The sequence below is a fragment of the Curtobacterium sp. Arg-1 genome (genome assembly GCF_025643395.1).
Taxonomy (GTDB): Bacteria; Actinomycetota; Actinomycetes; order Actinomycetales; family Microbacteriaceae; genus Curtobacterium; species Curtobacterium poinsettiae.
The window spans coordinates 169,883-622,934 of record NZ_CP095731.1; the positions used below are offsets into that span (position 1 = coordinate 169,883).

The 453,052-nt window shown below is 70.4% G+C and carries 441 protein-coding genes, 2 tRNA genes and 5 pseudogenes (1 of these 448 only partly in view); 258 read left to right on the forward strand and 190 right to left on the reverse strand.

The genetic code is table 11. The features are described 5' to 3' along the window. Positions 1-362 carry the 3' portion of an SseB family protein gene (locus MXD64_RS00835; RefSeq protein WP_263136952.1) on the forward strand. The gene continues 22 nt to the left of window position 1, outside the view, so only the last 362 of its 384 coding nucleotides appear in the window; the start codon falls outside the window, past its left edge; its stop codon occupies positions 360-362. A gap of 4 nt (positions 363-366) precedes the next feature. Here the strand turns inward: MXD64_RS00835 and radA are convergent, their stop codons facing one another. Together radA and MXD64_RS00845 are read right to left on the reverse strand one after the other, a co-directional pair. After that, positions 367-1,728, reverse strand: a complete 1,362-nt coding sequence (gene radA / locus MXD64_RS00840; protein WP_017887660.1) for a DNA repair protein RadA — start codon at positions 1,726-1,728, stop codon at positions 367-369. Positions 1,729-1,738: 10 nt separating this feature from the next. Continuing rightward, complete coding sequence (locus MXD64_RS00845) at positions 1,739-2,746, reverse strand: SGNH/GDSL hydrolase family protein (RefSeq protein WP_263136953.1); 1,008 nt, start codon at positions 2,744-2,746, stop codon at positions 1,739-1,741. 143 nt (positions 2,747-2,889) lie between these two features. On the opposite strand from MXD64_RS00845, the gene MXD64_RS00850 reads away from it, so the two are divergent. Continuing rightward, a tRNA-Ser gene (locus MXD64_RS00850) sits at positions 2,890-2,979 on the forward strand. 215 nt (positions 2,980-3,194) lie between these two features. On the opposite strand, the gene MXD64_RS00855 is transcribed toward MXD64_RS00850, so the two are convergent. Both MXD64_RS00855 and MXD64_RS00860 read right to left on the reverse strand, forming a co-directional pair. Continuing rightward, a complete protein-coding gene (locus MXD64_RS00855) occupies positions 3,195-4,136 on the reverse strand; it encodes a hypothetical protein (RefSeq protein WP_263136954.1) in 942 nt (313 codons plus the stop codon). Between the two features lie 200 nt (positions 4,137-4,336). Then, positions 4,337-4,609: a helix-turn-helix domain-containing protein gene (locus MXD64_RS00860; RefSeq protein WP_263136955.1), complete on the reverse strand. Its 273-nt coding sequence runs from the start codon at positions 4,607-4,609 to the stop codon at positions 4,337-4,339. A 459-nt stretch (positions 4,610-5,068) separates the two neighbouring features. Between MXD64_RS00860 and MXD64_RS00865 the strand changes: the two genes are divergently transcribed. After that, positions 5,069-5,677 (forward strand): hypothetical protein, encoded by a 609-nt coding sequence (locus MXD64_RS00865; protein WP_263136956.1) that lies wholly within the window; start codon positions 5,069-5,071, stop codon positions 5,675-5,677. Here MXD64_RS00865 and MXD64_RS17805 read toward each other — a convergent pair whose 3' ends face one another. Further along, positions 5,678-5,974: a helix-turn-helix domain-containing protein gene (locus tag MXD64_RS17805; RefSeq protein ID WP_411512248.1), complete on the reverse strand. Its 297-nt coding sequence runs from the start codon at positions 5,972-5,974 to the stop codon at positions 5,678-5,680. A gap of 76 nt (positions 5,975-6,050) precedes the next feature. Here MXD64_RS17805 and MXD64_RS00870 point away from each other — a divergent pair, with 76 nt between their 5' ends. Then, on the forward strand, positions 6,051-6,455 hold the full coding sequence (locus tag MXD64_RS00870) for a hypothetical protein (RefSeq protein ID WP_263136957.1): 405 nt from the start codon (positions 6,051-6,053) through the stop codon (positions 6,453-6,455). Here MXD64_RS00870 and MXD64_RS00875 read toward each other — a convergent pair. Continuing rightward, the gene (locus MXD64_RS00875; protein ID WP_263136958.1) at positions 6,428-7,078 is read right to left on the reverse strand and encodes a hypothetical protein; all 651 of its coding nucleotides are present in this window, start codon (positions 7,076-7,078) and stop codon (positions 6,428-6,430) included. The genes MXD64_RS00870 and MXD64_RS00875 overlap by 28 nt on opposite strands. Before the next feature lie 633 nt (positions 7,079-7,711). Here MXD64_RS00875 and MXD64_RS00880 point away from each other — a divergent pair. Further along, positions 7,712-9,265, forward strand: coding sequence for a hypothetical protein (locus MXD64_RS00880; protein ID WP_263136959.1), 1,554 nt, complete (start codon positions 7,712-7,714; stop codon positions 9,263-9,265). 5 nt (positions 9,266-9,270) lie between these two features. Then, positions 9,271-9,660 carry an ASCH domain-containing protein gene (locus tag MXD64_RS00885; protein ID WP_263136960.1) on the forward strand — a complete coding sequence of 130 codons (390 nt, stop codon included), beginning with the start codon at positions 9,271-9,273 and terminating at the stop codon, positions 9,658-9,660. Between the two features lie 268 nt (positions 9,661-9,928). On the opposite strand, the gene MXD64_RS00890 is transcribed toward MXD64_RS00885, so the two are convergent. Continuing rightward, the gene (locus tag MXD64_RS00890) at positions 9,929-10,732 is read right to left on the reverse strand and encodes a PIN domain-containing protein (protein WP_263136961.1); all 804 of its coding nucleotides are present in this window, start codon (positions 10,730-10,732) and stop codon (positions 9,929-9,931) included. Positions 10,733-11,389: 657 nt separating this feature from the next. Here MXD64_RS00890 and MXD64_RS00895 point away from each other — a divergent pair. Then, positions 11,390-12,277 carry a hypothetical protein gene (locus tag MXD64_RS00895; protein ID WP_263136962.1) on the forward strand — a complete coding sequence of 296 codons (888 nt, stop codon included), beginning with the start codon at positions 11,390-11,392 and terminating at the stop codon, positions 12,275-12,277. Between the two features lie 16 nt (positions 12,278-12,293). Here MXD64_RS00895 and MXD64_RS00900 read toward each other — a convergent pair whose 3' ends face one another. Further along, entirely contained in the window at positions 12,294-13,388 is a 1,095-nt protein-coding gene (locus MXD64_RS00900; protein ID WP_263136963.1) for a UvrD-helicase domain-containing protein, read from the reverse strand. Continuing rightward, the gene (locus MXD64_RS00905) at positions 13,378-14,991 is read right to left on the reverse strand and encodes an ATP-dependent nuclease (protein WP_263136964.1); all 1,614 of its coding nucleotides are present in this window, start codon (positions 14,989-14,991) and stop codon (positions 13,378-13,380) included. Before MXD64_RS00905 ends, MXD64_RS00900 begins: the two co-directional genes overlap by 11 nt. A 261-nt stretch (positions 14,992-15,252) precedes the next feature. On the opposite strand from MXD64_RS00905, the pseudogene MXD64_RS00910 reads away from it, so the two are divergent. Next, positions 15,253-15,449, forward strand: a pseudogene (locus MXD64_RS00910) (IS30 family transposase); the annotation flags it as partial. Positions 15,450-15,892: 443 nt separating this feature from the next. Next, positions 15,893-16,522, forward strand: a complete 630-nt coding sequence (locus MXD64_RS00915; protein ID WP_263136965.1) for a hypothetical protein — start codon at positions 15,893-15,895, stop codon at positions 16,520-16,522. Positions 16,523-17,047: 525 nt separating this feature from the next. Here the strand turns inward: MXD64_RS00915 and MXD64_RS00920 are convergent. From MXD64_RS00920 to MXD64_RS00950, 7 genes are all read right to left on the reverse strand, one after another. Beyond that, positions 17,048-17,776: a hypothetical protein gene (locus tag MXD64_RS00920; protein WP_263136966.1), complete on the reverse strand. Its 729-nt coding sequence runs from the start codon at positions 17,774-17,776 to the stop codon at positions 17,048-17,050. A gap of 307 nt (positions 17,777-18,083) precedes the next feature. Then, a complete protein-coding gene (locus MXD64_RS00925; RefSeq protein ID WP_263136967.1) occupies positions 18,084-18,329 on the reverse strand; it encodes a hypothetical protein in 246 nt (81 codons plus the stop codon). Further along, complete coding sequence (locus MXD64_RS00930) at positions 18,326-19,177, reverse strand: antitoxin VbhA family protein (protein ID WP_263136968.1); 852 nt, start codon at positions 19,175-19,177, stop codon at positions 18,326-18,328. Before MXD64_RS00930 ends, MXD64_RS00925 begins: the two co-directional genes overlap by 4 nt. A gap of 52 nt (positions 19,178-19,229) precedes the next feature. Then, on the reverse strand, positions 19,230-19,508 hold the full coding sequence (locus MXD64_RS00935; RefSeq protein WP_263136969.1) for a hypothetical protein: 279 nt from the start codon (positions 19,506-19,508) through the stop codon (positions 19,230-19,232). Further along, positions 19,508-20,524, reverse strand: coding sequence for a hypothetical protein (locus MXD64_RS00940; protein ID WP_263136970.1), 1,017 nt, complete (start codon positions 20,522-20,524; stop codon positions 19,508-19,510). The genes MXD64_RS00935 and MXD64_RS00940 overlap by 1 nt, the downstream gene beginning before the upstream one ends. Before the next feature lie 10 nt (positions 20,525-20,534). Then, positions 20,535-21,176 (reverse strand): hypothetical protein, encoded by a 642-nt coding sequence (locus MXD64_RS00945; RefSeq protein WP_263136971.1) that lies wholly within the window; start codon positions 21,174-21,176, stop codon positions 20,535-20,537. A 491-nt stretch (positions 21,177-21,667) separates the two neighbouring features. After that, positions 21,668-22,492: a restriction endonuclease gene (locus MXD64_RS00950; protein ID WP_263136972.1), complete on the reverse strand. Its 825-nt coding sequence runs from the start codon at positions 22,490-22,492 to the stop codon at positions 21,668-21,670. Positions 22,493-23,509: 1,017 nt separating this feature from the next. On the opposite strand from MXD64_RS00950, the gene MXD64_RS00955 reads away from it, so the two are divergent. After that, complete coding sequence (locus MXD64_RS00955; RefSeq protein WP_156155258.1) at positions 23,510-24,223, forward strand: hypothetical protein; 714 nt, start codon at positions 23,510-23,512, stop codon at positions 24,221-24,223. A gap of 370 nt (positions 24,224-24,593) precedes the next feature. On the opposite strand, the gene MXD64_RS00960 is transcribed toward MXD64_RS00955, so the two are convergent. After that, complete coding sequence (locus tag MXD64_RS00960) at positions 24,594-24,779, reverse strand: hypothetical protein (RefSeq protein ID WP_262160745.1); 186 nt, start codon at positions 24,777-24,779, stop codon at positions 24,594-24,596. A gap of 407 nt (positions 24,780-25,186) precedes the next feature. Between MXD64_RS00960 and MXD64_RS00965 the strand changes: the two genes are divergently transcribed. The 7 genes from MXD64_RS00965 (at position 25,187) to MXD64_RS00995 (ending at position 34,776) form a co-directional block, all read left to right on the forward strand. Continuing rightward, positions 25,187-26,467 carry a SidA/IucD/PvdA family monooxygenase gene (locus MXD64_RS00965; protein ID WP_042536945.1) on the forward strand — a complete coding sequence of 427 codons (1,281 nt, stop codon included), beginning with the start codon at positions 25,187-25,189 and terminating at the stop codon, positions 26,465-26,467. Between the two features lies 1 nt (position 26,468). Then, complete coding sequence (locus MXD64_RS00970) at positions 26,469-27,971, forward strand: aminoglycoside phosphotransferase family protein (RefSeq protein WP_263136975.1); 1,503 nt, start codon at positions 26,469-26,471, stop codon at positions 27,969-27,971. Further along, positions 27,964-29,241 (forward strand): ATP-grasp domain-containing protein, encoded by a 1,278-nt coding sequence (locus MXD64_RS00975; RefSeq protein WP_042536949.1) that lies wholly within the window; start codon positions 27,964-27,966, stop codon positions 29,239-29,241. The genes MXD64_RS00970 and MXD64_RS00975 overlap by 8 nt, the downstream gene beginning before the upstream one ends. Beyond that, positions 29,238-29,759 (forward strand): peroxiredoxin, encoded by a 522-nt coding sequence (locus MXD64_RS00980; protein WP_262160743.1) that lies wholly within the window; start codon positions 29,238-29,240, stop codon positions 29,757-29,759. The genes MXD64_RS00975 and MXD64_RS00980 overlap by 4 nt, the downstream gene beginning before the upstream one ends. After that, positions 29,756-30,904: an ATP-grasp domain-containing protein gene (locus tag MXD64_RS00985; protein WP_262160741.1), complete on the forward strand. Its 1,149-nt coding sequence runs from the start codon at positions 29,756-29,758 to the stop codon at positions 30,902-30,904. Before MXD64_RS00980 ends, MXD64_RS00985 begins: the two co-directional genes overlap by 4 nt. Next, on the forward strand, positions 30,904-32,169 hold the full coding sequence (locus MXD64_RS00990; protein WP_262118257.1) for an MFS transporter: 1,266 nt from the start codon (positions 30,904-30,906) through the stop codon (positions 32,167-32,169). Before MXD64_RS00985 ends, MXD64_RS00990 begins: the two co-directional genes overlap by 1 nt. A gap of 909 nt (positions 32,170-33,078) precedes the next feature. Further along, a complete protein-coding gene (locus MXD64_RS00995; protein WP_263136977.1) occupies positions 33,079-34,776 on the forward strand; it encodes an acid phosphatase in 1,698 nt (565 codons plus the stop codon). Positions 34,777-34,828: 52 nt separating this feature from the next. Here MXD64_RS00995 and MXD64_RS01000 read toward each other — a convergent pair whose 3' ends face one another. Further along, positions 34,829-35,326, reverse strand: coding sequence for a MarR family winged helix-turn-helix transcriptional regulator (locus tag MXD64_RS01000; protein WP_263136978.1), 498 nt, complete (start codon positions 35,324-35,326; stop codon positions 34,829-34,831). Positions 35,327-35,424: 98 nt separating this feature from the next. Here MXD64_RS01000 and MXD64_RS01005 point away from each other — a divergent pair, with 98 nt between their 5' ends. After that, positions 35,425-36,384, forward strand: coding sequence for an EamA family transporter (locus MXD64_RS01005; RefSeq protein WP_263136979.1), 960 nt, complete (start codon positions 35,425-35,427; stop codon positions 36,382-36,384). On the opposite strand, the gene MXD64_RS01010 is transcribed toward MXD64_RS01005, so the two are convergent. Continuing rightward, positions 36,366-37,265, reverse strand: a complete 900-nt coding sequence (locus MXD64_RS01010) for an NAD-dependent epimerase/dehydratase family protein (RefSeq protein WP_140449142.1) — start codon at positions 37,263-37,265, stop codon at positions 36,366-36,368. The two genes, MXD64_RS01005 and MXD64_RS01010, sit on opposite strands and share 19 nt — an antisense overlap. Before the next feature lie 3 nt (positions 37,266-37,268). Here MXD64_RS01010 and MXD64_RS01015 point away from each other — a divergent pair, with 3 nt between their 5' ends. Next, positions 37,269-37,916 (forward strand): ScbR family autoregulator-binding transcription factor, encoded by a 648-nt coding sequence (locus MXD64_RS01015; RefSeq protein ID WP_042536957.1) that lies wholly within the window; start codon positions 37,269-37,271, stop codon positions 37,914-37,916. Here the strand turns inward: MXD64_RS01015 and MXD64_RS01020 are convergent. The 3 genes from MXD64_RS01020 to MXD64_RS01030 form a co-directional block, all read right to left on the reverse strand. Beyond that, complete coding sequence (locus MXD64_RS01020; protein ID WP_263136983.1) at positions 37,903-38,748, reverse strand: ScbA/BarX family gamma-butyrolactone biosynthesis protein; 846 nt, start codon at positions 38,746-38,748, stop codon at positions 37,903-37,905. The two genes, MXD64_RS01015 and MXD64_RS01020, sit on opposite strands and share 14 nt — an antisense overlap. A gap of 170 nt (positions 38,749-38,918) precedes the next feature. Next, a complete protein-coding gene (locus MXD64_RS01025) occupies positions 38,919-40,100 on the reverse strand; it encodes an MFS transporter (protein WP_056071581.1) in 1,182 nt (393 codons plus the stop codon). Between the two features lie 268 nt (positions 40,101-40,368). Continuing rightward, positions 40,369-41,013, reverse strand: coding sequence for a hypothetical protein (locus MXD64_RS01030; protein WP_140449144.1), 645 nt, complete (start codon positions 41,011-41,013; stop codon positions 40,369-40,371). Here MXD64_RS01030 and MXD64_RS01035 point away from each other — a divergent pair. Both MXD64_RS01035 and MXD64_RS01040 read left to right on the forward strand, forming a co-directional pair. Continuing rightward, positions 40,987-44,079, forward strand: a complete 3,093-nt coding sequence (locus tag MXD64_RS01035) for an ACP S-malonyltransferase (protein ID WP_140449145.1) — start codon at positions 40,987-40,989, stop codon at positions 44,077-44,079. The genes MXD64_RS01030 and MXD64_RS01035 overlap by 27 nt on opposite strands. Then, complete coding sequence (locus MXD64_RS01040; protein ID WP_042536961.1) at positions 44,076-45,548, forward strand: hypothetical protein; 1,473 nt, start codon at positions 44,076-44,078, stop codon at positions 45,546-45,548. The genes MXD64_RS01035 and MXD64_RS01040 overlap by 4 nt, the downstream gene beginning before the upstream one ends. Positions 45,549-45,603: 55 nt before the next feature. On the opposite strand, the gene MXD64_RS01045 is transcribed toward MXD64_RS01040, so the two are convergent. The 13 genes from MXD64_RS01045 to msrA all read right to left on the reverse strand — a co-directional run bounded on the left by MXD64_RS01045 (position 45,604) and on the right by msrA (position 59,350). Next, positions 45,604-45,873, reverse strand: a complete 270-nt coding sequence (locus tag MXD64_RS01045) for a hypothetical protein (protein WP_263136986.1) — start codon at positions 45,871-45,873, stop codon at positions 45,604-45,606. Positions 45,874-45,906: 33 nt separating this feature from the next. Further along, a complete protein-coding gene (locus tag MXD64_RS01050) occupies positions 45,907-46,248 on the reverse strand; it encodes a hypothetical protein (protein WP_071249821.1) in 342 nt (113 codons plus the stop codon). A 49-nt stretch (positions 46,249-46,297) separates the two neighbouring features. Then, complete coding sequence (locus tag MXD64_RS01055) at positions 46,298-46,828, reverse strand: DUF6611 family protein (RefSeq protein ID WP_071249819.1); 531 nt, start codon at positions 46,826-46,828, stop codon at positions 46,298-46,300. Next, positions 46,825-47,406 (reverse strand): hypothetical protein, encoded by a 582-nt coding sequence (locus MXD64_RS01060; protein WP_156463869.1) that lies wholly within the window; start codon positions 47,404-47,406, stop codon positions 46,825-46,827. Before MXD64_RS01060 ends, MXD64_RS01055 begins: the two co-directional genes overlap by 4 nt. 85 nt (positions 47,407-47,491) lie before the next feature. Next, positions 47,492-48,085: a biotin transporter BioY gene (locus MXD64_RS01065; protein WP_017887631.1), complete on the reverse strand. Its 594-nt coding sequence runs from the start codon at positions 48,083-48,085 to the stop codon at positions 47,492-47,494. A gap of 43 nt (positions 48,086-48,128) precedes the next feature. Further along, positions 48,129-48,821, reverse strand: a complete 693-nt coding sequence (locus MXD64_RS01070; protein ID WP_214518873.1) for a TetR/AcrR family transcriptional regulator — start codon at positions 48,819-48,821, stop codon at positions 48,129-48,131. Positions 48,822-48,847: 26 nt separating this feature from the next. After that, entirely contained in the window at positions 48,848-50,548 is a 1,701-nt protein-coding gene (atzF, locus tag MXD64_RS01075) for an allophanate hydrolase (RefSeq protein ID WP_214518874.1), read from the reverse strand. After that, positions 50,545-54,264: an urea carboxylase gene (uca, locus tag MXD64_RS01080; protein WP_411512249.1), complete on the reverse strand. Its 3,720-nt coding sequence runs from the start codon at positions 54,262-54,264 to the stop codon at positions 50,545-50,547. Before uca ends, atzF begins: the two co-directional genes overlap by 4 nt. Then, entirely contained in the window at positions 54,261-54,971 is a 711-nt protein-coding gene (locus MXD64_RS01085; protein WP_042536965.1) for an urea amidolyase associated protein UAAP2, read from the reverse strand. Before MXD64_RS01085 ends, uca begins: the two co-directional genes overlap by 4 nt. Next, positions 54,971-55,810 carry an urea amidolyase associated protein UAAP1 gene (locus tag MXD64_RS01090; RefSeq protein WP_042536968.1) on the reverse strand — a complete coding sequence of 280 codons (840 nt, stop codon included), beginning with the start codon at positions 55,808-55,810 and terminating at the stop codon, positions 54,971-54,973. The genes MXD64_RS01085 and MXD64_RS01090 overlap by 1 nt, the downstream gene beginning before the upstream one ends. A gap of 15 nt (positions 55,811-55,825) precedes the next feature. Then, positions 55,826-57,469: an APC family permease gene (locus tag MXD64_RS01095; RefSeq protein WP_042536969.1), complete on the reverse strand. Its 1,644-nt coding sequence runs from the start codon at positions 57,467-57,469 to the stop codon at positions 55,826-55,828. 161 nt (positions 57,470-57,630) lie between these two features. Continuing rightward, positions 57,631-58,539: a polyphosphate kinase 2 gene (gene ppk2 / locus MXD64_RS01100; RefSeq protein ID WP_017887624.1), complete on the reverse strand. Its 909-nt coding sequence runs from the start codon at positions 58,537-58,539 to the stop codon at positions 57,631-57,633. A gap of 289 nt (positions 58,540-58,828) precedes the next feature. After that, positions 58,829-59,350, reverse strand: a complete 522-nt coding sequence (gene msrA, locus MXD64_RS01105; RefSeq protein WP_263136988.1) for a peptide-methionine (S)-S-oxide reductase MsrA — start codon at positions 59,348-59,350, stop codon at positions 58,829-58,831. 181 nt (positions 59,351-59,531) lie between these two features. Here msrA and MXD64_RS01110 point away from each other — a divergent pair, with 181 nt between their 5' ends. The 3 genes from MXD64_RS01110 (at position 59,532) to MXD64_RS01120 (ending at position 60,539) form a co-directional block, all read left to right on the forward strand. Further along, positions 59,532-59,909: a hypothetical protein gene (locus tag MXD64_RS01110; RefSeq protein WP_263136989.1), complete on the forward strand. Its 378-nt coding sequence runs from the start codon at positions 59,532-59,534 to the stop codon at positions 59,907-59,909. A gap of 170 nt (positions 59,910-60,079) precedes the next feature. Beyond that, a complete protein-coding gene (locus MXD64_RS01115) occupies positions 60,080-60,226 on the forward strand; it encodes a hypothetical protein (RefSeq protein ID WP_263136991.1) in 147 nt (48 codons plus the stop codon). A 109-nt stretch (positions 60,227-60,335) separates the two neighbouring features. Beyond that, entirely contained in the window at positions 60,336-60,539 is a 204-nt protein-coding gene (locus tag MXD64_RS01120) for a hypothetical protein (RefSeq protein WP_140449152.1), read from the forward strand. A 181-nt stretch (positions 60,540-60,720) separates the two neighbouring features. Here the strand turns inward: MXD64_RS01120 and MXD64_RS01125 are convergent, their stop codons facing one another. The 5 genes from MXD64_RS01125 to MXD64_RS01145 all read right to left on the reverse strand — a co-directional run bounded on the left by MXD64_RS01125 (position 60,721) and on the right by MXD64_RS01145 (position 63,961). Continuing rightward, positions 60,721-61,017, reverse strand: a complete 297-nt coding sequence (locus MXD64_RS01125) for a histone-like nucleoid-structuring protein Lsr2 (protein ID WP_017887621.1) — start codon at positions 61,015-61,017, stop codon at positions 60,721-60,723. A 57-nt stretch (positions 61,018-61,074) separates the two neighbouring features. Next, on the reverse strand, positions 61,075-61,488 hold the full coding sequence (locus tag MXD64_RS01130) for a sensor histidine kinase (protein ID WP_263136993.1): 414 nt from the start codon (positions 61,486-61,488) through the stop codon (positions 61,075-61,077). Further along, a complete protein-coding gene (locus MXD64_RS01135; protein WP_263136994.1) occupies positions 61,373-62,578 on the reverse strand; it encodes a histidine kinase dimerization/phospho-acceptor domain-containing protein in 1,206 nt (401 codons plus the stop codon). The genes MXD64_RS01130 and MXD64_RS01135 overlap by 116 nt, the downstream gene beginning before the upstream one ends. 120 nt (positions 62,579-62,698) lie before the next feature. Continuing rightward, positions 62,699-63,244, reverse strand: coding sequence for a hypothetical protein (locus tag MXD64_RS01140; protein WP_155896970.1), 546 nt, complete (start codon positions 63,242-63,244; stop codon positions 62,699-62,701). 372 nt (positions 63,245-63,616) lie between these two features. After that, entirely contained in the window at positions 63,617-63,961 is a 345-nt protein-coding gene (locus MXD64_RS01145) for a histone-like nucleoid-structuring protein Lsr2 (protein WP_017887618.1), read from the reverse strand. Positions 63,962-64,069: 108 nt separating this feature from the next. Between MXD64_RS01145 and MXD64_RS01150 the strand changes: the two genes are divergently transcribed. Further along, a complete protein-coding gene (locus MXD64_RS01150) occupies positions 64,070-65,101 on the forward strand; it encodes a PDDEXK nuclease domain-containing protein (protein WP_263136996.1) in 1,032 nt (343 codons plus the stop codon). Positions 65,102-65,246: 145 nt separating this feature from the next. Here the strand turns inward: MXD64_RS01150 and MXD64_RS01155 are convergent, their stop codons facing one another. The 7 genes from MXD64_RS01155 to MXD64_RS01185 all read right to left on the reverse strand — a co-directional run bounded on the left by MXD64_RS01155 (position 65,247) and on the right by MXD64_RS01185 (position 70,610). Further along, positions 65,247-65,771 (reverse strand): AAA family ATPase, encoded by a 525-nt coding sequence (locus MXD64_RS01155; protein WP_042540950.1) that lies wholly within the window; start codon positions 65,769-65,771, stop codon positions 65,247-65,249. A 95-nt stretch (positions 65,772-65,866) separates the two neighbouring features. Beyond that, on the reverse strand, positions 65,867-66,727 hold the full coding sequence (locus MXD64_RS01160) for an alpha/beta hydrolase (protein WP_263136997.1): 861 nt from the start codon (positions 66,725-66,727) through the stop codon (positions 65,867-65,869). A gap of 43 nt (positions 66,728-66,770) precedes the next feature. Further along, positions 66,771-67,487, reverse strand: coding sequence for an alpha/beta fold hydrolase (locus tag MXD64_RS01165; protein ID WP_263136998.1), 717 nt, complete (start codon positions 67,485-67,487; stop codon positions 66,771-66,773). 55 nt (positions 67,488-67,542) lie between these two features. Then, positions 67,543-68,328 (reverse strand): class I SAM-dependent methyltransferase, encoded by a 786-nt coding sequence (locus MXD64_RS01170; RefSeq protein WP_082047013.1) that lies wholly within the window; start codon positions 68,326-68,328, stop codon positions 67,543-67,545. Between the two features lie 43 nt (positions 68,329-68,371). After that, a complete protein-coding gene (locus MXD64_RS01175; RefSeq protein ID WP_052481940.1) occupies positions 68,372-68,887 on the reverse strand; it encodes a GNAT family N-acetyltransferase in 516 nt (171 codons plus the stop codon). An 804-nt stretch (positions 68,888-69,691) separates the two neighbouring features. Beyond that, entirely contained in the window at positions 69,692-70,081 is a 390-nt protein-coding gene (locus MXD64_RS01180) for a hypothetical protein (protein WP_042540954.1), read from the reverse strand. Between the two features lie 76 nt (positions 70,082-70,157). Further along, positions 70,158-70,610 carry an NUDIX domain-containing protein gene (locus MXD64_RS01185; RefSeq protein ID WP_042540956.1) on the reverse strand — a complete coding sequence of 151 codons (453 nt, stop codon included), beginning with the start codon at positions 70,608-70,610 and terminating at the stop codon, positions 70,158-70,160. A gap of 119 nt (positions 70,611-70,729) precedes the next feature. On the opposite strand from MXD64_RS01185, the gene MXD64_RS01190 reads away from it, so the two are divergent. Together MXD64_RS01190 and MXD64_RS01195 are read left to right on the forward strand one after the other, a co-directional pair. Continuing rightward, positions 70,730-71,173 (forward strand): hypothetical protein, encoded by a 444-nt coding sequence (locus MXD64_RS01190; RefSeq protein WP_156155399.1) that lies wholly within the window; start codon positions 70,730-70,732, stop codon positions 71,171-71,173. Then, positions 71,170-71,472 (forward strand): transcriptional regulator, encoded by a 303-nt coding sequence (locus MXD64_RS01195; protein WP_042540960.1) that lies wholly within the window; start codon positions 71,170-71,172, stop codon positions 71,470-71,472. Before MXD64_RS01190 ends, MXD64_RS01195 begins: the two co-directional genes overlap by 4 nt. 51 nt (positions 71,473-71,523) lie before the next feature. Here MXD64_RS01195 and MXD64_RS01200 read toward each other — a convergent pair whose 3' ends face one another. Both MXD64_RS01200 and MXD64_RS01205 read right to left on the reverse strand, forming a co-directional pair. Then, positions 71,524-71,946 (reverse strand): hypothetical protein, encoded by a 423-nt coding sequence (locus tag MXD64_RS01200; RefSeq protein ID WP_140448621.1) that lies wholly within the window; start codon positions 71,944-71,946, stop codon positions 71,524-71,526. A gap of 646 nt (positions 71,947-72,592) precedes the next feature. Then, entirely contained in the window at positions 72,593-73,534 is a 942-nt protein-coding gene (locus tag MXD64_RS01205) for a helix-turn-helix transcriptional regulator (RefSeq protein WP_197068683.1), read from the reverse strand. Between the two features lie 18 nt (positions 73,535-73,552). Here MXD64_RS01205 and MXD64_RS01210 point away from each other — a divergent pair, with 18 nt between their 5' ends. The 3 genes from MXD64_RS01210 (at position 73,553) to MXD64_RS01220 (ending at position 75,037) form a co-directional block, all read left to right on the forward strand. Beyond that, positions 73,553-73,876 carry a putative quinol monooxygenase gene (locus MXD64_RS01210; RefSeq protein ID WP_042540964.1) on the forward strand — a complete coding sequence of 108 codons (324 nt, stop codon included), beginning with the start codon at positions 73,553-73,555 and terminating at the stop codon, positions 73,874-73,876. Between the two features lie 12 nt (positions 73,877-73,888). Beyond that, positions 73,889-74,581 carry an SDR family NAD(P)-dependent oxidoreductase gene (locus tag MXD64_RS01215; RefSeq protein ID WP_042540966.1) on the forward strand — a complete coding sequence of 231 codons (693 nt, stop codon included), beginning with the start codon at positions 73,889-73,891 and terminating at the stop codon, positions 74,579-74,581. 129 nt (positions 74,582-74,710) lie between these two features. Beyond that, a complete protein-coding gene (locus MXD64_RS01220) occupies positions 74,711-75,037 on the forward strand; it encodes a putative quinol monooxygenase (RefSeq protein WP_052481941.1) in 327 nt (108 codons plus the stop codon). Between the two features lie 868 nt (positions 75,038-75,905). On the opposite strand, the gene MXD64_RS01225 is transcribed toward MXD64_RS01220, so the two are convergent. Further along, a complete protein-coding gene (locus MXD64_RS01225; RefSeq protein WP_156155400.1) occupies positions 75,906-76,628 on the reverse strand; it encodes a hypothetical protein in 723 nt (240 codons plus the stop codon). A gap of 240 nt (positions 76,629-76,868) precedes the next feature. Beyond that, positions 76,869-77,960, reverse strand: a complete 1,092-nt coding sequence (locus MXD64_RS01230; RefSeq protein WP_042540972.1) for a hypothetical protein — start codon at positions 77,958-77,960, stop codon at positions 76,869-76,871. Positions 77,961-78,203: 243 nt separating this feature from the next. Between MXD64_RS01230 and MXD64_RS01235 the strand changes: the two genes are divergently transcribed. Then, the gene (locus MXD64_RS01235) at positions 78,204-78,347 is read left to right on the forward strand and encodes a hypothetical protein (protein ID WP_156155401.1); all 144 of its coding nucleotides are present in this window, start codon (positions 78,204-78,206) and stop codon (positions 78,345-78,347) included. 82 nt (positions 78,348-78,429) lie between these two features. On the opposite strand, the pseudogene MXD64_RS01240 reads toward MXD64_RS01235, so the two are convergent. The 3 genes and pseudogenes from MXD64_RS01240 to MXD64_RS01250 form a co-directional block, all read right to left on the reverse strand. After that, a pseudogene (locus tag MXD64_RS01240) lies at positions 78,430-79,251 on the reverse strand (aldo/keto reductase). Positions 79,252-79,286: 35 nt separating this feature from the next. Next, a complete protein-coding gene (locus tag MXD64_RS01245; RefSeq protein ID WP_056073315.1) occupies positions 79,287-79,685 on the reverse strand; it encodes a hypothetical protein in 399 nt (132 codons plus the stop codon). A gap of 3 nt (positions 79,686-79,688) precedes the next feature. Then, on the reverse strand, positions 79,689-80,207 hold the full coding sequence (locus tag MXD64_RS01250; RefSeq protein WP_194589834.1) for a hypothetical protein: 519 nt from the start codon (positions 80,205-80,207) through the stop codon (positions 79,689-79,691). Positions 80,208-80,346: 139 nt separating this feature from the next. On the opposite strand from MXD64_RS01250, the gene MXD64_RS01255 reads away from it, so the two are divergent. Continuing rightward, the gene (locus tag MXD64_RS01255) at positions 80,347-80,613 is read left to right on the forward strand and encodes an OBAP family protein (RefSeq protein ID WP_263137003.1); all 267 of its coding nucleotides are present in this window, start codon (positions 80,347-80,349) and stop codon (positions 80,611-80,613) included. A 123-nt stretch (positions 80,614-80,736) separates the two neighbouring features. On the opposite strand, the gene MXD64_RS01260 is transcribed toward MXD64_RS01255, so the two are convergent. Then, positions 80,737-81,198, reverse strand: coding sequence for a DUF4383 domain-containing protein (locus MXD64_RS01260; RefSeq protein ID WP_017887611.1), 462 nt, complete (start codon positions 81,196-81,198; stop codon positions 80,737-80,739). 232 nt (positions 81,199-81,430) lie between these two features. Between MXD64_RS01260 and MXD64_RS01265 the strand changes: the two genes are divergently transcribed. Together MXD64_RS01265 and MXD64_RS01270 are read left to right on the forward strand one after the other, a co-directional pair. Beyond that, the gene (locus tag MXD64_RS01265) at positions 81,431-82,045 is read left to right on the forward strand and encodes a GNAT family N-acetyltransferase (protein WP_017887610.1); all 615 of its coding nucleotides are present in this window, start codon (positions 81,431-81,433) and stop codon (positions 82,043-82,045) included. Between the two features lie 85 nt (positions 82,046-82,130). Continuing rightward, complete coding sequence (locus tag MXD64_RS01270) at positions 82,131-82,487, forward strand: VOC family protein (RefSeq protein ID WP_263137004.1); 357 nt, start codon at positions 82,131-82,133, stop codon at positions 82,485-82,487. 85 nt (positions 82,488-82,572) lie between these two features. Here MXD64_RS01270 and MXD64_RS01275 read toward each other — a convergent pair whose 3' ends face one another. Then, the gene (locus tag MXD64_RS01275; RefSeq protein ID WP_017887608.1) at positions 82,573-83,595 is read right to left on the reverse strand and encodes a LacI family DNA-binding transcriptional regulator; all 1,023 of its coding nucleotides are present in this window, start codon (positions 83,593-83,595) and stop codon (positions 82,573-82,575) included. A gap of 213 nt (positions 83,596-83,808) precedes the next feature. On the opposite strand from MXD64_RS01275, the gene MXD64_RS01280 reads away from it, so the two are divergent. The 4 genes from MXD64_RS01280 to MXD64_RS01295 all read left to right on the forward strand — a co-directional run bounded on the left by MXD64_RS01280 (position 83,809) and on the right by MXD64_RS01295 (position 89,102). Continuing rightward, positions 83,809-85,842 carry a beta-galactosidase gene (locus tag MXD64_RS01280; protein ID WP_263137005.1) on the forward strand — a complete coding sequence of 678 codons (2,034 nt, stop codon included), beginning with the start codon at positions 83,809-83,811 and terminating at the stop codon, positions 85,840-85,842. Beyond that, entirely contained in the window at positions 85,839-86,753 is a 915-nt protein-coding gene (locus MXD64_RS01285) for a carbohydrate ABC transporter permease (protein WP_017887606.1), read from the forward strand. Before MXD64_RS01280 ends, MXD64_RS01285 begins: the two co-directional genes overlap by 4 nt. After that, positions 86,750-87,700: a carbohydrate ABC transporter permease gene (locus MXD64_RS01290; protein ID WP_235517738.1), complete on the forward strand. Its 951-nt coding sequence runs from the start codon at positions 86,750-86,752 to the stop codon at positions 87,698-87,700. The genes MXD64_RS01285 and MXD64_RS01290 overlap by 4 nt, the downstream gene beginning before the upstream one ends. 64 nt (positions 87,701-87,764) lie before the next feature. Further along, positions 87,765-89,102 carry an ABC transporter substrate-binding protein gene (locus MXD64_RS01295; RefSeq protein WP_017887604.1) on the forward strand — a complete coding sequence of 446 codons (1,338 nt, stop codon included), beginning with the start codon at positions 87,765-87,767 and terminating at the stop codon, positions 89,100-89,102. 151 nt (positions 89,103-89,253) lie between these two features. Here MXD64_RS01295 and MXD64_RS01300 read toward each other — a convergent pair whose 3' ends face one another. Genes MXD64_RS01300 through aztB form a run of 4 tightly spaced genes read right to left on the reverse strand, consistent with a single transcriptional unit; the run spans position 89,254 to position 93,450 of the window. Next, a complete protein-coding gene (locus tag MXD64_RS01300) occupies positions 89,254-90,432 on the reverse strand; it encodes a hypothetical protein (protein ID WP_263137007.1) in 1,179 nt (392 codons plus the stop codon). A 26-nt stretch (positions 90,433-90,458) separates the two neighbouring features. Next, the gene (locus MXD64_RS01305; protein WP_262161670.1) at positions 90,459-91,361 is read right to left on the reverse strand and encodes a metal ABC transporter substrate-binding protein; all 903 of its coding nucleotides are present in this window, start codon (positions 91,359-91,361) and stop codon (positions 90,459-90,461) included. After that, positions 91,358-92,560 (reverse strand): ABC transporter, encoded by a 1,203-nt coding sequence (locus MXD64_RS01310; RefSeq protein WP_263137009.1) that lies wholly within the window; start codon positions 92,558-92,560, stop codon positions 91,358-91,360. Before MXD64_RS01310 ends, MXD64_RS01305 begins: the two co-directional genes overlap by 4 nt. After that, a complete protein-coding gene (gene aztB / locus MXD64_RS01315; protein ID WP_056073299.1) occupies positions 92,557-93,450 on the reverse strand; it encodes a zinc ABC transporter permease AztB in 894 nt (297 codons plus the stop codon). Before aztB ends, MXD64_RS01310 begins: the two co-directional genes overlap by 4 nt. Positions 93,451-93,500: 50 nt before the next feature. On the opposite strand from aztB, the gene aztA reads away from it, so the two are divergent. Together aztA and MXD64_RS01325 are read left to right on the forward strand one after the other, a co-directional pair. Further along, positions 93,501-94,145, forward strand: coding sequence for a zinc ABC transporter ATP-binding protein AztA (gene aztA, locus MXD64_RS01320; RefSeq protein ID WP_263137010.1), 645 nt, complete (start codon positions 93,501-93,503; stop codon positions 94,143-94,145). Positions 94,146-94,349: 204 nt separating this feature from the next. After that, the gene (locus MXD64_RS01325) at positions 94,350-95,531 is read left to right on the forward strand and encodes a Fic family protein (protein WP_263137012.1); all 1,182 of its coding nucleotides are present in this window, start codon (positions 94,350-94,352) and stop codon (positions 95,529-95,531) included. 108 nt (positions 95,532-95,639) lie between these two features. Here the strand turns inward: MXD64_RS01325 and MXD64_RS01330 are convergent, their stop codons facing one another. The 3 genes from MXD64_RS01330 to MXD64_RS01340 are packed head-to-tail and all read right to left on the reverse strand — an operon-like array spanning position 95,640 to position 99,116. Next, positions 95,640-96,377 carry a copper homeostasis protein CutC gene (locus MXD64_RS01330; protein ID WP_263137013.1) on the reverse strand — a complete coding sequence of 246 codons (738 nt, stop codon included), beginning with the start codon at positions 96,375-96,377 and terminating at the stop codon, positions 95,640-95,642. Further along, positions 96,374-97,939, reverse strand: a complete 1,566-nt coding sequence (locus MXD64_RS01335) for a M81 family metallopeptidase (protein ID WP_263137015.1) — start codon at positions 97,937-97,939, stop codon at positions 96,374-96,376. Before MXD64_RS01335 ends, MXD64_RS01330 begins: the two co-directional genes overlap by 4 nt. Next, the gene (locus MXD64_RS01340) at positions 97,932-99,116 is read right to left on the reverse strand and encodes an ROK family protein (protein ID WP_017887594.1); all 1,185 of its coding nucleotides are present in this window, start codon (positions 99,114-99,116) and stop codon (positions 97,932-97,934) included. Before MXD64_RS01340 ends, MXD64_RS01335 begins: the two co-directional genes overlap by 8 nt. Positions 99,117-99,364: 248 nt before the next feature. On the opposite strand from MXD64_RS01340, the gene MXD64_RS01345 reads away from it, so the two are divergent. The 5 genes from MXD64_RS01345 (at position 99,365) to MXD64_RS01365 (ending at position 105,766) form a co-directional block, all read left to right on the forward strand. After that, on the forward strand, positions 99,365-101,158 hold the full coding sequence (locus MXD64_RS01345) for a peptide ABC transporter substrate-binding protein (RefSeq protein WP_042540988.1): 1,794 nt from the start codon (positions 99,365-99,367) through the stop codon (positions 101,156-101,158). A gap of 96 nt (positions 101,159-101,254) precedes the next feature. Further along, positions 101,255-102,214: an ABC transporter permease gene (locus MXD64_RS01350; RefSeq protein ID WP_017887592.1), complete on the forward strand. Its 960-nt coding sequence runs from the start codon at positions 101,255-101,257 to the stop codon at positions 102,212-102,214. Further along, positions 102,211-103,104: an ABC transporter permease gene (locus MXD64_RS01355; protein WP_017887591.1), complete on the forward strand. Its 894-nt coding sequence runs from the start codon at positions 102,211-102,213 to the stop codon at positions 103,102-103,104. Before MXD64_RS01350 ends, MXD64_RS01355 begins: the two co-directional genes overlap by 4 nt. Continuing rightward, entirely contained in the window at positions 103,104-104,846 is a 1,743-nt protein-coding gene (locus tag MXD64_RS01360; RefSeq protein ID WP_017887590.1) for a dipeptide ABC transporter ATP-binding protein, read from the forward strand. The genes MXD64_RS01355 and MXD64_RS01360 overlap by 1 nt, the downstream gene beginning before the upstream one ends. Further along, entirely contained in the window at positions 104,843-105,766 is a 924-nt protein-coding gene (locus tag MXD64_RS01365; protein ID WP_017887589.1) for an ROK family protein, read from the forward strand. Before MXD64_RS01360 ends, MXD64_RS01365 begins: the two co-directional genes overlap by 4 nt. A gap of 15 nt (positions 105,767-105,781) precedes the next feature. Here MXD64_RS01365 and MXD64_RS01370 read toward each other — a convergent pair whose 3' ends face one another. Then, positions 105,782-106,498 (reverse strand): hypothetical protein, encoded by a 717-nt coding sequence (locus tag MXD64_RS01370; protein WP_263137018.1) that lies wholly within the window; start codon positions 106,496-106,498, stop codon positions 105,782-105,784. Positions 106,499-106,620: 122 nt separating this feature from the next. Between MXD64_RS01370 and MXD64_RS01375 the strand changes: the two genes are divergently transcribed. The 5 genes from MXD64_RS01375 to MXD64_RS01395 all read left to right on the forward strand — a co-directional run bounded on the left by MXD64_RS01375 (position 106,621) and on the right by MXD64_RS01395 (position 115,389). After that, complete coding sequence (locus MXD64_RS01375) at positions 106,621-107,916, forward strand: HupE/UreJ family protein (protein ID WP_263137020.1); 1,296 nt, start codon at positions 106,621-106,623, stop codon at positions 107,914-107,916. A gap of 138 nt (positions 107,917-108,054) precedes the next feature. Further along, complete coding sequence (locus MXD64_RS01380; protein WP_263137021.1) at positions 108,055-110,190, forward strand: Ig-like domain repeat protein; 2,136 nt, start codon at positions 108,055-108,057, stop codon at positions 110,188-110,190. Between the two features lie 341 nt (positions 110,191-110,531). After that, entirely contained in the window at positions 110,532-111,779 is a 1,248-nt protein-coding gene (locus tag MXD64_RS01385) for an ice-binding family protein (protein WP_056073284.1), read from the forward strand. A 302-nt stretch (positions 111,780-112,081) separates the two neighbouring features. Then, on the forward strand, positions 112,082-114,883 hold the full coding sequence (locus MXD64_RS01390) for a hypothetical protein (RefSeq protein WP_263137023.1): 2,802 nt from the start codon (positions 112,082-112,084) through the stop codon (positions 114,881-114,883). Positions 114,884-114,885: 2 nt separating this feature from the next. Next, the gene (locus MXD64_RS01395) at positions 114,886-115,389 is read left to right on the forward strand and encodes a GNAT family N-acetyltransferase (protein WP_259494999.1); all 504 of its coding nucleotides are present in this window, start codon (positions 114,886-114,888) and stop codon (positions 115,387-115,389) included. Positions 115,390-115,402: 13 nt separating this feature from the next. On the opposite strand, the gene MXD64_RS01400 is transcribed toward MXD64_RS01395, so the two are convergent. Further along, complete coding sequence (locus MXD64_RS01400; RefSeq protein WP_262118283.1) at positions 115,403-116,140, reverse strand: GAF and ANTAR domain-containing protein; 738 nt, start codon at positions 116,138-116,140, stop codon at positions 115,403-115,405. A gap of 166 nt (positions 116,141-116,306) precedes the next feature. On the opposite strand from MXD64_RS01400, the gene MXD64_RS01405 reads away from it, so the two are divergent. The 3 genes from MXD64_RS01405 (at position 116,307) to MXD64_RS01415 (ending at position 118,771) form a co-directional block, all read left to right on the forward strand. Further along, on the forward strand, positions 116,307-117,458 hold the full coding sequence (locus tag MXD64_RS01405) for a fatty acid desaturase family protein (protein ID WP_262118284.1): 1,152 nt from the start codon (positions 116,307-116,309) through the stop codon (positions 117,456-117,458). Between the two features lie 82 nt (positions 117,459-117,540). Beyond that, on the forward strand, positions 117,541-117,717 hold the full coding sequence (locus MXD64_RS01410) for a hypothetical protein (protein WP_017887580.1): 177 nt from the start codon (positions 117,541-117,543) through the stop codon (positions 117,715-117,717). 49 nt (positions 117,718-117,766) lie between these two features. Then, positions 117,767-118,771, forward strand: coding sequence for a diacylglycerol/lipid kinase family protein (locus MXD64_RS01415; RefSeq protein ID WP_056073268.1), 1,005 nt, complete (start codon positions 117,767-117,769; stop codon positions 118,769-118,771). On the opposite strand, the gene MXD64_RS01420 is transcribed toward MXD64_RS01415, so the two are convergent. Next, a complete protein-coding gene (locus tag MXD64_RS01420) occupies positions 118,768-119,481 on the reverse strand; it encodes a GAF and ANTAR domain-containing protein (RefSeq protein ID WP_056073265.1) in 714 nt (237 codons plus the stop codon). The genes MXD64_RS01415 and MXD64_RS01420 overlap by 4 nt on opposite strands. Before the next feature lie 199 nt (positions 119,482-119,680). Here MXD64_RS01420 and MXD64_RS01425 point away from each other — a divergent pair, with 199 nt between their 5' ends. From MXD64_RS01425 to MXD64_RS01445, 5 genes are all read left to right on the forward strand, one after another. Beyond that, on the forward strand, positions 119,681-120,412 hold the full coding sequence (locus MXD64_RS01425) for a S1 family peptidase (protein ID WP_017887577.1): 732 nt from the start codon (positions 119,681-119,683) through the stop codon (positions 120,410-120,412). Positions 120,413-120,555: 143 nt separating this feature from the next. Continuing rightward, positions 120,556-121,443 (forward strand): SDR family oxidoreductase, encoded by an 888-nt coding sequence (locus tag MXD64_RS01430; protein ID WP_017887576.1) that lies wholly within the window; start codon positions 120,556-120,558, stop codon positions 121,441-121,443. Between the two features lie 33 nt (positions 121,444-121,476). Then, positions 121,477-121,776: a Dabb family protein gene (locus MXD64_RS01435; RefSeq protein WP_081612308.1), complete on the forward strand. Its 300-nt coding sequence runs from the start codon at positions 121,477-121,479 to the stop codon at positions 121,774-121,776. A 224-nt stretch (positions 121,777-122,000) separates the two neighbouring features. After that, positions 122,001-122,675 carry a hypothetical protein gene (locus MXD64_RS01440; protein ID WP_071251748.1) on the forward strand — a complete coding sequence of 225 codons (675 nt, stop codon included), beginning with the start codon at positions 122,001-122,003 and terminating at the stop codon, positions 122,673-122,675. 43 nt (positions 122,676-122,718) lie between these two features. Then, positions 122,719-123,138: a RidA family protein gene (locus tag MXD64_RS01445; RefSeq protein ID WP_071251749.1), complete on the forward strand. Its 420-nt coding sequence runs from the start codon at positions 122,719-122,721 to the stop codon at positions 123,136-123,138. A gap of 77 nt (positions 123,139-123,215) precedes the next feature. On the opposite strand, the gene MXD64_RS01450 is transcribed toward MXD64_RS01445, so the two are convergent. From MXD64_RS01450 to MXD64_RS01465, 4 genes are all read right to left on the reverse strand, one after another. Next, entirely contained in the window at positions 123,216-123,647 is a 432-nt protein-coding gene (locus MXD64_RS01450; protein ID WP_240048690.1) for a hypothetical protein, read from the reverse strand. A gap of 149 nt (positions 123,648-123,796) precedes the next feature. Further along, the gene (locus tag MXD64_RS01455) at positions 123,797-124,594 is read right to left on the reverse strand and encodes an L-threonylcarbamoyladenylate synthase (RefSeq protein WP_017887570.1); all 798 of its coding nucleotides are present in this window, start codon (positions 124,592-124,594) and stop codon (positions 123,797-123,799) included. Positions 124,595-124,783: 189 nt separating this feature from the next. Next, positions 124,784-126,271: a putative Ig domain-containing protein gene (locus tag MXD64_RS01460; protein WP_042541237.1), complete on the reverse strand. Its 1,488-nt coding sequence runs from the start codon at positions 126,269-126,271 to the stop codon at positions 124,784-124,786. Between the two features lie 312 nt (positions 126,272-126,583). Continuing rightward, positions 126,584-127,498 carry a helix-turn-helix transcriptional regulator gene (locus tag MXD64_RS01465; protein WP_259495014.1) on the reverse strand — a complete coding sequence of 305 codons (915 nt, stop codon included), beginning with the start codon at positions 127,496-127,498 and terminating at the stop codon, positions 126,584-126,586. Positions 127,499-127,599: 101 nt separating this feature from the next. Here MXD64_RS01465 and MXD64_RS01470 point away from each other — a divergent pair, with 101 nt between their 5' ends. After that, entirely contained in the window at positions 127,600-128,283 is a 684-nt protein-coding gene (locus tag MXD64_RS01470; protein WP_263137028.1) for an SDR family NAD(P)-dependent oxidoreductase, read from the forward strand. A gap of 66 nt (positions 128,284-128,349) precedes the next feature. Here the strand turns inward: MXD64_RS01470 and poxB are convergent, their stop codons facing one another. Continuing rightward, positions 128,350-130,074, reverse strand: coding sequence for a ubiquinone-dependent pyruvate dehydrogenase (gene poxB, locus MXD64_RS01475; protein ID WP_263137029.1), 1,725 nt, complete (start codon positions 130,072-130,074; stop codon positions 128,350-128,352). 98 nt (positions 130,075-130,172) lie between these two features. Between poxB and MXD64_RS01480 the strand changes: the two genes are divergently transcribed. Then, positions 130,173-130,880, forward strand: a complete 708-nt coding sequence (locus MXD64_RS01480; protein WP_263137030.1) for a phosphatase PAP2 family protein — start codon at positions 130,173-130,175, stop codon at positions 130,878-130,880. Between the two features lie 12 nt (positions 130,881-130,892). Here the strand turns inward: MXD64_RS01480 and MXD64_RS01485 are convergent, their stop codons facing one another. After that, complete coding sequence (locus MXD64_RS01485) at positions 130,893-132,137, reverse strand: multidrug effflux MFS transporter (RefSeq protein WP_042539876.1); 1,245 nt, start codon at positions 132,135-132,137, stop codon at positions 130,893-130,895. Between the two features lie 46 nt (positions 132,138-132,183). Between MXD64_RS01485 and MXD64_RS01490 the strand changes: the two genes are divergently transcribed. After that, positions 132,184-132,624 carry a MarR family winged helix-turn-helix transcriptional regulator gene (locus MXD64_RS01490; protein WP_250895631.1) on the forward strand — a complete coding sequence of 147 codons (441 nt, stop codon included), beginning with the start codon at positions 132,184-132,186 and terminating at the stop codon, positions 132,622-132,624. Here the strand turns inward: MXD64_RS01490 and soxR are convergent. The 3 genes from soxR to MXD64_RS01505 form a co-directional block, all read right to left on the reverse strand. Continuing rightward, positions 132,621-133,130, reverse strand: coding sequence for a redox-sensitive transcriptional activator SoxR (gene soxR / locus MXD64_RS01495; protein ID WP_071251755.1), 510 nt, complete (start codon positions 133,128-133,130; stop codon positions 132,621-132,623). The genes MXD64_RS01490 and soxR overlap by 4 nt on opposite strands. Before the next feature lie 79 nt (positions 133,131-133,209). Further along, positions 133,210-134,262, reverse strand: a complete 1,053-nt coding sequence (locus MXD64_RS01500) for a YdcF family protein (protein WP_071251756.1) — start codon at positions 134,260-134,262, stop codon at positions 133,210-133,212. Beyond that, on the reverse strand, positions 134,259-134,714 hold the full coding sequence (locus tag MXD64_RS01505) for an iron chaperone (RefSeq protein WP_175470765.1): 456 nt from the start codon (positions 134,712-134,714) through the stop codon (positions 134,259-134,261). The genes MXD64_RS01500 and MXD64_RS01505 overlap by 4 nt, the downstream gene beginning before the upstream one ends. A 91-nt stretch (positions 134,715-134,805) precedes the next feature. Between MXD64_RS01505 and mgrA the strand changes: the two genes are divergently transcribed. After that, a complete protein-coding gene (gene mgrA, locus MXD64_RS01510; protein WP_017887559.1) occupies positions 134,806-135,849 on the forward strand; it encodes an L-glyceraldehyde 3-phosphate reductase in 1,044 nt (347 codons plus the stop codon). A gap of 587 nt (positions 135,850-136,436) precedes the next feature. Beyond that, positions 136,437-137,690, forward strand: coding sequence for an MFS transporter (locus MXD64_RS01515; RefSeq protein ID WP_263137032.1), 1,254 nt, complete (start codon positions 136,437-136,439; stop codon positions 137,688-137,690). Between the two features lie 77 nt (positions 137,691-137,767). Here the strand turns inward: MXD64_RS01515 and mnhG are convergent, their stop codons facing one another. The 7 genes from mnhG to MXD64_RS01550 all read right to left on the reverse strand — a co-directional run bounded on the left by mnhG (position 137,768) and on the right by MXD64_RS01550 (position 144,895). Then, entirely contained in the window at positions 137,768-138,115 is a 348-nt protein-coding gene (gene mnhG / locus MXD64_RS01520) for a monovalent cation/H(+) antiporter subunit G (protein WP_042539882.1), read from the reverse strand. A 5-nt stretch (positions 138,116-138,120) separates the two neighbouring features. After that, positions 138,121-138,459: a hypothetical protein gene (locus MXD64_RS01525; RefSeq protein ID WP_056073236.1), complete on the reverse strand. Its 339-nt coding sequence runs from the start codon at positions 138,457-138,459 to the stop codon at positions 138,121-138,123. Further along, a complete protein-coding gene (locus tag MXD64_RS01530; protein WP_017887555.1) occupies positions 138,456-139,037 on the reverse strand; it encodes a Na+/H+ antiporter subunit E in 582 nt (193 codons plus the stop codon). Before MXD64_RS01530 ends, MXD64_RS01525 begins: the two co-directional genes overlap by 4 nt. Next, positions 139,034-140,725, reverse strand: coding sequence for a Na+/H+ antiporter subunit D (locus MXD64_RS01535; RefSeq protein ID WP_017887554.1), 1,692 nt, complete (start codon positions 140,723-140,725; stop codon positions 139,034-139,036). Before MXD64_RS01535 ends, MXD64_RS01530 begins: the two co-directional genes overlap by 4 nt. Further along, entirely contained in the window at positions 140,722-141,132 is a 411-nt protein-coding gene (locus tag MXD64_RS01540; RefSeq protein WP_017887553.1) for a Na(+)/H(+) antiporter subunit C, read from the reverse strand. Before MXD64_RS01540 ends, MXD64_RS01535 begins: the two co-directional genes overlap by 4 nt. Further along, complete coding sequence (locus MXD64_RS01545; RefSeq protein WP_263137034.1) at positions 141,129-144,041, reverse strand: Na+/H+ antiporter subunit A; 2,913 nt, start codon at positions 144,039-144,041, stop codon at positions 141,129-141,131. Before MXD64_RS01545 ends, MXD64_RS01540 begins: the two co-directional genes overlap by 4 nt. A gap of 101 nt (positions 144,042-144,142) precedes the next feature. After that, on the reverse strand, positions 144,143-144,895 hold the full coding sequence (locus MXD64_RS01550; protein ID WP_071251760.1) for an SDR family NAD(P)-dependent oxidoreductase: 753 nt from the start codon (positions 144,893-144,895) through the stop codon (positions 144,143-144,145). 45 nt (positions 144,896-144,940) lie between these two features. Between MXD64_RS01550 and MXD64_RS01555 the strand changes: the two genes are divergently transcribed. The 6 genes from MXD64_RS01555 to MXD64_RS01580 all read left to right on the forward strand — a co-directional run bounded on the left by MXD64_RS01555 (position 144,941) and on the right by MXD64_RS01580 (position 150,081). Beyond that, positions 144,941-145,663, forward strand: coding sequence for an SDR family oxidoreductase (locus MXD64_RS01555; protein ID WP_056073227.1), 723 nt, complete (start codon positions 144,941-144,943; stop codon positions 145,661-145,663). Next, complete coding sequence (locus tag MXD64_RS01560) at positions 145,660-146,319, forward strand: FadR/GntR family transcriptional regulator (RefSeq protein WP_263137036.1); 660 nt, start codon at positions 145,660-145,662, stop codon at positions 146,317-146,319. The genes MXD64_RS01555 and MXD64_RS01560 overlap by 4 nt, the downstream gene beginning before the upstream one ends. Positions 146,320-146,387: 68 nt before the next feature. Then, positions 146,388-147,008 (forward strand): DedA family protein, encoded by a 621-nt coding sequence (locus tag MXD64_RS01565; RefSeq protein ID WP_042539863.1) that lies wholly within the window; start codon positions 146,388-146,390, stop codon positions 147,006-147,008. 10 nt (positions 147,009-147,018) lie between these two features. Beyond that, complete coding sequence (locus tag MXD64_RS01570; RefSeq protein WP_263137039.1) at positions 147,019-147,915, forward strand: SMP-30/gluconolactonase/LRE family protein; 897 nt, start codon at positions 147,019-147,021, stop codon at positions 147,913-147,915. Positions 147,916-147,922: 7 nt separating this feature from the next. Then, entirely contained in the window at positions 147,923-149,074 is a 1,152-nt protein-coding gene (gene rlmC / locus MXD64_RS01575; RefSeq protein ID WP_017887546.1) for a 23S rRNA (uracil(747)-C(5))-methyltransferase RlmC, read from the forward strand. Positions 149,075-149,376: 302 nt separating this feature from the next. Next, positions 149,377-150,081 (forward strand): LysM peptidoglycan-binding domain-containing protein, encoded by a 705-nt coding sequence (locus tag MXD64_RS01580; RefSeq protein ID WP_017887545.1) that lies wholly within the window; start codon positions 149,377-149,379, stop codon positions 150,079-150,081. 73 nt (positions 150,082-150,154) lie between these two features. Here MXD64_RS01580 and MXD64_RS01585 read toward each other — a convergent pair whose 3' ends face one another. Both MXD64_RS01585 and MXD64_RS01590 read right to left on the reverse strand, forming a co-directional pair. Further along, entirely contained in the window at positions 150,155-151,198 is a 1,044-nt protein-coding gene (locus tag MXD64_RS01585) for an LCP family protein (RefSeq protein ID WP_262160691.1), read from the reverse strand. A gap of 80 nt (positions 151,199-151,278) precedes the next feature. Then, a complete protein-coding gene (locus tag MXD64_RS01590) occupies positions 151,279-151,686 on the reverse strand; it encodes a MarR family winged helix-turn-helix transcriptional regulator (protein ID WP_017887543.1) in 408 nt (135 codons plus the stop codon). A 76-nt stretch (positions 151,687-151,762) separates the two neighbouring features. On the opposite strand from MXD64_RS01590, the gene MXD64_RS01595 reads away from it, so the two are divergent. The 4 genes from MXD64_RS01595 (at position 151,763) to MXD64_RS01610 (ending at position 157,003) form a co-directional block, all read left to right on the forward strand. After that, on the forward strand, positions 151,763-153,877 hold the full coding sequence (locus MXD64_RS01595; RefSeq protein ID WP_263137043.1) for an MMPL family transporter: 2,115 nt from the start codon (positions 151,763-151,765) through the stop codon (positions 153,875-153,877). A gap of 12 nt (positions 153,878-153,889) precedes the next feature. Beyond that, the gene (locus MXD64_RS01600; RefSeq protein ID WP_017887541.1) at positions 153,890-154,540 is read left to right on the forward strand and encodes a GntR family transcriptional regulator; all 651 of its coding nucleotides are present in this window, start codon (positions 153,890-153,892) and stop codon (positions 154,538-154,540) included. Positions 154,541-154,685: 145 nt separating this feature from the next. Next, complete coding sequence (locus MXD64_RS01605; RefSeq protein WP_263137045.1) at positions 154,686-156,182, forward strand: LCP family protein; 1,497 nt, start codon at positions 154,686-154,688, stop codon at positions 156,180-156,182. Positions 156,183-156,220: 38 nt separating this feature from the next. After that, positions 156,221-157,003 carry an endonuclease/exonuclease/phosphatase family protein gene (locus tag MXD64_RS01610; RefSeq protein WP_263137047.1) on the forward strand — a complete coding sequence of 261 codons (783 nt, stop codon included), beginning with the start codon at positions 156,221-156,223 and terminating at the stop codon, positions 157,001-157,003. Positions 157,004-157,033: 30 nt separating this feature from the next. Here the strand turns inward: MXD64_RS01610 and MXD64_RS01615 are convergent, their stop codons facing one another. Then, the gene (locus MXD64_RS01615; RefSeq protein WP_071251763.1) at positions 157,034-157,783 is read right to left on the reverse strand and encodes a hypothetical protein; all 750 of its coding nucleotides are present in this window, start codon (positions 157,781-157,783) and stop codon (positions 157,034-157,036) included. Positions 157,784-157,981: 198 nt separating this feature from the next. Here MXD64_RS01615 and MXD64_RS01620 point away from each other — a divergent pair, with 198 nt between their 5' ends. Next, positions 157,982-158,908 (forward strand): SDR family oxidoreductase, encoded by a 927-nt coding sequence (locus tag MXD64_RS01620; protein ID WP_042540542.1) that lies wholly within the window; start codon positions 157,982-157,984, stop codon positions 158,906-158,908. A 97-nt stretch (positions 158,909-159,005) separates the two neighbouring features. Here MXD64_RS01620 and MXD64_RS01625 read toward each other — a convergent pair whose 3' ends face one another. Next, positions 159,006-159,323, reverse strand: a complete 318-nt coding sequence (locus tag MXD64_RS01625) for a hypothetical protein (RefSeq protein WP_017887536.1) — start codon at positions 159,321-159,323, stop codon at positions 159,006-159,008. A gap of 85 nt (positions 159,324-159,408) precedes the next feature. Here MXD64_RS01625 and MXD64_RS01630 point away from each other — a divergent pair, with 85 nt between their 5' ends. Next, positions 159,409-159,627: a hypothetical protein gene (locus MXD64_RS01630; RefSeq protein WP_263137050.1), complete on the forward strand. Its 219-nt coding sequence runs from the start codon at positions 159,409-159,411 to the stop codon at positions 159,625-159,627. Positions 159,628-159,718: 91 nt separating this feature from the next. Further along, positions 159,719-159,913, forward strand: a complete 195-nt coding sequence (locus tag MXD64_RS01635) for a DUF2795 domain-containing protein (protein ID WP_027467172.1) — start codon at positions 159,719-159,721, stop codon at positions 159,911-159,913. A gap of 118 nt (positions 159,914-160,031) precedes the next feature. Here the strand turns inward: MXD64_RS01635 and MXD64_RS01640 are convergent, their stop codons facing one another. The 3 genes from MXD64_RS01640 to MXD64_RS01650 form a co-directional block, all read right to left on the reverse strand. Next, on the reverse strand, positions 160,032-161,558 hold the full coding sequence (locus MXD64_RS01640; protein ID WP_017887533.1) for a threonine/serine ThrE exporter family protein: 1,527 nt from the start codon (positions 161,556-161,558) through the stop codon (positions 160,032-160,034). A 58-nt stretch (positions 161,559-161,616) separates the two neighbouring features. Then, positions 161,617-161,871, reverse strand: coding sequence for a hypothetical protein (locus MXD64_RS01645; RefSeq protein ID WP_042540548.1), 255 nt, complete (start codon positions 161,869-161,871; stop codon positions 161,617-161,619). Positions 161,872-161,967: 96 nt separating this feature from the next. After that, a complete protein-coding gene (locus tag MXD64_RS01650) occupies positions 161,968-162,408 on the reverse strand; it encodes an OsmC family peroxiredoxin (protein ID WP_042541027.1) in 441 nt (146 codons plus the stop codon). Between the two features lie 123 nt (positions 162,409-162,531). On the opposite strand from MXD64_RS01650, the gene MXD64_RS01655 reads away from it, so the two are divergent. Both MXD64_RS01655 and MXD64_RS01660 read left to right on the forward strand, forming a co-directional pair. After that, on the forward strand, positions 162,532-163,146 hold the full coding sequence (locus tag MXD64_RS01655; RefSeq protein WP_263137053.1) for a DUF805 domain-containing protein: 615 nt from the start codon (positions 162,532-162,534) through the stop codon (positions 163,144-163,146). Between the two features lie 22 nt (positions 163,147-163,168). Continuing rightward, positions 163,169-164,212, forward strand: a complete 1,044-nt coding sequence (locus MXD64_RS01660; RefSeq protein WP_263137054.1) for an NAD(P)-dependent alcohol dehydrogenase — start codon at positions 163,169-163,171, stop codon at positions 164,210-164,212. A 111-nt stretch (positions 164,213-164,323) separates the two neighbouring features. Here the strand turns inward: MXD64_RS01660 and MXD64_RS01665 are convergent, their stop codons facing one another. Further along, positions 164,324-166,198: a gamma-glutamyltransferase family protein gene (locus MXD64_RS01665; RefSeq protein ID WP_411512250.1), complete on the reverse strand. Its 1,875-nt coding sequence runs from the start codon at positions 166,196-166,198 to the stop codon at positions 164,324-164,326. A 158-nt stretch (positions 166,199-166,356) separates the two neighbouring features. Between MXD64_RS01665 and MXD64_RS17740 the strand changes: the two genes are divergently transcribed. The 11 genes from MXD64_RS17740 (at position 166,357) to MXD64_RS01720 (ending at position 175,078) form a co-directional block, all read left to right on the forward strand. Beyond that, positions 166,357-167,553: a peptidoglycan DD-metalloendopeptidase family protein gene (locus MXD64_RS17740; RefSeq protein ID WP_017887527.1), complete on the forward strand. Its 1,197-nt coding sequence runs from the start codon at positions 166,357-166,359 to the stop codon at positions 167,551-167,553. Between the two features lie 217 nt (positions 167,554-167,770). Further along, positions 167,771-168,007 (forward strand): hypothetical protein, encoded by a 237-nt coding sequence (locus MXD64_RS01675; RefSeq protein WP_205123993.1) that lies wholly within the window; start codon positions 167,771-167,773, stop codon positions 168,005-168,007. A 42-nt stretch (positions 168,008-168,049) separates the two neighbouring features. Next, positions 168,050-169,147, forward strand: a complete 1,098-nt coding sequence (locus MXD64_RS01680) for a type I restriction endonuclease (protein WP_140449194.1) — start codon at positions 168,050-168,052, stop codon at positions 169,145-169,147. Positions 169,148-169,269: 122 nt separating this feature from the next. Beyond that, the gene (locus MXD64_RS01685) at positions 169,270-170,073 is read left to right on the forward strand and encodes a sulfite exporter TauE/SafE family protein (protein WP_259495054.1); all 804 of its coding nucleotides are present in this window, start codon (positions 169,270-169,272) and stop codon (positions 170,071-170,073) included. After that, positions 170,070-170,705 (forward strand): DNA alkylation repair protein, encoded by a 636-nt coding sequence (locus MXD64_RS01690; RefSeq protein ID WP_263137055.1) that lies wholly within the window; start codon positions 170,070-170,072, stop codon positions 170,703-170,705. The genes MXD64_RS01685 and MXD64_RS01690 overlap by 4 nt, the downstream gene beginning before the upstream one ends. 154 nt (positions 170,706-170,859) lie before the next feature. Beyond that, positions 170,860-172,053: a zinc-dependent alcohol dehydrogenase gene (locus MXD64_RS01695; RefSeq protein WP_017887523.1), complete on the forward strand. Its 1,194-nt coding sequence runs from the start codon at positions 170,860-170,862 to the stop codon at positions 172,051-172,053. Further along, positions 172,053-173,117 carry an NAD-dependent epimerase/dehydratase family protein gene (locus tag MXD64_RS01700; protein WP_017887522.1) on the forward strand — a complete coding sequence of 355 codons (1,065 nt, stop codon included), beginning with the start codon at positions 172,053-172,055 and terminating at the stop codon, positions 173,115-173,117. Before MXD64_RS01695 ends, MXD64_RS01700 begins: the two co-directional genes overlap by 1 nt. A 220-nt stretch (positions 173,118-173,337) precedes the next feature. Beyond that, positions 173,338-173,694 carry an SHOCT domain-containing protein gene (locus MXD64_RS01705; protein ID WP_263137056.1) on the forward strand — a complete coding sequence of 119 codons (357 nt, stop codon included), beginning with the start codon at positions 173,338-173,340 and terminating at the stop codon, positions 173,692-173,694. Then, on the forward strand, positions 173,691-173,945 hold the full coding sequence (locus MXD64_RS01710) for a hypothetical protein (protein WP_263137057.1): 255 nt from the start codon (positions 173,691-173,693) through the stop codon (positions 173,943-173,945). Before MXD64_RS01705 ends, MXD64_RS01710 begins: the two co-directional genes overlap by 4 nt. A gap of 9 nt (positions 173,946-173,954) precedes the next feature. Then, positions 173,955-174,365: a DUF6314 family protein gene (locus tag MXD64_RS01715; protein ID WP_263137058.1), complete on the forward strand. Its 411-nt coding sequence runs from the start codon at positions 173,955-173,957 to the stop codon at positions 174,363-174,365. 47 nt (positions 174,366-174,412) lie between these two features. Further along, entirely contained in the window at positions 174,413-175,078 is a 666-nt protein-coding gene (locus MXD64_RS01720; RefSeq protein WP_017887518.1) for a pentapeptide repeat-containing protein, read from the forward strand. Between the two features lie 60 nt (positions 175,079-175,138). Here the strand turns inward: MXD64_RS01720 and MXD64_RS01725 are convergent, their stop codons facing one another. After that, positions 175,139-176,134 (reverse strand): NAD(P)/FAD-dependent oxidoreductase, encoded by a 996-nt coding sequence (locus tag MXD64_RS01725; protein WP_263137059.1) that lies wholly within the window; start codon positions 176,132-176,134, stop codon positions 175,139-175,141. Positions 176,135-176,192: 58 nt separating this feature from the next. Between MXD64_RS01725 and MXD64_RS01730 the strand changes: the two genes are divergently transcribed. Next, positions 176,193-176,810 carry a helix-turn-helix domain-containing protein gene (locus MXD64_RS01730; RefSeq protein ID WP_214519624.1) on the forward strand — a complete coding sequence of 206 codons (618 nt, stop codon included), beginning with the start codon at positions 176,193-176,195 and terminating at the stop codon, positions 176,808-176,810. A 9-nt stretch (positions 176,811-176,819) separates the two neighbouring features. Here MXD64_RS01730 and MXD64_RS01735 read toward each other — a convergent pair whose 3' ends face one another. Continuing rightward, positions 176,820-177,458 (reverse strand): hypothetical protein, encoded by a 639-nt coding sequence (locus MXD64_RS01735; protein WP_214519625.1) that lies wholly within the window; start codon positions 177,456-177,458, stop codon positions 176,820-176,822. 111 nt (positions 177,459-177,569) lie between these two features. Beyond that, on the reverse strand, positions 177,570-178,325 hold the full coding sequence (locus tag MXD64_RS01740) for a glycosyltransferase (RefSeq protein ID WP_259495069.1): 756 nt from the start codon (positions 178,323-178,325) through the stop codon (positions 177,570-177,572). Between the two features lie 93 nt (positions 178,326-178,418). Between MXD64_RS01740 and MXD64_RS01745 the strand changes: the two genes are divergently transcribed. The 6 genes from MXD64_RS01745 (at position 178,419) to MXD64_RS01770 (ending at position 183,228) form a co-directional block, all read left to right on the forward strand. Then, positions 178,419-178,844 (forward strand): MarR family winged helix-turn-helix transcriptional regulator, encoded by a 426-nt coding sequence (locus tag MXD64_RS01745; RefSeq protein ID WP_259495071.1) that lies wholly within the window; start codon positions 178,419-178,421, stop codon positions 178,842-178,844. 58 nt (positions 178,845-178,902) lie between these two features. After that, positions 178,903-179,544 carry an MBL fold metallo-hydrolase gene (locus MXD64_RS01750; RefSeq protein WP_259495073.1) on the forward strand — a complete coding sequence of 214 codons (642 nt, stop codon included), beginning with the start codon at positions 178,903-178,905 and terminating at the stop codon, positions 179,542-179,544. Between the two features lie 54 nt (positions 179,545-179,598). Further along, positions 179,599-180,288, forward strand: a complete 690-nt coding sequence (locus MXD64_RS01755; RefSeq protein WP_042538317.1) for an HAD family hydrolase — start codon at positions 179,599-179,601, stop codon at positions 180,286-180,288. 91 nt (positions 180,289-180,379) lie between these two features. Further along, positions 180,380-180,862, forward strand: coding sequence for a GNAT family N-acetyltransferase (locus tag MXD64_RS01760; RefSeq protein WP_231564055.1), 483 nt, complete (start codon positions 180,380-180,382; stop codon positions 180,860-180,862). A 51-nt stretch (positions 180,863-180,913) separates the two neighbouring features. Next, positions 180,914-181,534 (forward strand): TetR/AcrR family transcriptional regulator, encoded by a 621-nt coding sequence (locus MXD64_RS01765; protein ID WP_017887509.1) that lies wholly within the window; start codon positions 180,914-180,916, stop codon positions 181,532-181,534. After that, positions 181,531-183,228: an MDR family MFS transporter gene (locus MXD64_RS01770; RefSeq protein WP_263137060.1), complete on the forward strand. Its 1,698-nt coding sequence runs from the start codon at positions 181,531-181,533 to the stop codon at positions 183,226-183,228. The genes MXD64_RS01765 and MXD64_RS01770 overlap by 4 nt, the downstream gene beginning before the upstream one ends. Positions 183,229-183,448: 220 nt before the next feature. Here the strand turns inward: MXD64_RS01770 and MXD64_RS01775 are convergent, their stop codons facing one another. Next, positions 183,449-184,447, reverse strand: coding sequence for a LacI family DNA-binding transcriptional regulator (locus MXD64_RS01775; protein WP_040419828.1), 999 nt, complete (start codon positions 184,445-184,447; stop codon positions 183,449-183,451). A gap of 162 nt (positions 184,448-184,609) precedes the next feature. On the opposite strand from MXD64_RS01775, the gene uriH reads away from it, so the two are divergent. From uriH to MXD64_RS01795, 4 genes are read left to right on the forward strand one after another with little or no spacing between them, the layout of a single operon-like run. Continuing rightward, entirely contained in the window at positions 184,610-185,641 is a 1,032-nt protein-coding gene (gene uriH / locus MXD64_RS01780) for a uridine-preferring nucleoside hydrolase UriH (protein ID WP_263137061.1), read from the forward strand. Between the two features lie 5 nt (positions 185,642-185,646). Continuing rightward, entirely contained in the window at positions 185,647-187,077 is a 1,431-nt protein-coding gene (gene uriT, locus MXD64_RS01785) for a uridine transporter UriT (protein WP_017887505.1), read from the forward strand. After that, on the forward strand, positions 187,074-187,934 hold the full coding sequence (locus MXD64_RS01790; RefSeq protein WP_263137062.1) for a ribokinase: 861 nt from the start codon (positions 187,074-187,076) through the stop codon (positions 187,932-187,934). Before uriT ends, MXD64_RS01790 begins: the two co-directional genes overlap by 4 nt. Before the next feature lie 51 nt (positions 187,935-187,985). Next, positions 187,986-188,927 carry a Ppx/GppA phosphatase family protein gene (locus MXD64_RS01795; protein WP_056073155.1) on the forward strand — a complete coding sequence of 314 codons (942 nt, stop codon included), beginning with the start codon at positions 187,986-187,988 and terminating at the stop codon, positions 188,925-188,927. A 12-nt stretch (positions 188,928-188,939) separates the two neighbouring features. On the opposite strand, the gene MXD64_RS01800 is transcribed toward MXD64_RS01795, so the two are convergent. Then, entirely contained in the window at positions 188,940-189,584 is a 645-nt protein-coding gene (locus tag MXD64_RS01800) for an antibiotic biosynthesis monooxygenase (RefSeq protein WP_071251780.1), read from the reverse strand. A 142-nt stretch (positions 189,585-189,726) separates the two neighbouring features. On the opposite strand from MXD64_RS01800, the gene MXD64_RS01805 reads away from it, so the two are divergent. Continuing rightward, entirely contained in the window at positions 189,727-190,539 is an 813-nt protein-coding gene (locus MXD64_RS01805; protein ID WP_214533067.1) for a cupin domain-containing protein, read from the forward strand. A gap of 4 nt (positions 190,540-190,543) precedes the next feature. Here MXD64_RS01805 and ku read toward each other — a convergent pair whose 3' ends face one another. Continuing rightward, the gene (gene ku, locus MXD64_RS01810) at positions 190,544-191,569 is read right to left on the reverse strand and encodes a non-homologous end joining protein Ku (protein WP_263137063.1); all 1,026 of its coding nucleotides are present in this window, start codon (positions 191,567-191,569) and stop codon (positions 190,544-190,546) included. A gap of 135 nt (positions 191,570-191,704) precedes the next feature. Here ku and MXD64_RS01815 point away from each other — a divergent pair, with 135 nt between their 5' ends. The 3 genes from MXD64_RS01815 to MXD64_RS01825 all read left to right on the forward strand — a co-directional run bounded on the left by MXD64_RS01815 (position 191,705) and on the right by MXD64_RS01825 (position 195,416). Next, the gene (locus MXD64_RS01815; RefSeq protein ID WP_017887499.1) at positions 191,705-192,595 is read left to right on the forward strand and encodes an SDR family oxidoreductase; all 891 of its coding nucleotides are present in this window, start codon (positions 191,705-191,707) and stop codon (positions 192,593-192,595) included. Continuing rightward, positions 192,592-195,102: an ATP-dependent DNA ligase gene (locus tag MXD64_RS01820; RefSeq protein WP_259551541.1), complete on the forward strand. Its 2,511-nt coding sequence runs from the start codon at positions 192,592-192,594 to the stop codon at positions 195,100-195,102. The genes MXD64_RS01815 and MXD64_RS01820 overlap by 4 nt, the downstream gene beginning before the upstream one ends. Positions 195,103-195,260: 158 nt before the next feature. Then, a complete protein-coding gene (locus tag MXD64_RS01825; protein ID WP_017887497.1) occupies positions 195,261-195,416 on the forward strand; it encodes a hypothetical protein in 156 nt (51 codons plus the stop codon). Positions 195,417-195,737: 321 nt separating this feature from the next. Here the strand turns inward: MXD64_RS01825 and MXD64_RS01830 are convergent, their stop codons facing one another. From MXD64_RS01830 to MXD64_RS01855, 6 genes are all read right to left on the reverse strand, one after another. Next, positions 195,738-195,914 (reverse strand): hypothetical protein, encoded by a 177-nt coding sequence (locus MXD64_RS01830; protein ID WP_017887496.1) that lies wholly within the window; start codon positions 195,912-195,914, stop codon positions 195,738-195,740. Positions 195,915-195,924: 10 nt separating this feature from the next. Further along, entirely contained in the window at positions 195,925-196,899 is a 975-nt protein-coding gene (locus MXD64_RS01835) for a sugar phosphate isomerase/epimerase family protein (protein WP_017887495.1), read from the reverse strand. Between the two features lie 153 nt (positions 196,900-197,052). Continuing rightward, complete coding sequence (locus MXD64_RS01840; RefSeq protein ID WP_017887494.1) at positions 197,053-197,736, reverse strand: fumarylacetoacetate hydrolase family protein; 684 nt, start codon at positions 197,734-197,736, stop codon at positions 197,053-197,055. A gap of 33 nt (positions 197,737-197,769) precedes the next feature. Further along, complete coding sequence (locus tag MXD64_RS01845) at positions 197,770-197,985, reverse strand: hypothetical protein (protein WP_017887493.1); 216 nt, start codon at positions 197,983-197,985, stop codon at positions 197,770-197,772. Beyond that, positions 197,966-198,295 carry a hypothetical protein gene (locus tag MXD64_RS01850; protein ID WP_017887492.1) on the reverse strand — a complete coding sequence of 110 codons (330 nt, stop codon included), beginning with the start codon at positions 198,293-198,295 and terminating at the stop codon, positions 197,966-197,968. The genes MXD64_RS01845 and MXD64_RS01850 overlap by 20 nt, the downstream gene beginning before the upstream one ends. Positions 198,296-198,388: 93 nt before the next feature. Further along, positions 198,389-200,845, reverse strand: a complete 2,457-nt coding sequence (locus MXD64_RS01855) for a phosphoketolase family protein (RefSeq protein ID WP_259551543.1) — start codon at positions 200,843-200,845, stop codon at positions 198,389-198,391. Positions 200,846-201,039: 194 nt separating this feature from the next. On the opposite strand from MXD64_RS01855, the gene MXD64_RS01860 reads away from it, so the two are divergent. After that, positions 201,040-201,720, forward strand: coding sequence for a hypothetical protein (locus MXD64_RS01860; protein ID WP_042537774.1), 681 nt, complete (start codon positions 201,040-201,042; stop codon positions 201,718-201,720). 230 nt (positions 201,721-201,950) lie between these two features. On the opposite strand, the gene MXD64_RS01865 is transcribed toward MXD64_RS01860, so the two are convergent. Continuing rightward, the gene (locus MXD64_RS01865) at positions 201,951-202,553 is read right to left on the reverse strand and encodes a J-domain-containing protein (protein WP_017886505.1); all 603 of its coding nucleotides are present in this window, start codon (positions 202,551-202,553) and stop codon (positions 201,951-201,953) included. A 46-nt stretch (positions 202,554-202,599) separates the two neighbouring features. After that, positions 202,600-204,420 carry a glycoside hydrolase family 15 protein gene (locus MXD64_RS01870; protein WP_042538339.1) on the reverse strand — a complete coding sequence of 607 codons (1,821 nt, stop codon included), beginning with the start codon at positions 204,418-204,420 and terminating at the stop codon, positions 202,600-202,602. Positions 204,421-204,891: 471 nt separating this feature from the next. Here MXD64_RS01870 and MXD64_RS01875 point away from each other — a divergent pair, with 471 nt between their 5' ends. The 4 genes from MXD64_RS01875 to MXD64_RS01890 all read left to right on the forward strand — a co-directional run bounded on the left by MXD64_RS01875 (position 204,892) and on the right by MXD64_RS01890 (position 209,088). After that, positions 204,892-206,058 (forward strand): RtcB family protein, encoded by a 1,167-nt coding sequence (locus MXD64_RS01875; RefSeq protein ID WP_042538341.1) that lies wholly within the window; start codon positions 204,892-204,894, stop codon positions 206,056-206,058. Positions 206,059-206,185: 127 nt separating this feature from the next. Beyond that, the gene (locus MXD64_RS01880; RefSeq protein WP_259551546.1) at positions 206,186-207,019 is read left to right on the forward strand and encodes a DUF1206 domain-containing protein; all 834 of its coding nucleotides are present in this window, start codon (positions 206,186-206,188) and stop codon (positions 207,017-207,019) included. 52 nt (positions 207,020-207,071) lie between these two features. Next, complete coding sequence (locus MXD64_RS01885) at positions 207,072-207,947, forward strand: SMP-30/gluconolactonase/LRE family protein (RefSeq protein WP_263137064.1); 876 nt, start codon at positions 207,072-207,074, stop codon at positions 207,945-207,947. 70 nt (positions 207,948-208,017) lie between these two features. Continuing rightward, entirely contained in the window at positions 208,018-209,088 is a 1,071-nt protein-coding gene (locus tag MXD64_RS01890; RefSeq protein WP_071251475.1) for an alpha/beta fold hydrolase, read from the forward strand. A 138-nt stretch (positions 209,089-209,226) separates the two neighbouring features. Here MXD64_RS01890 and MXD64_RS01895 read toward each other — a convergent pair whose 3' ends face one another. The 5 genes from MXD64_RS01895 to MXD64_RS01915 form a co-directional block, all read right to left on the reverse strand. Next, entirely contained in the window at positions 209,227-210,420 is a 1,194-nt protein-coding gene (locus MXD64_RS01895; protein WP_214533059.1) for an NAD(P)/FAD-dependent oxidoreductase, read from the reverse strand. A gap of 31 nt (positions 210,421-210,451) precedes the next feature. After that, positions 210,452-211,252: an SDR family NAD(P)-dependent oxidoreductase gene (locus tag MXD64_RS01900; RefSeq protein WP_263137065.1), complete on the reverse strand. Its 801-nt coding sequence runs from the start codon at positions 211,250-211,252 to the stop codon at positions 210,452-210,454. An 8-nt stretch (positions 211,253-211,260) separates the two neighbouring features. Beyond that, entirely contained in the window at positions 211,261-211,767 is a 507-nt protein-coding gene (locus MXD64_RS01905) for a Dps family protein (RefSeq protein WP_017886495.1), read from the reverse strand. A gap of 122 nt (positions 211,768-211,889) precedes the next feature. After that, positions 211,890-212,402: a MarR family winged helix-turn-helix transcriptional regulator gene (locus MXD64_RS01910; RefSeq protein WP_017886494.1), complete on the reverse strand. Its 513-nt coding sequence runs from the start codon at positions 212,400-212,402 to the stop codon at positions 211,890-211,892. Between the two features lie 174 nt (positions 212,403-212,576). After that, a complete protein-coding gene (locus MXD64_RS01915) occupies positions 212,577-213,143 on the reverse strand; it encodes an NADPH-dependent FMN reductase (protein ID WP_017886493.1) in 567 nt (188 codons plus the stop codon). Between the two features lie 106 nt (positions 213,144-213,249). Between MXD64_RS01915 and MXD64_RS01920 the strand changes: the two genes are divergently transcribed. The 6 genes from MXD64_RS01920 to MXD64_RS01945 all read left to right on the forward strand — a co-directional run bounded on the left by MXD64_RS01920 (position 213,250) and on the right by MXD64_RS01945 (position 219,528). Further along, positions 213,250-214,896, forward strand: a complete 1,647-nt coding sequence (locus MXD64_RS01920; protein ID WP_071251476.1) for a glycoside hydrolase family 13 protein — start codon at positions 213,250-213,252, stop codon at positions 214,894-214,896. 109 nt (positions 214,897-215,005) lie between these two features. Next, on the forward strand, positions 215,006-217,021 hold the full coding sequence (locus MXD64_RS01925) for a lectin-like domain-containing protein (RefSeq protein ID WP_139179715.1): 2,016 nt from the start codon (positions 215,006-215,008) through the stop codon (positions 217,019-217,021). Positions 217,022-217,166: 145 nt separating this feature from the next. Then, complete coding sequence (locus MXD64_RS01930; RefSeq protein ID WP_017886490.1) at positions 217,167-217,826, forward strand: DUF308 domain-containing protein; 660 nt, start codon at positions 217,167-217,169, stop codon at positions 217,824-217,826. Continuing rightward, the gene (locus MXD64_RS01935; RefSeq protein ID WP_017886489.1) at positions 217,823-218,086 is read left to right on the forward strand and encodes a hypothetical protein; all 264 of its coding nucleotides are present in this window, start codon (positions 217,823-217,825) and stop codon (positions 218,084-218,086) included. Before MXD64_RS01930 ends, MXD64_RS01935 begins: the two co-directional genes overlap by 4 nt. A gap of 136 nt (positions 218,087-218,222) precedes the next feature. Then, positions 218,223-218,762 carry an RNA polymerase sigma factor gene (locus tag MXD64_RS01940; RefSeq protein ID WP_017886488.1) on the forward strand — a complete coding sequence of 180 codons (540 nt, stop codon included), beginning with the start codon at positions 218,223-218,225 and terminating at the stop codon, positions 218,760-218,762. Next, on the forward strand, positions 218,752-219,528 hold the full coding sequence (locus MXD64_RS01945; protein ID WP_262118319.1) for a hypothetical protein: 777 nt from the start codon (positions 218,752-218,754) through the stop codon (positions 219,526-219,528). Before MXD64_RS01940 ends, MXD64_RS01945 begins: the two co-directional genes overlap by 11 nt. Positions 219,529-219,661: 133 nt before the next feature. On the opposite strand, the gene MXD64_RS01950 is transcribed toward MXD64_RS01945, so the two are convergent. Beyond that, complete coding sequence (locus MXD64_RS01950; RefSeq protein WP_161598078.1) at positions 219,662-220,573, reverse strand: LysR family transcriptional regulator; 912 nt, start codon at positions 220,571-220,573, stop codon at positions 219,662-219,664. Between the two features lie 48 nt (positions 220,574-220,621). Between MXD64_RS01950 and MXD64_RS01955 the strand changes: the two genes are divergently transcribed. Beyond that, complete coding sequence (locus MXD64_RS01955) at positions 220,622-221,911, forward strand: MFS transporter (protein ID WP_259575594.1); 1,290 nt, start codon at positions 220,622-220,624, stop codon at positions 221,909-221,911. 99 nt (positions 221,912-222,010) lie between these two features. Further along, on the forward strand, positions 222,011-222,616 hold the full coding sequence (locus MXD64_RS01960; protein WP_140448232.1) for a hypothetical protein: 606 nt from the start codon (positions 222,011-222,013) through the stop codon (positions 222,614-222,616). 104 nt (positions 222,617-222,720) lie between these two features. On the opposite strand, the gene MXD64_RS01965 is transcribed toward MXD64_RS01960, so the two are convergent. Next, positions 222,721-223,635 (reverse strand): cation diffusion facilitator family transporter, encoded by a 915-nt coding sequence (locus MXD64_RS01965; protein ID WP_017886484.1) that lies wholly within the window; start codon positions 223,633-223,635, stop codon positions 222,721-222,723. 211 nt (positions 223,636-223,846) lie between these two features. Here MXD64_RS01965 and MXD64_RS17810 point away from each other — a divergent pair, with 211 nt between their 5' ends. Together MXD64_RS17810 and MXD64_RS01975 are read left to right on the forward strand one after the other, a co-directional pair. After that, positions 223,847-223,978, forward strand: coding sequence for a hypothetical protein (locus MXD64_RS17810; protein ID WP_374101215.1), 132 nt, complete (start codon positions 223,847-223,849; stop codon positions 223,976-223,978). Position 223,979: 1 nt separating this feature from the next. Beyond that, a complete protein-coding gene (locus tag MXD64_RS01975; RefSeq protein WP_263137067.1) occupies positions 223,980-224,957 on the forward strand; it encodes an epimerase in 978 nt (325 codons plus the stop codon). On the opposite strand, the gene MXD64_RS01980 is transcribed toward MXD64_RS01975, so the two are convergent. After that, complete coding sequence (locus tag MXD64_RS01980) at positions 224,926-225,918, reverse strand: EamA family transporter (protein ID WP_214585107.1); 993 nt, start codon at positions 225,916-225,918, stop codon at positions 224,926-224,928. The genes MXD64_RS01975 and MXD64_RS01980 overlap by 32 nt on opposite strands. 72 nt (positions 225,919-225,990) lie before the next feature. Between MXD64_RS01980 and MXD64_RS01985 the strand changes: the two genes are divergently transcribed. Continuing rightward, entirely contained in the window at positions 225,991-226,905 is a 915-nt protein-coding gene (locus MXD64_RS01985; RefSeq protein ID WP_140448236.1) for a LysR family transcriptional regulator, read from the forward strand. 98 nt (positions 226,906-227,003) lie between these two features. Here MXD64_RS01985 and MXD64_RS01990 read toward each other — a convergent pair whose 3' ends face one another. The 5 genes from MXD64_RS01990 to MXD64_RS02010 all read right to left on the reverse strand — a co-directional run bounded on the left by MXD64_RS01990 (position 227,004) and on the right by MXD64_RS02010 (position 231,486). Further along, on the reverse strand, positions 227,004-227,810 hold the full coding sequence (locus MXD64_RS01990; protein WP_263137068.1) for a L,D-transpeptidase family protein: 807 nt from the start codon (positions 227,808-227,810) through the stop codon (positions 227,004-227,006). A gap of 2 nt (positions 227,811-227,812) precedes the next feature. After that, positions 227,813-229,030: a hypothetical protein gene (locus tag MXD64_RS01995; protein ID WP_017886478.1), complete on the reverse strand. Its 1,218-nt coding sequence runs from the start codon at positions 229,028-229,030 to the stop codon at positions 227,813-227,815. Between the two features lie 115 nt (positions 229,031-229,145). Further along, positions 229,146-230,531 carry an adenylosuccinate lyase gene (gene purB, locus MXD64_RS02000; RefSeq protein ID WP_262118322.1) on the reverse strand — a complete coding sequence of 462 codons (1,386 nt, stop codon included), beginning with the start codon at positions 230,529-230,531 and terminating at the stop codon, positions 229,146-229,148. Next, positions 230,528-231,040 carry a low molecular weight protein-tyrosine-phosphatase gene (locus MXD64_RS02005; protein WP_017886476.1) on the reverse strand — a complete coding sequence of 171 codons (513 nt, stop codon included), beginning with the start codon at positions 231,038-231,040 and terminating at the stop codon, positions 230,528-230,530. Before MXD64_RS02005 ends, purB begins: the two co-directional genes overlap by 4 nt. Positions 231,041-231,087: 47 nt before the next feature. Further along, positions 231,088-231,486 (reverse strand): phage holin family protein, encoded by a 399-nt coding sequence (locus tag MXD64_RS02010; RefSeq protein ID WP_017886475.1) that lies wholly within the window; start codon positions 231,484-231,486, stop codon positions 231,088-231,090. Between the two features lie 50 nt (positions 231,487-231,536). Here MXD64_RS02010 and MXD64_RS02015 point away from each other — a divergent pair, with 50 nt between their 5' ends. The 5 genes from MXD64_RS02015 to MXD64_RS02035 all read left to right on the forward strand — a co-directional run bounded on the left by MXD64_RS02015 (position 231,537) and on the right by MXD64_RS02035 (position 237,249). Next, positions 231,537-232,616 carry a histidinol-phosphate transaminase gene (locus MXD64_RS02015; protein ID WP_214519169.1) on the forward strand — a complete coding sequence of 360 codons (1,080 nt, stop codon included), beginning with the start codon at positions 231,537-231,539 and terminating at the stop codon, positions 232,614-232,616. 23 nt (positions 232,617-232,639) lie between these two features. Beyond that, the gene (locus MXD64_RS02020; protein WP_259551563.1) at positions 232,640-233,776 is read left to right on the forward strand and encodes a thiamine pyrophosphate-dependent dehydrogenase E1 component subunit alpha; all 1,137 of its coding nucleotides are present in this window, start codon (positions 232,640-232,642) and stop codon (positions 233,774-233,776) included. Positions 233,777-233,862: 86 nt separating this feature from the next. After that, positions 233,863-234,822 (forward strand): alpha-ketoacid dehydrogenase subunit beta, encoded by a 960-nt coding sequence (locus MXD64_RS02025; protein WP_031259385.1) that lies wholly within the window; start codon positions 233,863-233,865, stop codon positions 234,820-234,822. 57 nt (positions 234,823-234,879) lie between these two features. Beyond that, complete coding sequence (locus tag MXD64_RS02030) at positions 234,880-236,508, forward strand: dihydrolipoamide acetyltransferase family protein (RefSeq protein WP_263137069.1); 1,629 nt, start codon at positions 234,880-234,882, stop codon at positions 236,506-236,508. Between the two features lie 159 nt (positions 236,509-236,667). Beyond that, on the forward strand, positions 236,668-237,249 hold the full coding sequence (locus tag MXD64_RS02035; protein WP_056069697.1) for a GNAT family N-acetyltransferase: 582 nt from the start codon (positions 236,668-236,670) through the stop codon (positions 237,247-237,249). Positions 237,250-237,253: 4 nt separating this feature from the next. Here the strand turns inward: MXD64_RS02035 and MXD64_RS02040 are convergent, their stop codons facing one another. From MXD64_RS02040 to MXD64_RS02050, 3 genes are all read right to left on the reverse strand, one after another. Next, entirely contained in the window at positions 237,254-237,892 is a 639-nt protein-coding gene (locus tag MXD64_RS02040) for an ABC transporter ATP-binding protein (RefSeq protein WP_017886469.1), read from the reverse strand. Further along, on the reverse strand, positions 237,889-239,916 hold the full coding sequence (locus MXD64_RS02045; RefSeq protein ID WP_056069694.1) for a hypothetical protein: 2,028 nt from the start codon (positions 239,914-239,916) through the stop codon (positions 237,889-237,891). Before MXD64_RS02045 ends, MXD64_RS02040 begins: the two co-directional genes overlap by 4 nt. Before the next feature lie 63 nt (positions 239,917-239,979). Beyond that, entirely contained in the window at positions 239,980-240,372 is a 393-nt protein-coding gene (locus MXD64_RS02050; protein ID WP_161598079.1) for a lactococcin 972 family bacteriocin, read from the reverse strand. Positions 240,373-240,578: 206 nt separating this feature from the next. Between MXD64_RS02050 and MXD64_RS02055 the strand changes: the two genes are divergently transcribed. After that, complete coding sequence (locus MXD64_RS02055; protein WP_017886466.1) at positions 240,579-241,313, forward strand: GntR family transcriptional regulator; 735 nt, start codon at positions 240,579-240,581, stop codon at positions 241,311-241,313. Positions 241,314-241,389: 76 nt separating this feature from the next. Here the strand turns inward: MXD64_RS02055 and MXD64_RS02060 are convergent, their stop codons facing one another. Together MXD64_RS02060 and MXD64_RS02065 are read right to left on the reverse strand one after the other, a co-directional pair. Beyond that, a complete protein-coding gene (locus MXD64_RS02060) occupies positions 241,390-241,842 on the reverse strand; it encodes a PTS sugar transporter subunit IIA (RefSeq protein WP_017886465.1) in 453 nt (150 codons plus the stop codon). Further along, positions 241,839-242,075 carry a PTS transporter subunit EIIB gene (locus MXD64_RS02065; RefSeq protein ID WP_017886464.1) on the reverse strand — a complete coding sequence of 79 codons (237 nt, stop codon included), beginning with the start codon at positions 242,073-242,075 and terminating at the stop codon, positions 241,839-241,841. Before MXD64_RS02065 ends, MXD64_RS02060 begins: the two co-directional genes overlap by 4 nt. Before the next feature lie 178 nt (positions 242,076-242,253). Between MXD64_RS02065 and MXD64_RS02070 the strand changes: the two genes are divergently transcribed. The 12 genes from MXD64_RS02070 (at position 242,254) to MXD64_RS02125 (ending at position 252,724) form a co-directional block, all read left to right on the forward strand. Next, positions 242,254-243,522, forward strand: a complete 1,269-nt coding sequence (locus MXD64_RS02070) for a PTS transporter subunit EIIC (protein WP_017886463.1) — start codon at positions 242,254-242,256, stop codon at positions 243,520-243,522. A 128-nt stretch (positions 243,523-243,650) separates the two neighbouring features. Then, positions 243,651-244,565 (forward strand): metal ABC transporter solute-binding protein, Zn/Mn family, encoded by a 915-nt coding sequence (locus MXD64_RS02075; RefSeq protein WP_017886462.1) that lies wholly within the window; start codon positions 243,651-243,653, stop codon positions 244,563-244,565. A gap of 47 nt (positions 244,566-244,612) precedes the next feature. Beyond that, positions 244,613-245,458, forward strand: a complete 846-nt coding sequence (locus MXD64_RS02080) for a metal ABC transporter ATP-binding protein (RefSeq protein ID WP_042538396.1) — start codon at positions 244,613-244,615, stop codon at positions 245,456-245,458. Further along, positions 245,458-246,396, forward strand: coding sequence for a metal ABC transporter permease (locus MXD64_RS02085; protein WP_017886460.1), 939 nt, complete (start codon positions 245,458-245,460; stop codon positions 246,394-246,396). The genes MXD64_RS02080 and MXD64_RS02085 overlap by 1 nt, the downstream gene beginning before the upstream one ends. Further along, on the forward strand, positions 246,393-246,818 hold the full coding sequence (locus tag MXD64_RS02090) for a Fur family transcriptional regulator (RefSeq protein WP_017886459.1): 426 nt from the start codon (positions 246,393-246,395) through the stop codon (positions 246,816-246,818). Before MXD64_RS02085 ends, MXD64_RS02090 begins: the two co-directional genes overlap by 4 nt. Positions 246,819-246,828: 10 nt before the next feature. Beyond that, positions 246,829-247,524 (forward strand): alpha/beta fold hydrolase, encoded by a 696-nt coding sequence (locus MXD64_RS02095; protein ID WP_042538370.1) that lies wholly within the window; start codon positions 246,829-246,831, stop codon positions 247,522-247,524. A gap of 363 nt (positions 247,525-247,887) precedes the next feature. Continuing rightward, positions 247,888-248,124, forward strand: a complete 237-nt coding sequence (rpmB, locus tag MXD64_RS02100; protein ID WP_027464952.1) for a 50S ribosomal protein L28 — start codon at positions 247,888-247,890, stop codon at positions 248,122-248,124. After that, positions 248,124-248,294: a 50S ribosomal protein L33 gene (gene rpmG, locus MXD64_RS02105; protein WP_017886456.1), complete on the forward strand. Its 171-nt coding sequence runs from the start codon at positions 248,124-248,126 to the stop codon at positions 248,292-248,294. The genes rpmB and rpmG overlap by 1 nt, the downstream gene beginning before the upstream one ends. 2 nt (positions 248,295-248,296) lie before the next feature. Then, positions 248,297-248,602, forward strand: a complete 306-nt coding sequence (gene rpsN / locus MXD64_RS02110; protein WP_017886455.1) for a 30S ribosomal protein S14 — start codon at positions 248,297-248,299, stop codon at positions 248,600-248,602. A gap of 290 nt (positions 248,603-248,892) precedes the next feature. Beyond that, positions 248,893-249,180 (forward strand): HU family DNA-binding protein, encoded by a 288-nt coding sequence (locus MXD64_RS02115; RefSeq protein WP_017886454.1) that lies wholly within the window; start codon positions 248,893-248,895, stop codon positions 249,178-249,180. 143 nt (positions 249,181-249,323) lie between these two features. Then, the gene (locus MXD64_RS02120; RefSeq protein ID WP_071251481.1) at positions 249,324-251,405 is read left to right on the forward strand and encodes a cytochrome c oxidase assembly protein; all 2,082 of its coding nucleotides are present in this window, start codon (positions 249,324-249,326) and stop codon (positions 251,403-251,405) included. Then, positions 251,402-252,724: an ATP-dependent DNA helicase gene (locus tag MXD64_RS02125; RefSeq protein ID WP_071251482.1), complete on the forward strand. Its 1,323-nt coding sequence runs from the start codon at positions 251,402-251,404 to the stop codon at positions 252,722-252,724. The genes MXD64_RS02120 and MXD64_RS02125 overlap by 4 nt, the downstream gene beginning before the upstream one ends. 311 nt (positions 252,725-253,035) lie before the next feature. Here the strand turns inward: MXD64_RS02125 and MXD64_RS02130 are convergent, their stop codons facing one another. Further along, the gene (locus tag MXD64_RS02130) at positions 253,036-253,482 is read right to left on the reverse strand and encodes a DUF4383 domain-containing protein (protein WP_159557184.1); all 447 of its coding nucleotides are present in this window, start codon (positions 253,480-253,482) and stop codon (positions 253,036-253,038) included. 340 nt (positions 253,483-253,822) lie between these two features. Here MXD64_RS02130 and MXD64_RS02135 point away from each other — a divergent pair, with 340 nt between their 5' ends. Both MXD64_RS02135 and MXD64_RS02140 read left to right on the forward strand, forming a co-directional pair. Beyond that, positions 253,823-254,623 (forward strand): phosphatase PAP2 family protein, encoded by an 801-nt coding sequence (locus MXD64_RS02135; RefSeq protein WP_263137070.1) that lies wholly within the window; start codon positions 253,823-253,825, stop codon positions 254,621-254,623. Between the two features lie 141 nt (positions 254,624-254,764). After that, the gene (locus MXD64_RS02140; protein ID WP_140448243.1) at positions 254,765-255,904 is read left to right on the forward strand and encodes a CE1758 family FMN-dependent luciferase-like monooxygenase; all 1,140 of its coding nucleotides are present in this window, start codon (positions 254,765-254,767) and stop codon (positions 255,902-255,904) included. Positions 255,905-256,057: 153 nt separating this feature from the next. On the opposite strand, the gene MXD64_RS02145 is transcribed toward MXD64_RS02140, so the two are convergent. Both MXD64_RS02145 and MXD64_RS02150 read right to left on the reverse strand, forming a co-directional pair. After that, entirely contained in the window at positions 256,058-256,429 is a 372-nt protein-coding gene (locus MXD64_RS02145; RefSeq protein ID WP_071251485.1) for a DMT family transporter, read from the reverse strand. A gap of 1 nt (position 256,430) precedes the next feature. Then, entirely contained in the window at positions 256,431-256,745 is a 315-nt protein-coding gene (locus MXD64_RS02150; protein ID WP_017886447.1) for a DMT family transporter, read from the reverse strand. Between the two features lie 108 nt (positions 256,746-256,853). Between MXD64_RS02150 and MXD64_RS02155 the strand changes: the two genes are divergently transcribed. From MXD64_RS02155 to MXD64_RS02170, 4 genes are all read left to right on the forward strand, one after another. After that, positions 256,854-257,432 (forward strand): TetR/AcrR family transcriptional regulator, encoded by a 579-nt coding sequence (locus tag MXD64_RS02155; RefSeq protein ID WP_031259380.1) that lies wholly within the window; start codon positions 256,854-256,856, stop codon positions 257,430-257,432. Positions 257,433-257,611: 179 nt separating this feature from the next. Beyond that, positions 257,612-258,625: a permease gene (locus MXD64_RS02160; protein WP_017886445.1), complete on the forward strand. Its 1,014-nt coding sequence runs from the start codon at positions 257,612-257,614 to the stop codon at positions 258,623-258,625. Further along, a complete protein-coding gene (locus tag MXD64_RS02165; protein WP_263137071.1) occupies positions 258,612-259,457 on the forward strand; it encodes a TIGR03943 family putative permease subunit in 846 nt (281 codons plus the stop codon). The genes MXD64_RS02160 and MXD64_RS02165 overlap by 14 nt, the downstream gene beginning before the upstream one ends. Continuing rightward, positions 259,447-260,874: a hypothetical protein gene (locus tag MXD64_RS02170; protein WP_263137072.1), complete on the forward strand. Its 1,428-nt coding sequence runs from the start codon at positions 259,447-259,449 to the stop codon at positions 260,872-260,874. The genes MXD64_RS02165 and MXD64_RS02170 overlap by 11 nt, the downstream gene beginning before the upstream one ends. Positions 260,875-260,946: 72 nt before the next feature. Here MXD64_RS02170 and MXD64_RS02175 read toward each other — a convergent pair whose 3' ends face one another. From MXD64_RS02175 to MXD64_RS02210, 8 genes are all read right to left on the reverse strand, one after another. Continuing rightward, positions 260,947-261,993 (reverse strand): NAD(P)-dependent alcohol dehydrogenase, encoded by a 1,047-nt coding sequence (locus MXD64_RS02175; protein ID WP_017886442.1) that lies wholly within the window; start codon positions 261,991-261,993, stop codon positions 260,947-260,949. Positions 261,994-262,176: 183 nt separating this feature from the next. Then, positions 262,177-263,274: a glycerate kinase gene (locus tag MXD64_RS02180; RefSeq protein WP_263137073.1), complete on the reverse strand. Its 1,098-nt coding sequence runs from the start codon at positions 263,272-263,274 to the stop codon at positions 262,177-262,179. Positions 263,275-263,491: 217 nt separating this feature from the next. Beyond that, a complete protein-coding gene (locus MXD64_RS02185) occupies positions 263,492-264,613 on the reverse strand; it encodes an FAD-dependent oxidoreductase (RefSeq protein ID WP_263137074.1) in 1,122 nt (373 codons plus the stop codon). 46 nt (positions 264,614-264,659) lie between these two features. After that, positions 264,660-265,649, reverse strand: a complete 990-nt coding sequence (locus MXD64_RS02190) for an ornithine cyclodeaminase family protein (RefSeq protein ID WP_194590404.1) — start codon at positions 265,647-265,649, stop codon at positions 264,660-264,662. After that, entirely contained in the window at positions 265,646-266,548 is a 903-nt protein-coding gene (locus MXD64_RS02195) for an ABC transporter substrate-binding protein (RefSeq protein ID WP_140448249.1), read from the reverse strand. Before MXD64_RS02195 ends, MXD64_RS02190 begins: the two co-directional genes overlap by 4 nt. A gap of 79 nt (positions 266,549-266,627) precedes the next feature. Further along, the gene (locus MXD64_RS02200; RefSeq protein WP_228499459.1) at positions 266,628-268,073 is read right to left on the reverse strand and encodes an MFS transporter; all 1,446 of its coding nucleotides are present in this window, start codon (positions 268,071-268,073) and stop codon (positions 266,628-266,630) included. Between the two features lie 179 nt (positions 268,074-268,252). Beyond that, positions 268,253-268,867 (reverse strand): GntR family transcriptional regulator, encoded by a 615-nt coding sequence (locus MXD64_RS02205; protein ID WP_052481746.1) that lies wholly within the window; start codon positions 268,865-268,867, stop codon positions 268,253-268,255. Positions 268,868-268,881: 14 nt separating this feature from the next. Beyond that, positions 268,882-268,955: transfer RNA gene (locus MXD64_RS02210), tRNA-Gly, on the reverse strand. A gap of 195 nt (positions 268,956-269,150) precedes the next feature. Between MXD64_RS02210 and MXD64_RS02215 the strand changes: the two genes are divergently transcribed. After that, entirely contained in the window at positions 269,151-270,254 is a 1,104-nt protein-coding gene (locus tag MXD64_RS02215; RefSeq protein ID WP_017886435.1) for a DUF6177 family protein, read from the forward strand. Next, entirely contained in the window at positions 270,244-270,591 is a 348-nt protein-coding gene (locus MXD64_RS02220; RefSeq protein ID WP_042538673.1) for a hypothetical protein, read from the forward strand. The genes MXD64_RS02215 and MXD64_RS02220 overlap by 11 nt, the downstream gene beginning before the upstream one ends. Positions 270,592-270,627: 36 nt before the next feature. On the opposite strand, the gene MXD64_RS02225 is transcribed toward MXD64_RS02220, so the two are convergent. Both MXD64_RS02225 and MXD64_RS02230 read right to left on the reverse strand, forming a co-directional pair. Continuing rightward, the gene (locus MXD64_RS02225) at positions 270,628-272,673 is read right to left on the reverse strand and encodes a cytochrome c oxidase assembly protein (RefSeq protein ID WP_056069656.1); all 2,046 of its coding nucleotides are present in this window, start codon (positions 272,671-272,673) and stop codon (positions 270,628-270,630) included. Positions 272,674-272,725: 52 nt separating this feature from the next. Then, on the reverse strand, positions 272,726-273,817 hold the full coding sequence (locus MXD64_RS02230) for a GNAT family N-acetyltransferase (RefSeq protein WP_263137075.1): 1,092 nt from the start codon (positions 273,815-273,817) through the stop codon (positions 272,726-272,728). Between the two features lie 83 nt (positions 273,818-273,900). Here MXD64_RS02230 and dcd point away from each other — a divergent pair, with 83 nt between their 5' ends. From dcd to MXD64_RS02245, 3 genes are all read left to right on the forward strand, one after another. Further along, positions 273,901-274,488 carry a dCTP deaminase gene (gene dcd, locus MXD64_RS02235; protein WP_056069652.1) on the forward strand — a complete coding sequence of 196 codons (588 nt, stop codon included), beginning with the start codon at positions 273,901-273,903 and terminating at the stop codon, positions 274,486-274,488. An 83-nt stretch (positions 274,489-274,571) separates the two neighbouring features. After that, the gene (locus MXD64_RS02240; protein WP_263137076.1) at positions 274,572-275,087 is read left to right on the forward strand and encodes a helix-turn-helix domain-containing protein; all 516 of its coding nucleotides are present in this window, start codon (positions 274,572-274,574) and stop codon (positions 275,085-275,087) included. Next, a complete protein-coding gene (locus MXD64_RS02245; protein ID WP_159557198.1) occupies positions 275,084-275,431 on the forward strand; it encodes a HepT-like ribonuclease domain-containing protein in 348 nt (115 codons plus the stop codon). Before MXD64_RS02240 ends, MXD64_RS02245 begins: the two co-directional genes overlap by 4 nt. A 245-nt stretch (positions 275,432-275,676) precedes the next feature. Here MXD64_RS02245 and MXD64_RS02250 read toward each other — a convergent pair whose 3' ends face one another. From MXD64_RS02250 to MXD64_RS02270, 5 genes are all read right to left on the reverse strand, one after another. After that, positions 275,677-276,780, reverse strand: coding sequence for a substrate-binding domain-containing protein (locus tag MXD64_RS02250; RefSeq protein ID WP_017886428.1), 1,104 nt, complete (start codon positions 276,778-276,780; stop codon positions 275,677-275,679). Positions 276,781-276,841: 61 nt separating this feature from the next. Beyond that, on the reverse strand, positions 276,842-278,134 hold the full coding sequence (mmsB, locus tag MXD64_RS02255; RefSeq protein WP_017886427.1) for a multiple monosaccharide ABC transporter permease: 1,293 nt from the start codon (positions 278,132-278,134) through the stop codon (positions 276,842-276,844). Continuing rightward, positions 278,131-279,654 carry a multiple monosaccharide ABC transporter ATP-binding protein gene (gene mmsA, locus MXD64_RS02260; RefSeq protein WP_042538695.1) on the reverse strand — a complete coding sequence of 508 codons (1,524 nt, stop codon included), beginning with the start codon at positions 279,652-279,654 and terminating at the stop codon, positions 278,131-278,133. The genes mmsB and mmsA overlap by 4 nt, the downstream gene beginning before the upstream one ends. Positions 279,655-280,203: 549 nt before the next feature. Then, positions 280,204-281,223 (reverse strand): LacI family DNA-binding transcriptional regulator, encoded by a 1,020-nt coding sequence (locus MXD64_RS02265; protein WP_017886425.1) that lies wholly within the window; start codon positions 281,221-281,223, stop codon positions 280,204-280,206. A 116-nt stretch (positions 281,224-281,339) separates the two neighbouring features. Further along, positions 281,340-282,389: a magnesium and cobalt transport protein CorA gene (locus tag MXD64_RS02270; RefSeq protein ID WP_056069638.1), complete on the reverse strand. Its 1,050-nt coding sequence runs from the start codon at positions 282,387-282,389 to the stop codon at positions 281,340-281,342. 329 nt (positions 282,390-282,718) lie between these two features. Here MXD64_RS02270 and MXD64_RS02275 point away from each other — a divergent pair, with 329 nt between their 5' ends. Continuing rightward, positions 282,719-283,582 (forward strand): hypothetical protein, encoded by an 864-nt coding sequence (locus MXD64_RS02275; protein ID WP_263137077.1) that lies wholly within the window; start codon positions 282,719-282,721, stop codon positions 283,580-283,582. Positions 283,583-283,738: 156 nt separating this feature from the next. Here the strand turns inward: MXD64_RS02275 and idi are convergent, their stop codons facing one another. Next, the gene (gene idi, locus MXD64_RS02280) at positions 283,739-284,281 is read right to left on the reverse strand and encodes an isopentenyl-diphosphate Delta-isomerase (protein WP_056069633.1); all 543 of its coding nucleotides are present in this window, start codon (positions 284,279-284,281) and stop codon (positions 283,739-283,741) included. Positions 284,282-284,302: 21 nt separating this feature from the next. Between idi and MXD64_RS02285 the strand changes: the two genes are divergently transcribed. The 7 genes from MXD64_RS02285 to MXD64_RS02315 all read left to right on the forward strand — a co-directional run bounded on the left by MXD64_RS02285 (position 284,303) and on the right by MXD64_RS02315 (position 290,721). Then, entirely contained in the window at positions 284,303-285,361 is a 1,059-nt protein-coding gene (locus MXD64_RS02285) for a polyprenyl synthetase family protein (protein ID WP_259495171.1), read from the forward strand. Next, complete coding sequence (locus MXD64_RS02290; protein ID WP_017886420.1) at positions 285,358-286,296, forward strand: phytoene/squalene synthase family protein; 939 nt, start codon at positions 285,358-285,360, stop codon at positions 286,294-286,296. The genes MXD64_RS02285 and MXD64_RS02290 overlap by 4 nt, the downstream gene beginning before the upstream one ends. After that, positions 286,293-287,933 carry a phytoene desaturase family protein gene (gene crtI, locus MXD64_RS02295; RefSeq protein WP_082509494.1) on the forward strand — a complete coding sequence of 547 codons (1,641 nt, stop codon included), beginning with the start codon at positions 286,293-286,295 and terminating at the stop codon, positions 287,931-287,933. The genes MXD64_RS02290 and crtI overlap by 4 nt, the downstream gene beginning before the upstream one ends. Next, on the forward strand, positions 287,933-288,265 hold the full coding sequence (locus MXD64_RS02300) for a lycopene cyclase domain-containing protein (RefSeq protein ID WP_017886418.1): 333 nt from the start codon (positions 287,933-287,935) through the stop codon (positions 288,263-288,265). Before crtI ends, MXD64_RS02300 begins: the two co-directional genes overlap by 1 nt. Next, on the forward strand, positions 288,262-288,681 hold the full coding sequence (locus MXD64_RS02305) for a lycopene cyclase domain-containing protein (RefSeq protein ID WP_262160603.1): 420 nt from the start codon (positions 288,262-288,264) through the stop codon (positions 288,679-288,681). Before MXD64_RS02300 ends, MXD64_RS02305 begins: the two co-directional genes overlap by 4 nt. Continuing rightward, positions 288,678-289,604: a prenyltransferase gene (locus MXD64_RS02310; RefSeq protein ID WP_017886416.1), complete on the forward strand. Its 927-nt coding sequence runs from the start codon at positions 288,678-288,680 to the stop codon at positions 289,602-289,604. The genes MXD64_RS02305 and MXD64_RS02310 overlap by 4 nt, the downstream gene beginning before the upstream one ends. 73 nt (positions 289,605-289,677) lie before the next feature. Continuing rightward, entirely contained in the window at positions 289,678-290,721 is a 1,044-nt protein-coding gene (locus tag MXD64_RS02315) for a Gfo/Idh/MocA family protein (protein ID WP_263137078.1), read from the forward strand. A 166-nt stretch (positions 290,722-290,887) separates the two neighbouring features. Here MXD64_RS02315 and MXD64_RS02320 read toward each other — a convergent pair whose 3' ends face one another. Then, positions 290,888-291,628: an MBL fold metallo-hydrolase gene (locus MXD64_RS02320; RefSeq protein WP_042538661.1), complete on the reverse strand. Its 741-nt coding sequence runs from the start codon at positions 291,626-291,628 to the stop codon at positions 290,888-290,890. A gap of 63 nt (positions 291,629-291,691) precedes the next feature. On the opposite strand from MXD64_RS02320, the gene MXD64_RS02325 reads away from it, so the two are divergent. The 4 genes from MXD64_RS02325 (at position 291,692) to MXD64_RS02340 (ending at position 294,502) form a co-directional block, all read left to right on the forward strand. Further along, positions 291,692-292,207 carry a hypothetical protein gene (locus tag MXD64_RS02325; protein WP_071250620.1) on the forward strand — a complete coding sequence of 172 codons (516 nt, stop codon included), beginning with the start codon at positions 291,692-291,694 and terminating at the stop codon, positions 292,205-292,207. 4 nt (positions 292,208-292,211) lie between these two features. Beyond that, on the forward strand, positions 292,212-293,243 hold the full coding sequence (locus MXD64_RS02330) for a YihY/virulence factor BrkB family protein (protein ID WP_071250618.1): 1,032 nt from the start codon (positions 292,212-292,214) through the stop codon (positions 293,241-293,243). Positions 293,244-293,304: 61 nt separating this feature from the next. Continuing rightward, entirely contained in the window at positions 293,305-293,796 is a 492-nt protein-coding gene (locus MXD64_RS02335) for a DedA family protein (RefSeq protein ID WP_017886411.1), read from the forward strand. Positions 293,797-293,806: 10 nt separating this feature from the next. Next, positions 293,807-294,502 (forward strand): SDR family oxidoreductase, encoded by a 696-nt coding sequence (locus tag MXD64_RS02340; protein ID WP_042538655.1) that lies wholly within the window; start codon positions 293,807-293,809, stop codon positions 294,500-294,502. A gap of 36 nt (positions 294,503-294,538) precedes the next feature. Here the strand turns inward: MXD64_RS02340 and MXD64_RS02345 are convergent, their stop codons facing one another. Then, positions 294,539-296,170 (reverse strand): ABC-F family ATP-binding cassette domain-containing protein, encoded by a 1,632-nt coding sequence (locus tag MXD64_RS02345; protein ID WP_263137079.1) that lies wholly within the window; start codon positions 296,168-296,170, stop codon positions 294,539-294,541. Between the two features lie 274 nt (positions 296,171-296,444). Between MXD64_RS02345 and MXD64_RS02350 the strand changes: the two genes are divergently transcribed. Beyond that, complete coding sequence (locus MXD64_RS02350) at positions 296,445-296,870, forward strand: DUF3151 domain-containing protein (protein WP_017886408.1); 426 nt, start codon at positions 296,445-296,447, stop codon at positions 296,868-296,870. 94 nt (positions 296,871-296,964) lie between these two features. On the opposite strand, the gene MXD64_RS02355 is transcribed toward MXD64_RS02350, so the two are convergent. The 4 genes and pseudogenes from MXD64_RS02355 to MXD64_RS02370 form a co-directional block, all read right to left on the reverse strand. Then, positions 296,965-300,000 (reverse strand): glycoside hydrolase family 2 TIM barrel-domain containing protein, encoded by a 3,036-nt coding sequence (locus tag MXD64_RS02355; RefSeq protein ID WP_263137080.1) that lies wholly within the window; start codon positions 299,998-300,000, stop codon positions 296,965-296,967. Then, on the reverse strand, positions 299,997-300,965 hold the full coding sequence (locus MXD64_RS02360; RefSeq protein ID WP_262118339.1) for a carbohydrate ABC transporter permease: 969 nt from the start codon (positions 300,963-300,965) through the stop codon (positions 299,997-299,999). The genes MXD64_RS02355 and MXD64_RS02360 overlap by 4 nt, the downstream gene beginning before the upstream one ends. A gap of 161 nt (positions 300,966-301,126) precedes the next feature. Beyond that, a pseudogene (locus MXD64_RS02365) lies at positions 301,127-302,077 on the reverse strand (carbohydrate ABC transporter permease); the annotation flags it as partial. Continuing rightward, positions 302,074-303,433: pseudogene (locus MXD64_RS02370) on the reverse strand (extracellular solute-binding protein). The pseudogenes MXD64_RS02365 and MXD64_RS02370, both read right to left, overlap by 4 nt. Before the next feature lie 208 nt (positions 303,434-303,641). On the opposite strand from MXD64_RS02370, the gene MXD64_RS02375 reads away from it, so the two are divergent. From MXD64_RS02375 to MXD64_RS02385, 3 genes are all read left to right on the forward strand, one after another. Next, on the forward strand, positions 303,642-303,983 hold the full coding sequence (locus MXD64_RS02375; RefSeq protein WP_017886403.1) for a hypothetical protein: 342 nt from the start codon (positions 303,642-303,644) through the stop codon (positions 303,981-303,983). Next, a complete protein-coding gene (locus tag MXD64_RS02380; protein WP_194590392.1) occupies positions 303,964-305,130 on the forward strand; it encodes a baeRF2 domain-containing protein in 1,167 nt (388 codons plus the stop codon). Before MXD64_RS02375 ends, MXD64_RS02380 begins: the two co-directional genes overlap by 20 nt. 111 nt (positions 305,131-305,241) lie before the next feature. Continuing rightward, on the forward strand, positions 305,242-306,084 hold the full coding sequence (locus MXD64_RS02385; RefSeq protein ID WP_111022711.1) for a formate/nitrite transporter family protein: 843 nt from the start codon (positions 305,242-305,244) through the stop codon (positions 306,082-306,084). 57 nt (positions 306,085-306,141) lie between these two features. On the opposite strand, the gene MXD64_RS02390 is transcribed toward MXD64_RS02385, so the two are convergent. After that, the gene (locus MXD64_RS02390; RefSeq protein WP_017886400.1) at positions 306,142-307,350 is read right to left on the reverse strand and encodes an MFS transporter; all 1,209 of its coding nucleotides are present in this window, start codon (positions 307,348-307,350) and stop codon (positions 306,142-306,144) included. Between the two features lie 95 nt (positions 307,351-307,445). Here MXD64_RS02390 and MXD64_RS02395 point away from each other — a divergent pair, with 95 nt between their 5' ends. Then, entirely contained in the window at positions 307,446-308,147 is a 702-nt protein-coding gene (locus MXD64_RS02395; protein ID WP_235045662.1) for a GntR family transcriptional regulator, read from the forward strand. Between the two features lie 66 nt (positions 308,148-308,213). Here MXD64_RS02395 and MXD64_RS02400 read toward each other — a convergent pair whose 3' ends face one another. After that, positions 308,214-308,363 carry a hypothetical protein gene (locus MXD64_RS02400; protein ID WP_017886398.1) on the reverse strand — a complete coding sequence of 50 codons (150 nt, stop codon included), beginning with the start codon at positions 308,361-308,363 and terminating at the stop codon, positions 308,214-308,216. 182 nt (positions 308,364-308,545) lie between these two features. On the opposite strand from MXD64_RS02400, the gene MXD64_RS02405 reads away from it, so the two are divergent. From MXD64_RS02405 to MXD64_RS02435, 7 genes are all read left to right on the forward strand, one after another. Continuing rightward, entirely contained in the window at positions 308,546-309,691 is a 1,146-nt protein-coding gene (locus MXD64_RS02405) for a LacI family DNA-binding transcriptional regulator (protein ID WP_017886397.1), read from the forward strand. 206 nt (positions 309,692-309,897) lie between these two features. Beyond that, entirely contained in the window at positions 309,898-311,673 is a 1,776-nt protein-coding gene (locus tag MXD64_RS02410) for an ABC transporter substrate-binding protein (protein ID WP_263137081.1), read from the forward strand. Further along, the gene (locus MXD64_RS02415) at positions 311,670-312,650 is read left to right on the forward strand and encodes an ABC transporter permease (protein WP_017886395.1); all 981 of its coding nucleotides are present in this window, start codon (positions 311,670-311,672) and stop codon (positions 312,648-312,650) included. Before MXD64_RS02410 ends, MXD64_RS02415 begins: the two co-directional genes overlap by 4 nt. After that, a complete protein-coding gene (locus MXD64_RS02420) occupies positions 312,647-313,594 on the forward strand; it encodes an ABC transporter permease (protein WP_042538639.1) in 948 nt (315 codons plus the stop codon). The genes MXD64_RS02415 and MXD64_RS02420 overlap by 4 nt, the downstream gene beginning before the upstream one ends. Continuing rightward, the gene (locus MXD64_RS02425; protein ID WP_263137082.1) at positions 313,591-315,396 is read left to right on the forward strand and encodes an ABC transporter ATP-binding protein; all 1,806 of its coding nucleotides are present in this window, start codon (positions 313,591-313,593) and stop codon (positions 315,394-315,396) included. The genes MXD64_RS02420 and MXD64_RS02425 overlap by 4 nt, the downstream gene beginning before the upstream one ends. Next, a complete protein-coding gene (locus MXD64_RS02430; RefSeq protein ID WP_214585083.1) occupies positions 315,393-316,265 on the forward strand; it encodes an alpha/beta fold hydrolase in 873 nt (290 codons plus the stop codon). The genes MXD64_RS02425 and MXD64_RS02430 overlap by 4 nt, the downstream gene beginning before the upstream one ends. 24 nt (positions 316,266-316,289) lie before the next feature. After that, positions 316,290-317,486, forward strand: coding sequence for a glycoside hydrolase family 1 protein (locus tag MXD64_RS02435; protein ID WP_411512262.1), 1,197 nt, complete (start codon positions 316,290-316,292; stop codon positions 317,484-317,486). A 106-nt stretch (positions 317,487-317,592) separates the two neighbouring features. Here the strand turns inward: MXD64_RS02435 and MXD64_RS02440 are convergent, their stop codons facing one another. After that, entirely contained in the window at positions 317,593-318,780 is a 1,188-nt protein-coding gene (locus MXD64_RS02440; RefSeq protein WP_194590389.1) for an ankyrin repeat domain-containing protein, read from the reverse strand. Between the two features lie 9 nt (positions 318,781-318,789). Beyond that, positions 318,790-319,857 (reverse strand): acyltransferase family protein, encoded by a 1,068-nt coding sequence (locus MXD64_RS02445; RefSeq protein ID WP_259575625.1) that lies wholly within the window; start codon positions 319,855-319,857, stop codon positions 318,790-318,792. Between the two features lie 154 nt (positions 319,858-320,011). On the opposite strand from MXD64_RS02445, the gene MXD64_RS02450 reads away from it, so the two are divergent. Further along, positions 320,012-321,664, forward strand: coding sequence for a GH39 family glycosyl hydrolase (locus MXD64_RS02450; protein ID WP_263137083.1), 1,653 nt, complete (start codon positions 320,012-320,014; stop codon positions 321,662-321,664). Between the two features lie 48 nt (positions 321,665-321,712). Here the strand turns inward: MXD64_RS02450 and MXD64_RS02455 are convergent, their stop codons facing one another. Genes MXD64_RS02455 through MXD64_RS02465 form a run of 3 tightly spaced genes read right to left on the reverse strand, consistent with a single transcriptional unit; the run spans position 321,713 to position 325,112 of the window. After that, complete coding sequence (locus tag MXD64_RS02455; RefSeq protein ID WP_263137084.1) at positions 321,713-322,630, reverse strand: glycosyltransferase family 2 protein; 918 nt, start codon at positions 322,628-322,630, stop codon at positions 321,713-321,715. Next, on the reverse strand, positions 322,627-323,703 hold the full coding sequence (locus MXD64_RS02460; protein ID WP_263137085.1) for a polysaccharide pyruvyl transferase family protein: 1,077 nt from the start codon (positions 323,701-323,703) through the stop codon (positions 322,627-322,629). The genes MXD64_RS02455 and MXD64_RS02460 overlap by 4 nt, the downstream gene beginning before the upstream one ends. Beyond that, the gene (locus tag MXD64_RS02465) at positions 323,703-325,112 is read right to left on the reverse strand and encodes a polysaccharide biosynthesis tyrosine autokinase (RefSeq protein ID WP_214562262.1); all 1,410 of its coding nucleotides are present in this window, start codon (positions 325,110-325,112) and stop codon (positions 323,703-323,705) included. The genes MXD64_RS02460 and MXD64_RS02465 overlap by 1 nt, the downstream gene beginning before the upstream one ends. 83 nt (positions 325,113-325,195) lie before the next feature. Between MXD64_RS02465 and MXD64_RS02470 the strand changes: the two genes are divergently transcribed. The 3 genes from MXD64_RS02470 to MXD64_RS02480 are packed head-to-tail and all read left to right on the forward strand — an operon-like array spanning position 325,196 to position 328,225. Continuing rightward, positions 325,196-326,533, forward strand: coding sequence for a hypothetical protein (locus MXD64_RS02470; RefSeq protein ID WP_263137086.1), 1,338 nt, complete (start codon positions 325,196-325,198; stop codon positions 326,531-326,533). Then, complete coding sequence (locus MXD64_RS02475; protein ID WP_263137087.1) at positions 326,530-327,123, forward strand: arsenate reductase/protein-tyrosine-phosphatase family protein; 594 nt, start codon at positions 326,530-326,532, stop codon at positions 327,121-327,123. Before MXD64_RS02470 ends, MXD64_RS02475 begins: the two co-directional genes overlap by 4 nt. Next, a complete protein-coding gene (locus MXD64_RS02480; RefSeq protein WP_071250628.1) occupies positions 327,101-328,225 on the forward strand; it encodes a glycosyltransferase in 1,125 nt (374 codons plus the stop codon). The genes MXD64_RS02475 and MXD64_RS02480 overlap by 23 nt, the downstream gene beginning before the upstream one ends. A gap of 82 nt (positions 328,226-328,307) precedes the next feature. Here MXD64_RS02480 and MXD64_RS02485 read toward each other — a convergent pair whose 3' ends face one another. Further along, positions 328,308-329,453, reverse strand: coding sequence for a glycosyltransferase (locus MXD64_RS02485; RefSeq protein ID WP_263137088.1), 1,146 nt, complete (start codon positions 329,451-329,453; stop codon positions 328,308-328,310). A 97-nt stretch (positions 329,454-329,550) separates the two neighbouring features. Between MXD64_RS02485 and MXD64_RS02490 the strand changes: the two genes are divergently transcribed. Next, entirely contained in the window at positions 329,551-330,012 is a 462-nt protein-coding gene (locus MXD64_RS02490) for a DUF3060 domain-containing protein (protein WP_214519725.1), read from the forward strand. Between the two features lie 151 nt (positions 330,013-330,163). Here MXD64_RS02490 and MXD64_RS02495 read toward each other — a convergent pair whose 3' ends face one another. After that, positions 330,164-333,226, reverse strand: coding sequence for an Ig-like domain-containing protein (locus tag MXD64_RS02495; RefSeq protein WP_263137089.1), 3,063 nt, complete (start codon positions 333,224-333,226; stop codon positions 330,164-330,166). 208 nt (positions 333,227-333,434) lie between these two features. On the opposite strand from MXD64_RS02495, the gene MXD64_RS02500 reads away from it, so the two are divergent. The 5 genes from MXD64_RS02500 to MXD64_RS02520 all read left to right on the forward strand — a co-directional run bounded on the left by MXD64_RS02500 (position 333,435) and on the right by MXD64_RS02520 (position 338,151). Then, positions 333,435-333,770: a hypothetical protein gene (locus tag MXD64_RS02500; protein WP_156155329.1), complete on the forward strand. Its 336-nt coding sequence runs from the start codon at positions 333,435-333,437 to the stop codon at positions 333,768-333,770. A 270-nt stretch (positions 333,771-334,040) separates the two neighbouring features. Beyond that, complete coding sequence (gene dnaK / locus MXD64_RS02505) at positions 334,041-335,906, forward strand: molecular chaperone DnaK (RefSeq protein WP_017886379.1); 1,866 nt, start codon at positions 334,041-334,043, stop codon at positions 335,904-335,906. Between the two features lie 2 nt (positions 335,907-335,908). After that, the gene (locus MXD64_RS02510; protein ID WP_082046895.1) at positions 335,909-336,568 is read left to right on the forward strand and encodes a nucleotide exchange factor GrpE; all 660 of its coding nucleotides are present in this window, start codon (positions 335,909-335,911) and stop codon (positions 336,566-336,568) included. A gap of 41 nt (positions 336,569-336,609) precedes the next feature. Beyond that, entirely contained in the window at positions 336,610-337,614 is a 1,005-nt protein-coding gene (locus tag MXD64_RS02515; protein ID WP_017886377.1) for a DnaJ C-terminal domain-containing protein, read from the forward strand. A 126-nt stretch (positions 337,615-337,740) separates the two neighbouring features. Beyond that, the gene (locus tag MXD64_RS02520; protein WP_027464889.1) at positions 337,741-338,151 is read left to right on the forward strand and encodes a heat shock protein transcriptional repressor HspR; all 411 of its coding nucleotides are present in this window, start codon (positions 337,741-337,743) and stop codon (positions 338,149-338,151) included. A gap of 70 nt (positions 338,152-338,221) precedes the next feature. Here MXD64_RS02520 and MXD64_RS02525 read toward each other — a convergent pair whose 3' ends face one another. Further along, positions 338,222-340,279 (reverse strand): Ig-like domain-containing protein, encoded by a 2,058-nt coding sequence (locus MXD64_RS02525; RefSeq protein WP_263137090.1) that lies wholly within the window; start codon positions 340,277-340,279, stop codon positions 338,222-338,224. Positions 340,280-340,401: 122 nt separating this feature from the next. On the opposite strand from MXD64_RS02525, the gene MXD64_RS02530 reads away from it, so the two are divergent. Then, entirely contained in the window at positions 340,402-341,547 is a 1,146-nt protein-coding gene (locus MXD64_RS02530) for a class I SAM-dependent methyltransferase (RefSeq protein WP_263137091.1), read from the forward strand. 72 nt (positions 341,548-341,619) lie between these two features. On the opposite strand, the gene MXD64_RS02535 is transcribed toward MXD64_RS02530, so the two are convergent. Together MXD64_RS02535 and MXD64_RS02540 are read right to left on the reverse strand one after the other, a co-directional pair. After that, on the reverse strand, positions 341,620-342,450 hold the full coding sequence (locus MXD64_RS02535; RefSeq protein ID WP_017886373.1) for an aldo/keto reductase: 831 nt from the start codon (positions 342,448-342,450) through the stop codon (positions 341,620-341,622). Between the two features lie 101 nt (positions 342,451-342,551). Next, a complete protein-coding gene (locus MXD64_RS02540) occupies positions 342,552-342,971 on the reverse strand; it encodes a hypothetical protein (protein WP_042538705.1) in 420 nt (139 codons plus the stop codon). Positions 342,972-343,208: 237 nt separating this feature from the next. Between MXD64_RS02540 and MXD64_RS02545 the strand changes: the two genes are divergently transcribed. The 17 genes and pseudogenes from MXD64_RS02545 to MXD64_RS02625 all read left to right on the forward strand — a co-directional run bounded on the left by MXD64_RS02545 (position 343,209) and on the right by MXD64_RS02625 (position 363,252). After that, entirely contained in the window at positions 343,209-345,917 is a 2,709-nt protein-coding gene (locus MXD64_RS02545) for a glycoside hydrolase family 2 protein (RefSeq protein WP_263137092.1), read from the forward strand. Between the two features lie 426 nt (positions 345,918-346,343). Continuing rightward, a pseudogene (locus MXD64_RS02550) lies at positions 346,344-346,817 on the forward strand (nucleoside-diphosphate sugar epimerase/dehydratase); the annotation flags it as partial. Between the two features lie 110 nt (positions 346,818-346,927). Next, a complete protein-coding gene (locus MXD64_RS02555) occupies positions 346,928-347,584 on the forward strand; it encodes a sugar transferase (protein ID WP_263137093.1) in 657 nt (218 codons plus the stop codon). Between the two features lie 151 nt (positions 347,585-347,735). After that, on the forward strand, positions 347,736-348,020 hold the full coding sequence (tatA, locus tag MXD64_RS02560) for a twin-arginine translocase TatA/TatE family subunit (RefSeq protein ID WP_031259354.1): 285 nt from the start codon (positions 347,736-347,738) through the stop codon (positions 348,018-348,020). 104 nt (positions 348,021-348,124) lie between these two features. Next, complete coding sequence (locus MXD64_RS02565; RefSeq protein ID WP_071250555.1) at positions 348,125-349,531, forward strand: MFS transporter; 1,407 nt, start codon at positions 348,125-348,127, stop codon at positions 349,529-349,531. Between the two features lie 53 nt (positions 349,532-349,584). Further along, the gene (locus tag MXD64_RS02570; protein ID WP_082046896.1) at positions 349,585-351,753 is read left to right on the forward strand and encodes an ATP-dependent Clp protease ATP-binding subunit; all 2,169 of its coding nucleotides are present in this window, start codon (positions 349,585-349,587) and stop codon (positions 351,751-351,753) included. A gap of 76 nt (positions 351,754-351,829) precedes the next feature. Then, positions 351,830-352,384 (forward strand): DUF2231 domain-containing protein, encoded by a 555-nt coding sequence (locus MXD64_RS02575; RefSeq protein WP_017886366.1) that lies wholly within the window; start codon positions 351,830-351,832, stop codon positions 352,382-352,384. Between the two features lie 45 nt (positions 352,385-352,429). Next, complete coding sequence (locus tag MXD64_RS02580; RefSeq protein WP_263137094.1) at positions 352,430-353,083, forward strand: response regulator transcription factor; 654 nt, start codon at positions 352,430-352,432, stop codon at positions 353,081-353,083. Beyond that, on the forward strand, positions 353,080-354,300 hold the full coding sequence (locus MXD64_RS02585) for a sensor histidine kinase (protein ID WP_042538711.1): 1,221 nt from the start codon (positions 353,080-353,082) through the stop codon (positions 354,298-354,300). The genes MXD64_RS02580 and MXD64_RS02585 overlap by 4 nt, the downstream gene beginning before the upstream one ends. After that, entirely contained in the window at positions 354,297-354,815 is a 519-nt protein-coding gene (locus MXD64_RS02590) for a hypothetical protein (protein ID WP_263137095.1), read from the forward strand. Before MXD64_RS02585 ends, MXD64_RS02590 begins: the two co-directional genes overlap by 4 nt. Next, complete coding sequence (locus tag MXD64_RS02595) at positions 354,812-355,966, forward strand: peptidoglycan-binding protein (RefSeq protein WP_263137096.1); 1,155 nt, start codon at positions 354,812-354,814, stop codon at positions 355,964-355,966. The genes MXD64_RS02590 and MXD64_RS02595 overlap by 4 nt, the downstream gene beginning before the upstream one ends. Beyond that, a complete protein-coding gene (locus tag MXD64_RS02600; RefSeq protein ID WP_250895254.1) occupies positions 355,963-356,724 on the forward strand; it encodes an ABC transporter ATP-binding protein in 762 nt (253 codons plus the stop codon). The genes MXD64_RS02595 and MXD64_RS02600 overlap by 4 nt, the downstream gene beginning before the upstream one ends. Further along, complete coding sequence (locus tag MXD64_RS02605; protein ID WP_262118359.1) at positions 356,721-357,908, forward strand: ABC transporter permease; 1,188 nt, start codon at positions 356,721-356,723, stop codon at positions 357,906-357,908. Before MXD64_RS02600 ends, MXD64_RS02605 begins: the two co-directional genes overlap by 4 nt. Positions 357,909-358,105: 197 nt before the next feature. Then, complete coding sequence (locus MXD64_RS02610; RefSeq protein WP_056069518.1) at positions 358,106-358,894, forward strand: DeoR/GlpR family DNA-binding transcription regulator; 789 nt, start codon at positions 358,106-358,108, stop codon at positions 358,892-358,894. Beyond that, a complete protein-coding gene (locus MXD64_RS02615; RefSeq protein ID WP_042538717.1) occupies positions 358,891-359,886 on the forward strand; it encodes a 1-phosphofructokinase family hexose kinase in 996 nt (331 codons plus the stop codon). The genes MXD64_RS02610 and MXD64_RS02615 overlap by 4 nt, the downstream gene beginning before the upstream one ends. 73 nt (positions 359,887-359,959) lie before the next feature. Beyond that, a complete protein-coding gene (locus MXD64_RS02620) occupies positions 359,960-362,068 on the forward strand; it encodes a PTS fructose transporter subunit IIABC (RefSeq protein WP_263137097.1) in 2,109 nt (702 codons plus the stop codon). 410 nt (positions 362,069-362,478) lie between these two features. Beyond that, complete coding sequence (locus MXD64_RS02625; RefSeq protein ID WP_228499450.1) at positions 362,479-363,252, forward strand: DedA family protein; 774 nt, start codon at positions 362,479-362,481, stop codon at positions 363,250-363,252. A gap of 3 nt (positions 363,253-363,255) precedes the next feature. Here MXD64_RS02625 and MXD64_RS02630 read toward each other — a convergent pair whose 3' ends face one another. Further along, entirely contained in the window at positions 363,256-363,459 is a 204-nt protein-coding gene (locus MXD64_RS02630) for a DUF2945 domain-containing protein (RefSeq protein WP_017886355.1), read from the reverse strand. 210 nt (positions 363,460-363,669) lie between these two features. Between MXD64_RS02630 and MXD64_RS02635 the strand changes: the two genes are divergently transcribed. Continuing rightward, positions 363,670-364,722, forward strand: a complete 1,053-nt coding sequence (locus MXD64_RS02635) for a serine/threonine-protein kinase (protein WP_051067362.1) — start codon at positions 363,670-363,672, stop codon at positions 364,720-364,722. Positions 364,723-364,798: 76 nt separating this feature from the next. Then, entirely contained in the window at positions 364,799-365,419 is a 621-nt protein-coding gene (locus tag MXD64_RS02640; protein WP_017886354.1) for a phosphoribosylanthranilate isomerase, read from the forward strand. Positions 365,420-365,614: 195 nt separating this feature from the next. On the opposite strand, the gene MXD64_RS02645 is transcribed toward MXD64_RS02640, so the two are convergent. From MXD64_RS02645 to MXD64_RS02655, 3 genes are all read right to left on the reverse strand, one after another. Further along, on the reverse strand, positions 365,615-366,373 hold the full coding sequence (locus MXD64_RS02645) for an HAD-IIB family hydrolase (protein WP_017886353.1): 759 nt from the start codon (positions 366,371-366,373) through the stop codon (positions 365,615-365,617). An 82-nt stretch (positions 366,374-366,455) separates the two neighbouring features. After that, complete coding sequence (locus tag MXD64_RS02650) at positions 366,456-366,890, reverse strand: acyl-CoA thioesterase (RefSeq protein WP_017886352.1); 435 nt, start codon at positions 366,888-366,890, stop codon at positions 366,456-366,458. 85 nt (positions 366,891-366,975) lie between these two features. Beyond that, complete coding sequence (locus MXD64_RS02655; RefSeq protein ID WP_263137098.1) at positions 366,976-367,572, reverse strand: nitroreductase family protein; 597 nt, start codon at positions 367,570-367,572, stop codon at positions 366,976-366,978. 84 nt (positions 367,573-367,656) lie between these two features. On the opposite strand from MXD64_RS02655, the gene MXD64_RS02660 reads away from it, so the two are divergent. Together MXD64_RS02660 and MXD64_RS02665 are read left to right on the forward strand one after the other, a co-directional pair. After that, positions 367,657-368,580: an AEC family transporter gene (locus tag MXD64_RS02660; protein ID WP_017886350.1), complete on the forward strand. Its 924-nt coding sequence runs from the start codon at positions 367,657-367,659 to the stop codon at positions 368,578-368,580. Positions 368,581-368,987: 407 nt separating this feature from the next. Then, positions 368,988-369,395: an aldehyde dehydrogenase gene (locus MXD64_RS02665; RefSeq protein ID WP_071250534.1), complete on the forward strand. Its 408-nt coding sequence runs from the start codon at positions 368,988-368,990 to the stop codon at positions 369,393-369,395. Between the two features lie 15 nt (positions 369,396-369,410). Here the strand turns inward: MXD64_RS02665 and MXD64_RS02670 are convergent, their stop codons facing one another. Together MXD64_RS02670 and MXD64_RS02675 are read right to left on the reverse strand one after the other, a co-directional pair. After that, positions 369,411-369,659 (reverse strand): hypothetical protein, encoded by a 249-nt coding sequence (locus MXD64_RS02670; protein ID WP_056069500.1) that lies wholly within the window; start codon positions 369,657-369,659, stop codon positions 369,411-369,413. 128 nt (positions 369,660-369,787) lie between these two features. After that, complete coding sequence (locus MXD64_RS02675) at positions 369,788-370,624, reverse strand: exodeoxyribonuclease III (protein WP_017886347.1); 837 nt, start codon at positions 370,622-370,624, stop codon at positions 369,788-369,790. Between the two features lie 115 nt (positions 370,625-370,739). Between MXD64_RS02675 and MXD64_RS02680 the strand changes: the two genes are divergently transcribed. From MXD64_RS02680 to MXD64_RS02705, 6 genes are read left to right on the forward strand one after another with little or no spacing between them, the layout of a single operon-like run. Further along, positions 370,740-371,234 carry an Asp23/Gls24 family envelope stress response protein gene (locus MXD64_RS02680; protein ID WP_159557234.1) on the forward strand — a complete coding sequence of 165 codons (495 nt, stop codon included), beginning with the start codon at positions 370,740-370,742 and terminating at the stop codon, positions 371,232-371,234. Continuing rightward, entirely contained in the window at positions 371,231-371,422 is a 192-nt protein-coding gene (locus tag MXD64_RS02685) for a DUF2273 domain-containing protein (RefSeq protein WP_017886345.1), read from the forward strand. The genes MXD64_RS02680 and MXD64_RS02685 overlap by 4 nt, the downstream gene beginning before the upstream one ends. After that, entirely contained in the window at positions 371,419-371,832 is a 414-nt protein-coding gene (locus MXD64_RS02690; RefSeq protein ID WP_159557232.1) for a hypothetical protein, read from the forward strand. Before MXD64_RS02685 ends, MXD64_RS02690 begins: the two co-directional genes overlap by 4 nt. Continuing rightward, on the forward strand, positions 371,829-372,443 hold the full coding sequence (locus MXD64_RS02695; RefSeq protein WP_071250528.1) for a hypothetical protein: 615 nt from the start codon (positions 371,829-371,831) through the stop codon (positions 372,441-372,443). The genes MXD64_RS02690 and MXD64_RS02695 overlap by 4 nt, the downstream gene beginning before the upstream one ends. Beyond that, positions 372,440-373,042 carry a hypothetical protein gene (locus tag MXD64_RS02700; protein ID WP_071250526.1) on the forward strand — a complete coding sequence of 201 codons (603 nt, stop codon included), beginning with the start codon at positions 372,440-372,442 and terminating at the stop codon, positions 373,040-373,042. The genes MXD64_RS02695 and MXD64_RS02700 overlap by 4 nt, the downstream gene beginning before the upstream one ends. 8 nt (positions 373,043-373,050) lie before the next feature. Beyond that, entirely contained in the window at positions 373,051-373,845 is a 795-nt protein-coding gene (locus tag MXD64_RS02705) for an aminoglycoside 3'-phosphotransferase (protein ID WP_263137099.1), read from the forward strand. Positions 373,846-373,865: 20 nt separating this feature from the next. On the opposite strand, the gene MXD64_RS02710 is transcribed toward MXD64_RS02705, so the two are convergent. After that, positions 373,866-375,218: a M23 family metallopeptidase gene (locus MXD64_RS02710; protein WP_263137100.1), complete on the reverse strand. Its 1,353-nt coding sequence runs from the start codon at positions 375,216-375,218 to the stop codon at positions 373,866-373,868. 74 nt (positions 375,219-375,292) lie between these two features. After that, positions 375,293-376,960 carry a hypothetical protein gene (locus tag MXD64_RS02715; protein WP_262160564.1) on the reverse strand — a complete coding sequence of 556 codons (1,668 nt, stop codon included), beginning with the start codon at positions 376,958-376,960 and terminating at the stop codon, positions 375,293-375,295. A 96-nt stretch (positions 376,961-377,056) separates the two neighbouring features. Between MXD64_RS02715 and pyrE the strand changes: the two genes are divergently transcribed. Continuing rightward, a complete protein-coding gene (gene pyrE, locus MXD64_RS02720) occupies positions 377,057-377,608 on the forward strand; it encodes an orotate phosphoribosyltransferase (protein WP_017886338.1) in 552 nt (183 codons plus the stop codon). Further along, a complete protein-coding gene (locus tag MXD64_RS02725; RefSeq protein WP_263137101.1) occupies positions 377,605-379,890 on the forward strand; it encodes a septum formation family protein in 2,286 nt (761 codons plus the stop codon). The genes pyrE and MXD64_RS02725 overlap by 4 nt, the downstream gene beginning before the upstream one ends. Before the next feature lie 168 nt (positions 379,891-380,058). On the opposite strand, the gene MXD64_RS02730 is transcribed toward MXD64_RS02725, so the two are convergent. Further along, the gene (locus tag MXD64_RS02730) at positions 380,059-381,012 is read right to left on the reverse strand and encodes an aldo/keto reductase (protein ID WP_263137102.1); all 954 of its coding nucleotides are present in this window, start codon (positions 381,010-381,012) and stop codon (positions 380,059-380,061) included. A gap of 108 nt (positions 381,013-381,120) precedes the next feature. On the opposite strand from MXD64_RS02730, the gene MXD64_RS02735 reads away from it, so the two are divergent. Further along, complete coding sequence (locus MXD64_RS02735) at positions 381,121-381,765, forward strand: HEAT repeat domain-containing protein (protein ID WP_259551691.1); 645 nt, start codon at positions 381,121-381,123, stop codon at positions 381,763-381,765. A 370-nt stretch (positions 381,766-382,135) separates the two neighbouring features. On the opposite strand, the gene MXD64_RS02740 is transcribed toward MXD64_RS02735, so the two are convergent. After that, positions 382,136-382,825 carry a metal-dependent transcriptional regulator gene (locus MXD64_RS02740; protein ID WP_017886335.1) on the reverse strand — a complete coding sequence of 230 codons (690 nt, stop codon included), beginning with the start codon at positions 382,823-382,825 and terminating at the stop codon, positions 382,136-382,138. Between the two features lie 37 nt (positions 382,826-382,862). Between MXD64_RS02740 and MXD64_RS02745 the strand changes: the two genes are divergently transcribed. Continuing rightward, positions 382,863-383,753 (forward strand): CPBP family intramembrane glutamic endopeptidase, encoded by an 891-nt coding sequence (locus MXD64_RS02745; RefSeq protein ID WP_071250520.1) that lies wholly within the window; start codon positions 382,863-382,865, stop codon positions 383,751-383,753. A 155-nt stretch (positions 383,754-383,908) separates the two neighbouring features. On the opposite strand, the gene MXD64_RS02750 is transcribed toward MXD64_RS02745, so the two are convergent. The 3 genes from MXD64_RS02750 to MXD64_RS02760 form a co-directional block, all read right to left on the reverse strand. After that, positions 383,909-385,870 (reverse strand): phospholipase C, encoded by a 1,962-nt coding sequence (locus MXD64_RS02750; protein WP_081612207.1) that lies wholly within the window; start codon positions 385,868-385,870, stop codon positions 383,909-383,911. A 138-nt stretch (positions 385,871-386,008) separates the two neighbouring features. Further along, positions 386,009-387,445: an iron uptake transporter deferrochelatase/peroxidase subunit gene (efeB, locus tag MXD64_RS02755; protein WP_263137103.1), complete on the reverse strand. Its 1,437-nt coding sequence runs from the start codon at positions 387,443-387,445 to the stop codon at positions 386,009-386,011. After that, a complete protein-coding gene (locus MXD64_RS02760; RefSeq protein WP_263137104.1) occupies positions 387,442-388,635 on the reverse strand; it encodes an EfeM/EfeO family lipoprotein in 1,194 nt (397 codons plus the stop codon). The genes efeB and MXD64_RS02760 overlap by 4 nt, the downstream gene beginning before the upstream one ends. A gap of 551 nt (positions 388,636-389,186) precedes the next feature. Between MXD64_RS02760 and MXD64_RS02765 the strand changes: the two genes are divergently transcribed. Further along, the gene (locus MXD64_RS02765) at positions 389,187-389,603 is read left to right on the forward strand and encodes a hypothetical protein (protein ID WP_042539144.1); all 417 of its coding nucleotides are present in this window, start codon (positions 389,187-389,189) and stop codon (positions 389,601-389,603) included. Positions 389,604-389,652: 49 nt separating this feature from the next. Here MXD64_RS02765 and MXD64_RS02770 read toward each other — a convergent pair whose 3' ends face one another. Then, complete coding sequence (locus tag MXD64_RS02770; RefSeq protein WP_017886329.1) at positions 389,653-390,450, reverse strand: HAD-IIA family hydrolase; 798 nt, start codon at positions 390,448-390,450, stop codon at positions 389,653-389,655. A gap of 188 nt (positions 390,451-390,638) precedes the next feature. Between MXD64_RS02770 and MXD64_RS02775 the strand changes: the two genes are divergently transcribed. Then, positions 390,639-391,328 (forward strand): TetR/AcrR family transcriptional regulator C-terminal domain-containing protein, encoded by a 690-nt coding sequence (locus tag MXD64_RS02775; protein ID WP_262160555.1) that lies wholly within the window; start codon positions 390,639-390,641, stop codon positions 391,326-391,328. 42 nt (positions 391,329-391,370) lie between these two features. Next, entirely contained in the window at positions 391,371-392,018 is a 648-nt protein-coding gene (locus MXD64_RS02780) for a TrmH family RNA methyltransferase (protein ID WP_017886327.1), read from the forward strand. Positions 392,019-392,120: 102 nt separating this feature from the next. On the opposite strand, the gene MXD64_RS02785 is transcribed toward MXD64_RS02780, so the two are convergent. Beyond that, positions 392,121-393,110 carry a LacI family DNA-binding transcriptional regulator gene (locus MXD64_RS02785; protein WP_263137105.1) on the reverse strand — a complete coding sequence of 330 codons (990 nt, stop codon included), beginning with the start codon at positions 393,108-393,110 and terminating at the stop codon, positions 392,121-392,123. A gap of 186 nt (positions 393,111-393,296) precedes the next feature. On the opposite strand from MXD64_RS02785, the gene MXD64_RS02790 reads away from it, so the two are divergent. Next, positions 393,297-394,268 (forward strand): endonuclease domain-containing protein, encoded by a 972-nt coding sequence (locus MXD64_RS02790; protein ID WP_263137106.1) that lies wholly within the window; start codon positions 393,297-393,299, stop codon positions 394,266-394,268. Between the two features lie 77 nt (positions 394,269-394,345). On the opposite strand, the gene MXD64_RS02795 is transcribed toward MXD64_RS02790, so the two are convergent. From MXD64_RS02795 to MXD64_RS02805, 3 genes are read right to left on the reverse strand one after another with little or no spacing between them, the layout of a single operon-like run. Continuing rightward, on the reverse strand, positions 394,346-396,427 hold the full coding sequence (locus MXD64_RS02795) for a YhgE/Pip domain-containing protein (protein WP_071250514.1): 2,082 nt from the start codon (positions 396,425-396,427) through the stop codon (positions 394,346-394,348). After that, positions 396,424-397,194, reverse strand: a complete 771-nt coding sequence (locus MXD64_RS02800; protein ID WP_263137107.1) for a hypothetical protein — start codon at positions 397,192-397,194, stop codon at positions 396,424-396,426. Before MXD64_RS02800 ends, MXD64_RS02795 begins: the two co-directional genes overlap by 4 nt. Beyond that, positions 397,191-397,847: a TetR/AcrR family transcriptional regulator gene (locus tag MXD64_RS02805; RefSeq protein ID WP_056069449.1), complete on the reverse strand. Its 657-nt coding sequence runs from the start codon at positions 397,845-397,847 to the stop codon at positions 397,191-397,193. The genes MXD64_RS02800 and MXD64_RS02805 overlap by 4 nt, the downstream gene beginning before the upstream one ends. 160 nt (positions 397,848-398,007) lie before the next feature. On the opposite strand from MXD64_RS02805, the gene MXD64_RS02810 reads away from it, so the two are divergent. From MXD64_RS02810 to MXD64_RS02855, 10 genes are all read left to right on the forward strand, one after another. Then, the gene (locus tag MXD64_RS02810; RefSeq protein ID WP_263137108.1) at positions 398,008-401,655 is read left to right on the forward strand and encodes a S8 family peptidase; all 3,648 of its coding nucleotides are present in this window, start codon (positions 398,008-398,010) and stop codon (positions 401,653-401,655) included. 153 nt (positions 401,656-401,808) lie between these two features. Next, a complete protein-coding gene (locus MXD64_RS02815; RefSeq protein ID WP_159557278.1) occupies positions 401,809-401,973 on the forward strand; it encodes a hypothetical protein in 165 nt (54 codons plus the stop codon). A gap of 230 nt (positions 401,974-402,203) precedes the next feature. Next, a complete protein-coding gene (locus MXD64_RS02820; RefSeq protein WP_263137109.1) occupies positions 402,204-403,538 on the forward strand; it encodes an adenylosuccinate synthase in 1,335 nt (444 codons plus the stop codon). 2 nt (positions 403,539-403,540) lie between these two features. Continuing rightward, on the forward strand, positions 403,541-404,098 hold the full coding sequence (locus MXD64_RS02825) for an arsenate reductase/protein-tyrosine-phosphatase family protein (protein WP_031259331.1): 558 nt from the start codon (positions 403,541-403,543) through the stop codon (positions 404,096-404,098). Positions 404,099-404,256: 158 nt separating this feature from the next. Continuing rightward, complete coding sequence (locus MXD64_RS02830; RefSeq protein ID WP_017886317.1) at positions 404,257-406,059, forward strand: S53 family peptidase; 1,803 nt, start codon at positions 404,257-404,259, stop codon at positions 406,057-406,059. Then, positions 406,056-408,725 carry a hypothetical protein gene (locus MXD64_RS02835; RefSeq protein WP_263137110.1) on the forward strand — a complete coding sequence of 890 codons (2,670 nt, stop codon included), beginning with the start codon at positions 406,056-406,058 and terminating at the stop codon, positions 408,723-408,725. The genes MXD64_RS02830 and MXD64_RS02835 overlap by 4 nt, the downstream gene beginning before the upstream one ends. A gap of 109 nt (positions 408,726-408,834) precedes the next feature. Then, positions 408,835-409,326 carry an SRPBCC family protein gene (locus tag MXD64_RS02840; protein ID WP_017886316.1) on the forward strand — a complete coding sequence of 164 codons (492 nt, stop codon included), beginning with the start codon at positions 408,835-408,837 and terminating at the stop codon, positions 409,324-409,326. 316 nt (positions 409,327-409,642) lie between these two features. Beyond that, positions 409,643-410,617, forward strand: coding sequence for a CPBP family intramembrane glutamic endopeptidase (locus MXD64_RS02845; RefSeq protein ID WP_263137111.1), 975 nt, complete (start codon positions 409,643-409,645; stop codon positions 410,615-410,617). Continuing rightward, the gene (locus tag MXD64_RS02850) at positions 410,604-412,025 is read left to right on the forward strand and encodes a sensor histidine kinase (RefSeq protein ID WP_263137112.1); all 1,422 of its coding nucleotides are present in this window, start codon (positions 410,604-410,606) and stop codon (positions 412,023-412,025) included. Before MXD64_RS02845 ends, MXD64_RS02850 begins: the two co-directional genes overlap by 14 nt. Further along, positions 412,022-412,693 (forward strand): response regulator, encoded by a 672-nt coding sequence (locus MXD64_RS02855; protein WP_042539128.1) that lies wholly within the window; start codon positions 412,022-412,024, stop codon positions 412,691-412,693. Before MXD64_RS02850 ends, MXD64_RS02855 begins: the two co-directional genes overlap by 4 nt. A 47-nt stretch (positions 412,694-412,740) precedes the next feature. Here the strand turns inward: MXD64_RS02855 and MXD64_RS02860 are convergent, their stop codons facing one another. Next, the gene (locus MXD64_RS02860) at positions 412,741-413,271 is read right to left on the reverse strand and encodes a hypothetical protein (protein WP_042539126.1); all 531 of its coding nucleotides are present in this window, start codon (positions 413,269-413,271) and stop codon (positions 412,741-412,743) included. A gap of 117 nt (positions 413,272-413,388) precedes the next feature. Here MXD64_RS02860 and MXD64_RS02865 point away from each other — a divergent pair, with 117 nt between their 5' ends. Then, positions 413,389-413,934, forward strand: coding sequence for a hypothetical protein (locus MXD64_RS02865; protein ID WP_156155335.1), 546 nt, complete (start codon positions 413,389-413,391; stop codon positions 413,932-413,934). A gap of 166 nt (positions 413,935-414,100) precedes the next feature. Here MXD64_RS02865 and MXD64_RS02870 read toward each other — a convergent pair whose 3' ends face one another. Together MXD64_RS02870 and MXD64_RS02875 are read right to left on the reverse strand one after the other, a co-directional pair. Continuing rightward, positions 414,101-415,384, reverse strand: coding sequence for a PP2C family protein-serine/threonine phosphatase (locus tag MXD64_RS02870; RefSeq protein WP_017886309.1), 1,284 nt, complete (start codon positions 415,382-415,384; stop codon positions 414,101-414,103). 74 nt (positions 415,385-415,458) lie between these two features. Further along, a complete protein-coding gene (locus MXD64_RS02875; protein ID WP_263137113.1) occupies positions 415,459-416,181 on the reverse strand; it encodes a CPBP family intramembrane glutamic endopeptidase in 723 nt (240 codons plus the stop codon). A 152-nt stretch (positions 416,182-416,333) separates the two neighbouring features. Between MXD64_RS02875 and MXD64_RS02880 the strand changes: the two genes are divergently transcribed. From MXD64_RS02880 to MXD64_RS02965, 18 genes are all read left to right on the forward strand, one after another. Beyond that, positions 416,334-417,785, forward strand: coding sequence for a polysaccharide biosynthesis tyrosine autokinase (locus MXD64_RS02880; RefSeq protein WP_056069424.1), 1,452 nt, complete (start codon positions 416,334-416,336; stop codon positions 417,783-417,785). Between the two features lie 15 nt (positions 417,786-417,800). Further along, positions 417,801-418,748: a hypothetical protein gene (locus tag MXD64_RS02885; RefSeq protein WP_017886306.1), complete on the forward strand. Its 948-nt coding sequence runs from the start codon at positions 417,801-417,803 to the stop codon at positions 418,746-418,748. A 13-nt stretch (positions 418,749-418,761) separates the two neighbouring features. Continuing rightward, positions 418,762-420,228 (forward strand): sugar transferase, encoded by a 1,467-nt coding sequence (locus MXD64_RS02890; RefSeq protein ID WP_231564076.1) that lies wholly within the window; start codon positions 418,762-418,764, stop codon positions 420,226-420,228. Then, positions 420,229-421,035, forward strand: a complete 807-nt coding sequence (locus tag MXD64_RS02895) for a WecB/TagA/CpsF family glycosyltransferase (RefSeq protein ID WP_017886304.1) — start codon at positions 420,229-420,231, stop codon at positions 421,033-421,035. Beyond that, positions 421,028-422,122 (forward strand): glycosyltransferase family 4 protein, encoded by a 1,095-nt coding sequence (locus tag MXD64_RS02900; RefSeq protein WP_017886303.1) that lies wholly within the window; start codon positions 421,028-421,030, stop codon positions 422,120-422,122. The genes MXD64_RS02895 and MXD64_RS02900 overlap by 8 nt, the downstream gene beginning before the upstream one ends. Positions 422,123-422,192: 70 nt before the next feature. Then, complete coding sequence (locus MXD64_RS02905; protein WP_263137114.1) at positions 422,193-423,227, forward strand: glycosyltransferase family 4 protein; 1,035 nt, start codon at positions 422,193-422,195, stop codon at positions 423,225-423,227. Continuing rightward, entirely contained in the window at positions 423,220-423,585 is a 366-nt protein-coding gene (locus MXD64_RS02910) for a glycosyltransferase family 2 protein (RefSeq protein ID WP_263137115.1), read from the forward strand. The genes MXD64_RS02905 and MXD64_RS02910 overlap by 8 nt, the downstream gene beginning before the upstream one ends. A 496-nt stretch (positions 423,586-424,081) precedes the next feature. Next, the gene (locus MXD64_RS02915; protein WP_042539119.1) at positions 424,082-425,383 is read left to right on the forward strand and encodes a hypothetical protein; all 1,302 of its coding nucleotides are present in this window, start codon (positions 424,082-424,084) and stop codon (positions 425,381-425,383) included. Beyond that, positions 425,380-426,459 (forward strand): glycosyltransferase, encoded by a 1,080-nt coding sequence (locus tag MXD64_RS02920; protein WP_017886299.1) that lies wholly within the window; start codon positions 425,380-425,382, stop codon positions 426,457-426,459. The genes MXD64_RS02915 and MXD64_RS02920 overlap by 4 nt, the downstream gene beginning before the upstream one ends. Further along, a complete protein-coding gene (locus MXD64_RS17745) occupies positions 426,456-427,025 on the forward strand; it encodes an acyltransferase (RefSeq protein WP_269429903.1) in 570 nt (189 codons plus the stop codon). The genes MXD64_RS02920 and MXD64_RS17745 overlap by 4 nt, the downstream gene beginning before the upstream one ends. Then, positions 427,018-428,106, forward strand: a complete 1,089-nt coding sequence (locus MXD64_RS02930) for a hypothetical protein (protein WP_152427178.1) — start codon at positions 427,018-427,020, stop codon at positions 428,104-428,106. The genes MXD64_RS17745 and MXD64_RS02930 overlap by 8 nt, the downstream gene beginning before the upstream one ends. Positions 428,107-428,249: 143 nt before the next feature. Then, a complete protein-coding gene (locus MXD64_RS02935) occupies positions 428,250-429,077 on the forward strand; it encodes a hypothetical protein (RefSeq protein ID WP_017886296.1) in 828 nt (275 codons plus the stop codon). Between the two features lie 20 nt (positions 429,078-429,097). Beyond that, complete coding sequence (locus tag MXD64_RS02940) at positions 429,098-430,525, forward strand: oligosaccharide flippase family protein (protein WP_017886295.1); 1,428 nt, start codon at positions 429,098-429,100, stop codon at positions 430,523-430,525. A 124-nt stretch (positions 430,526-430,649) separates the two neighbouring features. Beyond that, entirely contained in the window at positions 430,650-431,555 is a 906-nt protein-coding gene (locus MXD64_RS02945) for a beta-1,6-N-acetylglucosaminyltransferase (RefSeq protein ID WP_017886294.1), read from the forward strand. Between the two features lie 40 nt (positions 431,556-431,595). Then, positions 431,596-432,624, forward strand: coding sequence for a GDP-mannose 4,6-dehydratase (gene gmd, locus MXD64_RS02950; RefSeq protein WP_017886293.1), 1,029 nt, complete (start codon positions 431,596-431,598; stop codon positions 432,622-432,624). After that, entirely contained in the window at positions 432,624-433,595 is a 972-nt protein-coding gene (locus MXD64_RS02955) for a GDP-L-fucose synthase family protein (RefSeq protein WP_017886292.1), read from the forward strand. The genes gmd and MXD64_RS02955 overlap by 1 nt, the downstream gene beginning before the upstream one ends. 35 nt (positions 433,596-433,630) lie before the next feature. Then, a complete protein-coding gene (locus MXD64_RS02960; protein WP_017886291.1) occupies positions 433,631-435,451 on the forward strand; it encodes a DUF4012 domain-containing protein in 1,821 nt (606 codons plus the stop codon). 379 nt (positions 435,452-435,830) lie between these two features. Next, entirely contained in the window at positions 435,831-436,394 is a 564-nt protein-coding gene (locus MXD64_RS02965) for a hypothetical protein (RefSeq protein ID WP_017886290.1), read from the forward strand. Positions 436,395-436,463: 69 nt separating this feature from the next. On the opposite strand, the gene MXD64_RS02970 is transcribed toward MXD64_RS02965, so the two are convergent. Next, positions 436,464-436,928, reverse strand: coding sequence for a VanZ family protein (locus MXD64_RS02970; RefSeq protein WP_017886289.1), 465 nt, complete (start codon positions 436,926-436,928; stop codon positions 436,464-436,466). 259 nt (positions 436,929-437,187) lie between these two features. Here MXD64_RS02970 and MXD64_RS02975 point away from each other — a divergent pair, with 259 nt between their 5' ends. After that, positions 437,188-437,517 carry a hypothetical protein gene (locus tag MXD64_RS02975; protein WP_214532712.1) on the forward strand — a complete coding sequence of 110 codons (330 nt, stop codon included), beginning with the start codon at positions 437,188-437,190 and terminating at the stop codon, positions 437,515-437,517. A gap of 100 nt (positions 437,518-437,617) precedes the next feature. After that, a complete protein-coding gene (locus MXD64_RS02980; RefSeq protein WP_231564075.1) occupies positions 437,618-437,947 on the forward strand; it encodes a hypothetical protein in 330 nt (109 codons plus the stop codon). A gap of 105 nt (positions 437,948-438,052) precedes the next feature. Here the strand turns inward: MXD64_RS02980 and MXD64_RS02985 are convergent, their stop codons facing one another. The 3 genes from MXD64_RS02985 to MXD64_RS02995 are packed head-to-tail and all read right to left on the reverse strand — an operon-like array spanning position 438,053 to position 440,171. Then, entirely contained in the window at positions 438,053-438,784 is a 732-nt protein-coding gene (locus MXD64_RS02985; RefSeq protein WP_040419122.1) for an SOS response-associated peptidase, read from the reverse strand. Between the two features lie 58 nt (positions 438,785-438,842). After that, positions 438,843-439,472 carry a hypothetical protein gene (locus MXD64_RS02990; RefSeq protein ID WP_263137116.1) on the reverse strand — a complete coding sequence of 210 codons (630 nt, stop codon included), beginning with the start codon at positions 439,470-439,472 and terminating at the stop codon, positions 438,843-438,845. A gap of 3 nt (positions 439,473-439,475) precedes the next feature. Continuing rightward, on the reverse strand, positions 439,476-440,171 hold the full coding sequence (locus MXD64_RS02995) for a hypothetical protein (RefSeq protein ID WP_140448313.1): 696 nt from the start codon (positions 440,169-440,171) through the stop codon (positions 439,476-439,478). Positions 440,172-440,424: 253 nt separating this feature from the next. Here MXD64_RS02995 and MXD64_RS03000 point away from each other — a divergent pair, with 253 nt between their 5' ends. The 3 genes from MXD64_RS03000 to MXD64_RS03010 are packed head-to-tail and all read left to right on the forward strand — an operon-like array spanning position 440,425 to position 442,235. After that, a complete protein-coding gene (locus MXD64_RS03000) occupies positions 440,425-440,850 on the forward strand; it encodes an organic hydroperoxide resistance protein (protein WP_259575667.1) in 426 nt (141 codons plus the stop codon). A 10-nt stretch (positions 440,851-440,860) separates the two neighbouring features. Beyond that, positions 440,861-441,247, forward strand: coding sequence for a YchJ family protein (locus MXD64_RS03005; RefSeq protein ID WP_214519765.1), 387 nt, complete (start codon positions 440,861-440,863; stop codon positions 441,245-441,247). A 34-nt stretch (positions 441,248-441,281) separates the two neighbouring features. Next, positions 441,282-442,235, forward strand: a complete 954-nt coding sequence (locus tag MXD64_RS03010; RefSeq protein ID WP_056069407.1) for an SDR family NAD(P)-dependent oxidoreductase — start codon at positions 441,282-441,284, stop codon at positions 442,233-442,235. 20 nt (positions 442,236-442,255) lie between these two features. On the opposite strand, the gene MXD64_RS03015 is transcribed toward MXD64_RS03010, so the two are convergent. Continuing rightward, on the reverse strand, positions 442,256-443,122 hold the full coding sequence (locus tag MXD64_RS03015) for a shikimate dehydrogenase family protein (protein WP_259551732.1): 867 nt from the start codon (positions 443,120-443,122) through the stop codon (positions 442,256-442,258). A 58-nt stretch (positions 443,123-443,180) separates the two neighbouring features. Here MXD64_RS03015 and MXD64_RS03020 point away from each other — a divergent pair, with 58 nt between their 5' ends. Continuing rightward, on the forward strand, positions 443,181-444,188 hold the full coding sequence (locus MXD64_RS03020) for an iron-siderophore ABC transporter substrate-binding protein (protein ID WP_031259322.1): 1,008 nt from the start codon (positions 443,181-443,183) through the stop codon (positions 444,186-444,188). A gap of 86 nt (positions 444,189-444,274) precedes the next feature. Here MXD64_RS03020 and MXD64_RS03025 read toward each other — a convergent pair whose 3' ends face one another. Then, complete coding sequence (locus tag MXD64_RS03025; RefSeq protein WP_017886278.1) at positions 444,275-444,679, reverse strand: DUF1304 domain-containing protein; 405 nt, start codon at positions 444,677-444,679, stop codon at positions 444,275-444,277. Positions 444,680-444,739: 60 nt separating this feature from the next. Between MXD64_RS03025 and MXD64_RS03030 the strand changes: the two genes are divergently transcribed. Together MXD64_RS03030 and MXD64_RS03035 are read left to right on the forward strand one after the other, a co-directional pair. Continuing rightward, a complete protein-coding gene (locus tag MXD64_RS03030; RefSeq protein WP_017886277.1) occupies positions 444,740-445,075 on the forward strand; it encodes a chorismate mutase in 336 nt (111 codons plus the stop codon). After that, on the forward strand, positions 445,072-446,160 hold the full coding sequence (locus MXD64_RS03035; protein WP_262160523.1) for a lactonase family protein: 1,089 nt from the start codon (positions 445,072-445,074) through the stop codon (positions 446,158-446,160). Before MXD64_RS03030 ends, MXD64_RS03035 begins: the two co-directional genes overlap by 4 nt. Before the next feature lie 235 nt (positions 446,161-446,395). Here the strand turns inward: MXD64_RS03035 and MXD64_RS03040 are convergent, their stop codons facing one another. The 4 genes from MXD64_RS03040 to purS are packed head-to-tail and all read right to left on the reverse strand — an operon-like array spanning position 446,396 to position 450,681. Next, positions 446,396-447,316, reverse strand: coding sequence for a 2-hydroxyacid dehydrogenase (locus MXD64_RS03040; protein ID WP_056069397.1), 921 nt, complete (start codon positions 447,314-447,316; stop codon positions 446,396-446,398). 13 nt (positions 447,317-447,329) lie between these two features. After that, positions 447,330-449,711, reverse strand: a complete 2,382-nt coding sequence (purL, locus tag MXD64_RS03045) for a phosphoribosylformylglycinamidine synthase subunit PurL (RefSeq protein ID WP_236559540.1) — start codon at positions 449,709-449,711, stop codon at positions 447,330-447,332. A 17-nt stretch (positions 449,712-449,728) separates the two neighbouring features. Next, positions 449,729-450,424 (reverse strand): phosphoribosylformylglycinamidine synthase subunit PurQ, encoded by a 696-nt coding sequence (gene purQ / locus MXD64_RS03050; RefSeq protein ID WP_031259320.1) that lies wholly within the window; start codon positions 450,422-450,424, stop codon positions 449,729-449,731. A gap of 5 nt (positions 450,425-450,429) precedes the next feature. Next, positions 450,430-450,681, reverse strand: coding sequence for a phosphoribosylformylglycinamidine synthase subunit PurS (gene purS, locus MXD64_RS03055; protein WP_017886272.1), 252 nt, complete (start codon positions 450,679-450,681; stop codon positions 450,430-450,432). A 178-nt stretch (positions 450,682-450,859) separates the two neighbouring features. Between purS and MXD64_RS03060 the strand changes: the two genes are divergently transcribed. Further along, positions 450,860-451,468, forward strand: coding sequence for a PadR family transcriptional regulator (locus MXD64_RS03060; protein WP_017886271.1), 609 nt, complete (start codon positions 450,860-450,862; stop codon positions 451,466-451,468). Next, positions 451,465-453,009: a DHA2 family efflux MFS transporter permease subunit gene (locus MXD64_RS03065; RefSeq protein WP_159557324.1), complete on the forward strand. Its 1,545-nt coding sequence runs from the start codon at positions 451,465-451,467 to the stop codon at positions 453,007-453,009. The genes MXD64_RS03060 and MXD64_RS03065 overlap by 4 nt, the downstream gene beginning before the upstream one ends. Positions 453,010-453,052 lie beyond the last annotated feature (43 nt).

Consider the following 453,052-nt stretch of genomic DNA (forward strand, 5'->3'; position numbering starts at 1 on the left):
TCCGCAGCGAACAGCTCGAGGAAGCCCTCGCGAAGCAGGACGTCGCCGCGGTGGCGTTCGCGCTCCGCCACGACATCGTGATCGTCCCCCGGCTCGTCACCGGCAAGAAGGACATGCAGGTGCGGGTGTTCGGCCGTGAGGGGTCGGACAAGCGCATCCTGCTGCTGTTCTCGTCGGCGGACGCCTACACGGCGATGGTGCCGGACGAGAAGATCCGGCAGGTGATGGTCTACGACGGACCGCGGCTGGAGGAGTTCCTGGCCGCCCACCTCGACATGCTCGAGGGCGTGTTCTTCGACATCGCCGGCCCGCACACCATGCAGGCTGCACCGGCGGACCTGCTGGCCGCTTTGCACGCGTAGCGCCTCAGAACGCGCGGTCGAGCTCGCGTTCGCGCGGGGACTGCGTCATCGAGAAGGCCACCCGCAGGGCTTCGCGCAGGTGCCCGGAGTCCGAGCCGAGCACCGTGGTGAACCCGAGGCGGGTGGCCTCGTTCACGCGCTGCTTCGTGCCCGTGGCCGGACGGATCTCGCCGGCGAGGCTGATCTCGCCCACGGCTGCGAGCGTGTGCGGGTACGGACGGTCTCGTGCGGCGCTCGCGAGGGCCAGCGCGATCGCCAGGTCGGCGCCGGGCTCGGTGAGCTTCATGCCGCCCACCGTGGACACGTAGACATCGGCGTCGGACAGCTTCAGGCCGGCGCGCCGTTCGAGGACCGCGAGCAGCATCGCCACGCGCGAGGCATCGACACCGTTCACGACCCGGCGTGGCTGTGGCGCGGAACTGGGGACGATGAGGGCCTGCACCTCGACCGGCAGCGCTCGACGCCCTTCGAGTGCGACGGTGACGCAGGTGCCGGACACCGGGGTGGTGTTCTTCGACATGAACAGGCCGCTGGGGTCGGGGACCTCGTGGATGCCGTCGCCGCCCATGTCGAAGCACCCGACCTCGTCCGTGGGGCCGAAGCGGTTCTTGAGCGCCCGGACGAAGCGCAGGGCAGTCTGCCGGTCGCCCTCGAAGTGGCAGACGACGTCGACCAGGTGCTCGAGCAGCCGCGGGCCGGCGATCGTGCCGTCCTTCGTGACGTGGCCGACGATGAGGACGGGCAGGGCGCGGTCCTTCGCGATGCGGATCAGGGTCGAGGCGACCTCGCGCACCTGGGACGTGCCGCCCGCGATGCCGTCGATCGAGCTCGACGAGATGGTCTGCACGGAGTCGGCGATGAGCAGGTCGGGCTGCACCTGGTCGATCTGGCCGATGATGACGCCGAGGTCCACTTCGCTCGCCAGGTACAGGTCGTCGTGCATCGCCCCGGTGCGTTCGGCACGGAGCCGGACCTGGTCGACGGACTCTTCGGCGCTGACGTAGAGGACGCGTTTGCCCGAGGCCGCGGCTCGCGAGGCGACCTCGAGCAGCAGGGTCGACTTGCCGACACCCGGCTCGCCGCTCAGCAGGACGGCCGCACCCGGCACCACGCCGCCGCCGAGGACGCGGTCGAACTCGCCGATGCCGGTCTGCCAACGCTGCACCGAGGTGCCGCGGGCTTCGGTGATCGGTCGTGCGGCCCGGGCACCGGTGACGGCGACCGCGGACGTGCCCCGGGTGCTCGCCGACGCCGCAGAGCTGTCTTCGACGGTGCCCCAGGTCTGGCACTCACCGCACCGGCCGACCCACTTGATGCTGGTCCAGCCGCACTCGGTGCAACGGTAGAGGGACTGCGGGCGCGCCATGTCGTCGAGGCTAGGCCGTACGGCCGACATCACCGGCGCGGTCGCCCGGCTCGTCCGGTCCGCCGTGTCCGCCCGACTCGTCGCCGTCGTCGGGGACCGCGATCGACCCCGTCATCCGGTGGCGCAGGCGCTCGACCGGTCCCGGAGCCTGCCGTGAGGCGTGGTCGAGCGCCTCGGCGCCGTCGGTGTCCTGCTCGGCGCGGGCGTTCGCCACCGCCCCGGCTTCACGACCGAGGTTCTCGGCCTCGCGCACGGACAGGTAGAGCCGGATCGCCGCCACGGTGTCCACCCGGGCGTCGACCGCCGGCTCGAACGCGCTCGCCCAGACCTCGTAGCCGCGGTCGTTCGGGTGGAAGAGGTCGCCGTAGCTGTTGAAGAAGGTGCGGCGGACACCGACGCGCTTCGTGATGGTGTGCAGCGGCGCCACCGTCAGCCCGAACTCGTCGGCCACCCGGTGCACGATCTCGTTCGCGACCGCCACCTTGCGCTCCCGGTCCGGCACGAACATGCACGGCAACTCGGCCACCACTGCGTGCGAGGGGACCGCCCCGTAGATCGCCCGGATGTTCCGCTCGAACTTGTCCGGCTCGAAGTCGGCGATGTCGTTCGCCCCGATCGACACCGTGCAGACGTCGGGCGCGTAGTGCCGGAGCTTCGGCAGCTGATCACGTTTCGCACCCCACGTGGTCGAGCCGGAGACGCTGAGGTTCACCACCCGCACGGACATGTGCGAGCGGTGCCGGATGCGCCGGGTCAGGAGCCCCACGTAGCCGCGGCCGGGGGCGGTCGCGCCGACCCCCTGTGCCGCCGAGTCACCGATCGCCACGTAGAGCAGCTGCCCCTCGTGCTGCTGTCGTTCCCGCCACCAGTCGGCGTGGATCGGGAGCATGTCGACGACCCGTTGCGCCGCTGCCCGTTGGCCCTTCACGCCAGCGCGGGCACCGACGGCTGCGGCACCGACGACGCCGAGGCTGCCGACGACGGAGGTGAGGAGTGCGATGAGCGTGCGGGTTCTCATGCCGTGGACGGTACGCCCGCCGGTCGTACCCGAGACGAGGGGGACCTGTGGGTGTGGGGAGAGCCCTGCAGGTGACCGCCTGTGGAGGGCGATCCGACCCGGGGTGTCATCACGGGCCTCCCGGATCGTGTAAACTCTTTCCCGGTACCGTGTCCGAGCGGCCGAAGGATCATGTCTCGAAAACATGTGTGGGGGCAACTCCACCGTGGGTTCAAATCCCACCGGTACCGCCATCGGGCGGCTTGCAGGGCAGGTGTTACCTGACTTGCAGGCCACGCTCAGAAGAAGAACCCTCGAGGAATCTCGAGGGTTCTTCTTCGTTTCGGAGCGCGATCAGCGCGTCCCAGCCAGCATGGCGCGTCAGTTCTGCCTCAGCTGGTCGCGCGCGCCTACGGGCTTCCACTCTTCGGGCGCACCGAAGTCGGCGACATCGCTTCGATTCGCCGGCTCAGGGGCTGTTCAGGTCGGGTGGGATGTCATCCGACGGTGGTGGTGTGTCCATCTCGTACAGCGGTGGTGGATGCGCCATGTACCGCGTCCAGCCTCGCTCGTTCCGCTTCTGGTTTGAGGGACGCTCGGGAGGCTGTGTAGTCACCGGTGGGAGCTTGCGGATTACTGAGCCGGTTCTTCTGGCCCATTTCTCAAGCTCCAGAAGGTAAGCCAGGATGCGATTGTGATTCGCAATCACCACCTGGATGCCGATGAGAAGCTGTTGGGCTGCGAGTCCCCGCACTTTTCGTCGAGCGTGGTTGTCGACGTCGTACTTGGCTTTGATGTGATCGTTGAAGCTCTCGTCAGTGTTGCGCCCGTAGTGGTAAGCGGCGGACCATTCCGGCGATTGATACTGATACTTCTGCCGCTCACGCTCGCCGTATTCCGCGCCGATGGAAATGCTGGTTTGCGTGCAGACCTTGTATTCGGGGAAGTCAAGGTCCTGTTTGAAGACTTGGCCTCGCGCCTTCTTTGCCACTGCATCCGGATGTAGGCCGTTGTTGTAGCGTCGTGGGCACCTGACGGTGGACGATCTGCCGAGAGCAGGGCAGCTGTATTTCGCCTTCCCGTTTTTGTCAGCGCTTTGATGCAGGTGCAATTCAAAGAGGCGGCGCTGAAGAAGTCTTTCCTGGTATGTTTCCCAGCTGATCCTGCCTGCGTCGTAGTCGAGCGTTGCCTCAATTTCCAATAGACGCATCGCGGGGCAGTGGAAGCGACCCTCGACCGGTAGCGCGCCAGACATCTTGTCGAACTGGTCGTAGTGCTCTTTCTTGCCGTTGCTGATCCCTGCGCGCCTACGCTGAGTTGGTTTCTCTGCATCGGGGTCGATCGGGCCCGACTCTGTGGGCATTGGAGTGATGCCCTTCTGCCTCTTCAAGAGGTCCATGACGAGCGGCACGCCCGCCCTTTGCATCGGCCGGTGAAAAGAGTCAAGGCTGAGAGCGTTGTATGGGCGGGCAGGGTGAGCCGTGACACGCCCACGCTGACTACTAACAGGGGGTCAGCGTTGCCGGTCCGGTGGCGAAGGGGCCTGATTGAGTAGGGACCGGCCCAGTGGTGGAGGTAGCGAAAGCGCCGCGCGTCGTCTCGCTGGTGGGTTTATCGACTGTCGCTGTCGCTGTCGCTGTCGCTGTCGCTGTCGTGCTCGGCGCCGGTTGCTGGGGCGATGGTTCCTGAGCTCTCCCGGCGCGCGGAGCGTACCCAGTAGCTCAAGGTCGTGGTGTTCACGCCGAGTCGGTTTGCGATCGTTCGCTGGCTCACTCCCGCGTCAACGAGTTCGAGGATGCGGAGCCGAATCCAACGGCCCTCCTCGTCGTGGCGCTTCATGACGTATCGAAGTTCGAGCAGGTCTTCGGTGTGGTCAATGGGCATTGGTCATTCCGTCCTGGCAGAGCGAACTGAGGCAGTCCGTTTGGCAGGCGCGATTCGACCTGCGACGATCGGACTTGCACAGCGTCGATGGCAGGGAGGGGAAGAGTTTTCGAAACGCGTCCGTGTGGCCCGTATCGGAAGCGAGGCGCGCCGAGTCGACCGGCGCGAATAGGGGATTGTCGCTGGCGGGCGAACATCTCCATCACTCCACCGGCTCGTGACAGTTGACGGAACCCGAGCCGGAGTTCGGTGTGCCCTCAGACTAGCTGCTCGAAGCTGCCGTCCGCGCTCGCAGTTAGCCGCCGAGTAGGGCTGTTGTCGCTCCGTGGAGAGCACAGCGCCTAACAGTGCGGTCACGGTCGCTGCCCCTTCGAACGCTGAGTGCATGGAACGCTCGCTGTCGGACGACTACCGTACGAACTGCGGGCTTTTGGTCGCGCAATGCTATCCGAAATTGTAATGACCGGGAGCACGATGATGGACAGACATGTCGGGCATCAGGAGCGAGTCGATGCCGCTGTAGCAAGGTTCCGGGATCGGTTCGATGGCCACGTGGCGTTGGCGCGCCTCGCTCGATTCACCGCCATCCCGGTCGGAACCTTGCGGCGGATCCTGTCCGGGTCTCAGCCGCTGACATTGGTGCAGTTTCTCGAGCTTGCTTCCGCTGCTGAGCGACCGGAATGGGAGCTGCTTGGTCCGTTCCGAAGTGCTGTGCAGGCCGGCCGCGTGGAGCCGGCTTCAGATGGGGCGAATTGGAACCACGTCGATGGTGCTGCGCTTGCTCTGCCGCCGGCTGTTCAGGAGCTGATTGCGCCAGAGCGGCTTGCCCGTCGTCACGACGGCGTTGAGTGGTTGTACGTAGCCTCGGGAGCGATCCGGCTTGCGGCGGGGACGCCGGCGCAAGAAATCTCGCTTGAGACAGGCGAGGCTGTGACGATCGACGGATCGTCACTGCACAGGATCATCGAGGTCGTGCAGGGGCCAGCCACTGTCGTGCGCTGGATGAGCGCGTCGGGACTGCGGGCGCACGTCGGCGGACTCGATGGGCCGCCTGTCCTCGCCGTCTAGTCAGCCGCTGGCCGTTCCCCGCAAGTTCGAGGACGAGTACAGATCAGTGTCCAATGCGAGTTCTAGACGCGCGATCGTGGCGAGGTCGGGCCACGCTCGCCCGCTGAGGATCTTGAGAACAGTCACGTGACTGACACCAGCACGTGCCGCGACAGCGCGGATGCTCTCATCGCCGATTGCCGTCCGTAGACGCAACACGAACGCTCGAGCGATTTCGGTGAGAGTGTCGTCAGAGGCGGCCTCTGGCCACGGCGAGGGAGCGTTCTCCACCGGGAGTGCGCGAGCGGTCCTTGCCATGGACGTAGGGTACGCGGTTCCGAGCGGGCGGCGCTGACGTAGACAAGGTCACGGTCATTACTGTTACCATTTAGCTATGGCTGCAGGTTCCGTGCGCGTGACTGCTATGGGGGAGATTCAGTTGAGCGTGCGTTGGCTTTCGGTCATCGACCCCTTGGCTCGAAGTGCCCTTGAGGTGGTCGACTTTGGCGACCGCGTCAGCATTGTCGCGAAGCGCGGTAACTCGGAGGTGGCGTTGCTGGGTGACCTGATCACCGGCGATGTCGCCGTGTCATCGCAAGTCGCTGATGATGACCACGATGCGCTCATGGCGTATGCGATCACTGTGCTCCGCGCGCGCTTGGCGATTGACGGCGTGGAGCCGCCGCTACCTGGACCACCGACGACCGATCTACGGGCGCTAGCCTCGTTGGCGGGGGCAACCTGGCTGACGAGGGGTGAGGTGACGGGCGATCAGCCGTCGGCCGAAAATGGGAGGTAACGGTCGAGCGCCTCGGCCGAACTCATGCCTGCCATCGCTAACAGTCGTCGTAGTGAAGTGCCGGCATCGAGATGATGGACGACCCAGGTCGCGCGCATCCTCCGAGCCTGCAGTGGCACGGAACCGGCGCGAGCGACGAAGTCGGTGATCAGGTTCGCGTTACCGCCGCGCTGCTCGCTTCGGAATGCCCAGCCTTCGCCGTTCATGAACTCGATCCGCGCTTGGAGCGCGGGCCGCCACTCGGAAGTAACCACGACGCGCCGCTGCGGGAGTATGACTGAAAGGCTTTCGGGGCCAACCTCAATCGCCTCGAGGCGCTGCGCAATGATCTCGGCGCCCGTCAGGCCGGCACCGATCCCGAGGGCAAGCAGCGCCAAGGCGGAAGAGCTTCGTTCTTGAGTGGGCTGATGTCGAGCCCAGGCATGCAACCCAACTACCTCGTCGCTGGAGTAGGGACGTGCCGCATCCGCTTTACCAAGAGTGACGAAGGTGGCGGCGGCATCGGCACCGAGCATGGCTTCCGAGACGCGACGTACACGTGCCCGCATCGTGTTCCGACTCGCTCGGTTGTAGCCAACGAGGTGATGCAGCACGAACTGATCGATCGAGAACGGGTCAAGCACGTAAGAGTCCTCAAGCGGGTACCCGACACGAAATGCGTAGGCCGCCAACCTGCTCAGTGCAGGCAGTAGATCTTCCCGCTTGTAAGGCACTCTCGGTTCCGCTCGTTCTGCCAAGTCGAGCACGTACGGGCGTATCGCGTGCCAGACGTCCTCGGGGAGCTTTGGTCGGTACTCTGGCATGGTAACTACTATAACCACTCATCTCCTCGGTGTGGTCGGGCTTCATGCCGGCAAGTGCGGCCGGGTCGCACGCCTTACCCTGCGCCGACTGAGATCTGAACCGCCGACTTCTCCCACACGACGGATCTGCACGTGCCGGTGGACGCCGGTGTCGCCGCAGCCTTGCTGCGGTAGGGGCCGAGCATGGCAACGAGCGGCAGTGTGGCCGCGGTCAACCTCGGTGCGACCAGTGGTCGGGTCATCGTCGGGCGGAGCGGGTCGGGTAGATGAGCCGCACGACATGATCGACCCATGACTCCGGAACGTGACCGGGGCTCTCTCTCTCTCTCTCTCTCTACGCTTCGGTCCGTCTCTGGTGACGGCAGAGATCGCATTGTGCCGCTTGCGAGACGCCTACCGATAGCACGAGCCCGCCATGCGGCGCGGTGACTAGTCAAGTGGTGCGATTGTGGGATGCTCAGCTTCAACCGGAGGGGGCAGATGCAAACCGACATGTCGTTCCTGATCGACTCGAATGTCGTGATCGCGGCCGAGCCTTACGACGGCCACCTCGAGGAGGCTCAGCCGGCTGTCAGCAATCTCCTCCGCCTCGCGGCGCAGCACGGTCATCACGTCTTCGTGCATCCGGCTACGCGCGAAGATCTCGAACAGACACGCGAGTCCACGCAACGAGCGCAGAATCTCGCAGCCTACGACAAGTACCCCGCGTTGGCCGAGCTCCCTGTCCCGCCCGAGGTGTGGGAGGTATTTCCATCCGATCCTGGCCCGAACGACCAACGGGATGCGCGCATACTCGCCGCGCTTCACGCGGAAGCCGTGCACTTCCTCGTGACCAACGATGCGAGGCTACGAAAACGAGCTGCCCGTCTTGGCTTGGGACATCGAGTCCTGGGATCGGGTGAAGCAGCTGCCCAGCTCGCCGCTTGGCACCCCGAAGCCCCTACCCCACCCCCGATGGTTGAGCGCCTGCAGACCTACGAGCTCGATACCTCGGAGCCGATCTTCGACAGTCTGCGGTCGGACTACCACCCCAAGTTCGACTCCTGGATGGCAAAGGTGAAGAAGGAAGCCACCAGCCGCCGAGCTTGGATCATCCGTGGGGAGGGAGGACAGTATGAGGCGCTCGCGCTCGTGAAGATGCGGGACGAGCACCCGTTGCGGCGGGGCGTGCCAGCGATCAAGCTCGCCACCTTCAAGGTGGGCGACACCGCCGGAGGTAAGCGGTACGGTGAACTACTGTTGAAGGCCGTGCTCCGGTGGGCCGCGGAGGAGCCCGGTCGCCCCGGAGTGATGTTCGTCGAGGTGAACAGCCGCCAGGAGCGGCTCATTGAGTTCCTTGTGGACTTCGGGTTCCAGATCGTTACGGTGAAGGAGGGCGATCCGGACGAGCAGGTCTGGCTCAAGGAGCTGGACCCTCCATCATCGTCGACGCTGTCTGGCTTGGACTTCCATATCCGATACGGGCCACCCGCGGTTCAGCGCAGCAACCCGATCTTCGTGATCCCGATCACCCCGCAGTGGTACGACGACCTGTTTCCCGACGCGACCGTAGTTGGCGCCATGGGCGCCACGATGCTTGCCGACACCTTCACCACGCCGAAGGCGCATGGCAACGCGATCAGGAAGGCGTACCTCTGCCGTAGTCCCACGAAGGAGATCCCGGCAGGGTCGACTCTGCTGTTCTACCGAAGCCAGGGCGGAGTGCGCGGCGACGGCGCAGTCGTGGCTGTCGGGGTCGCCGAGCGTTCCCATCGTTCCAAAGACCCCATGGAAACGATCGAGCTGTCGTTCAAGCGGACGGTCTACTCAGCGTCCGATGTCGCCGGCATGCACCAAGATGGCAAGGCAGTCCTGACGATTCTGTTTCGACACGACCGGTTCATCGAGCCCCCTTGGTCGTTGACCGAGTTGGTTGAACGTAAGGTCGTAACGTCCTGGCCGCAGTCGGTCGTGCGTGTACGGGATCCGGGAGGAATCGAATGGGTGCAGAACCAGCTGAGCGCGTAGCCCTGATGTCGATCCACACGCGCTGGGCTGAAGCGATCGTGGACGGCCGCAAGCAGGTTGAGTTCCGCAAGCGACGCCTAGCCGACGACATCCGCACAGTACTCATCTACGCGACCGCCCCGAGCAGCGAGGTGATCGGGCAGTTCACCGTCAGTAACATGGTCACCGACACCCCCGCTCGCATCTGGGAACAGTTCGGGCACCTCGGCGTGATCGAAAAAGAGGCGTTCTTCGCCTACTACGGCAACGCGCCGACGGCAGTCGCCATCGTGGTGGCCTCGGCTGAACGCTTCGCCACCCCACTCACTCTTGGCGAGTTTGAGCCCAGGCCTGCCGTGCCACAGTCCTTCGCCTATCTGCCCGCCGACGCGCGTGGGCTCGCAATGACGGGCTGAGCAGGCGGTGCAGCCCATTAGACGCTGACGGGCCCACGATGCTCTCAATGTTGAACGGCGGCAGGTCTGGATGCCGAGTTCTCAACGGCGAGAGTCAGGCGCTCGCCCTAGACGGCCCTGTCGGTCCAGCTGGAGCTACAAGCCCGGAAGTCGGGCAGGCTGGCCGGCACACGCTCCGCGAGTAGGTGTGGAACCAGATCCGCGTTCTCGTTTGGGCGGGCAAACGCGCACAGTGCTGTATGAGAGGGCGCCGATATACGTGTGGAGCTCAATCGGATGAACGCGGCGGAATGGCGTCGGCTGTGATGAGTGCTGCTTTTACGCCATGGTGCGAAGCCCGCAGCACCATGCTCCGGTCCATGGACACAATGACCGTCCGCGCTGTGTACGTGTGGAGTTCCATGGCCCGGTCGATGATGTCCCGGTCGACCGCCGGGAGGGGGACTCGTTCGTTGTCATCGACCCAGATCCGGATTGTCGTACCGTCCGCCTTCGTCGCGAATGGTGCCGATTGCGCTCCTGCCGGCAGGACATCGGCGAGCCATTTCAGTGCGTAGGCGGCGTTTGAACGCACTTCGCTTGCGCGGTGGAACTTCAGGCGGTCGAGTTCCTCCACGACTTGGATCGGTATGACGAACGCTGTGTTCCGCGTCGTGGTGCGCAGCAGCGAGTCCCAGTCGATGCCAGCAAGTCGCGGCCCGGCATGCATGAGGAGGTTGGTGTCGATGAGCACCGCGGTCGTTTCGAAGCCCCACTCCCTTCGGAGTTCCCGAAGTTCCTGCTGAGCTCCAGCGATCCGGTCCAGCCGCTCCTGAATCTCGTTGTCGATGAGTGCGGCAAGCGCAGCACCATCGGACGTCGGCGCCAACGAGTGCAGCATCGCGTACTGCTCACCGAGCACAAGGTCGCGAACGGATCGTTCCCGGAACAGCGCGCGGGCACGCAGCGCCGCGCGAGGACTCCACGTCCTCCAAGCGGTGAGCCGTTCAACAGCTTCCGTGCGTGAGCGCATATCGGTGAGCTGTCCTGCAAAGTCAGCGAGCAGCGTGCCCGCGTCTCGGATGGTGCTCACCGGAAGAAGTTTGACCACGGCCGACACGGTACCGCAGGGCTTGTCACCGATTCGCGTGCTGAGGAGGCGGCACGGCTGGCGCCGTCGTGCCGCGCACCCGTGACTCGTCGGTCCAGCGCCGGGAGTCAACGATCGACGGTACGCGCCGACGGTGACAGTCTTGGGCTCGCCCTACAAAGGCGCTTTCGCCACGCGCTCGACGCCCCTGCACGCGTCAGCGCACCAACGTTGCCCTCTGCCCGTTCAATGCCTCAGTCGGCCGCCCCCTGCGCGAAGCAGGAGCCACGCTGCCTTTCGGCAGCGCGGCGCCCGCTTCGCATCCGGTCGCCCGCGTCGTGGCGCAGGTCCTACCGGAGGAACCAGAGGCTGAGCGCGAAGACGCTCATCCCTTCTTCCGTTCCCCATGCCTGGCCGGCAGCCGCGGCAACACCGGCAGCGATGACTAGGCCGACCACCGTGGAGGGGCGGATCGGTTGCCGGCTCTCGGGCGGCGAGGGAGGGCTGTTTACACTCAAGACGTATCTCCGTTCATTGTGAGGGCGAGATGCGAACCAGGGCCCCCGCTGCTGACACAGCGGGGGTTTCCGCATCTGGTCCCATGGTCACCGGCACCGCCGACACGACGGACCGGCTTGCGCAACACTTAGGATTGGCGTCGTGAGTAGGGGTCTTGGGCGGGTGGAGCGAGCGCTGCTCGACGACCTGCATGAGGACCCGCCGTCGGCCCGCCTCGTATGGCGGAACGTGGAGGACGTGGCCATCGCTTCGACGGAGCAGTGGGACGGTGTCAGTGCCGCAACCGCTGTCGCCTGGCGGCGCGCAGCGCTGTCGCTGGCGAGGAAAGGGCTTGTGGACGTCGCCTACCAGCCGATGCAGGGTGCGCGGCGGATGGCCGCCGTTAGGCTGCCGGCACCTATTCGAGCCGACACCGATGCGCTCGCGATCGCTGCTGTGCGTGGTGCGGTCACGAACCTCATGGCGTTCCAGCATCTGCCGGCGTTCACGCACGGCATGGTCTTCGCGTTCTCCCGGTGGCAAGGCCACGTATCTGGGCGCTTCACCGTAACCGGTCCCGAACCGCCCCAAGCGAACATGCTTGCCGCCGCTACCGGTCACCACCGCCGTTACAAGAATGCCCAACGACTCGGAGCTGCCGCCCGCAGCCTAGTCCGACTCAGCAACTGGGATGCGGCGGGCGAGACCCTGTCCCTGCAGCTCGACTGGGTGCCGGCGTTCCTCGATGCGGCTGCTGCTGAGGACAGCAGCAGCGCCCTCGAGCAGCTTGAGGTCGAAGTTGCCAATCGCGCGGAAGCGTGGTTCTGGGGCGAGCTCTCCGCCGTGTACCGTGAGGAACAGATTGCGGCGCTCCCGAGCTATCAGACGCTCGGCAAGCGCGGAAAACCACCCGAGACGCTGCGCAACGTTGTCCGCGCCGCGCTTTTCGACGGTGATAACAACGACATCCCTCTCGGGTATCACGACGCCCGAGCGAACCTGCCGTCCACCTGGCGACCTGTCTCGGACACGTTCATTCGACAACGATGACGGTGGCGGCGGTCGATCATGAGGGCCGGACCTCCGGCGGGGACCAGTATGGATGCGCGCACTGGCCCGGCCTGTCGAGGACGAACGCGACGCTTTGCTCCGCGCGAGTGACACCGACATAGAGTTTTGCGGCGGTGAGAGGCTCAAGCGGTTCCCCCTTCTGCAACAGCTTGCGCATCTTTTCTGTCGGGAAGATCAACACCCGCTGCCTGGTCAGGCCCTTCGCGGTCCCGAAGGTGAGGAACTCAAGGTGGTCGTGCGCCTTCGCTGCTCTGGCGTCCCAGCGCAGCGGCTGGGGTGCGAACTCCTCCACGTACGCATCGACATCTTCGGTACGGATGAGGAACAAGCCGTCATGGCCCGTGCCTAGTGAGTTCCGCGACACCGTCGGTTCGAAGCCCCATGTGGGTGCGAACAGGTCGTCGGCGAACGCGGCGACGTCGGGGTGGCAGCGCCATGTTTCGCGACGCTGCGTGATGCGCAACTGGTCCTTGCGTTCCTGCTCCTGGAACCAGTGCCACACTCTCATGTTTCTGAACTGCTTGTGTTTGCGTTCTTCTGGACTGGTGGAGAGGATCGCCTGACGGACATCACCGACCATCGTCAAGGGCACGGCGGATCCGAGCAGGAGCTGCAGCACCTCAAGGTCGTACCCGCCAAGATCCTGCACCTCGTCGATGAACATGCGGTCGTACAACTGCTCCAGGCGGCGCAGCGGCAGTTCACCCGCGCGGTGCACGAGTAGTGTGGCCAGGTTCGCCAGGTGCACGCGACGAGCCAGACCGGTGGACGTGAAGTACCGGCGGCGTTCCTCCACACCGACGTACTGCTGGTACGCACTTTCGTTGTCCATGCCTGCCACGCGCTGACCGGGGAACATGAACGGCAAGTACGGGCGGACGATGTTGTGCAGCAGGAACGTGAACCAGCCAACGACGTCCACGGTCGCAGCGGGACAGGCTGCGGCAAGCCGACGTCGCAGCTCCAACTGGTTGTTCACCGTGTAGGTGACCACGAGAATGCGGGCGTTGGCGGGCGCGGCGACACAGGCGTCGATGATGCTTTGCGTCTTCCGCGATCCGGCGACGGCGAGGACGAGCTCACCGCTCATGGATAAACTCCATCGCCTTGCTGAAGTACGACGGCGCCGTCAATGGTGTCGCCGAGTCTGCGATTCGCAACGCCGCTTCCGTTTTGTTGTTGCCCATCCACTTTAGGATGTCGACGTTCGGTGCACGGTCGAGGACCGTTCGGACGGTGTCGACAGGGTTCACCTGAAGGATCTGCGGTTCCAGCGTGGTCCCGTGTCCGACCGTGCCGAACAGCAGCTGCCGATCGTCAGTAATCAGGTCGCCCAGATCTGCGACGACAGCGTCCAGGTCAGGCTGCTCGCGGCCGTCGTTGTCGCTGAGGATTACGCACCGTTTCCCAGCGAGAGCCGCGAGCTGCAGGAACCGCTTCTGCGACAAGCCTCGCATCGAGAACACGTCGATGCCGTCGACGATGGGGCGGTGACCGTACTTGTCGCAGTAGAACCGTTCAAACAGCAACTCATCGGAAGGGCCCTCCACGAGCACGAGCCGGTCCGCCAGAACGAGCCGGAGCGTGTCGAAGCCCGGCAGTTTCCGGAAGTAGCCGACAGTGTCCGCCGGCAACGCGGTGAATGGTTGCACGGTGCCGTCGGACACCAGCCGTAGCCGATCGAGTCCCAACCGGTTCAACACGAACGAACTGTGGGTGGTAATGAACACCTGCTGCTCAGGATGGGCGAGCGCTTCCACGCGGTCTAGCAGTACGTTCAGATTCGAGTGCGACAGGTGGTTTTCGGGCTCTTCAATCATTACCGCGCCGGCAGCGTCCGTGTGTCGGCGCATCGCCAGAACGGTCTTCGCCACCGCTTGCTGCCCCTGACCAGCCAGCACGAAGGGCACGTCTTCCACGTGAGGGATGACGCTGTTATCCCAGGACGTCCGGGAGGAGTGATCCATCGCCAACGACACCCTGCCGCCGTCGAGAAGCTCATCCCCGCTGGCGAGCTTGGTGTTCACTCCCGTGAGATGTTGCGCGGCAAGGGTCTCCTTCACCTGCTGAAACGCTGCGGAGACAGTGGTCTGCTCCTCGGCGGTGAGGTGCTCACCGATGACTTGCCGCAGGTGGTAATCCATCCCGGCGCCGGAGCGCACCGTCCGGGAGTCGATCATCGCCAGACGCAGCGCTCGTGGCCGCTGCGTCAGCGGAACGTTCTGAAAGGAGCTCCACTCCACCGTGTAGTAGTCCGTCGGCAGCAGGGCCGTCTGCGGGTCTGTGACGTACGCCTCGAACTCCTCCTTGTACTCATCGTTCAACTTGATGATGAGGCGCACACCCGGCGCGTGCCCGGTGGGCTGGAGCAGGTCGTCCGCTCCGACCAGTTCGGTGAACTCCGGTCCCGGCCGCAATGTCACCTCGATGCTGATCGTCGGCGGCACAGGGTTCGCTCCCGCAGCACGTGCCGCGAAGAACGCTGCGACATTGTCACGGTTGAACCAGTACGGGTGCAGCTCCTCGCCCGCTGGGCGGCCGTTGATCCGGCCGGTGACGGCCAAGGTGATGGCTTCGAGCATGGTCGATTTCCCGGATTGGTTGTTGCCCACCAACACGTTGAATTCCGGGTGCGGTCGAAAGTCCAGGTCGCGGAACTTTCGGTAGCCGCGGATTCGTACGCGTTCGATCATGCTGTAACTCCGGTCGGGGCGCGTTCCACGGGTGTCAGACGCGTCACCAGCAGCCTTGCATGAGCAGCCGACATCATTCGGCAACGGCGCGACGGCGATGCATCTGCTGCACGTCCGCACTCGAGATACGCGACGCAGCAGATGCGGAGCACGAATGCGGGCGCACTATCCGTAGACGAGCGCTTGCTGGACGCTGCGATGTGTCGGCAACCAGATGTTCGGTCCGGAGGTCGCGCCGCATCCGACGTTCGTCCGATGCCACAGGGGACCGAGCTTGCCCGGCATAAGGACACCACCCTCGCAACGGACCTCGCGATCTACTTCTGCGACCCCACAAGCCCTGGCAGCGCGGCTCGAACAAGAACACCAACGGCCTGCTCCGGCAGTACTTTCCCAAGTCCACCGACCTGGCGGTCCTCAGCCTGGAACGGCTCCTCGAAGTCGCTGCCGAACTCAACGGAAATTGCTCTCGCGACGGCTGTCACCGTACTGGCGCTCCTCCCTTGAGTCGGAGCCGCCGCAAGTCGAACCAGCGTCGTCGTGGCCGCCTCGTTCCTGACACCGGCAATCCCAGCGATAGGTGCATCAGTCGGGCTCGTCATCGTCCGTCGGTCTTCACGACGTCGGAGCGACCAGCCCCTTCTACCTACGTCTGAGACCGGAACATCCTCGTGAACGATTGGACGATCGGCTACCGGACTTCTCCCAACTCGGCTCACCCGGGTGGCTCCGTCCCGGTCCAGCTCACTCTCACCGTGATGATTCGGCGGCCCTGGCTCTTGTCGATCGCTGAACGGGAGGGCTGCGACCTCTCGGATTGAGTCCACTCCTCCGCCGTCCGCGAGGGGGTGCGCCCGTTCGGGGGTCGCGCGAGGGGTCTCCTCCTTCATATCGTCGGCACATGAGCAAATCTCTCGATGACTTCCAGGTCTCCCTTCAGCACACCGACAACTTGATGGCGGGCACGAAAACTGGCCGGGGAAAGCCGACTAGACAGGAAGCCTCGATGTTCGTCGCTTCAGTCGCACTCACTTACGCCGCGTGGGAAGCGTACGTGGAGGACGTTGCGATCGAGGCGACCGAATTCCTCGCCAATCACACCGCCGTGGACCGGGTGCCGGAGACTGCGCGTATGGCCATCGAGGACGGGAAGCCCACTGCTTGGCAGCTGACTGTTCACCCTGGTTGGCGGGCGCTATGGGTCGGAGGCGTGAGGGCCCTCGCGAAAGGTGACGCGGACACAGGCCGCTTCGGCATGAACACTGCACGCGTCAAGCAGATCACGACGCTGTTTCTACCTGTCGGGCTCGACTTCATCAGCGCCATTGAGAAAGCCGATCGCAGTGCCCTGGAGAAGCTGGTGAGCGCTCGAGGTTCAGTTGTGCACTCGGCAAGCGCGCCGGACAGTTTCAATAAGGGAGCAGCGAAGGGCTACCGAGACCTGGTGGCGCGCATGGCCAGCGCAGCGGACGAGCACCTTCGGCAGCAGGTTGAGCAACTTACGGCCGCTTCGCCCTGGCCGAAGCCGTAGCGAGTTGAAGCACGACCCGGGAGCGCGCTGGGGCCGACCTTTTGCGACAACTCCGTGGGCCTGATCTTGAGAACGACACGCGAGACTACGTCTCATCAATCGGTCCTTGAACGAACGCGCCAGCGTGGCCTGCTCTCATCGCTACTTCTCCCGTCTCAAACGACTAGTCCGTTGATGTTCTCGGTGAAGGCCCGGTATGCGAGCGTCGGTGCCGGCTCCTGCTGTCGCGGTCACGGGTCGTCGTCGTTTGGATCGTCCGGTGCCCGGCTCGCCGTTCTCGCTCGGGGAGGATGCTCGCGGCGTGGAGGTGCGCGAGCTTCCGGAGCCATTGCCGGTGCACGCGTGGTTCCAACTGCCCGACCGGCTGATCCGTCGAAGTGACGCCCAGGCGTATCGCCTCACCAGAGACGCAGTTTGGGTGGAAGCAGGCCGCGGCGAGACCAAGCTGGCTGCTTGGGGTTGGCGCAGTTCGGTAAAGGACCGGAGGAGGTTCAGTGAACCGTCGACCTAGCCTGCCGGTTCTGGTCAGCTGGGCAGATTGTGGCGGAGGTCGTAGCCGGTGTCAGCGAGGAACTGCAACCGGTCGCGTACTTCTTGCAGCGATGCCGCGTCGTCGGCGTTGCGCAGGTCGGCGCGGAGGAGCGTGTTGGCGGTGATGATGTCGTCGGTGCGGTCCGTGTAGCCGGCGGCCGCTGCGGTGAGGAAGATCGTTGGGTCGGCTGGCCGGATGAGTTCGGTGCCGGCGAAGCCGATCGTGTCGGGTTCGAAGCCGAGCGCTGCCATGTCGACCTGCTGCTCGGTGAACGCGACGAGCCGGTATGGCAGCTCGCGTTTGCTGATGGCGGGGTAGCCGGGGCGGTCGGAGATGGCGCGCCCGGAGATGCGGCAGCCGGCTTCGATGAGCCGTTCCGCTTGCTCGATGAGCGGCAGCTCGGACGTCCACCGTGTCCTGACGCCGCCTGGTCCGGGGTAGCAGGCGATGGCAAAGTCCACGAGCCCTCCGACCTTTCGTGACTCCCAGCCGATTTGGGTGCGGTGCACGCGTTTGCCGAGGCGTGCGAGCCCGTCGTCCACCTGCCCGGGAGTCAGCCCTGCCCGCACCAGCCGGTCGAAGGTGGCGCCGTTGACGGCGAGCAGCCGTGCGATGGCGAAGGTGACGTAGATGGGTGCGGCGTCCTTCCACCGTTCCTTTGTCCCGAGGGTTTGTCTGCCGTCGATCCAGACGCGGCGCCGGTCCACGTCGACCAGCAGCACCGTCGCCGTCTGCTCCGCGAGCGCGATCTGCGTCGCAGTGATGGTTCGTGGCGCCAGGAGGAGCAGTTCCGCATCAGTCGGGTCGTCGTCGCGGGGTCGCGGGGTCGCGGGGTGAGGGTCGGGAAGCGTGCGCGGCGTCCGTCCGCGAGGCGGATCGTGTCGTGCGTCTCCACGACCGCGCGAAGCCCGGCGAGTTTCAGGACGGCGAGGGTGTTGGTGAGGTCGGTGGTGTCGCCGAGCCCGTACGGCATCGTGATCTGCGGTCGGCCGCTGTATGCAGCGTTGACCCATTCGAGCCCAGGCCCCATCAGCTGCGCTCTCCCGGGGTGTCGGGTCGGGTGAGGGCGATGAGCCAGCGGGTCTCTTCGAGGAACGGTTCCCACCCTTCGCGGGGGTCGCCGCGGGCTGGTTCGCAGATGTTGCCGGTGTCGGTGCTGCGGACGATGACCTGCCGCAGCTCGGTGCTGGGTGGGTCGCGGAAGAACACGTGCCCGTGCACGCCGGTGGCGTCGTAGGCGACGTTGAGGAGGAACAGGTCGGGCCGGCGGCTCATGGTCGCCACCGTCGTCCGCGGAACAGGGCGATGATCGTCGTCAGCGGCCGTCCTTCCCGCATCCAGTCGAGTGGTGTCAGGATCCGGTCGTCGACGGTGAGGAACTCGAGGGGTGTGGTCATGAACTCGGTCATTGCTGCCGCGTCGAGGAGCGGTTGCGGTGCTGCGGCGTAGAGGACGTCGAGGCCTGGCAGGAGTGACGCCGGGTCGCCGAACTCGGGGAGTGCGGGCTTGACGAGTTGCCAGTCGGGGATGCGTTCTTCGCCGTCGAGGTCGAAGCTCGTCAGCCGGTTCGATTCGAACAGCTCGCCGACCTCGTCGATGCTGATCTGCAGGGCCGCAGCGACTTCTACTTCGGTGAGGGTGGTGTTGAGGAGGTGCCGGCGGATCCGGGCCTGTGTGGCCTGCCACCAGTCCTCAGGGACGTCCGCCGGACCGACGGCACTGTGTTCGGGTTGGCGGGGGATCTGTCGGCCTTCGTCGGCGTAGGCGCTGAGCTGTTCGCGGGTGACCTCTCCGCGGGCGTACATCCACAGCTGGGACTGCCAGGGCATGTCGTCCGGGAACCCTTCCAAGTAGCCCGAGTGGATGACCGCCCGGACGGCTTTCTCCCGCTTCGCGATTTCTGAGGCGGGGATGAGGAGGGTCTGCACGATGCGGTTCGCTTCCCGCACCGCCGGCACGGTCAGGTCCGACAGGACCGTGTTGGTCTTGTCGTATAGCTCGTAGCCGGGTTCGACGTCGATGGGGCGGACGAGAATCTGCGCCAGGTGCGCGTCCGGGTTCTCCGTGTCCTCGAGGAGCACATGCCCCCAGAGGATCCGGTCGTTCGACAGGTGCATGGACACCAGACGCATCATCAGCAACTACCTCCAAAGAGTCAGGCGTGAGCAGGGCAGGTCAGAGCTGCGGGAAGTCAGCGGGGGTTCGACCGATGCGGTCGGGTGTGTAGCGGAGGAGGAACCGCATGATGCGGTCCGCCTCGACGATTGCCGGCGCCGCCGGGTCCTGACTGTCCGGGTCGACGATGGTGAGGCGGAACCACGGCGGTTCGTCGGTGTGGTCGATGAGGACCACGGCCGGCTTGCCCTCCGAGTGGTCGGGGTCGATGAACATGACGGAGCCGAAGAACCGGGTGTCGTCGTACGCCAACGTCAGCGACAGCAATTGCAAGGTCATCAGCCCACCCCACCCGCACCGCTGCCGTTCTTGGGGTGCCAGCGGAGGTCGTGGGCGAGGTCGGACCGGAAGTGCAGCAGCTGTCGCAGCCCGTTCACCGCGTCCGTATTCGCGCCCACCCAGCTGTCTGCGTAGAGGACGTGCGCGGTGAGGAAGTCGTCCGTGCAGCACCCCTCCGCGCTGGTGAGGATGGTGGTGTCCTGTGGGATGACGACCGACACCGTCGCCTCATTCACGGTGGCGGGCTCGTAGCCGAGCGCGGCCATGTCGGGGTGCTGGGCGAAGAACGCCGTCAGCCGGTTCGGTGGGACGATGACGCCGGACTGGTGCGCCGCCCACCGGTCCGACATCACCCCACCCAGCGCAATCAGCTGGTCAGCCTCCGCGTCGATGGTGGTGTCGCGGCGCCAGCAGGTCCGGATTCCGCCGTAACCCGGGTACGCCGCCAAGGCCCAGTCGCATAGGGTGGCCTGGTCGGCTGCTTCCCATCCAATCGGCGTGTGCAAGACATTCGCCCCGAGCGCGGGCATCGCGGCGCGCACGTCGTCGAGTGAGATGCCGATGCGGTCCGCGATTGACTGGGAACCACCGCCGTGGAGGGCGATGGTGCGGGCGATGGCGAACACGGTCCGCCAGCCCGGGGTCGCGTCCCGCTCCATTGACGACCCGTGCACCTGCCGACCGTCGGCCCAGACTCGTTGCCGTTTCCCGTTCACGACCACCAGGTCCGGGTACCGGCGGGCGAGCGAGAGGACGCCGCCTTCCGACCCGCCGGGGATGACGATGAGGTCCTCGGTCCGTTCGGCCGGTGTGCCGTCGTCGTTGATCGTTGCGGTCGGGTTCGGTGTCGACAGGAACCCGGACCGACCGTCCTCAAACCGGAGACGGTCGAACGCCTCCACATGGGCCGGCATCCCCGCAGCCTCGAGGGCGACCAACGTCTGCGTGATGTCGATCGTCCATCCGACCCCGAACGGCAACGACAGGATCGTCTGCTGGTCCCGAATGTCTTGCACCCACTGCCGATCACTCATCAGCGCCGCCCCCGCCCGGCCGTGACGGCCGAGGCGCATCGCGGCCAGCGAGCCGCGGGTCGTCATCGGAGAGCCGTTCGAGCCCGAGGCCGGACGCGTCGAGGATGGCGTTCTCGGACTCCTCGGTGGCGACGAACGACCCGATCTGCGCGTTGACCGCAACAAGAGTCCCTATCCGACTCCGCGCATCCAACACCACGGCGGCGACTTCTTCCCCAGTGCAATCGGAGGTCAGCTCCGGCTTCGACGGATGCAGGGCCGGGAACTCGAGCTGTTGCACCGGCGGATGCCACTTCACCCCGACGCGCAACACACGGCCGTCGGTGTCGTTGCGGTAGAACATCGACCCAAACGGATGACCCATGTCGAGGGTGAGGTCCGCACCGTAGAGCGTCCAGCCGGCTGCAGCGTGGGCCCGGTCCCACCGCGCAACCGGGAGGGCCCCCATACCCATGCGCAGGTTAGGAATGATGGCCTGGTCCTCTTGGAGGTCTGCGTACAGTTCCTGCAGATCGGGAAGGGGCTGGTCGCGGACGGCTGAGAGGGGGATGCGGGCGATTCGTAGTCTTAAGACCTGCTGCGCAGCTTGCGGCACTCGCTCCGGGCCTTCCCCGGTACTGGTGTGCTGCGTCATGTCGGAACCTCCGAGGCTTCCAATCATCCGCGAATGCGCGGATACGTTGCGGTGATAGTAACTACCACTCTACGCGCCTGTCCAGTGTTGTGCGAAGGTTCACTTCGAGCTCGAGCTCGAGCTCGAGCTCGTGCTCGGGCTCCGGACTGCAGTCGTCCTGCAACGTGGTCACGGCTAGCTCCGCAGGCGCCCGACGCAAGTCGTGCACCACCCTCGTCAGGAGGCGTCCCGGGGGAAGTGAACGCAAGCGCAGCTCTCAAATGGCTCTTGGTTCCGAGAATTTTTCTCGTGAAAGCCCTTCTCGCAGCCTGGTTCGCCTCCATGGCATAGGCAGCCGCCGTGATACGGGCGCCCTAAGCGCTCGGTTTGCCGACTACCCGAGAGCGCTGCGTTTCCCGATTGCCGCAGCTCATCCGGCCTCTCGGCGCTGCAGTGCCGCAATGGAGCGCCTGCAGCAACTCGCGATCGGCCTACGGCTGAAACGCGATCGGCTACTCCTCGATGAATTGGTCGAAGCGATCTGCTGCTTCCTGGTGCGGAATGTCGAGAAGAATTGACAAGGTGCGCGCGACGCTCTTAGTGCGGTCGTCCGACGGCGCCAGGTTCTGCTCACTACGGCTTGTTTCAATCTCTTGCCATATCGACCCCGGAATCTGACGCTCTGCTTCGTCGAGCCGCCTCTCGAGATCGTCGAGGAGCGCTTCGGCGATTCCAATCGCTTCTGCTTTGGTTCTGACGTCAGGCAAGAGGGCAAACCTGCTCTCCGGAGGAAGGATGCCCGCCAACGCGCCTTCTACCAGCGCCCAACATGTCTGAAGGGTGTTCGAGGCGCTGTAGCCGAGGGTGGGCCCCTCTGGCCGCAACCCAGTCTCTTCTCTCAGGCTCTTCGGGATTGTCCAGTAGCGTCGATTACCGGCGGCAATGCGCTCTGGCAGCGCTAGCAGCCGCCGCCGTTCGAGAGCTGTTTGGGCCTCGTGCTTGAAGTCCGCCACGGCCGCAAGCCAGACGTTGCTCTTGACTGCTGCCTCCGTCGCCCCCGATTGGAAGCCTGACTCAGACAAGATGAGTCCGCGGTCCGCGCCGATGTCCTCAACGATGGTTCGCAGCGCGAGCACATGCAGCTTCGAGACACGGGTCTTCCATAACTTGCACTCCACGACCCACAGCAGGTCGAGCCCAACGTGGCGATAGGTGGCAACTACGTCGATGTCATGTGACGTACGGACCCCCTCAACCTTCTTGTCGGTTTCGGCGGTGAATCCCAGATCGCGGAAGACGTCGGCAACGGACTCTTGGTAGTTCTTCCAAGCGGGCACACTACTGATTCTGCACCGCGGACGCGGACGCGGACGCGGACGCGGACGTGGACGTAGATGCGGACAGGAGACGACGCTGGACCCGGAGAGAGGCACCCTAGGCAGGTCACTCCTCGCATGTTGCTTGGTCTCATCAGGGAAAAGCGCCCGCCAGGGGAAAATGCGCCGACGCCCAGGGGGCACACGTTCAGGCGGCGCGCTGCGAGGCGCGTAAACACGGCGATCCGCAGGCTCTGCAAGTCGCCCGCCAGCCAACGCGAAGAGCCCCAGATCCCCGTCACGACGGGCATCTGGGGCTCTTTCGCTTCGCCCCGGGGGCTTTGCCGGTAACCAGGCGATAACGGAGCTTCTCGTGGCAGGTGTGAGCCACCGCAACCTCAGGGCGTCCCCAAAGCTCTACTGTTCCCGTGCCGAGCCGTCTATCTGGTTCGTCGCCCTCGTGCCGGGTATGCCCCGGTCCATGAATGAGTGTGCGTCATCTATGCTCGCATGGGCAAGGTCGGCCGCTGGCGTCGACAGTGGGGGCGTTCTTGATCTACCGCCTGTGGCGACGACCGCGTGTGCTGGATGCGAGAGTGACGAAAACTCTTCGGCACTGAAACGTTTGTCTAGCTGCTAGCGAGTCGTCGCGGCGGCAATGCTAAATCGTTCCGCGAGGAATTGTGGTTCGTGATAGGCATGAGGAACGCATTTTTATGTCTTAATTCTGGGAGGGGAAGCGGTTTGATAACAAAGCGGCGCACTAAGGGGTTCTGGAAGACGGGAGCGTCAAGCAAGGAGGCCATCTCTGACCGTTTGGTTGAACTACTTCCCGCAGATGGCACTCCTCGAACCAACCGAGAACTCCGAGAGGCCCTCGGCCTGTCTGACTCCGAGTACTGGGCGGCTCGTAATTCTTTGCTTGAGCAGGGCGTTGTCACAAAGCTCTCCGGGAGGGGTGGGCGTACGGCACTCGTTCCGCGGGAGCAAGATTCCCGGCCGGTCGAAGGGAGGCAGTGGCTCCGTGGTACGGCATTCGTGCTGCTCATCTTGGCGGCGGTGGTTCTGGCTATTGCCGCCTGGTACCTTCTGTTTCAGCGCGCGAACACCAACTGGCTGTGGAATGGCTTGGGATTGGTGTTTGGTGCAGCAACGGTCGCGGCGGCGGGCGTTGCGTTGCTCATTTTTGTAGTACAAGAAGAAACCGCTCGTTTGGAAGGCGGCAACCAGGCGACGCTGTTGCGTAAGCTGAGTTTGCTCACTCAGCGGTCGGTCGACTATTCATCGACGGTGGCCGCGGGCTTCGACGAGCTCAAGACTACGATGAACGAGGCAGTACGGGCCGATCTGGCGTCTCCAGAGTTACCTACAGCGGAAGACGCTTCGGGCCAAGCGGGTGCACCCGAGGGGGACGAACCGGCCGAGGGTATAAAACTCTCATTGCTTGAAACTGAGGATGGTCGATATTACCGTCCAGGCGACGTTCCATTGTTTGTCATTTCGGACCTCGTGCGTTGGTGGCAGCAAGGCGGGCAAGTGGGGCGGTGGACGGTCTCAAGGCTGTCGGGTGGGTTCCGAGCTTGGAACAAGTCTCGAACTACGCAAGGTGTTCCTTGGGTTCTGACGTTCCAAGATGAAAAGGGCGTATCGAGAAGCTTCCGTTTATCGTATAGCGGCGCAAAGAAGGGGAAGCCACGCGTTAGCGAGCTCTCTGAAAAGGGTGGTTGGAACTCTCCTCCCGATGGTATTTGATCGGAGCAGTTGAAGGCGTGCTGTCCCTGGGTCTTAATATACGGATTCTCCTACCCGGGCCTACGCCGAGAAGTTGTGATAAGTGCCATTACCGTTGGTGTGAGTCGCACTACTTGAAGTGACCTGATACTGAGTATGCCTGCGGATGCAGGCAGCCGCTGAGGCAGTCGATCTCTGCGAGAATCTCGCCATGACAGATCCTCGGCAGTCGGGCCGGTGTCGGTTACTGCAGCGGCGAGGTCCTTGCGTATTGCCTGTAGGTAGACGGCATCGGGTGGGAGGGCCTCGTAGCGGGACTTCTTACGCGGACGCCTTAACGTCCAATCGGCTTCGAGCGCTTCGATGCGTAGCGGTGTGGCTTCCTCTCCGTCTACGGGTTGGCGTTCACCGCCGTCGTGCTGCTCTGACGGAGGGGTGCGCGTGAACGGAACTGCTCGAGCGCGGTGCCGATGGCAGCGCTGTCCGTCGTGTGCGTCTGCCCGTCGGGCTTGGGCGGCGCGGGCCGCGGGTACGTCACGACTGCGGCGTCGCCGCGCAGCGCAGTGCGTGCCGTCACCTGTGATCGCCCTGAACTCCCGATGAGCGGCCGGGAGGGTCCTGGGCTGTCTTCGTCATCGACGGCGAGCGGGCACACATCATCGAACCTCGTCGAGCGCGCCCCCTTCAAGCGATAGCGTTCGATCCGAGCGGCTTCCTGGACGACGGCTCCGTCGCCCAGTGGCATCGGGCTGCTGCGCCTCTGCCCGCGGATGAGGGCAGGTGCCAGAGCGCCGGCAAGAGGCGCATCGGCCATGCTGAGAGACCTGACAGCAGCCGCCTAAGGCACAGATCGTTCTGTACACGATGCTACGGTTGCGTTTGCGAGCCGTTCACCTTCTGTTCATGTCGTGGCAACCGGCTCGTCTCGGGGGAGGCGCAGTGGTGCGACCGATCTCTCGACGCTGCGAGAGGAAAGGGGACCTCATGCGAGAGGTAGATCTGGTCGGGGTCGGTTTCGGGCCGTCGAACATCTCAGTGGCGATTGCGGGGCTTGAGCTGCAGCCCGGACTCCGGGTGGAGTTTCACGATGCGAAGTCGTCGTTCGCTTGGCATCCGGACCTGATGTTCCCCGAGGCGGAGATGCAGGTGTCCTTCCTCAAGGACCTCGTCTCCATGCGCAATCCCCGTAGTGCCTTCTCGTTCCTTGAGTACCTGCGGGCGAAGGGGCGCCTGCCTGACTTCATCAACCTGCGCACCTTCTACCCGTCCCGCACGGAGTTCAACGACTATTACGCGTGGGTCGCCGACCAGTTCAGCGACCGTGTGCGGTGGGGAAGCCGGGTCGTGGGCATCGTCGCAGCGGCAGGCGGCCGCTTGGACGTCACGACTCGAGACGAGACAACGGGGCTCGAGCAGACGGTCCGGACGAAGAACCTGGTGGTGGCAGACGGAGGAACGCCCTACCTGCCCGAGGGCACGGCCACCGGCGACCGGCTGTTCCACGCGTCGGAGAGCAAACGACGACTGGAACAACAGTTCCCGGACCGACTCGCGCCCTACCGCTTCAACATCGTCGGCGCGGGGCAGACCACCGCTGACCTTTTCGTCTTCCTCAGCAGTCAGTACCCGGAAGCATCGATTACGGTGTCCCTCCGCGGATTCGCAATGCGGCCCGAAGACGACACCCATTTCGTCAATGAGCTGTTCTCCCCCGAGATGCCGGACTGGTTCTACTCGACTTCCGCGGAAGCGCGGGCGCTGGTGCTGCGGGACTACGCGTCAGCCGCCCACTCGGGTGCCAGTTACGACCTCATTCCGCGGATCTACCGAACCCGGTACGAAGCACGGGTCGTCGGGAGCGACCGTTACCGCTTCGACCGCCTCGTCCAGTACGTCGGTGGAGCCTCCACGCCTGAACATGCTGAGGTCCGCTACCGTTCGGTCGAAGACGGGGCGGAGCGTTCGGAGCGTTACGACGCGGTCATCCTCGCGACGGGCTATCGGTACCCGACGCCCCTCCCACTGCTGCAGGGTGCTGCCGACCTGTTTGAAACCGACGACGCCGGTCGGTACCAGCTGAACCGGGACTACAGCGTGCAGACCACCGATCTCAACGGCCCGAAGGTCTTCCTCCAGGGCTACGCCGAAGCAACTCACGGCTTCAGCGAGGTTCTCTTGAGCCTCATGCCTCACCGTGCGGCCGAGATCATCGAGAGCGCCACAGAGGCGTCCGCGTCCCTCGGACTGCCTGAGCCGGTGGCCTGAGGTGGAGAAGGATCAGACGTGGGAACTGGTCTTGGCTGCCGTGGTGGTGGACGAGACCAGAGACGTCGTCACCGAAGCCGGCCGATCAACTGAGACCTGGGCTAGCGCGATCGCCGTCGAACTCGGCGCACTCGGCGTCGAGGTCGCGGTCGCCTCGACGCGAGACCTCCCGGGGAGTGCACAGGTCTCGGTCGCCCGCATGCCGGAAGGAACCGTCTGGGAACACTCGGAGGTCGAAGGGCGTGAGGGGTCCGTGAGTCATCGGGGTGTGCTGATCGCGCCCGATCGTTCACTGGTGGGCCGGTGGTCTTGGTCTGCCCGCGTTCCTGACGTCGAGGTGGTGACCACCGTCCAAGACGCGTTGCTCGCGCACTGGGCGGCCGGCTGCGGACTCGGCATTGCCTGCGTTTCGGACCGGTACCGTCCCGGTGCGGATTCGGCCCTCATCGCCAGGGTCGAAACCGACGGAGGGGCATTCGTCGCGAAGGTCGGCCCGACCGACATCGTCTCTTCCGAGGTCGCCTTCATGAGCCGTGTGGGGGACGAGCTCGGAAAGGGCCCCTCGCTGTTTCCGACCATTGCAGGCATGATCGTGGACCCGCCGGTAGCGGTGGTCTTCATGGACGCCGCTCGCCCAGCAACACTCGACGAGGCGCTGTTCGCAGACGACGACCGCACCGAACTGAACGCCGAGAGCGACACGATCATCGCCCCCTTCATCGAGGCACTCGCATCGCTGCACGAAACGACGGACGCTCCTGGTGAGCCCTTCGTCGCCAAGTACGTGTACCAGGAGCGGTTCGAGACGATCCCACAGCATCCCGGATTCGAGCAGGCCGCTCGGCGAGCGTTCCCCGAGACCAACCTCGACACGCTGCTGGCGAATCCGTGGATCGGTCCGGACGGCGAACGTCTCCGAGGCCTCCACGAATTGGTGCCGATGCTGCGCCGAACTGCGGCCATCATGCCCGTACGGAACAGCATCGTGCACGGTGACCCGCACCTGAAGAATCTGCTTCAGAATGAGAGTGGTGAACCCGTGTTCATCGACCCGCGGACAGTTTGGGACGGCAATCGCCGACCTGATGAAGGGCGCGGCGATCCTGCGTACGACTTCGCGACCTTGTTCCACAGCGTCTGGCCGATGAGCGCAGTACTTCGAGCGGTCGAGACCGGCTCGGATCGGACACCGTTCCACGCATTCGATGTCCAAGACGGAACGGTGCGTTTCCAGGGGGCCCCGCCTGACTCGGAACGGATCTCTGCGCTTGAGGATCGCCTCGTGAAACGCATCGCGTCGATCGGGGAAGTGGACCTCGATGTCGCGAGAGCTCGGCTCTTGATCGGCGCCGCCAACGCGTTGATTGGGTGGCTTCGGTACCCCGAAGCACTACCGAGTCGAAACAGCTGGGGAAGCACGATGGTCGGGACGCTCTGGTTCCTGGAACGCGGCCTGGGCGCTCTGGATCGAAACACATCCAATAAGGAGTCCGTCCATGCATGAGCGTGAACCCGGCGCCGGCGCCGGCGTCATCGTCCTCATCAACACCGGAAAGGTCGAGGCCCTTAGCCGCTTGACGGAGCACGTCCCAGCAGGTTCGGTGCATGTCATCACTGAGGTGGCGTACCGCGACCTGTACCCCGGATCGACCCCACTGCACTTCGTTCACGACGTCGGCGACGCGGCCGCCGTCCTGCAGATAGTCCTCGAACTGGCTGCTGAACACGGCGTCCGGGCTGTCGTGTCGCCATCGGAACGGAGCATGCCGGCTGGCGGCTTCGTCCGGAGCATCCTCTCCCTCCCCGGCGTGCCATTCGAGACCGCGAACCTGCTGACCAACAAGGTCGCCATGAAACAACGCCTGCTCGCTGCCGGCGTCCCGGTCGCCCCGTTCCGCGGCGCTGTCGGTGCCGAGCAGTTACGTGCGGCAGCCCAGGAGCTCGGGTTCCCGGTGATCGTGAAACCCGCCTTCGGAACCGGTTCGATGAACACACACGTGCTCGAGTCCGAAGCGGACCTCGACGCACTGCTGGACGCAGAGTCGGCCGGGGTGTTGGTGGATCCTCCCAAGCTCCTCGCCGTGGAGGCCTTCCTGCCCGTCCGGCAAGAGATCACCTGCGACGGCGTGATCATCGACGGCGAGGTCCGCTTCGCGATCGCTTCGCAGTACCACGCACCACTTATCGGGGGTATCGGAACGATGGTGGGTGCCTCGACCATCAGTTCCACTGACCGCCGCTCCGGCGAGGTCCGAGCACTCCACGAGCGGGTGGTGAGCGTTCTCGGTGTGCGAGACGCTGTCACACACATGGAGGCGTTGGTGACCGACGACGGAATTCTCCTCGGGGAGATCGCCTGCCGCCCCGGGGGTGCAGGCGTGGTCGACAGCGCGCGACTCTCGACTGGGGTCGACCTGTGGGAAGCTTTCATGCTGCTGTCACTCGGACGCCCGGTCTCCTTCACGGCTGACGGGTCCCACCCGGCGATGTTGATGTGGACGAGCCTCCCGACGGAGCCCGGGAGGGTTGTTGCACTGTCCACAGCCGAGGACTTCGCGAACATCGACGGCGTTCGACTCGTGGACATGCACGCCTCTGTCGGAGACACGATCAGTTCGCGCATGCACAGCTCGTCGACAACCGGGATCGTGTTTCTCGACGTCCCGGACACATCGGCGGCGACCGTGAACGACCGGATCCGACAAGTCCGGGCGGCGTACCGCCTAGAAGTTGAACGAATCCCGGACCGGAAGCCTGCGGAGGCCCTCGTATGACCAGTCGTGACGATGTCATCGGCCGGCGGCTACCCACCCAGTCATTCGAGTCAACGTCCGGCGGTCTTCTCGACCTTGGATCGAATGAGGGCGCTCATCGTGTCGTCTTCGTCTATCCGAGGACCGGCGATCCTGCAGAATCGGACTCACCGGCGTGGGCTGCGATCCCGGGGGCGAAGGGGTGCACTGCCGAGGCATGCTCGTTCCGGGATCTCCGCGACGAGTTCGCTGGCATCGGGTGGGATGTGGTGGGGTGCTCCACCCAGACGACTGACTATCAGCTCGAGGCTGCATCCCGCCTGCATCTGCCGTACCCGTTGGTCAGTGACACGGGACTGGTGCTCCGCGACGCACTCGGACTTGCCACGTTCGAGTTCGAGGGTTCCGTGCTCTACCGGCGTGTGACGCTCTTGATCGTCAGTGGCGTCGTCGTCGACGTGCTAGTTGCCGATGACGATCCCTCGCACCACGTCGAAGACGTTCTCCGAGCCGTCCACCAAATGGGAGGAGCCGCGTGACGCGGGTTCTCGTCGTAGCTGGCACTCCAGCACTCGAGGCCCGGATCGCGGACCGCGGGTACGAGCTCGCCGTCGTGGCGGACGGCGAGAGGGAACACCTGGGGCAGGTCCTCGCCCGAATCGAGGCGGATGAGCACGATATCGTCGAGCGAGTTCGACGTTCCCATGATCAGGAGCCGTTTGCGGCGGTTCTCTCGCTCACCGAGACCGGGCTGGTCCTCGCAGCTCGGCTAGCGAGCGAGCTCGGAGTGATCGGTAACCCGCCGAGCGTCGGGACGACGCTCCGCGACAAGGCGGCGATGCGAGCGCGCTTGGCAGCTGACGGACGCTTCGCGGTGAGGAGTTGGAACGTCGACGGTCGAGCGGATCTCGAGGCTGCAGCGGACGAGGCCGGCTCGCCGCTCATCGTCAAACCCGTGAGCGGATCGGGGAGCGTCGGGATCCTGCGCCTGGAGAGTAACAACCACCTCGCGGAGGTCTGGGACCGGATGACGGACAACGGGGACGGCCCGTGGATCGTGGAGGAGTTCCTCGACGGTCCGGAGTTCAGCGTCGAAGGCTTCACCGTCGAGGGGACGCACCATGTCGTGGCCGTGACCGAGAAGCAGACCGACGCAGAAACGTTCGTCGAAGTCGCTCACGTCATCCCAGCCCGGATCACTGATGCCGATCGATCGCTGATGGTCGACTACGTCCGCGAGTTCTTGACGCTCGTTGGTTTCCAGACCGGGCCATCGCACACTGAAGTGAAACTCACCAACCGTGGCCCGCGGATCATCGAATCGCATGATCGAATCGGGGGCGACAAGATCCGTGACCTCGTTCGGATGTCCACAGGAGTCGATCTTCTCGAGCAGACGATCAACACAGCGCTGGGTGGGTCCCCCGACCTTCGGCCCAGCCGATCGTCAGCAGCTGCCGTCCGTTTCATTGTCGCGTCCGCTGGCAACGTGGCCGGGATCACGCTGCCCTCGACGCCCGCCGACGCGGAGATTGTCGTCACCGTCGCTGTGGGTGACCGCGTCCCACCTGTGCTCACGTCTGATTCTCGGGCGGGTCGTGTCGTCGTCGCGGCGGCGAGCGCGGATGAGGCCGCGGAGCGAGCAGAGCGGCTTGCCCGAGCTGTGCGCATCACGGTCGAGTGATGGGCGCACGGCCCCGCGCCACGGTCGACCGCGCGTTCGGGCATTTTGCCTGGAGCCAATCCGCTTCGCAGATGGCCGCTCGTGTGGGCGAGGCCGCGATGCCGCTGATCGCTCTCGCCATGCACATCCCGAACGCGCAGATCGGGCTCATCTCCTTCGCTCAATTCTTGCCGGTGATGCTCTTCACGTTGCTGTTCGGGGCCTGGATCGACGGCACATCGAAATCGACTCCGATGCTCGTCGGCCATGCGGGTCGGGCAATGGTGTTTGGGATCCTCGGCTGGCTTGCGGCGATCGACCAACTCGGATTGCCGGTGCTGCTCGCGGGTGTGTTCGTGGCGGGGACGTTCACCGCGGCGTTCGATGTCGCCGTTCAAGGGATCGTTCCGCAACTCGTTGCACCGAGCCGGCTGATCGCGGCGAACGGTCGCGTGCAACTCACGTACTCCGTAGCGCAGGTCGTGGGGCCGTCCCTGGCTGGCTTCCTCGTGGGGCTCAGCCAGCCGTTCGTCGCGCTTCTCGTGATCGCAGCCACGTACGCAATTGCCTGCGCCGTTTTCGCCCCGGCACGAGCCGCATCGCCCCGACCGGAACGGACCGGAGGCTCTCGGCCGAACGTCTTCGGACGTCTGTGGGAGGGAATCCGGTTCAGCTTCAGCGATCGGGTGCTCGTCCGTCTCCTCGCTGCGGGGACCGCATTCAACCTGCTCGAACAGGCGCTCATCACTACTTTCCTGGTGTACGGGAATCGTGAACTCGACCTCAGTGCGAGCATGTTGGGTTTGCTCCTTGCCTCATCTGGGGCGGGAGCTGTTCTCGCAGCAGCGATCATGCGCGGCCGTGGCCCGCGGCGCCCCACGGCGACGATGCTCGGGTGGATGGGTGCCGCCACCCTCGCACCCCTCCTGTTGATCACCGTCAGTGGGCACTCCGTCACGAGCGGATCAACCATCGTGGTTGTCTTCTTCACATACGGTGCCGGGCTCGTCGTCTACAACGTCATCGCGGTATCAGTGCGCCAGCACCGAGCGTCCGCCGACATGCGAAGCCGAGTCGGAGCCGTCTACCGCTTCTTCGCATACGGTGCGCTCGGCTTCGGCGGTCTGCTTTCGTCGGCCCTGATTGCCACTTGTGGGCCGCGTTGGGCGCTCATCACCATCGTCCTCGCGATGGCAGCAGGCACGATCATCTACGCAACACAGCTGTGGTCCGTCAGAAAGGACCTCGACAAGACGTTGAATCACATCGGTCCGCAGCTTCCTTGACCGGCCATCCGGTTGTCGTGCGCGAAGGTGCACCGACTGACCTCACCCTTGCCGCGATGAACACGAGAGCCGATGAACGTGAGAAGCAGCGCAGATTCAACCGCTCCGACCGCCACCGACTCCGTCCTCCAAGTCAGTCCCCATGTCGCCAGGTGGGGTTCGTCTGCGGTCAACCGACGCCGGCGCAACGCGTCACGCTCCTCGGCTGTCGGACCGCCGTGGCGCACAGGGATAGAGCCGTCACACAGCGGCCTACGCCGGTACCGATTGTCAAGGCGCGTGGCGTCGGTGTTCCGAGAGCTCGTGGAACTCGGTACCCGACGACGTAGCGCGCATGAACTCCGACCTCTGCGGAGCGGACAGCGTGATGCAGCACCATCGCGCGCGAGTCCGACAGCGCGGCGACCGATGCTGATCAGGACTGACCAGGGTTTCCTCTGAGGAGGGAAAATCGAGTCAGACCCAGGTGAAACCCAGCTGGCAGCGGCAGACCAAACACCGCGGATGCCCATGAACTCCGGCCTCCGCGCGACTTGCAAACGACCCGCCATCCAGAAGAGCCTCAGATCCCCGGTCAGACGGGGAGCTGAGGCTCTTCTGTTGTTCGGCGATGGACCCGGCGTGGTTCCGTTGTGACCAGCAGCAGCGAGTACGGCAGCGGTTCACGCAGGTGCCACTTCCGGTTCACGCGCCTGCGCCACGCTTCTGCTCTGTGTCACCGAATCGTGTGACCACGCTTCGAGTGGAGAGAACGCCATGCGCCGGTTCCTGATCGCTGTTCCGAGACGTCGGGCCCGCACGGTGATGGGGGTCCTGGCGGTGGCGTGCGCCGTGTCCTTGATCGCTCCGGCGGGCGCATCTGCGGCGACATCCCGGACCGCGCCGCGTCCAGGCGCCTACGGGTACTTCGTGGACACCTACAAGACGAACACCCCTGCCGCCACGACGCCGGAGACGAACGCCGCGACCGGGGTGCTGTCGCAGTTCGGCACCCTGTGGCGCCCGGGATCGTCCTGGGACAGCGGGGTCGCCACCAGCGCTGCAGCGCAGCGGATCCTGGACTCGAACATCGCGCAGGCAGCGCGGACCACGCAGACCCGGACGGATGCGCAGGGGCACGAGGCGTACCTGATCGACCGACGGAACCAGAGTTACTCGGCCATCGCGGGTTTCGGTGACCTGTCCGACGCGGTGCGGACCGCGACGAACGCGGGCACGACGATCCCCGACGAGATCCCGGCGGACGCCACGACGAAGCAGTACGCCGACCAGGGCAACGCGAAGGGCGCGTGGGCGGACACCGATTCGGAGCTCGGCGACGTCGTCCAGCTGGTGAACACGCTGCGGGGCGACTACTCCTCTGCCAGCAACGCGAAGAAGTACTACCAGTACCCGCGGCCGTACCGGCAGAGCCAGGACGTCAAGGTGCTGCCGCAGCTCGTCCCCGAGAAGTCCCCGACGCCCGCCACGGACGGCGGCTTCCCCAGCGGACACACCAACGCCGGCTACCTGGCATCTCTGGCCTTCGCGTACGCGTACCCGGAGAAGTACACCGAGCTCCTCACCAACGGCTCGGAGATCGGCAACAGTCGGATCGTCGCGGGGATGCACTCGCCGCTCGACGTCATGGGCGGACGGGTCCTGGCGACTGCGCTGGCAGCGGCCGTCCTGAACGACCCGGCCAACACGCAGCTCGAGCAGCAGGCGCACCAGCAGGCGGAGAAGGTCCTCGCCGCAGCCGGCCCGAGCGCGGTCGATCGGTACGCGGACTACGCAGCGGACAAGAAGGACTACCGCAAACGTCTGACGTACGGGTTCACGCGCACCGGCGCGAAGACGATCCCGGCCACGGTGCCGAAGGGTGCTGAAGCGCTCCTGCGGACCCGCCTGCCGTACCTCAGCGACGCCCAGATCCGTGAGGTGCTCCGGACGACCGCGCTGCCGTCGGGCTACCCCCTGCTGGACGACGCGGAAGGGTGGGGGCGCCTCGACCTCTTCTCGGCAGCGTCCGGCTACGGAGCGTTCGACAGCGCGGTGTCGGTGTCGATGAACGCCGCCGAGAAGGGCCTGGACGCCGCCGACACCTGGCGCAACAACATCGGCGGGAACGGGTCACTGACCAAGCGGGGTACCGGCAGCCTCGCCCTCGCCGGCTCGAACCGCTACACCGGCGGCACCGTCGTCCGCGGTGGGACGCTGAAGGCGGACTCCGCTACCGCGTTCGGGACGGGCTCGGTGACCACTGTCTCCGGCACGCTCGCCGATGCCAGCACCAGGGTGATCCGAATCGGCGGCAACCTGACGCAGCGCTCGCACGCTGCACTGTCGCTGAGCGTCTCCGGGTCCCGTCCAGCCATGCGCGTCGATGGCACGGCGTCGTTCGGCGGGACGCTGCGGGTGCACGTCGCCAAGGGCACGGCCGTGGCGAACGACGTGGTCCTGATCACGGCGGACCGGATCGCGAAGGGCTCGAGCTTCAGCAGGGTCCGCGTCGCCGGCCTGCCCGCCGGGTACAAGCCTGTGTTGGAGCGCCACGGCAACGAACTGCACCTCGTCAACGCCAACGCGACGAAGCACGGCCACGGCCGGGGCCACGGCGCCGCCTGAGACGGAGCGCGTCAGGCGACTCTCCGGGGCCGGTGGCCACGGCGGGCTGTGCTCAGTCCGCCCCGTCACCGAGGCCGAGCAGCAGCTTCCGGAGGAGCCCGGCCAGCTGCTGCTCCTCGTCGCTGCTCAGCGTGCCGAGGAGCTCCCGTTCGTTCTCGACGTGCCGGGCCAACGCTGCGTCCACCACCGTCAGCCCGTGATCGGTCAACGTGACCAGCACGCTGCGTCGGTTCGAGGGGTCGGTCTGCCGCGTGACGAAGCCCTTCGCGACGAGCCGGTTCAAGCGGTTCGTGACGGCCCCGGAGGTCACCATCGTCGAGGCGAGCATCTGTCCGACGGCCAGTCGGTGCGGTAATCCCGCACGTCGGAGGGTCGCGAGGAGGTTGAACTCGCCCGGCAGCAGGTCGTGCTCGGCGAGGACGGCACCGACCCTGCGGTCGAGGATCGCTTCGGCGCGCCCGATCCGCCCGATGACGGCCATCGCGCGGACGTCGAGGTCTGGTCGCTCCCGGCTCCACTGGGCCAGGACTCGATCGACGGCATCCTCCATCGGAGCACTCCTTCACGCTGAACTGTTTGACGCGAGCCTATCGGGGCCATAATGTCTCAACGTTGAGAAGTTCAGCCTGAAGGAAACACGGTGTGCAGATGACCGACCGCTCCCGATCCACGTCCGCGTCGGCCGGCATCACGCTCACCGCGGCCGTGGCGCCGATCGTCTGGGGATCCACCTACGTGGTCACCACGGAGCTCCTGCCCGCTGATCACCCGATGACGGCGAGCGTCCTGCGTGCACTCCCCGCCGGTCTGCTGCTGCTCGCGCTCCGGCCGGGAGTCCCACCGCGGGGCTGGCGCCTCCGGACGTTCGTGCTCGGCATGCTCAACATCGGGTGCTTCTTCCCGCTGCTGTTCGTCGCGGCCGACCGGTTGCCGGGAGGCCTGGCGGCCATCGTCGGTGCGCTCCAGCCGCTCGTCGTCGTGGCACTGACCGTGGCGCTGCGGTGGGGGCGGCCCGCGATCGCCCACGTGGTGTGGGGCGTCGTGGCCCTGGTGGGCGTCGCGCTCGTCTCCCTCAGCGGAGATGCGGTGTTCGACGTGCTCGGGCTCGGGGCGGCGGCGCTCGGGACGGTGTCCATGGCGTTGGGGCTCCTGCTCACTCGTCGGTGGGGCACCCCGGAGGGCACGCACCCCCTGACCTCGACCGCATGGCAACTCATCGCCGGGGGAGTGGTGATCGCCCCGCTCATCCCGTTCGTCGACAGCGGACCGTGGGAACCGACCGCCGCCGGGTACGTGGGGTACGCCTGGCTCACGCTGGTCGGTGGGGCCCTGGGCTACAGCGTCTGGTTCCGAGGCGCACGGGCGCTGCCGTCGGCCCGGATCGCGTTGCTGGGCGTCCTCAGCCCGTTGACCGCTGCGGTGCTCGGGTGGGTCGTCCTCGGCCAGGCGCTGTCGCCGCTGCAGATCGTCGGCTTCGTCGTCGCGCTCCTCGGCTCCCTCGGCGGGCAGCTCGGGCTTCCGAGCCGGGGCCCGCAGAGCGGGCGGCCACGAGGTCGCAGCACCGGGACCGGGGAAGACGACCTCGACGGCTACGTCGTGAGGATGTGATCGCGGTACCACTCCGCGTCGGTCGGCAGCGGCTGGAACGGCTCTGGCGCGGGGACACCCGCTGCTCGCCAGAACGCCGACCCGTCGAACCAGTTGTCGACTTCGAGCATCGAGCGCTGGTGATCGCTCAGGCGCGGCAGCGGTCCGCGCGGTTCGGCGGAGGTCAGGACGTGTTCCCGGACCCACTCCACGATGGCGCTGACCGGGATCGGCGTCGGCGCGTCCGCATGCAGGACCAGGGGCCCGATCGGCGTCGCGTGGGCGCTCGCCGCGATGCCGACGAGGCCTTCTGCGAGGTCACGCACCCCGACCGCGGACACGACTGCCTGCCAGGTCGAGGTCTCGTCGTTCGACCCTGCGGCGATGCGTGCGATCGTCGGCACCGCCCAGCGATCGCCAGCGCCCCAGACGATGTTCGGGCGGACGATGATCGCGCCGGCCTCGGCAAGGATCTGTTCGCCCTCCGCGCGAGCGCGGCTGACCGGCGACGACGTGTGCGGTGCAGCAGTGCCGGAGGCTCCACGATGCGGTCCGATCCCGGTGACCGCAGCCGTCGACACGGCGATGACGCGGTCCACGCCGGCGGCGCGTGAGGACCGTACGAGAACCCGGGTCGCATCGACGTTCGCTGCACGGATCGCCGCGGATGAGCCGGAAACCGCCGAGACGCAGTGCACGACCGCATCGACCCCCTCGAACGCTCGTCGTCGTCGACCTTCGTCATCGAACGTGGCATGATCCAACGCCATCGACTCGATCCCGCGCGCCCTGAGCGCCGAGACGACGTGCCGACCGATGAATCCCGTGCTGCCGGTGACGGCAACCCGTTTCGCGCCCGTCGGTCTGGTCGCTTCCCGACGGCCGTCGGCTACGATCGACATCAGATGAGCACCAGGACCGAGCCGACGCAGGAGCGGGCGCTGCAGACGCGGGCCGCTGTCGTCCGCGGTGCAGCCAAGGTGTTCGAGCGCCGAGGGTACGCGGGCGCTTCGCTCGACCAGATCGCGGACGAAGCCGGAGTGACCCGCGGCGCCATGTACTTCCACTTCCGCTCCAAGGAAGAGATCGCAGACGCGGTCATCGTGGAGCAGCACCGGGTCGCGCGAGTCGACGCAGAGGTGGCCATCGCGAAGGCGTCTTCGGCCTTCGAGGCCATGATCCGCATGTGCACCGGTCTTGCCCGCCAACTGGTCAGCGACGGGGTCGTCAGCGCTGGTATCCGCCTCACCACCGACGGCTCAGCGAGCTCGCTCTCCAACGTCGCGCCGTACCGTGACTGGATGGCGACGTTCGAGAACCTGATCGCCTTGGCCGTGGAGCAGGGCGATCTGCGGCCCGACATCGATCCCGTACGGCTTGCCCGTTTCGTCGTTCCGGCGTACACAGGGGTGCAGTTGGTGTCCGACACCCTGCACGATCGGCAGGACCTGTTCGAGCGCGTTCGTGAGATGTGGGAGATCCTGTTGCCCGGGATCGTCGTGCCCGAGCGATCGGACTCGTGCTCGGCAGTGCTCTCGCTCATCCGGCGCTGACCTCGACGAGCGCCGCCTCCGATGTTGCCCTCGATGCTGCGCGGCGCCCGATGATCGACGTCCGGATCTCCCCACCTTGCTCGAAGCGCACGAGCCAGTCATCGCGATGCCGCTCGACGACGATCACGCACGGCTCGTCCAACTCCACGACGGCGTCGAACACCGCATCGAGGCCGGCCAGCGCCGGACCCCCGTCAGCTCGGATCGCTTGACGGGCCGCTTCGATGAGGAGCATCCCTGGAACGTGATCGAGCGGATGATCGAAGAAGGCCGTCTCCGCGGTGTTGACGACGAGCATCGAGACTCCGGGTCGCGGAGTCGGGGCGATCACGTCGAGTGTGTCTCGCCCCGGACCAGAACCGTTGACGACCAGCGGTGCGGTGCGGCCCCGACGTGTCCTGCCGTAGGTCCGCTGATCGAGGATGCGCGCGCTGGCGTTCCCCCGGGCGACCTCACCGTCGGCGTCGCGAATCACGGCCTCGACGACGAACGACGCGAGCCCGCGCGCCGAGCGACGGAGTTCCGTCGCTCGGATGGTGACGGCGAGATCCGGCCCCACCTCGTTCATCACCCGGTTCACGGTGGCGACCTGCATGGCCCCCATCAGGAAGGCGTCCCCGACAGGGACTTCGTACTCGGTGTGCGCGAGGAAGATCGTGACCTGTCGGACCGTCTCCGCGACGAGGGAGACGTCGACGTCGGTAGATCTCCCGAAGAGGCGGTGGTTGCGGGGCCACTGGGCTCCTGCGATGAACGTGTCATCGCCCAGGGCGTGCGCTTCGGTGACGAGGACGTCGGACAGCGCCCGGCGATGGACGAGGCGCCCTGGCACGAGCTGTGCGTGGGTGAGGAGTGGTGCTTCTCCGACAGGCATGATGGCGTTCCGTTCTTCTGTGGCGCTCCGGACACGGGATGCGGGGTGCGAGTGCACGACGCCCGCGCCGGGTCCCACGGCGCGGGCGTCGACCGGCCGAGGTCAGCCGGGGGAGTCGAGTCGGTCCATCACTGCGTGACGACGACCGGGGCGGTCGACGTCGGGACGTTCCGGGTGCGTCGGATCGATCCGACGGCGAGCACAGCGACGCCGACCACGGCGAGACCAGCACCCGCCCAGAGGGGCGAGGTGAACCCGAGGCCAGCGCCGATGGTCGCGCCGCCCAGCCATGCGCCGATCGCGTTGCCGATGTTGAACCCGGCGATGTTCGTCCCGGAAGCGACCGTGGGAGCGTCCCCCGCGAAGGTCATCATGCGGACTTGCAGGCCCGGAGCGGTGGACAGTCCGACGGTGCCGAGGAGGAGCAGCAGCACGACGGTCGCGATGGCATTCGTCGCGGTGAGCGCGAAGACGACGAGCACGACGGTCAGTACGGCCAGGATCGCGATGAGCGACGGGTTGAGCGCCCGGTCGGCGAGCTTCCCGCCCACGAAGTTGCCGATGAAGGTTCCCACGCCGAACAGGACCAGGAGCCACGGGACGGCGCTCTGGGAGAAGCCGGTGACCTCGGTCAGGGTGAACGCGATGTAGGTGAACGCGCCGATGACGGCGCCGAACGCGAAGACACTCGCTGCCGCTGACACCCACACCTGCGGGCGTCGGTAGACGGCGAACTCAGTCCGGAGGCTGGAGCCGGTCGCACCCGGCGTGATGGGGACGAGTGCGCGGATGCCGACGAGTGCGATGACGCCGATGATCGTGATCGCCCAGAACGTCGACCGCCATCCGAGCTGCTGCCCGAGGAACGTACCGAGTGGCACGCCGAGCACGTTCGCTGCCGTGAGGCCAGCGAACATCAGGGAGATCGCGCCGGCCTTCTTGTTCGCCGGCACCATGTCCGCGGCGACGACGGCGCCGATGCCGAAGAACGCTCCGTGGCACAGCGCGGCGATGACCCGCCCGATGAGGAGCACGGAGTAGTCGGGTGCGATCGCGGACAGCAGGTTCCCGATGATGAAGAGCCCCATCAGTCCGATCAAGACCTTGCGGCGCTCGAGGCGGTAGACGAGCGCCGTGAGCGCGATTGCTCCGACTGCGACGCCGAGAGCGTAGCCGGAGACGAGGTAGCCAGCGACGGGCTCGGTGACCCCGGTGTCAGCTGCGACTTCCGGCAGGAGTCCGACGATGCCGAACTCGGTGAGGCCGATCCCGAACCCGCCGAGGGCGAGTGCGATGAGTCCGATGGGCATGATGCTTCCTTCCGATGGGTGGCAACAGCATTAAACAAGCCAATTGGCCGGTTTTGTCAATCTGAGCACCAATCGCTACTTCAACTGTACGAGTTCACAGAGATCTACCGTGGCTTTGTTTCATCGGCGTAACGCGGCGATGAACTCTCCCGACCTTTCTTGACAAACAAGCCGGTTGGCCGGTTTTGTTCATCTCGGCAGCCGGGGGCTGTCGTATCGCCGAAGAGGGAGAAGGCACATGACCATCGAGAGCACGTTGCCGCCAGCATCAGGTACCAACACGATTCGACCGGTCCCGCTCACGGCGCCGCCAGCGAGGCTCGTCGGCTTCTTCCCGGGGCTCGGCAGCCGATCCGCGTTCCGGGGCGCCGACCAGTTCGCGGCCTCGAGCGCTCCCGTCCGAGCGCTGCTCTCGGAGGCTGCTGCGGCGCTCCATGAACCGCGTGACGCTGACGGCATCCGCTTCGGCGTTTCGATGCCGACCGACCGCTTGCGGCGCCAGGGCCACATCGGTGCCGCTTTCCTGGCCCACAGCCTCGGTCTCGAGCGTCACCTCCGCGAGCGGGCCGCTGCCGCGCACGTCGAGATCGAGTTCACCGCGTACACCGGTGAGAGCTTCGGCATCCTCACTGCCGCAGTGGCGGCCGGTGCCCTGTCCGTGCGGGACGGCATCCGCATCTCGGAGGCCTTCACACCGCTGATGCTGCTCGCATCGGAACAGGACGCACCGCCGATCGAACAGGACGATGCCTTCATCGCAGGCCTTCGGCAGCATCTCCCGCGGTTCGCGCCCGGGGAGCGTCCGGTCCGAGAGCCCGCGCACGTGATCGCCCTGCACGGCGAACCCGAGCACTTGGCCGATCTGCTCGACCACCTGGATGCGACGGTGCCCGTCACCGACGTCGAGATCCACAAGCGCTACTCGTGGCGGCAGATGAACGCGTACGTGCGGACCGGGTACATGGAACGGTTCCGGCAGATGTTCGAACGATTCCCCTTCATCGAGACGGTCGAACTCAAGGAGCCGACGACCTTCCTGGCACACGCGTCGCGCATGCACGTGGTCCGCGATGCGCTGGCGAGCTGGATGACTCAGCAGGGCATCGTGTTCACGGATCCGCAGGTGCCACTGGTGGCCAACCACCGTGATGCACTGCTGCAGACCGCTGCCGAGGTGCGCGACGCCGTCCTGGCGATGACCGATCGCCCGATGAACTCAGAAGCGACCGTGGCGCGCATCCGCGCCATCGATGCCGACATGGTGTTGGAACTCGGGCCGGGCGGGAAATCCCTCGAACTGCTCGTCGCGAACGGTGCCGAGACCCCTTCGGCGCCCTGGACCGGAACCGCGGACGACGCAGGCTTGTTCGACGCGATCGATCTGTCCGGACGGCTTCGCGCAACGCTCCGTGATCTCCTGACGACGGGGGCGACGCCCGGACCCGTGGAGTTCGACCTCCTCCGCACGGCCTTCCGGACCGCGGCCGGGTCGAGGCTGCACGAACGGTGGATCCGGCGGGTCATCGGAACGGCCATGGACAGCCTCGCTGATCGGCCCCAACGCGACGACCTGATCGGCATCCGTCGGTTCCTCGAGGTGTTCGGCACCACCCATGCCCACCGTGAACACGTCGACGTGGCAGCCGGCGAGATCGTCATCCGTGCGCGCGTCAAGAAGTACCTCACGGGAAGCCCAGAGCAGCTCGGGCACGCTCGAACCGAGCTCGAGGTGCTCGACGCCGACGGGAACGTCTCCGTGCGGGACCTCGCCGCGCCGTCGCACGTCGAGTCGACCGTGTTCCACTTCGAGCACCAGGTCGACACGGGGCCGGAAGACCTCAGCCGAACGGTGCGGCGGCTGGTCCGGGCGCACCCACTCGCCGAACAGATCCACGCGCGTCTCGTGGGCGCCGTCGCACGACCCAAGGTGCTGGGCGACGGATCCGGCCCGGAGCCCGAGCCGATCGGCGCTGTCTGGCGCAACGCTGCCACGGCCCTCGTCGCCCACCGCTCGTCGCTGTTCGAACTCGTGCGGACGTACCGCCCAGCGCTCCTGGCGCAGACCGATCACCACCTGGCCGGCAGCGACAGGTGCGGATGGTTGGTCGCGCTCGCCGTTTCGGGTGCGGTGGACCCAGAGGACGTGGTGCCGTTGGTCGCTCGGTCCCTCCGCGGTGCGCGGAACCCGGATCGTGAGGACGTTCGTCACGACCTGGCGGAACTCGCCGACAAGATCGGGGACGCATCGATCTCGGTGCTCTCGCCCGAGGGCGTTCCGCTCACCACCCGGCGGGAGCTCATCGATGCGACCCGAGCCGTGCTCGTAGAAGGGGCACTCGACGTCCCCGAGCGTCGGATCCAGCTGAACGGTGTCTGCCTCGTCGTGTCCCTCGGTTCGACGCTGCCGAACCACCGTGTCCGTTCGGTCCCGCACCGCGCTGACGTCATCACCGTCCGGTCCCCTGGAGAGATCTGGCACCGTGGAGTCAACATCGACCTCGACGAGGCCGAGGAACGTTCGGCGCTGACCCGATCCCTGGAACACGAACACGTCCTCCGGTACGCGCAGCACCGCAAGATCCTCAGCAGCACCGTGAACGCCTACCTCGAACCTGGTGAGACCGTCGTCGGCTTCGGTGCGGGTGGCAGCGAATCGATGACGGTCTTCGTCGAGCGTGACGGCGCCCCCGGGCGTCGCGTCCGGAAGGTGTTGAGCGATGCGCTCAGCACGGTCAGCTGGGACCCGTCGGGAACCGGAGTGATGCTCCCGCCGTTCGCGAAGGCCCGCAAGCAAGCCGAGTACCTCCAGGCACTCCCGCTGGAGCTCCGACGGGTCTTCCCGACGGTCGGCAACATCACCTCACGCGAGCTCCCTGTTCCCGCGCACGTGGTCGCGGACACTGACGCCTTCCGCGAGGTGATCTACGAGATGACCTATGTCCCGGGGGAGGAAGTGAGCCGGTGGGTGGAGCGCACGAAGCCTCCCGTGGAAGTCGTCAGCCGTGTGTACGAGGCGGTCATCGGCGTTCTGCACCGCGATGTCCATTCGGTTCACCGAGCGCCGGCACCCGGGGGGACGCTCGAGGAGCAGTACTTCCGGAAGATCGAGGAACGGTTGGCGCTCTGTCGGCGCACGGCCCCGCACACGTTCGGTGCGGCGCTGCTGGACACCGAGCACGTGATCGTCGACGGGCAGCGCCTCCGGAACATCGGCCCGCTGCTGAACGCGCTCCGCTCCGACCCCGAGTACCTCGACGTCCTGGAGCCGCGTGTGCACGCGCTCGTCATGGGCGACACCAACACGGAGAACGTCAAGCTCGCCGACACGACACCGTTGCGTCGCGCGCAGGAACTCATCGAGCGTGGTGCTCCGCAGCCGGAGGTCGATGCTGCACTCGCCGCGATCACCGCGGACTCGATCGGGGTGATGTTCCTCGATCCGCGAGCCATCGGCTTCCGCAGCGACGGGGGTGAGACGCGCGACGACCCGATGTACGACAACAAGCCGTGGCACAACTCGATCGGGCACTACGACGAGATGCACTACGAGCAGTTCGACCTCGCGGTCGACGTTGCCGACGACGGCAGCCCGGTCGTGGACGTCCGCTTCCACGACGGCAACCCGTACCAGGTCGCCTACGCCGGGATGGCGAAGCGTTTCGCGCCGGTCATGGCCGCCGTGTACGGGGCGGACGCGCACGGCATGCCCGTGGTGCCGGACGACCCCTACTGGCTGGTGCGGTTCGTCTTCACGATGGGCACGCACTTCACGGCGATGCCACCGTTCCACTTCCTTTCCGAGGTCGACGGCACGCTCGTGGACTCACCGCTCAGTCAGCGTCGACCCATCGCCATCTACGTCGAAGGACTCAAGTGGCTCAACTGGGCAGTCGAGATGCTCGAGGGTTCGAGGACCGAGTTCCTCGGCATCCCGATGCCCGCACTGCCGTACTCGACCCCGAACGGAGACAACCGATGACCGAAACGTCGACGACGTCCACGCCGCGGACTGCGATCATCGATCTCCCGGTCGAGAGCCGCACCATCGCAACGCCGTGGAGTCGGATCGTGCGTGGCATCGGGCTCGGCCAGCGCCCCGTGCACTACGACCCCGCCGACGCCGCGAGGATCCGCCGGGTCTTCGCGCTGCTCCGGGAGCGAGTCCCGGCTGGTACCGGCTACACCGCGTTCGCCCACCACCTCGCTGACACGGTGCTCCGCGCGTCCGATCCGGGCGACCCAGCCGATGACCAGACCCTCGCTGCCGGTCTCCAGCGCGCGCTCGCCGCTGGTCGGAGCGAACGCAACCCGTACTACCGGTTGATGGCCGGGTGCATCACCATCGAGGCAGCAGCCAAGTGTGGCCTCGCCCGTCTGGTGCTCGGGCCGCGCGCACTGGTCCGGCCCAGGCCGGGGTTCGACGACGTCGCGGACGAGGTGTTGGCCATGATCGACGACGTCGAGCCCGACGGGATCGCCGACGAGAACGCCGGCAGACACGGCGACTACGAGCGCCTGTCCGCTTCGTCCGCGGTGTTCCTCGCCTTCTGGCACCTCGGCATCGGCGAACGGCTCGTCTCGCCGAGCCGGGACCACATCGAGGAAGCGCTGCAGCTCGTCGAAGGTGTCCCGTCGCCGTTCTTCCGAGGCCGCGGCGGCTCCGTCTTGCTGTCCGCGGTCACCCTGCTCGGGCACGCAGAACGGATCGACCCGCACATCGAGCGGGTGTTCGCGTACCTCGACCGAGCGGACGAGATCGGCAGCGAGCCGTCGTTCCCCAGCCCGATGTCGCCGGCGTTCCCGCGGGTGTACCCGCTGCTCACGATGCTCAACACGGTCGCCGTCTCCGGACACGATCGGCACGCGGCGGGCCGCTTCGAGCAGGCGCTCGCGTTGTTCGACGCTCTGCAACCCGCCGAACGGACGCACATGGGGTTGTACCTCCTGCTCGCGGCGCAGGGCGCTCGCCGACTCGACCAGGTCATCCCCGACCTCGACGGCTTCGTCACCGACCTCGTCGGGTCCTGGCAGACGATCGACCCCGGCGCGGACTACTTCCTGTCCGGGATCGCGTACTCGTACCTGGTGCAAACTGCCGACTTCACCGGTCGTCGCGACCTCGTCACGGACGAGATGCTCACCCGCATGGTGCAGGCGTTCACCGGACTCGAGGGCGACGCCGCTGGCCGCGCGAACCGGCCCTACCCGTTCTCGTACGCGCTCAACGTGCTCGCCGAGATCGGGGAGGTGCACCGGATGTTCGAGCCTGACGCGCACTACGACGGTTCCAGCCCGGTCGAGTGGGTGGTCGGGCGGATCTCGGAGGGTGGTGTGGACGAGGGCAACCGCCTGTTCATGCTGGACCACGCGTTGATCAACTGGGCGCTCCGCCAGCGTGGACTCGGAGGACCGCCGCGGGTCCCGGGGAGCGGGCGTTGGGCCGGCTGAGCGGGACCGGAACAGCACCGCCCCGAGCAGGTGTCGGGGCGAGCGCGACCGCCCGTCAGAACTGCCGGTTCGCCACATCCGCCCGGTGCGACACCGCCAGGACGTCCCGCAGCCGCTCCGCGGGCAACGGCGCTCCCTGATCGGCCAGGTAGTCCGCCGCGAACCCCTCGGAACTCGCCGCGTAGATCCCCGTGTACGCCCCGGACCCCGGCTCGAAGCGCCACGACTCGGCCAGGGTCCCGGCGTCCACGGTGTCGAACCCGAGCAGCTGCACGAGCTCGGCGACCAGGGCCTTGGCCTGGTCGTCGTCGCCCGCGATCGGCAACGCCGTGCGGGGCGTGGAGCCGGCGCGGAAGCGTCACGACTCTTCAGTAGCCTCCGCCGCGTCCGCCAGGTCCGTCCGCGTGTTCGCGTGGATCGGCTCGCTGTGCCCGAAGGTCTTCGCGGCGGCGCGCAGTCGCCCGACGAACTCCCGGTTGTCCATCTCGAGTTCGTCCTCTTCCGCGTCCGCGACGACGATCTCGCTCGCGGGCCCGATCAGGACCTTCGTGGTCGTCATGGTGCCGTCGTCGGCCACGGCCGGCACGTCGACGGTGTCGGCCCGGTCGCCTCCGGCGAGGGCCGCGGCGTACTCGATCACGGCGTCGGCGACGTCGTCACCGACCAGGATCGTGGTGGCGTCGTAGTGGATGTGCTTCATCGCGTACTCCTTCCCGGACCCATACAAACGCGGGGCGCGGGAACCGGCTTCAGGATGACCGCTGCGCGCGGTGGTCCGGGTCCGGGGACTCCAGGGCGTTCCACACGTCCGCCCAGACGAGCTCGAAGTCGACGGCGCTGATGCGGTCCGACCGGAGCGCCTGCTCCAGGATCGACAGGGCGTCGAGGGAGCCGGTGAGCAGGCGTTCGTCGCCGTGGACCTCGCGGCGGCCGTCGCCCAGGAACGTCGTCACGGTGACGGACCGCACCCGTGGGCGGAGCGCGCGGGTGGCACGGGCGAGGACCGCGAAGCCACCGCCGTAGACGAGCAGCGCGGTGGTCGTGCCGACGGCGGGGACCGAGACGGCGAGCACCAGGGCGGCGAGGGCGACGAGCGCCCCGACGGCCGGCCAGACGTGCCAGGCGCGCAGCAGCAGGCGCTCGCCGGTGTTCGTGCCGGGCGGGAACACGACCAGGGTCCGCGAGCTCCACAGCGTCCGGCCGACGGGCCGGATCGTGTACCGGCCCCACAGGTGGGTGCCGTCGAGCAGCCGGGTGCGGACCGGCAGCGCAGTCGTCATCGGTCGACCGGCGCGAGTTCGGTCCGGGCGGGCGCGAGTTCCGCGCGCACCGGCGCGAGTTCCGCCCGGACCGGTTCGACGACGTCGCGGTGCCGGACGGTCGCCAGGCACGGGAAGCAGACCAGGTCGCCTTCGCGGACGTCGGCGGGCAACGGAGCCGGGAGGCGGTGGAACGGACCGTCGGCCTGACCGTCACAGCGGGTGACGACGTACATCGGGGAGAGGGGAGCGGTGCTCCGGCGTCCGATCAGGCGCACCTGGTCGAGCACGGCGCAGGTCGGCAGGACCGCGTCCAGTTCCAGGAGCACCACGCCGGGGCGCGGTCGCCGCACGCGGGTGACCGACGCGACGGCGACGCTCACGTCGCGGGCCACCCAGCCGCGCGGCCGGTACCGGGGCGGGGACTGCTCGGCGGTGTGCACCGTCGGGGTGCCGGTGAGGTCGGCGAGCCGGACCATCGAGATGGCCGAGACGAGCAGGTCGTCGGTGGTCGCGACGGTGTGGGCCGGCCAGAGGGACGGGTCCATCGGATCGGGGAGCGACGCGCGGAGCGTCGGCATGATCGCAGTCAGTGTCACGACCACACGCTCTCGCGCGCTCGAACGGCGCGGAAGGGCTCCTGACGGAACCCCTACGGCCGGCGGCGGAGTCCTGACGGAGTGCTCACCGGCGGGTGGCCGAGCGCAGCGCTGCGGTCCACCCGAGGGAGATCACGCCGGCACCGATCAGGGTCTTCACCACGCCACCGAGGACGAACGGGTACAGCCCGTACTGCAGGGTCTGCTGCAGGTCGAGGCCGAGTGCCACCGCGAGCCACGCCATCCCGGCGGCGAAGGTGACGACGGTGCCCAGGGCGAAGGACAGCAGCGCATTCCGCAGCGGGCGGTCGCCGAAGCGCTCGGCGACCCAGCCGACCAGGGCCGCGGCGACGACGAAGCCGACGATGTACCCGCCCGAGGGACCGACGAGCACGCCGACCCCGGCCGAACCGTCCGCGAAGACCGGCAGCCCGACGACGCCGAGCAGCGCGTAGACGAGCATCGACATGGCACCGCGGCGAGCACCGAGGGCACTGCCGACGAGCAGCACGGCCAGGGTCTGCCCGGTGATCGGGACGGGCCAGATCGGGACGGACACCTGCGCGGCTCCGGCGGTCAGCAGTGCGCCACCGAGGACCAGGGCGGTGCTGACGACCGCGGTGCGGGGGAGCAGTGCGTCGGCGAGCGGACGGTGTGCGGCGGGGGTGATCGTGGTCATGGTGTTCCTCGCTGGGGGAAGAAGGAGGTCGGGGGAGAAGGGGTCAGACCGCGACGGCGGCCAGCAGGGACTCGGCGTCGCGTCGGGCCTCGGCCACCGCGGCGGCGTCGAGGCCGCAGGCGCGCAGGCAGGTCGCGACGAGGGCGTCGCGGTCGGCGTCCTGCACGGGCCCGGACCGGCGGAGCTGGATGACGGTCTCGGCGATCTGGATGAGCACGGCACCGAGGCGCGACGGGGAGACGCCGGATGCGACCTCTGCGGTGGCGGCGCGCGAGCCGAGGCGCCCGTAGGCCTCCTGCAGCTCCACGCGCTCGGCCCGGAAGCCGTCGTAGCGCTCGCCCTGCACCTCGGGCAGCAGGTACAGCGTGCCGATGTTGTGCGGCGTGCGGGCGAGGGTGTCCACGTCGGCGACGACCAGCGCGGCCAGGGCAGCGGCTGCCGAGGCCGACTCCGGCACGAGCTGCTCGAGGCCGCGGACCAGCTCGAGGCTCGGACGCACCGAGGTCGTGAGCAGCTCGACGAGCATGTCGTCCTTGCCGGCGAAGTGGTAGTACAGCGAGGCCTGCCGGATCCCGACCCGTTCAGCGATCGCCCGTGTCGAGGTCGCGCTGATGCCGTTCTCGACGAACAGCGCGGCGGCGGCGTCGAGGATCTGGTCGCGGGGGCTCAGCGCGGAGTCGGCGTTCGGCACGGCCCGAGGTCGGCCGGGGCGCACGGGCCGGTCGTCGGGGGTCATGCCCCCATCCTGGCAGCCGGCGTCCGTCACGACTGCTCCCGGTACGCGCGCCAGCCACCGTGGTGGGTGATGTCCTCGGCGCCCTCGACCGCGAACGGCTCGACCAGGAACCCGGTGACCTCGGTGCCGTCGTCGAGCGCCACGGTGCCGATCGCCATCGGCGACGGCAGGGCCGCGACGAAGGTGCCGAAGCCGGCGGCGGGCAGGCGCCAGACCTCCCCGACGATGCCGGAGCCCGGTGCAGCAGCGCCGGACGCGACCGGACCCACGCGGACCAGCCCGGGCTTGGGCGGCACCGTGTCGAGGGCGTACAGCCGGTAGTCGGACGCGGTGCGGGCCTCCCGGACGAACGATCCGCCGGACGCGACCAGCTGTCCGTTCAGCGGCTGATCGCGCAGGTGCGCCCCGACGACCAGCAGGTCGAGGGTCGGGGCGGCGAACGCGGCCGCCAACGCCGCCAGGCGGCGGTCGCTGAACGCCGGACCGGTGAGCATCACGCCGAACGGCAGCCCGTCGACGAAGCCGGCGGGTACGGCGAGCGAGGCCATGTCGAGCAGGTTCGCGAAGTTCGTGTACCGACCCATCCGGCTGTTCGCGCCGATCGGGTCGGTCGCGACCTGCTCGAGCGTCGGGTGCCACGTCGTCGTCGGGGTGAGCAGGGCGGTCGTGCCCTCGAGTGCGGCGCGACCCGCTGCCCCGAACGCGTCGAGTCGTTCCTGGTCGGCGAAGAGCTCCGCGGCGGTCGGTCGTGCACCGCCGAGCACGATCGCGGCGACCGACGGGTCGAGGTCGGCACCGACCTCGTCGCGGTGGGCCTCGATGTGGGCGCCGACGGCCGCGTACCGCTCGGCGACGAACGCGCCGTCGTAGAGCAGCGACGCGGCGTCGAGCAGGGGTGCGATGTCGACCTCGACCACCTGGTGTCCGAGCGTGCGGAACCGTTCGACGGCGGCGGCGAACGCCTCGGCCCAGCCGGGTGCGAGCCCCTCGAGCTGCGACGGCAGCGGTACCGCGATGCGCGGGACGGCGGGCAGGTCGGCGAGGGCCAGGTCGGGCCGTGCGAGCGGGTCGACGCCGTCCGGACCGGCCATCAGCTCGGCCGCCGTGCGCGCCAGGTCGAGCGATCGGGCGAACACCGTGACGCAGTCCTGCGAGCGGCAGGCGGGGACGACCCCGGTGTTCGGCACGAGCCCCTTCGTCGGCTTCACCCCGACCAGGTTGCCGAGCGCGGCGGGCACCCGGCCGGACCCGGCGGTGTCGGTGCCGAGCGCGAAGTCGACGATGCCCAGGGCGACCGCCGTGGCGGAACCGCTCGACGAGCCGCCGGAGATCCGCGTCGGGTCCCAGGCGTTCCGGACCGCGCCGAAGGGCGAGCGGGTGCCGACCAGGCCGGTGGCGAACTGGTCGAGGTTCGTCTTGCCGACGACGACGGCGCCGGCGGCACGGAGCCGGGCGACGGCGGTCGCGTCGGCGGCGGGGTCGTGGGCGTAGGAGCGGGCGGCGGCGGTCGTGGGCAGGCCGGCGACGTCGATGTTGTCCTTCACGGCGAACAGCAGGCCCGCCAGGGGCAGGGACGGGTCGACGGCGAGGGCCTCGGCCAGGACGTCGGTGCGGTCGCGCAGGGTGATCCAGACCTCGGGGCGGTCGACGGCGTCGATGCGGGCGAAGGCGTCGCGGACGCGGGCCGCGGCGGACGTCGTGGCGGCCGCGGCGGCGGTCCCGCTCACGCTGCCGCTCCGATCGCGGCGAGGACCTGCCCCGGCGCGACCTGGTCGCCCGGCTTGATGTACACCTCGAGCACGTGGCCCGGCACCGGTGCGTGCACCATCGACTCCATCTTCATCGCCTCCACGGCCAGCAGCTTCTGCCCCTCGTCCACGCGGTCACCCGGGCGGACGTCCACCTGCCACACGGTCGAGGTGAACGGGGCGTACACGGCGGTCGACCCCTCGGGCACGGTCACGGCGTCGGCCACCACGGCGGCCGGCTCGTCACGGACGTCGAACTCGCCCGACGCCCTCCACCGCTCCTTCTCCTCGCCGAACGCCTGCGCCTGCTGCGCCCGGAAGTCGGCGATGGACCCGGCGTTGTCGGCGAGGAACCGGTTGTACGACGCGATCGAGAACTCGCCCTCGACGGTCTCGAACGAGCCCCGCCCGGCGTCCGTCTCGGCCCGCAGCTCGAGCAGCTCGTCGGCACCGACCGGGTACCACTCGATCCGGTCGAAGAACCGCAGCGCCCACGGGTTCTCCTGGAACAGCCCGCCCCGGCGGAACCGGTTCCAGATCTGCACGGTGCGGCCGACGAACTGGTAGCCGCCAGGACCCTCCATGCCGTAGATGCACAGGTACGCGCCACCGATGCCGACGGAGTTCTCGGCGGTCCAGGTGCGGGCCGGGTTGTACTTCGTCGTGACCAGCCGGTGCCGGGGGTCGAGCGGGGTCGCGACCGGGGCGCCGAGGTACACGTCGCCGAGTCCGAGCACCAGGTAGCTCGCGTCGAACACGGTGCGGAAGACGTCGTCGACGCTCTCGAGCCCGTTGATCCGACGGATGAACTCGATGTTCCACGGCGTCCACGGGGCGTCGTTCCGGACGCCGTTCATGTACCGCTCGATCGCCAGGCGGGTGGCCGGGTCGTCCCACGACAGCGGCAGCTTGACGGTGCGCGACGGCACGACGAGCTGGTCGGTCGGCGGGATCTCGCCCTCGAGCTCGCGGAGCAGCCCCGCCACGTCGCGCGCCTTGAGCACGGACGCGTCGGTGTGCACCTGCAGCGAGCGGATGCCCGGCGTGATGTCGAGGATCCCCTTCGGCGTGTGCTCCTGCAGCTTCGTCATGAGCGCGTGCACGCGCATCCGCAGCGCGATGTCGAGGGTCATGTCGCCGTACTCGACGAGCACGTTGTCGTCGCCGTCGCGTCGGTACGCGACGCTCGGCCGCACGTCGGTCGCATCCAGGCGGGCGATCACGCCGTCGTCGCCGTCACCTCCGGTGCTGCCGTCGCTCCCGGTGCGCGGCACCGTCCTGGAGGCCCGGTGTGCGTCGAGCGCGGCGGCGTCGGCTTCGCGGACGGGGACGAACCGGACCGTGTCACCGGGTCGGAGCTGGCCCAGCTTCCACAGGTCGCCGCTGGCCACCACGGCGGGGCAGACGAAGCCGCCGAGCGACGGCCCGTCCGGCCCCAGGATGATCGGGGTGTCCCCGGTGAAGTCGATCGCACCGACCGCGTACGGGGTGTCGTGGATGTTCGACGGGTGCAGACCGGCCTCGCCGCCGTCGGTCCGCGCCCACTCGGGTCGGGGGCCGATGAGCCGGATGCCGGTGCGCGCCGAGTTGTGGTGCACGGCGTAGTCGGTGGCGTAGAAGACGTCGAGGTCGGCGCGGGTGAAGAAGTCCGGGGCCGCGTGCGGGCCTTCCGTGACGCCGATCTCCCACGCGTCGGTCAGGGCGGTGCGACGGTCGGCCGGGGTCGGCCCGCCCACCAGACCCAGACGGGTACCGGACGGGAACGCCGGGTGCGGGGCGTCCGAGTCCGGGGAGCCCGGGCGCAGGACGTCGCCGGCGAGCAGTGCCCGACCGGCGTGGCCACCGAAGCCACCGAGCGTGAAGGTCGCGGTCGACCCGAGGTACGTCGGCACGTCGAAGCCGCCGCGGACCGCCAGGTAGGTGCGGAGGCCCGGACCGGGGGCCGTGCCGATCGCCAGGGTCTGGCCGGCGCCGACCTCGACCGGCTCCCACAGCGCCACGGGTTCGCCGTCGAGGGTGACCGGGGCCGGTGCACCCGTGAGCGCGACCACCGAGGCGGCCGAGAACCGGAGCGTCGGGCCGGTGGCGGTGACCTCGAGCGCGGGGGCGCCGTCGGGGTTGCCCACCGCGCGGTTCGCCTCGGCGAAGGACGCCGCGTCGAACGGGCCGCTCGGCGGCACACCCACCTGCCAGTACCCGACCCGGCCGGGCAGGTCCTGGATCATCGTCATGGTGCCCGGCGCGACGACGTCGATGCGCGGGTCCGGGTCCTCGGTTGCGTCGAGCGTCGAGGTGGAGTGCGTGGCGGTGCGGAGCTCGAGGTCGTCGGTCAGCGCACGGAGGAGCCCGGCGTTCGTGACGATGCCGTCGATGCGGGTGGTCGCGAGCCCGTCGCGCAGCAGGTCGAGGGCGTCGTCGCGGGTCTCCCCGGTCGCGATCACCTTCGCGAGCATCGGGTCGTAGAACGCGGACACCTCGGAGCCGGTCTCGACCCAGCCGTCGACGCGGATGCCGGTGCGCTCGCCGGATGCGGTGGTCGCGCTCGGGAACACCGCCTGGGTGACGAGGCCGCTGGAGGGCAGCGAGCCCTTCGCGGGGTCCTCGGCGTAGACGCGGGCCTCGACGGCGTGGCCGTTCGGGGTCCAGGTGCGGTCGAACACGTCGGGGTCGATGCCGGCGGCACCGTCGCGGGCCAGGCGGAGCATGAGCTCGACGAGGTCGACGCCGAACACCTCCTCGGTGACCGGGTGCTCGACCTGCAGGCGGGTGTTCACCTCGAGGAACGACGCCTCTTCCCGCACCGGGTCGTAGACGAACTCGACGGTGCCGGCGCTGCGGTACCCGACGCTCTCGGCCAGGCGGCGGGCGGACGCGTGCAGCTCGGCGCGGACGTGCTCGGGCAGCGCCGGTGCCGGGGCCTCCTCGATGACCTTCTGGTTGCGGCGCTGCAGGGAGCAGTCGCGGTCGCCGATCACCGCGACGCGGCCCTCGCCGTCGCCGAAGAGCTGGACCTCGACGTGCCGGGCCGGCCGCACGAGCCGTTCGAGGAAGATGCCGGCCGACCCGAAGTTCGCGGTCGCCAGCCGGACGACGCTCGTGTAGGCCTCGCGGACCTCGTCGAGCGTCGAGCAGGCCTGCATGCCGATCCCGCCGCCACCCCCGGTGGCCTTGAGCATGACGGGCAGCCCGATGCGCTCGGCCTCGGTCACGGCGTCGTCGACGCTGGCGAGCAGCCCGGTGCCGGCGAGCATCGGGACCCCGGCGGCTGCGGCGAGCTCGCGGGCGGTGTGCTTCGCGCCGAACCGGACGATCTGGTCGGCGGTCGGTCCGACGAACCGGATGCCGGCGTCCTCGCAGGCGCGGGCGAACTCGGTGTTCTCGGACAGGAACCCGTAGCCGGGGTGCACGAGCCCGGCGCCGGTGTCCTTCGCCGCCTGCACCACGGCGTCGATGCGCAGGTACGAGTCGCGGGCGGGTGCGGGACCGAGCCGGACGGCGGTGTCGGCCTCGCGGACGTGGGGTGCCGCGCGGTCGGCGTCGGAGTAGACGGCGACGGTGCGCATGCCGAGTGCCTTGGCGGAGCGGATGATGCGGCGGGCGATCTCACCGCGGTTCGCGACGAGGACGGTGTCGGTGCTGAGGGCAGGGGTCTGGTTCACGGTGGCGGTCCCGGTGAGGTCGGGCGCGGCGGTCACGGCTGGACCACGATCATGCGCAGCGGTGTGCAGGAGAAGTCGTTGCAGGGGTTGTTCATCTGCGGGCAGTTCGAGACGACGACGAGCACGTCCCGCTCGGCCCGGATCGCGACCCGCTTGCCGGGGGCGCTCATGCCGTCGACGATCCCGAGGGCGCCGTCGGCCTCGACCGGCACGTTCATGAACCAGTTGAGGTTCGACACGATGTCGCGGGCACCGAGTCCGTGGCGGCCGGCCTCGGCCAGGAAGTTCTCGCGGCAGCCGTGCTGGTACCGGGTGTGGTGCCCGTACCGCAGGGTGTTCGACTCCTTCGAGCACGCGCCGCCGATGGTGTCCTGCCGGTCGATCTCGTTCGCGACGACGGTCATCAGCGGACGGCCCTCGTTCGACATCAGGACGGTGCCGGTCCGGACGTACGCGTTGCCCTGGGCGGCGAGGGTGTCCGGCACGCTGTACCGCTCGTCGGGGTCGTGGGCGTCGTAGAGCAGGCAGTCGGCGCTCTGGTTGCCGCCGACGTCGACGATGGTGAGCACCTGGCCGGCACGGACCACGGCGGACCACGGTGCGAGCGGGGCGACCCGGTCGTCGCGGACCACCGCGCCGGGCACCAGGGACTCGCTCCAGTCGAGGGCGACGTCCGGGTCGTGGACGGCCCCGACGGGGACGGTGGAGGTGCGGATGTGGGTGTGGGTCGTCGTACCGGTCATCACAGGCCTCGGGCTTCCGCGTAGTCGATCGAGTTCAGGTAGGCGCGGGTGAGCTCCGGCGTCGCGGTGAACCGTTCGTCGGCCGCGGTCGTCGGGGTCCCGCGCCAGGCGTGCACCCGGAGCGGTCCGACGACGTAGTCCGGTCGCGGGTCGATCGGGTGCGCGACGTTGGCGACCAGCACGAGCAGCGGCAGCTCGGCGACGAGCGTGACGTGGGTGCCCGCTCCGGCCGAGCCGGTGAAGGTCATCGCCCCCTCGTCGTCGATCCGTACGCCCTGGAAGAACGAGACGCTCGGTGGCAGGTCCCGCTTGGTGAGCCCGTGCTTGGCGGCGGCCTTCGCGAACAGCGACCGACCGCTCGGGGAGCGTCCCTCGGGTGCGGCGTCGCCGTACTTCCGTTCGTTCCACGCGTCGGTCGAGGTGCCGCAGAAGGCGTCGTGGTGCCCGGAGGTGTCCTCGAGCACGGTCGCCAGTGCCCGGCCGTCCCCGCTCAGCAGCGGCGACCCCTGGCCCAGGTACGCCTGCCACGGGATCTTCTGGGTGTCGGCGACGTTGAGCCGCTCCCACGGTTCGAGCGCGTTGCACACCAGGACGTTGGCGCAGGCGTCACCCGTCGGGTCGTCGAACCGCAGCCGTGACCCGCGGGCCAGCACCTTGTGCGTGTACCCGCCGGGTGCCACCGTCTCCGCCCACACGAGCTGCGCGGGGTCGACGCCCGCGGGGGCGAACGGCGACGACGACGCCGGCAGGTACGGCATGTACTCGGACTGCGAGCCGGCCTGGGCACGTGCGTCGGACCGGGAGGCGAGCACGCTGTCGGTCTGGTGGAGGTCGCGCATGGGGTTCCTTCCGGGTCAGGCTTCGACGGAGGCGGCAGCCGGGGCCTCGGCCACCGGGTTCGCGGCAGCCGCGGCTGCGGGGACGGGCACCGCCGCGGTGGTGGGGACCTCGGCCAGGGTGATCGGGCCGTGCACCCGGTGCCGCCAGCTCGACCACGCCCAGCCGACGAGCAGCACGCCGCCGATGAACAGCAGGGCGCTGTACTGCAGCCACCACGACGTGCCGGTCAGGTCGTAGATCTCCGGCCGGGGCCAGATGAGGTTGATCGCCATGCCGATCTGGAACGCCACGGCCAGGGCGTTGAGCGGGATGCCCCAGCGGCCGAGGGTGAACAGCGGCTTGCCGTCCTCGTCCACCCCGGTCGGCAGGCCCGTGCGACGGAGCGTGATGCGCTGGACCAGCAGCGGCCCGGTGACCCCGAGGTAGGCCAGGTAGAGCATCGCGATGCACAGGCTCGACAGGGCGGTGAAGATCGCGGACTGCCCGATGTTGACGGCGAGGGCCAGCCCGGCGCCGACCCCGACGACGATCGACGCGGCGATCGGGGTGCCGGTGCGGGGCGAGACCCGGGCGAGGGTGCGGTGGAAGGGCAGCGCCTTCTCGCGGGCCATCGAGTAGACCATCCGGGCGCCGGCGGTCTGCACGGCCAGGGTGCAGGCGAAGACCGCGACGGCGACGGTGCAGAGCAGCAGCCGACCGAAGACGTCGCCGAGGGTCGAGGTGATCACCCACGCCAGGCCCTGCGAGGCGAGCTTGCCGTCGGTCAGGCTCGGCGCGGCGACCAGGGCGCCGATGATGAGCAGCCCGCCGCCGAGGCCGGAGACCGTCAGCGCCCGGACGATCGTCTTCGGGGTGGTCCGGCGCGGGTTGTGGGTCTCCTCCGCGAGCTCACCGGCGGAGTCGAAGCCGACCATCACGTACGCGGCCATCAGCGAGGACGCCAGGAACGCCCACACGTAGGGCTCGGTGCTCGTCGAGCCGGCGGTCGTGAACACCACGGAGGCACTGCGGTGCGGCAGCAGGAACAGGGCGCCGATGAGCACGACCACGCCGACGATCTCGATGAGCACGCCGAAGCTCGTCACGCGGGCCATCAGCCGGACGCTCGTGATGTTCACGATCGTGGTCACGGTGAGCATCACCAGCCCGAGGACCACCGCGTTCGCCGCACCGGTCGGCGACGCGACGGACGGGTCGGCGCCCGGACCGCCGACGATCTGGAACCCGTCCCAGATCGCGGGGAGCACGGCCTGCACGGCGATGGCCGCCACCGCGACGGTGAGGATCTGGCCGATGATCATCGTCCAGCCGGTGAACCACCCGAACCGGGCTCCGGCCAGACGGCTCGACCACTGGAAGATCGCGCCCGAGATCGGCCAGCGGGCCGCGAGCTGCGCGAAGTTCAGCGCCACGAGCAGCTGGCCGCCGAAGACCAGCGGCCACGCCCAGAAGAACGCAGCACCGCCCAGCCCGAAGCCGAGTCCGAACAGCTGGAAGACCGTGGTGAGGATCGAGACGAAGGAGAAGCCCGCCGCGAAGGAGGAGAACGAGCCGACCCCGCGGTGGAGCTCCTGCTCGTAGCCGAGGCGGGCGAGCCCCTGCGTGTCGACGTCGGACGTGGCGCGCGGTGCGTGGAGCGGTGCTTGCGGAGAACGCATGACTGCAGACCTTTCGCGGAGTACCTGTCGGGTGACAGGTAGTGCGACAAGTGTCTTGCGGCCCTGTGTCGGCGCCGTTGCCCGTCTGTTTCGAGTGCGTGACGGGAAGCGGCGGCGTGTAAACGTTCCGAGTCGGCGGGCGGTTCAGCCGCCGCGGGGGATCACTCGATGTCGACGTCCCGCTTGCCCCGGCGGACGATGAGCGGGTCCGGCTTGCCGATCACGTCGGCGTCCTTGTCCGGGTAGTCGAACTGCGTCAGGAAGTACCGCATCGCGTTGAGCCGTGCGCGCTTCTTGTCGTTCGACCGCACGATCGTCCACGGCGCGTACCGCTTGCTCGTCCGGGTGAACATCGCCATCTTCGCCTCGGTGTAGTCCTCCCACCGGTCGAGCGACAGCAGGTCGATGTCGGACAGCTTCCACCGCCGCACCGGGTCGAGCTGCCGCATCGCGAACCGGGTCCGCTGCTCGCGCCGGGTCACCGAGAACCAGAACTTCGTCAGGTGGATGCCGGAGTCGACGAGCATCCGCTCGAACTGCGGCACCTGGGTCATGAAGGACTCGTACTCGTCGTCGTCGCAGAACCCCATCACCCGTTCGACGCCGGCACGGTTGTACCAGGAGCGGTCGAACAGGACCATCTCACCGGCGGCCGGCAGGTGCTGCACGTACCGCTGGAAGTACCACTCACCGCGCTCGCGCTCGGTCGGCTTGCTCAGCGCGACCACCCGCGAGGTCCGGGGGTTGAGGTGCTCCGTGAACCGCTTGATCGTGCCGCCCTTGCCCGCGGCGTCACGCCCCTCGAACAGCACGACGACCTTCTGCCCGGTGTCCTCGAGCCAGTACTGGCACTTCAGCAGCTCGATCTGCAGCAGGTACTTCTGGTACTCGTACTCGTCCCGCGGCAGGCGTTCCGAGTACGGGTAGTCGTCCTGCCAGGTCAGCACCGGGTTGCCGTGCGGGTCGATCAGGTCCGGGTCGGCCGTCTGGCCGCCCGCGACGCTGTACCCCTCGGTCCGCAGCTGTTCGATGTACTCCCGCAACGGCTGCGAGTACGGCGCTGTGTCCACGGTGTCCTCCCTCTGCGAGCCGATCGGCTGTCGGCCCCAGAACCATCCTGGCCCGGCCACCCGCACGACCGCCCCACGCCTCGCCCTGGACGCGACCCGACGACGGCCTGGAGGCGCGGTGCGGGCCCGCCCCGTGCCTCCCGTCCGCATGTGGTCCTTCACAGGCATGGCGGAGCCATGGCCGGCCGGTCACCCCGTGATGCAGACAGTCCCCGGGTCGGCGGATCGCCGTCCCGGGGACTGGTTGGAACTGCTCGGCGGATCACGCTGATCCGCCGCGTTCGTCAGGTCAGACGGCCGCGGTCGCCTCATCGCGGTGCGGGAGCTTCCAGCCCGGACGCACGAAGTGGCAGGTGTAGCCGTGCGGGTTCTTCTCGAGGTAGTCCTGGTGCTCGTCCTCGGCCTCCCAGAACGGGCCGGCCGCGGTGACCTCGGTGACGACCTTGCCGGGCCAGATGCCCGACGCATCGACGTCCGCGATGGTGTCGAGCGCGACCTGCTTTTGCTCGTCGGTCGTGTAGAAGACGGCCGAACGGTAGCTGCGACCGATGTCGTTGCCCTGGCGGTCCTTCGTCGACGGGTCGTGGATCTGGAAGAAGAACTCCAGCAGGTCCCGGTACGAGATCTGGGACGGGTCGAAGACGATCTCGACCGACTCGGCGTGGTCGCCGTGGTTGCGGTACGTCGCGTTCGCCAGGTCGCCGCCGGAGTAGCCGACGCGGGTGCTGACGATGCCGGGACGACGACGGAGGAGCTGCTGCGCTCCCCAGAAGCATCCGCCGGCGAGGATGGCGGTCTCGGTGGTGGTCATGGTGGCCTCCTGGGCTCTCGTGTCACTGGCTGCGACACCGTGTGGTGCAACCGGCAACAGGGACGATCTGTTCCCGTCGTCAGGTCCGCTGTGGGGCACGGCCCCACCCGGGTGTGCGGTCGGTACGACTCGACCCTACGAGTCCGTGCTCCGTGTCACCCCTGCGCTACGGTCAGGCCACATGAAGCGGTCATCCGTGCACGACGAGGGGCAGCGCCGTCCGCGTGGTTCGTGGGGACTGGGGCTCGCGCCCTGTTCCCTCGTGTTCCTCGAGGTGTTCGCGACGATCGGCTCGCTGCCGGGGATGGTCGCCGCGCAACTGGAGCAGTACACGCCCTGCGCTTCCGACGTGACGTTGCAGTGTTCGTACGCCGTCGGGGAGACCGCGCAGTTCCTCGTACCGCTGGTCGCACTCATCGTCACGATCACGACCTGGGTCATCGGAGCGTCCGGTGTTCCCACGGTGCGGCGACGGGTAGTGACGCCAGCGATCGGCCTCGTGGTCATCGTCCTGACCTTCGTGCTCGGCGTCGTCGCGATCGATCTGTCGATCAGGTGACCGTCGTCAAGCGAACTCGCCGCCACACGCTCCCGAGGACCTGATGCCGTTCACTCCAGGTCGGTTTCGAGACCGGGCCGACTGCGAGGTGGACGGCGTCATCGACGGACACAGGAGCGCTGGTCTCGGTGCCCGATAGCCGATCGGCTACCGTCTCGAAGGGTGTAACGATGACAAATCAACAGGCGATCGCCCGCCGCATCGATGCGCCCGGGGAGTACGCGATCGAGGTCGGAGCCGGGGCCTGGAAGATCCGTGGGCTGCTGCACGCCATTAACCGGAACCCTTCAGCCTACGGCGTCGAACCAGCGTCCTGACGGACGAGTCACCCCCCTATACAACCCGCCATCGATGGCGCGTGCGCGGGCACGGCCGCCCGTTTACGATGAGGTGCCGAACGGCTCCGAACAAACAGGGGGACATGCGATGAGCAAGATCAAGCAGGCACTGGCCGGCATGGGGATGGTCGTGGCGCTGGCGGGAGTGGGTGTCGTTCTGCCCGCTGCTGCAGCTCCGGCACATGCTGGACCAGTCGTCTGTCACACGTGGACCGAGACGGTCCACGCGAAGAACTGCGACAAGAAGCGGCAGATCTGCACGGCGTACATTTACCACCGGATCTGCGACTGAACGACAGGCAACAACCACAGCAGGGGTCGGGCGCCGTCACCGGTCGCGCGACCCCTGCTCGTCAGCCAGCGCACGTGGAGGCGTTGTCGTCAGCGCGTCCCGCCCGCAGAACAATGCGGAAACCGCACGGCTGAGGTGCCTACCTAGCCGGCACGTGCCCGTGTGCCGTGTCGCGGGGGTGTCAGTGTGCGGCGTCGTACGCGTCGCGGACGGCTTGGCTGATGCGGCCGCGGGAGGAGACCTCGTGGCCGTTCGCGTTGGCCCAGTCGCGGATCTTGGCGAGCTCTTCCGAGTTCCCACGCTTCGGCGCACTGCCAGCAGTAGTGCGGACGGAGCGGCCGTTGGCCTTGCGTGCGGCGGCGATGTAGTCGGAGAACGTTTCGCGGAGCGCGTCGACGTTGTCGTCGGTGAGGTCGATCTCGTAATAGGCGCCATCTGCCCTCGCGCTCCAACCACAGCACGGGCGAGGCGCCGGCATGCCCCCCGGGGGGGGGCTGTGCGGAGGACGCCGGTGCGTGGCGTGCGGCCGACGGTTTCAGCCGGCTTTCCCGGTGTTTGCGTGCCCAAAACGCCGCTCTCGTTTAGTTATCTTGGGCTTTTCGGGGCTTATCCGTGGAATCACGACGGTGACTTCCAGTCCGCGCGGGTCGAGATTACGCATTGAAGCAGTGCCTCCGGCGAGCTGGGCTGTGGCTTGGACGATCGCGAGGCCGAGTCCGGATCCTCCGAGTTTCGGCTGGCCGTCAGTCGGTCGCGCTGTACGCGCCTTGTCCGGCCTGGTAAACCGGTCGAACGCCACGGCGATGAAGTCCGGAGGCACACCGGGGCCGTCATCAGTGACCGTCAGCCGGGCGGAGCTGTCTTCCAGCGACCAGGCGACTGTGATCGTCCCAGATTCCGGGAGTGCGTCGATCGCGTTGCTGGCAGTGTTGGTGATGAGTTGACTCATTCCGCGGCGATCCAGTCGGAACACGTGGGGTTCCTGCGTTGCATTTTCTTCCGAGTCGGATCCGTCTTGCGGATCGATGTCGAATTCGATCGTGATGTTTTTTGCGGCTGCGATCATTCGTAGGCGGTCTACTGCTACCAGTAGCTTCATCGCTGAGCTCTTCCCAACTGGTGAGCGTTCGCGACGTCGAGTCCACGCGTTCGGCTTCGTCCGCTCGGGAGAGGGTAAGGAGGTCGTTCGCGAGTCGCGCGAGTCGCGCGACGTTGTGCTGCGCTTGCTTGACGTGAACTTGGAGTGCGGCGGCGTCGCCCCTGTCGAGTGAAGCGAGTTCCAGTTGCGTTGTGAGGATGGCGAGTGGGGTGCGGAGTTCGTGGCTTGCGTCGGATACCATCTGGCGCTCGCGTGCGGCAGCGTCGCGCGTCCTGCTCAAGAACTCGTTCAAGGTGCGTGCAAGAGCTTGGAGTTCGTCCCGGGCGTCTCCAACGGGAAGGTCGGCGTCGGCTTCTCCGGCGCTGAGTCGTTCTGCTTCGCGCCGCATCCTCGAGACCGGCCTGAGCGCGGCGCAGGACAACAGCCATGTCGCGCCGCCGAAACAGGCCAGAACCAGCACGCCAGCGACGACGACGCCGCCGGTCAGCGAGTCGATGACGAGCGCCTCTCCCTGGGCGTCACTTGCGGCGATCACGGTCCAACGCCCTGAGGCGCCTTGCGGGTGGTCGACGACGACCCGGTACGACGAGCCAGCCTGGATCGCCGTTGAGGAGCCGTCGTCAAACTGCGCGATCTCGGGTAGCTTCCGCAGCAGCGAACGCTGTTCGATTGATGAAAGAACTCGCTTGCCGCTCGGGTCGAGGACGGCGACAAGCTGTCCGTTTCCTGGCGCACGGAAACTCGGGTCCGCTGAGCGTTCCACCTCCGCCACGTACGGGCTCGCGTCCGCGCGAAGCAATGTGCGGGTTGCGTTCGCGACAACGTTGTCCACCTGAACGCGCATCGCCATGACCAGCGCGGCGATGACCAGCGCGGCGACCCCTACGCTCCCGAGCGTCAGGCGCGCGCGCAGCGACAGGTTGCGTAGGCGTCGAATCATTGGCCGCTACTCCATCGTGATTCGCCCAGCTGAGGCGGTGCATTGCGTGTCATGGTCTCACCAAGCAGAACAGATGGGCGCGTGACCGGGCAGCCGGTGTCGCGCCCATCCTAAGAGAACTTAGAGGCGTTGAATTCGCGTGATGGTCACCGGGTGGCTTCCGAAGACGATGAAGCCGTCCGGCGGAAAGCTGTACTGATGTCCCCCGTAGTTGATGTATGCCTCGCGGTCGCCCGCCGCGAAGCGCTTCAATGGGCCCCAGCGGCCGGACAGCGACCCGGTGCCGGTGTAGCCATAAGGCACCGATGAGGTTGTTGTCATGCAGAGGCTGGTTGAAGTGCAGCCGGGTGACGAGAACGACAAAGCATCGGTGTGTACTCGTGAATTGGGCTTGTACGCCGCTGTGACCTTGCCCGTTGCGCCGTCGACCAGCAGGTATACCTGGCCGCCAGACCACTCGACCTGGTGGATCTCCGCTTCCGTCTGCGTGCCGGCCAACGCCTGGAGCTGGGCGTCATACTGGGCGGTGTTTGGTGCGTTGCTCACCGTTGGTGTGGCTTCGAGTCCAGTCGCCGCAGAAGCCATTGTGGGAACCGCGATTGCGACGGCGAGCCCGAGTGCTACCCCGAGCGAAGTCAACCGGCGCGACCTCTTGGTGATGTTCATAGTCTTCTCCCCGGGAGGCTGACGTCCGCAGCGCTCCTCGCACAAGCATGGGTGGGAGGTTTTGACAAGCCAAGGCGCGGAACCGCAACGCCTGGGCAGTGGGAGGGATTTGGCAGTTGGTGAACCTGAATCTTAGATCACGTTCAGGAGTAGCCGTTGAGCCTGCAGGGTCGCCGGATCACCTTCCTTCAAGAGACCATCTCTCGGTCTGAGCGCCGAGGGTAAGCGCGACAGGAAGGACGCGTATGAACAGGACACTTTACGAAAGTGAACTATTCGTGCGGCGTGCCGACCTGTGAACGTCATGTCGGGGCGAACGCGAACAGCCGGCCACCCCTCGAGGTGGCCGACTGTACCGCTGGCAGAGTGGCGTCAGTGCGCGGCGTTGTAGGCGTCGCGGACGGCCTGGCTGATGCGGCCGCGGGAGGAGACCTCGTGGCCGTTCGCGTTCGCCCATTCGCGGATCTTCGCGAGCTCTTCCGAGTTGCCACGCTTCGGCGCGCTGCCGGCGCTGGTGCGGCCAGCGCGGCTGGTGACCTTGCGTGCTGCGGCGATGTAGTCGGAGAACGTTTCGCGGAGCGCGTCGGTGTTGTCGTCGGTCAGATCGATTTCGTAGTGGCCGCCATCGAAAGAGAAGGACACGGTGCGGCCCTTGCCGTCTTCGATGGTGTCGCCGGTGAGGTCGTCGACGAGGTGCGTGGTGACTTTCTGCGCCATGGGAGGTCGCCTTTCGCTCGGGGATCCTCTCCACCCTTGCATAGCTGATCCCGTAGAACGCTGCCTTCGTTCTTCTTCCGATCGGCTGGTCGGGCAGACTGAGCGGTGATGTCTGATTCGTCGCCAGCCGTATCCGGGTATGCCGCTGCTCTTGCCGAGCTGAAGCAGCAAGTGCGCGCCGCCCGATTCACGGCGCAGCGCCGCGTGAACACAGAACTCATCCGTCTGTACTGGGGGATCGGCGCAACGATCCTGCAACGCCAGGGCGATGAAGGGTGGGGGAGCAACGTCATCGGCCGGCTCGCGACGGATCTGCGTGCTGAATTCCCGGAGATGAAGGGCTCCTCCCCGCGGAATCTCGCGTACATGCGCGCGTTCGCAGCGGCCTGGCCGGACGAGCAGATTCTGCAACAGGCTGTTGCACAACTGCCCTGGGGCCACATCACTGTCCTCCTCGACCGGCTCGATGACCACGAGCTCCGCGACTGGTACGCCGGCCAAGCGGCCGCCCACGGGTGGTCGCGGAACGTCCTCGAGCACCAGATCCGGTCCGAGGCACACACCCGGCTCCAGGCGGCGCCGATGAACTTCGCCGAGATCCTCCCGCCGGGGGACTCGGATCTGGCGCAGCAGATCACGAAGGACCCGTACGTGCTGGACTTCCTCGCCCTCGACGGTGACGCGAAGGAACGCCACCTCGAGCAGGCACTCGTCGACAGGATCATCGATACCCTCCGCGAGCTCGGCGAAGGGTTCGCATTCGTCGGCCGGCAGGTGCACTTCGACGTCGACGGGGACGACTTCTACGTCGACCTGCTGTTCTTCCACGTCGAGCAGCTCCGGTACGTGGTGATCGAGCTCACGACCGGGAAGTTCAAGCCCGAGTACCTCGGCCAGCTCGGCTTCTACGTCGCACTCGTCGACGACAAGCTCCGCAGACCCCAGCACGCCGACACGGTCGGCCTGCTGCTGGTCGCCGACAAGAACGACGCCGTCGTCCGATACTCCCTCGCGGGACAGCAGGCCCCGATCGGTGTCGCCAGCTACGACCTCCTCCCGCCCGCGGTCCGCGCTGCCCTGCCCTCGGAAGCCGACCTCGCAGCCGCACTGGCGACGGAGACCAACACCCTCGAGTCCTGACCAGAGGTGCGTGCCACCAGCAGCCCCCGTGTCTCACTAAGGGAACCGTCACCGGGCGCATCGCCGGGCGGGTCTATTGAGACACCGAGATCCCTGGATCCTGGCGGGCTCCAGAAACGGCCGCGCGTGTCCGGTGGCCGATCGGCTACCGGACAGCCGCAGCCTTGATCGCTTCGACGATGGCTGCGATGGTCACTGGGTCGCTCGTGGAAGTCGCGTCGATGACCAACGGGGCCTCCTGTACCGGTGGCTCGAAGCTCGCGCCGTGCTCTGCAAGCACCGCGTCCGTAACGTCGGGCCGCACCTGCCCCAACCTGTTGGCCAGGACCCGTTCCCGCTGCAACTCCGGACTGATCTGCACCCACACGAGTACGAACGGCACCCCTGCAGCTGATGCGGTCGCGCGCCACTCGTCGCGGATGAAGCGCGGCGATCCTGTGTCATCGACCACGACGTGGTGGCCAGCAGCAAGGAGCACGCCCGCACGCGCGTGCGCGATCCGGTTCGTGGCCGCCCACTCCTCCAACGGGATGCCCTGTCCACCGTGAAGTCCACGCTCCTCATTGATCCGGTCAAGGCTCAATAGCTCACCCGCCAATGCGTTGGACAGCGCAGCAGCCAACGTGCTCTTACCGGAGAACGACAACCCACACGTCAGCACCAGCGCCATGCTTCGGACCCTACAACTGTCCATGCCGCCGGGTACCACCAAGCTAAGTGGATACCCCCGCGAGTGCCGGCTGCAGGCGCCCTGTAGGCGATCGGCTATCGAACGGACGCGGGGTGAGCTTGCCAGAGCCAGCGCAGAGCGTCGGGGAGGAGTGCTCCGCCGTGGTTGGGTGAATGGTTGCCGTCGCCGACAACGAGGCGAAAGTCGTAGCCCGCGCGTCCGAGCGCAGCCGCGGTGTCCAGGCTCTCGGCGAACCAATTCCACTCAGGCTCGTTCCAGTGCAAATCGCGGTGAGCGGCGTGGAGGAACAGACGTGTCTGCCTGCGGGGTTCGGTAGCAAAAAGGGCCGGGTACGGGTTGCCGCCGGGCATCTGCGCGAAGCTCGGATTGAAGGCGATCGCTCGACCAAGGCCCTCGGGTCGGCTCCACGCCGCGGTGACGGCAGCGTTCCCGCCGCTACTGCCACCACAGATGCCGCGCATCATCGGATCGTCCGAGACCGCGTAGCGCTCTCGCACGATGGGGAGTACCTCGTCGAGGAGGAAGCTGGCGTACGTGTCGTTGAACGCGTCGTACTCAGCGTTGCGGTGCTTCGTCGGCGTTCCGTTGACATCGAGCACGCCAGGGTCCACAAATACGCCAATCACCTGTGGCAAGTCACGCTTGGCAGCGAGGTTGTCGAGGACGATCCCACCGCGGACGTCGCCGTCGGGATCGAGGTACCACCAGCCGTCGTTGAAGAACATGACCGCGCTCGGCTCGTCGGCCCGATGCCCTGCTGGGCGGTGCACCCACACACTTCGCGTGGTACCCGGGAAACGCTGGCTCTCTTCGAGCACGAACTGTTCGACCGAGCCTGGCTCAACGCCGACGCGTGTCACAGAGTCAGGTCCGTACTCGTACGAGACGTTGTCCTGAGACAGCGGCAGAGCAGCGAATGGTTGCGGCGTCGACACGCTCGGATGCTACCGGGACCGCTTCGTCCCCCATAGCGATGGCTTACCGGAACACCTCGGGCAGCGCGCCAACGAACTTGTCAAAGTGGCTGTACCAGACAGAGTGGGCTGCTCCGGGGACGTCCCGGACGATCACGCCCCGGCTCTCGTGGTGCGCCGCTGTCACGTCATCGACGTACAGGCTCGGCTTCGCTCGCACGATGATCGATCCGGGCTCCGGCTCGAAGGACACCCCAGGCCCCGTTGCCGGCGACGCCGCCGTGGCCGGATCGAAGTGGTCCGCTGCACGAGCCTCGACAACGCAGTCCTGGTCGCTGTAGAACGGCCGCGATGCTCGAAGCTCGTCGTACGTGCGCGCTCGTTTGTCCTGCTCGTACTCGGCGGTGAGTTCGGTGCGGTCCCAGCCGCCGCGCGACGTGAAGGGAGCATCAATGTAGACCGAGAGCGCCGGGGCCAGCAGCCCGGCGTCCACAGCCGCTGCGAGGAGCATCGCACCGTACGAATGGCCCATCACGAGGTCAGGCGTCGGTCCGCATTCGTCGGCAACGGACTCCGCGATCGATCGGGTGGCCCGATCTACCGTCAAGGTGTCGTCGCGCGGTGACAGTCCGTGGCCCGGAAGATCGACCACTGAGACGCGATAGCCGCTCGCGACCAGCAGCGGCACTACTCGCCACGAGCTCTCGCGAGAACCCATCATCCCGTGCAGCAGCACCGCCGTGCGGTCCCCCTGGCCATGCACCTCAACGTGGAGCTTCATCGGGGTATCGAAACACATCCTGCTCCACGGGCCGGCTGTCTCGTTAGCCGATCGGCTACCGGACTGAGGCGTGGGCAACCACCGCTGTGCTCTCAAACGAAAGGACATCGGAAGGGGCCTCCCGCACCGCTGCGTCCGTGAAGACAGCCTGCATTCGTTGACGGCCTTCGTCGGTCTGGCTCATGTACGTCTGACCGATCGTTGCGATCCCTGCCGTCACCGCTGCCCAGAGGTCGTCGGGGCGGATACGGAAGGTGTACGAAAACAGGCTGCAGCCGACGGTGGTTGCGCCAGCGGTGCGAAACAGCTCGCAGAAGCCGCCGACGTTTCTCGGGAAATCATCCGCTGGAGGCAATCGGTGTCCGGCGGGCACCGTGACGTCCGCTTCCCTGATGATCAGGTTCCAGAACTGGTTGAGCGCTCCGACCGGTTCGGACGGCCAAATCGTCGCAGCGACCGTTCCACCAGGACGGGTGACTCGAAGGAGCTCACGAGCCGATGTGAGCGGGGTTGGTACGTGGTTGAGGACGAAGTTCGCGGTCGTGACCGCGAACGAGGCGTCGTCGTAGGGCAGTGAGGGCAGCGCCGCAGTTCCGATGTCAACCGCCGGGTAGCGTCTTGCAGCGAACCGCACCATGGATGGTTCCTTGTCGCATGCGGTGACCGCGAATCCGCGTCGAATGAGGGCGCCCACAACGGATCCCGTCCCTGTTCCGACGTCGAGAGCGGGCCCGTCGCCGACGCTCACGTGGTTCCCGAGCAACCCGTCGATGGCCCCTGCGCAGAGTCGCGCGAAAGACCTGTCGTAAGCAGTCGCAGTATCAGACCATCCGTCGAGCATGTCTCGACGCTACCCACACAACCGATCCCCGATGACGGATCGCTCAGCGGACGAGTAGGCGCTCGTAGAGGCTTGACGTCAGCAGGCGTCCACCGGCAGGGGCGGTGACCGTCAGATCGCGGAGATACTGGAAGCCTCGCTGTTCATAGAACCGGCGGAGTCCGGGGTTGTCGGTCGCGCAGTCGAGCCGCACTGCTCGCAGCTCACGGCAGAGCGCTTGCTCCTCCACCCACCGCAGCAACCGTTCCCCGAGCTGAGCCCCGCGATGCGCTTGCCCAACCGCAAGCCGGTGCACGTAGAGCGCCGGCGTCGCATCATCATCCCAAACCTCGGGATCTGCGTCGTAGACCGTGACCATCGCCGCTACCTCCGGACCTCGACGCACGACGAAGAGGTTTCCCTGCTCTGCGTCCCGGACTAGGACAGAGTTCGGCACAGCGTCCTGCCACTGGTCGATCCCGCGCGATCGCAACCACTCCCGCGCGCCATCGATGAGCGCTTGCGCGGACGCAACGTCCTCGATCGTCGCCGCCTCGACGACCAGCTCGTCTTGATCCACGACACGACGCTAAGGGATCGACTAAGCGGATACGACCGAAACGGCCGATCACAGCTGTCCGATAATCGATCGGCTAACGAGACGGCTTGAAGCGCCGGGTGAGCCCGGCTGGCCCGACAGTGCAGCGCGCTGGACTGTGAGCAGCTTCGCTCTGTGTCGTGATCGCGTCCCGGTAGCCGATCGGCTACCGGGCGTGCGCTGCCCCGTGGTGATCTGACTCGTCGTCTCGAGCGTCTGCTCTTGGTCGTCGGAGAACAAGACCTGCGCATCCCGCGGCCAGGCAACCGCAGACGGCTGCCGCCGGCAGGACAAGCTGCCAACCGCCCACCGTCAACAGCAGACCGCCGACAACGGCAGTGACGAATGCCAGCACTCCCACAACGACCGATGCACGGCGGACCGGATGCGCCACGAGTTCGTCTTCCGCGCGGTTCCTCACGATCACTCCGACACGTGCGACGGTAGCGGCCACCGCGACCCCCAACGGGATCGCGACCTGTGAGGCGGCAGCCACTGATTCCCAGCTTACGTAGCTGTACCTGATCTTCCCGAGGCTGAACATTCCGACCGCGAAGATCGCGCCGGCCAGGACGACTACAGCAAGAAACGCAGCTCGGCGCGGACAACTCATTGCCGACTCATCTCGAGATGCCACCACGCCGACAGGGTAGATCGCGGCGCGCGAAGATGCTGCCAGCGTCGATGATCGCGCCTACCGATAGCCGTCGTCTCACGGGACGCAGCTACGGCTACATCTCACGCGTGCGTCGTGAACGCTTGCGCCGCAGTCGACGGAAGTCAGAGTCACAGAATCTCCAACACTCCGAATGCAGCGACGACGAGACCCGCGACGCATCCGAAGATGCCGACGATCGTCACGAGGTACGCGAACACCAGCGCGGCACCCTCAGCTCGGGCTCGCTCGAGCGCCCACGCTGCCAGGAACGTCGCCACGATGGCCACCGGAAACGAGGCGATCCAAGTGATGCCCTGGATCCAATCAGCGGCCATGACGTCGGCGGGAGGCGCACGAAGGATCCCGCGGCCACTCTCGTCGGTTGCTCGGTACGCAGCATCGATTGGAGCGGTGTGGATGTATGCCAGGAAGCACGCCAGCGCGTGGCCAGCGATGAGGACAAGGGCGATGGAAGGCATGACCCACGCGAACACCTGGGCGCGTCGGATCTGACTCACGCCTTCAGCCTGCCTCAACCGAGACCAGCGAAGGATCCGTCGAAGGCGTGAGAGAACCGTCGCGGTAGCGGATCCACTACCGGGCGGCGTCGGTCAGCACCTGGTCGATCCACTCGTGACGATCGAGTTCGGTGAGCTCGGCGAGAGTCGCCCACCGGGTCTCGAGCACTTCGTCCTCGTCGAGGAGGAACGACGACGTATGCAGTGAGCAGAGGTACGCCACCGTCACGTACCCAACTTGGTCGCCGTTGGGATAGACGTTCTCGAGGGCGGCGCCGCCGTAAGCCCCGATGATCCGGATGACGTCGCTGCCCACACCGAGTTCTTCTCGCACTTCGCGCAGCAGCGCCACCCGGGGGTCCTCGCCGGGCTCGATGCCGCCCCCTATCAGGCTCCATCGCCCGGAGTCGCGCTGCCGCGCCAGCAGGAACCGATCGTCGTCTCGGATGACCGCGGTCACGCCCGGAAGGAGGAGGTAGCTGCTCCCGATCCGCTCGCGCAGCAATCGAACGTACTGAGAGGCCGGCATGCTCCGAAGCTACCGTGCGCCGTTCCCGCAGAGGGATCGGCTATCGAGACAGCGCCGATGTTGGTCGTGGGTCGGTTGCCTGGTTGACAAGTGAGCGGATCGGGCGTTTAGTTTCCACTATGGAAAATCAGGATGCAGCGGCGCAGCTTCGCGACCTTCAGCGGGTCCGGGAGGTGGCTGTCCCGGGAGTGCCTGTTTGGTATTGGGGTGCGCTCGGTATGTTGTTCGGCGTCGGGGTAGCAGCGGTGTCGTCGGGGTTCGCGTGGGCGATGGTGCTTGCGGGGGTGTTGGTAATCGCTGCGGGCAGGGTGCTGGCCGGCGTTCTCGGGCAGAGGACGGGCCTGCGTATCGGGCGGGTGTTCGGGGGTGCGACCAGCTGGCTGATCGTCCCCTGGTTCCTTGCCATCGCTGTGCTGTGCGTTGTTGGCCGGATGATGGATGTGCGGTTCGACTCTTCCTGGCCCGGGGTGATCGCTGGCGTTGTGGTCGTGCTCGTCACACTCATCTTCGGGCGGGCGTATGACGGTGCCCGTCGTCGCCGTGTGACGGGCGCTGGCCAATGAGCGGTCCGCTTGACGGTTTTGACGAGGTGGTGCATGCGCCCAGACGGTTGGCGATCTGCGCGTTTCTCACAACAGTTGACGAGGCGGAGTTCGGAACGATCCGGGAGCGTCTCGAGATCAGCGATTCGTCGTTGAGTAAGCAGATCAAGCTGCTCGCTGATGTGGGATACGTGTCCAGCCGGAAGTCGGCGTTGCGGGGGCGGTCGCGTGTCTGGGTGGGGTTGACGGATGCGGGGCGGGAGGCGTTCGCGGATCACGTTGAGCGTCTTCGGCGTGTGTTGAGCTCCGCCGAGAACTGAGAAGAGGTGCCAGCAGTGTGTTCCTACTGGCACCTCTTGTTCTTTCTCCAATCAGCCAGCGCAGGAATGCAGGCCCGCGGCTGCGAAGCCGGTGCCTACGTACCAGACCCAGGTGTCCTCGAAGGTGAGGGCGGCGAAGGCGGCCCCGCCGACGGCGATGTAGCAGTCGGCACCTCCCTTGAAGGTGGCGAGTTTCCCGGACGGTGTGAGCGCATGGGTCCAGACATGCTGCCCACTGTCGAGGTACTGCGAGACCGCATTGGCTCCCTTGCATGTCGCGGCGACGGACTTCCTCGGCCCGACGCTCCAGACGCGGCCATCTGCGCCGATGCACTGGTAGTGGTACTTACCTGCTGCGTAGTCGGCACCTGCTACGTAGTCGGCGGATGCCATAGCAGGTCCGGCGGTAATTGTCCCGGCCGCGAGTGTGCAGAGCGCGACGGCTGTGAGGGCGAAGCGGTTCTTGAATCTCATGTAATCCCCTTGGTGAAAGCCCCAGACCCGACCCCCCGTCGGCGACGGTGCCGTGATGGTGCAACCACAACGTATGGATCTCCCTCCTCGAGGGGCAAGACACGATTCGGCCACTGTCAGCACGTAAAGCATCGGGCGGCTGCCCGGTAGGCGATCGTCCACCGGACGGCTCGAGCGGCGAGGCAGGTGTACAACGAGTGCATGGATAAGCGCTCGCTTCCGACAAGCACATGGCTACAGCTCGTCGGTGGGATCGGTCTTATCGTGCTCGGTCTGGTCGCAATTCTGAGTCACCATCTGATGTGGTTGGGTGTGGCCGCGATCGTGGTTGGGGTTGGATCGGTCATAGTGGCGTCACGCACGATGGTGTCGGTTGCCCGTCGTCCGTAGTTCCAGGTTCACACCAAGCCGCGGTTCCGCTGCTCGGGCGGCCCTTATCCATGCACGTCGGTAGGGACCCGTTGGTGGTTCCCCGAGGGAAACGATGGTGCCAACTGACGCTTGCCCCGATAGGGGATCCGATGATGCAGGAAGAGTGGGCGCTGCCGCACTCGCGGGGCGTTCGATCATCACGGAGGAGCGGTCGGCGTGGAAAATTCTTTCCAAGACGACGCCGTGGCCGGCTGCGAGACAGTGTCGGCTCCGATCAGGGGAATGCGGTGATGGCGGCCACGCGGAGGAAGTCGAGCTTCTCGGCGTTCGGCCCCGTGCTCGTCGTGCTGTAGAGCACGATCTTGACGTCGGTGTCCGGTATAACCACGACATCGCAGTCGAGGACTACGTCGCCGACGACGCGGTTGTGAACGGTCTTGGTGAGCGTGGTGTGTGCGGCTGCCTGTGCGTCGCCCCACAGTCGGTCGAAGCGGGGGCTACGGGCCCGGAGATCCGTCACGAAGGTGTGGAGAGCGACGTCCTGGTCGAGCAGCCCCACCGACCGACGCAGGTCGGCGACGAGTGCGCGTTCGAAGCGGTCAGAGCCGCCATGCGCGGTCGCGATCTCCGCGATCGAGTTGTCGATGAACGTCTGGACCAGGAGGTTCTGGTCTGGGTCCGCGAGCACGGACGGGGTGTGGAACAGGCGCTGCCACAGCGACGTCGAGTACAGCAACGACCAGTCCGCGGCGAAGACGGCGACCGGGAACGCGGACAGCCGCGAGACGATGCGCTGCACGCCTGCTGGGACGTGACGAGTAACCGTGCCCGCCGATGGGGGAGCGATCCCGGCGGCGCGGTGCAGCAGGTCGTTCTCGCTGCGGCTCAACTGGAGCGCACGGGCCAGGGCTGCCACGACCTGCGCCGACGGGGTGCGGAACCGTCCTTGCTCCAGCCGGGTGACGTAGTCGACGCTCACGCCGGCGAGCTGGGCCACCTCCTCACGCCGTAGGCCCGGCGTGCGTCGCCGTCCGTACGGCTCGAGGCCGACATCCTCAGGTGTCAGGCGCTCCCGCCAAGCACGCAGCAGCTCGCCGAGATCAGTGCTCAGAGGGTGTTCGTTCACCGACACATTCTCCGGTGGAACGGGCACGCCAGGGTGGCAGCGGTCTTCCCTGGCTGCGCGCCCCGCCAACACTGACGCTGGTTCCTCCACGACGAAAGGAAGCAGCCCATGACCGCAACACCCAACGGATACGTCACCGTCATCTGGCAGACCCGCGCGAAGCCGGGCAAGGAGACCGCGCTGCGGGACTTCATCACCGCAGCCGTCACCCCGTCCCGGAACGACCCGGGGAACATCGACTACGAAGCACACCAGGTAGAAGGCGACCAAGCCGCGTTCGTCATCTACGAGCGGTGGCAAAGCCGACAGCACCTCGACGACCACCTCAGTGCGCCGCGGATGCAGAGACTCGTCCCGCAGATGCTGGAGCTCATCGACGGCTCGATCGAGGACGGCATCACCCTGCTCCAGCCGTTCCGTCCGAGCAACTGACCCGTACCGCGCGTGACCATCACCCTGATCACCGGCGCCAACACAGGCATCGGCTTCGAGACAGCCCGACAACTAACCGCAGCAGGACACAACGTGTGGATCGGCGCGAGGAACCTCGATCGCGGCCGTACCGCCGCTGAGGCGCTCGGCACACACGTGGTCCAGCTCGACGTCACCGACGATCGTTCCGTCGCTGCCGCGGTCGCGCACCTCGAAGAACACGCTGGGCGGCTCGACGTCCTCGTGAACAACGCGGGCATCCTCGGCGAGGTCGTCCCGCCCGAGGAGATGACCGTCGAGCAGATCCGCACGGTCTACGAGACGAACGTGTTCGGCGTGGTCCGGGTCACCCGCGCATTCCTCCCGCTGCTCCGACGCGGCACCGATCCGTCGGTGGTCAACGTCACCAGCGGACTCGGGTCCTTCACGCTCACCGGCGACCCCGACCGCGTCGAGTCGCAGTACCCGCTCGCCGCCTACGGATCGTCGAAGACGGCCGTCACCATGTTGACGATGCAGTACGCCAGGACAACTCCAGGCATCCGATTCAACGCCGTCGACCCGGGGCAGACCGCCACTGACTTCACCGGCGGGCTCGGCGGCACCATCGAGGACGGTGCCGCCGCGGCCGTTCGCATCGCAACGCTCGGAGCAGCCGCTCCAACCGGCACCGCGACCGACAAGGACGGCACCTTGCCCTGGTGAGGAGTGCGAAGTGCTGCTCTGTCAACTACGCCCCAGCCATAGAACCTCGACTCACAAATCAGGTGGCATCGCGCTTCCCTGACCCGTCCGCCCGATCCATCAACCCTCGAACAGAGAGATAGACCACCGATGACGACCACCTCCACTCCTACGACCATCATCATCGCGGGTCGAGTGTTCTTGCCGCCCGAGCAGGTCCGGGACTACCTTGCCGATGCTCAAGCCCTCTACCCGATCGGCGAGGCAAACCCCGGGGCCCGTCTCATCTCCTTCGGCCTCGACGACGAAGCAGCTGGGGTCGTGACCATCCTCGAACACTTCGAGTCCCAGGAGGCCCAGGACCGGCACTTCTCCCACCCCGACGTCGTTGCCTTCCTCACGAAGTGGAGCCCACTCATGCGTAACGAGGTGCTCAAGTTCGACGCTTCGAACGAACGCAACCCCACCGAGGCCTAGCCCTGTCACCACGTCGGTAGAACCCGGACACAGCTCGCACTAGGAGGGGCCATGACCCGCAACGCGGAGCAGGGCCCCTCCTAGTGGTTCCACCTGGCGTGGCTTCGAGGTTGAACCAAACCATCCCGCGCGACGGACACCCGACGACGAGTGCGTTGCCGCGTTGTACCAGGTACGCGAGCGGCGTGCATTGCAAGACAACAAGCGCGACCTCGTGTCCGCTGGCCGATCCTCTACCGGGCAGCGCTGCTCGCTTGGATCACCAGGATGGCCCTTCGTGGCAAGCTTGCGGCCAGGTTGAGGAGGGATCGCGATGGATGAAGCTGTCTTGTACGACCTTTGCAGTCGCGCTCGACTCGTTCAGGTCCGGCTCCTCTCGACCGAAGCAGGGCTCCTGGGCCTCACCGACTTCATCGGTCGCGCTGCTCGCTGCTCGGAGAACTACTCGCACGCGCGTCTGCTGCAGCTGATCCAGGCTGCGCCGCGGCCAGTCGGCTTCCGATACGGCTTCCGTCGGCTGGAAACCGTCAGTGTGAGTCGGACCGTACCCCCGGACACTTTCACCGACGACGAACGTCGTGAGTACGAGGCTGCGCAGAGCGCGCTCCTCTCGAGCGTCGGACGCGACGCTGGGGAACCAGCCCCCGGAGTGGTAGGAGTCGCACGGAACGTACTCGAGCAGTTCATCCTCCGCTGGTTCTGAGGGAGACATTTGGTCGGACGCCATCTCGTTTGACGATCCCCAACCGGACATCGAGGGCGTGACGTCCACGGCAGCACGTCAACGCCGACCTTGGTGCCTGCGTCGAGTACGACACCCTCGTGTCGGGTACGACACCCTCGTCATCGCTCTTCAGAGCGGACGCCTTCAGCGGTTGGTTTCCCCGAGGTGGTGTGCGACGGCTCGAATACCAAAGGCGATGTTCTTCAAATGTGTCAGCGAGTCGCTAGGGGAGCCCTCGTTCGTCTTGCCGGTCCATGCTTGGGGTGTGATCTTCGGCCACAGGGTGAAGTCGTAGTGATGCTTCGTGACGTACTCCTGTGTTCCGGGGCGACCATCTACGTCGCGGCTGTACGTCGCCCGCAGCTCACCCGTCACTGGAGCACCCATCGCTCCGGGCTTGTCGCTATGGTCCGCGGTGCTTTCGGGAAGGTGCCAAAAAAGACGCATCCTGGCACCTGGCGCAAGCTCAAACGGAGTGCTGAAGAAGTCACGTAGGTCTGGTCCCACGCGGGTGTCATCGTCGGACAATCCGAACTGAGCGTCGACTAGTTCGAACCGAACGTTAGTAGCAGCAGTCGCGCCTGTGTTCGTAATGACCAGATCGAGCGCGCCACTGCTCGCGATGCTCGGCACGATGTTCATCGCCACGTACGGACGTGTCCTGTCCTCGCTGTCTTGTGCCGCTTGCACGGACGCATGACGGAGCTGCTTGGCCGTGAGCCGTACCTGGCGATAAGTCAGGCCGATCGCGATGATGGCCACCACGACACCTACAGCGGTGGCTATTGCTCCGATCCATGTCGGCAGCAACGCTGCGTCGGAGGGAGCGGGTGATTGCGTAGCAGCGGCGAACACGAAGAATCTCATGGGTCGTGAAGGTATCTCAACCTGCCGACAGAGGCTGGACGAGTGAGGTCGTTCCCGTTCCGAGGGGACCGCCCGACACGTGGACAGCTTCGCCAGGAGCCGTGGTTCTTGCTTCGCTCCACGTCGGGATCGCGTCCCGGTGCCCGGTATCAGGCACGCAATGCTCGTCCGATGGCTGCGGGAGAGAACCGGCATTCGGTCGGGGGGGGTACCCGCTGACCCGGTCAGCCTCGGCTCCGGTCAGTCGCTGACTACTCGCCCTGGTCGTTGGCTGTCAAAATCGACGTGCATGGGCATGAAGGCGTCGTGGAAAAACACGCCGGGCGGACGAGGTGCCGTTGTTCCGTCGGGAGGAAGGGTGACAGGAGTTCGATACCCGAGGGGCTTGTTATGCAGCACACGCTCGGGAGTGCGACCTACGACGCGGACCGGGGGTGGCGCAACCCCCGCCGGGAGATTCGCGCCAAAGTGTTTCAGAGCGGCAACGCGGAACAACGCGGCGTAGGTGTTTGCCATCATCCACGTTTCGGCGAGCACCGTCGGAACGTCGACGCGGAGCGAGACCGCCTCAAGACCCTGTTTGGGTCGCTTTGGTTCTGTCCGAGGCCGTGCGAGATACGTCAGCAGCGGCCGGTCGAAGATCGGTATGGATCTTCCCTCGCCGAAGGCGCTGAGCGGCACGCTGCCGTCCTCGTCGGGCGGCGTCGTGATGAGTTCGACGCGAACATCGTCGCGGGTCGTGACGGCGATGCCATGCTTCAGTTTGTTGTAGGCACCATTGATGGAGAGCTCGTCGTAGAGCAGCAGGTGCGTCGCGTGATTGATCCAGGCTAGAGCAGTCGATGCCGCTGCGGCAGCGTCTTCCGTGATCTCAGTTCCTGTCGGATACAACAAGCTGAGGAGGAGCTCCTGGTCAGCGTCAAACGCTTGCTTCGTCGCTGCTGCCACGTCGGTCAGCTTGATCGGGCTCTCTGCTATCGCCAACCATGTCGAAGCTGCGTCACCCCTCTTAGGTTCGGCTGCGGTGAGGGCGTACAGGAAGCGCTCGAGGGCTTCCGCGCACTGGTGCCGAAGGACGAGCGCGTCGACGGCTACTTGAACATCGCGGCGCGACGCAGCAGACGGGGGCAACGCGTCAACTCCTTTCAGCCCCAGGGCCGCGAAGAACTCGGGATTTGTTTCTTTGGTCGGCTTCGTGACCTCCTCGCTCAGGAGCATTTCGATTCGCCCAGTGAAATGACCAAGCGGGTCCGCAAGGAAGAACTCGTCATCTAGGAGTTTGGCTTGGGATGGGGTGAGCGCCACCCCTTCGGGATGGATGCCGAGGTACATGCCCCTAGTGTGCCGACCACTGACGACATCGAAGAGGTCGCCGGCCCCGGCGTGGTACCTGGCTCGTAATCTGGGCCTCAAGCGCGTGTCCGACGTCCCGATAGCCGGTGGATCACCGCTACACCCCACTTGTCACCTTCGACGCCTTCCGCTGCCTACTGCCGCCTGACCAGGGGAATTGCCGTATACCTGTCCCGCAAAAATGCCCGGTGAAGGGGCGCCAAACGCTACACGCCTCCCCGGATGACGAAGGCCAGGGAACGCGCGCCGGCATCCTTCTCGGCCCCGGGCATTGCCGTGACGGTCATGAACGCCCCCGACGACGACCTCGAGCACGAGGACCGGAACTTCGTAGCCGAGATCACCGTGGGTCCGCACGGCGGCTGAGCCTCGCCCGTGACTCGGCCGTGTACCGACCGGAGGCGCGGTGCCAGCTGGCACCGCGCCTCCCGTCTGGGGTGGGGCCGCGTCAGCTCGCGGTGTCCTCGAGCGCGTCGAGCGCGGCCACGTCCTCGGCGGCGAGCACGAAGTCGACGTCGGCGTTCTCGGCGATGCGCGACGGGGTCGTGGACTTCGGCAGCGGCAGGACGTCCTTCTCGAGCAGGTAGCGGATCGCGACCTGGGCGACGGTCTTGTCGTACTTCGCCGCGATCTCGGCGATCTGCTCGTTCTCGAGCAGGCCGCCGGTGGCGAGCGGCGAGTAGCCCTCGGTCAGGATGTCGTGCTCGCGGTCGAAGGCGGTCGTCTCGTCCTGGGTGTTGCCGATGAACCAGCGGATCTGGTTGGCGTGCGGGACGACGTCCGTGCGGCCGAGCAGGTCCTCGAGGTCGGCGACGGCGAAGTTCGAGACACCGATGCTCTTGGTGCGGCCGGCGTCGTAGAGCTCCTCGAAGACCTTCCACACCTCGACGTTGCCGTCGCGGTGGTCGGAGCCCATGTCGCTCTAGGGCCACGGCGCGTGGATCAGGTACAGGTCGACGTGTCCGAGGTCGAGGTTGTTGCTCGACTCCTCGAAGGCGTCGCGGGCGCCCGAGGCCGTCTTGATCTCGGCCGGCAGCTTCGTGGTGATGAAGAGTCCGTCGCGGGGGATGCCGCTGTCGCGGACGGCCTCGCCGACGCTCGCCTCGTTGCCGTACGCCAGGGCGGTGTCGATGTGGCGGTAGCCGAGCTCGAGGGCGGTCTTCGTAGCGTCGTACGCGTCGGAGCCGGACGGGATCTGCCAGGTGCCGAAACCGATCTTCGGGATGTGCAGACCGTTGGACAGGGTGAACGTGTCGATGAGTGCGGGCATGCAGCGGACAGTACGCCGGTCGGGTTCAGCCACGGTCACGGTGCGGAACGCGGGTGTCCTCGGGCTTGCGCGCACTCGGGGAGGAAGTGCCGGTACTCCTCCTTGCGGGCAGCGGTGCTCACTGCGCCGTCGAAGTCGGTCTCCGGAACAACCCCGACCGCGACGTCCCCGTGGCCAATCCCATCGCAGACGGCGACGATGACGCCGTCCGCTCCGTCGGCCTGAGACAGTGTCGCTGGGCGATGGAGCACCTGTGGAGACAGGTCGTACCAGACGAACGCGTCACCGTCCGGGACGAGGGCACCGGCTTCGGTGACCGTCATCCCGACCGTGACGTCCGCGTGGGCCGGGTGACCTGCTGTGGAACATCCCGCCAGCAGCAAGGCGGCGACGGCAATGCTGGTCACTCTGATGCTCAGGCGCAGGGCGAACATCGGTCAGCGGTACCGGATGATGTCGCACGTCACGCGTGCACTGCCCGGGTTGAAGGCGTACAACCAGCCGGAACGACCGGTGACGTAGTCCTTCCCAGCGCCGGTCATGTGCTTCTCGATCTTGTACTTGTAGCGGTTCCCGACCGGGTAGGCGACGAGCATCCTTCCCTTGGGGACACGCTGCCTGCTGCAGGTCACCGAGACGCTCTGTGTGCGGGAAGCGCTGAAGTCGAGCTTGCCCGCGGCCCACTTCCTCGTCGCACCGAACTCCAGACCGATCGTTCGTGTTGCTGCGCGGCCCTTCGTGAGGCCGCAGTTCATCGAGGACGTGCGGGACCCGCAGGATGCGAGGATCTGCGAACCGGTGTGGTGGGACTTCTTCGACTTGTTGACCACCTTGTTGTAGTACCCCCACGCGGCTCGAGGCTCGCGCGGTTGCGTCGCTTCGGCTGCGGTGCCGCTGGCGAGCAACAGAGAGATGGTGGCGGCAGCTACGAGGGCGCTCTTGACGGAAGTCTTCATGAACGTCGAGCCTGGCGGAGAACCAATGAAATATGTAGAACATCAAACTTCGATGCGAAGTCGTTACCTGGCCTCCGACGCCAGCAAGGGCGTTCCGGGTTGCATGGCGCGCACCTCGAACGGACGGAAGGACGCCCGCATGCCCCTGAGCCCCACCGTGCAAGACCGGAAGACCGGTGTCACCCCACACGGAGAGCCCGGCGGCTTCGAGCTCGCCCTGCTCGACCGCGGTGCCGCCGTGCTGCAGACCTCGGCACCGCTGCGGGGCTTCGACGTCTACGTGGTCGGGTTCCACTGCGTGAAGGGCGAGCCCGACGTGCAGATGGAGGCGCACCACTTCTGCAAGGTGGTGAACGCCGAGATGCTGCAGTGCGTGCTCTTCGACGCGGACGACGGGCGCTCCTGACGGCAGCCGACGCTTGAATAGGCATACCTTTCAAGCCCCCGGCAGGTCGGTTGCGGACCACACGACGGACGGGAGGCCCGTGGCAGTGTCGCCACGGGCCTCCCGTCCGGTGTGTGCTGCGGTTCAGCGCGCGGTGCGCGTGCCGATCCGCGGCAGGACGAAACCGAGCACGATCATCGCGACGGCGAGGAAGGCGTGCAGCACGTTGTCTGCGCTGTTCAGCGGCACGAAGTTCGCGCCACCGGCCATGCCCGCGGTGAAGAGCCCGTAGACGAAGAGCACCGCGTAGACGATGCCGCCGGCGACGAGGTACAGGCGCGCCGAGGCTGCACGGCGGGCGGCGAGCAGCCCGACGATGCCGAAGAGCAGGTGCACGATGTTGTGCAGGACGGACACCTGGAACAGGCCCAGGAGCAGGGCCATGGAGCCGTGGCCGGCCACGGACATCGAGCCCATGTCCATGGTGAGTCCGGGGATGAACCCGGCGATGCCGACGATCAGGAAGACGACACCGAAGACGAACGCGCCCCGCTGGGTCCACGTCGAGCCGGAGCCGGTGCGTGCGGTTGCTGCGCTGCTGGTCATGATCAGCCCTCTTTTCTGTACGCGCCGCAGTGTGCGGCACACATGACATTCGGAGCGCTTCTACGGTCGGTTTGCAGGTCAGGGGTGCGGAAGGCTGCGATAGCCGATTCACGCACCGGCAGCGCCCGCGATCTGCCCTCCATCCTCTCGGGAAGTGCCCGGTGCGCGTGCAGGAAGGCGCGCCAAGATGAAGTCGGCCAAGTGGCCAAGTCGTTCGACCCGAGGAGTCACCATGGAGACCGTCGTCCGAGCAGCAGGACCCGCCGAACTCGAGGCGGCCGCAGCCGTCCTGGCCGAGGCCTTCGCCGACGACCCGGTGCTCGCCGAGTTCCGGCCGCCCCGATCCGGCGAGGACCGTCCCGCCGTGCTGGCCCGCCTCTTCGCGGCCCTCATCCGCTCGGTGCCGACGACCGGTCGTCGGGTGGACGTCGCCACGATCGGTGACCGCGTGGTCGGCGCCGCGTTCTGGCAGGCGCCCGGTCGGCACACCGGCGGCTTCGGCGCCTTCGTTCGACAGGTGCCCGAGTTCCTCCGGACGCTCGGGATCCGCGGTGCGCTCCGCGCCGTGACGCACCTGCGCCGCATGGAGCGCGCCCGCCCGATGACCCCGCACTGGTACCTCACCGAGATCGGGGTGTCGGCCGCCGCGCGGGGTCGTGGCGTCGGTGGCCTGCTGCTCGGGCACGCACTCGAACGCGCCGACCGGTCGTCCCGGGGCGCCTACCTGGAGTCGTCCACCCCGGTGAACCGCCGGCTGTACCGACGGCACGGGTTCGCCGACGGCGCGCCGATCGCGGGGTTCCGCGCGGCGACCCCGATCAGCATGTGGCGTCCGGCCGCCGGCTGACCCGACGCCGGGGGACACCGACCCTGTACCGGCGTGCACGAGCCCTGCCTACCGTCCACGGCACACCACGACGAGAGGAAACACCATGGCAAGTGGAGTCGCAGCAGTCTGGGTCCCGGTCAGCGACATGGAGCGCGCCGTCGCGTTCTACCGCGACACGCTCGGTCTCACCGTCAAGGACCAGTCCGACGACTGGAGCGAGATCGACGCCGGTGGTCTGATGATCGGCCTGAACGGACGCGAGTCCGCCAGCCAGGCGAGCGACGGCGGCGCCGTCGTGTCGTTCCAGCCGGACGGCAGCGTCGAGGACGAGGTCGCCTCGCTCAAGGAGCGCGGCGCGGACATCCAGGGCGAGATCAGCGAGCACCCGTGGGGCAAGATCATCCCCTTCAAGGACAGCGAAGGCAACGACCTGCAGCTCTACTCGCCGCCGCAGGGCTGACCCAGCCGGGTGCGGAACGCACCCACGGACGGACGGGAGGCCCGTGGCGACGCCGCCACGGGCCTCCCGTCCGTTCCGTGGCCGACTACGCGGACCCGCGCCAGACGACCTCCGTCGGCAACAGCAGACCGCGTGGGCCGTCGTCGGTGCCGCCGATCTGCTCGAGGACCTGGTGTGCCGCCTGCTCGCCGAGCAGGCGCGCCGGCTGCCGCACCGTCGACAGCTGCGGGTCGCACCGCAGCGCCCAGGCGCTGTCGTCGAACCCGACCACACCGACGTCCGACGGCACGCTCCGGCCGCTGCGCTGCAGGACGTCCATGGCGCCTGCGGCGACGGCGTCCGACGCGGCGAACACCCCGTCGATGTCCGGGGCCCGCTCGAGCAGCTCGCGCATGCCCTCGGCGCCGGCGGTGTAGCTGAACAGGGGGTTCCGGGCGACGAGGTCGGGGTCGAAGCGCTCGCCGAGGGCCGCGGTGAACCCCGCCAGGCGGTCCTGGCCGGAGTCGCGGTCGAGCCCGGAGGCGAGCATCCCGATCCGTCGTCGGCCGGTGTCGACCAGCCGTCGGGTGATCTGCTCGGCGGCGTCGCGGTTGTCGATGCCGATGTACGAGATGTTCGCGGCGTCGGACGGGTGCCCGACGAAGCACGCGGGCATGCCGATCTCCTCGATCGCCCCGGTGATCGGGTCGCCGTCGCGGGCGGACAGCACGATGGCGCCGTCGACGAAGCCGCCGCGCAGGTACTCGACCACCCGCTCGCTGTCGCGGGCGGAGTCGACCATGATCGTGACGAGCTGCTGGTCGGCGTCGGACAGCACGGCGTTCGTGCCGATCAGGATGTTGCCGATGTTGGGGTCGTCGAGCACCACGACCGAGGGCTCGTGCACGATGAGCGCGATCGCCCCGGAACGCCGGGTGACCAAGCTGCGGGCGGCGGCACTGCGCACGTAGCCGACACGTCGGACGGCGTCCTGCACGGCCTCGCGCGCCTTCGGTGACACGTACGGCTCGTCGTTGAGCACCCGTGAGACGGTGCCGCGGGACATCCCCGCTTCGTCCGCGACGTCCTGGATCGTGGCGCGCTGACGAGCGGATCGGACCTCGGACATGGGGCAACCATATCCGCCGCTGAGGAGCCCTCGGAACGCCTCGCAGTTGACAGGGTGCAGCCGCTGGTGTTTGATCTGGGAGCGCTCCCAGAAACCTCCGGCCCTGATCCCCGGTGCGGCCTGGGAGCGCTCCCAGAACACTGGGTGGCCTTCGCCGTCGAAGGGGTCGCACGCGGCCGAGGCGGCGGGTCGCCCCGATCAGCGAGGATCCCCGTGACGACCACCACCCTGCCGACGACCGCCACCGGCGCGCTCGGCCTCGGCTCGACGGGCCTCGCGTTCGGGTGCGACTACAACCCCGAGCAGTGGGACCCCGAGGTGTGGGTCGAGGACGTCCGGCTCATGCGCGAGGCCGGCGTGAACCTCGTCGCGATCAACGTCTTCGGCTGGTCGCACGTCGAACCCCGGCAGGGTGAGTACGACTTCGCCGCGCTCGACACCGTCATCGAACTGCTGCACGGCGCGGGCATCGGGGTCGACCTGGGCACAGGCACCGCCTCAACGCCGCCGTGGCTCACCACCCGCCACCCCGAGGTCCTGCCCGTCGTCGCCGACGGCACCACCCGCTGGCCCGGTGGCCGCCAGGCGTTCTGCCCGAGCTCCCCGGTCTACCGCGAGCACGCCCTCGCCCTGGTCCGCGCCACCGCCGAGCGCTACGGCGACCACCCCGCCGTGCGGCTCTGGCACGTGTCGAACGAGCTCGGCTGCCACAACGCGCACTGCTACTGCGACGTCTCCGCCCAGGCGTTCCGCGGCTGGCTGCAGGCCCGGTACGGCACGGTCGACGCGCTGAACGCCGCCTGGGGCACCTCGTTCTGGAGCCAGCGCTACTCGGCGTGGGAGCAGGTGCTGCCGCCCCGCGCGACGCTGTCGTTCACGAACCCGGCACAGACCATCGACTTCGACCGGTTCTCGTCCGACGAGCTCCTCGGCCACCACCGCGCCGAGGCCGCCGTCCTGCGCGAGCTGAGCGACAAGCCCGTCACGACGAACTTCATGGTCGCCGCGCACATCACGGCGCTCGACTACTGGTCGTGGGCCGGCGACATGGACGTCATCGCGAACGACCACTACCTGGACCACCGCCTGCCCCGGCCGCACGTCGAGCTCGCCTTCGCCGCCGACACCACCCGTGGCCTGGCCGGCGGTGCCCCCTGGCTGCTCATGGAGCACTCGACGGGTGCCGTCAACTGGCAGCCGCACAACGTCGCGAAGGCCCCGGGCGAGATGCTCCGGAACACCGCGGCGCACATCGCCCGCGGCGCCGACGGGGTCTGCTTCTTCCAGTGGCGCGCATCCGTGCAGGGCAGCGAGAAGTTCCACTCGGCGCTGCTGCCGCACGCCGGCACCGAGTCGACGACGTGGCACGACGTGGTCGCGCTCGGCGCCCTGGTCGAGCGGCTCGGCGAACTGCGGGGCTCACGCGTGGTCGCCGACGTGGCGCTCGTCTTCAGCTGGGAGAACCAGTGGGCCGCCGACCTGGAGGCCCACCCCAGCGCCGCGCTCCGCTACCTGGAGCAGGTCCACGCGTTCCACTCCGCGCTGTGGGACCTCGGCGTGACCGTCGACGTCGTCGCCCCCGGAGCACCCCTCGACGGGTACGCGCTCGTCGTCGTCCCCGAGCTCTACCTGGTGCGCGACGAGCACGCGGCCGTCATCGCCGACCACGTCGCCGCCGGCGGGCACGCCGTCGTCAGCTGCTTCAGCGGCATCGTCGACGAGCGCGACCGGGTCCGCACCGGCGGTTACCCGGGCGCCTTCCGCGACCTGCTCGGCGTGCGGGTGGACGAGTTCCTCCCGCTCGCCGCCGACGCCACGATCGCGCTGTCCGACGGCACGACCGGCAGCGTCTGGTCCGAGCCGGTCGAGCTGCGCGGCGCGACGAGCGTCGTCGACTACGCCGAGGGCTCCCTCGCCGGACGCCCCGCCGTGACCCGCAACGAGCACGGCGCCGGCACCGCCTGGTACACGTCCACGGTCCTCGACACCGCAGCGCTGGGCGGGTTCGTCCACCGCGTGCTCGACGAGGCCGGGGTGCACGCCGACCCCGCCGTCCGCCCAGGGCTCGAGGTCGTCCGTCGCCGCGACGACACCCACGAGTGGGTCTTCCTGCTGAACCACTCCGACCGCACCGTCGAGCACCACGAGGCCGGCCACGAACTCGTCGCCGACCGCCCCGTCACCGGCACCACCGCCATCGCCCCAGGCGGGACCCAGATCATCCGCACCGACAGGAACCGCTCATGACCACCACCGCACAGTCGCCCAGCGCGACCCGACGACGCCGGGGCGGCGGGTTCCGCTACCGCCGCGCGATCGCGATCTTCGTCCTGCCGTTCGCCGTCCTGTTCACGGCGTTCTACCTGGTCCCCATCCTCTACGCCGTGTGGGAGTCGCTGCAGAAGATCGAGCGGCAGGGCACGTTCGGCGCCCCGACGCAGGTCTTCGGCGGCCTGAGCCAGTACGCCCTGGTGTTCCAGGACGGCGAGTTCTGGAGCTCGGTGCTCCGCGTGCTGCTGTTCGGTGTCGTGCAGGTCCCGGTGATGCTCGGGCTCGCGCTCCTGTTCGCCCTGCTGCTCGACTCCCCGCTGCTGCGCGGCAAGCGGTTCTTCCGCCTGGCGTTCTTCGCGCCGTACGCGGTGCCCGGCGTCATCGCCGCGATCATGTGGGGCTACCTCTACGCCCCCGACCTGTCGCCGTTCTCCGCGGTGACCTCGCGGGTCGACCTGCTCGGCGGCAGCACCGTGCTGTGGGCGGTCGCCAACGTCGTGACCTGGGTCTACGTCGGCTACAACATGCTCATCATCTACTCGTCGCTCCTCGCGATCCCCGCCGAGGTGTACGAGGCGGCGAAGCTCGACGGTGCGTCCCAGCTCCGGATCGCCCTGTCGATCAAGATCCCGCTCGTGGTGCCGGCGATCGTCCTCACCGCGGTGTTCTCCGTCATCGGCACCCTGCAGCTGCTGACCGAGCCGACCGTCTTCCGGCAGTTCACCTCGACCATCTCGTCGACGTTCACGCCGAACATGCTCGTCTACTCGACGTCCTCGGTGCCGAACTTCAACCTCGCCGCGGCGTTCTCGGTCGTCCTCGCCGTCGCCACGTTCGTCCTGTCGATCGGGTTCCTCCGACTGACCCAGCGGAAGGCCGCCCAGTGACCGTCAACGCCCCGTCCCCAGGTGACCTCGTCCGCGACGTCGGCCGACCGCTCGAGCCGAACCGGGCCTCCCGTCCGCGCCAGCGCGGAGCGCGCGGTCCCCGTGAGAGCGTCATCTCGCGCAGCGCCGCGATGATCGTGATGGGGGTCTTCACCCTCTACTTCCTGCTGCCGATCTTCTGGCTGCTGGTCTCGTCCACCAAGACCGCCGCGAACTTCAACTCGACGTTCTCGCTGTGGTTCAGCGCCACCTCGGTGCAGGACTTCTTCGGCAACCTCGTCGAGCTGTTCACGCGGCAGGACGGCATCTACCTGCGCTGGCTGCTGAACAGCATCGCCTACGCCGGGGTCGCCGGGCTGCTCGGCACCGTGCTCTCCGCGATGTGCGGGTACGCCCTGGCGAAGTACCGGTTCCGTGGCCGCGAGGTCCTGTTCAACGTGTTCCTCGGCGGCGTGCTCGTGCCGGCGACCGCCCTGGCCCTGCCGCTGTTCCTCATCTTCAGCCAGGTCGACCTGACCGACACGTTCTGGTCGGTGTTCCTGCCGAGCATCGTCAGCCCGTTCGGCGTCTACCTGTCACGGTTGTTCGCGGCGTCGAGCGTGCCCGACGAGATCATCGAGGCCGCCCGCATCGACGGTTCCGGCGAGGTCCGCACGTTCTTCACCGTGGCCGTGCGGCTCATGTCGCCCGCGCTCGTGACGATCTTCCTGTTCCAGTTCGTCGCCGTCTGGAACAACTTCTTCCTGCCGCTCGTGATGCTCCGCGACTCGTCGCTGTTCCCCGTCACCCTCGGTCTCTACACGTGGAACTCGAGCGTGAACCAGTACCCGGACCTGCGCACCCTCGTGCTCATCGGGTCGTTCGTCTCGATCATCCCGCTGCTCGTCGCCTTCCTGAGCCTGCAGCGCTTCTGGCGCTCCGGCCTGGGCTCCGGCGGCCTGAAGTAGCCCCCCCCGACCCGCACCCCTTCCCGCACCAGCTCTCCCCACACCACATCCGAACGGAAACAGCATGAAGACAACGAAGTTCCTCAGCGTCGCCGCGATCGCCGTGGCCGCCACCGTGGCCCTCGCCGGCTGCAGCACCGGCGGCAGCAGCAACGGCGGCGGGTCCGGCACCGCGGCCGCCAGCTGCAAGCCCTCGGGCGGCAAGGTCACCCTCGACTTCACGACCTGGGTGCCGAACATGGACAAGGTCGTCGCGATCTGGAACAAGGCCAACCCGGACATCCAGGTCAAGGTCTCGATCGTCGCGAACGGCAACAGCGGCACCTACCAGAACTTCTTCAACCAGCTGAAGGCCAAGCAGGCGCCGGACATCGGGCAGGTCGAGTACGACACCCTGCCGGCGTTCCGCGTGCAGGGCGGCCTGGAGGACATCGGCGCGTGCTCCGGCATCAGCGACGCGAAGAAGGACTTCTCCGACGGCCTGTGGAACCAGGTCACCTTCGGCGAGGGGAAGTCGGTCTACGCCGTGCCGCAGGACTCCGGTCCGATGGCGCTGTACTACCGCAAGGACCTGTTCGAGAAGGCCGGCCTCGACGCCCCGAAGACGTGGGAGGAGTACGCCGAGGACGCCGTGAAGATCAAGAAGCTCGGCGGCAACATCACCAACTTCGCCAAGGGTGACGTCAACCAGTTCGCCGGGCTCGTCTCGCAGGCCGGTGGCCAGTGGTTCGAGAACTCGGGCCAGGACTGGAAGGTCAACCTGGACGACGCCGCGTCGAAGAAGGTCGCCGACTACTGGCAGGACCTGATCGACAAGAAGCTCGTGAACACCCTGCCGAGCTTCACCGACCAGTGGAACAACGCCTACGACAGCGGCAAGGACTGGACCTGGGTCTCCGCGGTCTGGGGTGCGAACACCATCTCGAGCGGTGCCCCGTCGACCTCGGGCAAGTGGGCCGTCGCCCCGATGCCGCAGTGGAAGTCCGGCGAGACCAAGTCGGCCGCCTGGGGCGGTTCGTCGAACGTCGTCTTCGCGGGCAGCAAGCACCCGGCCGAGGCATCGAAGTTCCTGGTCTGGCTGAACACCTCGACCGAGGCGCTCTCCGCACTGAACAAGGAGGCCAACCTGTACCCGGCCTCGACCACCGGCGCCGAGCTGCCGGCCCTGACCCAGGGGCTCGACTTCTACGGTGGCCAGAAGATCTACGAGGAGTTCGCCACCGCTGCGAAGGACATCCAGCCCTTCACCTGGGGTCCGACGATGACGCAGACCTACTCGGACGTCTCCGACGGCTTCGGGCAGGCCGCGTCCGGCTCGGGCACGCTGAGCGAGGCGCTCGAGTCCGGGCAGTCCAAGACCATCGCGGCACTCAAGGCGCAGTCGATCCCGGTCAAGGGCTGACGCACGGCGGCTGACGTCGCGCGGTCCACGCGCTGACAGCGGACAGGAGGCCCGTGGCGGGATCGCCACGGGCCTCCTGTTGCGTCTCGGGGTCGTGTTCCGGACCCCGTCGCTCGTTCGCTTGTTCGCTTGTTCGCTTGTTCGCTCGTCGCTACGCGACCGCGATCTCGTTGGGCACGCCCGGCAGCTCGTCGCTCGAGGCGATCACCTTGCCGGTGGTCAGGTCGACCGCGTGGATCCTCTGCTCGGCGGGTTCGGTGACGTAGGCGACGTCACCGGCGACCTTCAGGGCGGGGTGGGCGTCCTGCCACTCGGCCGGGCCGTCCCACGCGTCGATCACCGGGTACGACTCGAGCGGCTCGCCGGTCGTCTCGTCGAAGGTGTGCAGGGCACCGTCGTCGCCGAGCACGACCGCCTCGTCGCCGGGGCCGCGGGCCAGGTCGCGGAAGGTGAAGCCGACGCCGTCGGGCATGTCCGCGACGGTGTACTTCCCCGAGGCCGCGTCGATCAGGGCGATCTGGTCGAGCAGGTAGCCCTCGCTGTCGGGGTCGTCGTTGTAGTCGCCGACGGCGACGGACGAGTCCTCGGTGGTGAACAGGTTGCCGGTGCGGCCGTACTCGGTCGGGGCGTCGATCTTCTCGAACGTGCCGTCGTCGTAGACCAGGGCGCCGTCGGTGCAGCCGAACACCGCGACCTCACCCCTGACGGCACCCTCACCGTGGACGTCGGGGCACTGCTCGGACCGGGCGATCTCCTTGCCGTCGGCGTCCAGGGCGCGCACGCCTGAGCGGCTCTCCTCGGTGCCGATGGTGGTCAGGAGCGTGCCGTCCTCGAGCTCGATCGCGACGCCGTGGTGCGCGGCCTCGGACTTCGTCGTCTCGACCTCGGGCAGGTCGGCGCCGTCGAGCTCGGTGTGGTCGAACGTCGTCACGTCCCCGGTGCCGTCGGCGAACAGGGCGGTGCGGTCGCCGTGGACGACCGCGTGGCCGCCGGTGTCGGCGGGGAACACCGCGTCGGTCAGGGCCGGCTCGGCCTGGGTGTCGAGGACCCGGAAGCCCTCGGGCACGGTGACGAGCACGTGGCGTCCGTCACCGGCCGGGTTGACCCGGGTGAAGCCGTCGATCGCGTCGTCGGCCACCACCTGCAGGTCCTGGTCGAGGACGAGCAGGCCGCCGTCGTAGGTCAGGGTGATGCGGGTCCCGTCGGCCTTCGGGGTGTCCGTGGTGTCGGACCCGGCGTCGGTGTCCGTGGCGCACCCGGTCAGGGCCAGGGCGGCCGCACCGAGCAGGGCGGCGGGCCACACGGCCCGGAGCGTCTTCGTGTTCGTCATGTCGCTCACTGTATTGATTCTCATTCTCATTTACCAGTCGACAGGCCGTCGACGATGGCCTCGGTGTTCGAGCGCATCATGCCGAGGTAGGTGGAGGCGTCGCCGTCCTCGGTGAGGGACTCCGTCGCGAGCGGGCGGATCTCGACGTGCAGGTCGACCTCGTCCGCGAGCACCTCGGCCAGCCGTGCGGGTTGCGAGGCGTCGGCGAAGATCGTCCGGACCCCCGCCTCGTCGATGGCGTCGGCCAGGTCGCGCAGGTCGGCGGCGCTCGGGGAGGCCAGGGTGGTCCCACTCGGGATCACCGCCCCGACGACCCGGAAGCCGTAGTGGTCGGCCAGGTACCCGAACACGTGGTGGTTCGTGACGAGCGCCCGGCGTTCCTCGGGCACGGTGCGGAACGCGGTCGTCATCGTGTCGTCCAGGTCGCGGAGCTCGTCCAGGTAGGCGTCCGTGCCGGCCGGTTCGATCCCGGCGTCGCGCAGGTCCTGGTCGAGGGCCTCGACGACGTCGACCATCCGGGCCGGGTCGGTCCAGAAGTGCGGGTCGGGGCCGCTGTCGTCCTCGGTGGTCCACTCGAGCGGGTCGAACGCGTCCCCGGCGGTGGAGACCGGCACGCCGTCCTCGGCCGCCGCCCTGACGTGCCGGGCGACCCCCTCTTCGAGCCCGAGCCCGTTCTCGACCACCAGGTCGGCGCTCCGGAGCCGTGCGGCCTGCTGCGCGGAGACCTCGAACGAGTGCGGATCGGCGCCCGGCGGCATGAGGACCATGACGTCGGCCTGGTCCCCGACCACTTCGCTGACGACGTCGCCGAGGATGTTCGTCGTCACCGCGACGAGGGGCCGGTCGGAGCCGGTGGTGGTGCACCCCGTGGCGACGAGGGCGAGCGCTGCGGCGACGAGGCCCGCGGTCAAGGCCCTGGTGCGCGTCACAGTCCGGCCTCGGCGAAGGCGACCGGGGCGACGGGGAGCTCGATCGTGCGGGCGACCCGGGCCCCGTCGGCGAAGTCGATCTCGTGCACGGTGCCGTCCGCGGGGCCGGCCAGGTAGGCGCGCTGGGCATCGAGCTGCAGGAGCGGGGCGGCATCGTCATGGCTGGCGTCGACCAGTGCCCTCGTCGTGGCGACCTTCCCCGTCGAGGCGGTCACGACCACCACCCGGCCGGAGTCGTCGACGCCGACCACGTGCTCGTCCTCGTCGTCCACCGCGACCACGGCGCGCAGGGGCCGCTCGGTCGGCACGAGGCGCCAGGATCCCTGTCGCGCGTCGAGCAACCAGAACCCGGTGCTGCCCGCCAGCCCGGCGACGGTGGGTCGGCCGGCGCGTGCGGCGAAGGCCGTCGGCCGCTCGGCACCGTCGGGCAGGTCGACGAACGACGTCTCGCCGGCGTCGTCCACCACGACCGCCCCGTCGGCACAGCCCACGACGGCGCCGGCGCGGGTGACGATCCCGCCGGCGGGGTCGGTGCAGGCCTCGGTGGCGGTGGCGGTGGCGTTCGTCGCCTCGCCGTCGGCGTCGAGCACGCGGACCCGGTCGCCGTCGGCCGCCACGAGATGCTCGCCCATCGGCAGCAGGACGCGCGCGTCGATCCGTGCGGTCTCGTCGACCTCGCCCTGTCCCAGTGCCTCGCGGTCGAGCACGACCGCCTCGGCTCGGTCCGGCCAGGTGATCGTCGTCATGGTCTCGGACGAGTGCACCTCGACCCGCCCGCCGCCGTCGATCGTGCCGACGACGCGGGGTTCTGCGGCGTAGTAGTGGGTGTGGTCCCCGTGGTCGACGGTCCAGGACCCGCCGTCCACGATCGTCGTGCGGTCGGCGTCGCTCGTCACGAGGAACCGTCCGTCGGTCGCCGAGTGCTCCGGTGCGTCCACGGCGTGGAGCTCGATGGTCTCCTCGGTGAGCAGGTCGTGCAGCGCGGTCGCGCCGGTCGCCGACACGGCCAGGAGGCGCACCTGGGGTTCCTGGGACTCGCTCGCGCCCGCCACGTAGCCGTGGGGACGGACGGTGCCGGTCGAGCTGTCGGCCGACGGGGCGCCCGTGGAACAGGCGGTGACGGTGAGGGCCATGCCGGTGGCGAGGCCGATGGTGGACAGGATGCGCGCGGGGGCGCGGTTGGTGGTCGAGTGCTTCATGCTCCCTCTCGAGACGGTGCGGCGGATCGTGGTGCTGCCGGCGCGGCCGCGCGCGCCGGTGTCGGGATCGGGGTGCGCCGCAGGACGACGGCGGCCAGGGCGCGCGAGACCACGACGCCGCCGACGGCGACCGCGGCGATGCTCGCGCCGGCGGCGGTGCCGGCGTGCCAGGAGACGAGGAGCCCGACGAGCACGGCGGCCGCACCGATGCCGGCGCCGAGGAGCATCGTCGAGGCCACGTGCCGGGTCCACGCGCGGGCAGCGGCGGCGGGCGCGAGCAGCAGGCCCACGACGAGCAGGGTGCCGACCGCCCGGTACGAGGCGACGACCGCCAGGGTGACGAGCCCGATGAGCACGACCTCGGCCAGGCGCGGGTGCAGGCCGAGCGTCGTGGCCTTGCGGGTGTCGAACGCCAGCGCGGTGAACGGCCGGTGGAACGCCACGGCGACGGCCAGGGCGACGGCCGCGGCGATCGCGAGGCCGCCGACGTCCGCCCGGGTGACGGCGAGGACGTCCCCGAACAGGATCGCGGTGACGTCGGTGGCGAACGACCGCGACGACGACACGATGATCACCCCGAGCGCGAGCATCCCGACGAAGAGCAGGCCGATCGAGGTGTCGTACGACAGTCGGGCGCGACGACGCAGCGCTCCGACACCGAGCACCATGACGCCGGCGCTCACCGCGGCGCCGAGCACCGGCGGGACCCCGGTCAGGGTGGCGATCGCGACGCCGGGCAGCATGCCGTGCGAGAGCGCCTCGCCCAGGAACGCCATGCCGCGCACCAGCACCCACGTGCCGACGACGGCGCACAGGACCGCCGCCAGGGAGCCGCCGACCAGGGCGCGCACCATGAAGTCGACGGAGAACGGATCGGTCAGCCAGGTCACGGTCCGAGACGCTACATGAAAACGAGTATCGATACTGATAGCGTGCTCAGGTGCCTGCGACCGAGCCGACCGCCCCCGCCGATCCCCGATCTGCCGTCCACCTGGACCGGGTGATGGCCGTCCTCGGCGACCGGACCGTCCTCGACGGTGTGGACGCGGTCTTCCCCGCCGGGGTCGTCACCGCGCTCACCGGGCCGAACGGCTCCGGCAAGTCGACGCTGCTCGACGTGGTCGCGGACGTCGTGCGGCCGACCGCCGGGCGGGTGACGGGCCTCCCGTCCGACGGGGTCGCCTACGTGACCCAGTCCGTCCCGCCGACCACGCTCCCGCTCACCGTCCGCGCGGCCGTCACGATGGGGCGGTGGCGGCACCGCGCGTGGTGGCGGCCGCTCGGACGCGCTGACCGAGCGGTCGTCGACGCGCAGCTCGAGCGGATGGCGATCACGGACCTTGCCGACCGGCCGGTCGAGGAGCTCTCCGGCGGGCAGCGGCAGCGGACGCTCGTCGCGCTCGGGCTGGCGCAGCGGGCGGGGGTGCTGCTGGTCGACGAACCGACCGCCGGGGTCGATGCTGAGTCGGCGGCGCTCGTGGTGGCGGCGCTCGCCGACGAGGCCGCAGCCGGTGTCGTGGTCGTGCACGCGGCCCACGACCCGGCGGCGATCGCCGCAGCCGACCGCATCGTCACGCTGACCTGACCCTGCCCGTGGGGGCGATTCCGCAAAACACCGGTGTTCACCCGTTGAACCGCGGTCTGCGCGTGCTCAGTGCGCGAACCCCGGTGTCTTGCGGACGCCGGAGCAGGTGACGGTGTCGATCTCAGAATACGGGCGCCAGATTTTCTGAGATGATGGCTTATGTCAGAAAATCTGACGGACCGAGTCTGGTTTCAGGGAGTGATCGTGACCACGTGGCCCGCGCTGCAGTACGAGGAACTCGACTGGGAGCGCCGCGACGCCGACTACGGTCCGCGGGCGGCTCGACGCGGCACGGTTCGGGAATCGTACGCTGCAGCGGTTCCGCCCGCGATCGCGGGACTCCCGATCGAGCTGAGCGACGACGTGGCGACCCTCGTTGACGAAGCCTCGACCGCGCTCGTGCGGTTCGACAGTGAACTCGGTGGTGAGGTGGCTTCGTTCGCCTCGCTCCTGCTGCGCTCGGAAGCAGCAGCATCGTCGCAGATCGAGCACCTCACGGCGAGCGCTCGGCAGGTGTTCGCCGCTGAGATCGGTGCCCCCGGCAAGCGCAACGCCACCGCGATCGTCTCGAACACGCGCGCGATGCGGACCGCGATCGAACTGTCCGATCAATTGACTTCCGACACCGTGCTCGCGATGCACGAGGTCCTGCTCGAACACGACCCCCATCACGATGCTGGAGCGTTCCGGCGTGAACCCGTGTGGATCGGCACCGACGGTCGCAGCCCGGTCGGAGCCGACTTCGTCGCCCCGGCATGGGAACGGGTTCCGGGACTGGTCGACGACGTCATGGCCTTCGCGCGGCGACTGGACCTGCCCCGGCTGGCGCAGGTCGCCGTGGCCCACGCGCAGTTCGAGACCATCCACCCGTTCACCGACGGCAACGGTCGCACCGGGCGTGCACTGTTGCAGGCCATGCTGCGGTCGAACGAGTTGACGCGCAACGTGACGGTCCCGGTCTCGGCAGGCCTCCTGATCGACACTGCGGGCTACGTCGAGGCGCTGACGGCGTACCGCCGTGGCGACGTCGAGCCGATCATCCGGCGGGTGGCCGAAGCCGCGTTCGCCGCGATCGGGAACGCGACGGAGCTCGTCGAGGACATCCGACGGATCCGGAGGAGCTGGCAGGACCGGATCGAGGCTCGACGAGACTCCGGCGTCTGGGACGCGCTCGACGTGGTCGCACGGCAGCCCGTGTTGAACGCGACGGTGCTCGCCGCCGAGATGGGTGTCGTGACGAGGAACGTGTACCCGCACCTCCAGAAGCTCGTCGACGCCGGCATCCTGCTGTCGAAGAACGAGTACCGGCACGGCGTCCTGTACCGCAACGACGAAGTGCTCTCGGCGCTCGACGCGTTCGCCGCGCGGTCCGGTCGCCGGGGGTGACGCGGGCTCAGGCGGTCAGGGGCCGCTGAACACCGGTGTTCGTCGTTCGAACCGCGGTCTGCGGGTGTGCAACCGGCGAACACCGGTGTCTTGCGGGCCCAGAACGGGTCAGGCGTCGAGCGCGCGCCGTGCGGCGGTGACGACTTCGGCGTCGGTGACGAAGTGCGCGGAACCGTCGTCGCCGGCGCCCATCGGCACCCCGGCGTGCGTGCTGCCGGCGGCTGGGCGCTTGGCCGACAGGTGCACCGCGGCGGCTCCGGTGGCGAGCAGCGCACGGACGTCGGCGGGGGTGACGCCGGCGCCGGCCATCACCTGCACGGGCCCGGCTGCCACGACCATGCGCGCGATCGTCTCGGCACCGGCGACCGCGGTGGGGGCGGCGCCCGAGGTCAGGACGCGGGTGAACCCGAGCGCGGCGAGCGATCCGGCGGCGGCAACGGGGTCGATCGCGTGGTCGATCGCCCGGTGCAGGGTGATCTCGGCGGTGGCGCTGACCGAGCGGGCGGCGTCCACGAAGCGGCGGAGGGCGTCCTCGTCCAGGGTCCGGTCGGGGCGCAGGGCTCCGACCACGACGCCGGCGGCCCCGGAGCGCAGGACCGTGCGGACCTCGCGCACCATGAGCTCGACCTCGTCGGGGGAGTGCACGAACCTGCCCGGGCGGCAGCGGACCAGCGCGTGCGCCGGGATCCCCGTCTCGTGGGTCGTCTCGACCAGGGCCTGGGACGGGGTGAGCCCGCCGAGCTCGAGACCGACGCAGAGTTCGACGCGGTCGGCGCCGCCGTCCCGCGCGGTGATCGCGCCGGCCGGTGAGGTGACGGCGATCTCGAGTGCGGCGGTGGTGCTCATGCAGGGGCTCCGAGCGGTTCGTTGGAGGCGGGGACGATGCGGGCGCGGAGGTCCGGTGCCGTCGGGAACACTCGATCGTAGGGGAACATCGGGCGCTCGATCCTGTGGTGCCCGAGGCGCAGCAGGTCCTGGTCGACGCCGCCCGGGGTGAGCGCGAGCATCCAGTCGGCGGACATGTCGAACAGCTCCGGCTCGAGGTACCCGATCTTCACGATGACGACGTCCGCCTGCCGCGGCGCCAGGTCGAGGTCGGTGAAGTCGTGCTCGTGGTGGTACGGCTTCCGCAGCTTCGTCAGGATCGCGAAGACGCTGCCGACCTGCAGCACGACCTCGGTCTCGGCGTCCCGGTCGCCCTGCTTGATCGCGTGCACCCGACCGGTCATCGTGATCGGACCCGCGTGCACGTGGTCGACCGTCGCACCGGCGGTCACGGTGATCGTCGCACCGACGCCGGCTTCCACCGCGGCGGCGACGGCGGCCGCGCCGGGCACGCTCGCGTAGATGACGGTGGGGCCCGACGGGTCCTGGAACTCCGGACGGGCGAGCACCTGCGTCAGCCCCCACGTCATGTCCCCGGAGCCGCCCGCCGTGGGGTTGTCGCCCGAGTCCGAGACGAAGTACGGCTTCGCGGTGCCAGGGGCGAGCGCGGCGTCGAGGCACTCCTCGAACGTGCCGGTGGGTGCGACGAAGACGAAGTCCTCGCGGGCATCCCAGAACGCCGACGCGAGCCGCTCGGCGCCGGCCGCGACGGCTGCCTCGTCCCACCCGGTGACGACGGTCACGGCCTGGTCGCGGGGCTGGTCGGCCCAGGCGTACCCGACCCAGATCGCGGCGTCGAGCACCCCCTCGGTCTGCTCGACGAGCGGGACCTGCGCGTACAGGGACTTCGCCGGCTCGAGCCGGGTCGAGGTCTGCTCGCCGGGCAGCAGGACGGGGATCGGGATCCAGGCCTTCACGGGGCGCTGCGCACCGACGGGCCGTTCGGTCAGCACGTCGACGAGGTTCCGGACGGCGCGCTCCTTCGTCTCGAGGGTGTCCTCGTGCGGGGCCATCCGGTAGCAGGTGACGAGGTCGACCTGGTGGGCGAGCTCGCGCGTGACGTTGCCGTGCAGGTCCATCGACGCGGACACGATGACGTCGGGGCCGACGACCGCGCGGATGCGACCGAGCAGGTCCGTCTCGGCGTCGTCGAGCCCCTCGACCACCATCGCGCCGTGGATGTCGTACCAGAGGCCGTCGACCGGCCCCATCGCACCCAGCCGCTCGACGATCTCGTCGGCCAGCGCCTCGTACGACGCCCGGTCGACGATCCCGCCGGGCAGGGCGTGCCCGATGAGCGCACCGCGGAAGTCCGCACGGTCGGCCATGGTCGCCAGGAACGGGTAGCGGGTGACGGCCTCGTCGCCGCGGTCCGGGTGGAACGCGGGGGCGTGGGTCCGGGTCGGGGTGAACGTCGAGGTCTCGATGGCCAGGCCGGCGATGGCGATGACCGGGCGACCGGCGCCGGCGGCGCTGGCGGGGGAGGCGGGGACGGCGGGGGTGACGGGACCGGTCTCAGACACGGACGCTCCTGTTCCTGGTGGTGGACTGGGGGATGGGCGCGGAGAGCTCCTCGAGCGAGGCGGCGAGGCCCCGCTGCAGGGCGAACTGCCCGGCGCCGACGAGGCCGGCGTCGGCGCCGAGCGACACCGGCTCGATCGCCAGGTGCTGGGTCATCAGCGGGTGGCAGCTCTCGTAGAGCTGGCTCCGCACGGCGGCGATGAAGGGGTCGAGGGTCGACAGGATGCCGCCGAGGTAGACGGCGTCCGGGTTGAAGAAGTTCACGTTGGCGGCGAGCACCTCGCCCAGGTACTTGCCCGCCATCCGCACGGCGCGGGTCGCCTCGGGGTGCGCGTCCGAGGCGAGCCGCACGACGTCGGCGGTCGAGGCGACGTCGACCCCGGCGTTCGACAGGATGCGGACCAGGGCGGCGCCGGACGCCACCGTCTCGAGGCACCCGGTGTTGCCGCACGAGCACGGGGTGTCCCCGGCGGCGTCGATCCGCACGTGCGTGATGTCCCCGGCCGCACCGGTCGACCCGCGGTAGAGCCGGCCGTCGATGACGATGCCCGCGCCGATCGCCGAGCCCGCCTTGATCGTGATGGTCTGGCGTCGAGCCGGGTCCTGCACGGTCTGCTCGCCCGCCGCCATGCAGTTCGCGTCGTTGTCGACGATCGCCGGCAGCCCGAACCGCTCGCTCAGCCAGGCGGCCACGGGGAACCCGTTCCACCCCGGCATCCGGCTCGGCAGGTCGACGACGCCGGCGACGACGTCGACGGGCCCGGGCAGGCTGAGCCCGACGCCCCGCAGCCCTTCGCGACCACGGTCGTCGGCGAGCCGCTCGAGCAACGCGGCCAGCCGCTGGAGCCCGGCGGTCGGACCGTCGGAGAGCGCGAACGGGACGTTCGCGACCGACTCGAGCGCGCCTCCCGGCAGCACCACGCCGATGCGCGCGTGCCCGCCGCCGACGTCCGCGGCGACCGCGTACTCGTCGACGCCGCCGATGCGGAGCACCTTGCGGGGGCGGCCGCCGGTGGAGACGTCGGTGCCCTCCTCGGCGAGGATCCCGTGTTCCAGGAGCTGGCCGACGACGTGCGAGACGGTCGACGGGGCGGCCCCGAGCACCTTCGCGATCTCGGTCCGGCTGGCGGCCTGCCCCGAGGCGACGAGCTCGAGGACGCGGGCGCTGAGATCGGCCACGACTTTCTCCAATCCGGACGGAACACCGGCGGCTGCCGGCGGAACGGGAACAGGACACGGGTGGATGCCCGGTTCTTCGGCGAGCCTACGGGGCGGATCGAGCGGTCCACCCTTTCCACCGTTCCGCAGTAACGCAGTTTTTACATCGAGATGTTTGTTTTTCCAATGGCTTTGGTCCTTGACTGTCCTCGTGCCGCTCGGCACCTCGTGCTCCACTCCCCGAAGTCCCTCGCACAAGGAGACACCGCATGTCCAAGCCCCGTCGCTGGGCGCTCCTCACCGGAGCTGCGATCGCCGTGAGCGCGCTGCTCGCCGGCTGTTCCGGAGGCGGCAACGCCTCGCCGGGATCGACCGACGAGATCGACTACGCGCTCCCCGCCAACTTCACGCCGAACTGGATCCTGCCGATCGGCACCGCCGCGCACCTCAACACGAACAACGGCTCCATCGCCCAGTCGCTGTACGAACCGCTCGTCGCGTACGACGGCTCCACCGGCAAGATCGCGTGGAACAAGGCCGGCTCCGTCGCCACCGACGCGAAGTTCGCCGACGACGGCAAGAGCGTCACGATGACGCTCGGCGACCGGCACTGGTCCGACGGCGAGGCGATCACGAGCCGCGACGTCGAGTTCTGGTTCAACCTGATCAAGGCCAACAAGGCGCAGTGGGGCGGGTACTCCAAGGGCAAGGCGCCGGACAACTGGACCTCGTTCAAGGCCGTCGACGACACGCACTTCACCATCACGTTCGACAAGGCGTACAACTCGGACTGGATGCTCGCCAACCAGCTGAGCAACATCATCCCGCTGCCGCAGCACGCCTGGGACAAGACCAGCGCGAGCGCGAAGGTCACCGACGCCGACGAGACCCCCGCCGGCGCGAAGCAGGTCTGGAAGTACCTGAACACCGCCGCCGGCAAGATCAGCGACTACGCCAGCGACCCCCTGTGGAAGACGATCTCGGGCCCCTACGGCGTCAAGACCTTCACCACGGCCGGCAACGTCACCCTCGTCGCCAACAAGAAGTACGACGGCGGTCAGAAGCCCGCCATCACCACGGTCAACCTGCTCCCCTTCACCACGGCCGACGCCGAGGTGAACGCGGTCCGCTCGGGCGAGGTCGACTACGGCTACATCAACGCCACCGACATGGACCAGAAGTCGTCCTTCACGGCGAAGGGCTACTCCGTGGAGCCCTGGACCGGCTGGGCCATCACGTACATGCCGTACAACTTCAACAACCCGACGATGGGCGCCGTCTTCAAGCAGCTGTACGCCCGGCAGGCCGTCCAGATGTCGATCGACCAGAAGTCGCTGTCGAAGGTCGTCTTCAACGGCACCGCGACCTCGACCTACGGTCCCGTCCCGCAGGCGCAGGAGTCCGACTACGTCTCCGACGTGCAGAAGTCGAACCCTTACCCGTTCAGCACCTCGAAGGCCAAGGACCTGCTCACCAGCCACGGCTGGGAGGAGCAGGGCGGCACGATGGTCTGCACCGACCCGGGCACCTCGGCCAGCCAGTGCGGCGAGGGTGTCGAGCAGGGCACGAAGTTCTCGATGCAGGTGCTGTCGCAGTCCGGTTCGACCGTGACCGACAACATGATGAGCGCGATCCAGTCCTCGCTCGCGAAGACCGGCATCGACTTCACCATCAAGACCGCGCCGGTGTCGAGCGTGCTGTCGCAGACCCCCACCTGCACCTCGGACGAGGCCAGCTGCGACTGGGACCTGTCGTTCTTCGGCACCGCGGGCAGCTGGTACTTCCCGGCCTACCCGACCGGTGAGTCGCTCTTCCAGACCGGCGGTTCGGCGAACTTCGGCAGCTACTCGAACAAGCAGGTCGACGGCCTGATCGACGCGACCACCACCTCGACCGACGCCACCGCCGTGCAGGACTACAGCGCAGCGGTCGCGAAGGACCTGCCGGTGATCTGGCTGCCGAGCCCCGACTACCAGATCTCGGTCGTCAAGAAGGGCCTGTCCGGGTTCGACCAGGACTCGCTCGCCAACTTCCACCCGGCCCAGTGGAAGTGGACCAAGTAGGTCGCTGACGCGACCACGGCCTGGAGGCGCGGTGCGGGCACGACCCGCACCGCGCCTCCGCCCCGGCTCAGGCAAGAACCGACCATCGGAACCCGCATGACCACAGCTCTCTACCTCACCAGGCGCGTCCTGCAGGCGCTCGCGGTGATCCTCATCGTCACCGTCGTGGTGTTCTGCCTGTTGCACGCGCTGCCCGGCGGCCCCGCCCGCGGCGTGCTCGGCGTCTCCGCGACGCCCACGCAGATCGCCCAGTTCAACCAAGCGCAGGGGCTCGACCAGCCGCTGCCCGTCCAGTACCTGCGGTTCCTCGGTCGTCTGCTCACCGGCGACCTCGGCACCTCGTACACGCTCAACGAGCCGGTCTCGCAGCTCATCGCCGAGCGCCTGCCGAAGACCCTCGTGCTCACCGGCATCTCCGCGGTGCTCGGACTCGTCGTCGCGATCCCGGTCGGCATGCTCCAGGCGGCCCGCCGCAACGGTGCGGTCGACTACGCCGCCACCGCCCTGGCGTTCGTCTTCTACTCGACGCCGGCGTTCTTCCTCGGCCTCGTCCTGATCATCGTGTTCAGCCAGCAGCTGCCGTGGCTGCCGTCCCAGGCACCGAGCGGCAACACCCTGGCCGAGGTGTTCCAAGACCCGGCCGGACTCGTGCTGCCCGTGGTGACCGGAGCGCTGGCGATGATCGCGGTGTTCAGTCGGTACATGCGCGCCTCGACGCTCGAGAACCTGCAGGAGGACTACGTCCGCACCGCCCGTGCCGGCGGCGCCTCGACCGCGACGATCCTGCGGCGGCACGTCTTCCGCAACTCGCTCACCCCGGTCGTGGCGATGCTCGGGTACTACCTGCCGGTGCTGTTCGGCGGCGCCCTGGTGACCGAGCAGCTGTTCAACTACCCCGGCATGGGGCTGCTGTTCTGGAACGCCGCGCAGTCCTCCGACTACCCGACGCTGCTCGGCTGCGTGCTCGTCATCTCCATCGCGACCGTCATCGGCACCCTGCTCGCCGACGTCGCACAGTCCCTCATCGACCCCCGAGTGAAGGCGAGCCGCGCATGACCGCCGTCCAGATGGCCCCCGAAGCCCCGGGCGCCCCCGTCACCGTCGCGGCCACCGGGTTCCGGCTCGCCGCCCGCCGGTTCCGGAGCAACACCCTCGCCGTGATCGGCCTCGCCCTGATCGTCGTCATCGTGCTGTTCTGCTTCGTCGGGCCGTTCCTGTACCCGACCGACCAGACGCACACGATGCTCGAGCAGGCCAACCAGGGTCCGAGCGCCGCGCACTGGCTCGGCACCGACGCCGTCGGCCACGACGTCCTCGGCCGCCTGATGTACGGCGGCAAGGTCTCCCTGATGGTCGGCATCGCCGCCGGGGTCCTGGCCACCGTCGTCGGCACCCTGTGGGGCTCCGTCGCCGGGTACGTCGGCGGCTGGGTCGACGCCCTGATGATGCGCGTCGTCGACGCCGGCATCGCGATCCCGGCGCTGTTCATCCTGCTCGTCATCTCGGCGATCACGAACCCCGGCGTCGGCGGCCTCATCGTCATCCTCGGTCTGGTGTCGTGGCTCGTGCCGTCCCGCCTGATCCGTGCCGAGACCCTGACGCTCAAGAACCGCGACTACGTCCTGACCCTGCGCGCGATCGGCGGCTCGCACGCCCGCGCGATCGGCAAGCACCTGCTGCCGAACTCGGTGTCGACGATCGTCGTCGCGGCGACGTTCCAGGTCGCCGACGCGATCCTGCTGGTCGCCTACGTCTCGTACCTCGGGCTCGGCGTGCAGCCGCCCGCGACGGACTGGGGCGGCATGCTCTCGGCGGGACTCACCGCCGCGTACTCCGGACACTGGTGGCTCATCGTGCCGCCGGGTCTGGCCGTGATCCTGGTCGTCTGCGCGTTCAACGCGGTGGGCGACGGACTGCGGGACGCCTTCGACGTGCGGGGCCGCTGATGACCAACGAACCGATCCTGCGGACGACCGACCTCGGCGTCTCCTTCAGCACCGAGTCCGGCACCGTCGATGCCGTGCGGGGGGTGTCCCTGTCGGTCGCCCCCGGCGAGACCCTCGCCCTGGTCGGCGAGTCCGGCTCCGGCAAGTCGACGGTCGCCCTCGCGGCGATGGGCCTGCTCTCCGGCAACGCGACGGCATCGGGCAGCGCCGTCGTCGCCGGGCACGAGGTCGTCGGGGCAGCCGAACCCGAACTCCGGGCACTGCGCGGCTCGACCGTCTCGATGGTCTTCCAGGAGCCCGCGACCGCCCTCGACCCGCTCACCCGCGTCGGCGCCCAGATCGCCGAGGTGATCCGGAACCACCGTGACGTCTCCGCGTCCGCCGCCGCGGCCGAGGCCGTCGACCTGCTCCGCCGCGTCGGCATCCCCGACCCCGAGTCGCGCACCCGGTCGTTCCCGTTCCAGCTGTCCGGTGGGCAGCGCCAGCGCGTGGTCATCGCGATGGCGATCGCGAACGCACCGAAGCTGCTCATCGCGGACGAGCCGACCACCGCGCTCGACGTGACCGTCCAGGCCGAGATCCTCGAGCTCCTGCGCGCGCTCGCCGTCGAGACCGGCACCGGCGTGCTGCTGGTCACGCACAACATGGGCGTCGTGGCGGACTTCGCCGACCGGGTCGCGGTCATGCTCCAGGGCGAGATCGTCGAGACCGGCGGGGTCGAGGACGTCCTGCTCCGCCCGGAGCACGAGTACACCAAGCGGCTCCTCGCCGCGGTGCCGCGGCTCGAGACACCGGCGTCGGCATCCGACGCCGCCGAGTCGGCGAGACGCCTCCAGATCCGGGGGCGTGACGCGGAGACGCCGGCGTCTTCCGAGCTAGGTGCGTCGGGTGCGGCGGACGGGAGGCCCGGTGCGGCCCCGGTGGTCGACCTGCGGGACGTCTCGGTGACGTTCGGGCGCGGGGCGCGCGCCGTCCACGCGCTCGCCGGCATCGACATCACGGTGCACGCCGGTGAGACCGTCGGTCTGGTCGGCGAGTCCGGTTCGGGCAAGTCGACCGCGGCCCGGGTGGCGCTCGGTCTGATCAAGCCGACGTCCGGCACGGTGTCGCTGTTCGGGCAGGACCTGCGGACGGCCAAGGGGCGCGACCGCCGTGCCCTCCGGTCCGGCATCGGCGTGGTGCTGCAGGACCCGGTGGCGTCCCTCGACGCCCGGATGTCCGTGGCCGAGTGCATCGCGGAGCCCCTGGCCGTGCACCGTCGCGGGATGTCCTCGGCCGACCGGCGTCGCCGCATCGACGAGGTGCTCGACGCCGTCCGGCTGCCGCGGACCCTGGCATCCCGGGCCCCGCGTGAGCTCTCCGGTGGGCAGCGCCAGCGGGTCTCGCTCGCCCGGGCGCTGGTGCTCGAGCCGCGGCTGCTCGTCGCCGACGAACCGACCTCGGCGCTCGACGTCAGCGTGCAGGAGACCGTGCTCGAGGTGCTCGGCGAGCTGCAGGACGACCTCGGGTTCGCGTGCCTGTTCGTCTCGCACGACCTGGCCGTCGTGCAGCACTTCGCCGAGCGTGTCGTGGTGATGCGCCAGGGCGTCGTCGAGGAGCAGGGCACCACCGGCACCACGCTCCTGCACCCCACCACCGACTACACCCGACGCCTGCTCGCCGCGGTGCCGGTGCCCGACCCCGTGCTGCAACGACAGCGCCGGGCCGCGCGCCTCGCCTCGCTCGCGGCGGTGACCGCGTGAGCCGGGTCCTGGCCGGGGTCGACATCGGCGGGACGAACACCAAGGTCGTCCTGACCACGCACGACCTCGAGGTCATCGACCGGGTCGACCTGCCGACGCCCGCCCACGCGGGCGGGGCGGCGATCGTGACGGCCGCCCTCGGGGCGGTGACGGGTCTGCTCGAGACGCACCGGGCCTCCCTTGCGGGTGTCGGGGTGGGCGCGGCCGGTGTCGTCGACCGGGCCACGGGGACCGTGCTGGTCACCGGCAACTCGTTCACCGGCTGGGCCGGGTACGGCGTGACGCGGGCCGTCACCGACGCGCTCGGCGTGCCCGCGACCCTGGACAACGACGTGAACGCGTTCCTGCTCGGCGAGATCGCGACCGGCGCGGTGGTGGGGGAGTCCGACGTGCTCGGCATGACCCTCGGCACCGGGGTCGGCGGCGCCCTCGTGCTCGACGGACGGCTCTTCGCCGGCCCGCGCGGCGCCGCCGGCGAGATCGGCCACGTCCCCGGGTTCGGCGACGCCCGCTGCACCTGCGGGCAGACCGGGCACCTGGAGACCATCGCGGGCGCCCGCGGCATCGCCGACCGCTACGCCGAGCGCTCCGGGCGCACGCTCTCGGCACGGGACGTCGCCGTCGCAGCGCGCGGCGGCGACGCCGACGCGGCCGCCGTCTTCGCCACCGCGGGATGGGGTCTCGCCCGTGCCGCGCTGCTGACCGCGGGGATCCTCGACGTCACCACCGTCCTGATCGGCGGCGGCATCGCACGGTCGTGGGACCTGCTCCACCCCGCCATCTCGGCGGCGATCGACGCGGAACCGCCCGTCAGCGGGGCGACGATCCGGCTCGCACAGTCGACGCTCGGGGCCGATGCCGTGGCCCTCGGGGCAGCGGCGCAGGTGCGGGCCCGGGTGCTGGAGCCGGAGACCGCGTAGCGGGGGAAGGCCGGGTCAGGGCACCCAGACGACGATGCCGCGCAGGTCGTGCAGCACCGCGGCGAGGCCGGCGCGCAGCCCGCGAGCGGCACGGTCCTCGGTGAAGGTGCCGGGGTCGTAGTGGCTCGACGGACCGAGGCCCTCGCCACGGAACCCGCCGCCCGTCCAGTCCGCCGCCGTGACGTTCGACGTCGGCTCCGCGATCTCGGCACCGACGACCAGGAACTGCTGGTGGAGCGCGGTCGGTGAGACGGCCGCGAGCGGGTCGACCATGTGGTTGCCGACGGTGATGACCAGGTCGGGCTCGGCGTCGACGGCGCGCAGGACCGCGGCGATCCGGTCGTCGGCGTCCGTCGCCGAGACCGGGGTGACGGTGACGTCCTCGTCCGACGCCCACGAGTCGACGGCGTCGAGCAGGGTCCGGGTCGGAGCGTCCGCGGCGTCCCCCGCGTCGGAGAGCAGCACGACGTCGTAGCCCGCGGGAGCGTGCACGCCGGACCACGAACCCGGTTCGGGGTGGATGGTGGCCTCGGGTGCCGGCGGCTGGTCGGGATCGGAGAACCCGGTGCCCAGGACGCCGGCGGACACGTGCGCCGAGGCGTTCGCCGTCGGGCCGGTGCCGCCGGTGGTGCCGTCCGACGCCCGGGAGCAGCCGGCCAGCAGGGTGGCGCCGGCCGCGGCGAGGGCGACGGCGGTCAACAGGGAGGTCGTCCGGGTGGCTGGGCGGATCACGGCACCATGCAAGCACGCCCGACGGCCGCTCCGGGCCGGTCGGGGGACCTGTCCAACACCCGTCCCGTTGCTGGTCACCGGTTGTTCACCTTCCGGTCGTCTGTGAGCCGGATCGTCTGCGCGTGCCCTCCGGAACCACCGCCGCGCTCCTGCGCGCCCGCCCCGTCCACTCGTCTTCCCCGACCGCGCTGACTGCGCTGGCCGCACGGGTCGCCGGCGCGCTCGTGCTGCTCGGGGTGGTCGTGATCAGCGTGCTCGGCGGAGCCGCACCGGCGTCGGCGCACGGCTTCAGCTCGGTCGTGTACGCCGACGTGACGTCCACGAAGCCGACGGTCGTGCGGGCGGAGCTCGGGCTCGAGTACGACCTGATGCTCGTCTCGGTGGCCACGAGCGAGCACGACGACGCGCTGCACGAGCAGGGGCAGCGCGCCTGGGACGACGGGGACTTCCCGGGGATGGTGACGGCCGCCGAGGCGCACACCGACGCGATCGGGAAGTACGTGTTCGACCGGTTCACGGTGACCGGAGCCGGTGGGCAGGCCTGCACGGGCACCCTCGACCCCACGGTCACGGTCGACCTGCGGGACGAGGTGCCGTACGCCCACGTCACCGCCGACTTCACCTGCCCGGAGGCGTCCGAGACGCAGTCGGGACACGTGGTGTCGTCGACGCTGTTCCCCGACGACGAGTCCTTCGTCCGCGACACCAAGACGATCGTCACGTACGACGTCGACGACCGCGCGGGATCGGCCACCCTCGACGCCTCGCAGCGCACGTTCTCCACCGAACAGTCGGCGGGGGAGCGCTTCTGGGAGTTCTTCCGCCTGGGCGCCGAACACCTGCTGACCGGCATCGACCACATCCTGTTCCTCGTCGCGCTCATCGCCGGGTCGCGTCGCCTGCGCGAGGTCGTCTACACGGCGTCCGCGTTCACGATCGCGCACTCGATCACGTTCATCCTCGCCGCGCTCGGTGTGGTCAGCCCACCCGCGATCGTCGTCGAGCCGCTCATCGCCCTGTCGATCGCCGCGGTCGCCGGCTGGTACCTGTGGCGGCTCTGGCGACGCCGGTCGCGGGCCGACGAACTGGTGGTCGGCGAACACGGACGCTTCTCGCTCGACCGCGCCGGCTGGACCCGGCTGGCCGTCGTCTTCGCCTTCGGACTCATCCACGGGCTCGGGTTCGCCGGTGCCCTGGGCATCCACGAGGCGTTCTCGTGGCAGCTGCTCGTCTCGCTCCTCGTCTTCAACGTCGGCATCGAGGCCGTGCAGCTCGCGATCATCGTCATCGTGTTCCCGCCGCTCGCGCTGCTGCGGCGGAAGGCGCACCGGGTGTCGCTCTGGGTGACGGGCGCGGTGACCGCCGGGGTCTTCGTGATGGGGATGATCTGGTTCGTCGAACGGCTGGCCGCGGGCTGACCGGGCCCGTCGTCCCGGGGGCGTTCGACGTCCGTTCCTGAACAACGATGAACCGTCACTCAGCGTTTACCAAGACGTTTTGCAGGGCGTGCAGAGTCTTCCGTGCTGCACCATCCCACGTCTGAGAAACGGACCCACATGAGTCTCCTGTCCGGCGCCACTACCCGGCGCAGAACCACCACCCTCCGCGTCTGCGGAGCCGTCCTCGGGGCCGCGCTCATCGCCGGTGCCTCGATGGTCGGCACGAACGCCGCCACCGCGGCGACGAACACCCCCACCACCAACATCTCCACCGGTGGCCCGATCCACATCCTGCTCGGCGTCGGCGCGACCGAGAGCCAGCGCATCGCCTCGTGGTACTTCCCCACGAACGTCGCGCAGTCCGTCGAGATCCAGAAGACCGCGTCCATGACGGACGGGGTCTTCACCGACGCCAAGAAGACGATCGACGCCTCGGAGGCCGCGAACACCGCCGCCGACACGAGCGCGACCGACTCGAACACCAAGGGCATCGCGGGCATCGCCGCCCAGTCGGGCTACATCAACGCCCACGCGACGATCTCGGACCTCGAGCCGAACACCTCGTACACGTACCACGTCGGTGCGGCGGACGGCTCGGCCTGGTCCGCGTCGTACACCTTCACCACGAAGAGCTTCTCCGGCGACTTCGACTTCCTGTTCTTCGGTGACCCGCAGATCGGTTCGTCTGGCTTCACCGACGACGACGGCGCCGGCTGGGCGGACACGCTCGAGTACGCCACGTCGACCGAGCCGGACGCCGAGCTCCTGGTCTCCGGTGGCGACCAGGTCGAGCACGCCAACAACGAGTACGAGTGGGGCGCGTTCGCGGACAGCAGCGACGTGCTGAAGCGCTACCCGTGGGCCTCGACCATCGGCAACCACGACGTGGGCGGCAAGGCCTACGAGCAGCACAACCAGGTGCCGAACTCCCTCAAGGTGCCGGACTTCTACCCGGGCGGCAACACGACCGCGAACTCGGGTGGCGACTACTGGTACATGTACAAGGGCGTCCTGTTCATCGACATCAACTCGAACGCCTACGCGGCCGGTTCGGACGCTGCCCACGTGAACTACGTGCGCGACGTCATCAACCGCTACGGCGACGACGCGAAGTGGACCACGCTGGTCTACCACCACTCGATCTACTCGCCGGCCGACCACGCGAACGACCGTGACAACCAGCAGCGCCGGTTCGACTTCACGCGTTCGTTCTCGGACATGGGCGTCGACCTCGTCCTGCAGGGCCACGACCACTCCTACTCGCGCAGCTACGCGATCAAGAACGGCAAGAAGGCCAACGTCAACGAGCAGCCCGCTGCTCCCGAGGTCTTCTCCGGCCCCGGCGGTGTCATCTACATGACGGCGAACTCGGCCTCCGGCTCGAAGTACTACGACCTCACCACCCCGGACGCCACCCAGGGCGGCTACGGCGCGGACCCGCTCGACCCCACCGGTCAGCGTCACTTCGCCAACTCGGTCGAGAACCAGGAACACGTCCGCACCTTCGTGAAGGTCTCGGTCACCGACGACAAGCTCGCCGTCGAGAACATCCGCGCCAGCGACTGCACCACCCGCAACTCGGCGGTGCAGCACGGCAAGGTCGACAGCTGCGGCGTGACCCTCCAGCCGACGGCCACCGCCGACCCGGCCGCGATCGGTTCGACGGTCGACAGGTTCGACCTGCACGCCACGCTGCCGACGACGACCACCACGCTCTCCGCGTCGGCCGCCGAGCAGACCTACCGCACCGCGAAGCCGGCCACGGTCACCGCGACCATCGCCGGTGGCATCGGCACCCAGCAGGGCACGGTGACGTTCAAGGACGGCAGCAAGGTCCTCGGCACCGCCCCGGTCAAGGACGGCGCGGCCAGCATGACGCTGCCGAAGACGCTCGCCATCGGCAAGCACTCGGTGACGGCCTCGTTCGTCAACGCGGACCCGGTCTACTCGGGAACGAACTCGAAGACCGCGAAGGCCATGACGGTCTCCGTCGAGAAGGCCCCGTCGCGCACCGCCGTCAAGTACAGCGGTGGCAAGGCGACCGTCCAGGTGAAGGCCACCGGCTTCAGCGTCGACGGCACCGCCCGGATCTACCAGGGCTCGAAGCGCCTCGCCACCGTCACGGTGCAGGACGGCGTGGTCACGTCGAAGCTCCCGCTGAAGAAGGGCGCGCACAACCTGCACGCCGTCTTCGCCGGGACCTCGGAGCTCACCACGAGCACCAGCCCGACCATCACGGTCGTCGTCAAGTAACACCCGGTACCAGCGAGGGCCCCGCGATCTCGATCGCGGGGCCCTTCGCCGTGTGGCACGGGGGGTGGGCGACCTGCCCAACCCGAGGACAGGCGCCGCACCGGCTGACGGGAGACCCGAACTCCCTACCCGGCCGCCGCTGGTGCGAGCGACCGGTCAACCTGTGGTGATCATGCGCTCGCGTCCCCCGATCCGGCTGGGATCCGGGCCGATTGTCAGGCTTCGACCGGATGTGCAGACATTCCTAGGTCCTGGCTGTGGAGAAGCGCATACTTCGAGTCTCCGAGAATGCGCGCTCGTCGCCGACGTCACCCCGCCTCTCCCAGCAGGAAGAGACGGCCATGCACGCTCTCCACCGCCGACGGGGCTCCCTCCTCGTCGTCTCGGCCGCGGCCGTCGCAGCGTTGATCACCCTCGGCACCGGCGGCGGAGCATCAGCCGCCACGGTCATCGACGGTCCCGTCAACCTCGGCACCGCATCGACCTACGGCGTCCTCGGCGCCAGTGCGGTCACGAACACCGGCCCCTCCGTGGTCAACGGCGACCTCGGCCTGTCGCCGGGCACCTCGATCACGGGCTTCGGCGGTGCACCGAACGGCGTCGTCAACGGCACCACGCACCAGACCGACGCCGCAGCCGCACAGGCCCAGCGCGACACCACCACCGCGTACAACGTCGCCGCGTCGCTCTCCCCGACCCAGACCGGTCTGACCGAGCTGAACGGTCTCTCGCTCTCGCCGGGTGTGTACTCCGGTGGCGCGCTCGCCCTGGCGAACAACGGCGCACTGACCCTGGCCGGCAGCGCGGACTCCGTGTGGGTGTTCCAGGCCGCGTCGACCCTGACCATCGGGTCCGCCAGCCGGATCACGATCACCGGTGGCGCCAGCTCGTGCAACGTCTTCTGGCAGGTCGGCAGCTCGGCCACCGTCGGCACCGGCGCGCAGTTCCAGGGCACCGTCCTGGCACAGCGGTCCGTGACCGCCACCACCGGCGCGACCGTGCAGGGCCGACTGCTGGCCCGCACCGGCGCGGTGACCCTCGACACCAACACGATCACCGCCTCGAACGGTTGCCCCGCCCCGGGCACCCCGTCCGAGTCGCCGACCATCACCTCGGGCACCCCGTCCGACGGCACCGTGGACGTGCCCTACTCGTCCACCGTCACCGCGACCGGCACCCCGAACCCGACCTTCACCGCCACGGGCCTGCCCGACGGCCTGACGATCAACAGCACCACGGGCGTCATCTCGGGTACCCCGACCACCCCGGGTACCTCGACCGTGACGATCACCGCGTCCAACGGGACCAGCCCGGACGACACCCAGACGGTCACCATCACGGTCCGTGCCCCGGCACCGGTGCCCACCGCGACACCCAGCCCGACCGCTCCGGCCGTGGTGCCCACCGACACCCCGACCGGCCCCGCGGGCGCCGGCGGTGGCGGCGGAACCGACCAGCCCACCGGTCAGCTCGCCTTCACCGGATCGGACCCGACCATCCCGCTGAGCATCGCCGCGGCCCTGCTCGCCGCTGGCGCCACGCTCATGGTCCTGCTGCGTCGCCGCCGCCGCACCGTCGGCCGCATCTGATCCACCCGCACCACCGACGGCCCCGCGACCCTGGTCGCGGGGCCGTCTGCGTGCCGTCACCGGACTCGCGAACGGTCCACGTGCCCGACCGCGCGGGGGCATGCCGACCGACGGCGTCGTCGACGACGTGCCAGGGGCCTCCCGGCTCGTCGAGGACGACCCGGTCATCGCACCCGTGAGGACCCTCAGGTACTGAGCCGTCACGTCATCCTCCAGGACGATCCGGTGCCAACAGCTGTCTCCCTACTGTTGGCGACGGAGCGTGCGGTGGCGCATGCCCGTCGCACCAGGGGAGATCCGACGTGAACCGTTCGCCGAGACGCCGTTCCACCATCGCGCTGCAGATCGCGTGTTCGACACTCATCGCCGGGGCGCTCGCCGTCTCCGGCACGATCGCGGCACTGCCCGCGACCGCAGCACCGGGCGACGGGCCCACCGCCGCGACGGGGACGACCACGATCACGACCCCGGGCACGCCCGTCGCGCAGGGCGAGGACTGGACCGTGACGCCCACCGACGGCGGGTACACCGTCGTCCTGACCCTCGCCGAGCCCCTGCCGATCCGCGCAGCGGCACCGGTCCTGCTGGTCGACGGCACGGACATCGGCGTGGCGCAGACGAGCCTCGACCAGCGGCAGCTGACGGTCACCACGACCGACCCCACGGTCGCCGACGCCCGCAGCGTCGAACTCGGATGGTCGGGTGCGACCGACCTGCAGGGCAACCGCCAGTCGGCGACCGCACCGCAGACGGTGGCGCCGCGCGAGGCCCCGGCACCCCTGACCGACGACCCCGCTGCAGCGGGCCAGTACGCGGTCACCCGGGCCGACTACGACCTGGGCAACGAGGCCGAGACGATCAAGGGCTTCGGCCGCAAGGGCGAGATGCGTGCCGCGGTCTTCGTCCCGGAGGACGCCCCGGGCAAGCGCCCCGTCGTCGTGTTCCTGCACGGCCGCCACGAGGCCTGCGTCGGCGGCACCGAGAACCCCAGGGCGTGGCCGTGCGGGAAGGGCCAGACGGACATCCCGAGCTACCTCGGCTACAACGCCGCGGCGACCGCGCTCGCCAGCCACGGCAACGTCGTCGTGTCGATCTCCGCGAACGCGATCAACGCCCTCGACGGCAGCTACTCGGACGACGGCGGAGCGGTGGCCCGCGGCCAGCTCGTCCTCGACCACCTCAGCCTGCTCCAGCGCGCCGACGCCGGGCAGGAACCCCGCCTGTCACCGCTGCTGACCGGCAAGCTCGACCTGCAGCACGTCGGGCTGATGGGGCACTCGCGCGGCGGTGACGGCGTGGTCCGAGCGGCCCTGCTCAACATGCAGCGCACCAGCCCCTTCGGCATCCGTGCCGTCCTGCCCCTGGCGCCGACCGACTTCGGGCGCATGACCCTGCCGGACACGAACACGGCGGTGGTCCTGCCGTACTGCGACGGTGACGTGTCCGACCTGCAGGGCCAGCACTTCTACGACGACTCCCGCACGGCCTTCGGGGACGACGTGCTGCGCTCCTCGGTCCTGGTGATGGGCGCGAACCACAACTTCTTCAACACGACGTGGACCCCGGGCAAGTACGCGAAGGCGTCGTCGGACGACTGGTACGACGAGTCCGACGCGGTCTGCGGCGCGAAGGCGAAGCACACCACCCGACTGTCGTCCGACCAGCAGTACGCCGTCGGCACGAGCCTGATCAGCGGGTTCTTCCGCCTGACGCTCGACGGTGAGCAGCAGTTCCTGCCGATGTTCGACGGCACCGACCGGCAGCCCGCCGCCCTGGGCGCGGCAGACATCCGGGTGACGGCCTCGCAGCCCGGCGCGAGCCGACGCGACCTGGCCCTGTTCGACACGACGAACCCGGCGATCACCACCACCGGTGCCCTGACGGCGAAGACCTGCGCGAGCACCGACAACCTGCCCGCGAAGCAGACCCTGCCGGCGTGCGTCTCGATCACGTCGAACGCCCCGGACTACACGCCCGCGTTCCTGGCCTCCTCGGTGCCGGCGACCCCGGCCCTGCACGTCACGCCCACCAAGGCGGCGACCGGCGGACAGGTGCACGTCCCGGTGGCCCCGACGGCCGGTGACTTCACCGGGTTCCAGGCGCTGTCGCTCCGGCTCACCCCGGACGACACGGCGACGACGAACGCCGACGTCTCGATCAGCCTCCGCGACGCCACCGGTGCCGTGGCGACCCGACGCGTGTCGGACACCAGCCGTGCCGGTCAGCTGCTCCCCGGCACCCGGACAGCGCCGCGCAAGACGATCCTGCAGCAGGCACGCATCCCGCTCGACACCTTCACCGGCATCGACCTGGCGTCGGTGCGCGAGGTGACGATCGACGTCCCGCAGAAGAACAGCGGGATGCTGCTGAGCGACCTCTCGCTCCTGCCCGCAGCGACCCTCGGTACCCCGGTGGTCACGAACCGTCCCACCGCCCGCATCGCCGACCGCTTCGTCGACGAGGGGCGCACCCGCACGGTCGTCCGGGCAGCGGTCGTGCTCTCGCGGCCGGCCGAACAGGCGACGACGGTCTCCTTCGACCTCGACCAGGCGTCGGACAACCGCATCCGTCCGGCGATGCAGGCCGTCACGTTCCAGCCGGGCGAGGTCTGCCGCGCGGTCGCCGTGTCGGTGAACGGCGACCGCACCCCGTCGTTCTCGCGGACGGCGGACTACCCGATGACGCTCAGCAACACCCGGGGCGGCTCGGTGATCGGCGACTCGATCGGCACCATGCGCATCCGCGAGGACGACGGCGTGCGCGCCGTGAACGGACGCGTGACCGCATCCGCTCCGGCGGTCGGTACCCCGGGCGACGCGTGTGCCGAGGCCCAGGCGACGAGCACCCCGATCGCGGTGACGCCGGCGAGCAGCCGGAAGGGTGCCAAGGTCGCGATCTCGGCGACGGGCTTCCGCGCCGGCGAGTCGGTCACCGTCAGCATCGACGGCGGCCGGGCCACCCGCACGACGGCCAACGCCGCCGGCAAGGTCCGCCTGAAGGTCACGAAGACCGTGGCGGCGCTGGCACCGGGCACGCACGTGGTGCACGCCCGTGGCTACGGCTCGGACCAGCGGGCTCGGGGCACCTTCACGACGACGAAGTAGCCGTGCACGGTCCGGCACCGGTCATCGCGCGCGCCACCACGGCTGACGCGCGCGAGATCGGTGCGTTCCAGGCGCGCTGCTGGGAGCAGACGTACCGCGGGGTGGTGCCGGACGCCTTCCTCGACGGAACGGCTGGTGCCGACCGCGCCGCGCGCTGGGCGGAGCGGATCCGGACACGCACCCGCGGGGTGCTCACCGCGCGGGCCGACGACGGGACCCTGCTCGGCGTCGCGAGCACCGAGCGCCGAGCGGACCCGGCCGGCGGGCTCCCCGAGCTCGAACTCGTCACCCTGTACGTCGACCGGGGTGCGCACGGCACCGGTGTCGCCGCCCTGCTCCTCGACGCGGCCATCGGCGACGAGGACGCACACCTGCTCGTCTTCGCGGCGAACACCCGTGCGCGCCGGTTCTACGCCAAGCACGGCTTCGTGCCGGAGGGTCCGCGACTGACCGACCCCGGGACGGGGCTCGACGAGGAACGGTGGGTCCGGAGGCGGCCCGTGTGAACCCTCAGGGCGCTCAGGACGCTCCGGCGGCCAGGAGGTCGGCGAGCGGGACGTCGTCGCGTGCCACGTCGGCGGCGACCTGGCTCAGCGACCGCTGGGTGGCACGTGCGTAGCGACGGATCATGCCGAACGCCTGCTCGACGTCGACCCCGGCCGCACGTGCGAGGTACCCCTTGGCCTGCTCGATGGCGACCCGGCTGTCGAGGGCACGCTGGAGCTGCTCCGCGGTGAGGGTCGCGTGCTCGAGGGTCCGTTGCTGCAACAGGCTGATCGTCGCGACGTCGGCGAGGGCCTGGGCGGCCCGGGCATCGGCTCCGTTCAGCGCCCCTTCCGTCTCGCGGAACAGGTTCAACGACCCGACGGTGGTGTCCCGCAGCCGGAGCGGGATGGCGTGGACGCCCGCGTAGCCACGCGCCCGCGACGCCTCGGCGAACCGTGGCCAGTGCTGCCGCAGGTCGTCGGCGTTCTCCGACGTCACCAACCGGCCGGTGGTCACGGCGGTGATGCAGGGCCCCTCGCCGGCGTTGAGCTGGAGCAGGCCGATGAAGCTGCTGCGCTCGCTCGTCGAGGCGACGACCCGCAGCTCGTCGTGCTTGTCGAGCAGGTGGATGGCGCCCGCGGCGGCGTCGAACAGCTCGACGGCCCGGTCGACCAGCGTCTGCAGCACGTCGACCACGTCGTAGTCCACCACAAGAGAGTCGGTGAGGGTCACGAACGTCTCGACCAGTCGTGCTTCGCGTACCTCGGTCATGTGGGGAACGGTCCTTCCGTCGAGCAGGCGGGACAACCGTAGTCGAGCGGCGGACACGCGGACCTGTGGCTTGCACCCGGGAGCGTGACGGCTCTAGCGTTGGACCAGCAGCCCCAGACCCCGGCCGCCGGAACGTTCTTCCATTCCGATGACGACCAGGGAACCCATGACCACGCAGCACGCCGGTACCAGCCCGCAGCGGGAGACCAGCTCGAAACCCCTCTCCAGCGGCTTCCGGAAGACCGGTTCCCCGGCCGGACCACGGATCGGTGGCACCTCGTCGTACTCCGCGCTGTTGGCACAGGTGAAGGAAGCCGGGCTGCTCCGTCGCCGTCGGGGCTTCTACTGGGCGCTGTTCACCGCACTCGTCGTCGCCACGGCCGCGTGCTGGGTCGTCTTCGCGTTCCTGGGTGACTCGTGGTTCCAGCTGATCGTGGCCGGTGCGCTGGGGGTGCTGTTCACGCAGTTCGCGTTCCTGTCGCACGAGGCTGCGCACCGTCAGGTGTTCGAGTCCCAGAAGTGGAACGACCGCGCGGGCCGCTGGCTCGGCACGTTCCTGGTGGGGCTGAGCTACTCGTGGTGGATGAACAAGCACACCCGGCACCACGGCAACCCGAACACCGTCGGGAAGGACCCGGACATCGCCCCCGACGCGATCCGCTTCCTGCCCGAGGACGCAGCGGCCGTCAAGAACGGGCCGCTCCGGGTGTTCGTGCAGAACCAGGGCTGGTTGTTCTTCCCGCTGCTCACGCTCGAGGGCATCAACCTGCACCGGGCCGCCGTCATGTCGGTGCTCCGCGGGACGGGCGGACGCAGCGACGTCCGGGGGCGCGTCCTCGAGGGCATCCTGCTGGTGGCGCGGTTCGCGATCTACCTGACGGTGGTGTTCTGGTTCCTGCCGTTCGGGATGGCATGTGCGTTCCTCGGGGTGCAGCTGGCCGTGTTCGGCGTGATGATGGGTGCCTCGTTCGCTCCGAACCACAAGGGCATGCCGACCATCGCCCACGACGCGAAGGTCGACTTCTTCTCCCGCCAGGTGCGGACCTCGCGCAACATCCGTGGCGGCTGGTGGGTGTCGTTCCTGATGGGTGGGCTGAACTACCAGGTCGAGCACCACCTGTTCCCGTCGATGCCGCGTCCGGCGTTGAAGCAGGCCCGCCTGTTGGTGCGGGACCACTGCGACACCCTCGACGTGCCCTACACGGAGACCACGTTGCTGCGTTCGTACGGCATCGTCGTGCGGTACCTCAACCGCGTCGGCCTCGCCGCCCGCGACCCCTTCGTCTGCCCCATGGTGACCGAGCTCCGGATCCACTGACACGGCCACCCCGCCCCGCCCGACGCCCACCCCGCCCGACCCCGACCCGCACGCACCACACCCCACCGAAGGAACCACCACCGTGAAGACCGTCATCGTCCTCGTCGTCATCTGGGCCGTCCTGTCCATCGTCGGCTTCGCCCTGAAGGGCCTGCTCTGGCTCGGCATCATCGGCATCGTCCTGCTGCTCGGCACGATCGTCTTCGGCGCCGTCCGCCGCAGCGGCAACAAGGCTCGCAACGCCGGCCGGACCAACTAGTCCGCCACTGGCGAAGCGCACCACCAGCAGGAACCCCCGCACCGACCGCATGCCGACGCCCCCGAACGAACCCGGCCCGCTGCGCGCCGCCGTGGTCGTGAACCCGACCAAGATCGACGCGGCCCGGCTCCGGGCCGTGCTCCGCACCGAGGAGCGCGCGCACGGATGGGACGAGTCGCTCTGGCTCACCACCAGCGCCGACGACGACGGACGCGCGGCCGCCAGGGCGGCGTGCGCGGCACACCCGAGCGTCGTCCTGGTCGCCGGCGGCGACGGCACGCTCCGGATCGTCGCCGAGGAGCTCCGCGGCACCGGGATCCCGGTGGCGCTCCTCCCGAGCGGCACCGGCAACCTGTTCGCGCGCAACCTCGGCCTGCCCCTCGGCGACCTCCAGCGGTCCGTCCGTGCGGGCCTCACCGGGGTCGACCGCCCGATCGACGTCGGACTGGCCGACCTGACCGACCCGGCCGGCGTCACCACGTCCCACGCGTTCCTGGTGATGACCGGCATCGGCCTCGACGCGAGCATGGCGGCGGACACGAACGCCTGGGTCAAGAAGCGCCTGGGGTGGGTGGCCTACTCGGACCCCATCGCCCGGTCCGTCATCGGCAACCGGCAGATCCCGGTGCACTACGGGATCGACGACGCCCCGCTCCGCAGCATGAGCGCGCACACGATCATCGTCGGGAACTGCGGCACGCTGACCGCCGGCATCCTGCTGCTGCCCGCGGCGCGACCGGACGACGGGGTCCTCGACGCCGTGGCGTTCCGGCCCGCCGGGTGGTTCGGGTGGACGAAGGTCGGGTACGCCCTGACGCTCAACCGGTTCTTCTCGCGCACCCGGTTCGGGCGGCTCCTGGCCCGGGTCCTGCCGACGTCACGTGCGCTCCGGTACACCCGGGCGCGGACGCTCCGGCTGACCGTCGACACCCCCGAGCGCGTGCAGCTCGACGGCGATGCGTTCGGCGAGGTGGTCGCGGTGACGCTCACCACCGACCACCACGGCCTGGTGCTGCGGACGGAGCCGGACGGGCCTCGGACCCGACGGGCCTAGCCGGTGCTGCCGAGGTCGGCGCCCCGGTGCACGACGTCCTCGGCCAGCGCGCGGAGGCTGCGGCCGGCGTCGGCCGCAGCACGTCGCAGCAGCTGGAACGCCTCGTCCATCCGGATGCCCCGCCGGTAGGCGAGCGCACCCTTCGCCTGCTCGACGAGCACCCGCGCCCCGAGGGCGTCCTCGACCCGGTCCTCGATCGTGACGGGGCCACCACGGTCCCGCTGGCGCACGAGGGCAGCCGAAGCGGCGTCGGCGAGCAGCTGGATCAGCACGACGTCCTCGTCGCTGTGGCCGCGGGTGTGGTCGGCGAAGACGCACAGCGAGCCGATCGTCCGGTCCCGCAACCGGATCGGCTCGGCGAACGTGCCCTGCAGCCCGCGGTCACGCATCGTCGTCACGAATGCCGGCCACTCCGACTCGTGCGTCGACACGTCGGCCACGTCGACGGTCGTGCCGGTCCGGTAGCAGTCGAGGCACGAGCCCTCGTCCGTCCCGAGCTGGGCTTCTTCGGCCTCGCTGCTGCGCTCACTCGTCGATGCCAGGACCTGCAGTGTGCCGAACCGGTCCGCGATGACGATGCCTGCCTCGATCGCCGAGGTCGCCTCGACGCACGCCGCGATGACGCGGTCCACGGCGTCGAGCACGTCGAGACCCGGCTCCAAGACCCGCGCGACCCGGTCCGGGAAAGCGGTCTCGTCACTCGTCGTCATGCACCCGACGCTACGACGAGACCGTTGGCGCACCGCCCAGCCAGTTCGCGTACCGGACGACCGGTACCGGCCTGCGAGGACACGATCGACGCCCGCGTCCGTCGAAGTGCGGACTGGTGCGAACCCTGAGCAAGGGGCAAGGATGGCGCATCAGTTGCACAACGCAACTGGTAGGTGCTTCACCGACAGAGGAGTCGTCATGAAGAAGTCCATCGCAGCCGCGTTCGCCGCGGTCGCCGTCATCACCGCCGGCGTGTTCGCCGCTTCGCCCGCGTCCGCGCTGCCCGTCAGCACGAAGGTCGTCGGCGGCGAGAAGGCCCCCACCACCTCGTGGGCCGTGCAGCTCGAAGCATCCGGCGGCTCCATCCCCTCGGGGTACGTCAGCAACTGCACCGGCGAGCAGCTCAACGCCTCGTGGGTCCTCACCGCCCGGCACTGCATCGACGGGATCGGCGCGATGCGGGTCTACCACTCCAACTCCACCGTCAACCGCGGCACGGCCGTCTCGGTCGACCGCATCAGCACCTCGCCCGCCGGAGACATCGCGCTCGTGCACCTGCGGACCGCCTACCCGCTGTCCACCTACGCACCCCTCGACCTCACCGCGACCGCCAAGTCGAGCGGCACCGGCACCATCCAGGGCTACGGCCTGCGGGCCAACGCCACCCAGTCCGACGGCCTGTACCAGGCCACCGTCTCGCTCACCGGCGCGAGCACCGACGCCTTCAGCGGTCGGGCCCAGCACCTCACCGGCGTGACCGGTGCCTCGAACCACGGCGACTCGGGCGGCCCGCTGCTCGTCAACGGCAAGGTCGTCGCCGTCTGCTCCACCGGCGACAGCGCCGACCCCGGCGCCAACACCAAGGCCGGCTCCAACTACGCCCTGCTGTCGCAGGCCTCGTCCTGGATCAAGACCACGGCCGGCGTCTGAACCAGCTGACCCACTGGAGGCGCGGTGCCAGCTGGCACCGCGCCTCCAGTGGCGTCCACACCCGTCTTCAGGGCGCGGGGTCGACTGCGCCCGCCAGCTGCCAGCTGAGCGCCCGTCCGGGGCACGACGACGACAGTGGGGCCATGAGCCAGTACGAGAAGCGCGATCCGAACACCCTCTACCCGGCACCGCCGTACCCGAAGCAGGAACAGTCGCTGCCGGGCGCCGCGTGGAAGATGGAACCGAAGCCCGACCACGGCGAGGACAGCTACGTCGGGCTCGGCCGCCTGAAGGGGTACCGCGGCATCGTCACCGGTGCCGACTCCGGTATCGGCCGTGCCGCCGCCATCGCCCTGTCACGCGAAGGCGCGGACCTGGTGCTCTCCTACCTGCCGGACGAGCAGGAGGACGCGGAACAGGTCCGCGACCTGCTCGAGTCCGAGGGCCGTCGGGCCGTGCTGTTCCCCGGGGACATCTCCGACGAGCAGTACTGCACGGACCTGGTGCAGAAGGGCGTCGACGAGTTCGGCGGCCTCGACACCCTGGTGATGGTCGCGGGCCGCATGGAGAGCAACGACGACATCCTCACGCTCGACACCTCGATGTTCGACTCCACCTTCAAGACCAACATCTACTCGCTGTTCTGGCTGACCAAGGCCGCGGTTCCCCACCTGGAGCCCGGGTCGACCATCGTGACGACCGGTTCGATCCAGGCGTCCACGCCGTCCCCGGACAAGATCGACTACGCGGTGTCGAAGGGTGCGATCAAGCTCTTCACCGAGGCCGTCGCGCAGCAGCTCGCGCCGAAGGGCATCCGGGTCAACTCCGTCGCGCCCGGCCCGGTGTGGACGCCGCTGCAGCCGGGTTCCGACGACGCCGAGACGGTGTCGCACTTCGGCGAGAGCTCGCCGTTCGGCCGTCCCGGTCAGCCCGCCGAGCTCGGTGCCGCCTACGTGCACCTGGTCAGCCCGGAGTCGAGCTACCAGTCCGGGTCGACGATCACGATCGCCGGTGGGACGCCGGCGTTCTGACCTGGCGTTCTGGCGTTCGAGGAAGGGGACCACGTGTCCGGAGTGACGCACACCGTGCTGGTCGAGTGGGACGGGGCGGACCGTTCCGCCGAGGCCTCGGCCCTGTCGCGTGCGCACCTGCCACGGGTCGAGGGGGTCGAGTCGGTGCAGTCCGGCACCAGCGTGAGCACCGAGGGACTGGAGGGCGGGTTCCACTGGATGCTCGTCGTCCGCTTCCGTGATCGTGCCGCGCTCGCCGGGTACCTGCCGCACCCGGAGCACCGGCCGGTGGCGGACTTCATCGGGGCGGCGAGTGCGCGGGTCGTCGTGTTCGACGTCGAGGACGCCGACTGATCACCGCGCCGGAAGCTGTGTAACGCTCTGGTTGCGATGGCGACCGAGGGGTTCCGTTCCCCGTGGAGGCTCGAAGTACGGTGGATCGGCCATCGCAACGGCGCGGGGGTCACCGGTCGGCGCCGCTTCGTCGCGCCCACGCCGGTCGGGTCCCCGCCTGCGGGCGGGGACCCGTTCGACGTCCACCCACGGAAGGACCAGACGATGATCGGCAACCAGACCCTGTGAACAGCACCATCCGGACCGCCGGCGTGACCCTCGGACTCCTCGCGGCGGCGACGCTGACCGCGTGTTCCGGGCCGTCCGCTCCGACGCCGACCCGGACCGTGACCGCGACGGTGACGCCGACCCCGACGGCCGACCCCGGCACCCCGACGCCCACGCCGTCCCCGACTGCGACGGGAACGGCGTTCGACCTGTCGGACCCGGCAACCTGGACCATCTCCACGAAGGAGGTCGGGCCGATCGCGCTGGGCGGCGAGGTGGAGGGGGAGATCGACGACCTGGCAGCCGCCTACACCCGGAGCACGGATGCGTGTCCGGCCAGCCCGGAGACGACGTTCTGGAACCGAGATGACGCTCCCGGCCTCATCGTCATCCCCCGCGACGGCAAGGTCGTGGGCGTGACCATCGGTGGGCTGGGGCCGGATCCGGTGACGACGAACTCGCCCGAGACCGACGCCGGGATCGGCATCGGCACGCCCCTGACCGAGGTGCGCTCCGCGTACCCGGACCTGCAGTACACCGGCACCTACGGTGAGGACCAGGGGCCGTACTCGATGTGGAGCGTGCAGGCCGACGGACGCTACATGACGTTCCAGCTCGGGACGGACGGCGCCACCGTGGGCGCGATCTGGGTGGGGTCGACCGCGATGTTGCCGTACGAGTACTGCGCCTGAGGTACCCGGGGCCCGGAGCATCGCTGCTGGCAGGATGACGTGCATGGCCAGCGCAGTCCGTCTCATCCGGTCCGACGTCCTGAGCGATGTGGCGCAGTACGCGTACGCGTCGACCGTGCCGAGCGGGACGCGGCTCGTGTTCCTCGCCGGGGCCTGCCCGCTCGCCCCTGATGGGTCGACCGTCGCGGTCGGGGACTACGCGGGCCAGGCCGCCAGGTGCATCGAGACGATGCAGGAGGCGTTGCGTGCCGCTGGTGCGTCCATCCAGGACGTCGTGAGCACGCGAGTGCTCGTGGCGTCCTCGCGGCAGCCCGACCTCGTCACCGCATGGGACGTTGTCCGCGACGCCTTCGGCACGCACGACGTGCCGAGCACCCTGCTCGGGGTCACGGTGCTCGGCTACGACGACCAGCTGGTCGAGATCGAGGCGGTCGCGGCGGTCCCGGACGATCTGCCCGTGTGACGGTGCAGAGCGCTCCGAGGACCACCTGGACTGCCCGATCCGGTCCGTCGGTGTCCGGCCTGGTGCTCCGGCCGGCCTCAGAAGCCGGGACCGGCTTTGACCAGGGCGATGCCGACTCCGACGAGTGCGAGGACGATGCCGGCGGCGAACGTGCGCGGGGACGGCTTCTCCCCGCGGAGCCGGGCCACGACGGGGCCGAGGAGGGCGAGCCGGACCACGAGGTACGCGATCGCGAGGATCTCGGCCACCAGCCCGGATGCGCCGGTCAGCCAGGCGTAGGCGAGGACGGCCGCCGGGACGAGACCGGAGGTGAGGACGGGCAGCGAGTCGCGCAGCTCGGCTCCGATGGTCTCCCCGGCGAGCCGTTGGTCACTCCGCGCACGGCGGCCGACCAACTCGGCGAAGGTGTGCGCCAGGAAGGTCGAGAACGCGGTGGCGAGGACGTACCAGAGCCCCCGACCACTCGCGGCGGTGTCCGGGACCATCGGTGCGATCGTGCCCAGGATCACGATGTTCCCGTAGACGAACGCCGTGATGCGGCTCGAGGCGTCCTCGCGCGACAGACGCTTCCGTGCCGTTGGTCTCGCCGCACGCCTGGTGCCCGGCGTCGTGTCCGGGTCTCCTGCCGAGACGGCGGTGCCGAGGCGTCCGTGCGGGCTCAGTAGTACTCACCCTGTCGGTAGTCCCAGCTGGTGAACGTGTCGGCGAGCAGCCCCATGATCCGGTCGACGTCGAGCCCCTTGCGGATGAGCGTGGGGGCGGGAGTGATCGAGCGCTGTCCGTCCTGCACCGGGATCAGGGTTCCCGAGCTGTCGACCATCGACACCATGACGCCCTGCTCGTAGCGGGTCTCGGTGCTCTTCTCCGGCTGGATGGACGCGACGTAGTCGTCCGCCTCGACGATCACGTCGGCACGTTCGGCGATGCGCTCCCCGATGCCGTCGACGACACCGCGGTTGCCGGTGCCCGACGGGTTGGCGGAGCTCGCGAAGGCGAACTTGCCGTGCTCCGTCCAGAGCTCGCGGGCGGCGAGCTCGCCAGGGACGCCGAACTTGATGACGAAGCAGGACGTGCCGCGGGTGTCCATCATCAGGTCGTCCGAGCCGTCGGTCGGCAGCGCTGCCCGGCCCTGGTCGCTCCAGGGCAGGATGCAGCCGAGCAGGATGTCCTCGTCCCAGCACCGCTGGTACAGGGCGTCGATCTCGGGGGTGAGCTGCGCGATGCTGCGCAGCATCTCGAGCGAGCTCACGAGGACGACGCCGGGCTTGTTCCGGTTGCGCTCCTTGGCGTCGAACTTCCGCTCCAGGCCCGCACGGTCCGAGGTCATCAGGATGTAGCCGACCTTGGTGGGGACCACCGCCAGTCCGCCGTCGTGGAGCAGCGCGTCCACTGCGCTCCGGGGCACGCCGCCGGTCCAGTGCACTCGGTTCATGCTGACCTGCGTGTCGTCGTTCATGCCCGTCCTCGTTCCGCTCTCGATACCAGACGATCGTCTGACAGCGGGAGCCTATGGACGCCGGTCGAGCCGGACAAGGGCGGTGGACGCGACCTGTGGGCCTTCTCCGAAGGGTTCAGGCGGTCTCGCAGCGAAGGGCCGAGGGACCAGCACGTGTCCTGAGTCCCTCGGTGCTTCGTCAGTGGTGGGTCAGTGCTGCTTCCGTCGACGGGCCTGCAGGGTGATCACACCGACGCCGGTCAGTGCGAGTCCCGCCGCCCACGGCAGCAGGTGCATCGCGTCGCTCCCGGTGTAGGCCAGTCGACCGGTCGGGGCTGCGGCGGCGATGGCGCCCGTCGGAGTGGCGGGGGTCACCACGGTCGAAGCGGTCGGACGGACGTCCACCGTGAACGCGGTCGCGAAGCTGCTCGACGCGACGGTCAGGGCGTGGGTCGACGCGTGCGGGAACGTCACTTCGGCACCTGCCCACGGGTCGGTGTTCGGCACGATGACGTCGGAGGCGTGGTCGGACGTCACCGTGAACGGTGCCGGGTAGCCGTCGGCGTCGTCGACCTCGTTGCCGAAACGGTCGACGAGGTTGCCGCTGACCAGCAGGGTGCCGCCCTGGTCGATGGTCGGCTGCCCGCCCTCGAAGCCGGCGCCGAAGACGGTGTACCCGCCGTCGGGGTCGTGGGTGGTCTCGTTCTGGAAGGTCCAGACGGCGCCGTTGCGTTCGATGACCCAGCTCGTGGAGTGCGCGGTGAGGAACGTGTCCTTGTCCTCTGCCGTGACCCGCACGCCGAGTGGTGTCGTCGCGTCCACGGTGATGTTCACGAACTGCGAGGCCGTCGTCGAGCCGGTGGTCGCGTCGATGCGGAACGCGTACGTGCCCGAGTACCTGGTCGTGCCGGACAGCACGCCGGTGGCGTGGTCGAGCGACAGCCCGTAGGGGAGGTAGCTCGATTCGTCCTGGCCGGGCTCGTCGCCGTACGGGTCGTCGAGCGAGTAGTACTCGGCCGAGTACGTCGGCTTCGGGAACCCGTCCGCGGCGAACGTGTGGGCGAAGCGCTCACCGGCCGTCGTCGTCAGCATGACCGGCTCGTCCTCGGTGGACGCATCGGGGAACGACGGTGTCTGGGTGACTGGGGCGGTCGTCGCGGTCGCGGTCTGGCCGTCGTCACCCGTGATCGTGACGGTGATGACCTTGCCCGCGTCGGCAGCGGTGACGACGTACGACCCGGTCGTGACGGGCAGGGCGGTGCCGTCGCTCGTCCATGCGTAGGACAACGTGCCGGTGAAGTCCGTCCCCGTCGCGGTCAGCGTGCTGCCCACGGTCGCGTCCCCGGTGATGGTCGCCCCTGGTGTGGCGGCGGGGTCCGCGGCAGGAGTCGACGTCGCCGGGGCGGTCGGAGTGCTGCTGGGCGCGGTGGTTTCGTCCGCGGGCGCTTCCGTGTCGTCAGCGGCTTCCGGAACGGGCGTGGCAGGAGTCGTCGCCGTGGGCGCGGACTCGGCGGCGTCCGCAACGGTGACGGTGCCCTCGGCGGGGGTGACGTCGGAGCTGGGCGACGTGCTCGCCGACGTTTCCGGCAGCTCGGCGGCGGTGGCGGACAGTGCCCCGAAGCCGGTGCTCAGTCCGATGACGGCGATCGTCGCGCCGATCGCGCATGCGCGTCGGAATGATGCAGTGCTGTGTGGCACGGGTTGTCCCCTCGGGTGTGCCGTCCGACAACAGCCGGACGAGTGCGATCGCCGGAAGCCGGCGCTCTCGGATCGTAGCCAACCTGTGAGGCGTCTTTGAGCCGCAGGGTGCGCATCACCCGCGAAGTGGGGGAGCCGCGTCGCATCGCTGTCGTGCAGCACCCTCGCCGTGAACGGGGTCCGCGCGATCGACGTCGGGAGCGGGTCCGTCACGGTGGTGGCGCTCCCGGTGGCCCTCGGGCTGGTCCTGCTCGTCCTCCACAGTCGTGGTTCCCTTGCGCTTTCACCGCGGAAACCTGTGCGGCCCGCTCGCTAGTCCGGCCACGAGGAGCCCGGACACGCCGACCCGCACGGAACGCCGCCCGACCCGCCCCCGCCCCCGCCTCGCCCCACCAATGACTGCGTCCCCACCACAACAGCCAGCGCCAGCCGCTCCGCATCCACCGACCCGGGCTCCGCCGTGTACGCCAGGATCCGCAGGTCCTCCGGCCCGACGACCAGGGTGTCGCAGTCCAGGGTGAGCAGCCCGACGTCCGGGTGGTCGATCACCTTCCGCCGGGCGGTCTCGCCCGGCGCGGTCGCGCCCGAGTCCCACAGCTCAACGAACCGCGGGCTCGCCGCCCGCAGCTCCCGCACGAGGTGCTGCAGCTGGCGGTCGAGCGGGTAGCGGGCTGCGGTCATCCGGAGCCCCGCCACCAGGTTCGCCTCGAACACCGCCTGCTCCTGTGGTGTGTGCACGGCACGGCTGCCGGAGCCGACCAGGTGCCGCCACGTCGTGTTCCGGTCGTTCCCGCGCAGCGCCTCGACCGGCCCCATCAGTGCGTCGTACGGGGCGTTGGCGACGAGCAGGTTGCCCGCGGCGTCGAGCACCGCGACCGGGGTGTCCGCCAGGCGGTCGAGCAGTCGCTGCACGCTCGGCGGGATCCGCGACGGCACCACGTCGGCGCCCGGGACCGCGTGCCCGGCGAGCCGGTAGAGCAGCTCGCGGTCGGCATCGGTGACCCGGAGCGCCCGCACGAGCGCCTCGACGACCTGGGCCGATGGCGAGGTCGCGCGCCCCTGCTCGAGCCGGGTCAGGTAGTCGGCGGAGATCCCCGCGAGCTGTGCCAGCTCTTCTCGACGCAGCCCGGCCGCTCTCCGACGCGGCCCGACGACCACGCCGACGGCATCGGGAGAGACGTGGTCGCGCAGCCGCCGCAGGGTGTGCCCGAAGTCCGTGTCCGCCATGCCCCCAGTCTGCGCGCGCCGAGCGGCCGGGTCCTGACCCTGCCGGTCCTACGACAACCGGTCGACTCCCTGCGGTCGTCGCCGAGTACGACGCTGGACCCATGACAACGACACTCATCACCGGGGCCACCCGCGGCCTCGGCCGGGAAACCGCCCGTCAGCTCGTCGAGGCGGGCCACTCCGTCTGGATCGGCGCACGGGACGCCGACCAGGGCGCCGCGGTCGCCGCCGAGATCGGCGCCCGCTCCGTCCAGCTCGACGTCCGCGACGACGACTCGGTCGCCGCGGCCTTCGCCCACGTCGACGCGAACGGCGGACTCGACGTGCTGGTCAACAACGCCGGCATCGCCGTCTGGGGGCAGAACGGCCCCGAGGCGCTCGCCGTCTTCGACACGAACGCCGTCGGCACGATCCGCGCGACCGAGGCCGCGCTGCCGCTCCTGCGTCGTTCGGCGAACCCGATCGTGGTGAACCTGTCGAGCGCGCTCGGCTCCTTCACCGCCACCCACGACCCGTCGAAGCCGGCGTCCACCGTGCCTGCCGTGGTCTACGGCGCGTCCAAGGCCGCCGTCTCGATGCTGACGGTGCAGTACGCACGCGTCGTGCCCCAGGTGCACTTCGTCGCGATTGAGCCCGGCTACACGGCCACCGGGTTCGGTGGCATGCCGAACCCGCACGGTCGCCCCGTCGAGGTCAGCGCCGCGACGATCGCGGCCGCCGCGAGCGCGTGCCCGGAGGGCCCCACCGGCGTGTTCCTGGAGGACGGCCAGACGCTCGGGTGGTGACGAAGAGACGGACTGGAGGCTCGTGGCGGCGCCGCCAGGAGCCTCCAGTCCGTCATCCGGTCACGTCTACAGCAGCTGGCGCGCGTTGGTGGACGCGAGGTCCAGCAGCTCGTCGCCGCGACCCGACAGCACCGTGCGGATGGCGTAGAGCGTGAAGCCCTTCGCCTGCTCGAGCGTGACCGCCGGGGGCATGGAGAGCTCCTGGCGGTTCGCGCGGACCGACACGAGTGCGGGGCCGTCGTGCGCGAGCGCGGCGGCCATCGCGTCCTCGAAGTCGTCGGACACGTCGACCTGGAAGCCCTTGATGCCGATCGCCTCGGCGACCGCGGCGAAGTCCGGGTTCTGCAGCTCGGTGCCGTAGTTCACGAAGCCGGCGGCCTTCATCTCGAGCTCGACGAAGTTGAGCGACGAGTTGTCGAAGACCACGATCTTCACGGGCAGCTTGTTCTGCACGATCGTGATGAGCTCGCCGAGGAGCATCGTCAGCCCGCCGTCGCCGGCCAGCGCGATCACCTGCCGGTCCGGGAAGGCGGTCTGCGCACCGATCGCCTGCGGGACGGCGTTCGCCATCGTGCCGTGCACGAAAGAGCCGATCAGCCGGCGCTTGCCGTTCATCGTGAGGTAGCGCGACGCCCACACGACGGGGGAGCCGACGTCGGGGATGAAGACGGCGTCCTCGGCGGCGAGCCGGTCGAGCACCCGGGCGACGTACTGCGGGTGCAGGGGCTTCTTCTTCCCGGCGGGGACCGCCAGGTCGTCGACCTTCTCGCGGGTCTTCCGGTAGTGCTTCAGGGAGTCCTCGAGGTGCTTCGTCGGGTGCGAGCCGGTCAGCAGCGGGATGAGTGCGAGGGCGGTGTCCTTGACGGTGCCGACCAGGCCGATGTCGACCGGGTGCCGACGGCCGAGCTGCGAGCCGCGGATGTCGACCTGCACGTGCTTCGCCTTGGCCGGGAAGAACTGCTGGTACGGGAAGTCGGTGCCGAGCATGAGCACGACGTCGGCGTCCTCCATCGCGCGGTACCCGGAGGCGAAGCCGAGGAGCCCGGTCATCCCGACGTCGTACGGGTTGTCGTGCTCGATGTACTCCTTGCCGCGCAGTGCGTGCACGATCGGGGCCTGCAGGCGCTCGGCCAGGGCGACGACCTCGTCGTGGGCGTCCGCGACGCCGGCTCCGGCCAGGATCGTGATCCGGTCGGCACCGTTCAGCAGGTCGGCGGTGCGCTGCAGCTCGGCCTCGCTCGGCACGATCCGCGGGGTGGTCCGCTCGATGCGGGTGACGCGGTCGTCCTTCGCCTCGGCGAGCAGGACGTCGCCGGGGATCACGAGCACCGCGACGCCGCGCTTCTCGATCGCCTCGCGCATCGCGATCTCGAGCAGGCGGGGCATCTGCACCGGGTCGGCGACGTACTCGACGTAGACGGAGCACTCGCGGAACAGCTCCTGCGGGTGGGTCTCCTGGAAGTAGCCGGAGCCGATCTCCGCGGTGGGGATGTGCGCGGCGATCGCCAGCACCGGCACCCGAGAACGGTTCGCGTCGTACAGGCCGTTGATCAGGTGCAGGTTGCCGGGGCCGCAGCTGCCGGCGCAGACGGTCAGGTCACCGGTCAGGGCGGCTTCGGCCGAGGCGGCGAACGCAGCAGCCTCCTCGTGACGGACGTGCTCCCACCGCATCGTGCCGTCCTTGCGCAGGGCGTCGGTGAAGCCGTTCAGGGAGTCCCCGGGCAGGCCGTAGACCCGGTGGATGTCGTTGGCGCGGAGGGTGGCGACGATGTTCTCGGCAACGGTTGGCATGCGTCCTGTCTACTCCCGACCGCTGCGCTGAACGCTTTCGGATGATCGTGAGGCTCGCTCGACCCCAGATGCCGAGGTCGGGCTGCGACGATGGACGGATGACCGACGATGCGCCGCTCCTCCGTCCCCGCCGACGGGAGCCCGCCGCGTACGGGATCCTCGAGCGTTCGCCGTACCCGCTCGTCTCGGTGGCGATCGCCGTCATCGCGGTCGTCGTCATCACCATCGTCGGGTTCACCCTGGGCACGGTGGACCTCGGGCTGTCCACGGCCCTCAACGCGTTGCACACCGGGTTCACCGGGGCGTTCACCACGGCGGTCTACCACGTGATCAGTCCGGCCCCGGCGATCGGGATCACGGTCGTCGTCGTCGCCGTGATCTGGTGGCGCACGCGCGACCTGCGCCCGGCGCTGGCGTTCGGCGGCACCATCGCGATCACGTGGGTGCCGTCCGCCGTCGTGAAGGAGATCGTGCACCGTGCCCGGCCCGACGTCGCCGTGTTGCCGCACCCGTTCCCGGTGCAGCCCGACCCCGGGTACCCGAGCGGGCACACGGTCTACATCACGGCGTTCGTCATCGCCCTGATCTGGCTGCTCCGCGAGACCCGGTGGCACCGACTCGCACTGACGCTCGGGGTCGTGGCCATCGTAATCGTGTTCTTCGCGGTGTCGATCGACGCGGTGCACTACCCGACCGACGCCGCTGCCTCGATCCTGTGGGCGCTCGCCGTGGCGCCGGGGGTGCGGGTGGTGTGGGTCGACTGGCTCATGCCGCGGGTGCCGTTCCTGCGGCCGCGGCGAGGCTGACGCCGGGCTGGGTCAGCGGGCCGTGCTGGTCCGGCCCCGCGCCGCGAGCAGCGCCACGACGGCCACCACCGCGGCGGCGAGCATCACGATCGCCAACGGTGCCGCGGTGTCCGAGCCGCCGATGCTGACGAGCGGGGACACGAGCGCCGCGAGCCCGAACTGCAGCGCACCGAGCACGGCCGAGGCGCTGCCGGCGGCCGACGGAACCGCACCGAGGGCGAGCGCCGTGGCGTTGCCGAGCACCAGGCCGAGCGAGCCCACCGCGGTGAACAGCGGCACGGCGAGCCAGATGACCGGCGCCCCGGAGACGACGAGCAGCGCGAACGCGACGGTCGACGCGAGCACGAGCACGATGCCGAGCGACAGCACCCCCGTGACCGAACGGGTCGCGGTGAGCTTGGCGGACAGGATGCTGACGCCCATCAGCGCCAGGGCGTTCAGCCCGAAGGCCAGGCCGTAGCCGACCGTGCCGAAGCCGATCATGTCCTGGTACAGGAACGGTGATGCGGAGATGTAGGCCATCATCACGGCGAACGCGAAGCCGAACACGGCCGTGTAGCCGAGGAACGTGCGGGAGCGCAGGGCTCGGAGTGCGGAGCCCGAGCCGCGGCGTTCCGCGCGCAGGGTGTCACGGTGTTCCTTCAGGTGGGTCTCGCGGATCACGGCGAGGACCGCGACGAGCATGACGACGGACAGGCCGAGAACGATCGAGAGCAGGCCGCGCCAGCCGATCGGGCCGGTGAGCAGGCCGCCGAGCAGCGGTGCGACGACCGGGGCGACCCCGCCGACGATCATCATGAGCGAGAACGCCCGGGCGGCGGACTTGCCCGTCGCCAGGTCGGAGATGACCGCACGGCTGATCACCATGCCGGCCGCACCGCCGAGGCCCTGCAGCAGGCGGGCGGCGATGAGCACGCCGATGTTCGGCGCGAGCACCGCGGCGATGCTGGCGAGCACGCACACGGCGGCGCCGGCGATGAGCGGCGGCACACGGCCGAACCGGTCGGACAGCGGGCCGAACACGAGCTGGCCCGCGGTCACGCCCACCAGGAACGCGGTCAGGGTGAGCTGCACGGCGGTGGCGCTCGCCCCGAGCTCGGTGGTCATCTGCGGGAACGCCGGCAGGTACAGGTCGGTGGCGAAGGGGGCGACGGCACTGAGCAGGCCGAGCACCAGGAGCAGCGCGGTCGTGATGCCCTGCTGCTTGGTCGTGGGTGTCGCGATCGTCGCGCGGATGGTTCCGGTGTCCGTGGTCATTGTTATGAAAGCATAACTCATCGCCGGAGATCGGTACAGTACGGACATGCACTCCGCCGTGTCCGACCACGTCCTCGCCGAGTTCGCGGACGTCCTGCTCCGGATCGCGCGCGACATCGACCCGCACGGCTCGGAGACGCTCGACATCGTGCCGCTGACCGGTACCGAGGCGCTCGTGATGCGCTGGATCAACCGCAACCCGGGCACCTCGCCCAGCACCACCGCCGAGGCCACCGCCCTGCAGCGCAGCAACCTCAGCGTCGCGCTCCGGTCGCTCGTGGCCAAGGGGATGGTCGAGCGGCGCCAGGACCCTGCCGACGCCCGTACCGTGCAGCTGCACTCGACCGCGCTGGCGCAGGAGAGCGTCGACCGGCTCTACCGGCACTGGTCCGGCAAGCTCCGGACGGCACTCGGCGGCGACGAGCGGGGCACGGCCGAGGCCCTCGCGCTGCTGCAGCGGATCGACGACGGACTGCGCGCGGGTTAGGCGACAGCGTCCTCGGCAGCGCCGGCAGCGCCGGCCGCGTCGTCCTCGATCGGCAGCAGTCGGCGTGCGCCGTGCCCCTCGTCGCCCAGGGTGTCGCCCGGGTTCACGACCGAGCAGGCCCCGAGCGAGACGCAGCCGCAGCCGATGCACTGCGTCATCTCCTGCTGCAGGCGCTCGAGCTCCAGCTGGCGGGCCCGCAGTCGTGCGCGCCACCGCTCGTTCAGCCGGTTCCAGTCGCGCAGCGAGGGCATGCGGTCGGCGGGCAGCGCCTCGAACTGCTCGGCGACCTCGCTGAGCGGGATGCCGAGGCGCTTGGCCACCTGGATGATCGCGATCCGCCGTTCGACGTGCCGCGGGTACATCCGCGTGCCACCGTCGGTGCGCTCCGGGTGGATCAGCCCCTTGCGCTCGTAGAAGTGCAGGGCCGAGGCGGCCACGCCCGTGCGGCGCACGATCTCGCCGATGGGCAGCAGGTCGGTGGGACGTGGCGGCTGGATCTCGACCATGGTCGAGATCTTACGGCGGCTCGGACCGGAGGCGCGTGGCGGGCCCGCCACGGGCCTCCAGTCCGTCCGTGGGTCGCGTCTACCGCTGCTGGAACGACTCCCAGAGCAGGAACCCGGTGAACAGCACGAACGGCGTGCAGGCGACGACGTTGAGCCAGCGGTGCTCGACGATCACGGCCGCGAACTCCCGCAGGAACGCGCTCGGGACGTAGTACGCGGCCGTGCGCGCGCCGACGACCTGGGCCGGCAGGTCGAGGCGACGGGCCAGGGTCGCGGCCCGCAGCACGTGGTAGTTGTTCGTGACCACGACCATCTGGCCGTCCCGTCCGGCGGCCGTCTGCACGTCCCGCGAGAACCGCAGGTTCTCGCGGGTGTTCCGGGACGCGGTCTCCGGCACCACGTCGTCCGGGTCGGCGCCGTTCGCCACCAGGTACTCGGCCATCGCGGTGCCCTCGGGGCGGGGTTCGTCGTCGCCCTGCCCGCCGGACGGCACGAGGAGCGGCCGGCGTCCGGCGCTCCGTTCGGCCCGGTAGACGCCGAGCGCCCGGTCGAGCCGGCTCTGCAGCAGCGGTGGGACCTCGCCGTGCACGAGCCCGGAGCCGAGGACGACGATCGTGTCGGGGACGATGCCGTGCCGCGTCCGCCCGTAGACCACCGAGTACAGGGCGAAGGCGACCAGCGACAGGGCGAAGTACCCGCAGACGAACACCATCAGGACGGCGACCGCGATCTTCGTGCCGTCCCAGAGCGTGAAGCCCTCACCGCTCCCCGAGACGAGCAGGGCGATGGCGACCGCCGGCAGCACGAACACGGCCACCCCGGCGGCGAGCGACAGCAGGTTGCCGACGCTGCGGCCCTCGGCCCGGAGCATCTGCAGGCCGTTCGCGACCAGGGCGACCCCGAGCACCACCACGGCGAGCGGCACGAGCAACAGCACCACGGCGACGAGCAGGCTGAACCCGGGGACCACCGCGGTCAGCACGGACACGACCGTCGCGAGCCCGAACAGCACGGCCGCGGTCAGGAACACTCCGTTGCGGAGCATCCGCGGGTCCCGGCTTCGTCCCAGCAGGTACAGCACCAGGAACAGCAGGGCGAAGACGGGAGCGGCCCCCAGCCCGAGCGCCGTCACCCGACCGCGCGGCGGATCAGCTCGGCCACCCGTGCCTCGTCGGCCTCGGAGAACTCCGGGCTGATCGCCCACGACGTCGGCCAGAACGTGCCGTCGTCGAGCGCGGCCGAGTCCTGGAACCCGAGCGTCGCGTACCGGGCCTTGAACTTCGCGGCGTCCTGGAAGAAGAACACCGCCTTGCCGTCGCGCGCGTAGGCGGGCATGCCGTACCAGAGCTTCGGCGCGAGTTCGGGTGCGACCTCGAGCGCGATGCGGTGGATGCGCTCGGCCAGTCCCCGGTCCGGCTGGGGCATCTCGGCGATCTTCGCCTCGACCGCAGCGGCGTCGGCTGCGGCCTTCTCGGCCTTGGTGCCCTTCGTGCTGCGGGTGCGCTTGACCTCGGCGGCGTGCTCCTGCATCGCCGCGCGCTCCTCGTCGGTGAAGGTGGTCTCGGTCTTCGTCGTCCGTGCCATCGTCGTCTCCTCGTGGTCTGGTGCACCCATCATGGGTCCGCGAAGCGAAGCACGCGAGGCCGTGGCCGTCTTCGAGTGCCAGGCTCGTTGCATGACCTACATCGCCAGTGACGACCGCTACGACTCGATGACGTACCGCCGGACCGGCCGCTCGGGCCTCGACCTGCCGTTGCTCTCCCTGGGCTACTGGCACAACTTCGGGGACGACATGCCGTTCGAGAACCAGCGCGCCATCAGCCGTCGGGCCTTCGACCTCGGGATCACCCACCACGACCTCGCGAACAACTACGGCCCGCCGTACGGCGCCGCCGAGGTGAACTTCGGCCGCCTGATGCGTGAGGACTTCCGGCCGTACCGTGATGAGATGGTCGTCTCGACGAAGGCGGGCTGGGACATGTGGCCCGGACCGTACGGGCAGGGCGGCGGCTCGCGCAAGTACGTGCTCGCCTCGCTCGACCAGTCCCTGCAGCGCACGGGCCTGGACTACGTCGACGTCTTCTACTCGCACCGCCTCGACGCGTCGACCCCGCTCGAGGAGACGATGGGCGCCCTGCACACCGCGGTCCAGCAGGGCAAGGCGCTGTACGTCGGGATCTCGTCGTACGACGCCGAGCGCAGTCGGCAGGCAGCCGAGATCCTCCGCGACCTCGGCACCCCGCTCCTCATCCACCAGCCCTCGTACTCGATGCTCAACCGTTGGATCGAGACCGAGGGGCTGCTCGACACGGCCGGCGAACTCGGCTTCGGCGTGATCGGCTTCACCGCCCTCGCGCAGGGGCTGCTGACCGGCAAGTACCTGAACGGTGTGCCCGAGGACTCCCGAGCGGCGGCGGGCAAGTCCCTCGACGCGTCGAGCATCACGCCCGAGGTCGTCGAGCACCTCCGCGCCCTGAACGACGTCGCCGCCGCCCGCGGACAGTCCCTCGCGCAGCTCGCGCTCGCCTGGGCACTCCGCGACGAGCGGGTGACCTCGCTCGTGATCGGTGCGTCGCGGGTTTCGCAGCTCGAGGACAACGTCGCCGCGCTGTCGAACACGTCGTTCACCGACGAGGAGCTCCGCGTCATCGACGAGCACTCCGTCGGCATCACCGACGTCGACCTGTGGGCGGGAGCCCGCGCGGGCGAGGTCTCCTGACCCGAGCGCCGCGCCGCAGCAGTTCCTCGGCGGGTCGCATCTCGTTGCTCGGTCAGCTCAGCTGACTGGTCGCGACACGTCGCGGGTCGCCTGCCGACTGGTCGCGAACTGTCGGCTGGCGGCGCCGCAGGCGACGGTCTGCGACCGCGCCGCGGCCGGCCGACGGGGTGTCGTGACCGCTGCGGGGCCCTGGGCGTGCGGCACGGCGGACGGGAGGCGCGGGGCACGCCGCCACGCGCCTCCCGTCCGCCGTCCGGTCGCGTTCCGTCGTGTTCCGGCGTGTGGCCGGCCCGCGCGGCCCGGTCGCGACACGTCGCGGGTCGCCTGCCGACTGGTCGCGAACTGTCGGCTGGCGGCGCCGCAGGCGACGGTCTGCGACCGCGCCGCGGCCGGCCGACGGGGTGTCGTGACCGGCGGGACCAAGCCCGGCCCGAACTCCTCCGGGCCCCGGCGCCCGCTTGGTACGATGGGCGCTGTTCAGAACACGCAGTGTGTATCTACCGGCCGCCGGCTCCCCGGCGGACAACGGCGGCACCCGATGGGTCCGCCCCCGCCGAACCGGGTCGGGCCGAGAAGGCACAACCCCGATGCTCCAGACCCGTTCCACCAGCGACACCGGCACCACTCCGGCCGCAGCCGACGCCTCACTCGTCTCCCTCGCCGGCCGTTGGTACTTCCCCGTGGCCTTCATCGCCCGGCTCCCGTTCGCGATGATGGTCGTCGGCGTCCTGACCCTGGTCGTCGCCAACCGTGACTCCGTCGCCCTCGGTGGCGTCAACTCCGCCGCCGTCGGCATCGGCTCCGCGATCTTCGGCCCGATGGTCGGCGCCGCGGCCGACCGCTTCGGCCAGCGGGCGGTGCTCGTCCCCGTCGGCCTGGTGAACGCGGCGCTGCTCGGGTTCTTCCCGTTCGTCGTCAGCGGCACCGCGCCCGACCTCGCGGTCCTCGCGGTCGCGTTCTGCATCGGTGCGTCGGCCCCGCAGGTCGCCCCGATGTCCCGCACGCGACTCGTCGCGATCATCGGCCAGCGGATGGCCCCGGCACGGCGCGAGAAGACCCTCAGCGGCACCATGGCCTACGAGTCCGCCGCCGACGAGACCGTCTTCATCATCGGGCCCTTCCTGGTCGGCATCCTCGCCAGCGCGATCGCGCCGTGGGTGGCCGTCGCCGGCGCCTCGGTCCTGACGTTCGTGTTCGTCACCGCATTCGCGCTGCACCCGACCGGCAAGCTCGTGGTCGGCCAGCACGCGGAGCTGACGCAGGCACCCGCGCGGCAGCTCCTGCGCCCGCGACTCGTGGTGGTGGTGGTCGGCATCCTCGGCATCGGCCTGTTCTTCGGCTCGACGCTCACCTCGCTCACCGCGTTCATGGAGACCCACGGCGAGGCCTCGCAGGCCGGTCTGCTCTACGGCCTGATGGGCATCGGGTCCGCCGGGTTGGCGCTCGGGTCGGCGGCGTTCCCCCGGGCGTTCGGCCTCGGTTGGCGCTGGCTCGTCTTCGGTGTCGTGCTCCTCGGCGGTGCGATCGCGTTCGCCAGTGCCGACTCCGTCGTCGCCGCGGGCGTCATCCTCGCGATCATGGGCATCGGGATCGGGCCGACCCTGGTCGCCCAGTACAGCCTCGGCTCGGACCGGTCACCCGTCGGCCGCTCCGCCACCACCATGACGATCCTCGGGTCCGCGGTCATCGTCGGCCAGTCGATCGCCTCCGCCATCGCGGGTGACGTCGCCGAGCAGCACGGCACCGCAGCGGCGATGCTGCTGCCGGCGGTCTCCGCCGCCGTCGTCGTGGTCGCCGCGGTCGGCAACCTGCTGCTGCCCCGCCGGGTCGCGACCGCCTGACGGCGAACGTGACCACCTGACGGACGGGAGGCCCGTGGCGACGCCGCCACGGGCCTCCCGTCCGTCAAGTGCCTGCGTCAGGACTCCGTGTCGTCGACGAGCAGGTCCTCGTGCCGGTAGTCGTCGGCTCGCAGGCCGGCGCGGGCGATCATGTGCGTCGAGACCGGCACCAGGAACAGCTGGAACACCATGATCGGCAGGACGACCCAGAACGCCGTCCACGTCCACACCGCGACGACGATCGCGGCCAGCGCGAGGGCGAGCCCGAGTACCTGCGGCTTCGCCATCGCGTGCAGGCGGACGAGCGGGTCCGGGAACCGGACGATGCCGACCCCGGCCCCGAGCGACAGCAGGGACCCGACGAGCAACAGCCCGACGGCGATCCAGGCCCGGATGCCGGCGTCGTCGACGAACGACTCGATCATCTCGATCACGACTGGTCCTCCTCGGCGCGCTCGGGTGTGGTGGCGGTCAGGCCCTCGTCGGACGGGTCCGCCGAGGGGGTGACGGCCCGGGCGACGGCGACGGTGGCGAACACACTCGTCGCCGAGATCACCACGAGCACGGGGATGCCGGTCAGGTCCTGCCGGATGACCATCGCGGCGGCGATCACCACGAGCACGGTGGTCAGCACCATGTCGGAGCCGATCATGCGGTCGAGGATGGTCGGACCGCGCACGATGCGGAACACCGCGAGGGCGAACGTTGCCCCCAGGAGCGCGAGCACCAGCGCGACGGCGACGGCCATCACCACGACGGCGGGGCTCACCGGGTCACCTCCGGCAGCGGCTCGGACAGCTCGGAGACGTCCTGCTTCGACCCGAGTGCACGGATCACCATGGCCTCGATCCGGAGTGCCATCCGGCGTTCGTCGTCGACCTGTTCCAGGCGCTCGGTGTCGAGCACGTGGAGCAGCAGCCGGCGGCGCCGCAGGTCGACGTCGGCGACGTACGACCCGGGCACGAGCGAGACCGCGAGGGTGGCGAGCGTGAAGGTCATCTCGGACGTGGAGTGCAGCTGCACGAGCGTGATCGAGCTGCGCCGCACACCGCGCGGGCGGAACGCGACCCAGGCGACCCGGAACGACGCCACGATGACCAGCCCGGACCACACCACCAGGAACCGCAGCACGTGCACGATCGAGAACCGTGCGGACAACGGGACCGGCGGGAGCGGCAGCGCCTGGGTGACGATGAGCGCCACGACGATGCCGCAGAGCAGCGTCAGCGGGGTCCACGACCCCCAGAGCAGCGCCCACAGCACGGTGAGCCCCGCGACCAGGGGCACGTCGTAGCGCCACGCCAGTGCGATCCGCCTGGCGTTCGAGATGCGGCGGACGTCGGTCATCGCTCACCTCCGAGCACGGCCTGCACGTAGCGGTCGGGTGACTCCAGCGACTCCGCTGCGCGGGTCGCGTAGCCGTAGAGCGGGCCGGCGACGACGGTCAGGGCGACGGACCCGAGCACCGCGACGGTCGTCACACCGACGAGCATGCGCGGCAGGCGCACCTTCTCGGGGGCCTCGCCGACCGCCTCGGTCGCGCCGGTGGTCGGACTGGAGGCGGTGGCCGCGTGCGGTGCGTCGGTGACCGTCACCGAGCCTCCCGGGTGGTACGCCTCGCCCGTCTCCTCGGAGACGGTGAGCGGCGCCGGTTCCGGCGACCGCAGGTGGGCGTGCGGTTCGGCGCTCGTCGCGTGCGGGGCCGCGGCCTCGGCGGCGGGCTTCGGCCGCCAGAAGGCGGCGTCCCAGACCCGCATCAGCGCGTACAGGGTGAGCAGCGAGGTGACGACGCCGGCGCCGATGGTGACGTACGCCATCGGGGACCCGTCCTCGGCGGCGGCGCGGAACAGGCCGAGCTTGCCGATGAAGCCGGAGAACGGCGGGATGCCACCCAGGTTGAACGCGGGGATCAGGTACAGGGCGGCCAGCAGTGGTGCGGCCTTCAGCAGTCCGCCGAGCGACCGGGTCGAGGTCGTCCCGCCGACGCGTTCCATCAGGCCGGACACCAGGAACAGCGTGGTCTGCACGACGATGTGGTGCACCGTGTAGAACACCGCGGCCGCCGTGCCCGCGACGGTGCCGAGGCCGACGCCCATCACCATGAAGCCGATGTGGCTGATGAGCGTGAAGGACAGCAGTCGTTTCACGTCGGTCTGCGACACCGCGCCGAGCACCCCGACCACCATCGTCAGCGCCGCGACCACCAGCAGCACCTCGTTGAGCTGTGGCCGCGGGAAGATCACCGTCTCGAGCCGGATGATCGCGTAGATGCCGACCTTCGTCAGCAGGCCCGCGAAGACCGCCGTGACCGGTGCCGGGGCCGTCGGGTACGAGTCCGGCAGCCAGAACGCCAGCGGGAACACCGCCGCCTTGATGCCGAACCCGATCAGCAGCATCGTGTGCAGGAGCAGCTGCACGTGCTCCGGAAGGTCGGCGACGCGTTCGCTGATCTGGGCGATGTTCACTGTGCCGGTGGCGCCGTAGACCAGGCCGATGGCGGCGAGGAAGATCGCCGACGCGATCAGGCTCGTGACGATGTACGTCGTGCCCGCCCGGACACGCTGTTCACTGCCGCCCAGGGTGATGAGCACGTAGCTCGCCACCAGCAGCATCTCGAACGCGACGTACAGGTTGAACAGGTCGCCGGCGATGAACGAGTCGAGCACACCCGCCGCGAGCACCAGGTAGGTCGGGTAGAAGATCGTGACCGGGGCGTCCTCGTCGTCGGCGGCCAGGCCCTGCCCGATCGAGAACAGCAGGACGAGCAGCAGGACGCTCGCACTGACGGTGAGCAGCAGGGCGCTCAGCCGGTCGACGACGAGCGAGATGCCGTACGGGGCGTCCCAGCCGCCGACCTGCACCACGATCGTGCCGTGCCGGTCGACCAGGACCATGAGCGTGGCGGCGACGGCCAGGGCCACGACGAGCACCACGACGGTGATCGCGCGCTGGAGCTTCTGGTGCCGGAGGAGTCCGAGCGCGACCGCGGCACCGAGCAGCGGGACGAGGACGAGGAGCGGGACGAGCCAGGTCATCGGGTCGCCTCCTGTTCTGCGTCGGTGGTGGTCTCCGGGTCCTCGTCGGCCGGCTCGTCGCGGTCGCGGCCGATGGCGGCGTCGGCCTCGTCGACCTCGACCTCGTCGGCACGGGACAGCTGCCACGACCGGTGGATCAGGGCGAGCAGGAACGCGCTGACGGCGAAGGTGATGACGATCGCGGTCAGGGCGAACGCCTGGGGGAGCGGGTCGGTGATGCCCTCGGCGCTCTTGCCGATCGGCGGGTCGCCCGCGGCACCGGACATCACCAGCAGCAGCAGGTTGAGCGAGTTGCCGAGCAGCAGGAAGCCGAGGAGCATCCGCGTCAGGGAGCGTTCGAGCAGCAGGTAGACGCCGCACGAGAACAGCACCGCCATGGCGATCACGAGGACGAGGGTGACGGTCACGTGGCGCTCCCTTCCGGGGTGGGGGCATCGAGGGTGTCGCCGACCGACTCCTCGGTGGTGTCGCGTGTCGGGGTCGAGGCGTCCTCGAGGCGCTGCCGGTCGACCTCGGCCCCGAGACTGCGGAGGACGTCGAGCACCAGGCCGACGACGACCAGGTACACGCCGATGTCGAAGAACGTGGCGGTGACGAACTCGACGTGGCCGAGGACCGGGACGGTGGCCTCGAAGAACTCGGAGTACAGGGCTTCGCGGCCGAAGAACAGCGGCACGATCGCGGTGATCGCGGCCGTCGCGACCCCCAGGCCGAGCAGGCGACCGGCGCGCACCGGGGCCGCGGCGCCGAGTTCGGCCGGTCCGCCGGCCAGGTAGCGGGCCGCGAGCGCGATGCCGGCGACCAGGCCACCGGCGAACCCGCCACCGGCGGCGTTGTGCCCGGCGAACAGCAGGTAGACCGACAGCACGATCAGGCCGTGGAACAGCAACCGGACGACCACGTCGAGCAGTGCCGAACGCCCGGTCGGGATCGCGGCGCTCGTCGGTAGCCAGGCGCGGGGCTCACCGTCGGTGCGCTCGCCGTTCGCGGTCAGGGTCTCGGGCAGGTCGCGCAGCCGGGGCAGGGTGTCCTCGCGCGAGTTCACGAAGATCAGGCTCGCGACACCGGTGGCCGCGGCGACCACGACGGTGAGCTCACCGAGGGTGTCCCAGCCGCGCAGGTCGACGAGGGCGACGTTCACCACGTTGAGACCGTGCCCGAACGAGCTGGTCAGCGCGGGCAGGTCCGGCCAGAGGGGACGCGCGGTGCGGGCCGAGGCGGCGACGACGACGACGATCGCGAGCGTCAGCCCCGCCAGCCCGGCGAACAGGGCCCGCACGATGCGGAACCGCGACGGGTTCGTCGTCGCGATGCGCGGGGGCAGTCGGCGCAGGACCAGGACGAAGGCGATCAGGGTGACCGTCTCGACCACGAGCTGCGTCAGGGCGAGGTCGACCGCGCCGTGCAGGACGAACAGCACCGACAGGCCGTAGCCCGTGACGCCGACCAGGACGGCGGCGGCGAACCGGGTCTTCGCCGTGAGCACCGCGATGCCGGCGATCGACATCACGATCATCACCGGGATCTGGCCCCACGAGTCGGCGAAGCGGACGTGGAAGTCCCACGGACCACCGAGCACCAGGTTGGCGAGCGCCCCGGCGACGAACACCGACAGGATCACCGTCAGGTAGTAGGGGAGCGAGCCGCGCTGCAGGCTCGCGGTGAGCCCGGTCGCTCCGCGGTCGAGCAGCCGCATCCCGTGCCGGTACGTGCCCGCGGCGCTCGGGAACCCGGCGAGCCGGTGCTGGATCGCCTCGACCGGTCGGCGCAGGGCGAACAGTGCGAGGCCGCCGACCAGGGTGACCGCGGACAGGCCGAGCGCGGGCTCCAGGCCGTGCCAGAGCGCGAGGTGCGGGACCGCTTCGCCGCCGAGCGCCGCGGTCGTCGCAGCGGGCTCGATGCCGTGCGCGACCACCGGGGTGAGCAGGCCGAGGGCGAGGCCGGTGAGCGCGAGGACCGAGGGGACGACGGCGAGGCCGTGCAGGGCGTGCGGCTCGGCGGTCGCGACGCCGGGCTTCCGGGCGAAGGCGCCCCACAGGAAGCGCAGCGAGTACGCCACGGTGAGCACCGAGCCGACGGTCACGCCGATCAGGGCGAACCACGCCCAGCCGGCGTCGGGGCCGTGCAGCGACTCGGTGAAGCCGGTCAGCACGGCTTCCTTCGCGACGAACCCGATCGTGGGCGGGATCCCGGCCATCGACACCAGCGCGAGCACCGCGACGACCGCCAGCCACGGGCGGGCACGGCCGAGCCCGCTGAGCCGACCGAGGTCGCGCGTGCCGGCGACGTGGTCGATCGCACCGACGACCAGGAAGAGCGTGGACTTGAAGGCGGCGTGCGCCACGAGCAGCGCGACCCCGCCGAGGGCGACCGCGGGGGCGCCCCATCCGGCGGCGAGCACCAGGAACCCGAGCTGCGCCACGGTGCCGTAGGCGAGCAGGAGCTTCAGGTCGGTCTGGCGCAGCGCCCGGTACCCACCGACGAGCATCCCGGCGACACCGAGCAGCGTGATGGTCTCGCGCCAGCCGTCGAGCAGCGCGAACGCGGGGGCGAGCCGGGCCACCAGGTAGATGCCGGCCTTCACCATCGCCGCGGCGTGCAGGTACGCGCTGACCGGGGTGGGCGCGGCCATCGCGGCGGGCAGCCAGAAGTGGAACGGCACGATCGCCGACTTCGTCAGTGCTCCGAGCAGCACCAGGACCACCGACACCGAGACGACCGTGCCGCTCGGGGGGTCGGCGACGATCCCGGACAGCGACGTCGTACCCGCTGCGACCGAGAGCATCACGAGACCCGCGAGCATCGCCAGGCCGCCGGCGGTGGTCACCACGAGCGCCTGCATGGCGGCGGCACGGCTGGCGCGCTTCGCGGCGTCGTGCCCGATGAGCAGGTAGGAGAAGACCGTCGTGGCCTCCCACAGGACGAACAGCACGATGACGTCGTCGGCGATCACGAGCCCGTACATCGAGCCGGCGAAGGCGGTCAGGACCCCGGCGAACCGACCGAGCCCGGGTTCGTCCCGCTCGAAGTACGAGGCGCAGTAGACCAGCACCAACGCGCCGACGATCGACACCACGAGGGCGAGGACCCACGACAGGGCGTCCATCCGCAGCGTGACGTCGAGGTCGAGCTGGGGGACCCACTGGTGCCGTTCGACGACGCTGCCGTGCAGGGCGGCGTCGGTCTGGGCGATCGTCAGCACCGCGGCGGCGGCGGGGGCGAGGGCTGCGACGAAGAAGACGCGGCGCCCGAGGACGGGGGTCAGTGCGGGGACGATCAGGGCGACGATCGCGAACGCGACGAGGACGAAGACCATCGGGCACCTCCTCGGGGTCGGGCGGCAGTCCGGCTCACTGGGCTCTCACAGCTTACGAAGCGAGCCATGTGGAGAACCTGTGCGGCCGGACAGCAGTCCGCTCAGGTCCGACCGTGTGCGCGGGCGGGGATCTGGGTCGCGAGCTTGCCGCCGGAGACGTCGAGCAGGGTGCCCGTGATGTACCCCGAGGCGTCGCTCGCCAGGAAGACGAGCAGGTCGGCGACGTCGTCCGGAGTCTCCCACCGGCGGAGTGACAGCGTGTCCAGCAGACGGTCCTGTGCCTCGGTCGGCATCGTCGCGAAGCCGTTCATCGCCGTCGGCACCATGCCGGGTGCGTACGCGTTCACGGTGATCCCCCACGGGCCGAGCTCGGACGCCAGGACCCGGGTGAACGAGACGACCGCGGCCTTCGACGCCGCGTAGGCCGCGCTCCCGACGCTCGGCACGATCGCCGCGAACGACGCGGCGTTGACGATCCGACCGCGCCCGGCCGCCTGCATCACCGGTGCGACGGCCTGGCTCATCAGGAACGTGCCACCGAGGTTGACGTCCATGCAGCGGCGCCAGGCGTCCCACTGCAGTTCGGCGACCGTGCCCGTGACGTTGATGCCGGCGTTGTTCACCAGGACGTCGATCGTGCCGTGCCGCCTGACGACCTCGTCCACGGCGTCGCGCACGGACTGCGGTTCGGCGACGTTGCACACGACGTGCTCGAGCGGGAAGTCCGGTTCGAAGGCCAGGTCGAGTGCGACGACGCGGCACCCTTCGTCGACGAAACGGTCGGCGAGCGTGCGGCCGATCCCGCGCGCTGCGCCGGTCACGACGACCACGCGGTCGGTCAGGTCGAGGTGCATCGTTGCTCCCGTCGTCGGTGCCTTGAATAGGCATACTATTCGAGCATGACGGATCAGCGTGTGCTCTGGGTCACGGGTGGCGGCAGCGGCATGGGGGCCGCGGGTGCCGAGGCGGCGGCACGGGACGGCTGGACCGTGGTGCTGAGCGGGCGTCGCGCGGACCGACTCGAGCAGGTCGCAGGCGCCATCCGGGCAACCGGCGGGACCGCGGACGTCCTGCCCCTCGACGCGAACGACCCCGCAGCCGTGGCCGCCGCACGTGACGTCGTGCTCGAGCGGCACGGCCGGCTCGACGGACTCCTGCTGGCGGCCGGGCTCAACGCCCCGCGACGCCGGTGGGACGACCAGTCGCTGACCGACTTCCGGGCGATCGTGGACACGAACCTCACCGCGGTCGTCACCGTCGTGGACGCCGCGCTGCCGGCACTCCGCTCGTCCGGCGGTGTCGTGGTCGTCGTGTCCTCGTACGCCGGGTGGTCCTTCCAGCCCGGGGCCGGCGTGGCGTACTCGGCGAGCAAGACCGCGCTCGGATCGGTCGTCCGGAGCCTGAACCAGCAGGAGGCCGAGCACGGCGTGCGTGCCACACACCTGTGCCCGGGCGACGTCGCGACGGACTTCCTGGACCAGCGGCCGGAGGTCCCCGACGCGGCCGCCCGCCAGCGCATGCTCCAGCCGGAGGACGTGGGGCGGACCGTCGCCTTCGTGCTCGGGGCGCCGGCTCACGTCCGCGTGGACGAGCTCGTGCTGTCGCCGGTCTCCCAGCGGTGACGAGCACCTTCGATCGGGTCCTCGACCAGGTCGGTGACGCCGTGGTCTCCGGCACCCTGGCCGCGGGGAGCCGCCGGAGCGTCGACGACCTGGTGGCCTGGACGGGTGCCAGTCGCAGCATCGTCCGCGAGGCGGTGCGTGTCCTCGTCGCCCTCGGCCTGCTCACCGCCAGGCGCCGGGTCGGCGTCACCGTCCTCGATGCGGATCGGTGGGACGTCCTGGACCCGCGCGTGGTGCGGTGGCGCCTGCGGGGCCCGGACGGCGACCGGGTCGCGGTCGAACTCCGCGAGCTGCGCGCGGCGGTCGAACCCGCCGCGGCCGCCGCAGCAGCCCGGCGAGCGGCGCTCGACGCGTGTGCTGACCGACGGGAGGTGCTCCGCACCACCGCGGACGAGCTCGCGGCCGCCGCGACCCGCGACGACCGCCCCGACTTCGTGACCGCGGACGTGCGGCTCCACGCGCTCGTGCTCGACCTGTCCGGCAACACGCTGTACCGACGCCTGCACCGGGTCGTGGGCCAGGTCCTGCTGGAACGCGGGAGCATCCGTCCGGACCGGCACGACGTCGGCCTCCACCTCGCGCTCGCCGGTGCCGTGGTGGACGGACGGCCGGACGACGCGGCCGCGGCGATGCGGGCGATCGTCGACCGGACGTGAGCGGCGCGCCGCCGACCTGCGAAGATGGAGGCCGGTGCGCTCCCTCCGGTGCCCGTGGAGGGTGAGTCGTGGACGCAGCACAGGACCTGGTCGTCCAGCTCGTCGGCACCCCGTGGGCCTTCCTCGTGGTCGGCCTGGTGCTCGCCGTCGGCAGCGTGGCGGTCTTCCTCCCCAGCCAGGCACTCGTCGTCGCGATCGGCACGCTCCTGGTCGGTGGCGACGGTGGGCTCGTGCCGGTGCTCTTCCTCGTCGTCGCGGCGTCGATCGGCATGGTCCTCGGCGACCTCGGGCTGTACCACCTGGCGCGCTCCGTCGACCTCGGTTCGCGGTCCTGGTTCGCGCGTCCGAAGGTCCGCGCGGCCCGCGACGCCATCGACGGCCGCTACCGTGCCGCTCCCGGTCGCATCGCGGTGCTCGGACGCTTCATCCCGATGGGCCGGTTGACGACGAACCTGGTCGGCGCGGACAGCGGGCTCGACCTCCGGCGCTTCCTGGTCAGCTGCGTGCTCGCCGACGTCGTGTGGGCCGCGTACTGCGTCGGCATCGCCGCGGCCACGGGGCGCTGGAGCCGCGAGCAGCCCTTCCTCGTCACGACCGTCGCCGTCGTGGCGTCGATCCTGCTCGGCTTCGCGATCTCCGCGATCGAGAAGGCCGTGCGACGGCGCAGTGAGGCCGCCGCCGCAGCCTGAGGAAAGTAGTGTGGGCACCCCGTTCGAAGGAGAACCCGTGCTGCTCGACGACCTCGTGCCGGACCCCGACGCGCTCGACCGCATCGCCACCGGCAGCACCTGGGCCGAGGGCCCCTGCTGGATCCCGACCACGCGGACGCTGCGGTGGTCCGACATCCCCGGCGACCGGATCCTGCAGTGGCACGCCGACTCCGGGGAGACCTCGGTGTACGCCGGCGGTGTCGAGTTCACCAACGGCCGCACGCTCGACCGCGACGGCAGCGTCGTGCAGTGCTCGCACGGCCTGCGCCGGGTGGAGCGTGACCGCGACGGGGTCGTCACACCGATCGTCGACACGTGGAACGGCGTCCGGTTCAACTCCCCGAACGACGTCGTCGTCGCGCGGGACGGCGGTGTCTGGTTCACCGACCCCGCCTACGGCATCACCCAGCCGCGCGAGGGGCACCCCGGCGTCCGCGAGTACGGCGACCACTGGGTGTTCCGGTGCGGACCGGCGGGCGAGGACCTGCGGCCCGTGGCGACCGACCTCGACGAGCCGAACGGCTTGGCGTTCGACCCGGACGAGCGGGTGCTGTACATCGCGAGCTCGTCGGGCGACGAGCCGGTCATCCGCGCGTACGACCGCCGGGGCGACCTGCTGAAGAACGGTCGGGTGTTCGCGCGGCTCGAGCCGGGCGAAGGCGCGCCGGACGGCATCCGGGTCGACGTGCACGGCAACGTCTGGTCGTCGTCCCACCGCGGCGTCGTCGTGTTCGACCCGGCGGGGGCACGCATCGGCGAGGTCGCCGTCCCCGAGGTCACGTCGAACCTGTGCTTCGGTGGCGACGACGGCACGACGCTCTTCCTGACGGCGACGACCTCGGTGTACCGGATCGCCACGACGACGCGGGACGCTGCCGTATCCTGACTCGGCCATGCAGTGCGACTACTTCGACCGCGGGGTGTGCCGGTCGTGCACGCTCATGGGCCAGCCCTACGCTGACCAGGTCCTCGACAAGGAACTCCGGACGCGCGAGCTCCTGCACGACGCCGTCGAGGCCGCCGGGGGTCCCGGTGCGGTCTCCTGGTCACCGGCGATCACGAGCCCGGAGTCGGGGTACCGGAACAAGGCGAAGATGGTCGTCGGCGGGTCCGTCGAGCACCCGACCGTCGGCATCCTCGACCACCGGCAGCGCGGGGTCGACCTGCGGCACTGCGGGATCTGCACCCCCGGCATCCGGCACGCGCTGCCCGTCCTGGCCGGGTTCGTCACCACCGCGGGGCTGATCCCGTACGACGTCGCCGCACGCCGCGGTGAGCTGAAGTACGTCCTGGTCACCGAGTCGCCCGACGGCGAGCTGATGATCCGGTTCGTGCTGCGTTCGGAGGGGCAGCTGCCGCGACTCCGACAGCACCTCGACACCCTGCGCGCCGCGCTGCCGAACGCGGTCGTCGTGACCGCCAACCTGCTGCCCGAGCACAAGGCCGTCACCGAGGGCGACCGCGAGGTCGTGCTGACCGAGCAGGAGACCCTGCCGATGCGCCTCGGCGGGATCACGATGCACCTGCGGCCGCAGAGCTTCTTCCAGACGAACACCGGCGTCGCGACCGAGCTGTACGCGCAGGCCTCGACCTGGATCGACGAACTCGATCCCGCGTCGATGTGGGACCTGTACTGCGGCGTCGGCGGGTTCGCGCTGCACGCCGCTCGTCCCGGCCGCGCGGTGACCGGCATCGAGTCGAGCGCCGAGGCGATCCGCTCGGCGAAGCAGTCGGCGCGTGAGGCCGGGCTCGAGGGCGTCCGGTTCGCCGCCGACGACGCCACGGAGCACGCCCTCCGGACCCGTCCGGATGCGGTGCCCGAACTCGTCGTGGTGAACCCGCCGCGTCGCGGGATCGGCGAGCGGTTGTCGACCTGGCTCGAGGAGTCGGACGTGCAGCACGTCGTCTACTCGAGCTGCAACCCGGTGACCCTGGCGAAGGACCTGGCCCGCATGCCGTCGTTCCGGCTCCGACGGGCCCGGGTGCTCGACATGTTCCCGCAGACCGGCCATCTCGAGGCCGTCACGCTCCTGTCGCGGGCGTGATCCGGGCCTCCCGGTCGTCATTGCCAGGGAATTGCCAAGGTGACGTACCCGGGTACGGGTCGATGACCATGGCCATGGGAATCGAGGCGTACAGGTTTCCGCCAGGGGTACATAGCATGAACGGGTAGAACCGTTTGTCTCAGTTTGATAACGGTGAAGAGTTTCCTATGGTTGCCGACCGAGGTGCCGCCGGCCCGATGACCACTGCCCCCGGTGGCGCACCCCACAACTGACCGCGATCGGTCGGGGTGGGCAGTGGATCCCGCAGCAGATGCGGCTCGTGACCCCGGTGGAGCAATCACATGAAGAAGCTTTCCCGTACCCGCACCATCGTCGGCGGCCTGGCGTTCGCCGGCATCGCCGCGACCGGTGTCGGCCTCGCGGCAACCCCCGCGAACGCAGCGTCCGGTTCGACCTGGGACCAGCTCGCGCAGTGCGAGTCCGGCGGCAACTGGGCCATCAACACCGGCAACGGCTACTACGGCGGCCTGCAGTTCAACCTCGGCACCTGGCAGGCGAACGGTGGCGCTGGCAACCCCGCCTCCGCCAGCCGCGAGGCCCAGATCGCCGTCGCCGAGCGCGTCCTCGCCTCGCAGGGCTGGGGTGCCTGGCCCGCATGCTCCGCCCAGCTCGGACTGAGCGGCACCAGCGGTGCGGCTCCCGCAGCGGCCGCTCCGGCGCCCGCGCCGGCTCCTGCTCCGGCCGAGCAGGCCGCCCCGCAGCCGGCGGCTCCGGCTCCGGCCCCCGCCGAGCAGGCTGCGCCGCAGCAGGCCGCGCCGAGCACCACCGAGTCGACGCCGGCCCCGGCAGCGACCACGCCGAGCAAGCCGGCCCCGGTCAAGACGAGCGGCAAGACGTACACGATCGCCTCGGGTGACACGCTCGACACGATCGCGACGAAGCTCAAGATCGAGGGCGGCTGGAAGCAGCTCTGGGCCGCGAACACGTCGACCATCGACGACGCGAACCTGATCTACTCCGGCCAGGAGCTCCAGCTCCCCGCCTGATCTCTCCGCAGACCGAACACGACGACGCCCCACGACCTCGAGTCGTGGGGCGTCGTCGTGCGCGAGGCGGGGGCTACTGCGGGTTGTCGGTGAGCCAGCCGGCGACGTCGTCGGAGCGGAGCGCCTGGGACAGCGAGGAGACCTCGAGCCCGTTCAGCCTGACGATCGACTGCCCGTCCGGCGAGGTGCCGGAGCCCGCGGTCGGCACCGTGAAGGTCACCAGGTCGTCTGCCCCGACACCTCGGAGCGACCAGCCCAGTCCGACCAGTCGTGAGAACGACAGGCCCGCGTCGACCGACAGGTGCTCGCTCGTCGCGGTGACGAAGTCCTGGATGCGCCCGGGGTTCGTGACGGTGTCGCGGGACAGCAGCCCGTCCACGACGCCGCGCATGAACGCCTGCTGGTTGCGGACGCGGGTGTGGTCGGCGTCGGCGAAGGCGTAGCGCTCCCGGACGAAGGCGAGCGCGGCGGCCCCGTCGAGCCGGTTCGCCCCGGTGGTGAAGTCGTGGCCCCGTGCCGAGAACGCCACGGGTGAGTCGACCGTGACACCGCCGAGGGCATCGGTCATGTCCTCGAACCCGGCGAAGTCGATCTCGGCAACGTGGTCGATCCGGACGTCCAGGAGCTGTTCGACGGTCTGGGTGGTGAGGGCGACCCCGCCCCAGGAGTACGCGGCGTTGATCTTCGCCCGCCCGTGTCCGGGGACCTCGACCCACGAGTCACGCATGATCGACATGAGGTACACGTGCTGTCGATCGGCGGGGACGTGCGCGAGCATCAGCGTGTCCGACCGCCCGCCGAGTTCGGGCCGTGCACCCTCGGGGCCGCCCTGTGCGCGGGCGTCGGACCCGATGAGCAGGATGTTCTCGCCGCCCGTGGCGCTGGGCCGTGCACCGTCGGGGAACGGGTCGGCGATGGTGTCACGACCGGCGTCGAAGCTCCGCGCGAGCCCGCCGACGAAGACACTCGCGACGACGGCGACCACGACGGCGATGCCGACGAGTGAGCCGAGCGTCGCCACCAGGGCGACCAGGAAGGGCCGTCGCCGGCGCGTGCTGCGGATGGCGGTGCGGTGGGCGTGGTCAGCGGCCGCCCGGGCCGCGCGACGTTCGGACATGCGGGGGACTCCTGCGGGTTCGGGTCGGCGAGCAACCGACCCGAGGATCTTATCGCATGTGGTATGTCAAGTACAGCGTTTCAGTCCTGCTGTGGTTTCGCCAGGACCTCGCGAAGCGCGACCCGCAGGGCGGCATCCTCGGGCAGGACCTCGCGCTCGATGTGCCGCGCGGTCTCCCAGGCCGACCGGCCGGCCGGCGTCACGCGGACCACGCGGCGGCGACGGTCCGCGGCGTGCGGGGTGCGCTCGACCAGGCCGTCGCGCTCCATCCGCTCGAGGGTGCGGGACATCGTCTGCGGCTGGACCCGGGCCGTGCGGGCGATGGTGTCGGCGCCGGTCGGGCCGGTCCGGATGAGGATGTCGATCGCGACGACGGCGGCGTGCGAGAGCCCGATGGCCCGGAGTCGTTCGTCCCAGTCCCGCTCGACGGAGCGTGCGGCCGCGGACAGCAGTCGTCCGAGGGGCCACTGCTCGGTCGTGTCCTCCATGTCGTGATTCTACGGTGGGCGGTGCGCGCGATCGTCAAGTAATCAGCATGCTGACGATCGGTGTACGCTCGCCGACGTGTCCCGCTTCCTCCGCATCGTCCTCCCCGCGCTCGTCATCGTGGTCTGGCTCGGCATCGCCTCGGTCGGCGGTCCGTTCTTCGGCAAGATCTCCGAGGTCTCCACCAACGACCAGACCTCGTTCCTGCCCGCCTCCGCCGACGCCACGAAGGTGCAGGAGCGGTCCTCGGAGTTCCGCGACGAGTCCGGGGCACCCGCGATCATCGTCCTCGAGCGTGACGGGGGACTGACCTCGACCGACCTCGCCGACGCGAAGGCGCTCACCGCGACGCTGTCCGACCGCGCGGACGTCGAGGCCGTCAGCCCGGTGATCCCGAGCGAGGACGGCGATGCGGTCGAGATCGTCGCGACGCTCACCCAGGACGCCGAGACCGGCGCCGCGGTCGAAGCCGTCCGGGCCGACGTGGACGATGCGCTGCCGTCCGGTCTGCGCGGGTACGTCACCGGTCCGGCCGGGTTCACCGCCGACCTGACCGAGGCCTTCGCCGGCATCGACGGGCTGCTGCTCGGGGTGGCGCTCGCCGCGGTCTTCGTGATCCTGATCATCGTCTACCGATCCCCCCTGCTCCCGGTCCTGGTGCTCGGGACCGCCACGTTCGCCCTCTGTGCCTCGATCCTCGTGGTCTGGTGGCTCGCCAAGGCCGACATCGTGACGGTCAACGGGCAGGTGCAGGGGATCCTGTCGATCCTGGTGATCGGTGCCGCGACGGACTACGCGCTCCTGTACACCGCGCGCTTCCGTGAGGCCCTGCGTGACCACCGCACCGGCTGGGACGCGACGAAGGCCGCGCTGCGCGGGAGCCTCGAGCCGATCCTGGCCTCGGGCGGCACGGTGATCGTCGGGGTGCTCTGCCTGCTGCTGTCCGACCTCAACTCGAACAAGGCGCTCGGCCCCGTCGCCGCCATCGGCATCGCGTTCAGCCTGCTCGCCGCCCTGACGCTCCTGCCCGCGCTGCTGCTCGCGTTCCGCCGTGCGGCGTTCTGGCCCCTCCGTCCCGTGCACGGCAGCGCCCACCCCGTGCTCACCGGCCCCGACGCCCGAGGTGTCTGGGCACGCGTCGGCCGGCTCGTCGCCCGTCGTTCGCGGGTGGTGTGGATCGTCTGCACGGTCGGACTGCTCGCGATGGGCGCCGGCCTGTTCGGGCTCAAGGCCGACGGTGTGCCGCAGAGCGACCTGATCATCGGGTCGTCCCAGGCACGCGACGGGCAGGACGTGCTGGCCGACCACTTCCCCGGCGGCTCCGGCAGCCCCGCGCAGGTGATCGGCGCCGAGCGGGACCTCGACCAGCTCGTCGATGCGATCACGGCGGTCGACGGGGTCGACGGTGTCGTGGCCGCGGTGAAGGACAGCCCCGCCGGCACCGTCCCGGTGACCGGGGACACCGCAGGCAGCGCCGCGCCGACCGTCTCCCGCGGCGACGTCCTGCTCGAGGCGACCCTGTCGGACGCCGCAGACTCCGACGCCGCCGAGCAGACCGTCCGCGACCTCCGCACCGCCGTCGAACGGGTCGACCCGGGCGCGATCGTCGGTGGCGTCACCGCGACGGCGGTCGACACGAACGACACCGGCATCCGCGACCGCACGCTCATCATCCCCGTGGTGCTCGTCGTGATCCTGCTGATCCTGATGCTCCTGCTCCGCAGTGTCGTCGCACCGCTCGTCCTGATCGGCAGCGTGATCGTCTCGTTCGCGGCGGCCCTCGGTGTCGGTGCCCTCGTCTTCGACCACGTGTTCCACTTCCCGGGCGCCGACCCGAGCGTGCCGCTGTACTCGTTCGTGTTCCTGGTGGCCCTGGGCGTCGACTACAACATCTTCCTCATGACCCGGGTGCGCGAAGAAGCACTGCGCCACGGTCCGCGCGAGGGCGTCCTGCGCGGCCTGGGGGTGACCGGCGGGGTGATCACGTCCGCCGGCGTCGTGCTGGCCGCCACGTTCGCGGCCCTCGGCGTCATCCCGATCCTGTTCCTCGTGCAGATCGCGTTCGTCGTCGCGTTCGGCGTGCTGCTCGACACGATCGTGGTCCGGTCGCTGCTCGTGCCGGCACTGGCGTACGACCTCGGGCACCGGGCCTGGTGGCCCTCGCGCCTCTCGCGCACGCGCCCTGACATGTGACACGCTAGGCCCATGCCAGTTCCCTCGACGCAGCCCGCCGCAGAGCGCAAGCTCCTCCGTGACACGGTGCAGGACAAGATCCGCGACGCCATCATGGACGGCACGCTCGAACCCGGGGAACGGCTCAACGACGACGACCTCATCGCGTGGCTCGGGGTGTCCCGCACGCCGATCCGCGAAGCCCTCGCCGAACTCGCCCGTGCCGGCCTCATCGAGATGGCGCCGAACCGCTACACCCGGGTCGCGGCACCGACGAAGGAAGAACTCCTCGACGCGTACCGCACCCTCGGCGTGATCTACGGCGGCGTCGTGCGGCTCGCGGTCCCCCGGTTCACGGACGCGCAGCGCAAGAAGATCGTGAAGATGCTCGACGACGTGCACGCGCGGGTGAGCGCCGACGAGCAGGACAAGGTCGCGCGTGACGGTGCCGGCATCTACGCGATGTGGGCTGACGCGTGCGGCAACCCGTCGCTCGTGCAGCTCTGCGCGTCGACCACGGACGGGCTCTCCTTCAAGCTCCGCGTGCCGGAGCTCGCCGAGCTCCTGCCGGCCGACGTGATCCTGCCCGAGCTGACGAAGCTCAAGGACGCCGTCGTCGCGAAGGACCCGATCGCCGCCGAGCTCGCCATGGAGGCGATCCACCTGCTCCCGTCGCGCGACTAGCGTCACGAGCGCGACCGGCGACGGACAGGAGGCCCGTGGAAGCACCGCGGACACCGTTCCGTCACTCAGGTGGTGACGGCCACTACGGGGTGACCTTCCAGGCGCATCCCATGTCGTCCGTCCACTCGCCGGTTATGGTTTCCCGGTGAGCAACGAACCCGAGCAGACGACCGAGCCCGCACGCCGCGGTGCCGCGACGCCGCGCCACGGGCGCCAGAAGCGTCGGGCGGGCGTGGTGTTCCCGGCCGTCGCGGGGGTGCTCACGATGGCCCTCCTGCTGGGCGTCGGGTACGCGGGCTACGCGTACAACCAGCTGTCCGACGGCGTCACGATCGTCAACGCGATCACCGGCAAGAAGGACACCAAGGACGACGTCGACGGCAAGGCGCAGAACATCCTGCTCGTCGGCGACGACCACCGTCCGGACAACGCCACCCCGGAGCAGCTCGCCGAACTCAGCACCCAGGACGACGGCGGTGCGACGAACACCGACACGATGATCGTGCTGCACATCAGCGCCGACGGCAGCCAGGCGACGATGATCTCGTTCCCCCGTGACTCGTACGTCGACATCCCCGACGTCGGCAAGGGCAAGCTCAACAGCGCCTTCTACTTCGGCACGCTCAACGGCGGTGGGGACACCGGCGGTGCGAAGATGCTCATCAAGACCATCGAGAACCTGAGCGGCCTGCAGATCGACCACTACGTCCGCGTCTCGCTGCTCGGCTTCTACCAGGTGGTCAAGGAGCTCGGACCGGTCGAGGTCTGCCTGAACCAGGCGACGAACGACCCCTACTCCGGCGTCAACCTGCCCGCGGGCAAGTCCTCGCTGAACGCGAAGGAGGCGCTGTCCTTCGTGCGCCAGCGCCACGGCCTGCCGAACGGCGACCTGGACCGCAACGTGCGCCAGCAGTACTTCCTGTCGCAGGAGGCACGGAAGGTCACGTCGGCCGGCACGCTGCTCAACCCCGTGAAGATGGGCAACATCCTCAAGGCCGTCGGTGGATCGATCCAGACCGACACCGACCTGATCGACCTCGCCTCGCAGATGCGCAACCTGCGGCCCGGCAACATCCAGTCGGCCACGATCCCGACCCTCGGCACCCCGACCATCTACGTGAACGGCTCGCCGCTGTCCATCGTCGAGGTCGACACCGTCGGACTGCCCGCGTTCGTGCAGGGCCTGGTGGGGCAGCCCGAGGCGTACACGAAGGCCCGCCGCGCGCAGCCCGCGAACACCTCGGTCACCGTGCTGAACGGCAGCGGGGTCGAGGGTGCTGCGACCGCGGCCGGCCAGGTCCTGACCGCGCGCGGTTTCCAGGTCCCGCCGGCCGGCTCGTCCGCGACGACGAAGACGACGCAGGTGCAGTACCCCGCCGGCCAGGAGGCGCAGGCGAAGGCCGTCGTGTCCGCGGTCCCCGGCGCCGTCGCCGTCCGCACCGCCAGCGTGACCGGTGTCACCCTGGTGCTCGGCACCGACGGCAAGACCGCGAAGCCGGTCGCGACCGAGCCGAGCGCCGGGGCCTCGACGCCGGCGACCGGCGGCTCGGGCTCGAAGCCGACGAAGAAGCCCGCGAAGGAACCGACGCCCAAGTCGACCGACGTGCACAACTACGGCACCGAGGGCACCTGCATCAACTGATGGGAACCCGCCGGGGGACCGGTCGGTAGGTTCGTGGAGTGACCAGCGCCGCACGCCCGATCGTCCTGATGACCTACAACATCAAGAACCCGGACCCCGCGCACGACTGGCCGGCCCGACTACCGGTCGTGCTCGACGTCATCCGTCGACACGACCCCGACGTGCTGTGCGTGCAAGAGGCCTTCGCCCACCAGATGGACGACCTGCGTGCCGGTCTGCCGGACCACGCCGACGTCGGGCAGGGGCGCGAGGGCGGCGACGCCGGCGAGCACGCGGCCGTCTTCTACCGCCGCGACCGCTTCCGCCCGTCCGACGAGGGGTCGTTCTGGCTGTCGGACACCCCGGACGAGCCCGTCTCGAACACCTGGGGCAGCCTGTACCCGCGGATCGCGAACCACGCCCGGTTCCTCGACGCCGAGGGTCCCGCGTTCACCCTGCTCACCACACACCTGGACCACGAGCCCGGACCGCACGGTGACGAGGTCCGGGGCCGGAGCGCCGCGCTCATCGCCGAACGGTTGGCCGGCACCACCGGGCCGGTCGTGTTCGCCGGGGACTGCAACGAACCCGCGGGCACCGGCACGGCATCGCGGGTGTTCGCCGAAGCCGGGTTCGAAGACGCCTGGCTGGCTGCGGGTGACCCGTCCGACCGCACCGCCACGTTCAACGACTGGCAGCCGCCGGTCGACTCGGCCGAGCGGATCGACTGGGTGCTCACCCGGGGCATCAGCGCCGTGGACCGCGTGGTGATCGACCACGACGGCCCCGAGACCTGGTTCGCCAGCGACCACTTCCCGGTGATCACGACCCTGCGGGTCTGAACCGGTTCAGCAGCTGCGCTCTGCTCGCTGTCAGCAGCTGCGCTGCGCGTGGACGGGCATCGGTGAACCGAGCACCGTGACGGTCGTCTCGTTCGTCAGCGCGGAGACCCCGTTGGTCCCGGCATCGTCGGTGCGCTTGCCCGACTCGTGGTCGTCACCGTCGTCGTGGTGCCGGTCCGCCCACCCTTCGCGGAGCAGGAGCTGCCAGGCACGCGAGTCGTCCGATCCGAAGGAGACGCGCTCGGAGCGGGGCGCGTCGGCGATCTCGTCCCCGATGTCGTCGCCCACCCGGACGCCGTCCGGGCCGGTCAGTTCGATCTGCCTGCCGAAGGTGCTGCGGACCGCGTCGCGCAACACCCGGATCTCGACGGCGTTGCCGGCCGCGGCGTCGGTCGTCAGGGCTGCCACGCGGACGGCGCCGCCCCAGGTGTACGTGGTGCCCGCGGGGAAGCACGCCCCGCCGTCGCCCTCGGCCGTCTGCGTCCGCGACGGGGTGCCGAGCAGCCGGTTCAGCACGCTCACGGTCAGGCCGGAGTCGCGCATCGAGGACTCGACGACGGTGTCGTCGCCGTCTCGGAGCACCAGGGCCTCGGCGTCGAGCTCGATCGAGTCCACACGGCGGAGGTCCGCGTTCGTCACGTGGACCGGAGCGGCGTCGTGCGAGGTCTCGGCAGCGACGGCCACGTCGACGCCGAGCCCGGTGGTGCCGTCGAACGCGAGCGCACCGGCCGAGAAGGCCAGCACGGCGGCGCCGAGCGCCAGCAGGGTCCGAGGAGTCACCGTTCGACGGTACGACCTCGGTCGGGGCAGAACGACAGGTGTTACCGAATCGGGGCCGGCCCGTCACCGGACCGTGACAAACGAGGATCACGCACCTGCGGCCCCGGACCGGAGCGGACGGCGGGCGCAGGCCGCTCCGCGCACCGGGGGACAGCCTCCTGGACGGCCCGCAGCGACCCCCTGCGTACCGTCGGCGGCATGACGGACCAGCAGAACGACCAGACCGGGCCTGACCAGTACGTGATGCAGGACCCCACGAAGATGTACGCCGACAAGAAGCCCGACGAGCAGTACCTCGAGGGTGCCGGCACCGACGCGGAGATGGCGCAGAACGTCCCCGCCGACCACGGTGAGGACACCTACCGGGGCTCGGGTCGTCTGACCGGCCGCAAGGCGCTCGTCACCGGTGGCGACTCCGGCATCGGTGCCGCCGTCGCCATCGCCTACGCCCGTGAGGGTGCGGACGTCGCGATCTCGTACCTGCCCGAGGAGCAGGAGGACGCCGACCGCATCGTCAGCCTGATCGAGGCAGCCGGCCGCAAGGCCGTCGCGCTGCCGGGCGACATCACCTCGCTCCAGGTCTGCGAGCAGCTCGTGGCCGACGCCGTCGAGCAGCTCGGCGGCCTCGACATCCTGGTGAACAACGCCGGCAAGCAGCAGAACGTCGACGACATCACCAAGATCTCCGACGAGGAGTTCGACGAGACCTTCAAGACGAACGCCTACGCGACGTTCCGGATCACGAAGGCAGCCGTGCCGCACCTGCAGCCCGGCTCCACGATCATCAACACGACGTCGATCCAGGCGTACGCTCCGTCGCCGCACCTGGTGCACTACGCGGCCACGAAGGCGACCGTGAACAACATGGCCAAGGGCCTGGCCGCGCAGCTCGCGCCGAAGGGGATCCGCGTGAACGCGGTCGCTCCCGGCCCGATCTGGACGCCGCTGCAGCCGGCCGGCGGCCAGCCGCCCGAGGCGCTGCCGAGCGCGGGCGAGCAGACCTACCTGGGTCGCTGGGGCCAGCCGGCAGAGCTCGCGCCGGCGTACGTGTTCCTGGCGAGCGGTGAGTCGTCGTACGTCGTGGGCGAGACGCTGCACGTCGACGGCGGGATGCCGACGCCGTAGGGCACCTGTTCTGACAGGACCCTGACGGGAGGCGCGGTGCCGGTGGGCACCGCGCCTCCCGTCCTCCGTGTGGTCGGGTCGACGGCGTCTGGTCGCGTCAGCAGGTGACGGAGCGCGCCATCCGCTCGAGGAGCTCGCGCGCGGACATCGCGGCGGCCAGCTCGACCTCGACGGGGTTGATGCCGATCGCCTGCTCGAAGGCGCGGCGCCGGGCCTGGTCGGCGATCGGTACCTCGGGGCGCTGGGGGAGCACCGCGATGGCCCGAGCCGCTGCCTCGAAGGCGCCGACGGGCCGGCCGAGCTGCTCCCACATGGCCCGGACGTCGTGCGCCACCTGGTCGGGATCGCCGCCGAACTCGAACCCGGCGGAGGCCATGGTGGCGAGTCCCTGGGCTGTGGGGTCGTTCGGGGTCATGCCCGCATGGTCGCACGGACGGCCGCGAACCGGCTCGACGTCCGGGTCTGTCCCCCCTTGTGCCGCCACCCGTACCGGGGTGCTGGTGCCCCGGCGTTGTGCGTTCGGCGGCGCCGAGCAGCTCATCGCGCTGTACGAGGGGCTGCAGCTGCAGGCCCTGCTGCGTGCCGAGCTCGACCTCGTGGCGGCGTTCGACCGCGCCGTCGCCCGGTTCGAGCGCGGCTGGATGGATCGGTACGAGCCGCAGGCTGCCCGCCGTCTGGCGATGTGGGACGACGACGGCTCGGGCAGCTGGGAACTCTGACCGGCGGTTCGTCCACGGAGCGCGTTCCTTGCGTCGTCGTGCAGCGCACCGCGGGTACCCCGGGTGTCGTAACCCGACGGAAGGAACCGACATGGCAGCACCGAACCCCATCCAGGTCCAGAAGTACCTGAGCGGCATCGACTACCCGGCCTCGAAGGACGACGTGGTCTCCACCGCCGAGCAGGAGGGCGCTCCGGACGACGTCCTCGAGGCGCTCCGCGCGATCCCGGACGGCGAGTACGACGCCCCGACCGCGGTGTCGAGCGCGGTCTCGGACGCCGGCTGACGTCGACCGAGCCCGTTCAGTGAGCAGAAGACGTCGGGTGCGATGACCGCACCCGACGTCTTCTGCTCACCGAGCGCACCCCGCCGCGCTCACGACGCGCCGGGACACCCCGCCGCGCTCACGACGCGCCGCCGGCACCACCGCTCCGCGACCCGCGCGGCACCGACCCGTCGCCGGGGTCGTACCCGGTGTCCCGGATGACCCGCAGTGCCCTGGTGTCGTTGTGGACGGAGTGCACGACGACCCGACGGGTGCGTCGGAGTGCTCGCCGGGCACCCGGTGTCGCGAAGAGCCCACCGAGCACCAGGCCCGCGCCGATCCCCAGCGCCACGGACACCGCCGCCACGAAGTCGAGGGCCGCGCTCGACGAACCGGACATGAAGTTCAGCAGGGCGTCGGACACGGCGACACCGGGCAGGAGCGCTCCGCAGAACGCCGGCACCGCGATCGCCGCCACGGCCGTCCGCATCCGGACCGCCGCGTAGGTCGACAGCACGCCGAGCAGGACCGCCGCCAGGAACGTCGCACCGAGCAGCGGCAGGCCGAGCTGCCGTAGCCCCCACAGCGACGCACCCGCGGCCACCGAGAACACCACGGTGACGGGGATCACCCGCGCGCTGGCCTGCTGCACGAAGCAGTTCGCCCCGGCCGACACCACGGTGAGCGAGAGCGAGGCCCACAACGGCAGCGTCTGCGTGACGATGCCGGACGGGTCGACCTCGAGGTGCAGCCACTTCGTCATCGCGATCCCGGCGGGCACCCCCACCACGATCGCCGCGATGACCAGCCCGATGTAGAACGCACGGGCGACCGCCATCGCCCGGAACCCGGAGATCGCGTCCTGGGCCCAGGTCACGAGCGCGACGTGCGGCAGGAGCAGGACCACCAGCGCCGCCACCATGGTCGCGGCGCCGGCCGGGTGCAGCACACCCGCGCCGATCGCGAGGGTGCCGATCACGGACGCCACCGCCCCCTGCGCCCCGGACACGAAGAACTGCGGGTAGCCGCGGCCGGTCAGCCAGCGCCCCGACAGGATGATCCCGAACATCAGCACGAACGCTCCGATGCCCGCTCGCCACCCGCCGCCGGCCTGCATCGCGATCGAGGTGCCCAGGATCGACAGCCCCACGTCGGCGAGCCACGTGGGCCAGCGTGGCGGCATCCGCAGCACCGCGACGAGGGCGCTCACCGCCGAGGTCATGTCGCGCTCGTCGTGGATCAGGTCGTCGACGATCTGGTTCGCCCGCGCCAACCGGTCGAGGTCGGAGCCGTCGGAGCTGACCGTCCGGACCTTGACGAGCGGCGGGACGTCGGCCGGGGCGTACTGGATGGTCACCGAGCTGCCGGAGAAGTCCAGGTCGAGCGGGGCGAGGTTCCACTTCGTCGAGACCGCGACGACGGCCGTCTCGACGCTGCGGGTGTCGGCACCGGAGGCGAGCATGACCTCGGCCAGGTCGAGGCAGAAGTCGACGATCTGCGTCGCCGTGTACTGGTCGCGCCCCTTGGCGTCGGGCTCGACGTGCTCGTAGATCGTGCCGCGCAGCCGGGCCCGTGCGTCGCGCAGGTCGTGCTGCGCGAGACTGCGCCGGCGTGGCCGGGGCGGGCGGCCCGGCTTGTGCGGGCCCGGGGGGTGCTGCTCGGCCATCCCGCCATGGTGCCAGTCGACGGCAGCTGAGTCCGGACGTCCGCTGGACGCGTCCGGATCAGCTCCGGCGGCGCGCGCTGAGTCTGCCGAGGGCGAACGCCGCGACGACCGCGCCCACCAGCACGAGGACCGGTCCGACCGTCAGCTGCCACGGGCGCACGCTCGGGACGAACGTGACGTGGGCCAGGGGCGCGTACGCGAACCATTCCGCCGAGGCCGACGGCGCCGTCAACACGAACACGACCCCGACCACGACGGCCAGCAGGCCGAGCCAGAGGGCGACGAGGGTCGGGGTGGCGAGGAATCGGGGCACGGCACCCAGCGTAGGTGGGCGACGGACGGGAGGCCCGGTGCCAGCTGGCACCGGGCCTCCCGTCCGTCACGTGGTGACGGTTCCTGCTTCGCGCGCCTACTGCTCGAAGGTCGCGTGCAGCGTGATCTCGACGCCGGTCAGTGCCTTGCTGACGGGGCAGGTCGCCTTGGCGTCCTCAGCGGCCTTGAGGAAGGCGGCCTCGTCGATGCCGGAGACCTCGCCGCTGACGGTCAGGACGATGCCGGTGAGGCGGAAGCCGCCGTCCGGGTCCGGGCCGAGCGAGACGTCGGCCTTGACGTCGAGGGCCTCGACCGTGCCGCCGGCCTCGCCGAGGACGGCGGAGAACTGCATGGCGTAGCAGGCCGAGTGGGCGGCGGCGATGAGCTCCTCGGGGCTCGTGGTGCCGCCGGCGTCCTCGGCGGTGCGCTTCGGGAACGAGACGTCGTACGTGCCGACCTTCGAGCTCGAGAGTTCGACCTGGCCGGAACCGTCCTCGAGGCCGCCGTTCCAGGCGGTGCGTGCGGTGCGAGTGGGCATGCCCGCTCCTTTCGTGTGGGGGAGTGGTCCCGAGTGGGACCACCGCTCCCGAGTCAATCCGAGAACGCTCGTTCTCGCAACCGGCTCACGGTGAAGACGCAGGTCTGCCCTACGATCGGGCGCATGGGGGACAGTGGGGCCGTGAACTTCCGCAGGTCCGTGCTCGAACAGGGTCCGGCCGACGTGATGAACCCGGTGGTCGCCTGGCTGCGGTTCTGGACGCAAGGGTGGCGGTTCCACGGACGGGCGAGCCGTTCGGAGTTCTGGTGGGTGATCGAGCTCGAGCTCGCGCTGGCCGGGGTCGCGCTCTGGGTCGTCGGCGTGCACGGGGCCGGAGGGCGGTGGGAGCTGTACGTCGACCCGTTCGGAGCCGTCCCCTCACCGCAGGTCTCGTTCGACCTGGTCGACCGCGGGCGGGACGGGTCGTTCGGTTGGGGGGCCGGCAACCGGGCGGTCTGGCCGGACGGGTGGGACCTGGTGCTGCTCGTCCCGACGATCCTGACCATCGTGCCCCGGTGGTCGCTGCTCGTGCGGCGGCTGCACGACCGGGACCACACCGGGCTGTGGATACTGCTCCTCGTGTTCACCGGACCGATCGGGTGGCTCGTGGTGATGGGTATGGCCGCGAGCCGGTCCCGTCCGGGCGGGGCGCGGTTCGACCGCGGTCTGTTCGGCGGCGGACGCGGCCTCGAGGTAACTGGACGACACATGTCGTCCACGACGACAGGTGTAGCGTGAAGTGCGATCAAAGGAGGCACCCATGCGCGCCGTCGTGTTCGAGCAGTACCAGACCTTCCCGTCCCTGACCGAGGTCCCGAAGCCCGTACTCGCACCCGGTGAGGTCCTGCTCAAGGTCGCCGGCGCCGGTGCCTGCCACTCCGACGTCGCCGTGTACCGCGAGTTCCAGCAGGGGCAGCCGGGAGCCCAGGCCCCCGCCTTCGTGCTCGGCCACGAAAACTCCGGCTGGGTCGAGGCCGTCGGCGACGGGGTCACGGGCTTCGCCGAGGGTGACGCCTACCTGGTCTACGGACCGGTCGGCTGCGGGCACTGCTCGTACTGCTCGAAGGGCCAGGACACCTACTGCGAGAACGCCGCGACGAACCCGTACATGGGCATCGGCCTCGGTCGCGACGGCGGCATGGCGGAGTACGTGAGCGTCCCGGCGCGGAACCTCGTGCCGCTCGGCGATGCCGACCCGGTCGCCGCCGCACCGCTGAGCGACGCCGCCCTCACGCCGTACCACGCGATCAAGAACTCCCTGCCGAACCTGGCCGGCGGCGGTCGCTTCGCACTCGTCGTCGGGCTCGGTGGCCTCGGGCAGATCGCCGTGCAGATCCTGACGGCGCTCACCGGCGCCACGGTCATCGCGACCGACATGAAGCAGGACGCGATGGACCGCGCGGCCGCCCGCGGCGCGATCACCGTCCCCGGTGGCCCGGACCAGGCGGAGCGCATCCGCGAGATCACCGGCGGACGCGGTGTCGACGCGGCCTTCGACTTCGTCGGAGCCACTCCCACGATCGGGGTCGCGCAGGCCTCGATGGCGGTCGGCGGCCGGTTCACCGTCGTCGGGATCGCCGGCGGCACCACCGAGTGGAACTTCTTCGCGACGCCGTACGAGTCGACGATCACGAACACTTACTGGGGCACCATCGAGGACCTGCACGAGGTCGTCGCGATGTACCGCGCCGGGCAGATCGTGCCCGACGTCGAGCGGTACGCGCTGTCCGACGCGCTCGAGGCGTACCGGAAGCTCGAGGCCGGCGAGCTCTCGGGCCGCGCGGTCGTCGTCCCGACGCTCTGAGCCGGGCTCGGGCGTCCCAGGTGGAATCGGGCGTCCCTGGTCAGAAGTTTCGACCAGGGACGCCCGATCCCACTTTCCAGCGCGGGTGCTCTGGGAAGGAACGAGCGCCGGTCAGCGTCCCGCGGCGTACCCCTGGTTGCCGCGGGGGTTCGCGGCGGCGCCGAGGACACCGGTGTCCGGGTCGCGCGTGACGCACGTCAACCGGCCGAGGCTCCAGTCGCCACCACGCGTGACGACGTGTCCGCGGGCCTCGAGCGCGGCGATCACCTCGTCGCCCAGGCGGTCCTCGACCACCAGGCCCGCGGGCTCCCAGGTGCGCGGCCAGAACGACCCCGGGAACGACGTGGTGTGCAGGGCCGGGGCGTCGATGGCCTGCTGCGGGGAGTACCCGCCGACGATCCAGCGCAGCAGGAACAGCAGCTGCCACTGGTCCTGCTGGTCACCGCCGGGGGAGCCGAGCGCCGCAACCGGCTGCCCCTCGCGGAGCACCAGGGTCGGCGTCAGCGTGGTGCGGGGGCGCTCGCCGGGGCGCAGGGTCGAGGCCGTGTCCGGTTCGAGCCACGTCATCTGCAGGCGGGTGCCGAGGCAGAACCCGAGCTCCGGGATCGTCGGTGAGGACTGCAGCCAGCCGCCGGACGGGGTCGCGCTGACGATGTTGCCCCAACGGTCCACGACGTCGATGTGGCACGTGTCGCCGCGGGTCTCGCCGTCGGGGGTCACGAACGGCTCACCGCGGTCCTCGACCGGAGCAGCCGGGGGGACGTCGCCGTCACGGTCGCGGGCGACCTGCACGGTCGGTTCGCCCACGCCCGCCGCCGCGGCGGAGCCGGAGGACGTGCGGATCGGCGGCATGGCGTGTCCGACCCCGGCGATCGTGCCGGGCCGGAGTTCGGCCGACGCACGCTCGCCGATGAGGGCGCGGCGTTCGTCGGCGTAGGCGTCGGAGAGCAGGACGTCGAGCGGGACCTCGCCGTCGCCGTAGAAGGCCTCGCGGTCGGCGAGCGCGAGCTTCTGCGCCTCGACGATCGTGTGCGCACCGAGCTCGGTGGAAGGGTCGAGCAGGGCGTCGTCGAGCGGTTCGAGCAGCCGCAGGGTCTGGAGGAGTGCCGGGCCCTGGCCCCACGCGCCGGTCTTGGCGATCGTGCAGCCCCGGAACGCCACCGTCGTCGCGGGTTCGTACGAGGCCCGGAACGCGGCCAGGTCGGACGCGCGGATGACGCCGGCGTGGTCGGTGCCCGACGCGTGCCGGTGCGGTTCGCGGACGAACCGGTCGATCGCCTCGGCGACGAACCCCTCCGCCCACTCGGACCGAGCCGCGTCGATGCGGCCGGTCCGGCTGCCGGCGCCGGAACCGGCGTCGACCAGTCGGTCGAGCACGGTGGCGAGCGCCTCGTTGCGCACCAGGTCCCCGGGGACCGGCACCGCGCCTCCCGGCAGCCACTGCGTGGCGGAGGTGGGCCAGTGCTCCTCGAACAGGTCCCGCACGGTCGTGATCGTCCGGACCACCGCCGGTGTGACCGGGTGGCCGTCGCGGGCGTACTCGACGGCCGGTGCGAGGACGTCGGCCAGCTCCCAGGTGCCGTGGTCACGGAGCAGCAGGAGCCAGGCGTCGACCGCGCCGGGGACGGCCGCGGCCAGCGCGCCGGAGCCGGGGACCAGGTCGAGCCCCTCGGCGCGGTAGTGCTCCGGTGTCGCACCCTCGGGAGCCGGACCCTGCCCGACCAGCACCGTCGGCTCGGGGTTCGTGGCCGTCGCGAAGACCGCCGTCAGGTCACCGCCCGGGCCGTTGAGGTGCGGCTCCACGACGTGCAGGACGAAGGCCCCGGCGACGGCCGCGTCGAACGCGTTGCCACCACGTTCGAGCACGGACTGGGCGGTCGCCGTCGCGATCCAGTGCGTCGAGGCCGCCATCCCGAACGTGCCCCGCAGGTCAGGTCGAGTGGTCTGCGCAGGGGGCTGGACGAAGGCGGGATTCGGCGTCGGCATGCCCCCATCCTGTCCCGCGGTGACCGGTCCGGTGCTGGAGACCCCCCGTCCGCGGGGTTGTGCACCCCGTGCAGAAAAGCGAACATCGTTCGGCGACTCGTGCAGGGCGAGCGCCGAACGGCCGCGCGCTCGTGTGGTCGGCCCGAGGCAGGGGATCCATGACCACCACTCCGTCGACCGTCGCTCGTGCGCGCCGACTCCCACGCATCGCCGGCGCCGTGATGGCACTGGCCCTGGCGGCCGGGGCAGTCGTCGCGACGGCCGAGCCGGCAGCGGCCTCTGCCGTCTGGGTCGGCTCGGTCCCCGCCGGCACGAAGATCCTGCCCGGCGACCAGGTCACGTCGCCGAACGGCCAGTTCAAGCTCATCATGCAGGGCGACGGCAACCTGGTCGAGTACGGCATCGGCAACCGCGTGCTGTGGGCGTCGAACACCGCCGGCAACTCCGGGGCGATCGCCGTCGTGCGCAAGGACCGCGCCCTCGACATCACCCGGAACGGCAAGCGCCTGGTGCGCTGGACGTCGGCGGGCACCGCGAGCTCCACGGCGTTCAAGGTCCGCGCCGACGGCACGATGGCCCTGCTCGCCGGCAAGGCCGTCGTCGTGGGCTGGACCGGGTTCCAGGACCGCGTCGCGTCGGGCAACAGGATCCTCGGCGGGACGGTCCTGCGCTCCGACACCTCGAACACGCGGATCCTCAACATGCGCACCGACGGCAACCTGGTGCAGAAGGTCAGCGGACGGGTCGTCTGGCAGTCGCGGACCGGCGGCCACCCGGGTGCCTGGGCCGAGCTGCAGACCAAGGGCAACTTCGTCATCTGGACCCGAGACGCGTCGCGTAAGAAGGTCGCTATCTGGAGCTCCCGCACCAGCACCGCCGGGTCGGGCAACCTGCTCGTGCAGGTCGACGGCAACGTGGTGCTCTACGGGGCGAAGGACACCCGTGTCTGGTCGAGCCGACCGGTCACCGGCCTGGCCTGGCCCGTCAACGGCACGAAGATCACCGGGCGGTACGGCGACGACCGCGGCGCCGGGCACGTCCCGCGCTACCACCAGGGCACCGACGCCCCCGTGCCGGTCGGCACTCCCGTGTACGGCTCGGGGACGGGCACCGTGACGCGGACGGTCGCGAACGACGGGGCCTACGGCAACTACATCGTCGTGACGTACGGCATGACGACGGTCCTGACGGCGCACCTCAGCAAGATCGAGGTGAAGCAGGGGCAGATCGTGAAGCTCGGCACCGAGATCGCGAAGTCCGGCAACACCGGGCAGTCGACGGGGCCGCACGTGCACGTCGAGACGCGGCGGAACGGCGTGCTCGTCGACCCGCTGAAGAACATGCACTTCCGCTGACGCGGGGCGGGGCGGGGCGGCGCGGGGCGTCGTTCGTCGTTCGCACGTCGCGTGTGTCGCGCGCGTCCTCGCCCCGCGCATCGAGTGAGCAGAAAAGGTCGGGTGGCTCGAGGGCACTCGACCTTTTCTGCTCACTCGATGAAAGGCCTCGCACGGTGCGAGGAGCCCGCTGTCCCGGATCGGCTTCGTCGCCGAGGTCGATCAGGATGACGTCACCGTGGTCATCCGCGCCGAGCTCGAGCCTGACCTGGCGCGCTCGCTCGAGGAAGCCACGGCGCTGCGGGCCGAGGCCGAGGCGAAGGAGGCTCGAGCGCTCTCGCTGCGGCGAGCGATCGCGGTCTCGCTGAAGGACGACGGCCTCACCCTGCGGGACATCGCGGTCGTCCTCGGCGTCTCCTACCAGCGCGTGCACCAGCCCCCGCGAACGGGGGAGGGACATTCAGTCGATTGGTGACGGGTCGTCAACTAGCGTTGCAACGACTACACGGGAGGAACAATGGAGTTCGAAGAGCGTCTCGCTGCGCTGGCGACGAAGGTGCAGAACCAGCGCGAGGCCATACAGACCGAAGAAGCGACGAAGAACGCGTTCGTCATGCCGTTCATCTCGACGATCCTCGGTTACGACGTGTTCAACCCGCTGGAGGTCGTGCCCGAGTTCACAGCGGACGTGGGTGTGAAGCGCGGCGAGAAGGTCGACTACGCGATCATGCGCGACGGCGAGGTGCAGATCCTCATCGAGTGCAAGAAGTCCACCGAGCCCCTGAAGATCGAGCACGCCTCGCAGCTGTTCCGGTACTTCTCCGTCACGAACGCCCGCATCGCGGTGCTCACGAACGGCGAGGTCTACAACTTCTACACGGACCTCGATGCGCCGAACAAGATGGACGACCGCCCCTTCCTCGTCCTCGATCTCGCCGACATCGACGAGACGCTGCTCCCGGAGCTCAGCAAGCTGACCAAGGACGTCTTCGACCTGGACTCGGTCATCAGTGCCGCCGAGGAGCTGAAGTACGTCGGTTCCATCAAGCGAGCCATCGCTGCGCAGTTCCGTGAGCCGGAAGAGGACTTCGTGCGCCTCTTCACGACTCGCGTCTACGACGGTCGCTTCACCCAGGAGGCCCGTACCCAGTTCACGACGCTGGTCGCGAAAGCGTCGAAGCAGTTCCTGAACGAGCAGGTAAACGACCGTCTCAAGACGGCGCTCGGCGCTTCGTACAGCGCCCCGGTCGGAGCCGAGGCCCCGTCCGAAGCGATGACGAGCGCGGCGGTGGCCGAGGATGACCTCGACCGCGACACCGAGATCGAGACCACGCTCGAGGAACTCGAGGGCTACCAGATCGTCAAGGCGATCGCCTGCAGTGAGGTCAAGCCGGACCGCATCGCCCACCGCGACCAGAAGTCGTATTTCGCCGTCCTGCTCGACGACAACAACCGCAAGCCCATCGCGCGCCTGTGGTTCAACGGCAAGAAGCAGAAGTACCTCGGGCTGTTCGACGAGAACAAGGTCGAGACGAAGCACCCGATCGAGAACCTCGACGACATCTACCTGCACGCTGCAGCGATCCGGGAAGCTACTCAGCGATTCGCGAGCTGACGTTCGCTTCGTGAGCAGAAATGGTCGGGTCGCCTTCGGACACCCGACCATTTCTGCACTCCAAGTGCGGGCCGCCTCGCACGGTGCGAGAGCACGCCTGCGGCGCGGATAGCCTGGGCGGGATGAGGAAGCGCGGCGGAACGGTGCTCGTGTTGGTGGCGATCGGGGTCCTGGCGGGGGTGCTGTCCGGACTGTTCGGCGTCGGCGGTGGGGTCATCGTGGTGCCCGCGCTGATGGCCTTCGTGCAGATGGACCAACGTCGGGCCTCGGCGACCTCGCTCGTGGCGATCGCCCCCGCGGCCGTCGTCGGGGCGATCACGTACGCCGTGCAGGGCGAGGTGCACTGGCTCGCGGCCCTGACCCTGGCGATCGGCAGCGTCATCGGCGCCCCGATCGGCGCACGGCTGCTCCGTGCCCTGCCGCTCCGCGTGCTGCCGTGGATCTTCGTCGGGTTCATCGCCGTCGTGCTCGTGTCGCTGTTCACCACGGTGCCGACCCGCGGCGGCGAGGTGCGCTTCGGGGTCGTCGAGGCGATCGTCCTGCTGTTGCTCGGGCTGCTGTCGGGTGTGCTGTCCGGGCTGGTCGGGGTCGGCGGCGGGGTCGTCATCGTGCCGGGCCTCGAGGTCGTGCTCGGCGCCGGTGACCTGCTGGCGAAGGGCACGTCGCTGCTCACGATGGTGCCGACGTCGGTGTCCGGGACGGTCGCGAACCTGCGGCGCCGTGCGGTCGACCTGCGGGTCGGCCTGACGGTCGGCATCACCGCCGCCGTGTGCTCTCCGGGTGGTGCCGTGCTGGCGCGCCTGGTGGACCCGCAGGTGGGCACCTGGTTGTTCGCGGCGTTCCTGGTGGTCGTCGCGGTCATCGTGCTCAGCCGCGGACGTCGGAGGGCACCACAGAACGACGCGAGCGACGGGGAGGTCGCGTGACGGGCCTCCAGGCAGGGCGCGACGCGGAGGCCGTGCTGGCGGCGTTCGCCCGGACCACCGGCGACGTCGCCGCGGCCCGCAGGGTCGCCCGGCAGTTCCATGACCTCGACGAGGGGGAACGCTCGGCGCTGCTCTGGAGCGAGGACGACGGCGCGAAGCTCGTCGCGGTCCTGCTGCTCGTGCAGGCGATGCGGGCGTACCCCGACACGGAGTTGACGGACGAGTACCTGTCGGCGGCGAAGGCCGAGCGGTTCGAGGACCCGGTGCTCGTCGACCTGGCTGCCGAGGAACTCGTCGGCGCCCCCTTGCTGGGCGGTTCGATCGGTCCGCTGTTCGCGCTGGCGAAGTCCGACGTGGCGATGGTCCGGCGGATCGCGGCCGTCGCGACCCTGGCGTTCGTGAAGCAGGGCGACGCCGAGGTGCCGCTCGGGATCGCCGGACGCCTGGTGCGGGAGCGCAGCGAGACGGTGCAGACGGCGCTCGGGTTGGTGCTGCGCGAGACGGGGAAACGGGCGTCCGAGGCGGCGCTGGTGGCGTTCCTGGAGCAGAGCGGCCGGTTCCTCAGCCCGGCGGCCCGCCGGACGGCGACCGAGCACCTGCCACCGATGGAGCGGGACCGGCTGCGGGGCTGACCGCCGTCCGCCGAGCGGCGCGCCGCCGTCCGCGCGCCGACCCGCGCGAGGGGGACCCGGGGCTGGGAGCGTCCACGGGTCGGACGCGTACCGAGGAGGGGAACGCGAGTCGTGCCTCCAGGCCGGCTCGAAGCGACCACGAGAGGAACGCAACGTGCGCGCACTGACCTACCAGGGCACCGAGAAGGTGTCCGTCGAGACCGTCCCCGACCCGACCATCCAGGAGCCGACCGACGCGATCGTGCGGATCACCTCCTCGGCGATCTGCGGCTCCGACCTGCACCTGTACCGCGTGCTCGGCCCGTACATCGACCGCGGCGACGTCCTCGGCCACGAGCCGATGGGCGTCGTGGAGGAAGTCGGGTCCGGCGTCACCAACCTGAAGGTCGGCGACCGCGTCGTCATCCCCTTCAACATCTCCTGCGGCCACTGCTGGATGTGCCAGCACGGCCTGCAGTCGCAGTGCGAGACCACCCAGGTGACCGAGTACGGCACCGGGGCCTCGCTGTTCGGATACACGAAGATGTACGGCCAGGTCCCCGGTGGCCAGGCCGAGTACCTGCGCGTGCCGCACGCCGACTACGGCCCCATCGTCGTGCCGGACGACGGCACCCCCGACGACCGCTGGCTGTTCCTGAGCGACATCCTGCCCACCGCGTGGCAGGCCGTGCAGTACGCCCAGGTGCCCGAGGGCGGCACCCTCGCGGTGCTCGGCCTCGGCCCGGTCGGCCAGTTCGCCGCCCGCATCGGCAAGCACCTCGGTTACCGCGTGCTCGCCGTCGACCCCGAGCAGGTCCGCCGTGACCTGGGGGCGAAGCACGGCGCCGAGGTGTTCGACCTGACGAAGGACATGGTCCCCGAGCTCGTCGACCTGACCGACGGCCGCGGCCCCGACGGGGTCGTCGACGCCGTCGGTATGGAGGCCCACGGCAACCCGATGGCGGGCTTCGCGCAGCGCGCCGCCGGCCTGCTGCCGGACAAGCTCGCGCAGAAGGCGATCGAGACCGCCGGTGTCGACCGCCTGGCGGCCGTGCACGCGGCGATCGACCTGGTCCGTCGCGGCGGCACCGTCTCGCTGAGCGGCGTCTACGGCGGCATGGCCGACCCGATGCCGATGATGACGCTCTTCGACAAGCAGATCACCATCCGCGAGGGCCAGTGCAACGTGAAGCGCTGGATCGACGACATCATGCCGCTCGTCTCGGACCCGTCGGACCCGCTCGGCACGCTCGACCTGACGTCGCACCGTGTCTCGCTCGAGGACGCGCCGCACATGTACGAGGTCTTCCAGAAGAAGCAGGACGACTGCGTCAAGGTCGTCCTCGACCCCGCGATGGCCGCAGCCTGATGCGGATCGTCGTCGTCGGCGCGACCGGCAACGTCGGGACGGCGGTGCTCCGTCGGCTCGCGGCGGTGCGCGCCGACGGCGACGGAGACGCCGGTGGCCGTGACGCCACCGGCGTCCAGATCGTCGGCGTCGCCCGGCGGCTGCCGGACCTGCGTGCGGAGCCGTACGACGCCGCCGTCTGGCACGCCGTCGACGTCGGTGCCGCGGACGCCGTGGACCAGCTCGCCGCCGTGTTCCAGGGTGCCGACGCCGTCATCCACCTGGCGTGGGCGCTGCAACCGACGCACGACATCCCGGTGCAGTACCGCACGAACGTGACGGGCACGGCGAACGTCCTGGCTGCCGTCGCACGTGCCGAGGTGCCCCAGGTGGTGGTTGCGTCCTCGGTGGGTGCCTACCGCGGGGTGGACGTCGACGGCAAGCGGACTCCCGTGGACGAGAGCTGGCCGACGGACGGCATCCCGACGGCGACGTACTCGATCCACAAGGCCGCCAACGAGGCGGCGATGGACGCGTTCGAGGCCGACCACCCCGCCGTGACCGTCACCCGGCTGCGCCCGGGGCTGATCTTCCAGCGGGACGCCGCCGCCGAGATCCGCGGGCTGTTCCTCGGACACCTCGTGCCGATGTCGATCGTGCGGTGGATCCGCTGGCTCGTGCTGCCGCTGCCCTACCCGTTCGTGTTCCAGGCCGTGCACGCCGACGACGTCGCCGACGCCTACTGGCGCGCGGTCGACCGACGGGCAGCGGGGGCGTTCAACATCGCCGCGACCCCCGTGCTCAACCCGCCGAGACTGGCTCGGGCCTTCGGCATGCTCGGCGCCGTGCGGATCCCGCTGGGGCTGCTGCGCGGGATCGTGACGCTGACGTGGCGGCTGCGGTTGCAGCCGACGGACGCCGGGTGGATCGACATCGCGGCCGGTGTGCCGATCATGCGCACCGACCGTGCCCGGTCGGTGCTCGGATGGGAGGCCCGACACACCTCCGAAGAAGCGTTGCGTGCACTCGTGGCTGGCTTCGCGGACGGTGCGAACGTGCCGGGGTCGGGGCCGCTGCGCGGCTGAGCGAGGTCGGGCTGGCTGGGGTGGGGTGGTCGCCCTGGGTGCGGCTCGCGCTGCCGGGTCGGATCGGGCGTACCGGGTGCTTCCGGGCGTACCGGGTCGGGAGTTCCGACCAGGGACGCCCGTTTCCACCTTCCATCGCGGGCGTTCTGGGAAGGAACGGCCGCTCGTGTTCCCCGTCTCGCGCTACGCTTCGCTCGTCGTTGTGAGAAGGGGGAGCGCGATGGTGCTCAGTGGTTCAGCGTTCGGTGAGATCGACGGGCCGGGTGGCTCGGGGATGCCCGACCTGTTCGGCGGCTGGTTCGGCATCGCCTTCGGGGTCGTCGTCGCCCTGGCGATCCTCACGACCCTGACGATCGCCGTCCTGGCGCTCTCCCGGGGCAAGCGGATGGCCGACCGCGGTCAGAACCCGCTCACCATGCAGGAGGACATCGCGTACCAGGCGATGCAGAGCCGCACGTTCGCACCGGACAAGCCGCTCGAACAGCGCCTCGCCGAACTCGACGACCTGCACGCCCGCGGCGTGATCTCCGACGAGGAACACCGCAGCGCCCGAGCGGAAGCCCTGCGCGGACGATGATCGCCTCGGAAGAACTCCACAACCCCCTCATCCCGCCGGTCTACGACCTCGTCTGGACCCTGCTGATGGCGCTCGTCGTCGTGGCGGTCATCGCCGCCGTGTGCATCGCGGTCGTCCGCAGTCGGCGCCCGCACGGTTCGCGCCGGACCTCGCCGGAACAGCGGCTCCTCGAACTCGACGAGCTGCACGCCCGCGGGGTCATCAGCGAGGACGAGCGCCGAGCCGCGCGGGCGGAGGCCCTGCGCGGTTAGCCTGGGCGGGTGCTGCTGCCGACGGACCTGCTCGGGGTGTGGGAACTCCACCGCACCGTGCACGACCACCGCGCCGGTGCCGCGGGGACCGTCACCGGGACCACCACCCTGACCCTGGTCGGTGACAACGAGGTGCGCTGGGACGAGTCCGGCGTGATGACGTTCGACGGCCGGACGACCCCGGTCTCGCGCACCCTCGTCCTAAGGCGCGGCCCGGACGGCGGCTGGACCGTGCACTTCTCCGACGGTCGGGTCTTCCACGACTGGGTCTGGGGCACGAGCGTCGCCCACGCCTGCGCTCCGGACGACTACACCGGGGCCTTCGACGGCGACCAGGACCGCTGGAGCGTGCGGTGGGAAGCGCGCGGCCCCGCGAAGGACTACCGGCTGGACAGCGTCCTCACCCGACCCCGGTCCTGATCCCGGTCGGGGCCCGCGGGGTCGGCGGTCACCGACAGACTGGGTGCATGGCACGTTCCTCCGGCACCGACGCCCCGCGCATCACCCTGACCGAACCGATGAACCTGGAGGACTGGGCGCCAGCTCCCGGTGACGTCCTGACGGGCGACCGCATCGAGGGCAAGCGCATCGACGTCCTCGACCTGACCGGCGAGCGGCTGCCCGACCTGGAGATCGAGGAGTGCGTCATCGACACGCTCCGGGGGGACGATGCCGACTTCCGTGGGCTCCGCGTCCGTGACTCGATCATCGACTCGCTGGACGCCCCGATCCTGCGGGCATCGAGCAGTACGTGGCGCGAGGTCCGGGTTTCCGGCGGGCGGGTCGGGTCGGCGGAGTTGTACGACTCCGGGCTGAACGGCGTCGAGTTCGTCGGCATGAAGTTCGGGTTCGTGAACCTGCGTGGCTCGACGATCACCGACGTGGTGTTCCGCGACTGCGTCATCGACGAGCTCGACATCGCCGACGCGAAGCTGCTGCGGGTGTCGTTCGACGGCAGCAGCATCCGTGCCGCCGAGGGGTCGAACACCCGCATCGACCACGTCGACCTGCGCGGAGCCGACCTGGACCGGGTCGAACGGCTCGAGGGGTTCCGCGGGGCCACGATCGGCGCCGACCAGCTCTACACGCTCGCGCCGCTGCTGGCTGCACAGGCCGGCTACCGCGTCGACTGACCGAGCCCGGGTTTCGCGCTCACCGACACTGCACGCCCGCCAGGCCCCACGGACTGTCGCTCAGCGCGAAACATCGGCCGCACCGACGCCCGCACCGACCCCGGCCAGCGCCTCCGCCAGGTCGGCCTGCACCAGGTCGCCGTGCACCGCCGCGCCTGTCTGGGTGCCGGCAGCCGCCGACGCGATGACCGTCGCCATCGGGGCCGTCGCGTTGCCTGCCGCGTAGACACCCCGAACCGCCGTCTGCCCGGTGGCGTCCACGGTCAGGGCCGTGCCGAACCGGAAGTCACCCATGAACTGGTCGGTGGCGGTGAGGCCCAGCCCGGACAGGAAGCCCACCCGTGCCTCGGGCCGGCTCGCCGTGGCCAGGGCATCGAGTTCGACCGACGAACCGTCGCCGAGCCGGACGCCGGTCAGCCGGTCACCCTCGGACACGACGGCGGCGACGGGGCCCTCAACGACCGAGATGCCGCGGGCGCCCAAACCGGCCAGGGCGGTGTCGTCCATCAGTGCCGGATCGGTCAGGAACACGGTCACCCGCTCGCTCAGTGCCCGGAACATGAGCGCGTGGTGTGCGCCGTTCGGCGTCGTGACCAGGACCCCGATCCGCTGGTCGCGGATCTCCCACCCGTGGCAGAACGGGCAGTGCACGACCCCGCGCCCCCACTGCTCGGCCAGGCCCGGGACCTCCGGCAGGACGTCCACGGCGCCGGAGGCGACGACCAGCCTGCGTGCGGTGACGACCGCGCCGGAGTCCAGCGTGACCGAGAAGCCGACCGTGTCGTGACCGTCACCGGTCGTGGCGGACGTGGCCACGATCCTCCCGGCCGTGACCCGGACGCCGTAGGCGGCGACCTCGTCGCGACCGATGCGGAGCAGCTCGGTGGGTGCGACGCCCTCGTGGCCGAGGTAGTTGTGCGCGCCGGCCGCCGGGGCGTTGCGGGGCTCGCCGGAGTCGACGACGAGCACCGAGCGCCGCGAGCGGCCGAGGACGAGGGCGGCGGACAAGCCGGCGGCCGAGCCGCCGATGACGATGACGTCGAAGTGTTCGGGCATGCGCTGATCCTGCGGCGGGAACGGCTGCGACAGCAACGAAGTTTGCCGGTATGGCAACATGGCCGCCATGGGACACGGCAACCGGGACGCGACCGCCCCGCGCTCGACAGCCGAGGTCGTCGACGGTGTCGGCCCCCGACTCCGCGCGCTGCGCGTCCATCGCGACGTGACGCTCGCCGCGCTGTCCGAACAGACCGGGGTGTCGGTGAGCACCCTGTCGCGGCTCGAGTCCGGCCAGCGGAAGCCCACGCTGGAACTTTTGCTACCCCTCGCCCGGGCCTACCTAGTGCCCCTCGACGACCTGGTCGGCGCACCGCAGACGGGCGACCCGCGCGTGCACATGAAGCCCGAGGTGCACGGCGGCCGCGTCGTCGTGCCGCTGACGAAGCGCACCAGCGGGGTGCGCTCGTTCAAGCAGCTGTTCCCGCCGAACACCCCCGGTGGCGAACCGTCGCTCAAGACGCACGAGGGCTACGAGTGGCTCTACGTGCTGTCCGGACGGCTCCGGCTCGTGCTGGGGGACCTCGACCTCGACCTCGGGCCCGGCGAGGTCGCCGAGTTCGACACCCACACCCCGCACTGGATGGGCAACGTGACCGACTCCGTCACCGAGGTGCTGTGCCTGTACGGGCCGCAGGGCGAACGAGCCCACGTGCGGTCTCGTCCGGCCCGCTGACCGGTTGGGTCAGTCCGTGAAGACGTGCGCCACGACGTCGTCGAGCAGATCGGTCGTCTCGATGTTCGACTGCTGGATGTGGATGCCGATGTCGCCCCGCGCGAAGTACGTGTCGCCGTCGGTGACCGGGTACTGCGAGTTCTTCGAGACCTTCTGGCACAGGAACCCGTCGGACTCGTCGTCGCAGTCGTAGCCCTTCGTGGCGAGCTGCTCCAGCGCGTCGCGGGCGGCCGCGGGGTCGACGGCGTCGACCGCGATGGACAGGTACGAGGTGTCGGCCTGCGGCTCCCGCCACACGCAGTACAGGCGCTTGCCGTCGCCCTGCAGTGCCGGGGTGAACGAGCTCTTCGGGATCGCGATCGGGTCGCCGACGACCGACGGGTCGTTGAGCGGTGCCGAAGCGAACGCCTCGTCCCACTTGCCGGGTGTGATCAGGTCGGTGCAGCTGGCCGGGACGGTGGCCGTGTCGTCGTCGACGTCCGCGTCCTCGGAACTCGTGGGGTCGGGACTCGGCGCCGTCGTCGGGTCGGCTGCGGAGGTCGCGGTGGCGCTCGCCGGTCCGGCCGGTCCGGCCGGACCGGCCTGGGCGCAGCCGGTCATGGCGAGGCTCGCAGCCACCAGGGCAGTGAGCACGATCGTGTGGCGCATGGTTCCCCTTCGTCCGGTCGCGTCAGGTGATGACCGTCGCTCACGAACGTACCGACCGAGGGTCGCGGTGGCTGAGACCGTCACCGATTCGTTGTCCCCCGACCCAGTCGGTCAGCGGCTGCGCCACCACTGCGGCGACCGCGACCGTGCGCGCAGCCGTCGCGCCCACCGGCGCACCGGGTTCGCCCGTCGGCCGTTCACGCGGAACGTGTGGAAGGCACGTCGCGTCCGGACCCAGACGGACGGGAGGCCCGCCAACGGTCGCGCAGACACCTGCACCGTGAGCACGGGGTCGGCCACCACCCGCCAGGCCGGGTCGAGCTGCATGCTCAGGTCGACGTCGTCGTGCACCTCGGCGTCGCCGCGGTGCACCCTGCGGGCGACCGCGGCCCAGGTCGACCGGCGCATCGCCATGGCGGACCCGAACAGCGGCGGGCGCCCGAGCGCGCTCCACATCAGGACGAAGTACGGGCCCATGTACACGGCGTCCCACAACCGTCGCACCACGGCGCCACCGCCCCGGGGTCGGCCCGGCCCGGTCACCGCGACGACCTCGGGGTCGGCCACCAACCGGACCGCGTCGGCGATCCAGGACGGCGGTGGGACGGAGTCGGCGTCGAGCCGCACGATGACGTCCCCTGACGCACGGTCGTAGCCGCGCGCCGACGCCCGGGCGATCCCGCGCACCGGTTCCGTGAGGACGACCGCACCGGCGCCCCGGGCGACCGCCGCGCTGTCGTCGGTGCTGCCGTTGTCGACCACGACCACCTCGTCGGCGGGCCGGGTCTGGACCGCGAGGGCGGTGAGGCACCGGCGCAGGTGCACGGCGTCGTCCCGCACGGGGATCACGACCGAGACACGGGGCATCCGTCGATCCAACCGCCTGTCAGCTGTGCGGATTGTCGGACCGCGTCCCCCACCGTCCCGGGCCGCCGATCACCGCGCGGTAGCGTTCCGGGCATGGACCCGATCGACGCGCTCGCCGCCGAACTGCGGCAGTCCATCGGACGCGTCGTGCGCGCCGCACGACGCGAGGCGGACGCGCTGCCGGCCACGCACGCCACCACCCTCGGATTCCTGCAGCGTGAGGGCCCCATGACCATCGCGGAACTCGCGCGACGCCGTGGCGTGAAGCACCAGGGGCAGTCCCGCACGGTCGGCGAACTCGCCGGACTCGGGTTCGTCGACCGGACCGCGTCGGACACCGACCGGCGGGCAACGGTGATCCGGATCACCGACGCCGGCCGGGCCGCGCTGCAGCACGACACGGACGCCCGGACGGACTGGCTGGCCGAGGCGCTCCGTCAGGAGACCGACGCCGAGGAGCGCGCCCTGCTCAGCCGCCTGCCCGAGCTGTTCGAGCGGGTCGCGCGCCGGGCGGACTGAACGCGCCCGCACCTCCGGCACAGCAGGACTTCTACAACACCGCTGTACGGTCGACGGCATGCAGTTGACGAAGTACAACCACGCCACCGTCGTCCTCGAGCAGGACGGCGTCACCCTCGTCATCGACCCCGGGGTCTTCACGCCCGAGGCCGTCGACCTCGTCCCCGGTGCCGCGGGCGTCCTCGTCACGCACGACCACCCCGACCACTTCGACATCGACGCGCTCCGCGCGGGACTCGCCGCGGACCCCGACCTCGTCGTGCGCGGCCCGGAGACCGTCGTCGAGCAGCTCGGCGAACACCACGGACGCGTCGCAGCGGTGCACGCCGGTGACACGATCACCGTCGGACCGTTCTCCGTCCGGGTCTTCGGTGAGCAGCATGCGGTCATCCACCCCGACATCCCGTCCACCGCGAACGTCGGCTACCTGGTGGACGACGCGGTCTTCCACCCGGGCGACGCGTACCTCGAGCCCGGCGTCCCGGTGCCGACCCTGCTGCTGCCGACGAGCGGCCCCTGGACGAACACCGCCCAGGCCGTCGACTACGTCCGCGCCGTGGCACCCGAGCGGGCGGTGCAGATCCACGAGGCGATGCTGAGCGAGCTCGGTCAGCAGTCCGCCGCACGCTTCCTCGGGCCAGACGGTCTCGGGCCGGTCCCCGTCCTGATCCTGCCCGCGGGGGAGACGATCACCGTCTGACGGACGCGGGTTGCCCCTGGGAGGCGATCCGGGCCTCCCGAGCAGCATGGAGGGATGGCCGACGCACCCACGACAGCAGTCCTCTTCGACATCGACGGCACCCTCGCCGACTCGAACTACGCGCACATCGACGCGTGGTGGCGAGCGTTCCTGGCGGCGGGGGAGTCCGTCGACGCCTGGCGCATCCACCGCGCCATCGGCATGGACTCGGCGAAGCTGCTCGAGACGCTGCTGCCGGACGCGTCCCAGGAGACCCGCGACACCGCGAAGCAGTTCCACACCGCGTACTACGCCGAGCAGATGCCGCGGCTCCGGCTGCTGCCGGGTGCGCGCGAGCTCCTGCAGGCCGTCGCCGAGGCCGGGCACGCCGTCGTCCTGGCGACCAGCGCCCCCGAGCACGAACTCGCCCGCCTGCGCGACCTGCTCGACGCGGGCGAGTGGGTCACCGCCGAGACCAGCTCCGAGGACGTCGAGCAGGCGAAGCCGGACCCCGGCATCATCCGGGTGGCGCTCGACAAGGTCGGGGTCTCCGCTGACGACGCTGTGATGGTCGGGGATGCCATGTGGGACGTCGAGTCCGCCGGCAAGGTGGGGGTGACGTGCGTCGGCGTGATGACCGGTGGCATCGGCGGTGACGAACTCCGCGGTGCCGGAGCGGCCGAGGTGTACGACGACGCTGCGGCCGTGCTCGCGGCGTTCCGCGCCGGCGAGGGTCCGCTCGCGGCACTCGGTCGGCGCGCCTGACGGGCGGCGCGCCTGACGGGTGGCGCCGGTCGTGCTCGACGGCCGTCCTCGGTTTCTGCGACGTCGGTCGCCCGTGCCAGGATCGACGTTCGTGATCACGATCGAACGCGTGTCCTGGGACGACCCCCGCAGCGTGGTGCTCCGCGCCCGCATGGACGACGAGATGCACGAGCGCTACGGGTCGGCGAACGCCGGCGAGGACCCGGCGGTCACCGCCGAGCGCAGCCGTGCGCTGAGCGTCGATCCGTCGACGGTCGTCACGTCGATCCTGGCCGTCGACGAGTCCGGCGAACCGGTCGGGCACATCGCCGTCCGGCGTCTGGGGGACGAGGTCGAGCTGAAGCGCCTCATCGTGCTGGCGTCCGCGCGCGGCAAGGGTGCGGCGACCGCACTGCTCGACGAGTGCGAGCGCGTCGGTCGCGAACTCGGCGCCCCGCGGCTCATCCTGCAGACCGGTGACAAGCAGCCCGACGCCGTGGCGCTCTACCGCAAGACCGGCTGGGACCAGATCGACGTCTACGAGCCCTACGCCGCGACGATGCCGTGGTCGTTCTGCTTCGAGAAGACCCTGTAACTCGACCCGGTCCACATTGCACTTTCACCACGAGAGTGCAATTCTTGCTCGGTGAGCACCACCGAACGCACCCGAGCGCTCCGCCGACGCATGATCGGCGAGGCGCGTCGGGCGACGGTCGAGCACGGGCTGCACGGCTTCACGATCGAGCAGCTCTGCGAGACCGTCGGGGTGTCGCGCCGCACGTTCTTCAACCACTTCGGGTCGAAGGACGACGCCGTGCTCGGCATCGAGCTCAACGCCGACGTCGAGGCGATCGACGCCTACGCCGCGGGCGGCATCGTCCCCGCGGGACTCGACCCCCTCGACTCGATCGTGGCGCTGGCCATCGACCAGTTCCACCGGGTCGGCATCGCCCGCGCCGACGAAGCCCTGGTCCGCCGGGTGTTCGAGCGGGAGCCGGCGCTCGTCGCACGGTTCCTGTCGGCGACCGACGTGCAGCTCGCCCGGGTCACCGTGGCGCTCGGACGGCGGTTCGGGTGGGACGACCCCGCCGACCGCCGACCGCGTCTGGTCACCGAGACCGCGGCGGCGCTCCTCAAGGTCACCGCGACCGAGTACTTCGACGACGCGTTCGACGAGGCCACGGGGCCGACGTTCGACGCGCTGCTCACCGAGAACCTCCGCCTGCTCAGGGCGGTCACCACGACCGAACGGGAACACACCACATGAGCGCCACCGCGCCGGGCACCGCCAAGCGTGCCCGCCCAGGCTCCGACGGACCGCTGCTCCTGACGCAGCGTCGCATCTGGATCATCTTCTCCGCCCTGATCGCGGGGATGCTGCTCTCCAGCCTCGACCAGACCATCGTCTCCACCGCGATGCCGACCATCGTCGGGGAACTCGGCGGCGTCGCGCACCAGGCCTGGCTGACGACCGGGTACCTGCTGGCCTCGACCATCGTGATGCCCGTCTACGGCAAGTTCGGCGACGTCCTCGGCCGTCGCAACCTGTTCCTCATCGCGATCGCGCTGTTCACCATCGCGTCGGCCGGGTGCGCGTTCGCCACGGACTTCACGCAGCTCGTGGCGTTCCGTGCCATGCAGGGACTCGGTGGCGGTGGCCTGATGATCCTGTCGCAGGCGATCATCGCGGACATCGTGCCGGCGTCGCAGCGCGGCAAGTACCTCGGTCCGCTCGGTGCGATCTTCGGTCTGTCCGCCATCGGCGGCCCGCTGCTCGGTGGCTTCTTCGTGGACCACCTGACCTGGAACTGGGCGTTCTACATCAACATCCCGGTCGGCATCGCGGCGTTCTTCGTGGCGTGGTTCGCGCTGACCCTGCCGAACAAGAAGGCCACGAAGCGCATCGACGTGCTCGGGGTGCTCTTCATGTCCGCGGCGACCACGTGCCTGGTGTTCTTCTCGGAGTTCGGCGGCAGCAAGGACCACGGCTGGGACGCACCCGAGACCTGGGTCTGGTTCGCCGGTCTCGTCGTCTCGGCCGCACTCCTGGTGTTCGTCGAGTCCCGCGCGCAGGACCCGGTGCTCCCGCTGTCGTTCTTCCGCAACCGCACCTTCCTGCTGGCGACCGGCATCGGCCTGGTGCTCGGAATCGGCATGTTCGCGGCGATCGGGTTCGTCCCGACGTTCCTGCAGATGGCCTCGGGCACCTCGGCCGCGGTCTCCGGCCTGCTGATGCTGCCGATGATGGCCGGCCTGATCGGGACGTCGATCGCATCGGGTGTCCTGATCACCAAGACCGGCCGCTACCGGATGTTCCCGATCGTCGGCACGGTGCTGGTGGCCATCGCGATGCTCGCGATGACCCAGCTGGCGGCGGACACCCCGATCTGGCTCATCTGCGCCTACCTGTTCGTGTTCGGTGCGGGGCTCGGCCTGATCATGCAGGTGGTCGTCCTCGTCGCGCAGAACGCCGTTCCTGCCGAGCAGGTCGGGACCGCCACGTCGACGAACAACTACTTCCGCGAGGTCGGTGCCTCCCTCGGCACCGCCGTCTTCGGCGCGCTCTTCACCGCGCGGCTCACGACGTCGCTGACCGACGTGTTCCGCGGTGCCGGTGGCTCGGCGACCGATGCGGCGTCGTCGGCGGGCAGCATCGACCCGTCGACCGTCGCAGGGCTGCCGCCGGCGGTGCAGGACGGCGTCGTGAACGCCTACGCCGACTCGCTCGCACCGGTGTTCTGGTACCTGCTGCCGTTCATCGCGGTGGCGTTCCTGCTCGCGCTGTTCCTGCCGCAGATCACACTGTCCGACACGGCCGGCATGGTCGCCCGTGGCGAGGCCGTCGGCGGTGACGAGGCCGACGAGCTCGAGCGGGCCCAGCGCGCGGCCCGGACGGCGGGGTCGGAGTCCGTCTCGTCGGGTGGTGAGACGCCGGCGTCCCGCCGGGACGCCTCGGATTGAGCGAGACGCCGCCGGATTCGGCGGCGTCCAGCGGATCGCGGGGCGCGTTGTGGAGACGACGGCGTGCTGACGGGAGGCGCGGTGCCAGCTGGTGCCGCGCCTCCCGTCGGTCGTCCGCTCGCGCTCACTGCCGCAGCCGGCGTTTCGTGCCGGGCGACACCTCACGCGTCCCAGCGCGCGTGCGCTGCCGCTGAGCGCGTGAGGTCGCGGTCGCCCGGCGCTACGCGCCGGTGCTCGCGCGCGGCACGAGCCGTGTCGGCAGGGCCGCGGGCTCGGCGGCCGTGCCGTCGAGCGTCGCGAGGAGTCGCAGTGCCGCAGCCCGACCGAGGTCAGCGCCGGGCAGTGCCACGCTCGTCAACGCCGGCGCGGTGACCGACGACGACGGCAGGTCGTCGAAGCCCGCGACCGCGAGTGCGCCGGGGACGGCGATGCCGAGCGCGCCAGCGACCCGCAGGACCCCGTAGGCCAGGGTGTCCGCGGCCGCGACGACGGCGGTGACGTCGTCGTCCTGCCAGGCCTCGATGACGTGCTCGGTGGCCGAGGCCGCGGCCTCGACGGTCAGGTCGGCACGGGCGGTGACCTCGGAGACGGTGATGCCGGCGTCTGCGCAGGCCTGCTCGAACAGGTCGCGGCGCACGCCGAACGTCGCCGCCCGTGAGGTGCCGTCGAGGTAGCCCACGTGCCGGTGCCCCTGGTCGTGCAGGTGTGCGACGAGCTCGTGCACGCCGGTGGAGAGGTCGTAGTTGACGGCCTCGGGGCCACCGGGGGCGTCGAGCAGCACCACGGGGACGCTCGCCGACATCGGCTCGTCGGCGGCGGGGGCGTCGACCAGGATGCCGGCGGGCCGGAGCCGTTCGAAGCGCCGGACGTCGGCCGCGACCGGCTGCGCGCCCCGTTCGGTGACGGAGAGCACGAGCTGGAACCGGTCGCCCAGGGTGTCGCGGACGCCACGGATGACCTCGGCGAAGAACGGGTTCGACAGGTCGGGGGCGATGAACACGACGAGGTCACCGCTGCCGCGCGCCAACGAGCTGGCGGCGTGGTCGACGACGTAGCCGAGGTCGTCCACGGCGTCGCGTACCCGTGCGGCGATGGGAGCCGAGACCCGCCCGCGGTCCTTGCCGTTCACGACGAGGGAGACCGTGGCGATGCTCGTGCCCGCACGCTCGGCCACCATCGCAGCGGTCACACGACGGCTCGGGGCGGCGGGGGAGGGCACCCGTCGATGCTAGCGAGCGCGGTGCTCGAACTTGACGTCAAGCGTTTGACGTGTTTCGATGTCAAACGCTTGACGCGCCGCGTCGCCAGCGTTCTGCCGGCCCGTGGATCCCCACCACGTCGAGCACTCACCTCGATTCCCCGAAGAAGTGGAGCGCCCAGCGTGCCCGATGCGACCCAGCCCGCCGCGAAGATCATCCTCGACTGCGATCCCGGACACGACGACGCCGTGGCGCTCCTGCTCGCCCACGGCAGCCCGGCGATCGACCTGCTCGCCGTGACCACCGTCGTCGGCAACCAGACCCTGCCGAAGGTCACCCGCAACGCCCTGGCCGTCGCGCGGATCGCCGGCATCACCGGGGTGCCGTTCGCCGCCGGTGCCGCCCGCCCGCTGCTGCGTCAGATCGAGGTCGCCCCGGACATCCACGGCGAGAGCGGCCTGGACGGCCCGATGCTCCCCGAGCCGTCGTTCGCCCTCGACGAGCGCCACGCCGTCGACCTGATCATCGACACCGTGATGGCGCACGAGCCCGGCACGGTCACCCTCGTGCCGACCGGCGGCCTGACGAACATCGCCCTCGCCGCCCGCAAGGAGCCCCGCATCGTCGAGCGCGTCAAGCAGGTCGTGCTCATGGGCGGTGGTGTGCACGTCGGCAACTGGAGCCCGGTCGCCGAGTTCAACATCGTCATCGACCCCGAGGCCGCGGCCATCGTGTTCGAGGCCGGCTGGGACGTCGTGATGGTCGGTCTCGACCTGACGCACCAGGCCCTGGCCACCCCCGAGGTCGCCGCGCGCATCGCCGGTGTCGGCACCGCCCCCGCCGCGTTCGTCGGCGAGCTGCTCGACTTCTTCGGGCAGACCTACAAGGACGCCCAGGGCTTCGACGCCCCGCCGGTGCACGACCCCTGCGCCGTCGCCTACGTGATCGACCCGACGATCGTCCGCGCCGTGAAGGTCCCGATCCGCGTCGAGACCCAGGGTGCCCTGACCCTCGGGATGACCGTCGCCGACTTCCGCGCCCCGGCGCCCGCGGACTGCCGCACGAGCGCCGCGATGGAGCTCGACCACGGCCGGTTCTGGGACCTGGTCGTCGACGCGCTCGAGCGCATCGGCGAGACGGCCAACACCGGCTGGACCCCTCGTGCCGCCGCCGACGCCGTCGAAGCCGGCATCACCACGACCCCGGAGCACTGAACCCCATGACCTCCACCTCGACGAAGAAGTCGATCGGCGCCCTCACCGCCGCGCTCCTCGCCGCGTGCATCGCGTTCCAGCTGAACGCGAGCATGCTCAGCCCCGCGCTCGTCACGATGGCGCGCGAGCTCCACACCGACGACGCCACCATCGGCCTGTCGCAGACCCTGTACTTCACGCTCGCGGCGCTGTTCTCGCTGTTCCTGCCGCGGCTCTCCGACATCGTCGGTCGCAAGCGCGTGCTGCTCGGCATGCTCGCCGTGATGCTCGTCGGCAGCATCGTCGCCGCGCTCGCGGTGAACGTGCCGATGCTGTTCGCCGGCCGGATCATCCAGGGCGTCACGGGTCCGGTCGTCCCCATCTGTCTGCTCGTCCTGCGCAACGAGATCAGCGACCCGAAGCGCTACGGCGCCGCGCTCGGGCTGCTGACCGCGGTGAACGGCGGCATCGCGGGCGTCGACGCCCTGGCCGGCGGGTGGATCGCGACCAACTTCGGGTTCCGCGGGATCTTCTGGGTCATCGCCGTCGTCACCGTCCTCGCCCTGTTCCTGGTCGCCGTCTGGGGCGTCGAGTCGAAGCCCTCCGCCGGCACCCGGATGGACTGGATCGGCGTCGTCCCCCTCGTGGTCTCGGTCGGGGCGCTGCTCACGGCGTTCAACGAGGCCGGCAAGCTCGGCGCGGCGAACCCGGCCCTCGTGATCGGCGGCGTCGTCGTCGCGCTCGTCGCCTTCGCCGTGTTCTGGGCCGTCGAGTCGCGGGTGCGGGAACCCCTGGTCGAGACCCGGTTCCTGAAACGCCGTGCGACCTGGGCGCTCCTGGCGACGACGTTCCTGACGATGACGGGCGTGTTCGCGGTCGTCAACGGCCTGGTCACGTCGCTCGCGCAGAACGGCGACGCCGGCTTCGGCATGGAGCCCGACCTGGCCTCGCTCGTGTTCCTCACCCCGTACGCGCTGGTCGGCTGGATCGTCGGACCCTTCGCCGGGCGCCTCGCCCCGACCATCGGGTACCGCGCTGTCCTGCGCTTCGGCCTGATCGGCAGCATCGTCTCGACCGTGCTGATGGCGCTCGTCGGCGTGCACTCGCTGCCCGTGCTGGTCACCGCGACCGTGCTGATCGGCATCACCTACGCCGGCATCGCGAACATCATCCTGAACGGCCTGGGCATCGTGCTGTCGCCGGAGTCGAACCCCGGCTTCCTGCCCGGCCTGAACGCCGGTGCGTTCAACCTCGGCGCCGGCGTCAGCTTCGCCGTCCTGCCCGCGCTGCAGATCGCGCTCGGCGTCGGCGGTTCCGCGGGCACCGCCGGGTACTCCGGTGGCATGCTGCTCGGGGCCGCGATCACGACCGTCGCACTCGCGATCTCGTTCCTCATCCCCCGTCCGGAAGGCGCCGAGACCACGTCCGTCGCCCCGCAGAAGGAGACCGTCCGTTGACCGAGAGCATCGTCGTCGTCGGGTCGCTCAACGCGGACCTGGTGGTCCGCACCGCGCGCTTCCCCCAGCCCGGTGAGACCCTGCAGGGCTCCGACCTCGCGATCCTGCCCGGTGGCAAGTCCGCCAACCAGGCGGTGGCTGCCGGGAGGCTCGGGGGCACGGTGCGCATGATCGGTGCGGTCGGCGACGACGGGAACGGTGCGCTGCTCCGCGACTCCGTCGCGGCTGCGGGTGTCGACACGACGCACGTCGCCGTCCGTCAGGGAACGGCGACCGGCACCGCCGTCATCACGGTCGACGCCGCAGGCGAGAACACCATCGTGATCTCCGCCGGGGCGAACGGCACGCTGACGCCGGAGGACGTGCCGACCGACGCCTTCGCCGACGCCACGGTGCTGGGGCTCTGCCTCGAGGTGTCGATCGACGTCGTCCTCGCCGCCGCCCGGGCTGCGCACGCCGCCGGGGTCACGGTGCTCACGAACCTGTCGCCCTTCGGCGCGGTGCCGGCCGAACTGCTCGAGCTGACCGACGTGCTGCTCGTGAACGAGCACGAGGCCGCCGCGCTCGGGGACCACGGTGTCGCGCGGTCGATCGTCACCCGTGGTGGTGCCGGCTGCGTCGTGCACGATCGCGGTGCCGAGCCGGTGTCGATCGACGCCGTGCGGGTCGAGCCGGTGGACACCACGGGCTGCGGCGACGCCTTCATGGGTGCGGTGGCGCTGCGCCTGGCCACCGGGGACACCCTCGTCGACGCCGCCCGGTTCGCGGTGGGGGTCGGGGCGTACGCCGCGACCAAGCCGGGCGCGCAGGCCTCGTACCCGACCACCGCCGAGCTGGAGGCGTTCCTGCGGGCGTGACCCGCGCCTCCCGGCCGTGGGGTGACTGCGCGGCCCACTAGCGTTGGGTCCATGCGCGTGGGAGTCCTCGACATCGGGTCCAACACCGGCCACCTGCTCGTCGTGGACGCCCACGGCGGCGCTGCGCCGCTGCCGGCGTCCTCGTTCAAGCAGCCGCTGCGGCTGGCCGAGCACCTCGACGACTCGGGCGCGGTGACCCAGCAGGGGATCGACGCCCTGACCACCTTCGTCGCCGACGCGGTCCGCGTCGCCGAGGAGCGCGGCTGCGAGGACATGCTCGCGTTCGCCACCTCGGCGGTGCGCGACGCCGGCAACTCCGAGGCCGTGCTCGCCCACGTCGAGGCCTCCACCGGGGTCGAGCTGGCCGTCCTGTCCGGCTCGGACGAGGCCCGGCTGACGTTCCTGGCCGTGCGCCGCTGGTTCGGCTGGTCCGCCGGTCGCCTGGCGGTCTTCGACATCGGCGGGGGCTCGCTCGAGATCGCCGGCGGTGCCGACGAGGCACCGGACGTCGCGTGGTCGATGCCGATCGGTGCCGCCCGGCTGGCGCGCTCCTACTTCTCGGCCGGCACCCCGACCGAGGACGACGTCCGCCGCATCCGGCACGAGATCCGCGTGGAGATCGCCCGTGACGCCGGACGGTTGCTCCGCTCGGGGCGTCCGGACCGGGCCGTGGCGACGTCGAAGACGTTCCGGTCGATCGCCCGCGTCTGCGGGGCCGCGCCGTCCGCCGCCGGACCACTCGTGCCCCGTGCGCTCGACGGCGCGGTGCTGCGGCAGCGCCTGCCGGAGCTGCTGACGATGTCGGTCGACGAGCTCGCGGCGCTGCCCGGTGTCTCACCGAGCCGCGCACACCAGGTGGTGCCCGGCGCGCTCGTCGCCGAGGCGTGCCTGGACATCTTCGACCTGCCGGCCCTCGAGATCTGCCCGTGGGCACTGCGCGAGGGCGTCATCCTCGAGCGGCTCGATCAGCTGTCGGTGCTCGGGACCCCGTAGCGACCCGTCGATCTAGCCGCGCGGCTGCCGGACCGGCTGCTGCCGTTGCTGTTGCGGTTGCTTCGGCGGTGCGAGCAGCCACGGACGGATCAGCTTCGTCACGAACGGCAGCACCCAGAACGTCATGATCGGCGTGAGCACGACGGTCGTGATGAGCACCCGGGGCAGGATCGCGACGTGCGCGAACGCGGGGACGAGCCAGGCCATCAGGTACGTGAAGGCGAGGTTCACCGGGAAGAAGCCGAGCCAGATGCTCACGGACTGCTTCCACCGCGGGGGAGCGCTCGAGGCCGGAGCGTCCTGCGGGACGTCGAACCACCCCTCGATGCCGGTGCGCTTCTCGACGCGGGACTCCACCACCAGGTCACGGCCCAGGTCGAGCCACCGCAGCCGGTCGTCGGAGTTCTCCCACGTCGCCAGGGAGTCGTGGTCGGCGAACCGGTAGAGCATGTGCCACTCGCGCGACTGCGCCCGGGAACGCACCCACCCGGAGCCGAGGAAGCCCGGGTAGCGGTTCGCCAGGTTCACCCCGGACTGCACCCAGCGGGTGGCCTCGGGGATGCGGTCGGGTTCGACCAGGCGGGTGACGGAGACGGTGACGGGTGGGCCATCGGTCGCGGGTGGCGACGACAAGGCCCCAGGCTCTTCTGGAGTCATGTGCCCAGTGTCGCGGACCCGTGTTTCCGGCTCGTGACACGTGCCTCGCGCGCCGGCTGAACGGATCCGCGTCGTCCTTCGACCACCGTCCCAGGTGGGTGCAAGACGATCATCTGGCGAACGCATCACCGAGAGGACCCCGATGCCCCACCCCGAGCCCACCACCACCCTCATCGCCACCGTCGACGGGCCCGACGGCGGCACGTACGAGGTGCGGCGGCTGACGCTCCCGGTGGGTGCGTCGACCGGCTGGCACCAGCACGACGCACGCCAGACGGGTCTCGTGGTGCGCGGGGCGCTGACGCACGTCACCGAAGAGGCCACTCGGGTCGTCGGGCCGGGGCAGGCCCTGGTCGAGGAGCCGCGCATCGTGCACGACGGCCGCAGCACCGGCACGGAGGACGCCGAGCTGCTCTACGTCGCCCACCTGCCGGCAGGTGCAGCGGCGTCGACCCCGGGCGAGCCACCAGCCAACGAGGGGCCGGCCCGCAGCGCGCTCGTGACGGTCCCGCTGGGCCGGCCGCAGTTCGTGCACGCCCTGCGCTACACCGCGATGTACGCACCGAAGCCCTTCGCCGAGGCCCTGCTCGTCTACCGGGACAACGGCACGTACACGATCCTGTCCCCGGGCGAGGACCACCACGGCTGTTACGTCTCGGCGACGGACCCCGCCGAGGGGATGCGGCACGTCGCGTTCATGTCGTGGCCGTCCGCGGACTGGGGACGGAACATCGCATCGCACACCCTGACCTTCGAGGCGGCGAGCGGCGCGTTCACACAGGAGCTCCGGTTGCCGGGTGACCCGGTCCCGCGGGCGCAGTACGGGTACGCGGTGCCCGTCGAGGACCCGGAGTCGATCGACACCGGCGCCGGGTGGGCAGCGCTCCGCCAGCAGTACGCCGAGGTGTTCACCACGCTCGAGCGCCTGGCGGGCGGCGGGTCGACCGCGGCCTGAGCCGTCAGCTCGCCTGCTTCTTGGCGGCGGGCTTCTTGGCCGGGGCCTTCTTCGCCGGTGTCTTCTTCGGCGCCGACTTCGCGGTGGCCTTCTCCGTCGTGCTCTCCGCGGCCTTCTTGGCGGGCGCCTTCTTCGCCGGCGACTTCCTGCCGGAGCTGGACGTGCCGGAGCCGGACGTGCCCGAGCCGGAACCGGACGACGACCGTGACGTCGACGACGAACGCGACCCCGAGCCTCCTGTCCGCTTCTTGTCGACGGACGCACGCAGGGCGGCCATCAGGTCGAGCACGTCACCGCCCTCGTCGTCGTCCTCGTCGTCTTGCTGCTCGCCGAAGGTCTTCTCGGTGTCGATGTCGTCGCCCGCTTCGAGCTTGGCGTCGATCAGCTGCTGCAGTTCCTCCTGGTAGGAGTCGGTGTAGCGGTCGGGGTCGAAGTCGGTGGACATGCTCTCGACGAGCGAGGACGACATCTTCAGCTCGTTGGCGCTGACCTTCACCGTCGTGTCGAGGGTCTTGAAGTCGGCGGCGCGGACCTCGTCGCCCCAGAGCAGCCCCTGCAGCAGGATGACCTCGTCGTGCACCCGGAGCACCCCGAGCCGGGTCTTCTGCCGCAGGGTGAACTGCACGATCGCCAGGCGGTCGGTCTTCGCCAGGGTCTCGCGCAGCAGCACGTACGCCTTCGGCGAGCGCGAGTCGGGCTCCAGGTAGTAGGTCTTCTCGAACATCATCGGGTCGACCTGCTCGACGGGCACGAACTCGAGCACCTCGACCTCGTGCGACTGCTCCTCGGGGAGCTGCTTGAAGTCGTCCGCGGTGAGCACCACGGTCTTGTCACCGTCGTCGTAGGCGCGCTGGATGTCGGCGTACTCGACCTCGTGGCCGAACTCGCACACCCGCTTGTACCGGATGCGGCCCTTGTCGTCGTCGTGGACCTGGTGCAGGGACACGTCGTGCGTCTCGGTGGCCGCGTAGACCTTGATGGGCACGTTGACGAGCCCGAACGCGATGGAGCCCTTCCAGATCGACCTCATGCGCACATGATGCCCGCCCGCATGCGTGCGTGCCCGGAGCCGACGGTTCCTCCACAGGTCCGCCGTCCGGGGGATCGTTCCACGGATGTCCGGTTCGCTGGACCGCCGCGAGGCCGGCGCGAGCACGATGGGCCCATGAGCCAGCTCGACAAGCAGGACCCGCGCGACCAGTTCCCCCGTCCGCCGTTCCCCGCGCAGACCCAGCAGGGGTCCGGGCTGGCGAGTGCGATGGACCCCGCCCCCGACCACGGCGAGACGAGCTACCTGGGCACCGGGCGGATGCGCGGGTACCGGGTGCTCGTCACGGGCGCGGACTCCGGCATCGGGCGCGCCGCGGCGATCGCGATGGCGAAGGAGGGCGCCGACGTCGCCCTGAACGCCCTGCCCGAGGAGCGCGAGGACCTCGAACAGGTCCGCGACGTCATCGGTGACCTCGGGCGCAAGGCCGTGCTGTTGCCCGGCGACCTGACGGACGAGGCATTCTGCGACGTCCTGGTGCAGGACGCCGTCAGCGAGCTCGGTGGCCTGGACGCGCTCGTGCTGGTCGCCGGCCACCAGCAGGTGCACCAGGACGTCACCGAGCAGAGCACCGAGGACTTCGACCGGACGATGAAGGTCAACCTGTACTCGCTGTTCTGGCTCGTCCGCGCTGCCGTCCCGCACATGGCGCCGGGCAGCTCGATCGTCACGACCAGTTCGGTGTCGGCGTACCAGCCGCAGGACCGCATGATCGACTACGCCGCGACGAAGGCCGCGATCATCACGTACACGAACGGGCTCGCGCGGCAGCTCGCCAGCAAGGGCATCCGTGCCAACACGGTGGTGCCCGGGCCGGTGTGGACGCCCCTGCAGCCGATCAGCTACCCGGGCGACGAGATCGCGGCGTACGGCCAGGACACCCCGTTCGGTCGTCCCGCCCAGCCCGTCGAGCTCGGCAGCGCCTACGTCTACCTGGCCGGGCCCGAGTCGTCGTACACGTCCGGCACGACCCTGACGGTGGCGGGAGCGACCGGGGTGGCGCTGTGAGTCCCGCCTCGCGCAAGACCGTCGTCCTGGTCGGCGACCGTCGGCTCGCGCTCACGAACACCGACAAGGTGCTCTACCCCGAGACCGGCACCACGAAGGGTCGGGTGATCGAGTACTACGAGCGGGTCGCGCCGTGGATGATCCCGCACGTCAAGGACCGCCCCGTGACCCGGAAGCGCTGGGCCAACGGCGTCGACGGCAAGGTCTTCTTCGAGAAGAACCTGCCCGACTCGGCCCCCGACTGGGTGCGGCACCACACCATCCACCACTCGGAGCACGACAACGAGTACCCGATCGTCGACGACCTGCCGACCCTGGTGTGGATGGCGCAGCAGGCCGCGCTCGAACTGCACGTCCCGCAGTGGCGGTTCGGTCCCCGCGGTGCGCAGCAGCACCCGGACCGGCTCGTGCTCGACCTGGACCCCGGTGACGGCGTCGGGCTGCCCGAGTGCGTCGAGGTCGCCGTGGCCGCGCGCGAGATCCTGCACGGCATGGGACTCGACCCGTACCCGGTGACGTCCGGCTCCAAGGGCATCCACCTGTACGCGGCCCTCGACGGCAAGGCGACGACGGCGCAGGTCTCCGACGTCGCCCACGAGCTGGCCAAGGCCCTCGAGACGGACCTGCCGGACCTGGTGCTGTCGTCGATGAGCCGTGCCGAGCGGACGGGCAAGGTCTTCGTCGACTGGTCGCAGAACAACGGCAACAAGACGACCATCGCCCCGTACTCGCTGCGCGGCCGCGAACGGCCGACGGTCGCGGCACCACGCACCTGGAAGGAACTCGAGGAACGCGGGCTCGCGCAGCTCACGTTGGACGAGGTCCTCGAACGCCTGGAGGCCCGTGGGGACTTCCTGCACCCGGTCGCCTCCGCCTCGCTGGCCGTCGGGCGCGACGACCACGGTCACTGGGACAGCGACCGCACCGAGCGGGCGAACGACGCCGAGCAGCCCGCCCGCGACCGGCTCGCCGCCTACCGGGCCAAGCGGGACGCCTCGAAGACGCCGGAACCCGTGCCGGAAGGTGCCCCGACGGTGCGGAAGGACGGCACACCGACCTTCGTCGTCCAGGAGCACCACGCCACCCGTGACCACTACGACTTCCGGCTCGAGCACGACGGCGTGCTGGTGAGCTGGGCACTGCCGAAGGGCGAACCGACCGATCCCGGCAAGAACCACCTGGCCGTGCAGACCGAGGACCACCCGCTCGAGTACGGCTCGTTCGAGGGCACGATCCCGAAGTACGAGTACGGCGGCGGCACGGTCACGATCTGGGACGACGGCACCTACGAGCTCGAGAAGTGGCGCGAGGGGCAGGAGGTCATCGTCACCCTGCACGGTCGGACCGGCGGCGCTCGCCGCCTCGCGCTGCTGCACACCCGCGGCCGGGGCGGGGGCGACGAGAAGAACTGGCTCATCCACCGCACGAAGGAACAACCCGAACGGCTGGCGGACGGCGGCAGCGGTGCCGGGCCGGCGGTGGCGCGCACCGCACCCGGCGGGTCCGACGGGCGGCGACGGATCACCCGGGCGGCGGACGCCGAGACCCCGCCGTCGGAGCGCCGGACGATGCAGGCGACCCTGGACAAGGGCGAGACCCGGCTGGACCCGGCGGACTGGGCGTTCGAGATGAAGTGGGACGGGGTGCGGGCGCTCGCAACCGTCCGCGACGGATCGGTCACCGTGCGCAGCCGCAACGACAACGACCTGACGGCGCAGTACCCGGAACTGCAGGAACTGGGGGAGCGGGCCGGGGTGGACGGGGTCTTCGACGGTGAGATCGTGGCCGTCGACGACCGCGGCCGACCGTCGTTCCAGCTGCTCCAGAACCGGATGGGGCTGACGAAGGCGCGTGAGGTCCGGAGCGCGCAGGAGACCACCCCGGTCCGGTTCCTGCTCTTCGACGTGCTCGAGGCGGACGGGCACGAGCTGACTCGGCTCGGGTACGACGCCCGGCGCCAGGCGCTCGAGACCGTCGTGCAACCGGGTGGTGCGATCGACGTGCCGCCGGCGGTGCAGGGTGAACTCGACGCGGTGCTGGCCGCCTCGCGCGAGCAGGGCCTCGAGGGCGTCGTCGCGAAGAAGCGGTCGTCGAAGTACGCCGAGGGCCGTCGGTCCGAAGCCTGGCTGAAGCGCAAGCACCACGCCACCCAGGAAGTCGTCGTCGGCGGCTGGAAGCCGGGCAGCGGTCGGCGTGCCGGCGGGATCGGATCGCTGTTGCTCGGGGTACCCGGCCCGGACGGACTGGAGTACATCGGCAAGGTCGGCACCGGGTTCCGCGACCGCGACCTCGACGAGATCGGCGATGTCCTCGCACCACTGGCACGGAAGACCTCACCGTTCGTCGACGTCCCACGGCCCGACGCGCGGGACGCCCACTGGGTCACGCCGGAGCGCGTCGGCGAGGTCGAGTTCGCCGAGTGGACGGGTGACGGGCGGCTCCGGCAACCGTCGTGGCGGGGATGGCGGGTCGACAAGGACCCGGACGACGTCGTGCGGGAGTCCTGACGCGCTGGCCGGCCGCGGCCGGCGCATGCATCCGCATGGGTCCGCCCCTGGCGAAATTCCGTCCCCCGTGCGACGCTCGGGCGGGGGACGATTCCGGCAACGACGCCGGGGTCCGGCCACGGGCTGTTACGTTCGCCGAGACGAAGGGGGCTCAGGGGATGAACTCGAGCAAGTACCTGCCGCCGTTCACGGCCGCAGAACGCGTCGCGATCACCGGGGACGACCTGTCGCAGCGGATCGTCGAACCGCGCAGCAGCACCACGGAGACCGAGGTCCGGTACGCGGACTTCCTCGCCGACGAGGACGACGACTGACGAGCACGGTGGCCTGACCCGCGCGGCGGCCCGGCGGCTCCGTGGTGGCGGAACGGGTCGGCGGACCCGACGGCCCGCACGCTGGATCAGGGAGCGCACGGACCGCCGCCGGGGCACGCGGCCAGCCGGTTCAGGGAGACCGGCCGCACGGCCCCGCACCGGGCGCGCAGCAGCGCAACCGGTGGGTCCACTGGTGGGACGCACCGAGTGAGCGGATCGTCACACGCGAAGACGAACGAATCGCCGGGCGACCTGGATGGTCGCCCGGCGATTCCGTCGGTGTGGGGAGTGCTTTCGGGACAGTACCGGGTCAGTACCGGGTCACGCCGCGGGGGCGGGTCCGTCGGCGGGCTCCGCGTGGTCGGCCACGGGGGCGTCCTCGTCGATGAGCGCGTCCTCGTCCGGCTCCACGACCTCGGCCGCGGCGGCCTTGGCCTCGTCGATGGACTCCTGAGAACGGCGGAGCAGGTCGTCGTCGTGTGCTGCCTGATCGGTCATGCCCAGCAACCTACGCGGGCGTCCCTGTGTCGGCGTCCCGACGTCGCGCACCGTTCGTCGGGTCGTGGCGGCCGGTCTGCGGCGGCTCGAAGTCGACGGCGGACGTCGGTGCGGGCGTCGAGGGCATCGCCGGGGCAGCCGGGGCACCGAAGGCGTCAGCGGCGTCGAGCACCGCACGGGTGGCGGCGACGGCGGTGCGGAGCGCGTCACGGACGGGCATTGCACGGTGCGCCGGGGTCCGGACCTCGACGCCCCACGGCTCGTCGAACCCGAGTTCACGCACCGTCCGGACGAGGCCGGGCAGGTCCCACGCCCCGGCACCGGGCAGGTACCGCGCGGTCCGGGACTCCTCGGCCAGGGTCATCCCGCTCGGGGTGTGCAGCAGTCCGTCGCTCAGCTCGACGGCTGCGAGGACCCCCGGTGCGACGCCCTGCCGGATCGACGCGAGGGTCGAACCGCCGCGGAGCGCGTGCATGGCGTCGAGGAGCAGCCCGCCGTTCGGGTGTCCGGCAGCGGCGACGAAGCGTGCGGCCCGTTCGATCGTGGGCAGGTTGGACCACGGCTCCGGCTCGAGCACGATCTGCGCCCCGACGGCCTCGGCCTGGTCGGCGAGCGCGACCCAGTCGTCGGCCATCGTCGCAGGCGAGGCTCCGGGCAACGAAGTGTCGGCACGGACCACCACCTGCCAGGCGCTCAGGGTCGCGGCGGCCTCGAGCACCACCCCGCGATCGGCGTCTTCGTCCTGGGTGCGGCTCGCGCAGGTCCACCACCGGTCGAGCGGTCCGAGCTGGACCCAGACGATGCCGGCCCCGTCGAGCATGCGGCGGAGTTCGGCGAAGCCCGTCGTGGCACGGACCTCGTGCAGGTCGTCGAGGGACAGTGACAGGCCGGCGAACCCGGCGGACCCCACCGCGTGCACGCGGTCGCGGACGCTCTCGTCGCCCGCCCACGTCCAGGACGTGGCGAGCAGGTCGTGTTCCAGCACGGTCGTACCTCCGGCAGTCCCGGGGTGTCCGCGTCGCCCCGTCGCGATGCGCCGCCCCGTGTCCGCCGCGGGCCCCACCCGCGACGATGCCCAAGGATTACCCGTGCTGCCTGCGAAGGCTCCCAGCCCGTCGACACATCGGCGACACGTGGCTCAGACGATCCGGGTCCGGACCTCGCCGACACCGGCGATCGTGCCGATGAGCACCGAGCCGCGTTCGAGCACGCCGACGCCGTCGGGGGTGCCGGTCATCAGCAGGTCGCCGGGCGCGAGCGACACCGACCGCGAGACCGCCGCGATCGTCTCGGCGACCGACCAGATCTGGTCGGCCAGGTCGCCCGCCTGCCGGAGTTCCCCGTCCACCGTCAGCTCGATCGCGCCGCTGGTCGGATCGACCGCGTCCGCCGGGGTGATCGCGCCGATCGGTGCCGATGCATCGAAGCCCTTCGCGGTGTCCCACGGGCGCCCGAGTCGCTTCGCCTCGGCCTGCAGGTCACGGCGGGTCAGGTCGATGCCGACGGCGTAGCCCCACACGTGGGCGAGGGCACCGGCGACGGCGATGTCCGCGCCGCCGGTGCCGATCGCGACGACGAGCTCGACCTCGTGCTCCAGTTGCTGGGTCAGGGGCGGGTACGGGGTGTCGGCGTCGTCGACCACGACGGCGTCGGCCGGCTTGGTGAAGAAGAACGGCGGCTCGCGATCCGGGTCGTGGCCCATCTCGCGGGCGTGCGCCGCGTAGTTCCGGCCGACGCAGAACACACGGCGGACGGGGAACCGCGCGCCCGTCGTCGTGGGCACGGTCGGGAGGCTCGGGGCCGGGATGACGAGTTCGGTCACGGTCCCAGCGTGGCAGGCTCGCATGGCGTCGGTTCAGCCCTCACCGAAGGACGCCTCGTCCTTGAGCTTCCGCGCTCGTGCGCGCTCCTGGCGTTCGCGCCATTCGATCCGCGCCTGACGGAGCTCTTCCTCGGCGCCCTTCGCCCGCATCATGGGCCCGTAGTGCGGGTCTGCCAGCAGTGCGGGCGTCGTCAGTTCACGTCCGTCGAGCCAGCGCTTGAAGTCCTTGTCACTCAGCTTCGAGATCATCGTTCGCTCCTTCGATCGTCGCTGCGGTCAGGTCGTCGAGCGCCCGGCCGACCCAGCGGTCGTCCGCGGTCGTCCAACTGCGGCTCACCAGCGCAGCTGCCATCACACCGGCGGCCGCGCGCGTTCCTTCGTCGTCCGAGGTCGCCCGGTCGGCGACCCACGACCAACGCTGCCACCACAGGTCGCGGTGCACCGAGAACTCTGCATTTCGCCGTCCCGCGCGCCCGTCGAGCACCGAGGCGACGAGCGCCCCCAGTGCAACGGACGCGCTGGTGACCGACACGAGCGCGCTGATCCAGCCGATGTCCATGCCGGAACCCTGACAGCACGGAACCGGCCACGCGGCGGGCGTGACCGGTCCTGTGGAGGGTGCTCCGGGCCTCCAGGCCTGTGGAGGAGTGCGTCAGTTGCCGGGCGCGGCCGCCTCGGTCTCGCCCGCACCCGGGTCGCCGCCGGTCCCACCGCTGGCGGGTTCGTCCTGCGGCCATCCCGCGAACTCCCAGCCCGCGAGCGACGGGTGGTCCTCGCCCTTCGTGTACGCGAACGCCCGTGCAGCGTCACGCGCCTCGGACAGCTTCGTGAGCAGGTCGGCGTGCGCCTCGGCGTCCACCCGTGTCAGGGCGTCGTGGGCCAGGGCGAAGCGGTCCATCTCGTTGCGCATGAGCATGTCGAACGGCGAGGTCGTCGTGCCCTGCTCGAGGAACCCGTGCACGTGCAGGTCGTCGTGCCCGTTCCGGCGGTACGTCAGCTGGTGCACGAGCGTCGGGTACCCGTGGAACGCGAAGACCGTGGGCGTGCCGGGCAGGAAGAGCGCGTCGTACTGCTCGTCCGGGATCGGGTGCTCGTGCTTGCGCGGGTCGCCGATCGCCAGCAGGTCGACGACGTTGAGGACGCGGACACCGACCCCGGGTGCGTGCTTCCGGATGATGTCCGTGGCGGCGACCGCCTCGACGGTGGGGACGTCACCGGCGCACGCGAGGACGACGTCGACCCTGCCGACGGCCTGCTCGGTGCCGGCGAAGTCCCAGACCCCGAGTCCTGCGTCGGCGTGCGCGACGGCGTCCTCGAGGGACAGGAAGACCGGCTCCGGGTGCTTGCCCGCGACGATCACCTCGATGCGGTCCGTGGTCTCCATGGCGTGGGCGGCGACGGCGAGCAGGGTGTTGGCGTCGGCCGGCAGCTTGATCCGCACGAGGTCCTGCTGCTTCGACGCGACGACGTCCAGGAACCCGGGGTCCTGGTGGGAGAAGCCGTTGTGGTCCTGCCGCCAGACGTGCGACGACAGCAGGAGCGACAGGTTCGACACCGGTGCCCGCCAGTCGATGTCCGTCGAGGACTCCAACCACTTGGCGTACTGCCCGACCATCGAGTCGATGATGTGGGCGAACGCCTCGTAGGTGTTGAGCATCCCGTGCCGACCGGACAGCACGTACCCCTCGAGCATGCCCTCGAGCAGGTGCTCGGACAGGACCTCGGTGACCCTGCCGCGGGGGGAGAGGTGCTCGTCGCCCGGCGCACGCTGGGCACGCCAGACGCGGGTGGTGACGTCGAACACGGCGTCGAGCTTGTTCGAGATGGTCTCGTCCGGACCGAACAGCCGGAAGGTCGAGGCGTTCTTCTCGATCAGGGCGGCGAGCCAGGGGCCGAGCGTGCCCGTGGCGGACGCTTCGGTGCCGGCCTCGACCGCGTACGGCTCGAGGGGTGGGCGGTCGAGCGCGGTCCGCAGCCGGCCGCCGTTGCCGTGCGGGGTGGCGCTCATCCGCTCGTCGCCGGTCGGGCGGATCGTCGTCATGATGCCGACCGGGTGGCCGTCCTGGTCGAAGAGCTCCTCCGGGCGGTACGAGCGCATCCACTCCTCGAGCTGGGCGCGGTGACCGTCGTCCTCGCGCACGGCCGGCAGTGGCACCTGGTGTGCACGGAAGGTCCCCTCGACCGGTTCACCGTCGACCACCTTCGGGCCGGTCCAGCCCTTCGGGGTGCGCAGCACGATCATCGGCCACCGTGGACGCAGGGCCGCGGCGCCGGCGGGCTGGCCGGCGGCGGCACGAGCGGCCTGGGCACGTGCGGCGGCCTGGATGTCGTCGATGCCGGCGAGGGCGCGTCGCAGGGCGCCGTCGAACAGGGCGTGGACCGCGTACGGGTCGTCGTCGACGCGGCTGGAGTCGACCACGATCGGGTCGTACCCGAGCCCGCGGAAGTACGCGGTGAGGTCCTCGTCGGGGATGCGGGCCAGGACCGTCGGGTTCGCGATCTTCCAGCCGTTGAGGTTGAGGATCGGCAGCACCGCTCCGTCGGAGACCGGGTCGAGGAACGTGTGCGCCTGCCACGACCCGGCGAGCGGACCGGTCTCGGCCTCACCGTCACCGACCACGCACGCGACGACGAGGTCGGGGTTGTCGAGTGCCGCACCGTACGCGTGGGAGAGCGAGTAGCCGAGCTCGCCGCCCTCGTTGATGGACCCGGGGGTCTCCGGGGCGGCGTGCGAGGGGATGCCGCCGGGGAACGAGAACTGACGGAAGAACCGCTGCAGGTCGACGTCCTGGTACAGCTCGTTCCACGTGCCGTCCAGCCAGGCGTTCGCGTTCATCGCAGGGCCGCCGTGTCCCGGGCCGCAGATGTACAGGAACTCGCGACCGGTCTCCGCGATCAGCGCGTTGCAGTGCGCGTAGACGAGGTTCAGTGCGGGCGAGGTCCCCCAGTGCCCGAGCAGCCGCGGCTTGACGTCGTCGGGTTCGATCGGCCGGGTGAGCAGCGGGTTGTCCAGCAGGTAGATCTGCCCGACCGTCAGGTAGTTGGCGGCGCGCCACCAGGCGTCGACCGCCCGGAGCCGATCGGTCGTGGAGATGTGTGCTGGAGCCATGGGTACACGGTACGAAACACCGGGTTGCTGCACCTCAGGAAACTCGTCCAAACCGTTCGGGCAGCGGCGCCGAATGACTTGCACAGGGCAAAAGCCCAGGGCGCTCTCCGGTCGCAGTTGGCCGGTACTCAGCGCGTGCACAGTGCACGTTCGGCCACCGGCCGGAGCGCCTCCAGAGCAAAGGACTGATCACGATGCGCAAGAGCCTCAAGACCTCCATCACCCTCGCCACCACCGGTGCCCTCGTGCTGGGCGGTGCCGCGTTCGGCATCTCCTCCGCCCAGGCCGCGACCCCCGCCATCCACACGGTGTCCTCGTCGTCGTCGAAGATCCCCGCACCGGTCGCCTCGGTGCCCGAGGTCCTCGGTGGCTCCACCGCCGTGAAGCTCGACTCCGGCTTCACCGACGCCCTCACCTCCCTCAAGCTCACCCCCGGCGTCTCCGGCACCGCCAAGCTCGCCGACGGATCCGTGTCGTTCCCGATCACCGCCGGATCGGTCACCTACTGGTCCCCCGACGGCAACTACCGCCCCTACGTCCAGGGCCTGCTCAACCACGACGACTCCGGCCTGACCCTCAAGGGCGGCGACACCACCGTCACCCTCGAGAACTTCGTCGTCAACCCCGGCTCGTCCAAGCTCTACGGCGACGTCCTGGTCAACGGCAAGGTCGCTGTCAACAACGCGTTCCTGTTCGAGCTGCACGGCGGCTCCCTCAAGCCCCTCCAGCTCGAGGGCGACAACGCCATCCTGACCGGCACCACCGTCCACATCAGCGAAGACGCCGCCGGCCTGCTGAACAAGACCTTCGGCACCGACGCCGTCAAGCGCGGCCTCCTCGTCGGCACCGCCACCATCACCGCACAGATCAAGTAACACCCCCGCACCACGATCGGCCCGGACCACGCAGCAGCGCGGTCCGGGCCGATTCGCGTTGCGCGAACCGCACCGCGCCGCGGGCCCGCGCCTGGCAGAACCAGTCGTACCCGGCGGCCGTCGTCGCCCTCGCCACGGGCTGGGCGACACCTCACGCGCTCACGCTCGCGAGAACTGTCGCTCAGCGCGAAAGCCCGGCGACGGCCCGCGCCGCCGCGCCACGGCACCGCTCAGCGGCGGCGCCACCACCGCCGCGGCTTCGCGTCGGCCAGCGCCTGCTCCGCAGCTCGAGCTGCCGCCGCCATGCGCAGCTCGCGGCGCTCCCGCCAGGCGAGCACCTCGGCTTCGACGTCGCGCATCGGCGTGACCACCGGCGGCCCGCCGAGCAGCTGTCGCCGGGCCTCCTTCACCCGTGCGTTGAAGTCCACCAGGACGTCGCGCACATCGGTCTCGAGCGACAGGGCGTCGAGGGCGTCGTCGAGTTCGGCGTCCTCCGTCCGGAGCGCCAGGGCCGGTGGCGCGATGCCCCGGATGTCCTCGCGCTCGATCTTCGACTTGATCCACCAGTCGGGATCGTGTTGGCCGTCGATCCCGGGCAGCGGTTTGCCGTGGTAGGGGTTGCCCTCGAAGACTCCTCGGCGTTCGGCTTCGGCGATCTGCGCCCGCGCGTGGGCCGCGACGTCGGCGGCCTTGAGCAGCCGGCGTTCCTCGCGCTCCGACCGCACCTCGTCGGGGTCGAGCGACCCCCGCTCGATCTCCTGGTCGACGAGCTGCTGGTACCGGTAGCGCGCGGCCCGGCGGAGGCGGTCCATGCGTGCATCGACGTCGTTCATCGTCAGACCATGATGCCCCGCGCCCCCGACGGTTCGTCCAGCCCCGTCAGGACTTCTCTGAGACTTCTTCGATGGTCAGCGCCGCCTGGATGAGCGCCAGGTGCGACAGGCCCTGCGGGATGTTCCCCATGAAGTCCCCGTCGACGGCACTGAGCATCTCGCTGAACAGACCGACGTCGTTCGCCTGCGCCACCATGTCGTCCATCAGGTGCTTCGCGTCGTCGACGCGTCCGACGCAGGCCATCGCCGCAGCGAGCCAGAACGAGCACGCCACGAAGGGCGATTCCTCGTCCTGGATGCCGGAGTACCGGTACACGAGCGGGCCGTGCTGCAGCTGTTCCTCGATGGCCCGGATCGTGGACTCCATGCGGGGCCCGCGGTCGAACGCCGACATCGCGTGCAGCAGGATCGAGCAGTCGAGTGCATCGCTACCCGGGTACATGACGTAGTGGCCGAGCTCCTCGTTCCACCCGTTCTCGGCGACCCAGTCCTCGATGAGCTCGCGGTTCTCGATCCACTTGTCACGGGGGCCGTCGATCATCCCCGCGTCGTGCAGCTCGACCGCGGCGTCGAGCGCCTGCCAGCAGCCGATCTTGCTCGTCGTGTAGTGCTGCGTCTCCTGCAGCTCCCACATGCCCGAGTCTGCTTCCGGCCACCGGTGGCAGGCGTCGTCGGCCAGCCCCTGCAGCACCGACGCGGTCTTGCGGTCGAGCACGTTGCCGGCGCGGACGTACTGGCGCATGATCTCGAACACGTCGCCCCAGACGCCGAGCTGCAGCTGGTCGCCCGCCCGGTTGCCGATCGTGACCGGCCCGATGCCGTTCCAGCCGGGGACGTCGCGTTCCTCGACCGAGTCGCTCTTGGACCCGTCGAGTGCGTAGAAGATCGGCATCGTCTCGTCGTGCTCGGCGATCGTGCGCATCACCCACGAGACGGCCGCGTGGGTCTCCTCGCGCAGCCCGAAGCGGGTGAGTGCGTGCACCGTGTACGCCAGGTCGCGCACCCAGGCGAACCGGTAGTCCCAGTTCTTCCCGCCGGTGCGGTCCTCGGGCAGGCTCGTCGTCGGTGCCGCGGCGATCGCACCGGTGGGGGAGAAGATCAGGAGCTTCAGGGCGAGGGCGCTGCGCTGGACGGCATCCGACCACGGCCCGTCGTAGCTGAACTCCTTCGACCAGGTCGCCCAGTTCTCGATCGTGCGGTCGACCCCCTCGAGCGTGCGCTCCGGCTCGGGCAGGAAGATCGGTTCGTCGTACGTGCCGACGATCGTCAGGATCGACTTCGAGCCCTCGGTCGTCGAGAACCGGCCGGAGAACCGGGGTCCGTCGTCGTGGACGGGTTCGAAGCCCTGCTCGACGATCGCGATGGTGACGCCGTCGATCCCGATAACGGTGCCGTTCGCGGTGTCGAGGCGTCGGGGTTCCGCGGTGTTCAGGATCGTGCCGGGCACGACGGCCCACTCCATCTCGACGGAGCCCTGGACCCCCTGGACGCAGCGGCCGATCTCGGCCCACGGCAGACGTCCGGCGACACCGGTGACCATGGCGTCGGTCACGGTGGCGGTGCCGGACGGGGTGGTCCACGTCGTCACGAGCACGTTCGTCCCCGGCAGGTAGGCCCGGGACACCTCCGCCTGGTCGTCGACGGGTCGCAGGGCGACGTGTCCGCCGTGCTCGGCGTCGACGATGCTCGCGAACACCGGCGGCGAGTCCATCGACGGGATCGGCAGCCAGTCGATCCGGCCGTCGAGCGCGATGAGGGCGACGGTCCGCCCGTCACCGATCGCGCCGTAGGAGCGGAGCGGCACGTACCCGTTCGTCCGTTCCTCGTTCTCGGTCGCGTCGGGGGTGTCTCGCGTGCGCTCGGTCATGCGTCCAGCCTGCCCCGGCCCCGGCGGCGACCATCAGGCGGACGTACCCCTCGTGGAGAACGCGCGACGCGCCTCCCGCCTGTGGAGAACCGCCGGAGCACCGCCGGCGCGCAGCCGACACGCCCAGATGACTTGCGCACTCCGGGCGTGTCGCACTACCGTCGTCCTCCTGCCGATCAGGCAGACCGCCCGCCCCGGGCACACCGGAAGGACCGCGCATGCGCGCCGTGCAGCACAACGAGGAACGCGTCGAGCTCCAGCTCGCCGCGGCCGCCGTGCTGCCCGAGCAGCAGCGGTCCCTCCGCTATCCCGCGTAGGCACGCGACGTCCCACGACGCCTCGTGCCCACCCGGCCCGGGGCGTTCGTCAGCACCGCTTCCTTCCGTCCGCCACGTCCGGCGACGACCAGGAGGCCCGGCGTGCGACCGTCTCGGACCGTCACCTCGACCGTCACGAAAGCGAGACGACACCATGAAGAAGATCAACGACCGATTGCTCAGCTGGGCCTCGATGCTCGAGGACAACACCGAGCAGCAGGCCCGCACGACCGCGCGCATGCCGTTCGTGTTCCCGCACCTGGCCCTCATGCCCGACGCACACCTGGGCCTCGGGGCGACCGTCGGGTCCGTCATCCCGACCCTCGGCGCGATCATGCCGGCAGCCGTCGGCGTGGACATCGGCTGCGGCATGATCGCGGTCCGCACGCAGTTCACCGCGAGCGACCTGCCCGCCGACCTGCAGGGTCTGCGCGAGCAGATCGAGCGCGCGATCCCGCTGTCGGCCGGTGCGTCGAACCGGAAGATCGTGGCGACCGCCGCACCCCGGATCGCCGAGCTCGAGGCGATGGCCGAGACCGCCGGGTTCGACCCCGACGGCGTGCACGGCGGCTGGCGCAACCAGCTCGGCACGCTCGGCTCCGGCAACCACTTCATCGAGGTGTCCCTCGACGAGCAGGACCGGGTCTGGCTCTTCCTGCACTCCGGGTCGCGGGGTGTCGGCAACAAGATCGCGCAGCGCCACATCAGGGTCGCCAAGAAGGCCATGGAGCGCTGGTGGATCCAGCTGGCGGACCCCGACCTGGCCTACCTGGTCGAGGGCACGCCGGAGTTCGACCGGTACATCGCCGAGCTGCGGTGGGCCCAGCACTTCGCCCTGCTCAACCGTGAGGAGATGATGGACCGCGTCGTCCGGCAGCTGTCCGAGGCCGTCGGCACGCCCGTCGACGAGCGCGAGCGGATCAACTGCCACCACAACTTCACGCAGCGTGAGACGCACTGGGGCAAGTCCGTGTGGGTCTCGCGCAAGGGTGCGATCCAGGCGAAGGCCGGTCAGCCGGGCCTGATCCCTGGGTCGATGGGCACGGCGTCGTACGTGGTCGAGGGGCTCGGCAACAAGCCGTCGCTCGAGTCGTCGCCGCACGGCGCCGGGCGGCTGTTCTCGCGGAGCGCTGCCCGGCGGACCTTCACCCACGAGCAGCTGCGCGAGGCGATGGTCGGCATCGAGTACCGGGACACCGACGCGTTCCTCGACGAGATCCCGGCCGCGTACAAGCCGATCGACCAGGTGATGGCGGACGCCGAGGACCTCGTGTCGATCCGGCACACCCTGCGCCAGGTCGTCAACGTGAAGGGCGACTGAGACGCGCCCACCGACGGACGGGAGGCCCGTGGCGGCACCGCCACGGGCCTCCCGTCCGCCACGTGGCGGACCGCACGGCCCGGCGCGCCCCGGACAGGACGGCGCGCGTCGGGCACGCTTGTCCGTGATGAGCGACACGGCGGAGCACGCAGCGAAGGAGACCGGACGACAGGTCCGGCGAGCGGCCGACAGCCGTTGGTTCGAGGTCACGGCACGCGCCGGGTTCGTCGGCAGCGGCATCGTCCACCTGCTGATCGGGTACCTGGCGATCCTGCTCGGCATCGGGAACGCGTCCTCGGGCGGTGAGACCGACCAGTCCGGTGCGCTGCAGCAGATCGCCGCCGTGCCCGGTGGGGTGTTCCTGCTCTGGCTGATCGCCGTCGGCACCGCCGCACTCACCGTGCGTCTGGTCGTCGAGGCGATCGTCGGCGGACGGTCCGACACCACCCGCGGCTGGCTCGCCCGGCTGAAGGACGTCGCGAAGGCCGTGGTCTACGGCGTGATCGCGTACTCGTCGGCCTCGTACGCGCTCGGCGCCGGGTCGAGCTCGAGCAGCTCGTCGCAGAGCGCCGCGGCGAAGACCCTCGCGACGCCGGGCGGGGTGTTCGTGCTGGTGCTGGCCGGGGCGATCGCGGTCGCGGTCGGCATCGGTCTCGTGGCGATCGGCTGCCGTCGGTCGTTCCGGAAGCAGATCACGCGACCGTCGGGCCAACTCGACCGCGTGGTCACCGTCCTCGGCGTCGTCGGGTACGTCGGCAAGGGCATCGCCGTGGTGATCGTGGGCGTGCTCATCGCCGTCGCGGGGCTGCAGAGCGACCCCGACCAGGCCACCGGCCTCGACGCCGCGTTCGACGCCGTCCGGAGCATGCCCGGCGGGGTGTTCGTCCTCGTCGCGATCGGCATCGGGTTCCTGGCGTTCGGCGTCTACAGCTTCTTCCGCGCGCGCTTCGCCCGCCTCTGACCCGCTTCCGCGCCTGAGCGGGCGCGGACCCGCCCAGCGGTAGACGGGGTCGATGAGCACGAACGTCACCACCGGCCCCGCGACCGTCTTCGTCGACGCCCGAGCGGTCCTCGCCGAGAGCATCGTCTGGGACCCGTCCGCGCAGCTCCTCCGGTGGACCGACATCACCCTCGGCACCCTCAACACCGCTGGCGCCGACGGCACCGTCCGGTCGAGCGTGCCGCTGCCGCCCCCGCTGGCGAGCTTCCAGCCCCGCGCCTCCGGCGGGTTCGTCGCGGCCCTCGGCGACGCCGTCGTCGTGACGGACGAGCAGGGGGCCGTGGAGCGTGAGATCGCCCGCGTCACGCACAGCACCTCGGGCAACCGGTTCAACGAGGGCAAGTGCGACCCGTTCGGCCGGTTCCTGGTCGGCAGCATGAACGTGACCACCGGCGAACCCGACGCCGCGCTCTACTCGGTCGAGGCCGACGGCACCGTCCGGCTGCTCCGCGGCGGCTTCGGCGTGACGAACGGCATGGAGTGGTCGGAGGACGGCAGCACCATGTACGTCACCGACACCAGCGCCTCGACGGTCTTCCGGGGGTCGTACGGCCCGGACGGCGAGCTCGGCGAACTCGAGCCGTTCATCGTCGGCCACGCGCACGACGGCCTGGTCCGTGACGACGAGGGCTGCTTCTGGAGCGCGATCTACGGCGGTTCCCGCGTCGAGCGCTACGGTCCCGACGGCTCGCACCTGGAGACGGTGGAGCTCCCCGTCGCCAACCCGACGTCGGTGGCGTTCGGCGGCCCGGACATGTCGACGATGTTCGTCGGCACGGCCCGCGAGAACCTCACCGAGCAGGACCTGGAGCAGGCGCCGCCCTCCGGCGCCGTCTTCGCGGTGCCGACCACGGTGCACGGCTTCCCCGCGAACACCTTCAGCGGCTGACCACGGCGTCGCCGCCCGAGCGGACGGCGGCCGGGTATCCTGGGCGACCGCTCGACCGGAGGAGACCCACGTGGACGACGAACGCCAGGCACCCCGTCCGGACCCGGCCGGGGAGCTCGCCCAGGCCGAGGACGCCGACGTCACGGTGCAGGTCGACCGGGTCGCACTCGACGGCACCTACGTCCGGGTGAGTTCGATCGGTGAGCCGGGCGAGCGGGCCTTCGTGCTCGTCGCGGGTCTCGGAATCGCGTCGACCTACTACGAGCGGCTCGCGCCGCACCTCAACGAGAACGGACCGGTGCACGCGCTCGACCTGCCGGGCTTCGCGGGCGTCCCGCGGTTCCGTGGGACGGTCTCGATCGAGCGGTACGCCGACGCGGTCGAGCGGGTCATCGACGACCTCGGGCTCGAGGACCCGGTGCTCATCGGGCACTCGATGGGCACCCAGGTCGTCACCGAGGTCGCCGCTCGCCGTCCCGAGCTCTCCGACCTCGTGCTCATCAGCCCCGTGGTCGACTCGTCGGCGCGCACGGTGCGGCAGTCGGCGTTCCGGTTCCTGCGGTCGACGCTGCACGAGCCGGCCGCGGTCCGCTGGCACGGCATCACGGCGTACGCGCTGTGCGGCTGGCACTGGTTCCGCAAGGTCCTGCCGCGCATGATCGCGTTCCCGATCGAGGAGCGTGCCGCGCACGTGCAGGCCCGCACCCTGATCGTCCGCGGCGAGCACGACGCGATGGTGCCGCGCGACTGGGTCCGCCGGCTGGCGCGCGTGTTCCCGTACGCGGTCCTGCGCGAGGTCGTCGACGGTGCGCACTCGGTCATGCACGCCCAGGCCGACGCGGTCGCGCGGCTCGCGGTGGCGCACGTCGACCACCGGATCCCCGACCGCGGCGTGTCCTCGCTGCAGCGGGTGCGAGACGACTCGACGGCGTCGGACCTGGCCCGGCTCAGCCCGGGAGACGCCTGGTTGCTGGTCAAGTCGCGGTTCATCGAGCTCTTCGGGATGGCCCGGAACGACGACGAGACGCTCGAAGCCGCCAAGTCCGCGCACGCCGTCGCGATGGCGGACGGCGACGACCTGCCGGTCGACCCGGCGGACCGCCGGGCGGTCGTCGACGAGGTCGCGCCGGAGTCGAAGTAGCCAGCACCGTCGAAGCAGCGAGCCCCGTCGAGGCGGCGGGCGCCGCGGTGTGCGGGCGACCGCCTGGAGGCCCGGTGCCGGTCCGACGGACCGGCACCGGGCCTCCAGGGCGTCGCGACCACCGCGACGGGCGAGCGATCAGGCCGTGATGCGGCCCGGCAGCATGTCGGGCGTCAGCGAGTTCGCCTCGGCGAGCACCTTGCGGGCTTCGTCGGTCTTGTCCCACACGTTCCAGAGCAGCACACCCCGGACCGTGTCGTCGTCGTCCAGGTAGTAGACGACGCCGGTCACGGTGGGGTCCTGCCAGTCCTCGACCGTGCGGAGCTTCGCGCTGACCTGCCCCACGGCCTCGTACCCCATGTCGAAGACGTCGGAGTAGAACATCGGCGTGTGGTCGTAGGTCTCGTCGGCGTCGGCCAGGTTGCGGCCGGCCTGTCGACCCTGCTGCTGGGCGTTGTCGACGTGTTCCACCCGGCGTGTGCCGAGGATCCGGTCCGGGTACTCGGCGACGTCCCCGGCGGCGAACACGGAGTCGTCGTCGGTGAGCAGCGTCGAGGACACCACGATGCCGTCGCGGACGGTGAGTCCGGCGTCGGCGGCGAGCTGCGTCGCGGGCTCGATGCCGAGCCCGGCGACGACCGCGTCGGCCTCGACCACGGAACCGTCGTCGAGCGTCAGTCGCACACCGTCGGCCGTCTCGGTGCCCTCGGACACCCGACGACCGGTGCGGAGCTCGACGCCGTGGTCGACGAAGCGCTGCTGGAACGCCCGTGCCAGGTCGTCGGGGAACATCCGTCCGCCGACGATCTCGTCCGGGTCGACCAGCGTGACGCGTGCGCCGTTCTGCACGATGCCCGCGGTGATCTCCTGGCCGATGTAGCCGCCACCGACGACGGCGACGTGCGCTCCGGCGTCGGCGAGCTCGCGCAGGCGGCGGTAGTCCGACGCGCTGCGGTAGTCGAGCACGCGTGCCGACGGGGACAGCCCCGGCAGCCCGCGGGGCTTCCCACCGGTCGCGAGCAGGAGCCGCTCGTAGCCATGGGTCGCACCGTCGGCCGTCGTGACGGTCTTCGCAGCACGGTCGATCGCCGTCACCGCGGTGCCCAGGACGAACTGCGCCCCGGTCTCCTCGGTGTGCAGGTCGACCTTGTCGTCCCAGCTGAAGTCCGGGTCGGTCCAGAGCTTCTTCGAGAGCGCGGGCCGGGCGTAGGGGCGGTCGACGTCCTCGCTGAGGATCCCGATCGACCCGTCGGTGTCGAGCTCGCGGATGCCGCGGGCGGCCGCGTCGGCGACCATCCCGCCGCCGACGATGAGGTAGCGGAAGTCGGTCATGACGCCTCCTGGTTGTGCTGTGGTGCCACGATCAGATCGTCGCGACCGAGCCGGAGTCGACCCGGTAGTTGGCGCCGTTCACGAAGCTGGCCAGGTCGGAGCACAGGAAGGCCACGACGTTGGCGACCTCTTCCGGCTCACCGCGCCGCTTGAGCTCCATGTACGGCCGCTCCTCGTCGAGGAAGCTGCCGATGGCCTCGTCGAACGATGTGCCGCGCTGCTTGGCCCGCTTGTCCATCATCGCGTCGGTCATCGGCGTGTGGATGAACGCGGGCGAGACCGTGTTCACCAGCAGGCCCTCGGAGGCGTAGGAGCGCGAGAGCCCCTTGGCGAACGAGAGCACCCCGGCCTTGGCAGCGCAGTAGGGCAGTTCGTCGTCGTACGGTTGCGAGGCGTCCTCGGACACCAGGTAGACGACGCGTCCCCAGCCGCCCTGTCGCAGGTCGCCGATGAACTCGCGGGTGATCCGCACCGGCCCCATCAGGTCGATGTCGATCGTCTCCGCCCAGCCGGCCTCGTCGATCTCGTGGAACATGCCCTGGGCGCCGGTGACGCCCGAGGACTGCACCAGGATGTCGATCTCGCCGACGGCGTCACGCACCTTGTCGTGCAGGGCGGCGAGGCTCTCGGCGCTCCGGACGTCGGCCGCGAACGCGTGCAGCTTGCCGAGGGGAGCCTCGAGCTGGTCCGCACTGGTGTCGAGACGGCTCTGGTCGATGTCGGTGACGACCACGGTCGCACCCTCTGCCAGCAGGATGCGCGCCGTGTTCCAGCCGATGCCGGAGTCACCGCCGAAGACGAGTGCGGTCTTGCCCTGGATACCGAGGTCCACCCGGGCCCCTACGCGTGCGCCGACGCGTCGGCGACGGCGGGCGTGGTGGCGGACGCCAGCGGGGTGCTGGGCGCGCGGTTCTCGGCGGAGACCATCCAGGCGAGCTGCTCGAGGCGCTCGATGAAGCCGTGGAGCAGGTCCGCGGTCGTCGGGTCTTCCTCGTCGACCTCGTCGTGGACGTCGCGCATGGTGCCGGTCGCCTGGTACAGCCGGAGCGTGACCTGGTCGATGGCGTCGTGCGTGGTGATCTCGCCCGAGGGGAACGCGTCGAGGTGGCTGCCCGCGGAGACGGTCGCCGAGCGGCCGTCCGGCACGAGGTACAGCGCGCGCATGCGCTCGGCGGTGTCGTCGGCGAACTCGCGAGCGGCGTCGACGATCTCGTCGAGCTGCAGGTGGAGGTCGCGGAAGTTGGTGCCCAGGATGTTCCAGTGGGCCTGCTTGCCCTGCAGGTGCAGGTCGATGAGGTCCACGAGGACCGCCTGGAGGTTCTTGGCCATCTTGTCCGAAGCGTGCATGGTTGTGGCTCCTTTCGCGTCGGTGTGACCGTTCCGGTCTACGCGGTGCCGCAGTGCACGTTCTCAGTGCGCTCGGAGGCAGCGTCCCCCGACGACAGTCGGAGGCCTCGGCGCGACGGTGCTCAGTGCGACGGCGCGGGGTCCACCTGGTCGACCGCCTGGCGCATCTGCTCCAGGAAACCGGCGACGACCCGGGCCTCGGACGCGGGGAGTCCCTCGGCGATCGACATCATCCGGCGGTGCATCACGCCGAGCGTGGCGCGGACCTCGTCGTCGGTCTCGGTCGTCGGCGTGATGACGAGGGCCCGGCGGTCGGTGGGGTGCGGATCGCGGCGGACGTGGTTCGACTTCACCAGGCGGTCGATCAGGATGGTCGTCGACGCGGACGAGATCTTGAGGTACGCCGCGAGGTCCTTGGGGCTCACGGACGTGCCGGAGCGCTGCGCCTGCAGCAGGAACCGCACGGCGAGCAGGTCGGTCTCACCCATGCCCATCGAGTCACGGGTCCGGCGGCGCATGGCGGTCTCGGCGGACCGGTACCGGCGCAGGGCGTTCAGCACGGCGACCCCGCGCTGGGTCGCGTCGTCGTCCGGGAACCAGTACCCGGACGCCTCGGTGATCTCCTGCGTCGACATGGCGTTCAGGGTAACCCGTCTCGTATCTCGGTCGTCTAGCGGACTCCCGGGTTCCGCCACGACCGGTGCGTCCGCACCGTCCGATGCGTTCGCAACGACCGTTGCGTCCGCACCGGACGGACAGGAGGCCTGTGGCGGGGTCGCCACGGGCCTCCTGTCCGGTGGTTCGTCGCGTTACGCGGCTGCGGACTCGTCCGTGCCGGCCGCGGCCTCGGCGAGCGCGGTGAGCGCGCCCTGCACGAGCGTCGTGACCTCGGCGTCCTCGCGCGGGTGGGTCTCGGCGAAACGGACGACCGACTGCGGGATGGCGACCTTGACGTCCTCCAGGACCTTCGCGCCGGCAATGCCGGCGACCTTGCGGGCGTCGTCGTGGGCCCAGACGCCGCCGTACTGGCCGAACGCCGAACCGATGGCGGCGAGCGGCTTGCCGGACAGCGGCGAGGCGCCGAACGGACGCGATGCCCAGTCGAGGGCGTTCTTCAGCACGGCGGGGATGGTGCCGTTGTACTCGGGGGTGACGAGCAGGACGGCGTCCGAGGCGGCGATCGCGTCGCGGAAGGCGACTGCCGGGGCGGGCGGGGTGTCACCGTCGATGTCCTCGTTGTAGAACGGCAGGTCGACGATGCCGTCGAAGGTGTGCAGCTCGATGCCCTCCGGCGCGTGGTGCGCGGCGGCCTCGGCGAGCTTGCGGTTGATGGAGTCGGCGCGCAGGCTGCCGACGAGGACGAGGACGTTCGTCATGGAGCTCCTTCTGTTGCGGGATGCTGTTGCGGGACGGAAAGGTGTCAGCAACAACCAATGCGATCGTAGGGGGCGCTATTCCCGGTCCGCTGAGTACGGTGGCGTCGTGACCACGCTTCGGACCCCGGCCAGCACGCCACGAACCACCGACCCGACCTGGTGGCGCGACGCCGTCGTGTACCAGGTCTACCCACGCAGCTTCGCCGACACGGACGGCGACGGACTCGGTGACGTCGCGGGCATCACGAGCCGGGTGCCGTACCTGGCATCGCTCGGCGTCGACGCGCTGTGGCTCTCCCCGTTCTTCCCGTCGCCCCTGGCCGACGGGGGCTACGACGTCGCCGACTACCGGGCCGTCGACCCGAAGCTCGGGTCCCTCGAGGACCTCGACGCGCTGCTCCGGGCCGCCCACGAGCACGACCTGAAGGTCATCGTCGACATCGTCCCGAACCACACCTCGGACCAGCACGAGTGGTTCCGGGCCGCGTTGGCGTCCGCGCCGGGTTCGCCCGAGCGGGCGCGGTACGTGTTCCGCGAAGGGTCCGGTACCTCCGGCGAACTGCCGCCGAGCGACTGGGTGTCGAACTTCGGCGGCAGCGCCTGGACCCGGGTGCCCGACGGGCAGTGGTACCTGCACCTGTTCGCCCCCGAGCAGCCGGACCTGGACTGGTCGAACCCCGAGGTCCGTGCCGACTTCGAGGACACCCTGCGCTTCTGGTCGGACCGCGGTGTCGACGGGTTCCGCGTGGACGTCGCGCACGGGCTGGCGAAGGACCTGTCGACCCCGTACCGGCCGTCGGACGAGCAGGACCTGCCGCTCGACGGCTCCGACCCGCTGTACGACCGTGACGAGGTGCACGAGATCTTCGCCACGTGGCGTCGGGTGCTCGACGAGTACGATCCGCCCCGCGCCGCGGTCGCCGAGGCCTGGGCTCCGGCACCGCGCCGCGTCCTGTACGCCCGGCCGACCGAGCTCGGGCAGGCCTTCAACTTCGACCTGCTCGAGGCCCCGTTCGAGCCCGATGCGTTCCGTCGGATCATCGAGCGGAACCTGGCCGCCTCGGAGCAGTCCGGCGCCTCCAGCACCTGGGTGCTCTCGAACCACGACGTCGTGCGGCACCCCACCCGCTACGGCCTGCCGGACGGCACGGACACCGATGCCTGGCTCATGACCGACGGCACGACGCCGGAGCTCGACCGCGCACGGGGGCTCCGCCGGGCACGAGCGGCCACCATGCTGATGCTCGCGCTGCCCGGGTCGTCGTACGTCTACCAGGGCGAGGAGCTCGGGTTGCACGAGGCCGCGGCGATCCCGCGCGACCTGCTGCAGGACCCGAAGTGGCTCCGCACCGGGCACACCGTGAAGGGCCGCGACGGCTGCCGGGTGCCGATCCCGTGGGCGCGTTCCGGGCCGTCGTTCGGCTTCGGGGACGCCGCGCCGCACCTGCCGCAGCCGCAGGACTTCGGGGAGTCCTCGGTCGAGGCCGAGGACGGCGACCCCGAGTCCACCCTGTCGCTGTACCGCGAGGCGCTCGCCGCCCGCCGTCGCCTGCAGCAGGGGGAGGCCCTGACGTGGCTGGAGTCCGGCTCCGAGGTCGTCGCGTTCGCACGGAACGACGGGTGGCGGTCGGTGACGAACTTCGGCACGGCCCCGGTGCCCCTGCCCGACGGCACGGTCGTCGCCGCGTCCGGGCCGCTCGACGGGGTCGCGCCGGGACTGCTGCCGGGTGAGACGACGGTGTGGCTGGCCTGAGCGGTCCGGTTGCGCCGTTCTTCCTCCACAGCCCGGAGGCCCGTGGGGGCGTTCCACAGATCATCCCGCCGCCGCCCGGGGGTGACATCCCGGTCGCGAGCATCGGGGCATGACAGATCCCAGTGCTCCTGCTCCAGCTCCTGCCCCTGATCGGCGGTCGCGCCGGTCGTTCCGGTCGCTCCGCTCGCGGGTCGTCCGCCGTGTCGCCGCGGCCTGCGCCACGGTGACCGCGCTCGGCGTGCTCGCGGCGCCCGCCGTCCTGCCGTCCGGGTCGAGCGCCGCGGCTCTCGACTTCCCGTACGTCAACCAGTTCTCCAGCGCGTCCGGCGGCGCCCTGCACGGTGACGCCGCGGTGTCCGGCGGGCGGCTGCGGCTCACCGACGACGTCCTGAACCAGGCGGGAGCGTGGTCGACCAACGACACGTTCCCGTCCGACACCGGACTCGAGATCGAGTTCACCTACGCGATGTACACCGCGAAGGACGACCCCGGGGCCGACGGCCTGCTGCTGTACCTGGCCGACGGTGCCGCAGCACAGGGCGTCGGGTCCTTCGGTGCCGGCCTCGGGTACGCCTGCCGCAAGGAAGCGACCGAGGGCGGCGGGCGGCAGTGTGACCTGCCCGGCGTGCCCGGGGGCTTCGCAGCCGTCGCGATCGACCACTACGGCAACTTCTCGTCGCGCATCAACGGCTCCGGTCCGGGAGCGCAGCCCGACCACGTGGTGGTCCGCGGCTCGGGCAACGGGACAGAGGGGTACCGGTACGTCGCCGGTGCGACCGCTCCCGGTGGCACGGTGACCTCCGGCTCGACGCCCCGCACGGTCCGCATCACCCTGCTGCCCGACGACGACGGCGGGCTCTCCGTCACGGTGCGGCTGCAGGCAGGCTCGACCATGCGCACCGTCCTCGACTCGGTCCCGCTGCACGGCGACGGCCAGGCTCCGTTGCCCAGCACGCTGCGCCTGGGGTTCGCGGGGGCCACGGGCAGCCACGTCGACAAGCACGAGGTCGACGCGCTCCGCGTCTGGAAGCCGGCTGACCTGTCCGTCGAGCACGACCTGCCCACGACCGTGACGGCCGGTGAGTCGCTCCGCTACACCGTGACGGCGCGCAACCCCGGCCCGAACGCCGCCGACCCGAGCCCGCTGCAGGTCGACGTGCCCGACGGCGTCGAGGACGTCACCTGGACCTGCACCGCCGCCGAGGGTTCCGCCTGCGCAACCGGGTCGGGCACCGGCGACGTCGCGACCGACCTGTCCCTGCCCCGAGGGGGTTCGGCCGTCGTCACGGTCGAGGGCCGGGTGGCCGAGGGCACGTCCGGAACACTGGAGAGCGTGGCGACGATCGCCCCGCCGACCTCGTTGTCCGACACGAACGAGGCCGACAACACCTCGCGAGCGAGCACGACGGCGACGGCACCGGTCGTCGCGGCACACGTCGAGACCGACAAGTCGGTGTCGCCGTCGACCGTCCAGCCCGGCGACGAGGTCGAGTACCTCGTCACCGCCCGGAACCGGGGCCCGTCGGTGGCGCAGCAGGTCGGTGCGGTCGACGACCTGCCCGAGGCGATGCGGTTCGTGGGCTCCGACGACGGGTGCACCGCCGAGGGCCAGCGGGTGACCTGCAGCTCCGACGTGTCGCTGGACGTGGGCGAGACCCTGGACTTCCGGATCCGTGCCGCGCTCGATCCCGCGTACCGGGGCGACGGCTCCGACGTCGTGAACGTGGCCACCGCGACGTCGCCGACCGACCCGGACGGTGGTGACCCGTCCACCGGCGTCGCGATCGTCGTCGGCCCGGACGACGAGGCGCCGGAGCCGAGCCCTTCGCCCACCACCGGTCCGGTGCCGACGACCGGCCCCGCCACGGACGACGGGGACGGTGACGCCGGTGGTGACGGCCCCGCGCCGGACGGTCGCGACGACGGGGACAGCGGCGCCGGTGACCCCGCGGCCGGTCGTGGTCCGGGTGCCCCCGTCGGAGCCCTCGCCTACACGGGCGCCGAAGGACTCGGCCTCGCCGCGGCGCTCGCCGCAGTGGCCGCCGCGGTGGGCTCCGTGTGCTGGTGGCTCGCCCGACGTCGTGTCCGGCTGGGCGCCCCGGACGACGACCCGCAGCAGCCCTGACACCACGGGGACGGCACCGCAGGACGGTGTCGTCCCCGTGCAGGGGGGTGTGGACGTCCACAGGGGGTCGAGTCCGCTCCGGTCGGGCGCTCGCCACACCGGCGGTAGGATCGGATCCACGATCCGCATGCCCGAAAGAGGTCTCGTGTCCGACACCGTGGACGACGCCACCACCGTGGAAGAAGCGACCCAGCGCGCGCGGTACTGGCCGATCCCGATCCTCCGAGCGGTCCCCGCTGCGATCGTCGCGATGGTGATCACCTTCTCGACCAACCACGCCGCGGGCTACGGCCTGCTGCTCTTCGGCGGCTTCGCCCTGGTCGAGGGCCTCGTGCTCCTGTTCGCCGGGATCTCCCGACTGCCCCTCGACGGTCGTTCGCGTCGCACGACCCTGCTGCAGGCCGTCATCACCCTGCTCGCCGCCGTCGCCGCGATCGCGTGCAACGGCTTCGGGCTGCCGGCCTTCATCACGGTCATCGTCGCGTTCGCGGTGCTGACCGGAGCCCTCGAGCTGTCGCAGGGGCTCCGGGCCCGGCGGCGTTCGCCCTTCGCCCGCGACTGGACCACGATCGGCGGCCTCACGCTGCTGCTCGCGGTCGCCTTCCTCGTCACCCCGCCGGACTACTCCCAGCAGCTCGGTGGCGTGGAGAAGGTCACCGGCACCCTCGACGCCTCGATCGTGCTCGTCGGCCTGCTCGGCGCGTACCTCGCCATCACGGCCGTCTTCCACGTGATCGCCGGCCTCTCGCACAAGTGGGGCACGGCCACGCCGGCCGTCGCCCCGGACGGAGCACCACACGCATGACCACCCCCAGCCGTCGTGACCGTCTGCGCCCGGTCGAGCTCCTCGGGATCTCCGCGATCATCGCGGTGTTCACCGGGCTCGTCGTGCTGTTCTCGACGCGGGAACTGCAGCTGGCCGTGATCTTCCTCGGCGTCGCGTTCATCGTGGTGGTCGTCGTGCTCGCGATGCTGCAGCTCGCCTCGTCGAGTGACCAGGACGACAACGACATGCTCGGCGGACACAAGACGCCGGCCGAGGGCGACGGCGACGACTTCCACTGACGGCAGGCGGTTGCCGCAGCGGTGACCGCCCTCTGACGTCTCCGAGCGGACACGCCCGAGATCACGAATCCGCCACGGTCCTGTCAGGATCGCGGGTCCTGCCGACACCTCTGAGTGAAGGAGGTGGGATGTGGACGTGACGACCGGCACCGACACGGACGAAGGACTCGTCCGTGCAATGGCACAGGGAGACACCGGCGCGCTTGCCCGCGCGTTCGACCGGTACGCCGCCACCCTCACCCGCTACGCGTGGGCGCTCGTCGACGACCGGTCCGACGTCGAGGAGATCGTGCAGGACGCGTTCCTGACGCTCTGGCAGCGCGCCGCGACCCTCGAGCTGCCGGCGGACACGGTGCTGCCGTGGCTGCTCGTCGTGTGCCGCAACCACGCCTTCAACACCGGGCGCAAGCAGGCCCGGCGCCGCACGGACGAGCTCCCGGAGCACCTCGCCTCGCCCGCCGACCACGACGAGGCCCGCGAGACCCTGCGCTGGGTCCGCGCCGAGATCGCCGCGCTCCCGGACCTCGACCGCCGCATCTGCGAGCTCTGCCTGCTCGAGGGGCACTCGTACGCCGAGGCCGCCGAACTCCTCGGACTCACGGTCGGCGCGGTCACCCAGCGGGTGTCCCGCAACCGTCGACGACTCAAGAAGGTGGTGATGCACGATGAACACTGAGCCTCCGCAGGGAGACGACCTGCAGCGCATGCTCGTCTCGATGAAGCAGAACGTCCTCGAGCGTGCCACCCCGCTCCCAAAGCGTCGTCGTGGCCGGTCCGGGATCGTCATCGGTGTCGTCGCGCTGCTCGCCGTCGGCACCGCGACCGGCGCCGTCGCCCTGACGCTGTCGCAGCAGAACGCCGACCCGGTCGCCGCTCCCACCCAGACCCGGCAGCCCGAGCCCGCGCCGTCCTCCACGACGCCGAGCTCCGCCCCGATCACGGGTGCCCCCGTCCCGAAGCCCACCCCGACGTCGACACCGACCCCCGCAGCGGCGACCATCCCCACGGACTGTCGCGCGCTGGTCCCCGCCGAGGACTACGACCGCTTCTTCGGTGACACCCCGCTGACGCAGGCCGACCCACCGTCGGGTACCGATCGAGTGCCGGACGGTCAGGACCCGGCGGGCACCCAGTCGAAGGTCTCCTGCTCGTGGCGTGACCCGCGTGCGGACGTGTCCGGGATCGAGGTCCGGGCCGGGACCGCCACCGAGGCGACCATCCAGCGGGAGATCGAGGAGTTCCCCGCGTACGACGGCGGCGGGACCTGCACGGAGCGTGACGGCGGAACCTTCTGCCAGTCCCGCGGGATCGTCGAGCCGTACGGCGTCGAGAAGGCCTACACGTACTTCGCCCGCGGTGACACCTGGATCACCATCGAACAGACCAACGTCCCGACCGACGGGCTCCTGCCCGCCCTCATCGCGACGTTCTGGGGGGACTGACGGCCCGGAGGCACGTGGCGGACCCGACCCGTGCCTCCAGTCCGTCGGTGGTCAGATCGTGAGCAGGAACGGTCGCCTCGCGCACCGCGACGCGACCGTTCCTGCTCACGAAGCACACCGAGCGCGCCCAGCGTCACCCCACCCGCGCCGCCACGATGTCGCGCGCCAGCGTCCGGACCGCGCGGCTCGGCTCCGGGGACGTCCGGACCGCCAGGCCGATGCGGAGCGGGTCGACCTCGTCCTCCAGGTCGAGCACCGCCCCGTCGTACCGCACGCCCGAGTCCGGCACGACCCCGACGCCGAGCCCGGCCGAGGCGAACCGGATCACGGCGGGCATGTCGTTCATCTCCGCGACGATGCGCCGACGGATGCCGAGTCGCTCGAGTGCTCCGTCGAGGATGATCCGGTTGCCGAACCCGTGTGCCGTGTCGACGAAGGGCTCGTCGGCGAGTTCGGCCAGCGACACCGACGACCGGCCGGCGAGCGGGTGGTCCGACGCGGTGAACACCCGGAACGGCATCTCCCGCAACGGCTCCACGACGACGCCGGCGGGCACGGTGGGCAGGCCCGTGTAGGCGATGTCGAGCCGCCCGGCGACCAGGTCCTGCACGAGCCCGGTCGTCCCCGACGGCGAGGTCATCAGTTCGACGGCGACGAGCGGGTGCTGGCGTCGGAACCGCTGCAGGACGCCCGTCAGGTCGACGATGTCCATGCTCGTGAAGATGCCCAGCCGCACCCGTCCTCGCAGGTCGGCGTCGTCGGCGGTGGCCAGGTCGCGCATCCGGTCCAGGGACTCGAGCACCGCACGGGCGTGGGGGAGCAGGTCCTCGCCGGCGGGTGTCAGGACGAGCTGTCGGCCGGTGCGGTCGAACAGCCGCACGCCGAAGCTGCGCTCGAGCGAGGCGATGCCCGCGGACACCGTTGACTGCGCGGCCCAGAGCCGTTCGGCGGCGCGGGTGACACTGCCCTCGGCGGCGACGGTGACGAACTGTTCGAGCAGCCGGGTCTCCATCGTCTGAGTATCGAGCAGATCGATCACTGACATCAAGGGCATCCGTTGGACTCGATGCACCGCGCACGCGATCATCAGAGCATGTCAACCGTCACCGAGACCCCGACGGGTACCGTCCCCGCCACCAGCGCCGCGCCCGCATCGGCGAGCGACCGCGTCGTCGCGCCGCGCGGACGCCGTGTCCACACCCGTCGGCGTCACGGCTTCGGCTTCTGGGTCGTCGCGTTCGCGTTCCTCGCGGTGATGGCCTTCGCGACCGTCCCCGCGCCGCTCTACGTCATCTACCAGGCCCGCGACGGGTTCCCGACGTTCACCACGACGGTGATCTTCGCCGCGTACGGGGTGGGGGTCGTCGGGTCGCTGTACCTGGCGGGGCACCTCAGTGACGTGCACGGGCGGCGGCCACTCATCCTGGTGTCGATCGCGCTCGAGCTCGTCGCCGCCGTGCTGTTCCTGCTCTGGAACGACGTCACCGGCCTCATCGTCGCCCGGCTCGTGACCGGCCTCGGCGTCGGGACGCTGACGGCGACCGCGACGGCGCACCTCGGTGAACTCCGGGTCCGGGCGACCGGGTCGAGCGACTCCGCGAAGGGTGCGAGCGTCGCCGCTGGGGCCGTGAACCTCGGTGGGCTGTCGCTCGGCGCCCTGGTCGGTGGAGCCCTCGCCGAGTTCGTCGGGCAGCCGCTCATGGTCCCCTACGTGGTGTTCGTCATCGCGCTGGCGGTCGCGTTCGTGCTGGTGCTCGCCGCACCGGAGACGGTCGACCGCCCCGAGCAGCCCGTGGCCTACCGACCGCAGCGCATGCAGGCTCCCGAGGGGCAGGGTGCCGCGTTCTGGGCCGCCGGGGCAGCCGCCTTCGCCGCACTCGCCGTGCAGGGGCTCTTCACCTCGGTCGCGCCGAGCTTCCTCGGTACCACCTTCCACGTCACCGACCGCCTGGCCGCCGGCGCCACGACCTTCGGGGTCTTCGCCGCGAGCGCGTTGTCGCAGATCGTCTTCGCCCGACTGTCGCAGCGGGCGCAGATCCGGCTCGGCATGGTGCTGCTGGTCGTCGGGCTGGTCGTCCTGGCCGTCGCCGCGGTGCTGCTGCAGGTCGCCGGGTTCATCGGCGGCGGGGTCGTCGCGGGTGCCGGCGTCGGCCTGCTGTTCCGTGCCGCGATCGGCAGTGCCGCAGCACTCGTCGGACCGGAGCGTCGGGGTGGCGTGCTCGCAGCCACGTTCCTCATCGCGTACGCCGGGCTCACCGTGCCGGTCGTGGCCGTCGGGGCAGCGCTGCTGGTGATCCCGACGCTGCCCGTCCTGATCGGGTACGTGGTGCTCGTCGCCGTCCTGGCCGTCGTCGCCGGCACCCGGCTGGCCGCGCGCGCCTGACGGCGGGCGGGCTTGGCGTCCGCCTCCCGCACCCGGAACCGGGTTCCGTCCTCCGTGAGCCGGCCTGGAGGCGCGACCCACCTCCGGCATACTGGGCGCGTGTCCCAGAACCGCAACCGTCCCGTGATCACGGGGATCGCGGCCGTGGTGGCCGCGGGTCTCCTCGCCGGCGGGCTGTTCCTGACGGCACGGCAGGGCGCGGACGACCCGACCATCGACGTCGGCTCGGCCGCGCGGACGCCGAGCGACGCGTCGACCGCCACCGGCGACGGCACCGTCACGATCACCCGCACGGGGCCGGACCTGCCCGGGTCCGCCGCCCTGGCGCGGTGCGACAGCACCACCCAGGCCGCGGTCGCGCAGTACGAGACCCAGGCCCTGGGCCGCGTCACCCTGCAGTGCGGCACCGCGGCCCAGGGGTACGAGCACATCCGGGTGCGCCACACCGCTGACTGGCGCGACGTCGTCACCGGGCACGGCTCGCGCGACTGGGACGACGCCATGCTCACGGCGGTGCAGACCGCGCTCGAGGACCCCCGCCCCGGGTTCCCGCTCGACGCCGGCGACGGCAAGGTCTGCTACGCCGCACCCGTCCGGTTCGACGACGGTTCGCGCCCCGACGACGAGCCCTGGGTGAAGGTGATCGTCTCGGCCACCACCGACCGGGTGATCACGGCGTACCCCACGCGCACCGACGACTGCTGACCCGGCACCCGCGGACACCCGTTCTGCGACAGACCACGCGTCGATCACCTGGTGGATCGTCGCGGAACCGGGGCGCTGACGCCCGCACGCCCGAGCGCGGGACCCTACGCGTGCACCTCGTACTCGTGCCGCCGGTGCGACACCGGCTCCAACTGGAAGGTCGAGTGCTCCACCGGCACGTCGAAGTGCTCCGCCACACACCGCTGCAGCTCGTCGAGGATCGCGGGGGCGTGCGCCGTCGAGAAGCAGTGGTCGTCCACGACCACGTGCGCGGTCAGGTTCGGTACCCCGGTCGCCACGAGCGTCGCGTGCAGGTCGTGCACCGCGATGACGTGGTCGAGCTCGAGGATGTGGCCGCGCACGTCGTCGAGGTCGAGCCCCGGCGGCGTCGACTCGAGCAGCACGTTCGCGGTCTCACGCAGCAGCCGGATCGCCCGCGGCAGGATGAGCAGACCGATCAGGATCGCGGCGACGGAGTCCGCACGCTCCCACCCGGTCAGCATGAGCACGATCGCCGCGATGATGACGGCGACCGACCCGAGTGTGTCGTTGAGGACCTCGAGCCGGGCGGCCCGCGAGGTGAACCCCTCGCCCGATGCCCGCAGCAGCACCGCGTAGGCCACCAGGTTGCCGACGAGGCCGACGATGCCGAACACGAGCAGCGGCCCGGAGTGGATCTCCTCCGGCACGACGAGCCGCTGGGCCGCCGAGATGATCACGTAGACCCCGACGGCGAGCAGGATGGCGGCCTGTGCGGTGGCCCCGAGGACCTCGGCCCGCTGGAAGCCCCAGGTGCGCTGCGCGGTCGGGGACCGGCGGGCGAGCCGCGTCGCGACGAGCCCGATGCCGAGTCCGCCGGTGTCGACGACCATGTGCCCGGCGTCGACGAGCAGCGCGAGCGAACCGGTGACCACGGCGCCGACGACCTCGGCCAGCAGGATGCCCGCCGAGATGCAGAACGCGATGAGCAGGGCGCGCTCCGAGGCGTGCCCGACGCCGTGCCCGTGGTCGTGTCCCATGTGCGACATCGTAGGGATCCGCACCGACGACATGCCAGGATCGAACCGTGAGCCGGTCGCGCTGCGCCTGGTCCCCACGCGTGTGACGGTCCGAGCGCTGGGACGTGAGGTGACGCAGGCTCGCAGGCTCGCCCGGCGCGGCCCGCGCAACGCTGGCGCGTTGCCGTTGAGCGGCCCGCGCCCGGCCCTGATCGCACCGCGTGTGACGCTCGTGGAACGATTCGATGACGAAGCCGACCTGCAGCGCGTGTCCCTGGTGCTCGCGGCACCGGTGGTCGGCACGCTGTACCGGTACGAGGGGGCGTTCCGGTACGAGATCGCGCCGGACACAGAACGGGGATGAGATGAGCGACCAGAAGGGCCGCGTCGTGATCGCGGGAGCGAGCGGCTTCGTGGGGCAGTACCTGCGGGACGCCTTCACGGAAGAGGGCTACCAGGTCGTCACGATCGGGCGGACCGGCGACGCCGTGTGGGGCAACACCATGCGCATCCGGGAACTCGTCGACGGCGCCGCCATCGTCGTGAACATGGCGGGCAAGAGCGTCAACTGCCGGTACGGCCGACGCAACCGCGCCGAGATCATGCGCTCGCGGGTGGACACCACGCTCGAGCTCGCCGAGGCCATCCGGACGTCCGAGCACCCGACGCCGCTGTGGTTGAACGCCTCGACCGCGACGATCTACCGGCACGCCGACGACCGCCCGCAGGACGAAGCGACGGGGGAGATCGGCGAGGGGTTCTCGGTCTCGGTGGCGCGCGCGTGGGAGGACGCCTTCTTCGGCGCCGACCTGCCCGGCACCCGTCGTGTGGCACTCCGGATGGCGATCGTGTTCGGCGACGGCAGCGCCCTGCTGCCGCTCCTCCGGCTCGCCCAGGCCGGCCTCGGTGGGCCGCAGTACGACGCGCCGTGGGTGCCGACCCGATCCCGGCTCCGCGCCGGCACCTACCACCACCACCGGCCCACCCACGGTCGGCAGCGGTTCAGCTGGGTGCACATCGCCGACGTCCTCGGGTCGATCCGGTTCCTCCGCGACCACCCGGAGATCGAGGGGCCGGTGAACGTGGCGAGCCCGAACCCGTCCGACAACCGAACCGTCATGGCGACCATCCGCGACGCCGTCGGGCGCCGGTTCGGGGTGCCGACGTTCCGGTGGATGCTCGAGCTCGGGTCGTTCGTGATCCGCACCGAGACCGAACTCGTGCTGAAGAGCCGGTGGGTGGTGCCGACCCGGCTGACCGAGGCCGGCTACGAGTTCCGCTACCCGCACCTGCGTGGGGCGCTCGCCGGGATCATCGCGGAGCGTCGCCAGCACCGGGGCTGAGCACCGGGACCGGGACCCCGTCGATCGGGGCCGGGGCCGGGGCCGGGGCCGGTGCCGGGGCCGGGGCTGGCGCCGGGTACGCTCCCGGCCGTGGCCCGCGGGCCGGGCGCGACGACCACAGCACGGCGGCCACGACGACCGCGCCGGCGAGCACCTCGACCAGATCGGGCACCTCGCCGAAGGCCGCCCACGACGCGAGCACCCCGACCACCGGCACGAGCATCGAGAACGGTGCGACCGTGCTCGACGGGTAGGCCGCCAGTAGCCGTGACCAGATGCCGTAGCCCACCAGGGTGGCGACGACCACGATGTACAACAGGCCCAGGTCAGCGGGCAGCGCGGCCGCCGTGAACGCCGAACCGAGTGCGGTGCCGATGCGGTCCGGCCCCTCGACCACGAGCGACAGCACAACCATCGGGACCGGTGGCACGACGGACCACCACAGGGTCAGGTGCAGCGGGTTCGCGGCTCCCGCTCGTCGGGTCGCGACGTTGCCGATCGCCCACCCGAGCGCACCGCACAGTGCGAGCACGACCGGCAGCAGCGCGGCGGTCTGCGAGCGGTGCAGGGCGATCGCGGCGAGGGCGGCCACGGCGACGGTGACCCCGACGACCTGCCGTCCGGTCAGCCGCTCGCGCAGGAACACCCCGGCCAGCACCACCGTGAACGGCGCGGAGGCCTGCAGCACCAGCGAGGCGAGCCCCGACGGCATGCCGGACGCCATGCTGAGGTACAGGAACGAGAACTGCAGCACCCCGAGCCCCAGGCCGACGAGCAGCAGCCGCCCGAACGGGATCCGGGGCCGCGGCACGAACAGCAGCGTCGGGACCGCCAGGATCGTGAACCGCAGCGCTGCGAGCAGGAACGGCGGGAAGTGCTCGAGCGCGAGTGCCGTCGCGGGGAAGTTCAGTCCCCAGACCACGGCGACGACGACGGCGAGGAGGCGGTCTCGGGCGGTCATGCTCCTCATCGTCCCGGGCACGACGTTGTAGGTCCATCGAAACCTTCGCGAACCACGATGTAGGGTCCCTGCATGGTCGACTTCGACGTGCAGCTGCTGGCGGTCCTGCGGGAGCTCGCCGAGCGGGGGAGTGTCACCGCCGTCGCCGAGGCCACCCACCGCACACCGAGCGCCGTCTCCCAGCAGCTGCAGACCCTGCAACGGCAGGTCGGGGTCCCGCTGGTCGAACGCGTCGGCCGCGGGGTCCGGCTGACCCCGCACGGCGAGGTGCTCGCCGGCCTGGCGTCCGGGGTCGCCACCGCCATCGCGCGGGTGGACGCGGCCTGGCAGGAGCACCTGGGCGGGACGACCGGACCGGTGTCGCTGGCGATCTTCCCGTCGGCGGCGGAACTGCTGCTGCCCGGCGTGCTCACCCGGATGCAGGCGCACCCGGGCATCGCGTTGACCCTGGTCGACGTGGACGTCAGCGAGGGGGAGTTCGCACCGCTCGCCGCGGACCACGACGTGGTCGTCGGGCACCGGTCGGACGGCGTCCGACCGGCCGACCAAGGATCGGTGGAGACCGTCCCGCTGCTCAGGGAGCCCCTCGACGTGGCCCTGCCACCAGGCCACGCCCTGGCCGGCCGCGCGCGCGTGGGCATCGACGAGGTCGTCGGGGAGACGTGGATCGGCGTCCCGGAGGGGTACCCGATCGACCGGGTCCTGCACGCCATGGCCGCGGCGACGGACACCCCGCCGAGCGTCGCGTTCCGCACGATCCACCTGCCGCTCATCGAGAACCTGGTGGCCGCCGGGCACGGCATCGCGCTCGTCCCGCGGTACACGACGGGCACGCGGGCCGCCGGCCGCTTCCACCTGGCCGAGCTCGCCGACGTCCGTGCCGGACGCCGCATCGAGGCACTCGTCCGCCCCGACCGTGCCGTCCGTCCCGTGGTGCGCACCGTCCTGGAGGCCCTGGTCGCCGTCGCCCTGGACGTCACCACCTGAGACGGTTGCGCCCACTGCCGGGCGCACGCCGTGCCTCCAGGCCGTGGGCGGCCACGGCCGGGCCGCGGCAGACGCGCTTCTGTGGCGGCGTGACCGCGTCAGCGCACCTGGAACGGGGTGCCGAGCGGCAGGCGCTCCGCCAGCGCGGTGATGTCGTCGTTGTGCATGCGGATGCAGCCGTGCGAGGCGGCGGTGCCGATGCTCGACGTGTCGTCGGTGCCGTGCAGCCCGATCTGTCCGGGGCCGCCGCCGAACGAGTTGAGCACGTCCGAGAACGCCGTCGTGCCGTACGCGTACGGGCCGTAGCCCTCGTTCGTCGGCGCGAGCAGCTCGGTCAGGGCGAACCGACCGGTCGGCGACGGGGTGCCACCGGTGCCGGTGGCGACGGGGTAGCTGTCGACGACCTTGCCGGCCTTGTACAGGTCGAGGGTGTTCGTCGAACGGGTGACGACGATCGCGTACGGGTCCTCGGTCAGGGTGACGGCGCTGGTCGGCACCCAGCCGGTGCTGCCGTTCGGGCGCTGTGCGAGCTGCACCTCCGCCCAGCCGTCCTGCTGGTCGACGACCCGGAAGACGAGCGGGGCTCCGGACGCCTGCGGGTTCTCGAGGGTCTGTGTCGCCGTGCCGCCCGCGCTCGCGCTGACCGGGACGGACGCGCCGGTGACGGCGGCGACGGTGGTGCTGACCGGGGCGTCGACCGCGTCGACGGGTGCTGCCGACCGGGTCGGCTCCGGTGTCGTCGTGGGGGTGGGCGTCGGTGCCGCGACGGACCGGGTCGGTGTCGGGGCGGGCGCGGTTGACAGGGGGCCGAGCGCGACGAACGCGACGGCCCCCGCACAGACGACGGCCACGGCGGCGGCGATCACAGTCGCACGCCGCCGTGGCTCGGTCGGGAGGATCGGCAAGATCAGCCCGTGAAGGTCGCCGTTCCGGGCACCGGGACGGCAACCGGAGCCGTGCCCGGGTCACCGGCGGCGGCCGGGTCGGCGATGAAGGAGCCGTCGGCCGAAGCGGTCTGGCTCGAGGATCGGCCTTCGAGCGTGGCGGTGTACGCGCCGGCGCTCACGGCACCCTCGGGCAGGACCACCACGACGACGACGTCGCCCTCATCGTCCGCCACCGAAGCATTGGTGCGGATCGAGTAGGTCTCGCCGCCCTGCGTGACGGTCGCCGCGACGGACTCGTTCGGGGCGAAGCCTGCACCCGTCACCTGGAATCCGGTGAGGGTCTGCGAAACGCGCAAGGACGTCGGCGCGTCGGCGGTCGCGGTGGGCTGCGGCGTGAAGTACGTCGTGGTGTCGTCGACGCGGAGCGCGGAGATCGAACCGCTGGCGTCGGCGGCGAGGGCCTGGCCGTTGACCTCGAGCGGCGAGGCGAGGCTCTTCAGCTCGGTGCCGGGCACCTCGGCGGTCGGAGCCGGAGCGCCGTTCACGGTCGGGGCCGGGGTGGGCTGGTCGGTCGGGGCCGGCGTCTCGGTGGGCTCGGTCGGCGGAGTGGTGATCTCGCCGGCGATGTCGAGGCCGACGTACACGACGTAGCCGACGACCTCGGCGTCCGCGTCACGCAGGTCGGCGGCGAGCTCGGCCGACGACTCGACGTCACCGGTGGAGGGGTCGATCCAGTTCTTGGTGCCGTCGACGCTCGCGCCGCCATCCGTGACGGGCTCGTCGGTGGCGAAGACCACGGACTGCGCGGTGGAGTCGCCGCCTGCCTGCACGGCGAGACCGAACGACGTCGCCCCGGTCGTCGTCATGCTGATGCCGGAAGCGAGGGCCGGGACGGCGCTCGGGGCCACGGGCTTGTTCAGGCCACGGATCAGTGCAACGGCTTCGCCCTCGGAGACCGACAGGCCGTCCTCGTCGATCGTGGCGTGGTCGGTGATCGTGCCACCGCCGCCCACGTCGGTGATGTCCGCCCAGTACCACTGGTCGGTCAGCGGGAACGTGCCGGTCGGCGCGGCCGTGAAGTCGTCGGCCGAGTCGGTCCAGGTGACGATGGCCGAAGCGGAGCCGTCCGTTGACAGGGCGGTCGAGACCGTCGGGACGAGGGCGGCGGAGACGCCGAGCACGGTGGCGCCGACGGCGGCCGCGGTGATGCGAGAACGAAGCACGGTGTGGAGATCCATCCGGTCAGTGGACAGGGTGCATCCACTGCGACGCCCCCCGTGCTGAGATGTACTCAGCAGCTCCAACCTATCGAACCGCTCAGGTTTCCGCATCCCCCAGCTCGCGCCGCCGCGCTCAGACGTCGAGGTGGTCGACCAGCTCGTCCGCCAGGCCCGTGTAGGTCGCCGGCGTCAGGTTGGTCAGCCGGGCCTTCGCGCCGTCCGAGATGTCCAGGCGGTTCACGAAGACGATCAGGTCCTGCTGGCCCACCCGCTTGCCCCGCGTGAGCTCCTTGAGCATCGCGTAGGGGTCCTCGATGTTCGACTGTCCGGCGGTGACCTCGGCGCGGATGACCGTCTGGATGGCCTCGGCGAGGACCTCCCAGTTGTGGTCGAGGTCGTCGGCGAGCTTGGCCTCGTTCACGGCGATCTCGCCCAGACCACGGCGCAGGTTGTCGAGCGCGAGCAGGGAGTGCCCGAACGCGACGCCGATGTTCCGCTGCGTCGTGGAGTCGGTCAGGTCGCGCTGCAGGCGGCTCGTCACGAGCGTCTCGGACAGCGTCGAGAAGAGCGCCGACGAGATCTCGAGGTTCGCCTCGGCGTTCTCGAACTTGATCGGGTTGATCTTGTGCGGCATGGTCGACGACCCGGTGGCACCCGCGACGGGGATCTGCGTGAAGTACCCCATCGAGATGTAGGTCCACACGTCGGTCGCCAGGTTGTGCAGGATCCGGTTGGCGTGACGCACCCGGTCGTACAGCTCGGCCTGCCAGTCGTGCGACTCGATCTGCGTGGTGAGCGGGTTCCACGTCAGGCCGAGGCCCTCGACGAACTCGCGGGACAGGGCGGGCCAGTCGGCCTCGGGGTCCGCGGCGAGGTGCGCGGAGAAGGTGCCGGTCGCGCCGGAGAACTTGCCGAGGTACTCGCCGCCCTCGATCTGGGCGAGCACGCGCTCGAGCCGGTAGACGACGACCGCGAGCTCCTTGCCGAGCGTCGTGGGGGTCGCCGGCTGGCCGTGCGTGTGCGAGAGCATCGGCACGCTCCGCAGCTCGACGGCGAGCGTCCGGAGCTTCTCGAGCACGGCCCGGAAGCCGGGGAGCCAGACCTGCTCGACGGTGTCCCGCACGGTGAGCGCGTAGGACAGGTTGTTGACGTCCTCGCTCGTGGCGGCGAAGTGGGTGAGCTCGGCGATCGCGTCGAGCCCGAGCTCGGACAGTCGGCGGCGCACGAAGTACTCGACGGCCTTCACGTCGTGACGGGTCGTCGCCTCGATCTCGGCGAGCTCCGCGATCTGGTCCTGGCCGAAGGTCTCGACGATCCGACGGAGTGCCGCCTTGTCGTCGACGCTGAGCGGCGACGTGGTGAACATGGCGTGGTCGGTCAGGAAGATGAGCCACTCGACCTCGACCACGATGCGCGCGCGGTTGAGGCCGGCCTCGGAGAGGTGCTCGCCCACCGTGTGCACGATCGGGTAGTAGCGCCCGTCGAGCGGGCTGATCGGCTGCGGGGGAAGGGGGGTCATGGGGCTCCCTGACGGACTGCCGGCTCGAGCTGGTGGAAGAGCGCCCGGCAGGCCCGTTCGACGGTCGAGAGCACTCGGTCGAACTCGTGCCGGTCCGCGTAGTACGGGTCCGGCACGTCGGCTTGCTGGGGCCAGGCGGCGTCGTACCGCAACAGGAGCGTCACCTTGGCGGAGTCGTCCATGGTCGGGGCCCACGAACGCAGGATGCGCTCGTGGGAGCGGTCGAGTGCGACCACCAGGTCGAGGTCCGGGAACCGGTCCGGGTCGAACTGACGGGCGCGATGCCTGCTGCCATCGTATCCGCGCGCCGCCAGCGCTGCGATCGTGCGCTCGTCGGCGGGTTCACCCACGTGCCAGTCACCCGTGCCGGCCGACTCCACCTGGAAACGGTCCGCGAGACCGGCGTCGGCGGCGATCTGCGCGAACACGACACCGGCCATGGGGGAGCGGCAGATGTTGCCGCTGCAGACGAACGAGACGCGGAACGGGGCGTCGACGTCCTGGGTCATGAGCACATCATGACGCAGGGCGGGGTCCTCCGCGACGTCCGCCGACCTCACGCCCGCTGGCGGTTGAGCACCGGCCGGGCGAAGAGCCCGATCAGCCAGGCGAAGACCGCGAGCACGAAGGCACCGACGATGCCCCAGCCGAAGGAGTCGACCTCGAGCCCGAAGCCGAATGCCTCTGAGATGCCGGCGACGATGAGCAACAGGATCGCGTTGACGACGAACGAGATGAGCCCGAGCGTCAGGATGTAGATCGGGAAGGCCACGATCCGGATCAGCGTGCCGATCACGGCGTTCACGAGGCCGAACACGAACGCCACGAGCAGGAAGGTGAGCACGGTCGCGGTGGTCCCGCCGTCACCGAAGGGCGTCACGGAGACGCCGCTGACGATCAGCGTGGTGAGCCAGAGCGCGAGGGCGTTGACGACGAGGCGGACGAGGAATCGCATGCGTCCATGATGCCCTCCGCCACCCGCGCACGGGCCGGTAGCCTGAACCCGTGACCGAGCAGCGTGTGCACATCCGGCCCGAGGTGGCCGTCCTCCCCGCCTACAAGCAGGGACGTCAGGCGTCCGACTCCGCCTTCAAGCTGTCGAGCAACGAGAACCCGTTCTCGCCGCTCCCCGGGGTCGTCCAGGCCGTGCAGGCCCAGACGTCGTTCAACCGCTACCCCGACGCCACCGCCCTCGCCCTGCGCGCCGTGCTGGCCAACCGCTTCGGGCTGACCGCCGAGCAGGTGCACGTCGCCCCGGGCAGCGTGGCGATCCTGCACGAGCTCGCCCGCGCCACCTCGGGCCCCGGTGACGAGATCGTCTACGCCTGGCGTTCGTTCGAGGCCTACCCGGGGGTCGTCACGGTCGCCGGTGCCACGAGCGTGCAGGTGCCGAACCGTGCCGACGGCGGGCACGACCTGGACGCGATGGCCGCTGCCGTCACCGAGCGCACCCGCATGGTGCTCGTCTGCTCACCGAACAACCCGACGGGGCCGATCGTGACCGCCGCGGAGTTCGACGCGTTCATGGCAGCGGTGCCGCAGTCGGTGCTGATCGTGCTCGACGAGGCATACGCCGAGTTCGTGACCGACGAGGCAGCGGTCCACGGCCACCCGCTGCTCGCCGCGCACCCCAACCTCGTGGTCCTCCGCACCTTCTCGAAGGCGTACGGGCTGGCCGGCCTCCGGGTGGGCTACGCGCTCGGTCCGGACTACGTCCTCGACGCCGTCCGTGCCTGCGCCATCCCACTGTCCGTGACCGCCCAGGGCCAGGCTGCAGCGCTCGCCAGCCTGGAACGCGAGGCCGAACTGCTCGAACGCGTGACCGAGATCGCGGCGCTGCGCGACCGGATCGTCGCCGAGCTCCGGGCCCAGGGTTGGGACGTCCCCGACGCCCAGGGCAACTTCCTCTGGCTGCCGACGGGGGACCGCACGGCAACCGCCGCGGCCGCGTTCGAGGACGCCGGGATCATCGTCCGGGCCTTCCCGCCGGAGGGCATCCGCATCTCGATCGGCGAGCACGAAGCTGTGGGAACGCTCCTCGAAACAGCCCGCTCACTTGTGGGGGACCTCCAGGTGGCCGACTAGTGCCTGGCGCTACGCTGGCCCGCATGTCATTCCGCGCCGCGGCTCCCGCGACGACCACCGTCCGGCTCCTCGACCCCCAGGGTCGGTTCGTGGAGACCGACGAGAACGCCGAGTTCGCCGCCGCCGCGCGAGCGATCCCGGACGAGACCCTGCTGGCGATGCACCGCCGCATGGTGCTCACCCGTCGGTTCGACCACGCCGGCCACAACCTGCAGCGCACCGGCCAGCTCGGCCTGTGGGTGCCCAGCCACGGGCAGGAAGCCGCGCAGACCGGCTCCGCCTTCGCCCTGCGCGCCCAGGACCACGTGTTCCCGTCGTACCGCGAGCACGCCGTCACGATGCACCGCGGCGTCGAGCCGATGGAGATCATCGCGATGTACCGCGGGCAGACCCACGGCGGGTGGGACCCGGACCAGCGCGGCAACACGCACATCTCCACTCTGGTGATCGGCTCGCAGACCCTGCACGCCACCGGGTACGCGCTCGGCCAGAAGCTCGACGGCGACGTCGGCACGGGCGACCCGGACCGCGACGCCTGCTCGATCGTCTACTTCGGCGACGGCGCCACCAGCCAGGGCGACGTGAACGAGGCCTTCGTGTTCTCCGCGTCCACCAAGGCCCCGGTCGTCTTCTTCCTGCAGAACAACCACTGGGCCATCTCGGTGCCGGTGTCGGTGCAGTCCCCGACGCCGCTCGTCGACCGCCCGCGCGGCTTCGGGATCCCGAGCGTCCTGATCGACGGCAACGACATCCTCGCGTCCTACACGGCCTCGGTCGTCGCGACCGAGCACGCTCGCAGCGGCCAGGGCCCGGCCTTCATCGAGGCCGACACCTACCGCATCGGTGCGCACACCAGCTCCGACGACCCGAGCCGGTACCGCGCCGACGGCGAGCTCGAGGAGTGGGTCCTCCGCGACCCGATCGTCCGGTCCGAGGCGTACCTGCGCTCGAAGGGTGCGACGGACGAGCAGTTCGCCGCGTTCGACGAAGAGGGCGAGGACATCGCCGCCGACGTCCGACGCCGCACCGTCGCCCTGACCGCACCGTCCGTCGACGTCATGTTCGACAACGTGTACCGCGAACCGCACCCGCGGATCACCGAGCAGAAGGCCTGGCTCGCCCAGTACGAGGCCGGCTTCGAAGGGGGCGCCCACGCATGAGCACCACCGAGCAGCTCTTCGACTACACCCTGCGCTCCCACCCGGGCGCCGGCGAGGTCCCGAGCGACCCCACCCCGACCCTGCCGATGGCCAAGGCCCTCAACGCCGGGCTCGCCGCGGCCATGGAAGCGGACGACAAGGTCCTGCTGATGGGCGAGGACATCGGCCAGCTGGGCGGCGTCTTCCGCATCACCGAGGGCCTGCAGGACCGCTTCGGTGCCGAGCGCGTGCGGGACACCCCGCTCGCCGAGGCCGGCATCATCGGCACCGCGATCGGCCTCGCCCTGCGCGGCTACCGCCCGGTCGTCGAGATCCAGTTCGACGGCTTCGTGTGGCCCGGTTTCGACCAGATCACCTCGCAGCTCGCGAAGATGGCGAACCGCCTGCCGGCGCACATGTCGTTGCCCGTCGTCATCCGCATCCCCTACGGCGGCCACATCGGCGCCGTGGAACACCACCAGGAGTCCCCCGAGGCGTACTTCGCGCACACCCCGGGTCTGCGGGTCGTCAGCCCGAGCACCCCGAACGACGCCTACTGGATGATCCAGGAAGCCATCGCGTCCAAGGACCCGGTGGTCTTCCTCGAGCCGAAGTCGCGCTACTGGCCCAAGGGCCAGGTGGACCTGGTCGACGGCCACGTCCCGATGCACACCACCCGCGTCGCCCGCACCGGCACCGAGGTCACCCTCGTCGGCCACGGCGCGATGGTCGCCACCCTGATGCAGGCCGCGGACATCGCCGAGGCCGAGGGCACCAGCTGCGAGGTCATCGACCTCCGCTCGATCTCGCCGATCGACTGGGAGCCGCTGGTCGCATCGGTCCGCAAGACCGGTCGCCTGGTCATCGCGCAAGAGGCCTCCGGCTTCGTCAGCGTCGGCAGCGAGATCGCCGCGACCGTCGCCGAGCGGGCGTTCTACACGATGCAGGCACCGCCGCTCCGGGTCTCCGGGTTCGACGTGCCGTTCCCGGTCTCGAAGCTCGAGCACCTGCACCTGCCGGATGCGGACCGCATCCTCGAGGCCGTCGACCGCGCCCTCGCCTACTGACCCGTCCGACCGAGGACCCGTCCGACCGAGCTCGACCAGATCCACGAAGGAGCCGTAGTGGCCGCCGCCGAATTCCCCCTGCCCGACGTGGGTGAAGGTCTCACCGAGGCCGAGATCGTGCAGTGGCGCGTCGCGATCGGCGACGAGATCGCCGTCGACCAGGTGCTCGTCGAGATCGAGACCGCGAAGTCGCTGGTCGAGCTGCCGTCGCCGTTCGCCGGCACCGTCACCGGCCTGCTGGTGTCCGAGGGTGACACGGTCGAGGTCGGCAAGCCGATCATCCGCGTCGACTCGGACGCGTCGGTCGCGTCCGGAGCCGCGCTCACGCCCCCTGCCGAGCAGCCTGTCGAGCAGCCCGTCGAGCAGCCTGGAGGCGCGACGCCCGTCGCCCAGACCGCCCCGGTCTCGCCGGTGGTCGCGTCCACCCCTCCGGCCGCCGCCGCCCCGTCGGCCCCGGTCGCGCAGACCCCTCCCGCTCCCGCGGCAGCCGCGGCCCCGGCACCGGTCGCGCCTGCTCCGGCTGCTGCCCCCGCGGCAGCTGCGGCACCCGCGACGCCGGCCCGGCCGGTCGCGGTCGACGCCTCCGTCCACGGGACGGACGAGTCCTCCGGCGCCGTCCTCGTCGGCTACGGCTCGGCGACCTCGTCGCCGTCCCGTCGCAAGCCGGGCGCCCGCCGGGCCGCAGCGCTCGCGGCTGAGGCGAGCCGTGCCTCCAGTGCGGACACCGCGGCGGCGGCCGAAGCCTCCGTCGACCCGGGCGAGGAGCGCACGGCCGAGGCCATCAGCGCTCTCGGGACGGGCTCCGCGCACAAGCAGAGCACCGCGACCAACGTGCTGGCGAAGCCGCCGATCCGGAAGCTCGCGAAGGACCTCGGCGTCGAACTGACCGAGATCGTCGCGACCGGTCTCGCCGGCGAGGTCACCCGCGACGACGTCATCCGGCACGCGAAGCAGGCCAGCGTCTTCCGCAACATCGAGACGCCCGAGTGGGGCGAGGTCCGCAGCGAGACGATCCCGGTCAAGGGCGTCCGCAAGGCCATTGCCACCGCGATGACGACGTCCGCGTTCACGGCACCGCACGTGTCGCTCTTCGTCGACGTCGACGCGACCCACACGATGGAGTTCGTCAAGCGGCTCAAGGCCTCGCCGACGTTCGCCGGCGTCAAGGTCTCGCCGCTGCTCATCGTCGCGAAGGCCGTCATCTGGGCCGTCCGCCGCAACCGTTCGGTGAACTCGACCTGGACCGACCGCGAGATCATCGTCCACCACTTCGTGAACCTCGGCATCGCCGCGGCGACCCCCCGCGGGCTCATCGTGCCGAACATCAAGGACGCGCAGGACATGTCGCTGCTCGAGCTGGCGCAGGCGCTCGAGGAACTCACCCTGACCGCCCGCGACGGGAAGACGACGCCGAAGCAGATGGCGAACGGCACCGTGTCGATCACGAACATCGGTGTGTTCGGCATGGACACCGGCACCCCGATCCTCAACCCGGGCGAGGTCGCGATCGTCGCCATGGGCACGATCAAGCCGAAGCCGTGGGTCGTCGACGGCGAGGTCCGCTCGCGCATGGTGACGACCATCGGTGCCTCGTTCGACCACCGGGTCGTCGACGGTGACGTGGCCTCCCGCTTCGTGCACGACGTCGCTTCGGTGCTCGAGGAGCCCGCGCTCCTGCTCGACTGAGCGCCGGTCAGCGGCTCTCTCGTCGGTCGTTCCGCTTCGTGAGCAGAAATGGTCGGGTTGCTTCGAGCCACTCGACCATTTCTGTTCCCCATCTGCGGGCTTCCGCAAACGTCGCGTGGTGTTCACACGGATGTCGGGGGTCGGCGGCATGATCAGTGCATGGTCCACCAGCTCCTGACCCCCTCGCAGGAGATCCGAACGGATCGCCTCCTGCTCGCCCCGCTGACGCCGGCCGACATCGACGACGTGCACGCGCTCTTCTCGGACGCCCGCACGTGGCAGCACCTGCCCACCGGACGGCACGTGGCGCGGAGCTCGAGTGTGGACATGGTCCAGCGCAAGATCGGCGGTCGTGCGCGGCACGGCCTCGGGTCGTGGGCTGTCCGCAGCGCCTCGGACCACGCCTTCGTCGGCGTCGGGGGGATCGACATGACCGCCGGCGGGGTCTGGAACCTCGGCTACCGCCTGGCGCCGGCCGCCTGGGGGCAGGGTTTCGCGTCCGAGATCGCGCTCGCTGCCGTCCGTGCCGCCGGCGACACCGCTCCCGACGTCCCGGTGACCGGCCGGGTGCTCACGAACAACCCTGCTTCCGCCGCTGTACTGCGTCGAGCTGGGCTGTCGCTGGTGTGGCAGGGGGCTCCCGCCGCGCAGAACCGTGCGGCCGCCGGCGTCGAGGGGCAGGTCTGGACCGATCGGCTGCTCTCCGACGAGCAGTTCGCCTGGCTCGTCGCCAACGCCTGACCCGTCAGCGAGCGGGTCCACTGAGCGTGATGCTCCGTGCGGCGCGCGCTTCGACCGATGACGAGTGTGTCGCGATCAGGACGGCCGCTCCGTCGGCCGCCAGTTCGTCCAGCAGGTCGAGCACCATCGCGGCGTTGCCGTCGTCGAGGGCACTCGTCGGCTCGTCCGCGAGGATGACCGACGGACGCTTCACCAGGAGCCGTGCCATCGCGACGCGCTGCTGCTCGCCGCCGCTGAGCTCGTGGACCCGGTCGGTTCCGCGTCCGGCCAGACCGACACGTTCCAGGGCCTCACCCGTCCGGAGGCCTCGGTGTCTCCGCCGTCCGTCCGGCAGGCGAACCACGTCGACGTTCGACTGGACCGTCATGTCGGGTACCAACCCGAAGTCCTGGAACAGGTACCCGAGGTGGCGCCGCCGGATCAGTCGTGCTCGCCGCTCGTTCGAGCCTGCCGACTCACCGTTGATCCGGATCGTGCCGCCGTCGAGCGCATCGATGTGCCCGACACAGTCGAGCAGCGTCGACTTCCCGCAGCCGCTCGGCCCGACCAAGCCGACGATCTCACCCCGTGCCACATCGAACGTCAGGTCGTGCCACAGTGCATGGCCTCCGCGACGCTTCGACGCGTTCCGTACCTCGATCATCGTGATCCGTTCCCTCGGTTGCGTGCAGTCCTCCGTGCCGTGACGGCCATGACGACGAGGCTGGTGGCGCTCACCGCCGCGAGTGTCACGAGGGCGAGCGCCGCGGCGACTCCGGCCGACTGCACGACCGGGTCGAGTGCCGATCTGAGCCCGCTTCCGTCCGGCCGTTGCGACCACCAGGTGTTGACGACGGCGATGACGGCGATCGATACCAGGCCGGCTTCGATCGTCAACAGGCCAGCATCGGTGCGGACGGGCGAGACGCCACTGGTGAACTTCGCGAACATCGCGCGGCCGTGACGGCGTCGGTGCGCGATCGTGGCGACCATACCGAGCATGACGCTGACGGCGAGGGTGCTGACCAGGGTGCCCGTCCCGATCGCCACGGTCATCGCTGCATGCCGTGCCTGTTCCGCCGCAGACTGACCCACCGCGACGACCGCGCTGAACTCGGTGCGGAGGCCCGATGCGCCGATCGACCGCTCGGCGGCAGCACGGGATGTGAAGACGACGTCTCCGGTCGACAACCACGATCCGAGTTCATCGGCCGAGAAGACGTCGCCCGGTGTGGGGACGACCACGATCACGGCGTCTTCGAGCCACGCGCGCGACGACGCGTCGTCCGGGTACGAGTAGACCTGCTGACGTGCCAGCGTGCCACCGGTGACGTGCTCGAGGAGGGCCGCGGGTGCGTCCCGCAACTGCCATTCGGTCAAGCCCTCGACGAGCCGCTCGCGGGAGAGGCCACTGTCGGCGGGCATCCACACGGCGATCTCCGCGCCGTCGGTGGTGATGCGGGCCCCGTCCTCGGAACGGACGTCCTGCAGGTCGAGGTAGCCCTGGTCGACGACGAGCGCAGGGACCGTGGACTTCCCGCTGCCACTCGACACCTCGACCGCAGCGGCGAGGAACGCATCACGCCGTTCGAGTGCCCCGCCGGCGAAGTCACCGATGCTGTCCCAGTAGGCCTGCTCCTCGACCGGGCGCGGATCCGGGGTGACCCAGAGCTGGACGGTTTCGCCGGCCGCCCGCAGATCCCGTTCAGCCGTCCCCTGTCGTGCGGTGGTCACCGCGCCGGTCAGTTCGAAGACGGCCGCGACGAGCACCAGCAGCGCGGGCACCCGCGCGATCTGTGCGACGAGCAGGAGCGCGCCCGCTGGTCGAGCGCCTCGCAGTGCGCCGACCAACGGCTGTCGGCACGCGACCACCGTGCCCATCGTGTGCGCGACGACGACCGGTACGAGCAGCCCCACGCAGAACGCGGAGATCGCGACGGCGAGGGTCGCCGCCGAAGCGAGCCCGTTGTAGAACCAGAGCCCGATGGCGGCGACGGGTACCCCGATGGCGGTGACGAGCACGGCGGTCCGGAGCTCAGCCAGTTCCTGGATGACGATGGCGGCTGTGGTGTCTCCGTGCAGTCGGCGGACTGCGCTGCGGCGAGGGGCCCCGACGGTCGTCATCAGGCAGAGCGCCACGCATCCCGAGACGAGTGCTCCGACCAGGGCCAGGGTCTGATCCAGGCCGTCGGTGACGCCGATGCGTTGCAGGAGCGGCACGCGCTCCACGCTGACCTCGTACCCGGCGTCGGCCAGTGCGCGCACGGTGGCTCGCCGAGCGTCGTCGTCCCCGAATACCGAGTACGAGCCGGTCGGGTCGAACTGGTCGAGTTCCGACATCGGACGGACGGTGGTGACCATCGACCTCGTGAAGTCCTCGTACCCGTCGAGGAGCCAGCCGGCACCGCGGCTCGAAGGCGCGTCGGTGACGAGCGCCACGCGGCGCGTCGTCGGAGCCGCGCGGTCCGCCACCATCCGCGCGATCGTCGCGTGCTCGGCCTCGGCGACCTGCTCGAGTGCGGTCGCGACCCGCTGGTTCGATCCGGTCTCGGCACCGGCGGCAGCGGTCACCACGGACGAGGCGCCCACGATGCCGGCTTCGCTGACCTGCACCAGGCCGACGAAGCCCAGGACGGAAGCCAGGAGGGGTGGGACGAGGTAGGCGAGCGTCACCGAGCGGATGTTCATGGTCCCCCTTGCGGCGAGCGTGAGCCGGAGCGGACGGTCGCTCGGGACCGCCCGCTCCCGGTCTCAGCAGTTGTGGTAGTACGCCTTGTTGCCGCTGCGTGCCTTCGGTGTCATCGCCATCGCGTACCGGCCGCCTGGCACGTTCGTGACGCGCTTCGACTTCTTGCCGACCGCAGTCGCGCCGTGGCACCGCTTCTCGCGGAAGTAGTTCGACCAGGTGTCGTCCTTGCCGACGCCCCACTGCCAGAAGCTCCCGCCCCCGCCGTCGTTGTTGGTACCGATGCCGCTGGTCTCACCGCCTGCACTCCCGCCGGATGCAGCGACGGCCACTCCGCCGGCTTCCGACCCTGATCCCATGACCTCGAACTGCGCAGCTGAGGCCGCCGTCGCAGTGCCCGTGATCAGGCCGACGGTGAGACCGAGGCCGACGAGCATCTTCGTTCTGGACTTGCGCACGACTGTTTCCTCCCATGTGCCCCCCGATGAGGCTCGACCGATCGTGGCAGCCATGCACAACTGATGTCAAGAATCTGAAATGCATGTGTCACCGAGACCGGGTTGGCTGACGTTGGTCTTCCCGGCCTGACTCGCTACTGTGATGGGGACTGGTCATGTCCGCGCATGACCACCGCCCAGGACCAGCAACGGAGCACGAGGGACGCATGACGAGCCGCATCACCGAGGGTGCCGAACCGAAGCACCAGCAGCTGCGGCGCATCCTGCTCGACCTCGTCACCACGCGGCTGGCTCCCGGTGCTGCGATCCCGTCCGAACGGCAGCTCATCGCCGAGTACGGCGTCTCACGGATCACCGTGCGTGAGGCCCTCGGGCAGCTGGTCAACGAGGGCTACCTGGAGCGCGTCCGTGGCAAGGGCACCTTCGTGGCGCACCGGCCCGTGCAGTCGACGCTGCACCTCGCCTCGTTCACCGAGGAGATGCGGGCGATGGGACACGAGCCGACCACCGTCGTGCTCGTGCGCGAGGAGCGGGTGCCGCCGGCCGACACTGCGGCGGCCCTGCGGATCGACCCCGACGTGCCGGCCTTCCACGTGAAGCGCCTGCGGATGGCCGATGGTGCCCCGGTGTCGATCGACGACGCCTGGCTCGTGGCCGATGCGTTCCCGGGCCTGCTCGACCACGACCTGTCGGGGTCGGTGTACTCGATCATCGCCACGGAGTACGGCACCCCGATCGACCGCGCGCAGCAGACCGTCGCGGCGAACCCGGCGGCCGACGACGTCGCGACGCTGCTCGGCACGAAGACCGGAGCGCCGGTGCTCGAGTTCGACCGGGTGTCGTACGCGGGGGAGCGGCCCGTGGAGCACACCCGCAGCTGGTACCGCTCGGACCGCTACCGCGTGCAGATGGAGGTCACCGCGACCCCCGCGGTCGCGTAGTCCGCCCGACAACGCGAAAGCGACTGTGTGCTGCGGGTGTTCCGCAGTACCCAGTCGCTCTGGCGAGGAAGAACCCCTAGACCTCGTACAGGGTGTCGCCGTCGAGCACCGTGGTGCCGACGGTTCCCTGGTCGATGCTGTCCGGCGTCGAACCGAGCACGACGACCGGGCAGATCGGCGAGTACCCGGCAGCCGAGATCACCGAGGGGGTGAACCGGACGACGGGGTCGCCGGCGGTGACGGTGTCGCCCTCGGTCGCGAGGAGCTCGAAGCCCTCGCCGGCGAGCTTCACTGTGTCGATGCCGACGTGCACCAGGACGTCGGCACCAGCGGCACCCTGCAGGGCGAATGCGTGCGGGTGCAGCTTGACGATGGTGCCGTCGACGGGGGCCACCGCGGTGACCGCACCCTCGACACCCGTCGGGTCGACCGCGACGCCGGCGCCGACGAGCTGCCCGGCGAACACGGGGTCGGGCACGTCGGCGAGGGCGACGACCGGTCCGCCGAAGGGGGTGCGGACGACGGTCACAGTTCGTCCTGGATGTCCTGCGCGAGGTTGTCGGCGACCGTGCCGACGATGACCTGCCAGCCGGTGCCGCCACCGACGACGGCCTGGGCTCCGGCTGCCTGCAGGGCGGCCTTGTCGACCAGGTCCCCGTCCTCGACCTCGACGCGGAGGCGCGTGATGCAGCCCTCGACCTCTTCGATGTTCTCGGCGCCGCCGAGTGCGGCGATGATGTCGGCTGCCTTGATGTCGGCCATCGTTTCCTCCTCGTTAAGGGTTTGCGTCGCAGGTTGACACCGGACCGCTCTCGGATCAGACTACGGAACTGGTCATGACCGGACAGGACCGGACCTGGCGACACCGCCGAGGTTACCTGCGCTGGCTGCACGACTCAACTCACCCCGACAGCTCCACCCAATGACGAGAGGACCTCCGATGAGCGCCACCACTGCCGCGGATGTGCCGGAGAAGAAGAAGCCGAAGAAGCAGTCACGGCTGTTCGCACAAGCCCAGCGCCTCGGACGGAGCCTGCTCCTGCCGATCGCGGTCATGCCCGCCGCGGGCATCCTGCTCCGCATCGGCCAGCCAGACCTCCTCGGGGCGATCCCCGGCTTCGGCAAGTGGGCCGGAGTCATCTCGGCTGCTGGCAACGGTGTCTTCAACTGGCTGCCGTTGCTCTTCGCGGTGGGCATCGCGATCGGCTGGGCGAAGAAGTCGGACGGCACCACCGCCCTCGCCGCGGTCGTCGGCTACATGGTCATGTTCGAGGTCTGGAAGGTGATGTCGCCGATCGTCCTCGACGGCGTGAAGGACGCCAACGGCGACCAGGCGATGATCAACTTCGGGGTGCTCGGCGGCATCGTGATGGGGCTCGTCTCCGCGGTCATGTGGGAGAAGTTCCACCGTACGAAGATGCCCGACTTCCTGGGGTTCTTCTCGGGCCGCCGCCTCGTCCCCATCCTCACCGCGGTCGCGGGTCTCGTCATCGCCGTCGCGATGTCGTTCGTCTACCGCTACTTCGACATCGCGCTGACCGCGGCGGGGACGGCCGTGGCCGACAACGCCGTCATCGGCGGCGGCATCTTCGGCTTCGTGAACCGCATGCTCATCCCGATCGGGCTGCACCAGCTGCTCAACTTCTTCCCGTGGTTCCAGCTCGGCAGCTTCACGGGCGCGGACGGCGTGATCTACCACGGCGACATCGCTCGGTTCCTCAACGGCGACCCGACCGCCGGCATCTTCCAGACCGGCTTCTTCCCGATCATGATGTTCGCGCTGCCCGCCGGTGCCCTGGCGATCTGGCGCAACGCCAAGCCGCAGAACCGCAAGCTCGTCGGCGGCATCATGATCTCCGCCGCACTGACCTCGTTCGTGACGGGCATCACCGAGCCGCTCGAGTACTCGTTCATGTTCGTCGCGTTCCCGCTCTACGTGATCCACGCGGTGCTCACGGGTACGTCCCTCGCCCTGGTGAACGCCCTGGGGATCCACGACGGCTTCTCGTTCTCGGCCGGTGCGATCGACTACGTGCTGAACTTCGGCAAGGCGGACGGTGCGATCTGGCTCATCCCGATCGGCCTCGGCTACGCGGTCGTCTACTACTTCCTGTTCAGTTTCGTGATCAAGAAGTGGAACCTCCGCACGCCCGGGCGTGAAGAGGACACGATCGCCGAGAACACGATCGACGCGGCCACCAAGCCGTAGACGCGAGCGTCTCTGAAACGGGAGGCCCGGTGCCAGCTGGCACCGGGCCTCCCGTCCGTCTCGCGGTCGCGCTGAGAGCCCTCATAGCGGTTTTGACAATCGTTATCAGTAGGCGTTAGCGTCGTGCCATGCACAACCGCCTCCTCGCCCTCCCGCTCGTCGCCGGCGCCGCCGCGCTCGCCCTGACCGGGTGCGCCACCTCATCTGCCTCGGGGGAGGCCACCAGCAGCGACGGCACGATCAACGTCGTCGCCTCCACGAACGTCTACGGCTCGATCGTCAAGAGCATCGGTGGCGACGCCGTCACCGTCACGAGCATCCTGAGTGACCCGTCGCAGGACCCGCACTCCTTCGAGTCGAGTGCCCGCACGCAGCTCTCCGTGTCGAAGGCCGACCTGCTCATCGAGAACGGTGGCGGCTACGACGACTTCATGACGACGCTCGCGAACGCCTCGGACACCAAGGCCGACACGATCAACGTCGTGAAGCTCTCCGGCCTCGACAAGGGCGGGAGTGCCGAGTTCAACGAGCACGTCTTCTACAGCTACCCCACGATGGTGAAGCTGGTCGAGGCGGTCACGAAGGACCTCAGCGCACTCGACGAGAGCGGCAAGGACGCGTTCCAGAAGAACGCCGCCACGCTCACCACCAAGCTCCAGGACCTCGAGTCCCAGACCGACGCCGTCAAGAAGCAGGACGCCGGCGACAAGGTGGCGTACACCGAGCCGGTGCCCGGGTACCTGTTCGACGCGATGGGCCTCGAGAACGAGACCCCGCCCGCCTTCTCCGAGGCCATCGAGGAAGGCGACGACGTCCCGCCGGCGGCCCTCCGCGACACCCTCGCGCTGTTCACCGGCAAGCGCGTGCAGCTCCTCGCCTACAACAACCAGGCGTCGAGCCCCGAGACCGAACAGGTCCAGAAGGCCGCCGAGCAGAACGACATCCCCGTCGTCGGTGTCACGGAGACGCTCCCCAAGGGGCAGGATTACGTCTCGTGGCAGCAGGCGAACATCGACGCGGTGAAGGCAGCGCTCCAGAAGTGACGACCTCGACCGCAGCAGCGGCGACCCACGGCCCGGCGACCACCTCGGTGGACGACCGGGCTGCGGCTCGTCCGGTCCTCGCGCTCCGCGACGCCGGGTTGTCCTACGGCGCCCGGAAGCTCTGGGCAGGCCTCGACCTCGACCTCGCGCCGGGGGAGTTCGTCGCGGTCCTCGGGCCGAACGGCGCCGGCAAGACCTCACTGCTCCGAACGGTCCTCGGGCAGCAGCGGCTGACGAGCGGGACGATGTCGTTCCTCGGGCAGCCCGTGCACCGCGGCCACCGGAAGATCGGCTACATCCCGCAGCAGCGCCTGATGGAAGCCGGGACACCCCTGCGCGCACGGGACATGGTCGCCCAGGGCGTGACCGGACACCGATGGGGCATCCGGCGGGCCTCGAAGGCCGACCGGGCACGCATCGACCGGGTCCTCGACGAGGTCGGCGCCACCGCGTTCGCGGACGCCCCCGTCGCCGAGCTCTCCGGTGGCGAGCAGCAGCGCACGCGTGTCGGGCAGGCCATCGCCGCCGACCCCGCCCTGCTGCTCTGCGACGAACCCCTCATCTCCCTCGACCTGCGGCACCAGCGCGGGATCACCGAGCTCATCGACCGCGAGCGCCGGCAGCGCCAGGCCGCCGTGCTCTTCGTGACCCACGACGTGAACCCGATCCTCGACGTCGTCGACCGCGTGCTCTACATCGCCGGGGGCCGGTTCCGGATCGGTTCGCCCGACGAGGTCCTGCGCGCCGACGTCCTGAGCGACCTGTACGGCACGCCCGTCGACGTCGTCCGCACCATGGGGCGCATCGTCATCGTCGGGGCGAACGAGGCCCACGAGCACCACCCGGGCGAGGTCGACCCGCACGCCGACCAGCCCGACGACGGGCGGATCTGATGGACCTGCTGTCGACCGTCTTCTCGTTCCAGGACTACGGCCAGCTCCTCGTGCTGGTGCAGAACTCGATCTGGGCCGGCGCGGTGCTCGGCATCGTCGGCGGGCTCATCGGCCCGTTCGTCGTCGCCCGGAACATGCCGTTCGCCGTGCACGGCATCTCGGAGCTCTCGTTCGCCGGAGCCAGTGCGTCGCTGCTGCTCGGGGTGAACGTCGTCTCCGGCTCGCTCGTCGGCTCGGTCGTCGCCGCCCTGCTCATCGGTCTGCTGGGCTCCAGGGCCCGGGAACGCAACTCGATCATCGCCGTCCTCATGCCGTTCGGGCTCGGGCTCGGCATCCTCTGCCTGGCGCTCTACAAGGGCCGTGCCGCGAACAAGTTCGGCTTGCTCACCGGGCAGATCGTCTCGGTCGACAACCCGCAGCTGACGGTCCTGATCGTGGTCGCCGCGATCGTCGTCGCGACGCTGCTCGTCATCTGGCGTCCGCTGATGTTCGCCTCGGTCGATCCCGACGTGGCTGCGGCCGCGGGGATCCCGGTCCGCACCCTGGCGATCGTGTTCATGCTCGTGCTCGGACTGGCCACCGCCGTGTCGGTGCAGATCGTCGGGGCGCTGCTCGTGCTGTCCCTGCTCGTCACCCCGGCCGCCGCGGCGCTGCGCCTCAGCTCGCACCCGGTCGTCGTGCCGGTGCTGTCGACGGTGTTCGCGGTGACGTCGGTCGTCGGTGGCATCCTGCTCGCACTGGGCGGCGGACTGCCGATCAGCCCCTACGTGACGACCATCTCGTTCGCGATCTGGGTGGTCTGCCGGATCATCGGGTCGCGACGCGACAAGCGGGGACGCAACCGTGTCGCCGGCCGGGGCCAGCGTGGCGGGGACGAGCCGGGCCTCCCGGCAGGGACGACGTCGACAGCCGGTCGGAAGGAAGAGGTGCCAGCATGAACGCCGTGCAGAAGACGAAGCGGAACACGTGGCAACGCGAAGCGGTGCGCGGCGCCCTCGACTCCACCGAGGGGTTCGTCAGCGCGCAGGCGCTGCACCAGCACCTGCGGGACGAGGGCTCGACCATCGGCCTGGCCACCGTCTACCGGGCGCTCGCCGACCTGGCGACCGAGGGCGGTGCCGACTCGCTGCAGCAGGACGGCGAATCGCTCTACCGGGCCTGCACGACGGACACGCACCACCACCACCTGATCTGCCGGAACTGCGGTCGGACCGTCGAGATCGAGGCGGACCCGGTGGAGCAGTGGGCGCAGGACGTCGCCGCCGCCAACGGGTTCACCAACGCCAGCCACGTCGTCGACATCTTCGGCGACTGCGCCGTGTGCACGGCCGCCCGCGCGACGGACCCGACCGGCGAGTAACCTGCCCCGCATGCACGTCATCCTGGTCCCGGGGTTCTGGCTCGACGCGAGCGCGTGGGACGACGTCGCCCCGGTGCTCCGCGAAGCCGGGCACTCGGTGCAGGCCGTCACCCGCGACGGTGACACGCTCGACGAACAGGTGGCTGCCCTGGTCGCCATCCTCGACGACGTCGCGTCGGCCGACGAACCCGTCGTCCTGGCCGGGCACTCCGGCGCCGGACCGATCGCGTACATGGCTGCCGACCAGCGCCCGTCGCTCGTCGCGCACCTGCTCTACGTCGACACGTTCCCGGGGCCCGAGGGCGGGTGCGTCAACGACGAGCTGCCCGTGGTCGACGGGGCCGTGCCGCTGCCGTCGTGGGACATCTGGGAGCCCGCCACGGTCCGGGGCATGACGCCCGAGGTGCGGCAGGACGTCGAACACCGGGCGATCCCCGAGCCTGCCTCGGTGCCGTCGGACCGGTTCCACTACGCCGACACCGCACGGCACACGATCCCGGCGACGATCATCACCTGCGAGATCCCCGCCGCCGAGCTGCTCGCGATGGTGGCGGACCACCAGGCCTGGGCGGCCGAGCTCGTCGCGACCGAGGAGCTCTCCATCGTCGGGCTCGAGACCGGCCACTGGCCGATGTTCACGGCGCCGCAGCAGCTCGGTGAGCTCATGGTGCAGGCGCTCGCGCCGAAGCCGACGCAGGCCCCGTAGGGCCGCGGGCCCGGGCGCCGGGCGCACTCGAACGCCGTGGACGCGACCAACGCGGCCACGTGAGCGGCCCTGTCCAGCCGCCACGGACCTCCAGGCCTGGAGGCCCGGCTTGCGACACGCCCGGTCGTCGCGTAACGTGGACCCCTGGTTCTCCGCGTCCGCGCGGCGGACCCGTTGTTCCAAGCCCTCCGACCGTCGCGAACGCCGCGGTCGCGCGGTGTCCGGCTCTCCTTCGACAGGGGATGCGGACCTGGGCGGTGCACACAACCCCCTCGCACGGCCACTCCGGTGGCACTGCGCGTGTGCACCAGGCAAGTGAACTTGGGTGCGGCCGTCCGGTCGCACGGTACTCAGGAGGAAACCATGGCAGCAGTGTGCCAGGTGACCGGCGCCGTTCCCGGCTTCGGTCACAACATCTCGCACTCGCACCGCCGGACGAAGCGTCGCTTCGACCCGAACGTGCAGAAGAAGACGTACTACGTGCCGTCGCTTCGTCGTAACGTCACGCTCACGCTCAGCGCGAAGGGCATCAAGGTGATCGACGCACGTGGCATCGAGTCCGTCGTCAAGGATCTCCTTGCCCGTGGGGAGAAGATCTGATGGCGAAAAAGGGTCAGGACATCCGTCCGATCATCAAGCTCCGCTCGACGGCGGGCACCGGGTTCACCTACGTGACCAAGAAGAACCGTCGGAACAACCCCGACCGACTCGTGCTGAAGAAGTACGACCCGGTGATCCGCAAGCACGTCGACTTCCGTGAGGAGCGCTAAGCATGGCGAAGAAGAGCAAGATCGCGAAGAACAACCAGCGTGCCGTCATCATCGCGCGCTACGCCGAGCGTCGTCTCGAGCTGAAGAAGGCCCTCGTGGACCCGAACGGCACCGACGAGTCGCGTGAGGCCGCCCGCGTGGGCCTGCAGAAGCTGCCCCGCGACGCATCGCCCATCCGCTACCGCAACCGTGACGCCATCGACGGCCGCCCCCGTGGCCACCTCGGTGAGTTCGGCATCAGCCGTGTCCGTTTCCGTGACATGGCCCACCGCGGCGAGCTCCCCGGCATCACGAAGAGCTCCTGGTAAGCACTCGCAGTACCCGACGCCCCGTCACCTCCAGGTGGCGGGGCGTTCGCTGTGTACGGGGTACACGCGACCGTTCATTCGTCACATCTGCCCCTCCAGCACCCCTTCGGAGCCCCGGCAACCCCGGAAATCCGGGCGAGTCGGCGGTTTTCACCCCCTGCGGCTGGTAGGTTCAACTCCGGTTCCGCCGGGCCCTCGGCCCACTGGCACCGTGGCACGGGGCACCCGCTCCGGGCGCCGGACGACATGTGCGTCCGACCGATACTGCAAGAAGTCCGAGGAGGACATCCATGGCTGACAAGTCACTGAACCGCACCGAGCTCGTCGCTGCCGTCGCCGCTGAGTCCGGCCAGAGCCAGGCCACCGTCAACGGCGTCGTCGACGCGCTCTTCAGCGTCGTCTCGTCGTCCGTCGCCGACGGCACGAAGGTCACGATCCCCGGTTGGATCGCCTTCGAGAAGACGCACCGCGCCGCCCGCACCGGCCGCAACCCGCAGACGGGTGACGCCATCGAGATCGCCGCGAGCGACTCGGTCAAGGTCAGCGCCGGCTCGAAGCTCAAGGCTGCGGTCAAGTAAGACTGCTCCGCACATCGAGAGGGACGGCTTCGGCCGTCCCTTTCGTCGTTCCCGGGGCCGTCACGGCCTGGAGGCCCGTTGCGGTTTGCACAGATCGGCCCGCCCCGTTCGGTGGCCGGGTGGGCACCGCCTAGGCTTGACGGGTGAATCGGATCGCGCGCATCGCCGGTCCCGCCGTGCTCCTGCTCGTCGGGTTCGTGGCGCTGCTCACGGCACTCGTCATCGGTGGGGGAGCGAACCCCGCGCTCATCGCCGACCCCGGGCCCGTCGTCCGCTTCGGGCTGCCGATCGCCCGGCTCGTCGTCGACCTGTCCGCGGCCACCACGATCGGCGGGCTCGCGCTGGCGACCATCGGGCTGTCGCGTTCCGGACCCGAGTGGAACCGTGCGATCGACGTCGCGGCCGGGGCGAGTGGCATCTGGACGGTCGCGTCGGCCGTCGCCACGTTCTGCACGTTCCTCAGCGTCGCCGGTTCGCGCATCAGCATCGACGAGCAGTTCGGGCAGTCGATGGGGGTCTTCCTCACCGGCACCGAGCTCGGGTTGGCCTGGCTCGTGACCGTCCTCGTCGCCGCGGCCGTCACGGTGCTCTGCTTCGCAGTCCGTTCGCGGGGCATGGTCGCCCTGACCGCCGCGGTCTCGATGATCGGCCTGATCCCGCTCGCACAGCAGGGGCACGCCGCCGGCACCGCGAGCCACGACGCCGCCGTCACGGCACTGGGGCTGCACCTGGTCGGTGCGGCGCTGTGGGTCGGTGGGCTCGTCATGCTCGTGCTGCTGCGCGGCGTGCTGCCCGGCGACCGGCTGGCCGCGGTCGTGGCCCGGTACTCGAGCATCGCCCTCGGGTGCTTCGTGCTCGTCGCCGTCTCCGGCACCGCGTCGGCGCAGATCCGCGTCGGGGCGCTGTCGAACCTGTTCACCCCGTACGGCACGCTCGTCCTGGTGAAGATCGGCGCGATCGTCGCCATGGGAGTCCTCGGCGCCGTGCAACGTCGTCGGGCCATCCGCGCCCTGACCACCTCGCCCGGTCGGCAGCGGCCCTTCTGGACCCTGATCGTCGTCGAGCTCGCAGTGATGGGCGTCGCCTCGGGCTTCGCGGCGGCACTCGGCCGCACGGCCACCCCCGTCGACCAGATCGCCCTGAGCAAGACCACCGACCCGAGCCCGGCGGAGCTCCTGACCGACGACCTGCTGCCGCACGCACCCGGTGCGTGGGGCTGGCTGACCCAGTGGAACATCGACCTGTTCTGGCTGATGGCCGCCGTGCTGCTCGCCGCGACCTACGTGGCCGGCGTCGGGCGACTGCGGCGGAGCGGCGTGCGGTGGCCGGCACGACGCTCGATCGCCGCAGCCCTGGCGATCGTGTCCCTGGTGGTCGCGACCTCGGGCTCGCTGCACCAGTACGACCGGTTCCTCATCTCGGCCAACGTCGGTGCCCACGTGCTGCTCGGCCTGGTGGTCCCCGCCCTGGTGTGGGCGGCGGCACCCGTCGCGCTCATCCGTGCGGCCGTGCACCCCCGGCACGACGACAGCACAGGGGTGCGCGAGTGGACGGACGTCATCGTCGAGCACCCGTCCGTCCGGTACCTGGCGCAGCCGTTCCCCGCGTTCCTGCTCGCGGCGGCGGTGTGGTGGGCCTTCTTCGCCACCGATGCCGTCCGGTGGTCGGTGAGCGACCCCACCGGTCGCACCGTCAGCGACGCCGTGTTCCTGCTCGTCGGGCTGCTGGCCGTCCCCACGCTCTGCACCCCGGTCCCGGTCGGGCAGCGGCGTCCGACCACGGCTGCCGCGGTCGTCCGGATCGTCGGGGCCGTGGTGATCGCGACGGGCACGGTGTCGCTCGGCATCGCGATGCGCGGCCCGCTCGGGCTGCTGCAGGCCTCGTGGTTCGGCGCGATGGGCCGGACGTGGGGGCCGGGTCCGCTCGTCGACCAGGCCCGGGCCGGCCTCGTGTTGATCGTCGCCGGCACGCTGCTCCTGGTGACCGTCGTCGTGGTGGTGCTCGTGCGGCTCCGGCGAGACGGAGCAGCCCCGAGGGATGCGGCCGCCACCGCTGGCGCTGGCACTGGCACTGGCGTCGCCGCTGGCGATGCTGTCGCCGCCGACGCTCCTGACGCCGGGGCGACCGTGCCCGCCGTCCCCGCTGCCCGCGCCGACCAGGACGACCTGGACTTCGACGACGGCAGCGACGACCTCGAACCCTCGCCCGGAGCGGACGCCCGATGAGCATCGAGCTGAGCGACGAACAGCGCGCGGTCTTCGAGTACATCGAGCACACCCGCGACCACGTGTTCATCACCGGCCGGGCCGGCACGGGCAAGTCCACGCTGCTCAACCACCTGTCGTGGAACACCGAGAAGCAGGTCGTCATCTGTGCCCCGACGGGGGTCGCCGCGCTCAACGTCGGCGGCCAGACGATCCACTCGCTGTTCCGGCTGCCGATCGGGCTCATCGCCGACGCCGAGCTGCGGCAGGGCCCGGACACCCGCAAGCTCCTCAACACGATCGACACCCTGGTCATCGACGAGGTCTCGATGGTCAACGCCGACCTGCTCGACGGCATGGACCGATCGCTCCGCAAGGCCCGTGGTCGGCAGCTCGAGCCGTTCGGCGGTGTGCAGGTCGTGATGTTCGGCGACCCGTACCAGCTGCCCCCGGTGCCCGGCGATGCCGATGAGCGCGCCTACTTCACCGACCACTACCGGTCGATGTGGTTCTTCGACGCCAAGGTGTGGCTCGAGGCCGAGCTCAACATCATCGAGCTCGCCACCGTCCACCGGCAGCGCGACGACGCCTTCGCCGCGATGCTCACCGCCGTCCGGCACGGTCGGGTCACCGCGGACATCGCCGAGCAGCTCAACACCGCCGGAGCGCGCCCGGCTCCGGACGACGCCATCACCCTGGCGACCCGCAACGACACCGTGGCGCGGATCAACAAGGCGGCCCTCGAGCGGCTGCCCGGCAAGGTGAAGACCGCCAAGGCCGACGTCAACGGTGACTTCGGCGGACGGAACTTCCCCGCTGACGAAGCCCTCGAACTGAAGCCCGGCGCGCACGTGATGTTCCTGCGCAACGACGCCGACCAGCGCTGGGTCAACGGCACCCTCGGCATCGTGACCGCCATCCGCGACACCGTGTGGGTCGATGTCGACGGGGAGTCGTTCGAGGTCCAGCCGTCGGTGTGGGAGAAGTTCAAGTACTCGTACGACGCGGACAAGAAGGAACTCAAGAAGGACACGGTCGGGGAGTTCCAGCAGTTCCCGCTCCGGCTCGCCTGGGCCGTGACCATCCACAAGTCCCAGGGCAGCACGTACGACCGCGCCGTGGTCGACCTCGGCAACCGGGTGTTCAGCGCCGGCCAGACCTACGTGGCGTTGTCGCGGCTGACCTCGCTCGAGGGGCTGTTCCTGACGCGCCCGCTCCGCCCGCAGGACATCATCGTCGACCTGGACGTCCGACGCTTCATGTCCGAGGCACCGCGCATCGTCGCCACCGAGCTCGAAGCCCCGAAGGCGAAGCCCGACGCCGACGCCGACGCGGACTGACGGGAAGCTGACCAGCGCGTCGGACTGACCCGGTCGGTCTTCTGCATCGGCCTCGCGCCGAGGAACGTCGGTGCGGGCATGCCTGCGTGCCTGTCGCACGCTGCCGGGCGGTCATGACTCCCCGTCGGTCCTGTGTCGAGTGGTCACTCGTCGTTGCCTGGACGCTCCGCATCCGACAGTTCGTGACCGACCGGCGCACCTGAGCGGGGAGTCGTGACCGGCCCGCGCGCCCGCACCGACCCCGCACACACGACGACGCCCGCCTGCCGGAGCGGCAGACGGGCGTCGGGAAGTGCAGTCGAGCGGAGGCGTCAGGCGCGCGCCGCACGCAGCGCGCGGAGGTTCTCCTTGTCGGCACCGAGTGCGGTGAGCAGCAGGATCACACCGACGATCGCGTGGAAGACGTTGTCCGTGGTGTTGAGCGCGAAGACGTTGGCCGAGGTGTCCACGAAGACGAAGCCGTACACCGCGAAGACCACGAGCAGGACCCCGACGAGCAGGTTGCCGTTGCGGGAGCCGATGGTGTTGCCGAGGCCGGTGATGAGCAGGACCACGGCGAGCAGCACCCACACCAGGCAGAGCGCCGGGTTCACGCCGAACGCGTTCCACAGCATGCCGCCCTGGCGGTTGAAGAAGCCGGGGTCGCCGTCGGCGGCGAAGAAGAAGCCCAGGACGCCCCAGAGTGCGAGGACGCCGCCGGCCGTGAGTGCGAGACCCCGGTTCGGCGAGGCGGTGATACCCGGTTCCTTGATGGCCACTTCGGTTTCCTCCTCGTACACTGCCGACGCGACGTGCGTCGGTCCCGCGTGGTGCGACGGCCCGGCTGGGATCACCGATCCCGTCGTCGTGGCGCGGAGTGCGCTGCCGACAGGGGTGCGGTTCCCAGCCTCCGGCCGGTGCTCCAACGGTATCGTGTCGGACCCCGACCGACCCAATCGCAGCGCCGCTGCCAGTCGTGCGAGGAGCCCGACGACGACCACTCCGAGGAGGACCAGCCCGGTGACCTTGACACCCGAGCGCAGCGCATCCGAATCGCGTGGACCGTTGGTCTCGCGGCGGGTGCGGTGGGCTGCGCTTGCGGCTCTGGGGTTCGTGATCGTGCCTCTCGTCTACGGGGTCGCGGTGCTGACCCCGGTCGGTCAGAAAGCGGAGGACGCCGCGCTCGGCGGGGTCCGGGAGTCCGACCTGTTCAGCTCGGACACTGCCCTCAACGTCATCTCGGTGCCGGTGATCCTGTTGCTCGTCGTCGTGATCGTCGCCGTGGCGTTCGCCAGACGGCGGCTCTCGGTTGGGCTCGGCGCGGGGGTCGTGGTGCTCGCGTCGGCGGCCACCTCGACGCTCGTCAAGCGTATCGCCGTGCGCCCGGAGATCGCCCAGTCGACGACGCCGAACTCGTTCCCGTCGGGGCACGCGACGATCGCGCTGGCGGCGCTGTTCGCGGTCCTGATGGTCACGCCTCGTCGGTTCCGCCCCTTGGTGACCATCGTCGGCGCGGGCTACGCGGTGTTCGTGGCGAACCAGACCGTGGTCTACGGCTGGCACCGGGTCAGCGACATCATCGGTGCCTGCGCGATCGCGGTGTTCTGGCTCGGGATCGTCCGCGCGGTCGGTCCCCGGGTCGACCGCGGGCTCCGGGGTGACCGTGACGGTCGACGAGGCCCGCGACGGGTGGTGAGCGTCGTGCTCCTCGTGGTGACCGGGGCCACGCTGGCGATCGGTGTCGCGGCGCTCGTGGTCGGGCTGGCCGGTGACGGTGGGTACGACCATGCCGCGATCCTGCTCGCGGGGCGGCTGGCGTCCAGTGCGAGCGTCCTGGCGGTGGTCACCGCGGTCTGGTTCCTGGACGGGATGCACCACGCCGCGCGCACCGACCCGGCCATGTTGCGGTCCGCCGGCTGACCCGGGGAGCCGAGCCGGGCCTCCAGGCCGCGCGACAGCACCGACCGACGGGCGCGAGCCTGGCGGGAATGCTCCGCCGTGCGCTACGTTGTACCGAGCAAGTCGATGCAAACGCATCGATATCGCGAAAGGCGGCGCAACATGCAGTTCGGCATCTTCACGGTCAGTGACGTCACGACCGACCCCACGACCGGCACCACGCCGGACGACACCCAGCGCGTCCGCGACATCCTGACGATCGCCGAGCACGCCGACCAGGCCGGCCTCGACGTGTTCGCGACCGGTGAGCACCACAACCCGCCGTTCGTGGCCTCGTCGCCGACCACGTTGCTCGCCTACCTGGCCGCGAAGACGAAGGACATCACCCTGTCCACGTCGACCACGCTGATCACCACGAACGACCCGGTGCGCATCGCCGAGGAGTACGCGATGCTCCAGGTCGTGTCCGACGGCCGCATGGACCTGATGATGGGGCGCGGCAACACCGGCCCGGTCTACCCGTGGTTCGGGCAGGACATCCGTCAGGGCGTCAACCTGGCGATCGAGAACTACGCGCTGGTCCGCCAGCTGTGGGAGAACGACGTCGTCAACTGGCAGGGCAAGTTCCGCACGCCGCTGCAGGGCTTCACCTCGACCCCGCGTCCGCTCGACGGTGTCCCGCCGTTCGTCTGGCACGGCTCGATCCGCACGCCGGAGATCGCCGAGCAGGCCGCGTACTACGGCGACGGTTTCTTCCACAACAACATCTTCTGGCCGATCCAGCACACCGAGCAGATGGTCGGCCTGTACCGCCAGCGCTTCGAGCACTACGGGCACGGCCGCGCCGACCAGGCGATCGTCGGGCTCGGTGGGCAGTTCTTCGCGCGGAAGAACTCGCAGGACGCGATCGACGAGTTCCGGCCCTACTTCGACAACGCCCCGGTCTACGGCCACGGCCCCTCGATGGAGGACTTCACCGCCCAGACCCCGCTCACCGTCGGTTCGCCGCAGCAGGTCATCGACCGGTACGCCGCGATGAAGGACCACGTCGGGCACTACCAGCGCCAGCTGTTCCTCATCGATCACGCCGGCCTGCCGCTCAAGACGGTGCTCGAGCAGATCGACATCCTGGCGACGGACATCGTGCCGGAGTTGCGCAAGCTCAACGACGAGGGTCGCCCCCTTGACGTGCCGTCGGACCCGCCGTCGCACGCGGCGCGTGCTGCTGCCGCGATGGCGGCCGGCACGGTCGGCAGCGACCACGTCGCCGCCGAGGACGAGTGGACGGGCGCGTCCGTCTGATCGCCTGACCACCTGACGGACGGGAGGCCGGGTGCCAGCTGGCACCGGGCCTCCCGTCCGTCCCGGCGCGCGTCCAGGGCGCTGCGTCGTGAAAGCGACAGCCCTGCGGATGGCGCTGCCGTCACCTTCGCGAGAGCGACAGTTGCCCGCGGATCATCCGCGGAGATCTGTCGCTTCCGCCAGGGGAGTGGCGCGCTCCGCGGCGGGGCGGGCCGGCACGAGCTTGAGGCCGACGACGCACCCGACGATGCCGGCGATGAACAGCAGGCGCAGGACGGTGACGGGCTCCGCGCCGGTGGCCATGCCCCAGAGCACGGTGAGGGCGGCGCCGGTCCCGGTCCACACCGCGTACGCCGTGCTGATCGGGATGTGCTGCAGGACGTAGCCGAACGCGACGAGGCTGATCACGATCGTGACCCCGAACACGATCGTCGGTCGGAGTTCGGTGAAACCGTCGCTCTCGCCGAGGGCGGTCGCCCAGACGGTCTCGAGCGCGGCGCTGACGAACAGGACGAGCCACGCCACGTCAGCTCACCACCTTGAGGCCGATGACGCACGCCACGAGACCGAAGACCAGGGCGAGTCGGGCGAAGGACGCGGCTTCCTGGCGGCGGAGGATCGCGACGACCACGGTCAGGGACGCGCCGATGCCGACCCAGACGGCGTACGCGGTGCCGACCGGGATGGTCTTCATCGCGAACGCCAGCCCCACCATGCTCAGGGCCATCCCGGCGACGAACACGATTGTCGGGACGACCTTCTTGAAGCCGTTCGAGGCGCTGAGGGCGGTGGCCCAGACGGCTTCGAGCACGCCGCTGAGCACGAGGATTGCCCATGCCATGACGATGTCCTTTCCTGCGGGGGTCGTTGTGGTTCCCGTTGTCGTACGACTGTGCGACAACGACCTCGACGGTAGCACGAGTTGGTACGACTGTGCGAGTATGGCGTCGTGGCCAGGAGCATGGACGTCGACGAACGGCGCCGCACCGTGTCCGAGGCGGCGTGCCGGGTCCTCGCCCGCGACGGCCTCGGGGCACTGAGCGTCCGGAACGTCGCCGCCGAGGCCGGGCTGCCGCCGAGTACGGTCCGCTACACGTTCCCGACCCAGGCGAGTGTCCGGTCGCACGCGCTCGAGCTGGTGTTCGACGCGACCGCGGCCCGGGTCGACTCCGTGCCGCGGGACCTGCGCGGGACCGCCTACGCGCACGCGGTCCTGCTCGAGCTGCTGCCCCTCGACGAGGAGCGGCGCATCGAGCTCGACGTCTACCTCGGCCTCGGCACCGCCGCCCTGACCGACGCCGAACTCCGGCCGTTCCACGACCGGGTCGTCGACGAGATGCGCCAGTGGTGCGCGCAGATCCTCCGCGCGGTCGGGGTGCCGGACGCTGCCGTGCCGTACGAGACCCGGCGGTTGCACGCCCTGGTGGACGGGCTCGCGATGCACATCGTGCGGGTCGACCCCGGTGGTGACGCCTCGTGGGCGATCGACACGCTGGACCGACACGTGGCGGGCATCGCCCGGGTCTGACCGCTGCCCGTTGCCCGGAGCGCGTGCACGGTGCCGGGTCCGCGAACCCGTGCGGCGTTGGTGGCTCCGTGCGGCGCTTCATACCTGCACCGAGCCGGCAACCCTGCACGGGGTGACCGGACTCGCACGGTGCGAAGGGCGCGCAGCCCCGGGCAGGACGCGTCGCCTATCCTGTCCCGGTGACGACGACCACGCGGCCGCCGCAGCGCACCCGGAGCCTCACCGGCCCCGGCCTGGTGCTGCTCGTCGTCGTCGTCCTGCTGGGCATCCGGCTGTTCTCCCCGAGCATCGGGACGACCGGGCTGCCCGACGTCGTGCAGGACTTCCTGACGCTGGCGATCAGCGTCGTCGTCGAGTCCCTGCCCTTCGTGGTGCTCGGCATCGTGCTGTCGATCGTCGTCGAGGTCTGGGTACCGGTCGGTGCGCTCGAGAAGGTCCTGCCGCAGAACGCCTTCGGTCGTCGGGCCGTGATCTCCCTGATCGGGATGCTGTTCCCGGTGTGCGAGTGCGGCAACGTCCCGCTGGCCCGCGGTCTGATGATGCGCGGGTTCACGCCGGCCGAGGCGGTCACGTTCCTGGTCGCTGCCCCGATCCTCAACCCGCTCGTCATCATCAGCACCGCGCAGGCGTTCGGTTGGTCGGGGTGGATCCTGCCGGTGCGCATCGTCGGTGGCTTCGTCGTCGCGAACCTCGTCGGCTGGATCGTCGCTGCGCACCGCCGTCCGGCCGACCTGCTGCTCCCCGCCTTCGAGGCCCGGTGCCGTGCGGCCGTCGGAGCGCCCCGGGGCCTGCACCGCTGGCGGCAGAGCGCCGCGCAGTTCGGCGGCGAGACTGCGACGATGATGCCGGCACTGTTCGTCGGTGCCGGGCTGGCCGCCGCGATCCAGGTCGCCGTGCCCCGCTCGACCCTGGTCGCGATCGGCTCGAACCCGGTGCTGTCCGTCGCGGCGATGATGCTGCTGGCGATGACCGTGTCGCTCTGCTCGAACGTCGACGCCTTCTTCGCGCTGTCCTTCGCCTCGACGTTCCTGCCGGGGTCGATCACGGCGTTCCTGATCATCGGGCCGATCATCGACGTCAAGATGATCGCCCTGCTGCGCACGACGTTCCGGGTCCGCTTCCTGGTGCTGCTGTCCGTCGTGTGCGTCCTGTTCGCCGGAGCCGTCGGGTTGGTGATGAATGTCCTCGTCTGATGCACGCCGCAACGCGCCCGCGTACCTGGGCCTCGGGTCGGTGCTGGCCGTTGCGCTCTGCACGCTGTGGCTGGCGCTGGTCGGGCAACTCGACCTGTACATCAACCCGCGCTACTCGGTGTTCACGGTCGTGCTCGCCGCCGTCGGGGTGCCCGCGTCGATCGCCGGCCTGGTGGTCATCGCCCGCGGGCACGGCCACACGCACGGCGACGACGCGGACGAGCACGAGCACGAGCCAGATGGCGATCGGGGGCGGCGCGGGCTCGGCCGTCGTCGCGCCGTCCGCGTCGTGCTCGGCAGTGCAGCCGCCATCGTCACGGTCGGTGTCACCGTCGCGATGCTCGTCCTGCCCCCGACGACGCTGTCCGCCCGCACCGCACAGCAGCGGAGCGTCGACTCGGCGACCCTGTCGAACGCCACCGGTTCCGAGGCAGCGGTGTCCCTGCTCGGCAGCGAGGGCGTCGACACCTCGGAGTACGGCGTCAAGGATTGGGCGGCCCTGATCCGGCAGACCACCGACACCACGGCACTCGTCGGCAAGCAGGTCGAACTGACGGGCTTCGTGGTGCCCGGTGACGACGGGTCGTTCACCCTGACCCGCTTCGTGATCAGCTGCTGCGCCGTGGACGCGCAACCCGTCGGCCTCAGCGTCGTGCCCGGCGACGACGACGGTAGTGGTGGCGGCAGTGGCACCGTCCCCGACGAGGGGAAGTGGGTCACCGTCCGCGGCGCCCTCGCAGCGAACCCGGACCAGTCCGCCGACGCCCGCATCGTCGTGAAGGCAGCGAAGGTCACCGAGGTCGCGCAGCCCAAGGACCCGTATGAGTACTGAGACGGGCGCGAGCTCCGAGGGGCGCCGCGAGCGCCGCCCGGTCGCGCACCGGTTCCACCGCCGGTACGTGGCCGTCGTGGTCGTCCTCGCCGTGGTCGCCGCGCTCGCCGCGGTCGTCGGCTCGCAGCAGGGTCCGCGGCTCCGCGACGTGTCCTACGACGCGACCGGGCTCGTCACGAGGCCGGCCCAGCGGATCATCCTGACGGCGAACCAGGCACTGCAGAAGGTCGACGCCGCCGACGTCCGGGTCAGCCCGGCTGCGGCGCACACCGTGACCTCGAGCGGCAACACCATCGCGGTCGAGTTCGCCGGGCCGCTGGCCTACGACCGCGACTACACCGTCACGGTCGCGGGTGTCCGGGCGCCGGGACAACGTGCGACGTCCGACCTGACGGCGGCGATCCGCACCGGCAGCACCGACGTGCTCGCCCTGGTCCCCGGGCAGGCAGGCGCGAAGGACCGCATCGTCCGGCGCTCCCTCGACGCCGGCGGCGCCACGACCGTCTACGAGGGCACCGCGATCAGCGAGTACGCCCGGCTCGGCCGCTCGCTGGTGGTCGTGAGCGGCACGGACGCCAGCTCCTCCGTCGACATCGTGGCGCTGAGCGGCGGCGTGCAGGACGACGACGCCCCCGTCGAGCACCTCACCCTGTCGACGTCCGAGGGGCGGGTCACGGCGCTCCACGTCGCGGACGACGGGGCCTCGTTCGGGTTCGAGTACGCCGACACCTCGACCGGGCAGTCCCGGAACACCGGCCTGTACGTGGTCGACATGACGGGCACGCACATGCCCACCGCGATCGCCGCGAACGGCAAGCCGAAGACGGGCGCCGTGCCGATGACCGTCGGGCAGTGGGCCTACGTCCCGCGCACCGAGAGTGCCCTGGTCCGGACGGGCAGCGACGACCTGGTCCTCGTCGACATGAGCGGTCGCGCCGACCCGGTCCGGCTCGGCAGCGCGACCTACCTGCACGGCTTCGTCGGCACCGGCACCACGGCCGTCGTCGAGACGGGCACCGGCATCGAACGGCTGGACCTGACCGACGGGTCCAAGTCAGCGCTGCAGGCCCCCGCGGCCAGCACGGATGCGGCCGTCCTCGGCCGCATCGCCCAGCTGTCCGACGACACGTACCTGCGGGTGCTGGGGGACGTGCGGTCGGACGGCACCATCGCGGCACGGATCGTGCGTGTCGACGGGGGACGCGCCTCCCGGCTGCCCGTGACGATCCCGGAGGACGCGAGCGTCACCGCGGTCTGCCCGTCCCCGAACAGTCAGTTCGTCGCGGTCGCGACGAAGTCGGCGAACGGCGAGCTCGTGAGCATCGTCGATGCGGCCTCCGGGGCGCTCGAGGCGAGCATCGACGCCGGTTCCGTCGACTGGTGCGGCGCGCTGCCGTCCGGTGACGAGGTCGGCTGACGGTCCGGAGACGACAGACGGAAGGCCCGGTACCAGCTGGTACCGGGCCTTCCGTCCATCATGTGGTGACGACTACGCCAGCGTGGCCGCGTCGATCACGAAGCGGTAGCGGACGTCCGAGGACAGGACGCGCTCGTAGGCCTCGTTGATCTGGTCGGCGCTGATGAGCTCGGTCTCCGGCAGGATCCCGTGCTCGGCGCAGAAGTCGAGCATCTCCTGGGTCTCCTGGATGCCGCCGATGGCGGAACCAGCCCAGCTGAGCCGACGCGGGATGAGCGCGAAGGCCGGCACCTCGAGCGGCTCGGACGGTGCACCGACGTTGACGAGGGTGCCGTCGACCTTGAGCAGGCCGAGGTAGGAACCCATCGGGATCTTCGCCGAGACGGTGTTGATGATGAGCTCGAAGGAGTTCGCGAGCTTCTCGAACGTCTCCGGGTCCTTCGTCGCGTAGTGGGCCTTCGCGCCGTAGCGGAGCGAGTCGGCTTCCTTCGAGGTGGTCTGCGACAGGACGGTGACCTCGGCGCCGAGCGCGACGGCGATCTTGACGGCCATGTGGCCGAGCCCGCCCATGCCGACGACGGCGACCTTCGTGCCGGGGCCGGCCTTCCAGTGGTGGAGCGGCGAGTAGGTGGTGATGCCGGCACAGAGCAGCGGCGCGACCTTCTCGATGTCGAGCGACTCGGGGACGCGGAGCACGAAGTCCTCGTTCACGACGACGGCCTGCGAGTAGCCGCCCTGGGTGATCGAGCCGTCGGCGGGGTCGACGCTGGCGTAGGTGCCGATGTTGCCCTTGAGGCAGTACTGTTCCTGGCCGGCGACGCAGTTCTCGCACTCGCCGCACGAGTTCACCATGCAGCCGACGCCGACGCGGTCGCCGACCTTGTGCTTGGTGACGTTCGCGCCGACCTCGGTGACGTGGCCGACGATCTCGTGGCCGACGACCTGCGGGTACTGGATGGGGCCCCACTCACCGCGGACGGTGTGGATGTCCGAGTGGCAGATGCCGGCGTAGGCGATGTCGATCGCGACGTCGTCCGGGCCGACGTCACGACGGGTGATGGTGGTCTTGACGAGCGGCTCGGTCGCTGACGGTGCCGCGTACGCGTTGACGGTGCGCAATGATCTCCTCGTGGGGGTGGTGCGTTGCGGGCCGGTTCCGGCCCGGAACCAGTCTGCGCGCCCCCGCGGCCGTGTGGGAGGTACAACCAGGACACCCCTGGTGCCGCCGGACGGGCGCGTCGCGGCGCTGCGGTGCGCCGGCGTGCGCTGCTCCCGGCCTTCTGCTCGCGGCGTTCTGCTCGCTCAGGCGAGCCGGGCCAGCCGCTGCCCGGCGATCGTCGCGAAGCGCAGGGGGTCGGCGAGGGCGTCGTCGGGTTCGCCGGTGGTCTGCGTCGCGAGCACGGTCAGCGACGCGGCGGCCACGTAGTCGTCGAGCGGGGCCTCGATCGCGCCGGCGACGAGCATCGAGCGGGCACCGGGAGCGTGCGCCGCCGTCAGGTCGCGGACCACCGAGGGCACCTTGCCGACGGCGCTCTGTCCGTCGAAGCGTCCCTCGCCGCTGATCACGACGTCGGCGGCGTTCACGTCGGTACCGTTCGCGATGTCGTTGCCCTCGAGCAGTGCCGGCAGTCCGAGGACCTCGGCGACGGCCGCTGCCCCACCCGCGAGCGTGGCGCCCCACACCAGCAGGCCGAACCCCACCCCACCCGCGGCTCCGGCGCCCGGGGTGCTCGGGTCGACGTCGGGGAAGCGCGCGGCCCAGGTGGCGAGCCGGTCGTCGAAGGACGCCACTCGGTCGGGCGTGATGCCCTTCTGCGGGCCGAAGACGGCGGCGGCACCGGTCGGGCCGAGCAGCGGTGAGGTGACGTCGGTGAGCACGGTGACCCCGAGCGGTGGGAGTGCTCGGAGACCGCCGGTGCCGGTGCCGGTGCCGGTGCCGCTCTGCTCTTCGTCGAGGCCGAGCGCCTCGAGCACCGGACGCCCGCCGTCGGTGGACGCGCTGCCCCCGATGCCGAGCACGAGCCCCGTCGCACCGGCGTCGAGCGCGGCGGCGATCGCCTCGCCGAACCCACGGCTCGTCGCCGTGTCCGGCATCGGTGCATCGAGCAGGGGCAGGCCGCTCGTCGCCGCGAGCTCCACCACGGCACGGCCGTCGGGCAGTCGCAGCCACTGGGTGGCGACCGGGGCCCCGGCCGGCCCGGTCACGGTGACGGGGACCCGGACGGATCCGGGGACGGCGGTCTCGAAGGCGTCGAGGGTGCCCTCGCCACCGTCGGCCATCGGGACGAGCACCACGTCGTCGTCAGGGCGTTCGGCCAGCCAACCGTCGCGGACCGCCGCAGCGATCGACGCCGCCGTCGCGGTGCCCTTGAACGAGTCCGGAGCCACGATGATGCGCACGGTTCCACCGTAGTGGCCGGTCGCGGGACGCCGGCGTGCGCGCGTGTGTGAGACGCCGGTGTGTGCGTAGAACGCCTCGTTGTCCGCGAAACGCCTCCGTATTCGGCGGCGTCTCGAGGCCAAGGCGGCGTCGAACGAACACGACGGCGTTCATCGACCGCGCCGGCGGCGTCGAACGAACACGACGGCGTCTCGCGAACGACCGTGCCCCGACGCGTCAGGGCGCGGGCACCGGCTCCGGCAGGGCGAAGCGCGAGTGCGGCACTCCGCCCGTCGCGAGGTCCGCGAGCATCTCGCCCAGCAACGGCGCGAACTTGAAGCCGTGCCCGGAGAACCCCGTCGCCACGGTGAGCGGCCCCATGCGGTCGATGACGAAGTCCTCGTCGGGGGAGTTGTCGTACAGGCAGCTGATGAACGTCGGCTTCGTCGCGTCGACCCCCGGCACGTACCGCGCGACGTACGCCTGCAGCCGCTCGGCTTCGGCGGGTACGGGAGTGAAGTCGCGGTCGTCCGGGTCGACCACGGGCCCGGTGCCGTGGAACCCGACCTTGACGCCCTCGCCGGGCGTCAGCAGCCCGTAGACGTCGTCGCCGTCGGCCCAGTGCACGAAGCTCGGCCAGGCCTCGTCCGGCAGGTGGCTGGGGAAGTGGGCGGGCTGCTCCTGGGTGACGCGGATGGCCGGGAGGCCCGTCCCGCGTCCGGTAAGCAGCCCGCCGACGAGCGTGGGGGCCCACGACCCCACCGCGGCCACCACGGACGCGGTGCGGACCGCGGTGCCGTCGGACAGTGTCACGGTGACGTCGTCACCGTGGTCGTCGAGCCCGGTGACCCGGGTGTCGAAGCGCAGGTCGGCGAGGCCGGTCCGTTCGGCCAGGGTCAGGAAGGCCTCGACCGTCCGGTCGGAGCGGATCCGCCCCGCCGACGCATGGGTCAGCACGTGCCCCTCGAACGCGATGCCGGGCCAACGTGCTGCCGCCTGCTCCGGCGTCAGCGACTCGTGGGGGATGTCCGCGTCGGCCAGGGCGGCGGCGATCGCGTCGACGACCTCGGGCCGCCCGTGGTCGACCGCGCCCGTGCGGACGATGAGCTCCTCGCCGGCGGCCTCCTCGAGCCCTTCCCACAGCGCCAGTGCGCGGGTGGTCAGCGCGACGTACTCCGGGTCGGCGTAGCCCTGCCGGAAGATCCGGGTCGCACCGTGCGAGGAACCGAGGTGGTGGCCGCGGGCGTGCTGCTCGACGAGCAGGACGCGCTCGCCGCGGGCCGTCAGGGCGTACGCGGTCGCAGCACCGACGACCCCGGCGCCGATGACGACGTGCGTCGCCGGTGCGGGGATGGTCATGTCGAGAGCGTAGTTGGGTGCGCCGACCCCGACACGACCGTCCCCGTCAGCGGCCCGAGGTCGGCACCGTGGTCCCGAGGCCTCGTTCGCGAGCGACTTCGAGCACCAGGGCGGCGACCGCCAGATCCTGCGCACCGAGCCCGACCGAGTCGAACACCGTGACCTGGTCGTCGTCGACCCGGCCGGCAGCACGTCCGACGATGACCTCGCCGAGTTCGGCCGGGTGCAGGTCCTGCGGGACCGCGCCCTCGACGACGGCCTCGAGCAGGTCGCCCGACTTCGACCAGGCTGTGGCCCGGCTGTCGACGAACACCGTCCCACGCGCCATCGCGGGGCCGTCGAGCTCGCGGTGGGTGGGGCGCGGACGGGCGCCGACGGCGTTCACGTGCTGGCCCGCGTGCAGCCAACCGCCCTCCACGACCGGGCGTACCGACGGCGTGAGCGTGCACAGGACGTCGCACTCCTCGGCCACCTGGCGGGGACCACCCACCACGGTGCATCGTTGAGCGAGGTCGTCACCGACGGTCTCGAGGAACCGACCGGTCGTCGCCGCGGAACGCGACCAGAGGAGCACCCGTTCGAAGGACCGGACCTTCGCGAACGCACGCAGGTGCTCGACGGCGAGGTTCCCGGCGCCGACGAACCCCAGCGTCGTGCTGTGCGATCGAGCGAGGTGCTGCGTGGCGACGACCGAGGCTGCCGCCGTCCGCGCGCGGGTGATGTCCTTGCCGTCGAGGACGCCCAGGCACTCGCCGGTCATCGCAGACGACACCAAGATGCTGGACCGCTGGGTCGGCAGACCGCGGGAGGCGTTGTGCGGGATGTCGGCCATGAGCTTCACCGCCACCAGACCCAGCCGGTCGGACCGCACCGCCATCGGCAGGAAGAGCGCATCGTCGGCACCCGTCAGGGCGACCGGGGCCGGCTGCTGCATCCGGCCTGCTCCGAGGTCGGCGTGGACGGCTTCGACGGCTTCGAGCACATCGACGTCCTCGAGCGCAGCAGCGACGTCGGACGCCCCGAGGACGAGCGTCACGAGACGGCGACGGCGCTCGGCGAACCGAGGAGTTCGTCGGACGACGGGACGTGCGTCGTGAGTCCGCCGTCGAACAGGATCCGCATCCACCGGTCGGACGCATCACGGTCCACGACGGCGGAGTCCCACACGCCGCCCGCCGCCATCTCGTCGGCGGCTCGTCGGAGCAGCGACTGGTCCTTGTCCGGCCAGCGGGCTGCGAGCACGGCGGTGATCTCCGCGTCGGCGTCGCCAGCGGTGATCCGCTGCATGGCCGCAGCGATGCCGTCCATGAACCGTGGCACGCGGTCACCGAGTTCCTCGATACGGTCGGTGCGGGTGTAGTAGACGCTGTTCGGCATCACCCCGCCGGCATCGAGGTGCCGGAAGACGATCGACCCGCCGCCAGCCGCCACGAGTTCCTCGGCGGACACGAGGTCGAGGATGATGGCGTCGCCGAGGCCGCCTCGGTAGAGCTCCACGAGCATGGCGGTCGACAGGTCGCGGACGAAGCGGGTCGCTGCGACGTCGAGACCGGCTTCGCGGACGAGCCCCGCCGTGAACTCGTAGGGCGCGCTGCCGCCCGCACCCGGCGCGAGCACGACCTTCCCCGCGAGCCAGTCCAGGGTGATCGGGGCGGTCTCGTTCCGCGCCACGATGGTCATCGGGAAGGCGTGGTTCAGCTGGCCGACGACGGACAGTGCACGAGCGGTGCCGGCGTACATCGCCGGCACCCAGAGGCCCCCGAGCGCGAGGTGGGCTGCACCCGAGTCGATGTCGTCGAGGACGCCGGTCCACGGGTCGCAAGCGGTGGCGGTCACGGTGAGTCCGCGTTCGGCGAAGAGGCCGCCCAGGTCGGCGACGTACTCGGGCAGGTAGTTGAGGCCGTTCGCGGTCGCCGAGATCTGCAGGGTGTCCATGGTGGTGCTCCGTTCGTGGGGTGCGGCGTGCCGGGCGTTGCCCGGCACGCCGCTGGATCGTGTGGGTGGATCGGGTGGTTCAGGTGGACCTGGCGGTGAGGACGTTCTCGTTCACGTCCTCGAGGGAACGACCGCGCGTCTCGGGGGCGAACCGCGACGCGATCACGAGCACCGCGTACATGGCTGCCGCGAGTCCGAAGACACCGGCGAAGGCCCAGGCACCGTAGAGCGCGATCGCGGCGAAGGGCATCACGGCGCCGGCGATGTTGCCGATCCCGTTCACGATCGAGGCGCCGGACGCTCGGATCGCCGTGGGGTAGACCTCGGCGGTCCAGGCTGCGAGCGTGGTGTTCGTCAGCATCGTGAAGAACTGGAACAGTGCGCCGAGGGCGAGGATCGCGCCGGTGTCGTTCCCGAACGCTGCGAACGCCAGTGCGGTCAGACAGCCCAGGACCCCCGCGGTGGCGACCAACGGTCGACGCCCGATGCGGTTCGCGAGCAGGGCGGCGGCGGTGCACCCGAGGAGCGAGCCGACGTTCATGATCATCGTGTACAGCAGGCTCTGCGAGACGGAGTACCCACGTTCGACGAGCAGCGTGGGCATGAGGAAGTTCAGCGTGACCTGCACCCCGAAGGCCATCCACGACGCGACCCCGATGGCGATCGTCCGGCGCAGGACCAGCCGGTGGAACACCGCTGCGGGTGAGGCGTGCAAGGACACCGGCGGGAGATCTGCGGGGCTGAGCCGGACGGGGCCGACGGCGTCCGCGGGCGGCGTCAAGGTGTTCGAGGCGAGGACCGCGAGCGAGCGGTTCGCGTCGTCGATCCGCCCCTTCGAGAGGAGCCAGCGCGGCGTCTCGGGCAACTTGCGCCGGTACAGGACGACGAACAGCGCGGGGAGCGCCAGGATCACGAAGCTCCAGCGCCAGACGTGGTCGTCGCCACCGAGCGGGACGGCCAACGGGCCGAGGAGGAGCAGGAAGAGGCCGTAGGAGATGAAGTTCCCGATGCCGCCTGCACCGACGTTGATCGTGGCGATGAGTCCGCCCCGGTACCGGGTCGCGACCATCTCGGACAGCATCGCGATGCCGATCATGAACTCACCGCCGACGCCGATGCCGACGATGAAGCGGCTGACCAGCAGCATCTCGAAGTTCGGGGAGACAGCGCTCAGCAGGCCGCCCAGCGTGTAGACGAGCAGGTTCAGGCCGAGCGAGAACCGGCGGCCGTAGCGGTCGGCGAGCCAACCGGCGAGGAGCCTGCCGACCAAACCGCCGACGACGGTCGCGGTGTTGATGGTGGAGAGCTGGACGTCGCCGATCGCGAGGGAGGCCTTGATGTTGGTGGCCATCGCGCCGACGGAGTTCTGCTCGAGGGTGTCGAAGAACTCACCGGCGAGGATGAGCATGAGGACCCAGAACTGGGCTCGTGTGAACCCGATCGAGTCGAGTGCGGAGCCGACGCCTCCGGAAGGCTGGTCGGTGGTGGTGCGTGTTGGTGCGGTGGAGCGCGTTACAGCAGACATTCGTAACTCCAGCGGGGAAGAGTGAGCGGTGCACCGTGCGGTCACTCTTTTGTATACGAAAAGCTGTTTCGGGCTGGTTTCGACTTCGAGACGTTTCGTGACGCATCCGGCTCAAGCCGCACCGGATCAGACATGCGGTCGAAGTCGCCGACTGCGCGCGAACTGCGGTCGTATACGTTCTACGCGCTGAGTTCGCGGTAGATCGCTTCGTCGCGACGCAGGTGCTCGTCCATCAGCAGCCCTGCCTGAACCGATGCTCCCCGCAGGATCGCGTTCGCGACGGCGGCGTGGTCCCCGCTGCTCGCGGCGACCTCTTCACGCGTCACGCGCTCGAAGGCCCAGGCGGTCTGGTGGATCAGCTGTTCGATCATCGTCTCGAGTCGGGTGTTCCCGGACGCTCGGGCCACCAGGCCGTGGAATGCGAACCGGGGCGACTGGGCCTCGACCTCCTGATCGGAGCGGCCCTCGTGGCCGACTGCCCGGAGCAGGGCCGCGCAGTCGCCGCCCGTCCGGTCGGCCGCGAGCTCGGCGGCCAGGACCTCGAGCCCGCGCCGGATCTGCATCAATTCGATGACGACCTCGGTTGAGGAATCCGCGACCCGGACGCCCTTGAACTTCTCGGCGACGACGAAGCCCTCGGTCTCCAGCTGTCGGAGGGCTTCGCGGACAGGGACCCGGGAGACGCCGAAACGCTCCGCGAGCACGTCTTCCTTGAGTCTCGAGCCACGTGCGAGCGAGCCGCTGATGATCTCGGCCCTGATGGCCTTGAGGACCGATGCCGGCTTGGACTCCACGGCTTGATCGTAGTTGGAGCGAGTGACGGGAATCGAACCCGCGCTACCAGCTTGGGAAGCTGGAGTTCTACCATTGAACTACACTCGCGCGCCCCGCAGAACGGGACTCGGCAAGCCTAGCGGATTCTCGCCTGGAAGCCAGCCGACCGCGCACCGTACGCCGTCTGCCGGGCGCGTGTCGTGCCTCCCGAGTCTCAGCTGTGAGGGTGCCGACTCGACGGACAGGTGTCGGACCCGTGTGTACCGTCCAGGGAGTTCCAGCCCCGAACCGAGGAGGACCCGGATGGTCAGGCATCCCCTCATCGACGACGTGGTCGGCCCGGCGATCGTGGTCGAGTCGGCCTCGCCCGTCGTGTGGCTGACCGACGCGCTCGCCTCGTTGCTCCGCCGGTCGGCGGACGCCGGGCGGACGGTCGTGCTCCGCACCGGACGGTCGGCGGCGATCACCCCGGCGCTCCGGCACGCACTCGGCGCGTACGGTGCCGCATGGGCCGTGTCCGACTTCGACGGGACGCTGCGTGACGGCCGGACCGGTGTCGCTGCCTCGGACATCGAGGACTTCGTGCACCGCGGCCCCGAACTCGTGGGCACCCCGTCGCCCGAGCACCCGGTCTCGGCCGACTCGGTCCGTCAGATCAGCATCGACCTGACCCTCCGGCACCACCCCGGCCGCGCGGTCGACATGGGCTCGGCGATCGAGGCCCTGTGCCACACCGTCGGCACCTGCCCGACCCGGTGGGGCACCGCAGAACCGCTCACCGTGCCGTGGGACCGCTGGGTCGTGACGCAGTACGCGAAGCACGAGGCACCCGGCATCTCGACCTCGTACGCCGTCGGCGAGGGCTTCTCGGCGACGATGACCGCGCACCTGGTCGGCGGGGTCGTCGTGGAGACGATGTCCGCCGTGCTCACCGTGCCCGAGGAGAACACCGACCCGGGCCTGGCGAACCGCATGTTCGACGCCGTGCAGCGGGTCGCCGACCAGGTCGTCCCCGTCTTCGGCGTCGTCATGCAGCGCCGCGGTGACGCCGACCACCTGGTCCGTGCCGTCTCGCACGGAGAACCGTCGCCGCTCGCCGTCGTCGTCGGGCCCGAGGCCGCCGGCTTCCTGGACCGTGACGGTGTCTGGCCGCCGCCGCGCACCACGACCGCGACGTTCGCCGCCGGAACCGGCTCGTCCGGTCGCCCGGACGCCGACACCGACGGCGGCATGATCGTCCGCTTCGAGGACGGCTGGGAAGCGCTCGAGTCGTTCCTCGACCGCATCGACGAGGACCGCTTCCTGCAGCTGGTCGGCGGTGCGCCGCTCGACCCCGCCCACGACGAGGGCACACTCGACGGCCACGTCCGCGACGACCGGATGGTGGGCGGCCAGGGTGCCGCGTGACGTCACGATCCTCTGCCGGCAGCCGGTCGAGCCGCGCGAGGTCGCCGAGGCGCTCCTGCTGCACGACGAGACCTGGGGCGTCCGCGCACTCGACGACGGCCCGATGGTCCAGGTCTGCCGTGACGCCACCCACCCGGTGATCACCGTGCTGGGCGTGCGGCGCGTGGACTCCTTCGACGAGGTGGAGCGGATCCTGCCGGACGCGCCGACCCTGGCGACGCCGCTGTGGTGGGTCGACACGGTCACCCCAGCCGGCCCCGACGGGGAATCGGGGATCTCGGCCGCGCTCGAGGCCGCCATGGACCTCGACGCGGTCTGCATCGTCCACGGGGACTGAGCGCCCGCGGCACCCCCGGGTGATCGGTGCGGCGGCTCAGTCCCGCTTGCTCATCGCCGCCAGGCGCTCGTTGTAGGCCTTGAGGTCGGCGTCGCCGTCGCGCTCGGCCTTGCGGTCGAGGCGCTTCGCGTCGCGCTTGTCCGAGCGCATCCAGTTGCGGACCACGAGCAGGGCCACGAACACCATCGGGAGCTCCGACGCACCCCAGGCGATGCCGCCGCCGGTGTGCTGGTCGTCGAGCAGTCCGGCGTCGTTCGTCTGTCCGAGCGCGTGGAACCAGTCGATCGCGAACACCGACTGCGACGTCATGACCGCGACACCGAAGAACGCGTGGAACGCCAGGGTGGCCAGGAGCGTGATGATGAGCATCGGGTACGGCGGACGCTTCGGGCCCGGGTCGACACCGACGAACACCCAGAAGAACAGGTACCCGCTCAGGACGAAGTGGACGATCATCGCGACGTGCCACTCGTGCGACTGCATCGCGGCCTGGTACGCCGGGGTGAAGTAGAACACCACGAGGGACCCGGCGAAGATGATCCCGGCGACGGCGGGCTTGCCGAGGAACTGCATCCAGCGGGAGTGCACGAAGAGCATGAGCCACTCGCGGGCGCCGCGGGAGCCGTCGTTGCGGACCGGCAGCGTGCGGAGCGCGAGCAGCACCGGGCCGCCGAGCACGAGCGGCAGCGGCACGAACATCATCAGCAGCATGTGCTGGAGCATGTGCGACGAGAAGTGGATCATGCCGTAGACCGCGGGGCCGGCCGACGTGGTCCAGATGAACAGGGCGCAGCCGATCAGCCAGGCGATGGTGCGGCCGACGGGCCAGGAGTCACCGCGCTTCCGGAGCTTGCGGACCGCCAGCAGGTACCAGACGGCTCCGACGACGGCCAGGCCGAGCCAGACCCAGTCGATGTGCCACTGCGTCAGGTAGGTCTGCGCGGTCTGCGTCGGCGGGAACGGGAAGCCGATCAGACCAGAGCGGGTGTCCTCGCCCGTCGCCGGGGTCTGCGGGATCGGCGGCTGCGACCGGGACACGGCGACCGAGACGCCGATGGCCACGGCCATGAACACGATCTCGGCCAGGGCGAACCGGGTGAACAGGCGACGGTCGAGCGGCGCACGGAGGAGTCCGGGCACGAGCTTCCGGCGCTGCACGACACCGGCGACGCCGAGCAGGACGAGGATGACCGCCTTGACCGTGATGAGCCAGCCGTAGGTCGTCGTGAGCAGGTCGAGCGGACCGGTCAGCCGGAGCGACGCGTTCACGATGCCGGAGAACGCCACGGCGCCGAAGGACCAGCCGGCGAGCGTCGAGTACCGGGCGATGACCCGGCCCGTCGCACCCTTGGTGCGCGTGCGGAGCAGGACCACGGCGACCAGGCCACCGGCCCACACGCACACCCCGACCAGGTGGATCGCGAGCGAGTTCACCGCGTTCGCGTGCTCGAGCGACCCGGCGGCGTGGCCGGACAGCGCCAGGGGGAGCAGGGCGAACAAGCCGATGACGGTGGCGAACGCCAGGGTCGTCACCCGGGTGGCGAAGGCGGCCACCACCGTGGCGATGAGGATCGCGGCCGCGGACACGACGAGGGCCTGACCGATCTCGACCTGGAACGCGAAGAGCATGAAGTTGCGCGCGAACACCGGGCTGGTGAGCGGGACGCCCAGCGTGTTCGCGCCGGTGAGGACGATGCTCACCGCCGCGGCGAGGAACCAGACGGCGCCGGTCGCTGCGGCCCACCGGGTGGCCCGGTGCTGCACGCTGGACAGCGCGCCGTGGTCCTTCTTCTGCGCGGGAAGAGCGAAGGCGGCGACGATGAGGAGCCCGATCGTGAGCGCCGCCATCGTGTCGTGCACGACGCGGGCGATCGGCAGGCCGTACTCGACGAGCTCGCCGGCGGACACGAGCTGCTGACTCGTGCTGAAGGCGCCGGTGATCGTCAGCCCGAGGAGCGAGCACGCGACGGCCAGGGGGATCGCGATGACCAGGACCGTCGCGACGGTGGACGAGCGCCCGGTGGTGGGGGCGGCGTCCGGTGCTGACCCGGTGGGCTGGGTTTCGGGTGACGTGACGGTCATGACCGTCCAATGGTAGGCGTGTCGGCTGGCAACCGGCCCCTCGGATGCGCGCTCAGACCCGCCGTTCCCAGACGCCCTCGCAACCGACGCCGACGAACCCCACGGCCTCGTTCACGTCGAGCATGTGGCGGTTCTCCTCCGCGTTGAACGTGATGATCGAGGGGTGCCCAGGATGTTCCTGTTGGACCATCTCGATCCCGACCGCCTTCAGGAGCCAGCCGAGCCGGTGCCCGCGGTGTTCCCGGACCACCAGGGTGTCGCCCTGCATCACCGGCTGGGTGCGGGGACCGGGTACGGCGAGCTGGGTGAACCCGACGAGTGACCCGGTCGACGTGTCCTCGACCACGACGGTGCGCATCGTCCGGGGTCCCTCCTCGAGGTGCTGCTCGTGCGTCCGGAGCCGCTCGAGGGTCCAGGCGTCCTCGGGCTCCGTCATGTCGCCCGACGGGGCGTCGGTGCTCATCCGGGTCAGCAGGAGTGCGAGGTCCGACTGCCACCGATCGGGTGTCGGTCCTGTCCAGGTGTGCACGCGGTAGTGGTCACCCGACGCGGCGTCCGCAGCCGCACGGACGTCGGCAACCGCGGCCTCGGCGGCCGGGAGCGCGAGACGGCTGATCCGGTCGACCTGTCCGAGCCGCCAGCCTCGACGGGTCAGGAACCGGACCGCTGCCTCGTCCTCCGGCACGGCCCCGAACCCGGTGGGCGCCTGTCGGTACCCGGGGCCGGACGCCGGGCCGACCTGCCGTGAGACTGCGTAGGCCTTCCACTGCGTGCGTCCCTGACCCCGGGCGACGTCCTCCAGGTGCTCGGCCAGGAGCGTGCCCACGCCGCGACCTCGGTGCTCGGGTGCGACGCTGACCGCGATCCAGCAGTTCGGGGCGTCCGCAGTCGCCTTCGAGTCGTACGAACCGGCTCCGACCGCGGTCCCCTCGTGGTCGCGGACCAGGAACAGTCGGCTGGGGGCATCCGGGTCGATCAGGTAGGGCAGCTGTTCCTCGGGGGTCCAGAGCAGCTCGGGCAGGTGCGTGGTCGCGACCTCGGCCCGGTTCTGCACGTCGACCCACTCGCGGAACACCGAGACGACCGCCGGGTCGTCGTCCATCGAGGCGGGGACCGTGATCTCGTCGACGGTGTACGTGGTCATCACTGCTCCGAACGCCGCCCGCCCGGGTGGTGGGCAGCCTGGCAGCATACCGGCGGGACGTGCGCTGCCGCTAGGATTCGTCCGTGCTGCTCTCCGACCGCGACATCACCGCCCAGCTCGCCGAAGGCCGGATCGGCCTCGACCCGTACGACGCCTCGCTCGTGCAGCCGTCGAGCATCGACGTCCGGCTCGACAAGTTCTTCCGGTTGTTCGACAACCACAAGTACCCGCACATCGACCCCGCCGTGGACCAGCCCGACCTGACCCGCCTGGTCGAGACCGACCCGGATGAGGCGTTCGTGCTGCACCCCGGCGAGTTCGTCCTCGGTTCCACGTTCGAGGTCGTCACGCTGCCCGACGACATCGCCGCGCGGCTCGAGGGCAAGAGCTCGCTCGGCCGGCTCGGACTCCTGACCCACTCGACCGCGGGCTTCATCGACCCCGGGTTCTCGGGGCACGTGACGCTCGAGCTGTCGAACGTGGCGACGCTGCCGATCAAGCTGTGGCCGGGGATGAAGATCGGCCAGCTCTGCTTCTTCCAGCTGTCGAGCCCGGCCGAGAAGCCCTACGGCTCGGCCGAGTACCAGTCCCGCTACCAGGGCCAGCGCGGCCCGACCGCGTCCCGCTCGTCGCAGAACTTCCACCGCGCGGACGTCTCCGACCCGCGCTGACCCGCGCTGGTCCGTACCGTCCCTCGCGCCCCCCGTCGATCACACCGGCGGACGAAATGTCGCATGCTGTGTATCGTTGCAGCATGTCCGCTGAACCTCCTCGGCCTGCGACGCCGCTGTCCGCCGCCGTGCTCATCCGCGACGCCCGCGAGCGGGCCGAACTGACCCAGGTCCAGCTCGCCCGACGTGCCGGCGTCACACAGAGCGTCATCAGCACGTACGAGAACGGTCGGCGCGAACCGTCCCTCGCGGCGCTGCAGCGGATGCTCCGCGCCGCGGGCTTCACGACGAGCATCGACCTGCAGCCCGTCGAGGAACCACCGCCCCTGCGTGACCGTGTCACCGCCGCTCGGCAGGACCTCATCGCGATCGTCGAACAGTTCGGCGGTCACCGTCCGCGGCTCTTCGGCAGCGTCGCCAGGGGCGAGGACGGCCCGGGCAGCGACGTCGACCTGATGATCGACCTCGACCCGGGGCTCGGCATCTTCGCGCTCATGCGGATCCAGGACGCCGCCGAGCGGCTCCTCGGTGTCCGCGTCGACGTCGTCGACGCAGCGGGCATGGCTCCCGAGGTCGTCCGGACCGCGGTGCCGTTGTGACCCCGCACCCGGCGGTCCGCCGGGCCGTCGGCGACCGCATCGACGACGTCATCCGGGCCTGCGAGGCGATCCGGCGCTACGTGGACGACGAGCGGCTGCCCGAGGACCTGGTGCACGACGCCGTGCGGATGCGCCTGGTCGAGATCGGCGAGGCGGTGCGGATGCTCCCCGCCCCGGTCACCGCAAGCGAGCCCGGCATCCCCTGGTCGCAGGTGTCCGACCTGGGGGAACGGCTCACGCGCCGGTACTTCGACACCACCCGTGCGCTGGTGGTCGGCACCGCGCGAACGGACGTCCCGCACCTCGCCGACGCCGCGAAGCGGCTGCGCGCCGCCCAGCCCTGACGGCAGGTGCAGCGCGAGACGCCGGCGTCTTGCGCCGACGCCGTCATGTGCCGTGAGACGCCGCCGGATTCCGCGGCGTCTTCCCGAGACGCCGGCGTCTCGCATCCACGGACCACCCACCGGACTGGAGGCACGGATCGCCACCTGCGCCGCGCCTCCCGGCCGCCGTGTGGTCGGCCCGCGGACGGCGCAGGACGGCCCCGTCTCGCCGAGGCGAGACGGGGCCGTCCGTGGTGCTGGGGAGATCAGCCCTTCTTGGCGAGCTCCTCGAGGGTGTCGTTGCCCTTGTAGGCCTCGACGGCGTTGTCCTTGGTGACGAGGACCGGTGCGAGCTCGATCGCGGGGACCGTCTTCACACCGTTGTAGTTGTTCGTCTTGTCCATCTTGGTGTCGGGCTTGTCGCCCTTCGACAGGGTGGAGACGAGGTCGACGGCAGCCTGGGCTTCCTTCGTGGTGTCCTTGAAGATCGTCGAGTACTGCGTGCCCTGCATGATGAGCGGGATCGACGCGGTCTCGGAGTCCTGACCGGTCACGACGGGGTTGTCCTTGCCGGCGGCCTTGGTCGCGGTGAGGATCGCACGGGCGAGGGTGTCGTTCGGCGACAGGACGCCGTCGAGCTCGGTGTCACCCGTGTAGTACTGCGCGAGCAGGTCGGTCATGCGCGACTGGGCCTTCTGCGCGAGCCAGCCCTGCGTGACGACCTTCTGGAACGTGGTCTGACCGGAGACGACCTTGATCGTGCCGTCGTCGATCTTCGGCTGGAGGACGTCCATCGCACCGTTGAAGAACACGGTGGCGTTGGCGTCGTCCGGCGAACCGGCGAAGAGCTCGACGTTGTACGGCTTGTCGCCCTTCTTCTCCTCGAGGCCCTTGAGCAGCGCCTCGGCCTGGAGCTGGCCGACCTTGAAGTTGTTGAACGCCACGTAGTAGTCGACGTTCTTCGTGTTCAGGATGTTGCGGTCCCAGGCGATGACGACGGCGCCGCGGTCCTTGGCGGACTTGACCTGCGCGGTCAGCTGCGAACCGTCGGCGGCACCGATGATGACGGCCTTGGCGCCCTTGGTGATCATGCCGGAGATCTGCGACTGCTGGTCGGGCACCGGGTTGCCGGCGTTGGCGTACTGGATGTCGGCCTTGAAGCCGGCGTCCTCGATCGACTTCTTGAACGCGGCACCAGCGAGGACCCAGTTCTGCGAGGTCTTGGCCGGCAGGGCGACGCCGATGAGGTCGCCCTTCTTGATGGTGCTGCTGCTGCCGGCGTCGTCGGACGAGCCGCGCGACGAGCAGCCGCTGAGGGCGAGGCCCGCGATGAGCGCCAGGCTGAGGCCGGCGACGATCTTCTTGCGCATGTGAGTGCTTTCTCTTCGTTGAGGAGGTGTGGGGCCGAGGCCCCGGTGTGGGGAGTTGGGACTAGGGGAGGGTCGGCTTGTCGGGCTGACCGTCGATCGACCGCGGCTGCTGGGCGGCCACCGTGTTCTCCTCGGTGTCCTTCCGCTGGAACTGCCGCATCATGCCCCCGATGAGGGACGGACGACCCTGCGACTTCGAGTAGACGTCGAAGGCGACGGCGACGAGCAGGACGAGACCGCGGATGATCTGCACTTGGTTGGACTCGAGGCCCATCAGCTGCAGGCCGTTCGACAGCAGCGCCATCACGAGACCACCGATGATCGAGCCGGAGATCGTGCCGACACCACCGGCGACCGCTGCACCACCGACGAACACGGCGGCGATCGCGTCGAGCTCCCAGCCGGTGCCGTCCGCGGGGCCCGAGGCGCCGGAGTAGGCGACGAACACCATGCCGGCGATCGCGGCGAGGACCGACATGTTCATCATGACGAAGAAGTTGACCTTCTTCGCCGAGACGCCGGACAGGATCGCGGCGTTGGCGTTGCCACCGACGGCGTAGACCTGGCGACCGAAGATCGTGTTCTTCGTGACGAAGCCGTAGACGATGGTCAGGACACCGAGGATGATCGCGACGATCGGGACCGAGGTGCCGACCGGACCGGCGCCGAACAGGTACGTGGCGACGAGCGTGACGGCGACCAGGATGCCGGTGCGGACGATCGAGACCCACAGCGGCGGGACCTCTGCCTGCATCTTCCGGCGGCGGGCACGGCCACGGGCCTCGATGATGATGAGCGCGAGGATCGTGACGAGCCCGATGAGCAGCGTGCCGTTGCTGTAGCCGAAGTCGGGGCCGAAGTCACCGAGGAAGCCGGCGCCGATCGGGGTGAAGTCGTTCGGCACGGGGACGGACGTCGAGTTGCCGATGATCTGGTTCACGCCACGGAAGATGAGCTGACCGGCCAGCGTCACGATGAAGGCCGGGACCTTCACGAACGCCACCCAGAAGCCCTGCCAGGCGCCGATCGCGGCACCGCAGGCCAGGCCCAGGATGATCGCGGCCCACACCGGGAAGTTCCACACGGACATGGACTGCGCCACGACGATGCCGACGACGGCCGCGACCGAACCCACCGACAGGTCGATGTGCCCCGCGATGATGACCATGACCATGCCGAGCGCCAGGATCAGGATGTAGGAGTACTGCAGGAACAGGTTGATGACGTTGGTCGGCTCGAGGATGAGCCCCTTCGTCGTGACCGCGAAGAACGCGAGCAGCACGATGAGGGCGATGATCATGCCGTACTGGCCGATCGAGTTGCCCTTGCCGAAGAGCAGTTTCAGGTTGTTCATGAGGCGGTGGCGCCCTTCCGCGCGGAGGTCATGCTGCGCATGAGCGATTCGGGATCGGCCTGGTCGGCCGGGAGGTCAGCGGTGATCTGGCCCTCGAAGATGGTGTAGATCCGGTCGGAGAGACCGAGGAGTTCGGGCAGCTCGGACGAGATGAGGATGATGCCCTTCCCCTCGGCCGCGAGCTGCTGGATGATCCCGTAGATCTCGAACTTGGCGCCCACGTCGATGCCGCGGGTGGGCTCGTCGAGGATCAGGATGTCCGGGTCGGTGAACATCCACTTGGACAGGACGACCTTCTGCTGGTTGCCACCAGAGAGCTTGCCGACGTTGTCCTCGACGCTCGGCACCTTGGTGCGGAGCATCTTGCGGTACTTCTCGGCGACCGAGTACTCCTCGAGCGAGTCGACGACACCGGCCTTCGAGATCTTCTGCAGGTCGGCGGCGACCGTCGAGCGCTTCACGGTGTCGAGCAGGTTCAGGCCGAGCGCCTTGCGGTCCTCGGAGACGTAGCCGATGCCGTTCTCGATCGCCTGCTGGACGTTCGTGACCTTGATCTCGCGGCCGTCCTTGATGATCTGGCCGTCGAGCCAGGTGCCGTAGGAGCGACCGAACAGGCTCATCGCCAGCTCGGTGCGTCCGGCGCCCATCAGGCCGGCGAAGCCGACGATCTCGCCCTTGCGGACGTGGAAGTTCGACGCCTTGCAGACCAGACGCGACGGGTCGATCGGGTGCTGCACGGTCCAGTTGCGGACCTCGAAGAAGGTCTCGCCGATCTTCGGGGTGCGGTCGGGGAAACGCGACTCGAGCGAGCGTCCGACCATGCCGCGGATGATGCGGTCCTCGTTGACGCCGTCCGCCTTGACGTTGAGCGTCTCGATGGCCTTGCCGTCACGGATGATCGTGATCTCGTCCGCGATCTGCTCGATCTCGTTGAGCTTGTGGCTGATGATGATGCTCGCGATGCCCTTGGCCTTCAGCCCGACGATCAGGTCGAGCAGGTGCTGCGAGTCGTTCTCGTTGAGCGCGGCGGTCGGCTCGTCGAGGATCAGCAGCTTGACGTCCTTGTGCAGGGCCTTCGCGATCTCGACGAGCTGCTGCTTGCCGACACCGATGTTCTTGATCTGCGTGTCCGGGTCGTCGGCCAGGCCGACGCGGGCGAGCAGGTCCTGCGCACGGAGCTGCGCGGCGGTCCAGTTGATGACGCCAGCGCGGCTCGGCTCGTTGCCCAGGAACAGGTTCTCGGTGATCGAGAGCTCCGGGACGAGCGCCAGCTCCTGGTGGATGATGACGATGCCGGCCTGCTCGGACTGCTTGATGTTCGAGAAGCGGACTTCCTCGCCCTCGTAGACGATCTCGCCGCTGTAGGTGCCGTACGGGTAGACGCCCGACAGGACCTTCATCAAGGTCGACTTGCCGGCGCCGTTCTCGCCGCAGATCGCGTGGATCTCGCCGGCGCGGACGCTGAGGGAGACGTCGGCCAGCGCCTTCACACCAGGGAACTCCTTGGTGATCGAGCGCATCTCGAGGATGGTCTCGGGTGCGGTGATCGACCGGGTCTCGAGGCCGGTGTCGATCGGGGTTGACGCCACAGTGCATCTCCTTCTGCCGCTTCGGTGCGGCAGTGTGTTCGGGTGGTTCTGCTGCGGCAGCGAAAGCACAGGGGGCCTGTGTGGACTTCGTTGTCGCGTCCGGATCCGGCGCGGTGTGACGCTCATGTGAACGGTCACATCGGCTGGACGGAGGCAATTTACGCACAGCCTCGGTGCGGCTGTCAATTCGGATTGGTCGCGTTTTCGTAACGGCGTGCGTGATCCGGAGGGAACGTCCCCCGGGCTGGGGCCAGGGGCCTCCGGAGCACGCGTTCGTTGCGTGGATCCGCATGCTGCGGACGGGAGGCGCGTGGCGGCGCCGCCACGCGCCTCCCGTCCGGTTCGTGGGCGCGTCCGGAGCCGCGCTCGCCGTGTCGGAGCGGGCGTCCCTGGCGCTTCCGGGCGTCCCTGGTCGGAAGTTCGTGGCAGGGATGCCCGTTTGCGGCAGGTACTCCGCCGCCGCCGCCGGCCCCGAGCGCGTCAGCGCGTGCGGGGTGCGCTCGTCGAAGCGCGCACGACCAGCTGCGGGACGATGTCGATCGGGCGGAGGAGCTCGCCCTCACTCGGCAGCAGCAGGTCCACGCAGCGACGCCCGAGCTCGGCGAAGTCGACCTGCACCGTGGTCAGCGGCGGCCAGAAGTGCTTCGCCTCGGGGATGTCGTCGTAGCCGACCACGGACAGGTCCCCCGGGACGTCGAGCCCGTACGAGCGCGCCGCGTGCATGACGCCGAGCGCCATCTGGTCGTTCGAGCAGAAGATCGCGGTGCAGTCCCGCCACCGCAGCAGCTCGCGGCCGGCGTGGTAGCCGAAGTCGGCGGTCCAGTCGCCCAGGATCGGCGGGGCGACGGCCATGTCGCGGTCGGACATCTCGCGCAGGAACCCCTGCATGCGGGCGTCGGCCTCGATCCAGTCCTGTGGGCCGGCGATGTGCCGGACGTACTCGTGTCCCAGGTCGAGCAGGTGCGCGGTCGCGAGTCGTGCGCCCTCCATCTGGTCCACCCACAGGGCCGTGGGGTCCTCGCCGACGCTGGCACGCATGGTGACGTAGGGGGTGCGGATTCCGAGCTCGGCGATCAGGTCGAAGACCCGCTGCTGGGGCGCGATGACGACGATGCCCTCGACGTCCAGGTCGAGCAGGTGTCCGAGCCCTTCACGCACGGCGGCGTCGGTCGCCTCGGCGATGTTCGCCGTCGTGACGGAGTAGCCGCGCAGCATCGCGGCGTCCTCGATCGCCTGCAGTGCGACCGCGGGACCGTAGTGGGCGCGACGGGCCGTCAGGACGCCGATCGTGTGCGTCCGGCTCGTCACCAGGGCGCGCGCGGCCCGGTTCGGCCGGTACTGCAGCTGCTCCATGGCCGCCAGGACCTTGTCGCGCGTCTCGGCCCGGATCGCGTCCGAGTTGTTCAGCACCCGCGAGACGGTCTGGTGCGAGACGCCCGCGATCCGTGCGACGTCACGGATGCTGGGCGAACGCGGTTGCTGTGTCCGCGATGACGCCATTGCTGCTCGTTTCCGCCCGGGTGTCGTGGCACATCGATGTGCACGTTCACATCCGGGCCAGATCATTATGCACGTCCAGCGGATCGGCGCCACCTGTGCGCCGATCCGCCGTCCGCTCAGAGCCAGTTGCGCTTGCGGAAGATCGCCCAGAGCACGCCCATCAGCAGGAGCATGCCGAGGATCGCGACCGGGTAGCCGTAGTGCCAGTGCAGCTCGGGCATGTGGTCGAAGTTCATCCCGTAGACACCGGCGATCAGGCCGGGCGCGAACAGGATCGCCGCCCACGACGAGATCTTCTTGACCTCCTCGCCCTGGCGGTGCGCTGCCCGGGCGAGTTGCCGGCTCTCCTCGCCCTGCGCCAGGCTCGCGCTGGTCATCCGCCGCATCGCCTCGTTCTGCTCCTGCGACACCAGGGTGGCGTGCAGGGTCAGGGCGTTCTCGAGCAGGGCGCGGAACGAGTCGACCCGCTCGGTGACACGGAGCGCGTGGTCGTGCACGTTGCGGAGCCGGTGCTGCACGTCGTCGTCCACGCCGTACTTGTCGGCACCGCGGAGCAGCCCGGTCACCATCGCGGGCACCGGGGTGGTCGCGCGCTGGAACGCCAGGACCTCGCTGAGCAGCTGGTAGATGCGCTTCGAGACCCCGGGGTCGACCTGCCCGGCGAACAGCTGGTCCTCGATGGCGTCGATCTGCTCCTGCAGCACCTGGACGACGGGCCCGTACCCGTCGACGACCTCGTCGAGCACGGCCGCGGTGACCGCCTCGGACCCCTTCGCCAGGAACTCCGGGTCCGCCTCGACCTGTGCCCGAAGTGCCGCCAGGTCGGGGCGCGCGGCGTGCCGGACGCTGACGACGAAGTGGTCGCCGACGAACAGGTGGACCTCGCCGAACTCCACGGTGCCCTCGGACGGGTCGAACCAGGCCGGCCGGAGCACCAGGAACAGGGTGTCGCCGTACCGCTCGAGCTTGGCGCGCTGGTGCCCCTTGCGGGCGTCCTCGACGGCGTTCTCGTGCAGGTCGAACTCGGTGGCGACGGCCTCGAGCTCGTGCGGGTCGGGCCGGAGCAGCCCGATCCAGGTCAGGTCGCCACGAGCCGGGCGCGACAGGGTCGACGGAGACTCCACGCGGCGTCCCCGGACGTAGATCGCGTTGTCGATCAGTGCCATGTGCGTGCTCCTTCGGTGGGGAGCAGGCGGGCGCGATGGCACCCCGGAGGCGATCCGGGGCGGGGCAGGGTCAGCGAACGGGCGCGACGACCGACACGGGCGGCCGGCCCGATCGAGGATGGTCACCCGACATCGCGCCTCACCTGCCCTTCTCGTCTCGTCGTGGCGGCGCCCAGAGCGCTGCCGACCGTCGAGCGTACGCCTGCGGCGTGGGTCGGACAACTTCGATCTCGGCTTTCCACATCGGTCATGAGAACCCTTGCTGCACCCCGACCCGGACGCTAGTGTCCTGATATCCAGAACACTGGATGCCAGCACGAAGGGGTGTCATGGTCAAGAAGCAGTCGCCCACCATCGGGATCATCCTGGCGTCGATCGGGTGCGTCGCCTTGTCGTTCGCCCCGGGGTTCCGCGATGTCGCCGTCGTGTGGTGGCTCCTGGGCGCCGCCGGCATCGGCACAGCGTCGATCCGTGAGATGCGACCGAGGCGCCCCCGTCAGAAGCGCACGCTGGCACTCTCGGGGGTGGCGTTCGTCGCCGCGGCCGCCGCAGCGATCGCGCTCGTCGGCGTCGTGGCGCCGGCACGAGCCGAGGCGTCGAGCGCGGTGACGGTCACGGACCCCTCCGGCACAGGACGGCTCGTCCAGCTCGCTTCGCAGCTCCGAGTCGAAGGGCGCAACCGGAGTTCGAACGCGGTCTCGGCGGCTCGGGAAGCGGGGTACTCCGCACGCTCAGGGCTGCGACCTGACTGGGCTGGTGCCACTGCTTACACCTACGAGGGCGCCGACGTCGTCTCGGTCCCGCTCCTCGGGACCGACGTCCCGGAGATGACGAAGCTCTCGTTCGTGACCGTGGACGGTGAGACGACCATCACCGAGATGGCCTCCGCGATGACGTCCGTGACCGTGGTGCACTTCGCGATGTGGCAGGACGGTCAGCTGACCAAGAACGTGGACCTCACACAGGGAACCGAAGCTGAGCAGGCATCGTCCGTCGGGACGTACGGCCTCGACTGGAAGCGACTGAACAACTGCCTCAACAGCATCGGGATCAGCTGGGCGGTGATCGCAGTCCTCGGCGTCGCGTGCGGCGCAGCCTGCGCGACCATGGTGCTCTGCGCTCCGTGTCTCGCCGCGGCGGCTGGCTTCACGACGGGCACGATCGCGAAGTGCGTGTCGAACGCCTGGTCCTGAGCGGCCCGGTAGGGGCCTGGCAGGCGTCGCTGTCCACCCTGCCAGGCCGCAACGGCCGGCTCCGCGCAGCGCCGGCCGCGCGCATTCGGTCAGTCGCGCAGTCGCTCAGGCGCAGGCGCAGGTGCACACGCAGACGCAGACGCAGACGCAGCAGCGTCAGCGCGTGACGTGCAACCCAGCGGTCTCGAGCTCGGCCAGCTGCCAGCCGAGCCACGGGCTCCAGGCGAACGGCGCACCGGCGACGGCCTGCCTGAGAGAATCCTCGGACAGCCAGGCCCACTCGGCGACCTCGTCGTCCGCGGGCGCCGGGGTGTCGTCGGTCACGGCACGGAAGACGGGGCAGACCTCGTTCTCGACGATGCCCGACGCGTCGACCGCGCGGTACCGGAACTCCGGCAGCACGACCTCGACGTCACGGATGGTGATGCCGAGTTCGCGAGCGGCGCGACGGGCGATCGCGTCCTCGAAGGACTCGTCCGGACCGGGGTGACCGCAGAAGGTGTTCGTCCACACCCCCGGCCAGGTCTTCTTCGACAGCGCTCGTCGGGTCACCAGGACGTCGCCGTCGGTGTTCCGGACGTGGCACGAGAAGGCCAGGTGCAGGGGCGTGTGGGCAGTGTGGACCGTGAACTTGTCCGCCGTGCCGATCGGGGTACGGTCGTCGGACAGGAGCACCACGGATTCAGGGAAAGCGTTCATCTGAGTCGATAGGTTAGGCCAATGAGCGAGGAAGCGACCACCGTGCCGCACATCGACCTCGCGCTCGTCGACGACTGCCTCGAGCGCTTCTTCGCCGTGTCGTCGGCGCGCGCCGAGCGCTACGGCCGACCGTCGGAAGAGCTGTGGCGCGTGCTCCGCAAGGCGAGCATGGGCGGCAAGCGCTTCCGGCCACGCATGGTCATGACCGCGTACGCCGGCATGGGCGGCACCGACGCGCACGCCGCCGCCAACGTCGCGGCGGCCTACGAACTCCTGCACACCGCGCTGGTGGTGCACGACGACGTCATCGACCGTGACTGGTCGCGCCGCGGGCAGCCGAACGTCGCCGGGTCGTTCCGTGACAACGGGACGACGGGTGGCCTGCCGCTGCCGACCGCCGAGCACCGGGGGATGAGCGCCGCTGTGATCGCCGGTGACCTGGCGCTCGCCGGGGCACCTCGGTTCATCGAGGCCGCGGGGGTCGACGGCGCCCGGCGTGAGCGGTTGCTCGAGCTGTTCGACGAGGCCGTGTTCGCCAGCGCCGCCGGCGAGATGACCGACGTCGACCTGGCACTCGGGGTGATGCCGACGGTGGACGAGGTCCTGGCGATGGAGCGTGCGAAGACGAGCGTGTACTCGTTCGAGGCACCGCTGCAGTCCGGTGCGGTGCTGGCCGGCGCCGACGAGGAGATCGTCACCGCCCTCGGTGCCTTCGGCCGCGAGATCGGCATCGCGTACCAGATCGTCGACGACCTGCTCGGGGTGTTCGGCGACGAGACCATGACCGGCAAGACCGTGCTCGGCGACCTGCGCGAGGGCAAGCGCACCATGCTCATCGCGTACGCGGCGACCACCGACTGCTGGCCCGACCTCGAGCCGTACCTGGGTGACCCGGACCTGACCGAGGCCCGCGCGGACGAGGTCCGTGCGACCCTGGTGTCCTGCGGTGCGCGCGGCGCCGCGGAAGCACGCGTCGCTGACCACACCGCACTCGCCCGGGCCGAGCTCGCCCGGCTGCCGTACGAACTCGCCGACCGCCTGGAGGCCCTCGTGACCGAACTCGTGGAGCGCGCCCGGTGACCCACAGCACCACCACGGCGACCGGATCCCGTCCGGCTCGCCTCCAGCTCTACGACGCGACGGCCGAGGCCGCGTCGGGTGTCGTCATCGACCGGTACTCCACGTCCTTCGGCCTGGCGAGCCGCATGCTCGCCCGCGACACGCGCGAGCACATCCGCAACGTCTACGCGCTGGTCCGCGTCGCGGACGAGGTCGTCGACGGCCCCGCGACCGAGGCCGGGCTCGACCGCGAGCTCGCCCGGACCGTGCTCGACGAGCTCGAGGCCGACACCGAACGGGCCATCGCGCTCGGCTTCTCGGTGAACCCGGTGGTCCACGCCTTCGCCCGCACCGCCCGCACCACCGGCTTCGGCGCCGAGCTCACCGCCCCGTTCTTCGCCTCGATGCGCATGGACCTCGAGCGCACCGAGCACGACGACGCCTCGTTCGACGCGTACGTGTACGGCTCGGCCGAGGTCGTGGGCCTGATGTGCCTGCGTGCGTTCGTGTACCGCGCGGGCAAGCCGACGTTCGACCAGGCCGAGCTCGTCGCCGGGGCGCGTGCGCTCGGTGCGGCGTTCCAGAAGGTGAACTTCCTGCGTGACCTGCACGCCGACTTCGAGGTGCTCGGTCGCTCGTACTTCCCGGGCGTCGACATCCGTTCCTTCGACGAGGCCACGAAGCACCGCCTGGTCGCCGACGTGCAGGCAGACCTCGACCACGCCGCGCGGACGATCCGGCTGCTGCCGGCCGATGCCCGCAACGCCGTCGGGCTCGCACACGCGCTCTTCCAGGAACTCAACGACCGACTCGCGCGCACCCCGGCGAGCCGTCTCGTCACGACGCGCGTGCGCGTCCCCAACCCGGTGAAGGTCCGCCTCGCGGCACAGGTCCTCGCCGGACGTGGACCGCTCCGGTCGCGCGCAACCACCCACCGGCCGGGAGGCTCGTCATGACCCCGCCCCGCGCCTCCCGACCGAAGACGGTCGCCCCCACCACCCGGCGCAAGGTGCCGGCACGTCGTGCCGTCGTCATCGGCGGCGGCATCAGCGGCCTGGCGGCCGCTGCGCTGCTCGCCCGCGACGGCTTCTCGGTGACGGTGCTCGAGCAGCGCACGCAGCTCGGCGGCCGTGCCGGTTCGTGGGAGCAGGACGGGTTCCGGTTCGACACCGGGCCGTCGTGGTACCTCATGCCCGAGGTGTTCGACCATTTCTTCCAGCTGCTCGGCACGTCAGCCGAGGCCGAGCTCGACCTGGTGAAGCTCGACCCCGGCTACCGCGTCTACAGCGAGGGCCACGACGAGCCGATCGACCTGCGCGCCGACGCCGAGGCCAACATCGAGCTGTTCGAGTCCATCGAGCCCGGTGCCGGCGAGCGGATGCGGAAGTACCTGGCGTCGGCCGAGGACACCTACCGGATGGCCGTCCGCCGGTTCCTGTACACGACGTTCCAGGACCTCACGAAGCTCGCGGCACCCGACGTGCTCCGGCGCCTGCCGAAGCTCGCGCGCCTGCTGCTCGAGCCGCTCTCGACCTTCGCCGAGACCGCCGTGCGCGATCGCCGCCTGTGGCAGATCCTCGGCTACCCGGCGGTGTTCCTCGGCACGAGCCCGTACGCGGCGCCGAGCATGTACCACCTGATGAGCCACCTGGACCTGTCCGACGGCGTGCTCTACCCGAAGGGCGGCATCACCGAGGTGATCTCCGCCGTCGAGCGGGTCGCCCGTGCCGAGGGCGCGAAGATCATCGCCGGTGCGAAGGTCGAACGGATCGTCGTCGAGGACGGCGTCGCCACCGGTGTCGTCCACCGCGACCGCGACGGCGTGCAGCACACGGCCCCCGCGGACCTCGTGGTCAGCGCGGCCGACCTGCAGCACACCGAGATGCAGCTGCTCGAGCGGGAGCACCGCACCCACGGTGCCGACCACTGGAAGAAGCGCGACCCGGGGCCGAGCGCGGTGCTCGTGTACCTGGGCATCGACGGTCCGACGCCGGGGCTGCTGCACCACACCCTGATGTTCACCGCGGACTGGAAGGCCAACTTCGGCGCGATCTTCGGGGACGACCGGCACGTGCCGGACCCCGCGTCGATCTACGTCTGCGCCCCGTCCGAGACCGACCCGAGCGTCTCCCCGCCCGGCACCAGCAACCTGTTCATCCTGGTGCCCCTGCCCGCCGACCTGTCGATCGGCAAGGGTGGCATCGACGGCGCCGGCGACTACCAGGTCGAGCAGATCGCCGACCGTGCGATCGACGTGCTGGCCGAGCGTGCCGGGGTGCCGGACCTGCGCGACCGCATCCGGGTCCGTCGCACCATCGGGCCCCGCGACTTCGCCGACGACCTGAACGCCTGGAGCGGCTCGATGCTCGGTCCGGCGCACACGCTGAAGCAGAGCGCGTTCTTCCGCGAGAAGAACGCGTCGAAGAAGGTCGAGGGGCTGTACTACGTCGGCGCCTCGACGATCCCGGGCATCGGTCTGCCGATGTGCCTGATCAGCGCCGAGGTCCTGCTCAAGCGCATCCACGGCGACCGGAGCACCGAGCCGCTGCCGACACCCCTCGGGGCCCCGAGGGACCGGACCGAGACCGCCTGATGCCCGGGCTGTACCTCGCCGGCCTGGTGGTGTCCCTGGTCGGCATGACCGTGCTGGACGCCCGCTTCCGGTTGTTCTTCTGGCGGGCGCCGTGGCGGGCGGCGGCCGTGACGGTCGTCGGGGTCGCGTTCTTCATGGTGTGGGACATCGCCGGTGTCGCGGCCGGCATCTTCTTCATCGGGCCGCAGAACCTGCTCACCGGGGTGCTCCTGGCGCCCGAGGTCCCGCTCGAGGAGCTCTTCTTCCTGCTGCTGCTCTGCTACTCGACGATGGACCTGGTCGGGTTCGTCCGGCCGCTCGTCCAGCGGGCGACCGACCGGCGGCAGGCGTGAACGGCGCCGGGGCGTACGCGCTCCTGGCCCTGCCGTTCTTCGGCGTCACGGCCGTCGTCGGCGTCATCGCCGGGGTCGTCGCCGCGCGCCGTGCACGCGCCGCGGGTCGGCTGCCCGCGGTGGGTCGCCGGGTCGCGGTGCTCACGTCCGTGATCGCGGGCATCGCGCTGCTGGTGATGACGATGGTGTTCGACAACGTCATCGTCACGCTGCGCATCGTCGCCTACGACCCCTCGCTCATCAGCGGTGCGAAGATCGGTGCGATCCCGGTCGAAGACCTCGCCTACGCGATGTCCGCCATCGTGCTGCTGCCCAGCCTGTGGGTCCTGTTCGACCGGACCGGCGCGCGCCCCGCGCCCCACCCGACCCCAGCACCAGCACCAGCGGAGCCAGCACCAGCAGAGGACACGAAGTGAACGCCAGCACCGCCTCCAGGCCGTCGACCCTGCGCGCCCTGTTCGTGTCGTCGCGGCCGATCAGCTGGGTGAACACCGCGTACCCGTTCGGCGCGGCGTACCTGCTCGGCAGCGGGGTCGGCGTCGAGGGCGGCGGCGGGTTCTCGCTGATCGCGTTCCTGGTCGGTGTCGTGTACTTCCTGGTGCCCTACAACCTGGCGATGTACGGCATCAACGACGTCTTCGACTACGAGTCCGACCTGCGCAACCCGCGGAAGGGCGGCGTCGAGGGCGCCCTGCTCGACAGGAGCGTGCACCGTGCCACGCTGTGGGCCGTCGTCGTCACGAACGTCCCCTTCCTCGTCGCGCTCGTGGTGCTCGGCGCGGTCAGCGGCAACGGTCCGTGGTCGTGGCTCGTCCTGGCGATCAGCGTCTTCGCGGTCATCGCGTACTCGGCGCCGGGGCTGCGGTTCAAGGAGAAGCCGTTCCTCGACTCGCTCACGTCGAGCACGCACTTCGTCTCGCCGGCGATCTTCGGTCTCGCCCTCGCGGGGCCGCACTGGACCGGCGAGCTCGTCGCCGTGTGCATCGCGTTCTTCCTGTGGGGCGTGGCCTCGCACGCGTTCGGTGCCGTGCAGGACGTCCTGGCCGACCGGGCCGGCGGCATCGGCTCGGTCGCCACCGTCATCGGTGCGCGGGCGACCGTGCGGCTGGCCTTCGTCGCGTACCTGGTCGCCGGCGTCGCCCTGCTGTTCTCGGCGTTCCCCGGGCCGATCGCCGCGATCGTGGTCCTCCCGTACGCGCTCAACGTGCTGCCGTGGTGGAACATCACCGACCAGGGCGCCGAGGCCGCGAACGCCGGCTGGAAGCGGTTCCTCTGGATCAACTACCTGGCGGGCTTCATCGTCACGATGGCACTCATCGCGTACGCCTACACGCACTGACAGACTGGACGCACGCACCGCGGCGACCGTGGTGCGACACCAGCCACGACGGCAGCCACGAAGGAGTGCACGCATGAGCGTCCGGATCATCCACGTCGGTCTCGGAGGGTGGGGCGGCAACTGGGCCCGCACCGCCATCCCAGAGGTGTCGGAAGTGCAGGTGGCCGGGATCGTCGACCCGTCGGCGCCGACGCTCGAGGCCGTGCGGACCGACCTCGGGCTCCCGGCCTCCGCCGCGTTCGCGTCCCTGACCGAGGCGCTCGCCACGGTCGAGGCCGATGCCGTCGTCATCACCGCCCCGGCCGTGACGCACGTGCCGCTCGCGCTCGAGGCGCTCGAGGCCGGCAAGCACGTCCTGGTCGAGAAGCCGTTCGCGAACACCACCGACGAGGCCGTCACCGCGGTCCGCCGCGCCGAGGAGCTCGGCCTGGTGCTGCAGGTCAGCCAGAACTACCGCTGGTACCCGGCACCGCGGGTCGTGCAGGAGATGCTCGAGGCCGACGTCGTCGGTGAGGTCTCCGCGATCAACGTCGACTTCCGGCAGTGGGACAACGACCAGCCCGCCGAGACGTACCCGCACTACCGGTTCCCGCACGCGATGATCAACGACATGGCGATCCACCACTTCGACCTGCTCCGGATGATCACCGGGCAAGAGGCCGTCCGCGTCTTCGCCAAGGCCAGCTACCCCGCCTACAGCAAGTACCAGGACGAAGCGGTCGCCTCGATGATCATCGAGCTCGACGGCGGCACGGTCGTCAACTACCGCGGCAGCTGGCTGAGCCGCGGCCCGCGCACCGCGTGGGCCGGCGAGTGGAGCATCGAGGGTGAGGACGGCGAAGTCTGGTTCACGAGCCGCGACGGCGAGCCGAACGCCGTTGCCGGCGACCGGGTGACCGTCCGCCGCACCCAGGACGACGAGGCCGAAGTGGTCGAGCTCCCCGTGCTCGCACACACCGACCGCCAGGGCGGCCTGCAGGCGTTCGCCCGCTCGGTGCAGGGCGGCCCCGCCCCGGAGACGAGTGGGCGCGACAACCTGCGGAGCCTCGCGCTGATGGAGGCCGCCGGCCGCTCCGCGGCGTCCGGCCTGCCCGAGGACGTCGTCGTCCCGTCCTGACCGCACCCACCGACGGCCTGGAGGCACGGGGCGGGCCCGCACCGCGCCTCCAGGCCGTCGTCGGTCGCTCCACCGCGTCGGGGACCTTTCGCGCTCACCGACAGTCCACGCGTCGGAGCGCCCGTGACGTGTCGCTGCGCGCGTGGACTCGCGAGCCGGTTTCGCGTCAGGCGGCGCCGGCCGCCCGCCGCGCCTGCGCGACGGCCCGCCGCACGCCGAGCGACCAGGCTGGCCCGTGGCCCGGCAGCACGTGCTTCGCCTCGGTGTCCGCCAGCAGCTCGAGCGACGCGACCGCCGTGTCGACGTCCGACGTCGCCGCAGGTGCGACGATCCGCGGTCCGATCCCGCCGGTGTACGGGTCGAAGGTGACGAGCGCGTCCCCGGCGATCACGGCGTCGCGGTCGGCGAAGTGCAGGGCCACGTGCCCGTCGGTGTGCCCGGGTGTCTCGATGATCCACGGGGTGCCCGGCACGTCGGCGCGGTTCTCCAGCGGCTCGGTGTCGGCGATGCCGTCGACCGTGGCCGCACCGGCGAGCAGCATCCGACCCAGGGGACGCAGGCCGCCCGGGTGCAGCGCCACGAACCCGAAGCGGTTCGCCTGGGGCCGGTACGAGTACGGGTGCGCGGCGAGGTGCCGGTCGCCCGGGTGCACGAAGACGGGCGTGCCCCAGTCGCGGTGCATCCGTGCAGCGGTTCCGACGTGGTCGAAGTGCCCGTGCGTGAGCAGCAGGCCCTCCACCCGATCGGGCGTGTAGCCCAGGTCGTGCACGGCGAGCTGCAGGTGCGGCCACGCGGCGGGCAACCCCGCGTCGATGACGAGCAACCGGTCGCCGGTCTCGACGAGGTACGTGTTGGTGTGTGCGATCTCGAGGCGGTGGATCCCCTCGGCGGTGTCCCGGAAGAGCATGTGCGGCACGGTAGGCGCGGGCTGCTGGGCAGCATCCCGGGTGGGACGTGTACGAAATGGGGAATGGCCAAGGACAGTCTGCCCGAGCTCGAACTCGCCAACGTGCGCACGCGCGAGCGCATCACGGACACCGTGACGGAGCTGAAGCGGCGCGCGGACCTGCCCGCCCGCACCCGTCTGGCGGTCGCCAAGACGAAGCAGCGGTGGCACCGCGACCCCACGCCCCTGGTGGCGATGGGGCTGACCGGCCTGACCGGTGTCGCGGCGATCGTCCTCGGCATCGCGCTGCGGAACAAGCCCGCCGGGCACCTGGCGCAGCCACCGGCGAGCTCGGCCTTCACCGCGCTGCTGCCGTTCGGCGCTCGGGGCGACGCCCCGTCGGCACAGGAGCGGGCGCAGGGCGGTCGGAAGGATCGCAAGGCACGGGCGAAGGCCGCCGAGGAAGCCCTCGAGCGTGACCCGGCGCACCGGGGCCGCGTGAAGCAGCAGGTCGGCATCGCAGCGGTGCAGCGACGCGCGAACAAGAACCGCAAGCAGGCGGTCAAGCGGTCGAAGGCGGCCGTGAAGGCGAGAGGCTAGTCCCATGGCGCACGAAGAGCAGAAGCCGGACCCGGACGACTCCCGGAAGCCCGACAACCCCACCGACCTGAAGAAGCCGACGCTCGTCTACACGCTGAAGAAGACGCTGCGCGAGTTCACGAGCGACCAGTGCACCGACCTGGCCGCGAGCCTGACGTACTACTCGGTGCTCGCGCTGTTCCCCGGGCTGCTGGCGGTCGTGTCGATCCTGGGCCTGGTGTCGGACCCGGCGAAGACCATCGACACCCTGCTCCAGGTCATCCGCAACATCGGCGGCGGTGACGTCGCGAACCTGCTCAAGGACCCGGTGAACGGCCTCGTCCGCTCGCCCGCCGCCCCCGTGACCTTCATCGTCGGTCTGCTCGGTGCGCTCTGGTCGGCCTCCGGCTACGTCGGCGCCTTCGGCCGCTCGATGAACCGGATCTACAACGTCCGCGAGGGCCGGCCGATCTGGAAGCTCCGCCCGACCATGCTCGGCGTCACGGTGACCACCGTCGTCCTGCTCGTGGTCGGCCTGCTCGTGCTGGTGAGCGGGCCGCTCGCCCGGAGCTTCGGCGACGTCATCGGCCTGGGCGACGTCGCCGCGACCGTGCTGCTGATCGTGCAGTGGCCGATCCTGCTCGTCATCGCGATCATCGTCGTCGCGGTGCTCTACTACTGGTCGCCGAACGTCAAGCAGCCGAAGTTCCGCTGGGTCAGCGGCGGGTCGATCCTGGCGATCCTCATCTGGGTCATCGCGAGCGTCGGCTTCGGGTTCTACGTCGGGAACTTCTCGAACTACAACGCCACGTACGGCTCCCTGGGTGGGGTCATCGTGTTCCTGCTGTGGATCTGGATCACGAACAACGCCCTGCTCTTCGGTGCCGAGTTCGACGCCGAGATCGAGCGGGGCCGCGAGCTGCAGGCCGGCATCCGTGCAGAGGAGGACATCCAGCTCCCCGAGCGCGACACCCGCCAGATCGAGAAGCAGGACGAGCAGCGCGCGCAGGACGTGCTCGAGGGCATCCGCATCCGCCAGGGCGTCGACAACGACTGACCGTCGCGCGTCCGACCGGCGCTGACGGGCGCTCTCCGGTTCGGGACGCTACGGTGCGAGCGTGCCGTCCTTCCTCGAGGGGCTCCCGTTCCGGTGGCTCGTCCTCGCGCTCTTCGCGATCGTGTTCTGCCGTGCGCAGGCCACGTACTGGGTCGCGCGGCTCGCGGTGACGGGTGCGTCCCGCTCGCGGTGGGGCGGGTGGCTGCGGTCGCCGGCGGTCCGTCGTGGTTCGGCGCTGCTCGACCGCTGGGGCCTGCCCGTCGTCACGGTGAGCTTCGTGGTGGTCGGCCTGCAGACGGTGATGAACGCCGCAGCAGGGCTGGCACGGGTCGCCTGGTGGCGGTACACGATCGCGATGGTCCCTGGCTGCGTCGCGTGGGCCTTCCTGTACGCGACCGTCGGGCTCGCCGTGTTCTGGGCGGTCGTCGCGGCGCTCGCCGGCTCGCCGTGGGGCATCGTGGCGCTCGCTGGTCTCGTGGTCGTCGCCGGCGTCGCACTGACGGTCCTGCGTCGTCGCCGTGACCGCACAGGAGGCCCGGCCCGGCTTCCGTAGGCTGGCCTCCGTGACGACAGACCAGCTCCAGAACCGTCCGGTCGCCCTGGTGACCGGAGCCACCCGCGGCATCGGCCGCGCGATCGCCGCCGACCTCGGCCGCACCCACCACGTGCTCGTGGGTGGCCGATCCGCCGACGCCGTGGACGCCCTCGTGCAGGAACTGCCGAGCGCGGCGCCGTTCGTCGGTGACCTGGGCGCGGGCGAGGTCCCGGCGCTGCCGGCGCGGCTCGACGTGCTCGTGCACTCCGCCGGTGTCGAGCAGGGCACCACCGTCGCCGACACCCCGCGCGCGGTGTGGGAGCAGGTCTTCGCGACGAACGTGTTCGCGGTCGCCGAGCTCACCCGGCTGGCGCTGCCGGCACTGCGGGCGGCCCGGGGCATCGTCGTGCCGATCAACAGCGGCTCCGGGTTCCACTCGGGCCCCGGCGGTGGCGTGTACGCGGCGTCGAAGTTCGCGCTGCGGGCCTTCGCCGATGCCCTGCGCGAAGAGGAGCGGGCGAACGGCGTGCGGGTGTCGAGCGTCCACCCGGGCCGGACCGACTCGGACATGCAGCGGCAGCTCGTGGCGAAGCTCGGGGAGTCCTACGACACCGACTACTACCTGGCGCCCGAGGACGTCGCCGCCGCGGTCCGCACCGTCGTCGACCTGCCCGAGCGCGGCACCGTCGAGTCGCTCGCGATCCGACCGACCCGACGGCGCTGACGCGCTGACGGCGACGGCGACGGCGCCGACGACCGACTACCGCAGCTCGATCCGTTCGTCGAGCTCGAGCCGTTCCAGGAACGTCTCGTCGTGGCTCACCACGACGAGTGCACCTCGGTAGGCCCGCAGCGCGTCCACGAGCTGGTCGACGCTCGTCAGGTCGAGGTCGTTCGTGGGCTCGTCGAGCACGAGCAGCTGCGGCGGCGGGTCGGCGAGCACCAGGGCAGCCAGCGCAACCCGGAACCGCTCCCCGCCCGACAGGTCCCCGGCCGGACGGTCGACGGTGTCGCCGCGCACCAGGAACTTCGCCAGCCGGTTCCGGACCTCGGCGACGGGCACGTGCGGGGCGTCCCGGCGCACGTTGTCGAGCACCGTGGCGGTGTCGTCCAGGCTGTCCTTCCGCTGCGGCAGGTACGCGATCCGGTCGACGTGGGCGACGGCCGTGGTCGCCGGCAGCGGGTGCTCCCGGGCCGTGGGGTCGCCGACGAGCTGCTCGAGCAGCGTGGACTTGCCGACGCCGTTGTCCCCGGTGACGGCGATCCGTTCCGGCCCCTGCACGATGACGTCCCGTCCGCGGACGGTCACGGTGGCGATCCGACGCGATGCCGGCACGTCCGGGTCGGGCAGGGTGACGTGGATCGACTCGTCGTCGCGCAGACGGAGTTCGGCCTCACGCTTGGACGCAAGTGCGGCAGCTTCGTCGTCCGCGTACCCGACGCGCAGACGACCGGCGGTCTCCTGCGCCTTCTTCCGCTGCTCGTTCGCCAGGATCTTCGGCATCGAGCGGCCCGCCTTCTCGCCCGCCTTGGCACGACGGGCGATCTTCGTCTCCGCCTCGATGCGCTGCCGCTTCTCGGTACGGTGCCGCTGCTCGGCGACCCGGACCTCGCGCTCGACGGCCGCCTGCTGCACGGCGAGGTGCTCCTCGAACGCGCTGAAGGTCCCGCCGAACACGGTCACCGCCCCGGCGCGGAGCTCCACGGTCTCGTCGACGTGTTCCAGGAGTTCCCGGTCGTGGCTGACGAGCACGAGCGTTCCGCGCCAGTCGTCGACCAGGTCGAGGAGCAGCCCGCGGGCCCGACGGTCCAGGTTGTTCGTCGGCTCGTCCAGGAACACGATCGGTCGCGCGCGCAACCGCACCCCGGCGACGGCGACGAGCACGGACTGCCCGCCGGACAGCGTCGACACCGGCCGGTCGAGGTCGGTGCCGTCGAGCCCGACCCGGTCGAGCACCGCGGCGGCCCGTTCCTCCAGGTCCCAGTCGTCGCCGACCGCCTCGAGTTGTGCGGCCGTGGCGTCCCCGGCCAGGACGGCCCGGAGCGCGGTGAGTGTGGGCCGGATGCCGAGCAGGTCGGCGACGGTGTCGTCCGCGCTGGCGTGGGCCCACGCCGCCGGTTCCTGATCGACGCGCCAGCGGCGATCAGGCCGTGCCGGTGGGGAGAGTCGTTGCGGCAGGTGGTCGACGGGACCCGACGTCGCGATGCTGCCCGACGTGGGGTGGAGCCGGCCGGTCACGAGCCGGACCAGCGTGGACTTGCCGGCCCCGTTCCTCCCGACCAGGCCGGTCCGGCCACGGCCGAAGGCAGCGGTGAGGTGATCGAGCGCGACGGTGCCGTCGGGCCAGGCGAAGGTGACGTCGTGCAGGACGACGGACGGACTGGTGGGCATGGAGGTGTCTCCCGGTGTCGATGCTGGGCACACGACACCGAGGCCACCGCGGTGCGGTGGAGCGCCCGACGGGGCGCGCGATCACGGTGTCAGCGCGTGGGCTGAGCGGTACCGGTGATCGACAGCAATCCGTCTGCTTCCGTCGGGGGACCCCCGTGTCCGCCATCCGTTCCGCCGGTCGGTCTCCCGCCCCGGCGGCCCCGCGATGACGACGAGGTGACCTCCACGGTAATCCCGTGACACGGGCGCCCGCAAGGGATGACAGGCTGGGGGCATGCCGGAGAACCTGTTGCCGACCCCGTCGTCGAACCCCGAGACCCTGCTGCCCGCCGAGCCGGAGGTGACCGCCGCGATCGAGGCGGACGCCCCCGTCGCCAGCGTGGTCGTGTCCCACCCGTCGTCGAGCCTGGCGTGGGCGCTGCTCGCCGACGAAGCGTGGGCGCGCGGCGCGACCCTGGAGTCCTACGCGTACGCCCGTGTCGGGTACCACCGCGGGCTCGATGCCCTGCGCAAGGCCGGCTGGCGCGGTGTCGGCCCGGTGCCGTGGTCGCACGAACCGAACCGTGGGGTCCTGCGGGCGTTGTTCGCCCTGCGCCGTGCGGCCGAGGCGATCGAGGAGCCCGGCGAGGCTGAGCGTCTGACCGACTTCCTGAACGCGAGCGACCCCGAGGCCCTGCGCGCCCTGTCCGCCGGCGCGTAGCGCCCATACGCAAAACACCGGTGTTCACACTGCACACCGCGGGATGTGGGTGTGCAGAGTGCGAACACCGGTGTTTTGCGAGAGCCGACCCCGCCTAGCCCAGCAGCACGCTCCAACTGAACGCCTGCGGCCAGAGCTGGTGCTCCGGCAGCACGTCGAGTCCGCACGCCCGGCTGCCGAGCCCGTGCTGCGCGGCGTCGAGGTACAGGTACAGGTGGTCCGACGTCGGCAGCTCGTACGGGTGCTCGGCGCGGTCGATCTGCTGCGCGGTCCACGGCGACAGGGTGAACCCCGCACGGTGCGACCCAACGGTCGACACCGTGAACGGCCCGACGGACAACGAACGCAGGCCAGGCCGGTGCCCGGTCTCCTGCGGCCGCGAGTACTCCACCCCGAGCGAGCGCACCGGCGCGGTGAACCGCCCGACCCGGGCAGCGTGCGAGGAATCGGCGTACGACTCGAGCGGTCCGGTCCCGAACCAGGTCGCGTCCCCGTCCGCCAGCGATGCCGGCAGGTCGAACCGCACCCCGATCCGCGGCCACGTGACGTCCCACGCGCCGAACGGCACGGCGTCGGTCTGCAGCACGAGCCCGTCGGACGTCAGGGTCCAGCGGTGCGTGACCTCGAGGCCCCACCCGCTGTTCGCCGCCGCGACGCGCACGCGTTGTTCCAGGCCGGAGTCGGTGCGCGACACCGACACCAGCCGGTGCGTCAGCCGGTCCAGCCCGCGATCGCGCCAGCGCGTCGCCGACGGGGGAGCCGTCGGGTCGCCGACACCGTGCGTGAGCACCGGGTCCGCGGTCTCGTAGCCGCCCTGTGACGCCAGGCTGTCGTTGTCGGTCGGTGCGCGCCAGAGTTCCAGGCGGGGCCCGGCCACCTCGTGGCCCTTCCAGGACACCAGGTCACCGCGCGCGTTGAACGTGCCGTCGCCCAGGTGGTCGCCGTCCCACCCTTGTATGGAGGCCCGTGGTGCGTCCGCCGCGCGCGCCGCGACGAGCCGCTGGGTGCGTGCGACGACGTGGCCGGTGTCCGCCCACGCGGTCGGCCCCGCCAGTTCCACGGTCAGGTCGAACCAGAGCTCGTCGCCGGGTGCGAGTTCGGACGTGGCCGCGTCGAGCACCTCCGCGGGCACCGGGACCGTCGCCGACGCACGTGCGGCGACGATGCCCGTGGACAGGCGCCCCGAGGCCTCGACGACGCCGTTCCGCGACAGGGTCCAGCAGAGCCGGAGCCCGGCGGTCGAGGCCGAGTGGTACCGGTTCTCGACCAGCACCGTGGTGTCCGAGACCGCCAGGCGGATCGGGGCCACGACGGCCGCGAACTCGGCGAGCCCCGGGGTCGGGGTGTCGTCGGGCAGCACCAGGCCGTCCATCACGAAGTTGCCGTCGTGCACGACCTCGCCGAAGTCGCCGCCGTACGCGTAGTAGTCCTCGCCGGTGGGTGTCTTCGCGAGCAGGCCGTGGTCCCGCCACTCCCACACGAACCCGCCGTGCAGCCGCGGGTACCGGTCGACCAGGGCTTCGTACTCGGCGATCTGCCCGGGGCCGTTGCCCATGGCGTGCACGTACTCGCAGTGGATGAAGGGCTTCGACTTCTGGCGCGCCGCCTCGGCCGGGCCGCAGCCGAGCAGGGGCGTCGGGGTGCCGCCGCCGATCGACTCGGTCTCCTGCAGCGTCGGGTACATCCGCGAGTAGACGTCGGTGTACTCGCCCGTGTAGTCGCCCTCGTAGTGCACGGGGCGCTCGGCGTCGCGGTGGTGCACCCACTGCGACATCGCCGCGAGGTTCCGGCCGGTGCCGGACTCGTTGCCGAGCGACCACATCACGATCGACGCGTGGTTCTTGTCGCGCTCGACGGTGCGGGCGATGCGGTCGAGGTAGGCCTCGGCCCACGCCGGGTCGTCGGAGGGGTTGCCGACCCAGTCGGTGAACAGGAACCCGTGGGTCTCCAGGTCGCACTCCAGGACCACCCAGAACCCGAGCTCGTCGGCCAGGTCGAGCACGCGGGGGTGCGGCGGGTAGTGCGAGGTGCGGATGGCGTTGACGTTGTGCCGCTTCATCAGCGCCATGTCGGCGCGGGCGTGCTCCTCGTCGAACACCCGGCCGCGCACGGGGTGGGTCTCGTGCCGGTTCACGCCGTGGAACACCACGCGCTCATCGTTCACCAGGAACCGGTCGCCGACGATCGACACGGTGCGGAACCCGAGCCGGAGCGAGACGGCCTCGCCGCCGGCGGTACCGCCGGCGTCGGTGCCCGTCGACAGCGTCGCGTCGTACAGCTTCGGCAGCTCGGCGCTCCACGGCTCGACGCCCTCGACCTCGATCGGTGCGACGTCGTCGGCCGTTGCCCAGGTCACGTCGAGGCCCAGGTCGGGCACCGCGAACCGCACCGGGAACACCGCGTCGAGCGTCGGGAACGTGATCGTGCCGGTCCCCGTCTCCGGGCGCCCCGACGCCGCGGTGCCCGCCGATGCAGCCGTGCCGAGCGTCGCCTGCCAGCCGGCCTGGACGAACACGTCGTCGATCGCCGCCGTGGGGCGGGCGAGCAGCGTGACGTCGCGGAAGATGCCGGGCAGCCACCACTGGTCCTGGTCCTCCAGGTAGGACGCCGCCGACCACTGGTGCACCCGGACCGCGAGCTCGTTCGCTCCCGGCCGCACCAGGTCGGTGACGTCGAACTCGGTCGCCAGGCGCGAGCCCGTCGACCAGCCCACGAGCGTCCCGTTCAGCCACACCCGGAAGTGCGACTCGACCCCGTCGAACCGCAGCAGCACCCGGCCGGCGGCGTCGAACGACGACGGCAGCTCGAACGTGCGGCGGTGGTCCCCGGTCGGGTTCTCCTCCGGCGGGTGCGGCGGGTCGATCGGGAACGGGTACTGCAGGTTCGTGTAGCTCGGCGCACCGTGGCCGTGCAGTACCCAGTGCGACGGCACCGGGAGCTCGCCCCAGGCCGGGTCGTCGTCCTCCCCACCCTCGGTCGCGAAGTCCTCGGAGACCGAGGCGACGGGCGACCACCGGAACCGCCAGTCCCCGTTCAGCGACAGGGACGGGGCGTCGGTGTGCAGCCAGGCACGGGGTGCCAGCCGCGAGTCGGAGCCGGGTGCGGTGGACGAGAGTGCGGAGTGGGTCAACCCTTGACCGATCCTTCCGTGAGGCCTCCACGCCAGAAGCGCTGGAGGACGATGATGGCGATGACGAGCGGGATGACCGAGACGAGCACCCCGCCGGTGGTGAGCTGGTAGAACTCCGGCAGGCGGTCGACCTGCGAGCGCCAGTTGTTCAGACCCAGTGTTATCGGGTACAGCTTCTGGTCTGCCAGCATGATGAGCGGCAGGAAGAAGTTGTTCCAGATCCCGACCACCTGGAACAGGAACACGGTGACGAGCGCAGGGGTCATCTGCCGGAGCACCACGGTGTGGAAGATCCGCAGCTCACCGGCACCGTCGATGCGTGCCTGTTCGAGCAGGGTCGTGTCCACCGACGCCGCGGCGTACACCCGGCACAGGAACAGGCCGAACGGCGACACCAGGCTCGGGATGAGCACGCTCCAGTACGTGTCGGTCAGCCCCATGGTCGAGAACAGCAGGAACAGCGGCAGCGCCGTCGCGGTCCCCGGCACGAGCACGCCGCCGAGGATCGTGCCGAACACGAACTGGCGCCCCCGGAAGTCGTACTTCGCCAGCGCGTACCCGCCGGCCGCGGCGAAGTAGGTCGCCAGGACCGCACCGACGCCGGAGTACAGGATGCTGTTCGCGATCCACCGGACGAAGATGCCGCCGTCGTAGGTGAACACCTGCTGCAGGTTGCTCCAGAGCGCGAACTCGCCGCCGAACCAGAACCCGTTCGTCGAGAACAGCGCGCCCGTGGTCTTCGTCGCCGCGATGACGACCCAGTACAGCGGGACGATGAAGTACAGCGCGACGACGACGAGGATCCCCGTGACGACGATCTGCGAGCGTGGGGACCGGTCGAGCTTCCGGCGCGCGCTGGAGCTCTGGGAGACGCGCCAGCGGCTCCGCGACGGCAGCGCCGAAGGAGCCTGCGACTGAGGGACATCCGGTAGGGACACCTTCGAGGTCGATTCCGTGGATGTCATCGGTCAGTCCCTTCGGTGGTCGCGACGCGACCGGCTTGGAGGCCCGGGTCGGCTTGGGTGGTGACCGTGCTGCCCGCCGCAGCGCGCGTCTGGAGCGCGGTGCGGGCCTCCCGGCCGTCGCGCCGTGCGCGCTTGCGTCGGTCGCGTTCGTCCTTGGGTGGACGGTTCGTCAGCGCGAGGAACGTGAACGACAGGATGAACGCGGCCAGGGCGATGATGACCGCCTGCGCACTGGCGACGCCGTACTCGTTGAACGCGAACGCGTTCGTGTAGGCGGCGTAGTTCGGCGTGTACTCGGTGTCGATCGCCGGGGCGACCGTCGACAGGATCTGCGGCTCCGCGAAGAGCTGCAGCGTGCCGATGATCGAGAACACCGTCGTGAGCACCAGGGCCGGTGCGATGAGCGGGATCTGGATCCGCCACGCGACCTGGAACGCGTTGGCGCCGTCCACCTTCGCGGCCTCGTAGACCTCGCCGGGGATGGACTTCAGCTGCGCCACGATGATGAGCATGTTGTAGCCGGTGTACGTCCACGTGACGATGTTCGCGATCGACCACAGCACGCTGTTGGCGCCGAGGAAGTCCGGCTGCAGCCCCATCGACTGCAGCAGCGACACGATCGGCGACAGACCGGGCACGTACAGGAACGACCACAGGATCGTGGCGATGACCCCGGGGACGCCGTAGGGCATGAAGTAGATCGCCCGGAAGAAGCCCGGCCAGCGGGCGCTCGCCGACTCGAGCAGCAACGCGAGGATCGTGCAGGCGATGATCATCACCGGGACCTGGACGATGCCGAAGAGCAGCATGCGCCCGATCGATGCGACGAACCCGCTGTCCTGCAGGGCGATCACGTAGTTGTCGAACCCCGCGAACCGGCCGACCACACCGTCCTCGCCGAACAGGCCCTCGCGGTCGACGGTGGTGAACGACTGGAACAGGGCACTGATGATCGGGATGACGAACGTCAGCAGGAACAGGGCCAGGAACGGGGCGAGCAGGATCCACGGGGCACGCTTCTGCGCGCTCGTGGCCTTCGTGCTCGTGCGGAACGCGGGGGTACTGCCGGCCGGTCGACCGGTGGTCCGTGGGGTGGTGGTCTGCTGGGTCATCGTGCCGTCCTGACGCTGAGGCCCTTGTCCTTGAAGGACTGGACGATCTCCCGCTGGGCGAGCTCCACGGCGTCACTGAGCTTCAGGCCCGAGGTGATCTTGCGGCGGAACTGGTTCTGCAGGCTGGTGAAGGCCGACTGGGTCACCGGGGACCAGGACCAGTCGATGTTCTGCTCCTTCGAGGCCGGCACGAAGACGTCCTCGTTGTAGTTCTGGCCGGAGAACCACTTCGACGGCTTCTCGCGCTGCGCCCCGATGTAGTCGACCGCGGGCGACCAACCGATGCCGCAGTAGCTTGATCATCGCGTCGATGCCCTCCTTCGAGGTGGTCATCCACGTGATGAACTCGAGCGCTTCCCGCGGGTGCTTCGCGTTCGCCAGCACCGCGGCCGTCGAACCGCCGATGGCGCTCGAGCCGAAGCCGTCGGCGCCCCACTTCTGCATCGGGGCGACCTTCCACTTGCCCTCGCCGCCCTGCACCGACTCGATGAGCGCGTCACCCCAGCTCGCACTGGTGACCGCGGCGATCTTGCCGCTCGCGGCGGCCGCGTACCACCCGGGGGAGTACGCGCCGGCGCTCGTGTCGACGAGCTTGTCGTCGATCACGCCGTCGAAGAAGTCGGCGACCATCAGGGTCTTGTCGTCGGTCATGTCGACGACCCACTCGTCGCCGTCGACCTTGAACCAGCGCGCACCGGCCTGCTGTGCGTACGCGGCGAAGGGTGAGGCGTCGGCGACCGGGAACACCTCGAGGTAGTTCTGCTTGCCGGTGCTCCGGACCTTGTCGGCCAGGTCACGCCACTCGTCCCACGTCGTCGGGGGTTCGCCGCCGGCCTGCTCGAGCAGCGCGGTCTGGTAGTAGAAGCCCATCGGGCCGGTGTCCTGGGGGATGCCGTAGATGCCGTCGACGAACGACACCTGCGCCCACGCGGCCTCGTCGTACTTCGACTGGAAGTCCTTCGCGCCGTACCGGGCCAGGTCGACCAGGCCGTTGGCGAGCATGAACTCGGGGATCTGCCGCAGCTCGACCTGCCCGATGTCCGGGCCACCGCCGGCCGCGAGCGCGGAGTACATCTTCTGGTACCCGCCGCTGTTGCCGCCGGGGATCCAGTTCGCCGACACCTGGATCTTCGGATGTGTCTTGTTCCAGACGTCGCAGACCTTCTGCAGGTCCTTGAGCCAGGCCCAGTAGGTGAGCTGGACGGTCTCACCCGAGGCCGCGGCGGGCACGAGGGCCGCCTTGTTGACGTTGGTCGAGCCCGGGACCGCACAGCCGGCGAGGAGCCCCGCCGCCGCCGTACCGAGGCCGAAGCCCAACAGGTGTCGTCTCGTGATCGGTCGTTGTGGTGGCGCCATTGCCGCACTCCGTTCGTCGTTGATCGGGGTTGCCCACACCCAACCACAGAACCGAATGCCGTTGTGGTTTCGTGACCGTACCGACACTGCGCGTTCCCGGCGCACCTTGGAACGGCCCCAGGCCCGGGCGCGGACCGTGGGGTAACAGAGCAGACACCGACGCCCCGGACGGCGAAGGCCGCCGGCGGCACGACCGGGAGGAGAAGCGATGACCGAACGCGGGAACACCACCCATCGCCCCGAACTCGACGAGCAGCTCGCGCACGAGGCGCAGAGCATCGTCCAGGGGCACGGCAGCAACGCCCACGTCGAGGAGTTCCGGCAGTCCGAGCCGGTCCCCGACGACACCGACGGCCCGGAGACCGTCGCCGCGTCGGGCTACGACGGCGAGCTCGAGGGCGAGCTGCAGGACGACACCACCGACGTGCTCCCCGAGGACGACGCCGACCGGGCCGACCCGCTGCCCACCGGCGAGGGCGACGGAGCCGACGCGACCGTGTACCGCACCGAGACCAGGGAGGGCAGCACCGATGGCTCTGACGCAGAATGACGCGCCGCACCTGCAGTCCGGGATCGCCGAACGCCTGAAGCGCGGGGGCACCTGGACGTGGGCCTACGTCGACGCGTCCGGTGACCGTGAGGACCCGCAGCACCACGCAGCCCTGCAGCGCCGGAAGGCCGAGGACGTCCTGCGGTCGGCCGGGGCGGACGCCGAGGTCATCGACACGGTGATGGCCGAACTCGAGGAGACGCCCGGGGTGCCCGCGCCGGTCAGCCGGTACGTGCTCGTGCACGACGGCGAACTCGTGCTCAGCGAGGTCCTGCCCGGTCCGATGCACGCCCCGACGTCGATCGGCCACGACCCCGTGCCCGACCTGCTGCCGCTCCTGGCGCACCGGCCGCTCGACCTGCCGTTCCTGATCGTCGAGGTCGGTCGCGAGGGCGGTGGCCACCGCGCCTACCGTCTCGGCCACGCCGACGTGCCGGACCGGCGCGACGAGCAGCGCGTGCAGGGCCGCACCGACACGCTCCACAAGTTCCAGGGCGGCGGCTGGTCGCACCTGCGGTGGCAGCACCACACCGAGGAGATCTGGCGCGACAACCAGAACGAGGTCGCCACGTCCGTCGACGAGGCCTTCCGGCGGCTGCAGCCGAAGCTCATCGTCGTGGCGGGGGACATCCGTGCACGGGGGCTCCTGCTCGACCAGTTGTCCACCGAGGCTCGAGCCGTCGTGTCCGAGGTCCCGGTCGACCCCCGGGCGTCGGACGCGTCGGAGACCGCGCTCGTCGAGCACGTCGACATCGCGCTCGCCCGGGTCATCGCGACCCGCCGGCACGACTTCGAGGACCTGCTCCGCACCCACGTCGGCCGCGGGGACAACCAGACGGTCACCGGCCTCGGATCTGTCGTCGAGGCGCTGCAGCAGGCGCAGGCCTCGGTCGTCGCGATCGACGCCGCCGCGATCGGCGACCGCACCCTGCTCGCGCTGGGATCGGCGCCGTGGATCGCCACGGCACCCGAGCAGGCGGCGGGTGCGCCGGCCATCGGTCCGGTGCCGGCCGTGTGCGCGATCGTCCGGGCGGTCGCCCTCACCGACGCGGAGCTGCTGCTCGTGAACGCCGCGTCGCTGCCGAACGGTGCGCCCGCCGCGGCGTTGCTGCGGTGGCCGGTGGGACCGGCGGTGCCGGCCGCCTGAGCGGTGACCGGACGACGGACGGGAGGCCCGGTGCCAGCTGGTACCGGGCCTCCCGTCCGTCTCGGCGCGATCCTGCGGGCCGCCACGACGGCCGCGTATAGCGTCCCGGACATGACCGACGACCGCCGACGTGAGCTCGGCACCAGCGACGCACCCGTGGAGGACGAACTCGCGGAGTCCTTCGACGCGACCATCGAGGAGGGTGCGGAGCGGCTGCAACGGACGACCCGGGCCGTCCTCGTCACGGGGTTCTTCGGCGGCCTCGAGGTCGGTCTCGGGGTGATGGCGTACCTCGCGGTGCTCACCGAGACCGACAGCCACCTGCTCGCCGGGCTGGCCTTCGGCATCGGCTTCATCGCGCTGCACCTGGCGCACAGCGAACTCTTCACCGAGAACTTCCTGATGCCTGTCGCGGCCGTGGTCGCCCGCGAGGGGACCGTGCTGCAGCTCGTGCGACTGTGGGGCGGCACCCTCGTGGCGAACCTGGCCGGGGGATGGGTGTTCATGTGGCTCGTCGTCCAGGCGTTCCCGCAGTGGCACGCCACGCTCTCGGAGTCGGCGCACCACTACGTCGACGCGCCGTTCGGACTGCAGAGCATCGTGCTGGCGGTCCTGGGCGGCAGCACCATCACCCTGATGACGCGGATGCAGCAGGGCACCGACTCGGACCCCGCGAAGCTCGTCGCCGCCGTGGCCGGAGGCTTCCTGCTCGCCGGGCTGCAGCTCTTCCACTCGATCCTCGACTCGCTGCTCGTCTTCGGTGCGATCCAGTCGGGCGCGGACATCACCTACGGGCAGTGGCTCGGCTGGTTCGGGTACACGCTGCTGTTCAACGTCCTCGGTGGGCTGGTGCTCGTGACGGCGCTGCGTCTGCTCCGGACGAAGGAGCTCATGCAGGACCGCCGCCGGGAATCCCAGGACGACCCCGAGCGTGCGGACCACGAACAGGGCTGACGAGCGCGAGGGGCGGAGCGGACGGAGGGGGTCGATCGCGTTGCGTCGCGCGGACGGTCAGTCGTGGGAGCGGTCTCGGCGGGGCACCAGCGGGACGGCCAGCAGCGGGAGCACCGCCACGATGCCGAACGACGCCGCGAAGCCGAGCGCGCCGACCAGGGCGCCGATGCCCGGACCGACGGCGCTCGCCGCGATGAACTGCCCGGTGTTCTGCGCCCCGAGCGCCCGCCCCGACCAGAACGGCCCCGCCGCCTCGGCGACGGACGTGTACGCCAGCCCGTTGTCGGCGACCGTCACGCTCGTCGCGAGCACCAGGAACACCGCCGCCCCGGCCAGGTGCGTGGCGTCGACGACCGCGAGCACCGCCATCACCACCGCCGCGCTCACCGCGACGATCCGCAGGGGGCCGACGCGCGACCCGGCCCGGTCGCTCCAGCCACCGACCAGGATCCGGCCGATCGCCCCGACGAACTGCGCGGCACCGACCAGCAGGCCGGCCGCCGGTGTCGACCACCCGAGGCCCACGAGCCAGACGAGCCCGTACGTCGACAGGGTGAACTGCGGCACCACGAGCAGGACCGACACCGCGTGCACCCGCCACAGGAACCCGCTCGAGCGGTAGGGGTTGGCGGTCGCCGTGGCCACCGCGGCACGGGTCGGACGGGGCGGGTCCGAGATCCCGATCGCGCAGCACACCGCGAGCACGGCGCACAGCACGATCGGCAGGACCAGGGCCGCACGGATCCCCGAGCCCTCGGCCAGCTGCGGCACCGTCACCGCGGCGAGCGTCACCCCGAGCGGCTGCGACATCTGCCGGATGCCCATCGCGAGCCCGCGGCGCTCCTTCGGGAACCACCCCACCACGACCCGGCCGCTCGCGGCGTTCGTCGAGGCACTCGTCATGCCGCCGGCCAGGAACGCCAGCCCGAGCAGCACCGGGTCGCCCGCGGCCAGCCAGGCGCCGACGACGGTCAGTGTGGTGAGCACGAGCCCACCGGCGATGACGATGCGCTCGCCGAACCGGTCGGTGATCGCACCCCACGCGATGAGCGTCAGGACCATGCCGAACGTCGGAGCGGCGGCGAGCAGCCCGGCGGCCGGCAGGGACGTCCCGCGGCTGAGCAGGTGCGGGATGAGGAGCGCCGGCGCGGACACCACGAGCGTCCCCGCCGCCTGGGCCGCGACCCCGAGGGCGAGCATCGTCCAGGCGCGGGCGGAGACCGGTGGTGTCGTGGTGGATCGCTGCGGGGCGTCGGTCGTGGGCATGCGTCTCGGCCGTTCGTCGTGGTTCCAGCACGGAACGAATTGGTATACCACAACGGTATACCATTCCGGCCGCTCCGCCGCTAGGCTTGTCCGCCGTGACCGACCCGACCGACGACGCACCCGTGTCGCAGACGGCCCAGCTCTACGACAACCTGCGCGCAGCCATCCTGACCCTCGACATCGCACCGGGGGAGCGCATCTCGGAGCGTGGGCTCGAAGCACGGTTCCACGCCTCGCGCACGCCCGTCCGCGCCGCACTGTCGCGGCTCGAGCGTGAGGGGCTCATCCTGCACGAGGGCCGTTCGTGGACGGTCACCCCGATCGACCTCGACGAGATCGCCTCGCTCGCCGAACTCCGCGGCATCCTCGAACCCGCCGCCGCACGGCTCGCCGTCGAGCGCGCCACCGCCGAGCAGCTCGCCGAGGTCCGCGGGCACCTCGACACCCTCCGTCCCACCCCCGACCAGCAGGCCGGCATCCGGATGGGGTCGACGTTCCACCTGGACCTCGCCGCGCTCGGCGGCAACCGGTTCGTCACCGATGCGATCGCCGATGCCCTGACCCGACTCGAGCGCACGCGCTGGATCGAGGTCCGCACGCCCGAGGCGCGCGACGCCGCATGGGACGAGCACAGCGCCATCATCGACGCCGTGCGCGACGGCGACGCCGACCGTGCAGCGGAGCTCGTGGCTGCCCACGTCGCCGGCACCAACGACCGACTGCTGAGCTGGATCGCGCAGGAGCGCCGACGCCTGCGCGGGGCGGGCATGACGATCGTGGGCGCGACCGAGCGCTGACGCGAGCGGCGCGTGGGCGGTGCGCCGGGCCTCCTGGCCGTGGCGGGGGAGACCCGGCGTGCGCCGCTAGGGGCGGTCCGCCGACTCGGGCGACGCGTCGGCGTCGTCGAACGTGCGGATCGAATCCGTGCGTTCGAGCAGCGCGTCGCGCACCTCGGCCTCGTCGTGGCTCGCGCGGAGTGCGAGCTTGCTCCCGGAACGTGTCGACTGTGACATGTCGTGTCCTTCCCCTGCGTGTGGGCAACCTGGTCGGTGCGGGCCCGCGGCCCGCCGGTGCGCTTCCTCACGGGACGTACTGAGGTCGCAACAGTGTCGCGCGACACCCGCTGTCCCGCAAGCGTTTCCGGCGCCGTGTGGAGAACTCCCGGTACGGGGCATGCCTAGGATGGTCCGGCCGCATGGTCGAGGCGCGGCACCAGCGGACGTCGGACGGGAGGCACGGGTTGGCCGACCAGCGCACCGCACCTCCCACGGTCTACGACGTCGCCTCTGCAGCCGGCGTCTCCATCGCCACCGTCTCGCGCGTGCTCCGCACGCCCGACGCCGTCCGCGAGGGCACCCGGGACCGCGTGCAGGCAGCGATCCGGAGCCTCGGGTACGTCCCGTCCGGCAACGCCCGGGCCCTCGCCGGCAAACGCACCGGCGTCGTCGGACTGCTGCTGCCCGGCTTCGACGTGGTGCCCGACGAGCGGCCGGACCTGGTCACCGACGGTGGCGTCCGCGTGGTCGACGACCGACGCCACGTGACCCAGCCGTTCTCGTCCAACCTGTACTTCGACGAGGTCCTGCGCGGCGCCGAGACCGAGGCCTGGCAGCGTGGTCTCGCGCTCATGGTCGCCGCCGGCCGGGGGTCGTCGCGCGACGTCATCGTGAACGACGTCGCCGGCCGGGTCGACGGGCTCGCCGTGCTGGCGCAGACGGTGCCCGACGACCTGCTCGAGCACGTCGCCCGACGCATCCCGGTGGTGGTGCTCGCCGACGACCGGCGCTCGCACGGGTTCGACTCGGTGAGCGTGGACAACGCCGCGGGCATGCGGACCCTGGCGTCGCACGTGATCGGGCGTCTGGGGATCCGGTCCCTCGCGTACGTCGCGGGCCCGATCGACTCGCCCGACGACATGGAGCGCTCGGCGGGGTTCCGGGCAGCGCTGGCCGACCACGGGGTGCCGGCCTCGGCGGTGCGCACGGTGCACGGTGACTTCGGCAGGGCCCGGGCGCGGGAGCTCGCGGTGTCGCTGCTGTCCGACGTCGTCCCCCGCGCCGTCGTCTGCTCGAACGACCAGTCCGCGCTCGGGGTGCTCGACGCCGCCGCTGCCCGCGGGCTCCGCGTGCCGGAGGACCTCGTCGTGACGGGGTTCGACGGCATCGACGCCGGTCGGTTCTCGTCGCCGCGCCTGACCACGGTGCACCAGCCGATGGGGGCGCTCGGTCGTGCTGCGGTCCTGGCGATCGTCGACCGGCTGGAGCGCCGCGAGGGGCCGCCGCGCGCCGTGCGCCTGCCCGTCGAGGTGCTGCTGCGCGAGAGCTGCCCGCCCGCGCTGTAGCGTGCGTGCCGTCGCGAGGTCGCAAGGTCGCAAGGTCGCGAGGTCGCACCGTGCGGCGTTGCGCATCCCGTGCGACCTTCGGCGCCCCGTGCGAGCCCGGAGCAGTGCACGGAGCGGGCAACCTCGCACCAGTCGGCGCACCTCGCACCGTGCGCCGCCCCGCGAAACAACACCTGCGGTTGCACGCCGCGATGTAAGCGCATACATTGAGCACGTACCGAATCGACATGGAGGTCGACCGAGCAATGACGCTTCCCCCACAGCGCACGCGCGGCACGCGTGACCCAGGCCCACGCCGCCGAGGCCGCCTCGTCGCGGCCATCGCCGGCCTCGCCGCAGTGGCCCTCGTGGCCACCGGCTGCAGCATCCAGGTCCGATCCGAACCCGATCCCACCATCGGCAAGGACACGATGCTCATCAACGCGGACCGCGGCAACCCGCTGTTCGACCGCAACTTCAACCCGTACATCGCGAACGCCCGCACGGCCTCCAAGTGGATGTACGAGCCCCTCATCGAGGTGAACCCCCTCGACGGCAAGCGCAACCCGTGGCTCGCCAGCGCGTGGAGCCAGCCCGACGCGAAGACCATCGACATGACGATCCGCTCGGGTGTCGAGTGGTCCGACGGTTCGCCCTTCAGCGCGAAGGACGTCGTCTTCACCTTCGACCTGCTCAAGAAGTTCCCCGCCATGGACGTGAAGGGCGCCTGGCAGCACATCAAGAGCATCGAGCAGGACGGTGACCACGTCGTCTTCCACCTCAAGAGCGAGGACGTCCCGAGCCTGACGATCATCGGCCAGACGTACATCCTGGGCGAGGACCACTGGGGCGGCGTGAAGGACCCGACGACCTGGCGTGACCCGAACCCGGTCGGCACCGGTCCGTTCGTCCTCGGCAACTACACCGACCAGCAGTACTCGATGAACAAGAACCCGAAATGCTGGCAGGCCGACAAGATCGCCATCAAGCACCTCATCCTGCCGGCGACGAACACCCAGCTCGACACCGTCACCCGCGGCTACGACTGGGCGTACTCGTTCATCTCCGACGTCAAGGGCACCTGGGGTGCCGCGTCGAAGACGAACGAGTGGTGGTTCCCGGCCGGCGGTGTGATCGGCCTCATCCCGAACCTCACGAAGGCGCCGTACAGCGACGTCAACGTCCGCCGGGGCATCTCGCTCGCGCTGGACCGTGACGCCATCGCCGAGACCGCGTCCGAGGGCAACCTGTCGGCGGCGGGCCAGACCGGCCTGATCCTGCCGAACCAGGAGCGCTACCTCAACCCGGACATCCCCGACAAGGGCATGATCACCCAGGACACGAAGGCGGCGCTCGCGAGCTTCGAGAAGTCCGGCTACTCGGTGCAGGGCGGCAAGGTCGTCAAGGACGGCAAGCAGCTCGCGATCACGATCATGACCGCGAACGGCTACTCCGACTGGCTCCGCGCCGCGCAGGAGGTCCGCCGCGAACTCACCGCCATCGGCATCAAGGTGACGATCCAGGCGCCGCAGCCCGCCGGCTACCAGCAGAACATCAACAACGGCGAGTTCGACATGGCGATGGGCGGCATGGGCAACGGTGACGTCTACCAGGCGTTCAACTCCCTGCTCAGCACCGAGTTCTACCAGCCGGTCGGCAAGTCGACCGTCAACAACTACGAGCGCTACAAGAACGCCGACACCCAGAAGCTCCTCGACGAGTACAAGGCGACGACGGACACCGCGAAGCAGCAGGAGATCCTCGACCAGCTGCAGCAGACCGTGTACGACGAGCTCCCCGTCATCGGCATGTACTACGGCGGGCTCTGGGGCCTGTTCAACACCGGCAAGTTCGTCGGCTGGCCGAGTGCGAAGGACCCCTACATGGCACCGCAGAACTACGACTCGGCACCGCTGCTCATCTTCACGAAGCTCCGGCTGCGCGACAGCGCCGCCGGCAAGCAGATCCTGCAGGAGCAGAAGGCGCAGGAGGACCAGAAGTGAAGTACATCCTCCAGAAACTCGTCCTCTTCGTCCTGACCCTCTGGGCCGCGGTGACGCTGAACTTCGTGCTCCCGCGCCTGATGCCCGGCAGCCCGGCCGACGCCGCACTCGCCAAGCTCAGCCAGAACGGTCCGGTCACCGACGCCACCAAGAAGGCCATCGAGGCCCAGCTCGGGGTGCCGACCGGCAACCTGTGGGACCAGTACGTCAGCTACCTGCACCAGGTCATCACCCTCGACTTCGGGACGAGCTACACGTTCTACCCGCAGCCCGTCGGCGACCTCGTGTCGAAGGCCCTGCCGTACACGCTGATCCTGGTCGGGGTCGTCACGATCCTGGCGTTCGTCCTCGGCACCCTGATCGGTGTCGCGGCCGCGTGGAAGCGCGGCACCTGGCTCGACTCGCTCCCGACCCTGTCCGGCAGCTTCATGTCGACGTTCCCGTACTTCTGGACCGCCCTGCTGCTGCTGTTCTTCCTCGGCTACGTGCTGCACTGGTTCCCGACCACGGGTGCCTACTCGGCCACGACGACGCCCGGCCTGAACGGTGCCTTCTTCGGCGACGCCCTGCAACACGCGGTGCTGCCGGCGGTCACGATCCTGGTGACGAGCCTCGGCGGCTGGATCATCGGCATGCGCAACGCGATGATCAACACCCTCGGTGACGACTACGTGACCTTCGCCGAGGCCAACGGCCTCCGCGGACGCACCGTCGCCATCCGCTACGCGGCCCGCAACGCGATCCTGCCGAACCTGACCGGCTTCGGTCTGGCGCTCGGTGGCGTGGTCGGCGGTTCCGTCCTGGTCGAGCAGGTCTTCGGCTACCCGGGCATCGGCTACCTGCTGTTCAACGCCGTGATCGGGCAGGACTACCCGCTCATGCAGGCCCTCTTCCTGATGATCACCGTGTCGGTGCTCATCGCCAACTTCATCGTGGACGTCATGTACGGCGTTCTGGACCCGAGGACGCGTCGATGACCAACGCAACCGTGTCGGTGCGCACACAAGAGAACGCACCCAACGAAGAACAGCAGGCGCCGAGCAAGCTCCGCGCCGCCGCCCGCCAGTTCGGCGTCGTCTGGTCGAACAAGAAGGCCCGGATCGGCATCATCATCCTCGGCGTCTTCGTGTTCGTGGCGGTCTTCGCCCCGCTCCTGGCCCCGTACGGCGCCAGCCAGAACGGCTTCGCCCGGTCCGCCGACGCGACGCCCGACCACTGGATGGGCACCACCGCCGCCGGCGAGGACGTCCTGTCCCAGATCATCTACGGCGCTCGCATCTCGGTCATGGTCGGCGCGGTCGCGGGCATCCTGTCCACGCTCGTCGCCGTCGCGATCGGCCTCAGCTGGGGCTACGTCCGCGGCTGGATCGCCGAGGTCATCGGGTTCATCGTGAACCTGTTCCTCGTCATCCCGGGTCTGCCCCTGATGATCGTCATCGCCGCCTACCTGCAGAACGGCGGCATCGCGGTGATCATCGCGGTCATCGTCGTGACCGGTTGGGCGTGGGGTGCGCGTGTGCTCCGTTCGCAGACGCAGTCGCTGCGCGGCCGGGACTTCGTCACCGCCGCCCAGTTCTCCGGTGACGGCGCGACCCGCATCGTGTTCCGCGAGATCCTGCCGAACATGACGAGCCTGATCGTCGGCAGCTTCTTCGGCGCCGCCACCAGCGCCATCCTCGCCGAGGCGGGCCTCGAGTTCCTCGGACTCGGCGACTCGTCGATCGTCAGCTGGGGCACGATCCTCTACTGGGCGCAGAACTCGAACGCGCTCCTCACGGGGCAGTGGATCCTGCTCTTCGCGCCGGGTCTCTGCATCGCCTTGCTGGCGATGAGCCTCACCCTGATCAACTTCGGCGTCGACGCCGTGTCCAACCCGCGGCTGCGCGACGGCGCACGGCCCCGTAAGGAGAAGCGCGCATGAGCGGCTTGCCAGAAACGCACACGGCAGACGGCCTGGAGGCGCCCACCGGCGCCGCCACGGGCCTCCAGTCCGACGCCCGTCACGACCAAGGCGACGCCTCCGTCCTGCTCGACGTCCGCGACCTGTCGGTCGTCTACGAATCGGCCGGTCAGAGCGCCGTCCAGGCCGTCGACCACGTGTCGTTCCAGCTACAGAAGGGCGAGTTCGTCGGCCTGGTCGGCGAGTCCGGTTCGGGCAAGTCGACGCTCGGCTACGCGCTGACCCGGCTGCAGAAGCCGCCGGCGCGCACGAACGGCGGCAGCATCGTCTTCGCGGGCAAGGACATCCGCGACCTCGACGACGAAGCCCTGCGCCAGCAGCGGCAGGGCGGCTTCGCCATGGTGCTGCAGTCCGGCATGAACGCGCTCAACCCGGTGCGCACGATCCGGAACCACTTCATCGACGTCTTCAGGGCGCACGGCCACGTGTCGCGCGACCGCTGGGACGCCCGGATGAAGGAGCTCATCGAGAAGGTGAAGCTGCCGACCTCGATGCTCGCCCGGTTCCCCGGGGAGCTCTCCGGCGGCATGCGGCAGCGCGTGTCCATCGCCCTGGCGCTCTCGCTCGAGCCGCAGCTCATGGTGTTCGACGAGCCGACGACGGCGCTCGACGTGCTCGTGCAGCACGCCGTGATGGACACGATCATCGAGCTGCAGCGCACCGAGGGCTTCACGGCGATCCTGATCAGCCACGACCTCGGCATCGTCCTCGAGGCCACCGAGCGCGTCCTCGTGATGCACGAGGGCCGCATCGTCGAGGACGGCGGCTCCCGCGAGATCCTCCGTGACCCGCAGGACGAGTACACGCAGATGCTGCTCTCGCACTACGCCGACCCCCGCGCCGAGGTGGTGTCGCTGCCGGGCTTCCCGGACCGCTCGCTCCGCGCCGAGGCCGGCGAGAAGCGGCAGGAGACGACCTCGTCGTTCAGCACCGTCGGGTCCCGCGAGCGCAGCGCCGCCCGCAACCCGATCGTCGTCGACCACATCGTGAAGACCTACCCGGCGCCCCGCCGCGGTGAGCAGCCGGTGCAGGCCGTGCGCGACGTGTCGTTCACCCTCGAACCCGGGCAGTCGCTCGCCCTGGTCGGCCAGTCCGGTTCGGGCAAGTCGACCATCGCGAAGCTGCTCACCGGGGTCGAGAAGCCGACCACCGGCACGGTCCGCTTCGGCGACCTCGACGTCGCCCGCCTCGGCAAGCGCGGCCTGCGGGACCTGCGCTCCGAGGTGCAGATGGTGTTCCAGGACCCGTACTCGGCGCTCAACCCGCTGCACACGGTGGAGTACACGCTGTCCCGGCCGATCGCGAACTACACCGGGCTGACCGGCCGTGATGCCCGGCGCCGGGTGCTCGAGCTGCTCGAGACGGTGGGCCTCACCCCGGTCGAGCAGTTCGCCCAGAAGCTCCCGCACCAGCTCTCCGGCGGGCAGCGGCAGCGCGTGGTGATCGCCCGGGCACTCGCGAGCGACCCGCAGGTGATCATCGCCGACGAGCCGGTGTCGATGCTCGACGTGACGCTGCGTGCCGGGGTGCTCGCACTGCTCGAGGACCTCCGCGAGCAGTGGGGCGTCTCGCTCCTCTACATCACGCACGACCTGCTGAGCGCGCGGCTCATCACGGACGACATCATGGTGCTCCACGAGGGCGCCGTGGTCGAGCGGGGTCACACGGCCCAGGTGCTGCAGGACCCGCAGGACCCGTACACGATCGCCCTCCTCGACGCCGTGCCGAACCCGCGCCGCACGCTCTCGGAAGGACGACCATGACCACCCTGCACGACTTCCCGACGGTCCCGCCGTTCGGGCACCTGCCCACCCCGGACGGCGTCGACGTCGTCGGGATCGACGTCCCGGTCGGGCGGCTCACGGCCTACCGGATCGTGCCCGCGGGGGTGTCGAAGGGCACTGTGCTCATCGTCCCCGGGTACACCGGCTCGAAGGAGGACTGGCGCACGTTCCTGCCCGTCCTCCGCGACGCCGGGTGGACCGCGGTCGCGATCAGCCGGCGTGGTCAGGCCGACTCGGCCGCGCCTACCGAGCCGCGGGACTACTCCCTCGACGAAGAAGCGGCCGACGTCGTCCGGGTCGCGCGCCTGCTCGACGACGGCGCCCCCGTGCACCTGGTCGGGCACTCGCTCGGTGGTGTGATCGTCCGGGCGGCCGCGCTGCAGGACCCGACGGCGTTCCGCGACGTCGTGCAGTTCTGCTCCGGCCCGCACGGGTGGCCGTACCGCAAGGTCGCCGAGCTGACGATCCTGCACGACACCGGGGGGAACCTCCGGCAGCTGTTCGACTCGTCGAACCCGCTCTGGGCGTACCGGCCCGACGAGGAGCTGCCCGACGACGTCCGGATGGTGCGCGACCGCTTCGACGCGACGAGCCCGCTCAGCGTCGTCGCCGGTGGCCACATCCTCGAGGACCACACCGACGCCTCCGACGCCCTGCGCGCCACGGGCCTGCCGGTCCTCGTCGCCCACGGCGAGTGGGACAACGCCTGGCCGATCCCGTGGCAGCGGGCGATGGCCGAGCAGACCGGCGCCGAGTACGTCGTCATCCCCGCGAGCTACCACGGCCCCCAGGTCGAGAACCCGCTCGGGACGGTCGCCGTCTTCGACGCCTTCCTGAGCCAGCACTGACTCGAACACGCACTGAAAGGCACCATCATCTCCACGCTGCAGTTCCCCGACGGCTTCCTCTGGGGCGCCGCCACCGCCGCCCACCAGATCGAGGGCAACAACGTCAACAGCAACTGGTGGGTGCACGAGCACGAGCCGGACACCACCATCGTCGAGCCCTCGGGTGACGCGGCGGACAGCTACCACCGGTACCGCGAGGACATCCGCATCGCCGCCGAGCTCGGGTTGAACTCGTACCGGTTCAGCATCGAGTGGGCCCGCATCGAGCCCGAGCGCGGGTTCGTCAGCCGCGCCGAGGTCGACCACTACCGCCGCATGGTCGACGCCTGCCACGAGTTCGGCATCGAGCCGATCGTCACCCTCATGCACTTCACCGTGCCGCGCTGGTTCGAACGCGACGGCTTCTGGCGCGCCCCCGATGCCGCCGACCTGTTCGCCCGCTACACCGAGGCCGCGCTCCCCGTGGTGCAGGACGGCGTCCGCTACGTCTGCACGATCAACGAGCCGAACATCGCGGCCATGCTCGCCGGCGGCGAGGACGCGGCCAACCTGGTGGCCTTCGGCCTGCCGAACCCGGACCTGGGCGTCGCCGATGCCCTGCTGGCCAGCCACAAGCGGTCGCGCGAGGTCCTGTCACAGGTGTCGGGCCTCCGGTCGGGGTGGACCATCGCGACGCAGGCATTCAAGTCCAACGGTGAGCCGGGCGCGGACACGATGCTCCGCGAGTACGGGTACCCGCGCGACGACTGGTACCTCGAGAACGCCGCCGGCGACGACTTCCTGGGCGTGCAGGCCTACACGCGCACGTTCATCGGTCCGGACGGGCCCTTGCCCGTGTCCGACGACGTCGAGACGACCCTCACCGGCTGGGAGTTCTACCCCGAAGCCTCGGCCGACGGGCTCCGCAGCGCGTGGGGGCTCTCCGGCGGCGTCCCGCTGATGATCACCGAGAACGGCATCGCCACCGCCGACGACAGCCGTCGGCAGGCGTACACGCAGGGCGCCCTCGAGGGCATCCACCGCTGCATCGAGGACGGTATCGAGGTCCTCGGCTACCAGCACTGGTCGCTCCTCGACAACTACGAGTGGGCGTCGGGCTTCCGGCCGACGTTCGGGCTGGTCGCGTGGGACCGTGAGACCTTCGAGCGCACGCCGAAGGACTCCGCCCGCTGGTACGGGCGCGTCGCGCAGGCGAACGCCGTCGAGCAGGTCACCGTCTAGGACGGTCGACCCGCGAGCGCGCGGCGGACGGGAGGCCCTGCTCCCGTCCGCCGCGCTTCGTCACGTCCGGCGCGGGTCGGCCCACGGGCCGTGGTGCGGACCGCGCTCAGGCAGCCGCGAGCAGGTCGGCCACGGCCGTCTCGCGGAGCAACTCCGCGCGGTCCGCAGCGGTCGAGCCCTCGTCGTCCACGGCATCGCGGTCGACGCCCTGCGCCAGCACCGCACGGACGGTCTCGACGTCGCCGGAGTCGACGGCCGCGATCAGCAGCGTCGCGCCACGTGAGCCGCGCGCCGCGGTGTCCGCACCCGCGGCGGCGAGGGCACGCACGATCGCGGCGTGCCCACCCCACGCGGCGCGGATGATCGGGGTGTTGCCGTCGCCGTCACGGGCCTCCAGGTCGGCACCCGCTGCCACCAGCACGTCGACCGCCCGTCGCGCGTCGCGGTCGATCGCCAGCGTCAGCGGCGTCCGTCCCTCGGTGTCCTCGAGCTGCAGGGTCGCACCGCGGCGCAGGAGCTCCTCGAGCATCTCGGGGTGGTCGAACCACGCGGCGGCGTGCAGCGGGGCGAAGCCCCAGCGGGGGTCGACGTCGTCGACGTCGCTCGCGTCGTCGGCCAGGTGCAGTCCGCCGAGGTCGCCGTAGGCCGCGGCCCGGACCACCTCGGTCGTCCACTCCACCCAGCCGTCCGGCACCGGGCCGTGCCAGCCGCGTGCCGGGCGCGACTCCAGGCCGGAGTACACGGACTCGGCGACGCTCCGGATCGCCACCCGGACACCACGGAACCGGATCGCGACCTCGCCGACGGGGGAGATCAGCAGCCGGAGTTCCCAGGCGTCGTGCTCGTTCAGGTACTCGAGCTCGCCCCGGGCGACGTGCGCGTCACCGGCGAGCAGTGCTGCGGGATCGACCCCGGGCGGGTCGATGACGGCATCCCGGAGCCGGAGCGACACCCTGGCGTGGTTCCAGCGGCGCCACAGGCCGCTCGGGGTGTCGAGGACCTCGTCGTTGCGGACCACGATGTCCGCGTGCACGACGACCGGGTCGGGCACACCGTGGCCCGGTAGATCGACGGGGGTCGTCACGTCGTCCTCGTCGGCGTCCGGGTCGACGACGGCGTCGGCGGACTCCACGACCCATCGTTCGATCCGCGAGTCGGTCCACTTGACCGTCAGGAGCGCGGCGACCGTGGGAGGGGCGTCCTCGAGCAACCGGGTCACGTGTTCGCGCTGGCCGTCGAAGTCCTCGAGGGAGACGTAGCCAACGGAGGGCCAGTTCACTCGACTCCATCGCACGGGACGACACTACCCGGCGGGTAGCCGGTGCCTCGCGGCCCGTGGGGTCCGTGGTGGTGCGGTCCGACGACGCTGGAGCCGCCGGATCACCGGACGGTCGACCGCGAACCACACCACGACCGCGGCGGCCACGGCGGCGACCGGCGTGGCGATGCCCGCGACGATCGGCGCTGCGGGGCCGGAGACGACCGCGGCGACCACGGCCACCGTCGCCGGTGCGAGGATCGGGTGCGTCAGATACAGCGCGTACGAGGCATCGCCCAGCGTCCGCCCGACGGTGCCGGTGCACCGACGCAGGAGCGGCTCACCCACCACCGTCGTCGCCAGGGCCGCGGCCGCGAGCGGCAACAGCAGCAGGCTCGGCACGGACGCGCCCGCGACGGTGCCCACCACGAGCCAGATCGTGGTGATCGCCGCGGTCCGGAGCAGTGCCAGCCGGGTGCGGCGGTCGAGTGCCCACCGGCCGATCACCATGCCGACCAGGAAGCACAGCACGATGCGGTTCGCGTGGAACTGCCAGGTCGGCCACCCGTCCGGCCCGCGGAACGCCGAGGCGACCGCGAGCCCGACGAAGACGACGGACGCCAGCCGCAGGGGGTCGGAGCGGGTGGCGAGCGCGATCGTGACGACCACGTAGAACAGCAGCTCGAACGACAGCGTCCAGGTGACCGTGAAGAACGGCTCGACCACGCCGTTCGGGCCGCGGCCGGGCAGGAACAGGTACGACGACACGATGTACGTCGGTGACGTGGCCGCGCGTTCCAGGGCCTGTGGGGCGACCAGCAGCGTGACGAGCTTGATCGTCATCACCGCCCACGCGAGCGGCAGGATGCGGACCAGCCGACGGCGGAGGAACCCACGCCAGGTCGGCCTCGGGGTCCGCTGTGTCACGAGCACCGCGACGAACCCGCTGATCGCGAAGAACACCGTCACCCCGACCTGGCCGACGGGGATGTCGACCAGGGGTGTGCCGAGACGGGCGTGCAGGTACGTCGGCAGGTGCGAGAACACGACGAGGAGCGCGGCGACGAACCGCAGCACCTGGACGCCGGTGAAGGTCGGTCGTTCGGCTGGCATCGAGCAACTGTGGGCGGGCGGGTTCGCCGATCGCCAGCAGTTCGCACTCCGAGTTCCGTGTTTCGCAGCGTGGTCGAGCCGATCGCATCGCATCGCAGGTGCCGTGCATTCCGATTGCTCGCCAGCACCCGTCCGTGCTGTCGATGATGGCCCGATGGAACACGTCGGGCCCTCCGTTGGCCGCCCCGCCCCCCGTCCCCCCTCCATCCGCCGCCGTGGCCTCACCGCAGCTGCCGTCACGGGCGTCGTCCTCGCGGCGATCCTGTCCGAGCACGCCCAGCCCTCGTCCGCACGGGGCACCACGTCGACGGCCTCGACGACGCCGACGATCCGACCGGTCGGCGGGAGCGGTCTGTTCGGACCCGACGATCGCCCCCGGTTCACGGTCGACGGCGTGGAGCGTGCGGCGGACGTCACCTGGCGGGTCAACGACACCACGGGGACGATCGTCGACTCGGGGACCGGTCGGGCGGGGACCCGATCGGTCGAGGTGCACCCCACGAGCGCCCTGCCGTCCGGCACCTACCGGCTGACCGTGCAGACGCCGGGCGCGACCTCCGCGTCGACCCGGTTCGTGCGGACCATCGCCGGTCCGGTCGGCTCGGACCCGTACTTCGGTCTCGGCGTCAACCCCGTGGCGAGCGCGCTGCCCTCACTCGCCGCACTCGGTGCCGGCAGCTACCGACAGGACCTGCAGTGGAGCGCGGTCGAGAAGGTCGCCGGACGGTTCGACTTCACGGCGACGGACGCCCGCATCGACCCGGTCGTGCGTGACATGGGGGTCAGCCCACTCTTCGTCCTCGACTACGGCAACGTCGCGTACACGAACGACCCGATGGCACCACCGGACGTCTCGAAACCCGCCCAGGCCGCCGCGTGGAAGCGGTACGTCAAGGAGACCGTTTCCCACATGCGGGACCGGCACCCGGACACCGATCTGTCCTACGAGGTCTGGAACGAGTGGACCAACAACCACGGTGTGCTGCCCGCGACGCCCGCCGCATACATCGAGCTCGCACGGGTCACAGCACAGGTCATCCGTGCCACCGACCCGGCGGCGACGATCGTCGGGCCGACCCAGAACGCGGTGTCCGACGACGAGCGCGCCTGGATCGGCGAGTGGTTCCGCCTCGGCGGCGCCGACCACGTCGACGCGGTCAGCATCCACCCGTACAGCAACCCGTGGGGTCCCGAGACCTGCGTCCCGACCAATCCGTGCATCGAGGACGCGCTCGCGTGGCTCCGGACGACGGCCGACCGGTACCCGCGCCCAGACGGCAGCGCCTTGCCGATCTGGATCACCGAGGTCGGATGGCCGACCCAGTTCGCCGGACCGGGCTGGGTTCGACCGGAGGACCAGACCGCCTACGTCCTGCGCACCTACGCCATCGCCGCGCAGTACGGCGTCGAGCGGCTCTTCCTGTTCGAGATGGCCGAGCCCGCCCTGGCGAACGGCACCGCACGGACGTTCGGTCTGCTCGGCAACGCCGACGGCGGCTACGAGCCGAAGCCCTCCGCCGCGGCCTGGGCGACCATGCAGCGGGTCCTCGCCGGCAAGCGGTACGTGGCGGAGCACCGGATCGGTCCGGTCCGCCACATGCGGTTCACCTCGCCGGACGGCAAGCACCACGCCCGTGTCGTCTGGCAGTCGGAAGCGCAGCACCTGTCGACGTCCGTGCGCGTCTCACTCCGTGGAACGGGCCGGATCGTCGAACCCACCGGGTCCGACAAGGCCGTGCGGGGCACCGCCGGGAAGCTCGACATGTCCGCGAAGTGGATCCCGCGGTTCGTCGTCTGGGACGAGTGACTCCGAGCGGTCCCGCGGTGCACCTGGTGCTCCGCGGGGCCACTCGCGTCATCCGTGTGCCGGCGTCGTGGCGCAGTCGAACGCGTGGTGCACGCCGTGGTCGTCGGTTCCGTGCCACCCCTGCCACCGGCCACGGAGCTGTGCCTGTTGGAACCGGGTCGCATCGTGGTCCCGCTTGATCCGTGCCACGAGGACGGCCGCCATCGACCGGGTGACCCAGTAAGCCGCCTGGCCGCGGAGCCGGTGCTTCCGGAGCACCCGCCCGAACCCCCGGTTGTACCGCAGCACCTTGGCCAGGGTCTCGTCCGTCATGCCGTCGTGCCGGAAGTCGCCGTGCCGCACGGCCACGTCCGGCATGTAGGCGATGCGGGCACCGCGACGGAGTGCGCGGATGACGAGGTCGTTCTCCTCGCCCGAACCGAACGGCGTCGCCGAACCGGTCCCGAGGGCGACGTCGAAGAGCCCGTGCGTCTCGAGCAGTTCTCGCCGCAGGAAGATGCCTGCGGCGACGATCGTCCGGGGAACCCGCCAGCTCGTGACCCGGCATGCTCGTCGACGCCAGCGGAGCATCGTGCCGCTGTCGTCACTCGCACGGCAGGGGATCGCTGCTCCGTCGAGGTCCCGACCGTCCATCCGCTCGGACAGGAGTTCGAGGACACCGTCGTCGAACCAGCAGTCGTCGTCGGGGAACGCCACGATGTCCCCGCGGATCGTGGCGAGCCCGCGGTTCCGGCCACGGCTGACACCACGGACGACGGGCTCGTGCACGTGTTCGGCGTGACCGGCCTCGATCAGGTCCCGCAGGAGCGGCAGCGCGTCCGGCTTCGGGCGCTGCTCGACCACGGTCACGAAGACCGGCACACGTGCTCGGCGGATCGAGTCGAGGCAGCGTTCGATGTGTTCGGGCGAGCGGATCGTCGAGATGACCAGGTGGAAGCGGTGGTCGGGCCCGGTGACGGCGTTCACTTCGACACCGTGCTCGTCGTCAGCAGGTCCGACGTCGAGCACGTCCCCGACTTCCAGGCGAGCAGCTCGCCCCGGATCCGTTGCAAGCGGTCCTGCAGTTCGCGGACCCGTTCGGCGATGCCCGCACGCTCCTGTTCGGCCGCGCGCATCGCGTCGACCAGGTCGTCCGCCGAGTGGCCCACCGTGACGGGGGCGGCACGGCCGGTGACGCTCGACCAGAAGTCGTCGCACTTCGAGGCGTAGGACAGCGGGACCGTCGCGATGCCGAGCGACACCGCGGCGACGGCTCCGTGCAGCCGTTCCGACACCACGAGGTCGCAACCGCCGATCGCGGCCATCGTCGCAGCGACGTCCGTGGAGGCGTGGACGACCGACGCCGTCGTCAGACGGCCTGCGAGCTGGCGTGCGGCGTCCTGGTCGGCTGCCGACAGGGCGAACGCGACCACCTCGGTCGCACCGGTGTCACGTGCGTGTTCGTCGACGGCCGCGGCGACGGTGGCGACGTCGAAGCGGGAGTGTGGATCGGACCCGAGGCTCACGCCGATGCGCGGAGCAGCCCGGGTGGGCCTGGGCACGTGCCGGACGAGGGGGTAGAGCAGCGCCGGGTCACCGCTGATGTCGACGGGCATCAGGTGCGCGGAGACCTCGTCCTGGGTGAGGGGACCGCGAACGCCGGCGATGTGCAGCCGCTGGAGCGTGCGCCAGGCTTCCCAGCGTTGCCGCTGCTGCGCCAGCGAGTACGTGTCCGATGCCGACGCCGCTCCGAGACCCACACCGATCAGCCCGTCCGCTCCGAAGTTGCGGATCGCCAGCCGTGCGTGCTCGGCCCACGACGCGAACCCGACGGACGTCCCGCCGCCGAGCAGGACGACCCGTTCCGTGCCGAGCGTGCGGAGCCGGTCGACCCCGAATCGTGGCGCCGTCCGGAGGTAGTCGCGTGCGTTGAGCGGTGCCTGGACCGTGAGGGGGTCGTCGAGCGCAGCGCGCCAGGTCTCGTACAGCAGGTCGTCGCCGAAGTTGGCGTTCCCCTGCCACCCGAGGTAGACGAGGGAACGGCGTGTGGGCGGCTTCATCAGTGGTCCTCCGCGGTGCGACGAGCTCGCGACGATCGACGAGGGCTCTCGCTGACCGGTGCCGACGGCTCGTAGTTGTAGTAGGTCTTCGCGCGACGCTGCACCGGTAGACGGTTCACGACGAGGCCGAGCAGGCGGGCGCCGACCTGGGTCACGGTGCGCTCTGCCGCCGTGAAGTCCGCGCGTCTGGTCCGCCCGTCCACGCTCACCACGAGCAGGACACCGCTGCAGATCGCGCCCAGCACAGCGGGGTCGGTCACCGGGAGCATCGGAGGTGCGTCGACGATGACGTACTCGTATCGGGACTCGAGTTCGCGGACCAGCTCGACCATGCGGCTCGAGCTCAGGAGTTCGCTCGGGTTCGGCGGAACGCGCCCCGCGGCGAGGACGTGGAGGGGGGAGTCCGCGCCGACTTCTTGGACGGCGTCGTCGAGGGCGACCTGCCGGGTCAGGACCGTGGAGAGTCCGACGCGGCTCTCGATGCCCAGGTAGGTGCCGGTGGTCGGTCGTCGGAGATCGGCGTCGACGAGGACGACGCGCGAGCCGTTCTGGGCGAGCATGAGCGCGAGGTTCACGGCGGTCGAGGACTTCCCCTCGCCCGGCGTCGCGCTGGTCACGACGATGCTCTGCGCGTCCCCGTCGAGGTTCGTGTAGGTCAGGTGGGTCCGGAGCTGGCGGAACGCCTCGGCTCGCGTGCTGTAGCGGTTGCCGAATGACACGAGCGGTTCGTTCGCGATGGTCTCGTCCAGGGGGAACTCGCCCAGCACGCTCGCGTGGGTGAGCCGGCGCAGTGCCTCGAACGAGCGGAGGCGGGTGTCGAGGACCTCGCGGAGCACGGCTTGGGCGATGCCGAGCGCGAGTCCGGCGAGCACACCGATGGCGGTGTTGACGGCCAGTCGGGGTGAGAACGGCGTGCTCGGAGCGGTTGCGGGCTGGAAGACGCTGAGGTGCACGAGGCCATCGGTGGCGGCCGCTTCGTTCTCGACCTGTTCGACCACCTTCACCAGCTGTTCCGTGACGGCGTTCGCGATGGCGGCGGCTTGCGACGGGGACTCGTCGGTGGCGCTGATCGCGATGAGCACGGTGTCGCGTTTCGACTCCGCCGTGACCACCCGCCCGAGGCCGCCGCCGCCAGGCAGCCCGAGCTGCTTCGCGGCCTGTCCGAGCACCTGGGGCGTGACCGCCAGCGCCTCGTACGACTTGACCCGGGCGGCCGAGAAGGTGTTGCCCTGGCTGAGGTCGGTGACCGAGGCCCCGCCTGCCACGGACACGAACACCTCGCTCGTCGCCCGGTACTGCGGTGCCTGGACCGCGGAGAAGGCCGCCGCGAGTCCGGTCGCGAGCAGCAGCACCGCGGCGATGGAGATCCAGCGGTGCCGGAGCACGTCGATGAACTGCGCGAGTGTCATCCGAGCCTTTCCTTCGGGTTTCGATGTGTGATACTCATAGTAGTTGATATGAAATATTACGCAACCAAGTGGAGGAGGCGCGGATGACCGTCCTCGGAACCCTGCTCCTCGTCGCGCTCGGCGTCGGACTGACGGTGCGTCGCGAGTGGTTGCCGGTGATCATCGGGGCGGCTGCAGGGCTGCCGTACTCGGCGGGCGTCGTCGTCGGGGGGAACGGCGTGCCGCTGTTCACCGTCGCGGCAGCAGCCAGCGCCTGCGCACTGCTCGGGACGCGTCGACTGGGGACGTCGCACTGGACTGCGAACGCCTTCGCCGTCTTCCTCGCGTGGACGACGGTGATCACCGCGCTGGCTCCGTGGATGTTCGGCGGCATCCGGGTCCTCGTCTCGCGCGGGGGAGTCGATCACCAGGTGGCCGACCCCGGTGTGCTCGCCTACACGGTGAGCAACGGGGCACAGCTCGCCTACCTGCTCCTCGCCGCCTGCTGCGCGCTCTACCTGGTGCGCGTCCGGGGTGCCGTCCTCGCGGTCGGTGTCGCGCTGGTCGTGGGGACGGTGACGACGAGCATCCGGGGCTTCCTCCTGCTGTTCCGAGCGGACGTGACGGCTCCCCTCTTCGACACCCTGCCGAACGTGGCGTACGCCTGGACCACGACGGAGGACCGGTTGCGCGGGGTCTTCAGCGAACCGAGCGAGCTCGCCGCGTTCTCCCTGCCCGCGGTCGCGTTCTTCGTCGTTGCGGCGCTGCGCTCCACCGGGCGGACCCGGTTCCTCTGGTCCGCGGCGGCAGCCCTCGCGTGCTCCAACCTGCTGCAGGCGTCCTCGGGCACGGCCGTCGTCGCATCCACCGTCGTGATCGGGTTGGGCATCGTCGTCCTGGCCGTCCGGTACGTCGTCCGCGGTGGCGTCGGCACCCCGTGGCTCGTCATCGGCGTGCTCACTGCGGCCGTGGTCGCCCTGGTCGCCGGTGACCACCTGCTCGCGCCGATCCGGGAACTCGTCGTCGACAAGGTGGACAGCAAGTCGTACGACTCCCGGACCGGGGCGGACACGTTCAGCTGGGGCGTCCTCGCGGACACGCTCGGGATGGGCGCCGGCATCGGCAGCAACCGACCGTCGTCGTTCGGCATGTCCCTGTTGTCCACCGTCGGCATCCCGGGCACCGCGGCGTTCGCGGCACTCGTCACGGGCATCGTCGCGACCGCGATCCGGCGTCCGGGCACGGTCGCGGCGGCCACGGCACTCGTCGCGCTGGTCGTCGCCAAGGTCGTCGGGACGCCCGACTTCTCGACCCCGGTCCTCTGGGTCCTCATCGCGGCCTGCGCGACCCCGACGTGGGTCCCGACCGCCGTCCCCACCCTCCGGCCCACGATTCCCACCCGCCGGCCCACCGTCCCCGCACTGACAGGAACTCGATCGTGATCGCCATCCTCATCGTCTGCGAAGGGAACGTCTGTCGTTCCCCCTACGTCGAACGCGTGCTCCGGGCCCGCCTGGACGCCGTCGCCCCGGGAGCGTTCCAGGTGTCCAGCGCAGGGACCGCCGCCGAGCCCGGTGCGGCGATGTTCCCGCGCTCGTCCGACGCCGTCCTGCGCCACGGTGCCGATCCCTCCGGCTTCGCAGGGACGCCCCTGACGGCACGCGTGCTCGACGGCCCCGCGCTCGTGCTCACCCTGGAACGCCAGCACCGTGCCGCGGTGCTCGACATCGCTCCCGCGCTGTTGCGGCGGACGTTCACGCTGCGCGAGTTCGAACGGCTCGTCCGTCCGCTCCTCGGTCAGGACGCCGTCGGCGCGGGGTTCTGGGACGACTTCCCCAGGTTGGTCGCACGTTCCCGACTCGGCACCGCCCCCACCGAGCCGGAGGCGGACGACATCGCCGACCCGGTCCGTGGGGACGACGCCGACCACGCCCGGATGTGCGCGCTGGCCGACGAGGCGATCGACGCCGTCGTCGCCTGTGCCGCACGAGCGACGGAAGGAGCTCGCGATGCGCGGACTGCTCGTGCATGAGTGGATCGAAGCGGTCGGCGGCGCCGAACGTGTCCTCGACGCCATGGCGGACGAGTACCCGGACGCCGATCTCTTCGGCCTCTGGAACGACGCCCCCGGCCGGTACCCCGGCCGGCGGGTGATCGAGAGCGCCCTCGCGCCGACGCCGCTGCGGGGTCGCAAGGCCCTGGCCGTCCCCTTCCTCCCCGCGCTGTGGTCGCACGGGCTGCGCGACCTCGGACCGTACGACTGGGCGCTCGTCAGTTCGCACCTGTTCGCGCACCAGGCCCGTGTGCCCGGTGTCGATCCCGAGCGCCAGTTCACCTACGTGCACACACCGGCGCGGTACCTCTGGAACCCGGAGCTCGATGCCCGCGGCTCGTCCGTCGCCGCACGGGTCGCGGGTCCCGCGCTCCGTGCAGTGGACCGCCGTCGGGGTGGGGCGCTCCGGCACGTCGCGGCCAACAGTCGTTTCGTGCAGCAGCGCATCCGAGCGAGCTGGGACGTCGATGCGGTCGTGATCCACCCGCCCGTCGGGGTCGAACGACTCACCGCTGTCGACGACTGGGCGCAGGTGCTCGACGACCGTGAGCGTGCGCTGCTCGAGTCGCTGCCCGCGGGCTTCCTGCTGGGTGCGTCCCGGTTCGTGCCGTACAAGCGACTCGACGTGGTGATCGAGGCCGGCCGGGCATCTGCGCGGCCGGTGGTGCTCGCCGGTGACGGACCCGACCTCGAACGGCTCCGGGCGCTCGCCGCTGACTCGGACGTCGACGTCCGCATCGTCGTCCGGCCGTCCGACGCGCTCCTGGCGGCACTGTTGCAGCGTGCAGCCGTCTACGTGTTCCCACCGGTGGAGGACTTCGGCATCATGCCGGTCGAGGCCATGGCGCTCGGCACGCCGGTCGTCGTGAACGCCGTCGGCGGCGCGTGCGACTCGGTGGAGCCCGGTCGGAGCGGTGTCGTCCTGCACGACTTCGCCCCGTCGACGATCCGGTCGGCCGTCGAGGCGGCTGCGGGACTCGACGGTGCGGACTGCCGAGCGCGGGCCGACACGTTCTCCACCACACGCTTCCGGCGCGAGATCGGCGCGTGGACCGGGATCCCGAGCGCGGTCCGTTCCTGACGCGCCCGGCCAGGAGGCCCGCCAGTCGTCGCCGGGTCGGCCCGCGGCAGGCGCCGCGCACGTGCAGTGCCGCCGTCCCGCGTCAGCGGGCGGCCGCCACCAGGATCGCTTCGAGCTGCGCGACGACGCGCGGGAGGTCGAACCGCCTGGCGGTCCGACGGCCGTTGTCGGCGAGCCGATCCCGGGCCTCCTGGCCGTCTGCCAGTCGCACCATGGCGGACGCGAGCGCTGCGACGTCGCCGGGTGGGACGAGGAGGCCGTCCTGATCGTGGGTGATGATCTCGGCGGGGCCACCCGCATCGCTGGCGATCACGGCCCGGCCCAGCGCCATGGCCTCGATGACGACCTGTCCGAACGGCTCCGCGCGTGTGCTGGCGTGGACGACGAAGTCACACGCGGCCATCTCGGCGGCGACGTCGTGCTGGTGCCCACGGAAGTCGACGGAGTCCCGCACGTCGAGTTCGGACGCGAGCGTGTGGAGCGACCGGGCGAACGCGTCGTCGGCGCCGAACAGCGGTGCACCCACGAGACGGAGTCGTGCGTCGGGGTCGAGACCGGACGCGCGGGCGGCCGCGAAGGCGCGGAGGGCGACGTCCTGACCCTTCCACGGCGTGAGGCGTCCGACCATGCCGATCGTGCACACCGGAGCGGTGTGCGGCGTTGGTTCCGGCGGGACGGACACGGGGCAGGCGACGACGGCGACGGGCCGGGGCAGGCGACCGAGCGACCGGGCCGTGGTCCGGGAGTTCGCGACCACCGTCCGGGGGAGGACCGCGAACGCGAGCCGGAGCAGCGCTGCGTTCACTCGCGACGACTCATCGGCACCGACGAGGTCGTGTGCGTGGGTGACCACGGGGATCCCGGCCCGCCGCCCGGCGAGTCCACCCCAGATGTGTGCCTTCGCCGAGTGGGTCGTCAGCACGTCGACACCGAGGGCGCGCAGGACGCGGGCAAGTTCGTGGGTGGCGCGGAGCGTGCTGACCGTCTTCGCGAGGAGCCCAGCTCCCGTGGTGGCGGTGTGGTGCCGGACGGTCGCATCGAGGGGAACGACCTGGCAGCGCACCCCGGAGTCGGCGAGGCGTTCCTCGAGCGGGCCGTGTTCGCCGAGGACCACGATCGGTTCGATCGTCGTGCACGAGGCGGTCACCCGCGCGACGAGCAGTTCTGCCCCGGAGAGGGCTGCGGAGTGGCTGAGGAAGGCCACCAGAGGCAACCGATCAGTTGTCATGCATTCAGCATATCAAGTATTGTATAGAACGTGACATACATATGTCCGCGGGTCCGATGACGCACCCGACACCTCCCGCTCCAGATCGGAACACACCATGGCCCTGAGCTCCCATCCTCCCGTCCGCCGCTTGCTCGTCACCGGACTGACCGCCGTCGGCATCCTCGCTGCAGCGACCGCGTGCTCCGGCACCGGCGACGACAAGCCGACCCCGAAGCCGAGTGCGAGCGCGACGGCCAAGGCGGACGAGCAGGTCTTCTCGAACCCGCCTGCCGACATCGAGAAGGTCCGGGCCGGGTGCAAGGACGGCAAGGCCGTCGTCGACCAGGCCAACAAGGACGTCACCGTCGGGGACTGCGCGTCGGTGGAGATCACCGCGGGCAACGCGGTCGTGCACCTCGGGAACGTCGAGGAACTCGTCGTCTCCGGTTCCATCAACGACATCGCCGCGAAGCAGGTCGGCTCGGTGCGGGTGACCACCGACGGCAACCGCCTGACCAGTGACAACGAGCCGGAGATCAGCGACGACGGCGAGGACAACGTGTTCCGCACGCGCTGATCGACACACACGCAGAACGACGAATGCCGCCGGCCCCAGGCCGGCGGCATTCGTCGTTCTGTCCCGCTGTTCTCCTCCCGCATCGCGGTTGACGCACGGGAACGGGCGCCCCTCCTGGTGGAGGGGCGCCCGTCGCGTGGTGCTGGTGGTGTTACCGGATGACGTTGATGGTGCGCTGGTCAGCAGGGCCGTTGAGGTTGCCCTTGGTGATCTGCTTGGTGAACAGCGTGTACGCCTGCGGGGTGAGGGTGCGCTCGACGGAGATCGTCCAGGCGCCCTGACCGTTCACCGTCGCGGAGCCCAGGCGGCTCACGGTGCCGTTCAGGACGACCTTGGCGCCGGGGGCACCGGTCCCCGTGAAGACGACCTGGTCGCCGCGGAGGGTCCCACCGTTGCCGGGGGTCTCGATGACGAGGTCCGCGGGCGTGCCGTAGTCGAGCGTCGCCGTCTTGGGCGCCGAGACCGTGCCGTTGACCGTCTGGGTGACGGTGAAGGTGCGGACGCCGGCGACCGTGGCGGGGATCGTGACGGAGTACTTCCCGTCGACGGCCTTGACGCTCTCGATGATCGTCGTGCCTTCGCGGACGATGACGTCCGCCCCGGTCTGGGCGTTGCCCGAGACGACGGCGTTCTGCTCGACGTCACGGTCGAAGACCCCGTTGGCCGTCAGCGCCGTGATCTGCTCGTTGCGGACGGTGACGGTGATGTTGACGCGCTGGGTGAGGCCGCCCTTGCTGGTCTGGAGTGCGTGGAGGTCGTAGACCGCCGGGTTGAGCTGGCGGGTGACGTCCACGGTCCAGGCGCCGTCGGCGATCTTGGTGTCACCGACGGAGGAGCTGTTGCCGCGCATGTCGAGCTTGGCGCCGGTGGCTCCGGTGCCGGTGAAGCGGATGGAGCCGTTGGTGACGGTGGCGCCGTTGGCCGGGGTCTGGATGACCGGGGCTGCGGGGTTGCCGTAGTCGAGGGAGCGGTCCAGTGGTGCGGAGACCTGGCCTCGGACGGTCTGGGTGACGGTGAAGTCGTTGACGCCGAAGTGGGCCTTGTTCGCGGGGATCGTGATCGTGTAGCGGCCGTTGGTGGCGATGGCGGTGCCGATGGTGTCGCCGTTGCTGTCCTTCACGGTGACGGTCGCGCCGGGGTCGGCGGAGCCGGTGATCGCGGCGGGCAGGTTCTCGTCCGTGGCGTTGAACGCGGCGGTCGCGGTCAACGGAGCAACCGGAGCCTCGTTGCGGACGGTGACGGTGATGTTGACGCGCTGGGTGAGGCCGCCCTTGCTGGTCTGGAGTGCGTGGAGGTCGTAGACCGCCGGGTTGAGCTGGCGGGTGACGTCCACGGTCCAGGCGCCGTCGGCGATCTTGGTGTCACCGACGGAGGAGCTGTTGCCGCGCATGTCGAGCTTGGCGCCGGTGGCTCCGGTGCCGGTGAAGCGGATGGAGCCGTTGGTGACGGTGGCGCCGTTGGCCGGGGTCTGGATGACCGGGGCTGCGGGGTTGCCGTAGTCGAGGGAGCGGTCCAGTGGTGCGGAGACCTGGCCTCGGACGGTCTGGGTGACGGTGAAGTCGTTGACGCCGAAGTGGGCCTTGTTCGCGGGGATCGTGATCGTGTAGCGGCCGTTGGTGGCGATGGCGGTGCCGATGGTGTCGCCGTTGCTGTCCTTCACGGTGACGGTTGCGCCGGGGTCGGCGGAGCCGGTGATCGCGGCGGGCAGGTTCTCGTCCGTGGTGTTGAACGCGGCGGTCGCGGTCAACGGAGCAACCGGAGCCTCGTCGGTGATCGTGATCGTGATCGGGACCTGCGTCGTGAGTCCGCCCTTGGTGGTCTGCACGGCGCGCAGGTTGTAGACGTTGTTCGCCAGGTCGATCGTCACCGGTGCGTTCCAGACACCATCGGTGACGGTACCGGTCGCGATGGCTCGGACGGAACCGCGGACGTCGATGCGGGCGCCCTCGTCACCGGTACCGGTGAAGGTCAGGCCGTCCTTCTGGACCGTCGAGCCGTTCGCCGGGCTGGTGATGCGGATCGGTGCCGGCATGCCGTAGTCGAGCGAGACGTCCTTCTCGGGCGAGGTCGTGTCGTTCTTCGTCTGGGTCACGGTGAAGTCGTTGACGCCGGTGTGGGCGAACGACGGCGGGACCGGGATCGAGTACTTCCCGTCGACGGCCTCGGTGCGGCCGACCTCGTTGCCGAGGCTGTCCTTGACGATCACGGTCGCGCCCGTGGTGGCGTCGCCGGAGATCGTCGCGGGCTTGGTGACGTCGTCATCGAATGCGCCGACCGCGGTGAGCTCGGTCGTGAGCGGGTTCGTCGCGACCGTGAACGAGACCTTCTCGGTGCTCGGCGCCCCGGCGAGCGGGGTCTGGGTCACGTCGAACTCGTAGGAACCGTCCGCGAGGTCCGCGGTCGCGGGGACGCTCCAGGCGCCGTCCTTCACGACGGTGGTCGCGATGAGGTTGTCCTCGGCGTCGCGGATCTCGATCGTGGCACCCTCGTCGCCGGTACCCGAGAACACCGGGCGCTTCGAGTCGACCGTGGAGCCGTCGGCCGGCGTGGTGACGACGAGCGCGTCCGGTGCGGGAACCTCGGCGGCTTCGACCGTGGCCTGCGTGGTGCTGGTGGTGTTGAACGCTCCCTCGGTGGCGGTACCGCTGAGCACGGTACGCATCGGGAAGGTGCCGGCCTCGGCGTCCTCGGGCGTGTTCACGTCGATGTTCCAGCGCATCAGGGATGCGTCGGGCAGGCTCCAGCTCGTCGACGTGGGTGCGAAGTCGAAGGTGTACTTCGTGCCGTCAGCGGAGCGCACTCCGTTCGTGAGCGTCATGGAGGAGTTCACCCAGACCTCGCCCGGCTTCTTGTAGGCGCCGTCGATCGTGTCCTGGTCCTCGGCGAAGGTGGTACCTGCGGGGGCGGTGAACTCGACCTTGCCCTGCGGACGGCTGACGCTGCCCTTGGTCTCGAACAGCGACTCGACCGGGGTCGTCGCACCGCGCTCGAGCGTGACAGCGGCGCCGGTCTGGCCGATGATCGCGGCGTTGTTGATCGTGACGACGACGTTCTTGCGGTCGACCTCGGTGTTGTTCACCTTCTGGATCGCGGTGAGTGTGTTCGCGCCGTCGGCGAGCCCCTCGACGGTCATCGACCAGTTGCCGCTCGAGTTGACGTTGGCGACCTTGCTGCCGATCGTGACGGTACCGTTCGGCGTTGCTGTCCCCGACACGACCGCGGTCTTTGCGACGTGATCAACAGACGTGACGTTCGCCGTCAGACCTTGGTTCCGCGGGAACATTGCATCGTAGTTTGCAAGATGGTAGCCGGTGCTGCCGCCTCTGCTGACATAGCCGTTCAGAGGCAGCACCACATATGAGCCGACGAAGAGAACCCCTCCACTGAGGTTGACTTCTTCTGCCGTTGAGCAAGGCCCGAGCGTGAACCCTTCCGGCTTGAAGGGCTGCAAACAGCTCGATCCCACCCTGAGCTGCCCTTTGCCCTGCGTGAACGTCGCGGTGATCGCCGCAGCATTCGCGGCGGCGAGCGACGAGTACTCGGTTACACGGAAATTCGATCCGACGGCCCAATATCCCGACGATTCGTTCCACTGCCAGACAAATTTTCCGGATGCGGTCGCATTGGTCGAAATTGAACGGGGTTCTGGGGCGGCGGCGGCAGGCGCGGAGCCGAAGGACAGGCCGGACACGATGGTGGCAGCGGCCAGCCCGGCCGCACCCATGGACTTGAGGGCAGTCGATGCCCTCTTCTTGTGAGACATGTGCATCTTTCAGGACAGGCCGCGCGACGGCGGCTGTGCGGGAAGGGGCACGCCCGTGGACAGACTCCAGCGGCGCATGTGTATTCAGAATATCACGTGAAATACCAACATACGAGCCCGCTAGCGGGCTGGCCTCCCGGCTGGGAGTTGAGTGGGACTGGCGCAGGTTTGCTCCCCCTGAAGTTGACTCTAGGTGGCTCAGGAGTAGGGTTGAGTCCATCGGACGCAAGTCCAACGACTTACCCCAAAGCAAGAGGAGCAACACATGGGACGTGCAGTAGGCATCGACCTCGGAACCACCAACTCCGTCGTCTCCGTTCTCGAAGGTGGCGAGCCCACCGTCATCGCCAACGCCGAAGGCATGCGCACCACGCCGTCGATCGTGGCGTTCACGAAGGACGGCGAGGTCCTGGTCGGCGAGACCGCCAAGCGCCAGGCCGTGACGAACGTCGACCGCACCATCGCGTCGGTCAAGCGTCACGTCGGCACCGACTGGACCACCGAGATCGACGGCAAGAAGTACACGCCGCAGGAGATCTCGGCCCGCACCCTCGGCAAGCTCAAGCGCGACGCCGAGCAGTACCTCGGCGAAGACGTCACGGACGCGGTCATCACCGTGCCGGCGTACTTCAACGACGCCGAGCGCCAGGCCACGAAGGACGCCGGTGAGATCGCCGGCCTCAACGTCCTCCGCATCATCAACGAGCCGACCGCCGCCGCTCTGGCCTACGGCCTCGACAAGGGCAAGGAAGACGAGCTCATCCTGGTCTTCGACCTCGGTGGCGGCACGTTCGACGTCTCCCTGCTCGAGGTGGGCAAGGACGACGACTTCTCGACGATCCAGGTCCGCGCGACCTCCGGTGACAACCGCCTCGGTGGTGACGATTGGGACCAGCGCATCGTCGACTACCTGGTCAAGAAGTTCAAGGACGAGCACGGCGTCGACCTGTCCACGGACAAGATCGCCAAGCAGCGCCTGAAGGAAGCGGCTGAGCAGGCCAAGAAGGAGCTGTCGTCGCAGATGTCGGCGAACATCCAGCTCCCGTACCTGACGCTCACCGCCGAGGGCCCGCTGAACCTGGACGAGACCATCTCGCGCGCACAGTTCGAGCAGATGACCTCCGACCTGCTCGACCGCACCAAGAAGCCGTTCAACGACGTGATCAAGGAGGCCGGCGTCTCGGTCAACGACATCGCGCACGTGGTGCTCGTCGGTGGCTCGACTCGCATGCCCGCCGTGGCCGAGGTCGTCAAGTCGCTGACCGGTGGCAAGTCCCCGAACCAGGGCGTCAACCCGGACGAGGTCGTCGCCGTCGGTGCCGCGCTGCAGGCCGGTGTGCTGAAGGGCGAGCGCAAGGACGTCCTGCTCATCGACGTCACGCCGCTGTCGCTCGGCATCGAGACCAAGGGCGGCCTGATGACGAAGCTCATCGACCGCAACACCGCGATCCCGACCAAGCGGAGCGAGACCTTCACGACCGCTGACGACAACCAGCCGTCGGTCGCCATCCAGGTCTTCCAGGGCGAGCGCGAGTTCACCCGCGACAACAAGCCGCTCGGCACCTTCGAGCTCACCGGCATCGCCCCGGCTCCCCGTGGTGTGCCGCAGGTCGAGGTCACCTTCGACATCGACGCCAACGGCATCGTGCACGTGTCCGCCAAGGACAAGGGCACCGGCAAGGAGCAGTCGATGGTCATCTCCGGCGGCTCGTCGCTGCCGAAGGAGGACATCGAGCGCATGGTCCGCGAAGCCGAGGAGCACGCCGCCGAGGACAAGGCACGTCGCGAGGCCAACGAGCGTCGCAACCAGGCCGAGCAGCTCGTCTACTCGATCGAGAAGCTCATCAAGGAGAACGACGAGAAGCTCCCCGCGGACGTCAAGTCCGAGGTGCAGGCCGATGTCGACGCGCTCAAGTCCGCTCTTGCGGGCGAGGACGACGACGCCGTGAAGACCGCCTTCGACAAGCTCAACGAGTCGCAGGGCAAGCTCGGCCAGGCCATCTACAGCCAGCAGGACGCAGCAGCCGGCGCCGCCGGTGGCGAGCAGCCCGCGGGTGAGCAGCCGGCCGACGACGAGGACATCGTCGACGCCGAGGTCGTGGACGACGAGGACGACAAGGACAAGAAGTAACGATGACGGATCCCAAGGACAACGCGCCCCACGAGGACGAGCCCCAGGTCGAGGGCGACGCCACGAACGCGGCCGAGCCCGAGGACCTCATCGAGGCGGAGGGGCCCGACGTCGAAGTACCGACGGACGGCCCCGCCGCCGGGGGGCCGGCGGCCGATGCAGCGAACGACCTCTCCCCGGAGGACGAAGCGCTGCTCGCCGACGCAGCCCGCGGCATCGCCGAGGACAAGCTCAGCACCGAGGACCGTGACCTCGTCGCCGAGATGCGTGCGGACATGCTCCGTGCGCAGGCCGAGCTGGTGAACTTCCGGAAGCGCGTCGAGCGTGACCGCGAGGCCAACCGCGAGGTCGCCATCGCCGAAGTGGTGCGGGCCCTGCTGCCGGCGCTCGACGACCTCACCCGGGCGGAGGCCCACGGTGACCTCGCCGAGGGGCCGATGCAGGTCATCGGCCAGAAGATCCGCGGGGGCTTCGAGAAGTTCAAGCTCGTGCAGATCGGCGAGAAGGGCGAGGCGTTCGACCCGAACATCCACGAGGCGATCGTCCAGCTCCCCACCCCGGGCGCCACCGGACAGACCGTCGCGGACGTCGTCGAGCCGGGCTACAAGCTCGGTGAGCGCGTCCTCCGCGCGGCCAAGGTCGCGGTGGCGGTCCCGGCCTGAGCCGGGTCCCCACGGTGACGACAGAAGAAGGCAGGTGATCCATGGCCAGTCAGGATTGGTTCGACAAGGACTTCTACAAGGTCCTCGGCGTGTCCAAGGACGCCTCCGACGCCGAGCTGAAGAAGACGTACCGGAAGCTCGCGCGGCAGTTCCACCCGGACTCCAACCCGGGTGACGCCGCCGCCGAGAACCGCTTCAAGGAGATCAGCGAGGCGTACTCGGTGCTCTCCGACAAGGAGCAGCGCCAGGAGTACGACCAGGTCCGCGCCATGGGCTCCGGCGCCCGCTTCACAGCGGGCGGCGGGGGCCAGGGCGGCTTCGAGGACGTCTTCGGCGGGATGTTCGGGCAGCAGGGCGGCGGCGGACAGCGTGTCCGCTTCGGCCAGGGTGGCCCCGGCGGTGCCGGTGGATTCGAGGACATCCTCGGCGGGATGTTCGGCGGAGGTGGCGGCTTCGGCCAGACCTCCGGCGGCTACCGCGGTTTCGGCGGGCCGACGAAGGGCCGCGACGTCACGGCGTCGACGACCCTCGACTTCACCACGGCGATCGCCGGTGACACCGTCAAGCTGTCGCAGGGCAACGGCCGACCGGTGAACGTCCGCATCCCCGCGGGCGTCGCCGACGGTCAGAAGATCCGTCTGCGCGGCCGCGGCGAGCCCTCGCCCGATGGCGGAGAGGCCGGTGACCTCGTGGTCGCCGTGTCGGTGCGGAAGCACCCGGTGTTCGAGCGCGACGGGCTCAACCTGCGCGTGGACGTCCCCGTGACGTTCACCGAGGCAGCGCTCGGCGCGACGATCGAGGTCCCGACGCTCGGCGGTTCGCCCGTGAAGCTCAAGGTCGCCCCCGGCACGCCGTCGGGTCGCGTCCTGCGCGTCAAGGGCCGCGGCGTCACGACGAAGAACGGCACGGGCGACCTGCTCGCGACCGTCCAGGTCGCGGTGCCGTCGCACCTGTCGGACAAGCAGCGCGAGGCCGTCGAGGCACTCGCGGCTGCGCTGCCCGACGAGAACCCCCGCGAGGACCTCCTCGCCAAGGCGCGCGACTAGCGTCGCGCACGCAATGCAGTAGACCCGGCCTGGAGGAACGGCGCGGCTTCCTGACGGACGCTCGCCGTTCCTCCAGGCTGGTTTCCACCCCACGCGGACGACGGAAAGGAACGCGCCATGACCGACATGGACGAGAACTCGCCCGTCTTCGCGATCGCGGTCGCTGCGGAGCTCGCCGAGATGCACCCGCAGACGCTGCGGCAGTACGACCGGCTCGGCCTGGTCGTGCCGGGTCGCACCCGGGGTGGGTCGCGGCGGTACTCGATGCGCGATGTCGTGCAGTTGCGCGAGATCGCGCGACTCGGCTCCGAGGGGGTGTCGCTGGAGGGGATCCGGCGGGTGCTCGACCTGGAGAACGAGAACAAGGCGCTGCGCGACCGGGTGCGCGAACTCGAGTCGGCGTTGGCCGACCAGCTCATCAACCGGCCCGGTGCGCGGGTCTTCGCCGCCACCGCGAGTGGTGCGGCGATCTCGCTCAAGGCGGGGTCGCGGCCGCAGCGGAACACGCAGATCGTCCTGTACCGCGGACCGCGCTGACGGGGATCGACAGGCGAACGCCCCCGGTGACCGAGTGGTCACCGGGGGCGTTCTGTGTGGGCTGTGTGGCTTACTTGACGGTGAAGCGGACGGGGAGCTCGCTGGTGGCGTTGCCGGGCGTGGTCTGCTTCGCGGTGAGGGCGTAGCTGCCACGGCCGAGGTCGATGTTCGACGCCACGCTCCACTTGCCGTCGGCGTTGACCTCGGCGGTCGCGACGACGCGGGAGGTGCCGCGGATCTCGATCGTCGAGCCGGCCTGGCCGGTGCCGGTGAAGGTGGGGCGGGGTCCGGTGGTGGTGCCGTTCATCCCGGGGGACGTGACCGTCAACGGCGCTGCCGTGGCGGTGACGGAGAAGCGGACGGGGGCTTCGCTGGTGGCGTTGCCGGTGGTGGTCTGCTTCGCGGTGAGGGCGTAGCTGCCGCGGCCGAGGTCGATGCTCGACGTGGCGCTCCACTTGCCGTCGGCGTTGACCTCGGCGGTCCCGACGACGCGGGAGGTGCCGCGGATCTCGATCGTGGACCCGGCCTGGCCCGTGCCGGTGAAGGTGGGGCGGGGGCCGGAGGCGGTGCCGTTCATCCCGGGGGACGTGACCACGAGCGGTGCGACGGCGTCGTCTTCGGTGGTGAAGGCGATGTTGCGCATCACCGAGGAGCGTCCGTCGGCGGTGGTCTGCGTGAACGTGACCTCGTACCCGTCCTTGCTGGTCAGGTCGGCGGTGGCGTCCCAGGTGCCCACGCCCGACCGTGCGCCGTCTGCCTTCGTCTCGAAGAGTCGCTGGCCGCGCTGGTCGGTCGCGGTGATCGTCGCGCCGGCCTCGGCGGTGCCGGCGAACGCCCGCTTGCCCGGCGTGTAGTCGTTCTCGTCCGCGAGGCCCTCGACCCGCAGGAGGCGGGGAAGCGCAACGCGCTCCGATGTCCCGCTGAAGTCGCGGCCGTCGAAGACCAGGTTGACCATGTCGAGCTGCTTGCCGGTCGCGGCGGCGGCGATCGTGTAGCTCCACACCGCATCGGCGCGGGTGGTGTGCCCGACGACGCGGTCTCCGTCGAGGATCCAGAGCCCAGGAGCGTCATCGCGCTCCCCGACCACCTGGACGCGCCCGTCCGGGTGGACGAACACGGACCGGAGGGACGGTGCGGCGGCAGTCGGGTCGATCGGCAGCTGCTCGAGCGCGACGGGCACGCGGGCCGAGGAGGTGCCGTCGGCGGTGCGTCCGACGACGTAGACCGTGGAGCCGACGCGGTCCTGCGGGAGCCGAGCGGAGTAGCCGGTCTCGCCGAGGCGGGCGTCGGCGATGGTGGAGCCGGCTTCGTCCTGCACGACGACCGAGTCCACGTCCTCAGCGACGGAACCCGCCACGACGAACGACCCGTCGAGGACGCGCCCCTTCTGCACGACCGTGGGTGCGGTCGGCGCGTCCGATGCCGCCGGCGAGAACCGGACGTCGCGGAGCTCGTTCGTCCGGCCGTCGGTCGTCGTCTGGGTGAGGGTGATCACGTGGTCGGCGTCGGTGAGGTCGGCGTCGGCGCTCCAGGTGCCGGTCCCGTTGCGGGCTCCGCTGACCTCGGTCGTGAACAGGGTGGCGCCCGAGGTGGTGTCCTTCGCGACGATCGTGGCACCGGCGGTCGCACTGCCGGCGAAGTGGGTGGTGCCGGGCGTGAACGTGTTCTGCTGCTGCAGTCCGTCGATCTTGATGGTGCGGGGGATCGGGGTGCGCTCGCCGCGGGTCTGGGTGCCGTCGGCGGCGGTGTGGACGCGGATCGCTTCGAGCGGTTCGTCCTTGTGGCGGTCCTGCACGACGAGGAAGAAGATGCCGGTGGTGCTCCGGTCGTACACCTGGTTGCCGCTGACGAGCCAGACGTCGTCGCCACCACCGGCTCGTCCGCCGACGATGCGGGATGACCACGGGGTGCTCCAGTCGATGGAGAAGCGCAGTGCCTCCAGCGAGGGATCGACGGGGATGGAATCGAAGTCCGGAAGAGTCTCCTGCACGGTGGAGTCCGACGACGAGGCGGCTGCGGGAGTGGCGGTGGCAGCGGTGGCGGCCGCGGGCGTCAGCAAGCCGAAGCCGAGGGAAGCGGTGAGGACGCCGCAGACGACCGCGGCGCTCCGGAACGATGTGGATGCCATTGAGGGCTCCTTCTGGTGGGGGGACTCCCAGTGTATTGACATGTGAAATACACAGGCTGTTGATATCGCGAGTGCAATCACCATGCGCTTCGCCGCGGGCTGTCGCCGGGTACGCTGACGCGGTGCCAGACTTCGCCGACCTCTTCCGCCGACGCGACGACGACGCGCCCGACCTCATCGCGATCGACGGCACCGACCGCTTCCTGCTCGACGAAGCACCGCACGTGCACGGCGACGCACTCCGGCAGCCGGGCGAGGTCGCGGTCGTCGACGACCGGTACGGGGTGCTGACGCTCGGCCTCATCACGCAGTACGGCGCGAGCGACATCCGGGTCGTGCAGGACTCCCTGGTGGGGGAGCGGGCGCTCGAGGCCAACGCCGGCACCTTCGGACTCCGTGGGTTCCACCACCCCGACTCGTTCGAGGCTGCGTTCCGCGACGTCCGGCTGGTCGTGCTGCGGCTGTCGAAGTCGCACGACCGTCTGGACGAGATCGCCCGCGCCGTCGCCCGGTTCGCCGCGCCCGACGTCGTGTTGCTCTGCGGCGGCAACGTCAAGTACATGAACCTGTCGCAGAACGACGTGCTGCGCCGGTCGTTCGGCGACGTCGCTGCCTCGCGTGGCCGGGGCAAGTCGCGGCTGCTCATCGCGCAGGACCCGCTCCGCGCCCAGGCCACCCGTGCCGCGACCACGAACCCCTGGCCCCGGTCGGTGCACGTCGACGACCTCGGCATGACCCTGGTCGCGCACGGTGGCGTGTTCGCGGGGACGTCGCTCGACCAGGGCACGCGGGTGCTCCTCGACGCGATGGACCGAGCGGTCCCCACCGCGCGCACGGTCGTGGACCTGGGGAGTGGCAACGGCGTGATCGCAGCGGCGACCGCGCTGCGCCGACCGAACGTCCGCGTGGTCGCCACCGACGTGTCGCGGATCGCGGTGGAGTCGACGCGCGCGACGGCGGAGGCCAACGGGGTCGCCGACCGGGTGACGGTGCTGCGGACCGACGCGGGCGACGAGCTCGCCGAGGGGTCCGCGCAGCTGGTGCTGTGCAACCCGCCGTTCCACGCGGACACGGCGGTGACCACGGACACCGCCGAGGCGATGTTCCGGAACGCGGCCACGATCCTCCAGGCCGGCGGTGAACTGTGGTGCGTCTGGAACACGCACCTGCGCTACCGGCCGGTCCTCTCGCGCCTGGTCGGGCCGACCCGCGAGGTCGTCAGGACCCCGAAGTTCACCGTGACGGCCTCGGTCGCGACGAACCGCTGACGGCCACGGACGGCGAGAGCCGCCCGGGCTGACCCGGACGGCTCTCGCGACGTGCTGCTGTGCTGGGATCGATCAGGCCGGCACGTAGTCGAACGTGTCGGGGTCGGGACCCGTGCGGTGGCCCTTGTCGAGGCCGGTGATGTCCGTCATGTCCTCGTCCGAGAGCTCGAAGTCGAAGATCGCGAAGTTCTCCTCGACGCGGGCGCGCGTGACGGACTTCGGGAACACGATGTCGCCGCGCTGGATGTGCCAACGGAGGACGACCTGCGCCGGGGACTTGCCGACCGACGAGGCGATGCGGGTGATGGTCTCGTCGTCGAGCACGAGGCCCTGCGCGATCGGGGACCACGCCTCGGTCGCGATGCCGTGCTCACGGTTGTAGGCGCGGAGTTCGTCCTGCGCCAGGTACGGGTGCACCTCGATCTGGTTCACGGCCGGGGTGATGGTCGTCTCGGCGGCGAGGCGGTTGAGGTGGTTGGTCTGGAAGTTCGAGACACCGATCGACCGGGCGGTACCGGCGGCGTAGAGCTCCTCGAAGGCCTTCCACGTCGGCACGAAGTCCGAGACGGTGGGCAGGGGCCAGTGGATGAGGAAGAGGTCGGTGTAGCCGCCGAGCAGCTCGGCCGACTTCTTGCCGTTCTCCAGCGCAGCCTCGGGGTCGTGGAAGCCGTTGTTGAGCTTCGAGGTGACGAAGATCTCCTCACGCGGGATGCCGGACGCAGCGATCGCCTCACCGACCTCCTTCTCGTTGCCGTACATCTCGGCGGTGTCGATGTGGCGGTAGCCGACCTCGAGCGCAGCCAGCGTGGCGGCCTTCGTCTCGGAGGGGTCGATCTGGAAGACGCCGAAGCCGAGCTGCGGGATGGTCTTGCCGTCGTTCAGGGTGATGTTCGGAACGGTCATGGACCCATGCAACCAAACGCCCCTCAGCGCGCATTCCGCCGACACCCAGGAACGGCGAGCCCGGGCGCGCCGCTCGGGCTGCGCCGCGCGGGCTGCGCAGCTCAGGAGAGCGCAGCCGTGATGTACGCCTGCAGTGCCTGCCCGTACGCGATCGCGGGCACCTCGGACGCGAAGCTGCGGTCGACGCCCCCGATCGTCGCCGTCACCGTGAAGACCAGGCGCCCGCCGACCGGCACCCGGGTCAGCCCGATGAACGACGGCCCGAGCAGGTCGCGCAGCTGGTCCTCGCGGGGCAGCCAGAGCGACTCCGACGCGGTGACCGAGTCGAGGGCCCACTCCGTGGTGCCGTTGAAGCCGAGGATCGTGCCGGTGGGGGAGTCGTGCCGTTCGACGGTCATCTCGGACACCGTGTAGACGTCGTCGTCGATGCCGGGCTTGTCGATCACGAACCGGTCCCCGGTCTCGGGGTGCCAGCGGAGGCCGGCGTCACGGAGGGACCTGGCGAGTTCGACGGTGATCACGTTCCCACCTTGCCCGCGCGACCCGCCCCTGTCACCACCTAGGTTGCCGAAAGCATCCCGTACTAGCATCGCCGAGCACCCCTCGCGCGAGCGCACCCCGTTCGCGCGCGCGGCGTGACGACGCCCGGGCAACCGGTGCCGCGCCTCCAGGCCGTGGGACCGGTCGTGGGCCGGGCCGCCGGCCGGCGTCCCCGACCGAGGCTGACGGACACCCTGCCGCCGAAGAGAAGGACCCGCATGACCCTCGAACGCGAGGAACTCCGCGACCACTGGACCGTGACGATGGCCGGAGGAACCGGTGCGCCGGACGGCGTCGTGGGCCGCACCATCCCGGCGACGGTGCCGGGCCAGGTCCACACCGACCTGGAGCGGGAGGGCCTGCTGCCGGACCCGACGTTCCACCTGAACGAGCAGGCCGCCAAGTGGGTCGGCCGCGCCGACTGGGCCTACCGCCGCACGGTCGACGTCGACCCGCGCGGACACGAGCGCGTCGACCTGGTCTGCGACGGCCTGGACACCGTCGCGGAGCTCAGCCTGGACGGCGTCGTCGTGGGCACGACCCGCAACATGCACCGCCGCTACCGGTTCGACGCCCGGGTGCAGACGGGGTCCGGTGGCACCACGAAGGACCTCGAGATCCTGTTCGAGTCGCCGTACCGCGAGGCCGGCCGGGTGGCCGCGAAGGCCGGCAGCATGCCGGGCCCGTACGACGAACCGTTCCCGTACATCCGCAAGATGGCGTCGAACTTCGGCTGGGACTGGGGCCTGACCGCGGTCACGAGCGGCCCCTGGCGGCCGGTCGCGATCGAGCGCTGGTCGACCGCGCGCCTGCGCGAGGTGCGTCCACTCGTCGACGTCGAGGCCGGTGAGGGCGTGCTCGACGCCCACATCACCGTCGAGCGTTCGGGGATGAACGACCTGGACCAGGACGGCGAGGACGACGACCTGGTGCTCGTCGTCACCGTGAGCGGCGAGACCGAGGACGGCGCCACCACGCGTCAGCGCTCCCGCGCGCAGCTGACCCCGAAGGACGACGAGACGGTCGTCACCGTGCGCGTTCCCGAGGCACGACGCTGGTGGCCGCGCGGCTACGGCGCGCAGCCGCAGTACGACGTCGTGGTCGAGCTGCAGACCGTCGACGGCGAGGTGCTCGACCGCGACACGTTCCGCACCGGCTTCCGGTCGACCCGGATCGAGACCCAGGTGGACGGCATCGGTCGCCCCTTCGCGGTGCACGTCAACGGCACCCTCGTCGACGTCCGTGGCGTCAACTGGATCCCCGACGACGTCATCGTCTCGCGCGTGGACCGCGCCCGGCTCGAGTCCCGGCTGGGTGCCGCGGCGTCGCTCGGCACGAACCTCGTGCGCGTCTGGGGCGGCGGCGTGTACGAATCGCGCGACTTCTACGAGGTCTGCGACGAATTCGGGCTGCTCGTCTGGCAGGACTTCCCGTTCGCCTGCTCCGCCTACCCGGAGGTCGAGCCGATCCGCAGCGAGGTCATCGCCGAGGCGCGGGACAACGTCGCCCGGCTCGCCCGCCATCCTTCGCTGGTGGTCTGGAACGGCAACAACGAGAACATCTGGCTGCACGACGCCGACGGCTGGGGTGCCGAGCTGGGCGATCGGGGCTGGGGCCTCGACTACTACCTCGACCTGTTGCCGACCATCGTCGACGCCGTCGACCCGTCGCGCTTCTACACGGTCGCGTCGCCGTGGTCCGGTTCCGAGTCGCTGCCCGCGAACGAGGTCGACCACGAGACGCACCACTCCTGGGACGTCTGGAACCGGCTGCCCGACACCGCCTACCGCGAGTCGGTGCCGCGCTTCGTGTCCGAGTTCGGCTGGCAGGCGCCGCCCGCTTGGCGCACGCTGCGCGATGCGGTCACGGACGCGCCGCTGCGGGTCGACTCGCCCGGTGTGGTCCACCACCAGAAGGCGGCGGACGGGATGGCCAAGCTGGCCCGCGGGCTGGAGCCGCGCTTCGGCGGGGTCGACCCGGCAGCGTTCGACGCCTGGCACTACCTGACGCAGCTGCAGCAGGCACGGGCGATCGCGACCGGCATCGAGCACTGGCGCACGCACTGGCCGCGGAACACCGGCGTGGTGGTGTGGCAGCTGAACGACCTGTGGCCGGTGTCGTCGTGGTCCGCGATCGACTCGGCGGGGCGGCTGAAGCCGCTGGCGCACGAGCTGCGCCGCCTGTACGACGACGTGCTGCTGACGATCCGTCCGGTGTCGTCGGTGTCGGTGGCGCCTGGGGCGGCCGACGCGTCCGGTGCGGTCGTTCCGACCAGCGCGTCGGGTGCGTCGGGTGCGGAGCGGACGGGAGGCCCGGATCACCCGGGTGCGTCGCCTGCGGCCGGCGAGACGGCCGATCTGGGTGCGCTCGCGGACACGCTCTCGCTGGGCGTCTCGCCCGGCGCCTTCGGGTCCTCGCCCGTCGAGGTGGCCGTCCGGTCGACCCGCACCGGGCACGACAGCGTCGTCCGGGTCCGCCGGATCACCACGGCCGGCACGATCCTGGCCGAGGTGTCGCTGCCGGTCCGGTTGTCCGGCGCCGGCGTCGCGGTGGTGTCGCTGCCCGAGTCGGTGGGCGTCGTCGACGACCCGGCGAACGAGCTCATCGTCGCGGACATGGACTGGCGCCGTGCGGTCTGGACCCCCGGCCCCGACGCTGCGATGCGCTGGGAGCCGGCGCGCTACCGGACCGCGTTCGCGGTGGTCGACGGCGGCGTGGACCTGACCGTCGAGGCTGACTCGCTCGTCCGCGACCTGCTCGTGCAGCCGGACCGTGTGGCGGCCGGCGGCACGGTCGACCGCGGGTTCATGACGCTGCTGCCCGGCGAACGGGTGGTGTTCCGGCTGCGCGGGGTGACCGAGGCCGACGTCCCCGCGCTCCGGGAGGCGCCCGTGCTCTGGAGTCTGGACCGCGCGCTCGACCGTTGATATGCAGAACGACACGGTGATATATTTGACGGTGCGCCGCTCGATGTCGTGACCTGAGCGACTCCGGCGTCCGATCGATCTCCTCGTCGATCGGTCGACAGGAGGCCCCAGATGTCGTTCGCGATGCGCCCACCCACCGGAGCGGTCCCCACCGTGCTCCACTCGACCGTGCTCCACCCGACCGCGCTGAACTCGACGGTGCCGACGTCCGCCGGGCCGGTCGGTGCCACGGCGTCACTCCGGACGGTCGCTCCGGCGGGGGCGCGCCGGGGGTTCGTCCCCGCGGTGGCGTTGCTCGACCTCGCGCTGCTGCTCACCGCGTTCGCCATCGCCCACGTCGTGCGGTTCCCCTGGGAGCTCGCATCCGTCCGACCACGCTCGGGCTGGTTCGAGTTCGTGGTGGCCCCCGCCATCGTCGTGGTCTGGATGCTCCTGCTCTCGGTGTTCCGCACCCGCGACCCCCGGATCGCGGGCATCGGCGGCGAGGAGTACCGCCGCCTCGTCACCGCGAGCCTCGTCGCCATCGCCGGGGTCGCGGTCGTCGCGTACGCGGCGCAGCTCGACCTGGCCCGCGGGTACGTCGCGATCGCGTTCCCGCTGGGGCTCGCGTTCCTGACACTCGGCCGCAAGGGTGTCCGCACAGTGCTCGCCCGGAGTCGCGCCCGGGGCGAGCACCTGCAGGACGTCCTGATCGTCGGCGACGCCGAGGACGTCCGGTACGTGGGTGCGCGGATCGCCGCTGCGCCGAGTGCCGGCTACCGCGTGCGGGCCGTCGTCACGGACTGCGCTCCGGCCGGGGCCCGTGTCGACCTGGGGGCGGCAACGGCTCCGGTCGTCGGGGGCATCGATGACGTGCTCGCGCACGCCCGGGCCGAGGGCGTCTCCGCCGTCGTCGTCGCGGGTGCCGTCCGTGGTGGGCACGCCCGCCTCCGTCGCCTCGGGTGGCAGCTCGAGGAACACGGCGTCGAGCTCGTGGTGTCCTCCCCCTGGCCGACATCGCCGCCGGGCGGGTGCACGAGCGCCCGGTCGACGGGCTGCCGCTCATGCACGTCGAGACCCCCGACTACCGCCGCCGGATGGGCAAGCGGGCGCTCGACGTCGTCGGCGCCGTGCTCGGCCTGGCGTTGCTCTCCCCGGTCCTGGCCGCGGTCGCGCTGGCGGTCCGCGCTGACGACGGCGGGCCGGTGTTCTTCCGGCAGGTCCGCGTCGGTCGCGGTGGCGCGGAGTTCCCGATCCTGAAGTTCCGGACGATGTGCGTCGACGCCGAGGCGCGCATGGCTGCTCTGCAGTCCGAGAACCAGGGCGCCGGTCCGCTGTTCAAGATGCAGGACGACCCGCGGGTGACCCGGGTCGGTGCCTTCCTGCGACGGACCTCGCTCGACGAACTGCCGCAGCTGTGGAACGTGCTCACCGGGTCGATGAGCCTGGTCGGCCCCCGACCGGCCCTGCCCCGCGAAGTCGCGCTGTACGAGGACTTCGCCGACCGCCGACTCCTCGTGACCCCGGGGATCACCGGCCTGTGGCAGGTCAGCGGCCGATCGGACCTCGACTGGGCCGAAGGGGTGCGGCTCGACCTGCACTACGTCGAGAACTGGTCGTTCCTGCACGACCTGGTGATCCTCGCCCGCACCGTCCCGTCGGTGCTGCGGTCCCGCGGCGCGTACTGAGCGCTGCGCTTCCCTGGACGAACGGTGTCCGTTCCGGGGGCCGGCCTGGGCTTCCAGGGGCGGGGGAGTTACGATGGAGGCACACGGACTTCCGCCGCGTGGGTCGACGACGATCACCGGACGGCGACCAGTTCCACAACAAGGAGTCATGATGCTCGGAAACCTCGGCGGCATTCACCTGCTGATCATCCTCGGGATCGTCATCCTGCTGTTCGGCGCGACCAAGCTCCCGGCGCTCGCCAAGGGCCTCGGTCAGTCGATCAACATCTTCAAGAAGGAGATGTCCGACGACGAGAAGAAGGCCCAGGCCAACGGTGCGGCGCCGGACGGCACGGTGCACAACAGCACCGTCCAGAACGCTCCCGCCGAGCCCGCCGCCGGTCCGGTCTTGAACCCGGGGCCGAGCGCGCAGCCCAACACCGACTCCCGGCGTTAGGACACCCAGCCCCGTCCTGTCGGCAGCCCCCGCGACCACATCGGTCGCGGGGGCTTCGTCGTGCGGGATCGACCGCCGGGCACCCCGTGCCGCAGGATGAGCACATGACCGCTCCCGTCCCCGCGCCGCACGCCGTCGCACCGCTCCGGGACGACCGACGCATCGTGCTGGTGGTGGCGATCCTGGCGTCGTTCGTCGTCGGGCTCGACTCGAGCGTCGTGAACGTCGCACTCCCCGCGATCCGGCAGGAGCTCGGCGGCGGACTCGTCGTGCAGCAGTGGGTCGTCGACGCCTACCTCGTCACCCTGGGCTCGCTCATCCTGGTCGCCGGGAGCCTGTCCGACCTGTTCGGCCGGGTGCGGATCATCACGTGGGGGCTCGTGGTCTTCGGCATCGCGTCCGTGGCGTGCGCGGTCGCCCCGGCCGGCGAGGTGCTCATCGTCGCCCGCGCGCTGCAGGGCGTCGGCGGGGCGCTCGTCATGCCGAGTGCGCTCGCGCTGATCGTGGCGGCGTTCCGCGGGGCGGCGCAGGCGAAGGCGATCGGCACGTGGACAGCCTGGTCGAGTGCAGCCACCATCCTCGGGCCCGTGGCCGGCGGCCTGGTGGTGGACGGGATCGGGTGGCGGTGGATCTTCGTGCTCACCGCGGTGCCGATCGCCGTGACGATCCCCCTGGTCCTGCGCATCACCGGCGAGGTGCACCCAGTCGTCCGCCCACGCATCGACGTCGTCGGGGCGCTGCTCGCCGTGGTCGGGGTCGGCGGTGTCGTGCTCGGGCTCATCGAGCAGGAGCGGCTGGGATGGGGTTCCCCGGTGGTGGTCGCCGCGCTCGTGCTCGGTGCCGCTGCCCTCGTGGCGTTCGTGCCGTGGGAACTGCGGGTGACCCGGACGGCCGGGTCGCCGCTCGTGCCGCTCGAACTGTTCCGGGCGCGCAACTTCACCGTCGGCAACCTCGCGACGCTGTCCATCTACGGCGCACTCGGCATGGTCTTCTTCGTCGTCACGCTCTTCCTGCAGGAGGTCTGGCGGTTCCCGGCCTGGCTCGCCGGCCTCGCGACGCTGCCGCCGACGATCATGTTGCTCGTGCTCTCCACCGCCGTCGGGTCCTTCGCCGGTCGGTACGGCCCACGCTGGTTCATGGCCGCGGGGCCGGCGGTCGGTGCGGTCGGGGCGCTCCTGCTGCTGTTCGCCGGCGACGACCCGGACGGCTACTGGTGGTCGGTGTTCCCCGGACTGGTGCTGATCGGCGTGGGCATCGCGCTGATGGTCACACCCCTGACGAGTGCGGTGCTCGGTTCGGTCCCGCAGTCCGAGGCCGGGTCCGGGTCGGCGGTCAACAACGCCTTCGCCCGGATCGCCGGCCTGGTCACGGTGGCACTCGCTGGCGTCGTGCTCGGCGGCGAGGTGAGCGTCGAGGGGCTGCACCGGGCCATGGTGGTGATGGCGCTCCTGCTGCTGGCCGGTGCCGTCGTCTGCGCGGTCGGGATCCGGAATACGCCCGCGCGGACGTAAGTTGAGTGGAGTAGACTCAAGTCCAGGACCACCGCAACGAAAGGACGGAACGCATGGCGAACCTCCAGGGCGCTCCTGACTCGCAAGAACGACAGAAGACCGCCCTCGAGCAGTACGGCATCGACCTCACGGCGATCGCCCGCAGCGGCAAGCTCGACCCCGTGATCGGACGTGACTCCGAGATCCGGCGCGTGTCCCAGGTGCTCACGCGCCGCACCAAGAACAACCCGGTGCTCATCGGCGAGCCCGGCGTCGGCAAGACCGCCGTCGTCGAGGGGCTCGCGCAGCGCATCGTCGCCGGCGACGTCGCCGACTCCCTCAAGGACAAGCGGCTCATCTCGCTCGACATCTCCGCCCTGATCGCCGGCGCCAAGTACCGCGGCGAGTTCGAGGAGCGGCTGAAGGCCGTGCTCAAGGAGATCAACGACTCCGACGGGCAGGTCATCACGTTCATCGACGAGCTGCACACGCTGATGGGGGCCGGTGGCGGCGAGGGGTCCGTCGCGGCGTCGAACATGCTCAAGCCGATGCTCGCCCGCGGTGAGCTCCGGCTCATCGGTGCGACGACCCTCGACGAGTACCGCGAGTACATCGAGAAGGACGCCGCCCTCGAGCGTCGCTTCCAGCAGGTCTACGTCGGTGAGCCCAGCGTCGAGGACGCCGTGGCGATCCTCCGCGGGCTCAAGGAACGCTACGAGGCGCACCACAAGGTGACGATCAACGACTCCGCACTGGTCGCCGCCGCGAGCCTGTCGAACCGGTACATCTCCGGCCGCCAGCTGCCCGACAAGGCCATCGACCTGATCGACGAGGCCGCCAGTCGACTCCGCATGGAGATCGACTCCAGCCCCGTCGAGATCGACGAGCTGAAGCGGAACGTCGACCGTCTGCGCGTCGAGGAGTTCGCGCTCAAGCAGGAGAAGGACGACGCCTCCAAGGCCCGCCTCGAGACCCTGCGCAACGAGCTGCACACGCGCGGGGCCCGGCTGGCCGAGCTCGAGCAGCGCTGGCAGGCCGAGCGCGCGAGCCTGAACCGCATCGGTGAGCTCAAGCAGCAGCTCGACGACCTGAACATGCGGTCGCAGCGAGCCCAGCGCGAGGCCGACTACGAACTCGTCTCCCGCCTGGAGTACGGCGAGAAGCCCCGCATCGAGGCCGAGCTCGCCGCCGCCGAACAGGCCGAGAGCGCCGACCGGATGGTGAACGACAGCGTCACCGACGAGGACATCGCCGCCGTCATCGCGCAGTGGACGGGCATCCCGCTCGGCCGACTGCTGCAGGGCGAGACCGAGAAGCTCCTGCACCTGGAGAGCGAGCTCGGCCGCCGCATCATCGGGCAGCGCACGGCCGTGACCACCGTGTCCGAGGCCGTCCGGCGCACCCGCGCCGGCATCTCCGACCCGGACCGTCCGACCGGTTCGTTCCTGTTCCTCGGCCCGACGGGCGTCGGCAAGACCGAGCTGGCCAAGGCGCTCGCCGAGTTCCTGTTCGACGACGAGAAGGCCCTCGTCCGGATCGACATGAGCGAGTACGGCGAGAAGCACTCCGTGGCCCGCCTGATCGGTGCCCCGCCCGGGTACGTCGGGTACGAGGCCGGTGGGCAGCTCACCGAGGCCGTCCGGCGTCGTCCGTACTCGGTGATCCTGCTCGACGAGATCGAGAAGGCCCACCCCGAGGTGTTCGACGTGCTGCTCCAGGTGCTCGACGACGGACGGCTCACCGACGGCCAGGGCCGCACGGTCGACTTCCGGAACACGATCCTGGTGCTGACGTCGAACCTCGGGTCGCAGTTCATGACGGACCTGTCCCTGAGTGACGTGCAGCGGGAGGAGGCGGTCCGTGAGCTCGTGCAGCAGGCGTTCCGCCCCGAGTTCATCAACCGCCTCGACGACATCGTGGTGTTCCAGGCCCTGACCGCCGAGGACCTCGGACAGATCGTGTCGCTCTACGTCGACCGGCTGGCTCGTCGCCTGACCGACCGTCGGCTCGAGCTCGCGGTCACCCCCGAGGCGCGCGGCTGGCTCGCGGAACGCGGGTACGACCCGCTCTACGGTGCGCGGCCGCTGCGTCGCCTGATGCAGCGGCAGATCGACGACCGGTTGGCCCGCGCGATCCTGTCGGGTGACGTCCGTGACGGCGACACCGTCCGGGTGGACGTCGCCGCGGACGGCGACGGCCTGACGGTCGAGCCCTTCGAGCTGGCCGAGATCGTCGAGGAGTAGCCCACCAAGACGGACGGGAGGCCCGCCACCGGTTCCTGAGACCGGTGCCGGGCCTCCAGGGTGTTGGCTGCAGAGCATGCCTGAGATCCGCGCGCTCCGCCGCCTCACCGACGCCGTCGAGCACGCCAGCGTGCTCGACAAGGCCGTCGACATCGACCGTGCCGTCGTGAATGCCCTGGCCAAGCCGAAAGCCCTGCGTCAGCTGCTGCACGGAGTCCCGTTCGGTCACCCGATCCACCCGCTCATGGTGCAGGTGCCGCTCGGCGCCTGGATCTCCGCCGCGGTGCTCGACCTGCTCGGCGGGAAGGGCAACGCGAAGGCCGCCAAGACCCTGGTCGGCGTCGGGGTCGTCTCGGCGAGCAGCGCCTCGGTCGCCGGCTACGTCGACTGGTCGGAACTGGACCGCGAGCAGCTCCGCACCGGATGGGTGCACCAGGCCGTGAACTGGACCGGACTGTCGCTGTACGGCCTGTCGTGGCTGCAGCGGAAGCGCGGCAACCACGGGGCCGGCAAGCTGCTCGGCTTCGCCGGGCTCGCCGTCGTGAGTGTCGGCGGGTACCTGGGCGGACACCTGTCCTACCGGCAGCGCGCCGGCGTCAGCGACCACGGCGAGGTGCCGTTCGACGCCTGATCTGCCTCCCAGGTCCAGTACAGGTACGTCACGTGTGATGTATCGATGCGCGTACTCGTGGTGGACGACGAACGGGCCCTCGCCGACCTGATCGCGACGGGCCTGACCCGACAGGACATGGCGGTGGACGTCGCCTACCGAGGCGACGACGCCGACGAGCTGCTGGCGGTGCACGACTACGACGTCGTCGTGCTCGACCGCGACGTCCCCGGGCTGCACGGCGACGAGGTCGCACGGCGTCTCACCGCTCGTGGCGCACTCACACGGATCCTCCTGCTCACCGCAGCGACCACGTTGCGCGACCGGGTGCAGGGGCTCGAGCTCGGTGCGGACGACTACCTGACCAAGCCGTTCGAGTACCCGGAACTCGTCGCCCGGGTCCGCGCGCTCGGTCGGCGGAGCGTCCCACCCGTCGCCCCCGTGCTCGAACGCGCGGGACTCGTCGTCGACACGAACCGGCGGATGGCCACGCGTGACGGTCACCCGCTCGACCTGACGTCGAAGGAGTTCGGGGTGCTCGAGACCCTGCTCCGCGCGGACGGTCGCATCGTCTCCGCCGAGCACCTGCTCGAGAAGGTCTGGGACGTGAACACCGACCCGTTCACCGCCGCGGTCCGCGTGACGATGTCGAAGCTGCGCCGGAAACTCGGGGACCCGGACCCGATCCGGACGGTGCCCAGCCAGGGCTACTCGCTGTGAGTCGGTGGGCCCGAGGCTGGAGCATCCGGACCCGGACGGCCCTGACGTTCGCGCTGGCGGCCATGGCGCTCGCGACCGGGGTCGTGGTCTTCACGAACACCATGTCCCTGGCGGGCGTCGGCGCGGGTCTCGACACGGCAGCCGTCGAGCGACCACCGTCCGGATCGGACAGCGCCACGACCGCTCCGGCCCCGCTCGCGGTGGACCCGGCGGCGGCGGACGAGCGCACTGGTGCCGTGGCGGTGATCCGCCTCGTCGCGGTGCAGCAGTGGCAGTGGTCCGCGATCGGGATCGCCGGCGCCGGGATCGCTGCCGGCGGCATCGGTTGGATCGTCAGCCGCCGGGTGCTCCGTCCCATCGACCGGATCACGGCGACCGCGAACCGGATCTCCGCGTCGAACCTGCACGAGCGCATCGCCCTGGGCGGACCCGACGACGAGCTCCGACGGCTCTCGCGGACGGTCGACGACCTGCTGGCCCGCCTGGAGACCGCGTTCGAGAGCCAGCGACGGTTCGTCGCCCAGGCGTCCCACGAACTCCGGACGCCCCTGGCAGTGCAACGCGCCGCGGTGCAGATCGGGCTGCACGACGACGCCGACCCGGCCGAGGTGCGTGCCGTCCGCGCCGAGCTGCTCGAGCAGAACCGGCGGACCGAGCGGCTGGTCGCGTCGCTGCTCGTGCTCGCCGAGGCCGACCGCGGCCTGGCGGGCGCGACACGGGCCGTCGACCTCGTCGAGGTGACCGACGAGGTCGTCGCGAGCGCGGCCCGGGACGCGGCCGAGGCGGGAGTGACGCTGACCCACGAACGCCGGACCGGGCCTCCTGGCAGCCTGGTCGTGTCCGGCGAGCCGACGCTGCTGCGGCAGCTGCTCGGCAACCTCGTCGGCAACGCCGTCGAGTACAACGAACCCGGCGGTGCCGTGCGGGTGACGACGGAACCGGACGGCTTCGTGGTCGAGAACGACGGGCCGGTGGTCGCGGCGGACGAGGCGGCGTTGCTCGTCGAACCCTTCCGTCGCGGCGGCGCGGACGCCGGACGTGGGCAGCACAGCGGTCTGGGCCTGTCGATCGTGGCCGCGATCGTGCACGCGCACGGGTGGACGCTGTCGATCACCGCACGGCCGACCGGCGGGCTGCTCGTCCGGGTCGGTGTTTCGCCGGTGCAACCCGACGTGCACGCGGGGCGAAACAGCCCGTCCGCTGTGCTGGAGGCATGAACCACACCACGATGACGACCACCCGTCGCACCCGGTCCCTGATGAGCGTGGCCGCGGCCGTCGTCCTGCTGCCCCTGCTGCTGGTCGGCTGCTCGGACCCCGCACCCGACGACGACGCGACGACCGCCTCCGGGGGCGCGGCACCCGGCGTCGCCCTCGCCGAGTGCATGCGCGACCGCGGCTACGACATGCCGGACCCCGGCACCGGCGGCGGGTCGATGCAGCTCAGCGCACCGGACGGCGTCGACCCCGAGCAGTACCAGGACGACCTCAAGGGCTGCCTCGACGACTCTGCGGCCGCGGGTGACGCGCAGGCCGCGCAACCGATGCCCGGCACCGAGGAGATCGCCCGGAGGACGGCGGAGTGTCTGCGGGAGCAGGGGTTCCCGGACTACCCGGACGACCAGGACGCGCAGATGCGGTTCCAGCCGGACGACCAACAGGCGTTCGACGAGGCCGCCGGGCCGTGCACCGACGCGGCGTTCGCGGCTGTCCAGGGCGGAGCCGGGTCGTGACCCACCGACGCGCCCGTCGTCGGGTGATCGTGTCGGGGTGCCTCGTCGCAGCGGTGGCCGCGGGGGTCGGGACGTGGGCCCTCGTCGCGGAGTCGAGCGGTGCGGGCGCCTCGGCCAGCAGTGCGTCGCGCGGCGGGACTGCACCCGCCGGAGCCACCGGCACCGTCACGCGCGGTGACCTGACGGATTCGAAGGTGTTCGCCGGGACGCTCGGGTACGGCGCGGCCTCGGGGGTCGCCGGTGCAGCCGCCGGCACGATCACCTGGCTGCCCCGGGTCGGCGACGTGGTCGAACGCGACGGGGCGCTGTACGCCGTCGACGAGCGGGACGTCCGGTCGATGTACGGCACCGTGCCGCTCTGGCGCGACCTGGAGCGGGGGCTGCAGGGCGCCGACGTCAGGCAGCTCAACGAGAACCTGGCAGCGCTCGGGTACGACGTGTCCGTGGACGACCGCTTCGGCCCGCGGACCGAGCGAGCAGTCCGGCAGTGGCACGAGGACCGGGGACACGAGGGCACCGGGGTGCTCACTGCGGACGACGTCGCCTTCGTGGACGGCGCGGTCCGGGTCGCCTCGGTCGAGGGGCGCCTCGGCGAGCGGATCGCCGGTGGTGCGGGAGCGGCCGCGGGTGGTGCTGGTGCAGCGGCCGGCGCCGGTCCAGCGGGAGCGGGCACCGGTGCCGGCAGCGCGGGCGCGACGACCGACGTGCTGCAGGTCACGAGCACCCGGCGGGTCGTCACGGCGACCGTGCCGCAGCGCGATGCCGAGCGGCTCGCCGTCGGCACCGACGTCGAGGTCCGCGTGAACGGCGCCGGTGCGGCCATGCCCGGTTCCGTCGTCGACGTGCAGCCGACGACGAGCGAGGACGGCGGCACGGCCGTCGACGTCTCGGTGTCGTTCGACCCGGGCAAGCGGTCCCTGCCGGAGGCCGCGTCCGCGCAGGTCGACGCGGAGGGCGCCACCGAGCACGACGTCCTGTCCGTGCCGGTCGCCGCCCTCGTCGCGGGTGCCGGTGGCAGGTACGCCGTCGACGTCGTGCAGCGGGACGGCACGACCGAGCGGGTCCGGGTCGAGCCCGGCTTCAGCGCCGACGGGCGGGTCGCGGTCACCGGCGCCCTGACCGCGGGCGACCGGGTGGTGGTGCCCGGATGAGCGCCGTCGTTCCCGCCGTTCCCGCCGTGCCCGTCACGGCCGCCGTGCCCGCCGCGGCCGTCCTGCCGGCGGCCGCCGTCCTGTCGCTCCGGGACGTCACGAAGACCCATGGCGACGTCGGAGCCCTGCGCGGTGTGTCGCTCGACGTCGGCGCGGGGGAGCTCGTCGCGGTCGTCGGCCCGTCGGGCTCGGGCAAGTCGACGATGCTCAACGTCGTCGGCACGCTCGACCGTCCCACCTCGGGCACGGTGACGATCGCCGGCAACGACGTCGCGACGATGTCCGACGACGATCTGTCCGGCCTGCGTGCTGACCACATCGGGTTCGTCTTCCAGCACTTCCACCTGCAGGCCGGGGCGACCGCCGCCGAGAACGTCGCCGACGGCCTGCTCTACCGGGGGGTCCCCCGGCGCGAGCGGCACCGCCTGGCCGTCGAGGCCCTGGGCCGCGTGGGACTGGCACACCGGGTGGACCACCGACCGCACCAGCTCTCCGGCGGCGAGCGCCAACGCGTTGCCATCGCGCGGGCCGTCGTCGGCGACCCGACGATCTTGCTCGCCGACGAACCCACCGGGGCGCTCGACACGGCGTCCGGTGCGACGGTCGTCGAGCTGCTGCGCGAGCTCAACGCTGCGGGCACGACGGTGGTGGTCATCACGCACGACCTGGACCTGGCGGCATCGCTGCCCCGGCAGGTCCGGATGCGCGACGGCATGATCGAGCCCGAGGTCGCGCCGGTCGACGAGGTCGCCCCGTGAGCCGCCGTCGGTCCGTGGGCGGACTCGACCTGCTCCGCCTCGGCGTCTTCGGGCTGCGGACCCGACCGGGTCGCGTCGTGCTGTCCGCGCTCGGCATCGCGATCGGCATCGCGGCGATGCTCGCGGTCGTCGGGATCTCGTCGTCGAGCAAGGCGAAGGTCGACCAGGTGCTCGACACGCTCGGCACGAACGTGCTCACCCTCACCCAGGCGCAGGGCCTCGGCGAACCGGTGCCGTTGCCGTCCACCGCACTCGAGTCGGTGCTGCGACAGGACGACGTCGAGTCGGCTGCTGCGGTCGGCACCGTGCCCGACACCGGCGTCTACCGGAACGACTTCGTCCCGGCACCCCAGACGAAGGGCCTCGGGGTCCTCGCCGCGTGGGGCGACGTGCCACGGGTGCTCGGCGGGCGGCTCGCAGCCGGACGGTGGATCGACGACGCCGCCGGTGCCCCGCCGCAGGTCGTGCTGGGAGCGCGGGCCGCAGTCGTGCTCGGCATCGGCGACCCACGGCCGGACCGCCGGGTCTGGCTCGGTGGACAGTGGGTGCAGGTGGTCGGGGTGCTCGAACCCGTGGCGCTCGCCGCGGACCTGGACTCGCGGGTGTTCGTGCCCCGCGGGTTCGCCGAGCAGCTGGGCTTCGACGGGGCACCGACCGCCGTCTACACACGCGTCGACCCGGCGCACGTCGAACGGTCGCGGGACCTGCTCGCCGGCGCGGTCCGGCCGGGGGACCCGCAGGACGTCGGCGTCACCCGGCCCTCGGACGCGCTGGCCGCGAAGGACGCCACCGACGACTCGTTCACCGGGCTGCTCGTCGGCATCGGCGGGGTGGCGCTGCTGGTCGGTGGCATCGGGGTGGCGAACACGATGGTGATCACCGTCCTGGAGCGCCGCGCCGAGGTCGGTGTCCGTCGTGCCCTCGGCGCACGTCGTCGGGACGTCCGCGACCAGTTCCTGGTCGAGTCGTTGCTGCTGTCGTTCCTGGGTGGGGTGGCCGGTGTCGTCCTCGGGGTCGGGGTGACCGTCGTGTTCGCCGTCACCCGGGGGTGGCCGGTCGCGCTGCCGGTCTGGGCCGTCGTCGCCGGGCTCGGCGCCACCGTCGTGATCGGCGGGGTCTCCGGGCTCTACCCGGCGGCCCGCGCGGCGAGGATCCCACCGACGTCCGCCCTGGCGGCCGTCTGACGCGTGCGGTGGACGTCCGCACAGGAGGCCCGGTGCCGGTCCGCCGGACCGGCACCGGGCCTCCAGGCGGTCGCCGCGACCCCGCGGGCGTGATGGCCGATACCTGTGGACCTGTTGGTTTCAGGACGGAACGGTTGCGTTCTTGTGGGTTTGCGACGTACAGTGCTCGAAACCCAACGGAACGAAGGAGTTCGGGCATGTACGCAACCGAGCGGCACACCGCCATCGCCGCCGAGCTGCAGTCCGCCGGTCGCGTGTCCGTCGCAGGCCTGGCCGAGCACTTCGACGTCACCACCGAGACCGTGCGCCGTGACCTCGACGCCCTCGAGTCCGCCGGAGTCCTGCGCCGGGTGCACGGGGGAGCGGTGCCCGTCGGCCGCTCGAGCGTCGTCGAACTCAGCGTCGCCGAGCGCGAGGGACAGCACGGCACCGCGAAGTCGGCCATCGCCCGCGCCGCGATGCGCCTGGTGCCGCCCACCTTCACCGGCTCGATCGCCCTCGACGCCGGCACCACCTGTGCCGCCGTGGCCTCCGAACTCGCCCGCTGGGAGCCCGAGGTCGCCGGCTCGACGATCACCGTCATCACGAACTCGGTGCCGATCGCCGCGACCCTGCAGCACAGCGAGCACCTCGAACTGCACCTGCTCGGTGGCCGGGTCCGCGGCGTCACGAGCGCGGCGGTCGGCACGGCCACCGTCGAGCAGATCGGTGCGCTCCGCCCCGATGTCGCGTTCATCGGCACGAACGGCCTGTCCGCCGGCTTCGGCCTGAGCACCCCCGACGAGTACGAGGCCGCCGTGAAGGGTGCCTACGTGCTCGCCGCCCGACGCGCCGTGGTGCTCGCCGACGCCGCCAAGCACGGCGTGGAGGCCCTGATGCGGTTCGCACGCCTGGACGAGATCGACACGCTCGTCACCGACGACCAGCCCCCGGCCGACCTCGCCGGAGCACTCGCCGACGCCGACGTCGAGGTGGTCGTCGCATGAACGCCCGCATCGTCACCGTCACCCCGAACCCGTCGCTCGACCGCACGATCGAGCTCGCCGGTGAACTGCAGCGCGGCGCCGTCCAGCGCGCGACCCGGTCCACGGCGGAGCCCGGCGGCAAGGGCGTCAACGTCTCCCGTGTGGTCGTCGCGAGCGGTGGGGACACCGTCGCGGTCCTGCCCGGCGACGAGCTCGACCCGGTCCTGCTCGGCCTGGCCACGCGCGGCATCCCGACCGCCGCGCTGCCGATCGGGGCACCGCTCCGCTCGAACGTCACCGTGACCGAGCCGACCGGCACCACCACGAAGCTCAACGAACCCGGCCCCTCGCTCGCCGGGCGCCTCGACGACCTCGCCGCCCTGGTGGCCGACACCGCCGCCGCGACCGCCACCGGCCCCGCCGCCCGCTGGGTCGTGGTCGCCGGGTCCCTGCCGCCCGGTCTGCCGGACGACGCCCTCGCCGTGCTCGTCCGGGCCGTCCGTGCCCGCCACGGTGCGGACGTCCGGATCGCCGTCGACTCGTCCGGGGTGCCGTTCACCGCGCTGCTGCAGTCCGGCGAACACCTCGACCTGGTGAAGCCGAACGCCGAGGAACTCGCCGAGGTCGTCGGCGGTGACCCCGAGGAGTACGAGCGCGACCTCGACGCCGCCGTCGCCGGAGCCCAGCGGCTGCGGCGCAAGAACGTCGGCACCGTCCTGCTCACCCTGGGCAGCGCCGGAGCCGTGCTGGTCTCGGACGAGGGGGCCTTCGCCGCGGCCGCACCGAAGATCATCGCCCGCTCGACGGTCGGCGCGGGGGACTCCTCGCTCGCCGGCTACCTGCTCGCCGAGGTCGCGGGAGCGTCGCCGGAGCAGCGTCTCGCACAGGCCGTCGCCACCGGGGCCGCGGCCGCAGCACTGCCCGGCAGTGACGTGCCGGCACTCGACCACACCGACCCGACGGCGGTCTCCGTCCGGGTGCTCGAAACGCACCCGGCTCCGGAACCCGCCTGATCCCCACCCCACCCGATCACCCCACGAACACCGCACCACCGCGCGATCAGCGCCATTGCGAAGGAGCAAGCACATGTCCGCAGACTCGAGTCCGCGCCTCATCAGCGCACAGCTCGTCGGCCTCGACGAGGACCTCGGCGCCACGTCGACCGACGTGATCCGGGTGCTCGCCGACCGCGTCGCCGCGACCGGCCGCGCCGCCGACGGTGCCACGCTCGCCGACGACGCCATCAAGCGCGAGGCGAGCGTCGGCACGGGCGTCCCCGGTGGCATCGCCATCCCGCACGCCCGGTCGGCGTCGGTGTCCGAGCCGACGCTGGCGTTCTCGCGCCTGGCCCGGAAGGTGCCGTTCGGCGCTCCGGACGGCGACGCCGACATCGTCTTCATGATCGCCGTGCCCGAGGGGGCGGACAAGGACCACCTGACGGTCCTCTCGACCCTGGCCCGCGCACTCATCCGTGAGGACTTCACCGCCGCGCTCCGCGCCGCGACCACCCCCGACGAGATCGTCCGGTTGGTCGACGACGAGGTGAGCGGCGAAGTGGCCGAGGCCGGCGTCGGGACGGCGAGCAGCGCCTCCGCTCCGGCGACGGCAGGCAGTGCGACCGCCGCGGCCCCCGCGGCCGACCGCAAGGTCTTCGTCGGCGTCACCGCCTGCCCGACCGGCATCGCCCACACCTACATGGCGGCCGACGCCCTCGTCGCCGCAGCCCAGCGTGCCGGTGCCGAGATGCACATCGAGACGCAGGGGTCCTCGCAGGTCGAGCCCCTCGACCCGGCCCTCATCGCCCGTGCCGACGCCGTCGTGTTCGCGGTCGACGTCGACGTCCGCGACCGCGGCCGGTTCGCCGGCAAGCCGCTGGTTTCCGGCCCCGTCAAGCGCGGTGTCGACGAGCCCGACAAGATGATCGCCGAGGCCATCCGCGCCTCGGAGGACCCGCACGCCGCACGCGTGCAGGGCGGCGCAGCCGTCGAGGGCGAGTCCACCGCCAAGAACGAGCACTTCGGCCAGTCGCTCAAGCGCTGGCTGCTCACCGGCGTCAGCTACATGATCCCGTTCGTGGCCGGCGGCGGGCTGCTCATCGCGCTCGGCTTCCTGCTCTCCGGGTACGGCATCGCGCTGGACCACGGTGACTCGGGGATGAGCAACGCCGCCTACACGCTCACGAACTCCACACTGCTGAACCTGCCGCCGGAGGGCCTCGGGTACTACCTCGGCGCCGCCGCGTTCCAGATCGGGCAGGTGTCGCTCGGGTTCCTGGTCGCAGCACTCGCCGGGTACATCGCCTACGCCATCGCCGACCGTCCGGGCATCGCGCCGGGCTTCGTCGCCGGGTCGATCGCCGTCTTCATGAACGCCGGGTTCCTCGGTGGTCTGGTCGGTGGCCTGATCGCCGGTGCTGCCGCCTACTGGATCGGGCGCATCCCGACCTGGCGCTGGCTGCGTGGCCTGATGCCCGTCGTGATCATCCCGCTCTTCGCCTCGATCATCGCCTCGGGGCTGATGCTCCTGGTGCTCGGTGGCCCGATCGCCTGGGTCATGACCGAGCTCACCGCCTGGCTCAACTCCCTGTCCGGCGCCTCGGCCGTGCTGCTCGGGATCATCCTCGGCCTGATGATGGCCTTCGACCTCGGTGGTCCGGTGAACAAGGTGGCGTACGCGTTCGCCGTCGCCGGGCTCGGTGCCGGCACCGCCACGAACGTCGTGCCGTTCGAGATCATGGCCGCCGTCATGGCCGCCGGCATGGTGCCGCCGCTGGCACTCGCGCTCGCCTCGACCGTGCTCTACCGCAAGGGCTTCACGAAGCCGGAGCGCGAGAACGGCAAGGCCGCGTGGCTGCTCGGCGCGTCCTTCATCTCCGAGGGTGCGATCCCGTTCGCCGCAGCCGACCCGCTGCGCGTCATCCCGGCGTCGATGGTCGGGGCCGCGATCACGGGCGCGATCTCGATGGCTGCCGGTGTGACCTCACGAGCGCCGCACGGCGGGATCTTCGTCTTCTTCGCGATCGGTGACGTCCTGATGTTCGTCGTCGCGATCTTGGCGGGGACCGTGGTGTCCGCGCTGGTGCTCGTCGCCCTGAAGAAGTGGGTGCGTCGTCGCCCCGTCGACGAGGCCGCTGCGGGCAGCGAGGCTGCCGTGGCCGGCGAGACGATCGGCCAGCGCGCGCCGGTCGCCGCGTAGTCGATCCGCGAGACGCCGGCGTCCGACTGAGACGCCGTGGCGTCGCCGAGACGCCGTCGGATTCGGGGGCGTCTCGCGGGAGCACGGGCGCTTCAGCAAGACGACGGTGTCTCGCGGTGTCAACGCCACCATTCGACGGACGGGAGGCCCGGTGTCAGCTGGCACCGGGCCTCCCGTCCGTCGTCCCGTCGCCTTCGCCCGCCCCGCGCGCCGAATCACAACGACTGGTCACGGATCGTCGTCTGCGCCGGTTCCATCCGACACTTGCTGACCAGTCCGCGGAGCTGAGCGGGGTGTCGTGACCGGGCGGCTCCACCGAGGCCGAAACCGAGGTCGTCGCTCTGCACGAACTCGGCCGACACCCAGGTGGCGCGCCGGGTCCTGACAGGGCGTTCAGGGATGCTGGGGGCATGACGACTGCCGTGACCGCCCGCGCCATGACCGTCGCCAGTGGCGACTCCACCGCCCCCTCGGACCTCGGTGGGCTATCCGGCCTGGTGCTCCAGCTGATCGACGCCCTGGGGGAGTGGGGCGTCGGGCTGATGCTCTTCGTCGAGACGGTGTTCCCGCCCATCCCGTCCGAGGTGATCCTGCCGCTGGCCGGGTTCCTGGCAGGTGCCGGTCAGATGAACCTGGTGCTGGTCCTCGTGCTGGCGACGATCGGCTCGTACCTCGGGGCCCTGGTGCTGTACTGGCTCGGCGCGAAGATCGGGTTCGAACGCACCACGCGGTGGTTCGGCAAGCTGCCCCTCGTCGACGAGGACGACTTCCGCAAGGCGGCCGGCTGGTTCCACCGCCACGGCAAGAGCGCGGTCTTCTTCGGCCGGTTCATCCCGATCGTCCGCAGCCTGATCTCGCTGCCCGCCGGCGCCGACCGCATGCACCTCGGCACCTTCTCGGTGTTCACGATCATCGCGAGCGGCATCTGGAACAGTGCACTCGTGCTGCTCGGTGCAGCGTTCGGGTCGCAGTACGACAAGGTCGAGGCCTACACCGAGTGGATCGACCGCGTGCTCTACGTCGCGATCGCGGTGGTCGTGGTGAGCTTCGTGGTGCGGCGGCTCCGCCGGGTGCGGGCCGAGCGTCGTGCGGGCGGGTCCGACGACCACGACGACCGCGGCAGCAGCAGCCCGGCCGCGAGCGGTGCCCGGGGTCGTCGTCGCGCCGAGCCCGCCCGCGACTGACCCTCAGGCCTTCGTCAGCGCCGACTCCTTGTGGGCGGCCTGCTTGCCGCTCTTGCCCGACTCGACGATCCAGTACGGGTCGTCGTCGGTCGGCTTGAAGTGCTGTCCGTCGAACTCGAAGTCGCTCGTGCGCTTCCGCACGAGCGTGCCCGTCGTCTTGCCTTGCGAGGTGTTCCAGCGCACCTCGTCACCCTTCGACAGTGCCATGATGTCCTCCTTGCGCGTTCGGTCTTCCTGATGGGTGTCGGACTGTACCCCGGAGATCCCCGGAGATCCCCGGAAAACCGGGGAAGTACGGCGGTCACGATGTCGTAACGGCCCCTGCGGATACAGAGTCGGACGCGTACCGTTTCCCGTGAGTCCACACGTCGGCAGCGGCCGCGGAACCACGGGCTCCGGAACGGGACGACGGACACCATGACCCTGCTGGACAGCGCGCGGGCGGACACCGTCCTCGCTGCGCGCTACCGGCTCGTGAAGCTCATCGGCACCGGCGGCATGGGATCCGTCTACGAAGCCCGTGACGAGCACACGTACCGCGCCGTGGCCGTGAAGCTCTTCGCCACCCCGGACAAGATGACCACCGCTGACCGTGTGCGCCAGGAGCGCGAGATCCGGCTGCTCAGCATGCTCTCCCACCCCGGCCTGATCCCGCTGTACGACGCCGGCACCCACGAGTTCGAGGACGGCCCGCACCGGTTCATCGTGATGGAGCTCATCGCCGACACGACGCTGCTGCGCCGCCTGTCCGAGGGCGCGCTGCACAACTACGAGGTGGCCGACCTCGGCGCACAGCTCGCCGACGCCCTGGCCTACGTGCACTCGCGCGGCATCGTGCACCGCGACGTCAAGCCCGCCAACATCCTGATCAGCGACGAGGGCTCGTCCGGGTTCGCCCGCACCGTCAAGCTCACCGACTTCGGCGTCGCCCACTTCGTCGACGGCTCCCGCTTGACGAACGACGGCACGGTCATCGGCACCGCCGCCTACCTCAGCCCGGAGCAGGTCGCCGGCGAGCCCATCAGCTTCGCCACCGACGTGTACTCGCTCGGACTCGTCCTGCTCGAGGCGCTGACCGGCAAGCAGGAGTACTCCGGCACCCTGATCGAGGCAGCGCTCGCCCGGCTCCGCCGAGACCCCGAAGTGCCGGACGACGTCGCCGACGAGTGGCGCGAGCTGCTCAGCCGGATGACCGCCCGCGACCCCGAGCGCCGGCCCACGGCGGTCGCGATCGCCAACGCGCTGCGCGGTGGGTCCACACAGATCACCGGCCCCGTGCCGCTCGGCCCGGAGCGCGTGAAGCACCAGCGCGACCACCGCATGCACCGCGCTGCCCACCGCCACGCCCGGCGCGGCACGTTCTCGGCGGTCCGCCGGTGGCGCCGACGGAACGTCCTGGTGGGGTCCTTCGCAGCGTTCGGCGTCACCGCGGCCTGCGTGGCCGCCTACGTCGCGGGCGCCCTGCACTGACCCACCCGCGGATCCGGACTCCGGACTCCGGAGACCGGTGCGCTGCGGACAGCGGCACCCTGGCAAGATGGAAAGCATGACCGACCAGCGCTGGATCAAGATCTGCGGCCTGTCGACGCCCGACACCGTGGACGCCGCCGTCGACGCGGGTGCCGACGCCGTCGGGTTCGTCTTCGCGGCGGGCAGCCCCCGCACCGTCACCGCCGACCTGGCGAAGGAACTGGTGGAGCGGGTGCCGGACGGCATCGACGCCGTCGGGGTCTTCCGCGACCAGAAGATCGACGAGATCGTCGGCATCGCGTCCGAGGTCGGACTCACCACGCTGCAGCTGCACGGTGGCGAGTCGCCGTCCGACTTCGCCCGGGCGCGTGACGCCGGCTTCTTCACCATCCGGGCCCTCGCGGCCGAGGACTACCTGCGCGAGACGCCCGAACAGCGCGCCGCGTTCGACCACGACCTGCTGCTGCTCGACGCGGCTGTGCCCGGCAGCGGCCGACTGATCGACCCGGCCACGATCGACGGCGTCGACGAGGCCTGGATCCTGGCCGGCGGGCTGACCCCGGCGAACGTGGTCGCCGCGGTCGAGGCACTCGACCCCGACGGCGTCGACGTGTCGAGCGGCGTCGAGTCGGAGCGCGGCGTCAAGGACCCCGCGAAGATCCGCGCCTTCGTCGAGGCCGTCCGCAGCCTGGGCTGAGCGCGCGCTCGCGCCGATCGGCCGCGGTCGCGGCTCTGGACGCGACCGCGGACGGACAGGAGGCGCGGGGCGGGCCCGCAACGGGCCTCCCGTCCGCCGTGCCGTCCGTGTCGGGCGCGGAAGACGCCGTCGTGTCCTGTCGACGCCGCGATGCATCCGAGACGCCGCCGGATCCGGCGGCGTCTCGCGCGGGGATCAGCGCAGGGTGGGGATGAGCTCGGTCAGGAACGCGTCGGTGTCCTCCCAGCCCTCGACCGCGTGGCAGGGGACGCCCAGCGCCTTCACCGGGTAGTCGTTGCCCTCTGGGTCGAGCCGGTCCCCGACGAAGAGCATGTCGTCGAGCGCGATGCCGGTGATCTCGGCGAGGCGCTGCATGCCGTAGGCCTTGTCGATGCCCTTGCGGGTGATGTCGATGCTCGTCGAACCGCCCGAGCGGACCTCGAGGTCGGCGAGGTCCTGCTGCACCAGGCGGCGCAGGTGGTCCTTCTTCTCGCCCGTCGGGTCCCACTGCTTCTTGACGTCCACCGGTGCCGACTGGCCGAGGGCGGAGAACGTGATCTGCGACCCGCGGTCCTCGAGGATGGGGCCCCAGGTCTCGGACTCCCAGTACCCGGCTTCCTTCGCACGGGTCTCGACCGCGGCGAGGGCGCGGTCCTTCTGCTCGTCGGTGAGGTCCTCGGCGTACTGCAGCGCCCAGTCCTGGTCCTGCCACCGGTAGTAGCGGGTGCCACAGGTCGGCAGGAGGTGCAGGGCGTCGAGCGTCAGCCCGTCGCGCTGCCGGAGCGGGGTGACCAGCTGCTGCTCGAACTGCGTGAAGTTGCCGCCGGAGATGACCGCGACCGGCACGACCTCGAGCAGGGACGCGAAGGTCTCGAGCATGCGGGGGTCGAGGGAGGACTTCGACGGGGCGAGCGTGTCGTCCAGGTCGAAGGCGACGAGGCGGGGCGTGGTCATGCCCCTGATCCTGCCAGAGGCCGCCGATCACATGCCGCGTGCGGTGCTCCGGGTTGCCGGGTGCTGCGTGATGTCTGCGGGGTCACGCGCGGTGCGTGGCAGGGACCCGGTCGCGGGCGTAGGTGATGTCGGTGTAGCCGTGCGGGGCGGGGTTGCCGTCCTCGTCGAGGTTCACGAACACGACCTCGTCGATCGTCAGGATGCTCCGGTGCGTGAAGAGGTTGCGCGCCTCGGCCCGCATGGTCAGCGACGTCCGGCCGAACCGGGTGGCGACGAGGCCGATCTCGACGATGTCGCCCTCCTTCGCCGAGGACAGGAAGTTGATCTCCGACATGTACTTCGTGACGACCTTGCCGTTGCCGAGCTGGATGATCGCGTAGACGGCGGCTTCCTCGTCGATCCAGCGGAGCAGGCTGCCACCGAACAGGGTGCCGTTCGCGTTGAGGTCCTCCGGTCGCACCCACTTCCGGGTGTAGAAGTTCATCTCCGGCGGGGCGTCGTCCTGGTGCTGATCCATGTCACGTCATGGTACGCCGACGGCCGCGCCCCCGCAGGGACACGGCCGTCGTGACGATCCGGGGGCGGCGGTGTGCCGCCGTTGGTCACTCCTTGACGAGGACGACCTCGTCGAGGGCGATGCGGCTGCGCGGGGCGACCTCGCGCTCGGCGGCCTTCTCGTCGAGCTGCGACGGGTGCGCGACGGTGCCGACTGCCGTGACGGTGTACGGGACGAACCGCTCCGGCAGGTCGAACGCGGTGCGCAGTCCGGCGGCGTCGATGCCCGCCATCTGGTGCACGTGCAGCCCCTCGGCGTGGGCCTGCACCGTCAGGGCGGCGAGCGACTGGCCGAGGTCGTACTGGGCGAAGGGACGCTCGTCGCCGTCGGCGGTCACGGTCTCGAGCACACCGACGACCAGGGCGCTGGCACGGAACGCCCACGCGGCGTTGAAGCCGAGCAGGTTCTCGCTGATCTTCCGGAACGTCTCGGTACCGCGGCGGCCGGCGATGAAACGGCGGGGCTGGAAGTTCATGGCCGACGGTGCCCAGCGAGCTGCCTCGAGGACGGCGTCGAGCTGGTCGTCCGAGATCGTCGCGGTCCCGTCGTACGAGCGGGGGCTCCAGCGCTCCTCGAGCAGCGGCACGAGCGGCTGGCTGGAGTCGGTGGACCGGGTCAGGGTGTCAGCGTTCGTCGAGGTCATGGTGCGCTCAACGGTATTCGATGCGTACGCATTTCCGACCTGAGTGACGTCACATCCCCGCCTCCAGGTGCCAGGATGGAGGGGATGGGTGGCGTGTTGACCGGCTTCGCGATCATCGGCGTGATCATCGCCGGTGGGTACGTCGTCGGACGCATCGGTCTGCTCGGCCCGCACGCACAGTTCGTGATGAGCCGGCTCGCGTTCTTCGTGCTCATGCCGTGCCTGCTGTTCCACACCATCGCGACGGCCGACATCGCGTCGCTGCTGTCGTCGATGCTCTGGGTCTCGCTGCTGAGTGCCGCCGTGGTCGCCCTCGCCGCCGCCGTGGTGTTCCGCTTCGTGCTGCGGCGGTCCGTCACCACGACCACCGTCGGAGCGCTGGCCTCGAGCTACGTCAACGCGAACAACATCGGGCTGCCGGTGGCCGTCTACGTGCTGGGGCAGGCGACCGCGGTCGTGCCGGTGATCCTGCTGCAGCTCGTCGTGATGGCCCCGATCGCGCTGACGATCCTCGACGCCGCGACCGCGGGTGGTGGCGGGTGGGGCAGGCGGATCGCCGGGCCGTTCCGGAACCCGATCATCATCGCCTCGCTCGTCGGGCTCGTGTGCTCGGCGACGGGGCTCACCCTGCCCGACCCCGTGCTCGAGCCGTTCTCGCTCGTCGGCGCTGCCGCGGTGCCCGTTGTGCTGCTGTCGTTCGGGATGAGCCTGCACGGTGCGACCCCGCTGCGGGACCCGGCGATCCGGACGGACGTCATCGTGGCGTCGTCGATCAAGCTCGTGGTGATGCCGGCGGTGGCGTTCGTGTTCGCCCGGTTCGTGTTCGGCCTCGGGGACCAGGACGTCTTCGTGCTCACCACGCTCGGCGCCCTGCCCGCGGCGCAGAACGTCTTCAACTACGCGCAGCGCTACGGGGCCGCGGTGCCGGTGGCGCGTGACGTCGTGCTCATCTCGACCCTCGGCTCGGTGCCCGTGCTGGTCGCGATCGCCGCCCTGCTGCACCCGTAGCGCTCGAGACGCCGGCGTGTGGCATTGCGGAAGACGCCGTCGTGTTGCCGAGACGCCGGCGTGTGGCGTTCCGGAAGACGCCGTCGTGTTGCCGAGACGCCTCGATCTCGCCGAGACGCCGCCGCATTCGGCGGCGTCTCGCGCACTTGCGGGCGTCGTGCGCGCACGCCGGCGTCTTCCGTGTCCTGGACCTGCGGCGGGACGGACGGGAGGCGCGTGGCGGGGCTGCACCGGGCCTCCCGTCCGTCACGTGGTGGCGACCACCGCGGACCGTGCGCAGGAGCGGTCGGGTCGCGCCCGCCGACCCGACCGTTCCTGCTCACGAAGTGGGAACAGCGCGCGCGTATGGTGGCGGGCACGCGGGGCGGACCGCCTCGCGACCGATGACCACGACGAGGAGACCTCCGATGGACACGATGGCGATGATGCAGAACATGTCGACGACGGACATGCCCGTGCAGATGGACATGAGCACGATGCAGGACACGATGATGGCGATGAACGCCGCGTCGATGGCCGCGACGATGTGTTCCGCGGCCGACATGCGCATGGGCGGCGACATGGCCACCTGCGCCGCGATGTGCTCGAACACCGCGATGCTCGCCGACACCGGCATGCGGATGATGATGCGTCCGATGGGCATGGACACGGCCGCGATGCAGGCGATGCTCATGGCCGTCGTCGCGATGGGCACCGCGTGCGCCGCCGAGTGCCGCACGCACCAGGACATGGACGAGTCGTGCCGCTACTGCGCGATGGCCTGCGACGAGATGGTGTCGAAGTGCCAGGCGATGCTCGACGCGATGGCCGCGTGAGCCGCTCCGGCTGCGCTACGCGACGCGCGCGGTGGTCTGCCGGCTGCCGGCGCTGAGGATCTCGGCGACCGGGTGGTGGGCGACCGGTTCGCCGACCGACAGGACGCCGTCCGCGTCCGCCACCCGCAGCTGGGTGATGCTCCCGTCGAGGAACAGCACCACGGCGTCGGCTGCGCGGGTCTCGACGACGATGCCGTCGCGCCACGCAGCGGGGGCCGCGGTCGCCATGAGGCGCTGGATGGGAAGGATCGTCGTGCGTGACATGGCTTCACCTGCTCTCGAAGGGGTTCGGTGCAGGAAACCTACGTCGACGTGACGGTCCTCGGCGCGACGGCGGACGCCGGGCGTAACAGAGCGGGTGCCGACGTTCCGGCCTGGTGACCCGGCTCCGCTCAGAAGATCATCGGGCGGTCGTCGTCGAGCGACGTGTCCAGGTCGAGGTCCACCACCACGGGCACATGGTCGCTCGGGGCGTCGCCCTTCCGCTCGTTCCGGTGGATCGACGCGTCGGTGACGACGTCGGCGAAGGCTTGCGAGCCGAGCACGAAGTCTATGCGCATGCCCTCGTCGCGCGGGAACCGCAGCTGCTTGTAGTCCCAGTAGGTGTACCCGTCGGGCACGATCGGGCGGACGACGTCCTGCAGCCCCCGGGCCTCGAACTCGCGGAACGCTGCCCGCTCGGGCTCGCTGACGTGCGTGGACCCTTCGAACACCCGCAGGTCCCAGACGTCCTGGTCGAGCGGTGCGACGTTCCAGTCGCCCATCAGCGCGAGCGGGGTCTCCGGCGACGCCTCGATCCACTCCGACGTGCGGTCGGCCAGCTGCGCGAGCCAGTCGAGCTTGTACGTGTAGTGCGGGTCGCCGAGCTCGCGGCCGTTCGGCACGTAGAGGCTCCAGAGCCGCACGCCGTCGACCGTGACGCCGATCGCGCGGGCCTCGACCGGCAGGTCCGGCCCCTCGTGGCCCTTCAGGAACCCGGGCTGGCCCGGGAAGTCGCGGGTGACGTCCTCCAGCGGCAGACGGCTGGCGAACGCGACGCCGTTCCACTGGTTCAGGCCGTGGGCCTCGACGTGGTAGCCCGCAGCCTCGAACTGCTCGACCGGGAACTGCTCCGGCTTGCACTTGATCTCCTGCATACCGAGGACGTCGACGTCCTCACGCACCAGCCAGTCGACGATCCGACCCACTCGGGTGCGGACGGAGTTCACGTTCCAGGTCGCCACGCGCATGGAACAAGAACCTACCGGTGCCGACTGACGACGAGGTCGGCACGTGCATCGTCTGTGCGGCGTCCGGCACGATGGTGTTCGCTGGAGGCCAGCAATCGACCGCACGGAGGCAGCAATGGCATCGACGACGAACCGCGTCGACGGGACCCCGACCGGGGCCACGCTCGGCACCGGGGCAGGCAACACCCAGCCCGCAGGCACCACCACGACGCAGGTCACCGCCAAGGGCAAGACCATCATCGACGACACGGTCGTCGCGAAGGTCGCGGGCATCGCCGCTCGCGACGTGCCGGGCGTCTTCGCGCTCGGCGGCAACGCCTCGCGCGCGTTCGGCGCCATCCGCGACGCCATCGGCTCGAGCGCGCTCGGCCAGGGCGTCCGCGTCGAGGTCGGCGAGACCCAGGTGGCGGTCGACCTGACGATCGTCGTCGACTACCCGACGCCGATGATGGAGGTCGCCTCCGCGGTCCGCGCCGCCGTCACGAACGCCGTGACCGAACTCGTCGGCCTCGAGGTCACCGAGGTCAACATCGCCATCAACGACGTGAACATCCCGGCCCTCAACGGCGTCGCGGACGAGCTCGACACCCGGGACGGTCGGGTCCGTTGAACGCCACCGTCGTCGGGATGGGCGTCGGTGCCCTGCTCGCGATCGTCGCCGTGACGCTCGGGTTCTGGGCGTTCGTCGTGGTCGCCGTCTGCATGGCGCTCGGCGCACTGGTCGCACGCATCGTCACCGGCGACGTCGACTTCCGTCGCCTGCTCGACGTGCTGCGCGGACGCCGGAGCTCGTCGTGAGCGACGCCGCCGTCGCCACGACCGGCGACCGCGGCGTCCGGGTCCCCGGTTCCGGTCCTGGCGCTGCTCCCGTCGGTGTCCGGGTCCCCGGCTCCGACAGGATCGGAGCCCACGCGCTGGTGCGGACCGCGCAGGCGGTCGCCGCCGAAGCGCTGCGCGTTGCCGCCCGGGAGGTCCGTGCCCGCGTCGCCGACGACGGCCGCGGTGCGCTGGCGGTCGAGATCACGGCCCCGCTCGCCCTGCCGGTGCTGGGCGCGCACGCACTCCCCGACGAACCGGTCGTCGCCACGGCGCACCGGGCTCGCGGCACGATCGCCGAGCGCTTCCGGACCATCACCGGCCGACAGGTTGCCCGCGTGACGGTGACGTTCGCGTCGTCGGTGGTGGACACCCCGCGGAGGGTCCGGTGACCGTCCCACCCCTCGTCGGCGCGCCCGCCGGGGACCACGCTGCCACCTACCGGCGCCTGCTGCGTCGGGAGACCCACGTCTCCCGTTCGGGCGCCGTCGTCGTCGCGATGCTCATCGCCCTGGTGCTCGCCGCCGCTGCGGTCTTCGCCGGGGCGCTCGTCCTGCTCGACCAGAACGTGCTCGGTGTCGACCCCCGTGCCGTGGTCGACGCCGCCCTCGCCGCGCCGGACGGCCTCGACACGACGATCGTGATCGGTGTCGGCGCCGTCGTCGCCCTGATCGGCCTGGTGCTCCTGCTGCAGGGGATCCTGCCGCAGCGGCGCCCACGCCACACGATGTCGTCCGACCGGCTCGCCGTGGTCGTCGACGACGAGGTCCTGGCCTCCGCCGCGGCCCGCGCCGCCCGATCCGCGACCCGTCTGGGCGCCGACGCCGCCGTGGGCACAGTCGGCCGTCGCACGGTCGACGTCGTGCTCCGGCCCGCAGCCGGGGTGGACGTCCCCGCGGTGGCCGCGACCGAGGCCGTCGAGCGGGAGTTCGCCGCGATCGACGCGCAGCCGGCCCTCGCCGCGCGCGTCCGGGTGCAGCCGACGGGGCGGGTGGACGGATGAACGCCACGAACCGCGCACTCGGACGCACGGCACTGATCGTGCTCGGGCTCGTCCTGCTCGTCGCCGGGGTCGCCGCGATTCTGGTGCAGACCGCCCAGAGGTTGCCCCTTGTCGCATCGTGGTGGCGCGTGGTCGGCGATGCCCTCGCCGGACTCGGCACCGGAGCGTCGCGTGACGACTCGGTGTTCGCGTGGACCTGCGTGCTCGGCGGTGGTGTCGTGCTCGGCGTGCTCGCACTCGTGGTGCTGACGACGCTCGGCGGAGGTCGCGAGAGCACCGTGGTGGACAGCGACGGCTCAGCGGACGGCGTCGCCGGTTCGGTGCGCATCGAGTCCACCGCCGTGCAGCACGCGCTCTCCTCGGCCATCGGGGACCTGCCCCAGGTCGGCTCGCTCGCCGTCGACGTCTACCGGGTCCGTGGCGGTCGGGCGATCCGGGTGCGGGTCCGTCCGCGGCGGGGAGCCGCGCCGCGGGAGATCACCGAACGGGTCGAGGCCGTCGTCGCCGACCTGGACGCCCTGCTCGGCGAACGCCTGCCGGTGCTGCTCGAGATCGCCCGTGGCGGTTCGGGGTCGTCCCGCCCGGACCGCGTGCACTGAGCGTCGCCGTGGTGCGCTCGATCGGTGGACTGCCCCGGCCGGGCGAGACCGTCCCGGTGCCGCACGTCGTCGCCCAGGCGGCCCGAGGGCGTGAGGTCGCGCTCGTCTGGCACAACCAGATCGGCGGGACGACGTTCCGCATCGGACCGGACGCGCACGCCGAGGAGTTCGTGAAGGTCTTGCCGCACGCCTACGGTTCGTGGGTCGGCGGCGAGGCCGCGCGGCTGACGTGGGCGTCCCGGTACGCCCGGGTGCCGGAGGTGCTCGACCACGACACCGACGAGGACGGCGTCTGGCTGCACACCCGCGCGGTGCCCGGCTGGAGCGCCGTCGACCCGCGTTGGCACGACGAACCCCGGACGGCGGTGGTCGCGGTTGGGGAGGGCCTGCGCGCGCTGCACGACGCCCTGCCGGTCGACGACTGCCCGTTCACGTGGTCCACGGTGGACCGGCTCGATCGCGCGCGTGCGGCCGACACCGACGCCGACCGGGGGCCGGGCTCGCTCGGTCCGGAGCCGCCGACCGACCGGATCGTCGTCTGTCACGGCGACCCGTGCACGCCGAACACGCTCATCGGTGCGGACCGGCGGTGGAGCGGGCACGTCGACCTGGATGCGATGGGCGTCGCTGATCGCTGGGCCGACATCGCGGTGGCGACGATGGCGCTCGGCTGGAACTACGGACCCGGGTGGGAGCCGCTGTTCCACCGGGCGTACGGGCTGCCGGACGACCCGGAGCGCACCGCGTGGTACCGGGCGCTGTGGAACACCGACGTGGACGACGTGGGGCCTGCCGCGGGCTGAGCCGGAGGCGGGCTGGTCCGCTAGAAGGCGACGCCGCGCGCCGACATGAACGGCACCGGGTCGGTGGTGGCGCCGTTGATGTGCACCTCGACGTGGCTGTGGCAGCCGGTCGATGCCCCGGTGGAGCCGACGAGTGCGATGAGCTGCCCCGCGGAGACCTGTTGTCCGGTGGCGACCCGGAAGCCGCCGTCGACGATGTGGCCGTACGCGGTCTGCACGCCGCCGCCGTGGTTGATCCGGACGTAGTTGCCGTACCCGCCGTACCAGCCGACGTAGTCGACGGTGCCGGCCGAGGCCGCGACGATGGGCGTGTAGCAGCCGCTCGCCAGGTCGGTGCCCTCGTGCATGGTCACGACGCCGGTGATCGGGTGCACGCGGTACCCGTAGGGGCTGATGACGTAGCCGCTGGCGGGGCGGACCCAGCCGGTCCCCGAGCCCGCGCCGACGGAACCGCCGCCGCCGGAGCCGCTGCTGCCGGTCGAGCCGCCGCCTGACGGAGCGCCCCCGCCGGAGTTCGCGGCAGCCTGTGCGGCGGCCGCTCGCTGCGCGGCTGCTGCGCGCTCTGCGGCTTCGCGTGCCGCCTTCTCTTCCGCCGCCTTGCGGATGCGCTCACCCTTGGCGAACTCGGCTTCGGTCCGGACCCGGCCCGAGGTCAGCGTCGCGAGCTGGGCGTCGAGTCGTGCCTTGTTCGACTGCTGCTCGTCGTAGGCGGCCTGCACGGCGTCGGACGCCGTCTGGGCTTCCTGCATGCGGTCTTCTGCTTCGGCGGCGAGGTCGCCGAGTGCTTCGGCGGCGCGGTCTGCCTGCGCTTCGAGCGAGCTGGCGACGGCGGCGTCGGAGCTCGCGGCGGCCTGCACACGCTCGGCCTGCTCGGAGAGCTTGCTCAGCGCGCCGAGGTTGTAGAGGAGGTCGCTGGCGTCCTTGCCCTGGGTGATCACCGAGGTGGTGACGTCGGCACCACCGGAGCGGGACATCTGCGCGGCGAACTGGCCGGCCTGCGCGGCGCTCTGGTCGGCGACCTCCGCGTGCTCCTTCGCGTCGGCGCGGAGCTGCTGTTCCTTCTCTGCGGCGGTCTGGGCCTTGCGCTGCGCCTTGTAGAACACGTCACCGAGCTTCTGCGCCTTCGCCTCGGCAGCCTCGACCTTGGCGTCGAGTTCGCTGATGATGCCCCGGATCTCGGTGATCTGCCCCTGCTTCGCGGATTCCTTGCCACGGGCGGACTTCACTTCGTCCCACGTGGGGTAGGTCACCGCCTGGGCCGCCGGGGCATCGACCACGACCGTGCCGACGAGGCCCGCGAGCGCCAGGCCGGCGACGGCGAGGCGCAGGCGCACGGGGACACGGGGGACACGGAGGCGTGAGGGGCGAGACATCGAGCACGAGCCTATACATCCGTACAGCGAGCATCGGACGGCAACGCGCCGCTGTGGACAACTTCAGCAGCGGATCAGAAGCCGCGCTCGCGGCGGATGACGTCGGCGCTCCCGACGACGTCGCGCCGCAGGAGGGCCTGCCCCGCGGTGCCGGCGTAGTCGTAGACGTCGAAGCCGGTGCAGTGGGTGATCGTCGCCGGCGGGCCGAGGGAGTCCTCGACCGCGGTGGTCCAGAGGTCGTGCGACCCGACCACCACGAAGCTCGGGTCGGCACCGCGGTACGCCCCGAGGTCGACGAGCCACGGGTACGTCTCGAAGGTGTCGCGGACCTGCAGCAGCTCGAGGTTCGTCGACGCGTAGGTGGCGAGGGGACGGACGGTCCAGAACTGTCCGACGCCGGTGACCTGGCGTCCGTGCGCCCAACGGTCGAGGCACGCCGCCGCCGGGTACCGGGCGGTCGCCACGGCGTGGGCGGTCCCGGGGGTCACCGCGACGCCCACCGCGAGCACGGCGGCCATCGCGACCGCGACCCCTGCTCGGACGCCCCGGTGCGGACGGTGGACCCGTGTCCGGCGCACCGCGGTGCGGGTGAGTTCGGCCACGGCGACGAGTGCGAGCAGCGGTGCGGTCACGATCGGCTGCAGGTAGCGCGGGGTCTCGGACCCGGCGACGACGACCCCGACGGACACCGCGACGACGGTCACCAGGGGGAGCAGCGTCGCGACCAGCACGGTGCGGGCGGTGCGGACCCGCCAGGCCCAGACCGTGCCGCCGACGGTGACGAGCACGCCGGCGAACAGCAGCAGCAGGCCGACGTCGCCCGGTGCCGTGCCCGCCCGGTCGTCGGTCAGTGCCGCGAAGAACCGCAGCGTCTCACCGGCCCGCGACGGCTGCACGTACGTCGCGGGGTCGAGGGAGACGAACGGCCGCAGCGGGATCCGCACCAGGTACCCGACGACCGAGCCGATGGTGACGGCACCGGACAGCAGCGCCGCCGGACGCCACGGCACCCGGCGCGCCAGCACCAGGAGCCCGAGCGTGACGACGACCGGAGCGGCGGACCACGGCACGTACAGCGGGTTCGACGCCGTCGTGCACGCGGCGACGAGTCCGAGCACCACGAGCAGCAGCACCGACGCCCGGCCGAGCCGCACCGACCGCAGCACGAGGACCGCGGTGCCGAGCATCGCCAGCACGGCACCGTAGTAGTAGGTCGTCGTGAGCAGCAGCGACGCCAGCTCGAGCGAGGTCGCCGTCGCCGACGACTCGGTCAGCACCAGCAGGGTGACGAGGCCGAGCGCCCCGGCCGACACCGCGATCCGGGCGGGGCGCCCGGCGGACGGCATCAGTTCGTTCGCGGCCGCACGCACCAGCGCGTAGACGGCGAGGAGCACGAGCACCCCGTTCAACGCCAGGGCCTGCTGCGGCGTCGCGGTCACCAGCGCGCTGAACAGGTACGCGGGCAGCTCGGGGAAGAAGAACAGCGCGGGCGACATCGCCCACTCGAACGGCTGCCCGGCCTGCAGCGAACGCTCGACGAGCGGCAGCAGCACCGAGTCGCCGTCGTACCAGAGCAACGCCACCCGTTCCGTCGCGACGACGTGGCGCAGGGCGATGACGGCCAGGGCCAGCGCGACCAGGCCGCCAAGGGCCTCCCGTCCGATCGTGACGGCCACGGCACCGGGCCGGCGGCCGCCGGCCGGAGCCGGCTCCACGGCGGCGCGACGCGGTGCACGGGACATGCCCCGGAGCGTACCGACGCTGCCTCGGTGCCAGCACGCACAGACGCTCAGGCTGGGGGAGCGCGCTGCGGGCCCGACCGGCTACCCTTGTGCGCTGTGACCGACGCGCGCGAACAGTTGATCCAGTACATCTCCTCCGAAGCGGTGTTCCACGGCGACTTCACCCTGACCAGCGGGAAGAAGGCGACGTACTACATCGACCTGCGGAAGGTCAGCCTGGACCACCGCGTCGCGCCGCTGATCGGACAGGTCATGACCGAGCTCGTGCAGCAGGTGCCGGACGTCTCCGCCGTCGGCGGGCTCACCATGGGCGCCGATCCCATCGCCAGCGCCGTCCTGCACCAGGCCGCCGCCCAGGGACTGACCTACGACGCCTTCGTCGTCCGCAAGGAACCGAAGGACCACGGCCGCGGCAAGCAGGTCGAGGGCCCGGACCTGCAGGGCAAGCGCGTCGTCGTGCTCGAGGACACCTCCACCACCGGTGGCTCGCCGCTCAAGGCGGCCGAGGCGCTCGAGCGCGAGGGCGCGATCATCGCCGCCGTCGCGGTCGTCGTCGACCGGGACACCGGTGCCAAGGAGACGATCGAAGCGGCTGGCTACCCGTACTTCGCAGCCATCGGGTTGGCTGATCTGGGGCTGACCGCGTGACCGAGGAGCGTCCGGACGACGCACGCGAACCCGACGGCACCGCCGGCCCGGCAGACGGGGACGACGGCCAGGAGGCTCGGCGTGCGTCCGGATCGGACGCTCCGTTCCACGGTCTCCGCAGCGCTGCGGACATCTTCGGGGCCCCGCGGGGCGAGGAGGACTGGCCGTCGCGCCGGGAGCGTCGCGAGGCCGAGCGCACCGCGCGTGAGACGGGCGCACCGCTGCCCGAGCCGTTCGTGCCCGAGCCCGAAGATGCTGCGCCTGCGCCTGCGCCTGCGCCTGCGCCTGCTCCTCCTGCTGCGCCGGACGACTCGACCCAGGCCATCTCGATGCCCGCCGAGCTGCTCGCGCCGTCGGAGAACCCCGACGCCGCCGTCGAGCACGAGCGCTCCACGCTGCACGACCGGATCCCGGCCGCCGCGGACGTCCCCCCGGACTCCACCGCACCGCACCCGTCGTCGATCGTGCTGCCGACGGCCCAGGCCCACCGCGACGAACGTGCCGCCGCGTCCAAGGCGATCGAGGACGAGCGTCGCCGCGTCGACCCGTTCGGCGAGGGCCGTGCCGACGTCGACTGGCTCGGCCGTGCGACGGGATCGCACCCGGAGCCCGTGGCGCCCGCTGCGCCGCAGCCCCTCGGTGTCGAGAACGTGCTGCCCCCGACCGAGGAGCCGCCGACCTTCACCGACCTGTTGCGCATCACGAGCACCGGGCCGGTCCCCACGCAGACCGGCGCCCACGACCGGCCGTTCGACTGGGCGATCGGCGACGACGACGAGCCCGGCGAGGTCCCGGCGACGCTGACCACCGACTCGTTCGACACCACCGCACTGTCCGCAGGGTCCTGGTCGCTCGCCGACGAGTTCGACGACGAGGACGAGGTCGTGGCCGGCGAGGTCGACACCCCGGCCGCCGGGCTGCCCCAGGCGCCGCGCACCTACCCGGTGCCGCCGGCCGTGCCGGTCCCGCCCGTGGTGCCGCCGGCTGTGCCCGCTGCCGGTGCCACCGCTGCCGGCGCAGGTGCCGCCGCCGCTGCTGCTGCCGGCGCCGCTTCGCCGGACACGAGCGACCCCGCGGACCCGACCGAGGCAGTGGACGCGCCCCGTGCGTCCACCGGAGCCGACGAAGCGGAGGCGACCGAGGGCCTCCGATCTGACGCCCCGACCACCGCGATCCCGGCAGCCGGGACGCCCTGGTGGTCCGAGCCCGACGCGACCGTGCCGCCGACCGCTGCGCCGCCGCTCGTGGAGCCGACCGCGGGTGCCCAGGAGTACCCGGCACACCTGCCGCCGTCGGTCGGACAAGACCTCGACGCCGTGCTCGGACTGGGCCGGACCGAGACCGGTCCTCAGCCGGAGTCGCTGCCCGCCGCCGCGCCGGACGACCTGGACCAGTCCGAGTGGGACGGCCGCGAGACCAGCGACACGAGCGCCATCAAGGACCTGTTCGGCACCGAGGCCGTCGGGCAGCTCGGTGACACCGGCTACGACCCCGAGGACACCGGCACGCGGATGATGCCCGCGGCTGCCGTGCCCACGGCTGCTGCTGCGCCGGCTGCGGCCCGCCCTGCTGCTGGTGCTGGTGTCGGCCGGTCCGCGGCTGCTCCGGACCGACAGCCCGGCGAACGCGACAACTTCATCAACGAGGGCTTCGCGCGGCTGCGGAACGAGGGCAAGCGCGGCAAGCAGCTGCTGATCTACGGGTCGATCGCCCTGATCCTCGTGCTCATCGTGCTGGTCTTCCTGCTGTCGAAGTGGATCCTCGGCAACAACATCGCCGACCAGGCCGTCCCGACGAAGTCGCCCTCGGCTGCGTCGTCGGCATCGGCGGCCCCGACCGCCGCTCCCTCGACCGCGCAGTCGAGCGAGGCCACCGCACCCGCCGCCGCGCTGCAGTTCGCGACCACACCGGCCCAGCCCGGTGAGCACCCGTGGACCGACCTGGCCGGTGGGGAGTGCCTGTCCCCGTTCACGAACGCGTGGTCGCAGACCTTCACGGTGGTGGACTGCGCGACGCCGCACATCGGGCAGCTGACCGCACGCCTCGCCGTCGAGGGTGACACCTACCCCGGTGCCGAGGCCCTTGCGACCCAGGCGGCCGACCAGTGCCAGTCCGACACGGCCCTGAACGCCTCGGCCGCGGCTGCCGTGGGCGACGTGCAGGTGCAGGGTTCCTACGCGCCGGACCAGGCGACGTGGGACCAGGGTGACCGGTTCATCGCGTGCTTCGTGACGCGGTCGTCGGGGCAGCCGCTGACCGGGTCGCTGGCTCCGGGGGCGTAGGGGCGCGGGGCGGGGCGGACCCGTTCTGCGACGATCCACCCCGTGATCGACGGGTGATCTGTCGGAACATGCACACGCAACGGATGCGTGCGCAACGAACGACATCCCACCCGTCGAACGACGAGTGGGATGTCGGAACATGCACGCGCATCCGTTGGCGCGCGGGCGTCAGGCGCTCGCGGGCACCTTCGCCGACACGTCGGACAGCGTCTGCAGCTCGTCGGCGGTGAGCTCGAGCTCCGCCGAGGCCAGCAGCGCCGGCAGCTGCTCGGTGTTCCGGGCGCTCGCGATCGGCGCGACGACGTCGGGCTGCGCCTGCAGCCAGGCGAGTGCGATGGTGGCGATCTCGGAACCGTGCGCATCGGCGATCGAGGACAGCGCATCCACGACGGCGAGCCCTTCGTCGGTGAAGTAGCCGGACACCTGGCCCTCGCGGTCCTTGCCGGCGAAGTCGTCCTTCGTGCGGTACTTGCCGGTCAGGAACCCCGCGGCGAGCGAGAAGTACGGCACGACGCCGAGCCCGTGCTCGTGGGCGAGCGGTGCGATGTCGGACTCGTACGGCTGGCGGGTGACCAGGTTGTAGTGCGGCTGGATCGCGACGGGTTGGGCGAGGCCGTTCTCCGTCGCGATGCGGATCCACTCCGCGGCGCGGTCCTTCGAGTAGTTCGAGATCGCGGTGTACCGGACCAGACCGTCCTGCACGAGCTGGTCGAAGGCACGGACGGTCTCCTCGAGCGGGGTCGACTGGTCGTCGAAGTGCGCGTAGTACAGGTCGATCCGGTCGGTGCCGAGGCGCTCGAGGCTGGCGCGGGCAGCGGCGGCGACGGTGTCGGCGCCCAGGCCCTGGAACTCCGGGTGCTGCGAACCCTTGGTGGCGATGACGACGTCGTCCCGCTTGCCCGAGGCCCGGAGCCACGAACCGATCACACGCTCGGACTCGCCACCCGAGTTGCCCGGCGCCCACGCGGAGTAGACGTCGGCGGTGTCGATGAAGTCGCCGCCGGCCGCGGTGTAGGCGTCGAGGACCTGGTGCGAGGTCGACTCGTCCGCCGTCCACCCGAAGACGTTGCCGCCGAGGGCGAGTGGGAACACGTGCAGGTCAGTGGTACCGATGCGGGGCATGCGGAGGTCCTTTCGTGGTCGGAGGTGCGGTGGGAGCGAACCGCACGTCTCCCGACGCTATGCCCCGATGCTTGACACGGCCCCGGCGCGAGGGGCTTCGATGGAGGGATGACCACGCTCACCGCTGCCCTCACCGACCCGCGATCCTCTGCCCGGTTGCAGGCCGTGATGGCCGCGGGCACCACCCCGGACCCGTCGGACCTCGAGGTGCTCGTCGCGCAGTGCGCCGTGGAGCCGGACTTCTTCGTCCGCGACATGCTGACGTGGGCACTGACCCGACACCGGGCCGAGGACGTCGTGGCCCGGGTGCTGCCCGAACTCGAGCGCCCCGAGTCGCAGGCCCGCAGCCAGGCGCTGCACACCCTGTCGAAGATCGGTGACCCGGACGCCTGGCCGGCAGTGCGCCCGCTGCTCGGGGACCAGGACGACGAGGTGCTCCGAGCCGCCTGGCGTACTGCGGTCGCCCTGGTCCCCGACGACGAGCGGGCGTCGCTCGCGCGGACCCTCGCGGTGCAGCTCGGCGTCGGCGACCGGGATCGTCGGCTCAGCCTGTCGCGTGCGCTGGTGGGACTCGGCGAGGACACCGTCGCGCCGGTGCTGGCCGCGGCTGCCGACCGGGGCTCCGACGTCGTCCGCGAGCACGTGCGCGAGACCGAACGCCTGCTGCACGACCCCGGCGTCGCCTCCGAGTACGCGCTCGAACGGGCTCGGCGCGAGGTCGCCCTCGGCCGGACGCGTTCCGTCAAGGGGTAGGGCCGGCGGGCGCGCCCGGCCGGGCGCGCCGAGTGGTCGCGGACTGTCGGTTGTGGGGCTGTCGGGCGACGGATGGTGACCGGTCGGCGGACGTGAGCGGGGTGTCGTGACCGGCGGGAGTGTCGGACGGGAGGCGCGTGGCGGTCGCGCGCTGAGCCTCCCGTCCGTCGCCACGCGCGTTCGCGGGGCGCGGTGCGGTCGTGACACCCCGTGCGCTCGGCGCCGAGCGGTCGCGAATCGTCGGTTGCGGGGCTGTCGGACGACAGTTCGTGACCGCTCGGCGGACGTGAGCGGGGTGTCGCGACCAGCCGACCGGCCGACCGGCCGACCGGCCGACCAGCCGACCAGCCGGCCAGCGCCCGCAGCGCGGTCAGTCGCCGTCGGGCGCCAGCCAGATGGACGCGGCGGCGGCGGCCGGCAGGTCGACGAGGGACTCCGAACCGTCGGTCGAGCGTCGTGACACCGCGATGACGCCGGCGTAGTCGCGCACCCGCTCCACCCGCAGGTGCGTGCCCAGCCGGACCCCGAGCTCGTCGAAGTACCGCAGCAGCGACGGGTCGTCGTCCGAGACCCGGTCGACCGTGCCGCACGCACCGGGCTCGATCGCGCCGAGGAGCGTGCCGGGGGAGTCCGGCACGATGCCGTCCGCGCCGGGGATCGGGTCACCGTGGGGGTCGTGCGTCGGGTGCCCGAGGTCGGCGTCGACACGGTCCAGGAACCGCTCCGAGACCGCGTGTTCGAGGGCCTCGGCCTCGGTGTGGACCTCGTCCCACGAGTAGCCGAGCCGTCGCACCAGGAACGTCTCGATCAGCCGGTGCCGGCGGACCATCGCCACCGCGACCTGCTGGCCCAGGGGCGTGAGGACGACGCCGTAGTACGGGGTGTGCTCGATCAGGCCGTCACGGTCGAGCTTCTTGAGGTTGCCCGACACCGTCGACGCCGACACCTTCAGCGACGCGGCGATGTCCCGCGTCGCCAGCCCGGGCCCTCCGCGCTCGCTGGCCTTCCAGATGAGCTTGACGTAGTCCTCTGCCATCGTGGACAGGGAGGGCAGGCGCATACCGCCAATCGTACGTCCCGCCTGGTACAACCGGGAGGTGACCACGACCACCCCCACCCGAGCCCGCCGCCGTCGCTGGCCGGTGCCCCCGTCGCTGCTGCTCGGGCTCGCGCCGCTCGTGGTGTTCGCGGCCATCAGCGCCTGGCGCTCGCGGCCGAGTGACGACTACGCGACCCTCGCGCAGACCGTCGACAGCGTCGTGCACGCCCTGGTCATCCCCGAGGGCATCGCCGTCGCCGCGCTCGCCGTGTTCGTCACGGCGCTCGGCTGGTGGCGGATCGCCACGGTCGACCCGGTCCGGACGCGGGTGCGGTGGACGATGCTCGCGCCGATCCTCGTGCTGGTGGTGTGCGTCGTGCGGCTGCCCCTGATCGACTGGACGGCGCTGCCGGCGCACTACTTCCTGCTGCTCGCCGTCGGGGTGCTGTTCGTCGGGGTGTTCGAGGAGCTGATGGCCCGCGGGACCCTGCTCGTCGGGCTGCGCCGCCGCCTGCCCGAGATGGGTGTCTGGGCGCTGTCGTGTGTGCTCTTCGGGCTGCTGCACCTGCTCAACGCGCTCGCCGGGGCGGGCATCGGACCGACGCTGATCCAGGTCGTGTTCGCGGCATCGTTCGGGTCGACGCTGTACGTCGCGCGTCGGCTGACCGGGTCCCTGCTCGCACCGGTGCTGCTGCACGCCTTCTGGGACTTCGGGTCGATCGGGTTCTCGGCGACCGCGGACACGGGCGACTTCGGGAAGCTGACCCTGCTCGGCCTGATCGGGCTGTTCTCGTTCGGGGTGCTCGCGTTCGGCATCGTGGCGGGCGGGGTCGTCGCCTGGTACGACGACCGGCCGCGGCGGCTGGCGAAGCGGTGGCGGACGGTACCGCCCATGGGGGCGGTCGTGGTGCCGGGAGGCGAGCCGCGCCTCCAGGCCGACGTGGTCTGAGGGAACGGACGCGACGGGCGCGGGGCGACCCCGCGTGGACGCGACGGTGCCCCGGAGCGCAGCACGCTCCGGGGCACCGGTCTGTCGAGTCAGTCGGCCCGACACGTCGTGTCAGTCGGCCCGACGCGTCGTGTCAGTCGGCCCGACGCTCCGTGTCAGTCGGCCCGACGGCGGAGCTGGCGACGGCGGATGACGACCAGCGCGATGCCGGACATCAGGAACACGATCGCGGCGATCGTGACCCCGGTGAGCTGCGCACCGGTGAAGGCCAGGCGCGTCGCCGACGGGTCGGTCGCGGACGGGTCGGCGGCGACGGTCTGCCCCGTGGCCCCGGCTCCTGCTGAGGCACTCGAGACCGGCGCTGCCCCGCTCCCCGTGCCCGCACCCGTGCTCGAGCCGCTGCCGGTCCCACCAGCGGAACCGGTGCTCGCGCCCGTACCGCTGCCGGAGCCCGTGTGCGGCTTCGTCGTGGGCTTCGGGGTCGGCTTCGGCGTGACGGCCGTCGACACGATCCGCGAGACCGCACCCGTCTTGGTGTTCAGGAGCACCTCGCGGTGCTGCGGGTGCGTGAAGTCGAACATGCCCCGGAGGGACCCGGCACGAGCATCGAACGACTGGTCACCGATCCGGCCCGTCGACCAGTTGTCCTCGATGAACTTCGTGGTCGAGGTCTGCTCGATGGCGGTGTGGTCGACGTGGTTCTGCTTGGCGAACGGCGAGATGACCAGGTACGGCAGCCGCTGCGAGGGGCCGCAGCGGTCGAGGTACCCACCGGCGACACCGACCTTGGTCGCGGCCGTGGTGCAGACCGTGGTGTCGTTCGAGGAGTCCGTCGAGCCGTTCAGGATCGTCGGCGCGACGTGGTCGTACCAGCCGTCCGAGTCGTCGTAGTTGATGACGATGGCCGTGCTCGACCACTCCGGCGACCGCTCGATCTCGTTGATCTTCGACGTCAGGAACTTCTGCTCGTCGAGCGGGTCGGAGTACGCGGCGTGGCCGTCCTGGGCCTCGGGTGCCTTGAGGAAGGACACGGCGGGCATCCGGTGCTCGGCGAGGGCCGTGTCGAACGCGGACAGGTCGTACTGGTGGTTCGCCCGGTCGGTGGAGCCGATCATGCGGTCGCTCGTCGGTGCCAGGTGGTGCGGGTTCGACGTCGACGCGTAGTACGCGAACGGGTTGTGGTGCGGCGAGTAGTCGTTGCTGACCGAGCCGCCGACGTTCGTCGTGGTGGCGTCGCACTTGGCGAGCGTGCCGGTGCCCGCGTAGGCCGTCGTCGGGGTGAAGCCGCCCTGGAACCAGCCCCAGGTGACGCCCTTCGCGTTGAGCAGGTCGCCGATGTTCTTGCCCGACATCTTCACCAGGTTCGACGTCGACGTGTGGTCCTTGTCGGAGCAGTCGTCGTAGGCGGGGTCCGGGTCGGCGGTGACGGTGCCCTGGCCCGCGGCGTCCTTCGCGACGACGGCGGTCGAGGTCGGCACCGTGGCACCGGTGACCGAGTCCACGCCGGTGCCGCCGTGGGTGTTGCCGCTGATCAGGTTGAGCGCCCCGGGGGTGGAGGGGCCGAAGCCGGTGTCCCAGGCGTTGTCGCTCATCGCGTAGTTCTGGGCGTAGTTCCACAGCCCGGTGGTGGTGTTGCCGTCGTAGTAGTCCATCGTCAGGCCCGGCGACCCGTACAGCCCGGTGCAGGTGTCCACCGAGGTGCTCTCGACGAACTTGTCCATGGCACCGCCGTCGACGGCCTTCTGCTCGGGCAGGTAGTTGTGGTTCTGGTCGCAGGTGAGCGCCTGGGCGGGCGTCAGCCGTGACGGGGCGTAGGCGTTCGGGTTCTTCGTCAGGGTGCCGGAGGACGCGAGCGTGTTCACCTTCGGGGTGCTCCGTGCGGCGGTGAAGCGGGTGCCGTCGGTGTTCGCGGCCTTCGGGTAGGTGCCGAAGTAGTGGTCGAACGACACGTTCTCGTCGTACATGACGACGACGTGCTTGATCGGGGTGGTGGTCCTGAGGGAGTTGTCCGCGGCGGACGCCGACTGCGGGATGGCGAGGGCCGTCCCGGCGACGGCCGCCAGGGCCATGATGGCGAGCGCGCCCTGTTGGACGCGTCGTTCGGAAGGTCGGAACACGTGGAACCTCTCACTGGTCGGGACGGTGGGGTGGTGGGGGAGCGGTGGGGCCCGGCGGGCGGGCGGGTCCGGCCGGGTCCGTGCGGGCGGGGCCGTGCGGGCGACGGCCCGGGCTCGGATGTGCGAGCGTCGGCCCGGCTAGGTCCGTGCGAGCAGTCGACGGCCCAGCCAGTCGTCCGCGTGGCGGACCCCGGGCAGGGCGAAGAAGTAGCCGCCGCCGACCGGTGACACGTAGTCGACGAGGGGCTCGTCGACCAGGCGCTTCTGCACGGCGACGAACTGCCGTTCCAGGTCGGCCTGGAAGCACGCGAACAACAGGCCCATGTCGAGGTCGCCGTTCGTGTCGGTGCCGTTGTCGTAGTTGTAGGGACGACGGAGCATCTGCTGCGCACGGGCTTCGGCGGTGCGCGGGTTCGCCAACCGGATGTGTGCGTCCATCTGGATGACGTCGCCGGTCGGGTCGTCCTGGTACCGGGGGTCGTCGAACTCGCCGCTGCGGGTGAGCGGGGCACCGGAGTCGCGGTGCCGGCCGATCATGTTCTCCTGCTCGTGCAGCGAGACGCGGTCCCAGAACTCGACGAACATCCGGATGGTCCGCACGACGTGGTAGCTGCCTCCGGTGACCCAGTCGGGTTCGCCGTCCTGTCCACCGCGGGTCCAGACCAGGTCGTCCATCACGCTGCGGTCCGCGGTGGAGGGGTTGCCGGTGCCGTCCTTGAACCCGAGCAGGTTGCGCGGGGTGCCGGAGGGGCGCGGCGGGGACGCGAAACCGTCCTGGCGCCAGCGCACCTGCATGCCGCCGCGGGTGGCCCGGGCGATGTCGCGGACGGCGTGCAGGACGGTGTCGGTGTTGTGCGCGCACACCTGCAGCAGCAGGTCGCCGTCCGAGATCGACCGGTCGAGGTCGTCGTTCGGGAAGTCCTCCATCGTCCGCAACCGCGCCGGGCGCTGCCCCGACAGGCCGTACCGGTGGTCGAAGAGCGAGGCGCCGACGCTCGCCGTCACGGTGAGCCCGTCGGCCGCGACCTGCGGTCCGAGCACGCCGGAGTCGGCCGGCGGCGCGGTGATCCCGACGTCGGCAGGCGTGCCGCCGCGGGTCAGGAACCGGGCCCGCTCGGTGATCGTCCGGAGCAGGTCGGCGAGGTCCCCGCGGTCGGCCGCGGTCACGTCGAACGCCAGGAACGCCGACTGTCGCTGCGCGGGTGTGGTGATCCCGGCCTGGTGCGCGCCGTGGAACGCGTACGAGGAACCGGGCGAGGCGTCGGCACCGCCGGTGGTCGCGGCGGCTGCCTGGAGGCCCGTCCCACGCCCGGCGGTCAGGCTCGCTGCCGCCGCGGCGGCTCCGGCACCTGCCCCGACCGCGCTGGTCAGGAACGCGCGGCGTCCGACCCCGCGGGTGGGGCCGGGCTGCTGCTGGTCGTCCGGTGCGCCGGCGGGACAGGCACTGCCGTCGGCGGAGAGCCCGAGGCGGGCGTGTGCCTCGGCCATCCGGCGGTACGTCGCCGCGTCCATCCCGCGTGGGCGCTGCTGGCTCCGGGGGCCCGCCGGGCCCGGGCGCTGCGGTCGTTCGGTCACGAGGTCCTCCTCGGGTCGCAGATGGCGGCGACGGGCGCGAGCTGTTCGAGCGCAGCGTCGAGGTCGGCGTCCAGGTGCTCGCGGGCGGTGCGGTCGAGACCGTCGAGGGTGTCCCAGCTGCCGTCGGTCCGTCGGTGTGACTCGGCGTCGGCGCGCAGGGTCGCCAGCGCACGGTCGGTGGCCCGGAGGCCCGGGTAGCGGGTCCGCAGGATCGACCGGAGCGGCTCGAGCGCGTGCTCCGTCCCGCTGATGTTCGCGTCGATCGTCGCCAGTGCCGTGTGGCTGCCGGCGTCGGTGGCCCCGGTCGCCTCGAAGCGGAGCGCGTTCTCGAGGATCTCGTGCGAGCGCAGGCCGATGTCGAGCGGGTCGACCCGCTGGGTGGGGAACGTCCGGCGCAGGTGTTCGACGGCGGCGACCAGGGCGTCTGCGGGTGCGACGGCGCGGATGCCGGGCGCTGCCGACCACAGCAGCGCTTCGACGCGGTGGAAGCCGGTCAGGTGCGGGTCGTCGAGTGCGGTCCGTCCGGCGGCGGGGAGCCCGTCGATCGCGGTGTCGTCGTCCCCGAACGCGCCGTAGGCGGCTCCGAGCTGCTCGTACTCGCGGTGACCGACCAGCCAGTCCCGTCGTGCGGCCCGGACGTCACCCGTCCGGACGTCGGCGTCCAGTGCACGCACGTCGGCGAGCAGCGTCGGCAGGCGGCTCTCGATCCAGTCGCCGTACGACTTCGCGGCGGGGATCAGGTCGTCGCGGGTGACCGGGACGATCCCGGGGGTCTCGTCGCTGACGTGCGTGGCGCCGCGCAGGTGGACGACGGGCCCGGTGCCGGGGTTCGCGTCGGCGGGCAGGCAGCGGAACCGGTACTGGCCGCGCGGGAGTCGGACGCCGTAGTCGTGCGTGGCACCCGCTCCCAGTCCCTCCGCGTCGAGGTAGACCGCGCCGTTCGTGGGGTCGACCAGCTGCACCTCGATCCCGGCGACGGAGGTGTTGTGGATCCGGAACGTCTGGGGGCCGGCGAGAGCGCGGTCCGGACTCGCGGGCCACCCCGTTCCGCAGGCGTCGGTGCCGGCCTGCACGGTGACCGCGCTCGTGTGCGGCGACGTCGGAGGGACCAAGTGCGGGGTGACGATCGCGGTCCCCACGAGTGCTCCGAGTGCGCCGACGACCACCGCCGTCGTGGCACGAACCGACATCGGCACCGATGACCCCATCCTGTAGCAATTCACAGAAAACCCTGGTCAGAGCCGCTTTCAGCTCGACCAGGGCAACCCTAGGGTCGCTCCCGGGGCAGTTTTCCCGTCGTTCACCGCGGAACGGTTCTGTTCACCGGATCGTCATGCGGGCCGCGCCGCGCCGCGCCGTGCGGGGTGCGCGCCGCACGGTGCGGAGTGCGCGCCCCCGTGCGAGCTTGACGGCTGGGTGCGGCGCTGCAGGCTCGCACGGAACCACCAACCCGGCACCAGCTGCCCAACCCCGCACCGTGCGCCGCCGCCAACCTCGCGCCCGCTCGGTCTCCCCGGGCTCGGCACGGTGCGGGTTCGTACATGCGGTGCGAGCTTGACGGCTGGGTGCGGCGCTGCAGGCTCGCACGGAACCACCAACCCGGCGCCCGCTGCCCAACTCCGCACCGTGCGCCGCCGCCACCCACCCCGCGTGCGACCTCGCCACGCCCCCGCCCCCCCCCGCACGGCGCAGGCTGCACTCCGAAAGCCGCCCGGGGTGCGTGGGCCGCTAGGGTTCCACCATGAGCATGCAGCCGACCGGTGGGGCGCCGGCGCCGAGCCCAGTACTCGTCTCGATCGGATCCGTGGGGGTGACGCAGGACCGCATCGTCACGCCGAGCGGGACCTGGCCGGCCGCGCAGGTGAACATCACCGCGCAGGACCAGTCGTCGTCGACGTCGCACATCCCGACGTGGGCGATCGTGATGACCGTCATCACGGTGTGGTTCTTCCTGCTCGGACTCCTGTTCCTGCTCGCGAAGGAGCGACGGACGCAGGGCAACGTCTCCGTGTCGATCTGGGCCGCGAACGGTCAGTCGCACACCGAGTTCGTGCAGGTCTTCTCCGAGGAGCAGCGCGTCGACGTGTTCAACCGGGTCTCCTACGCGCAGAACATCATCGGTCAGGCGCGCTGGCGCGAGTCGGCTGCCGGCAACTGACCGGCCACCGGCGCACTGCCGACGGCCCGACGCCGGTGGGTCGTCAGGGCTAGAGCTCGACCTCGAACGGCTCGGTGCGCACGAGTTCGTGCACGCCGGAGATGACCTCGCTCGGACGGAACGGGTACCGGTCGATCTCGGCCTGGTCGCTGATCCCCGTCATCACGAGCACGGTGTGCAGCCCCGCCTCGATGCCGGCCTGCACGTCGGTGTCCATCCGGTCGCCGATCATGCCGGTGTTCTCGGAGTGCGCGCCGATCCGGTTCATCGCCGACCGGAACATCATCGGGTTCGGCTTGCCCACCACGTAGGGCTGCTTGCCGGTCGCCTTCTCGATCATGGCCGCGATGGCGCCGGTGGCCGGCAGGACGCCCTCGGCGCTCGGGCCGGTGGCGTCGGGGTTCGTCACGATGAACCGTGCGCCGTCGCGGATGAGCCGCACGGCCTTCGTGATCGCCTCGAACGAGTAGTTGCGGGTCTCGCCGACGACGACGTAGTCGGGAGCGGTCTCGGTCATGATGAACCCGGCCTCGTGCAGGGCGGTCGTCATGCCGGCCTCGCCGATCACGAACGCGGACCCGCCCGGCATCTGCGACTTGCAGAAGTCGGCCGTCGCGAGCGCACTCGTCCAGATCCGCTCTTCGGGCACGTGCAGGCCGGAGCCCCGCAGCCGGGCGCTCAGGTCGCGCGGCGTGAAGATCGAGTTGTTCGTCAGCACGAGGAACTCGGTGCCGTCGTCGAGCCACTGCTGGATGAGCTCCGGAGCGCCGGGGAGCGCCTGGTTCTCGTGGACGAGCACGCCGTCCATGTCGGTCAGCCAGCACTCGACGTCGTCTCGGGTCGCCATGCGCCTCACCCTACTGCGCGGGGGTTCAGGTCCGGCTCGCGTCGGATCGTGGTCGGCTCGGAAAGGGCCGGGAGGCCCGGGGCGGCTCTTGCGCGCTGCTGCCAGACCCGAGATGGTCGAGACACCGAACCGCGGTCGGGTTTGCCCTACGCTTTTCGGGACACGTACCGAATCAAGGAGGCCCCCTCGTGCTCGTCGAACCCGGAACCCCGTCCAGCGCGCCCCGACCCACCCCGGTGTCGGAGACGGAGCTCGAGGTGACGCCGCGACGACGCCGAGGCCGCCCGAACGTGCTCTCCCGCGAGCAGGTGATCGACGCCGCCACGACCATCGCGAACGAGGACGGCCTCGACCGGCTGTCCTTCCGTGCCCTGGGCGTCCGGCTCGGCGTCGCTCCGATGACCGTGCACCGGACCATCGGCGGCCTGGACGACCTGCACGCCGAACTCGTCCGCCGCACGGTCGACGAGTTCACCGCCACCTTCGTCTGGCCCGACGAGTGGCACGCCGTCGTCCGCACCTTCGCCACGACGTTCCGCGACCTGATGCGCACCCACCCGCTCGTGCTCGAGTCGCACAGCCAGCGGGCCCCGCTCGCCTCGACCGAGTCGGACGCCGTCGTGGCGAAGGTCGTCGGTGCCCTGCAGGACGCCGGGCTGCCGCCGGCCGAGGCGATGTACGCCTTCTTCGTCGTCTACGACTTCGTGGTCGGGCACGCCGGGGTGCAGGTCGGACGCGGGGACTCCGAGGCCGGCCGACCCGAGCGGCACCGCCTGGTGGGCGAGATCCTCGGCGAGCACTCCTACGACGACCGGTTCGCGCTCGGCCTCGACATCCTGATCGCCGGCATCGAGGCGCGCATCGCCCGCACCGCCTGAGCCGGCGGCGCCCGACCCCGCGCCCGGCCGTACGCTGGTCGGGTGACCACTGCGCCCGAACCGTCGCACGAGCTGACGACCAACGGGGTGGGGCCGCACCCGGAACCCTGGCCCGACGACCCGAGGCTCGACCCGGAGCTGCTCGCCGCGGGGGACTCCCGGAACGTGCTCGACCGCTACCGGTACTGGTCGATGGACGCGATCGTCGCCGAACTCGACACCCGCCGGCACGCGTTCGACGTGGCGATCGAGAACTGGCAGCACGACCTGAACATCGGGTCGATCGTGCGGAGCGCCAACGCGTTCCTCGCCGGCACCGTGCACATCATCGGACGGCGGCGGTGGAACAAGCGCGGGGCGATGGTGACCGACCGTTACCAGCACGTCCGGTACCACCCCGACGTCGAAGCGTTCCTCACCGCGATGGCCGATGAAGCGCGTCCCGTCGTCGCCATCGACAACACCCCGGGTGCCGAACGCATCGAGACCGCGACGATCCCGGAGCGCTGCGTGTTCCTGTTCGGGCAGGAGGGCCCCGGACTCACCGAGCAGGCGGTCGCCGGTGCCGACGCGCACCTCGAGATCGCGCAGTTCGGGTCGACGCGGAGCATCAACGCCTCGGCCGCCGCGGCGATCGTCATGCACAGCTGGGTCGTCCAGCACGCGGAGTTGCCCGGCGCGACGTCGTGAGCAGAAGTGGTCGGGTGCGGGCCCTGGACCCGACCATTCCTGCTCACGAAGCGGGCGTGACGGACGCGGGGCGGGCCTCCCGGCCGGGGCAGGGGTGCCGCGTCAGCGCGCGGCGGTGGTGCGGCGCGTGACGAGGCGGGGTTCGACGAGCAGTTCCGTCGCGGCGATCCGCGGATCGGCGATGCGGGCGAGCAGACGCTCGCCGGCGCCGCGGCCGATCTCGACACTGCGGTCGTCGATGCTCGTCAGGCCGACGTACCGCATCGCGGCCACGGGGGTGTCGTCGTAGCCGATGACGGAGACGTCCTCGGGGACGCGCAGCCCGCGTTCGGCGAGTTCGGACAGGGCCCCCAGGGCCATCACGTCGTTCGCGGCGAAGACCGCGGTGACGTCCGGGTGCTCGTCGAGGAGCATGCCGAGGGCACGCGAACCGGCCTCTTCGGTGGGTTCGCCGGGCAGCACCGTCGTGACGACGGACGCACGTGTCGCCGCCGCCTGCTCGAACCCGGCCTGGCGTTCCGCCGATGCTGCCGAACTCGCACCGACGAACCCGAGTCGGGTGTGCCCGAGGTCGAGCAGGTGCTGCGCCGCGATGCCGCCGCCGGCGTGGTCGTCGTTCGCCACCGTGTCGGCGCGGGGGATCGCGACGCGGCCGCCGGCGATCACGAGCGGCATCGAGGCGGGGATCGCCAGGTCGGTGGTCGGCTCGCCGGCGATCACGATGCCCTCGACGCGCATGGACAGGAAGCCCTCGACCGGTGAGGCGTCGAGCCCCGTGTTGAGGAAGCGGTCGGCGACCACGAGCCGGTGCCCCTGGTCCTGCAGGCTCTCGCGCAGGCCGGTGAGCAGGTCCACGAACCACTGGTTGCGGAAATCGTCCAGCACCACACCGATGGTGCGGCTGCGGGTGCCGGCGAGGGACACGGCCGCGGTGGAGGGCCGGTAGTCGAGCTCCTGGATCGCCTTCAGCACCGCGGCCCGGCGCTGGTCGCTGACCCGGGGGGAGCGCTGCAGCACGAGGGAGACGAGGGACTTGGAGACCCCGGCGCGTGCGGCGACGTCGTAGATGGTCGCGGGCTTGCCGTCTCCCATGATGCGCTTCGACCTCCGTTGGCTCGTGCGTCGATCGTAGCGGTTGACGTGACATGGCCCTGCGGGCGGGCGGGGTGTGGGGGTCGGTTTCGCTTCGTGAGCAGAAATGGTCGGGTGTGGCGCCGCGACTAGACCTTTTCTGCTCACGATCTGCGTGTGGCTGGTCCTCCACACGGGAGGCCCGGGGTGCGTTGTACACAGAAGTCGCGTTCGGCGCGCGAGCAGTGGGCGCTGGGCGCGAACGTGGTGGACATGCGAGCACGACCACTTCCGACACCGCTGCGCGGGCGCGCGTTCGACATCAGCGCGGCCGACCGCGCCGGCGTCTCCCGACAACGACTCCGACGGCGTGACCTGGTCCGGCCGACCCGGTCGATCCGCTGGGCACGTGATCGTCCGCCCGACCCGGTCCACCGGATCCGGGCACTCCGGCCGCTCCTGGTTCCCGGGCAGTTCATCAGCCACGTCTCGGCGGCGGTCCTCTGGCAGCTCCCCGTCCCTGTCGCCGACGACGCCCCGGTGCACGTCACGAGTCCCGTACCGATCGCGCAACCGCGACGCCGCGGGGTCGTCGGGCATCGCATCACGCCGGACCGTGCCCGGGTGACGGAGCGGTGGGGGATGCCGACGAGCACGCCCGCGGCGCTGTGGGTGGACTGCGGTGCGATGCTCTCGGTCGACCAGCTCGTCGTGCTCGGGGACGCCATCGTCACGGAACGACGGTGCGGGACGACGATCGACGACCTCGCCGCGGCCGTCGCCCTGGCCGGAGCACGATCGGGAGTCCGCAAGCTCCGGGTCGCACTCGAGCTCGTGCGGGTGGGCGCCGGGTCGCCGCAGGAGACCCGAGCGAGGCTGGCGATCGTCCGCGCGGGGCTGCCCGAGCCCGAACTGCAGTTCGAGGTGCTCGACGAAGCTGGACGGTTCGTCGGCCGCGTCGACCTGGCCTACCCGGAGCACCGCATCGTCATCGAGTACGAGGGCGACCACCACCGGACCGACGCCGAGCAGTGGGGCCGTGACCTCCGCCGCTACCGTGAGATGGAACGACTCGGCTGGGTGGTGGTCCGGTGGACCAAGTCCGACCTGACGCTGCACCGCTCAGCCGCAGTGGCGCACCTGAAGACGCTCCTTGCACGCGGAGGTCGCGTCGAGTGAGCAGAAGACGACGGGTCGCCATTGCACACCCGTCGTCTTCTGCTCACTCGATGTCGCGGCGCCGCCGCCCGCGCCCGCTACCCGATCAGGCTCGGGCGCAGGTCGCGCAGCGTGCGGGAGCGGGTCTGCCGCGCCGTGACCACGAAGGACACAAGGAGCGCCCCGAGCAGCCAGCAGAGCAGCACGCCCGCGTCCGACCACGCGGCGCCGAGGTTCCCGCCGTACATCGTCTGCCTGATCGCGTCGACCGAGTACGTCATCGGCAGCGCGAAGTGCAGCGCCGCCAACGGCCCCGGCAGCGTCTGCCACGGGAACGTCCCGCCGGCGGTGACGAGCTGCACGAGCATCAGTACCAGTCCGAGGAACTGCCCCACCGAGCCGAGCAGCACGTTGAGGGCCATGATGATCGCCGCGAAGGTCGCCGAGGCCAGCACCATGATCCCGATCGTGCCACCGACGTGCACCACGTTCAGGTCGAGGGCGAAGCGCACGATGAAGAACAGCGCCACCATCTGCACCAGGCCGAGGAGCGCCGGGGTCAGCCAGCCGCCGAACACCACCGCGAGGGGCTTCCGCACCGCCGTGATCGCACGCTTCGAGATCGGCTTGAGGATGAGGAACAGCGCGTACATGCCGATCCAGGCCGCGAGCGAGATGAAGAACGGCGCGAGGCCGGCACCGTAGTTCGACGCGGCGGCGACGTTGTCGTCCCCGACCTTGACCGGGTCGGAGATGACCGAGGCCTGCGACGCACGCTCCGAGGCGTTCGACGCCGGGATCTTCGTGCGGCCCTGGTCGAGCGACGACGCGAGCTTCGACGAGCCGGTCGTGAGCTTGTCCAACCCTGACGCGAGCGACGAGGCGCCCTGGTCGGCGGTCTTCGCACCGGTCGCGAGCTGCGATGCACCGGACGACAGGGTCGGAGCGGCCGAGGCCAGCTTCGACGTGCCGTCGGCCACCTGGGCGGCCCCCGATGCGAGCGTGGACGCCCCCGTCGCCGCCGAGGAGATGCCGGACGCGAGCGTCGGCGCCGCGGAGGCGAGCGACGACGTACCGGCTGCGACCTGTGCGGAGCCGTCTCGGAGCTTGTCCACCGAGGACTTCGTGCTCTCGTAGGTCTTCTTCGCCGAAGCGCCGGCGCTGTTGACCCGGGTGACGGCGTCGGTGACGGACGACTCCAGGGCGGTCTGCTGGTCCTTCGTGAGCTCGACGCCCTCGGGCAGGTTGTCGGTGATGCCTGCGATCACCGTCCTGGCGTCCAGCGGCTGGAGCGACTCGACGTCGGGGCTGTAGGAGTCGACCGTGTCGGCGAGCTTCTTGTTGCCGGCCGCGACCCGCTGCGCCCCACTGTCCAACTGCTGCGTCTGCGACGGCAGCGCCGCCGTCTGCTGCTGCGCGCTGGCCAGCCCGGACGCCAGGGTCGACGCCCCCGACGCCACCTGCTGCGCCCCGCTGTCCAACTGCTGGGTCTGGGACGGCAACGACGCCGTGCCGGAGGCGAGCTCCGCCGCACCGGACGACAGCTTGCCGGTGCCGTCCGCGAGCGTGTGGGCACCCCGGTCCGCCTTCTTGGCCCCGGAAGCGAGCTCATCGGCACCGTCGACGGCGTCGCCGAGGCTGTCGCGGACGTCGGCGAGCCCGACGAGCAGGGTCTTCGCGGCCTGCTTGCCGACGCGCTCGGCGACGGCGGTGCGCATGGTCTTGCCCGCCTGCTCGGCGATGGTCGAGGCCAGGTACGAGTTCGTGTCGGCCGTCGTCATGACGAGCTTCGCCTGGGTCGGGTCGTCGGACTGCGCGGACACCAGGTGCTCGGAGAAGTCGTGCGGGATGGTGACGACGAAGTCGTAGGTGCCGTTCCGGACACCGGAGCGGGCGTCGGCGGCGCTCGTCTTCGTCCACTTGAAGTCAGCGCCGTCGATGGCTTCCTTCGTGACGTCCTTGCCGTAGTCGACCTGGTCGCCGTCCAGCGTGGCGCCGGCGTCGAGGTCCACGATCGCGGCGGGGATCTGGTCGAGCTTCGCGTACGGGTCGCGGTTCGCCCACAGGTAGGCGCCGCCGTAGAGCAGCGGCACGATCATCAGCGCGATGAACGCCAGGCGTGCGAGCGGGGTCGCGGTGAGCCGCGCGAGTTCTGCGCGGACGAGCGAGGTGGTGGTCACTTCTGTGCCTCCGTCGGGACGGTTGCGGATGCTGTGGTGACGGAAGGAGCGGCCAGGAGGCCCGGCTCGGTTCCGTCGGTTCGGGCCACGTCCTCGGGGTCCTCGGTCTGGGGCTGTTCGAGCGTCTCGGCGACGCCGGGCGCCGCGACGTCGTCGTGCGTCTCGATCGTGTCGAGCAGGTGCTCGACGGTCGCGGCGGCGGCCTTCGAGGTCACCAGCACCACGGTCACGCCCCGTCGGGCGACGTCGCGGACCACCTGGAACCAGTCCTCGACGGCGCCGCCGTGCCGCTCGGGCGAGGTGATCACGATGCCGGTGACACCGTCGCGGAGCAGCGCGAGCTCGACGAGCAGCCGGATGCGCACGGCCGTCGGGACCCGCTGCACGGCGGTGTCGACGTAGTCCCGCAGTCCGAGCTCGTCGAGCACCGTGTCGACGTGCTCGCGGGTCGGGCGCTGCCCGGCGAACGCGAGTTCCTCGCGCACGATCTGCTTGAGGGTCAGGACGGGGAATGGCTCGGCGATCCCGGGGGTGTCGACCAGCGCGAACGCGCGGCGGACGGCTGCCGGGTCCTCGTGCCCGTCGAGCAGCAGGCGGCCGGTGTCGGGCTGCATGCGGCCACCGGCGACGAGGGACGCGAGCACGGGTGCCTGCTCGGTCTCGACGGCGAGGACCCCCGGGCGTCCGGGCGCGGCGACGGCGGAGACGACGGGCAGGGGTGCGCCGGGCTCCTCGCCGATGCCGACGTGGTCGAGTTCGAGGGTCATGCGTGGTCCTTCGGGGCGGGAGCGGGAGCGGGAGCTGCGGGTTCGGAGAGCAGTGCGGTGCGCCAGTCGATGCCGGCCGTGCCCAGCGCCGACACCACCACCATCCGCCGTCCGTCCTCGTCGCTCGTGCCGGAGCGGGTGGCTTCGTCGAGGACGGCGATGCACGCGCCCTCGACCAGGCGGCCGAGGGTCTCGGGGTCGACGTCGTCCCGCATCGCGCCGTCGGCGATGCCGAGCGCGCACGCCTGACGCACCTGTGAGCGCAACGGGGCGAAGACCTCGGCGACGGGTTCGGCGAAGGGGCTGCGCACGGCGATCCGGGCCATCGAGCGGACGTGCGAGACCTCGGTCCAGAGCGTCACCGCGATGGCGGCCAGGCGTGCGGCCGGCGGGAGCCCCTGCAGGTCCGAGGTGGTGGGCATGGCGGCGGCGATCCGGGCGGCGCCGGCGGTCACGACCTCGCGCACCAGGTCGTCGCGCGAGGGGAAGTGCCCGTACACCGCGCGACGCGAGAGGCCGGCCGCGGCGGCGATCGTCTCGATGGAGGCGTCCGGGTCCTGCTGCAGGCAGGTCCGCGCCGCGTCGAGGAGTGCTGCCCGGTTCTCCGTGGCGTCGCGGCGGGGCGCGCGGGAGGGGTGCTCGGTGGTGGTCACGCACCCCATCGTAATAACGTGCACACGTGTGTGCAACTTAACAGGTTCCGTCCCCTGGACGAGGGGTGTCCCCCAAAGTGCGGACTGTCTTCCCTGAGAACGAACGCATAGCTTCACAGGAATCTCATGCGAACCACGGACTGAGCCTGGAGTGCCCTCTTTGAACCGTGCAACACCGAACACCGACCCGAAACCCACCCCCCATCGCTTCACCCGCGTCCTGACCGCCGGCATCGCCGTCGCGGCCCTCGCATGCGGCGGTCTCGCAGTCGGGGGCGCGGCCTCCGCTGCTCCGGCCGGGATCCCGGTGGCCGACCTCAAGCTCTCCGCGCCGCTCCGCGACGCCAAGCCGACGAAGACCGTCGCGGCGTTCGTGCGCACGACCGGCCAGGGCGCCCTCGAGGTGGACGCCAAGGCCAAGGGCGGCGACCTGACCCAGTCGCGCAGGCAGTCCTCCGCCGCCGCGGACCGCGTCGAGGCGATCCAGTCCACCGTCGCCGCGGTGCGGTCGGCCGTCAAGCGCGCCGATGCCGACGCGACCGAGCTCTACTCGACCGAGTACACCGTGCCCGGCGTCGCGGTCGTCGCCGACGTCGACGCGTTCCGGAAGATCGCCGAGCGCTCCGACGTCGAGAGCATCATCCCGCTCACGCCGAAGAAGATCGTCGAGCCGACGGTCAACGAGAACGCCGACGCCGCTCCCTCGGGCGTCGACCCGAGCCTGGTGCGCCCCGGTGCCGACGGCGTCTCGCCGAAGAACGCCGCGAGCGACGTCTACACGCGCTCGCTCAACGCCTGGCAGGAGACCGGCCACACCGGCAAGGGCGTCAACGTCGCCGTCCTCGACACCGGTCTCGACTACACGCAGGCCGACTTCGGCGGCCCCGGCACCACCGAGGCGTACCAGCAGGCCCTGGCGAACGCGAGCAGCGGCGCCCCGGACCCGAGCCTGTACGACGCGTCGAAGTTCCTGGGCGGGTACGACTTCGCCGGTGCGACGTACAACGCCAACCCCGAGGACCCGAACACCTACGACCCGGTGCCGGCTCCCGACGACAACCCGATCGACGGCAAGGGCGGCGACCACGGCACGCACGTGTCCGGCTCGATCGCGGGCTACGGCCTGACCGCCGACAAGCAGCAGTTCGACGGCGACTACACCAAGCTCACCACGCAGCAGGTGCAGGACATGTGGATCGGTCCGGGCACCGCGCCCGAGGCCGGCCTGTACGCCCTGAAGGTCTTCGGTGACAACGGCGGTTCGACCGACGTCACCGGTGCCGCGCTCGACTGGGTGGGCAAGGCGCTCACCGAGGGCAAGGACATCAACGTCCTGAACCTGTCGCTCGGCTCCGACTACGGTGCACCGGACGACCCCGACAACGCCAAGATCGACGCACTGACCGCACGTGGCGTGCTCCCCGTGATCGCCTCGGGCAACGCCGACGACTTCACCGACATCGGTGGCTCGCCGGGCAACGCCGAGGGTGCGCTCACCGTCGCCGCGAGCGCCACCGGCCAGTCGCTCTACGACGGCGTGCAGGTCACCGCACCGGCCGACGTCGCGAAGACCTACCGGTCGCAGTACTCGTCGAACTTCAAGGGCACCCTGCCGGTCGAGGGCGACGTCGTCGCTCCGACCGCGAACATCGACGGATGTGCCGCGTTCAGCGCCGCCGACGCCGCGAAGATCAAGGGCAAGGTCGTCTGGCTGAAGTGGACGGACGCCGCGCTCGAGTGCGGTTCCGCCGTGCGCTTCGACAACGTCGAGGCCGCCGGTGGTGTCGGCGTCCTGCTGGCGGGCACGCTCGACACGTTCGAATCCGGCATCGGTGGCAACGCGACCATCCCGGGTGCCGAGCTGACCGCGAAGAGCGTGGCGAGCCTCCAGGCCACCGCGAAGGCGGGGACCCTGCACGTGCGCTTCGCGGACGAGCTGAAGGGCTTCGAGGTCGCCATCGAGGCGGACGCCGTGAACACGCTCGCGTCGTTCACCAGCCGTGGTGTGCACGGGTCGTTCGACGACATCGTCAAGCCGGACATCGCGGGCCCCGGGGTCAACGTGATCTCGGCGGCGAACGGCACCGGTGACGGCCGCATGTCGATGAGCGGCACCTCGATGGCAACGCCGGACGTCGCGGGCATCGCGGCGCTGACGTTCCAGTCGCACCCGACCTGGTCCGCCCCGCAGGTCAAGGCGGCGCTGATGAACACGGCGACGCACGACGTGAAGGACGGCAACCGTTCGGCCACCCTGCTCCGCCAGGGCACCGGTCGCGTGGACGCGCTGCAGGCGGTCACCGCCGGCACCACGGTCCGCAGCGCCGAGAACGACCAGCTCGTCACCGCGTCGTTCGGCGTCGTCGAGGTCGCGAGCGGGACGAGCGAGACCCGCACCCTGCAGGTCGACAACACCGACAGCACGGCGCACACGTACGCCGTGTCGTACCAGCCGCAGGTGTCGCAGCCGGGTGTGACCTTCGCGCTCAGCTCGAAGCAGGTGACGGTGCCCGCCAACGGCACCGCCTCGGTCACGCTGACGTTCTCGGTCGCCGACCCGACGAAGCTCCGTCGTGTCATCGACCCGACGCAGGACGCCGTCCAGAAGGGTTACCAGCGCGAGTTCGTGACCGCTGCCTCGGGCATCGTGGCCTTCGCGCCGACCGACAGCACGCTCAACCCGATGCGCCTCGGTGTCTACGTGGCACCGAAACCCGTCAGTGCGGTGCGTGCGCGGACCACGGTCCCCTTCACGGGGCCGGGCAAGTCGGCCGAGCTCACGCTCAAGGGCCGCACGCTCGACCAGGGCGGCCTGACGACCGGCTACCACGCGGCCGTCGCCCCGTTCGTGCTCGGTGGCACCGACCCGGCCGAGACGTTCCCCGAGGGTTCGGCGGAGCAGTCGCTGCTGGCGGCCGACGTCCGTTCCTACGGTGCGTCGTACGACAAGGCGTCGGGCACCATCGCGTTCGGTGTGCAGACCGCCGGTCCGGATGCCGACCCCGGTGCCGTGACCAACGTCGAGGTCCTCATCGACACGAACCGTGACGGTGAGCCCGACTACCTGGTGTACGACGCGAAGTCGGCCACCATCGACGCCACGCTCGCGACGACGATGAACCTGGCGACGGGCAAGACGGTCGACGCACAGCCGCTCAACGGCGGAGCGGCCGGCCAGGACGTCAACACCTTCGACAGCTCCGTCAAGGTGCTGACCGTCGGTGCCTCGGCGATCGGCGCGTCGACGAAGTTCGACTACACCGTGCTGACCGAGTCGGCCTACGCCCCGGGGGCCGCCACCAGTGGTTCGTCGGTGGTGGACGAGACCAAGCCGGTCACGTTCGACCCGACCAAGCCGAAGCTGTCGTTCTCGCAGGACGGCGCCACCGGCGTGCTGTTCGCCGACGCCGACTCGCTGACGGTCACCCGCGCCTCGGGTGTCACCAAGGCGACGGTGCTGCTGCTCCACCTCGACAACGCGGCGGGCAAGCAGGCCGACACGTCGACCATCAACGTGGTCCCGCCGAAGCTCGCGCTGGCGAAGGGGAGCAAGGTCACGGTGAGCGGGACGGCGAAGGTCGGCTCGACCCTCACCGCGAAGCACGGCACCTGGAGCACGACGAAGGCGACGTACAAGTACCAGTGGCTGCGTGACGGCACGGTCGTGAAGTCGGCCACGGGGTCGAAGGTCACGCTCGGCTCGTCCGACCTCGGGCACCGCATCAGCGTGCGGGTGACCGCCCATGCCTCCGGGTACGAGGACGGCACGGCGAAGTCCGGCGCGACCGCGAAGGTCACGCGCCGCTAGGACGGAGCCGGGGCGCGGTTCGCGCGCCACACGGTGAGCAGGAGATGTCGGGTCCCGGGTGGGACCCGGCATCTCCTGCTCGTTCGCCGCCCGGAACGCGTGTTCGGGACAGGTAGTTAGACAAACTAGTGAACCGGTGCCAGTGTGGCTCCCATGCAGAGCACGCTGAACCAGCTCCGGTCCAACCCGGTCGAGTGGCGCCGTCGTGGACTCACTCCGCCGGACGTCATCCAGGCCATGATCGAGCAGCGTCTGGCCGAGCCGGGGCACTCCCAGCTCGTCGGGGACCCGTCGTACCAGGACTTCTTCCGGAGCTGATCCGGACACCGTCGGACGGTCCGGGACGCACCGGACGACGGACGGGAGGCGCGGTGCCAGCTGGCACCGCGCCTCCCGTCCGTCCGTCTGGTCGCGTCCGGAGCCTCGCGCAGCGCGCCGTCCACAGGGGCGTCACGCCGGGTGGCGCGCAGGTGACCAGCCGATAGACTCGGGTGGACCACCGGCCCGGACGGCCGTGTGCGGTCCTCCGCCAACGTGAGGAGAACCAGATGCCCGCAGCAGTCATCATCGGCGCCCAGTGGGGCGACGAGGGCAAGGGGAAGGCCACCGACCTCCTCGGCTCCCGCATCGACTACGTCGTGAAGTTCAACGGCGGCAACAACGCCGGCCACACCGTCGTCGTCGGCGGCGAGAAGTACGCCCTGCACCTGCTGCCCTCCGGCATCCTGACGCCCGGCGTGACCCCGGTCATCGGCAACGGCGTCGTCGTCGACCTCGAGGTCCTGTTCCAGGAGCTCGACGCACTGCGCGCCCGCGGCGTCGACGTCTCGAAGCTGCTCGTGTCGGCCAACGCCCACGTCATCACGCACTACCACCGCACCGTCGACAAGGTGACCGAGCGGTTCCTGGGCAAGCGCCAGATCGGCACCACCGGTCGCGGCATCGGCCCGACCTACGCCGACAAGATCAACCGCGTCGGCATCCGCATCCAGGACATCTTCGACGAGAACATCCTGCGGCAGAAGGTCGAGGCCGCGCTCGACCAGAAGAACCACCTGCTGGTCAAGGTCTTCAACCGCCGCGCGATCGACCCGGAAGAAGTCGTCGAGTCGCTGCTCTCGTTCGCCGAGCGCCTGCGTCCGATGGTCGCCGACACCGCCCTCGAGATCCACCGTGCCCTGGAGCGTGGCGAGACCGTGCTGTTCGAAGCCGGCCAGGCCACCATGCTCGACGTCGACCACGGCACCTACCCGTTCGTGACCTCGTCGTCCGCGACCGCCGGTGGCGCCGCGACCGGTTCGGGCATCGGCCCGGGCAAGCTCGAGCGGATCATCGGCATCGTCAAGGCGTACACGACCCGCGTCGGTGCCGGTCCGTTCCCGACCGAGCTCTTCGACGAGTCGGGCGAGTTCCTGCGCGCCAACGGCTTCGAGTTCGGCACCACCACCGGCCGCCCGCGCCGCTGTGGCTGGTACGACGCCCCGATCGCCCGCTACACGGCACGCATCAACGGTGTGACCGACTTCGTGCTCACCAAGCTCGACGTCCTGACCGGGCTCGAGACGATCCCGGTGTGCGTCGCGTACGAGGTCGACGGCGTCCGCGTCGACGAGGTCCCGGTCAACCAGTCCGACTTCCACCACGCGAAGCCGGTGTACCAGGAGTTCCCCGGCTGGACCGAGGACATCACCGGAGCCCGCACCTTCGACGACCTGCCGAAGAACGCGCAGGACTACGTCCTGGCGATCGAGGTGATGTCCGGCGCACGGATCTCCGCGATCGGTGTCGGCCCCGGCCGTGACGCCATCGTCGTGCGGCACGACCTGCTCGGCGACGACGAGCGTGCCGACCAGCGCGCCGGCGAGCGCACCGACGCAGCGTGACGATGCGGATCCTGTTCGTCTGCAGCGGCAACATCTGCCGGTCGCCGCTCGGCGCGCAGGTCCTGACGGCACGACTCGGCCCGGACGCCCCCGCGTTCGTGGTCGAGTCGGCCGGCACCATCGCCGACGACGGCGCCGCGATGGACGCCGCCGCGGCCGAGCAGTCCGTCCGGCTCGGGGGCGCCCCCTCGGCGCACCGGTCGCGGTACCTGACGGCCGAGATCGTCGCGAGCGCTGACCTGGTGCTGACCGCGGAGCGATCGCACCGTGCAGCCGCCGTCTCCCTGGCGCCCCGGGCCTCCAAGCGGACCTTCACGATCAAGCAGTTCGCGCGGGTGCTCGCCGGCCTCGAGCCCGGTGACCTGGCCGACGTGACGACCCCGCAGGAACTCGTGGAGCGCGTCGCCCGGCTGCGGGGCACGGTCCCGCCGCCCGCCGACCCGGCCGACGACGACGTGGACGACCCCTACCGTCGCTCGACGGCGACGCATCAGCGCGTGGCCGACGAGGTCGACGTGGCCCTGACGGGCATCGCGGACGCATTGCGCGCCGTGGTCTGACCCCCTGACGGACGGGAGGCCCGGTGTCAGTTGACACCGGGCCTCCCGTTTGTCCGGACTGCTCGTGTCTTGCGAGTGATAACGATTATCAGTTGCATGTAAGGTCGCTGTGGCAGCGCGCAGCGCTGCGTCCCCGCCTCTCAGCAGACCAGGAACCCATGCGTCCACGCTTCCTCATCGGTGCGCTCGCGCTCGCCGTGATCATCCCCGGCACGCTCCTCGTGCGCCCCGCACCGCCCTCGCCCGACCGACCGCTCGCGGACTCCGTCCCCGCCTGGACCGCACACGCCGAGCGCGGCGACCCGGTGACCGCCGACGAGTTGTCCCTCACCGTCCTCCTCGACCCCGTGCACCTCGACCGCGCCCCGGCCGTGGCGACCTGGTTGCGCGGTGCCGGGCTCCACGTCGGCCCCGTCGAGCGCTCGATCGCATCCCTGCCCGTTCGCGGGACGGCCGCGCGCATCGCGGACGCCTTCCACACCTCCTTCGCGCGGTGGGACGTCGCCGGACAGAGCGCCGTGGCACCGGTCCGCGCCCTCGCCGTGCCACGCGGGCTGACCGCCGTCGTCGGCGTGTCCGGAGCCGTTGACTCTGACGCCGTCCGACCGACCGAGACGACCACTGCAGCAGCGGCGGCACCCACCCCGGCACCGGGTGAGACCGTCCCGCGACCGCCGGTCCTGGCCGACGACGGACAGTGCGCCGCATGGTGGGGCGAGCGCCTCACGACGGACTGGCCCGCATCGGTGCCGGTCACGCACCGATCGAACGCGCTGTGCGGGTACCAGCCGGCCCAGTTGCGCGAGGTCCACGACGTGCCGGCCGGGTACACCGGACGCGGCGCGACCATAGCGATCGTCGCCGCCTACGACGACCCCGACGTCGAAGCGAACACGGACACCTACTTCCGGGCGGCGGGCGCCCAGCCGTTCCGCTCGGGGCAGTACCAGCACCACGCTCCGGCGTCGCCGGACACCTCCCGCTGCGGCGGGCCGCAGAGCTGGACAGAGGAGCAGCACCTCGACGTGCAGGCGGTGCACGCGATGGCCCCCGACGCCGACATCGAGTACTGGGGTGCCGACGACTGCAGCACCACCTCGTTGTTCTCGCGGATCCTCGACGTCGTCGAACACGGCAGTGCGGACGTCATCAGCCTGTCGTTCGGGTCCACCGAGGACCTGGACACCGCGGACGACCGGACGCTGCTGAACCGGGTGCTCGTCGAGGCGGGGGCCCGGGGCATCTCGGTGTTCGCGTCCTCTGGCAACGACGGCGACAACAGCGCCGTCGGTGACCACGACTCCGGCCCCGACGTGTCGTCGCCGGCGTCCAGCCCGTACGTGACCGCGGTCGGAGCGACCAGCACCGGGCTCGCCCGTGACGGTTCCGTCGCGGTCGAGGCTGGTTGGGAGACCGAGACCCGCTTCGCGCGCAACGGTGCCCTCATCCCGCCGGGCTTCGCGTACGGCGCCGGCGGCGGCCAGTCCGACGTCTACGGCCGACCGACGTGGCAGCGCCAGCTGCTCGACGAACCGGGGACCGGGCGACTCGTCCCCGACGTCGCGTCGATCGGCGACCCCAACACCGGCTTCGTCGTGTACGGGCCACACAAGGGCGTGACCGGCTACGTCACGCACGGCGGCACGAGTCTGGCGACCCCGATGGTCGCCTCGATGGTCGCCATGGCCAAGGCCGCCACGGGGGTCCGGATCGGGCTCGTCACGCCGATGCTCTACGAGATGCTCGGGACCGACGCCGTCCGCGACGTCCGCCCCGCTTCCGCTGCCACCTGGTCGCCGCGCGGGCCCGATGCCGGAGCGCTGTGGCCCGAGACCCTGTTCCTCTGGGACACCGGTCGGCAGGGACTCCGGTCCGCACCCGGCTGGGACGACGTGACCGGGGTCGGCGTCCCCGCCGGCCGCGCCTTCTTCACCGCGTTCGCCGAGGAGGCCCGCCGATGACCGATCGTCCACGCACCAGTTCCGTCATCGCGCTCGCGGCCTCGGCACTGCTCGGCATCGGCCTCGTGGCGCCCATGCTCGCGCTGCCGGCCAGCGCGGACACCGCGGCCGACGGCGCCACCCTCGCCGCCGCGTCGGGCGTCGAACTGACCGACATCGACGGTGGCACGCTCACCGCACCGACCCCGGCCGTGCGCTGGGACTCGGGCGACCCGACGGTGGCCCGGGTCGACACGACGCAGGACGTCCTGAAGCTCAACACCACCCGCACGAGCGGTCTGCGCTCGGAGGCCGGCCCGGACGGGGCGACCTCGACGATCGCGAGCGGGGAGTTCACCCTGCGCGATCGTCCCCCCGTCGTGTTCACCGGACTCCGCGCCGCGTGCACTCCCGGCGGCACCCCCGCGGTGTCGTTCGACCGCCTGACCATCGACGGCGACGACGTCACCACCGAGGCCACCGCGACGCCCGGGTGGAGCCGCGACCTGCCGGAGTCCCGTTACGGCGCCACCAAGGTCGTCGTCGGTAGCACCACGACGGCCGCCGACGGCACCACGACGACGGTCGCGCTCCGCATCGACGCCGAAGCCGGTGCCTCCGAGATCTGGCGCGTCCGTGCCGGATCGGTCTCCTGCGCGGCGGGTGACCGCTGGCCGGCACCCACCCCGACGCCGACGCCCACCCCGACCCCGGCTCCGACGCCTGATCCCGCGCCGCAGCCGACCCCGGCCCACGGCGACGCCCTGGCCACCCGGAGCGTCAGCGGTGTGCAGGTGACTGCCCCGGACGGAACCGTGCTCATCGACGGGCAGCCCACGGTGACCGGCGTCGCGAAGCGCACCGCCGACCGGGTCGACGCTGCCGACGGTTCCCCGTCGACCGCACGTGGGGTCACCGTCTCGACTGCGGCGGACGGTACTTCGGACGTGCACCTCGACTCGTTCGAGCAGATCCCCGACCGGGCCTCGGACCCGGTCGCGGAGTACCGCTGGCCAGCGCTGCGCGTGTACGGCCTCGACGCCCACCTCACGCCGGAGGGGACGATGACCGTGGACTTCGCGAACGAGTCGAACGCGGTGTTCGTCAACGGGGTGTGGATCAACACCGCCACCGACCTGTACACCGGCGTCGACGCTGACGGCAAGGAGCGGGTCAGCGTGGCCTTCGGGGAGCGCACGGTGCACGCGGACGGCAGCACGACCCTGACCGCGCTGCACTACCGCGACCTGACGGGGGCGCACCCCGACGTGCGGCTCGGCGCCGTCACGATCCCGGCGAGGGCGAGCAGCCCGACGGACGCTCGGGTCACCGCCGCCTTCGGGGTGGGCGTCCGGGGGACGGACGGTACGGCGCTGGTCGCCCCGCAGCCGCGGATCACCAGTGCCGGGGAACACCGTTCCGCCGCCCGCATCGACGCGACCGCCGGCTACCCCGCCCGGGCAACCGACGTCACGGCGGCGATCGGGGACGACGGCGACACCGCGACCATTTCGGTCGGGCACTTCGAGCAGATCCCGGACGAGGCCACCGACCCCGTCGCCGCCTACCGCTGGCCGGCACTCCGCGTGAACGGGTTGCACGCCGAGGTGACGGCGGCCGGCACGATGACGGTCTCCTTCGACGACGAGTCGAACGCCGTGTTCGTCAACGGGGTGTGGATCAACACCGCCACCGACCTGTACACGGGGCTCGCCCCGGACGGGACCGAACGGGTCCGCGTCCACATCGGCGAACGGACCGAGAACCCGGACGGGACCGTCACGCTCACGGCGCTCCGCTACGAGGACCTGACCGGGACGCACCCCGACGTGCTGCTCGGCCAGGTGACGTTGGCGGCGGCGCAGCCCGCCCCGGACCCGACCCCGGGAGGGGGCGGCACCACGCCGACACCGGAGCCGCACGACCCGGCCATCGCACGCTGGCACGCCTTCGCGCTCCGGGCATCCGGACCGAGCGACGTCCCGGCGCAACCCGTCGCTGCGCCCGCCGCCGACGGCACCACCGTGACCGAGCGGGCGGACGAGGCCGGGGACGGCGCCACCGGACAGCTGCGTGTCGACGGGGTCACGGTGCGGTCGGCGAGTGACCGCGGCGAGGTCCGACTCGAACGGGTCGTCCTCTACCCGGGCACGAGCATCGCCGGCGAGCTCCGTGACGTCCGTGTCCGGGTGACCCACGGCGGTGCCACCGTGACGACCGCGGGTGGGCAGATCGCGGGCACCACCATCCCGGCGGGCACGATCCGGGCGAACACCCGGATCGCCCTGCCCGGCGGGCTGGGGAAGGTCGTGCTCAACGAGCAGCGGACCCGCGGGCGGGACCGGACCGTCACCGCGCTGCACCTGAGCGACCCCGCCGGGTTGGCAGCCGACGTGTCGGCAGCGGTGGTCACCACGGCAGAGGTCGATCCGCCCGCGAACGGCGGGAATGGCGGGCAGGGCGGCGGCAGCGCAGCCGGAGGCCCGGGCAACGAAGCGGCTCCCGGTGCCCTGACGCCGGACGGCACGAGCCCGGCCGGTACGAGCGGTACGAACGGCATCGGGACGGGCAGCGGAGACCTCGCGTTCACCGGTGCCTCGCTCCTGCCGGGCCTCATCGCGGCGGTGCTCCTGTTCGGTGCGGGTACCGCGATGGTGGCGCTGCGGCGTCGACGGCGCGTGCGCTGACCGCAGGCCCGCGGGATCGCGGGACGTCAGGCCCGGTGCCGGTCGGCACCGGGCCTGACGTCCGCCGCGTGGGGGAGGCCCGCGCGACCGCCACGTGCGAGGATGACTCATGCCCGTCGTCGAGTCCCGCTGCGTCGTCCCGGTCGAGCCCGACGTGGCCTTCGCCGTCTCGCAGACACAGGGGGCGATCCGGAAGCGTTGGGACCCCTTCATCCGCCGCCAGCACCTGATGGACGGGGCCACCGTGCCGGCGAAGGGCGTCCGGACGTACACGGTGCAGCGGTTCGGGCTGGCGATGGAGAGCGAGTACGTCTCGTACCACCCGCCGTCGAACGTGGGGATGAAGATGACGAAGGGCTCGTGGTTCTTCGAGCGCATGGGCGGGGGCTGGCGCTTCACGGCGGCCGAGGGGCAGCCCGGACACACGCTCGCGGTCTGGCGCTACAACTTCACGTGCCGGCCGAAGTGGCTCGCGCCGATCGCCGAGCGAATCGGCGTGCTGGTGCTGCAGCGGGACATCGACCGGCGCATCCTGGGGTTCGCCCGCGGCTGCGAGGACCCCGTCGTCCTGGCCCACGTGGCCGCACAGCGCGCTGCTTGAACGGACCCGCGAGACGCCGGCGTCGTGCGGGCGAGTCGGTTCGGAAGACGACGGCGTGTTGCGAAGACGCCGCCGAACGCTCGAGACGCCTCCGGATTCGGCGGCGTCTCGCGCATCAGGGGGCGTCGGACGAAGACGACGGCGTGTTCAGGAGCGCCGGACACGACCACGAGCACGAACACGAACACGAGCACGAGCCCGGACACGAGCACGAGCCCGGACACGACCACGAGCACCTGCATCCTTCGATGGAACTCCCGCAGGTGCGTCCCGAAGCCGGTCGTCCCCGGGCGTGATGATTCCTAGCGTCGTCTGCATGACGAACACCACCCAAGTCCGGCCTCCCGCCGGCACCGCATCCCGCGACCGAGGGGGTGTCCGCGGCCTCATCGCCCGGCACCCGCTCGTGTCCTTCTTCACCATGGCACTCGGCCTGAGCTGGCTCGCGTGGGTGCCGTACATCCTGTCCCCGCACGGCATGGGGGTGTGGGACGTCCACTTCCCCGAGGTCCTGGGCAGCGGTCAGTTCACGGGCGTCCTGCCCGGTGCGCTCCTCGGCCCGTTGGGCAGCGCGTTCATCGTCACGGCGGTCGCCGACGGTCGCGCGGGCCTGCGCCGCTGGGTGGGGCGACTGTTCCGCTGGCGGGTCGCCTGGTACTGGTACGCACTGGCGCTCGTCGTCGTGCCGGCCCTGATCGTCGTGTCCGCGCTGCCGTTCGCCGGCGGTGACGTGCGGGCTCCCTCGGCCCTGGCCTTCGCCATGCTCGTGCCCGGACTGATCATCCAGCTGTTCTCGACCGGTCTGAGCGAAGAGCCCGGCTGGCGCGACTTCGCCCTGCCCCGCCTGCAGCACCGCTTCGGGGGCCTCGGTGCGGCGGCGATCCTCGGTCCGATCTGGGCGCTCTGGCACATGCCGCTGTACCTCAGCGACTGGGGCGGGTGGCCGAACGCGCACTGGAGCGAGCCCGTCGTGTTCGCCCTGTTCACCATCACCTTCAACGTGGTGATGATCCAGGTGTTCAACAAGACCCGCGAGAGCCTGCCCCTGGCCCTGCTGCTGCACGTCGGCGTGAACAACACGATCTCGACCCTGTTCCCTGAGATGTACCCGAGCATGACCGCCGGCACGCTGATGATCGGCCTGACGATCATGTCGACGATCGCCGCCGTGGTGCTGCTCGTCGCGACCCGTGGCCGCCTGGGCTACGACCCCGCCCGACGCGCCCTGCCCCTCGACACACCGGTCCCCACCCGCGCCCGCCTCGTAGGATCCAACGATGGCACCCGCTGAGCACGACGCGCTGCGCGCACCGGATGAGCCGGCCGCGCAGCCGGCCCAGCCGGCCAAGCCCGCGCAGCCAGCCCAGCCAGCCCAGCCGGCCCAGCCCGCGCAGTCAGCGCAGCCCACGCAGTCGCCTCGACCCGCCCAGCTCGCCCGCCGCGTCGACGTCCTCGTCGCCCTCGGCACGGCCGTCGTCGCCCTCGGGCTGCTGCTCGGCCTGCCGCCCCTGGACAGCCTGGAACCGGACGGCCCCGCCCTGGCGCTGGGGGTCCCCGCAGTGTTCTCGGCCGCCTGGACCGTCCTGGCCCTCGGCCTGCTGGCCCAGTCCGCCGCCCTGCTCGCCGCCCGCCGGGCACCCCGCACCGCGCTGATCGTGGTCGCCGCACTCCCGGTGCTCGTCGCCGCGCTCGCCCCGCAGTCGTCCGACCTGTTCGGCCTGACCGCCCTGCCGGTGCTCGTCGGCGTCGTCGTCGCCGCACTCCGCGTGGCGCTGGCCCGCCTCTGGCCGACACTCGTGGTCGCCGCGGCCCTGGTGGCAGCCGGCAACGTGGTGCTCGCGCTCGCCGGTGACGCCACGACCGCCGTGTCCGGTTCGCTCGGGCAGGGCGTGCTGCAGGCGGTCGGCGCGGTCGGCCTGCCCCTGCTGGTCACCCTGCTCGTGCAGTCCCGCCGCGAGGTCCGCGTCGCCCGCACGGCCGAGGCCAGCGCCGTGGACCGTGAGCAGGACGCCCTGGTCGACGCCGCCGTGTCCCGTGAGCGTGCCGCGATGGCCCGCGAACTCCACGACATCGCCGCGCACCACCTGTCCGGGATCGCACTGATGGCAGCGGTCATCGACCGGCAGATCGACGCGGACCCGGAGCGTGCCCACGAGGGTGCCCGCCAGGTGCGGGAGCAGAGCACCGCGGTGCTCGAGGACCTCCGTCGCCTGGTCGGCCTGCTCCGCGACGACGCCCCCGCCGAGCGTGCGGTCGAGACGGTCGCCGGGATCGTCGACCTGGCCGAACGAGCCCGGTTCCGCAGCGACGTCCGGCTCGACGTGCTGCCGGGTGACCGGCCGCTCGCTGACGGCGTCGGCCCGCTCGCGCAGCTCGCCGCCTACCGCACCGTCCAGGAGGCACTGGCCAACGCCGCCCTGCACGCCCCGTCCGCCCCGTGCACCGTCACCATCGACGACCGCGACGCGACCCGGGTGGTGATCCGGGTGGAGAACGCACCGGCCACCGTGCCGGCAGCGGGGACCTCTCCCTCGGGCGGCAACGGCCTGCGGGGGATGCGCGAGCGGGCGGACCTGGTCGGGGCGCGCCTCCAGACCGGCCCGACCGCGACCGGCGGATGGCTGGTGGAGCTGGCGCTCGGCCGGGAGGCACCTGCCGCACCCGCGCAGGCCGCCGACGGCACCGGGGTGGTCGCGTGATCCGCGTGCTGGTCGCGGACGACCAGCCCCTGGTCCGCGCCGGGGTGTCCGCGCTCCTCGGCGCGGAGCCGGACATCGAGGTGGTCGGCGTGGCCGCCGACGGCGGCGAGGCGCTCGCGCTGGCGCGCGAGACGCGACCCGACGTCGCCTGCCTGGACATCCGGATGCCGGTGATGAACGGCATCGAACTCGCGCGGATCTTCTGCGCACCGGACGCCGATCCGGCGATCCCGGCGCTCATGCTGACGACGTTCGACCTGGACGACTACGTGTTCGGGGCGCTCGAGGCCGGCGCCTCGGGGTTCCTGCTCAAGGACGCCGAGCCGGACACGATCGTCGACGCCGTGCGGCAGGTCGCCGCCGGCAACGGCACCCTCGACCAGGCCCTGACCCGGCGGGTGCTGCGGGAGTTCGTGTCACGGCGGAGCCTGCAGCCGGTGTCCGGCGACCGGGCCGACGGCGTGCTGACCGCCCGCGAGCGCGAGGTCCTGCTGCTGCTGGCACAGGGGATGTCGAACGAGGAGATCGCGGTGTCGCTCGTGCTCGAGGTGTCGACCGTCAAGTCGCACTTGGCGCGGATGCTGCCGAAGCTCGGGGTGCGGTCGCGGTTGCAGGCCGTGGTGTGGGCGTACCAGAACCGGATCGTGACGGTGCCGGAGCAGCCGTAGCCGACCCGGTGTCAGCCGGCTGCTGCGTCAGGCTGCAGGATGCGGTGTCAGCCGGCGGGCTGCGGCTCGGCGGCGCCGGGGACGACGAGTCGCCAGACGGCGTCGTCCCCGGCGTCCCCGCCGTCGTCGGCGGGGGAGAGGTACAGGCGGAAGGTGCCCTCGTCGGCGAGGGGGTCGCCCTCGAGGTACTCGACCGGTTCGCCGCTCGTCTCGCACTGGTCCGAGGTGCTGATCACCCGGATCGTGTCGCCCGGCTTCGGACCCGAGGCGTCCTCGTCGCCTTTCGGGACGTCGGTGACCGTCGCCTCGTACACGTCGTAGATCCCCTGGAGCTCGACGGTCCGGTCGGTCTTGGTGACGTCGGCGTCGACGACCAGGTCGGCGGCGTCGCGGCGCTCGGCCGAGGTCTTCAGCGGGACGTAGTCGGCGCAGAACCCGGACTGCAGCGGCCCGGCCTGCGTGCTCGGACCCGTGGGGCCGGCGTCGTCGTCGCCGCTCGTCTCGGTGGCGCAGCCGGCCAGGGTGCCGCCGAGCACCACGACGAGTGCCACGACCGGTGCGATCCGTCCCCACTGCATGGGCCGAGTATGACCCACGCGACCCGTCGAGACCAGGGCGTTCGGCCCCTGTCCGGGGAACGCACGTTCCCGTTCGGGGGACTGGTCGCAGCGGCCACGGGCTGGTGCAGTGTCTGGATGCACATCGAGCCGCCGCCGGTGACCAGCCCCGACGACCCCTCCCTGCGGGGCGAGGCCATCATCGGGATGATCACGGCGCTGCGGTCCCGCCCCCTGCACGAGGTGACCCCCGAGGTCGTCGCAGCGGCAGCCGGGGTGGACCTCGATGTCGTGGCACGCACGTTCCCGAGCTGGGACGGTCTGCTGCTCGCGACGATCGACCGGTGGAACGAGGAGCGCACCGTGCCGCTCATGCCCCTGGCCGAGCAGCACGGCACCGTCCGGTTCCTGCGCGCGATCGTCACCGCCAACGTGGCCGACCCGTCCCTCATGCGGTTCCTGACGGCGACGCTGAACATCGCGGCGTCGCCCGAGCCGGGCACGATGGAGCCGGCTCGCGGCTCGGAGCAGCTGCTCGCGACCTCCGAGGAGCTGCAGTTGCAGTCCATGGTGCGGCCGGAGATGGACCTGCTCGAAGCCTTCGACCGCGCCGTGACGCGCCTGCGCGAGGGCTGGTCCCGCGCGTACGTGCCGCCCGTGTGGGAGCTCGACCTGGTCCACTGAGCCGCCCGGTGGCCCGACGGGTCACCCCACAGACCGAGGACGCTAGGGCGTCCGAGGGCAGACGCACCGTCTGCACGCGTCGCCGCACGATTCGGGTTCGAGCGGCGGCGCGTACCACCCCGTCCCGCGGCCGGCGGCCCGCGGCTCGCCTCCCGCGGCCCCGCCGTCAGTCGGCGTGCAGCGCGAGCGGTCGCGCCGCGTCCACCTGGACCGGCTGCCGACGGATCGCGATCACCGTCACGTCGTCGTCGTGCGGCACCTCGTCGGCGCGGGCCGACAGGGCGAGCACGACCGCGTGCGGGTCACGTCCGGCGCGCGCGATCTCGGCCACCGCCTCGATGGTCTCCTCGAGCCCCTCGTACAGGTCGAGCACGCCGTCGCTGAACGAGACGAGCAGATCGCCCGGCTCCAGGGTGCTCTCAGCCGTCACCCACTCCTCGCGGATGCCGAGCCCGAGCGGCATGTCGCCGGACCGGAGTCGGTCGACGTGCCCGTCGGCCCGCAGCACGAAGCTCAGCCCGTGCCCGGCGTCGGACCACCGGAGGGTGCCGTCGTCGGAGATCCGGGCGTGGAACAGCGTGGTGAAGGCCAGGTCGGGCCCGATGCCCTCGGCGCTCAGGCCGTCGGACGCCCGCTTCAGCGCCTCGGCCGGGTCGTCGACCGTCCGGGCGCTCCGGAGCGTCGACCGGACCGCGGCGGCGATCAGGCCGGCACCGACGCCCTTGCCCATGACGTCGCCGAGACTCACCGCCACGCCGCTGTTGGTCGGGTACCAGTCGAAGAAGTCCCCGCCGACGCTCCGGGCGGGCAGGCAGGCACCGGCGACGACGACGTCCTCGGTGATGCGGCCCGTCGTCGTCGGGAGCAGGGAACGCTGCACCGCGGCTGCCCGGTCGATCTCGGCACGGACCTTGCCCTCGCGTGCTTCGGCGGACCGCAGGCTGCGTCGGGCCCGGCGGGAGAGCTCGTGCACGACGACGGCGACGGTGCCGAACACGACGACGAGGATGCCCAGACGGACGAGTTCACTCGGGCCGGGCGCGTCGGACGGGGTCAGGACGTAGGGCGCGAGGATCACGAGCACGATGCCCGCGATCGCGAAGAGCACGGTGCGACGGCCCTCGAGCGACGCCCACCAGACCACGGGGAGCACCACGATCGCCGTGAACAGCGACGAGCCGGAGCCCGTCCCGGTGCGCAGCAGTGCGATCGTCACGAAGTCGACGGTGAGCAGGACCGGCACCAGCCAGGCGGCGCCGTGCACGAGCGCGGGGACGGCGCTCATCAGGGTCGCGACCACCGTGCACACCAGACTCGCCGCGAACAGGTGGTGGGCCGTGATCGGCAACGACGGCATCACGATGCTGAGCAGCGCAGACAGCGCCAACAGGCCGCTGATCGGAGCCTGACGGACGAGGGGGTTGTCGACGATGCTGGTTGGGCGAGTCATGCTCAGTGCAGGTTAGTGCTCCGCGACGGCCGACGACCGGTGCTGACCCCTTCTGGGGACGCCAGCGTGGCCGATCAGCGCGGCCAGGTCGCGACGACCGCGACCGCGTTGAAGAGCACGTGCGCCAGGATCGCACCGCCGATGCGGCCGGTCATCGCCACGAGCGTGCCGGTGAGGACGCCGAGCAGGAACGTCGTCACGAACACCTGGAACCCGCCGAGCGTCGTGCCGCCGGCTCCGAGCAGCAGGTGGAGCAGCGCGAACAGGAGCGCCGTGACCAGCACCGCGAGGAACCGGGTGCGGGGCGTGAGCTCGGCGGCCAGTCGGCGCTGGAACAGCCCGCGGAACACCACTTCCTCGAGCACCGGGCTGACGACGACGATGCCGATCGCCGACACGAGCAGCAGCCCGACGTCCGGCGTGCCGAGGGTCGGCGCGGGGACCAGGCCGGTCGTCCCCGTGAACGACAGGGACAGGAACACGTCCACCACGCGGCAGATGATCACGATGCCGATCGCGAAGACCACGATCCCCAGGTCGAGCCGCAGCCGTGACAGCATCGCCGGCAACGGGGTCCGACGGAGCACCACGGCGGCGGCGATGACGAGCGGCACCCACACGGCGGCGTCCGCGGCGAGCACCTGCAGGACCGGCGACGGGATGCCCCCAGTCCGGGTGACCTGTCCGACGATCCGGGTCAGGATCACGGCGACACCCAGCGCGACGAGGATGACGATGAGGTCCCGCTGCCGCCGCACGCTCGGCGTGGTCGCGGTCTGGGCCGGCTCGGAACGCATGGGGCCACCGTAGAGGACACCGCGCGCCGGATGGCGACTTCCCCCGGGCAGGACTCGTTCCTGTGGCACTATTTGTATGCCGTGTGCTGGGAGTACCCCGGTGCGCCTGTGTCGGGACCACGGGGACGGCCATGATCGGGGAAGGCAAAGGCGTGGAACTCCGCGACTACATCACGGTGCTCCGCAAGGGATGGGTACTGATCGTCGTACTCGCCCTGGTGGGAGTGGCCGCAGCCGCAGGGTTCTCCCTGCTGAAGAAGCCGGTCTACTCGGCATCGGCGCAGGTCTTCGTCTCCACCGAGACGTCGGGCAGCGCCAGTGACCTGGCGCAGGGCAACACGTTCACCCAGCAGCGGGTGCTGACGTACTCCAACCTGGTGTCGACGCCGATCGTGCTGCTGCCGGTGATCTCGTCGCTCAAGCTCGACATGAACGCCGACCAGCTCGCGACGATGGTGTCGGCGACGGCGCCGACGAGCACGACCCTCATCGCCATCTCGGTCGAGGGCACCGACCCGGTGCAGGCCGCGAACATCGCGAACGCGACCTCGCAGAGCCTGACCAACGTCGTGCAGGACATCGAGGCCACCGACGCGAGCGGCAAGAGCACCGTCAAGCTCACCCGCGTCAAGCAGGCCGACGTGCCGAGCACGCCGGTCAGCCCGAACGTGCCCGTCAACGTCGCGCTCGGGTTGCTCGTCGGGCTCGCACTGGGCATCGGCATCTCCGTCCTGCGCGAGACCCTGGACAACCGGATCCGCACCGAACTCGACGTCGAGAAGATCAGCGACAAGCCGGTCGTCGGCGGGATCGCCTTCGACGCCAAGGCGGCCGAACGCCCGCTCATCGTGCAGGTCGATCCGCGCAGCCCCCGCGCCGAGTCGTTCCGCACGCTCCGCACGAACCTGCAGTTCCTGGACATCGGCACCGGTGCCCGCACCTTCGTCATGACGTCGTCGATGCAGTCCGAGGGCAAGAGCACCACCGTCGCGAACCTGGCGATCGCCCTGGACAGCGCCGGGTTCCGCGTCATCCTGATCGACGCCGACCTGCGCCGCCCCCGCGTCGCCGAGTACATGGACGTCGAGAGCAACGCCGGGCTGACCGACGTGCTGATCGGTCGCGCCGACCTGGAGGACGTCGCCCACCCCTGGGGCCGCGGCAAGCTCGTCGTCCTGCCCGCGGGCCAGATCCCGCCGAACCCGTCCGAGCTGCTCGGCTCGCGGGCGATGCAGGACCTGATCGACCTGCTCGAGCAGCAGTTCGACTACGTCCTGTTCGACGCCCCGCCGCTGCTGCCGGTCACCGACGCCGCGATCCTGGCCAAGAAGGCGTCCGGTGCGATCATCGCCGTCGCCTCCGGACAGACCCTGAAGGGCCAGCTCGCCGCTGCCGTCGCTTCGCTCGCGAACGTCGGCGCACCGATCTCCGGGTTCGTCCTGACGAAGATGCCGCTGAAGGGCCCGGGCGCCTACGGCCACGGCCGGTACGGCTACGGGTACAGCTACGGCCACGACGAGGACGACAACACCGTGACCACGTCGACGCACCCGCCGAAGCGTGCCAGCAAGAAGCTCGGCGTGCTCCGCCGCGCCGGACGCTGAGCGGAGCGGCGGACGATGAAGAATCGCCGGGGGACCCGGGGCCTCGGTCGTGCGCTGCCGAAGACCACCCTGATCGTGGTGGCCGTCGTGGTGGTGGCGCTGATCATCATCGACGTCGTGCTCGTCTCGCTCGCCCTGGGCCGCACCGCGCCCGAACAGAACGGACCCGCCGGTCCGATCCCGACCTTCACACGGATGCCGCACGCGAGCGAGTCCCCGCGGGCCAGCGCGACCGCTGACGCGGACGCCGCAGGGACCAAGCAACAGGGCCGGCGCCTGTTGGCAGCCGTCGACGGCCAGGAGGCATGGCGCGCGTCCGGCGGATCGTGCGGCGGCCCGCGGCCGGTGCTGGAACACTCCGTGGACGGCGGGGCGACGTGGGTCAAGGTGGGACTCGGGACGGATGTCGGATCGCTCATGGCGATCCGGGCCTCCAGTGCGGAGCTCTCGATCCTGGCGGGCGTCGGCGACGACTGCACCGCGACCGCGCGGACCAGCACCGACGCCGGTGTGACGTGGGCAGCCGGTGCGCCCGGCGCCGCCGGCGCCGGCATCAGCACCGACGGCGTCGTGCTCGCGAGCGGGACCGTCCAGGCGCCCTGCGCAGACCCCATCGACGCGTTCCAGGGCGACAAGACCTCGGTCGTCATCTGCGACGGCCAGCTCGAGTGGCGGACCGGCGAGGCAGCGTGGGTCGACGTGCCGCTGGGCGGCGTGCGCTCGGTCGGCGTCGACGGCGGGGAGTACACGCTCGCCCGTGTCGGCGCAGCGTCGTGCGACGGCGTGCAGATCGAGACCATGTCCGCTTCCGACGTGACGCCCTCGTCGTCCACCACGCCGATCGGCTGCGCCGACGGAGCCGACACCGACAACACCGTCACCATCGACCGCGCCGGGCAGGACGTGTGGCTGTGGGACGGCACGACCGTCCGGGTCTCGTCGGACGGTGGCGCGACGTGGTGACCGGACGGCGACCGTGACAGCGGACGCACTGCGCGCACCGCGACCGATCGGCGCGACGGACGAGTGGAGCCGGAGCTACTCACGCCGTGTGCTCTTCACCGACCTGCTGGCCCTGATCTGGGTCGTGTTCGGTGTGCAGATCGCCTGGCTCGGGCTGAAGTCGAACCTGGCGACGAACACCGCCGACCTGCGGCTGAGCTACTTCTCGATCTCCATCGTCGTGATCGTCGTGTGGATGAGCGCGCTCGCCCTGTACGACACCCGCGGCGCACGCGTCATCGGCGTGGGGAGCACCGAGTACCGGCTCGTCGCGGACTCCAGCGTCCGGGTGTTCGGCCTGCTCGCGATCGCAGCGTTCCTGCTGCACGTCGACCTGGCTCGCGGGTACGTGCTCATCGCGTTCCCCATCGGAATCCTCGTCCTGCTGCTCTCCCGGTGGATCTGGCGGCAGTGGTTGGTCGCCCAGCGCCAACACGGTGCCTACTCGGCGACGGTGCTGCTCGTCGGCTCCCCTGCCAGCGTGCTGCACATCGGCCGCGAGCTCGCGCGTTCCCCCGAAGCCGGCTACCGCGTGGTCGGCGCCGTCGTGTCGACGAACCACCGCGGCCTGCTGGCGGGTTCGAGCATCCAGAGCCACGGCGGCTTCGACGACGTCGGCTCCGCGCTGCGTGAGACCGGCGCCGACACCGTCGTGATCACGAGCTCCGACGACCTGCCGCCGGAGCGCGTCCGCGAGCTCAGCTGGTCGCTCGAGCCGGGGCGGCAGCACCTGGTCGTCGCGCCGAGCCTGACCGACATCGGTGGCCCGCGCATCCACACCCGACCGGTGCAGGGGCTGCCGCTCATCCACGTCGAGACGCCGACGTACTCGGGGCGCAAGCTCTACACGAAGCGTGCCTTCGACCTGATCGGCGCAGGCCTGCTCGTCGTCGTCCTGTCGCCGCTGCTGCTCGTGCTCGCCGTGCTGGTGAAGACGACCTCGACCGGTCCGGTCTTCTTCCACCAGGAGCGCGTCGGTCTGAACGGCAGCGCCTTCCGGATGATCAAGTTCCGGTCGATGGTCGTCGACGCCGAGGAACGGCTGCAGGAGCTCAGCGCACTCGACCGGGCCGAGGGGAACGACGTCCTGTTCAAGATGCGGAACGATCCCCGGGTGACCCGTGTCGGCGGGTTCATGCGCCGCTACAGCCTGGACGAGGTGCCGCAGCTGTTCAACGTCCTGGCCGGCAGCATGTCGCTGGTCGGGCCCCGACCGCCGCTGGCGCGCGAGGTCGCTCGCTACGACACACACGTCCACCGTCGATTCCTCGTCAAGCCCGGGATGACCGGCCTGTGGCAGGTGAGCGGCCGGTCCGACCTGTCGTGGGAGGATTCGGTGCGGCTCGATCTGTACTACGTGGAGAACTGGTCGATCGTGGCAGACCTCCTCATCCTCTGGAAGACCTTTAAGGCAATCGCCAACAGCCGGGGTGCGTACTAGATGGTTGATCACAGCGACGCCCAGTCCGACGGTGAGAACAAGGCCAACCCCCGCGACAACCTGCTGGCCCTTCCCACGGTGCTCGTCGCGGGCGTGCCACTGGTCGCGGTGCTCGGATCGACGATCGTCGACGAACTGAGGCTCATCGCCGACCACCTGGACGACGTGGGGGTGCCGGTGCACTTCGTCAACGCCTACACCGTGTCGTTGACCGCTGATGAGCGCTACTTGCGTTTGTTCCAGTCGGACGGGCTGAACATCGCCGACGGGACGCCTCTCGCTTGGATCGCCCGTCGCGCGGGTGGCCAGGTGGCCCACCTGCGGGGTCCAGACGCATTCCGCGAGCTGCTCTCGTCGGACCCGTCCCACGGCATCCGTCATTTCCTCCTCGGCGGAAGCAACGCCTCACTTGCCCGTCTCGAACAGGCAATCGCGCGGGACTACCCCGATGCAGTGGTGGCGGGATCATTCAGTCCGCCCTTCACCGACTTCGAACCGAGCGATCGAGAACTGATCGACTCGTTGATTCGGGACTCGGGAGCGAACATGCTGTGGGTGGGTATCGGGACGCCCAAACAGGACTACGAGGTCCAGCGACTCGCTGAGCGGCACCCCGCAGTCGTGTTGGCGGTGGGAGCTGCCTTCAATTTCGTGTCTGGAGACGTGGTCGAAGCCCCGAAACTTTGGCGTCGGACGGGCCTGGAATGGTTGTACCGACTCTCCCGTGAGCCACGACGCCTCTGGCGACGGTACTTGCTCGGCAACGTGAAGTTCCTGCTCCTCGCGCTTCGGAGACAACATGGCTGAGGCAGGCGCGGACGTCGTCGTGATCAGCCAGCTTCCCCCGCCGGTGCACGGATCGACGATCATGACGAGGACGTTCCTGGACGCGATTTCTCGTTCCGGGCTGCGGGCGGTCCTCGTGGATCGACGATTCAGCAAGTCGGTCGATGAGATCGGCGGAACCAGCCTCAAGAAGGTCCTCAGCGCTTTCTCGCTCCTGCTCCGACTCGGGAACGCACTCCGACGCAACAGACGCGCGGTGGTGGTCTTCTTCACAACGAACCGGCCGCCGTCGTTCTGGGTCGACGTGATCATGAGCGCAGTACTCCAAGTGCTGCGGCGTCCCTACATCGCCTACGTGCACACATCGGGGTACCGCGAGCTTGCTGATCGAGGCGCAATGCAACGCCGCGGGGTCGCTCTTCTCCTCGGTGGCGCTACCTCCGTGGTCGTTCTCGGAGAGTCGATGGTCGCAGACGTCCGGCGATTCAACGACTCGCTCATCACGATCCCCAACGCTGTGTCGGCAAAGGAGCGGAAGCCCGCATCTGGCTCCGACGCATCGCCGATCGTCTTTTTGTCGAATCTCATCCCCGGCAAGGGTGCTGAGGACTTCATGCGCATCGCGAACCGGTGCCTCGCCAGCACGCCGGGATCGCGCGCCGTCGTGATCGGGCGCGCGTCGTCGGAGGAGTACCTCGATGGTCTCCGCGCGCTCCTTGCCCCGCACGTTCGCGATCGAGTGAACTTCACGGGTGCTCTGTTCGATGAGGAGCGCGACGATGTGCTCTCGACGGCAGCCGTGCTCGTCTTCCCCAGCACCTACCGCTACGAGGCACAACCCTTGACGGTGTTGGAAGCGATGCGGTTGGGCGTCCCTGTCGTGGCTTACGACGTCGGCGGCCTCGGTGACGTCATCGAAGACAACGAGAACGGATTCCTCGTCGCCTCGGGGGACTGGGAGGCAGCGTCCGATCGTTGTCGGGAGATCCTGTCGTCAGAGCGTGATCGCGAACGCCTTGCAGCCGGAGCGCTCGCAACCTCGCGTGAGGGCTTCGGACTCACTCGCTACAGCGCCGCTTGGGCCAAGGTCCTCAAGGCAGGTGTGTGAGGTGACAGGTCGACGGTTCGCAATCGTTCAGGAGTACGTTCCGGCGTACCGCGCGCCACTCTTCGACAAGTTGGCGGAAGCGCTGTCTGCGGAGGGTGATGAGCTCACCGTCTTCGGGGGAGAACCATCGGGCACGCTCGCACAACGACGAGATGCCGTTCGGGACCGCCCGTGGTTGCGCAAGATCCGGCAGCGAGAGGTACGTTTGCTCGGAAAGCGACTGACTTTCCGAGCCTTGCCTCGCGACGTCTGGCGAGCAGACCTCATCGTTGTGGAACAAGCTCGACGGAATCTCGACGTCCCGCTGCTGCTGCTCTGGCCCCGCATGGCGCGGAAGACAGCGCTGTGGGGTCACGGTCCCGACGTCGTGAAGGTACCGTCCCGCCTCGAACGCCTGTACAGCCGCCTGATAACGCGGAAGGCCGCCTGGTTCTTCGCGTACACGCCATCAGGTGCCGAGTGGGCAGCCGGGATCGGTCGAGATCCAAGGCGGACCACGACCCTGTACAACAGCATCGACGTGGGGCAGTTGCAGGAGGACCTCCGATCCGTCATGACGACGACGTCTGAGCACCAGGTGTGCTTCATCGGCGGCCTCGACGTCAGCAAGAAGATAAGCGAGCTGATAGCGATCGGTGAGGCTGCGCACCGTGCGGACCCCGCCTTCCGCCTGGCGGTCGGGGGCGACGGACGGCTTCGAAGTGTGGTCCAGTCCGCCGCTGACCGGCTTCCGTGGCTCGACTACCGCGGCGCTGTTTCCGGGCGGGCGAAAGCGGCCATGCTCCGCGAAAGCGAGTTGCTCCTGCTTCCGGGTCGAGTCGGCTTGGCAGCCATCGACAGCCTCGCAGCAGGCCGACCGATCGTCACACTCGCTTCTTCACTGCACGGACCGGAGTTCGGCTACCTCGAGCCCGGCCGGACCTGCGTCGTGTCTGATGGTATCGAGGCCGCCGCCCGGTCGGTCGTGATGCTCCTTCGCGATCCGCAGACGCTCGCGACGATGCAAGACAGCTGCCGCCGGGCGTCTCAGAACTACTCCATCGAGAACATGGCGCAGTATTTCCACAGCGGTCTTAAGGAAGCGGTCAAGGACGACGATGAGTAAGTTGCACGTGATCGTGGCCAGCCACAACCGCGCTGAGACCACCGGAACCGCGTTGCGTTCGCTCCACGAAGCAGCTTCCGGTGCGGGCATCGAGTACGACGTCACGTTGTTCGACGACGGCTCATCAGATGAAACCATCGCACAGGCCAACGCTGCCGTGGACCTGCTGATGGTGCTGCAAGGTGACGGTTCGGCCTTCTGGGCGTTGTCCATGGCCACTGCTGAGGCAGCGGTGCTGGCACGGAACGACGTCCAGGACGACGACTGGTTGCTGTGGTTCAACGACGATGTCCAGCTCGAGCGCTTCGGGTTCCGTGCCCTTTTCGAAGCGGGATCTCGTCTGCCGGGGGAATCCTGATCGGGAGTACCGTCGACCCAGTTTCGGGCGAGCTGACGTACGGAGGCCTCCGCCGGGCGGGAATCCACCCGCTCTCGTTCGCTCTCGTCGAGCCGCCAGAACGCGTCGAGGAGGCGGTGCGAGTCGACGCGTTCAACGGCAATGTCGTGCTCCTACAGGTCGATGTCGCTCGGGTGGTCGGACCGATCGACGGAGGGTTCAGCCACGCGTACGCGGATGTGGACTACGGGATGCGGGCGACTTCGAGGGGTGTGCCGATCTGGGTGGTCGGGGGGACGGTCGGTTCCTGCAGCCGGAACCCGACCGTCTCGCATCGATCCATCATCACCGCCTGGCGCTCGTTCACCAGTCAGAAAGGCGCGGGCAATCCACGCTCGCTGCGGCGTTACCTTCGCCGGCACGGTGGGCGCTCGTGGTGGTTCTTCTACACAGCGTCCTATGCGCTCTGGTGGCTTCGGACCCTCCGCCGTACGATTCGCGACAAGGGGGCAAGCCGATGACGACCTTGCTCTTCCTCGTGGTGGCGATCATCTTGATGGTCCTCGCGATCGGCCTGGTGCGGATGCAGCCGCGCATCGTCTACTGGGCCGCCTCCCTGTACGCCGTGACGGCCTGGGAGTACCCGAACTTCGGAACGATCGGGACGTTCGGTGGCACGACCATCACCCTCGGCGACGGGCTTGCAGTGAGCCTGATCGTCGCGGGACTCCTGGACGCTCGGGCCGTTGTCCGGCGCTTCCCACCTGTTGCGGTCATCGCCGGTGCGGTGCTCGTCGCACTGCTCGCGATCTCGCTCGTGCACGGGATCGCGACCTTCGGGCTCGGCGTCGCCGTGAACGAAGCACGTGGGTTCTTGTACGTCCTCGGGATATTGTTTTGGGCTGTGACGCGTCCCTGGCCGCAATCCGAGGTCGTCTACGCGGAGAAGTTCTTCGTCATCGTGCAGGGTGTCGGTCTGTGCGTCGTCGGCCTTTACCACGTCGCGCGGTACGGGTTGGGCGGGACCGCGGACTTCGTGCTCGTCAGTGGAGAACTCAGCCAGACTGGCCGGCCTCTGGTCTCGGGCCAAGCCCTGCTCCTCACGCTCTGCGCAGTCCTTGCCCTCCGGCTCTGGCAACGCAATGCTCAGGCACGCTGGTTTTGGTTGTTCGGCTTGTTCATGGTGTTCGTGATAGTCAGCCAGCAGCGGACTGTTTGGGTGACGGCCCTCGCAGTCGCGGTCGTTCTCCTGCTTCGCGGACCTCGCGCGCTTCGCCAGAAGCTCGTGCTGCTCTTCGGGGTGCTCATCGTCGGGGGCGTCCTGGTGTCCGCTGCTCAGTCGTCGTCGAGCAGCATCGCGGCGGAGTTCGCCGGGTCAGCATCGAACACCGGGACGTACTCCGCGCGACTCACGAGCTGGATCGGGCTCATCGTGCAGTCGGTGAGCGAGGGCGCGCTGACTGTCCTGTTCGGAGCACCCTTCGGTCACGGTTTCGGCAGATTCGAGGGCGTTGGTCGATGGGTGGTCTTCGCCCCGCACAATTGGTACGTCACCGTGTACCTGCGGGAGGGGCTGATCGGGCTCGGTGCGATGTTGGTCATCTTCCTGCCTCGGTTCTTCGCAGGGTTCAGGGCCAACCGCGACGTGTTCTTGACAGCTGTGCTCGTGTGCTTCCTCGTCTACGGTTGGACGTACTCATGGCAGTGGTGGACTTGTCTGCCCCTCGCCCTGGCGTTCCTCGACCGTGACTTCCCCGAGGCGATCTCCCCGGAAGTACCCGCGTCCCGCGGCTCGCGGCGGCTTGAGGTGCACGGGTGAAGCCCAGGATTCGGGTCCTGCACGTCCTCGGGGATCTCAAACCGAGTGGCATGGAGCGAATGCTCGTATCCGGAGCACAGGAGTTCGAAACGGCGGGTGTTGACGGTCATGTCCTCGGCGTGGGCCGGCAACACCCGTTCGAAAGCGCGATCCGGGACGCTGGCTACTCGGTGACCACCACCGACCGCGCGTTGCACACCACCGCTGGGCGCGAGGTGCTGCGGCACCTCCTCACTGACATCGAGCCGGATGTCGTGCACATCCACACCGAGGGCCGGTACTTGCAGACAGTTCTCGCCTTCCGGAGGGTGAATCGGAGACTCCCCATCGTGAGGACCATCCACAACGTGTTCGACGCGCGCGGTCGATGGTTTGTGCGTCGTGCCTTGCAGGCGGTCGTCGCTGACCGATTGATCAGTGCTCTGATCGCTCCGAGCCCTGACGTGGCGGGGAATGAGATGCGCTTCGGCCGTCGGCCCCAGGTGATCTTCAACTGGGTGGAGGACAGGTTCTTCGATCTGGCGCGTCAGCGCGCCGAGTCGGCGGTTGCGCCCTCAGCCCCGATCGTCATCGTGGGGAACTGCTCGAGGATCAAGAACCACGAAATCGCACTCGAGGCAGCGCTCCTCGGGAACCTCCGCGTTGCCCACGTCGGTTCCGAAGAAGATGCCGGGCCCGTTGAAGAAGAGCTCCTCGAACGTCTCGAGCGAGCAGGACTCCTCGTCGCTCGCGGGGTAGCTGATCCGGGAGAAGCGCTCGTCGCTGGGCGCGTGTTCGCGATGCCCAGCCGTCACGAGGGCATGCCCGTTGCGCTTGCCGAAGCGTTGGTCGTCGGCCTCCCCGCGATCGTTTCGGACGTTCCGGGGCTCCGGTGGGCCGTGGGGCAGAGTGGTGTCGTCGCACTCGCAGAACGGGAACCGGCGAAGTGGAGCGAACGTCTCCGAGCGGGAGCCGTGGCGAGTAGCGGTCCGACGATCGACTTCCATGCCGCCAGGGGAGTCGCCGAGTACACAGCGGTGTACCGAGCCACCACCACCACCAGCACCACCAGACGACGAAGAAGGGCTGCCCCGTGATCCGAGGAGTGCTGACAGGCATCCGGCGGCGGCGGTGGTTCCGTGCGCTGCCGACGACCGTGTCCTGCGAGCGCGGCCTGCGCTTCGGCGCACGCGTCCGTCTCTGGGCGCCGACGTCGCTGACCATCGGCTCGGATGTCCATCTCGGGTCTGACGTCCGTATCGAAGTCGACGGCAGCATCGGCGACGCGGTCCTCATCGCCAATCGGGCGGCCATCATCGGTCGACGTGATCACGACATGACGGTCGTAGGGGTCCCCATCACAGCGAGTCCTTGGGTTGGTGACACTCCGACCCTCAGCGCCGTCACGACGATCGGAAGTGACGTCTGGATCGGGTTCGGAGCGATCATCTTGTCCGGCGTCACGGTCGGGGACAGCTCCGTCATCGCGGCTGGCTCAGTCGTCACGCAGGACGTCGAGGCGAACACGGTCGTCGCCGGCAACCCGGCAAAGGTCCTCAGGCCTCGATTCCGCGAAGGAGAACTGAGCGCGCACTGGGACGTCTTGCGAAGACAGGGTGTCCGGCTCGCCGTTGACAAGGCGGCAGGTGCACCCGATGCCTGAATCATCGCCACGGATCTTCTACGTGCCGAACGAGTTTGGCGGTTTCCGGCAACTCGGCTTTCGTGATCCGCTGGAAGCGCTGGTCAGGGCTGGTCGCGTCGCTTCACTCGCAACCTTCAGCGTCCTGGACGCGATCCGGAACGGTGGAGACGCCGAGCGTCACCGTGCGGAGCTCGTGCGACGGGTGTCGGATTTCCGCCCGGACATCCTGCTCATGCAACACCTCGGACACACCGGACTGCGTCGGCAGCACTTCGCGGCCCTGCGCGCAGCCTGTCCCGGTGATTTCATCTACCACGAGGCCGACCCTTACTCGAGGTACCTTCATCCGATCCCTCCCGAAGCGAAGGCGGCAGGCAGGGCCGCGGACGTCGTCTTCACGGTGGGGAGCAGCGGGTTCAGCGAGAACTTCCGCAGGGCGGGGAGCGCAGACGTCCGCTGGATCCCTTCGGCCTACGAACCGACGAGGAGCGCCAACTTCGACCGACCGATCCGGAAGGACCGCCCGTACGACGTCGTCATCGTCGCCAACCGGAATCGTCCTCGGCTCCGGGGTCTGCCGGACTGGCGGGAACGCATTCGATTCGTCGAGTTGATGCAGCAGCATTTCGGAGACCGGCTCGCTGTCTTCGGGAGAGGCTGGGACGGAACGACAGCCAAGGGGCCCGTGCCCTTCGAAGCGCAGGACGAGGCCATCACCTCAGGCTGGGTCAGCGCCAACTGGGATCACTTCGCGGGCGAAGCGTCCTACTTCTCGAACAGGCTGCCCATCTCGTTGGCTGCAGGGTCGATCCATGCGACGACCGAACACCCCGGGTACGACGAGATATTCCCCGCGAGCAGCAGCCGATTCCTGTTGCGTGGACGGACGCCGGAGGCCCTCATCGGTTCCATCGAGCAGGTGCTGGCCGAGACGACCACGACCGACCGCCTCGACGCGATCGCCGCAGGCCGTCGCTTCGCTGACGAGTCCTTTCGACAGGACGATCTCATGGTTCAGATGCTGAACTGGCGCACCCGGTGGATTGACCAAGCGGACGCCCACGCGGTTTGGGGCCGGACGAAGGGAGGACGGCCGTGAGGATCGGACCGATCAGTACGCTCCCCCTGCGTGCTTCGCTTCGGATCGAGCGGGGCAGGAACGCCAACGAGCTTCGCAGGAGGAGCGTTGGCCGAACTGCGCCCGGGGACTGGACACCTCCGCGAAACTTGCTGGGACTCCGTGTGCGCATCGATCCGTACCCCGATCTCGGCCATCAGCTGTCGACGTGGATCGCGGGTTACCTCTGGTCCGCCGATCTCGGGGTGCCGTACCTCGGAGGGGAAGTGACGAAGGACACGAAAGGGCTCTTCGACCTGGCGCAGCTGACTGCTGCCGCACCGTCCGAGAACGTGCTCGAGCATCGCCTCGCCGCTACTGGGTTCGAGACCGACGATTGGTCGCTTCACGCTCTCCAAGGATCGACGAGTCGTGCAGCACCTCGTTCGAGCCGTCCGTGGATCGGGCGCCTGGCGTTGGATCAGCGGCGCTGGGACCAAACGCCGGCTGCAGAACCGCTCCGACGCGCAGTCCTCGGGGGTTACCTCGGCGACCATCTCCAGAGCCTCGAGTCGAGTGCGGACTACATCGCTGTCCACGCTCGGCGCGGCGACATCGGCCCTCAGTCACATCCCGACCGCTGGATCGGTCTCGACTACTACGACCGCCTGATCAACGAGATCAGGGGCGTGCCAGCTCTCAGCAGCATGCCGATCAGGCTCTTCACATCGGGCGACGCTGCAGACCTGCGCGACCTGGAGCAAGTCGGAGTGTCGATCAGCGACGGAGGTGAGCGCGATCAGGACTTCATTGAGATTGCGGCAGCTCGGGTGGTCGTAGCGGCACCGAGTTCCTTCGGTTTCCTCGCCGCGCTCGTGTCGCGGGCTCCCGTCATCGCTCGGACCCCCTGGTGGCACCATGTGCCCGACTCCGGCCGCTGGCTTGCCTACCAGGAGGACAAGGGCCTCGATACCGCTCGTCTCGGCCGTCTGGTCGCGGGTGCCTCTTCGTGACGTCGAACGGGCGACGCCTCATGGCGGGGGCATCATGGGTCTACGGGCTGCAACTCCTCACCGTCGTCGTGCAACTCGGCTACGCGGCCCTCACGTCGAGGCTCGCTGCTCCCGGCGTCTTCGGTGCGTACAGCGTTGCGCTTTCCATCGCGGCACTCGTCAACCTCCTGGGTTCCGGTGGACTGTCGCAGACGGCCGCTCGTGCACCTGATGCGGAACGTTCGTCGACACGGCCCCTCGCGACCTACGCGCTGCTCCTCGGAGTGGCGGCGGCACTCTTCACCTTGGTCACAGCCGATCTCTGGAGCGCATTCTGGGGCGCTCCAGAGGCCGCCGGCGCAGTTCGTCTCCTCGCCTTGAGCGCGCTGGTGATGCCGTTCCTCAGCTTGAGCACGGGCCTCCTGCGCCGCCAGGGCGCTTTTCGTGAGATGGCGATCGCCACCTTCTGTTCCAACGTCGTCGGAATGGCCGCGGGTGCCGGAGCGGTGCTCCTCTTCCGAAGCCCGGAATCACTCGCCGTGTCGGCAATCATCGGACAGTGGGGGACCTTGCTCTGGGCGGGCACCCGGCTCCGCGGTGATCTCGTACCAGGCCGACTCGCCCTCCGGTCCGACAACGTCAGCTTCAGCACCAAGCTGGTCGCGGTCTCGGTCTTCCAGTACATCTCCGGCAACGCCCCTCGGTGGAGTGTCAGTCAGTTCGTCGGAGCCAGTGTGCTCGGGGCGTGGAACCGCGCTGATGTCCTCTCGACGATCCCGTTCTCGCAACTCCAGAACGCGTTGATGCAGGTGATCTACCCGGAATTCCGTCGTTACCAAATCGGCTCGTCGGCCGCGAGAGCCGCATGGCTCGACATGCTGAGCCTCGTTGCCTGGTTCACGTTGCCGTTGGGTGCAGTCATCGCTGGAGTGGGACCAGAACTCGTTCACGTGGCGTTGGGGCCGGGGTGGGGACTCGCAGCTCAGATCCTTCCTCTGCTCGCCGTTCTCGGAGCTGTCCAGCCCTTGATGGTGCTCCTGGCCGGTGCGCTCGAATCAGCGGCGCTGTTCCGGGCCATCTGGATGTCCGAGGCCATCGCATTCGTTCTCAGTGCCGTCGGGGTGGCGATGGTCGCAGTCCACCAGCAGTACGTCTTCGCCCTTGTGGCGCTCATCGCAGCGACGGTCGGGAGGCACGTGGTCCACATCTTCGCGGCCCGTCGAGTCCGAGCGATCCGTCTCCGGCGACTCGTGCTCGGATATGCCCAGCCCGCCGCATTCGCGCTCGTGCTCTACTTCGCGCTCCTCGCGCTCTTCCGCGACTCATCAGTCTCACTCGCAAACGTCGCCGGTGGGAGTGTCGGGCTCGTCCTCCTTGCAGGGTGGGTCCTCGTTGCGCGTCGAGCTTTCCCACCACTTGAGATCCTTCGGCGCCGGGGGATCTTGGGGCGTCGCGGCAAGGCCGCCTAGTGGGCCACCGAAGCCCGGTTCGACGGGTGACCGAGCCTTACCCTCGTACGGTAGATTCGGCCACTCAGGAGACGGGTCGCGCCGCGGCGTGGACCGGGTTTCCCTCCACCATGAAGGGTCGACAGTGAAGCCCATATTCCTCGTCTACACCTTCCAAGACGCGGAACACCTCCGGGAGCTCGTCGACGCCTTGTCACCGCACGAAGTGATCGTGCATGTCGATGCAAAGGTCGAACTGTCGGCGTTCAGGCGAGCTGTTGCGGGCAGGTCCAACGTCCGGATGATCGAGGACAGGGTCCAGGTCAACTGGGGCGGCTACTCGCAAGTGCGGGCCATCCGGAAACTCGTGGAGCGAGGTCTCGAATTCGCAGACGACGATGACTACCTGATCCTGCTCTCCGGGTCCGACTATCCCCTTCGCGCAATGGGCGAGCTGATCGCGCAGCTAGTGGACCACCCGGGGCGGCAGTACCTCCGTGCTTTCGAGATATCGAAGAGCGAGCAGAAGTACCGTAGCCAGATCGACCGCCGTCATCACCGCGACCTACGTCTTCTGTCGACGCGGACGAACAACAGGGTCCTCCGGAAGATCCGGAACGGACTCATACGGATCATCGACGGCCCCTTGAGCATGCGGCGGGCTCCGCGCGTGCCTGACGGACTTCGAGTGGGCCACGGTGGGACACACTTCGCGTTGACCGCCACCTGCCTTCGCGAGATGGAGGCGCTGGTGACGCCGGAGGTCGAGCGTTACTTCGCGTCGATCTTCTGTCCGGAGGAGAAGTTCTACCAATCGTTGATCATGCAAACGCGGTTCGCGTCGTCGACCCCAGCGGGTGGCTTCGAGGACTACGTCGGGCCAGGGAACTGGCGGTACGCCAACCTGCATCTGATTGATCCGACTCTCATCCGGGTGTTCACTGCGGAGGATTGGCCACTGGTGGCCTCCAACGACGCGTTCTTCATCCGCAAGATCGTGTCGGGCCCCAGTACGGCTTTGCGAGACAAAATCAAGGCGGAGCGGCTCTGAGCCGCACGTTCGAATCAACGACGTGAAGTAGAGGACCAAGTTGCGTAAGAAGGCCTTGATCACAGGCATCACCGGACAGGACGGCTCCTACCTGGCCGAGCTGCTGCTCCGCAAGGGGTACGAGGTGCACGGACTCATCCGTCGTGCGTCCACGTTCAACACATCGCGGATCGACCACCTGTACGTGGACCCGCACAACCCCGATGCCAAGTTGTTCCTGCACTACGGGGACCTCGGTGACGGTGCGCGGCTCGTCAGCCTGCTCAGCGAACTGAAGCCCGACGAGGTCTACAACCTCGCCGCGCAGTCGCACGTGCGGGTGTCGTTCGACGAGCCGGAGCACACCGGCGACGTCACCGGTGTCGGCACGATGCGCATGCTCGAGGCGGTCCGCGTCTCCGGCATCCACACGCGCTTCTACCAGGCGTCCTCGTCCGAGATGTTCGGTGCCACCCCGCCGCCGCAGAACGAGGAGACGCCGTTCTGGCCGCGATCCCCGTACGGCGCAGCGAAGGTCTACAGCTACTGGGTGACCCGGAACTACCGCGAGGCCTACGGCATGTTCGCGGTGAACGGCATCCTGTTCAACCACGAGTCGCCGCGTCGCGGTGAGACGTTCGTCACCCGCAAGATCACCCGCGCCGTCGCTCGGATCAAGGCCGGCCTCGAGGACCACGTGTACCTCGGCAACCTCGACTCCGTCCGCGACTGGGGGTACGCCGCCGAGTACGTCGAGGGCATGTGGCGGATGCTGCAGGTCGACGAGCCGGACGACTTCGTCCTGGCGACCGGCGGTGACTTCACCGTCAAGGACTTCCTGACGACGGCGTTCTCCCACGCCGGGCTCAACTGGGAAGACCACGTCCGGTTCGACGAGCGCTACCTGCGGCCGAGCGAGGTGGACGCCCTCGTCGGTGACGCCTCGAAGGCCAAGGAGAAGCTCGGCTGGGAGGCCACGGTCGACACCGCCGAACTCGCACGGATCATGGTCGACGCCGACATCTCGGCGCTCGAGCACGAAGGCCGTCCGTGGATCGACAAAGTCCGACTCGAGAGCTGGGGTTCCTGATGTCCACGACCGACTTCACCCCCGGTCCAATCGACCGGTCCGATCGCGTGTACGTCGCCGGGCACCGCGGCCTGGTCGGCTCGGCGGTCCTCCGCAAGCTCGAGTCGGAGGGATTCACCGACCTGGTCGGGCGGACCTCGTCCGAGCTCGACCTGAAGGACCGCAGCGCCGTCTTCGCGTTCTTCGCGGAGCAGCAGCCGAAGCACGTCGTGCTCGCCGCCGCGAAGGTCGGCGGGATCATGGCGAACAACACCTACCCGCACGACTTCCTGAGCGAGAACCTGCAGATCCAGGTCAACGTGATGGACGCCGCGGTGGAGCACGGTGTCGAGCGCCTCGTGTTCCTCGGCTCCTCCTGCATCTACCCGAAGATGGCCGAGCAGCCGATCCACGAGGACGCGCTGCTCACCGGCCACCTGGAGCCCACCAACGACGCGTACGCCATCGCCAAGATCGCCGGCATCCTGCAGGTTCAGGCCGTCCGCCGACAGTTCGGTCGTCGGTGGATCTCGGCGATGCCGACCAACCTCTACGGCCCGGGCGACAACTTCTCGCCGACCGGCTCCCACGTGCTGCCGGCGCTCATCCGCCGGTACGACGAGGCAGCCCGCAGCGGTGCGTCGACGGTGGAGAACTGGGGGACCGGGTCGCCCCGCCGCGAGTTCCTGCACGTCGACGACATGGCGGCTGCCGTGTTCCACCTGATGGAGCACTACGACGGTCCTGACCAGGTCAACGTCGGGACCGGTTCGGACGTCACCATCAAGGAGATCGCCGAGACGATCGGCAAGATCGTCGGTTTCGAGGGTGAGACGGTCTGGGACACCAGCAAGCCGGACGGGACGCCGCAGAAGCTGCTCGACGTGTCGAAGCTGGCGGAAGCCGGGTGGACGGCGCAGATCGGGCTCGAAGACGGGCTCCGCAGCACCATCGACTGGTACCGCGAACACGCGGATTCCGTCCGTAAGTGATGGGTGCTGGACCCACGGAACCGTAGGATCGCTTCATGTCCGACCAGCCCGAGTCGCGACGCACTGCAGCACGCCGGGGGTCCAGGGCCCGGATCGTCCTGTGGGTCGTCCTCGCCCTTGTCCTGCTGCTGATCCTCGCCGTCGCGTGGGTCGGTGTGCGTGGCCTGCTCGCGAAGGGGCACCTGGAGCGTGCCGTCGGGGACGTCGACACGCTGCGGACCCAGCTGACGAGCGGCGACACCGGCGCTGCCCAGAAGACCGCACGCCACCTGGAGGACGAAGCCGCGTCGGCTCGGTCGCTGACCGGTGACCCGGTCTGGGGTGCGGCGCAGGCTGTGCCGTTCTTCGGAACCAACCTGCGGGCCGTGCGGGACGTGTCGGTCGTCGTCGATGATGTGGCCCGCGATGCTGTCAGCCCGGTGGCCGGAGTCGTCGGGAAGCTCGGGTCGGACTCGTTCGCGCCGAAGAACGGCCGGATCGACCTGCAGCCGATCGAGGATGCGCAGCCGGCGGTCGCGAAGGCCACCAAGACGCTCGAGCAGGCGCGCACCGACGCGGCACGGATCGACACCAGCGGAACCCTGTCGCCGGTCACCACCGCCGTGGGACAGCTCCGGAACGCGCTGTCGACTGCCTCCGAGCAGGCGGTCGCAGCGAACCGCATCGTGCAGCTCGCGCCAGCCATGCTCGGTCACGACGGGGACCGGAACTACCTGCTGCTGTTCCAGAACAACGCCGAACTCCGAGCCGGAGGCGGGATCCCCGGCGCAGTGGCGGAACTCGAGGCGAAGGACGGATCACTGCATCTGTCGGCGCAGGCCTCGAGCGGAGACTTCGGGCCGTACGACCAGCCAGTCCTGCCCTTGACCGCCGACACGCGTGGGCTCTACGGCAACATCACCGGCGAGTACATGCAGGACGTCACCCTCACGCCGCGGTTCGACGTCTCGGCGAAGCTCGCGCGGGAGATGTGGAAGCAGAAGTTCGGGCAGCAGGTCGACGGGGTCATCGCCATGGACCCGGTGACGCTGAGCTACATCCTCAAGGCGACCGGTCCGGTGCAGCTGCCGACCGGTGACACCCTGACGTCCGACAACGCGGTGAAGCTCCTGCTGAGCGACGTCTACGCGAAGTACCCCGATCCGGTGGTGCAGGACGCGTTCTTCGCGTCGGCCGCCGGCGCGGTGTTCGAGAAGATCTCGTCGGGCGGGTTCGACACGAAGGCGTTCGTGTCTGCGCTGACCCAGAGCTCGGACGAGGGCCGTCTGCGGCTCTGGAGCGCCGACAACGCCGAGCAGCGCAGGATCAGTGGGACCCCGGTCGCCGGTGAGCTCCCGACGGCGACCGCCGACTCGAGCCAGTTCGCCGTCTACCTGAACGACGGCACCGGCGCGAAGATGGACTACTACCTCGACAAGAGCGTCTCCGTCGGCAGCTCGGTGTGCCGCAAGGACGGTCGCCCCACGTCCGTCGTGCAGATCACGATCAAGAACACCGCGCCGGCCGATGCCGCGACGAGCCTGCCGCGGTACGTCACCGGTGGCGGCGACTTCGGCGTGGACCCCGGCAAGATCAAGACCCTGCTCGCCGCGTACGCGCCCGAGGACGCGATCTTCCTGGGCGCGACGAAGGACGGCAAGACGACCGCGGTGCAGACGGCCACCGACGGTGGGCACCCGGTCGCGCAACTGCAGACACTGCTCGCCCCCGGCGAGAGCCTGACCTTCCGGGTGGCCTTCCTCGGCGAGGCGAAGTACGCGAAGGCAGCCGTGCAGGCGAGTTCCACTCCAGGCGTCCAGCAGACGAAAACGAAGCCCCTGACGTTCGACTGTCAGCAGCCACTCGCCACTCGGTGACGGCAGAACCTCCGCAAAACGAACCGGCACGTTGCCCCCACTCCGAGGGGCGCCGGACGATCCTGTTCGAGCGCAAAGACTCTTGATCTCACGCACAGCGCACGTGTGTGGCGTCGCTCAGGCCGTCTCATCAGGGCTTTCGGCCGGTTGATGCCGGAATCGAGCGACCGCGCCGCTGCTCGTCCCGCCGATGTCGAGGGTGAACACACGTCGACCAATGACCAAAATCCACGTGATCTGGCACCAAGCTGGGAAACTCCGCTAGATTGAGTCAACATCGCCATCACAACCGCCATTTCTTTGGCTGGGGTCAACCACCGGCGAACAGCGGGCTCTGGGTGTCAGGGTCTGGATATTCAGATCTTTAGGGGAACCATTCATGAAGAAGCTCATCGCAGCGGTGGTGCTGGCTGGCGCCGCACTGCTCGCCACTCCGGCCGTCGCCAACGCCGCCGGGTACACGCCTGACTCCGACGTCTCCGTCTCCGGCAGCGCCGTCGCCGGTGGCACCGCGGCCGTGAACTTCACGCCGGGTGCCTTCCAGGACAACGAGACCGTCAACGTCCAGGTCACCGGTGCCGGTGCGGTCACGCTCGGCGCGCTGCCGACCACGACCGTCTCGAAGACCTACACGGCGGCCTCGGACGGTTCGCTCGACGTCAAGGTCACGTTCCCCCAGGGCGCCTCGGGCACCTACAACCTGACCGCCACCGGCGCCACCTCGGGCGTCGTCGGCTTCGCGGCCTTCACCGTCGCCCCGGCTGACGCTGCTGCGGTTCCCGCAGCCGGCGCCGGCGCTGGCAACGGCACCGACGGCACGCTGGCCTTCACGGGTTCGACCGTCTCCGCCCTGGCCCTCTGGGTCGCCGGCGGCGCAGTCGTCCTCGGTGGTGGCCTCCTGCTGGTCCGCGGCTCGGTCCGCCGCCAGCGCGAGTCCGTCTGAGTCTCGACACACTGAACGAAGCCCCCGGAGCACCTGCTCCGGGGGCTTCTTCGTGCGCGGGGATCGTCGTCAGCGACGCCGGGCCGCACGGCTGAGGAGCAGCACGCCCGCCACGGCCCCCAGGAGCGCCCCCACGCCGTTCGCGACGACGTCGTCGATGGTCGCGGTGCGGGCCGGCAGGAACAGCGCCTGGCCGGTCTCGATGCACGCGCTGACGACGAGCCCCGTGGCGATGGCGGCCCACCACCACCGTGCACCGGCGAGCAGCACCACCAGCAGGCCGAGCGGCACGAAGTACACGACGTTCGCGAACGACTCGACCGCGGCGTAGTCGATGCGGTCCGGCAGCCCGTGACGGTGTGCGGCCGCGAGTGCACGGGTGAGCCACGGGCCGCCCGAAGCGTCGACGGGGGAGCCCCAGAAGCCGACGAGTGCCAGGGCGACGCCGTAGGCGACGGCCAACCCCGTCGCGAACCGACGGCTGCGCCAGGTGGCGGGTGCGCGGTCGTCGACGCGGGGCTTGTCGGAGGTCACATGCCGACGCTAGCGAGTCGCGCCTCCAGGCCGGTGACCGCACCGTTTCGTCCCCCGATCGCGTCGATCCGGAAAACGAGTACCCCGATCCTGGCCCTGTACCCCGGAAATGCGACGCACCTGCCCGGAAATCCGGGGCTGGCCGATGGGTTGCATTGACGGAACCCGTGAATCCACGGGCCTCGCTGGCGATCCCCGCGGCTGTTCTCGTAGCGTTCTGGTGTCAGCAGATGTACCCCGGATCGTGAAGGAGAGCGACATGAGCATCACCGTGAACAACGCGACGCAGGTCGAGGTCACCCTCGACACCGAAACCGTGGACACCATCGCGATCCTCGAAGCCGACGCAGAGTTCTCCTCGCGCCCGAAGCGCGCCAAGGTCACCTGGGTGCAGGAAGACCAGGGCGAGTGGATCGCCGGTTACGGCGGGTACTTCGGCGGCAGCGTCGACAAGCGGGACGACCGCTACGTGGCTTCCGACACCTTCGGACTCGTCGTGGGCGAGTTCGCCTCCCTCGAAGAGGCACAGACCAAGCTCGAGGACCAGCTGCACGTCATGCTCCCGCCGGTCATCCGGCCGGTCGAGTGACGACGGCGGACACCAAGACCCCCGGCGTCGACCGCGACGCCCGCACCACCGGAACCACCGGCACCACCCAGCACGCAGCACAGCACGAAGGAGCAGCACCATGAGCACGACCGTCGCCCACCGCCAGCAGGCCGAGGTGACCCTGGACACCCAGACGATCGAGGTGATCGCCGAGATCGAGGCCCAGGTCGTGGCTCCGGTGCAGGCAGCCCCCGTCCACATCACGTGGGCGCAGGCCGACACCGGCCTGTGGGTCGCGAACTACGGCGGCTACTACGGCGGCACCGTCGACCGTCAGGGCACCCACTTCTTCGTCGCCGACACCTTCGGCCAGTACGTCGGGGACTTCCGCTCCCTCGACGAAGCGAAGGCGCGACTGACCGAGCGCCTGCACGTGGTGCTGCCGGACGTCATCCGTCCCGCCGCTTGATCTGCTGCTGACCGATCGCTGATCCTCGAACCCCCGCCGGCATGCCGACGGGGGTTCTTCGCGTCTGCTTGCCAGCCCTGCCCTGCGCGCGCGGGGCGCGACCGTCTACGCGACGGGCTCGATGAGCTGCGGCCCGTCGTTCCGCACGCTGTTCACCGTGCGGGAGACCTCGTACTGCGCAAGGCCCGCGGCCACCGTCAGCGACTCGTGGTCGAGCAGGGCCAGCAGGTCGTCGGTGTGCAGGTCGCCGCCGAGCCAGTCGTCGTAGCCGTCGGGCGTCAGGAACGCCGGCATGCGGTCGTGGACCTCGCCCGGAGCGACGTGGGCGTCACGGGTGATGATCGCGAGCGACAGCCGCCACTTGTCCGGGTCGCCCTCGGGCTTCGTGGGGTCGGGCCAGGCGCTCACGACGCCGGCCATCGCCAGGGCGCCGCCGGGTTCGTGCACGAAGTGGGGTTCCTTGCCGTCCTCGCGCACCACCCACTCGTAGTACCCCTGCGCCGGCACGATGCAGCGGTTCGTGGCGAAGGCCCGCTTGAACATGCCGCTCGTCGCGACCGTCTCGATGCGGGCGTTGATCGGCTTCGGGCGCTGCTTCTGGAAGTCCTTCGCCCAGCTCGGCACGAAGCCCCAGCTGATCTGGGGCAGTTCGCGTTCGCCGTGGCGCTGGCGGACGGCGTACACGGGGTCGGTCGGGGCGACGTTCCAGCTCGGGGCGAGGCCGGGATGTACCTCGCCGGTGTCCTGGTCGACGTGCTCGGTCCGGGCGGCGAGCTCGCCCATGAGCTCGGGCAACAGATCGGCCGTGGTGTCGGAGACGACGAACCTTCCACACATGCGCCCAGTGTGCCCGTCGCCGCCGACAGTGGTGCGCGTCGGGGTGCGCCGTTCCTGCTCACGAAGTGGGGCGTGCGGGCGTCTCGGGTGCGGGCTCGAGGGACTCGGCGGCCACGCGGGCTCGTTCGGAGCGGCCGATGCGGACGAAGTACTCCGACAGCCCGACTGTGTACGCCGCGATCGCGAGCACGTGGAAACCGCTGGCGGCCCCGAGGACGAACGCCCCGAGGACGGCGACGAGACCCGAACCGAGCAACGGTGCGACGCGGGCGAGCATACCGATCAGCCCCCGCCGCAGCAGGACCGTGTCGGTGCGGACGATGTCGCGGTGCTCCGGCAGGACCGGCACCGGCCGACGCTGCACGTACAGCTGCGTGGCACCCCGCGCGGCGAGCTGCCACGAGGGCCGCACCTGCCGACCGTTGATCGTCGTCGAGGGGTCCGGCGGCTGCCACGTCGGGATGCACGCGAACGTCAGGAGCCCGACGCCGAGCGCCAGCAACACCATCGCGACCACGCTGCGGACCGGAGTGGTCCCCGTCCAGTCGACCCGGGCCTCCAGGATGGCCATGCCGACCAGCGCGACGACCGCTGCGACGCCGGACCACACGGCGGCGCGTCGGACGCGTGCCGGATCGAGCACGTCCGTGACGTGCCGACGGAAGACCTGCCAGCCGAGCGTGAACACGGCTCACTCCTCCGGCAGGGCGAGCTTGCTGCCGCTCCGCGCCCCGGGACGGCCGCGCGGTGGCAGGGGTGGAGGGACCGGCGGGAGCGCTTCGGCCTCGACGCGGAGCTGCTCCTGACGACCGAGGGTGCGCAGACCGCCGATGCCCGTGGTCGCGCCGGTGATGCCGAGGAAGAACCAGAACAGCGGCAAGCGGGACAAGCCGGTGCCGGCCGAGATCGCGGCGACGTCGACGATCACCACGGCGAGCAGGGTGGCCGCGCACCCGGTCAGGAGCAGGAGGCCGCCGAGCGCCGAGCGGACGAGCAGGTCGCGGGTCTCCGGAAGCCGGTCGAGGACGGCGTCGCGGTGCTTCGGGTCGACCGGGGGTGGGTTCCTGCGGTGGTACCGGGCAACGGCCTCCTGCGTGCGCCACCCGATGCCCGGGATCGGCGCGATCGCCCACCCCTTCGGCCCGGACGGCACGCAGGCGGCTGCGAGGCACCCGAAGCCCACGGACAGGAGCAGGCCGACGACGACCCTTCCGGCGAGTGGGAGCGGAGTGGCGTCGAACGCGTCCGTCGTCAGCGCGAGCACCACCAACCCGACGAACGCCACGACCACCGCGATGCTGCCGACGAGCCGGATGCGGCGGCGGCGCCGGGGGCCGACGAGTGCGGGGAGGCGCTCGCGGAACACCTGCCACCCGATCTTGAACACTCATCATGTCTACCCGGTGCTGGTGCGGGGTGTCTGCGCGCGCTTTGCGTTCAGTGAGCAGAAGACGTCGGGTGCTGGCGGGGACTCGACGTCTTCTGCTCACTCGATGCGCGGCGTCCCGAGCCCTCGCCCCGGCCGCGCCCGCACCCTCCCCACCCGGACACGCCCGAGCGCGCGCCGCCCGGAGCGACCGCGCCCGCGATGTGGTGCTGCCCCTCAGCGATCGTCCAGGCGAGCACGGTGACCTCGGACCATGAGTCTCGACATCGTCTACACCGCCGCTGCCCACGCCACCGGGGGCGGCCGCGACGGGCACGTCCGCAGCGAGGACGACCGGCTCGACCTCGACACCCGCCCGCCCAAGGAGATGGGCGGCAGCGGCGACGGTACGAACCCCGAGCAGCTCTTCGCCGCCGGGTACGCCGCGTGCTTCCTCGGTGCGCTGCACGCCGCCGGCAAGGAGCTCGAGCTCGACACCACCGGCGCCGAGGTCTCCGCCGAGGTCGGCATCGGCGGCATCGGCAACGGGGGCTTCGGCCTCGCCGTGGAGCTCGACGTCTACGCCCCGAACGCCCCGCAGGAGCAGCGGCAGCGTCTGGCCGAGCGCGCGCACGAGATCTGCCCGTACTCGAACGCCACCCGCGGCAACATCACGGTCACGCTGTCCATCGTCGACTAGCGTTCCGCCGGTGGTCCCCGACGAGACGCGCTGCCCCTGCCTGAGCGGCAACCCCTACGGCGAGTGCTGCGGCCCCCTGCACGCCGGGGCGGTGGCGCCGACCGCGGAACGGCTCATGCGCTCCCGCTTCAGCGCCTTCGCGCTGGGCCTGCCGGAGTACCTGCTGCTCACCTGGCACCCGCGCACGCGTCCGGCGGGCCTCGAGTTGGATGCGTCCCAGCGCTGGACACGGTTGGACGTGCTGGCGACCACCTCGGGAGGCCCGTTCGACTCCCACGGCACCGTCACGTTCCGCGCGTGGTGGCGTTCCGACGACGAGCGCGGCACGCTCGAGGAGACGAGCGACTTCGTCCGCGAGCAGGGACGATGGTTCTACGTGGACGGGGTCGTCGCCTGACGGCTCCGCACCACGCCAGCTGACAGGAGCCCACATGCCCGCACGCGACCTCACCCGCTTCGGCGAACGGACCACGGCCGCCGAGGTCGTCGACGGCCTCGACCTGACGGGGCGCACGGCGATCGTCACCGGTGCTGCGTCCGGCATCGGCGTGGAGACCGCCCGAGCGCTCGCCGGAGCCGGGGCCCGCGTGACGCTCGCGGTGCGGGACGTCGAGGCCGGCCGACGGGTGGCGGACGACATCGCGCGGACGACGGGGACGGACGCACCGGCCGTCGTCGAGCTGCACCTGGACCGGCCGGCCTCCGTCGAGGCCTGCGCTGCAGCGTGGTCCGGGCCGCTCGACGTGCTCGTCGCCAACGCGGGCATCATGGACGCGCCCGAGTCGTCCACGCCCGCCGGGTGGGAGTCGCACTTCGCGACCAACCACCTGGGGCACTTCGCCCTCGCGCTCGGGCTGCACGACGCCCTTGCCGCCTCGGGTTCGGCACGGATCGTCTCCGTGTCGTCGAGCGGACACGGTGGTTCGCCCGTCGTGTTCGACGACCTGTTCTTCCGCCGACGTCGCTACGAGCCCGGACTCGCGTACGGGCAGTCGAAGACCGCCAACGTGCTGTTCGCCGTCGCTGCCGGCCGCCGGTGGGCCGCCGACGGCATCACCGCCAACGCCCTGATGCCCGGCGGGATCTGGACCGGGCTGCAGAAGCACTGGGACCCGGCGGTCCTGGCCGCCACGAAGCTCGCCGCGGCCGACGCCGTGAAGTCCCCGGAACAGGGAGCCGCGACCTCGGTCCTGCTCGCCACCGCACCCGAACTCGACGGGGTCACGGGTCGCTACTTCGAGGACTGCCACGAAGCAGCGGTGGTGGAGCGGATCGAGGACGGCCTGCACGGCGTGCTGCCCTGGGCGCTCGATCCCGACCAGGCCGATCGGCTGTGGGACGTCTCCGTCGCGCTGCTCGATGCCGAGGCGCGGTCCCGCGGCTGACCGAGGGCTGCCCGGTTCGGCTAACCGCTGATGACGGCGGGCAGGTCGACCGCGGTGCGCATCGCCCGGCGGACCCCGGCCTCGTCGGGGAGCAGCTCGTCCTCGTCGCCGGTCAGGAAGAACCGGATCTGCCCGATCGCCTGCTCGGTGAGCATGTCGAGGCCGTTCAGGACCAGCCCCCCGGCCTCGGTCCAGCGGCTGGCGACCGCGGTCGGCCACGGTTCGTAGGCGACGTCGAACAGGACGGCGTCTGGTCCCGACGGCCGGACGTCCAACGCGTCGGCGGCGGCGCCCGGCAGCGTCGACAGGACGAACCCGTGGTGGGTGCCGGTGAGTTCGGCGAGCGGGTGGACCTCGAGCGTCACCCCGAGCCGGACGGCCAGGTCGACCAGCGGGTGCGTCTTCGCGGTGTCGCGGACGAACACCCGGACGAGCGAGGCACCGAGCCGCACGGCAGCGGTCAGGGCACTCGCCGCGGTGGCACCGCCGCCCAGGATCGTGGCCTCGCCGGGCAGGTGTCCGAGCGTCTCGACCGGTCGGACGAGGCCCTGCACGTCTGTGTTCGCGCCGGCTCGCACGATCGTGTTGCCCTCGTGGCGGAACGCGACCGTGTTGGCGACCCCGAGCTCATCGACGAGCGGGGTCGTGCGGTCGAGCAGCGGAAGCACCTCGCGCTTGAGCGGCATCGTGAGGCTCAGCCCACGCCATTCCGGACCCAGCCCCGCGACGAACGCGGCGAGCCCGCCGGACGCGACCTCGTGCCTCCCGTACGTGAAGGGCAGGTCGAGCGCATCGTAGGCCGCTGCGTGGAGCGTGGGCGAGAGCGAGTGCGCGATGGGGGAGCCGAGCACCGCGAGGTGCGTGCGGCCTGGTTCGGTGAACGCCACGGTCACCCAGCCTAGCCAGCCGTTTTCTTGAGCACCCCGTTAGGTTAGGCTACCCTTCGTGAACCGTTCCCCCTTGCGTCTCCGACGCGTGCTCGCCGCGGCCGGCGCCGTCGTCGCCGCGTCCCTCGTCCTCGCCGGCTGCGCGTCCGGCTCCGGCTCCTCGACGGACTCCGCGTCCTCGGGGTCGTCCGACGCCGCGTTCCCGGTCTCGATCACGACCGGCCTCGGCACCACCACCATCGAGTCGGCACCGAAGCGCGTCGTCGCACTCGGGTGGGGCGACGCCGAGACCGCCCTCGAACTCGGCGTGCAGCCGGTGGGCGCGAGCGACTGGCTCGCCTTCGGTGGCGACGGTGTCGGCCCGTGGCTCAAGGGTGCGTACGACAAGTCCCCGAAGATCATCCAGACGCTCGAGCCGAGCTACGAGGACATCCTCAAGCTCAACCCCGACCTGATCCTCGACGTGAAGTCCTCGGGCGACAAGGAGCGGTACGACAAGCTGTCCGCGATCGCGCCCACCCTGGCGATCCCGAAGGGCGGCGCGAACTACCTCGCCTCGACCGAGCAGCAGACGACCATGATCGCGAAGGCGCTCGGCAAGGAGTCCGAGGGCAAGAAGCTGCTCTCCGGCCTCGACGACGCCTACGCCGCGGCCCGCAAGGCGCACCCGGACTTCGCGGGCAAGACGGCCGTCGTCGGTGCCTACAGCTCCGAGGGCTTCGGGGCGTACGCCTCCACCGACAGCCGCTCGACCTTCATGCGGAACCTGGGCTTCGAGATCCCGAAGGCCATCGACCAGCAGGCCGGCAAGGAGTTCTCCGTGCACCTGTCCGACGAGAACCTCGACCTGCTCGACGCCGACCTGACGCTGATCCTGCCGATCTACGTGGACGCGTCCGAGGCTTCATCGAACAAGCTGTTCCAGAAGGTGCCGTCGGTCGAGGCCGGGCACGCGATCGTGTTCGACGACAAGGACGTGTCGTCGGCGTTCTCGATGGGCACCACGGCCGCGATCGAGTGGGCGCTCGACAAGCTGCCGGCGGAGTTCGAGAAGAAGCTCGGCTGACCCAGAGCGCTTCTCCACCGCGAAAGCGACAGGGTGCCGCCGATGTTCGGCGGCACCCTGTCGCTTTCGCAGTTCGGGGGGACGGACTAGGCGCCGACGGTGGACCCCAGCAGCGCGAAGAGCAGGGCGATCAGGGGGAGCGTGCCCTGCTTGAACGCGGAGTTGACGTACTTCCGGCCGGAGCCGATCAGGACGACCGCTGCCCCGAGCATGCTCGCGGTGGAGAACACCACGAGCGTCCAGCCGCTCACCGTGTTGCCCGCGAGCACGAGCACGACGCCGAGGATGGCCCCGATCGCCAGGAACAGGTTGTAGAAGCCCTGGTTGAAGGCGAGCGAGCGGGTCGCCACGGCTTCGGTCTCGGAAGCGATGCCGAAGATCCGGCGCGCTTGCGGACTGGTCCAGATGACCGATTCGAGGAAGAAGATGTACACGTGGATGAGGCCCGCGAGGACCGCACAGACACCCGAGATCACCAGCAGGACCGACATGTGCACATTCTCGCAGGCGCGGGCGGGGTTCCGCTGCACGTCCGCCAGTAGGCTCGGACCATGAACGACGAGGTCACCCCGCCCGAGGCCGAACCGAGCGCGGAAACCAGCGCCGTCGCCGAACTCCGCAGCATCCGGCAGAGCATCGACAACATCGACGCCGCCGTGATCCACATGCTCGCGGAACGCTTCAAGTACACGCAGCGCGTGGGACACCTGAAGGCCGACTCGGGCATGCCGGCTGCCGACCCGGACCGCGAACGGACCCAGGTCGCCCGGCTCCGGTCGCTCGCCACCGACTCCCACCTCGACCCCGCCTTCGCCGAGAAGTTCCTCAACTTCATCGTCGCCGAGGTCATCCACCACCACGAGCGCATCGCGGGCCGCGACGAATGAACGTCGAGCTGCCGTCGCTGCTGATCGGGTCGTACACGGCGACCGGCGGTGGGAACGCCACGGGCATCTCGCTGGTCGACGCCGGGCCGGCCGGAACCACTCCGGTGCCCCGGACCGTCGCGGTGCTCGACGACCCCTCGTTCCTTGCCGTCTCGGGTGACCGGGTCTACGCGGTCTCCGAGACGAACGACGGCGCCGTGTCGGCCTTCCGGCTGCAGGGCGGCGCGCTCGAGCACCTGTGGGACGCCCCCGCCGGTGGAGACGCCCCGTGCCACATCCGGGTCGACCCCTCGGGCGCGCTCGTCGTCACGAACTACGTCTCCGGCACCGTCACGGCGATCTCCCTGCTGGCAGCCGAGTCGCACGCGGCCTCGCTGACGGCGAGCGACGGTGTGGTGCTGCACGGTGACGCCGACCAGCGCTCGGTGCCGGCCGACGCGGTCGAGGTCGCCGTGCTGCCCGACGTCACCGGCCCCGACGAGGACCGCCAGGACGGCCCGCACGCGCACCAGTCGATCGCCACCCCGGACGGCACGGTCCTGGTCGCCGACCTGGGCGGCGACGCCCTGCACGAGTTCCGCATCACGGTGTCCGCCGACGGGGTCCCCGACATCGAGGCGGTCCGCGTGCACCACGTGGCACCCGGTGCCGGCCCGCGGCACATGACCTGGATCGACAGCGACCTGCTCGTCGCCGGTGAGCTCGACGGCCGCGTGTACCGGCTGCGTCGCGACGCTTCGGGGTCGCTCGTGACGATCGCCGCAGTGCCCGTGTTCGACGGTGCCGTGGGGGAGTCGCTGCTCAGCCACATCGAGGTCGACGACGCCGGCCGTGTCTACGTGACCGTGCGTGGGCGTGACCTGCTCGTGGTGCTCGACGCGCGTGACGGCGGGCTCTCCGTCGTCGGGTCCGTTCCCTGCGGTGGGGTCTGGCCGCGGCACTTCGCGCGGGTGCCCGGGTTCGTGCTGGTCGCGAACCAGATGTCCGACGCGGTGGCCGTGCTGCCGCTCGACGCCGACGGCATGCCCGGCGAAGCCGTCGCGCAGATCCCGGTCGCCACCCCGACCTGCATCGTCCCCGTCTGACGCCGGCGTGTTCGTGCGTGCGAGCCTGCGTGACGCCGGCGTGTTCGTGCGTGCGTGCCTGCGTGACGCCGGCGTGTTCGTGTGACGCCCTGAAGTAGTCGAGACGCCCCCGAATTCGGCGGCGTCTCGACGACACTGCGGCGTCGGAGCGACACGACGGCGTCTGGACAACGCCCCAACGCCGCAACGCCCAGCGGGACGAGACGAGACGCCGGCGTGTTCGGAGCCCCGCGGGCTAGAAGTCGATCAGGTTCTCGAAGGGGCGACCCTCGGCCAGCGCGGCGACCTGCTTGCGCATGAGCTCGATCGACCTCGGCACGCTCAGGTCGGTGTTGCCGCCGACGTGCGGCGTGAGCACGGTGTTCGGCGTCGTCCACAGCGGGTGTCCGTCGGGCAGGGGTTCCGGGTCGGTGACGTCGAGCGCCGCGAACAGCCGCTCCGACCGCAGCTCGGCGACCAGGGCATCGGTGTCGACGACCTTGCCGCGCGCCACGTTCACCACGAGGGCACCGTCCGGCAGCGCCGCGAGCAGCTCCGCGTCGACCAGCCGTTCGGTCTCGGCGGTGAGCGGGGCGATGAGCACGAGCACGTCCGTCGTCAGGGCCAGGTCGGGCAGCTCGCCGAACGCGTGCACGTGCCGGCCGTCCTGGTCGCGGGCGGTCCGGGCGACCACGGTCACCTCGGTGCGGAAGGCCTCGAACCGGGTGGCGATCGCGGACCCGATCGCCCCGTAGCCGACGACGGTCACCCGGCGGTCGGCGAGCGATCGGGTCTCGCGGGCGTCCCAGACGCCGTTCGCCCGGTCGACCTGGAACGCCGAGATCTCGCGGAGCGAGGTCAGCGCCAGGCCGACGGCGAGCTCGGCGGTCTCGTCGTCGTGGATGCCGCGACCGTTCGCCAGCTGCGCGTGCCCGGGCACGTGCGGGATCGCGTGCTCGTACCCGGCGCTCGGCAGCTGCAGCAGCTGGAGCTCTGGCAGGTCGTGCACGAACTGCCAGCGGTGCCGCCCCGCGAAGTAGAACGGCAGGAACGTGATCGCGACGTCGTCCGGGCGACCGTACGGCGACTCGACGTCCCAGACGTCCAGCTCGATGCCGTCCGGCACGGGGCCGAACCGGTCGACGAGCTCGGCGAACGGCAGGGTGACGATCGGCATCCGCGGACCGGGCCTAGGCGTCGGTGCGCGGCGAGAAGGCACCGTCGGAGTCGAGCGGCCCGCGGCCGACGTACCCCTCGGTGACGTCCTCGACGATCACGTCGCCGAAGCGGGCCGGCAGCGTCGCGGCGTGCGTGCCGCGCAGCTCGTCGACCGTGGCCTCGAACGCGCCCTGGACCTCGAGCGTGCTCGACGTCGCGTCGGTCACGCCGATGCGCAGCACCGGGAAGCCCCGGCCGGCGCACATGCCCTGGAACCGCACGTCGTCCTCACGCCGGACGGTCACGATGACGCGACCGGTCGACTCGGAGAACAGCGCCGTCGCGGTGTCGATGCCGTCACGGGTCTCGAGCTCGTCGAGGACCACGCGGGCACCGATGCCGAAGCGGAGCACGGACTCGGCGAGCGACTGGCCGAGGCCGCCGTCCGCCAGGTCGTGCGCGCTGGTGAGCAGCTGCTCACCGGACGCCGCGTACAGCAGCTCGGCGAGGGCCTTCTCGCGCTCGAGGTCGACCGCCGGCGGACGCCCGCCCAGGTGGCCGTGCACGGTACCGGCCCACGCGGAGCCGTCGAGCTCCAGGCTCGTGGTGCCGAGCAGGTAGATGTTGTGGCCGTCGTCCTGCCATCCCGACGGCACGCGCTTGGCGACGTCGTCGATGATGCCGAGCACGCCGACGACGGGCGTCGGGTGGATCGGGGTGGAGCCGGTCTGGTTGTAGAACGACACGTTGCCGCCGGTGACCGGGATGCCGAGCTCCATGCAGCCGTCGGCCAGGCCCTCGACCGCCTCGGAGAACTGCCACATGACCTCGGGGTTCTCGGGGGAGCCGAAGTTCAGGCAGTCGGTGACGGCAGCGGGGACGGCACCGGTGACGGCGACGTTCCGGTACGCCTCGGCGAGGGCCAGACGGGCACCCTGCTTCGGGTCGAGCTGGCAGTAGCGGCCGTTGGCGTCGGTGGCGATCGCGACGCCGAGCCCGGTTTCCTCGTCGACGCGGATCATGCCGCCGTCGTCGGGGAAGGACAGCGCGGTGTTGCCGAGCACGTAGGTGTCGTACTGGTTCGTGACCCAGTTCTTCGACGCCAGGTTCGGCGAACCGAGCAGCTGCAGGAACTGTGCCCTGAGCGCGGGGCCGTCGGCCGGACGGTCGAGCGAGGCGGCCGTGTCGGCCTGCAGCGCGTCGATCCAGGTCGGGTAGGCGACCGGGCGGTCGTAGACCGGGCCGTCGACGGCGACGGTGCGCGGGTCGACGTTCACGATCTCCTGGCCCTGCCAGTCGATGACCAGGCGGCCGGTGCCGGTGACCTCGCCGAGCACGCTGGTCTCGACCTCCCACTTGCCGACGACGCTCAGGAAGTCGTCGAGCTTGTCGGGGCGGACGACGGCCATCATGCGTTCCTGGCTCTCCGACATCAGGATCTCTTCGGCGGTGAGCGTGGGGTCGCGGAGCAGGACGTCGTCGAGCGAGATGTGCATGCCGCCGTCACCGTTGCTCGCGAGCTCCGAGGTGGCGCAGGAGATGCCCGCCGCACCGAGGTCCTGGATGCCCTCGACCAGGTCCTTCTGGAACAGCTCGAGGCAGCACTCGATCAGGACCTTCTCGGCGAAGGGGTCGCCGACCTGCACGGCCGGGCGCTTGGTCGGGCCGCCCTCGGTGAAGGTGTCGGACGCCAGGATCGACGCGCCGCCGATGCCGTCGCCGCCGGTGCGGGCCCCGAACAGGACGACCTTGTTGCCGGCACCGGAGGCGTTCGCCAGATGCAGGTCCTCGTGGCGCAGGACGCCGACGGCCAGGGCGTTGACCAGCGGGTTGCCCTGGTACACCGGGTCGAAGTAGGTCTCGCCGCCGATGTTCGGCAGGCCGAGGCAGTTGCCGTAGAACGAGATGCCGCCGACGACCCCGTGCACGACGCGTGCGGTGTCCTCGTGGTCGATCGCGCCGAAGCGGAGCTGGTCCATCACGGCGACGGGGCGGGCACCCATCGAGATGATGTCGCGGACGATGCCGCCGACGCCGGTGGCCGCACCCTGGTAGGGCTCGACGTAGGACGGGTGGTTGTGCGACTCGACCTTGAAGGTCACCGCCCAGCCGTTGCCGACGTCGACGACACCGGCGTTCTCGCCCATGCCGACCATCAGGTTCTTGGTCATCTCCGGCGTGACCTTCTTGCCGAACTGCCGCAGGTAGTTCTTCGAGGACTTGTAGGAGCAGTGCTCGCTCCACATCACCGAGTACATCGCCAGCTCGCCCGAGGTGGGGCGGCGGCCGAGGATCTCCTTGATGCGGGCGTACTCGTCCGGCTTCAGGCCCAGCGCGTCGTACGGCTGCTCCTTGTCGGGGGTTGCTGCCGCGTCCTGCACGGTGTCGGGCTTCGGGCGAACGTGTGTCGTCACGGTGTCGTTGTTCCCTGTCACTTGACGAGCGCGTGCTCGATCACGGAGGTGAAGAAGGTCAGGCCGTCGGTGCCCGAGGCCATCGCGGCGGGGGTGTCCGGGCCGAACCCGGCCTCGGTCGCGTGCTCGGGGTGCGGCATCAGGCCGACGACGTTGCCGCGCTCGTTCGAGACGCCGGCGATGTCGTCGATGGAGCCGTTCGGGTTCACGCCGAGGTAGCGGAACACGACCTGGCCGTTGTCCTCGATGCGCTTGATGGTGTCGGCGTCCGCGACGAAGCGGCCGTCGGCGTTCTTCAGCGGGATGGTGATCTCCTGCTGGGCGCTGAAACCGGAGGTCCAGGCGGTCGCGGTGGTCTCGACGCGGAGCTTCTGGTCGCGACGGATGAACTGCTGGTGTGCGTTGCGGGTGTGTGCCCCGGGGACCAGACGGGCCTCGGCCAGCATCTGGAACCCGTTGCAGATGCCGAGCACGGGCATGCCCTTGCCGGCGGCGTCGATGACCTCGGCCATGATCGGGGCCTTCGCGGCGATCGCGCCGGCACGCAGGTAGTCGCCGTACGAGAACCCGCCGGGCAGCACGATCGCGTCGACACCCTGCAGGTCGTGGTCGCCGTGCCACAGGGCGACGGGGTCGGCGCCGGCGAGACGGACGGCGCGCTGGGCGTCGCGGTCGTCGAGCGAGCCCGGGAACGTGATGACGCCGATGCGCATCCGGGTCACTGGCCTTCCACGGTCACGGACACGACGTCCTCGATGACCGCGTTGGAGAAGACGTCGGCTGCGATGTCGCGGACCTCGGCGAGCTTGGCGTCGTCGACGGGGCCGTCGACGGTCACCTCGAAGCGCTTGCCGATGCGGACGTTGGTCAGGTCGGCCTTGCCGAGGCGGGCCAGGGCGTTGCCCACGGCCTTCCCCTGGGGGTCGAGGATCTCGGCCTTGGGCATGACCTCGACGACGATCGTTGGCACGTGTTCTCTCCAGCACTTCAGGGGTGGGGGGACGCGACCAGTCTACGGGGCGCACGCGACACGCCGGGACGGCCCCGGGCCTCCAGGCGGGCACTTCCTGTGCGGTTGCTCACGTCTGTTCCAACGCGTATATTCCAAGTCGAATAGTCAACAACGAACAAGCGGACTGGAGGCACGTGTGCCGTCGCTCACGCCACTCGCGTTCGCCGCGCTCGGGCTCCTGGCCGAGGGGCCGACGCATCCCTACGAGATGTTCCAGACGATGACGCACCGCCGGGACGGCCGGAACGTCAAGGTCCGGCCCGGAACCCTGTACCACCAGGTCGGCCGACTGGTGGAGCTCGGCCTCGCCGAGATCGTGGGGACCGACCGGGCGGGCAACCGTCCGGAACGCACCACCTACGCCATCACGGACGACGGGTGGACGGCCCTGCACGACGGGCTCGTCCGGCTGATCGCCGAACCGGCCGAGGAGTACCCCGTCTTCCACCTGGCCGTCGCCGAGATCGAGAACCTGTCGGTCGACGAGGCCGAGTCCGCGCTGCGGGCGCGGGTCACGGCACTCCGGGCCCAGCGCGACGAGGCGGACGAGATCCTCGGGATCGTCCGGGCGAAGGACCTGCCCGAGCGGTACTGGCTCGACGTGTCGTACGTGCGTGCGATGCTCACGACGCAGATCGAGTGGCTCGCCGCCACGGCCGACCGGATCGCCGCCGGCCACATCTCCTGGGACGCCCACGCCGCGTCCGCAGACACCACCACGAACAGCAAGGAAACCACTCGATGACCACCGTCACGCCTCCGCGGACGACCGAGAAGAAGCCGTGGCCTGCCCTGTGGGCACTCGTCGTCGGGTTCTTCATGATCCTCGTCGACTCGACCATCGTGTCGGTCGCCACCCCCACCATCGCCCAGGAGCTCGACGCGGACATCAACTCCGTGATCTGGGTGACGAGCGCCTACCTGCTCGCCTACGCCGTGCCGCTGCTCATCACCGGCCGGCTCGGTGACCGCTTCGGCCCGAAGGTCATGTACCAGATCGGCCTCGTGGTCTTCACGCTCGCCAGCCTGTGGTGCGGTCTGGCCGGCTCGATCGAGGTGCTGATCGTCGCCCGCGTCGTGCAGGGCCTCGGCGCCGCGATGATGAGCCCGCAGACCATGTCGGTCATCACCCGCATCTTCCCGCCGCAGAACCGCGGCGCGGCGATGGGCCTCTGGGGCGCCGTCGCCGGTGTCGCCTCGCTCGTCGGCCCGATCGTGGGCGGCCTGCTCGTCGACGGCTTCGGCTGGGAGTGGATCTTCTTCGTGAACGTCCCCGTCGGTGTCGTCGCGTTCGTGCTCGCGCAGCGCTTCGTGCCGTCGTTCGAGCGGCACGGGCACCGGTTCGACTACCTCGGCATCTTCCTGTCCGCAGCGGGCCTGTTCCTGCTCGTGTTCGGCATCCAGGAAGGCGAGACCTACGACTGGGGTGTCATCGCCGGTCCGATCTCGGTGTGGTCGCTCATCATCGTCGGTCTCGTGGTGCTCGCCGGCTTCGTGGTCTGGCAGGGCGTGCAGAAGGGCGAGCCGCTGCTGCCGCTCGGTCTGTTCAAGGACCGCAACTTCACGCTGGCCAACGTCGCCATCACGGCCGTCGGTGTCGCGATCGCCTCGTTCGCGCTGCCGATCATGCTGTGGGCGCAGGACGTCCTGCGCTTCTCGCCGACCCAGGCCGCACTGCTCCTCGTGCCGCAGGCCGTGCTGTCCGCCGCGCTCGCGCCGGTCGTCGGCAAGAACCTCAACCGCTGGAACCCGCGCTGGGTCGCCGCGTTCGGGCTCGCCTGCTTCTCGGTCGGCCTGTTCTGGTTCGGTGCCCTGCTGACGAGCGGCGCCGAGTGGGGCTGGGTGCTCCTGCCGAGCGCGCTCCTCGGGCTCGCCAACGCCTGCATGTGGGGGCCGCTGTCCGTCTCGGCGACGCGCAACCTGCCGCCGAAGCTGGCCGGTGCCGGCTCGGGCGTCTACAACACCACGCGGCAGATCGGTGCGGTGCTCGGTTCCGCCGGCATCGCCGCCCTGATGGAGGCCCGGATCACCGCGAACTTCCCGGCGTCGTCCGGTGGGGCCACGGCCGGTGGCGCGGAGCAGCAGGTCGGCGCTCTGCCGGGCTTCCTGCTCGAGCCGTTCTCCACGGCCATGGGTGAGTCGCTCTACCTGCCGGCGATCGTGCTCGTCGTGGCCATCGTCGCGGCGCTGTTCCTGGCGAAGCCGAAGCAGACCGTCGCCTGGCAGCAGACCGGTTCGGTCACCACGCAGCCCGACGCCGAGCCCGCGGGAGCCCCGGCGAAGTAGAGCACGAGCGCTTCGGCGCCCAACGAGTGAGCAGAAGAAGTCG

Bases quoted from the DNA above. Each gene is read 5' to 3' on its own strand.
- radA (WP_017887660.1), bottom strand. From the start codon at position 1,728: ATGGCGCGCCCGCAGTCCCTCTACCGTTGCACCGAGTGCGGCTGGACC.
- MXD64_RS00845 (WP_263136953.1), bottom strand. From the start codon at position 2,746: ATGAGAACCCGCACGCTCATCGCACTCCTCACCTCCGTCGTCGGCAGC.
- MXD64_RS00860 (WP_263136955.1), bottom strand. From the start codon at position 4,609: ATGCCCATTGACCACACCGAAGACCTGCTCGAACTTCGATACGTCATG.
- MXD64_RS00865 (WP_263136956.1), top strand. From the start codon at position 5,069: ATGACCGGGAGCACGATGATGGACAGACATGTCGGGCATCAGGAGCGA.
- MXD64_RS17805 (WP_411512248.1), bottom strand. From the start codon at position 5,974: ATGGCAAGGACCGCTCGCGCACTCCCGGTGGAGAACGCTCCCTCGCCG.
- MXD64_RS00870 (WP_263136957.1), top strand. From the start codon at position 6,051: ATGGCTGCAGGTTCCGTGCGCGTGACTGCTATGGGGGAGATTCAGTTG.
- MXD64_RS00880 (WP_263136959.1), top strand. From the start codon at position 7,712: ATGCTCAGCTTCAACCGGAGGGGGCAGATGCAAACCGACATGTCGTTC.
- MXD64_RS00885 (WP_263136960.1), top strand. From the start codon at position 9,271: ATGTCGATCCACACGCGCTGGGCTGAAGCGATCGTGGACGGCCGCAAG.
- MXD64_RS00900 (WP_263136963.1), bottom strand. From the start codon at position 13,388: ATGAGCGGTGAGCTCGTCCTCGCCGTCGCCGGATCGCGGAAGACGCAA.
- MXD64_RS00905 (WP_263136964.1), bottom strand. From the start codon at position 14,991: ATGATCGAACGCGTACGAATCCGCGGCTACCGAAAGTTCCGCGACCTG.
- MXD64_RS00915 (WP_263136965.1), top strand. From the start codon at position 15,893: ATGAGCAAATCTCTCGATGACTTCCAGGTCTCCCTTCAGCACACCGAC.
- MXD64_RS00925 (WP_263136967.1), bottom strand. From the start codon at position 18,329: ATGAGCCGCCGGCCCGACCTGTTCCTCCTCAACGTCGCCTACGACGCC.
- MXD64_RS00935 (WP_263136969.1), bottom strand. From the start codon at position 19,508: ATGACCTTGCAATTGCTGTCGCTGACGTTGGCGTACGACGACACCCGG.
- MXD64_RS00945 (WP_263136971.1), bottom strand. From the start codon at position 21,176: ATGACGCAGCACACCAGTACCGGGGAAGGCCCGGAGCGAGTGCCGCAA.
- MXD64_RS00965 (WP_042536945.1), top strand. From the start codon at position 25,187: ATGCGAGAGGTAGATCTGGTCGGGGTCGGTTTCGGGCCGTCGAACATC.
- MXD64_RS00975 (WP_042536949.1), top strand. From the start codon at position 27,964: ATGCATGAGCGTGAACCCGGCGCCGGCGCCGGCGTCATCGTCCTCATC.
- MXD64_RS00980 (WP_262160743.1), top strand. From the start codon at position 29,238: ATGACCAGTCGTGACGATGTCATCGGCCGGCGGCTACCCACCCAGTCA.
- MXD64_RS00990 (WP_262118257.1), top strand. From the start codon at position 30,904: ATGGGCGCACGGCCCCGCGCCACGGTCGACCGCGCGTTCGGGCATTTT.
- MXD64_RS01000 (WP_263136978.1), bottom strand. From the start codon at position 35,326: ATGGAGGATGCCGTCGATCGAGTCCTGGCCCAGTGGAGCCGGGAGCGA.
- MXD64_RS01005 (WP_263136979.1), top strand. From the start codon at position 35,425: ATGACCGACCGCTCCCGATCCACGTCCGCGTCGGCCGGCATCACGCTC.
- MXD64_RS01010 (WP_140449142.1), bottom strand. From the start codon at position 37,265: ATGTCGATCGTAGCCGACGGCCGTCGGGAAGCGACCAGACCGACGGGC.
- MXD64_RS01015 (WP_042536957.1), top strand. From the start codon at position 37,269: ATGAGCACCAGGACCGAGCCGACGCAGGAGCGGGCGCTGCAGACGCGG.
- MXD64_RS01025 (WP_056071581.1), bottom strand. From the start codon at position 40,100: ATGCCCATCGGACTCATCGCACTCGCCCTCGGCGGGTTCGGGATCGGC.
- MXD64_RS01040 (WP_042536961.1), top strand. From the start codon at position 44,076: ATGACCGAAACGTCGACGACGTCCACGCCGCGGACTGCGATCATCGAT.
- MXD64_RS01050 (WP_071249821.1), bottom strand. From the start codon at position 46,248: ATGAAGCACATCCACTACGACGCCACCACGATCCTGGTCGGTGACGAC.
- MXD64_RS01055 (WP_071249819.1), bottom strand. From the start codon at position 46,828: ATGACGACTGCGCTGCCGGTCCGCACCCGGCTGCTCGACGGCACCCAC.
- MXD64_RS01065 (WP_017887631.1), bottom strand. From the start codon at position 48,085: ATGACCACGATCACCCCCGCCGCACACCGTCCGCTCGCCGACGCACTG.
- MXD64_RS01070 (WP_214518873.1), bottom strand. From the start codon at position 48,821: ATGACCCCCGACGACCGGCCCGTGCGCCCCGGCCGACCTCGGGCCGTG.
- MXD64_RS01085 (WP_042536965.1), bottom strand. From the start codon at position 54,971: ATGACCGGTACGACGACCCACACCCACATCCGCACCTCCACCGTCCCC.
- MXD64_RS01090 (WP_042536968.1), bottom strand. From the start codon at position 55,810: ATGCGCGACCTCCACCAGACCGACAGCGTGCTCGCCTCCCGGTCCGAC.
- MXD64_RS01095 (WP_042536969.1), bottom strand. From the start codon at position 57,469: ATGCGTTCTCCGCAAGCACCGCTCCACGCACCGCGCGCCACGTCCGAC.
- msrA (WP_263136988.1), bottom strand. From the start codon at position 59,350: ATGACCACCACCGAGACCGCCATCCTCGCCGGCGGATGCTTCTGGGGA.
- MXD64_RS01110 (WP_263136989.1), top strand. From the start codon at position 59,532: ATGAAGCGGTCATCCGTGCACGACGAGGGGCAGCGCCGTCCGCGTGGT.
- MXD64_RS01115 (WP_263136991.1), top strand. From the start codon at position 60,080: ATGACAAATCAACAGGCGATCGCCCGCCGCATCGATGCGCCCGGGGAG.
- MXD64_RS01120 (WP_140449152.1), top strand. From the start codon at position 60,336: ATGAGCAAGATCAAGCAGGCACTGGCCGGCATGGGGATGGTCGTGGCG.
- MXD64_RS01125 (WP_017887621.1), bottom strand. From the start codon at position 61,017: ATGCCGGCGCCTCGCCCGTGCTGTGGTTGGAGCGCGAGGGCAGATGGC.
- MXD64_RS01130 (WP_263136993.1), bottom strand. From the start codon at position 61,488: ATGAGTCAACTCATCACCAACACTGCCAGCAACGCGATCGACGCACTC.
- MXD64_RS01135 (WP_263136994.1), bottom strand. From the start codon at position 62,578: ATGATTCGACGCCTACGCAACCTGTCGCTGCGCGCGCGCCTGACGCTC.
- MXD64_RS01140 (WP_155896970.1), bottom strand. From the start codon at position 63,244: ATGAACATCACCAAGAGGTCGCGCCGGTTGACTTCGCTCGGGGTAGCA.
- MXD64_RS01145 (WP_017887618.1), bottom strand. From the start codon at position 63,961: ATGGCGCAGAAAGTCACCACGCACCTCGTCGACGACCTCACCGGCGAC.
- MXD64_RS01150 (WP_263136996.1), top strand. From the start codon at position 64,070: ATGTCTGATTCGTCGCCAGCCGTATCCGGGTATGCCGCTGCTCTTGCC.
- MXD64_RS01155 (WP_042540950.1), bottom strand. From the start codon at position 65,771: ATGGCGCTGGTGCTGACGTGTGGGTTGTCGTTCTCCGGTAAGAGCACG.
- MXD64_RS01165 (WP_263136998.1), bottom strand. From the start codon at position 67,487: ATGAAGCTCCACGTTGAGGTGCATGGCCAGGGGGACCGCACGGCGGTG.
- MXD64_RS01170 (WP_082047013.1), bottom strand. From the start codon at position 68,328: ATGCTCGACGGATGGTCTGATACTGCGACTGCTTACGACAGGTCTTTC.
- MXD64_RS01185 (WP_042540956.1), bottom strand. From the start codon at position 70,610: ATGCCGGCCTCTCAGTACGTTCGATTGCTGCGCGAGCGGATCGGGAGC.
- MXD64_RS01190 (WP_156155399.1), top strand. From the start codon at position 70,730: ATGGAAAATCAGGATGCAGCGGCGCAGCTTCGCGACCTTCAGCGGGTC.
- MXD64_RS01195 (WP_042540960.1), top strand. From the start codon at position 71,170: ATGAGCGGTCCGCTTGACGGTTTTGACGAGGTGGTGCATGCGCCCAGA.
- MXD64_RS01200 (WP_140448621.1), bottom strand. From the start codon at position 71,946: ATGAGATTCAAGAACCGCTTCGCCCTCACAGCCGTCGCGCTCTGCACA.
- MXD64_RS01210 (WP_042540964.1), top strand. From the start codon at position 73,553: ATGACCGCAACACCCAACGGATACGTCACCGTCATCTGGCAGACCCGC.
- MXD64_RS01220 (WP_052481941.1), top strand. From the start codon at position 74,711: ATGACGACCACCTCCACTCCTACGACCATCATCATCGCGGGTCGAGTG.
- MXD64_RS01225 (WP_156155400.1), bottom strand. From the start codon at position 76,628: ATGAGATTCTTCGTGTTCGCCGCTGCTACGCAATCACCCGCTCCCTCC.
- MXD64_RS01230 (WP_042540972.1), bottom strand. From the start codon at position 77,960: ATGTACCTCGGCATCCATCCCGAAGGGGTGGCGCTCACCCCATCCCAA.
- MXD64_RS01235 (WP_156155401.1), top strand. From the start codon at position 78,204: ATGACGAAGGCCAGGGAACGCGCGCCGGCATCCTTCTCGGCCCCGGGC.
- MXD64_RS01245 (WP_056073315.1), bottom strand. From the start codon at position 79,685: ATGTTCGCCCTGCGCCTGAGCATCAGAGTGACCAGCATTGCCGTCGCC.
- MXD64_RS01250 (WP_194589834.1), bottom strand. From the start codon at position 80,207: ATGAAGACTTCCGTCAAGAGCGCCCTCGTAGCTGCCGCCACCATCTCT.
- MXD64_RS01255 (WP_263137003.1), top strand. From the start codon at position 80,347: ATGCCCCTGAGCCCCACCGTGCAAGACCGGAAGACCGGTGTCACCCCA.
- MXD64_RS01260 (WP_017887611.1), bottom strand. From the start codon at position 81,198: ATGACCAGCAGCGCAGCAACCGCACGCACCGGCTCCGGCTCGACGTGG.
- MXD64_RS01265 (WP_017887610.1), top strand. From the start codon at position 81,431: ATGGAGACCGTCGTCCGAGCAGCAGGACCCGCCGAACTCGAGGCGGCC.
- MXD64_RS01270 (WP_263137004.1), top strand. From the start codon at position 82,131: ATGGCAAGTGGAGTCGCAGCAGTCTGGGTCCCGGTCAGCGACATGGAG.
- MXD64_RS01275 (WP_017887608.1), bottom strand. From the start codon at position 83,595: ATGTCCGAGGTCCGATCCGCTCGTCAGCGCGCCACGATCCAGGACGTC.
- MXD64_RS01285 (WP_017887606.1), top strand. From the start codon at position 85,839: ATGACCACCACCGCACAGTCGCCCAGCGCGACCCGACGACGCCGGGGC.
- MXD64_RS01295 (WP_017887604.1), top strand. From the start codon at position 87,765: ATGAAGACAACGAAGTTCCTCAGCGTCGCCGCGATCGCCGTGGCCGCC.
- MXD64_RS01300 (WP_263137007.1), bottom strand. From the start codon at position 90,432: ATGACGAACACGAAGACGCTCCGGGCCGTGTGGCCCGCCGCCCTGCTC.
- MXD64_RS01310 (WP_263137009.1), bottom strand. From the start codon at position 92,560: ATGAAGCACTCGACCACCAACCGCGCCCCCGCGCGCATCCTGTCCACC.
- MXD64_RS01330 (WP_263137013.1), bottom strand. From the start codon at position 96,377: ATGAGCACCACCGCCGCACTCGAGATCGCCGTCACCTCACCGGCCGGC.
- MXD64_RS01345 (WP_042540988.1), top strand. From the start codon at position 99,365: ATGTCCAAGCCCCGTCGCTGGGCGCTCCTCACCGGAGCTGCGATCGCC.
- MXD64_RS01350 (WP_017887592.1), top strand. From the start codon at position 101,255: ATGACCACAGCTCTCTACCTCACCAGGCGCGTCCTGCAGGCGCTCGCG.
- MXD64_RS01355 (WP_017887591.1), top strand. From the start codon at position 102,211: ATGACCGCCGTCCAGATGGCCCCCGAAGCCCCGGGCGCCCCCGTCACC.
- MXD64_RS01360 (WP_017887590.1), top strand. From the start codon at position 103,104: ATGACCAACGAACCGATCCTGCGGACGACCGACCTCGGCGTCTCCTTC.
- MXD64_RS01380 (WP_263137021.1), top strand. From the start codon at position 108,055: ATGAGTCTCCTGTCCGGCGCCACTACCCGGCGCAGAACCACCACCCTC.
- MXD64_RS01385 (WP_056073284.1), top strand. From the start codon at position 110,532: ATGCACGCTCTCCACCGCCGACGGGGCTCCCTCCTCGTCGTCTCGGCC.
- MXD64_RS01400 (WP_262118283.1), bottom strand. From the start codon at position 116,140: ATGACCGAGGTACGCGAAGCACGACTGGTCGAGACGTTCGTGACCCTC.
- MXD64_RS01405 (WP_262118284.1), top strand. From the start codon at position 116,307: ATGACCACGCAGCACGCCGGTACCAGCCCGCAGCGGGAGACCAGCTCG.
- MXD64_RS01415 (WP_056073268.1), top strand. From the start codon at position 117,767: ATGCCGACGCCCCCGAACGAACCCGGCCCGCTGCGCGCCGCCGTGGTC.
- MXD64_RS01420 (WP_056073265.1), bottom strand. From the start codon at position 119,481: ATGACGACGAGTGACGAGACCGCTTTCCCGGACCGGGTCGCGCGGGTC.
- MXD64_RS01425 (WP_017887577.1), top strand. From the start codon at position 119,681: ATGAAGAAGTCCATCGCAGCCGCGTTCGCCGCGGTCGCCGTCATCACC.
- MXD64_RS01430 (WP_017887576.1), top strand. From the start codon at position 120,556: ATGAGCCAGTACGAGAAGCGCGATCCGAACACCCTCTACCCGGCACCG.
- MXD64_RS01445 (WP_071251749.1), top strand. From the start codon at position 122,719: ATGGCCAGCGCAGTCCGTCTCATCCGGTCCGACGTCCTGAGCGATGTG.
- MXD64_RS01455 (WP_017887570.1), bottom strand. From the start codon at position 124,594: ATGAACGACGACACGCAGGTCAGCATGAACCGAGTGCACTGGACCGGC.
- MXD64_RS01465 (WP_259495014.1), bottom strand. From the start codon at position 127,498: ATGGCGGACACGGACTTCGGGCACACCCTGCGGCGGCTGCGCGACCAC.
- MXD64_RS01470 (WP_263137028.1), top strand. From the start codon at position 127,600: ATGACAACGACACTCATCACCGGGGCCACCCGCGGCCTCGGCCGGGAA.
- poxB (WP_263137029.1), bottom strand. From the start codon at position 130,074: ATGCCAACCGTTGCCGAGAACATCGTCGCCACCCTCCGCGCCAACGAC.
- MXD64_RS01480 (WP_263137030.1), top strand. From the start codon at position 130,173: ATGACCGACGATGCGCCGCTCCTCCGTCCCCGCCGACGGGAGCCCGCC.
- MXD64_RS01485 (WP_042539876.1), bottom strand. From the start codon at position 132,137: ATGACCACGGACACCGGAACCATCCGCGCGACGATCGCGACACCCACG.
- MXD64_RS01490 (WP_250895631.1), top strand. From the start codon at position 132,184: ATGCACTCCGCCGTGTCCGACCACGTCCTCGCCGAGTTCGCGGACGTC.
- soxR (WP_071251755.1), bottom strand. From the start codon at position 133,130: ATGGTCGAGATCCAGCCGCCACGTCCCACCGACCTGCTGCCCATCGGC.
- MXD64_RS01505 (WP_175470765.1), bottom strand. From the start codon at position 134,714: ATGGCACGGACGACGAAGACCGAGACCACCTTCACCGACGAGGAGCGC.
- mgrA (WP_017887559.1), top strand. From the start codon at position 134,806: ATGACCTACATCGCCAGTGACGACCGCTACGACTCGATGACGTACCGC.
- MXD64_RS01515 (WP_263137032.1), top strand. From the start codon at position 136,437: ATGCTCCAGACCCGTTCCACCAGCGACACCGGCACCACTCCGGCCGCA.
- mnhG (WP_042539882.1), bottom strand. From the start codon at position 138,115: ATGATCGAGTCGTTCGTCGACGACGCCGGCATCCGGGCCTGGATCGCC.
- MXD64_RS01530 (WP_017887555.1), bottom strand. From the start codon at position 139,037: ATGACCGACGTCCGCCGCATCTCGAACGCCAGGCGGATCGCACTGGCG.
- MXD64_RS01535 (WP_017887554.1), bottom strand. From the start codon at position 140,725: ATGACCTGGCTCGTCCCGCTCCTCGTCCTCGTCCCGCTGCTCGGTGCC.
- MXD64_RS01545 (WP_263137034.1), bottom strand. From the start codon at position 144,041: ATGGTCTTCGTCCTCGTCGCGTTCGCGATCGTCGCCCTGATCGTCCCC.
- MXD64_RS01550 (WP_071251760.1), bottom strand. From the start codon at position 144,895: ATGCACCTCGACCTGACCGACCGCGTGGTCGTCGTGACCGGCGCAGCG.
- MXD64_RS01555 (WP_056073227.1), top strand. From the start codon at position 144,941: ATGACGGATCAGCGTGTGCTCTGGGTCACGGGTGGCGGCAGCGGCATG.
- rlmC (WP_017887546.1), top strand. From the start codon at position 147,923: ATGCAGTGCGACTACTTCGACCGCGGGGTGTGCCGGTCGTGCACGCTC.
- MXD64_RS01580 (WP_017887545.1), top strand. From the start codon at position 149,377: ATGAAGAAGCTTTCCCGTACCCGCACCATCGTCGGCGGCCTGGCGTTC.
- MXD64_RS01585 (WP_262160691.1), bottom strand. From the start codon at position 151,198: ATGTCCGAACGTCGCGCGGCCCGGGCGGCCGCTGACCACGCCCACCGC.
- MXD64_RS01590 (WP_017887543.1), bottom strand. From the start codon at position 151,686: ATGGAGGACACGACCGAGCAGTGGCCCCTCGGACGACTGCTGTCCGCG.
- MXD64_RS01600 (WP_017887541.1), top strand. From the start codon at position 153,890: ATGCCAGTTCCCTCGACGCAGCCCGCCGCAGAGCGCAAGCTCCTCCGT.
- MXD64_RS01620 (WP_042540542.1), top strand. From the start codon at position 157,982: ATGACGGACCAGCAGAACGACCAGACCGGGCCTGACCAGTACGTGATG.
- MXD64_RS01625 (WP_017887536.1), bottom strand. From the start codon at position 159,323: ATGACCCCGAACGACCCCACAGCCCAGGGACTCGCCACCATGGCCTCC.
- MXD64_RS01635 (WP_027467172.1), top strand. From the start codon at position 159,719: ATGGCAGCACCGAACCCCATCCAGGTCCAGAAGTACCTGAGCGGCATC.
- MXD64_RS01640 (WP_017887533.1), bottom strand. From the start codon at position 161,558: ATGGCCGAGCAGCACCCCCCGGGCCCGCACAAGCCGGGCCGCCCGCCC.
- MXD64_RS01650 (WP_042541027.1), bottom strand. From the start codon at position 162,408: ATGCCCACTCGCACCGCACGCACCGCCTGGAACGGCGGCCTCGAGGAC.
- MXD64_RS01655 (WP_263137053.1), top strand. From the start codon at position 162,532: ATGGGGGACAGTGGGGCCGTGAACTTCCGCAGGTCCGTGCTCGAACAG.
- MXD64_RS01660 (WP_263137054.1), top strand. From the start codon at position 163,169: ATGCGCGCCGTCGTGTTCGAGCAGTACCAGACCTTCCCGTCCCTGACC.
- MXD64_RS01665 (WP_411512250.1), bottom strand. From the start codon at position 166,198: ATGCCGACGCCGAATCCCGCCTTCGTCCAGCCCCCTGCGCAGACCACT.
- MXD64_RS17740 (WP_017887527.1), top strand. From the start codon at position 166,357: ATGACCACCACTCCGTCGACCGTCGCTCGTGCGCGCCGACTCCCACGC.
- MXD64_RS01680 (WP_140449194.1), top strand. From the start codon at position 168,050: ATGGAGTTCGAAGAGCGTCTCGCTGCGCTGGCGACGAAGGTGCAGAAC.
- MXD64_RS01685 (WP_259495054.1), top strand. From the start codon at position 169,270: ATGAGGAAGCGCGGCGGAACGGTGCTCGTGTTGGTGGCGATCGGGGTC.
- MXD64_RS01700 (WP_017887522.1), top strand. From the start codon at position 172,053: ATGCGGATCGTCGTCGTCGGCGCGACCGGCAACGTCGGGACGGCGGTG.
- MXD64_RS01705 (WP_263137056.1), top strand. From the start codon at position 173,338: ATGGTGCTCAGTGGTTCAGCGTTCGGTGAGATCGACGGGCCGGGTGGC.
- MXD64_RS01710 (WP_263137057.1), top strand. From the start codon at position 173,691: ATGATCGCCTCGGAAGAACTCCACAACCCCCTCATCCCGCCGGTCTAC.
- MXD64_RS01720 (WP_017887518.1), top strand. From the start codon at position 174,413: ATGGCACGTTCCTCCGGCACCGACGCCCCGCGCATCACCCTGACCGAA.
- MXD64_RS01725 (WP_263137059.1), bottom strand. From the start codon at position 176,134: ATGCCCGAACACTTCGACGTCATCGTCATCGGCGGCTCGGCCGCCGGC.
- MXD64_RS01730 (WP_214519624.1), top strand. From the start codon at position 176,193: ATGGCCGCCATGGGACACGGCAACCGGGACGCGACCGCCCCGCGCTCG.
- MXD64_RS01735 (WP_214519625.1), bottom strand. From the start codon at position 177,458: ATGCGCCACACGATCGTGCTCACTGCCCTGGTGGCTGCGAGCCTCGCC.
- MXD64_RS01740 (WP_259495069.1), bottom strand. From the start codon at position 178,325: ATGCCCCGTGTCTCGGTCGTGATCCCCGTGCGGGACGACGCCGTGCAC.
- MXD64_RS01745 (WP_259495071.1), top strand. From the start codon at position 178,419: ATGGACCCGATCGACGCGCTCGCCGCCGAACTGCGGCAGTCCATCGGA.
- MXD64_RS01750 (WP_259495073.1), top strand. From the start codon at position 178,903: ATGCAGTTGACGAAGTACAACCACGCCACCGTCGTCCTCGAGCAGGAC.
- MXD64_RS01755 (WP_042538317.1), top strand. From the start codon at position 179,599: ATGGCCGACGCACCCACGACAGCAGTCCTCTTCGACATCGACGGCACC.
- MXD64_RS01770 (WP_263137060.1), top strand. From the start codon at position 181,531: ATGAGCGCCACCGCGCCGGGCACCGCCAAGCGTGCCCGCCCAGGCTCC.
- uriT (WP_017887505.1), top strand. From the start codon at position 185,647: ATGACCTCCACCTCGACGAAGAAGTCGATCGGCGCCCTCACCGCCGCG.
- MXD64_RS01795 (WP_056073155.1), top strand. From the start codon at position 187,986: ATGCGCGTGGGAGTCCTCGACATCGGGTCCAACACCGGCCACCTGCTC.
- MXD64_RS01800 (WP_071251780.1), bottom strand. From the start codon at position 189,584: ATGACTCCAGAAGAGCCTGGGGCCTTGTCGTCGCCACCCGCGACCGAT.
- MXD64_RS01805 (WP_214533067.1), top strand. From the start codon at position 189,727: ATGCCCCACCCCGAGCCCACCACCACCCTCATCGCCACCGTCGACGGG.
- ku (WP_263137063.1), bottom strand. From the start codon at position 191,569: ATGAGGTCGATCTGGAAGGGCTCCATCGCGTTCGGGCTCGTCAACGTG.
- MXD64_RS01815 (WP_017887499.1), top strand. From the start codon at position 191,705: ATGAGCCAGCTCGACAAGCAGGACCCGCGCGACCAGTTCCCCCGTCCG.
- MXD64_RS01825 (WP_017887497.1), top strand. From the start codon at position 195,261: ATGAACTCGAGCAAGTACCTGCCGCCGTTCACGGCCGCAGAACGCGTC.
- MXD64_RS01830 (WP_017887496.1), bottom strand. From the start codon at position 195,914: ATGACCGATCAGGCAGCACACGACGACGACCTGCTCCGCCGTTCTCAG.
- MXD64_RS01845 (WP_017887493.1), bottom strand. From the start codon at position 197,985: ATGATCTCGAAGCTGAGTGACAAGGACTTCAAGCGCTGGCTCGACGGA.
- MXD64_RS01850 (WP_017887492.1), bottom strand. From the start codon at position 198,295: ATGGACATCGGCTGGATCAGCGCGCTCGTGTCGGTCACCAGCGCGTCC.
- MXD64_RS01855 (WP_259551543.1), bottom strand. From the start codon at position 200,845: ATGGCTCCAGCACACATCTCCACGACCGATCGGCTCCGGGCGGTCGAC.
- MXD64_RS01860 (WP_042537774.1), top strand. From the start codon at position 201,040: ATGCGCAAGAGCCTCAAGACCTCCATCACCCTCGCCACCACCGGTGCC.
- MXD64_RS01865 (WP_017886505.1), bottom strand. From the start codon at position 202,553: ATGAACGACGTCGATGCACGCATGGACCGCCTCCGCCGGGCCGCGCGC.
- MXD64_RS01870 (WP_042538339.1), bottom strand. From the start codon at position 204,420: ATGACCGAGCGCACGCGAGACACCCCCGACGCGACCGAGAACGAGGAA.
- MXD64_RS01875 (WP_042538341.1), top strand. From the start codon at position 204,892: ATGAAGAAGATCAACGACCGATTGCTCAGCTGGGCCTCGATGCTCGAG.
- MXD64_RS01880 (WP_259551546.1), top strand. From the start codon at position 206,186: ATGAGCGACACGGCGGAGCACGCAGCGAAGGAGACCGGACGACAGGTC.
- MXD64_RS01885 (WP_263137064.1), top strand. From the start codon at position 207,072: ATGAGCACGAACGTCACCACCGGCCCCGCGACCGTCTTCGTCGACGCC.
- MXD64_RS01895 (WP_214533059.1), bottom strand. From the start codon at position 210,420: ATGACCGACTTCCGCTACCTCATCGTCGGCGGCGGGATGGTCGCCGAC.
- MXD64_RS01905 (WP_017886495.1), bottom strand. From the start codon at position 211,767: ATGCACGCTTCGGACAAGATGGCCAAGAACCTCCAGGCGGTCCTCGTG.
- MXD64_RS01910 (WP_017886494.1), bottom strand. From the start codon at position 212,402: ATGTCGACGCAGGAGATCACCGAGGCGTCCGGGTACTGGTTCCCGGAC.
- MXD64_RS01915 (WP_017886493.1), bottom strand. From the start codon at position 213,143: ATGACGAACGTCCTCGTCCTCGTCGGCAGCCTGCGCGCCGACTCCATC.
- MXD64_RS01925 (WP_139179715.1), top strand. From the start codon at position 215,006: ATGACAGATCCCAGTGCTCCTGCTCCAGCTCCTGCCCCTGATCGGCGG.
- MXD64_RS01935 (WP_017886489.1), top strand. From the start codon at position 217,823: ATGACCACCCCCAGCCGTCGTGACCGTCTGCGCCCGGTCGAGCTCCTC.
- MXD64_RS01945 (WP_262118319.1), top strand. From the start codon at position 218,752: ATGAACACTGAGCCTCCGCAGGGAGACGACCTGCAGCGCATGCTCGTC.
- MXD64_RS01950 (WP_161598078.1), bottom strand. From the start codon at position 220,573: ATGTCAGTGATCGATCTGCTCGATACTCAGACGATGGAGACCCGGCTG.
- MXD64_RS01955 (WP_259575594.1), top strand. From the start codon at position 220,622: ATGTCAACCGTCACCGAGACCCCGACGGGTACCGTCCCCGCCACCAGC.
- MXD64_RS01965 (WP_017886484.1), bottom strand. From the start codon at position 223,635: ATGGGACACGACCACGGGCACGGCGTCGGGCACGCCTCGGAGCGCGCC.
- MXD64_RS01975 (WP_263137067.1), top strand. From the start codon at position 223,980: ATGAGCGACCAGAAGGGCCGCGTCGTGATCGCGGGAGCGAGCGGCTTC.
- MXD64_RS01980 (WP_214585107.1), bottom strand. From the start codon at position 225,918: ATGACCGCCCGAGACCGCCTCCTCGCCGTCGTCGTCGCCGTGGTCTGG.
- MXD64_RS01985 (WP_140448236.1), top strand. From the start codon at position 225,991: ATGGTCGACTTCGACGTGCAGCTGCTGGCGGTCCTGCGGGAGCTCGCC.
- MXD64_RS01995 (WP_017886478.1), bottom strand. From the start codon at position 229,030: ATGGATCTCCACACCGTGCTTCGTTCTCGCATCACCGCGGCCGCCGTC.
- purB (WP_262118322.1), bottom strand. From the start codon at position 230,531: ATGACCCCCCTTCCCCCGCAGCCGATCAGCCCGCTCGACGGGCGCTAC.
- MXD64_RS02005 (WP_017886476.1), bottom strand. From the start codon at position 231,040: ATGACCCAGGACGTCGACGCCCCGTTCCGCGTCTCGTTCGTCTGCAGC.
- MXD64_RS02010 (WP_017886475.1), bottom strand. From the start codon at position 231,486: ATGCGATTCCTCGTCCGCCTCGTCGTCAACGCCCTCGCGCTCTGGCTC.
- MXD64_RS02020 (WP_259551563.1), top strand. From the start codon at position 232,640: ATGTCATTCCGCGCCGCGGCTCCCGCGACGACCACCGTCCGGCTCCTC.
- MXD64_RS02025 (WP_031259385.1), top strand. From the start codon at position 233,863: ATGGCCAAGGCCCTCAACGCCGGGCTCGCCGCGGCCATGGAAGCGGAC.
- MXD64_RS02035 (WP_056069697.1), top strand. From the start codon at position 236,668: ATGGTCCACCAGCTCCTGACCCCCTCGCAGGAGATCCGAACGGATCGC.
- MXD64_RS02040 (WP_017886469.1), bottom strand. From the start codon at position 237,892: ATGATCGAGGTACGGAACGCGTCGAAGCGTCGCGGAGGCCATGCACTG.
- MXD64_RS02045 (WP_056069694.1), bottom strand. From the start codon at position 239,916: ATGAACATCCGCTCGGTGACGCTCGCCTACCTCGTCCCACCCCTCCTG.
- MXD64_RS02055 (WP_017886466.1), top strand. From the start codon at position 240,579: ATGACGAGCCGCATCACCGAGGGTGCCGAACCGAAGCACCAGCAGCTG.
- MXD64_RS02065 (WP_017886464.1), bottom strand. From the start codon at position 242,075: ATGGCCGACATCAAGGCAGCCGACATCATCGCCGCACTCGGCGGCGCC.
- MXD64_RS02070 (WP_017886463.1), top strand. From the start codon at position 242,254: ATGAGCGCCACCACTGCCGCGGATGTGCCGGAGAAGAAGAAGCCGAAG.
- MXD64_RS02075 (WP_017886462.1), top strand. From the start codon at position 243,651: ATGCACAACCGCCTCCTCGCCCTCCCGCTCGTCGCCGGCGCCGCCGCG.
- MXD64_RS02085 (WP_017886460.1), top strand. From the start codon at position 245,458: ATGGACCTGCTGTCGACCGTCTTCTCGTTCCAGGACTACGGCCAGCTC.
- MXD64_RS02090 (WP_017886459.1), top strand. From the start codon at position 246,393: ATGAACGCCGTGCAGAAGACGAAGCGGAACACGTGGCAACGCGAAGCG.
- MXD64_RS02095 (WP_042538370.1), top strand. From the start codon at position 246,829: ATGCACGTCATCCTGGTCCCGGGGTTCTGGCTCGACGCGAGCGCGTGG.
- rpmB (WP_027464952.1), top strand. From the start codon at position 247,888: ATGGCAGCAGTGTGCCAGGTGACCGGCGCCGTTCCCGGCTTCGGTCAC.
- rpmG (WP_017886456.1), top strand. From the start codon at position 248,124: ATGGCGAAAAAGGGTCAGGACATCCGTCCGATCATCAAGCTCCGCTCG.
- rpsN (WP_017886455.1), top strand. From the start codon at position 248,297: ATGGCGAAGAAGAGCAAGATCGCGAAGAACAACCAGCGTGCCGTCATC.
- MXD64_RS02115 (WP_017886454.1), top strand. From the start codon at position 248,893: ATGGCTGACAAGTCACTGAACCGCACCGAGCTCGTCGCTGCCGTCGCC.
- MXD64_RS02125 (WP_071251482.1), top strand. From the start codon at position 251,402: ATGAGCATCGAGCTGAGCGACGAACAGCGCGCGGTCTTCGAGTACATC.
- MXD64_RS02140 (WP_140448243.1), top strand. From the start codon at position 254,765: ATGCAGTTCGGCATCTTCACGGTCAGTGACGTCACGACCGACCCCACG.
- MXD64_RS02150 (WP_017886447.1), bottom strand. From the start codon at position 256,745: ATGGCATGGGCAATCCTCGTGCTCAGCGGCGTGCTCGAAGCCGTCTGG.
- MXD64_RS02165 (WP_263137071.1), top strand. From the start codon at position 258,612: ATGTCCTCGTCTGATGCACGCCGCAACGCGCCCGCGTACCTGGGCCTC.
- MXD64_RS02170 (WP_263137072.1), top strand. From the start codon at position 259,447: ATGAGTACTGAGACGGGCGCGAGCTCCGAGGGGCGCCGCGAGCGCCGC.
- MXD64_RS02185 (WP_263137074.1), bottom strand. From the start codon at position 264,613: ATGACCATCCCCGCACCGGCGACGCACGTCGTCATCGGCGCCGGGGTC.
- MXD64_RS02195 (WP_140448249.1), bottom strand. From the start codon at position 266,548: ATGGACACCCTGCAGATCTCGGCGACCGCGAACGGCCTCAACTACCTG.
- MXD64_RS02200 (WP_228499459.1), bottom strand. From the start codon at position 268,073: ATGTCTGCTGTAACGCGCTCCACCGCACCAACACGCACCACCACCGAC.
- MXD64_RS02215 (WP_017886435.1), top strand. From the start codon at position 269,151: ATGGTCAGGCATCCCCTCATCGACGACGTGGTCGGCCCGGCGATCGTG.
- MXD64_RS02225 (WP_056069656.1), bottom strand. From the start codon at position 272,673: ATGACCGTCACGTCACCCGAAACCCAGCCCACCGGGTCAGCACCGGAC.
- MXD64_RS02230 (WP_263137075.1), bottom strand. From the start codon at position 273,817: ATGACCACGTACACCGTCGACGAGATCACGGTCCCCGCCTCGATGGAC.
- MXD64_RS02240 (WP_263137076.1), top strand. From the start codon at position 274,572: ATGTCCGCTGAACCTCCTCGGCCTGCGACGCCGCTGTCCGCCGCCGTG.
- MXD64_RS02250 (WP_017886428.1), bottom strand. From the start codon at position 276,780: ATGCGCAAGAAGATCGTCGCCGGCCTCAGCCTGGCGCTCATCGCGGGC.
- mmsB (WP_017886427.1), bottom strand. From the start codon at position 278,134: ATGAACAACCTGAAACTGCTCTTCGGCAAGGGCAACTCGATCGGCCAG.
- mmsA (WP_042538695.1), bottom strand. From the start codon at position 279,654: ATGCGCTCGATCACCAAGGAGTTCCCTGGTGTGAAGGCGCTGGCCGAC.
- MXD64_RS02265 (WP_017886425.1), bottom strand. From the start codon at position 281,223: ATGGCGTCATCGCGGACACAGCAACCGCGTTCGCCCAGCATCCGTGAC.
- MXD64_RS02270 (WP_056069638.1), bottom strand. From the start codon at position 282,389: ATGGCACTGATCGACAACGCGATCTACGTCCGGGGACGCCGCGTGGAG.
- MXD64_RS02275 (WP_263137077.1), top strand. From the start codon at position 282,719: ATGGTCAAGAAGCAGTCGCCCACCATCGGGATCATCCTGGCGTCGATC.
- idi (WP_056069633.1), bottom strand. From the start codon at position 284,281: ATGAACGCTTTCCCTGAATCCGTGGTGCTCCTGTCCGACGACCGTACC.
- MXD64_RS02285 (WP_259495171.1), top strand. From the start codon at position 284,303: ATGAGCGAGGAAGCGACCACCGTGCCGCACATCGACCTCGCGCTCGTC.
- crtI (WP_082509494.1), top strand. From the start codon at position 286,293: ATGACCCCGCCCCGCGCCTCCCGACCGAAGACGGTCGCCCCCACCACC.
- MXD64_RS02300 (WP_017886418.1), top strand. From the start codon at position 287,933: ATGCCCGGGCTGTACCTCGCCGGCCTGGTGGTGTCCCTGGTCGGCATG.
- MXD64_RS02315 (WP_263137078.1), top strand. From the start codon at position 289,678: ATGAGCGTCCGGATCATCCACGTCGGTCTCGGAGGGTGGGGCGGCAAC.
- MXD64_RS02320 (WP_042538661.1), bottom strand. From the start codon at position 291,628: ATGCTCTTCCGGGACACCGCCGAGGGGATCCACCGCCTCGAGATCGCA.
- MXD64_RS02325 (WP_071250620.1), top strand. From the start codon at position 291,692: ATGGCCAAGGACAGTCTGCCCGAGCTCGAACTCGCCAACGTGCGCACG.
- MXD64_RS02330 (WP_071250618.1), top strand. From the start codon at position 292,212: ATGGCGCACGAAGAGCAGAAGCCGGACCCGGACGACTCCCGGAAGCCC.
- MXD64_RS02345 (WP_263137079.1), bottom strand. From the start codon at position 296,170: ATGCCCACCAGTCCGTCCGTCGTCCTGCACGACGTCACCTTCGCCTGG.
- MXD64_RS02350 (WP_017886408.1), top strand. From the start codon at position 296,445: ATGCCGGAGAACCTGTTGCCGACCCCGTCGTCGAACCCCGAGACCCTG.
- MXD64_RS02360 (WP_262118339.1), bottom strand. From the start codon at position 300,965: ATGACATCCACGGAATCGACCTCGAAGGTGTCCCTACCGGATGTCCCT.
- MXD64_RS02375 (WP_017886403.1), top strand. From the start codon at position 303,642: ATGACCGAACGCGGGAACACCACCCATCGCCCCGAACTCGACGAGCAG.
- MXD64_RS02380 (WP_194590392.1), top strand. From the start codon at position 303,964: ATGGCTCTGACGCAGAATGACGCGCCGCACCTGCAGTCCGGGATCGCC.
- MXD64_RS02385 (WP_111022711.1), top strand. From the start codon at position 305,242: ATGACCGACGACCGCCGACGTGAGCTCGGCACCAGCGACGCACCCGTG.
- MXD64_RS02390 (WP_017886400.1), bottom strand. From the start codon at position 307,350: ATGCCCACGACCGACGCCCCGCAGCGATCCACCACGACACCACCGGTC.
- MXD64_RS02400 (WP_017886398.1), bottom strand. From the start codon at position 308,363: ATGTCACAGTCGACACGTTCCGGGAGCAAGCTCGCACTCCGCGCGAGC.
- MXD64_RS02405 (WP_017886397.1), top strand. From the start codon at position 308,546: ATGGTCGAGGCGCGGCACCAGCGGACGTCGGACGGGAGGCACGGGTTG.
- MXD64_RS02420 (WP_042538639.1), top strand. From the start codon at position 312,647: ATGACCAACGCAACCGTGTCGGTGCGCACACAAGAGAACGCACCCAAC.
- MXD64_RS02425 (WP_263137082.1), top strand. From the start codon at position 313,591: ATGAGCGGCTTGCCAGAAACGCACACGGCAGACGGCCTGGAGGCGCCC.
- MXD64_RS02430 (WP_214585083.1), top strand. From the start codon at position 315,393: ATGACCACCCTGCACGACTTCCCGACGGTCCCGCCGTTCGGGCACCTG.
- MXD64_RS02445 (WP_259575625.1), bottom strand. From the start codon at position 319,857: ATGCCAGCCGAACGACCGACCTTCACCGGCGTCCAGGTGCTGCGGTTC.
- MXD64_RS02450 (WP_263137083.1), top strand. From the start codon at position 320,012: ATGGAACACGTCGGGCCCTCCGTTGGCCGCCCCGCCCCCCGTCCCCCC.
- MXD64_RS02460 (WP_263137085.1), bottom strand. From the start codon at position 323,703: ATGAAGCCGCCCACACGCCGTTCCCTCGTCTACCTCGGGTGGCAGGGG.
- MXD64_RS02465 (WP_214562262.1), bottom strand. From the start codon at position 325,112: ATGACACTCGCGCAGTTCATCGACGTGCTCCGGCACCGCTGGATCTCC.
- MXD64_RS02470 (WP_263137086.1), top strand. From the start codon at position 325,196: ATGACCGTCCTCGGAACCCTGCTCCTCGTCGCGCTCGGCGTCGGACTG.
- MXD64_RS02480 (WP_071250628.1), top strand. From the start codon at position 327,101: ATGCGCGGACTGCTCGTGCATGAGTGGATCGAAGCGGTCGGCGGCGCC.
- MXD64_RS02485 (WP_263137088.1), bottom strand. From the start codon at position 329,453: ATGACAACTGATCGGTTGCCTCTGGTGGCCTTCCTCAGCCACTCCGCA.
- MXD64_RS02490 (WP_214519725.1), top strand. From the start codon at position 329,551: ATGGCCCTGAGCTCCCATCCTCCCGTCCGCCGCTTGCTCGTCACCGGA.
- dnaK (WP_017886379.1), top strand. From the start codon at position 334,041: ATGGGACGTGCAGTAGGCATCGACCTCGGAACCACCAACTCCGTCGTC.
- MXD64_RS02510 (WP_082046895.1), top strand. From the start codon at position 335,909: ATGACGGATCCCAAGGACAACGCGCCCCACGAGGACGAGCCCCAGGTC.
- MXD64_RS02515 (WP_017886377.1), top strand. From the start codon at position 336,610: ATGGCCAGTCAGGATTGGTTCGACAAGGACTTCTACAAGGTCCTCGGC.
- MXD64_RS02520 (WP_027464889.1), top strand. From the start codon at position 337,741: ATGGACGAGAACTCGCCCGTCTTCGCGATCGCGGTCGCTGCGGAGCTC.
- MXD64_RS02525 (WP_263137090.1), bottom strand. From the start codon at position 340,279: ATGGCATCCACATCGTTCCGGAGCGCCGCGGTCGTCTGCGGCGTCCTC.
- MXD64_RS02535 (WP_017886373.1), bottom strand. From the start codon at position 342,450: ATGACCGTTCCGAACATCACCCTGAACGACGGCAAGACCATCCCGCAG.
- MXD64_RS02545 (WP_263137092.1), top strand. From the start codon at position 343,209: ATGACCCTCGAACGCGAGGAACTCCGCGACCACTGGACCGTGACGATG.
- tatA (WP_031259354.1), top strand. From the start codon at position 347,736: ATGCTCGGAAACCTCGGCGGCATTCACCTGCTGATCATCCTCGGGATC.
- MXD64_RS02565 (WP_071250555.1), top strand. From the start codon at position 348,125: ATGACCGCTCCCGTCCCCGCGCCGCACGCCGTCGCACCGCTCCGGGAC.
- MXD64_RS02570 (WP_082046896.1), top strand. From the start codon at position 349,585: ATGGCGAACCTCCAGGGCGCTCCTGACTCGCAAGAACGACAGAAGACC.
- MXD64_RS02575 (WP_017886366.1), top strand. From the start codon at position 351,830: ATGCCTGAGATCCGCGCGCTCCGCCGCCTCACCGACGCCGTCGAGCAC.
- MXD64_RS02580 (WP_263137094.1), top strand. From the start codon at position 352,430: ATGCGCGTACTCGTGGTGGACGACGAACGGGCCCTCGCCGACCTGATC.
- MXD64_RS02590 (WP_263137095.1), top strand. From the start codon at position 354,297: ATGAACCACACCACGATGACGACCACCCGTCGCACCCGGTCCCTGATG.
- MXD64_RS02600 (WP_250895254.1), top strand. From the start codon at position 355,963: ATGAGCGCCGTCGTTCCCGCCGTTCCCGCCGTGCCCGTCACGGCCGCC.
- MXD64_RS02610 (WP_056069518.1), top strand. From the start codon at position 358,106: ATGTACGCAACCGAGCGGCACACCGCCATCGCCGCCGAGCTGCAGTCC.
- MXD64_RS02615 (WP_042538717.1), top strand. From the start codon at position 358,891: ATGAACGCCCGCATCGTCACCGTCACCCCGAACCCGTCGCTCGACCGC.
- MXD64_RS02620 (WP_263137097.1), top strand. From the start codon at position 359,960: ATGTCCGCAGACTCGAGTCCGCGCCTCATCAGCGCACAGCTCGTCGGC.
- MXD64_RS02625 (WP_228499450.1), top strand. From the start codon at position 362,479: ATGACGACTGCCGTGACCGCCCGCGCCATGACCGTCGCCAGTGGCGAC.
- MXD64_RS02630 (WP_017886355.1), bottom strand. From the start codon at position 363,459: ATGGCACTGTCGAAGGGTGACGAGGTGCGCTGGAACACCTCGCAAGGC.
- MXD64_RS02635 (WP_051067362.1), top strand. From the start codon at position 363,670: ATGACCCTGCTGGACAGCGCGCGGGCGGACACCGTCCTCGCTGCGCGC.
- MXD64_RS02640 (WP_017886354.1), top strand. From the start codon at position 364,799: ATGACCGACCAGCGCTGGATCAAGATCTGCGGCCTGTCGACGCCCGAC.
- MXD64_RS02645 (WP_017886353.1), bottom strand. From the start codon at position 366,373: ATGACCACGCCCCGCCTCGTCGCCTTCGACCTGGACGACACGCTCGCC.
- MXD64_RS02650 (WP_017886352.1), bottom strand. From the start codon at position 366,890: ATGGATCAGCACCAGGACGACGCCCCGCCGGAGATGAACTTCTACACC.
- MXD64_RS02655 (WP_263137098.1), bottom strand. From the start codon at position 367,572: ATGACCTCGACGAACGCTGACACCCTGACCCGGTCCACCGACTCCAGC.
- MXD64_RS02660 (WP_017886350.1), top strand. From the start codon at position 367,657: ATGGGTGGCGTGTTGACCGGCTTCGCGATCATCGGCGTGATCATCGCC.
- MXD64_RS02665 (WP_071250534.1), top strand. From the start codon at position 368,988: ATGGACACGATGGCGATGATGCAGAACATGTCGACGACGGACATGCCC.
- MXD64_RS02670 (WP_056069500.1), bottom strand. From the start codon at position 369,659: ATGTCACGCACGACGATCCTTCCCATCCAGCGCCTCATGGCGACCGCG.
- MXD64_RS02675 (WP_017886347.1), bottom strand. From the start codon at position 370,624: ATGCGCGTGGCGACCTGGAACGTGAACTCCGTCCGCACCCGAGTGGGT.
- MXD64_RS02680 (WP_159557234.1), top strand. From the start codon at position 370,740: ATGGCATCGACGACGAACCGCGTCGACGGGACCCCGACCGGGGCCACG.
- MXD64_RS02700 (WP_071250526.1), top strand. From the start codon at position 372,440: ATGAACGCCACGAACCGCGCACTCGGACGCACGGCACTGATCGTGCTC.
- MXD64_RS02710 (WP_263137100.1), bottom strand. From the start codon at position 375,218: ATGTCTCGCCCCTCACGCCTCCGTGTCCCCCGTGTCCCCGTGCGCCTG.
- MXD64_RS02715 (WP_262160564.1), bottom strand. From the start codon at position 376,960: ATGTCCCGTGCACCGCGTCGCGCCGCCGTGGAGCCGGCTCCGGCCGGC.
- MXD64_RS02730 (WP_263137102.1), bottom strand. From the start codon at position 381,012: ATGCCCCGCATCGGTACCACTGACCTGCACGTGTTCCCACTCGCCCTC.
- MXD64_RS02735 (WP_259551691.1), top strand. From the start codon at position 381,121: ATGACCACGCTCACCGCTGCCCTCACCGACCCGCGATCCTCTGCCCGG.
- MXD64_RS02740 (WP_017886335.1), bottom strand. From the start codon at position 382,825: ATGCGCCTGCCCTCCCTGTCCACGATGGCAGAGGACTACGTCAAGCTC.
- MXD64_RS02760 (WP_263137104.1), bottom strand. From the start codon at position 388,635: ATGTCGGTTCGTGCCACGACGGCGGTGGTCGTCGGCGCACTCGGAGCA.
- MXD64_RS02765 (WP_042539144.1), top strand. From the start codon at position 389,187: ATGAGCATGCAGCCGACCGGTGGGGCGCCGGCGCCGAGCCCAGTACTC.
- MXD64_RS02770 (WP_017886329.1), bottom strand. From the start codon at position 390,450: ATGGCGACCCGAGACGACGTCGAGTGCTGGCTGACCGACATGGACGGC.
- MXD64_RS02785 (WP_263137105.1), bottom strand. From the start codon at position 393,110: ATGGGAGACGGCAAGCCCGCGACCATCTACGACGTCGCCGCACGCGCC.
- MXD64_RS02800 (WP_263137107.1), bottom strand. From the start codon at position 397,194: ATGACCCTCGAACTCGACCACGTCGGCATCGGCGAGGAGCCCGGCGCA.
- MXD64_RS02815 (WP_159557278.1), top strand. From the start codon at position 401,809: ATGCAGAGCACGCTGAACCAGCTCCGGTCCAACCCGGTCGAGTGGCGC.
- MXD64_RS02820 (WP_263137109.1), top strand. From the start codon at position 402,204: ATGCCCGCAGCAGTCATCATCGGCGCCCAGTGGGGCGACGAGGGCAAG.
- MXD64_RS02825 (WP_031259331.1), top strand. From the start codon at position 403,541: ATGCGGATCCTGTTCGTCTGCAGCGGCAACATCTGCCGGTCGCCGCTC.
- MXD64_RS02830 (WP_017886317.1), top strand. From the start codon at position 404,257: ATGCGTCCACGCTTCCTCATCGGTGCGCTCGCGCTCGCCGTGATCATC.
- MXD64_RS02835 (WP_263137110.1), top strand. From the start codon at position 406,056: ATGACCGATCGTCCACGCACCAGTTCCGTCATCGCGCTCGCGGCCTCG.
- MXD64_RS02840 (WP_017886316.1), top strand. From the start codon at position 408,835: ATGCCCGTCGTCGAGTCCCGCTGCGTCGTCCCGGTCGAGCCCGACGTG.
- MXD64_RS02845 (WP_263137111.1), top strand. From the start codon at position 409,643: ATGACGAACACCACCCAAGTCCGGCCTCCCGCCGGCACCGCATCCCGC.
- MXD64_RS02850 (WP_263137112.1), top strand. From the start codon at position 410,604: ATGGCACCCGCTGAGCACGACGCGCTGCGCGCACCGGATGAGCCGGCC.
- MXD64_RS02860 (WP_042539126.1), bottom strand. From the start codon at position 413,271: ATGCAGTGGGGACGGATCGCACCGGTCGTGGCACTCGTCGTGGTGCTC.
- MXD64_RS02865 (WP_156155335.1), top strand. From the start codon at position 413,389: ATGCACATCGAGCCGCCGCCGGTGACCAGCCCCGACGACCCCTCCCTG.
- MXD64_RS02870 (WP_017886309.1), bottom strand. From the start codon at position 415,384: ATGACTCGCCCAACCAGCATCGTCGACAACCCCCTCGTCCGTCAGGCT.
- MXD64_RS02875 (WP_263137113.1), bottom strand. From the start codon at position 416,181: ATGCGTTCCGAGCCGGCCCAGACCGCGACCACGCCGAGCGTGCGGCGG.
- MXD64_RS02885 (WP_017886306.1), top strand. From the start codon at position 417,801: ATGAAGAATCGCCGGGGGACCCGGGGCCTCGGTCGTGCGCTGCCGAAG.
- MXD64_RS02895 (WP_017886304.1), top strand. From the start codon at position 420,229: ATGGTTGATCACAGCGACGCCCAGTCCGACGGTGAGAACAAGGCCAAC.
- MXD64_RS02900 (WP_017886303.1), top strand. From the start codon at position 421,028: ATGGCTGAGGCAGGCGCGGACGTCGTCGTGATCAGCCAGCTTCCCCCG.
- MXD64_RS02910 (WP_263137115.1), top strand. From the start codon at position 423,220: ATGAGTAAGTTGCACGTGATCGTGGCCAGCCACAACCGCGCTGAGACC.
- MXD64_RS02915 (WP_042539119.1), top strand. From the start codon at position 424,082: ATGACGACCTTGCTCTTCCTCGTGGTGGCGATCATCTTGATGGTCCTC.
- MXD64_RS02930 (WP_152427178.1), top strand. From the start codon at position 427,018: ATGCCTGAATCATCGCCACGGATCTTCTACGTGCCGAACGAGTTTGGC.
- MXD64_RS02940 (WP_017886295.1), top strand. From the start codon at position 429,098: ATGGCGGGGGCATCATGGGTCTACGGGCTGCAACTCCTCACCGTCGTC.
- MXD64_RS02955 (WP_017886292.1), top strand. From the start codon at position 432,624: ATGTCCACGACCGACTTCACCCCCGGTCCAATCGACCGGTCCGATCGC.
- MXD64_RS02960 (WP_017886291.1), top strand. From the start codon at position 433,631: ATGTCCGACCAGCCCGAGTCGCGACGCACTGCAGCACGCCGGGGGTCC.
- MXD64_RS02965 (WP_017886290.1), top strand. From the start codon at position 435,831: ATGAAGAAGCTCATCGCAGCGGTGGTGCTGGCTGGCGCCGCACTGCTC.
- MXD64_RS02975 (WP_214532712.1), top strand. From the start codon at position 437,188: ATGAGCATCACCGTGAACAACGCGACGCAGGTCGAGGTCACCCTCGAC.
- MXD64_RS02980 (WP_231564075.1), top strand. From the start codon at position 437,618: ATGAGCACGACCGTCGCCCACCGCCAGCAGGCCGAGGTGACCCTGGAC.
- MXD64_RS02985 (WP_040419122.1), bottom strand. From the start codon at position 438,784: ATGTGTGGAAGGTTCGTCGTCTCCGACACCACGGCCGATCTGTTGCCC.
- MXD64_RS03000 (WP_259575667.1), top strand. From the start codon at position 440,425: ATGAGTCTCGACATCGTCTACACCGCCGCTGCCCACGCCACCGGGGGC.
- MXD64_RS03010 (WP_056069407.1), top strand. From the start codon at position 441,282: ATGCCCGCACGCGACCTCACCCGCTTCGGCGAACGGACCACGGCCGCC.
- MXD64_RS03025 (WP_017886278.1), bottom strand. From the start codon at position 444,679: ATGTCGGTCCTGCTGGTGATCTCGGGTGTCTGTGCGGTCCTCGCGGGC.
- MXD64_RS03030 (WP_017886277.1), top strand. From the start codon at position 444,740: ATGAACGACGAGGTCACCCCGCCCGAGGCCGAACCGAGCGCGGAAACC.
- MXD64_RS03035 (WP_262160523.1), top strand. From the start codon at position 445,072: ATGAACGTCGAGCTGCCGTCGCTGCTGATCGGGTCGTACACGGCGACC.
- MXD64_RS03040 (WP_056069397.1), bottom strand. From the start codon at position 447,316: ATGCCGATCGTCACCCTGCCGTTCGCCGAGCTCGTCGACCGGTTCGGC.
- purQ (WP_031259320.1), bottom strand. From the start codon at position 450,424: ATGCGCATCGGCGTCATCACGTTCCCGGGCTCGCTCGACGACCGCGAC.
- MXD64_RS03065 (WP_159557324.1), top strand. From the start codon at position 451,465: ATGACCACCGTCACGCCTCCGCGGACGACCGAGAAGAAGCCGTGGCCT.